The sequence below is a fragment of the Leptolyngbya sp. DQ-M1 genome (genome assembly GCF_039962505.1).
Lineage (GTDB): Bacteria > Cyanobacteriota > Cyanobacteriia > Leptolyngbyales > Leptolyngbyaceae > Leptolyngbya.
The window spans coordinates 1-357323 of record NZ_JAMPLJ010000005.1; the positions used below are offsets into that span (position 1 = coordinate 1).

Consider the following 357323-nt stretch of genomic DNA (forward strand, 5'->3'; position numbering starts at 1 on the left):
AACATCATCGAAATCCATCAAATCAGGACAACGACAATTTCTTGCTGGAATGAGTTCACTTGGGCTTTCAGCCCTGAAGGAACCTATGTACTTTCAGTGCATAGTGGTTTAGTTTTATGTTTATACCACCTGGATTTGGAACACGATCGCTGAATACTTCGCTTGGTCAGATCGTGTACTACACTGCCGAAGAAAAGCTTTGGAGCCAAAACTCTGCTTCAGAACCATTGGTATTTCTCCATGCACTAGGCGGAGGTTCCTCGGCTTATGAATGGTCAAAGGTCTATCCGGCGTTTGCTGCTGACTATCGAGTTTTAGCACCAGATTTGATTGGATGGGGGCGATCGGCGCATCCCGCTCGCAACTATCGCGTTGAGGACTATGTACAAACGATCGTCGAATTTATCAAGCAAACGTGCGATGCTCCAACTACAGTGATTGCGTCAGGACTGACCGCAGCCTTTACGGTTCGAGCCGCAGTGGAACATCCCAAATTATTTAAGTCGCTGATTCTCGTCACTGCGGCGGGGTTAAATGATTTTGGACAGAATTACAGTGAGAATCTGTTTGCTCAAATCATCAAAATTCCGATTCTCGATCGTTTCTTCTACAGCGCTGGAGTGGCAACTGAAGCAGGAATTCGGGGATTTTTAGAGCAACGGCAATTTGCGAACCGCGATCGCGTCTATCCCGAAATTGTTCAAGCTTACTTGCAATCTGCACAACAGCCGAACGCAGAATATGCAGCCCTTGCCTTTGTGCGCGGCGACTTAAGCTTTGATTTAGCGCAATACATTCCCAAGCTCACCACACCAACTGCTTTGCTTTGGGGACAGAAGACCGAATATACCAATCCAGAGTTGGGGGAGCGATTTGCTCAGCTCAATCCGACTGCAATCCGTAGTTCTGAGACGCTTGAAGAAGGTCGGCTCACGCCGCATCTTGAACTGCCTGCGGTTGCGATCGGACTAATTCGGAAGTATCTAACACTGCTCAATTCATCAGGAGAACAGCAAATGACTCATCACATCGAAACCACTGATTTAGATTCAACCCTTCATCTGCTCCAACAAGATCTCAGTGCGGCTGATCCTGCGATTGCCATTGCGTTGATTGAGCGCTGGGAAATGCAGCTTCAAGATACTCCCATATTTGGAAAGCTGAGTGAACTGAAGCAAGCCATTCTAGAATCACGCACAACCACGATCGCGGCACTGCTGGAAGAATTAGGTCAAGCGACTTGTGCAACCGTTGCTCAGGATCAAGGAGCTGCAAAGGTTGATCAATTGGGACAGATGCTCACCCAAGCAGGTCGATCGCTGCACAATGAGTTGCCAACACCCTAACCTACAAAGATTTTGAAGGAGAACTTTAATCATGCAATCGAGTGAACGAATCTATCGCGACCAAGCCCAACAGGATGATTTCTTTGATGCGGATCTTACGGATGCTCGCTTAAAAGTCAATCCTCAAGCTGCTCATGCTTCGTCCCACGCCAAAAGCAGCGAGAGTCTAGCAACTCGCTTTATGCAAAGCTTACAGCAGGCAGAAGCAACAAAAACAGTCGATTCATTAGTAGAATTGTTTGCCGAGAATGCAGACTTAAGCAATCTGGCAATGCACGAACCGATTCGGGGAAAAGAAGCAATTCGGCAGTTTTGGCAGAACTATCTATCCGTGTTCGAGCAAATCCGCTCTCACTTTACGCATACCAGCGAAGGCAGTGGGACGATCGCGCTAGAGTGGACTTCTGAAGGCACATTATCTTCTGGTGAACCGATTCGATATCGAGGTGTGAGCATCCTTGAAACTCAAGCCGGACAAGTGCAGCATTTTCGGACGTACTATGATTCTGCTGCTTTTCTGCCACAGGGTGCAAAAGCATAAGACTGAATTTGGATTGTTAGTGTTCAACGCATAGCGTCGTCTGATGCGATCGCTATGCGTTGATTGCTCCATTACATCTATTTGGCACTGGTTACACTAACATTACTATCGTAAGTATTTCCCTGTTTGTAGACGCGATCGAAAGCAACTGGATCATTCAGCAAGTGTGCGCGTAAAAACCAAGCACTCCATCGAGCGATCGTGGTATTCGCTTGGGCTTGAGTTAGGGTGGGTCGGCTTGGATCACGGGGATTATCTTGATTGGTAATGCCATAGTGATTCGTTCCCTTAACTACAATCAGGGCTTTCGGCGGGGTTTGAATTTGCCGGTAAGTTTTTTGGGTTTCGTCTAGGGTAGACACACCATCTAGACTGCCAGCAATTAAAGCTGTCGGGATGTTCTGGTTCGCGATCATTGGAAAGGTGCCTGTGATCGGGGGCGTTCGGAAATTGGTGCCGTAAAAGATTCCTGCTTTTAGCGCGGGTGGTCGAGCAAAGCTACCCGTGCAAACGCCTGGAAAGCACCGATTTTGGATTGCGCCTAGTCCAACATACCCCCCAAACGAATGTCCTAATAGCCCTAGCCTAGTGAGGTCTACTCGGTTAGCAAGGCGGGATTTAGGATTGGCATTTTCGGCAATCATTTGTTTCAGCACATCGTTAACTTGCTGTTGTTCAGATGCTAGTCCGCTTATCGTTTGTCCATTTGGAGCCGTCAGCGATCGCGTATGATTGGGAACCACAACAATGAATCCATAGCGGGCAACTTCAGTGGCGAAGGTTGAGTACGCTGATTTATCCACTAATGCGCCTTGTAGCAGTAACACGATTGGAAATTTCTTAGGGGTTGCAGGGGTACTAGGAACGTAAATATCTGCTGGATCTGGGGTTTGTTTAGAAGCTTGGGGAGCGATCGTGATAGTGCTGCGCTCTACTTGTTGAAACAGAGGAACCGGATCAGGCGCAACAGCTTTGGGAAAGGGTACAGCAGAGGCTTGCTTTGGATTAAACGGCATATTTGTGAGCAGACAGGCACAAGTCAAAGCAGCGCAAATAGACTCTCTCATAACTTTTGCTCCTAAGTAAGACCAGGTGTTTCTCTAGTTTGATAAAATTCCTCGATAAATTCCACTGATGCTCATCTAAGCAGCATCTGGCATAGATACAACCTCTCGGAAGTGTTAGCCTTAACCGATTGTGACTGAAGAAGGTCACTCCCACTGCTTACCCCTGGTTAACCTCTTCGAGCATCTGTTGTAGTTGTTGCTCAGTTAGCAGACCCATAACTACCAGCTTGGCAATTGGCATATCTTCGTAGAAGCGCCTGATTGAATCAGCGGCGGCTGCATCCTCCGACATCTTTGCCCGGACGAACAATCGATCGTGAATCGGTTGCAGCATCTGTCTTGTCGCCGGAGTGCTCATCCATTCCCCAAGGGAAGTGAGACGGTCATAGTGGAGAGGTCGCGATCGAGTGGATGTGAGAGCCACGGTTATCTGGAGGCGGATGTCACGCGAGGATGCGCCAATCAGGATGTCGAATTCTCCACTATCTGTCACCCACGCTTTAACGTCAGGATCGTAGTAAGCAAAGGCACGTGGACTTAACTGCAACTCAACTTTCTTTTCTTCTCCCGGTTGAAGTAACACCTTCTCAAATGCTTTGAGTTCCTTGTACGGACGACATAAGCGCGGCTGTTTCGGATGCACATAGAGTTGCAAAACCTCCTGACCCGCCCGCAAACCTGTGTTCTTTACCTTGAGAGATACGGTAAGCGTATCGGTATCTTTAAACGTCGGCTGGTTTACCTCCAGCTCCGAGTAGCTGAATGTGGTGTACGACAAACCATGACCAAAGGGAAACAATGGCTCGATATCACGAGCGTCGTACCATCGATAACCAATGAACAGTCCTTCCGTATAGATAGCCTGCCGTCCCTGACCCGGAAAACTGAGATACGAGGGAGTATCAGCAAGCTTGATCGGGAATGTTTCCGACAGCTTACCTGAAGGGTTAACCTGTCCTAACAAAACATCCGCCACGGCTGCGCCACCCGCCTGACCGCCCAACCACCCTTCGATAATTGCAGATACCCGCGACACCCACGGCATGGTGACTGCTGCACCGTTCGTCAGCACAACAACAACATTCGGTTGAACATCGCACACTGCCTCAATTAACTCATTGTGCGCTTGGGGTAAATCAAGGTGTTCGCGATCGTATCCTTCACTCTCGAAGGACGGTGGTAGTCCGACGAAGACAACAGCAACTTTCGCTGCTCTAGCAACAGCTTGTGCTTCCCTCAAGAGCACAGAGTCGGATTGCTGGTCTTCAGTGTAGCCATCAGCGTAAGCGATCGCCTCTCGGATTCCTATCAGACGAATTAACTCGTCGTGGGCGTTCTCTACTTTAGTGGGTACGACTTGCGAACTGCCCGATCCCTGATATCGGGGCGACTTCGCAAAGCGTCCGATTAGCGCAACTGAAGACAGTACCTCACCTGCAAGCGGCAATAAATTACGATCGTTCTTGAGCAGGACAATACTCTCTCCAGCAGCTCGGCGGGCAAGCGCATGGTGCGCCTCAGAATCAAAAGTCACGCCGGACTTACGAGCAGTATTCACCTTCAGGACAGCTTCTAGTAGCTCGCTCACAATCTCGTTGAGGCGTTCCTCAGGCAACTGACCTGACTTCACTGCCGCAACGATCGCACCCACGCTTGAACCTCCACCGGGCATCTGGAGATGAAGCCCCGCTTTGATACCCGCAACCCGATCGTTGACTGCACACCAATCCGATATCACGATTCCTTTATAGCCCCATTCCTTTCTGAGAATGTCCTGCAAGAGGTACGAGTTCTCAGAGGCGTAGGTACCGTTGACCTGATTGTAGGCTGCCATCAGCGACCAAGGATTCGCCTGAGTAGTTGCGATCTCAAAGGGGGTGAGATAAACCTCGCGTAACGTCCGTTCATCAATCAGACTGTTGGAGTACATCCGCCCCGTTTCTTGCTCGTTTGCTACAAAGTGCTTGAGCGAAGTGCCGATTCCTTGCTCTTGTACTCCATTGATTGTTGCTGCTGCCATCAAACCACTGAGAACGGGATCTTCGGAAAAATACTCGAAGTTGCGTCCGCCCAATGGAGAGCGCTTGAGGTTGGCACCCGGCCCCAGTAACACTTGGACATCGTGCGTTTGGGCTTCGATCGCAATCGCCTTGCCAACCTCATAAGCTAGGGCAGGATTCCATGAGGATGCGATCGCGGACTCAGTAGGAAAGGCTGTTGCTGGTAAGCTACTACCGATTCCCACTTCTGTTGAACTAGGCGATTTACGTAATCCGGTCGGGCCATCAGAAAGCCAGATCGGAGAAATATTGAGGCGCTCAATGGGTACCGTTGTCCACAAGTCCTGTCCAACAGTCAACGCCGCCTTTTCTTTCAAAGTCATGCTCTCTAACAAGGTTTCAAGTTGGGACATGGTACACATTCTTCTAAAAGTAAACAAAACAGAACATTGCCAAAGCTTCTTGAAGACATTTTCTGTTCATATTGAAGTTTTAAAGCGACTAACCCAAAAGCTCCATAGAACATTCATAACAGATGTTAGGGATGAGCGAAGAAGATTGTAAACCTGACGATATCCTTATTCCAGGGGCAAGGTTAGCAGGGAATCAGTTATTGTTTGAAATTAATGCGATCGCAACAGTTCCCAACACCCTGATACTTAGGAGTAAACCATGTCGCTTCCTCTAATTTTGCAACCTGGTGAAGGACGATCGGTACAAATTCGCACGAGCACTTGTACATTCAAAGCAACAGGCAAAGAGACACACGGGCATTTTGGCTTATTTGAGTTTGTGATGGAACCCGGAGCGAATGGTGCTAGCCCTCACATTCACAAAGAATTGACTGAGCTGTTTTATGTTGTAGAAGGTGAGGTAGAACTGGTTTTAGGTGAGCGCCGAGTGGTTGCTGAGCCGAAAACCTTCATTCTTGTCCCGGAAAACACTCCTCACGGATTTTCTAATGCTGGGCAGACCCAAGCAACATTGCTGATTATGTTTTGTCCTGCTGATTCACGTGAGCAGTATTTTGAGGGATTAGCTGATTTGACAAAAGACGGAAGGCAACCTAGCCAAGCGGAACTACTCGACTTAATGCAACGGTTTGATCAATACCCAGTTCCTGAGAATACATAAGCTTCAAATCGAGGGAAAATTTAAGTCTGAAAGGCTGTTCAAAATAAAGTAGAAGACCCGTCGAACTGACGTTACTTTCCGTTTAGCTGCAATACATTTAGCTGCAATACATTTAGCTAAATGTTCAGTCTATGTACAATTGAAACGCTTTTCAACAGTTGTTTGTGTTGAATTAAACAATGATGCGGCGTGTTTAACCAAAATATGCCTGCCCTAAAGCAGATGTTAGACTCGCTTTAGTTCCATAAGATCGCACAGTTCAACTGTTAAGGGTGGTGTCGTTTGACTCAACTCCGTGAAGACGAACCTTCATCAATGGCTCCACTCAGACGAGTGCTGCAAGGCTTAAAAGCGCATCGATTTGTGGCGATCGGTGCTGTTTTAAGTCTGCTGCTGTTAACTGCTGCAACTGCTATCACTCCCCAAATTTTTCGCTGGGGCATTGACCAAGGCATTGCGGCAAAGAACTTTACCGTGGTGTGGGAAAGTGCAGCCTTGATGGTGATTGCCGCGATCGCGCGGGGATTGTTCAACTTTGGGCAAACCTTCTGGTCGGAAGCGACCTCGCAAGGTGTGGCGTATGATCTCCGCAATCAATTGTTTACCAAGATTGAGACGCTGAGTTTTAGCTACCACGATCGCAGTCAAACTTCACAGTTAATCACTCGTGCAACTAGCGACATTGAGCAGATCCGAGTGTTGATTGGAACAAGCTTAATTCAAGTGATTGGAGCCGTGATTACGCTGGTTACGATCGCCACGATTCTGCTGGTGATGAACTGGCAGTTAGCACTGATTACACTAATCGTTGTGCCGATCGCAGCTTGGCTATTAACGCGATTCTTCAGTCGGAATGGCAGTGTGTTTCAGCGAGTACAACAGCAACTCGGTGATCTAAATGCTGTTTTGCAAGAGAATCTCCTCGGTGTGCGCGTGGTGAAAGCGTTTGTCCGAGAATCACAGGAGAAAGCGCGTTATACTGCACTAAACAATGAATTGATTGCTATCAGCATGAAGACGCTGTACGCAATTCGGAATACGTTTCCGTTGATTTTTCTGTTGAGCAATTTGATTACCGTTGCGGTTGTTGGATATGGTGGCGCACAGGTAATCAATCGACAATTTTCCATTGGCGAACTGGTTGCGTTTAATTCATATTTGCTGTTCATTCTTCAACCAATTTTGCTGATTGGATTTGCTGCACCTGCGATCGCTCAAGCAGCAGCTTCGGCACAACGAGTGTATGAAGTTCTCGATGCTGAAATTGAAATTCGCGATCGACCCAATGCGATTCCGTTTGTGAAATGTGGCGGCAGAATTACGTTTGAAAATGTCTCATTTCGCTATCCCGGCGCAACGACTGAAGCCCTGAGAGGCGTTTCCTTTGAAACGAAGCCGAATGAACTAATTGCAATTCTTGGCATGACCGGATCAGGCAAAAGTACGATCGTCAATCTACTGCCGCGATTTTATGACCCGACTAGAGGTGCCGTCAGAATCGATGGACATGATGTGCGAGAGTTCAGCTTGACGAGTTTACGATCGCGCATTGGCATTGTGTTTCAAGAAACAACCTTGTTCGCTGGTACGCTGCGAGAAAACATTGCTTATGCCAAATCGGATGCGTCTTTAGCAGAGATCGTCGAGGCTGCAAAAACCGCGCAGATTCATGATTTTATTGCAGGACTACCGGATGGATACGACACGATCGTTGGAGAGCGGGGTGTCGGACTATCCGGCGGCCAGCGCCAACGGATTGCGATCGCTCGAACATTGTTAACCGACTATCGCATTTTGATCCTCGATGATAGTACCTCAGCCGTTGATGCTAAAACCGCTGCAGAAATTCAAACGGCACTCGATCTATTGATGGAGCAAAAAACTTGTACTGCATTTGTGATTGCCCAACGGATTACCACGGTGCGAAATGCCGATCGAATTTTGCTGATGGATCAAGGTGTGTTAGTTGCACAGGGAACGCACGAAGAACTAATGCGGACTAGCCCGCTCTACAGCGCAATTTTGGAATCTCAGGTGAAACGGTCATGAACAGTCCTTTAGCAACCACCGAAAAGTCAACCCGCCAGGTGTCAACATTAAGGCGGTTTTTGAACTATGCTCAGCCGTATCGTAAACAAGTTCCGATCGCATTGCTGTGTGTGTTAATCGGAGCCGCATCACAGGCAGTTGGGCCGTTTTTTATTGGATGGTCGATCGATCACTTGATCACACAAGGGAATCTTCAGGGCTTATTACTCGCTCTACTGGTGCTGACACTGATTTACTTTATTGGTGTTCAAGCAATTCGTGAGCAGATTGTCCGAGTCGGTTGGATTGTGCAGCACGTCCTCGCGCAACTCCGAGAAGACATTTTCGTGAAGGTGCAAAGTCTACCATTGAGCTACTTCGATCGTAGCGAAGCTGGAGATTTGATGAGTCGATTGTTGAATGATGTTAGCACTGTGAATCAAGCTTTCGGTCAAACCGTAGCGCAAATGCTCGGTAACTTATTTAGCTTGGTTGGCATCATCATTGCAATGTTATTGATCAATCTGCAATTGGGGCTAGTCAGTAACTTTGTTGTGCCGTTGATGATTCTAACTACAGCAGTCTTTTCACGTTGGGCACGATCGCGCTTTCGAGTCACCCGAAAAACGATCGGAGAACTATCTACTAAACTCGAAGAAGACATTAGCAGTGTGCGCGAAGCTCAAGCGTTTAATCGTGTGCAACTAAACATTGATGAATTCGTCCATCTCAATGCTGCAAATCGCGATGCGAACATTCAAGCGGTCGCAATTACCGCAGCCTTTTTACCGTCGATCGACTTTCTCAATACCTTAGCAACCGCAGGTGTACTGGCATACGGTGGCTATTTAGCGGTGAGCGGACAAGCAACAGTGGGGGTTGTGACTGCGTTCTTGATTTATGTTCAACAATTCTTCAGACCGATTCAGATTCTGAGTCAGTTTTACACCCAGGCTCAATCCGCGATCGCTGGACTCGAACGAATTTTTAGCTTACTCGATGAGCCCTCACAGCTTAATGATGCTCCTGATGCGATCGAGCTGCCGCCCATTCAGGGTGAAGTGCGATTTGAGAATGTTTCTTTTGGCTATACCGCAAACCAGCGCGTTTTAAATCAAGTCAATTTGCTGGCTAAACCGGGACAAACGATCGCCCTTGTCGGTGCAACTGGAGCAGGAAAAAGCACGATTATTAACTTAATTCTTCGCTTTTACGATGTGACTGGTGGAGCAGTAATGATTGATGGCATTGATGTCAGAACTGTGACTCAAGCTAGTCTGCGTCGCCAAATTGGGATTGTTTTACAAGACACGATTTTGTTTAGCGGAACTGTTGCCGAAAATATTGCGTTTGGTCGTCCCACTGCAACTCAAGCCGAGATTGAAGCCGCCGCTCAGATTGCAAACGTGCACGAACTGATTACCACGCTGCCACAAGGATATTCAACCTATTTAGGGGAACGGGGAGCGATGCTGAGTCAAGGACAACGCCAGTTGATTAGTATTGCGCGGGCAGTGTTGATTCAGCCGGGAATTTTGATCCTGGATGAAGCAACGAGCAGCATTGATACGCGCACCGAAGCACTGGTGCAGGACGCGATCGCACGACTCCTTCAAAATCGCACAAGTTTTGTGATTGCTCATCGCCTTAGTACGGTGACTCAAGCGGATCAGGTGCTAGTCGTTCAGGGTGGACAGATTGTGGAACACGGAACGCACTCGGAACTGCTGGCACAACAAGGAATTTACGCTAATCTTTATGCCCTGCAACTTGGCTCAACCACACCCACCTCAACTGCTCCATAACAGTGAACAAATGTCCAACTTATGGTTAAAGTCACATACTAGTAGGTAGAGAGTTCAGAAATGCGGATGAAAGGACTTGAACCTTCACTTCTTGCGAAACCAGAACCTAAATCTGGCGCGTCTACCAATTCCGCCACATCCGCTTGCGATATTTATCATAACAGGAGAAAGGAGAATTGACTCATCCTTTCTCCCGATATTCGAGTTAAGGCATACTGCCGAGGCTGAGCGGAATAAGATTGCCCTCGATCGTCAGTCCCAGCAAAATCGGGTCTCCAGAATGTATCAGGTTGCCAGTTAGAGCGCAGCGATCGTCAGTTTGGGCTGTAGCGGAGAGGGTGGCGCGAATATCGGCGGGAGAGAGTTCTGGGGTGTAGCTGCCCGATCGCTGTTGGACGTAATTCCACAAAATTTCGCGAATGAGCGCTTGATAGCCTTGGTTGCCAGAAAGTGCTTTAAGCTGCTCCTTCAACTCACGTTCTAAACGGATGCTCGTCACTTCCATTTCCGTTGTGCTGGTGCGAGTTAAGGTGTGCATGATGGTCTCCTTTCATAAGTGTGAACAGGTTTATAATACAAGTGTAGTATGTGGTTTCGTCAACGGTAAAATCTTTCGGATCATTTGAGAATTGCTTCGATGCGATCGGGCTGGATTTTTCCCTGAGCCGTTCGCGGAATTTGAGCAACTTTGATCCAGCGCTTCGGCTGTTTGAAGGCGGTGAGGCGCGAGCGTAGAGCGGCTTTGAGTTGGTCGATCGTAATGGCTTCATCACTTGGAACGAAAATTGCCGTGACGCTTTGCCCCCAAATCGGGTCAGGTGTGCCTAAAACATAAATATCCTGGACGAGGTTTGTGGATCGAACTGCCGCTTCAACTTCAAGCGGGAAAATATTTTCGCCGCCACTGATGATTTTGTTGCTGTCTCGTCCGAGCAGGTGCAAAAAGCCGCGATCGTCAAAATACCCCAAGTCATCGGGAGCGAATTTCGACTCGGTGAGCAAATTCGGGTAGTAACCGAGCATTAAGGACTTGGCTTGAATGCTTAGCTTTTGATCGACGATCGTGATTTCAGCATGAGGCAGAACGCATCCACAGCCTTGAATTCCACTAAGAAAATCGGCAGGTTTGAGGGTGGCAATTTGCGAAGCCGTTTCGGTCATGCCGTAGGTGGGTGCGATCGGTAAGTTTTGCGATCGGGCTTGTTGCAGCAAATCTGACCACGCAGGCGCACCCCCTAGCAAAATCGTTTTGAATCTCGCTAACCAGTCGCAGTAAGGCATCAATTGCTGAAGCTGGGTCGGAACGAGTGAGATAAAAAAGTCTTGTGGGTCGAATTGAGTCTCTAGCGTTTTCCAGGATTGAGTAATGAATGTGCCGCCTGTGAGGAACGATCGCATAAATTGCATCAGTCCGCTCACATGATAAAGCGGCAGGACACAAAGGGAGTTAATCGATTCAATCTCAAAATATTGACGAAATCCTTGCACCGATGCGCTGAGCGTATCCCATGTGTGCATTGCAAATCGGATTTTCCCTGAAGTGCCACCTGTTGGAATCATGATGAGTGTTTTCATCGCCAATTTTTGCCGACTGAAATCAAAGTCCCCCACTTGTGGGGGATTTAGGGGGCTTTCCAGGGTCTCTGCAACCTCCGAAGTTCCCCAAAACAAGTTCGGCTTAACCAACTCTAAAACCTGCTGCCACTCCGTCTCACCCCAATCTGGATTACACAAAAACACTTGACACGGAACCGAGCAAGCCGCAACAAACCCCGCAAGAAACTGCGCCGGATCGCGATCACACAATAAAATCACTGGCTTCTCAATCTCCAGCAATTCCCGATACCGCAGTCGAGCCAATTCCACTAATCCCTCAACATCCGCAAAACGGAATGATTCTAATCGACTGAGAGGCTGTTCCATAGCTCCTCAAAATTCTCACTGTTCAATTCATCAAACCAATGTGCTGTACCGTATCCCACGGCTCGATTGCTCAGTTCTGCTGCAAGCTGCAATCCCATCTGTCGCCCGATCGCCGTCTCGAAAACAGTCGAAAACACGGTATCAATTTGATGCTGCTGACAGAATTTACGAAGCTGTGACGGAGATCCAGCGATCGCAGGTTTGACCACAAAGATTCCACGCCAGCCGCGATCGTAGCAATCTCGAAGCTGCCCAAGCGTTGCAACCGATTCATCTAATGCAATTGGAGTTTGGTATTGCTGGCTTAACTCCAACATGATTTCAAAATCATCTTCTAGCATTGGCTGCTCTATAAACTCGATATTGCTAAAACCATCACAAAACTCTAACCATTGGCGTAGTTGAAATTCATCCAATCCCATATTGGCATCGAGTCTTAAAGCTGCACCTTTTGGTAATTGGCTGAGTAGTGATGCGATCGTTGTAATTTCTGTTTCAATCGGTGCAATTGCAATTTTCAATTTAAACGTTCGATACCCCTGATTCCAGAGTGTTTCCCAGTCTTCCACCTGAGAAAGTAATCCACTGTGTTGAAGCACTTTTCCACCTTCAAAGTCCCCCACTCGTGGGGAATTTAGGGGACTTCCCAACGCCATCAACGCAGCCGATTCAAACCCAAATTGACAAGCAGGAAGGGGAATATCTCGAATCCAATCAGAATCAATCACTATCGGAGCCACTATCGGAGCATTCCGGCAAAGCGCGATCGCATCCTCGATCGACTCCGAGCCAAACCACTCCAACGGCGCAATCTCCCCAAACCCAACTCGCCCCGCCGCCTCTTCCAATCGAATCAGAATTCCCTCTCGTACCGTCCAAACTCCATGATGTGTTTTCAACGGTTGACGGAATCGCCGACGATACGGGCGAAACTCAAACTTCATCACGGAAGCAGAAATCCTAATCCAAACAGCAAGCCGTACCAAAAATGCAATTCAACCGCAATCAATCGACAACGCAACAGTTTATGCGGGTGATCATAGTGAGCTTTAATCACTTGACATAAGCGTTTTGCAACCGGAAAGCTCAGTAACGACAACAGCGTCCAGAACGGAAACACTTTCAAAATTACAAACAAAATCGTCAATGCGTAAAAACTGCCACAAATCCAAGGCAAAAGTTCCGCCGATCGCTTTGCACCCAAGCGCACAACCGGAGATTTTTTACCGATCGCAGCATCGTCTTTCACCTGATTAAAATGCGAACAAAACAGCACCAAACTCGTCGCGATTCCCACGCCGATTGATGCCGCAAAATTCACAGTTGACCAAGCTTTCGTTTGACTGTAATAAGCTGCCGCAAATGCCAAAGGGCCAAACGCGACAAAACACAACGGTTCACCCAAACCTTTGTAGCTCAATCGAAAGGGTGGGCCTTGATAGACATAGCCGATCGCACAACACAGCAGAATCAATCCAATCACTGTAAAATCTTGCTGCAACAGCGCGATCGACAAAATCCCCGAAAGCCCAGCCACCAAGCAAGCGTTGGCAATCCAAAAGACGAGCGGCTTATTTCCGGTCAAGTTAACGACCGAATTCGCTTTATTCACATCGACCCCAGTTTCCGAGTCGAACACATCATTACTCAGATTTTCCCAAGCCAGGATCAAGATCGCAGACACCAAAAATACGAAGAAAATTGCTGGATTGAGCGATCGAGTTTCAGCAAACGCTACCGCAGACCCAACCCAAATCGGCATAACTGCCACACTATACATGGGCGGCTTAATCGCGGCATACCATAATTTCTTTTTAGCAGGCTCCACCGATCGCAGGGTCATCCACTTGCTCCTAACTACAGCCAATGCTTGTAATAACGCACTTTTTTCAGTGTCTCACTCGGGTTTGATCAACGCGGCGATCGATTATAGAAACGTTACAGATTGTGCAAACAATTATCAAACGCTCAACCCGGAGGAGGCAGAGAAACCTTATCCCCTACCCCCGCATCTAAAAATTCCCAGTTGCAAACTGATATCCTTGGTAAAAGAGAAGAGTGAGTAACACCTTATCCTCATTCTTCATTGATTTAATATGACTTCGATTTCACCTTCTCTGCGCCAACAGCAACACCCTTTAATTCGCAATTTAGCCAACATGATCGAGCGCGTGTGGCAGCAACACTTAGATCTGTCACCCTACGACCTGCCCGAAGATTTAGGCTACGTAGAAGGACGAATGGAAGGTGAAAAACTGGTGATTGAAAATCGCTGCTATCAATCGCCGCAGTTCCGCAAACTTCATCTCGAACTGGCAAAGCTTGGAAACTCGCTGGATATCTTGCACTGTGTCATGTTTCCGCGTCCAGAGTATGCGTTACCGATGTTCGGAGCCGATCTAGTCGGCGGACGCGGCGGACAAATTAGCTTAGCGATCGCCGATCTCTCTCCAATTAGTGCCGATCGCCAACTTCCCGAAGACTATCAAACCGCACTCAACGCCGTTCCTGAAACTGAGTTTGTGCAGCGACGAGCGGTTCCAGAATGGGGTGATATCTTTTCTGATTTCTGTTTGCTGGTCCGTCCGAGCAGTCCAGAAGAAGAAGCAGCATTTTTAGAGCAAGTACGATCGTATTTAGAAATTCACTGTCAAACGGCGATCGCCACTGATCCGACTCCAGAGCAAAGTGCCGAAATTCTGGCGGGACAGCGATACTACTGCACTCAGCAGCAGCAAAACGACAAAACCCGCCGAGTGCTGGAAAAAGCCTTCGGCACAGTGTGGGCAGATCGCTACATCACCACCGTTTTGTTTGACATGCCTGAGTAATGCTTCGAGGGCGCGGGGAATCTTAAACAAAGATTTCTGCGGTGCTACCACGATGTTAAAAGCTAAATCGGCTCTTTCCTGGGAATGTTCGACTCAATCGGCTTTCGTGCCGCTCTCATATGAGGGTGAGATTGTTGGATTTTGCCATCCGAAAAATGCAGCAGCGATCGCCAAATCGCTCAATGAAGCAGAACTGTTTCGCAAAGCCTTGTATCTTGCGTGTTATGACCTAATCGCCCGCATGGGTGGATCATCCGATCGTGTTGGCGACCTTGTGCAGCAATATTTAGCAAAGGTTGGAAGACCCCTACAAGGAAGCGCGCTGATCGCAGTCATGCTGCGGGAACGGCAAGCCGATCTAGACCTGACCGAAGAAGAGTTTGCAAAATTCTGTGATTCTTACCGCTTATCCCGCGTAGAACTCCGGGGAATCTATCAAGGTGCAGAAGTAGAAAGTCATCAACTGATTCCACTATCTCGAATTCTCGGAAAGACCGTCGATGAAGTGATCGAAGCGTGGAAAGGAGAAGCGTAACTTATATCCGCTTAAACTATCCGCTCAAACTTGTCGTTAACAGTGTTACGCGAAAGTGGTAGTGTGAGTTTAGATATTTGTCGAGACTAACTTAACAAGGTGGGCTATGGCACAGCGGACTCGATTGGGAGACATCCTCAAACCTTTGAATTCAGAATACGGTAAAGTCGTTCCCGGATGGGGCACAACGCCTTTGATGGGCATTTTTATGGCGTTGTTTTTGGTCTTCCTGCTGATTATTCTGCAAATTTATAACCAAGAACTCATTCTCAACGGTTTTGATGTGGATTGGGGCGGTTAGAACGATCGCCGCATGGTTAGCATATGCGCTCCCGGATTCGTCCGGGATTTTTTTTACGAAGCGCATTAGAGACGATCATGAACTCGACAGAACAACCTTCTAGAATAGAAGCTACCCCTTACTCGGAGATTGCTATGAACTTTTTCGGCATTGGCTTACCGGAAATGGTCTTGATTTTGGTGGTTGCATTACTGGTGTTTGGTCCGAAAAAGCTCCCCGAAATCGGACGCAGCATGGGTAAAGCAATTCGCAGCTTCCAGGATGCCTCAAAAGAATTTGAAAACGAATTTAAGCGCGAGGCTGAGCAAATCACTACCGCTACGCCCCAATCGATGCAAGCGACCTTAGAAGAGAAACCAACGCTTGCCCCAGCGGAAACCGATCATGACAAAACCGACGAGCCAATTACCGCGACCGTCGAGAAAGATTAGAGTGTTATGCCCGAAGTGCCTCAGTTGGCTCAATTGCCTCAAATAATTGTCGGCTTGGGAAATCCCGGCAGCAAATACGAAAATACCCGCCACAATGTCGGATTTCTCGCGCTCGATCGCCTCGCCGATCGCTGGCAAATTCGCCTCTCTGAAACGAAGAAGTTTCAGGGCTTTTTTGGAGAAGGCATGAGTCCTGCGGGCAAAATTCGCTTGCTCAAACCGACCACCTACATGAACCTGTCTGGACAATCGATCCGGGCTGTAGTGGATTGGTACAAGCTCCCCCCCGAATCGGTGATGGTGATTTACGACGATATGGATTTACCCGTCGGTCGGTTAAGAATTCGTTTGTCGGGGTCAGCCGGGGGGCAAAATGGCATGAAATCGGCGATCTCACATCTGGGAACGCAGCAGTTTCCTCGGTTGCGAATTGGTATCGGCAGTGCCAAGTCGAGCGAGAAAGATGCGGTATCTCATGTATTAGGCACTTTTGCGCCAAACGAGAAAAGCGCGATCGATGAAGTTTTGGACTTGACCGTGAGCGCGATCGAACTCAGCCTCAAGCAAGGGGTTGAAAAAGCGATGAGCCTTTATAACAATCAGATCGTAGAGCCGAAATCGTAAATCATCCAATTGTGAGCAAACGTTTACCAGAAACCACTGCCCATGTCCGCATTCTCCGTCAGTCCTGGCAGCAGGGCAGCATCGAGGGTGAAGTGCGAGCAAATGAGTATGAGTGGCAGTTTCACTGGCATTTTCGGCGCGGCTTGTTGAGTATTCAACCTTCGTTGGGGCGTGCTTTGATTAAAGAGCCGCTGGGACGATTTCTCGAAGCTAAAGACTATCAGCTTGAACCTGGTGGAGATTATTCGTTCACGATTCGAGCAGAGTTGTAGATTTATCAAATTTAAGATTCTTACGCGGGTCACGCGGGGTACTTCGTCGATCGTGCGTGTTAGAACAAAGCTATCCCTTTAAGAAACACGATTATGGGAAGCTTTGTTACAGTCTTTTTTACAGCGCTGGTGATTCTGGCGCTGAACGGGCTGAAGGTCGATCGAGAATATCAGCGCGGCGTGATTTTCCGGTTGGGACGTGCTAGAGGCACAATGGGGCCTGGAATGTACTGGATTATTCCCTGGGTTGATCAGAAAGTTCAGGTAGATATTCGTACCAAAACCGTCAATATTGAACCGCAAGAAACGATTACCGCAGATAGCGTCACTGTTCGCGTCAATGCTGTTCTGTACTATCGAATTCTTGATCCGACTAAAGCGATCAACCGTGTCGAGAATTATGAAGTGGCAGTGTATCAGGTCGCTTTAACCAGCTTAAGAAACGTGGTCGGTCAGAATATGCTGGATGAAGTGCTACAGCATCGCGACAAGATCAATTCGCGGGTTCAAGAAATTGTGGATGAGATTACTGAGCCTTGGGGAATTGTGCTAGAGCGAGTTGAGATCAAAGATGTCGAGATTCCAGCCAGTATGCAACGGGCGATGGCAAAAGAAGCGGAAGCGACACGGGAAAAGCGATCGCGCTTGATCAAAGCTTCGGCAGAACAAGAGGCATCGCTGAAACTGGCAGAAGCTTCACAGAATATGAGCCAAAATCCGGCGGCACTGGAGCTTCGACGCTTGCAAATGTTGACGGAAATTGGGGCGGAGAATAATACGACGACGATCATAATGATGCCGTCTGATTTTATTAATGCCGCACGTCGCTTAGCAGAGCCTTCAACTTCCTCAACGAACGGGCAGGAGGCACAGCCTTTTCACCCCGAAGTTCTCTTCACACCGAAGAGAACGGAGCGAGAATAGAGAAAGTTTTGAATTTGTGCAGCACTGCGCTCGGAGTTTGAGTAATTGATTATTCGTTGAACCGGTAGAGAGATTTCTACCGGTTTTTTGTCAACGATTACGTCAGATATGCCTCTAAATCTTCAGATCCACCAACCAGTACGCCATCGACAAATACCTGCGGCACTGTAGTTGCACCCGTTACCGCTCGTAAGGTGCGAGGGCTGGCATCTCGACCCAAAATGATCTCTTCATAGTCGAGGTCATGCTCTTTCAGCATTCGTTTTGCTTTAGCGCAGAACGGACATCCAATTTTTGTGAACAGTGAGATCGCTTTTGGTTTCTCTGCGGTTTCATTAATGTACTTCAGCATCGTGTCAGCATCTGACACTTTGAATGGGTCTCCGGGTTCGTCGGGTTCGATGAACATTTTCTCGATCGTCCCATCTTTTACGAGCATCGAATAGCGCCATGATCGTTTTCCGAATCCAAGATCGCTTTTATCGACCAGCATCCCCATGCCGTCGGTAAATTCTCCATTCCCGTCAGGAATCATGCGGACGTTTTCGGCGTTTTGAGATTTGCACCATTCAGTCATCACAAACGCATCATTCACAGAGATGCAAATAATATCATCGACACCATTCGCTTTGAATACCTTTGACAGTTCGTTGTAGCCAGGAACGTGCGTTGATGAACAGGTTGGTGTGAATGCTCCTGGTAGTGAGAACACAATCACTGTCTTACCTGCAAATAATTCATGGGTTGTGATGGTGACCCATTCATTGTTTTCGCGGCTGCGGAAAGTGACATTCGGAACTTTTTGCCCGGAGCGATCGATGAACATAAGCGCTTCTCTCTTTTTAAGTTGCTTTATTTCTTTAGAAAGCGTACTCGGAATGAGTACGACTTGTCAAGCGTAGAACGATCGTTTTTGCCAGAACAAATGATTTCACAAAAAAAGAACGATCGCCATAAGATGCACGATCGTTCATGAATGACAATTTGCGGCAATATTACGCCCAAGCAGGACTTCTGAGAAATTCGAGCAGTTCTCGATTCACGGTTTGCGGGACTTCCTGCTGAATCCAATGCCCACAGTGCGGAATCAATTTGAACTTAAACGGAGCCGAAATCCACTGCTCGATCCCGTCCATCAACTTCGGACTGAGAATCGAATCTTCGTCGCCCCAAAGCACCAAGGTCGGAACCGAAATCGGATCGGGTGATCGCATCCAATCCCGCATCCAGTGCCCGGATAAAAATAGCTGACGATAGTAACTCATGGCAGCCGCGATCGCTCCCGGTTTTTGCAGCGCCGTTTGATACTTCTGAACCAGATCTTGAGTAAACACTCCCTTGCGGACGGCTTGCTCTTGCAGCATATTCTGTACAAACGCTCTCATGTTCGACTGAATCAGCCACTCCGGTAAGTTAGGAACCTGAAACGCCAGCACATACCAACTCCGACGCAGTTGATCCAAGTTGCTGAGTAAATCTTTGGCGAATCGCTGCGGGTGTGGAGCGCTGAGGAGCGCCAAGCGATCGAGCGAACTCGGAAATTTCTGCGCCAATCGCCACGCGATCGCACCGCCCCAGTCGTGCCCTACCACATGAGCGCGATCGTAGCCTAAGCGATCGATCAAGCTACGAATATCTGCGCTTAAGGTATCGAGGTCGTACCCGCTCGTGGGCTTTTCTGAATCGTTATAACCTCTGAGATCGGGAACAACTACCTTAAAATGCCGTGCTAGTGCTGGAATCTGATAGCGCCATGAATACCAAAACTCAGGAAATCCGTGCAGCAGAAGAACTAAGTCTCCCTCTCCTTGTGTCACATAATGCAATCGGATGTGGTTGGCTTCAATGAATTGATGCTGCCAATTAGAGTCAGGAACGGTCATAAGTTGTCTTCATACCAGCCCCAGGATGCGATGGCACTTTGGCGTGAGGCGCAATGGGCTGCGTTAACGAATGCACCTCGCTTTCTGCCAAATTATCTCATTGAAAGCGCACCCGCAGAAACGAGGGGATCACTGACCGTTAAACGATTTTGGCTTATCGTAAGCTTTCGACAGGTGCGATCGGGCGGTAGTCGGATGGCTGAATCTGATACTTCACCAAGTTTGCTAACTCTTGAAGCTGGCTGATCGCTTCCGCGCCCTCAAGCTTCATTAATTCTCGATCGTCACGCATTTCCGTCCAGGTGATGCCATAGTCGGATACCAAGAACCGAATCAGATGGTTATTGCCCAGACTCACCATAAACGAAGCGCTATTCATTTGACCGCCACAGGTGTAACAAGATGCCAAGTAACCCCGGTTCTCCAGCACGGTTGCTAGTGCTTGGAGATTCATTACCAGATCTTGAACAAATTGACGGTGTTGCTCTGCTAGTCGTAAGAACACAATTGTCCTCCAATCACCACGATTAATTCTAAACCTTATCTTAAGAATTCAACGTTTATTTCCCTGATAATATAGCGCGATCGCGCAAATACCGAAGAAAATAGGTGTTAAATAAAATACCTTAACGAGAGTCATATTACCCGACTGAACCACTAGCCAAAGTAGCGAACGCAACAAGCCCAAGAAAGCATAGGGTTCTTAATATTTCGTACTATTGTTTAGGTAACGTTTGAAACTTGTTACGCTTGCTAACTTCGGGAAGTAATCAAGCCCCCTGACTGAAGCTGTCCTCATTGTAGATAGGGGATCACGCAATTGGGGGGAATTGATCCGTAGAGTTCATCGAATCAATACGAAGTTCTTATTAAAGCAATAAAGGGGATCAATTGATCCCCTTTATCAACCAATAAATCGCCTTTTTCCTGTTAGAAATAAATCTAATTGGCTTGCCACCAACCCGCCGCAGGGCCAACAAATCGGACGACAATCCACGCAACTACAAGTAGGGCAATGCCAGTCCAAGCTCCGGTGGATGTCCACTTCATAAACTGCTGCGTTTGGGTTTTGGTTAGGGGCAACCAGGGCGCAATTCTGGATTCTTTACCGTAATTGTCACCCAATGATTCTTTCCGACGTTTTGCTTCTCCCATAAATTTTTATGCGTTGAGGTGTATTAATGCGATCATATCGCGTTTGATTCGTCGCCTACATCGCTGAAGAGCGTGTCATCCAGGTAGTTAATGCGGGCGAAGGGACTGAGTGCAGTTAAGACTTGGCTGCCGTAGCTGCGGTGAAGAACGCGAGTATCGAGCAATGCGACGACTCCCTGACTTTCGCGCACCGGGGAGACAGCGCGTTGAAGTTCGCTCAGGGCTTGCGGTAAGAGGTAGAGCCGAAACCAGTCTTGACGATGCTGTTTATAGTGAGCAACGCGACCTGCAACTAGAGGATGCTCTAGTGAGGGAATCGGTAACGTGGCGATCGCTAGCATTTGGGGCGCAGGTAAAACGCCTTGATGCTCCCGCCAAAATTCCCAGCCGGTGACTAAAATTCCGTTGTCTTCAAGACAGGTACGCTCGACTTGGACTCTAGAGCCAAATTCCGCTGCCAAAATTGACCCAACTTGAGATTTTAACGGTGTATCGCCGACAAGAATGACGGAAAAGGCTTGAGAAGCAATTGCGAGGAGCGATCGCAGTTCTCGCAGCAATGCTCCCTGAAATTGGGGTGTATTCGGTAAAGGAATACCTTCAGGCTGATAAAGCTGAACCAGGTCTTCTTGGCGATCGAGCGCAAATTTCAAGCAGGTTAAATCGGCTTCGAGACCGATCGAGGCTCGATACATCGTGGCATCCGAGTCTAGGTCTAATGCTCCACCGATGAGTACAGTCGGTTGCCGTGACCAAATTGGGGCAAGCGATGAAGCTACTTCGACCGGAGCACAATGCAGGGAAAACTGCCCGGATTGGCGCGCGATCATTACCCAGGTCAAGCGATCGGCTCTGTTGAACTGCTCAAAAAATCGTGCCCAGTTCGGCGGCAAAGATTCGGTTAATTGCTGATGGAGATCGGTGAGAATGTCGCGTTCGGATTGCTCGAACAAATAACATTCGTAAGGGTTTGCAGGGTGCTGAAAAACAGCGCGAATCAACTGAATGCGCGCATCTCGAATCAAATCGACCTGAGCAGGACAGGCAAGCATCAGCGCTTCCCAATCAGCAGATTCGATATTAAAGGTCAGTTGCTCTCGCGTCCAGGCTTCTAGATCGTCCACGCCGTCGATGATTGTGGGAATTCCGGGGGGAAATCTGCCCTCATTGTTGAGTCGATCGCTCAGCCACGCTTGTGGAGTGGTGATTAAAATCCCTTTGTAATCGGGAGAAGGAGCGCGATCGCCAACCTGAATCGGTTTTGGGTGAGTGATCCACTGATGCAGCCGGGGAACTTCAACTCTTAAAATCCGCTGCTGGATCATTTCAGGCACAACCAGAACCACAGGTTCGTGCCACATCAAAATCGGCACAAGATAGCTTAAACGGTAGCGTCCCTGAAGATCTGAGGGTGCGCCCGTTTGAATCAGGGCACTCCGACCGATACGAAGCGCCCGTGCGACCAATCGCGCCATTGTCAGATGGTGCGACCAGTACGATTCGCCTTGCTCTCTGAGAAAGGCTCGCAGTTGTTGATGGACTTCTACCTCAATCACACGCTTCGCTCACTGCGGAACTAAACCATCATTTTGACACACTGATAAAAAACCCTGTGGCAAGTTATCTCGCCCCAGGGTTTTTCAATTTCTAATCGTTACGATTAACGGCGGCGACCGCTACCAAACGAAGAACGCGATCGTGTTCCGCTACCAAATCCACCCGGACGGTTAATTCGGCTGGGTGTAGAGCGATTCGATCGGCGTAAGGTGCTGGTTCCATAGCCCGATCCGGTGGGTCGATCGTTGCTAATCCGGGGACGCGCAACACGCGGATTATTAAATCCAGGCGATCCAATGCGTCCGGTGGAGCGGAAGACCTGACGGTTGCGTTCGACCGCAGGCGGTGCTTGATAGCGCTGCTGATAGCGATTGACGGCTTGACCGTAGGAAGAGCCATATCCGCCAAATCCGGTCATCGGCACTCCGGGCTGATAGAACGGGGGCACGTAATATTGGGGACGGAAGAGGAGGCTACCGATCGCTTGACCCGCGACTGCGCCCGCAAACGGTGCCCAGAAATTCGGTTCTTGTCGCACAACGACTGTCTCCGTTCGTCCAGTTTGAGGATTGGTGACGTTTTCCGTGACGTTGTGAACGTACTCGATTTTGAAGTCTTCGGGAATATGCAGTGAAACTTGTCCGTTTTCGGATTTGAGATAGCCTTTTTGACCCGCACTTACTTCTTCTGGAGTGAGTTGAGCCAAAGGTAAATTCTCCGTTCTAAACGACGAATTGACTCCCGCAGGCGTGTCTCTCAGCAGTACGGTATATTCACCAGTTCCATCATCGAAGGTCGCTTGCTGAACGGCGAACTTTCCATCCGGTAGTTTTTGAGTAGCGCGGCTGGTTGCGGCTGGGCGATTCGATTCAGTCCGGATCGGATCGCCAATCGACGAGCTGCCACAACCGACCGTTGTCCAGCAGAGCGCAACTGACATGGAGAGAGCAAGAAATTTTCGCATCATCGATCGCGCGAGTTTAATAGAGAACATTCGGCTTTACCTCTTTACCGTTCTAGAGTCTTTTTCTACACTATTCAGCATCCTAACGAGAGAAGGCTGTGTATTTCTAGAGGGGGATCAGTTCGGGGAAAAATTCCAGCAAATGATCGGAGTTGAGTTCGTCGCCGAGACGCGAAGGAGAAAAGTGAACTTGAATCGCTCGTAATCGCTCTTGGTAGTGCAGGTTAATGATTGCCTTGAGTCCTGTCGCCATCGCTCTGAGATCAGCAAGGTCGGTTTCGAGTTCAGGAACTTCTCCTTCTGCTGCGATCGTAATCATTACGATCAAATTCTGCGTCACGGGTAACGTCAATGGATCGGTCGTAGTTCCCGTATCGGGTTCAAGTTCGGGGGCACTGAGATAACGCTGGGCTGAATCGGTGAACAGTTCATTCACATAATCTCCCGCTTCGCCTTCATCCGAAATCGCATCGCCTTCGTTTGCTGCCGATCGCCAATAGGTCTGATATTGCAGCAAACTCTGACAAATTTCGACCAAGCCTTCGCCTAAGACTTGCAGATCGCCTTCGGACTGGAGCGCTTTTCGACCTGCTTGATTGAGGATACCGAGCAGTGGCGCAACTTCATCTCCTGCTAGATGCAGGAAGATGCGGCAGACCACAAAGCGATTTCTACCTGTAAATCGATTAAACCGATCGCGCAAACTCATAAAAACAACCTGAATTCTATTTATAAACAAGGGACAACGTACTAAACTTTCGGAATGAGAACGTCTGTCATAGGTCAGGCGTTTCTTGCGCTTCACATTATCTTGTGCGGATGACTTTGAGGAGTCATACCAGATTGATTTATGGATGCGACAGATTCTCGCCCCCTAAATCCCCCAGAATGGGGGACTTTGAGTATGATCTGTCGCATTCTATGTTTAATTCAGTATCAGACCGTGTGATAGAGAGGCACTTAAGCGCAGCCGCTCATTTCTTTTTAGTTGTGACCGCCATTTTCACTCCATTAATTCTTCAATCACAGCCGTCGAGCTGAGAATCAGCACTCGCGTCCTAGTAAGGCTAGAACATTATCAAACTTAAGCCTCAACACTCTAGAAATCTGAGACTAAACCAATTCGATAGGTTAAACCCGGTTGATAGATGCGATTGACTTTTTCATAGCTGCGATCGGCAAGGTTTTCGAGAAACACGGTGAGACCCAATCCACGCGTCACCGGAATCCGCAAGCCCAGATCAAAACTAATCCAAGATGGTGAAAACTCGCGGGGATTATCATTTGCTAGCGTGAATAAAGCGCGTCGTGCGCCGCTAAAGTAGTTGGCATATAAATTCACTTCCCAACCGTTTGAAGCATAACCGATGCCAAATCGCGCGACCGAAAACGGAATCGTACTTAACTGCAATCCTCGTTCTGCACCACTACCAATCTTGGCATCGGTGTAAGTATAGTTCACAAAGGTAGACCACTGTGGGGAAACTTGCCAGCGCAATGCTGCCTCAATGCCATTCGTATTGACCAAGCCAACATTTGTCCATTGCCCCGACTGAACGGCAATGCGATCGTTTAACCGACTACCAAAGTATGTGAACTGCGCGGCGAAGCTTTTCGCGAGTTGCACATCCAATCCAGCCGTCCAAGACGATCCGATTTCAGGCTTGAGGTCAGGATTCGGCAACCAGTTGTGAACCGTATCAAACGCATACAGTTGATCTAAGCCCGGATTGCGATGGACAGAGACCCAACTTCCCCGGAGTGCAAGACCGGATGAGAGTGCCCAACGCGCTCCGACACTGGGATTGAGATAACTCCCAAATTCGCTAGTAAAGTTCTGGCGCAATCCAAATTCTGCCTGGAAATTGTTGGTAATCTGCCAAGTATTCAAGGCAAATAAGGCAGCTTGAATGCGATCGCGATCGAACTCTCCATTAAATCGAGCCAATCGCGGCAGTGTACTAAAAGCTTCTCCGTTGAGCAGCGAATTTTGCAGATCTACACCCCAACGCAGATTGTTCGTTTTGCTCGTTTGCCAATTGTGTTCGACTCTGGCATTCAAGCCGCGAGAGTTCAGAATGCCACGGCGAAAGAATGTGGTTTGTGTCGGTCCGTAAGTACTAAAGTAGTCTTGATTAAACGACAACGTGGTATTGAGCGTAGAGTCTTGCCCGTTTCCTAGCAGGGCTTTCCAGGTTAAGCCGACATTCACCGTGTCGTGATCTAAGCGATCGCGCTGTAATGGAAATCCAAAGTACAAGAGTCCGCGCCGACTTGTGACTGTTGAGACATCTAAGCTGACCGAGTTGCGATCGCCAAGGTCGAAACTCAGATTGCCATAGTAATTATCTTGAGTCGAATCGCCGTTAAACAGTCGCCCATCCAAGCCCCGATTCGCAGCTCCCACCGGAACACGATAATCATTGTCCGCCTTGAATCGCTGATAGCTCAATAGATAGTTCACGTCTCCGAATGATCCAGAGTAGCTGCCGCGATAGTTCGAGGAGCTAAACGATCCTAACTGGGCAAAGCCATTGAACTGTGGAAGACCAGTCCCTTTCTTTGTGACGACATTCACCACACCGCCGATCGCTTCAGAGCCGTAGAGAGTCGCAGCCGTTCCGCTCGATAGTTCGACTTGCTCGATCGCGCCTGTAGGAATTGAGTTGAGATCAGTGCCACCGTGATAGATATTGACATTTGATCCGATCTGTCTACCGTTGAGCAGAAACACGGATTGATTGATCGAAGCCCCTCGGTAAAAGGTTCCAGTGTGAATATCCGCACCAAAGCCGACATCATTGACAGCAAATCCAGGCAATCCCCGCAAAATCTCGGCTAAACTATCCGAACTCTCACGCCGAATTTCATCAGAGTCGATCGTATAAACCGGAGTTGAGGTTGGCTTTTGAAGCTTCTCGACTCCAATAATTTCTTCCCCTTCTTCTTCCGCAGCGGAATCTGGAGCTTGACTATCTGGAGCTTGACTCTCTTGTGCAATTTCCACGGTGTTATCACTTGTTGATGAAAAATCGAATTGCAGTAAACGAGCATCAGTCAGTGACTTTTGAAAGTCACGCAGATTAGCAAGTGTGGATGATGGTTGTGAAATCCTAACGTTCTTTAAAGAATGATCTGAAGCGGGGTTTGCTGATGCTTCTGAACTATAGCTCAATTCTATAATCGTGCAGAACCATGCCGCGCTAGATATAAACGCGATGCCAAGTGAATGAAATTTCATCAGGATTGTGAGTGACTAGATGCTTAAGCTGCTATTTAAGCTTTGGGCTTAGTAATGCTATGTAGTCACTTGTATAGAAGGTTGTCAGGCGTGCTGTCAAACGACACCGCGTCGTAGTTCAATCGTCAGGGAGGGCGATTCTTTTACTTCTTTCTTGTCGCGTTCGTCTATCGACGTTGCGTAGCAATCGCCATTTTCACCAGTATTGTCAACTTAATCCGAGTCGTGACAGCAGTGCGATATTACCTGTAATCGGTTGATGGAAGCATTTTGTCGGAGCGTCTCTAGCCGATCGGGACATTACGAAAAACACGGACGTTTGGAATATCCAAATCGATGCGATCGAGATCCTTTGGCACTCGCACTGTCACCGAAGCATTGACTGTCGCGCCCGGACTTAAGCTTGCCATTGTGACGAACTGACTATTCGGGGTTTGGGCACTCACTGCCATGTATTTCTCGTTGGTGCGAGTGTTCAGCGCGTAGGCGTTGGGTAAATCGATTTCAGTAAGTCCCTGTACGGGTTGATCGAGGCGACGAATCCGGAGTTGAATTGTCGCGAGATTAGGATTTCCAGATTGGGTGACTCGGTTTGCCGATAGAATTTCAACTTCGCCCGATCGATCTAGGGTCGGTTGGCGATAACGACCGGGTTCGATTTGTTGAAATCGATTTTGGGCGATCATCGGCGCGATCGGACGACTAATACCTTGATTGGGCAAACCTGACTGCGCTGGATTGGGTGCAGGTTCGCTTTGTCGCCGCAGACTACTTGCTTGAATTGCGGCAAAGCAACTCAGAAAGAAAGCAATCACCGACAGCAAGAGGGCTAGACCCGAAGCGATGTCAGTCATCGGTGTGCCTTGATGTGAATTCACCCTAGGCGGAACCGGTAGGGGATCGGCGCGACGTGGAGAATCGAGATCTGGTTCTAAAGCTTTTCGGGGGGGAGTGTTCCGTTCTTGCACCATCATGCTCACCATCAAGGGATTGTCGCTCAATTTTATGGGTGAAACCGCCTGACTCGTCCTCCCCCGTAGAAGGATCTTTTTTGCTGTGATCGGGTTTGGTGAGTTGATTGATGAGATGGCGATCGCTATTTCAGTGATCTGGAGAGCTATTTCAGTGATCTGGAGAGCTGTTTTAGTGCTCCGGAGAGCTGTTTCAGTGGTCGCGATCGCTATTTCAGTGATCTGGAGAGCTATTTCAGTGATCTGGAGAGCTGTTTTAGTGCTCCGTTGGGCTTGTACTGCTCACGAATGATCGGGCGATGGAAAGTCGATCACGAACGATCAATATCAATAAAGAGATAATACCGAATTAAACATAGAATGCGACAGATCATACTCAAAGTCCCCCATTCTGGGGGATTTAGGGGGCGAGAATCTGTCGCATCCACAAATCAATCTGGTATAAGAACGATCAGCACAAAAAATCCGCAGACCTGCTCATTGTGAGCGATCGTGCGGATTCCATGTTTCGATAATTCTACCTTGGGATCAGGAATCGTTCTTGGAATAAACAATCCCCAAACTGTTATTTCGAGGCGGCTTCTCGCGCTGCACTGGCTTCGTCGGGATGAATGCCCAAACGAGTAAGATTGACTCGACCCCGGTTATCGATTTCGCGGACTTTCACGACCACTTCATCGCCCACCATCACCTCATCTTCAACCTTACCGACGCGATGATCAGCAAGCTGCGAAATGTGAACCATGCCTTCTTTGCCGGGGAGAAACTCGACAAATGCACCGATCGGGATAATCCGCGTCACTTTACCCGCATAGATATCGCCTGCATTCAGCTTGCGCGTCATGCCTTGGATAATCGCTTTAGCACGTTTGGCTTTCTCGCCTTCGATCGCAGAAATTGTCACCGTACCGTCTTCCGCGATGTCAATCTTGGCTCCGGTTTCTTCGGTGATGCCTTTGATCGTCTTACCGCCCGGCCCGATGATCATGCCGATTTGATCGGAATCGATCTTGATCGTCAACAAGCGAGGTGCATAGGGCGAAAGCTCTGGGCGAGGTTTGTCGATCGCTTCGAGCATTTTGTCGAGGATATGCAGACGAGCGGGTTTTGCTTTGTGAATTGCATCAGCAATCACGTTCATCGGCAACCCAGTAATTTTCATGTCGAGTTGCAGCGCTGTAATTCCTGTGTCGGTTCCAGCGACTTTGAAGTCCATATCGCCTAAGAAATCTTCGATCCCCTGAATATCAGTGAGGATGCGGATTTCTTCACCTTCTTTGATTAGCCCCATCGCCGCGCCACTCACGGGCTTGATGATTGGGACTCCGGCATGCATCAGTGCCAGCGTTGATCCAGACACAGAACCCATTGAAGTGGAGCCGTTTGAAGACAAGACTTCAGACACGACTCGAATCACATAGGGAAACTGTTCTTTGGGGGGAAGAACGGGAATAAGGGCGCGTTCGGCTAATGCCCCGTGACCGACTTCACGCCGACCGGGCGATCGCATCGGTCGCGTTTCTCCTACCGAGAAGGGCGGGAAGTTGTAGTGGTGCAGATAGCGTTTTTCGGTGTCGGGGTGCAAATCGTCCATTTCTTGTTCATCGCCCGGACTGCCGAGAGTCGCGATCGATAACACTTGAGTCAGTCCGCGATTGAATACACCGCTACCGTGAACTCGCTGCGGCAGAACGCCGATTCGACAAGAAATCGGGCGAATTTCGTCGAGCTGGCGACCATCGACGCGGACGTTATCTTCGACGACTTGACGACGCATCAGCGTTTTGGTCACGTCTTTGAAGGTGTTGCTAAGGGCTTTGGCATCGGTGGATGCTGCCGCTTTGACTGGATCATCTTCGGGCAGGGCTTCGATTTCAGCCACCAGTGCGGCTTTGACTTCATCAAGTGCTGCATCGCGAACGGTTCTGTCTTTTTCTAACCGAGCAAGAATCTCTTTGACCGGAGCCGTGACGCGATCGCGGATAAAATGCTCCAGCGTTTGATCAATCACCGGCGCTGCTTCTTGCACTAACTCGATGCCGAGCGCTTCAATAAACTCACGCTGCGCTTGAATCAGATCGCGCACCGCTTCGTAGCCGAAATCGATCGCTTCGATCATGTCCGCTTCGGGCAGTTGATTTGCGCCCGCTTCGACCATAATCACGCCGTTCGGAGAGCCAGCGACGACTAAATCTAAATCACCCGACTCAATCTCTTTGTAAGTGGGGTTGATCACAAAATCATCGCCGACTAAACCCACTCGCACCGCTGCCATCGGGCCATTGAAGGGGATTTTAGCGAGCAGGACTGCGATCGATGCCCCCGTGACGGCAAGTACATCTGGCGGCACTCGTTCGTCCATTGACATCGTCGTGGCGACCACTTGAATGTCATCCCGTAACCAGGCGGGGAATAGCGGACGCAGGGGACGATCGATTAAACGGCTGGTGAGAATTGCTTTTTCTGGGGGACGACCTTCGCGCTTAAGAAATCCACCGGGGATGCGCCCGGCTGCGTACAAGCGCTCTTCGTAATCCACGAGCAAGGGCAGAAAATCGATGCCCTCTCTTGCTTTTGCACGAGTCGCAGTCACCAGAACTGCTGTATCTCCTGACTCGATTAAAACTGCTCCTCCAGCTTGGGGGGCTAACAAGCCGACTTTGAGCCGAATATCCCTACCATCAAAGGATATTGACTTCTCGAACTCTTGCATGAATTATATTTTCCTTTCTTCTCTTTTCCTACTACCGCAATCCTAACATCGATATACTTTTGCTGACCTTTTTGTTTGCAATAGAGTGGAGGGATTTTAGTTGAAGAAGTGGGGGATGGAGAGTGGGAAGTGGGTCGAGTTCATGGGGGTTTGGGGACGAAATCATCGCTGAAACGATCGCGGTAGAATGAAGCGAGGGATTTGAATTTGAAGGCAGGATTACAACTTGTTAGATTGCTTAAAGAATGGAAAGCTTTCTTGATTTTGGAGCGTAAAGATTGCGTTCGATGAGATTAAATTTTGCAGCAGATTCTTACTTAGGCGGGGCGATTTCTTAGAAGATTCAGAAGTGGCTTGCCGAAAGTTGAGCTAGTTCGCTTTTATTTTGAGTAGTTTGGCATGGCAGTTTTACATGGTGGATGGTTTGCTCAAGCGCCCGACTCTGAAGGGGGCTTGTTTCTGTGGGGGGAAACGTGGCGCAGGTTGGAGGCGATGCCAACTGATGCAGGCGTTCTGGCGCACCCCTATGCGATGAATCAAGCCGAACTGCTGGCGTTCTTAGAACCGTTGGGATTAAAGCTGCCGCAGATTGAACCTCCGAAACGCGGACGTAAAAGCGCAGCGAATCTGGAAAACTGGACGGTGCGATCGCTCTCGTTACCAAAGGACGGAGAAGCACCGCAGCTTTCTGCGTCTGCGATCGCGGAATGGGTGCTGTATCCCTGGAAGGTTGAGGGGCTGCGGTTGAATTCGGCTCAGGCGTTTGACTTTCTGAATTCTTTGCCGTTGGGTGCTTTGGGAGATGATTCGTTTTTGGGTGGGGATTTACGATTTTGGTCGCATACAGCGCGGTGGGCGTTGGATTTGCTGGCGCGATCGAAGTTTTTACCGGATTTGACTCACTGGGAAGCTTTGCTGGATAGCTCAACGGATCAAGCGAGGTTGCGTCACTTTGCGCGCCAGATGCCTTCAGTTTGTCGGTTGTACCAGAATTGCGAGGAGATCGCGATCGATTTGCCGATCGAACCTCAAGATTTACTCCGAGATTTTCTCAATCAATTGATTGATGCTCAAGTTCGCAAATCAGTTACGGCACCCCGGAATCCATCGATCCTACAAGCTTGGATTCAAGGACTGGGTACAAAATCATCAACGCTAGGCGAAACGGAATCGAAAACGCTATCGACGGCATTATCGAATTGGAAAGCGCCACTACAGAAAACGCAAGCACAATTTCGCGCTTGCTTGAAGTTGATTCCACCTACGGAAAGCTATCAACGCTGGAAGATTGAATATCTGCTGCAAGCGATCGACGATGCAGAGTTCACCGTTAGCGCTCCGATTATCTGGCGCAATCCGGTCGAGCAACTGAATCATGAGGGACGAATGATCGATCGACCCCAAGAAACTTTGCTGATGGGATTGGGATTAGCATCACGCTTATATCCACTGATCGAACCGAGCCTGCAAGAAGCTCGACCGCAAGCCTGTTTACTCGATCCAACTCAGGCTTATGATTTTTTGATGAATGTTGTGTGGCGCTTGCAGGATAGCGGAATTGGTGTGGTTCTGCCACCCAGTTTGGCAAATCGCGGTGGACTGGCGAATCGATTAGGATTGCGAATCAAAGCGTCAACGCCGGCGAAACAGAAGAAAGGCAAGCTGGGATTACAAAGTTTATTGAATTTTGAATGGGAATTATCGATCGGCGGTCAAAGGTTGACGAAACGCGAGTTCGATCGATTAGTGGCGCAGAATTCGCCTTTGGTTGAAATTAACGGTGAATGGGTAGAGTTAAGAGCGCAAGATATTAAATCTGCACAGTCGTTCTTCGCGGCACGAAAAGATCAGACAACGCTATCGCTGGAAGATGCACTCCGAATTAGTACCGGAGATACCCAAACGATCGAGAAACTTCCGGTTGTGAGTTTTGAAGCATCGGGCGCATTGCAAGAGTTAGTCACAACGCTAACGGGAACCGGAACGCTAGAGGAAATAGAAGCGCCCAAAGAATTTAGAGGTGAATTAAGACCGTATCAAGCTCGTGGTGTAGCCTGGCTACAGTTTCTTGAAAGATGGGGCTTGGGTGCTTGTTTAGCGGACGATATGGGATTGGGAAAAACGATCCAGTTAATCGCCTTTATTCTGTTGCTGAAGCAGAACAAACAACTGGAGAACCCTATCTTATTAGTCTGTCCAACTTCGGTTCTCGGTAACTGGGAGCGAGAAGTTAAAAAGTTTGCGCCGACGCTAAAAGCGATCGTGCATCACGGAGATAAACGATCGCAAGGACAAGCTTTCGCCAAAGCTGTGCAGTCCTGCAATTTAGTGATTACCAGTTACACACTTGTACAGCGCGATTTGAAAATACTTCAGCTTGTTTCGTGGCAAGGAGTTGTACTCGATGAAGCTCAGAACATTAAAAATGCAGAAGCAAAACAGTCTCAAGCTGTGCGAGAACTAGAAGCAGAATTCCGCATTGCATTGACAGGAACGCCGGTCGAAAACCGGTTAACTGAACTGTGGTCAATTCTCGATTTTCTCAATCCGGGTTACTTAGGACAGAAAAACTTCTTCCAGCGACGATTTGCGATTCCGATCGAGCGTTACGGCGATACCACTTCACTGCAAACGCTGCGATCGCTAACTCAGCCTTTCATTCTCAGGCGTTTGAAAACCGATCGCTCAATCATTCAAGACTTGCCGGAGAAACAGGAGATGCCTGTTTACTGTGGATTGTCTGCGGAACAAGCAGCGCTCTATCAAGCAATAGTCGATCGCTCCCTTGCTGAAATCGAAGCAGCAGAAGGTATTCAGCGCAAAGGCATCATTCTGGCACTACTCACGAAGCTAAAGCAAATCTGCAATCATCCTGCATTGTTCAATCGAGAAGAAAGCATTCCGTCGAACCGATCAGTGAAGTTGCAACGACTCGAAGAAATGCTCGAAGAAGCGGTTGCAGAAGGCGATCGTGCTTTAATCTTCACTCAATTTGCAGAATGGGGAAAACTGCTGAAACCACATTTAGAACAGCAACTAGGACGTGAAACGCTGTTTCTCTATGGCAGCACTTCAAAGAAACAGCGCGAAGAAATGATCGATCGCTTCCAAAACGATCCGCAAGCTCCTCGAATTTTCATTTTGTCGCTCAAAGCAGGCGGAGTCGGCTTGAATCTCACTCGTGCAAATCATGTGTTTCACTACGATCGCTGGTGGAATTCAGCAGTCGAAAATCAAGCCACCGATCGCGTCTTTCGCATCGGACAAAAGCGGAATGTGCAAGTGCATAAATTCGTTTGTACCGGAACGCTTGAAGAACGCATTCACGACATGATCGAAAGCAAAAAAGCCTTAGCCGAACAAGTCGTGGGTACAGGCGAGAACTGGCTGACTGAATTAAATACCGATCAGCTTCGAGATTTACTCTTGCTCGATCGTAGCGCTGTGATAGAGGATTAAACCGATGAGTGATTCTTACGTACAACCTAACCGTGAATGGTGGGTACAACAGTGGATTGATTTGTTAGAACGCATTGGATTTACACAGCGATTAGCACGAGCGAGAAACTACGCGCGTCAGGGAAACGTTCTCAGTCTCGAATTCAACGGTGCAAAAGTAATCGCAAAAGTGCAAGGAACGGCACCGGAACCGTATGAAGTGTCATTTTCGCTCGATCGCTTTACTGATGAAGAATGGGGCTATGTGATCGAATCGATGGCAGAACGGGCAATCTTTTCTGCCAAACTCCTAGCTGGAGAAATGCCGCAGAACATTCAAGATGTCTTTATCGCTAATGGATTGAGCCTATTTCCATACGACAAATCTGCGATTCATAGTCGCTGTTCCTGCCCTGATCCGGCAAATCCTTGCAAGCATATAGGAGCCGTTTACTATTTGCTGGGCGATCGCTTCGGAGAAGATCCGTTTGTGTTGTTCCAACTGCGCGGACGCAGCAAAGAAGAAATTATTAATGCACTGCGTCAGATTCGCAGCTCCGGAGAAGAAAGCGCGATCGCATCAGAGAACGCGATCATTCGAGCGATCGCCCCCCTGAATCCTGATCAATTTTGGAACTACAGCGATCAGCTTGAGCCTTCCTTAATCGTCATCACTCCGCCGCCCAGCAGCGAAACGGTTTTAGATGTGTTAGGAACAATTCCGCTCAAAATCGACCCGCCTGCGAATCAAGCCGCAATGGAAACCCTGAAACTGATTTATCAAACGGTCAGTATGGGAGCAGTGCAAATGGCAATGGCGCTGAATCTGTAAAGATTTCTGGGTTGTAAGGAGATTCAAATTCCTTAATTTAGACTTTCAATAATTTTAACAATTTCGATTAGAAGGAACTTAATTTCTGCAAGATCTAATATATTCATCAATCAACATTGTTGATCCGGAATATTATCTTTTCTCCTATCGCTGAAACTTTTCAGTAGAATAGCTTAGACACTCGAATCCTCTCCATACCGCAAGCTCAGCGCCTAACTTCTAAAGATTTTTTGAGACAATGCAAGTTTTTAAAGCAAAGATAAAGCACCTGCTTTTCCTAAACGAGCTGTTTGAAAATTCAATGTAGGTTGTACGGGTTTCGATAAGAAAAGCTCACCGAAAATGGTAGTTAGAAAGAGTACAAGATTTTTGGCTCTAGAGAATGGCAGGACAAAATATCCTTACTGAATCTTTCAGAAATGCAGATGTTAGCCAATTCAATTGGCTCCCTGGTATCAGTCAAGCTGGAGCACTTCCCCCAATTTTGACCGCTCGGAGCAGCAGTTCTGCTTCTCCAGGTGGAATTGCTGGCGGTGGCGCAGATGCTCCCGGCAGTGGCGCACTCCGCCTCACCAACAATACCCAGGGTCAAGGCTCCTTTGTGATCTACAACAAACCCCTGAATGCTGCATCAGGGCTGTCAGTCGAGTTTGATTTATACGCTTATGGGGGAAGCAGTGCTGATGGTATCAGCTTCTTTTTAATCGATGGCACTCAGAGTCCCACCGCAGGCGGTGCAGTGGGGCGCAGCTTGGGCTACTCCTCAGACTCGTCTACTGGTGCCGCCGGAATTGTGGGCGGATATTTGGGAGTCGGCTTTGATGAGTTCGGTAACTTTTCGACCAGCGAAGCCGGAGCAGCGGGGATCGGCAACAGACCTCAATCGATCGCCGTTCGCGGTCGAGAAGGACTGAACTATCCACTCCTACAAAGCGTTGCTCTACCTGATGGAAGCCGCATTGATGTTCCCACAGCCACAAGTCGAGCGGGCAATGCTCGGCGAGCCAAGATTGATCTGACGACCGCTGGGCTGCTTTCTGTAGCACTCGATGTCAATGGCAATGCTGTTTTTGACAGCGGTGAGACCTTTATTTCCAATCTCAACGTTACCCAGAATCTCAGCTCAGGCGATAGCCCCCTGCCCACGACCTTCAAGTTTGGCTTTGCGGCTTCAACAGGAGGATCCACCAACTTCCACGAAATCAATAACCTTTCGATTAGCACCTTTTCTGGAACCTACACGCCGCTGGTCGAATTCCCTACAACGACCGGCGTGATTTCGTCGCGTAGCTCTACGATCACAGCAAGTATTGATGTCGCGACCGACAAAGCAGTCACTATTCCGCTCCTTGTCGGTGGCACAGCCCAGAACAACATCGACTATCGGCTTTCGTCACAAACGATCACGATCGCGCCTGGACAAACCACAGGCAGCATCACGCTCACCAGACTGAACTCGCCAACCGCTGCGGATAAAACGATTCAAATCAATCTTGACACTCCGACCAATGCTGACAGAAGCCCACGGAACGCAGCAGTAAACCTCGTATTGGCACCTGGGGTGACATTCACGAATCCTACCGACTGCGAGATTCCCGATTTTGATGGCAACGGCGGCGTTGATTTGCCCTGGCGCAATGTGGCAACGACTGAGAGTGCAATTTGGTTGATCGATGGGACGCAAGTAAGCGCGGCTGGCTTTACAACGACAACTGGGCCTAACTGGGAAATCGCTTCCACCCGCGATTTCAACGCTGATGGTAGAACCGACCTGCTCTGGCGTAATGGTGTTACAGGTGAGAATGCAATCTGGTTAATGAATGGCACGGCGATCGGGCAAGCCGTCTTTATCACACCACAAGCTGATCTCAACTGGGAGATTGTGGGTTCACGCGACTTTAACAATGATGGAAAAGCGGACATCTTCTGGCGGAACGGAGTGACGGGTGAAAATGCGATCTGGCTGGTGAACGATACGACGATCGCCAGTGCTGCGTTTCTCACAACGACTGCGACAAGCTGGCAGGTTGCTGACTTTGGTGACTTTAACAACGATGGCAAAGCGGATCTGGTTTGGCGTAATGCTGTCACAGGTGAAAACGCCATTTGGTTAATCGACGGAACGACGGTCAGTGGCGCTCAATTTCTCGCAACGATCGAGGATTTGAATTGGCAAATCATTGCCGCAGGGGATACGAGCGGTGACGGGAAAGCAGATTTGATCTGGCGGAATCGATCGACGGGCGCGGATGCCGTCTGGTTAATCGATGGCACGACCGTAGCAAATGCACAATTTCTCTCGACGGTCAGCGATACCAACTGGCGGATTGCCGATGTCTGTGACACCAATGCGGATGGAAAAGCAGATTTAATCTGGCGCAACTCTGCAACGGGAGAAAATGCAGTTTGGCTGTTGGATGGAACCACGGTTGCCAACGCTGGCTTTATTGGGACAGTTGCTGATCTGAACTGGGAGATTATCGGCGCACGCGATACGAGCGGAAATAGCAAAGCCGATCTGATTTGGCGGAATCGATCGACAGGTCAGAATGCAATCTGGCTAATCGACGGTATTACGGTCGCTGCTGCTGGATTCCTGCCGACGGTAGAAGATCCAAACTGGCAGATTCAAATTCGTCCGGGTGCGCTAGCGCTCTAAAGGCAGCGGAATCGGGAGCGATCACTCCCGATTCCCCTCCAAAACTGTCCCCGCGAAGCCGTAGACTGGAAAATGCAATTTAATAAGCTGACAGACCGTGCGAAAAATTATCATTGCTGGCAATTGGAAAATGTTCAAAACCCAGGCAGAAACGCTGGAGTTTTTGCAGGGATTCATGCCTCAGTTGGAGAACACACCTGACGATCGAGAAATAGTGCTGTGTGTGCCGTTTACTGATTTAGCAGTGTTGTCGAAGAATTTGCACGGAAGTCGGATACAGGTCGGGGCGCAGAACGTGCATTGGGCAGAGACGGGAGCCTTCACGGGCGAGATTTCAGCGTCGATGCTGACAGAATTAGCAGTTCGCTATGTGGTGATCGGGCACAGCGAACGGAGACAGTATTTTGGCGAAACGGATGAGACGGTGAATCTGCGGCTGAAAGCGGCTCAAAGTGCTGGATTGAAGCCAATTCTTTGTGTGGGTGAAAGTAAGCAGCAACGGGATACAGGTGAGACTGAAGCGGTGATTTTCGCTCAGCTTGAGAAGGATTTGGCGGGCGTGAATCAAGACAATTTAGTGATTGCTTATGAGCCGATTTGGGCGATCGGAACTGGAGATACTTGTGAGTCGATCGAAGCTAATCGCGTGATCGGGCTGATTCGCAGTCGGTTGAGTAATCCGAATGTCACGATCCAATATGGTGGATCGGTCAAGCCTGAGAATATTGATGAAATTATGGCGCAACCGGAGATTGATGGTGCTTTGGTGGGGGGTGCAAGCCTTGATCCAAAAGGCTTTGCTCGACTTGTCAATTTTCAGTAAAAGCGATGAAGCTTCGGAATGAGGTGATGGTTCTAGCAAAAGAACTAAATCGGAGCTAGAACCATCACCCTCATCGAACATCGAACAACTTCAGCTTATCCCAGATCCTAGCCAGAGCAGGTAATCGCACCCTTCCCCAAGCACAATGGCTTCCCCAAGCACAATGGGGTTAGGCGGGGTTAGGCAGATTGCTCAATCCACTCATCGATCTCCGAGAAATCATTACAGCCTGTAACTTCCATCAGCGTTTGTAGCATTGCAAGATCCTGCTTTTCCCATTCCGCCAGAATTGAGTCGCGATCGTCTTGGGGTGGAAAGTATTTGTAGATTCGCAATCCGCCGCGCCGTCCATCCGGTGCAACAGCTCGACCTGTACAGGTGAGTTTGACTCCAATTTTGCCGAGTAGGGTTTGAACAATCGCGATCGGTGCCAGCTTCTCGGTCACGGTGAAACTAAACAAGGCTTTCATGTCGTCGCGGCACTCTAATGCCGTTGTTGCCACGAATTGAACCAAATCATCGGTTGCGAGAATCTTCTCTCCGGGTTTGAGAAATTCTAGGATTCTTAGCGATCGTAATGCTTCGACTTGAGCGGTGAGGAGTTTGACATCCTGAATGGAGATTTTGCCGTCTCCGCGCTCTAGATGGTCTTCGATCTCTTGCATATCGTGGAGTCGGACATATTCTGGATTGCGAGTCAGGTAGTAATACAATCGCAATTGTGTATACCAGCCATCATCATCTTTGAGTTTGATCTCTGGTGTGATCGTTTCAACGTTGTATTTACGCTTCAGTTCATGCTTGCGTTTACTGTAGCGTTTCTGAACGGTTTGTTCTGCTTGTTCTTTGAGTTCGTAATATTCTGCTGGAGTGATTTCTGGAGAATCGGAAACCGCGATCGCTTCTGCGGTTTGATTGCGAGTCCGAATCGCAGAAATCACCTGAGCAATGCGATCGCACACTTTCAAGTCATGCCGCGCTTCCAAGAACTCAAAGCCTGGAATGTTCAGAACGCCCGTCTTTAGTTGAGCCACCATTTGATCTGTAATCGGTAACTGTCCAAACATCTTCGTTAAATCGTCTGTGACTAATGTCACCGTATGACCTTCGAGCAGTAGCCCATTGCGAAACTCGCGCCGATAGCGCCACAGAGACGCATTCACTCGCGCCGCCATTTTCGCCCAAGTCCGCAGCGCGATCGGGTTACTCTGCTCATCCAAATCAAAATCGATATCTTTTAGCAATGCAATGTTGTACTGAACCGATTTCGTCACCGATTGCGCGACATCGCGGTAGTTACAGCTTCCATTACCAATTTTTCCAGGGCCGAAATGTGCTGCCCAAATGTAACGAGGAATCGGTTCACGCACTCTCGCTAAAGCTTGCCGGGACTCCGAATCTGGAGTTACCCCTTGGAAGATACCGAATACCCCTTGGAAGTGATTGCGGACATCGATCGAGACTCCCGTTCCGATCGTGGGTGTTGCCAAAACGATATCGTAATCACCCACAACATCATTAATGCGCTCAGCAATGTGATAAGCAGCATGATCCGGATCGGAAACAGTTTCGCTATCAATTCGGAGAATGCGCTTTTCGGGAAACTGCAATCTGAGGTAAGTTTCTAAATTCTTAGAACTCCAGCGACCTCGGACTTTCTGAGAATCGACGCAGACGAAAACGGCTCCAGTTTTTAGAACGGATTCCATGCGATCGATCAAAGGTGCAGGATTTTTCGTGTCGTATAGCGAAACATTCCAAGAAATTTCTGGCTTCCATTGATTCACCACCACCCAAGGTGTTACCGGAGTTTCTGCCAATCCGCGTAAGTAATCGATGCTGACATCTGACAAGTCTGCGTCTTGTGCAATCACCAATCCATCGGTCGCCAGTACAGTCTCGATTAATTCGCGCAGGGTTTCGAGAATTCTGACGCGCTGATTGTAGCAAGTTGCACTATTGAGCGCGTGCCATAACACCTGTTCGACTTCATCGAGAATGACGATCGCACCTTCCCACTCTGCCGCATTAAACCGGATGCGCGAGTTCGGATGCAGCGAATCAATACACAATCCATAGCTGCCCGGATTTTCCGAATTCAGCGCATCAGTAATCCAATCAATCCCAATACTTTGACAAATTGCTTTACCGAGTTGAATGCGATGGGTGATCACCAGAACTTTGCGGGCAGCTTTCGCTGTGCCAGGGGCAACGGTTGCCGTTTTGATTAATCCTTGTAGGGCTGTTGTTTTCCCGGTTCCTTTAGCACTTTTAATACAAGCTAAACCAGATTCGGGATAAGGCAGATCTCCTAAATACGGCTGATTTAATGTAAGTGAGGGTGTATAGGTTAGTGACCATAATTTTGATGCCTGCCAAAACTCAAGCTCAACCGCTGATTCATATAGTTTTGCAAATGCAGCATGACCATGAGCCACAATAAAATCGTCAACGCCTTTTTCAGCACCTGGCAGTGCAATAACTTTAACCTGACAGCCCGCATTGGTTAAGAGTTGCCCTAAACGAGAAGTCGCAAGAAAAATATTTTGTAAGGTTCGCGGTTTTGTTTCGTAATCGAAGCAGATGTGAACGGTTCTTTGAGTCGTGGCAAAATGACCGAGTTCTGCGATTAGTTGCCGAGTTTCGCGCCGATAGCCGCTAAAAATTCCGGGAAGCGCGATCGCGGCATAGCCCAAACTCAACAGACAACCCGCTTTCTTCTCGCCTTCGGTGAGCACGATCGGCAAATTATTGCGCCAAACCCATTCCCAAAAGTTCGTTGCTCCAGCAATTTCGATTTCAAACCGTTCTGCAACCTTCTGCCAAATCCGCATGGGTACATCGAGCAGAATCAATCGGCTAGAGCCTTTACCCAGACTGGGACTGAGATATTTTGCGGGTTTGCTTTTCGTGCGATCGACGATCGGCGTATCGGCATCGGGCTTAAACCGTCCCCACTCCATCCGCTGCCAGTGGTTAAGCGGATCAATTCCGCTCACCCACCAGCCCCGCACCGATTCCCGCGCTTGTTGACCAAATCGCGTCACTTTCCAATTCAGCCGCTCAGCGATCGGATAACTCGCCTCGCGAGTAAATGGATCGAAGTCGGTATCATGCAGCGATCGTACATTCCGGCGAATAATCTCCGGATCGACACCGCTCATTAACCATTCTTGTTCGTGATCGGGCGCAAGGTAGCCCTCGATCGATTTTGCCGCTTCAGAAGAAACAATTCTGAGGGAAGTTACCATCAGTCCTGCTCCTTCTGACATAAATTCGCACACGAACCTGGCGCAGACGTGCCGCACCTGATACAATATCTAGACATAGAAATCAAGCCCAATCTTTTTGGGCAAACAAGGTTATCAACCCCTTTGGCTGACTGTGGTAGGGAAGCTCGAGGGGTTTTGCTTATGCAATTGAAATTCTAGATTGGCGGACTTCTTGAAGCGGTGGTAGTCGCCTGAAATCGCGCAATCTAATTCGAGACAAACAAGGTTAGTCGGGTCATGCAGGTTAAACATTACCGACGTGGAAAGCAGATTAACACTGATCCAGCAGAGGCTCAAGAGGGGATGGATCAGCGATCCGGGGGAGTGATAGGTGAGTTAGAGGCACAAGTTAGGTGGGAAGTTGGACGGGGGAGGAATAGGCAGTGGGAAGTGGAGAGCGGGGGAATTAGGGAGTTTGTGAGGGATGCGATCGCGTAAAATAGCTTCACCCCTGGATCGAATCAACGACAGAGTTACAGGGAAAAGATCGACGCGGCAGTTACAGAGATCGCGATCGAAATCAGACGCAGGCGTTACAGAACTGAGTGAAATTACTACTAGCGATAGGGGCAGCCTGGATCATTCCGGCACTAAATCTCCAGATATAGCGTTTAACCTCTAGACAAAACTCCGAGGGTAGGGCACTATATGTGGGGTCTAGAATCTTCGAGAGCGATGAAACCACTAGAAGCAGCCTTTCCCGTCGATAGTCAACTTTTGATGGTGTTGCCCAGAGCCAGCGCATCCATCCGCAATCCAGATGTACGACTGCCGATTTTGCGATCGGATGCTAACGGCTATTACTTGGAGATGCGAGTGGAGGCGGATGCTCAGGACGAAAGCGAATTTGCTGTGATTCGTCGAGTGCCGCTAGAAAATTTGACCGAAGAAGAATTAATAGAGTTAAAAACCGAATATGCCAAGCTCGATTGGGCAGCTTGTGTCCGGAAAGGCGTAAGCAATGGATTAGAAAAAGTCCACGATCGCCGGATTCAAAGAATGTTTATGGCGTTGATGACGTTTCTGAATCCACGTCAGATTTCGATCGTGCTGTATCTCTATAAATTGGCGGCCCAACAGCAAAACGGCGGAACAGTGACGTTCCGATCGAATGATTTACTTGAAAGTTTGGGATACACCCGCACAAAGGATGGCGGATTTGCGTCGAAGCTGCGATCGCAACTGAATCGAGATTTAGTCACGCTGCATCGAACCGAATTAGTATTAGCGCAGTCGTTCAAAAAAATGCACCAAAATCGTGGCGCAAAAGTCATGATTAAAAGCATTCTGCGAATCAAAGATTATGAAGTGGACACTGCTCCGCGGGATTTTGATATTACAAAAGCCGCGGATTACACTTATGAATTGGCAGATTCTTACACGATCTCTCTAGAGTTTTTTGACAGTTCTCGAAACGGGGATTGTGTCCTTTTTCCGAATCAGTTCGACATTACTCAACGGCTGGGTACGAACGCGAAGTGCGATTATAAAACCAAGCTTCTCATCTATCTAGCAAGTCGAATGAAATGGGATAGCTTAACCGATGGACAATTCATCTCTGTTTCTAAACGATACTTGTTCAAAAACCTTGATTTACTCGGCAGTAATTCTTCTCGAAATAACCAAATTCTTTGGCGCACTGTGGACGAACTCAAAGCAGATGGCTACCTCTTGGGCGCACAAGAACTCTCAGGAAAAAGTCGCATTTCTACGATTCAATTCCAGATTGATTCAACCAAATTGAAGTGCAAATAGTCTACTCCCCACTCTCCACCCCAGATAACCCTACAAATCCCACCCAAGGTTCACGCTAAAATTAAGAAGTATGAACCTAAGAGAAAAAGCAATGGTGTTATTTGGATTTGGCAAAAAACTGGCGATTCCTACTCCTGATGAAGCGCTAAAAGGTCGATCGGAACCAATGCCCGTTCCCGCGAAGCATTTCGTCAAGGGTCATCCGCTCAAGCCTCCCTTCCCGCCTGGAATTGAAACCGCCGTCTTTGGTCTCGGTTGCTTCTGGGGTGCGGAGCGAAAATTCTGGCAGCAAGAAGGCGTTTACACGACTGCCGTTGGTTATGCCGCAGGGAGCACTCCAAATCCGACTTACCAAGAAGTTTGCTCTGGCATGACCGGACATAATGAAGTTGTATTAGTGGCTTACGATCCGAAAGTCATCAGTTACGAGCAACTCTTGAAAGTATTCTGGGAAAGCCACGATCCGACTCAAGGAATGCGCCAGGGAAATGATGTCGGCACTCAGTATCGATCGGGAGTCTATGTCTACAACGACGAACAGCGCAAGGCAGCAGAAGCTTCTCTGAAGACCTACCAGGAAGAACTCGCAAAAGCAGGATACAAAGCAATCACCACCGAGATTCTAGACGCGCCTGAATTCTATTATGCTGAAGCTTACCATCAGCAGTATCTCGCTAAAAATCCCAATGGCTACTGTGGTTTAGGTGGTACAAAGGTCTGCTATCCCGGAGCTTGATCCACATCTTCGCGAGTCGGCTCATTCGCTTCGCTCCATGTAGTGTTTGCGCTTTGAGCCGCCTCAAACGCTGGACAATATCCATCCGGTGTCACCTTGAAATTAAACAACGGTGATCTCGGATTCCAGCAGCGTTGCCCCCGAAAATGCCGACAGCGAAAACAACAAGCTTTCTCAGAGCTATCCATCCAAGACGGCGATCGTTCGGTATTTTGCGTCATTAACTCGCGCTGAGACAATCCCCGCAAGACTAAATCTTGACCCTGCCAACGCGCCTCAATCAGCCCGGTGTCAGAGATCGATCGCCATCGCGGATCGTTTGTGATTGCCTCCGGAAGCGTGATCGTCACCACCGTTCCAAGCTCGGCAAGCTCACCTTCGTAAGTCGTTTCTGGTGGTGCAGGCTGGAGGAAGGTTTCTCCGATTGGTAACTCAACCAAGTTACCTGAAGCGGGGGAATGTAGATGATAGCGGTTGTGCAATTCCTCTAATCCGGCTAAATCCGATAGATAGTTCGGATCACCGTGAACGAAAATAACGTGTTGGGGACGCAAATTGTGAATAAACTGCGTGGTACTTGCCCCATCACAATGTTGTGCTAGCAGATAGGTTTCGATCGCATACTTCGGTGGGATATCAATCAATCCTTCTTCTAGATGTTGCGGCAGTAGAATTAGCCAGCGCTCTGGCGTATCTTCGCAAAATTCCTGCCAATCTGTTGAAAAATCCGTCAGCACAATACAAGGCGACTCACCGACTAGCGGTCGCTGCTCCGGATGCAGTCGTCGCACCCGTGGACGAACGCGATCGTCCCAAAACAGCGATTGATGCTTGGCAAAGTTCTGCACCGAAGCAGGCAAGTGCGGTAAAAGCGCTAAGTAGGCATCACACCCAGACGCGACCCGACCATCCACCCAGATATCTAAATCACGTCCGGTAAACGAGTGATGGCTCCTCAGCAGCATCAACAATTCTTGTCCAAGTCCAACCATCGGCAGCGGCAAGAGAACCGACCGCCGCTCGCTCAACACCCGACTCATTCTTTCAGCGATCTGATTTTCTTGCTGCCGTCGATGTGGAAATCGTGCCGTTCCATACGAGCCTTCGATAATCACCACATCCGGGCGCAATCCCCGCAGTTCCTCTAGCCGCAAGCCTTCCACTAAGCGGGAATTCGATAAAAAGAAATCCCCCGTATATAAAATTGAGTGCGATCGACCCTGATGCGGCGTATACGTCAGCAAAATCGCCGCTGCTCCGGGAAGATGACCCGCCGGAAATAGTTCAGCCGTCAGCCCATCCTGAAACTCAACCGGCGATCGCCAAGGCAGGGCATGAACAAATTGCGGAATTAGACCCGGTTGATCCAGCCAGTTAAGCGGTAATAGCTCTGTCGTCACTTCACTGGCATAAATCGGCAACTGCGGAAAAGCGCGATGCAAACTGAGCAAACCTTGAGCGTGATCCGAGTGAGCATGACTGCACAACACTACATCTGCCGGAGCGCGGTCAGGAGGATTTGAGACTGCACTCCCATCCGTGAGCGCAGAAATATCTGACAGCCCGCAGTCGAGCAGAATCCGATAGGGACCCATACGAACGAGAAGACAGACTCCTTCTTCGCCATGTCCCGCACCGTAAGGAAAACAGTCCAATTGCGTCACGTATCCACCCTAGAAAAACTCAGAATTCATACATCCTGAATTTGGAATCCAGGGTAGATTTTTCACCCTGTTTTCCGCGTTCTGGCTCTGATGCTAATGCGCTGAGCCATTGCCATGATAGTTATCTGTATCATAAAAACCGTTGCGCGTCCCAAAGAAAAGACAGGCAACCGTGAACACACCGGAGAGTACCAGTAGGACGAGCTTTACATCCATATTGCTTACAACCCTTAACCTTTATTATCAAGTGTACAAGAACGAAAATACAAATCGATACCGAGCATCCTAGAGCGAGTTTGCCCATAGTTTAAGAAATCACAGATTGATCTTAGATTCTCCCAAAGACAGAAATAGCGAAATCCCGTAGAGACGTGATTAATCACGTCTCTACGGGATTTCGGGTCAACGCAGAATCTGTGGCAGCATTTTTTTGAATCGATATGAACTCTACCTCGGTTTGATTAATTGACCCCGATCGGTAAATCGCACCGACTTAACCTTTAAAGCGGGATTTTGTGTCAGCGTTCGCCGCACGCTACCAAACAGCGATAACTGCTCGCAATTTGCCAGCGAGAGCAGCGATCGACGCGCATTTGGAATCGGGCGGAAATCAACGGTCGCAACTCTAGATGCCACTTTGACCCGATATCCTGCCACTCCTAAGCTTTCACTATTTGCCTTTTCCAATGTTTTCGCGATCGCCTGAGTCACAGGTTGATTCGCCGCGATCGTCTCTTTTGAGGTGATGAATTTGTTGCACTGGCTATCTAGCTGAAAAATATTTACCGTAATCGTCCTACCACCAGGGTTAGGAGACGCTTTGGAAGTCGCGACAGCCGGAGAAGGGGAAACTGCAACTGACGGGGGTTCGGGCGATCGGCAACCGCTAACAATAAACCAGACTAGATTAAAAAGAACAAATCCTCGAATCATTTGTGTCGCAACTTATCCTGTTTTTGTGACCCGTAGCTGGAAAGAGAAATGATACCAACTAGGGTAGATCCTTGATCGCGCTATGGTGCTTCTAAAGACGGGATTTCGCTCTCCGTGTTCTCGGAAACATTGTGAAATTGCTGTTTCAGAGTTAGCATAAACGTAGCAATCCCCGCTAGGGGTATTGATGTTGAATTCTTCAAAGTTCATGGACGAAGTCCATTTATCTATATCAAAGTACACTTTCTAGCCTGGATGCCTTGGTCTTCCAGCGCGAGGAAGATCGAGGAGGAAAGTTAAATGCTGACTCAAGACAGTCGAGCAACGCTCAGAGGAATTTCGGATCTCAACCGTCTGAAGCTCGAACTCAACGAACTGCCTGCGGTTGATGTAGGCGACTACATCACCGGACTCGAACCTGAAAAGCAAGCGATTACGTTTCGGCTTCTGAACAAAACTCAGGCAACGGATGTGTTTGAATATCTGCCGCCCGAAGTTAGAGAGTCGCTGCTGGGTTCTCTGCATAATGCTCAGGTGTGCCAAATTGTTGAATCGATGCGTCCGGACGATCGGGCAGAGTTGTTCGATGAGTTGCCTGCTGGAATTGTTAAACGCTTGGTGCAACAACTCAGCCCGGAAGAACGGCAAGCCACAGCGACGATTTTGGGCTATGCCGAAGGAACCGCAGGTCGGGTAATGACGACCGAGTATGTTCGACTGCGACAAGGTTTAACCGTCGGAGAAGCATTGAGCAAAATTCGATTGGCTGACCGGGATAAAGAAACGATCTACTACGCCTATGTCACCGACAACAACCGCAAGCTTAAGCAAGTTGTATCGTTGCGGCAGTTAGTGTTCTCGATCCCCGATGCCAAAATTGAAGACATTGGCAGCGATCGCGTGATCAAAGCGCGGACGGAAATGCAGCAAGAGGAAGTGGCGCAACTGATGAAGCGCTATGACTTGTTAGCAGTTCCGGTGGTCGATCGTGAAGATCGGCTGGTTGGGATCATTACCGTCGATGATGTGGTGGACATTCTTGAACAAGAAGCCACCGAAGATATTCAAAAACTCGCGGGGGGTGGCGGTGATGAGTCATCGCTTTCAACCCCGATCGAAAAGCTGCGAAATCGTGTGCCCTGGCTGTTAGGGATTATGGCGCTGTATATCGGGGCTTCTAGCGCCATTTCGCCGTTTCAATCGACGATCGCAGCCGTTCCGGTGCTGGCGGTGATTATGCCATTGTTCTCGAATACTGGGGGAACGGTTGGCATTCAAGCGCTGACGGTAACCATTCGATCGCTTGGTATCGGTGAAGTCACTTCTCAAGACACAATGCGAATTCTGCGAAAAGAACTCCTTGCAGGACTCGGAACCGCTTTGGCATTGGGTCTAACGATGTTTGTCTTGTCGCTGATTTGGACAAAGCCGGAAGAACGCTGGGTCGGAGTTGTGGCGGCAGTCGTTATGGCATCCAATAGCATTGTTGCCGTGACCCTCGGAACACTTTTACCAATGGGACTGAAGCGGTTGAAGCTTGATCCGGCTTTGGTTAGCGGGCCGTTAGTGACAACTTTATTGGATACGATCGGCTTTATCACCTTCCTCACGCTGATTACATTCAGCTTAAACGTACTGAAACTTCCAACTTAGCTCTAGGATGAGGGTAGTTCGCAATTACTGCTCTCATGTTAGATCTGACAAAACTGGCTCAACAGATGCAAGGGATTAGTCAACAGCTAACCCTAGAAGCAACCGCAACGCGGCAACGGCTCGATCGTGCAAATTTGCTGATGGCACAAGCGTTCGATCGCCAAGCCGAGCTAACTGAGATGCAGCAATTGTGGCGCGATCGCCTGAGTTTTACCGCAGCCATCCCGATCGAACCCCTGAATACACGGATTGCAATCGATCCTGCTCCCTTTGCTCATACCGTAATCGCGACAGATGGCTCTCAGATCGCACCGAGTCATCACGAAATTGCTTATTGCTATTTGATTAATGTAGGTCGCATCATTCTGCATTACGGGCAAAGTAAACTCCCCTTGCTCGATAGTTTGCCAGAAGTGTTTTATCGTCCTGAAGATCTCTACGTTTCTCGACAATGGGGCATTCGGACTGAGGAATGGATGGGCTATCAGCGAACCGCGTTAGAAGTGCAGATGCTTGCAGAATTAGCGCAGGCAATAATCGATGAAATGAGTGCGTCGACGATTTCGCTGGTAGATGGCTCGCTGATTTATTGGTTTTTGGAGCAGTTACCAACTGAGGCTCGCGATCGTATTCTTGCGCCGATTCTTGCAGCTTGGGATCAGTTGAGAGCGATCGAGGTTCCTTTGGTGGGTTATATCAGCGCATCCCGAAGCGGAGAAGCTATGAACTTTTTGCGGCTTCAAAGTTGTGCATATCTTGCTCCTGATTGTGCGACGCATTGTAGTGAAGTGGTGGATAGAGCGCCTTGCCAAGTGTTAGATCCGCTCAAAGATGCGGCAATTTGGGGAATGTTGCTAGAGCCAGGTCAGCGCAGTCCTTTGTGGAAAAGTTCGGCGCGAATTCAAGAGTTTTATGGCGATCATGCCATTCATTTTTGCTATGTGAATGTAGGCAGTGAGATTGCGCGAGTTGAGGTTCCTGCTTGGGTGGCAGAGAACTCAGCACTGTTGAATTCTGCATTGAGTTTGGTTTTAGCTCAGGTGCAGAAAGGATATGGTTATCCGGTTGCTTTGGCAGAGGCGCACAATCAGGCAGTCGTGCGAGGGGGCGATCGTGCGCGATTTTTTGCCTTGCTGGAACAGCAGATGATCAAAGCCGGCTTGCGAAATGTGGGAACGTCTTACAAAGAAGCGCGAAAGCGCGGCAGCATTGCATAGAATTGAGAGAATTACAACGCGGTGAGGCTCACATGAATACAGAGCTGAAGGTTAGTCAGTCAGAACTGTATGAAGCTGATTATTATTTGTGGATTCAGGACACACTCGAAAAGTTAAAACATCAGAACTATAGCCAGGTTGATTGGAAGAATCTACTGGATGAGATCGAAGACATTGAAAAAAGTGAACGAAGAAGCCTATCGAGCAATTTAGTGATTGTTTTATTGCATTTAGTGAAGTGGCAATATCAAATCGATCGTCGCTCACAAAGTTGGGAATTGAGTATTGTTGAACATTGGATACGAATCGAGGAAGCGCTAGAAGCTTCTCCAAGTCTTAAAAGCTATCTTACCGAAATTCTTGAGAAGCAGTATCGCAAAGCAACCCGACTTGCAAGCGCAGAAACTGGATTATCGATCGAAGATTTTCCTGCTAAATGCCCTTACTCGATCGCTGAAGTTCTAGAGAGTAGTTTAGAGACTTTTGACTGCTAAAACTCAGCTTCATCGGTCAACGTTTCAATCAACAAATCCACCTGCTTTTGTCGCTCTGCTAAAAACGATTCACATTGGCGTAAGTATTCAACCGCAGCCGAAAACTCCTCAAACACATCGGCTAATTCCAATTCGCCTGATTCAATCCGCGTCAAAATTTTCTCGACCTTTGCCACCGTCGTTTCATAGTTCCAGGGCTCAGAAGAACGATTCGATTTTTGAGCGTTTGCATTAGGAGAGGAATTCATCGGTAAAAGTTCGATCGCTATTTTACTTATACAGTTTTATCTGCCGATACGTTGGTTACAGTCACATCAATTTGCCCTTGTCCTAGCTGAATTTTTAAGGTTTTGCCAACCGTTACATCGTTCGTCGATCGCACAATTCCCGATTCTGCCCGAACTACTGCATATCCTCGCTGTAGAACCGATGCCGGATCAAGCGTAGTCAATTTTTCCTGAAGCATTTGACAGTGTTGCTCTGCAATTTGAAACCGTCTTTGCGTGGATTGAATCAATCGTTGACGCAGCCAGGAAATGACTTGTGCTTCTTGTTTCAAAGCACGATCGAGCTTCAATCGAGAGATACGATCGCGCAATCCAGCTAAACGATCGTGCTCCTCGCTCATGTATTGCAGCATCGCTAGATTGAGCGACTGAACTCGATTGTTGTGAAGCTCATACAAATCCGCCAAACAAGGAACCGCCTGTTCTGCCGCAGCCGTCGGAGTATGCGCCGCCAGATCTGCCGCCAAATCCGAAAGCGATTCATCGCGCTGATGTCCAATCCCCGCAATCACCGGAATTGGGCAATCCGCGATCGCTCTCACAACATTTTCATCATTAAAACAGACCATATCTTCGATCGCACCGCCGCCACGTGATATAATTAGTACATCTGCTCTGTTATCTCGCTCAACCCGTTTGATGGCAGCTACGATCGACAAAGGTGCTTGATCACCCTGTACCAATGCAGGTGAAAACAGCACCCGTAAACCGGGATATCGTCGCTTTAGCGTTCTTTGAATGTCTCCCCAAGCGGCGGCTTGCGGTGAAGTCACAACCGCTACGGTTTGCGGATGAGTCGGGATCGGGCGCTTGCAATCGGCATCAAACAGCCCCTCGGCTTCGAGACGGTCCTTGAGTTGACGCGATCGCAGAGCGCGTAAGCCTTCCCCCGCCGGAAGCGCTTGCCAGACGATTAACTGATAGCTGCCCCGGTGCGGCTGCACATGCACACGACCGAGCAAAATCAACTGTTCACCTGGAGCGGGTAACGTCGCCAACTTATGCAACTGACTATTCCAAACCACACATTGGATCGCAGCCTTCGCATCCGGATCTTGCAGCGTGAAAAACAACCCACTGCGATATCGCGTCGCACTCGACACTTCTCCGGTGAGCCAGACTTGGCGCAGTTGATCATCTTGCTCGATCAGCAACTGAATGTAAGCCGTAAGACCCGCCACCGTCAGGGCGGTATCCGGTACCAACAAGTTCGGCAGTTTCGAGGTCATTCTCGTTACCCTAGAAGAAGAAATACGAATTGTGCTGAGAGCGGCATCCTCTCTATGCTACAAAGTTTGGCAATTAGGTGATAGTTCGATCGCAATTCGGCTACAATTGCCCATCCCGTTCTGTCCCCACTCTCTTTTTTCACACCACTTTCTGAGGCGCTAATGGCAACTAAAACTACAGAAACGACCGATAAGCAAAAAGCCCTAAATCTCGTTCTCACCCAGATCGAGCGCAACTTCGGGAAAGGCAGCATCATGCGCCTGGGCGATGCCACCCGAATGAAAGTAGAAACGATTCCGACGGGAGCCTTGACGCTGGATTTGGCGTTGGGTGGCGGTTTGCCCAAAGGTCGGGTGATCGAAATCTACGGGCCTGAAAGTTCAGGTAAAACGACGTTGGCGCTTCATGCGGTCGCAGAAGTGCAAAAGGCTGGCGGCATTGCGGCATACGTGGATGCTGAACACGCGCTTGATCCGAGCTACTCAGCGGCGTTGGGTGTAGACATTGCGAACCTGCTGATTTCTCAACCGGATACTGGAGAGTCTGCGCTGGAAATCGTGGATCAGTTAGTGCGATCGACGGCGGTTGATGTGGTGGTCGTAGACTCTGTAGCCGCTCTGGTTCCCCGCGCTGAAATCGAAGGGGAAATGGGTGACTCTCATATGGGTCTGCAAGCGCGATTAATGAGCCAAGCGCTGCGGAAGATCACAGGCAACATTGGTAAATCGGGCTGTACGGTGATCTTCATCAACCAGTTGCGTCAGAAGATCGGGGTCACTTACGGTAGCCCGGAAACGACCACAGGCGGTCAAGCGCTGAAGTATTACGCTTCGGTGCGGCTCGATATTCGCCGGATTCAAACCTTGAAGAAGGGAACCGAAGAATTTGGAACTCGTGCAAAGGTGAAGGTCGCGAAGAACAAAGTTGCGCCTCCGTTTAGAATTGCAGAGTTTGACATCATCTTCGGTAAGGGAATCTCGACTTTGGGCTGTCTGGTTGATCTGGCTGAAGAAACGAGCGTGATTGTGCGCAAGGGTGCTTGGTACAGCTACAAGGGCGAGAATATCAGCCAAGGTCGCGATAATGCGATCAAGTACATGGAAGAGCGTCCAGAACTTGCGAAGGAGCTTGAGCTTCAGGTGCGCGAGAAGTTAGAAATGGGCGCACAGGTGTCTGCAAATTCGGTCGGTCAGGTCGATGAGCATGACAGCGAAGAGGAAGTCTTGGACGAAGAATAGGAATGAGGGCGATCGTTCTTGGTGGAGCGCTCGTCAGCCTTCTTTAGTCTTTTGGGTGGGCACAAAGCCCGCCTTTTTTATTGGTTTACATATCTTCCGTGTGGCATATTATACAGGTCGCCAGCTATGTCTGAGTATGAGTGATATTTGGTTTGTTCGTGCGGGTCGAGAGAGTGTTTATGCGGACGAGTTTATCCAAAACAAAGTCGTTGCGGTCGGGTGGTCAGAATTAGGCGAAGTTGACAGATTGCTCACCAAAGCCAATCTTGTGCCACTGTACAAGCAAGCCTACCCTACGCAGTCAGAGGGTAAAATCCAAGCTGCTGTCAGCCAGATCATACGCTTCATGCAAGAGATCAAGGTGGGTGATACAGTGATGACTCACGATCGCAATAAGCAGACGTACTACATCGGCAGCATTACATCTGAGTATCAGTGGAAGCCCGAAATCATTGCAGAACTACCACGCATACGAGAGGTCGAATGGAAATATCAAGTTCCGCGCGCATTATTAAGTAGCGACACGAAGAATACATTAGGCGCAATACAAACGCTTTTTCTCATTAAAGGAAAGCCAACGACAGAAATACACTCAAAACAGCAAGCCATTCAGTGCCTTCTGTACCCACATCTTCACCAGTCCTCACTCAGGCTCAAGAGCAAAATGATCTTGAGCGAGAAATTCGTGCAGAACTGCTAGAGAAGTCCGAACAGGCTATTGAAGATAGAATTATGCGATTGCAGTGGGATCAAGTCCAAGAGCTTTGCGCTGGCATTCTTCGTGCAATGGGCTATCGTACAACGGTTTCACAACGCGGCTCAGATCGTGGCGTAGATGTGTTTGCCTCGCCTGATGGTCTCGGTCTGGAGGAGCCACGCATTTTTGTAGAGGTGAAGCATCGCCCAAATACTACTATGGGTTCTCAAGACATACGCTCTTTTATTGGAGGTCGTAGCGCGGGAGATCGCTGCCTGTACGTGAGTACAGGAGGCTACACGAAAAGGCACGATACGAGGCAGATCGATCCAGTATTCCAATCACGCTGCTTGGAATTGTGGAGTTACGGAAGCTATTTGTTGACTACTATGAAAAGCTTGATGAGGAAATCAAAAGCTTAATTCCACTCAAGCGGATTCACGTATTAGCTGATTGATATGATGATTGTCGGAATAGACTCGCGCTGCGATCGTTGCCCGTGCGGCTGAATTCAAATACCTGATCGAAGCACTCACCAACTTTCTGGACACCGAGGCATTTGGGGTTGTCGATCGTGGAACTGGTATCAAAGACTTTAGGTTACGCTGAAAATGTAATTGGTAATATCGCCTAATTATGAGCATCATCATCTCAGATGAAATCCTGCAAGCATCGCAGCTTTCACCCAGCGAGTTTCAACAAGAGATCGCTGTATATCTGTTTCAGACAGGTCGCTTAACCTTGGGCTATGCCAGCAAACTAGCGGATATATCCGTCAATGATTTTCGTCAACTTCTCCACCAGCGTAATGTTCCACTCTACTCCTACGCTGTTGAGAATTTTGAATTGGATTTGAAGAACTTACAACAACTAGGGCGCTTGTGATCATTATGTGATCATTACATTATTAGTGATACATCAGCCATTACCAATCTAGCAGCGATCGATCAACTGCAACTTTTGCCTCAACTCTATACTCAAGTAAACATTCCTAAAGCCGTCTAATTCACCCACCTCGGTTGCAGGGTTTTAAACAAAAAAGCTGGTAGCTCCAGCAAAGGAAACTACCAGCCTCAATCACAATCAAACTAGAGTTTACTTCGACTCGGTGAAGTCAGCATCAATCACATCATCACCGCCAGTCGAACCCGTCGAACCGCCTGCACTTGCACCCGGATCAACGTCTGGAGCAGCACCGCCACCCGCTTGCTGATAGAGGTTTTGGCTAATGCCATACAGTGCCTGTTGCAGATCCGTGGTCAGCGTCTTGATCCGATCGAAGTTCTCTTGGGCGATCGCCTCTCTGAGATCCTTGACCAAACCTTCAACCTTGGTCTTGTCATCGGCAGGAACCTTATCACCAAGCTCACTGATCTGCTTCTCAGCCTGGTACGCCAGCGAATCCGCTTGGTTCTTCATGTCAATGCGCTCACGCCGTTCTTTGTCTGCCGAAGCATTGACTTCAGCATCGCGAACCATGCGTTCAACATCATCCTTCGGCAAGGTCGATGCACCCGTGATGCTGATCGATTGTTCCTTACCCGTGCCCTTATCTTTCGCAGAAACAGTCAAGATACCATTGGCGTCGATGTCGAAAGTGACTTCGATTTGAGGAACACCACGCGGAGCCGGGGGAATTCCATCGAGACGGAAGGTTCCAAGGCTCTTGTTGTCGTTCGACATTTCGCGCTCACCTTGCAGCACATGGATTTCTACATTGCTTTGTCCATCCACTGCCGTCGAGAACACTTCCGATTTCTTGGTCGGAACTGTGGTGTTACGAGGAATAATCTTGGTCATCACACCGCCCAAGGTTTCGACACCGAGAGACAGCGGAGTCACGTCGAGCAGGAGAATATCTTTCACTTCACCTGCCAACACCCCTGCTTGAATTGCAGCACCCATTGCCACAACTTCATCGGGGTTAACGGTTTGATTCGGATCTTTGCCCAGAACGCGCTTCACGACTTCTTGAACCGCAGGAATCCGGGTCGAACCCCCGACTAACACAACTTCATCGATCTTGCTCTTGTCGAGTTTCGAGTCACGCAATGCCGCTTCAACTGGAATGCGACACCGATCGATTAAGTCGGCACAGAGTTCTTCAAACTTCTGACGAGTAAGAACATTCTCTAAGTGTTTCGGCCCGTCTTGGGTCGCTGTGATAAACGGCAGGTTAATGTCTACTTGGGTAACGCTGGAAAGCTCGATTTTCGCTTTCTCAGCCGCTTCGGTTAGGCGTTGGAGGGCTTGCTTGTCTTTACGAAGATCAATCCCTTCCGCCCGCGCAAAGTTGTCTGCGAGGTAATCTACGATCTTCTTGTCGAAGTCGTCACCGCCTAAGTGTGTGTCGCCTGAAGTGGCAAGCACTTCAAACACACCATCACCCACTTCTAGAATCGAGACATCAAACGTACCGCCGCCCAAGTCAAAGACCAGAATTGTTTCGTTGCTCTTCTTGTCGAGACCATAAGCCAGCGATGCCGCAGTCGGCTCGTTGATGATCCGCAGCACTTCTAGACCGGCAATCTTACCTGCGTCTTTGGTCGCTTGGCGCTGGGAATCGTTAAAGTAAGCGGGAACGGTGATCACCGCTTGGGTAACATCTTCGCCCAGATACTTACTGGCATCTTCTTTCAGCTTGCGAAGAACTTGAGCAGAGATTTCTTCCGGTGCAAACTGCTTACCTTGTGCGGGGCAGTCGAGTTTTACATTGCCACTGATATTCAGGACTTTGTAGGAAACTTCTGTGGTTTCGTGCGTCACTTCATCAACGCGACGACCGATGAACCGCTTCACGGAATAGAAGGTATTCTCTGGGTTCATCACGGCTTGACGCTTTGCGATTTGACCGACTAAGCGATCGCCATTTTTCGCAAATGCAACGACGGAAGGAGTTGTCCGACCGCCTTCTGCATTCGGAATCACAGTGGGCTTACCGCCTTCCATCACAGCGACACACGAGTTTGTCGTTCCTAAGTCAATTCCAACAACTTTTGCCATATTGGTGCTTCGGCTCCATCACTATCAAATGCTTTGTCAGGGTAGGGGACTGGCAATAGTGCCAGAATCAGTTCGGGGCGGCAGGACTCAAACGGGTTAATGCCACCAAAGCATCCTTCAATCCCCTACCTTATATACTGTTCGGCTAATGGCGTTCCATGAAGGGGTATTTACCGTACCTACCGAACCATTTCGGGGGACGGTTGGGGATGGGAAGTAGGGAGAACAGAAATTAGTATTCCTGCTCCCTACTCCCCACGCTCATCTCTAGCTATTCCAAACGTCTGCGGTTTCCGCTTCAGCTTGGGGTGCCTCCGGTGCTGCTTCAGCTTGGGGTGCGATCGCAGCTTCGGTTGTGCCAGTCAAGTTCAGCTTCACCACCGCAGGCTTCACCGCTTGGTAGCGTGGCAGCGTCAGCGTCAGAATACCGTCAACGAATTCAGCTTTGACTTGATCGTTCTGCACAGCAGCAGGTAGCGTGATCACGCGGTGGAACTTGCCGTAGCGGAACTCAGAGCGGAATCCTTTCGTGTCGGTTTGCTCAAACTTGCGCTCACCGGAAATCGCGATCGCATCGCGTCCGACTTGCACTTCAACATCTTCTGCCTTAATACCAGGGAGTTGAACGCGAACGGTGAAGGCATCATCGCTGCTATTGAACTCGATCGCAGGTGTCCAGGTTGCTTCGCGGGTTGGCATCAATTCGTTGAAGAGTTGATTGAATTGACGACGAGCTAGTTCCATTTCTTGCCAAGGTTGCAAACGAGTAGAAGTCATCATGGTCATTGTTTAAGAGAGAGGAGTTAAGTCTTGGGCTTTGTTCGTCCGCCCTTGATGTTTCTACTGTAAGAAGAATGGAGGGCGATCGCACTGAGGCAAACCGTAATCGTGCGGGTGTAGTTGCCGATGGGTGAAATGCGCTCTGTTTGGTGAGCCGATGACTCGTTTGGGTTTCCCGAAATTTAGCCTTAGCTTTGTAGGGTATGGTTGAGTTGCTGTTGGATCTGTTGAACTTCTGCTGAACTTCTGCGATCGGTAACCCAGCCAAAATTGCTGAAGCTCCATGAGGAATAAGCAGCCTAAACAAACACAACTAAGCAAAGTTGATAAATTCAGCAAATGAACAATCTTCGATTCACTCAGTCAACCCTTGATTGAAGCGATCGAACAATTTATTCTCCCGCTTGCATCACTTGATTCACAGTTAATTGCAATTCAGGAAGCTGAGCGGATTGAATTTGATCGTCGCCTCGCAGTACCGCCGCTTCATAAAATCCATCTGCCAAAGTCAGTAAAGTAATTTGCGCTTCATCTGGATCAATAATCCAGTATTCTGCAATGCCTCGCGCTGCATATTCCGCGCTGCTTCGCAGATACCGCAAGGGTGGCTTATATCGATAGTCACGATCGCGATTGGTTTTGCCCAGAGACACAATCTCGATCGCGATCGCAGGCGGCGGCATCTCCAGTAGAACTGTGCCTCGCGCAGCACCACTCAAAGCTTCAACTAATTCGTCTGTAAACACCATCAAATCTGGAAAGCGAACTCTTGCCCGTGCGCCGCTGACGACCAGTTCGTAATCTTTGTGGCTATTTTTCTGAAACGGCAGCAGCTTGAGAAGCTCTGACAGCAAAAACAGCGCAATTCGGCTATTCCGAGTGCTTTCCGGTGGCATCTCAACCAAGACTCCATCCACTAACTCATAGCGCTGCTCTGTCCCGGCATCATACGCTAAATATCGCTAAATATTCGGCAAGTGTCATTCGCTTTGAAGCGAGAGTCATAGAATCGATCGCATACCTACGATCCGTATTTTACCTGGTTCATTTTCTTTCAGATCTGCGCTATACTACTCATAGTCGTTATGAGTTTGTAATAGAATTTTATGGCAAACCCAACTGTCGAAAATTTAGTGATCATTGGGTCGGGTCCCGCTGGCTATACGGCAGCAATCTATGCAGGACGCGCCAACCTCAAGCCGCTTGTATTTGAAGGATTTCAGGCAGGAGGAATTCCCGGCGGACAACTCATGACCACGACCGAAGTTGAAAATTTTCCTGGTTTTCCACAAGGCATCACGGGGCCTCAGTTAATGATGCAGATGAAAGCGCAAGCTGAGCGTTGGGGTGCAGAGCTGGTGACAGAAGATGTGCTGTCGGTTGATTTTTCGCAGCGTCCATTTACGATTCGCTCTGAAACTCAAGAAGTTAAAGCACATAGCGTTGTCATTGCGACCGGAGCGACAGCAAAACGGTTGGGTTTACCGAATGAGCATGAATTCTGGAGCCGTGGCATTTCCGCCTGTGCGATTTGCGATGGTGCAACTCCGATTTTCCGGGGTGTGCCGCTGGTTGTAATTGGCGGTGGAGATACAGCCGCCGAAGAAGCAATCTATCTCACCAAGTACGGCGATCATGTGCATCTGCTGGTGCGGGGCGAAGCGATGAGAGCCTCGAAAGCGATGCAAGACCGCGTTTTGAGCAATCCTCGTATCACCGTTCACTGGAATTCTGAAGCGATCGATGTCGTCGGTGATGTCAAACATATGACCGGGGTGAGAATCCGCAACCGCAAGACCAACGAAGAAAGCACGATCGACGCGAAAGGTTTGTTTTATGCGATCGGGCATACACCAAACACTGCTCTATTCAAAGGTCAACTCGAACTGGATGAAATTGGTTACATCAAGACCCAGCATGGCGGCGTTGAAACCAGTTTAGAAGGTGTGTTTGCCGCAGGTGATGTGCAAGACCACGAATTTCGTCAGGCGATTACCGCAGCCGGAACCGGATGTATGGCGGCAATGCTGGCGGAACGCTGGTTGTCGGTGAATGGATTGGTGCAAGAGTTCCCTCGGATTCAAGCAGACGTGCCGAACGAAGAGAATACCGCTCACGCTCCCATAGAAACCGAAGTTATTGAGTTTAGCCTAGAATCGACGCGGCATCGGGGCGGTTTGGCGTTGCGGAAGCTGTATCACGAGAGCGATCGTCCAATTTTGGTCAAATATGTCTCTCCGACTTGCGGGCCTTGCCACACGCTGAAGCCAATTCTCAACAAAGTTGTGGATGAGTTCGACGGTAAGATCCACTTCGTTGAAATTAACATTGAAGAAGATCAAGACATTGCCGAAGCAGCAGGGGTCATTGGAACGCCGACTGTGCATATCTTCAAGAACAAAGACAAGATTGCAGAACTCAAAGGCGTGAAGCAAAAGAGCCAGTACCGAGAGGTGCTCTCGGCTCATCTCTAAGCGATTTAGGTTTCGCTCTGTTCTGACCACAGCGGATGAGGAGAACTTGTCCGCTGTTTTTTATTGTCATACGATCGTCTGTCAATGCCACAATGCCTAGACTCGATCGAGGTGAAATCCGATGATTGCTCAAAACCGAGTTGACGAAATCATTCACACGCTCAAGCAAGATCTACCCACTTTGTTTGAGAAGGATATTACCTACGACATCTATAGTTCAGATATCTTCTTCAAAGATCCGGTCAATACCTTTAAGTGGAAGTTTAACTATCGCATTATCTTTTGGACATTGCGCTTTCACGGCAAACTGTTTTTCACTGAGCTATTTTTCGATCTGCATCAGGTCTACCCCAAAGATGAATGGACTATCTTGGCGGATTGGACAGTTCGCGGAACGCTGAGAGTCCCTTGGAAGGCGCGACTTTTGTTTAACGGCACTTCCACTTACAGTCTTAACGCAGATGGACTGATTTATAGGCATATCGACACTTGGGATCGATCTCCCAATGAAATTCTGAAACAGTTCTTTCAGAAGGGATAAGCGCTTACTCACCTCGACGACTCCTAGAGCGAACATAACGGAGTTTCGCTCTAGTTCCTTTAATCACAATGAATAGAATCACCCCTGGAACCAGGAGATGCAGCGCTAAAACTAGAATCGCTGAAAAGAGAGTCTGGAAACTCAGCGGTGTAGTTCCAGTCAAGAGTGGCTCAAGCGATGCGTAGATGATATACCCACAGAGACCTAAAATGGGTAGCCCGATCGCGACCCAACTGATCACAATGATGCCCCAGGGCATCCGACCGTGGCTCAGACCCCGATACATCCGTCCCTCTACCGCCACTTCTCCCATCGGCGTAAATCCGGACGGAACCTGCTCTACATCAAAGTATTGGTTTGGCGGCGGAACTGAAATATTGCGTTTATCGCTCAACTCTGGATCGGCATCAAATTTTGAAAAATCGAACTCTGAACCGGAATCAGTGTTCTTGCTCATTGCAACACCCTTATGAAGAGAATGAGTGAGGCTTCAATCAGCTAGACGGCGTTTCCTGATCGAAGGTTTCTCTGTTTTAATCCGATCACGCATCAATTGCGATTTTAATCTTTAACCCAGAGTGCAAGTCCGCCTCCCCGTCCACGGGCTGCAATGAAGTGATCGCGAATCAGGAAAAACGCAAAAAAGGGAAGTTTCCCAATAGAAGTTTCTGAAAATGCTTGTTCCTTTTCGGCTCCACCCCGCACCGCTTGAGTATAAATGGGCTGATCTCCTAAGCAAACCTGGATCTGTGTAAACTCAAACGCCAGCAAATGCTTCTTCGGTTGAAATCGCGCAGGGCCGGAAAACTTCAAGGACAGCAGCCCGATTCGCGCTTGATTGCCAATCCGCTCGGCTCCAGACTCATCGGTACTAAATGAGATTTGAGCTTTCGCAAGTTTAGGCACATAGTATCCTTTTTTCAGTTTGATTCCACCTTGGCGGATTTTGCGGGTTCCAGTGGCAAAACAAAGCCGCCACTGCCCCTGGAGTTGCGAAAACTGGTCATCGATCGATCGCTGCTTTGCCAATTTTTCAGCCTGCAAAAGCGCATCTACAACGCTCTCGGCTGCCGGACGGTTCGCTGTTGAGTTCTGGAATGCCAAAGCAGCCTGCTCTAAAACGGCAAGAAAATCGGGCGCGGTAGGGGTTGAGGAAGTCATGAGCGCTGAGCGAGACAGTTAGAAGGATTATAGAAAATTTGACGATCACCCTGCTCGCAGATCCTAAAGAAGCAATTTTTACCACCGTTCAAAGTGGGCGAATTTGTAAAGAAATGCCAAAATAATTGGATAGGTTTTTGTGGAACCCAATGGCATTTAATCCTGACAGTGCTAATTTTCTTCATACCGATGCTGAGGCAAGCGACGCAAACGCGCTGCTGCGTTACCTTCAGCATCAACCGCCCGAAGTCCTAGAGCGGGTGGCACGATCGGCTAGTCCTCAAGTCAAGCAGATTGTCTCCCACAACGTGCAGGGGTTGGTCGGTGTTCTCCCCGGAGACGGCTTCAACGTCAAAATTACCACCGATCGCGAAAATCTTGCAGGACTACTCGCTTCCGCAATGCTGACCGGCTATTTTCTGCGTCAGATGGAGCAGCGGATGGAACTCGAAAACAATATTGGGGATCTCTAAGGAGATCTCTAAGCGCACCGATTTCTAATCAATGCGCCTCGGATTTAGCTTTTTTTCGGAAACGCGCCCGGACGTACCTGAACGGTCTGTGTGCTGTTTCCTCGCTTCACCTCGACTTGAAGTGGCGCTCCAATTTGACTTGCTTCGACCTGTCTCTGAACATCAGAGGTAGTCTGAACTGAAGTGCCGTTAATTTTTTGGATAATATCGCCGGGACGTAATCCCCCTTGAGCCGCCGGAGAATTCTCTGCAATCCGCGCAATAAATACGCCTTGATCTTCTGTGACTTGCGCTCGACCGCCCGATTCTTTGTTCAGTTCCTCACGAATCGCCGCCGTTAAATCAATCATCTGAATCCCCAAGTAAGGGTGATCGACACTGCCCTTAGTGAAAAGCTGTTCGGCAACTCGCTGAGCAGTTTCGATCGGAATCGCAAATCCCAATCCCTGAGCATCTGCCCGAATTGCCGTATTAATGCCAATCACTTCACCGCGATCGTTGAGCAACGGCCCACCCGAATTGCCGGGATTAATCGCGGCATCGGTTTGAATAAAGCTGACTCGTTTATCCGAAACGCCGACCTGACTGCTCGATCGACCCGTCGCGCTGATAATGCCAGCCGTGACTGTGTTATCGAGACCCAACGGATTTCCGATCGCGATCGCCCACTGCCCCGGAATCAAACTGGTCGATTTTCCGAGCGTTACGTTGGGTAGCCCTGCCGCATCGATTTTCACGGCTGCCACGTCGGTTACAGAATCCGCTCCAACGACTCGTCCCTCGAAAGTACGTCCATCTTTCAGCGTTACTTCTACGGTGTCAGTTCCTTCGACCACATGAGCATTCGTGAGCAACCGACCATCTGAAGTGAGCAGAAAGCCTGATCCAGTTCCGCGCTCGACTCGATCTTCAGGAGCTGGAAGCTGATCACCAAAAAACCGCTTGAAGACAGGATTCCGAAACGCTTCAGGGACATTACTTGATACGCGCCGAGTCGCATTGATTCGCACTACCGCAGGGCCTGCTCGATCGACCGCCGTAGAAATAAAATTTTCATTTTTTGCGATATCTGGAGACACCAGAATCGTGCTGGGCGGAGCGGATTGCACCTGAAACGGCTGCCCTTGAAGCCGGTTGCTCAAATAATGATTTGCCACCAAGCCCGCTCCACCACCGACGGCTAACAGCGAAGCTCCGATCGCGACTTGTCTGAAGGAGAGAACCATATAACGTAACGCGAAAAACAGCGGTGTATTCAGTGTATCTTTGTCTTTTGAATCCGGTGGGTATTTCTGTGACCGATTCGGAGGGACTCGTTTTGGGATAGACTGCTTTTACACAGACTGCGCCTGATTTTCGGCAGTTTGAAGGCGTGGTATATCAGTGAGTTGAAACATAGGGTTATGGCAAAGTATCGTTCTATTCTGGCACTTGTTTTTTGCACGATCATGGCGATCGTCATGGTGGGCTGTAGCAGTCCGACAGCAGTGAAGCCAACTTACACTCCGGAGAAAATTGCAGAGATTCAGAGCTATGCAAAAGATTTGAGCGAGTTGAGCGATCGCTTACCTGAATTACAAAATCTGATTCAGCAAGAGGATTTCATCTTTGCGCGGAACTTTATTCATGGGCCCTTGGGTGAGATCCGCGTGATTATGAGCCGAGTTGCGGGCAGCTTGTTGCCGAATGAGCAGAAGCCAGCGCGCGATCTGGCAAAACAGATTGCAAACGATTTGGTGGAGATCGATCAAGCCTCGGCATCGAATAACTATAAGGAAGCGATTCGCTACTATGGGGAAACGGTGAAGGATTTAGAAGCGCTCACCAAGTTGATTCCACAAGGTTAAGTGAAAGGGGGCGAAGGATGAATTCTCAAGTTGTTTATGCTTCGCCCTGCATATGAAGATTACGATCGCAGGCTGTGGCGTGGTGGGCGCGACGATCGCTTACGAACTCAGCAAGATTTCAGGTTTAGAGATTACGGTGACCGATGCTCAACCGACTCCGGTTCAAGCCGATTTAACTCAATGCCCAACCTCTACAGGGGCAGCACTCGGCGTATTAATGGGTGCAATCAGCAAAAAGGAAAAAGGTCGCAATTTGAGAATGCGACTGCATGGAATCCAGTATTACAACGAAACCATTCCAGAGTTAGAAGCGCTGACCGGACGATCGATTCCCTTCAATCGCCAAGGCATTTTGATGCTGCAATTTCCCGATGATGATTTGTCGGTTTGGCATCGCTTGATCGAGGTGCGACAGAAACAGGATTTAACTTTAGAACTCTGGGATCAAGCGCGATTAAAATCAGAGCTTCCGTTTCTCGATCGTGCTTCTGCTGCGGTTTATTCACCGAGTGATCGACAAGTTAATCCCGTCGTACTCACTCAAGCGTTAATTGGAGCGGCAAAATTGCGAGGTGTTCGGTTTGAGTTTGGAACCAAAGTGATCGGAATGCAGGATCAGCAGGTTCAGACTTCTGGGGGTGCGATCGCTTCAGATTATCTCGTGATTTCTGCGGGAGTGGGAACGAGTGCGATTGAGAAGTCGATCGATATTCGACCTGTTTTGGGGCAAGCCATTCACCTACGATTACCGAAACCCTTAAGTGATTCGGATCTACCTGTGATTACTGGGAATGATGTGCATATTGTTGCGATCGGGAAGTTAGATTATTGGGTGGGTGCAACGGTTGAATTTCCTACGGAAGCGGGGGAAGTGTTGCCGCCCGATCAATCAATGTTTGATGACGTGATGCGACAAGCGATCGAGTTTTGTCCGGCTCTCAAAGATGCAGAACCGATTCGGACTTGGTTTGGCTTGCGTCCGCGTCCACAGGGTCGTCCCGCTCCAGTGATTGAAGAACTTAAGCCGAATGTTTTACTTGCAACTGGACATTATCGAAACGGTGTTTTGTTAGCACCAGCGACCGCAGCAGAAGTGAGAGCAAAAATTCTAGACAGATGACTAAGCTGCTGATTGCAATTGGGGTTTGACAAAGGCATCTAATGTATCTTCCCGCCTAGCGAAAATCCTCCAAACCGTACTATCGACTAGCTCAAAGGCTAATTCACAAGCTGAATTGGTCATATCAAAGTCAACGGCGGGAATATCAGCAGCATTCAAGCAGGCGACGAGAGTAAGATTAATAACCTGATCGAATAAATTTGCAAGTTTCACAAGGTCTTGCCAGTTGAGAATGATTGGAGAGCTAGAGATTTGAGTTTCTAAATCTACGATTCCTGCTTCCCAAACCTCACTGATATCGCCGATCGCTTCTAGGTCTAAAATCGCCCAGACGAGCTTGTGATGCGCTTCTGGAACAACCTGCAACAAATCAATTAAATCGATCGCCAACACTCCAGTGCTATTCGTTTGCGATAGTTCGATTACGGCTGACATAAAAACCTCTTAGAGCGATACTGGTTCAGCACTCATCCGCTTCCCTGTAACTGGATCATACCGATAGTTGATGCGGATTGGTGTGATCAGTTCGATCGTGATCGGTGAAATCAATATCTCGAATCAGCCTGCCGTTTTCGCCAAATTCGCGAACTTGAGTATAGGTTTGATTTCTTCTACGACTTGTTTTTTCGCCCAATTGAGTATGTGGGTACGGAGAATCAGGCAAAGCACGCCCTGTTTTTGGATCTCTGGGTAGGGGACGGTGAAATGTATAGATTGAAATCATCGCATAGGCAATAAAGGCTGACTGTATGAAAGCTGATTCTGGTGTGTGGTAAGTATGCAACTTCTGGAGTTTGTGCAAAATTAGCAAAGAAGTTACAAATCCAATAAGAATTTATCGCTTCAGACCTTGCAGCGCTTAATCATCTGTAACGATTTCGAGCCGATCTCACCACAAATCGGGCATCACACTACGGTAAGGTGAAGAAAGTCACTTAATAAGCACGTATCAACTACCCGCTAATTATGTCCTCAACTGTCTCTAGCCCAACCCGTACCATCAAGATTGCTTCCCGCAAGAGCCAACTCGCATTAGTGCAGACTTATTGGGTGCAGGAGCAGTTACAAAAAGCTTTTCCCGATCGCACCTTTGAAGTCCATACAATGGAGACTCAAGGCGATAAAGTCCTGAACGTCGCATTGGCAAAAATCGGGGACAAAGGCTTATTTACTAAAGAACTTGAAGACGGAATGCTTAATCGCACGACAGATTTTGCGGTGCATTCGCTGAAAGATTTGCCGACGCGCTTGCCAGAAGGCTTGATGCTGGGTTGTGTCACCGAGCGCGAAGATCCCGCCGATGCCTTGGTCGTGCATGAAAAACACAAAGATAAAGAGCTTGCGACCTTGCCCGAAGGCGCTGTGATTGGAACCTCCTCGCTGCGGCGCTTGGCTCAGCTGCGTCATCACTATCCGCACCTCAGCTTCAAAGATGTGCGCGGTAATGTGAACACTCGCTTGGCAAAATTAGATTCGGGTGAATACGATGCCATCATCCTAGCGGCAGCAGGATTGAATCGATTGAACTTTAGCGATCGCATTCATCAACTCATCCCGTCTGACATCTCCCTTCATGCCGTCGGTCAAGGTGCGCTGGGAATCGAATGTCGCGAAGGTGATACCGAAATTCTCGAAATTCTGAAAGTTTTGGAACATCAGCCGACTGCCTATCGCTGTTATGCAGAGCGGGCATTTTTGCGTGAATTAGAAGGCGGTTGCCAAGTGCCGATCGGAGTCAACACCACAATCGAAGGCGACACTTTGACTTTAACCGGAATCGTGGCAAGTTTAGACGGTCAAAAACTCGTCAAAGATAGCGTTTCGGGACTGGCAACCGATGCGGAGAAGCTCGGAACCGAACTGGCGCATCGTGCCAGAGAACAAGGAGCGCAGGAAATCTTAGACGAAATTCTTGCCACCCTAAACCGCAGCTAAACGCAATGCGCTCATAACGTTCGATAATAGAAAACGCAATATAGGGAACGCTGCCGGAGAACACACTATGGCGCAAACGATCGCGCAGTCTGCGTTAGACATTCCAAGTTTAGACGCGGAACTTTCAACCCAAAGTCCTCAGAGAATTCTGGAACGGGCGCTAGATCAATTTGACAACATCGCGATTTCGTTTAGCGGTGCGGAAGATGTTGTGCTGATCGACATGGCGCATCGTCTCAACAAAAAAGTGCAGGTGTTTAGCCTTGATACTGGACGGCTTCATGCGGAGACTTATCAGTTTATCGAGCAAGTGAGAAAGCACTACGGCTGCACGATCGACATTCTCTTCCCGGACACCGAGAAAGTTCAGCAACTCGTCACTGAGAAAGGACTGTTCAGCTTCTACGAAGACGGACACAATGAATGCTGTGGCATTCGCAAAGTTGAACCCCTGCGTCGCAAGCTCGGAACCTTAGATGCTTGGATCACGGGACAACGTAAGGATCAAAATCCGTCCACTCGTGCAACGGTTCCCGTGGTTCAAGTCGATACGGCGTTTTCATCGGACGATCGTCAACTGATCAAATTCAACCCCTTGGCAAACTGGTCTTCTGCGGATGTCTGGCTGTACATTCGTGGCTTTGAAGTGCCTTACAATCCGTTGCACGAAAAAGGATTTATCAGCATCGGCTGTGAGCCTTGCACCAGAGCCGTTCTACCGAATCAGCACGAGCGAGAAGGACGCTGGTGGTGGGAAGATGCCACGAAAAAAGAATGTGGCTTACACGCGATCAATCCCACGAAATCAGCTTAAGCGGTCTTTGAATTCCTGATGTTCTGGACTGTTTAACCCGGTTTGTAAATTCGATAGAACTGTTGCAATGTCGCCTTGCTGGAGTGAGGCGACATTTAGCCATAGTCCTGGAAAAATCCGGCTTTTAATTACGCCTGCTTCCGGTTCTAGCAAAACATATTCGCTATCTTGCAACCGAAACCAGCGAATCTGATTTTCGTAAATTTGCCAAACTAAATACTCTTTCACGCCATTTCGGCGATAAGCGTTTAACTTGGCATTGAGATCGACCGATGCGCTACTCGCTGCAATTTCCACGACCAGTTCTGGCGCACCTTCGATGTAATCATCTTCAGTAATTCGAGAGCCGCCCCCCGCTTCGGGTTCGATTCGCAATAAAGCATCGGGTTGTGGCTCATTATCCAGATCGAGCCGAACGGTTGCATTGTCTTCGATATCAACCCCTGGAGTCGCAGCAACATAAGCTGTTAGCCATCCAATCACATAGGCGTGAGGCCTTCCATGTTGTTTTGCTCGGACGGGAGATGCCACGTATACGACTCCTTCGATTAATTCCGCCTTGAGATTAGGGTATGGAGCATATCGCCGCTCGAACTCAGAGCGGGAAAGACGATCGCCGCTTTCAAGTGGTGGAGTCGAAACTTGGCTGACCATAATACAAACCTCGGCATTTCTCTGATTTTGACACACACGCAAATCGCTATCCCAAAGTCGGTATGATGACAGTGCGAAAAGAGAGAGGGAAAGCCAGATGCGGATTTTGTTTGTGGCGGCGGAAGCAGCACCGATCGCGAAAGTTGGGGGCATGGGTGATGTCGTGGGGGCATTGCCGAAAGTGTTGAAAGCGATGGGGCATGATGTCCGAATTTTCCTGCCGTATTTTGGCTTTCTCAATGACAAGATAAAGATTCCAGCAGAACCGATCTGGAAAGGCTACGCAATGTTTAATGACTTTGCAGTGTATGAAACGGTTTTGCCGGGAACCGATGTGCCGCTGTATCTGTTTGGGCATCCTGCGTTTGACCCGCGCCGGATTTACGGCGGAGAGGATGAAGACTGGCGGTTTACGTTCTTTGCCAATGGTGCGGCTGAGTTTGCTTGGAACTATTGGAAGCCGCAGATTATTCACTGTCACGATTGGCATACCGGGATGATTCCGGTGTGGATGCACCAAGACCCAGATATTTCCACGATTTTTACGATTCACAATTTGGCGTATCAAGGCCCCTGGCGCTGGAAATTAGAGCAGATGACGTGGTGCCCCTGGTATATGCAGGGACATAACACGATGGCGGCAGCAGTTCAGTATGCGAATTGGGTGACAACGGTTTCGCCCACGTATGCAGAGCAAATCAAAACGCCCACGTATGGGGAAACGCTAGAGGGATTGCTGTCGTTTATTAGCGGCAGAGTCTCTGGCATTGTGAACGGGATTGATACGGAGTCTTACAATCCAGAGGTCGATAAAGCGATCGCACAACCCTTTTCCACCGAAACGATCGACGATCGCATTGCCAACAAAATCGCCCTGCAAGAAGAAGTCGGATTGGAAGTCAATTCCAAAGCGTTCTTGATTGGCATGGTTTCGCGCTTGGTGGAGCAAAAAGGATTGGATCTTGTAATTCAGATTCTCGATCGCTATCTCGCGTACACCGATGCTCAATTTGTGCTGTTGGGGACGGGCGATCGGTACTACGAAACGCAGATGTGGCAAATGTCCTCGCGCTATGGGGGGCGGATGTCGGTGTATTTGCTCTATAACGATGCTCTCGCGCGTCGGATTTATGCGGGAACGGATGCGTTCTTGATGCCTTCGCGATTCGAGCCTTGTGGCATTAGTCAAATGTTGGCAATGCGATATGGTTGTGTGCCGATTGTGCGGCGAACGGGTGGTTTAGTCGATACCGTGTCGCATCATGATCCCGAAAATCATGCGGGAACGGGGTATTGTTTCGATCGCTATGAGCCGTTGGATTTGTTTACTTCAATGGTGCGGGCGAATGAAGCTTACCGATTTAAAGGTTTGTGGAAAGAACTTCAGCAGCGCGGGATGGAGCAAAACTTTAGCTGGAAAAATTCGGCGGTGGAATACGATCGCCTGTATCGTCGCGTTTTAGGAGTGCCAGAAGAGGAAACACTCGAAAAAGAATTAATTCAAGGATAAGAATTGCAGCTTACGGTTGGAATTTCTAGTCTGAGGGAAGATCTGTTCTGCCCCCAATTTGCGGTATTCCAATTGTAGTTTGGTCTACATTGCGCTTATGAGTTTCCGGTTTTCCTGGTTTGACTGGTTTTGCTTTTGGTATCCGCCCGGATGGCTGATTCTGTTTAATCGCCATTGGCAGCATTACCACGCTGATCCAGACGGCTGGAACTGGCTGGAGTATGCGCTATTTCTGATTCCGGGCGGATTCTACGTTGCCCTGTTAATTCGGTGGGTTCGCTTGGGATTTCGATCGCCCAAGTCCGATTTCACTGAACCCGATCCCCTTTATCAAAAAGCGTTTCGAGAAGAAATCTTGCTGCCGATCGTCACGCGATTTTTTCGGGCTGAGTTGCATCACTTGGAAAACTTGCCAGACCATCCCCCCGCGATCGTCACGCTGAATCATGCGGGAATGTGCTTCCCATGGGATTTTGTCTGTTTAGGCGTGTTGCTCAGCGAAAAAACTGGATGGTTTGTGCAACCTGTGGCGCATCCGATCTTTTTTGATCATCCCTGGTTGGTGTGGTGGCTGCCGCGTGGATGGGCACAGGTTTTAGGCGGAGTTCGGGCGGAGCGGGAAAGTTTCGAGGCGGCAATGGCACAAAAAACTGTGCTGCTGTATGCGCCTGAGAGTTGGCGCGGACTCGCTAAAGGATGGCGACGACGCTATCAGCTAGAGAAGTTTGATCCGAGTTTTTTGCAACTGAGTGCGAGATATGAAGTGCCGATCGTTCCCACGATTTGTATCGGGAATGAATTTCTGCATCCCTGGACAGTAAATTCTAAACGATTGGCACGATGGTTAAAAATGCCGTTGCTACCTATATCGCCTTTACTGTTGTTATTTGTGTTGTTTCCGTCGTTGGGCGTATGGGCGGTGAGAACGCGATTAAAGTATTATTTTCAGCCTACACAGTCGCCGCTAGACGAGAACTTGACGCGATCGCAGCTTTACGATCAAGCAAGAGACTTACGATCGCGCTTACAACAAGAACTCAATCATCTAACGGCACGCTAAACCTGTGTAGGGATTCACCGGGATCGGAGATGGGATCGGGCTTCCATAAATCGCGGTGCCGCAAGAGGGAAGTGTATAGTTGCCAAAACCAAAGCCTGGATTGACGATGACCCTTCGCGCTCTCGGTGTCACAATTACAGTCGAACCGGGAAATGCTGGTGGATAGAATCCAGGCGAGTAATAGCCATTGTTGTAATAGCCGTTGTTGTAATAGCCAGGGGAGTAATAGCCATTGTTGTAATAGCCATTGCTTGGAGTACGAATAATAATCTGTCTGTTGTAGCCCGGAGAACCACGATAAAAAGTTCCACCAGAAAAGCCAGAGGGCACACCGAAGCTAGAAGGCGATCCGATCGTCACCCCAAAGCCAGAGGAGCGAGTGCGATAGCCCGCCTGAGCGGGTAATAGAGGTGCAAGCACGATCGCGCCTGCAACGATACAAGAAATGAGCTTAAACATAACATCCTCAAGATTGCAGCGAAGTTGAGTTGATGCACCGTCTAGACTTGCAATTTCGACGGCTTAGCGATCGCGTTTCCGGCAATCCAGCCTGTCGTCCAAGCACTTTGAAAGTTGAAACCACCTGTAATACCATCAATATCTAATATTTCACCCGCGAAATAAAGACCAGAACAACAACGGCTTTCCATTGTTTTGAAGTTAATTTCCTTCAAACTCACTCCGCCACAAGTCACAAATTCTTCTTTGAATGCGCCTTTACCAGAAATTTGATAGCTCCCTTGTGTGAGTTCCTGGATCAGTTGGTTTAGGCTTTTGTTAGATAGCTCTGCCCATCGACGATCGCGATCGATTCCGACTGCTTCCGTTAACCGTTCCCATAAGCGACGGGGCAACATGACTGGGCAATTGGCGGCGATCGTTTTTTGCGGAATTTGACCTCTCACGGCTGTTAATTCTTGCCGCAATTGTTCCGGGTTCTGTTTTGGCAACCAGTTAATTGTCAGTTTTGCTCGATAGTTGTAATCGTGAAGTTCCCTTGCTGCCCATGCAGAAAGCTTTAAGACCGCAGGCGCACTTAAGCCCCAATGGGTGATTAATAAAGCTCCGGTCTGTTCAAATTTGGATTCCCCGACTTGCAACTTCAGCCGAGCCGAATCAACGGAAACACCCGCGAGGTCAGTCAAGCGATCGTCGCGCACATTGAACGTAAACAGCGACGGAACCGGCTCGATGATTGAATGTCCCAATGCTCTGGCAAATTCATACCCGTGGGGATTGCTTCCGGTTGCAATCAGGACGCGATCGGCAGTCAGAACTTCACCAGAGCGGAGTTCGATCGCGAATTCATCGCCCAACTTTGTCACAGATTTTACCGGAGCCTGGGTGTAAATTTTCACGCCTAGATCGGCTGCTTGATTAAATAAGCAGTCTGCGATCGTTCTCGAATCATCAGTAATCGGAAAAATGCGTCCGTCAGCTTCCGTTTTGAGTTTGACATTACGATCGGTAAACCATTCGATCGTATGTTTTGCTTGGAACTGTGAAAATGCGCCTCGAAGTGCTTTTCCGCCTCTTGGATAATGCTGCACTAATAAAGACGGCTCAAAGCACGCATGAGTCACATTACAGCGACCTCCGCCCGAAATCAGCACTTTCGATAAACATTGCCGCCCTGCTTCGAGCAACGTTACTTCTATACCGGATTGCGCGGCACAAATCGCCCCAAAAAATCCTGCTGCTCCACCGCCAATAACAACTAATTTCACCGCTCTATTTCTCCCAGTGCGATCTTGATCTTAGGCGATTCGATCGCGCTTATAGACTCAGAATTACAACGCTGAGGTTAAGATTTGAGAAACCAGAATGAATCAATATGCAACCTCATCGGGATAAGACGATCGCACGATTACGATCGCTCACACATCTGCTTGATAATGCCTTTCCAATTCCAGGGACAAAATATCGCGTCGGAATTGATCCCATCATTGGGCTGTTGCCGGGGGGTGGGGATGTAGCGATGTCATTTGTTTCGTCTTATATCCTGATTGAAGCTGCACGGTTGGGCTTGCCTCGCCCAACTTTGCTCCGAATGTTGTGGAATTTGATTCTTGATGCGTTGCTTGGAATTGTTCCAATGGCGGGCGACTTTGTTGATCTAGCTTGGAAGGCAAACAGTAAAAATCTGGCACTGATCGAGGCACATTTAGCGAAACCAGGACAACAAGCGAAAGCGGATTATTTGTTCGTGGCGTTGCTGATTGTGATCTTTCTTGCAGTCGTGATTGCGTTAGGAATGTTGACGGTGTTAGTTATTAGCACCATTTGGAATGCGATCGCGGCATAGCGCAGCAAAAATGCAATAATGATGCGGCTGTTTTTTTCTTGTCGCAATGCCGCGCTCAACCACTCTCCTCACCCCCGAAGCCTTGGAGCCAACTGAATTCAAGTTTGATCTACCCGACCCGAACGATGATCGCATTGCAGAACTTGAATTTCAGCAGCAAATTGAGCAAGCATGGCAGGTGTGCGATCGCTTTGATTTGCAGACGGATATTTGGCGGGGACGGATTCTTCGAGCAGTCCGAGAGCGCGAAAAGCGATCGGGAGAAGGTCGCGGGGCTGGATTTCTCAATTGGTTGAAAGACCGCGAAATTAGCAAAACCCAAGCTTATAAACTGATCGAACTTGCAAACAGCGCAGATATGCTTTTAGCAGGCGGATATATTGAGCCTGAAGATGTAAATCGATTTAGTAAGCAAGCCTTTGTCGAAACGGCTCAGTCGGAACCAGAAGTGCAGCAGCTTGTCGGCGATGCTGCGAAACGGGGCGATCGCATTACTCGTCGTGAAGTGCGCCAGTTATCCGACGATTGGACAGCGATGAGTTCAGACTTGTTGCCCGAAGAGATTCGCGAGAAAGTCGTTGATCAAACGATTCCAACCCGCTATGTTGCGCCTTTGGTCAAACATTTGCAAAAACTACCCGAATCGCATCAATCTTCAATTCGACAAGCGATCGCAGAGCAGCCTGATCTCGATACCTTGAAGCAGGCAACCGGAGAAGCTCGATCGCTCTCTCGCTATCTAGAAGCGGCTCCCCAAGTGCAAGCGTTGAATGACGAATCGATCGACATTGAGAACGCCTTGGATGAAGCGATGCGCTTAGGGTGTCTCAACTCTGCCGCAGAATTAGTCAATCAAGCCGCGCAGCTAGAGCAAGCGATCGCTAAACTCTACACGACTTGGAAACGAGTCAATACCTTATCGGATAGGCTCTACGAAGATACGGGCGCGAGTACCCCGAATCTGCGATCGATGTTGAAATCGCTGGAACGGTTGTCTAGTGATTCGATCGAATTCTACTTTGGCGATCCGAGAGGCGAGAACTTTTCGCACACGATTCGACTCAAACTAGAAGACGATCAAATTTCAGACGGGGACTAGCGATCGCTCGATCGTCTTAGATACACCCAGTGGCGGTAGTTCGGGTGAACATGACCTTCGGGTTCTCGGTGCAAGTTCGTTTCTGGTTCAACGGGCTTGCGGTCTTGTTCTAACTTCTTGCGATTAAAGAATTTCACGAGAGTCCTCCTCAATGAAGTGATTGCAGGAGGCACTTTCAAACCTGTCACCATACTTGGCTAAGGCAGCCGTATGTCCGAATCTTTTCTGTGCCTTATACTACTATTCTACAAGATTCTGCTAATGCCATATCACTAAAGAGCGATTTGTTTCTTTAGGTTTAGCGGAAGAACTCAGCAACCGCGCAATCAAATTCCGGAAGCAATGCAGAGGTTAATCTATCTTGCGAAAATAAAGTAGAAACGAGTTGAAGCAGAGCATCCTGACGGCGATACACTTCTAACTGTTGGATTCGCCAATCGAGAATCCAATACTCCTGAACTCCGCGTTCTGCATATAGTTTTAGCTTGGTTTCGCGGTCTCGGCGCTCATTCTGCGTTCCGGGAGACAATACCTCGACGATGAGTTCTGGGGCGATCGTAAAATGCCCTTCTTCATCGACTCCCACAGCTAACCGCTCATTGCTAATCCAAATGACATCTGGAATCACGTTATCTGCATCGTCAAAAATGACTCCCGGAGTCGGAACTGCTTGTCCCACTTGGGATATGCCTGACCAAACATTCAGCACTTGATAGGCTTGTCCAATCACTTTCTGATGCTTCCAGTGCGGGGCGCGGGTCATGAGCAGATGTCCATCAACAATTTCATAGCGATTACTGCTCTCAGGCAGAAGCTTGAGATCTTCAGTCGTCCAGTAGACTCGATTTGCAGTTTGAGACATAAGGACAGCAGCTTAGAGGATGTTGTTATTGTAGGCGAACACCCTTCGCGTGAGCCAAACGCAACACTAAAATCATTGTTTCCCGTTCCAACGTAGCACTACAACTTCTTCGCGGATTTGTTCTTTCGTTGCAGTCGCTAATCGAGTTCTAAACAAATCAATGTTCACCACTTCATAGCCCAGTTCACTAGCAATGTCTGCTAACAGTTGACCTGTCCGAATCATCACACGCAAATATGACGCTTGATCTCCAACCACATAAGCTAGCTGAGCACCAGGGCGCAGTGCAGAACGTAACTCAGCTAAATGCTTTGCCATTCCGCCGAAATACAGCTTAGTGACTCGTGCATACATTCGCTCAAACCCGCTTGTTTTTCCAAGCTCAATCCGGCGATCTTCAATTTCTTGAGCAATGCGTTGAATCTCAGGAAAATGCGACACCCATCGATCGTCGTCATCGACCTTATAAACGCCGCGTGTGTTTGATCGCACTAATCCCCGCTTCATTGCTTGCAGTTCAGCTTTGGTGTTGATAAAGCCAAGCAGCACCGACTCTAGCCGTGTCGTGCGGGTGTAGTCTTTCTCATTGGGATAAGGTGGGGAAGTAATCACCGCATCAATCGAATCCGGTGCCAGAATCTGTCCGGCGTTGCGAGAATCTGCATGGTGAACGATCGCTTCGGTTTCAGCTTGAGAGGCTAAGGTGCGTAAATCGTTGGCAATGATTCGCACTGCCTGTAGCCACGATTCAATCACGGGCGCATCAGATTTCGCTACTCCGATGCTCACTTCCGGTCTAAATCGTAAGTTACTAATCGAGAATACTAAAGCTTTTGCGAGTGCAAGCCGAATGTGAGCATCATAGCGATCGTTTGAATGTCGCTGGATTTCCTCAAGTAGCACTAGGGTTTTATCCAGTGGAACAGGACTGATGGAATCAGCTAACAGTAGCTTTTGGACTTCTTCGGTTAGAGTTCGGGGTTGTCGCGGCTGATTTTGCACTGCTTCTGCGGTGGTTGCAATGTCTTCTGCGTGACGAATTAAAGCATCAGGATCAACTGTCCAATTGAGCTTCGTTTGACAAGCAAATGCTGCCATTGCATTGGCTTCAATTCCAACGCTCTTAATGCCTAATTTTTTGCATTCAACCGGAGTCGTTCCAGTTCCACAAAACGGATCAAGCACTCGTTGGGATGAATCAATTTTAAACTTCTGCAAATACTCTCGGACGAGGTGCGGCGGGTAAGAAAGCACAAAGCGATACCAATCGTGGGCTGATCGATCTTCGGGTCGAAGTTGATTAATCTCTAAGCCTTTGCGGTTTGAATTTGGGACTGGGATCGGTAACGATAGCTGGGTCGATCTTGGCGATTCAACTTCGGCATTTGGCATATCTTACGGGGTCGATCGCGAAACGATTTGGATGCAATCTGCACAAGATTACTACGAAACGCCAGAAACAGCGCTAATTTACAAGGGATTCGATCAAATTCGAGCAATCCAACGATTTGCGATCGGCATTCTCCATCCGGTGCCAAAGGCACGATCGGTCACTTTCAATCCGGGAGGTGCTTGCTTGCGCTTAAATTCTGCAATCCGAACTAATTTAACGATTCGTTCGACGATCGCCGCTTCATGTCCGGTAGCAACAATTTCGGCAGGGGCTTGATGTTGGTGAATGTAGCGATCGAGAATGTCGTCCAACACATCGTATTCTGGCAGTGAGTCTTGATCTTTCTGACCAGGCTTTAATTCTGCGCTGGGCGGTTTCACAAGCACATTCACCGGAATGATCTCTTGCGATCGATTAATCCATTCGCACAGCTTGTAGACTTTTGTTTTCGGCACATCTGCGATCGCGGCTAACCCACCATTCATGTCTCCGTATAAGGTGCAATATCCGACAGCAATCTCTGATTTGTTTCCGGTTGAAACTAAGAGATGTCCAAATTTGTTCGACACTGCCATCAGCAAAGTACCGCGAATTCGAGACTGTAAATTCTCTTCTGCCAGGCCGAAGGGTGTTCCTGCAAACAATGGATCAAGGGTGTGATCAAAACATTCCATGATTGTTCCGATCGGCAATGTTTGCGTCTGAATTCCTAAATTCTGAGCAAGATCTAGCGCGTCTTGAATGGAATGATCAGAACTATAGGGAGAAGGCATCAGAATGCCGAGAACATTGTCTTGACCAACTGCTTCGGCTGCGATCGCGGCAATTAATGATGAATCAATTCCACCACTCAAACCCAATACAATCTTAGAAAAACCACATTTACGGGCATAATCTCGCACACCTAAAACTAAAGCTGACCATAGTTCAGCTTCTTCGCAATCGGGAGCCTCTACGATCGTGCTGTTCTCAAAATCCCGTGTTGCAAGATTGTACTCAATCGTTAGCCAATCTTCTTCAAAACCAATCGATCGTGCAATCAGCTCTCCTTTTCGATTGATTGCAAAGCTTGCACCATCAAAGATCAGATCATCATTGCCACCAACCTGATTTGCATAAATCAAAGGTTGCTGAAATCGCAATGCTCCATGTTGCAGCATCGCTTCTCTCAGCTTTCGCTTTCCGACTGTGTAGGGCGAGGCGGAAAGATTGATCGTGAATTCTACGCCTGCCTGGGCGAGATCTGCGATCGGATTCAAGGTATAGGTTCGTCTGCCCCAAAATTCCTCATCGTTCCAAAGATCCTCGCAGATTGTGACTCCAATCCGAACTCCATCTAGCTCGAACTGATTTGGCTGATTTCCCGGCTCAAAGTAGCGATCCTCATCAAACACATCGTAAGTTGGCAGTAAGCGCTTGTGAAAGACTTTCAGAATGTTGCCTTTCTCAATCAATGCCACACTGTTGAACAAGGGTTTTCCGCCTGTTGAGAGCGATCGAGCATTTGGCTCAACGGTTCCCACTAACACCGCCACACCTTCAGGGATGTTTGCTGCAAGCTCCGCAAGTTGCTTTGCCATTGTTGCAATAAAGCTCGGATCAAGCAGCAGATCGCGTGGTGGATAACCACAGAGTGATAGTTCTGGAGTCAGCAGTAAACGAACATTCTCAGATGCTGCACGATCGGCAGCTTGGAGAATTTTGTTCGCGTTGCCTTGGATATCTCCGATCGTCGGATTGAGTTGTGCGATCGCAATTTTCATCATGATTGGTTCAGCGTTTGCAAGATAGCAGTAATGTTTGTTTTAAGCTCTGGCAGATTTTGCTCTACGACCCGCCAAACTTCTTCAGGATCAACTCGGACATAATCGTGAATTAAAACATCTCTTAATCCTGCAATCCGTTTCCAAGAAATATCAGGATAGCTTTCTCTAATCGAAAGTGGTAATTGTTTAGTCGCTTCTCCAATAATCTCAAGATTGCGAACTACAGCATCCCGCATCATACGATTTTGCAAAAATGCTTCGCGTCCTTCAGCAGTATAGGATTCGATCCATGTAATGCATTCTAAAATATCGCTGAGTAAGAGACGGATTTCTCTCATAAGGGAACTGCCTCTTTCAGAACACGATCGCGAATCAATTCATGCAAATTTTCTGGTAGCGCCACATCAACTTTTCGTCCTAACACATCTTCGAGATCTTGAATTAGCGCAATGCGATCGAGCAAACTATGATTTTTCATCTCCACTAAGAAATCAACATCACTTTCTGCATTGGCTTCTCCTCTTGAGACGGAGCCAAAAACCCGAATATTAAAGGCTTTATGCTTGCGTGCGATCGCTAAGATCTCCTCTCGCTTATCCGCTAATAGTTCCTCGATTCCAAGTCCCATAATTTTAATCTCAAATAAACACTAAAGGCTTATCTTTTAGGGGTGCAAATGCCTCGGCATCAAAGCGATATAAACTTGCAGGTCGTCCCGCTCCTCTGGAAACTTTTACGCCTGTATCTGATAAGAAGCCGAGCTTTAATAGGCGCGATCGGAAGTTAGAATAATCCGAAAAATTCTCGCCTAGAACTGTGGTGTAAAGCTGAAATAAATCACTTAATGTAAACAATTCTGGTAATACATCAAACGCAACTGGACTGTATTCTAATTTGTTTCTTAAACGGCGATGACCATACTCTAAAATCTTGTTGTGATCAAATGCGAGTTGGGGTAATTGATCCACAGGATACCAAGCAATTCCGCTCACTCCATCTGCAATCAGTTCAGCTTCTGCAAACCGAACTAACGCAAAATAACTCACGGATAGATATCGCACTCCATAACTCTCTTTCGCCTCACGCGGATCGCGATCGGGGCCTCCAAACGTATAAAGCTGCTCTAGATAAAGATTCCTCACCCGAATCTTTTCTGACAGAATCCGATAAGCTGCATCTTCGAGTGATTCTCCTTGTCGCACCAGGGTTCCCGGCAAGCTCCACTGCCCTAAAAACGGCTCCTCATGGCGCATCACCAGCAGAACCAACAAGCGATTTTGCGCGGTGTCTACCGAAAAAATGACGTTATCCACTCCCACCCTAAAATCTGCAAGCTTCTCCCCCATCAATGAACGGGTTGTTTTTTTATGTGTGCGTGGCATTGATACAGTTGCTCCCGATCGATATAAGCCTGAATCGAGGCTGTCACCCCAGATAAGTCACAGCCTTCGCGATATGCGGTGGATGACACATCTGGAACCGTCGCAGGCGCGATCGTGGTTTGCGCTCCCAGTGCTTCCAATCGCTGTAAATCTTCCGTTTTGAACTGATAGCGCGATCGCGGAATCACCAAGACTCGCACTCGCTGCAAGAGTTCCGTCACGCGATACCATTTCGATAACTGTTGTGCTACATCAAATCCCACAACTAGAGTAAGCTCTGCATTCGGATAGCGCTCTTGAATGCGATCGACCGTGACGATCGTTCTGGGATGACTCAGTTCGGGATGTACCTGCACATTCGGGCAGCCTAACTCATTGACTAAAACTTGCAGCATTGCTGTTCGATGCGCTAACTCGGTTTGATGCGACTTAAATGGGTTGTCGGCTGCCCAAACTGCAACGTGATCAAACTGTCCGGAGAGCCAGCGCAAAATTTCTAGATGTCCTGTGGTGGGCGGATCGGCACTGGTTCCAAATAGCGCGATTCTCATACAGATTTGCTCCGGTGACGAGTGCGATCGGTTAACTCAGAAAGCGCTTCGGAGAGTTCGACTGGAAGCGCAATTGGACTTTCAAGCTGTCGCGCTGATTCGGGTAAGCTTTGAACATTTTTCCAGGCGCGATCGCGAATTTGGGCGATTGTTTCCGGTTCGCTCATGCGCTCTCCCTGCTTGAACACCAATTGTAATAAAGGAATTTCTCCCTTGGGATCTTCAGTCGCAAGTCCTAAACGATCGCGCACTCCAGCTTGCCGAAAAATCTGCTTGCGTCCAGGATAGGTAACTTTCCCAGTCGCTTCTTTCATCACTGGAATTCCATCGATTTCAACTAGCTTATAAACCCCATTTACAGGAGCACCCGTAACCAGTTGAGTTCCTAAGCCATAGCCATCAATGCAAGCCCCGTTTGCCCTTAACTCGGCAATGCGATACTCATCGAGATCGCCACTGGCAAAGATTGAAACGCCAGGTAAGAGCGATCGCACTTTCTTCGACAAATCTAATAAATCGCCCGAATCAATCCGCACCCCTGCAAGCTCAATTTCTCCCGCTTTGAGTTGTTTCGAGAGCGTTTCCGCCGCCGCGATCGTGTCGTAGGTATCAATCAGCAACGGCGCACCCGGAAAATAGCGATGAAAGGTAGCAAAAGCCCCGGATTCAGTCCCCTCGATCGCGCTCAACGCCATCACCAATGAGTGCGCCATCGTGCCAACGGGCTTGCGATCGAGTTTCACTGCCGCTAATACATTTGAAGTCGCATCTAAACCGCCCGCTAGCGCCGATCGAGCCGCCCAGATCGAACCCTGTGGACTAAAGGCGCGACGAGTGCCAAACTCAAACAAAATCGCATCTTTACCCGCAACATCTCGCATTCGAGCCGCACGAGTTGCGACTAGCGTTTGATAATTAATCGTATTTAGCAAGTAGGTTTCAACCAGTTGAGCCTGCCACAAAGGAGCCTCAATCCGCAGCAAAGGTTCATTCGCAAATACTGCCGTCCCTTCTGGAACTGCCCAGACATCCCCCTCGAATCGTCCCTCTTTCAGCCGTGTCCAAAACCGCTCCGGTGCTTGCTCAAAAATTCCCGTTGATTGTAGGGCTAAAATTTGCGCCTCGCCAAACTGAAAATTCTCCAAATATTCCAGGACTTGCGCCAGTCCCATCGCAATTAAATAGCCAAATTCTTTTGGTAATCGCCGCACTGAAAGCTCAAAACTGGCGCGTCTTTGATCTAAACCTTCACCAACGTAACAAGCCGCCATTGTTAACTGATACAAATCAGTTAATAAGCTGTAATCTTCTGGACGAATAATGAGTTCAAGATCTTCCACCCAAATCCTCCTTGGGTTCAAAGGTGATGGCAGACTGAGATTTACTGTCCCTAAATTATAGTTGATTTAACCAAAAGTCAAGAAGTAGATCCAGAAAACCAGCAATCTAATCTAAAGGCAATCAAAAAGGATTATAGTAGCTCTAACAAAAACAAGCCGTTTTACAGATGTGAAGGAATGTTACGATCGTTCCGTATTCGCTCTAGTTTTTATAACTTTATTCAAATAGAAAATACGAAATTTCAAGAAAAACGAAATAACCTAATTTCTTTCTAAACAATTGATGCGATCCCTGGCAATCTTCTGCCGAATTTCTCATAATGAGTTATTCGTAAATCTGTGAATTAGCCATTCACCTAGACAAATTTTTCTGCTCCACCAAACGCACACTTTGAAAGGTGATTCTTATGAGTATTCCAAAAGTAGTAGATGGGCTGATGGACTATTTTTCGGGCGCTGTAAGTCGGATTTTCGGCTTAAGTGATGATGCTTATCCCAGTACAGGACTTCAGCCTTTTAGCGGCAATATTTACGACAAGAAGCACGATAAGAAACATTTTGAGCGTTAACGCTACAACGGTTCTAGGTTTACAAAAGGGATGTCGGTAGAAGCTCAATGGCTTCTGCCGATTTTTTAATTACTTTTTAATTAACATTGTCGCTCTGTCCGCCGTTTGACGAAAATTCTAAACACACCGCCACCCCGGAATGGTATAAGGACAGAATTAAAGCTGCATTTGTGCGATCAGGAATGACTGAACTCGATTTTGTTCTATTAACAGTCTATTTTCTATGCGTCACCTATGTTCTCTTCCAGATGGTGAGTTCATTTAACGATGAATTCACCATCTGGCTCGATCAGGACTATCTCAACGAGCAACTCACTGCCCTAAATCTACAAGACGCGATCGGTATCAGCTTCAAATTTGATAACCGCTACGAATTCGACAGGCTCAAAAAGCTGCAAATCCGCATCAACAATAAATCAACTGATCACGCACTCTATGTCGATTGGGACTCCTGCGCCCTCACCGATCAATACGATCCCCCACGATCGCGTCGTGTCACTCGCGCTGTCGCGGGTTCTCCAGTCGATGTCTTTCAACGCCAAGCGTTCAGCGCGATCGCCCCTGGCAAAACCCTAAGGGAAGACCTGTTTGCCGAAGATATGCTGTCCCGCAGAGATGCAGGTAGCCCCCTGCAAGCGAGCGAAACGGTTCTCGACTTCAGCAAACCTAACAGAAAAGCAGCCGCAGCCAAGAAAAAGCGCTATCAGAACTTCATGTCCGGTGAAGAGATGTTTAAGTTTGAGCTCTACCTTGCGCTGCGCTTTATGGGATTTAACTCATCGGCTCCCGCAGGCAATCAAATCGCGATCGTCTGTCGCTTTAACGTTCGCAAGCTTGACTGGACAGCCGGACTTCCCTGGAATCCCAAAAAGCCCTGACCCCATCAGTTAAACTGGACGTTAGAGAAGAGTCAGCGAGGCGGTTGCGGATTCAGCACGAATCTGAGGAAAGTCCGGACTCCCGAAAACCCAAACTTGCTGGGTAACGCCCAGTGCGCGTGAGCGTGAGGAAAGTGCCACAGAAAAATACCGCCGGAGAAAGGTGGGGATCGGGCATAAGATGTCAAAAGCGTCGTATGCCCCACTCGCCGCTCCGGTAAGGGTGCAAAGGTGCGGTAAGAGCGCACCAGCAGTATCGAGAGGTACTGGCTCGGTAAACCCCGGTGGGGAGCAAGGTCGGACGAAACAAGGGTTGGGTTTTTTCCTGTTTCGGTAGTTCACTTCACTTTCAATGAAGGTTGAGTGAGCGAGAACCGCTTGAGGTTGGAGATAACTTCAATCCCAGATAGATAACTGCCCTCACCCTGCATTTTGCAGGATGAGAACAGAATCCGGCTTATGTCTAACTCTTCTCGACTCTGCACAGAAAATGACACAGCCGTTTTCGCTTGAGCGTGAGATTGCTAGTTCAATTCTCACGTTCCTTTAAACAGAACAAAACTAATGTGTAGATTCCGCAAAGACTGTATCGATCGTTTCATCCAGTCTGCTCTGCTCGCATACTATAGGGAGGCAATGCACCCCGTTACATCAGGCAGTTTCTCACCTACAGCCGAGTCAGATCAGTCTGTGAAAAGTCAAGTTTCTACCCTCGAACTCCCGCCGCGCTGTGAGCCTTCTTCCTCACAGAGTTTGCTTTTTGCGATCGCAGAACACAAGAAAAGTGGGCTGATCTTATGTAAAGAATATCACGCAGAGTTCGCGGGTCCTGGCGCTGCGGTGAATTGTGCCGTTGAACCTGCTTATCGCGCTGTGATTGCGATCGGTGCTCCAGATCTGATCGCAACGACGACCTATGAGGAGCGTCGTCGGGCATATGGGCGTAGAATTCAATGGGGACGCTGGCTACAGAGAATTGTTGACCATCCTGATTCCATGACTCGCGCTGAAAAGTTGCTCACAGGGTTTGAGGAGTTTTTTGGACGGCAGGTTGTTCTTGGCTTGCCGAATGAGGTTCTAGCGCTGTTAGCGGGTGTGCTTCCGGGCACGATCGAGCAGGTGAGATCGCAGCACTGGCGCAGCAGCAGAATTGGCACAGTACCGTTTCTGCCAAGTTCTGACCAGCTTCAAATCACGACGATTTCCCTCAACAATCAAGAAACTCCAGCCGTGCCACTTCTAACTACGGCAACTGTTAACGAAATTGAGCGCACCTATGCAGTCTTGAAATCCGCCTAAATTGTCATCAGATGCAGTCCACCCTCTACGATGGAGTTAGTTTAATTTCTGATTGCACCGATGATTGCCTATCCGCGCCGCCAGCAGGAACTCCGATCCCTTGTTCAACGTTTGGGAGTCGCGCAGCTTGATGCGATCAACTGGAACTTAATGGATCTGGCGTTGATTCATGTGACGTTTTCAGCAGAGCGCAATTATGAGCAGCTAGAATTCGTCGGGGATGCGGTCGTGAAGTTAGCGGCGGCTGAATTTTTGCTCAAGGCTTACCCGCAGTTGAAAGTGGGAGAATTCACCGCCCTACGATCGGTCTTAGTCAGCGATCGCATTCTGGCTAAAATTGCGGATTCTTTTGGGTTCGATCGCTATCTCCTAGTCGCGGCGAGTGCAAAATCTGATCCAGCCGGACGCGATTCTCGCCTTGCCGATTCTTTTGAAGCGGTGCTTGCTGCCCTTTACCTCAGCACCCAAGATCTCAGTCTGATTCGTTCCTGGTTAGATGAGCAGTTCCAACCGCTTGCCGAAGAAATTCTCGCTGATCCTGCCCGCCAAAACTACAAAGCCGCGCTGCAAAATTGGACGCAAGGACACCAAAAAACGCTGCCTGAATATCGCACCCAAGAAACCGGGAATACTCACAATGACCCGCATCGCTTTGTAGCAGAAGTCTGGATTCAAGGACGCTGTTTAGGGCAGGGAATGGGTCGATCGCGGAAAGCTGCTGAGCAAGCAGCCGCACAAGAAGCGTTTTTGGTGCTGAGCCGTCAGGAGAGTTAAATCAGGCTGACTTGCCAGCGCTACCCTTGGGAGGAACTGGGATGTCAGAGGCAACGACGATCGCGCTGTTTGGTGTGGGACGCTGGGGAGTTCATTTATTACGGAATTTCTTGCAGCACCCAAGAGCGCGAGTGGTTGCAGTGGTTGATCCTTGCGGAGTGCAGTTAGAAACTATTGCACAGCGATTTGGGCTTGATGAGCAGATCTTCTTTACGACGCAATGGCAGGATGCTTTGGAGTTAAGCGGGTTAGATGCTGTTGCGATCACCACACCTGCAACAACTCACAATCAGTTAATTACAGCAGCGCTGAAGCAAAATCTTCACGTCTTGGCAGCGAAACCCCTAACTCTAGATGTTGCGGAGTCGATTCAACTTTGTCAGCTTGCCGAATTACAACAAAAGCAGTTAGTTGTCGATCACACTTATTTATTTCATCCTGCGATCGTTCGTGGGCAGGAATTAGTGCGATCGGGTAAGCTCGGCAAACTACGCTATGGCTATTCCACTCGAACCCATCTAAGTCCGGTGCGATCGGATGTTGATGCGTTATGGGATTTGGCTATTCACGATATCGCAATCTTGAATTTCTGGTTGGGAGAAAGTCCCTGTGTGGTTGAAGCGAGGGGTTCGGTTTGGCTGCAAAAAGGGTTAGCGGATACGGTTTGGGCGACTTTGATTTATCCCAGTGGGTTTGAGGCGAGACTTCACTTGGGTTGGCTGAATCCAGATAAACAACGTCGATCGTGCATTGTGGGCGAAAACGGCAGTCTCATTTTCGATGAACTCGCACCAGAGGCGTTAACCGTGCAGTGGGGTAAATTCGATTCGGAGTTTAAGCCGATCGACCAAAGCCGAGAAATCCTTCAGTTTTCCAAACAAGAGCCACTTCAACAAGTTTGCGATCATTTTTTGGACTGTGTGCAGAACGATCGAGCTTCTGAGATTTCTTCAGGTTGGCTCGGTGCTGAACTCGTTCAAATCTTGGCTGCGTTATCCGAATCGATGCGACAGGGGAAAGCGATCGAGCTTGTTAAATAAAGCTCAAAAATTGCTGAAATTCAAAAAGGCGCGATATTTTGAGTACGGTAAGTTTTTGAACTTGATTTGTGACTCCAACTTTCACGCGCCGAATTCATCCCAAATCTAATTTGCCGGATTATGTGTTGTCGCTAACGGCAGAGGAGAGGATGCGATCGCGCTTTCTCTTCCAAACTGACGATGGGCGAGAAGTGTACCTAAATTTACCCAGAGGCACAACGCTACGGGATGGTGACTGGTTAGCGTCTGATGAAGGTGTATTTCTCAAAATTCAAGCTAAACCCGAACCCGTTCTAACCGTTACAACTTCAGCATTATTAAATCTATTACAAGCAGCGTACCATTTAGGCAATCGTCATGTTCCACTGGAAATTACAGGTACATATCTCAGACTATCACCTGATCCAGTTCTACAAGATTTACTAGAACATCGCGGACTAGAGATCAAATCTGAAATCGTTCCATTCCAACCTGAATCTGGTGCTTATGGACACGCTCACTAATCCAGCATTACTGCGATTGTTGCAGTTAGCTAGTCCCGCTTTACCTGTGGGGGCATACAGCTATTCAGAAGGACTGGAAACTCTGGTTGATCGCGGCATCATTAAAACTGTAGACGATTTAGAGCATTGGATCGTTCAAGAATTGCAGTACGGCGCGGCTCGATTAGAAGCAGCAATGTTGGCACGATCGCACCGCGCCACGATCGCTCAAAACTTCGATCAAGTCCTCTACTGGAATCAATGGTTCACCGCCGCCCGTGAAACCGAGGAACTACGATCGCAAAGCCTACAAATGGGCGGTTCTCTGCTGCGCTTATTCCGATCGCTCCACTCCGAGCCGATTCCGAATTTCGAGGACGGCTGTAATTTTGCGATCGCGTTTGGTCTAGTTGCCGCCCTTTGGGAGATTGATGAATCCGCCGCACTGGTTGCCTATTTGCACAGTTGGGCAGCGAATTTAGTGAGTGCAGGTGTGAAATTAATTCCACTAGGGCAAACGGCGGGGCAAAAGCTACTCCTGAAATTAGGGGAAGAGATTGGGAGGAGTACGATCACGCATCTTGAAGATTCGGAGCTTGAGAGTTGTGGGTGGGGGATTGCGATCGCCAGCATGACGCATGAAACGCTCTACAGTCGCCTATTTCGGAGCTAAACTGAGCAATTATCAGGAGAACTGGAATGACGATCGCTGAACAAATTTACGCCATTGTCAAAACGCTTCCCCCAGAGCAAGCTAGCGAAATTCTTGCGTTTGCTGAATTCGTTCAGTCTAAGCACTCGATTCGTGTAGAAGATGCTCAAGAGATGTCTTGGGCAGACTTGGTTAAATCATTGGCTGGAGCTTGGGCAGACGACTTTCCGACTCTGGAAGAAATTCGTGCTGGAGAAGGGCAAGATGCTTTACGGGAGAGCCTTTGAATGTATGTTTTGGATACGAATACCCTAATCTACTACTTTAAGGATCAAGGGCGAGTCGCTCAAACGCTTGCAAGCATTCCTGCTCAAGACATCGTGATTTCTACGATCGTCTTTTACGAGTTGCAGGTTGGCATTTTGAAATCAACATCACCTGCAAAGCGAATTCAACAACTTCAACAGCTTTTGAGCCGAGTGAATTTAGTTTTGTTTGATCGAGATGCTGCTTTGGCTGCGGCAACGATTCGCGCTCAATTAGAGCAACAAGGAACACCGATTGGCGCGATCGACGTTCTGATCGCAGGGGTAGCGGTCTCGCTGCAGGCAACGCTTGTGACTCACAACATTAGTGAATTCTCTAGAGTTTCTGGGCTTGCGATCGTGGACTGGTATTAGATGTACGATCGCTCAGCTTGAAGATTCGGAGCTTGAGAGTTGTGGGTGGGGGATTGCGATCGCCAGCATGACGCATGAAACGCTCCACAGTCGATTATTCAGAAGTTAGCTGATTCAGATTCAAATCAAGTAAACGAGATGAACAAAAAACAGCCCAATTCCATTAATCAGATTCAGGGACAGGGTGAAGCAGCTATTTTTCTGAATCGCGTTCTTCAATGGATCTGTAGTTTGCAATCTAAAGAGATTGAGATCTTTGAAGAAGAACGAGTCGTCGAACTCAGTCAATTGATGGCGAAGAAGCTTGGTATCGTCGTCTTTTGCGACCTCGATCGCAATTATCGCACTGCTCATAATTTAAGAATTCTGATTGATGAAAAAGGTAAAGCACCAGCAATACCGAAAGAGCGGGATTACTACACTGCGCTAAAAGCGAGCCAGTTTGAAGTGCGAATCGATATCAGTCGCAAAGGTGGATTCTTTTGTCTTCGTTCTTATAGCCGCTCTGACAATGGTAGTTTTTACATTCTTGTGGGCGAAAAACCCAAGCATTTACTTAAAATCTGTGAGCGAGTTGTTCATTTCTTGATAAAGAATGACCTGATTCAGGTTCCTGATGAGCTTCTTAATCATCATATCGATGGTCGAAATGAATTAGGTGGTGAAGTGACAGTGATGACTCAGCTTTTTGGTGAACTCTAAGCTGAATTGTGCCCTCATATCGTCCAAGCTAGATAGACCAGAACTGCTTATCTCCAGCGAAAATTAGAACGTTGAGCGCAAGCTAAAAGCGGCTTGTACGTTACGATGGAGGAGCCAACGAGTTAACGATCGCCCTCTTCACTCATCAAATACGAGCACTCACGATCGCTGAACAGCTCCGTCAAACCTAATCAATGAAATCTTGAATCATGTCTAGCTTTTCAGGAGTCTCCGAAGTAATTGGGCGATTGCCATCAACCGGAAGTGTTTTCCGAACTTCAGCTTGACTCGCAGCGATCGGTCGATTGCCATCTTCATGCAGCACTTCCTTCACCTCCAAAGTGCTCGGAGTAATCGGACGATTGCCATCAATTCCCAGCGATTTGTTCGCTTCTAAGGTATCCGCAGCGATCGGACGACTGCCATCGACTTCGATTGTTCCGCGCACTTCCATCTCATCGGCAACAACCGGACGATTGCCATCGATCTGCAAAAAAGACCGTACCTCAAGATCGCTGTTGTCGATCGGGCGATTCCCATCAATTTGAAGCACTTTGCTCTCATCTTGCTCTGCGTTTGAAAGAGTCAGATCGCTATTTTCTGAAGACTCTTGCTGTTTCGGCATCGTTAAAACTCCTGCTCTTCACTGCAATTGTTTAGTTTTAATCGCCTGCTGAGTTGTCAAACAACTGTCTAAAGTTAGTCACGATCGACGGGTTGTTCGATCGCCGGTCATAGAAAACACACCATTCACCAATAGGAAAAATTGCTTAATCATCTGTAACCCTTCAGTGATAAGCTAACTTGTGGCAGATAGGCACAATTCGTGCATACACAATCGTTGAACCATAAGTTTTAGGGCACCGATAATGGTCACCACCGCAGAGAAAACAAACATCGGTTACATCACGCAAATCATCGGCCCAGTGCTGGACGTGCGATTCCCCAATGGCAAAATGCCCCGAATTTACAACGCCTTGAAGATTTCTGGTCAAACCGAATCCGGTCAAGACGTTGCCGTGACCTGCGAAGTGCAGCAACTCTTAGGCGATAACCAAGTCCGAGCAGTGGCGATGAGTTCCACCGATGGCTTGGTGCGCGGCATGGAAGTTGCCGATACAGGCGCACCAATCAGCGTTCCTGTGGGAACCGCAACCTTGGGACGTATCTTTAACGTTTTGGGTGAACCCGTAGATAACCAAGGTCCGGTCAACAACACCGAAACTTCCCCAATTCACCGTCCCGCTCCGAAACTGACCGAACTCGAAACCAAGCCTTCCGTGTTTGAAACCGGAATTAAGGTGATCGACCTGCTGACTCCCTACCGTCGCGGTGGAAAAATTGGTCTGTTCGGCGGTGCAGGTGTAGGCAAAACCGTGATCATGATGGAATTGATCAACAACATTGCAACCAATCACGGTGGCGTGTCGGTGTTCGCTGGTGTGGGTGAGCGCACTCGCGAAGGAAACGACCTTTACAACGAAATGATCGAATCAGGCGTAATCAAGAAGGACAACCTCAACGAGTCCAAGATTGCCCTGGTGTACGGTCAGATGAATGAACCGCCAGGAGCGCGGATGCGTGTCGGTCTGTCGGGTCTGACGATGGCAGAATACTTCCGCGACGTGAACAAGCAAGACGTATTGCTGTTCGTGGATAACATCTTCCGATTTGTGCAAGCGGGTTCTGAAGTATCGGCGCTGCTCGGTCGGATGCCCTCTGCGGTAGGATATCAGCCGACTTTGGGTACAGACGTAGGTGACTTGCAAGAGCGGATTACCTCGACGACCGAGGGTTCGATTACTTCGATTCAAGCGGTTTACGTGCCTGCCGATGACTTGACCGACCCTGCTCCGGCAACAACCTTCGCACACTTGGACGGAACCACCGTACTGTCTCGTGGTTTGGCGGCAAAAGGAATTTATCCGGCGGTTGATCCGTTGGATTCAACCTCGACTATGCTGCAACCCGCGATCGTTGGTGATGATCACTACGACACCGCTCGTGCTGTGCAAGCAACGCTGCAACGCTACAAAGAACTGCAAGACATCATCGCGATTCTCGGTCTCGATGAATTGTCGGAAGACGATCGCCTGACCGTAGCTCGTGCGCGGAAGATTGAGCGCTTCTTGTCGCAGCCGTTCTTCGTCGCTGAAGTCTTCACCGGATCGCCCGGAAAATATGTGTCATTGGAAAAAACGATCGCAGGCTTCAAAAGAATCCTTGCCGGCGAACTCGATGATCTGCCAGAGCAAGCGTTCTACTTGGTCGGTGACATCGATGAAGCGATCGCGAAAGCTGAAAAAATGAAGGCTGAAGCCAAGTAACTCTAAAGGGTGCGGAGGATTCTGCACCCGCTCATCGTTCATTATTCATCCTAATTACTATGGCTTTAACGGTTCGTGTGATTGCGCCAGATAAAACAGTCTGGGATTCTTCGGCTGAGGAAGTGATTCTTCCTAGCACCACAGGACAACTCGGTATTTTGACGGGCCACGCTCCTTTATTGACGGCACTAGAAACAGGCGTTCTGCGCGTTCGATCGGATAAAAACTGGGTGCCGATCGCGGTGATGGGCGGCTTTGCAGAAATTGAAAAGAACGAAGTCACGATTCTGGTGAATGCGGCAGAGCGCGGTGAATCGATCGATCTCGATGCGGCTCGTACTGCCTACACCGAAGCAGAAGCGAAGTTTGCTCAAGCGGATCAAAGCGGTTCTAGACAAGAACAATTGCAGGCAACTCAAGCGCTGAAACGCGCTCGTGCCCGTCTTCAGGCGGCTGGCGGTCAGGTTTAGATCGCAAACTAATTTGATCGAAAGCTCAGGGGGAATCCCTGGGCTTTTTTCATGCGATCGCAGACATCATAACTGGGCGCTCTTTTTGTCGAAGAGTTGAAGCAATTCGATTGATTCTGCAAATTGGAACCTGTGCAAATCGTGAAATTGAGCAAGGTACTACACTGGGTAAACAACTGAATGAGTTACTCCGGCGAAAAACAGCAATCAATGCTCAACGAAGAAGCCAGAAAGTTTAGGCATTTTAGAGGTGTTGTCTAACTTGATCGATCGACAAATTGAGCGCGATCTGTTCAACACTCAATCCCATTTCTGCTAAACGAGAAATCGCCACGTACCGCGCTCGTTCTGCTGCTTGTCGCGCTCGTTCCGTTTCAACATGAGTTAAAAGTTTCGTCTCAATAAATCGTGTTTGGGTCGTAATTGATTTGGTTGGAAAAAGAAGTCATGAGATTGCCTCTCACTCAATAAGTTTTCATACGATACCGCGAAGATTAAGTGAATTGCGAGCGCTCATTCAATGATCGTAGGGATCGAAATCTGTTTTTGAAATCGGAGTCGATCGATAAATTTCAAGCCATGTACAGCTTTCTTAATATCGATAATTTCCTTTGCTTGACTGTGGGGATCATCAATCACTGCATTTGAATGGATGAGGCAGTCGCTCTGATATATTTCCCTTATCACCTGTATCGATGCGACTGAATGAAATGCGATCGCATCGATTAACATTGCTGGAGATTAATTTGATGACTCGAACACATGGTTTTATTGGACGGCGATCGTTCCTTGCAGGAATGGGAGGACTCGGCATCGCCGCAGCAGCAGGAAGCAATTTAATCTGGCAGCCAGAAGAAGCGCTAGCACAAAATTCAACCAAACCTCAGATTAAACCTAAACCCATTAGCCCTGATGCAGCATTAAAGCTTCTACTCGAAGGCAATCAGCGATTTGTGGAGGGTAAGCGCCAAAACCCGCACCAATCTCGTTTACGCCTTCAAGAAACTGCTGTTGCCCAATATCCCTTCGCGTCGATTCTAGGCTGTGCAGATTCTAGAGTTCCTGCCGAAATCGTGTTTGATCAAGGCTTAGGTGACTTATTTGTGGTGCGAGTTGCAGGAAATGTGGCAAGTCAAACTGCGATTGGAAGTCTAGAATTTTCGACCGCTGCATTGGGATCGCAACTGATTGTGGTGGTTGGTCATAGCCGTTGTGGTGCAGTGACGGCAGCCGCAAAAGGAGATCCGTTGCCAGGTCGTATCGGCGTTTTTGTGGAAGAGATTAAGCCCGCTGTGGCTCGTGTGAGAGCGAAAACAGGGGATTTAGAGCAAAATGCAGTGATTGCGAATATTCAGTATCAAGCGCAGAAGCTGGCAGAGAGTTCGACGATTTTGAGTGGCTTGATCAAGGAAGGTAAGCTCAGAATTGTGGGTGGGCGCTATGACTTGGCAAGCGGAAAGTTCACGATCGTGACCTGAGCGGATGAAGAGTGCTACCAGAAACAAGCCATCAGATTGTTTTTGACCCAACTCTGTAAGGCGAGAAAGTGATCGCAAATTTCGCGATCACTCTTCTTAACGAAATGCAATCTTGAATTCTGCTGATCGCACCCAAGAAGCCAGTATCGTTGGGATAGGAGACTCTCCGACTGTTTGTTTTAGATACTTTAGAAATCAACTGATGTCACAACCGACGATCGAATCAATCCTGCATGAAGACCGCCTCTTTCCCCCTTCTGCGGAATTTTCGCAACGTGCGCGGATCAAGAATTTAGAAGAATATCAAGCGCTGTACGATCGCGCCAAAGCCGATCCGCTCCAGTTCTGGTCAGAATTGGCAGAACAAGAACTTCATTGGTTTCAAAAATGGGATACGGTTCTTGATTGGAGCAATCCTCCGTTTGCGAAATGGTTTGTCAACGGCAAAATCAATCTTTCTTATAACTGTCTCGATCGACATTTAGAAACCGATCGACGCAACAAACCCGCAATCGTTTGGGAAGGCGAACCCGGAGATTCAAAAACGCTCACGTATGCCGAACTGCATCAGGAAGTTTGTAAGTTCGCAAACGTTCTCAAAAGCTTGGGAGTCAAGAAAGGTGACGGTGTTGGCATTTATATGCCGATGATTCCTGAAGCGGCGATCGCAATGTTAGCCTGTGCTCGAATTGGCGCGCCTCACTCGGTTGTATTCGGTGGATTTAGTGCAGAGGCATTGCGCGATCGATTGATTGATGCAGAAGTAAAAGTTGTTGTCACCGCAGATGGCGGATGGCGAAAAGATGCGATCGTGCCTCTGAAACCGCAAGTTGATAAGGCTTTAGCAGAAGGAACTACTGCGGTAGAAAAAGTTGTAGTGGTGAAGCGAACGGGTCAGGACATCTCGATGGAGGGAGATCGCGATCTCTGGTGGCACGACCTCGAAAAAGACGCTTCCACCGATTGCCCTGCTGAACCAATGGACAGCGAAGATATGCTGTTCATTCTCTACACATCAGGCAGCACCGGAAAGCCTAAAGGAGTCGTCCACACCACAGGCGGCTACAATCTCTATGCTCACATGACTGCTCAGTGGATTTTTGACCTGCAAGAAAACGATGTCTACTGGTGTACGGCTGATGTCGGCTGGATCACAGGTCATAGTTATGTCGTTTACGGGCCGCTCTCAAATGGTGCAACGACCGTGATGTACGAAGGTGCGCCTCGTGGCTCAAATCCGGGTTGCTTCTGGGATGTGATTCAAAAGCATAAAGTGTCGGTGTTCTATACCGCTCCGACTGCGATTCGTGCCTTCATCAAAATGGGCGATGAGCATCCAAAATCGCGAGACCTATCTTCACTGCGATTGCTTGGAACCGTGGGCGAACCGATCAACCCTGAAGCTTGGATGTGGTATCACAGCGTCATTGGTAAGGAACGTTGCCCGATCGTCGATACCTGGTGGCAAACCGAAACAGGCGGCATCATGATTACGCCGCTTCCGGGTGCAATTTCGACAAAGCCCGGATCAGCAACGCTACCATTCCCCGGAATTTTGGCGGATGTGGTTGATCTCGACGGCAATTCTGTACCTGCCAACGAGGGCGGTTACTTAGCCGTGCGGCATCCCTGGCCCGGAATGATGCGAACCGTGTACAAAGATCCTGATCGCTTCCGCAAAACCTATTGGGAACACATTCCACCTAAAGACGGCAACTACATCTACTTTGCCGGAGACGGGGCACGACGGGATGAAGATGGTTACTTTTGGGTCATGGGTCGCGTCGATGACGTGATCAACGTTGCCGGACACCGTTTAGGCACGATGGAAGTTGAATCAGCGTTAGTCTCGCATCCCGCAGTTGCAGAAGCCGCAGTCGTTGGAAAGCCAGACGAAATCAAAGGTCAAGATATTGTCGCCTTTGTGACGCTCGAAGGAACGCACCAACCGAGCGAAGACCTTGCCAAAGAGCTGAAAAAGCACGTTGTAAGCGAAATCGGCGCGATCGCCCGCCCTGGTGAAATCCGCTTTGCCGATGCGCTACCGAAAACGCGATCGGGTAAAATCATGCGTCGTTTACTTCGTGATTTAGCCGCAGGAACCGAGATTTCCGGAGATACTTCAACCCTTGAAGATCGCGGTGTATTAGAAAAACTACGCGCTGAGGGTTCATAAAATATAGAGCGCGCTCACAAAGAGGGAGATCGCGCTCTATACTTTGACTTTCAAAAACTCATGCTGCTTAAGAATCTCATACAGATTCACATCTACCTCTAACAGACAGGTATGACCGCTCTCCGGTAACACAACCACTTCCGCATCCTGAAACGTCGCTTTGAGCCGATAACCCTCAACCAGCGAAGGCAGCAACCGATCCTTTCCGCTTGACAAAATCAGCGTGGGAATCGTCAGCGATCGCAACTGCTCGATCGGCACTTCAAACTGCCGTAGCAAATCCATGCGCCAAGTCGAGGTCGCTTGCGGAACCGAACGCACCGCTTCGATTAAAGCTTGTCGATCCAGCGGTGCAATTTTCTCAAACGCCGCCAGAAGTGGCAGAAACGAAACCGAAGACCAATGATACAAAAACTGCGGCAAATGACGACTAAGTTGAGCGCCCCACCCAATCCAAGGTCTGCGATTAAACGACGAAGCGGGATTGACGAGAATTAAGCGATCGAACAAACCCGGTGCCAAAGCTGCAACCTCCATCGCCAAGCAGCCGCCAAACGACTCACCGCACAGATAAATCTCCCGGTCTGGCTCCCCTCTCACCTCTGTTCTGACTAAATCCACGACCCGCTGCGCCAAGTCCTCCCAATTCGTCAGGTCATCAGGCGGGATCGCCAAGCAACGCACATCAAACGCCACCTCTAATCCTGCCGTTTGCGCTCTTAACAATTGCCCTGTCCCATCCATCCCTGGCAGAAAAACAAACAGCGGAAACTGGGGTCGAAGCGCTTTCGGCGTGAGAAAGCAAGGAGAACTTTGAATCATGGGAAAAAGCTTCAGATTTAAAAGTGACCTTGGTGTAACAGTGTTCTAATTTCAGTCTGGGCACGATCGACGAGTTCAATCACAGCTTTTCTGGCATATTTACCTTGATAATCTGTGCGCTGAACCGACGTGATCCAGATTGGGTGTCCGATAAGTATATTTACATTCTGATATAAAACTAGCGGATGCCACCCCTCTTGGTCAAACAGTGGCTCCGAGGGATCAAAGAAGCTTAAGACTTTGAGCGGGATCGCAGAATTAATCGTTTCTCGCTGCGGTGAAATAGCTACAGGCAAAACCGCTAACTCAGAAATGGGTGCTCTAAGCGCCAAATGAGCAAACCCACGCTGAAATTCGCCCATCTGATTCGGTTCGGGAGGCTGCACCATCGGCAGAGTGCCTTCTGGAAAAACCCCTACGGCTTGCTGCGACTTCAGCAGCGCGATCGCCTGGTGGAAAAAGCTGCTCTGACGATGCTTATCGCTATCTAAAGGAAAACATCCTAGCTGTGTCACCACTTCTCGCATAACGGGAACTTGCCCCATATAGTGATGGCAGGCAAATCGAATCGGACGATCGATGGCGCTCATCAACAACATCGCATCCATGACGCTGCGGTGATTGCTCACAACGATAACCGGGCTGTTTCTGGGAACACGATCGCAGTGATACGAATAGGTTCGTGTACCCATGCTCATCAGCATCATCTGGGAAATCTGAAGGGGACTCAAAGCTGGCATGAAACTTATGACACTCGCTCTATTGCAGACTGAATCTCTTTCTATTTATGAATAGATTGACCGGAACTAACCATTGTCTTTAGACGCAAATCACATAACTAGAGTGAAAAATTATCCTTATTGTAGGTCGTCTCTGACTTTAGACAGGAAAAAGCACCCCTAAATCAAGAGGTGCAACTAACGGGAATTTTGAATTAGATCCGTGTCGCCTTCCGCGAGAACGTTACTCTTCGAGTTGTGCTTGAGTCCGGCGCTTCAGCAATAAAGCACCGCCCGCAGCCATCAAGCCCAGCACTGCTGCCGGCTCAGGCACTTTCCGCACATCGCCATCATCGGCAATGTGGAAAGAGTGGTTATCCGACTCAAAGCCACCACCACCGGTTTGCGTAATCACAATGCGGTTAAAGAGGTCATTTTTGCCCTCTGAGTAGAAGTGGAGGTAGCCGTTGCCTTCACCGCCATGCTGTTCTGCTTTCACAGGAGCCACAGGGTTCACGTCTTCGGTCGAGAAAGACTTGATCAACTGATCGCCCATGAAGAACGAAAAGACGTTTCCAGGGCTAATTGCGCCCCAGTTCATCCCGAAGTAGTTCAAGGTTTTCTCTAACTTGATCGTCACGCTATCGCCCTGAAATACAGCTAGGTAGCTGCCCTGGTTGACTTCTCCATTTGGACCTGCGGGTGCCCAGACATCCTGACGAACGCTGCTCGTACCGCTGTTATTTTGGAAACTGTATTGTGCAAATCCTGTAGTGGGTACAGAACCGGAATTGAAGTCAATCGTGGTGGTGCCTTTTTTGTTCCAGAAGTCGGAGTAAGCACCGTGATTGGTGACACCGTTCGGACCAGCTACACCAGAAGTGATGTTGAACGTAATGGCTTGAGCGGAACCTGCATGGCTAAGCGCTGCGATCGCAGAAACCGCCATGGCTGAAAGAAAGCTCTTAATTAATGTCATACCGTTGTCTTGCAGACTAACTTTATATCTCACATTATTCGTTCTCCGCAGTGGAGAAGCTTTGCGAAAATGTACTGAAATTTTGAGCAGTATCCTACTAGTTTTCTTTATGAACTAGGCATTAAATTTGACAAAGAAAATCCGTAATTTCGACTAGATTAAGGATTGTTGTCGAGAAGAGCTCCCTAAATTTACGGAGTAGCTTGTTGTTAGTGCGTCTACTTCATCGCGGCTTGTCGTTTAGGGTCGTAGCCTCACTGAACTGAAGCACTAGCGCTGACCGTTCACATACAAAAATTCAAGCAATTTTCTAGAGGTCTAGATTTCGGGGAAGTTACTGAGGCCATCTCACAAATTGGTAGAATCGGGAGCTTGAGACCTCTTAATGGCAACAGACGGTAAGATTTAAGGTTTAATGACGCTTCTGACACAGCGTTGCTGGTTAGAATTAGAGACGTGCTTCACTTTAAGAGCGATCGTTCTCAAAATCCAGTTAAGCCCCTACCCGGATTGATTTAGTTAATTAGAAGGGGTTATTTTCACACTCTTTATGACTTTACCTCCAGAAAAGCCTACTTTTGCTCTCACAACACCGCTTTATTATGTCAATGATTTGCCCCACATTGGCAGCGCCTATCCGACGATCGCGGCAGATGCGATCGCCCGATTTCAACGATTGCAGGGGAAACCGGTTCGATTTGTCACCGGAAGCGATGAGCATGGACAAAAAATTCAGCGGACTGCCGAAAGTTTGGGGCGCAAGCCGCAAGAACACTGTGACTTGATCGTGGAAGGCTTTAAGCGGCTGTGGACAAAGCTTGATATCCACTACGATCGCTTTATTCGCACCACCGATGAGCGGCATCATGCGATCGTCAAGGAGTTCTTCCAACGAGTATGGGAAAACGGTGATATTTATCTCAGTCAGCAGCAAGGTTGGTATTGCGTTTCCTGCGAGGAATTTAAAGAGGAGCGTGAGTTATTAGAAGACCGTCGCTGCTCAATTCACACCAATAAGGAAGTAGAATGGCGCGACGAGGAAAACTACTTCTTCCGCCTGTCTCACTATCAAGAAAAACTGGAAAGACTCTACGCAGAACATCCAGAATTTATCCAGCCCGAAATTCGCCGGAATGAAGTGCTGAGTTTTGTCGGTCAAGGGTTAAGAGATTTTTCAGTTTCGCGAGTCAATTTCGACTGGGGATTTCCGGTTCCCGTCGATCCAAAACATACGATTTATGTTTGGTTTGATGCGCTCCTTGGATATATCACAGCATTGCTCGAACCGGATCAAGAACCGACGTTAGAGAATGCAAGTTCTAAGTGGTATCCGTTTGATCTTCACATTATTGGAAAAGATATTCTCAGGTTTCACGCCGTTTATTTTCCCGCAATGTTAATGTCAGCCGGATTGCCCTTGCCAAAGATGGTATTTGGACATGGGTTCCTTGTGCGTGATGGCGTGAAGATGGGTAAAAGTAGTGGCAACGCGATCGATCCAGTCGCCTTAGTTGAACGATATGGAGTCGATGCGTTTCGATACTATTTCCTCAAAGGCATCGAATTCGGGCGGGATGGCGTGTTTGAAGAAGGGCGCTTCGTCGATATGTGCAACGCCGATCTTGCCGATGGGTTTGGTAACTTGCTGAATCGTAGTTTGGGCTTGATTCACAAAAATAGTGGTGGAGTGGTTCCGGAGGTCGAAATTTCAGTCGATCATCCGCTGAGGGCGATCGCTGAAGGGCTAGGAGAACGGGTGGCAAAAGCTTATGACTCTCTAGCGTTTAATGTCGCTTGTGAAGAAGTTTTAACGCTGATTCGATTGGGTAACAAATATATCAACGAACAGGCTCCCTGGTCGCTTTACAAATCAGGGAAAAAGCAAGAGGCAGAAGAAGTTCTCTATGCAGTCTTGGAGTCGGTGCGCTTGGCGGCGTATCTTTTAGCACCGATTATTCCTCGCACTAGCACGTTGGTTTATCAACAATTAGGTTTTAATGTTGACTTTAATGACGCTAACTTAATTGATATGTCAATTGCTTTCCCCGATCAGTCAAAATGGGGAATACTTCGTGCTAAACAAGCACTTCAAAAACCTCAACCTGTTTTTCAAAAACTCGAACTTCCGGTCGAAAGTTCACCCTAAGTGCGTGATGAATGTTCGCTCTTTATTTTCGTTCAAAACTTTTCATAAAAAATCTGAGGATAGCAACTGTGTTGAACCATATTAATCACGAAGCAGAGACAGTATTTTCGCCAGAGCAAGTGCTCGAAAATCGCGGACGGGTTGCCATTTTTATTGATGGCTCAAACCTGTTTTATGCTGCGTTACAACTCGGCATCGAGATCGATTACACAAAGCTCCTGGTACGGCTCACTTCTGGTTCAAGATTGCTGCGATCGTTCTTCTATACCGGGGTCGATCGCACCAACGAAAAACAGCAGGGATTTCTTCTGTGGATGCGGCGCAACGGATATCGCGTGATTTCTAAAGACTTGGTGCAACTGCCTGATGGCTCGAAAAAAGCGAATCTCGATGTTGAAATTGCGGTCGATATGATGTCGCTGGTGGGGTCTTACGACACGGCGGTTTTGGTTAGCGGTGACGGAGATCTCGCGTATGCGGTGAATGCAGTCAGCTACCGTGGGGTACGGGTTGAGGTCGTGAGTTTACGATCGATGACCAGCGATAGCTTGATTAATGTTGCCGATCGCTATATCGATCTGGACAACATCAAAGAAGACATCCAGAAAACGCCCCGGAGTTATACGTATCGTCCGTTAACCAGTATCGGTTTAATGGATGAACACGATGATGAGCATTCGCCTTAAAGTAAAGAAGTCGGGAGCAATATCGGGATAAATTTCGTCGTTTGTCCCGGTAGCTCCCTGGTTCTTTTGGTTTGAGGAATTTATTTTGCGTCGTTCAATCTTCTTGAATCTAGCTCTCATTGCGCTGCTCATCGGCGCAAGTGGTTGTGGCGATCGCAATCGCACGGCTGAAAAGTTGGCAACAGACACACAAGGCGCACAGAAGTTTGATAGCAACCTGACGTTTAATAATGTGACGCTAGAACAAGCCAACGACAAAGGGCAGCTTTGGTGGCGCGTGAAGGCGAAGCAGGCGGTCTACGCCAAAGATCAGAAGAACGCAACGGTGCAAGAGCCAAAAGGGGAGCTATTCCAGGACGGTAAGCCCATCTTTAAGCTCGAAGCGCAACGCAGCGAGATTCAGCAAGACGGAAAATCAATTATTCTCAAAGGGCAAATTACTGCCGTTGATATTCGCGATGGATCGGTTCTCAAAGGTAATGAGGTGGAATGGCGACCGACCGAAGATGTATTAATTATTCGCAACGGATTCAACGCAGACCATAAGCAGATTCAACTGGCAGCTAAAGAAGGTCGGTTCCTGACTCGCGCTCGACGAGTAGACGTAACCGGGCAAATTGTGGCACAGGCGAAAGACCCAACGCTACAACTGCGAGGAGAGCGATTAACCTGGCTGATCCAAGCACAGAAATTAAGCAGCGATCGACCGATTCAAGTCGATCGCTATGAAAACAAGCAGGTGAGCGATCGTGGCGGTGCTGACCAAACTGAGGTCGATCTGAAGTCTAAAATTGTCAATCTTCGTCAGAATGCGCGGATTGCCCTACAAAGCTCAAATACGCAAGTCAGCAGCAATGCCCTGAGTTGGAATGTTGAGCAAAAAACGCTGTCTGCGAGCGAACCCGTGACGATCGTGAACTCTGCTCAACAGGTGACACTGACCGCAAATCAGGGCGAGATGCTGCTGGATCAGCAAATTGCAAACCTCAGTGGCAATGTGCGGGGCGTTGGGGAAAGGAATCAATCGCGATTGAGCGCCGATCGTGTAAAGTGGTTCTTGGCGACACAGCAGTTTGAAGCAAACGGCAATGTGAACTATCAGCAGAGCAATCCGCCCTTTAGTATTGCAGGCCCGCAAGCCTCTGGAAAGCTAGATACTCAACAGGTCGCGGTGAACGGCGGACAGCAGGGGGGACGAGTGGAAATCCAGATTACACCGCGAGGGTTAGGACGGTAAAACCGTATCAGTTTATTTTATTGACGCAATTTCATTAGTTCTTGGGGCGAAGCGTTCAGTTTAATCCGCGTGAACATCAATTGATCATTTGAGTCGAGCGTAAAGTACCAAGTGACATTTACGCCGAACATGGGCATCTGAACTCTTCCCGTAATTTGAAATTCGATCGCATTTTGGTCGGTGGTATGAGACGTTCCAGCTTGCGGCAGAGCAGTTAATCCAGGGGCTTCTTTTTGCAGGTAAGCCGTGATCGCTTCTCGCCCAATGATCGGCTGCTCAAACGGAGGTTGCATTGCACCTTCGATCGCAAACAACTGACTGGTTGCCTCAAATTCTCCAGCATTTAGCGTCTCAAAATATCGCAAAATTATTGGGTGTGAAATGCCTTCAATTTCGATCGATTGCGTTTGCATGGGTTGATCTCACTCGCTCCGACCAAGCTACTGGATTATTAGAATAGAAGTCCTGCTTCTGCGGATGGAATTTTGATGTCACGAACGGAAGAAATTAAGCAAAAAGCGATCGAGCTTGGGTTTCACAAAGTCGGCATTGCCTCAGTGGACAATTCGGCTCAAATCAGTGCAGTTCAAGCATTGCAGAAATGGCTTGATCGTGGCTTTCAAGCAGACATGGCATGGATGGAGAATCCGAAGCGTCAAAATATTCGGGAATTGGTGCCAGGAGCGCGATCGATCATTGCTGTGGCGCTGAACTATTACACTCCGCAGCAGCGACCGGAGGGAAAAGAATATGCAAAAATTTCCCGTTATGGTTGGGGACGTGATTACCATCGGATTTTGCATAAGAAATTGAAGGCATTTTCGACCTGGCTAGAGCGTGACGGTACACAGGCACGTTATTTTGCAGATACAGCTCCAGTACAAGATAAGTTTTGGGCGCAACAAGCAGGACTCGGTTGGATCGCGAAAAACGGCAATGTGATCACTCGCGAATATGGTTCTTGGGTGTTTCTCGGTGGCATTGTCATCGATTTAGAGTTAGCGATCGATCAACCTTACACGCAGCATTGTGGAACCTGTACCCGCTGCATTGATGCTTGTCCAACGGATGCAATCACAGAACCATTTGTAATCGATGCAAATCGGTGTATTGCGTACCATACGATCGAGAATCGTGCCGAAACGCTCCCAGAGATTAATCTCAAGGGTTGGGTGGCAGGATGTGATATTTGTCAGGATGTTTGCCCCTGGAATCAGCGATTTGCCCAAGAAACCGATGTCCAAGATTTTCAGCCGCGATCGTGGAACGTTGCACCCACCCTGCAAGAACTAGCTGAGATTTCGGAAGAGGAGTACGATCGACGCTTTACCGGGTCAGCTTTGCGGCGAATTAAAATTGAGATGTTACGACGAAATGCGAGAGCCAATTTTTGAGTGTCAGACGGTAGCACAAATTAGAGTTTGAAATCTACCGTCTGCGATCGTGTCTCTACTTAGTTCGATTCTGCTAACACTGCTTGCAACCGACTGCGAAACTCACCCTTGGGGTGTCCGCCTTTCACTTCACCCAGAATTTTGAACTCTTCCTCCGGTGAATCACAAATAATGTAGGTGGGCCACCCCATCTCAGCTTTATCGGGGTACTGAGCCAGCAAAATCTTGCGGTACTTCCGATAAGTTGCGGTATCTTGCATTTTCACATCTACAAACTGCAAGCCCAACTCCTCAACCACTTTTTGGTCGTAGAACGACATCTTGTGACAAATTCCGCAATCTTCCGACGAAAACTTAATTACTGCACGAGCCATACTCAAATCATTTTTGGAATACCGTTCCAGCGTAAAAGATCTTGAGGTCGATCGCGCCGATTTCGTAAAACTCCGTTAACTGGAATTCTGCGATAATAGTGTTAATAAATATTGCAGCGAGTCAGTCTTATGTTTCTTCGTCGAATTCCTCTCGGTGCGTTATGTCTGGGTGGAGGAACCATTATTACGATCGTCGGATTTGCCGCGTATGCGCTAAACTATGCCGCCCTCAACATGATCGGGTTCTTCTATGGAATTCCTCTACTCTTAGGTGGTGTTGCACTTAAAATCACTGAATTGCGCCCTGTGCCGCTCAGTGTGCCCACAACCCCCGAAGTAGAAGCCCTGAAAGCGACTCAAGCAACCGCTACCCAAAAACAAGTCTTCGACGATGTAACGCGCTTTCGCTACGGACAAGAAGCCCATCTTGATAGTGCGCTCAAGTTCTTGGGACTCAGCCCAAGCGATGACGATCGCCCCACCCTCATTGGTCTGCGCGAGGAAAATCGAGACGGCGCTTATGCCATGGTGTTAGAATTCGACTCCCCGTTTATCTCGCTTGAAACCTGGCAGAAAAAAGTCGAAAAAATGACCACATTTTTTGGTCCAGGAGTTCGAGTCGAAGTGGCTCAACCTGAAGAAGAACGAGTCGATCTTGCGATCGTTGCTACCCCCAGCGTCACTGCTGCCGTTTAGCGACTAAAAAAGCCGTCCAAAGTTGGACGGCTCTTAATCCTTCGAGTTCGACTTAAGCCGAAACTTCTGCAACTGAATAAACGCTGACCTTCTGACGATCTTTACCCATGCGCTCGAACTTCACTTCACCTTCGATCAGCGCAAACAGCGTGTCATCGCTGCCCCGTCCGACGTTATTTCCAGGATGAAACTTCGTGCCGCGTTGACGCACCAAGATATTTCCTGCCTTCACGACTTGACCGCCGAACCGCTTTACACCCAAACGCTGAGCATTAGAATCGCGTCCGTTGCGGGTACTACCTGTTCCCTTCTTATGAGCCATAATTCCCTCTGAAATGGTGTTCTCGAATCTCTAGATTAACCGTTCGCTTGTTCTTTGGTCGCGATCGCGCTGCCGCCCAAGCTGATTGAATCAATCATAATCCGGGTCAATTCTTGACGATGACCACGTTTTTTGCGGGTTTTCTTTTTCGGTTGCATCTTGTAGACGATTACCTTGCGTCCGCGCAGGTGACGCATCACCGTTGCCTGAACGATCGCGCCTTCTACAACGGGCGCGCCCACGCTGATGTCCCCTTCGTTGTTGACCAGCAAAACGCGATCGATGTCGATCTGCGAGTCTACGTCTCCCACAAGGCGATTCACATCATAAAAGCGACTCGGTTCGACCCGAATTTGCTGCCCTGCGATCTCGATAATTGCGTAAGCCATGAGTTTTTCCTGAGTAGTCGCCGTACAGGTCGCGATCTCTACGAATCGCCGTTGACAAATACCTGATCCGAGCATGAATTGTAAGCCAGTTATCTAGTATGCAAAATGTAAAGCGATCGTGTCAAGTCACATTTTCTGCGGGTGCAAGATACACTGAAAGTAAGGTGAACATTTGAGATACCTATGGCAGAAATCGTCCGGCAGAGTGAGCTACTGAATCAGACTGTCCTTGATCGCGCTTCGATGCAGGAAGTAGGACAGGTAGAGGTACTGTGGATGTACCCGAAAGTGAATCGGGTGTTGGGATTTATCTGCAAATCGGGCTGGCTTGGCAAGAAAAAAACGGCGTTTAACTTGGATCAGCTAGAAGCGATCGGGAGCGATGGCGTTTTGGTGAATTCGCCGCCTGTCGAAACAGATGTCGAGAAGGTGAAACAGCTTGAATCGCTTGTCAATTGCGAAGTGTGGACGGATGCAGGCGATCAAGTGGGTAAGGTTGTCGATTATCTGTTTAATTTAGAAACGGGTGAAATTGAGCATTACTTATATGTTTCCGATGGTTGGGGAGGCATTGTGGGAAGCGTTTACCTTCTGCCACCGAACTATATTTTGAGATACGGCAGTCGGCGGGTGATGGTTCCCAAGGAATCGGTTGAATCGTTTGCGGTGTATCGGGGTGGAGTGCAGGAAAAATTCTCGAAAGTTAAGGATTTGTTTAGTGAGGAGAAGGGTCAGGTGACGCAAGAAGTGCGATCGCTTGCCGAACTCGCTCGCGAAAAAGCTCGCCGATTAAAGGAAAAGGCGCGATCGTTCACCGAACAAGCCTACGAATTTGTCGAAGATATTGCGCTTGATGAAACAGAGCCTTATGCTGCTCCGGCTTCTGAGCCTGCACCTTGGGACGATTGGGAAGATGAACCCGCTAAGCCAAAATCGCAGGAACTCAAAACGCCTGTCGAGCCGAAACGATCGCCGAAATCCCCAACTGCTGATGCTTGGGATGACGACGACTGGATGTGAAGATTATGAATTCAAAATAGTATTTCTCCGGATGGCAGGTCTTTCTCTGTCGTAGTGAATTTGAAGTGCTGACATGAGCGACTCAATTTCAAACGATAGAGAAAAACTATGCAACGAAAATGGATTACGTTTTTGGGACTGTTGCTGAGTAGTGTATTGCTCATTATCCTGAGTCAGGCGCAGCCCGCCTTGTCGATCGCGCCTCCTGCGGCAACAGTGACCAAAATCGCGGCGGACATGGGCAAATTGATCGGACGTAAACCGACGCGCCCGATTCTGATTACAGATAAGAAGTCTGCCCCTTCTATCTTTGCCCAAAGTATTAAGGATGCGGCGGGACATGGAGCAGTGACGATCGCTGCAACCAAAGAAGGCGGCAAATGGCGGGAACAAGACGAAGGCGAGACGATGGATACCTGCTGGATCGTTTGGCTGTCCTCTTATGCTAACGATGCACAAGATAAATCCCTGCTGGCTCACGAAATCTATCACTGTTTTCAAAACGAGCTGCTTGGCGTGAACCAGTTACCGGAATGGTTCATCGAAGGATCGGCAATGTGGGCAGGTGAAGAATACGCAGGCGGAACCAAGATGAGCAGTCCGATGTGGAAGGACTACTTAAGCGGCGAAAAATCACTTTTTGATCGCGGCTACGATGCGATCGGCTTTTATGCCCATCTGAAAAATAGCGGGGTTGATGTTTGGAAGCGGCTCGACTCGATTATGAAAACCGCCTCAAAAGATTCGGATGGCTTGTTCAATCAGTTCGTCAAATCTGCTGGAGATTCTTTTCTGACAACCTGGGCATCTGGACTCGCTCGGAAATCTGAGGCGGGAGCGGATTGGAATACCATAGGGCCGGGAATTACTGCGGATAAACGATCAAGTAAGGCGACCACCGTTTCTCCCAGTTCGCCACTGTCCCGCGAAATCACACGCGGAACTCAAGCCCTGTACGAGATTAACGTTCCTAGCGGAAAGATCATTCAGTTCGATATCAAAGGATATGGAGCCTTGCGCTGGACGGGTGGCAGTAGCGACATTCTGAAATTTAGCCAGGTATTTAATAAGCGCTACTGTGTGGGAGAAACCTGTCGCTGTGAAAATGGAAATTCTCCCTCCGGTGTAGAATCGGCTCCGTCAAATCAAGTTCTGCTAGCGGTGACGGGTACTACACGATCGACCAAGGTTGATGTGACGGCTGAAGACAATTCTTGTAAAGAGAAGAAGCCCAATAGCGGCAGCGGAAATAGCGGCAGCGGAAATAGCGGCAGCGGAAATAGCGGCGGAAGCTCAGGCAACACGGGATCTAACTCGCCGAATAGCGGCAACACAAAAACCGGGGCAAGCTATGGTGATCCGCATTTGATCACCTTTGATGGGTTCCGCTACAGCTTCCAAACGATCGGCGAATTTCTGCTGAGCCAATCTCAGGATCAGAAGTTTGTCGTTCAAACGCGGCAAGCTCAAGTGCCGGGGCAAGAATTGACGCTGAACCGTGCGGTTGCCTTGAAGGTCGGCAACGATCGCATTGGATTCTACATCGCTAAAGACTCAGCCCCGATCGTGCGCGTCAATGGAGAAATGAACACCAGCGATCGCCGCTCTTTTGCCGATGGCTCAATGCAGAAACGCGGCGATCAAGAATATGTAGTGCAGTGGAATAGCGGAGAACAAGCCACAATTCGACTGATTGAAGTTGCAAAAATGACGTTTCTCAATGTCACGCTAAATGTTTCAAATCGATCGAATCGGTACACTGGATTACTAGGAAACTTAGACGGCAATGCAGCAAACGACTTGCGAACCCGTTCAGGCAAAGTCATTCCAACAAAATCGAGCTATGGACAATTCACCAGTGCGCTGAGTAATCTGTTACCCACGCCTATTCCTTTGTCGAGTATCGAAACGGCGTTTCTCGATCAGCTTCATCGTGAGTTTGGTGATAGTTGGCGGATTCAGCAAAGCGAGTCGCTGTTCGATTATGAAGCGGGACAATCGACGGAAACGTTTAGCGATCGGCGTTTTCCCCGCCGCTATCTGACATTAGGATCATTGATGCCTGCTCAACTGCGATCGGCAGAAACCGTTTGCCGCAATGCGGGAGTCGAAGCGAATTTGCTAGAAGGCTGCATTTTTGATGTGGGACTGACGAATCAGCCTGGATTTGCTCAAGCCGCAGCGAATGCGCTGGTACAAGGAGTGATTGATCGGGCGGTCGATCGCGTCATCGATCAAGTCGAACAAAAAATTCCGGTGAAGCTTCCAGTGCGGATTCGCTTCCCTTGGTAAAGAAAACCGTGCACTCGACAAAACCGATTGAGTGCACGGTTTTCTTTAAATTGCGTCAATATTAACGGTTTCGATCGCGGGTGTCGTCTTCGCAACGGTTGATCGCTGACGAGACACTAACTCTGTTCCAGTGCGCTGTTTATTAGCGCGATACTTTTCTGTGATTTTTTGACCCGTCAAGAAATTGCTGCTTTCGCGAGTTGCGTCTCCGGTCAGGCGATCGAACTGTCGCACATCTTGACCAATCAGCACCAGACGTTTCGACGCTTTATCAATCCAGAAGCGGTGCAAAGTCTGTGTTCCATCGCGAGAACCGCGTAGCTGATCGACTAAAAGCACACCGTTCTCAATTTTGATTTGAATCGATTCCAACATGCCGCCGCAGTTTGAACACAGCAATAGACGTGGAGCCATGCCGATACGCTGCCATTGACCGTTCGGCTGTCGCTGCAAAACGAGCAGCATCCGGGCACGATCGCCTCCCGAATTTGCCGTTTGAATCAATCTCAAAACCGTATCCGCTCTGCGATCGCCATTGAGGTCGCCCTCAACTTTGCCTTCAATTTGCCATCCTTTCGGCACTAGGGCTTGGATACTGGTTCCGTTTGAGGGAACGACCGGATTAATTTGCTTAGAAGATTGAGCAATTGCAGGCGCAACCGGAGCGATCGCAAACATCGCCAATACTAGAGTCGAAATTGCACGTTTCATACAGGAATGATTGAACTACCGGGCTTCAGTAGTATAAGCTTCAAGCCCGATAATTCTTACTGCGGAAATTACGAGTTTGAAAGCTCGAATCAACCGTCGCTCGATCGAGCGATTAACTTAACCGCCGTACTGCCAACCTGTGCTTTCGAGCAGGAGCGGTTCACCTTCGCGATGCACTCCAGCCGCGATCACTTCACCCACAAACACCGTATGATCCCCATGATCCACGGTTCCGACGACTCGGCATTCCACATAGCCAAGCGCCTCAGAGATTATTGGGCATCCAGTTTCGCCTAAGTAGAACTCTACATCCTCGAATTTGTTACCGACTCGACGCTGCGGCTTAAAAAATTTCTGCGCGAGGTCTTTCTGTCCAGCTTCTAGAAAGCTCAGTGCAAATACGCCACTGTTGCGAAGCATTTGGTTGGAGCCAGAATCGCTTTTAACGCAGTTCACGACGATCGGTGGCTTGAACGATCCCTGCATCACCCAACTTGCAGTAAAGCCGTTTAAATTTTCTCCATCTTTGACACCGCAGATATACAACCCATGCGGAATCTTCAGCAACATTGCTTTTTTTGCCTGTTCGTCGAGCATTGCAGTTTTCCTTAAATTTGTACCGATTAACTTCTCAAGATTAACAAGCGCGATCGCAAAACAAAACCGACTTCTCTACGGTGAGAAAAGTCGGCTCAAGCGTGAAGGCTTAATTTAGCAGTTACTTTGCCAAGAAGCCCTTCACTTGCTGTAATGCGTAAGGAAGAATTCGAGAAACAGCCCAACCTCCTGCCAGAATGATCGGAAATAACACGATTAGGACGCGAAAATCAAAATCCATACCCGCTCTCTCGCTTAATCAGACGTTTCAATAATTTAAATTTGTACCGTATTTCGTGTAGCTTTCAAAGCAGTTTTCTCAGGGGGTTCACATTTGTACACGAAAACCGAGATCCGTTCCTTTGTTCGCGTGAACGAGTGCTAATTTCTCGTAATGTTGAGCGTGTTCGATCAGGTGTTCGACTTCTGAATCTAAAAGTTCACGAATCGGCTTGCCCGGAACGCCAACGACTAACGATCGTGGCGGTACATCCTTAGTCACGACGGCTCCCGCTCCAATGATGCTGCCTGCTCCTACTCGTACCCCATCGAGGACGATCGCCCCGATACCAATCAAACAGCCCCGCTCGATATGAGCGCTATGAATCACGGCTCGATGCCCCACCGTGACAAATTCTTCGAGGATCGTCGGATGACCCGGATCACCGTGAAGAATTGCCCCATCTTGAATATTCGTGCTGGCTCCAAGGCAGATTCTTTCTACATCAGCGCGGACGACTGCGTTATACCAAATGCTGACTCCAGCAGCGACTTCGACATTGCCAATTACCGTAGCATTAGGCGCAACGAAGGCAGCGATCGTCAAATCGGGAGGATTCCAATAAGACGGAGAAAAAAGAATTGGGACTTCAGAAGGATTCACGGTGATAATGAGACTAGAAACGCGCAAAGAGAAGACCGTTATAATAATTTCACGATCGCGCTTCACTTTAATGAAATATTCGATTTCCCGCACTTCATGATTAATCCCAGTTTGCAGTACCCGATATTTGGACCCGAAATTCAGTGCCCACACTGTCGGCAAACGATCCCAGCGTTGACTCTGACAGATACCTATTTGTGTCCACGCCACGGCGCGTTTGAGGCGAATCCGAAGACAGGCGAACTCATTCATCTCCAATCAGCGCGACACTGGCGGCTGTGGAATGATGAATGGTATCGCCAACACACCCACCCGGATGGCATTCGATTTGAGATTCATGAGGCGCTCGATCGACTTTATACGCAGGGCTACCGAGCGACTCGCGTGATTATTGCTCAGCGCTATAAGGAACTCATCAGCACGTATTTAGAGCGGAGTACCCCTTGGAGGGGACAATCCGATTCTCCGAAACCGAGACTTTATGGGCTTCCGGTCGAGTTTAGTCCTGATCCAAAAGATGATCCCTGCTGGGATGTAATTAATTTTGATTTAGAGAAGGAACCAGGAGCGCCTGTTCGCTATCCGTATTTTCGATTGTTTGAATAGAGCCAATGCACCACGTTTCGATCCGAACGGCTGATATTTTCAGGGCGATCGCATTCTACGAGCAGCTTGGATTTCAAGTGTGTGAGCGATTCCAAACGGGTTATACCTTAGCGTGCTGGATGGAAGGCTTGGGCGGACGGATCGAACTGCTGCAAATTCCTGAACCGAAACCCGTACCCGATGCCTTTCACGATGAGCATTACACCGGATACTATCATCTGTCGTTTGATGTGACGGAATTGACCGATGCATTGCCGCAGTGGATCGAATCGCTGAAAACGAAATTGGGTGAGCAAGATCAAGCATTAACGGTGTTACTGGAGCCGGCACAGCAAATGATCGGCGATCGCGTGTATGAAGTGGCATTCATTGCCGATGCGGACGGATTACCGATCGAATTTCTCAATCGGCTGAAGTAATGAAACTCAGGAAGGCGAATTCAGACTATCTCTAAGAAATTCGATTTGTCTTTCATGCCGAAATTCGGGCAGTAGAGTACCATGCTCTCACCCGGATCGATTTGGTGTGGTATGCGCTCGGAACCCTTTCTCGACAACTGGACCTATCTCAAAGTTGAATTTAACTGGCTGGAGCGGTTGTTGTTGACTGCCGTGGCGAAACAGCGCAAGGACGTAAAGACGATCGAGCGAGTATCGCAAACTAAAGCCGATCTCGTTACCAGTCATTGGTGGAAAGGATTGATTAGTTTAGACGAGGCGATCGCGTCAGATTCTCCGGTTGAGCGGCGAAAATCTTCGCCTGCTCCAACCTATCAGCAGCAACTAGACGCACGGATTCAGGCAAGTGGGCAGCATGGAATTGGCTTGGCGCTGCCGATGCTGCGCGATCGCTTGAATCTGACAACGTTTGAGAAAAATGTAGTTCTAATTGCCCTCGCGCCGGAAGTTCACCGACGATATGCTCAACTGTATGGCTACTTACAAAGCGGTCATGATGTTGCTGAGCGACCGACGATCGATCTCGTACTCCGCTTGCTTTGTCGAACCGATGCAGAATGGCGGACGGTGCGATCGAGCTTGAGTGATTCCAGCCGATTGATGAGATCGGGGTTGATTGAGGTAGAGGAGAATGATCGATCGTCGTTTTTATCGCGATCGATCAAGCTTTCCGATGAAGGCGTTAATTTTTTGCTGAGTGAGCCAGCAGAATTAGCTGAACTAGAAGAGTTAATTGCCGCTCAGATGCCCGCGCCGATCGCAATGACGCGATCAAGGAAATCCGTCAATCTGGTATTGCCGGAAGCCGTTCAAGCGCAACTGGCGCAAGTTTGCGATCGCATTCGATTTGCACCCCAGCTACAAGCTTGGGGATTTACCGCATCGACAGGCGTGACTGCTTTATTGATCGGTGCTAGTGGAACAGGGAAGACGATCGCGGCTCAATCGATCGCCCAAAAATTAGCCCTGCCACTGACTGAAATTGATCTCGCGATCATGGATGATTCGATCGAACTGATCGAAGAGTTGATTGATCAGGCACCAGAATTCGTATTGATTAAATCGGCTGAACGGTGGTTAAAGCGATCGGCTCCGATTGCACAGGTGATTCAACTGATTGAGGCTCGTAGCGGTTTAACTTGCTTTAGTGTGCGACATCGACTTGCAATCCCAACCGCACTACGATCGCGCATTCACTTTACGATCGAATTTCCTAAACCCGATGCTGCGGCTCGTGTGCAGCTTTGGAAGCAGGCATTTCCCGAAGTAACGCCGATCTCTGAAATAGACTGGCAAACATTGGCTAAGAAGCATTCCCTTACTGGGGGAGAAATTCAGAAAATTGCAGAGATTTCGGCGATCGAAGCCCTTTCACAAGATGCCTCAGAAATCGAGTTACATCACGTTCTTAAAGCAATCTCCCGACTTTCCCAATGAGCGGCAGGACGATCGATTTTCGCTGCCACAACCGCACCATCAGAACCAAATTCAGCACAAAGTAACCCGAAGTGAGAAAGCTTGCCATCAACAATAGCGGCAACTGCGCGGAGTCAGACGTAAAGGCGCTCGCGCCCATCAATCCGTAGAGCAACAGCCAGCCCATCGCAAACTTCACCACGAATCGACTCAATGCGCGTTCTTGGCGGCTGCCCGATTGTCGATACAGCGTCCAAAGGGCTGGAAAAAATCCAAAAACGGGTAAAAGATAGAAAAATAGCCGCAAATGCCGGACTGCATCGGGTTCTAGGCGATCGAAATCATTCATAAGTCAAAGGGATCACGGCGGAAGGAGGATGAACCGAAACCAAAGCGCGATAATAATAACTAGAGACTGCCCAAAACGATCTCGTGAATTACTGTCGTTAGTTGTTGCATCATGCCTCATCGCAATAAAGTGTGGATTTGGTGGGATTCTTTATCTCCGGTATTAAAAGCGGTTGCGATCGCCTTTTTTGTGCCGCTTGTGGTGTTGAATGCGTGGGCGATCTCGTCTATTTTTGATTATTTTCATTCTTTATTAGTCATTGTCGCTGGCGCATCGTTGCTGACCTTTTTGCTAAATTATCCAGTTAGCTATATGCAGCAGCACGGAGCGACACGAGGACGGTCGGCAATTGTCGTGTTTCTGTTTACGATTTCGGTTTTACTTGCGATCGGGGTAACGCTGGTTCCGTTGGCACTCCAGCAAGCTCAACAGTTGGTGGTTCGATTACCAGATTGGATCGACTCAGGACAACGACAATTAATCCTGCTCAATGATCAAATCGAAAAAGCTGGATTCCCAGTGAGTCTTGATGTATTGGCAGATCAAATCACGGCTCCGTTGAAAAATCAATTGCAGCGATTAGCCGGGGATATTCTTGGGTTAGCGGTGATTACTGTCACCAGTTTGCTCGATGTTGTGTTGACGTTAGTATTGACATTTTATTTGCTGCAACACAGTGATCGTTTGTGGCAAAGTTTAGTTGAATGGTTGCCGCCTCGGATTCGAGATCCATTTAGCGAAACATTGCGCCTGAGCTTTCAGAACTTCTTTTTCAGTCAGTTGATCTCGTCTACCTCGATGGGGTTTGTGCTGACGGTAATCTTTCTGACGTTGCGCGTTCCGTTTGGATTGCTGTTTGGGTTAACGATCGGCACAATGGCGCTGATTCCATTCGGCGGATCGGTCGGAATTGCGTTGGTCTCGCTGCTGGTAGCGTTGCGCGATATTGGTCTAGGCGTTGAGGTGTTGATTGCCTCGTTGATTGTGCAGCAGATTATTGAAAATCTGATCATGCCGCGCGTGCTGGGTAGCTTTACGGGACTGAATCCGGTGTGGGTGTTTGTTTCGATTCTGATGGGGGCGCGGGTTGGCGGATTGCTAGGTGTGGTGGTGGCAGTGCCGATCGCGGTTGTGATTAAGAGCATTTTGGTGTCGTTGCGATCGCCTCATCCAACGATTTTAGTGACCACAGATCCGCATCCGGTGACGATCGGGCGATCGGACTCGGCGGAACTGACAAAAGCGACCGACAGTTAACGGTGTAATGTGCAATTGCTTGATAGTTCTTTTCGGTGTTCGCCCATACTGAATCTGTCCTGTTTAGGGTGAACTCAGATGCCTAGAACGCCGACCGAATTTTCTGTCCATATCATGATGGAAGGTGGACATCGCGAAGAAGTGCGATTTCCGACAATTCAAGACTTTCAGAAGTGGTACAGTGGCGAACTGATGCCGAAAGCCGCTTCAGAAGATTTTATTAGTGTTCCGATTAAAAACATCCAGGGCGAATACATGGTGGTGCGTCCAGCGCGAGTAGTAAGTTTGCGAGTTGAGCCAGTGTTTGCGGGGAGTGTTGACCGCTATTAAATTTCTAATTTTCAGATTGCGCAGAGTGACTTAGTCGCTCTGCGCGATTTCGTGATTGCATCCCGATTTTGCAAACCATTCGGTACGATCGAATGACGTAATCAACGATACGAAAATGCAGGACGACACGATTCAAGACAACACAATTAAATTAGATCAATTTCTCAAGTTTCAAGGACTGGCGCAGACGGGTGGACAGGCGAAACTGTTAATTCAGTCGGGAGAAGTGCGGGTAAATGGCAAGATTGAGACCCGACGCGGACGCAAATTAGTCAAAGGCGATCGCGTGACCACGCTGGGAGAAACCATTGAAGTCTAATCTCCCTTAGAATCAAATGGAGTAGCGTTCCGGTCAGCGACAATGTATCTTACTTGGCTTGATAGTAATTCCTGGCTGATCGAATTAGCCGATCGACGCATTCTGCTTGATCCGTGGTTGGTTGGCGAATTGACCTTTGGCAATGTCGGCTGGTTGTTCAAAGGAACACGATCCCACGATCGCCCCATTCCCGAAAATCTCGATCTGATTTTGCTGTCTCAAGGCATTGAAGATCACGCCCATCCTGAAACGTTGAAGCGGTTGGATCGATCGGTTCCGGTTGTTGCTTCTGCAAGTGCGGCAAAAGTTGCACAAGCGATCGGCTTTAAGTCGATTACGACGTTAAAACCTGGAGAATCGTTCACGCTCAGTTCATCGGTGCAAATTCAAGCCACTGTAGGCTCGGCATTAGGTCCGGGGACGCAGGAAAACGGCTATTTGCTGACAGAATTACCAACCGGGGTAACAGTGTACTATGAGCCGCACGGAAGTCATCCTTCAGCATTACCCACTCCAATCGATGTCGTGATTACACCGATAATCGATTTAGCCTTGCCTCTAGTGGGTTCGATTATCAAAGGGACTGAGAGCGCGATCGAGCTTGCGAAGCAAGTCAAACCACAAGTCATGCTTCCGACCGCAGCTGGTGGAGAGATTCAATTTGAAGGCGTTTTGATCTCGCTGCTCAAGGAAATCGGCAATGTTGAGGATTTTCGCACCAAACTGACTCAAGCGAATCTCAATACACAGGTGATTGAACCCAAACCGGGCGATCGCATTGAGATTGCTGTCGAGTCGGCGACGATCGCAAATTCGCTCTAAGTCTAACGAAATTAACTGGCTTTGTTGTCCAATCTGGGAAGCCCCCTAAATCCCCCACGGGTGGGGGACTTCAAACCGAAAAAGGTGCAAGATTCGCAAACTCTCTCATTTATGGGGGATTTAGGGGGCAAGAAGCCGCTCAAACCGAAGCGAAAACTCCAAACTTCATAAAGGTGTGACTATGCCCTCACTTTCCAGACAAGAACTCGAAACCGAACTCAAACAGCTTGAGGGTTGGACAATTCAAAACGGCAAACTGCATCGTGAATTCAAATTTCCCTCGTTTGTCGAAGCTTTCGGATTCATGTCAAGCTTGGCACTCGTTTCCGAAGCGCTTGGACATCATCCAGAATGGTTCAACGTTTACAATCGCGTCACGATCGACCTCACCACCCACGACGCTGGCGGAATTACCTCGAAAGATATGGAGTGGGCGCGTCGAGCCAACCAATTGGAATAGATTCAGCAAAATGTCCAGATTTTTTACGTTAGTCCGGAAGAGCGAAATAATCGTGCGTAAAGGGTTCCTACGTAACCTAGAGAACATCGTCTGAACCTTGTACAGAGACGATCGCAATTCTTGATTTTGGCGAGGACTGGAAATGTTAGCGCAAGATTTGAAAATCACCAGCATTGTAGGAACAGGTGAGGAGTCCTCCGAAGGATTCCGCGCTTTGCTTTCTCAAATTGAATCCGAACTTTGTCGCAGCGAAGTCTTTCGTCGCGCGGTAGCAAGTTTGGAAGAAAGCCTTCCTGAAGGCGCATCCGCACAATTTTGTCTCAAAGCTGTTGGACGAGAAGCGATTCGATTAGCGCTGCAGGAAATGATGCCCCAAGCCGCCTCAGCGCCAAAACCTGCTGAGCCTGTTCACTGCAGGAAGCCACTATCCGAGTCGGAGCAGCATCGCCAGACAGGTTTAGCTCGATTAGGCGCACAAATCCGCACTGCCCGCCAAGTCCGAGCAATGTCGATCGCGGAGTTGCACAGCAAAACGCTGGTTCCGGTACATCAACTGCAAGCGATCGAAGCGGGTCACGGAGCGCACTTGCCCGAAGATATCTACCTGCGGGGATTCATACACCGCATTGCCAAAGCGCTTGATCTCAATAGTGATCAGCTTCTCGAATTGCTGCCTGAGATCGATCCTGTCAAAGCTGTCCTGCCGACTTGGTATCATCCCCCGCAAAAGAGCGCGATCGAGATTGGTGGAATGGCGCTAAAACCTGTGCATCTCTATCTCGGCTATGCCGCAATGTTGAGCGGCGGGTTCGTTTGGCTCTCGCACCAATCGGCTCCTAACACATCAATGAAGAGCTTGAATTCGCCTCAAGTTGAACCTGCTTCCAAAGCTGAAGCTCAACCGACTGCAAAAATAAGCGCAAAGATGCAAGTTTCTGCACCCGAACGGCTCTAGAAAATTCTGAAGGCATTGATTAACTAGATTGATTAACCAGTGCCTTCACGCTTTAAATTCAAAATTGGCTGAATTGCGTAATAGTAAATCGTAAATAGCACTCCAGAAAAAACCTGTCCGCCGATCGATCCATGCCAAAACTCAAACGCAGCTTTCCCCCAGTAAACGGCTGCTAATACCATTACTGCAATTCGTACAATATTGAGTAATAACGCCAAGGTGATTCCGATCGCGATCAACCGCACCATCACGATCGCTCTCACTCGAAACGCTAATCCGATGATCACGGCGGCGATCATAATGACAAACGCCATTTCAAATCCATCACATCCGGGCGCAACTTCCACGCTTCCGGCTGGCAAAATCACGAACTCATTCTGCAAATCAACAGGTTGCCCGATCGCCCGCAATACCCAACTGCCTCCCCACGCCATAAACTCCGCCAAAGCTTTCGGTGGCGCAAAGATACTCCAGAGGTGACGGGCGATGCGCTGCCAATTTGGATGTAGGCTGATCGTGAGCAGCGCGATCGCCAACCATTGATGGCGCAAAAAGCTTGAGCCAAGATAGCTCAGGGTGCCGCCAATCAGCATAATCATGCAGCCAAACGCTTGCGGAGCCGTAGCTGGGTAATAAAAATAAAAAATAGCTAGACCGCCCAGCACAAGGCTACTTCCAAGCCATTGATCTTCGGTTAGGGGTTGGTCGAGTGAAGCGTGATGCTGATCGCGTCTTAACTGTCGAACGGCAAGCCCGATAAGCAGCACATTCAGAATCAAATGGGGCATCCCGCTTACTTGAGTCGTTGCAGCAAGCGATAACCAAGTCGGAAAATACACGCCCAGTCCGAGTGCTGCACCGAGCAAAAGAATCCAGTTATGGATTGATCTCAGGCTTGATTTGAAGTCGGAAAAATCTCTAGGCATCCATGTTTAAAGTCAATGTCTAAAATCAATGTCTAAATAAGTACAATCCGTAGCGCCCTAGAACCAAAAGCGAAATTCCAATCACAGCAAAATTACCAACGGACAGAAAACCAGTTTTGAAAATGCTGTTATTTGCCGTTTGCTTTGCGGTCTCTGTGCGGGTAGTGAGTTGCTGCATGGCTTGCTCTATCTGCTGCGGTGAGATTTTCCCTGCCGCATTGGGATCAGATTGAATCGCCTCGATGCGTGAGCTAAGCTGCGAGGACTGAGCACTGATGCGATCGAGTGCTTGACGCTGCAACGATAAGCTATCCTGTGCCACTACTGCACAAAACAATAGAAACGAAATGCCGATCGCAAAACAAAATAGCGAGATCGATCGCAGCAGTTTTCGCCGTTCGGCTCCGTAAATTAACAGAGATAGCCCAAACAAGATGACAATACTGCGGTTGCTAATTTGTTGCAGCGTTCCCAAACGCCAACCTGCTTCTGCAACATTGACGGGAAACACAATGACTAGAAAATCGAGCGCAAAAGCAACCAGACAAGTGCACCCTACGATGCGACAAAGCTTTTTTGCGCGTGACGACTCAATTAGCGGGGAACTCACGATCGGTTTAGAAGTAAAAGTCATACAAAAGCGACGCTAAAGTAATCTCTACAAAATTCGGTAGATTGCGTCGGAATTCCGCGAAAGGAATGCCTCAATTGTATCAACGCGATTTTAGTGAACTAGGGAAAATACTTAAACTTCATTAATCCTAGATAGTCGATTCATCCAGAGTTTACCGAGTCTGAGCAGGGGATTCCTCAACGGGTCGAATAATCGCAGGGGCAGGAGTCACTTCCGGGCGGAAGATAGCTTTTAGCGACTCTTCCAAAGTTGGAGTCATGACAATGCGATTTTCGTAAGCAACGACGACTCTGACTAAAGTGGGTAAACTGTTTTGCTCGGCTTCCAGATAGATGGGTTCGACGTAGAGCAGCGATTGTTCGATCGGAACGACGAGTAGATTTCCTTGAATTGCTCTCGACCCCTGACGATTCCAGAGTGAAATTTGTTGCGAAATCACGGGGTCTTGATTGATTCGCGCTTCGATTTGTTCAGGGCCATAGACTAAACGCTCTTTGGGAAAGGTATAGAGCAGCAATCGCCCGTAGTTTTCACCGTCCGATCGCGCTGCTAACCAAGCAACCAAGTTTGTGCGAGCCTGCGGAGTGTAAGGCAACAATAGAATAAATTCTTCAAACGGAACGGTCGGAAGGCTGGTAATTAGATAGTAAGGCTCGACCAGTCGTGATTGATTGCCGTAGACTTCATTTGCGATCGTCCATTGATCCTCCCGGTTGTAAAACACTTGGGGATCGGTCATGTGATAAGTTCTGAGACGATCGGATTGAATTTTGAAAAAGTCTACGGGATAGCGAATATGCTGACGCAGCGTTTCGGGCATGGCGCTGAGTGGCTTAAATAAACTTGGAAATATTTTTGTCCAAGTAGTAATGATGGGATCACTTGGATCAGCAACATAGAAATCGACTGAGCCATTGTAAGCATCAATCACAACTTTAACGGAATTGCGAATGTAATTAATTTGATTTTGTGTTGGCTCAGAGTAAGGATAACGATCGCTCGCTGCATACGCATCGATCATCCAATAAAGATAATTTTGATTGGGTTCTGAGGCATTTGGATTGCCATTTGCAGCAACGAGATAAGGATTGCTGTCATATCTGAGAAATGGCGCGATCGCTTGAATTCGCTGCTTTATGGTGCGCCGAAACAGCACTTTCGTTTCTGGCAAAAACTCCCGCGTGACTAGCAGCCGCCAATCTTTCAAATACATTGCAAACAAACTACGTCGCCACCAAGATCCGATCGAGAGACCACCTTTACCGTCGTAGCTGTTGTAAGCATTATCGCTGCCGCTCGGATAGTCTAACTCTTGCTGCCGAGTTCCTGTCATAACGTGCGTATTGGTAAGCTCACCGTAATAGATTCGGGGTCTACCGATCGGGATGCTATCGCGAATCGCTTGACTCGATGTTACAAGTGCGCCTCCGTTTGTGTTACCGATATCTTTGACAAAATATTCTGGTAATCCACCTGCCCCCACGACATTCACTGGACTGATCGTAAAACCATACCCGTGTGTATAAACTAAATGTCGATTTAACCAGGTTTGGGCTTGTTCTGGAACAGCGCGGTAATCTAATTCTCTTGCAGCAACTAGGACTTGTCGGCGTTCAGTCTGACTCGGTGCGGGTTGAGACGATGATGCTGGAGCGCTGGGTCTTTGGGTCGGGGCTTCGGTTCGTAGCGTGTAGCGATCGAAATCCGCATCGGGAAACCGATAATAGAGCCGAATCTGCTGCAGTTCGCGATTGGTATCTAGCAAAGGGCGCTGATCCCACAGTCGAATATTGCGAACGGTGAGATCGTTGTTTCTCAAATCTGCTTCGCTGAGTTGTCCTTGAGGATTAAAAGTTTGAGTGTCGATCGCATTCAAGCCAAACGCTTGACGAGTGAGGGCGATCGATCTTTCGATATAAGGTTGCTCTCGTACTAATTCATTTGGCTGCACGATGAGGTACTGCACCACTTCGGGCAGAACGACTGCAACGATGGCAACAACACCGTAGACAATTAATCCAAAGCCGACCCAGCGACGACGCTTCGATCTCGGTCGCCAGAAGATCCAGCGCCAGAAGAGATAGAGCGCGATCGCAAGTGCCGTGATTCCGAGCGCAACATAGGCGGGTAACTGGACATGGATATCGGTATAGCCCGCGCCATAAACGGCTCCTCGCGTTGAGTAAAGCAGTTCATAACGGCTGAGCCAATAGCTAAATGCCAGCGAGAACATGAACAGACTGCCTACTCCAAATAAGTGGCGCTGTTGTGTAGAGGAGAATCCAAGAAAACGCCCTTCGCTCAGGCTATTCCCAGATAACAGATAGCTCAAACTAACAGAGAGCAATCCAAACAGCGACAATCCTACTAACCATAGTGAAAGCAATTCGGCAATGGGAAGTGCAAAAATATAAAAGCTAATCTCGCGATTAAACAGAGGATCTGCTGCATTAAATGCAGTGGGATACAGATACTGCAATAGATCAATCCAATGCTGAGATAATATGAAGCTCAATAATAGAGTTAATACAATTGCGATCGCAGTTAATAAAAATTGAGGAAAAATCAGAATCGAAATTGCAGCAGCGAACGCGATCGCCGGATACCAGATTTCAGTGCTAAAGTGCTGAACAATTTGCCAAATTGCACTGAGATTAAACAATGAAACTGTTGTGACGAAATTTGATTGCCAATAACGCCAAGCTAACTGTCCATAGTGAGCGAGCATAAACCCGATCGTGAGGCTGAGTAAGATCGCCAGTGGTAACAGTGTTCTCAACCGTAGAGATAGGAGTGTATCAAATCGCGCTTCTTTTTCATCGATTAGTGGGTCATGTTTTAATCGATCGACCGTTCTGAGATTGAGCAGAAAATATGCGATCGTCACGCCTGCAACAATCAGTCCGAGCAGCCCCTGAGTAATAGTTTTTATCAGAAAAACGGGCAGATACCCGACCTCCTGAAACCAAAAAATCTCTGCTCCAAAATGAGCAAAGACACTAAGCAAAATCCATCCACCTAAACAGAAGGTGAAAAACTTTAGGAAAGTGTTTTGAAGCACAGCGTTGAAGCGAATCTTTTCATCAAACTCACGTTAGTTTAACGCGAATTAGAAGGCGCATTCTCTAACGTTTTGCAGCGCAAATTGCACAAACTGACCAGCGTTGAAGCTCTCCCGGCGGCGTTGGACTACCGCACTCCGGACAAAGCGGCAAATGTTGAGCGCGACTCTGTACGATCGATGACCAGCGATCGAATGCAGTTTTGGCATTGCTAAATAGCGCAAGCTGCGTTTCAATCTCTGAAGTTTGCCCTGGTAAACGACTCGGATGACTTTGCCAAGGATCAGACGCAACTGGAGTTTCAGTCTGAGGCGATCGCCATTGAGCGGTCGAAAATCGAATGTCGCTGAGATCGATCGATAACCGCTCTCGAATCTTTCTCAAAATCATGGAACGTTCAAACACAAGCGTCTGTGTCCAAACTGGACTCGCAGTCGTTACTTCCAGAACGTTGCGCTGAATAGCGATCGGTTGAGCATAATTCGCAATCTTCTCGCTGACCAGTTCTGCCCAGATCTCTAGAATGCGCTGTAGCTGTTGACGCTCTAGAGACTGATAATGCGGCTCGATCGCCCCCAAAATCGACTGTAATTCTTGAAACGACATAATTTATTGAAGAAATACGAGTGCGATCGCTAACCAAATCAAGAAGCACGATCGCGTTAAGTTCGTTGCTTGGTGAATGGTGTCGATCGTAATCGGTCGCAGCGGTTCACCGAGTAATGGTTTCTGTTTCTTAACGCCGCGATAATAATTCACTCCACCAACTTGAACGCCTAAAACTGCCGCATACACACACTCACTCCAACCCGAATTCGGACTCGAATCCTTTGGCGCATCTCGTTGGCAAAGGCTCCAAACCTCAAGCGGCTTGCCTGAAATCAGACCTAAAGTAAACACCGTCAACCGACAAGGGAGCCAAGTCAGAACATCATCGGTTTTAGCGCTAAACCACCCAAAATCCGTAAATGGCGCTTCTCGATAGCCAATCATTGAATCAAGCGTACTCGCTGCCTTATACGCAATCGCCAACGGAACACTCCCCACCGGCGTAAATGCTCCAATCAACGCATAAAACAATGGAGCCATCACACCATCAACAGCATTCTCGGTCACAGTTTCTAGAATAGCCCTGAGAATCTCTGGTTCCGGCAAATTCTCTGTGTCCCGACCGACATACAAGCGTAATCGCGATCGCGCCTCCTCCAAATTCGGCAGCAAGCCTAAAACATCTTCCGCAGCCATTCTCAAACTTCGTCCTGCAAAACAACTCGCAAGCAAAACGACCGCAATTGCAGTCCCAAACGCTGAATGAATCGATTTTGCAACTTCAATTGCGCCCCAAGCGATCGTAGCGCTTCCTAGAATGAGTGCGATCGTCAAGACAACTCCAGCGATCCTCAGCAGAATCGGATTTTTGGTGAATCGAAACGCGATCGTTTTGAATTGCTCGATCACCCATCCCATCACCTGCACCGGATGAATCCAATTCCACGGATCGCCGATGCAAAAATCCAGCAATGCTGCCCCGATTAAAACCCCGCTCATCTCAAACCACAAAGCTCGCCCCTTCTCCCTGAGATGCCCGCCAACTCCGCGCATCGTAGTATAAATCTTCCAGTGAAATGCTGTACAGCGCGTTTTGCAGCTTTTTGTACAGTCGATTCCACACGCTAAACGCCACCCAGTCTTCTGCCTGAGCATCATCCGGCGTATGGTGCGACAAGGGTTCCACACTTTCCCCAACTGCCGCAAGAATCTGCCCTAATGAAATTTCTGCGGGATGTCGCGCCAGTTGATACCCGCCCTGCGCCCCTCGAATCGAGTGAACCAATTTTGCTCGGCGCATTTCGATTAGCAACTTTTCCAGATAAGGAGCCGGAAGATCTTGCCGAAGAGCGATCGCCTTGACCGAAGCTGGTCCATATTCTGGCTGAAAGCACAAATCTAGCAACGCCTTCACGCTGTAATGCCCGCGTGTCGTTAGCTTCATCATCAGAGAAATTGTCTTATCCTACTCTGAATAGCCTAACAGGGAAGGCGGATTCTATTGAGGTCATGCACTCAACCCAGTTCTACCGCTCTTTTAGAGATTTCACCCAGTAGTCTTTAGAAGTGCTCGTTGGAATTCCTGTACTTGCAAGCTCTTGCTGAATCTTGAGTCTTTCCGAGACTGAGGGATTGGACAGAAACTTGGAACGGGTTACTAACTGTAAGCTTGAAGGCTGAACCGGACGAGACGCGATCGCAGGAGGAGTAGGCCGAAGCGCCAGTCCCACTAAACTTACGATCGATGCAGTCCAGCCCGTAAGCGCAGCAATGGTTAACCACTTTTCAACTGTCTGATTCATCCTCGACTCCACCATGCTCAGGAACTTGCTTGCAGACCGGCTCTAACCGGACTAACAGAGATATCTTGCTCTCAATGATTATAACTTGATTAACAAAAGCAGGAATAGATCTCGCTCTGTTGTCAACCGTAAAGATTGGCAAATTTTGCGATATATAGGCAAAACTCCGGAGGAATTTCCACTAGAATCCGATGTCCCTTGCTCAAAAGACAGTGTTTTGAATGGTTATGAATCTCAAGCGCCTGCTTCAAGTGGCGCTGCTTGTTTCAGTCGCAATCGTAATTTTGATGGTGAGTGTCGTACCGCAGGGATCAAGCGCTACGGCTGGAAAAACGCAATTGCAATGGTACGGACAGTCCGCATTTAAGCTCACCACTCCATCGGGTAAAGTCCTGTTAATCGATCCCTGGCTGACTAATCCTGTAAATCCAAACGGCAAAACCGATCTCGCCAATCTCAACCGAGCAGATTTGATTCTGATTACACATGGTCACTTTGATCATGTCGGCGATGCCGTGACGATCGCAAAAAAAACAAACGCCCCCTTAGTCAGCACCGCCGACTTAGGACAGGCATTAGTAGGCATCGGCTATCCCAAAAACCTAGCTACCACGCAAACTCTAGGGAATTTCGGGGGTGAACTGACGCTGTTAAACAATGAAGTGAAAGTTGCTTTCATTCCGGCTGTTCACAGTTCGGCAGTTGCATCAGATGGGAATCCAGCCCAGTATGCAGGCAATCCGGGAGGATTCCTAATCACAGTGCAGAATGGGCCTGTCATCTATCACACAGGCGATACTGACGTTTTCTTGGATATGCGGTTGATCCCAGAATTTCGTAAAGTTTCGGTGATGCTGGCTTGCATCGGCGATCGCTTCACGATGGGGCCTAAGCGGGCAGCCACTGCGGTGAGTTATGTTAAGCCAAATGTTGTGATCCCGATGCACTTTGGCACTTTCCCTTTATTAACCGGAACACCTCAAGCGTTTCAAGCCGAACTCGCTCGCCAAAGAGTCACAACAAAGCTTCAAGTCATGAAAGTGGGTCAAACGATTCAGCTTTAAGTTGCTTGTAATGCCTCTGGTTAAGAACCAGGGCAATTCTAGATCGGTTGTGAACGCTGAAAAGAGTAGGGTCACAATATCTCTCTGGTTGCTTTACTTAACTTAACCACAGCACGTATCGTACAATACGCAAAGTATTCATGTATGAGAGGTGGTGTGATGTCGGAGGCGGCAACGAAGCCCCTGACGATTCCGAGGGAGTTGCTGGGAGCGCCCGGTGATTTTAATCCAACGTTATTAATATTTCTGATCTCAAACGCGATCGCCATTATCACCACACTCGGCTACTGGTGTTGGGGATGGGTGGATTGGGTTTGTTTTTGTCTAAATACGATCGGGCTGCATCTGCTGGGAACGGTGATCCACGATGCTTGTCATGGTGTGGCGCACCGCAATAAGGTGATGAATGCACTCCTCGGACATGGAAGCGCCTTTTTCCTGTGCTTTTCTTATCCAGTCTTTACGCGGGTACACATTCAACATCACGGCAACGTCAATGATCCTGAAAACGACCCAGATCACGTCGTTTCGACGTTCGGGCCCCTCTGGATCATTAATGCGCGATTTATGTACCACGAGTTCTTTTTCTTTCAGAGAAAGCTGTGGCGCAAAAATGAGCTGTTTGAGTGGTTTTTAGCGCGGCTATCATTAGCGATGATCGTCTTTGTCGCAGTGAAGTACCACTTTTTGGGCTATGTGTTTAACTTCTGGTTTATTCCCTTGGCGATCGTGGGCTTGGTGTTAGGGCTGTTCTTTGACTACCTGCCGCATCGTCCGTTTAAAGAACGCGATCGCTGGAAAAATGCCAGAGTCTATCCAAGTCGAATTCTGAACGGCTTGATTTTGGGACAGAACTATCACTTGGTGCATCATCTTTGGCCCGCTGTACCCTGGTACAAATATCAAGCTGCATACTATGCAGCAAAGCCGATTTTGGATGAAAAAGGATCGCCGCAATCGATCGGACTGCTTAAAGAAGACTTTTTTGGCTTCCTCTACGACGTTTTCTTAGGGATTCGGATTCATCCCAAGCCGATTAAAGAAATTCCTGAAGCGCCGCTCGCTGAATAGCCGGAAAGCCCCAACTCTCACTTCAGGGTTGGGGCTTTTTAAGATCTGCCTGGATGGAGAGGATGCCTTTACGATCGCTGCGCCAGAATTAGTTATAGAAAAATTGTTATTAATGCGGAGAAAACAAACATGGGATATTTCCTAACCATCCTAGTAACAGCACTCAGCTTGCTTGTCGTGGATATTGTATTACCCGGTGTCAATATTGAAAGCTTTGCGGTCGCGCTGATTGCAGGTGTGGTGATCGGTTTGGTGAATACTTTTATCAAGCCAATTTTGTCGCTGTTGACGCTACCGATTAACCTGCTGACGTTGGGATTGTTCTCGATCGTCATTAACGGAATTTGTTTTACCTTAGCGGCTGCTTTGGTTCCAGGATTCCAAGCTCACGGTTTAGTGTCCTTCTTGGTGGCACCGTTTATTCTGTCGCTGGCAAGCACATTCTTGAACAAGTATTTTGCTGAGCGCAATGTTGATCTCAAGCCGAATGCGTAACTAAACATAAGTTTGAACATAAGTTTGACAAAGGTTTTCGCTGCGGTTTGAGCGGTTGGTTGCCCCCCTACATCTCTCACTTGTGGAGGACTTTGATAATTGTTTGATAACTGATCGATACTCATAGAATTCTGAAATAAAAAAGGGCGGTATTTCAACCGCCCTTTTTTTCGCTAATTTTGAGGACTTGCGATCGAACTCAATGCCCAATCCGGTCGTAGATTCTTCGCCTGTCGCAAATAAGGATGATGAATTTTCACATCTGGATCAGGTGTATTGAAATGAATCAGAAACCGAATACAGCGCTCTAAACTACCCTGGACGTGCATTTGCTGAACATCAATCAGGGGCACATTCGCCCAGTGGGAGCGCTCACGAGCGATTGCCGCTGGAAAAATCGCATCAAGATCCTTAGTGACTGTAAACGTAGCGCTGACGATTTCCTCCGGGTCGAGTTGGTTATAAGTTTCTAACTCATCCAATAACTCTATTACCGCTTCCCGAATTGCCTCGATCGTATTCTCTGAAGCGGTGGTCGCTCCCCGGATTGCTCGTACTCGCCAATGCACGTTCCCGTCCTCCTAAGTCTTGCTCGTTCGTACCTAGATTATCAACGAAAGGGCAAGGGTGAAATCCGGATAAATGCTTTGATCTAAGGACGATACAACCACAGCGGCAATCCGCAAGTCTCAAGTTCAAATTCTAACCAGTCCATACCTACCACAAGCGGCGGTAAAGCTCCGATTAAACCGTCTAGACGATCGTTCGAGGCAAAGCGACCGACTAAGGATTTCTTTTCTTCAAAGTGATAAGTCTTCGTCTTCTCTGGATCGAGATTCACCAGTTCACATGCCCAGCGTCGCGCATCTTCTTCGGTTCCTAAACGATCGACCACACCCAATTCAACCGCCTGCTGTCCGGTGAAAATTCGTCCGTCTGCAAACGATCGCACCGTTTCTTCTGAAAGATGGCGCGACTCTGCAACCGTTTGCACAAACTGAGAATAGCTGACATCAATCAGGTCTTGCAGAATTTTTTGTTCTGGGTCTGTAAGTTCGCGATCGAACGACAAAATGTCTTTGTAAGGCCCTGATTTAATCACCTTGAACGATACGCCAACTTTCTCCAGCAATCGCTCAATATTGTTACCGCGCAGGATTACACCAATGCTGCCTGTAATCGTTCCAGGATTCGCCATGATGTGCTGTGCGCCCATGCCGATATATACGCCGCCCGACGCGGAAATATTGCCGTAGCTCGCAACAATCTTAGTTTTTTGCCCCAACCGCTTCAGCGCTTCATAAATCTCCTGCGAATCGCCTACCGTTCCGCCAGGGCTGTCAATTCTCAGCAATAACGCCGGAAACTCTCGCTCCTCCACCGTTTTCAAATTTTCTAACACTCGTTTTCGAGTTGCGCCCGCGATCGCACCTTTAACTTCAATTCGAGCAATCTGCTTCCGCAACCCACGCTTAAACAACCGCACCATAATGCCTTAACCATCACAAGTTAAGACAATTTTAACGTTTCCGCTTGAGATCCATTCGATCGACATCGCTATCCAGACTACTTAACACTTCTACATAATTTACTAAGATGAGAAGAACACCATTCCCAAATCGCACTCATGCAGACTAAATCTCGCTCTTTGATCCTCCTGATTGCACCGTTTTTCCTGTGGGGAACCGCAATGGTAGCGATGAAAGGCGTAATTCCAAATACGACTCCGTTTTTCTTAGCGGGGGTGCGCTTACTACCTGCGGGACTTTTGGTGCTGCTAACGGCGGCATTTATGGGTCGATCGCAGCCCAAAGGGTGGGCAGCATGGCTCTGGATTAGTTTGTTTGCGATCGTAGATGGGGCGATGTTTCAGGGCTTTCTCGCTCAGGGATTAGTCAGAACCGGAGCGGGATTGGGATCGGTGATGATCGATTCGCAGCCGCTAGCGGTGGCACTCATGGCGCTGTGGTTGTTCGGTGAAAAGATTGGGGTTTGGGGCTGGGTGGGACTTGCGATCGGCGTTTGCGGCATTAGCTTACTGGGATTACCAGAAGAATGGATTCTTTCTGCTGGATCGCGGTTAGGCGATGCCCTATTAGATATTCATTCGTTTACCGATTTATTAGCAGGATTGTTTGATAACGGACAGTGGCTGATGCTGTTAGCGGCATTATCAATGGCGGTCGGAACAATTATTTCGCGCTATGTCTGCCGGTATACTGATCCAATTGTGGCGACGGGATGGCACATGATTTTAGGCGGATTGCCGCTGTTTGGATTATCAAACCAGCTAGAAAGTGGACAATGGACGAATTTAACGGCAGCGAACTGGGTGTCGCTCTCGTATTCGACGATTTTTGGTAGCGCGATCGCCTACGGCTTGTTTTTCTACTTTGCCGCCAGTGGAAGTCTTACGAGTTTAAGTTCGCTGACCTTTTTGACCCCTGTATTTGCGCTGTTGTTTGGAAATCTCTTCCTCGCAGAAGTCTTGAGTCCGGTTCAGTGGGTGGGCGTGGGCTTCACGCTAATTAGCATTTACTTAATTAATCAGCGGGATATGTTGGGCGAGAAACTCAGTGGTTCGATTTCTGAGTCGATCGAGGAAGTTCAGGGTAACATAGCCGAGAAAAGGCAATTGCTACCGCAAGCCGAATCAACTCTCAGTGAAATTACGACTCTGTCCGATTCCGACTCTTAGCTTTTAGCAATCCGAGTCGGATGGCGATATGACCTTCCGTTTTGGATTCCGCTATGACTCGTTCTCTCCTCCTGATTGTCACTTGCGCGGCTTGTCTCAGTTTGTCTACGCGCTCAGTTCAAGCTGTTCCCTCTCAATTAGCTACACCGCTTTTAGCCAAAACTGGAGAGCCAGCAAAAACGCCGTTTTGGGCATCACCTTTGTTTCTGGGTGGGCTTGGGGCAACGAGCATTGCTGGAGCGGTTACGGCTTGGGTACTCAAGCGCAAATCGATCGCTGAGAATTTAAGTGAGCAGAGCCGCGCGATCGAGAATCTGGAGCGATCGCAGTCAGTGGTATCTAGCAGCAATGGAACTCCTGATATAAGACCGGAGCTTCTGCCGCTCACCGGGAATTCTCAATCAGAAACCGCCACCCAGGCAGGATCTGGTGGAATGCTGCAGGTCGTTGAATTACCCAAAGCAGTTTCTTCACTTGCGATCGAAGAAACCACTCGTCTTGCAAAAATCAACATTGTTGATGAACTGATTCAAGACTTACGATCGCCTGACCCTGCAAAGCGCCGCAAAGTCATTTGGGAGCTAGGGCAGCGCGGAGATACTCGTGCTGTGCAACCGTTAGTTGATCTGCTCGTCGAGTCGGATTCTAAGCAGCGAAGTTTGGTTCTATCTGCACTTTCAGAAATTGGCACTCGAACCCTGAAACCCATGACAAGAGCGTTAGCCGTTTCGCTCCAAGATGAGAATGCAGAGGTGCGAAAAAATGCCATTCGGGATTTGACCCGCGTGTTTGACATGGTTTCGCAGATGAGTCATTTGCTGCATCAAGCAACCGAAGATTCAGATCAAGAGGTGCAAGACACAGCGAAATGGGCATTGGGACAATTGAATCGAATTCGATCGACTCCCTCAGAAGCGCCCACGCTGAAAAATCCAGAGAGTTTGCCGTAGAGTAGGAAAACACTCCACGTTAGAATCCTGTGTCTCGATCGAATCCGCTTAAATTACTGCTGCTGTCTACTCCGGTTGGCGCGATCGGCTCCGGTTTAGGCGGCGGCGTTGAACTGACGCTCACAAATATTGCCCGATCGCTGATCCTTCTCAATCATTCAGTGACAGTGATTGCGCCTGAAGGCTCTGTTCTGGATGGCATTCCGCTAGTGCCGATCGCGGGAAATCTCCAAATTACGGCGCAATCTCAGGGGCGCGATGCCCTGATTACGCTACCTGCGAATTCAGTGTTGGGGAATGCTTGGAACTATGCGCGGCAAGTTCAGCATGAGTATGATGTGCTGATTAATTTTGCCTATGATTGGCTGCCGTTCTATCTCACTCCATTTTTTGAACGCCCGATCGCTCATTTAGTCAGCATGGGATCGCTGACCGATGCAATGGATCAAATCATTGCTCAAGTTGCTGAACAGTTTCCCGCGACGATCGCAGTTCACAGTTTGGCGCAAGCAGAGACATTTTCGTTTCGCGATCGCTGTTTTAATCTCAAAAATGGCTTTGATTTATCGCAGTACCAATTCAATCCAACTTCAAAAAATCACCTCGCTTGGGTCGGTCGAATTGCCCCCGAAAAAGGGTTAGAAGATGCGGTTGCTGCCGTTGACCAAACTGGAATTCCGCTGAAAATCTGGGGCGTGATTCAAGACGAAGCGTACTGGAATCACATTCAAGCAAGCTATCCAAATGCGCCGCTCGACTATTGTGGCTTTCTCTCTACTCAGGATTTACAAAAAGCGCTGGGAGAATCGAGAGCGTTGTTGATGACTCCGCATTGGGTCGAAGCGTTTGGCAATGTAGCGATCGAAGCACTAGCCTGTGGCGTTCCGGTGATCGCGTATCGTCGCGGTGGGCCGGCTGAGATTGTGCAGGCGGGTAAAACGGGGTGGCTGGTTGAACCGGATAGCGTCGCTGGATTAGTTGAGGCGATTTCTAAACTAGAGCAAATCGATCGCGCCGAATGTCGTCAGCAGGCAGAGCGCGAGTATTCTTTAGAAGCGATCGGAGAGCGGTTAGAAATTTGGCTCGATCGCATTGTACAATCCCAAGATTTATAGATCGCGAAATTTGTAGATTTTATGAAACGCTGTCAGCCTCCTGCACCGCTTAAACCTGGCGATCGTCTCTGTGTGATTGCGCCAAGTGGCACCTTACGCGAACTAACTGCCTTCAAACAAGGCATTGAGGTGTGGAGGCAGCGCGGCTATCAGGTCGAGCTAATGGCTGGATTTGACGACCAGCATGGTTATCTGGCGGGAACCGATGAACAGCGTCGCGCTCAATTTGCAGCCGCGCTGAATGATCCGGCTTGTCGCGGAATTTTGTGTGCCCGTGGAGGATGGGGCGGTGCAAGGGTGCTGGAAAAATGGCGCTTTCCCGCCGTTGAACCGAAATGGCTGATCGGGTTTTCGGATATTACCAGTTTGTTATGGGCTTATGCAGAACAAGGTGTTTCTGGGGTTCACGCGCCGTTGCTGACGACGATCGCCGCTGAGCCAGAGTGGTCAAAAAAGCGTTTGTTTGATTGGATTGAAGGGCGTTCTCTGCCTGCGCTTCAAGGGTCAGGCTGGGTAAGAGGTCAAGCGTCTGGATTGTTATTGCCTGCAAATCTTACGGTCGCGACGCATCTTCTAGGGACACCGTGGCAACCGGATTTTTCGGGGGTGATTTTGGCGATCGAAGATGTCACTGAAGCTCCGTATCGCATCGATCGAATGCTGACGCAATGGCGCTTGTGTGGAGAGTTTCGCCATATTCGTGGGATTGCGATCGGGCGATTTAGTAAGTGTGATCCGCCTGCGGGAATGCCGAGTTTTAGTATTGAAGAAGTGCTACGCGATCGACTCTCTGATCTGGGAATTCCGATCGTATCTGGTTTACCGTTTGGTCACGATGGCGAAAATGCAGCGTTGCCTGTGGGAATTCCAGCCGAGATTGATGGCGATCGAGGCGTTCTCAGCTTTCAAGCGAATACTTGATCAACCGCAATCTCGAAGCCGTTGAGAACTTTTTGAGTCGCGATCGTCTGTCCGGGGCTAAAAATTTGCCAGGATTGGTCGATCGTTCTCACCATGATTAGTTTTGCTTCAGGAAAGACAAGCCAAACTTCCTCGCAACCGGATTCTAGGTATTCGATCGCTTTCGCAAACAGTTCCTCAGCGAAATCGATCGGAGAAGCAACTTCCGCAATTAGAGGATAACTTCGTGGAACCGTAGCACTTTGATTAAACTGAGCAAACAGAGGTGCGGGAAGATAAGCACAATCCGGTCGTCGTCCTTGCTTTTGAGCCCGACAAGGGGCTTCCGGTAACGCTTTGCCCCCTGGCTCATGTGCGGTCGCATCGTTGTTCCACGCGGTCACAATATTGCCTTGAGCGATTGAGTGCTTAACCGTCATTCCTGTTTTTTCAACTAATTCACCATTCACCCATTCCATGTCTTGTGGAGGATTGGCAACGAAATCCTCCAAGGTGAATGGTTTAGAAATTTCTTCTTGTACTGGTGCAAGAATTTCTTGCGAAACAGTTGCAATCATTATTTTTTCTCCATGTATTTTACTTCTAGCGGGAAAGTGAAGCGATCGAGACTCCTAACCATTGCTCAAAGTTCTGCTGCTGAAGCGCGGACGGATTTTCGATCGTCTCAATTCCGTAACTGGTTGCACGCGGTTTTGCAAGCGTCAGCGATCGCTGCTTCAATTCATCGCCATGGAATACCGTCAACGTAATCGTATCTCCGGGCTGATAATCCTTCAGTCGCTCCTCAAACTGCCCGGAATTGACGCGGAAGCCATCGATTGCCAGAAGTTCATCACCAGGGTCGATCGCCGCTTTCTGAGCAGGCGAACCCGCTTCGACAAATTTGATCATTTCCCGACCGCCTTCTGTCTTCACCGTCATTCCAGCAAACGGCGGTAAATTTGGTGTGTCGACGTTCGATCGCAGACGCAATCCAAATGCGGCTAAATATTCGTCAAATGGAAGTTCTTCCGTTCCGTGAAGATAGCGATCGCAGAAATTCGTTAAATCAAAGCCAGCAATGGATTCGATCGTTGTTTTCAATTGTTCGGGAGTGAAGCCGATTTCGTCTTTACCAAATTGCTGCCACATCACGCGCATGACATCATCAAACGATCGTTGATTCTGATGCTTGATCCGAATCGCTAAGTCTAACAGCAGCGTCACCATCTCACCTTTGAGATAATAGGAAATCTGAGAATTGGCACTATTCGCATCGGAACGATAGAGCTTAATCCAAGCATCAAAACTCGATTCGCTTAAGGGTTGCACTAAACGTCCGGGCGTTGTCAAATAGCGAGAGACTTCTTGACCCAAAGCATTAAGGTAAGCCTTCGCATCATAAATTCCCGCACGATACGGAAAGATCAAATCATAGAAGCTGGTTGTTCCTTCACTAAACCAAAGTGACGGCGTGTAATTTTCACCGTTGTAATCAAATACTTCAAGCGCTTTTGGTCGAATTCGTTTCACATTCCAAAGATGAAAGAATTCATGAGCAACGAGCTGCATAAAGCGATCGTACTTCTCTTTCGCCCGAAATCCTAAACGCGAATAAATCAAAGAACAGCAATCTTTATGCTCTAATCCACCGAAGGAATTTGCAGTTAAATGTAAGAGAAAGAAATAGCGATCGTAAGGCAATCCGCCAAACATTTCAGCCTCAACCTGAATGATTTTTTGTGTGTCTTGAACAATGCGATCAACATCTAGTTTTCCTTCTCCCCAAACCACAAATTGATGCGGTTTTCCTAATACTTCAAACGAATAAACTTGATGCTGTCCAATCTCAAATGGACTATCGACTAATGTATCGAAATCTTTGGCTTCAAAGGTGTTAGGTGCGATCGCAGGCAGCGCCGTTACAATTTGCCAATCTGAACGCGGGGGAACGATTGTGACGCGAAAGGGTTGCTTCTCATACCCCGGCACATGAAAGAACAGTGCTGCTCCGTTGAAATACCCGTGATTTTCATCGAGATGATTCGTCCGTACCGTCAATTCATTGGCAAAAATCTGGTAGTGAACCTCGATCGCCTCTTTACCCTGAGTTTGAATCTGATAGTGATTTTTAGCTAACTTTTGCCAGGGCGATGCAGATTTGAAACCTTGCAAATGGCGTGAATACTCGCGCACTAAGTACGATCCGGGTGTCCAAACGGGCATCTTGAGGTCGATCGTTGGCAATGTCCAACCCTGAATTCGCAGCGTCACCTCGAATAAATGCGACTCCGGCTCAGGCATCGCAACGACATACTCAAACGACAAAGCACTCTGTGGAGAAGAGTTTGAAATTTCCGCTTCTGGACGTAGCGATCGGATAGCTCCAAACTCTTCGTGATTCATAGCGCTCAACTCCGGCAACAAAGGATTTCTCTATCCATCATGCCGCAATTCCACAACCCAACTCACCCCTTTTTAGAGGCTAACGCAGTAAGATGCTGCAAATTTATCAGATGAATGACCTGCTGCTTCGGCTCAATCCGAATCCAGCCCTTGCTATCCAGCTTTTCGAGAATTTTGCTCGTTTCCTCAACGGTGATATCGGTTACATCAGCCAGATCTTTGGCAGGAATATTGAAAATATAAACCCCTGAGCCAGAAGACTGACCGTAGCTTTCAGCTAGCCCGACTAACGTGTTGACAAGCTTAATAGCTGCAGGTTGATGGCGCAGCTGAAATCTAAGATTCGTTTGGCGCAATCGTCGTACCATCAATTGCAGCATTCGATGGTGGAGTTGCGGGTCTTTAAACAGGGTTTGGATAAAGCGCTGTGCCGAAATGCTCATCAGCCGCACATTAGAGAGCGCAATCACATCGGTCGATCGAGGAGATTCATCCAAAATCGCCATTTCACCGAAAAAGTCGCCGCGACCGAGGAGCGCCAGCGTTGAAACCTCTTCGCCTGTACCAGAGTGTCGTCGGACTTTGACCCAGCCAGAAACCACAAAATACACAGCATTTCCCCAGGCATCTTCCATCAAAACGGCTCTGCCACTGGGGTACTCATGTTCAGTCGCAACGGAGAGCAACCAATCTAGCGTCTCTGGATTTGCCGCCGCGAGTAATGGAAATAGCTCACTGAAAACTTCAGTCTGCATCGGATGATCCACTGGGGAAAGAGGTCGTTTTTATCTTTCCCCAATTCTTCACGTGATATTCATCACACCGAAAGTTGGGGATCAAGAACGGCTCTTAACCGGGGTAAAAGCGCCTCTACCGCCTCTCTTTGCCCAATGACGATCGCTTGCTGATGCGCCAAACTTTCTAAATTTAAGACCTCTGGAGTGAACTCGATCGCGTTGCCGTCTAAGTCACAGCACGCCAAGCCCGCAGTTTGTGCAATCGCGATCGGGGCGACCGTGTCCCAAACTTTCACGCGGCGATTTAGGTATAGATAGACCTCAGCTTTTCCTAACACCACGTTCATTACTTTTAAGCCGAAGCTTCCAGGTGATCGCAAAAATTCAATCTCAGGGATTGATGCAGAGATCTGGCGGGCAGTATTGCGGAAATCTTTATCGCCAATAATGATGCGGTAGGAATCGACTCGTGCTTGCGGAATCTTACAAAGCTCCGGTTCATCGTCTCCGAGCGCCTGCCACACGCCTAATGATTTTCCACCGTAATAAAGGGCATCTTGTTCCGGTGCATAAATCCAACCCGCGATCGGCGATTGGTGTTCCAGAAGTCCGACTAACACTGCATAATCTGGATCGCCGTGAATAAAATCCTGGGTGCCATCGAGCGGATCAATACACCAGAGTCGATCGTACTCTTCCTGATACTGTTTGCGAGAGGCAGCGTTTTCTTCAGTAATGATGCCGTCGTTGGGAAAAAGCGTAGTGAAGAATTCAGAAAGCTGTCGATCAAGCGCTTGATCGACTGTGGTGACAAAATCACCGGGTTCCTTCTGAAAGACTTCGTAGTTTTGGGTGGAAAGGGTTTTGGCTTGTTGTCCACACGATCGAACAATGCGCCGGATCTCGGTCAACTGGGCGGGAGTGAAAATCATGGACAGAGGGTGAAGGATGACAGGAGCGATCGTAGAAGACAGATTCTGAAAGCACAACCGGATACACAAAGATTTTATCGTTGAGATTTTATCGTTTATGCGCTTTCCAGGTTCCACCGTAAATATAGAAGGGATTATTTTGGCTCACTTGCTCCCAACAGCTTCGACAAACAAAAATCCACTCACCAGACTCATCGCATTGAATACGGTAGAGAACAGGAGCGGATTTTTCACAAAGAGAACAAGTTTTTTCTCGATCTCGACTCATGGATTTACGCTAAAGCTGAAGCTTTTGGTTTAGCAAAGATCATGCGACCTGCGGAAGTCTGCAAAGAGCTGGTGACAATCACTTGAAGCTCTCCGCCAACATAACTGCGCCCATCTTCAACCACAACCATCGTGCCGTCATCAAGATAGCCAATTCCTTGAGCGGGTTCTTTCCCTTCTCGCAGAATTTTTAGATCAATGCTATCTCCTGGTAAGTAGGACGGGCGGATCGCTTGAGTCAAATCATTGACGTTCAGAACGGGAACTTTCTGAACGGTTGCGACTTTATTCAGGTTGTAATCCGTGGTCAGTAGGGTTCCGTTGATTTCTTGAACGAGACGCACCAGCTTCGCATCTACAGTTGGAATATCGTCGTAGTCTGCGGGATGAATGACCACACGATCGGGATAAGTTTCTCGAATCCGATTGAGAATGTCGAGTCCTCGCCGTCCCCGGACTCGCTTTTGGTCGTTCGAGGCATCTGCAACCTGCTGGAGTTCTTGCAGAATGAACTGCGGCACGAGTAACTGACCTTCGAGAAAGCCTGTATCCAACAGGTCGGCAATTCGACCATCGATAATGCAGCTTGTATCGAGGACTTTTGTGGTGGCAGCCCTGATCGTGCCTTCAGAGAGCAGGAGCGTTTCAGCGCTGCTGGGATTGATCAGGCGTAAAAGCGATCGACCATGCACATCCGCAAGCGACATGCCTGAAACTGCAAACATGATGCTACCAACCACAGCCGTGAGCGGTTTGAGAAACGAGAATTCCGATGGAATCGGCAGCAGGAAAATCGGTGCAAGCAGCAAATTCGCGACCAAAAGCCCAATCACGAGACCGACTGAGCGACTGAGTAGGGTATAAGCTGGAAGTTGCCGGACATCACGTTCGATTCGGCGAAAGGTTGTCTGAGCGACAAGACCGATCGCTAAACCAAAAATTGCACCAAACCCGCCACAAACCCAGCGGAGTGCTTCTGGATTTGAGACTTGTTGCAGTACACTTCCAGGCAGTGCTTCAATGCCGTGAAAGCCAGTTCCCGCCCCTGCTAGGATAAATGAGATGATGATAATTGCGTCGAGCATAATGGCACTGGAGACGCATTGGAGCGTCTGTACGGGAAAATTGCGAGTCAAGCAAAACGATGAAGCACTGCACCCAGTCACGCGAAGTTACCGGATCGATGGGAATTTGATGCAAATCAAATTCGCTAAATACTGTCAGGCTTACGAACCGCTTGACTTGGCATCATTATATCCTGCTTGTTCGTGGATTCCTGCCCCCAAATGCTTATCTGATGGGGGGTTTACCTCACTCTGCCGCATTTTGTGATACAAAGTTTAGCGATTTCTGAGAAGCGATCGCCTCTTTTGCTCTACATTTCCTGAAATTGAGTTTGAAAAATAAGTTACAAGTCATGGAATTTAACATTCCAAGTTCGGCGTATATTCATATTCCGTTTTGCCGCAGACGGTGTTTCTACTGCGACTTTCCGATTTCTGTAGTCGGGGATCAACGCAACGGCAGCAATTCTAGAACGATCGTCAATTATGTCGATAAATTGTGTCAAGAAATTGATCAGACTACAAATTTAGGTGAACCGTTAAGAACTGTGTTTTTTGGTGGGGGAACTCCTTCGCTTTTATCGGTTTCACAATTGCGGCAGATTTTAGAGCGGCTCGATCGTCAGTTTGGAATTCTTCCTGATGTGGAGATTTCGATGGAGATTGATCCGGGTACGTTCGACCTCGCGCAAGTTCAGGGATTCAAATCAGCCGGAGTCAATCGCTTCAGTTTAGGGGTGCAGGCGTTTCAATCTGATATTCTCAAAGCTTGTGGAAGAACTCACACGGTTGAAGATATTTATCATTCGATCGATCTACTTCATCAAGCAGAAATCAAAAATTACAGCTTAGATTTAATCTCAGGTCTTCCCCATCAAACGATCAAGATTTGGCAGGATTCTCTCGATCGCGCAATTGCACTTTCACCCGCACACTTATCGATTTACGATCTAACGATCGAACCGCAAACGCCCTTTGGCAAACAATTAAAGCCGGGTGAAAAACCTTTACCCTCAGATGAATTAACCGCAGATTTCTATCGATTTGCTCAACAGAAATTGACGAAAGCTGGTTTTGAGCATTATGAAATCTCAAACTATGCGAAACCCGGCTATCAATGTCAACACAATCGCGTGTATTGGGAGAACCGATCGTTCTACGGTTTTGGGATGGGCGCGACGAGTTTTCTGAACGGCGATCGTGTTTCTCGACCGCGTAAGCTGCTTGAGTATTACGCTTGGCTTGAAGCACCACAATTAGACGCTGAGACAACCCAAGTTGAGCACTTATTAGATAGTTTAATGGTGGGATTGCGATTGCAAGAAGGAGTTGATTTGAAGCAGCTAAGGGAGCGGTTTGGAGAGGGTGCGATCGCTCAAATTCTAGACTGCTTACAGCCCTACAAAAAAGTGTCCTGGGTCGAAATCACGCCAGGAAGAATTAAGCTCACTGATCCCGAAGGCTTTCTTTTCTCAAATGTGATTTTAACGAAGCTATTTGCACGATTCGACGAAGATTAATTAAGGTTCTGATTTTAATAGCTCTCTTCGATGCTGCCAAATTTCTAAACTTAGAGTGCAGGTCATTAACCACACAAATCCTGCTCCATAGCCCGCAATAATATCTGTCAGCCAATGCACACCAAAATACATCCGACTAAAACCAATGAGCGCAATCAGAAGTGACATTAACAACACAATTAAACTACGATATTTCCCATAACGTTTTGCTAACAAATATCCGAACAATCCATACATGACGATCGACAACATCGCGTGTCCGCTCGGAAAGCTATAGAAATTTACCTCAACGACTCTTGACCACAATTCCGGTCGTGCTCGTTCAAATAGTCGCTTCAGTAGCAAATTCAGCCCCAACGCCCCGACCCCGCCGATCGCGATCGTCATTGCCTGCGATCTCTGATGACGCAGCAAAACAAGACTCATAATTACAGCAACGATAACCAGCACCATTGGATCGCCAATCGCAGTCACAAACAGCATAATTGGAGTCAGCCACGGAGCCTGAAGCCGATGAATTGCAAACAGCACACTAATATCAAATGCCTGCGTCTGGTCGTGCATCACCGTCTCTGCGAGTTCTGCAAATCCCCAAAGCGCGATCGCGGCTGTGACAAGCCCAACCAAACGTACCACAGTCAATAGCGGCGTGATTCGATGCCCGACCCTTCGCCGCCAAAACGTTAAAATTCTTTCGCTTAATCGTCGAATGATTTCGACCAACATCTATTTAAGACAACGCAATCTTGATACTTTGACAAGACTAGAAGGTGAAATTCGTCTAGCCACAGTTTGAGATTTTTGAAGTGTTAAGAAGCGAGAAAATTAAGCCATGGTAATGAATTCTAGTCCTATACTGCACTTATAGGGTGAGGTAAATTGGGATGAGGTAAATCTCACTTCAAATAATCAATAAGCATTCGATTAAGTCTTCAATTAAACTATTGGGAGAATCGGTATGTTTCGGAAGATTTTAGTTGCGCTCGATCATGCTGAAACAGGTCAGGGCGTGTTTGAAAAGGCGATCGAGTTTGCAAAAGTCAATCAATCACAATTAATGCTGCTGCATGTGATTAGCCCGATTGACGAAGGGATACCGACTCCAATGTATCCCATGCCAGATAGCCTTTACCCCATGCAGCATGAAGCGTTGATTCGGTCTTCAGCACAGTTGCTTTCTCAGGCTGAAGCCGCAGGATTAGATATGCTGAGAGCACGAGATGCGGCAGCCACAGCAGCGGGAGTTCGATGCGAATTTACACAGCACGTCGGCGATGCGGGTGACACAATTTGCACGATCGCTCGAACCTGGAATGCAGATTTAGTCATGATGGGGCGCAGGGGGCGATCAGGCATCAGTGAATTTCTCCTCGGCAGCGTCAGCAATTACGTACTGCACCATGCACCCTGCTCTGTTTTAGTGGTTCAAGAAGCATTGGTTCCGACTAAAACTTGGGTTAGGACACGTTGATTTCAGTGAAAAATTAAAAAGCGCGATCGCAGTTGAATCGCGCTTCTTGGCAGGTCACAAAAATCACAGCGAACAATTAAGCTTCGCGAGGGGGGCGGACACTTAGAATCGATAGGAATCGATTATCTCGTCGGAGCGCCGCAAAATCCGAATTGGTTTGCGCCATCTCACGATACTCCTCTGGACTCAGCTCGATCGCTCGTTGCAAATGCTCAAACGCGAGATCCGCTTTGCCCTGGATCGCATAACAGCAGGCTTTGTTATACCAAACTGTTGCGGCATCCGGTCGAAGCGCCAGCGCTCGATCGTAGCTCTCGATCGCCGCATCAATATTGCCCATGTGATAGAGCGCATTGCCGCGATTTGTCCAGGATTCTTCAAAATCTGGCTTGAGTTCGAGCGCGCGATCGTAGCTGGCGACGACTCGTTCTAGCTGTCCGAGTTTTCGCAACGCTAAGCCGCGACTGTACCAAGCCCAGTAGTAATCTGGCTTGAATTCAATGGCGCGATCGTAGCTATTGACCGCATCGTCGTAACGTTCTAGGTTCCGTAGCGAAATGCCCCGGTTGTACCAAGCCCAGTAGTAGTCAGCGCGATATTTAATCGCTTGGTCGTAACTTTTAATCGCTTGGTCGTAGCGTCCTAGTTCATCGAGTGCGTTGCCGCGATTGTTCCAGGCTTCGGGGAAACCGGGTTGATACTCGATCGCTTGGTTGTAGCTGTCGATCGCTTGTTCGTAGCGTCCCAGATGGTAAAGCGAGTTACCTCGGTTGTACCAGGCATCGGGATAGTCGGGCTTGAGATTCAGCGCAGCTTCGTAGCTAGAAACGGCTGCTTCGTAAGCTTTCGTCTTATTCAGGTACAGCCCCTTCTGGAAAAAAAGCGTTATTTCAACATCTTGAGCGTGGCTCATCACCGGAGTCCGTCTTACACATCACTGTCCTTGTTAAGATTCCCAGATGTTGTGCGACAAATCACAGATGAAATGAAAATTTATAAGCGTGAGCAGAAAAAAGTCCGACTAAGTTAGACTAAAGGGTTGGCATTTGAGACGCGTGAATTTCGATTTCTGTCGTTAATTCTTTATTCTGAATTGAGAGCAATTTAACCTGAAACGCAATTCCGGCAAATTCAAGGTAAGGCTGACTAACTAAGGTTTGCATCCATTGCATTAAAGCAATCATGAGTGGAATCGATTGACCATCATTCGGGGTGCAATAAAATGATTCCATTTTGATAGGTTCGATTTCAGTCCGCGGACAAACAACAGCGCTAAAACCGATCGTTTGTATATTCCTCGCGCTCCGAATGATCGCATCTCCGGTGAAGCGCATTCTGTTATTACTTAGTAACCGAAGGCTGAACGGAGGCTTCAATTCTAAAAACACAGTTTTGCCTTCAACGTTTAATTCAATCGGTTGAAGAAAGCCTTTAACATAATCTGAATTCATGTTTCGATTCAGATTATCTTCAGAAAGAACGAGTCGAATATGACTATCGATCGGTTCGCTTAGCCGAATTTTTCCTAACAGAATGCTGAGCGGATCAACAGAAATCTGGTCAGCTTGAACTTCTACTTCCTGAACCTGAATTTCATCTTTAACAATGTTGCGCCCTGCAAAAGAAATATTTTCTACTTCGCCCTGAAATAATTTAACTAGATTAGTTCTTGCAGACACAGCAACTTTCCTAAACTCGTCAAGCTGAGTTCCTACAACAAGTTTGGCAAATTCAGAGAAGATGTTTTCTTCAGGACGAGGCGAATCAGACATAGGTTTCAAGCTGAGAATACTCGTAATTTAAGGCAATTCTCGTAAAACCATATCTACTAAATTGAAGTAAGTTTTTATTGATATTCTGCGTCCCAAGATAGAGGTAAAGCAGATCGGAGTTTTTTAGGGTACGATCGCACTCCTTCACTTAACAGTCATGAATCATCCACCCGCACCTTGGATACTTAAAGGTCATGGTTTTCTCACGCTGCATTTGATTGACTTTAACGTTGCCGCAAAAGTCATTCCTAAAAATCTCGAAATTGTTCAAGTCCTGCCCGGAAAAACGATCGGCGGCTTAGTGCTTGGCAAATATGAACCGAGTTCGACATTAACCTATGGAGAATTAATCGCTGTTGCAGGTTTAGTTCGCTACGGTGGCAAGATTGGAAGCTGGGTCTCCCATATTTATGTCGATGATCAAAGCTCGATCGCAGGGGGTCGAAATATTTGGGGCTTACCAAAGGAAGAAGCACAATTTCTTTGGCAACCTGGCGGGGGTGCGATCGTTAAACAAGGCGATCGGACGCTCTGCAATTTGACTCAAGCTTGGCAATTCAATCTACCGCGACTGAACGGACAGTTTGACACTTATACCCAGCTTGCAGAGGAATTAATGCGGTTTGAAAGTTCAGCCGTCGGAAATCTTTCGATCGTCAATTCTCGGCTTGAGGTTCCGTATTCTAGCCCGTTTGCCAACATGATTGATTCTCAGCCCTGGATGGCACTCAAAGCCGAATCGCTTGAAATTACGATCGCGGCCCCAGTTTCGGTGGGTGCTAAGGTTCCCATGCCTGTGTAAATTCGAGACGAAAAAGGGCTTGATGATCTCAAGCCCTTCTTGTAATACCTTATTCAGCTTCGGGTGGATCGGCGGGAAGATTCTTTTCTTCGGCATCTGCAAGAGCCGCTTCAACCTGCTCCGGAGTCGGTGGATGTGGTGGAACAGCTTGCGGATGATTCGCTTCAAATGCGATCTCTTCTTCGATAATTTCATCAGCCGTCGAAGCCGATTCTGATGCGCCGTCTTGATCAATTGACACAGATTTCGATTCTACCGCTTGCTCAGATTTCACGATGTCTTCTTCAAAGTTGAAGGCTTCATCATCGGTTTCGGTTGCGTCCTCACGGAAGTCTTTCCGCACATAAGTTGTCGTATTCTTTTCGGGCTTTTTGAACAGTCCCCCGAACACTCCGGGAAGCGAAGCTACCGCACTGCCCACGGCACCGATCGTTCCCATCACATCCGGCTTAGACGCTTCGGGGGTAGGATTGCCAAAATCTTCCCGCTTTAACGGCTGATACGGTTCGGCTGGGGTTTCGGGCGTTTTGTTCAGCACTGATTGAACGCGCTCCCGTACTGTTGTCACCGCTCGTTTGCCTTGCTCCAAGACTTTTGAAGTATTTTCCGAGTTGACGACCTCGTTTAATTTCGATTGTAATTCAGCCGTTGAGGGCGTGTAGCCCAGTCGAGCGGTGAGGGCTTGATAGCCGAACCAACCAATCAACGCCACACTGGCGATTTGCCCCAACAGAACCGCGCCTGTAATGCGATCGGCGCAAATCCAAAGCACTAACGCATAAAACAATCCCACACCCGCAAGTGTGAGATCACCTTTGCGATAAATATCTGGGTAAAAGAAGGCGGACATATACAGCCCGAAACTACCCAACGCGACGACTAGCGCTAAAAGATATGTCAGCATGTTGCTGCCCTCAACTCGGAAAAACTACTCTCAATGTACTGCGAAGCGTCGATCGGCGAAGGTAGGGTTTACAGAACAGTACCTAAGCCAAGATTTGCTCGTCAAGCGAAAAATCGATTTCGGATTTGTCGCGCCCTGTCTTGAGATAGTCGTTCTGATAGGAATCTTTTAGCCCGGAAACGAGGTCAAATTCGGGTTTCCAATCGAGTTCGGTTATCGCCTTGTGAATATCTGCAAAAAAGTGCTGTGTCCGCATCGGAAATGCTTTCTTTTTGCCGAAATCGAATTTTTTCGGGTCGTAATGCACGATTTTGATCGCGCTCGGATCTTTGCCTGCTGCTTCTGCACAAGCGCGTGCTAAACCGTCAAAGGTTACAGCTCGATCGCCAGACACATTGTAAATCTGCCCGATCGCGCTCTGATTGCCCAACACTTTCGCCATTGCTGCCGCTAGGTCTTTGACGTGCCCAAACTGAGTAAAGTGCTGTCCGTGACCGGGAATGGGAACCGGACGATCGCGAACGATGCGATCGAAAAACCACGCTTCTAGATCGTTGTAGTTCTGTGCCCCATAAATGTAAGTCGGACGAATCGAGGTAAACGGAATTCCCGCTTCAGCCAGATAAGATTCTGTGTCATGCTTGCCTTTGTGCCGGCTTTTCGGATCAACCGCATCGCCTTCGACGTGCGGCATTTGGTCTGACTTGAGATAAACCCCTGCCGAACTCATATAAACAAAATGCTGAATCCGACCTTTGAACAGTTCAGCTAGGGGTTGAGTATCGCTGAGTTCACGCCCGTTGTTGTCGAAAATCGCGTCAAAATCGAGATCGGCTAACTGTTTCAAGTCGGTGGCGTTGGTACGATCGCCCTTAATTTGTTTCACGCCTTCTGCCGGAGCAGGCTTATTGCCTCGGTTGAACAATGTAACTTCATGCCCTTGAGACACCAAAAGCTGAGTGAGATAGACTCCAATAAACCGAGTCCCGCCCATAATCAGAATTCGCATAACGATCGATTTACACGCAACAATTTTTTATCTTAAGGCGATTACGCTCACAGAATTTCTTAGTTTTTGTGGCTTTAGAGTTGTTCGGGATCGGTGCCGAGTTCTCGGAGTTTTGCAGCTAAGCGATCGGCTCTTTGTGCTTCTTGCTCGGCTCTAAGTTCTGCCGCCCGTCGAGCGGATTCCGTTTCTTCGAGACCCAGCAGTTGAATTCCAGAACCCGCTTCAAAGAACTTGAGATCCTGATTTTTTAGACATAAATCGATTCCTAAAACTTCGCTTCGGAGTGAGAAGTCATTGGGTTGATCGAGTGGAACTTGAGGAATTGGAAAGTAGTTTCCTTCAATCAGGCGGAAGCCTTTAAGTTGTGGTTTGAGATAATCGGCTGTGGGATCGTACTGAAAATATTCCTCGACACCCCAGAAAGCGTAGAGTCCTTTCTTCGAGCCTTGGTCTTCGTTAACGGTGGATTTTGAAGTAATTTCTAGAACGAAATTAGGATATTTCTCGCCTTCCTCCCACACTTTGTACGATCGACGTTTGCGCTTTTCCTGATTTTTAACTACGAAGACATCCGGAGAGAGGCAAGCTTTTGAATTGCCTTCTTCGTAGTAAATCAAAATATTGCCAGAGACATAGACATCAGGCTGATTCTGAAAGTAGAGATCCAATACGCTAACCGAGTAAATCAGGTACTCTCGCTGAAAATCGGTTTCTGCCATCGGTTTACCATCAGAATCTGGATATTCAATTTCTGCGAGCAGTTTTGCTAGTTCGTAGGCATCTTGAGTGGTTGCCATTGCTCTACCTCGCGTTCAGCTAAATTAGATTTATCACAATTAAAACATTTGTCCTACTTGCCGATACAAAATCGACTGAAGATGCGATCAAGTACCGACTCCGTGACATCTTCGCCCAGAATTTCACCTAAAGCTTGAATTGCACTTCGCAAATCGATCGTCCAAAAATCTAGCGGCAGTTGATTGGCGATCGTCATTTGCACTTGTTCTAACGCTGTTTTCGCTTTGGTTAATGCAGCCGCTTGACGTTGATTGATCGCTAAATCTAAATTTGCGGCTTGAATTTTTCCGGTTTGAACTGTGTTTAGAATTGCTGTTTCTAGGACATCAATTCCTTGATTTAGCGATGCCGCAGTTTTCACAATTTGTAGTGCCAAAGGAAGATCACCGTTCACTTCAGCAAGATCAATTTTGTTAATAATCAGAATTAAGGGACGATCGCTCACTTGTTCGTAAATTTCGCGATCGCTTTCCGTAAATCCCGTTTGAGCATCAATCGTAAATAATACTAAATCCGCAGATTGAGCGGCTAAACGCGATCGTTCAACTCCAATTTTTTCGACTTGATCTTCAGTTTCGCGAATGCCTGCGGTATCAAGCACTTGAATCGGAATGCCACCCACGACAAGCTGAGATTCAACCACATCGCGAGTGGTGCCAGGAAGATTCGTCACAATCGCACGATCGCTGCGGCTCCAAGCATTCAACAAACTGGATTTTCCAACGTTGGGACGACCAACGATCGCGACTTTTAATCCGGTTCTGAGCAATTCACCACGATCGGCAGTCGCTAAAATGCGCGTGACTTCAGCGAGAACATGACGAAATTGCACTTGAATCTCGGCTTCATCGAGCGGGGGTAAGTCGTCTTCAAAGTCGATGCGGGCTTCGACTTCTGCCAAAATATCGAGACAAGTTGCACGAAGCTGGCGGATTGGGTGTGCCAATTTGCCTTGCAATCCGGCGAGAGCAGTTTGGGCGGCTTGGGGCGATCGTGCTCCAACGAGATCCGAAATGCTCTCGGCTTGTGTCAAATCTAATCGCCCATTCAAAAATGCTCTTAAGGTAAATTCTCCGGGTTGCGCCAATCTTGCACCTTGTTCGATGCAAAGTTGTAGCACTTGTTGAACCGCAATAATGCCGCCATGACAGTGAAATTCGACTACATCTTCGCGGGTGTAGGATCGTGGAGCCAGCATCAAAAGCAATAAGGCTTCATCGACCGTTTGCTGAGTTTCAGGATGGCGAATGAAGCCGTATAAAATGCGATGACTTTCCCAAATTTGGCGACCGGGAGAATGAAAGAGTTTTTGAGCGATCGCAACCGATTCAGAGCCGGACAATCTAACAATTCCGACGCTTCCTTGTTCGGGGACAATTGCTGTTGCGATCGCCGCGATCGTGTCGCTCATGACGGTCTCCAATTTTCGTTAATTAGACTCGATCGAATGTGATCTTCCCACTTGCCATTAATCAGAAGGTAATCTCTAGCATAGCCTTCGATCACAAATCCTAGCTTCTTCAAAACATTCGCGCTGCGCCGATTGTGCGGCATATAATTTGCGCTAATTCGGTGCAAATTCAGATCAGTAAATACATATTGAATGGCAGCTTGTAGCGCTTCATTCATATAGCCATGTCCTTGTTCTTTTTCTGCAAGGCTATAGCCTAAATTGCAAGAATATAAAACTCCTTGACTCATATTGGTGAAATTTACTGCACCAATCACAGTTCGTGGATCATCTTTCTTAAATAGAAATAAGCGCAGCGATCGATCATAGCCAAATTCGATCAAGCTTTTCTCAATCTGCTGCGACCAAAACTCACGACTGTGAAAATTAGCCGGACGCAATGGCTCGAATGGTTCGAGAAATGCACGATTCTCGGTATAGTATTTCACGATCGCTGCTGTATCGTTTTGCTGAAGCAATCGAACAATTAACCGCGAAGTTAATAGAACAGGAGTTTGCAGCATTGTCTTACTTACGAATTCGAGTTAATAAATCATAGAAGGGTTGCCAATTGTCGTCCTCTGCGATCGGATTCCAAACGTCTTCGATTTCTGGGCGAACTAATCCGACTTCGGAGTTATATTCGTTCAGCTTTGCAGGAATTTGATCAATCTCAAAGCGACTTAACGTTTGCAAAGCTTGATAGTAACTTTGTCGCCAGTTCTCAAACAATTGCGCTAATTCCGTGTTTGATGTTTCATGTTGAGAAAAAATGCTACTCGCGTTCTGGCTCCAGCTTGGATCAAATTGTTTAGTAATCTGCCAAAAAAAGTCGTGATAATCGATTTGAGCGGATTGAAGAAATTGAACGGTTCGGTAGACTAAATCTGATGCGATCGATTCTTCTAACTGATCAAATCCCAATCGATAAAGCATTCTTTGTTGATACGCTTTTTCGTAGTGTGATGCAAATTGAGATAAGCCAGACTTAAGATCATCCTCAGAAATTACGCGCCTTAATGGAATTTGTAACATCTCCAAATTCCAGTAGCAAATTTCCGCTTGATTTGCATAAGCATACCGACCGTAGTAATCAAAATAAGCGGCAGTAAAGCTGGGTTGATAGGTGGGAATGAACGCATACGGGCCATAATCGAAACTTTCACCCGTAATCGACATATTATCGGTATTCAATACGGCATGGCAGAATCCTGCTGCCATCCACTGCGCGACTAATTGAGCAACTTTGGCGACTAATTCTGCATAAAACAACGCATACTGATCGCGCTCACTCGTCAAATGTGGATAGTAAGTTTCAATTACATGATCGAGCAAGATCGCAATCAAATCTTTGCGATTAATGGCATCTAATCGCTCAAATGTACCGAAGCGAATATGCGATCGATTAAATCGAATCATCACCGACGATCGTGTGGGAGACGGTTCATCGCCGCGCCACAGTCCTTCCCCAGTTTCAATCAAACTGAGACAGCGTGAAGTTCTCACCTTCAAGCGGTGCAACATCTCTGCCGCTAACACCTCTCGAACGCCACCTTTGAGCGTCAGCCGACCATCGCCACCCCGCGAATAAGGCGTTCTTCCTGAACCTTTTGTGCCGAAGTCATAGAGTTCTCCGTCCTTTGCGCGGACTTGCCCGTATAAAAAGCCACGCCCATCCCCTAATGCCGGATTATAAGTTCCGAATTGATATCCGTGATACCGCATTGCCAAGAACGGCTCTCGTCCCTGGAACTTGCCAAAGGCCTCGATAAAATGCTCATCGGTTACCTTTTCTAGACCTAACTGCGCCAGAATGTCATCGTTGCGAAATCGGAGAATATGTTGGGGAAATTGAGCGGCAGAAACACGATCGGAGAACTCGTCTCCTAAGCGCTCAAACGCAGGCTCGTAGTTCAGAGCAAGTAGCGGGTTCGGGGAAAATTCAGTCATTCATCTTAACGGCGGCTTCTTATCAATCCTAGCGATATTCAAGCACAGTGACAGAGAGCGATTAAAATCAAGCAGGAGTCTAGTTCCTCGATTCTTCATGACTGTCAAAGCATTCCGCAGCGCCATTCTAGATTTTATTGCTGATCCGTTCTTTGTGTCGGAATCTGAAAGTGTGCGATACCTTCCAGACGGTTTACTCGTAGTTGACAACGGAAGAATCAAAGAACTGGGCGCGTATGAGCAATTAAAAGAGAAATATGCGGGAGTGGTGATCGTCACCTATCCTAACCACCTGATTCTCCCTGGATTTATTGATCTGCACGTTCATTTCCCGCAGACGGAGATGATGGCAGCCTATGGTGAGCAGTTATTGGAATGGCTGGAGAAGTTTACCTTTCCGGTTGAGCGCAAGTTCCAAGACAAAGCCTATTGCGATCGAATTGCACCGATTTTTATTGATCAACTGCTGCGAAATGGAACAACTACAGCGCTGGTACTTGCGGCTGTGTTTCCAGAGTCGGTCGAAGCTTTGTTTGAAGAAAGTGAGCGCAGAAATATGCGCCTGATTGCAGGCAAAGTGATGATGGATCGCAATGCTCCAGAGTTTCTCAGAGATACTGCAGAATCGTCTTATCACGAAAGCAAGGCCTTGATTGAGAAATGGCACAAAAAAGGTCGATCGCTTTATGCGGTCACTCCCCGGTTTGCACCGACTTCCACACCGGAACAATTAATGTATGCTGGCAAGCTTCTAGAAGAGTTTCCAGACACTTATCTACACACCCATCTCTCTGAGAATGTGAATGAGGTGGCTTGGGTGCAAGAACTATTCCCAGACAGTAAAGGGTATGTAGATGCTTACGATCGATTTGGATTGGTGGGAGAGCGATCAATTTTTGCTCATTGTGTGCAGTTAACCGAAGCGGAATTTGATCGACTCGCGGAAGCAAAATCGACGATCGCGTTTTGTCCGACATCTAATACATTCCTTGGTAGCGGATTGTTCGATCTTGAACGCGCAACCTCTGCCCAAATCAAAGTTGGACTTGCAACCGATGTCGGGGGTGGAACCAGCTTTTCAATGTTCCAAACCGCAAGCGAAGCTTACAAAATTACACAACTGCGACAACAAAAGCTCTCTCCATTTCAGGCAATGTACTTAGCAACATTGGGAGGAGCAAAAGCGCTTCATCTGGAAGATAAGCTGGGAAACTTTGAGGTAGGCAAAGAAGCAGATTTTATTGTGGTTGATCCGCGATCGACCCCGATCATGGCATTGCGTAACCAAGCCGAAACACCGATTACTTTAGAAGCCCTGAGCGATCGATTATTCACCTTGATCATTATGGGTGACGATCGCTCGATTCAAGCCACCTATCTTTTGGGCGAACTTGCGTATGACAAGCAATAAAGCCTGACTTAAGGGTGAATTCAATCGATCGAGGTTTTGTCTATCGTAAGCCGTAGAGCGATTTCTAAGAGCGATGCGATATGAACACGTATGACTTCATCCTGATTGGTGCAGGACACAATAGCTTGACCTGTGCTGCTTATCTCCTCAAAGCAGGCTATAAAGTCTTAATCCTCGAAAAGAACCCCATTCCGGGTGGAGCCGCAACGACCGAGCCATTCATGCCAGAAGTAGTATCTGGATTCAAGTTCAGCCCTTGCGCGATCGACCATCTTTTCATCCATTTAGGCCCAGTAGTGCGGGATTTAGAACTCGAAAAATATGGCTTAGAGTATCTTTTCTGCGATCACGTGGCGTTCTGTCCGCATCCTGACGGCAAGTATTTCTTTGCTCATCGATCGGTGGAAAAAACCTGTCAAGAAATCGCCCGCTACAGTCCTCGCGATGCTGAGAAATATGCTGAATTTAATGATTTCTGGCAGCGAGTGATCGGATTTTTGACTCCGATGTTTAACGCACCGCCAAAGTCGATCGTAGACATGGCAGGTAACTATGATCTTGAAAAGATTAAAGATCTCTTTTCATTGATAGGCGGAGGGGATCAAACACTCGACTTCATTCGATCGATGTTCACTAGCCCCATGGACATCATTGATGAGTATTTCGATTCAGAATTCCTCAAAGCTCCCTTAGCACGACTGGCAGCCGAACTGAGTACGCCACCTTCACAGAAAAATATGGCAGTCGGTTCGATTATGATGTCGCTGCGCCACAATCCTGGAATGGCACGTCCAAGAGGTGGAACCGGAGCCGTTACCGATGCACTGGTTCGCTGCGTCAACGATTTAGGTGGGGACATTCTCGTCGATCGACCCGTCAAATCCGTTCTGATCGGAAACAATCGCGCAGAAGGTGTGCGGTTAACGAATGGGCAAGAATACCGCGCAAACATTGGCGTTATCTCCAGTCTAGATGCTCAGCGATTGTTCTTGAATTTAGTTGATCCAAGAGATGTGGATGCGGCTGATCCGAAGTTACGAGAGCGTGTAGCTCGAAGAATCACAAACCACAACGAGGCAATTCTAAAAATTGATTGTGCCTTGTCGGAAGCACCTAAATTTGTGAATCACAATCACCGTGATGAATATCTGATCGGATCAGTTCTGATTGCAGATTCAGTTGCTCAAGTTGAACTCGCACACACCGATCCGAACATTGGCAGAATTCCCCTTGAAGATCCTTCAATGTATGCCGTTGTTCCCAGTATGCGCGATCCATCTTTAGCGCCAGACGGTCAGCACGTTTTATGGATCGAATACTTTGTGCCCTATCAAATTGCGGGAGCCAACGGAACCGGACTTAAAGGCACAGGATGGACAGAAGAACTAAAAAATCAGGTTGCCGATCGCGTCCTCGACAAACTCGCAGACTACGCGCCAAACGTGAAATCCTCGATTCTGGCACGTCGAATCGAAAGCCCACCCGAACTCGAAGAACGCATCGGAGTGCTGAAAGGCAACTACTATCACTTAGATATGACCTTCGATCAAATGATGTTTTTCCGACCGTTGCCAGAATTAGCAAACTATAAAACACCGATCGACGGATTATTTCTCACCGGAGCTGGAACGCATCCCGGCGGCTCAATTTCAGGATTGCCAGGACGCAACTGTGCGCGAGTGATTCTGCAATCACAGCGATCGCTTTCTCAGACGCTCTCTGAAGTAGGCGACACCGTGAAATCAGCAGCACAATCTCTGTTTCGCGTAAATGAATGAGATCTGAATCTATTTAGCAATTTAGCAATATTGCTGTTCTGTGAGCGACGAGCGATGGCTGGTCGCTCTTCTTTGTGTTGAGGGTTGCGATCGTCAATCGCTTGCGGAACTATTCTGAACCGAGAACCGACATCGAAAAGGATTCGCAATTTAATCCGAGTTCGACAGGAACAGTTCGCTTCGATGAATCTGAATAACCCCCTAAATCACAGCGACACTCTCCTCAACTCAAGGGTTCATCCCCAGAAAACTATGTAAAGAACCTCCACAATGGTATTTAAAGATTTAGTGTCTTCTTAAAACTCAACGCTTTTCATCACAAAGTAACGAATGTTATAACTTCTGCAAATCGAGGCAAATTGATCCTGACCGCTTGGCATGACCGCTGTTCGTTATTAGTGAAACCCCTGTAGTGCAATGGTTAATCAAATGAATGCTCGATCGCTCCTCTCGCTGTTCACCTTTTTCCCGAAATCCTTCGGCTTGGCGCTGTTGATCTGGGCAGCCACGATGATGCCGGTTCGCGCTCAGAAATCCGTCGAGTTGCGCGTTGCGATCGAAAAGGACGTACCCCAAGTCAATGTCGGTAGCTCGGTCAACGCTCAAGTTCTCGATGGCGCTCAGCGCGTGGTCGGTGAAATTCAAGGTATGAACGGCTTTGCCGCCCAAGTCAAAAACGGGGGAGTCGCGCTGGATCGTTGGCAGTCCGGCGCATTGTGGATTGTTCCCAAAGACAAAAACGGGGTTGTGTGGATTGGCAATCGCTGGTATCGCGGTCGAGTCTATCTCGTTCCAACAGGGAAAGGACTCACCGCCGTGAACTACGTAGACCTAGAGCAATATTTATTTAGCGTTCTGGGTGCAGAAATGAACGGCAACTGGCCCCAAGAAGCGTTGAAAGCTCAAGCCGTTGCAGCTCGCAGCTATGCCCTGCACGAACGCCAAAACGCCAGAAACGGCATTTTCGACCTTGGTGATACTCAGGGTTGGCAGGTCTACAACGGACTGCAATCCGAATCTACCGGAACCCAGCAAGCCGTTCTAGCGACAACTGGACAAGTTTTAACCCATAACAATCGGGTCATCAACGCGGTGTTCCATTCGTCAGCAGGAGGCTGCACCGAGAATGTTGAAGATGTCTGGGTGCAAGCGCTACCCTACCTGCGAACGGTGCGAAATAATTTTGATCAAGGCTCACCCGTGAATGAATGGTCGAAAACCTTCACTACGGCTGAGATTGGCACTCGATTCGGCGTAGGGAATTTGCAGCGCATGGAGCCTGTGAAAACGACTCCAGTTTGCGGACGAGTTCAATCGATGCGGATCGTTGGTGATCGCGGCTCAAAAGTTGTGGACGGCGATGCGGTGCGATCGGCGTTGGGCTTGAGAAGTACGCTCTTCACCGTCGCACCGCAGTTTCAACCTGTTGCCAGTAAAGGCGGACAAAAACAAGCCGTCGCTGGGTTTCTCATCAACGGTCGCGGTTTTGGGCACGGATTGGGCATGAGTCAGTGGGGAGCCTATAACATGGCACGCCAGAATTACAATTATCAGCAGATCTTGCAGCAGTATTATCTCAATACGGCACTGGCTCAAATTCAGGTGCAGTAACGGCACAGCGCCGAGTGGCTTACTGCTTGCCTTCTAAGCGGTGCTGCCACTCGGCATCGATTTGTGCTGAACGATCGACATCTTGTTCGATTAGGTCGCGATCGGTTGAGTAAATCAAATCGGATTGTTGAATCACCGTCTCAGCCGCAAATTGTTGAGCATAAGCGAGTTTGTGCTGAACGATCGGATCACTCTGCGCCAATTGCTTCGCCCGCAGTTCTCGGTTTCGGTTGCGGTCTAGAATTCTCTGATTGCGTCCTTTAATCGAGAAGTAGCGAACCCCTGGAATCAGAAGATACGCCGTACTATAACCGAGTCCAATAAACGCAAGCACTCTCAAAGCAGCAATTCCAATTCCAGCCGTCATTCCCGTGAGCACGATCGCCAGAATCAACAGTGCAACTCCCAGACCTGCGGCTAAGGTAATTTGTCCAGAGCTTGCTTGACTAAATTGGTAAAGTGATTCGCGCAAGAAAGCAGGGAGCCACTGCCGTTCCTGCTGAGACACGGTAGTTTGCAGCGAGGGGAAATGATAAACGAATTGCCCATCGGGGCTTACTTCGGGTCGTCCGTCAAATTTGGTCAAGACGGGAAGCATGTACTGTTCAGATTCCTGCTCCGAAACTGTACCAACTGAGTCTAAAAACGGTGCAATCTGTTCTGCAATCACGGCTCCGCGATTGCTGCGGATCACGGCTGCGATCGATTGCCAGCGCCGCTCTTCTAGGTCTGCATTAGGATTGCCATCGCCAAATAAGAACGAGTAAATCGACTCCAGAAAGTTCAGGTCGCTATGTTGGAGATCGACCCGACGGCGATCGTAATCGGGCGTAAAAATCCAGAAAAAGTCGGGACTAAACCAAACCGTCGGCATCGAGAAATCGCCACCGCGATCGTCATCGCGATTGGAACTCAGGGCGATCGTCAGCGCCAGAATCGCTAGAAACGATGCCACGATTAGCAGCACCAGCACGACCCCAAACGACATCCGAATCAGGTAGAACAAAACGCGCCAAATTTTTTCCCAGGTTTCTTTCAGGCGGAGTCGAAAATCTTTATCGCGCAGAATGTCGCGAAAATTGCGCGGAAACTGATAAACAACTTCGCCAGATTCCGCCACCTGCAATTCTCCGTTTGCTTGGGAAGCGAGAGCAAGGAGTCCTTTTTCAGCAAAATTTACATTTAAGCCAGCTTGAGTAGCGACATCTCCGACCGTAGCGCGGTAGTTCAGAGATTCGATCGCTCTCAAAATGGCGGGATCAGGGGATGCGGTCATAAGAGGGTTCCTGAGCAGAATTTACTCTTTCTTTAGTTTAGCTTTCATGAAATTGTGTCGTCTTATGGATTGCCGAAGAAGCACGATCGATTGAGCGCTACACTAAAAAATGTCTTGCTGTATAACAAACACCTTTGCCTTATGTCTAGATCTCAACGCAACGACAACTTCATCGATAAAAGCTTCACCGTCATGGCGGATATCATTCTGAAAGTCTTTCCCGCCTCCCGTAAGGAAAAAGAAGCGTTTGCCTATTATCGTGATGGGATGTCGGCGCAAGCAGATGGTGAATACGCAGAAGCGCTCGAAAACTACGAAGAAGCGCTCAAACTCGAAGAAGACCCAAACGATCGCAGCTACGTTCTGTACAACATGGGTCTAATCTACGCCAGCAACGGCAATCACGAAAAAGCTTTGAGCTTGTATCATGAGGCGCTAGAAGAAAATCCCCGTCTGCCCCAAGCTTTGAATAACATCGCTGTGATCTATCACTATATGGGAGAAAGAGCGAAAGAAGACGGTAGGGAAGACGAAGGCGAAAAGCTATTTGATCAAGCAGCAGACTACTGGAAACAAGCGATTCTGCAAGCGCCGAACAACTACATTGAAGCGCAAAACTGGCTGAAAACGACGGGTCGATCGGACATCGATGTATACTTCTAAGCGGTTTTATTGGAGCGTCTCATGATCGATCGCGAACAAGTGCAAAAAGTGGCGCATCTTGCCCGACTGCAACTCACGCCTGAAGAAGAAGAAAAGTTCACCACGCAGTTGAACAATATTCTCGACTACTTTGAGCAGTTGAGCGAGTTAGATGTAAGGAATGTCCAACCCACAACACGGGCGATCGATGTCAGCAACGTCGTGCGCGTCGATCGACATCAACCTTATGAAAATCGAGAAGCGATTTTAGAAGGGGCACCCGATCGAGACGGCGAATTCTTCAAAGTGCCAAAGATCGTGACGGGCTAGAGTACAAATTTGTCGTACCCGCAATTCGCACATTTGATGTAGTGCCCCTGCCAGCGAACCAATTCGCCGCAGGTTGGGCAATGGAAGCTCAGATCGCCATTCATCAAGTTGGATTGTTGGGTACGTCGCTGTTTGAGCGATTCTTCTATGGGTTGGTACTGCAGTCGTTCCCGATAATTCTGTGCGGCGAGTTGTTGGGCTTGCTCTGCTGTCCAACGTCGATCGGGCTTCAGAGTCGGAACCTGGCGAAATGCAGACATGATTGAATTATCGTGACTTATTAGCGCGATCGTTGATGCAATAGCCTTACAGCAACTTGCAGGAGATTTAATCACTTGCGCTTCACTAAAGCGAATCACAATCCAACCGTGATCGGTGAAAAATTGATTGCGCGATCGATCTTTCGGGCAGTCGAGAAAATGGATCGGCTGGCGCGTGTCGTAGGTGTAAGGCTCGTCAACTTCGATATCAATGGCAAAAGCGCGATCGAGATAAGCGAAATCCGGCACATAAGGCTGCTGTAATTCCGGGCGTTTGACTAATAAACCCGTGTGAATCTTGCCGGGAAAGTAGCGCCATAAATCGCGCTCAAATTGGCTTTCTGATCGTCCGCGTGGTGGCTTATGATGAGTTCCGACTGGTGGCAACGGAGCGCGATCGACTTCCGGGAATAGAACCGTGGGCAACTTCTCCATGCTTCTATTGTGCCGCTGAAATTCAAGCGTGTGGAATTCACATGGGTAAGCTAACCACTCACGTTCTCGATACGGCTCACGGCTGTCCGGCTGCGAATTTAACGATTGAACTTTGGGCGATCGAGCCGCAAACAGAGCAGAAAACGCATCTCAAAACAGTGACAACAAACGCTGACGGACGCACCGATAGCCCGATGTTGAATGAGTCAGAGATTAAAGTCGGAACCTATGAGTTAGTGTTTGTGATCGGAAACTACTTCGCAGCAAAATCCGTTAAAACCCCAGAACCCGCCTTTCTCGATCGTATTCCTATTCGGTTTGGAATTGCAGATGCGGATGCTCACTATCATGTGCCACTGCTGGCATCTCCTTGGTCATATAGCACCTACCGAGGCAGTTAACGCGACTTACTGCCGAATCTTCCAACAAATTCAGCAAAACCTGACGAGGGAGAAGTGCCCCCTATCCCCCAATACCATGAATAATTTAGGACTGCGCCACACAACCTGACAATACAGCCTGACAATCTCCGGGGCAACCGGAAGCGATCGGGCACCTCAAAGAGAATATTACGTCAGCGATGATGTCGATTCAATTGCGTCGATATGTTAGTCCAATGTCCTTCGCTAGCAATAAAAAGTTTTGACGAGCCGATCGCGTCTACCCTGATGCGCTGCCGCAATGCTTGTAAACTATGGCTGGTGTATTGGGTTTGTCCGTTTTGATGTTGATAGAGTTTCTCATGGCTATTCAGTTTCGCACCTTGTTACAGCATTGGAGAAAAGCGGTTCTCATTCCGTTGTTTTTGGTGTCCTTGCTCACAGTGATTCTGACTGAAACGCCTGGAATCGCTCAAACACCAGCAGTCCCGCCGGTTGGAACACCAGCAGTCCCGATCGTTCGTCCTGAAATTCGGGGCGTTTGGCTGACGCTGAACGATCTTGATGTGATGAAAGACCGCACAAAAGTCCAAGAGGCGATGAATCAACTGGGGCGCTTGAACTTCAATACCATTTACCCCGTGATTTGGAATTCTGGTTATGTGACCTATCCGAGTGCAGTCGCGCAGCGTCAGGGCATTCAGCCGTTTGTGTATCGGGGATCAGATGGTCATGACATTCTGGCGGATGTGGTCGATCGTGCTCACCGTCAAGGGCTGCTGGTTGTTCCCTGGTTTGAGTTTGGCTTTATGACTCCCCTAACTTCGGAACTCGCAGTCAATCACCCCGATTGGCTCACCGAACAGCGCAACGGTGTTCAAACTTCGATCAGTGGTGCAGGTGAAGTTGCTTGGCTCAATCCCTTTCATCCTGAAGTGCAACAGTTCATTACCTCGCTCGTGGTGGAGGTCATGACGCAGTACAACGTTGATGGGATTCAGTTTGACGACAATATGAGCCTGCCGCGTGAGTTCGGCTACGATGCGTACACGCGATCGCTCTACAAGAAAGAAACCAAAAAAGACGTACCCGCAAATCCAGCCGATCAAGCTTGGATGCGCTGGAGAGCGAACAAAATTACAGCTTTCATGGCGCAATTGGAAAAAGCCGTCAAAGATCGCAAATCAAACGCGATCGTCTCGATTTCTCCGAACTACTATGACTTTGCCTATAAATTCCATCTGCAAGACTGGCTCGCTTGGGTACGACAAGGGATTGCAGACGAGTTGATTGTGCAAGTGTATCGTCCGAATTTGCAGAGCTTTATCGAAAAGATTTCGCGTCCAGAAATTCAATTTGCCCAACAAAGAATCCCGACTGGCATAGGCGTGTTTACAGGACAGCGAACGAATCCCGTTTCGATCTACCAAATTCAGGAGCAGACAAGAGCGGCACGCGATCGCGGCTTAGGAGTAGCGTACTTCTATTACGAAAGCCTTTGGGACGTTGCACCGGAGCCGGCAAATTACCGTCAGGCTGGGTTTGAAGCGTTGTTTCCGGCTCCAGCTTATCGATCGGGCGTTTCGATGAGGTAGTTGATTTTCTTCACCCCATCTCCTGAATCAATTCAGTCGATGTATGTCAAAATGTGAAGTGTGTGGATCACCTCTTCGCCGACTACTGCTTTAACTCCAACTGCCGTTGCTCTAGGAAATTTCGACGGCATTCATCTAGGGCATCGACAAGTAATTACGCCTGTCTTAAGTAACGATGGAATCTTGCATTCTACTGTTGTTACATTTAACCCTCATCCAAAAGAATTTTTTACCGGAGAGCATCGATCGCTCCTCACGCCGCACGAAGAAAAGGTACTGACGCTTGAGGAAATGGGCGTAGAGCAGCTTGTTTTACTGCCGTTTAATCGAGAATTAGCAAGTTTGTCTCCGCAGCGGTTTGTTGAAGAAATTGTGGTTCATCAGCTTCAGGCGCGTCGGGTTAGCGTTGGGGCTGATTTTTGCTTTGGATATAAGCGATCGGGAACCGCAGCAGATTTGCAAGCGATCGCGGCAACCTTTGGAGTTGAAGTAGCGATCGTGCCGCTCCTGCAAACTCATGGAGCGCGAATTAGCAGTTCTGCCATTCGAGAAGCATTGCTGTCTGGAGACTTGCACAATGCGAACCGAATGTTGGGACGATCGTATCGCTTGATCGGACAAGTCGTAACCGGACAGCAACTTGGGCGAACGATCGACTTTCCGACTGCGAATTTACAACTTCTACCGCACAAACTCATACCACGACAAGGCGTTTATGCCGTCAGAGTTTTGGGTGTGGGTGCAACGGCAATCCTGGGCGTAATGAATATCGGCAATCGACCGACTGTAAACGGTATGAGTCAAACGATCGAGGTACATCTACTCGATTGGGCGGGTGATTTGTATGGCAAAACGCTGATTGTGAAACTCGAAGAATTCATCCGTTCAGAGCAGAAGTTTGCTTCGCTCGACGATCTCAAAGCGCAAATCAAAGCCGACTGCGACACTGCAAGAACCGCGCTCACAGCAATTTCCTAGAATTGTCGCCAGTCCTGGTAACCGTGGGTATGATCAACAGGACTTACCCGGTAGGAGTGCCCCGATGAGAGCGCGAATTGAGCAGTTAACGCAGCATTTGAGTTTAGCGATCGTCGGCAAGCAAGAAGCAATTCAACTGGTTCTCGTCGCGCTACTCTCTGGGGGTCATGCGCTATTAGAAGATGTCCCAGGGGTGGGTAAAACACTGCTGGCAAAATCCTTAGCACGATCAATTAACGGCAAGTTTCAGCGGCTCCAATGCACACCGGACTTACTGCCAACGGATGTCACCGGGACAAATATTTGGAATCCCCGTACCGGCGAGTTTGAGTTCATGGCAGGGCCAATCTTTGCCAATGTGCTCTTAGCTGACGAGATTAACCGCGCTACTCCAAGAACTCAATCGGCACTGCTAGAAGTGATGGAAGAGCAGCAAGTGACGATCGACGGCGTTTCGCGCAAAGTTCCCACTCCGTTTTTCGTCATCGCCACTCAGAACCCGGCTGAATATCAAGGCACGTTTCCTCTCCCGGAAGCGCAGATGGATCGGTTTGCCTTGTCGTTATCGCTTGGATATCCCACCGAGTCCGAAGAACTCCAAATGTTAGAGCGCTTGCAGTCGGGTCAACGGGTGCAAGATCTGCCGCCTTGCATCAGTGTCGAAGAGATTCGCGAATTACAAGTCCTGTGTTCTCAGGTTCGGGTGGAATCCTCGCTTCAGCACTACATTTTGAATTTAGTCCGATCGACCCGCCAAGACGAGGAAATCCTTTTAGGCGTTAGCCCACGCGGAACTGTGGCACTTCAAAAAGCGGTACAAGCCTTCGCATTTCTCGAAGGTCGAGACTATGCGATCCCGGATGATGTTAAAGCGATCGCGCCTCACGTTCTCTCGCACCGAATCATTGCAGCCAGTGGCATTCGATCGCGAATCATTGTTGATCGATTGCTGCGGTCGATCGCGATTCCATAAAATAGCAGTATTGCTTTTGAACCGTTGATTACCGCTCAATTTCTGAAGTAAATGTTCGTTTTCTTCCAAGACTTGATAAGTTAAGTGGACGCATGACAGAAATTTAGAAGAAAACGTTCATTTTTTCACAACTGTCGCTATAACTGTATATCATTCAATGTTTCTCGTTGTAGAAACGCTGCTGTGCTGAGTTGATCACGTCTTGCAGGTTATCCCATGAGTGAAGCTGAAAACCAAAACCTCCCTTCTGTCCCTTCTGATCCCGTCGAGAACCCATCCGAAACCGAAAAGGGCTGGACGACCGTAAATTTTCCCAATGCGATCGATGTCGATACCATTCCAGAAGCCGAGCCAGAACCCTCACAGGTGGGTCTCCGCATCCGAGATTTAGAACAGCACAATCATCGATTGCGATCGCGGGTGTCGGAGTTAGAATTTGCCCTTGGAGAAGCCCACGCCACTTTGAGAGCTGAAACCAAACGGTTTGAGACGCAGATCAGCACTCAACAAGCTGAAGCAGAACAGCGATCGACCCGCTTCACTCACCTGACTCAACAGCAAGCGACCATGATCGCAAAACAGCGTCAGGCGTTAAATGCGTCGCGCCAGAGATTGCAAGACCAAGAAGCGCAGATCGCGGAGCAGCTTCAAACCACTAAAACCGCTCAAACCGAAGTCAATCAACTGGCTCAGAGCTTAGAACAAGCTCATCAAGCTCAACAAAAGCAGCAAATTCTGATCGAAACGCTAACCGCACAACTCGAAGCTAGCCAAACTCAGGTGGCCCAGTTAGAGCGCGATTGTGCCCTCACCCAGCAGCGCTACGACGATCAAATTCAGCAATTGCGCCAGTCTGAGAACGCTTGTCGGGACTTGCGATCGCGCCTCCATCGTCAGCAGCAATACACCTTGCAATTCAAAGCTGCACTAGAAAAATGCCTCGATGTTTCTGCGACTCAAAAAATTGAAGAGTCAGTTGATTACGCAATCTCACAGAGCGAGTCTCAGTGCGAATCAGTTAGCTTTATCAAGGCACAGCCTGTGCAGCCCTGGTCTACCACGCTCGATCAGCAAGCTTGGGAATCCGAAACGGTGAACACCTTTGTCCCACCTGAAAGCGCCTGGGCAGTGGCTCCCGATGATGACAGTCTCTTCGAGGAAGAACCCGAAACAACCGCGACTGAAGCCGTTGAGATTAACCACGAAACGATCGAACACGAAGTGATTGAGATGGCAGAGCCAGAACTGATCGTCGTGCATCCGCCGCTCAGCTACACGATCGCGCGATCGGCTTCCGAAGAAAAGCCCAGCGTTCATCACAATATTGATTTGTTCTTGCCCAACGCCAGTAAATCTCTAGTCGTTGAGCCTTCTCTAACGGTTGAGGCTTCTGAGGAGGATGAACCGACTGTTGTTCCAGAAATGCCTACGCTCGAATCGCTTCCGGTTGAGGAGCCGACGATCGAAGAGATCGCTGCAAATCCGTTTAGCTTAGGGCTGCCGCTGATGGATGAGCCGGCGATTTCCTCTGCTTCGCCGTTCATTACGCTCAGTGCCATCGACCGCAACCTTGAGCCGATCGATGTTTTGACTTCAGAAACTAGCCCATCGCCGATTGTGTATCCACAGCGATCGCAGAAGAAACGAGAGTCACTTGCAGCGGTTGAGCTACCGAGCTTTCCGAAGCCACATTCCTAAGTTGATGATGGAAAATCCCCTAGGGAGAAGTAGCCTATGTTTCTCTCTACGGGATTTTCGATCGAATTAACTCACTTTTGTCGCTTGCTGAACCAATTCCAACACTTCCGATCGCGTTAACTTCTCGGCTCCATGCTGCATTGCATCCAGACTCGCATGAGCTAGCATTAAAATAATGCGGCAGAAATCCAAAGCCGGACTCGTTTCTGGAAGAGAGGCGACATACGCATTTGCAAGCTCAAGCTGACGACGAGAATAAGCCTGCATTTCAATATTTGTCCAACCCTCTGGGTAAAACGTCACGCCGCGAGTGGAGTCTTCGCTATGATTGCGGAGAATATTCACCGACTGCAAGCCGCGCCCAAACCCGATCGCTTCAATTCGAGCGGTCTTCGTGCCGTCATACCATGCCCACAAATCCGACAGCAGCAATCCCACCGATCCCGCAACGCTAAAGGTGTACTGGTCGAGTTCCGTTTGCGTGTGCACCTCCCAGTTGCAGTCTGCCCAGTGCGCCATGCGATCGGACATGGTTGAAATCGCTTCCCAAATTCGCGGGGCAATGCCCGAGGGCGCATAGGACAGCCACTCATCGATACGCAGGGTAACTTCTTCAAGGTAGGCTAATTCTGAAGCAAAAATCGGGCGAAAGTCTTCCGCCGTAAATCCGCGATCGCCTGCCTGCAAAACCAAGCTAATCTGCCGCAGCATTCGTGCTTTCACCGCATTGTCCAGGGTCGGATGGTCTTCGATCTGGTCGATCGCTCTCATACAGAGATACGCCGAGGCAACTGCTTCTTGCAGTCCGGCAGGCAATCGACTGATTGGAATGTAAAAGGTGCGGCTCGTTTCTTTTAACACATCCAAAGCGCTTTTATCTAAGTTCATGCGATGTTCACTCCTCTCTCGAAACTTTTATATCAGGTTGCGTTCTCGAAAAACTGTTTCTCCAGATTCGATGTAGCAAACCAGGGAGATTTGACATTTAGCAACACTTTCAGATCGATGACCGAGGGTGCGGTAGACTGCCCGCAGAATTGGGACGATGTGATGCAGTATTGGTTAATGAAATCAGAGCCAGCCGTTTATTCAATTACCGACTTAGAGCGCGATCGCGTCACCGTTTGGGATGGCGTTCGTAACTACCAAGCCCGCAATTATCTGAGATCGATGACATCGGGAGATGTCGCTTTTTTCTATCATTCCAATGCAAATCCTCCTGGGGTTGCAGGCTTAATGAAGATTGTGGAATCTAATATCGCAGATCCGACCCAGTTTGATCCTGATAGCAAATATTACGACGCGAAATCGCCGATCGAGTCTCCCCGGTGGCAGACCGTGCAAGTTGAGTTTATAAAGAAATTGCCGTTGATTTCGCTCGATCGCTTGCGTCAGACCTTCACGCCAGATGAACTCGCAGTCGTGCGCCAGGGCAATCGATTATCCGTGCTGCCTGTGGCGGATGAAATTGCCGATCGAATTTTGGCATTAGTTTCTGATCAAATTCCCAACTTAACGCGAAGCCGTTAGGATAGAATTGTTAAGCCTTTTTACGAATTCTTGCACCCTAACGGTCGTTTTTATGACTCTTCCCATTCGGAACGTTGCCATCATTGCTCACGTTGACCACGGTAAAACTACGCTTGTCGATGCTCTTCTTAAGCAAGCGGGAACGTTCCGCGAGGGAGAGGAAGTCCCGGACTGCGTGATGGACTCGAACGATCTCGAACGTGAGCGGGGCATTACGATTTTGTCGAAAAATACAGCAGTTCGCTACAAAGAAACGCTGATTAATATTGTCGATACGCCTGGGCACGCGGACTTTGGCGGTGAAGTTGAGCGCGTTCTCGGCATGGTCGATGGCTGTCTCTTGATTGTCGATGCCAACGAAGGCCCGATGCCGCAGACGCGATTCGTGCTGAAGAAAGCGCTAGAAAAAGGACTGCGCCCGATCGTCTTTGTCAACAAAATCGATCGTCCCCGCGCCAACCCGATGATTGCAGTCGATAAGGTGCTGGATCTATTCATCGAACTCGGCGCAGATGATGACCAGTGCGAGTTCCCGTACTTATTTGGTTCTGGTTTGGCAGGATTTGCAAAAGATACGCTGGAAGAAGAGGCAAGCGATATGCAGGCACTCTTTAATGCGATTTTGCGCCACGTTCCACCGCCAGTCGGAGATGTAACCAAGCCCCTTCAGCTACAAGTCACCACGCTAGATTATTCCGATTACCTCGGTCGAATTGTGATCGGTAAGATTCACAATGGCTCGATCCGAATGGGTCAGCAAGCAGCGATCGTCACAGAAACCGGAGAAATCGTCAAGTCGAAGATCTCGAAGCTGATGGGCTTTGAGGGACTGAAGCGGATCGAAATTGAAGAAGCTACGGCTGGAAATCTTGTTGCCGTTGCCGGATTTGCTAATGCCAACATTGGGGAAACGATTACTGATCCCAACGATCCGCAGGCATTACCGTTGATTAAAGTTGATGAACCAACTTTGCAGATGACCTTTTCGGTAAACGACTCACCGTTTGCCGGTCAAGAAGGCAGTTTCGTTACGTCGCGGCAATTGCGCGATCGCTTGTATCGGGAACTCGAAACCAACGTAGCTCTCCGGATCGAAGATACCGATTCGCCGGATAAACTCTCGGTGTCAGGTCGAGGCGAGTTGCACTTAGGCATCCTAATCGAAACGATGCGCCGGGAAGGCTATGAGTTCCAAGTGTCTCAGCCGCAAGTGATTTTCCGTGAGATTAATGGTCAACCTTGTGAGCCGTTTGAAACCTTGATTCTAGATGTCCCAGAAGAATCAGTCGGTGGCTGTATTGAGCGCCTTGGACAGCGTAAGGGCGAAATGCAGGATATGCAAGTCGGAACCAACGGACGCACGAATCTAGAATTTGTGATTCCGGCGCGGGGTCTGATTGGTTTCCGGGGTGAGTGTATGCGACTGACACGCGGCGCGGGCATCGTTAACCACAGTTTCTTAGAGTATCGTCCGATCAGTGGCGCGATCGAAGCGCGTCGTAACGGTGTTCTGATCTCGTTTGAAGAAGGAGTCGCAACCTTCTACGCAATGCAGAACGCTGAAGATCGCGGCGTGTTCTTTATCCGACCGGGTACAAAGGTCTACAAGGGCATGATTTTGGGTGAACACAATCGACCCCAAGATCTCGAACTCAATGTCTGTAAAACGAAGCAATTGACCAACCACCGCGCATCGGGGGGTGAAGAATTGGTGCAGTTGAAAGAGCCGATCGACATGAGCCTAGAACGCGCTCTGGAGTACATCGGACCCGATGAACTGCTAGAAGTCACTCCCGAATCGATTCGATTGCGGAAAGTGGCGAAAGCGAAGAAGTTAGCGAAGAAATAAGCTAAAGCGGGGGATTGAAACTGTTTCAATCTCCCGCTTTTGTTTTGTCGGTTTGCATGAGTTGGGATAACTTGCTGAAATTGAAGAAGCCTTTGAGAGAGCAAAGTTTCTGCTTGGTACATTAGAGTAATAAGAGTAATATTTAGTCTTTCGATACAAATCGGTTCTGCAAAGCAAATGATGCTAGAGTTTCTAGAAATGTATGACCAGGCTGTTAATTTAGAAGGAAAACAATACGATAGCTGTTTCCCTCAAGGCATAGAGCGGTCAGACTTTTTATTGTTCAACAGCCAGGTTATCTGTGAAGTCAAGCAGATCCAAAACATTAAGATTCAGCATCAGGTAGAGAAGCTAGCCTGCAAGGGTAATATTTCACAACAGAATTTTAAGCGTGACTTCTATAACTCAATCAATAAGTCTTTGAGTAAGGCGAATGGACAGATTGAAAAGAGCAAGCAAGCTCTCAGTTATTCTGACGCTCTAGGTTTAGTTATTTTGGAAAACTTGATAAAAGATGATTTATCTGTCTTGTCTCTTATAGATGCAAGCAACAGAAAAATGTTAGGAGGTCTAGCTCACGTTGATGTTGTACTATGCCTGGATATGGTTAATACATTTTCAAACTCTGAAGGCGAGCGTGTTAGACCTGTCCAAATTGTGATGCGAGATACTGAAAGGGCTAGAAAGCTAAGTAAACTTCTACAGAATCTTCTGAGTGATTTCTGTAAGCAATCTGAGACACCATTTTACAACGGGTTTACTGTTGCAGCAGGAGAACAAAGCTGGAGTATAAATCCAGACGGCAAATACCAAGCGTATAAAGCTAAGTTTGATTTCCAATCATCTGATCCAGAAATGAAAGCAGATTGGAGACAACAGTTAGTTCAATTCTTGAATAGATGGTGGTGGGTTATCCCTTTACCAGCCATTCTGTATGATTTGTTTATAGGTTGAAGGGTAGCTGTCACTAAGGTTACGCGCTGCTAATTTAACCCTATTGTGCTAGCGCGACTAGAATCCTGAAGACATCCTTCAAATCACGGGGAACTTGATATAAATTGCGATCGTCAATCACAAGGCGAGTTTGTCGATCGAAGTAATTCATCTGTACCAGCTAGATAAAATATAATCACAGCAGTCCTCAAGGCATCGAGTTAGGTGTGGACTTATGACCATTACAATCGCTCAGCCAATACAGCAACAGCCACTCAGCTTTGACGAGTTTCTTGCCCGTTATGGTGGCGATAACCGCTATGAACTGATCGATGGTGAGGTGTTCGATTTGGAGCCAACAGGTCTACATGAGGAAGTTGCAGCATTCATTACGACAAAGATCTGTGTCCAGATCGATCAAACAAATTTACCTTGGTTTGTCCTTCAACGGGGACTATTGCGTCCAGCTAATGCGGGTATGACTGCATTTCGCCCTGATGTTGCAGTCGTCGATCGATCTGAACTCATTCAAGAACCACTCTGGTCTGAGCAATCCATCCTAACGCTAGGTAGTTCAATTAAGTTCGTGGCAGAAGTGGTCAGTAGCAACTGGCAAAATGACTATGCTCGTAAAGTTGAGGATTACGCAGTTCTAGGAATTCCTGAATATTGGATTGCCGATTACGCAAGCTTGGGGGGAACCCGACACATTGGGAAGCCCAAACAACCGACTCTCTCTGTCTGTAGGCTAGTGGATGGGGAATATGAGATTCAGCAATTTCGAGGTAATCAGATTATTGATTCGCCAACCTTCCCAGGTTTGAAGCTGACGGCTGAACAGGTTTTAACGGCTGGTAAGTAACCTGAGTTCGGGTTAAGCAAAATGCTGAAAGCTCGGTGGGGCAGGACTTAGCCGGACTACTGCTTTACATATTGTTCTCAATAGACTTTTCTAATTAAGAACAATCGCAATTGTGAGCTTTATTGACAATGGCTTCACGGTCATCAGAGCCAAAAGGTACGAGAAATCAAGGTTTTCGGCAATTCCTTATCCCGAACTCAGGTTAAGTAGACTGCGATCGCGATCGACAAAAATATCTTGCACATCCTGAAAATCAAACTGCACAAACAACGGTAACGATCGCAAATCGACGATCGCACCGTTGAAGTCAGGATGATTTATCGTTCGATCGCAATTGCTCCATCTACATTGATCCAGGCAATCTGAGAAATCCGTCGCTGTTGGGCATAACTCCGAATCGCTTCAGGCGTTCCACAACTGAGATCAACCTCAACTTGATCGCCCGATTCCCGCAACTTCTGAGCATGAGCAAACGCTAGCTGCGGCACCTCTGACACGACCAGCCAATCACACGCTGGCGTTTGTTTCGGTAACTGTCCGGTGGTCAGCAACAATTGATGCAGATTTTCAAGCTGAAGCGAAAAGCCGATCCCCGGAATCGATTCGCCTTGCGGGTGAAACTGTCCGAGCAAGCGATCGTATCTTCCGCCCTGTCCAAGCACCACTTGCCCAGATTGCGCTACCACTTCAAACACAATGCCGGTGTAGTAATCAAACGTGCGAATCAAGCTTAAATCCAGCACCAAATGAACTTCTACACTGACTTGTAGGAGTTCGATTAGAGATTTGAGATCACTGACGATCGAGCGTTCTGTCTCATTCAGGTTCAAACTGCTGACTTTTTGGAGAACATCCGTAGGTTTACCGCGCAGATCCAACAGCAGCAACGCTCGATCGCGTAGCTCATCTGATAACGGTAAGGCTTCCAATCCAAGTCGATCGAGATGGGCAATGGCATGACGTACCTTAGAGCGGATTGCTTCAGGAAAAGCAGAGAGCAGCGATCGCGTTAATCCCGCCTCACCTAAAATCAACTGTCCAGGAAGATCGAGACTCTTTAAACAGTCCATTAATAGCAAGAGAATCTCGGCATCCGATCGCAGACCGCCACCGCCCAGCAATTCGACTCCCGCTTGATAAAACTCTTGCTGACGGCTATGGCTGCCTTCTTCAGCGCGACGAAACACATTCGCGTTGTAATAAAGCCGTTGGGGAAACGTACTATTTGATAGCCGAGTGGCAACCGTGCGGGCGATCGAAGCGGTCAATTCCGGGCGCAAACCGAGGGGATCTTCTTCAAGCTGATGTAATTGAATCACCGTTGATCGCTCGATCGCGCCGCCTGCCATGAGCGTATCCAGGCGTTCCAACGTCGAGGTAATAATCCGGTGATAGCCCCAACCGTGAAATACTTGCTGGAGCCGATCTTCAATCCAACGTTTTTGCGCGACATCGAGAGGCAGGAGATCGCGTGCGCCTGCGGGGGGCTGGTAAACCATTGAGTCTTTATGAGATAAGCGTTACTTTTTCTTGCCGAAAAGACCGCCAAACAGACTACCGCTAGATTTTGTTGTGGGCTTGGCTGCGGGTTTACTCTCTGGCAGTTTTGCTGCTGGAGGTTCGAGCTTTTGTTTGCCCTCAAGCGCGATCGGGTCTTGCGGATTGATGGAGAGCGCTTTGTTGAAATGAATTCTCGCCATCGTCGGTTGATTTTGCCGCAAATACACCACACCCATTAAACTGTGACAGCGGCTACTGTTTGGCTCAATTTTTAGGGCATCTCGCAATTCTATCGTTGCTTGGACATAATTTCCCTTTGCCATGAATCCTTCTGCGCGACGGTAATACTGATCGTTGAGCGATTCGATCGGAGTAGGAGCGGCTTGAGTGGGCGCTTTTGTTGACGTAGAAGTCGTGGTGTAGATTTGACTTCTGGGTGTGCTGCCCTCGGAAGCGCCTTCTCTCATCACCAGATACGCCAAATTCAGTTCGCTAATTTGGGCGGTGAGTTCGATCGCTTGGTCTAGCTGCTCGTATTGTCGATCGGACAAGTCCTTCAGGGCAGTGCGGTAGAAATAGTCAGCGTTGCTAGAAGACAAAAGCTGCCGTGCAAGACTACTACCAAAGTCGAGTTCGTGACGTTTGCGGGCGGCTCCTTGGCCTTTCATCTTCAGCACCAGCAGATGGTCGGTGCGGTTTTTTTCTTGAGAAAGATTCTGCCAAGCTGGATTGACCAATTTGGATAACAGTTGTTCGGCAAGCTGTTTATCACACCCAAGCTCTGCAACACAGCTATCTGGATGCAGGCGGCGGGCAATCTTCAGGTATTGTTTGCGGATTTCTTTAACCTCTGCCTCGATCGAAACTCCTAAAATCGCGTGAAAATCGGAGAAGTCCAGCAGAAACAGTCCGCGATCAATCTGAAAGCTCATGGGTTAACCTGTGATGTCGAGGAACAAAAACAGCGAACAGTGCGTTCGCCGTCTTTATAGTTCCTTTAAATCGGCAAAGCGCGACATCGACAGGTCAACCTATTTGCGCCGCACATCCGTCACGCGCCAACTGAGCTTGAGGTTAATCCAGAAATTCCAGAAGGTGACAAGCACGATCGCGATCGGTTTAGCGATGAATTCATTGATGCCAAAGACATCGTGAAACAGGCTCACAATCAGCGCTTGCAGAATGATCCCCATCAAACAAATCATGTTGAATTTGAGGAAGCGCTTAAATCGCTGGCGTTTTCCAGGCTGCCCCCGCGAAATATCCCCAAATGTCCACAAGTCATTCCAGAGGAAGTTATTCACAACCGCCAGTTCAGCCGAGAGGATCGTACTGCGAGCGATCCCCAAGCCGAAATGCACTCTGAGCAGATAGAACGCTGCCATATCGACGAACACGCCAGTGAATCCCACCAAGCCAAACCGTAAGAAGCGCCCGAACTGGAACTTCTCGCGCAGTCGTCCGATTCTGCCTCGCGATCGCAGCTTTCCAAGGTGCATCAAGTATTCAACATACTGCCGCCAAGTGACCTTACTTTCACCTTCTTGTCGCTCTTGAAACACGTAGCCGACCTCGGTAACGCGATCAACTTGTCCCCGACCGAGAACTTCTAACAGAATTTTGTAGCCGAGCGGACTCATCAGACATTCCGCGATCGCGCTGCGTCTCACCATAAAATAGCCGCTCATTGGATCAGACACCCGCCCGACCACGTTCGGCAAGATCATCAAGCCGAGTAGCTGCGCTCCGCGCGACAACATTCGACGAATAAAGCCCCAGTCGCTCGTGCCCCCACCTTCGATGTGACGACTCGCAACCGCGAGATCGGCACCATTTTTCACTGCCTGAATCAGCTTCAGCAAAACTTCTGGCGGATGCTGCAAATCTCCATCGATCACCCCCAACAGTTGACCCTGTGCAGCCTGCCAACCTCGAATCACGGCGGTTGATAAACCGCGCTCGTCCTGTCGCCGCATCACCCGTAAATTCGGATACTCTGCGGTCATCTGCTGCGCGATTTCCCAGGTGCGATCGGGGCTATCGTCGTCCACGATGATTAATTCGTAATCATTCGGGAGCGCATGATCAAGCAATCCCGATAACACTCGTACCACCTGTTCGATATTCCGCCCTTCGTTGTAAGTCGGAACCACCAGCGAAAAGTAGATCGGCTTGGCGGGTCGTTCGGTTTCTGGAGCATACGGAATCTTTAACTCACCAGAGGGCGGCAACAAAAGTGAAGGAGGCACAATCATGACGTAGTTAGGATAAAACGACAGAGATTATCGGGCAGTTTGATATAGTTTGAGTTCAAACTGATCGAGACTCATGGTTCCCGTAAGGGATCGAGTCTGGGAGAGCGAAAATCGTTCCTCTAAAACCTGTTGAATCTGTTGACGTTCTTGAACGGTTGCAGGTGACGACCAGACTGGATCACCACTTTCAAGCCAAATCACCCGACGATAATCAGAATTTTTAAGTGCGGCTTTTAGGCTGGTACTGAGTCGACTGGCAGGCTGAGCTAGTAAATCCACAGGACTGGTGGGCGGAATGTAATACGCCAAGCGATTGACGTGCCCCCAAGCCTGGGAATCCATTGCAATCAGCATTGGAGCCGAGTCGAGTTGAACCATCTCTGCCACTTGATGAAACACCGATCGGGGTCTTAAAGTCAAATCCCCAGCATCGATCCCCAAGTACAACAGTAGTACCAGGAGCGCGGCGATCCCTTGCTGTGCTTTGAGTTGTCGAATTGCGATCGTCATCAGCAATAAGCATCCTGGCAGCACAAAGATCAGCGCTCGTCCCCATCCAAACCCCAGCGTATATTTTTGCGTCGTCATATCGACACAAAATGCTAGGAGCAGAGGGAATAAACTCATCCCCAACCCTATCGTCAAGCTTAATTTTTGCCTAGCCTTCCAAAGATAGATTGTCGCCAGTCCAAGTACCACAGCTGCAATCAGCCCAGAGATTAAGGTCGGCTGCACCGATAAGGTCGTTGCCCAATCGCCCACAATTAAGTGCGCCCCTATCGTTTGGCAGAGATCTTGAAGGTGCAATAAGGCAGGGTTGCCGTCTCGCACTCCGAAGCGATCGAGGTCGGCGTTTCGTAACTGCTTCAAAGTTCCCGAAATCACCCACGGCAGAGTGAGCAGTCCCGCGATCGTCATTCTGATGCCATGTTGCAGCCAGTGCTTGCGATCAAGAACCAGCGCCAACGCTGCCAAAACAACAACCCAGTAGGCGAATAAGTAAAAGGTGAGCAGACCGAGCGAGATCGACGCAATAAACCCAACTTGCCACTTCCAACGAGGGCGCGAAATCAATTCCAGCAGCGCCCAAACGCTGAGAATTGCCCACAGTACCAAGGGCGTGTACATTCGGACATTCAGCGAGTGGAACAGATAAAAGGGATTCGTCGCCAGCAGTGCCGCAAACAGTAAGCCGCTACGATGGTCGAGTAATTTCCGTCCCAATCCGTAAGCGGACGCGATCGAGCCCAAGCTCCACAAGACGGGCAAACTCCGCATCGCAATCTCACTATTGCCAAAGAGACGCAGCCAGAGGTGTTGGGCTAAGAAGAAAACAGGGGGATGAGGTTCTCCTTTGTAGAGTCCTCGAACTAAGCCTTGTAGGGTTTTGGCGATCGCACCCCAGGAATTCTCAGGTGGCAAATTTAACAAAGCGGTGAATCGGGCAAGCGAGATCGGCGTATCGTCGGGCAGTGAGTATTGCAGCCTTTGACCCGTCGAGAGCAGCAGCGACAAAACTTCGTCGTACCAGAATTCGCGGGTTCCAAGATTGAGAATGCGGAAACAGATACCAATGACGATCGCGCTGCCTAACAACATCTCTAGGGTTAGGGCTTTTCGCCCGTAGCGCAGGGCATTTCGAGTGAGCATGATTCAATTTGCTGGAGGGCTGCAATTAGTCTTCCCGTTCTTGCAATCTCGGCTATGATTCAGGTGCTTAATTTGACTTCAGCTTTCCGTGTTCTCCGGCTCTTATGGCAAAAAAGCAGAAAAGCAAGTCCTCGATCGACACAGACGCAACGCTGACCCTGAAGGAACGTTTAGCCGAAAAGCGCCAAGCGATTCAGGTTCGCAAAGCAGCAATGAACTTTATTTCCATGTCCACGATGATCTCGATCGTGGTCGGAATGGCGCTGTTTGCGATCGGGGGGATCAAAGGCGGAGCAGGAGGATTTGCGGGAGTTCTTACGCTGATGCTGTCGTTTAAGTTCCCTTGGCAAGCGCTTCACGCCTTTTTGATTTATATGCCATTTGGCGGCACGATCACCTATGCCACAGTGGGGAATAATCCTCTGATGCAATTGGCAAAAGATGGAATGTACATTCCTGCTTTGATTGCAATTTATCAAGGCTGTAAGCGGCAGAAGCTCTCGATGATGATTCCACCATCGTTGAAGACTCCCTTGCTGTTGCTGTTGGTTTACTGCATTTTGGTGCTGTTGTTTGTTAACGGGGCGCAGCAATTTACAGGTAAGCCCTCTGAGAAGCCCTTTTTGATGGGAATTTTGGGCTTGAAAGTGCTTCTAGGATACGCACCGCTGATTCCTTGTGCCTACTATTTGATGCAGAAAAAGCAGGATGTCTACAACCTGATGCGAGTTACGGTGGTGGTGGTCATTATTTGCTGTGGACTGGCATTTGTGCAGTATATGCTGCTCAAAACGGGGCGCTGTAAAGGAACCGTCGGAGAAGGTGCAGACTTGTTTAAGGCTTCTCTGGATGCGCGTTGCTTTGTTGGGGGAGCGCTGCTGTATACGCCAGAACAAGGGGTGATTCGATTACCTGGAACCTTTGTAGCTCCGTGGCAGTGGGGCTGGTATCTGATTTCAAGCGCATTTACGACGTTTGCTGTGACGTTCTTCGATCGCAATCTCCTCTGGAAAATCGTCGGCGGGATTGGGATGCTGGGGACGATTATTATGGCGGTGATTTGCGGACAGCGGATTGCACTGATGCTAGTGCCGACGATGATCGTGATTCAGCTTATTACCACGGGTCAGATTGCGAACTTGAAGCGATTTTTGCCGATCGGGATTGGGCTAGTAGGTGCGATCGTTGTGGCGATGGCATCGAATCCAGCAGTGGTACAAGAGCGAGTGGATAGTGCTGTAAGTCGCTGGAATGCGTCACCGCCAGATGCCTTTATCAAGGAACAGTTTAATACGGTGGTGCGGGGAGCCAGTTTACTAGGGAAAGGATTAGGACGGGCGACGAATTCGGCGCGGGCGATGGGAGAAACGGAATTGATTGAAACGTACTATCCCAAGGTGATGTATGAAATTGGGCCAATTGGAGTCATTCTGTTTCTAGTGCTGGTGACGGGGTTAACGGTCGCCTGTTTCAAAGCGTATCGCTCTGTAAAAGACAAAAATCTCCGGGGCTATGGCGCAGTATTTTGGACGTTCGTTTTAGTGATTAGCTACAACACTTATTACTATCCGCTGGATGTCGATCCGGTTGCAGTGTATTACTGGTTTTTCGCGGGTGTAGCCCTGAAATTGCCGGAACTCGATCGATTAGAGCCAATTCCAGTCGAAGATCCGAAGAAAAAGAAGAAGAGAAAGCGCTAAAATCGCGTCTGTTTTAACAAAATGCGCGATCGTTTTGATGAACATCGCGCTTGTCGCTACAACGGGCAGCGTTTTTGAATAAAACTCACGATTTTTGTAGGGAACATCATCATTTCCTTTAAAAAATCGCGATATTCTGGCAAAAATCATCACTCTTTCACTCAATTCATTGTTCTGAACAAGTGCCGAGAAGAATTAAATCACCTTCATCTCTTTCTACAAACTTAAAGATGGCCTGCGGGAAACCTAACGGGTAAGTTTGCAGAGTATTCACTGTCACTTTCCTCTGTTTAATGCTCGAACATCTTCCCAAGTCTCAACTTCTAAAGCGGTGGCAACCGGTACTGCTCAAGCAGCCCTCGCATACGATCGTGCTTGCCGTCCTGTTAACGATCGGATTATTTGCACCGCAAGTAGCGATGAATTGGCGGATTTATGGGGATCTTAGTCGAATTCGGCAGCAGGAACAGCGATTACAACACTTGAACGATCGAGCCACCTATCTCGATGAAGTGCTCACTATGTCTGCCTTAATGAATGCGGCAACGGGCGATCGATCTTGGGAAAACCGTTATCACGAATTCGTTCCTCAACTCGATGAGGTGATTAAAGAGTCCATCCATCTTGTACCTGATGTTTATTCCAGCGACGATGCAAAGCAAGTCGATGCTGCAAATCAAGCTCTAATTGCGTTGGAATTAAAGTCTTTCCAGCTAGTGCAGCACAATCAGCAGCAGGAAGCGCTACAGCTTCTAACCAGTGCAGAGTACAAAGCGCAGAAAAAGATTTACGCGGCGGGAGTGGCTCAACGAGATGCCAGAATCCAGCAGCAGCTTCAACTCTATTCTCACAATTACCAGACTGCGTTGATGTGGTCATTGGTGATTATGGCAACGAGTATCTTGCTTTTAGTGCCAACCTGGTTGGCTGTGCTGCAAATGCTGCGATCGTATTTGCACGATCGGCGAGTCGCAGAATCAGCACTTCACAAGAAGAATCAAGATTTAACAGAAGCCTTGAATCAACTCCATCAAGCGCAGCATCTTATTCAGCAGCAAACTCAGCACTTTATACAAACCGAAAAACTATCTAGTTTGGGGCAACTGGTTGCAGGCGTTGCTCATGAAATTAATAATCCAAACAACTTTATTAAAGGAAATCTATTTCATATTGAGCAATATTCTCAGGAGTTATTGAAGTTAATTGGGCTATTTCAACAAAACGTTTCTTATCTTCCGGCTGAGATTCAAGCTGAGGTTGAGGAACTTGATTTGACATTTATCGCCGATGATTTGCCAAAAATTCTGCGTTCGATCGAGCTTGGAACTCTACGAATTGAAGAAGTGGTCACAGGGCTAAAAACCTTTTCTCACCTGGATGAGTCAGAACGTAAAACGATCGAGCTACATTCCAATCTTGAGAGCACAATTTCGTTATTACGACATCGCTTACATAAGACACTGCGTTACACAGAGATCCAATTAATTAGAGAGTATGGTGATCTGCCGAAAGTTGAGTGCTGTCCGAGTCAATTGAATCAGGTATTTTACAGTATTTTATCAAATGCGATCGAGGCAATAGAGCAAGCAAAACCGCAGCGTCCAGTTATTCGGATCGAGACAAAACTCATTAATGAAAATAATGAAAAGTGGGTGAAAATTTCGATTTCAGATAATGGTGACGGAATTGAATCAGAGATTCAAGCAAAGATATTTGATCCCTTTTTCACCACAAAGCCGATCGGTCAAGGCAAAGGGTTAGGACTTTCGATTAGTCATCAAATTGTCACCAAGTACCATCACGGCAAGCTTTATTACACTTCAACCCAAGCAGGAACAAAGTTTTTTATTGAAATTCCACTTCCGTCTGAGGTCTAAAGTCTAACCCCCTGGGAACACTAACGGCGATGTTTCCTCTGGCATTATGACTCAGCCTCTTATCTCAGTCATCATCCCAACCTATGGGCGTGAAGAACCACTACGAGAAACCCTGATCGATGTTCTAAAGCAGGATTACCCTCATTACGAGGTGTTAGTGGTCGATCAAACGCCTGTGCATGAACCGGATACGCAGCAGTTTCTAGAAGAGTTGGCGCAGGTCGGCAAGATTCGCTGGTTTCGCCTGAATTGGGCGAGTTTGCCGGGAGCAAGAAACTATGCAGTCCGGCGATCGAGCGGGGAAATTCTCGTGTTTATCGATGATGATGTGCAGCTAGAACCGAGCTATTTGACGGCACACGCGAAGAATTATCAGCGATCAGAGGTTGGAGCCGTTGCGGGACGGGTGTTCGATCGAATGAAGCTAGCCGATTTTGCACCAGGGTTAGAGATTCAAGACCTGCCACCGGAGGCGCATGATCCAGGAATTGCTTGGTATCACTTGAATCTGGTGCATACGGTGAAGCCGCAGCGCGTGCTGAGTGCGCGAGGTTGCAATATGTCTTATCGGCGCGAGATTTTCCAGCAGCATGGAATTTGGTTTGATGAACGATTTCGGGGAAGTGCCGTTCGAGAAGAATCCGATTTTTGCCTCAGACTTCGTAAGACGGGATTGATGATTTGGTATGACCCTGAAGCATCACTGGTGCATTTAGGCGAGGAAACGGGGGGCTGTCACGATATCAGCACGAAATCGCTGAAATATCAGATGACTTTTTATCACAATCACTTTTTGATGGGTTTGAACAATCTAAGCATTTCACAAGCCACGAGATTCTTTTTACGGCTGTTTGATTGCCACGTTTTAGGTCGTCCACCCTGCCATAAAAGCGGTTCTCCAATCAAAATTTTGATGCGACTTGGCTTTTATTTAGCTGGATTTATGAGCGCGATCGTCACTGTCATTCGTTCCCTTTGGAACAAGGGACAAATCTATACGCAACAAGATGAGGTAAGACCATGAAGATTCTCGTTGCAAGCCATTCGTACATTGTTGATTTGAACTGCGAAAAATTCCGCACTCTAGCGAAGTTAGAACCGGGAATTGAAGTGACGATCGTTGTGCCGAAGCGATGGAAACCGGGCGGCGTGATGAAAGATACGATCGAGACGCGCTATCAAGAAGAAGGCTCATTTCGAGTCGTTCCTATTTCTAACTTCAGCCAAAACAATCAAGGATTACTAACCTTTGGAGCCGATCTAATCTCTTTACTTAAAGAGTTTCGTCCCGACATCATTCAAGTTGAGCAAGGCTCGAAATCACTGGCTTATGCTCAATTGATTACACTAAATCATCTACTTAGACTGAAGGCAAAAAATCTCTTTTTCACCTGGTGGAATTTGCCGTATGAGCTGAAGTTTCCGATTTCACTCCTCGAAGCATATAACTTGAAACACACGAACGGAATCATTGCTGGAAATCAGGCTGGAGCGGAAATTTTGCGCGATCGTGGTTATCAAGGCAAGCTTCAAATTATGCCGCAATTAGGTGTAGATGATTCTTTGTTTTGTCCGCAACCCCAACCGAAACTTGCGACACAACTAGGAATTAATTCAGGTGATTTTGTAATTGGATTTGCAGGACGATTCGTACCCGAAAAAGGAATTCTCACGCTGATCAAAGCATTGGATAATTTGCGCGATCGCACTTGGAAATTACTTCTACTAGGACGCGGCGAACTAAAAGCAGAAGTCCAGCAGCAGGCGAAAAGTTTGGGGTTTAGCAAGCGCTTAATTTGGATCGAAAGTGTGCCTCATGCTGAAGTTTACCGCTACATCAATTTGATGAATACTTTGGTCTTACCGTCCGAAACAACTTACCAATTTAAGACACTAACTTCGGTTGGATGGAAAGAACAATTTGGTCATGTGTTAATCGAAGCGATGGCGTGTCAGGTTCCGGTGATTGGATCAGATTCCGGTGAAATTCCGAACGTCATTGATCGAGCGGGATTGGTATTTCCAGAAGGAAACGTAGGAGAGTTAAGCGATCGACTCGCGCAATTGATGGATAACCGAAGTTTTGCGGAAGAATTAGGGCAGCGTGGGTATGAGCGTGTGATTGCGAAATATACAAATCGGGCGTTGGCGAAGGAATTACTGGAATTTTATCGATCGCTCTAAAATAATGAAAATCTTACAAATCATTCCATCCATCTCGCTAATCTATGGCGGCCCTAGTCAAATGATATTGGGGCTATCAAGCGCGTTAGCAGAAGCAGGAGTCGAAGTGACGATCGCTACCACCAACTCAAACGGCGATGTCGGACAAGCCCCGCTCGATGTTCCTCTCGGTATTCCAATTGCTCAAAACGGCTGTGAAATTCGCTACTTTCGCTGCTCCCCGTTTCGCCGCTACAAATTCTCGATCGACCTTCTTCATTGGCTTGCAAACAACGCTCAAAACTACGATTTAGCCCATATTCACGCGCTCTTTTCTCCGGTCAGTTCTTGTTCTGCGGCAATTGCTCGATCGCGCCAACTCCCTTACATTCTTCGCCCACTTGGAACACTCGATCCTGCTGACCTTCGAAAGAAACGATACCTCAAACGCCTCTACGCTGCGGCACTTGAACGTCCAAATCTCGCGGGAGCCGCTGCCGTTCATTTCACCAGCGACCAAGAAGCCAAAACCTCAGAGCGATTTAATACAGTGACTCGTGATTTAGTGATTCCGCTCGGTGTCAGCTTGCCGCCTTCTGAATCGAGTTCAATTCATGAGAAGTATAGAATTCCTGACGATCGACCGATTCTGCTTTTCATGTCACGCATCGATCCAAAAAAAGGCTTAGATCTGCTGATCCCCGCCCTTGAGCAACTGGATCAAAACTTTCATTTCGTTCTTGCGGGTGGAAATCCTCAAGATCCAAGCTACGAAGCAGCCATTCGCGATCGCATCCAAACTTCCCGACTTAAAGACAAAACCTCGATCGTCGGCTTCGTCACCGGAGCCGAAAAAACCGCTTTACTCAAAGCTGCTGATCTATTTGTCTTGCCTTCATACTACGAAAACTTTGGAATCGCAGTTGCAGAAGCGATGAGCGTCGGAACTCCGGTTGTCATCTCCGATCAAGTCCACATCTGGCAAGAAATCGAGCGATCTCAATCCGGCTGGATTTGTACTTGCGATGTCGAGAGCCTAACTCAAACGCTAAAAGCAGCCCTGCACGATCGCGCCGAACAACTGCGACGCGGCAAGAACGCTCAGAATCATGCTCAAACTTATTACAGTTGGAACGCGATCGCTCAACAGACGATCGCTGCCTACCGCGAAATTCTCAGAAAATCGGCAAACCCGTAAAGGCTGATCAACAGCAACAGCGTTGCCATAACCTGAGTTGGGCGCGGACGAATCGCTGGAATCAACGCTTCACGCACCAAAATCGACGCACAAGCTCCGACTGTCAGCACCAAGCCCAGCAGTAAGTACGCCGATGCCGACTGCGCCGACTCCGCCTGTATCATCCAGACACTAAACAGCGCCATCGACAGCGCTAACATGAGCGTCTCAATCAACTGGGGAGGATTCTCCTGGCTCATAAACTCGATCGTGTGCCAAAAACTCCGCCACTGCCGCATAACCCTTCCCCGCGCCAAGAAACTTGTCATCCTTCTACCTTTATCAGGTTTGCAAAGTTTTTTTCAAGTCCGCGATCGCGCTTTCGAGTTCCACTTGCGGGAACGATCGATAAAATCGACTCACGCTGAAGAAAGGCTCCGGAGTCGCCAGCACTAAGACGCGATCGCCATACTCATATAATCGTTTAATTAATTCGGCGGGGGCAACAGGTGCACAAATCCAAATTTCTTGCGGTTGCTGTTCGCGCAGGGCTTTCGCCGCTACTGAAATCGTCATACCTGTCGCAATTCCATCGTCAACGAGAATGGCAATTTTACCGGATGCTGTCACATCCGGACGATCTCGAAATTGCTCCAGTTGTTCTTTCGCTTTAGTTTGGGCACGTTCTAGCGCCTCTTGCCAACCTGAAAGCCTGACATTGAGCGATCGCAAAACCTGCCCGTCGGCAGTCACGGCTCCGATCGCCAGTTCTGGATCTTGAGGACGAGTAACTTTCTTAGCCACTAGAATATCAAGCGGACAGTGAAGCGCTTCGGCGATCGCAGCTCCAATTCCGACTCCTCCACGCGGCAGCGCATAAACGATGTAAGAGGCATCGAGAGATTGGGCTTCCTTCAGAACTAATTGAGCGAGTTGGCGACCTGCATCAGCGCGATCGTCAAATAAGATGGCATCCGGAGACAATTGTGGCGAAAACATCGTTCCTCCTGCCAAATCTAAAAACTACTTTCAGCTTAGATCAAGCTTCTTGTTCCGGACAGAGACATCTTAAAAGCTTACGCCTCGCCTTTTAGATCTTTCATCCGAACTCGCACAGAATTCGCGTGAGAATGCAACCCTTCTGCGGTCGCCAGGCTGTCTACCGCACTCGCAACTTTCTGAAGTGCGATCGGTGAATATTGGATCAAGCTGGAGTGCTTCAAAAAGGTTTCTACACCCAGCGGTGACGCATATCGAGCCGATCCAGAAGTCGGCAGGGTATGATTCGGCCCAGCTAAATAATCACCAACCGCTTCAGGCGTTGAATCGCCTAAGAAAATCGCGCCTGCGTGTCGAATGTTTTGCAGCAATTCCCAAGGTTCAGCCACTTCGAGTTCTAAATGCTCTGGAGCAAACTCGTTTGACAATTCTGCGGCGGCGGCTAGAGAATCCACGACGATGACGATGCCGTAATGAGCGATCGCCTTTTCCGTCAAAATCCGACGCGGATGATCGATCAACTGCTGTTCCACTTCATCCACAACCTTACGAGCCAAAATCGAATCGGTCGTAATCAGAATTGAGGCTGCCATCGCATCGTGTTCGGCTTGTGCCAGCATATCAGCGGCAACGTGAGTCGGGTTTGCCGTGTGATCGGCAATCACCAGCACTTCTGAAGGCCCTGCCAGCGAATCAATTCCGACCGTGCCGTAAACGAGCTTTTTCGCCAGCGTCACGTAAATGTTACCCGGCCCGGTAATCACATCAACCTTTGGAACAGTTTCTGTTCCATACGCTAATGCCCCGATCGCTTGCGCTCCCCCAACTCGATAAATTTCGGTCACACCCGCTTCCTGAGCCGCCACGAGAACGGCTGGACTAATTGCTTTATCTTTTCCGGGCGGTGTCACCATCACGACGCGCGGCACCTGAGCGACGATCGCCGGAACCGCATTCATCAGCACCGTACTCGGATAGCAAGCCTTGCCACCCGGAACGTACAAGCCCGCACGATCGACCGGAGTATACCGTTTCCCCAGCACAATCTCATCTTCGCCAAAATGCACCCAGCTTTTTGGGACGCGCTGACGATGAAAGGCTTCAATTTGCTGACGAGCTAACCGGATCGCGTCGAGCAGTTCTCCTGAAACTTGGTGGTACGCAGCTTCAAGCTCACGCGCACTCACTTTGAGTTCTTCAGGCTTTAAGTCTTGTTGATCAAACTCTAGGGTGTACGCGAGTAAGGCGCGATCGCCTTGGCGTTTTACAGCTTGCAGTACCTCCCGGACTGTCGCTTCTTTATGTACAACTTGCTCGTCATGAGTACGATCGCAAATGCGTCGCAGTTCAGATCTTGCCTCAGCCCACTGAGTAATAATTCGCAGCATGGAGTTATGTCAGTCGTGAAAGAACCCGTCCGAGAGAAATGCAGGGTTTGAATGATTCTAACGATCTCGCGCCCAAAATGGGGAGCTTCTATGTCTTTTTATCTAGCTTAACCTGGATTTTAGAGATTCAGACACGATCGTTGGTCAACGATGCTATAGTATTTTATCTGACTATTTTTCTGTCCATTCTAGAAGCTCTCCAAGACTCACCGTGGCAAATATCAAATCTGCTAAGAAGCGCGTTCAGACCGCAGAACGCAACCGTCTGCGAAATAAATCCTATAAGTCAGCGATCAAAACGCTGATGAAGAAGTACTTTACGGCTGTGGATCAGCTTGCGGCAAATCCGTCAGATGAAGCAAAGCAAGCAGTTGACGAAGCAATGTCTGCGGCTTACAGCAAGATCGACAAGGCTGTAAAGCGGGGCGTTTTGCACCGCAATACTGGCGCTCGTCGCAAAGCTCGTCTCGGTCGCGCCCTGCAAAAGCAAACCGTAGCAGCTTCATAGTTTGCACTTTTACAAAGAATGCAGCTGATCGATACTCATGTGCATATCAATTTCGACGCATTCAAGCCGGATTTGGATGCGATCGCGTCGCGCTGGCGTGAAGCGGGTGTCGTTCGACTCGTTCATTCCTGCGTGGAGCCGTCAGAATTCGATCAAATTCGAGCCTTAGCCGATCGCTTTCCAGAATTATTCTTTGCAGTGGGACTTCACCCGCTGGATGTCGAGGAAAAGTGGTCAACGGATTCGACTTCAGAGATTCTGACCTTAGCGCAGTCCGATCAGCGAGTTGTGGCAATTGGCGAAATGGGCTTGGATTTTTTCAAGGCAGAGAATCGAGACCAGCAGATCGAAGCGTTTCGGGCGCAGCTTGCGATCGCGCAACAGCTCGATTTGCCTGTGATCATTCACTGTCGAGATGCGGCTGAAACGATGGCGCAGGTTGTGCAGCAGTTTTGGCAAGAACAAGGACAAGTCAAGGGTGTGATGCACTGCTGGGGCGGAACTCCAGAGGAAACGCAATGGTTTCTCGATCTGGGGTTCTACATCAGCTTTAGTGGAACGGTGACGTTTAAGAACGCCAAGCAAATTCACGCATCCGCTCAAATGGTTCCAAGCGATCGCATCTTAATCGAAACTGATTGTCCGTTTCTTGCTCCAGTTCCCAAGCGCGGCGAGCGACGAAATGAGCCTTCCTACGTTCAATACGTTGCTCGTCAGGTTGCCGCTTTACGCGATACGTCGATCAAGCAGCTTGCCGCGCAAACGACTCAGAACGCTTGTCAACTCTTTGGCTTAACGGTTCCTGAACTGGCAGTGATCTGAATCGAAAATAGATCACACAAATTCGCGAGATCGTCAAGACACAAAATGAAAAACTTGCGTCATAATGAGAAGAGTGCGAAAATTGCTAGGCAAAATTTTGATCGACCTGTTGACTCCCCAACCTCTCAGTTCTGAGAAGTTGACGTTTCGAGCGTCCTGTGCTTTGCAAATTCCCAAAAGCTAAAGGCTTCGCGGCTCATCTTTTCGTTCCAATTTTCATTTGGAAACTTTGGAGGCTCAACTGGATACTACCCCGTTCCACCAATTAAATATCTCGTTGTTTTGGGATTCTTAAGAAACCCAAACTTTTTGCATTGTCATATTTTTGCAATTACCGTAAATCTCGGATTCGCGATCAATTCGCGACCCTTCAGAGGAGACGCATGACTGAGCAGCTTACCTACACCACCCCCGCTTTCGTATTGCCGGACTTGGTTGAGATTCAGCGGGCAAGCTTCCGCTGGTTCCTAGAAGAAGGCTTGATCGAAGAACTCGATAGTTTTTCGCCTATTACTGACTATACCGGGAAGTTAGAGCTTCATTTTATCGGGAAGAACTTCAAGCTGAAGCGTCCGAAGTATGATGTCGATGAAGCAAAACGTCGCGATAGCACTTACGCCGTTCAGATGTATGTCCCCACGCGCCTCATCAACAAAGAGACTGGGGAAATCAAAGAGCAGGAAGTGTTTATCGGTGACCTGCCGCTGATGACCGATCGAGGGACGTTCATTATCAACGGCGCAGAACGAGTGATTGTGAATCAGATCGTTCGTAGCCCTGGCGTGTACTACAAATCAGAAACTGATAAGAACGGTCGTCGGACTTACAACGCGAGTTTGATTCCGAACCGAGGTGCTTGGCTGAAATTTGAAACCGACAAGAATGACCTGGTTTGGGTACGGATTGATAAAACTCGGAAGCTGTCGGCTCAAGTGCTATTAAAAGCATTGGGTCTAAGCGATAACGAGATTTTTGATTCGTTGCGCCATCCGGAGTATTTCCAGAAAACGATCGAAAAAGAAGGTCAGTACGGCGAAGAAGAAGCGCTGATGGAGCTTTACCGGAAATTACGTCCGGGTGAACCTCCGACGGTTTCAGGTGGGGCACAGCTTTTAGAGTCTCGATTCTTTGATCCAAAACGCTACGACTTGGGCAAAGTCGGACGCTACAAGCTGAACAAGAAGCTTCGCCTCAACGTCCCGGAAACGACTCGCGTTCTGACTCCGCAGGATATTTTGAGCGCGATCGACTATCTGATTAACCTTGAGTTTGATATCGGCATGATCGACGATATTGATCACTTGGGTAATCGTCGCGTTCGTTCTGTGGGTGAACTGCTGCAAAACCAAGTCCGCGTTGGCTTGAACCGTTTAGAAAGAATCATTCGGGAACGGATGACGGTTTCTGATGCGGATTCACTGACTCCGGCATCGCTTGTTAACCCGAAACCGTTGGTGGCGGCGATCAAGGAATTCTTCGGTTCATCGCAGTTGTCGCAGTTCATGGATCAAACCAATCCATTGGCTGAGTTGACCCACAAGCGCCGGATCAGTGCCTTAGGCCCCGGTGGTTTAACTCGTGAACGGGCAGGGTTTGCGGTTCGTGACATTCATCCCTCGCACTACGGGCGGATTTGTCCGATCGAAACTCCTGAAGGCCCGAATGCTGGTTTGATTGGATCACTAGCGACTCACGCCCGCGTCAATCCATATGGATTTATCGCGACCCCTTACTATAAAGTCGAAAACGGTCGCGTTCGGAAAGACTTGCCTGCGATCTACATGACCGCAGACGAAGAAGACGATTTGCGGGTGGCAGCGGGTGACATCAACACCGATGACGACAACAACATCATCGGGGAATCGATCGCCGTTCGCTACCGTCAGGACTTTACGACCGCAACGCCTGAAGAAGTCGATTATGTCGCCGTTTCTCCGGTGCAGATTATTTCGGTTGCGACTTCGCTGATTCCGTTCCTCGAACACGATGACGCGAACCGAGCACTGATGGGATCAAACATGCAGCGTCAAGCTGTGCCGCTCTTGCGTCCAGAGCGTCCTTTAGTTGGAACTGGACTCGAAGCACAAGCAGCGCGTGACTCTGGGATGGTAATCGTCAGCCGGACCGATGGTGAAGTGAGCTACGTGGATGCGAACTCGATCAAAGTGCGAGACGCACAAACCAACAAAGAGATCGAATACCAGGTTCAGAAATATCAGCGATCGAACCAAGATACCTGTTTGAACCAGCGTCCGATCGTCTTTGTCGGCGATAAGGTGGTCGCAGGTGAAATCCTTGCGGATGGTTCTGCAACAGAGCGCGGCGAATTGGCACTCGGTCAGAATATTCTCGTGGCGTATATGCCATGGGAAGGCTACAACTACGAGGACGCGATTCTAATCAGCGAACGTCTGGTATACGACGACGTTTACACCTCGATCCACATTGAGAAATACGAGATCGAAGCGCGTCAGACCAAGCTAGGGCCTGAAGAAATCACTCGCGAAATCCCGAACGTTGGGGAAGATTCCCTGCGCCAGTTGGATGAAAACGGCATTATCCGCATCGGTGCATATGTCGAAGCGGGCGATATTCTCGTCGGTAAAGTCACGCCGAAAGGCGAATCAGATCAGCCACCCGAAGAAAAACTCTTGAGAGCGATTTTCGGTGAAAAGGCGCGGGATGTGCGCGATAACTCGCTGCGTGTTCCGAACGGTGAGAAAGGTCGGATCGTTGACGTGCGGGTATTCACTCGCGAACAAGGCGACGAACTTCCTCCGGGTGCAAATATGGTTGTCCGGGTGTATGTCGCTCAGAAACGGAAGATCCAAGTCGGCGACAAGATGGCGGGACGACACGGAAACAAAGGAATTATCTCGCGGATTCTACCGATCGAAGATATGCCCTATCTCCCCGATGGCACTCCGGTTGACATCGTCTTGAACCCGCTGGGTGTACCGAGCCGGATGAACGTCGGTCAGGTGTACGAATGTCTCTTAGGCTGGGCGGCGGAATGCTTGGATGCTCGATTCAAAATCGTGCCATTCGATGAAATGCACGGCGACGAGAAATCGCGTGAATCGGTGCATGGCAAGCTGCAAGAAGCCCAAGAAACGCGGATTAAAGCGAGTGCCGATGGCTACTGGCTCTACAATCCAGACGATCCGGGCAAGATTCAGGTCTACGACGGTCGCACCGGTGAAGCCTTCGATCGACCGATCACGATCGGTAAAGCCTACATGCTGAAGCTGGTTCACTTGGTAGACGACAAGATCCACGCACGATCGACCGGCCCTTACTCGCTCGTCACTCAGCAACCGCTGGGTGGAAAAGCACAGCAAGGCGGACAGCGATTCGGAGAAATGGAAGTGTGGGCGCTCGAAGCATTCGGAGCCGCTTACACCCTGCAAGAATTGCTGACTGTGAAATCCGACGATATGCAGGGACGAAATGAAGCGCTGAACGCGATCGTCAAAGGCAAAGCGATTCCGCGACCGGGAACACCCGAATCATTCAAGGTGTTGATGCGCGAGTTGCAGTCGCTTTGTCTGGATGTCGCCGTTCACAAAGTCGAAACCAAAGACGATGGCAGCAGCCGCGATATGGAAGTCGACTTGATGGCGGATGTAAACAGCCGTCGCGCTCCGTCTCGTCCGACCTACGAATCGATTTCGCGCGAATCGCTCGAAGACGACGAAGACTAAATTTAAGCCAGAGCGATGAACCGCTTTCAAGTTCATCGCTCATCCTTCTTTCTCTACACTCAAGGACAACACGATGCCAAAGCTAGAACAGCGATTTGACTATGTAAAAATCGGTCTGGCATCTCCGGAGCGCATTCGCCAATGGGGAGAGCGGACTTTACCGAATGGGCAAGTCGTTGGAGAAGTCACCAAGCCAGAAACGATTAACTACCGCACCCTCAAGCCGGAAATGGATGGCTTGTTTTGCGAGCGGATTTTTGGACCTGCAAAGGATTGGGAATGCCACTGCGGCAAGTACAAGCGGGTACGTCACCGGGGAATTGTGTGTGAACGCTGCGGCGTGGAAGTGACCGAATCGCGAGTGCGCCGTCACCGCATGGGATACATCAAACTCGCGGCTCCGGTAGCCCACGTTTGGTATCTCAAAGGGATTCCGAGCTACATGGCAATCTTACTCGATATGCCATTGCGGGATGTCGAGCAAATTGTTTACTTCAACGCTTATGTCGTTCTCAATCCTGGAAACGCTGAGAATCTGACCTACAAGCAATTGCTCACAGAAGATCAGTGGATTGAAATCGAAGACGAACTCTACAGCGAAGACTCGCAGCTGACAGGCGTAGAAGTGGGCATCGGTGCGGAAGCATTGAAGCAGCTTTTACAAGACATTAATCTAGATGAAGAAGCCGAGAGGCTGCGCGAAGAAATTGCGGTTTCTAAAGGACAAAAACGCGCCAAGCTGATCAAACGTCTGCGGGTGTTGGATAACTTCATCGCCACAGGTTCACTACCGGATTGGATGGTGTTGGATGTTATTCCTGTGATTCCGCCAGATTTGCGTCCGATGGTGCAGTTGGATGGTGGACGATTTGCGACTTCTGACTTGAATGATCTATATCGTCGCGTGATCAACCGCAATAACCGTCTCGCCCGCCTGCAAGAAATTCTCGCACCGGAAATCATTGTGCGAAATGAAAAGCGGATGCTGCAAGAAGCGGTCGATGCCTTGATTGATAACGGTCGTCGCGGTCGAACGGTCGTCGGTGCGAACAACCGTCCGTTGAAATCGCTTTCTGACATTATTGAAGGGAAGCAAGGTCGATTCCGTCAAAACCTCCTGGGTAAGCGGGTCGATTACTCTGGACGTTCTGTGATCGTTGTCGGCCCGAAGCTGAAGATCCATCAGTGCGGACTGCCGCGAGAAATGGCGATCGAGCTCTTCCAGCCGTTCGTGATTCACCGTTTGATTCGTCAAGGCTTAGTGAATAATATCAAAGCCGCGAAGAAACTAATTCAGCGCAATGATCCGACCATCTGGGACGTGCTCGAAGAGGTAATCGAAGGACACCCTGTATTCCTCAACCGCGCCCCGACGCTGCACCGCTTAGGGATTCAGGCCTTTGAACCGATTTTGGTAGATGGTCGTGCGATTCAACTGCACCCGCTCGTTTGTCCGGCGTTTAACGCAGACTTTGACGGAGACCAAATGGCAGTTCACGTTCCCCTGTCGCTCGAAGCTCAAGCCGAAGCGCGATTATTAATGCTGGCATCGAATAACATTCTTTCGCCTGCAACGGGTCGTCCGATCATCACTCCAAGCCAAGATATGGTCTTGGGCTGCTACTACCTAACCGCAGAAAATCCAGAAGCCACAAACGGCGAAGGACGCTACTTTGCGAATCTGAACGATGCAATCACAGCCTATGAACAAAACGAAGTTGAACTGCACTCTTACATCTGGGTGCGATTCGATGGAGAAGTCGAAGGCGGCAACGGTGAATTGATCGAGCAACAAGAGTCCGATGGCATTGTCACTAAAGTTTATGCTTCTTGTCGGCGACGGGAAGATGCAGACGGCAGCTTGATTTCTCAATACATCAGGACGACACCAGGGCGAATTATCTACAACAAGACGGTGATTGATGCGTTAGCGGGCTAATGGGACAGGAACAAGAGCAATCGATCGATTGCTCTTGAGCCGAACTCCTAACACACAACTCATGGCACAAATGGGGCACAGCATGGCAGAGCAGAACTCAGAAAAGCAAGTTTTTCGGAATCAAGTCATCAACAAAAAAGAACTGACCAACTTGATCGCATGGGCATTCACCCATTACGGAACTGCCCGCACCGCACAAATGGCAGACTTGCTGAAAGATCTTGGATTTCGATATGCAACACGCGCAGGAGTCTCGATTAGCGTCGATGACCTGCAAATTCCACCGACTAAAAGGGCGCTTCTCGATGCCGCGACCGAGACGATTCGCGATACCGAAGAAAAATACACACGCGGCGAAATTACTGAAGTAGAACGGTTCCAAAAGGTCATTGATACCTGGAACGGAACTAGCGAAGAACTCAAAGACGAAGTGGTGCGGCACTTTCGATCGAATAACCCGCTCAACTCGGTCTACATGATGGCGTTCTCCGGGGCACGGGGAAACATCTCACAAGTCCGTCAGCTAGTCGGGATGCGTGGTCTGATGGCAAACCCGCAAGGGGAAATTATCGACTTGCCGATTAAAACCAACTTCCGAGAAGGTTTAACCGTGACCGAGTACATCATTTCGTCCTACGGAGCGCGGAAAGGTCTAGTTGATACGGCGCTCAGAACGGCAGACTCTGGATACTTGACTCGGCGATTGGTTGATGTTTCGCAAGACGTGATTATTCGCGAACTCGATTGTGGAACAGAACGGGGGATTCCTGTGCGACCCATGACCGATGGTGATCGCGTCCTCATTCCACTCAAAAATCGGCTTCTCGGTCGTGTTGTCGCTCAGGATGTGATTGATCCTGCAACCGGAGAAGTGATCATTGCGCGGAATGGAGCCATCTCCAATGATATTGCCCAAGTAATTGGCAAAAAGAAAGTCGAAGAAGTCGTTGTACGATCGCCGCTGACCTGCGAATCGGCTCGATCGGTTTGTCAGCACTGCTACGGCTGGAGCTTGGCACACGCTCACATGGTTGATATCGGCGAAGCGGTCGGAATTATCGCGGCTCAATCGATCGGAGAACCAGGAACCCAGCTCACGATGCGGACTTTCCACACGGGAGGGGTCTTCACCGGAGAAATGGCGCGACAAGAAAAGGCGAACTTTGCTGGAACCGTTCGTCTACCGAAGCGCCTCAGAACTCGTCCTTACCGCACCCGCCACGGAGAAGATGCGCTAATCGTGGAATCGGCTGGCTCAGATATCAAGATTGAGATCGAAGGAGCCGATGGACAGAAGCAACCCTTTACTGTGTCTCAAGGAACAACCTTGCTGATCAAAGATGGGATGAAGGTGAAAGCCGGACAAATTCTGGCGGAAGTGCCTTTAACCGGACGCGGACGCAAGACGACCGAAAAAGCGTCGAAAGACGTGGCTTCTGACCTTGCGGGAGAAATCCGGTTTGCAGATGTTGTACCGGAAGAAAAGAAAGACCGTCAAGGAAACACCACTCGCACCGCACAAAGAGGCGGTCTGATGTGGGTGCTATCTGGGGAAGTCTACAACTTACCGCCAGGTGCAGAACCTGTGGTGAAAAACGGCGATCACGTCGAAACGGGTGGAACGATCGCAGAAACCAAGCTAGTCACTGAAAATGGCGGTGTCGTCCGGCTTCCAGAGTCCTCGGAAAACAGCAAAGGCGGACGCGAGATTCAAATCATCACGGCATCCGTGATGCTGGATCAAGCGCGAGTCCGGGCAGAAACGCACCAGGGACGCGACCAGTACATCCTTGAAACCACGAACAGCCAGACCTTCTTGCTGAAAGCGACCCCCGGAACTCAAGTAACGAACGGACAAGTCGTAGCGGAACTGAGAGACGATCGCTATCACACCCAAACCGGAGGCATCATCAAATACTCTGGGGTGGAAGTCGGCAAAAAAGGCAAAGCGAAGCTTGGTTACGAAGTGATCAAGGGCGGTACGCTGCTTTGGATTCCCGAAGAAGCGCACGAAGTCAACAAAGACATCTCGCTGCTGATGGTCGAAGATGGTCAGTATGTCGAAGCAGGTACAGAAGTGGTGAAAGACATCTTCTGTCAAAGCAACGGGGTAATCGAAGTCACTCAGAAAAATGACATTCTGCGCGAAGTCGTGATCAAACCCGGCGATCTGCACATGATCGATAGCTTGGACGATGTAATTACGCGGGAAGCCGTCTTGGTCAATCCGGGACAACAAGTGATGCCAGGATTAACCGTTGACGAACTGCGGTACGCCGAGTATGTTGAAACCCCTGAAGGCCCAGCAATTCTGCTGCGTCCGGTGACGGAATTTAATGTTCCCGATGAGCCCTCTGTGCCGAGTCAAGATTCGACCAAAGAAGATTCTGGACGGGCAATTCGACTCAGAGCCGTACAGCGTTTACCTTACAAAGATGGTGAGCGCGTCAAGTCGGTCGAGGGTCTGGAACTGCTGCGGACTCAGCTTGTTCTCGAAGTCGATCAAGACGCTCAGCTGGCGGCTGACATTGAACTGATTCCCGATGAAACCGATGCAGAGGTCATGCGCTTACAGCTTGTGATTCTCGAATCGCTGGTGATTCGGCGCGACATTGCCGCAGACGTAACCCAGGGTAGAACCCAAACTGAAGTCATGGTCAAAGATGGCGATCAGATTGGGGCGGGTGCAGTGGTCGCTCGCACGAAGATTCAGTGTAAAGAAGCCGGCGAAGTCCAAGGGATTCGACAAGGAGCGGAGTCGATTCGACGCATTCTTGTTGTGCGGGAAGTGGATACGCTGACGATCACTGCCAATAATCCCACCGTCAAAGCAGGCGATCTGCTGATTGCAGGAACCAGTATCGCCTCAGGCGTAACGCTGGAAGATTCCGGACAAGTCCTCAGTGTGGATGGTAATCAGGTGACGATGCGAGTCGCTCGTCCGTACCGTGTCTCTCCGGGAGCGGTGCTGCACGTCGACGATGGAGATTTGGTACAACGGGGTGACAATCTCGTGCTGCTGATTTTCGAGCGCACCAAGACCGGAGACATTATTCAGGGTCTACCGAGAATCGAAGAGCTGCTCGAAGCGCGTAAACCGAAAGAAGCGTGTATCCTGGCTCGTCGGGCGGGAACGGCTCAAGTCGTTTACGGAGAGGATGATTCAGTTGAAGTCAAAATTGTCGATCGAGAAGGGTTAATCACCGAATACCCGATCGGCCCTGGACAAAACGTAATCATTTCAGATGGTCAAGAAGTTGCCGCTGGAGAACGGCTAACTGATGGCCCTGCGAATCCCCACGAACTGCTTGAAGTCATGTTCAAAGCAAAGCTAGAAGAGGGTAGCCTGCACGATGCGTCACTCTTCAGCTTACGGGAAGTGCAAACCTTCCTGGTGAACGAAGTGCAATCAGTGTATCAATCTCAAGGGATTGATATTTCCGACAAGCATATCGAAGTCGTCGTGCGTCAGATGACCTCAAAAGCGCGGGTCGAAGACGGCGGAGATACAACAATGCTGCCAGGTGAGCTAGTCGAGATCTACCAGATCGAGCAGGTGAATGATGCCATGTCGATTACGGGCGGTGCGCCGGCTCAATATGAGCCTGTACTGCTGGGGATTACCAAGGCATCCTTGAACACCGATAGCTTCATTTCAGCCGCAAGTTTCCAAGAAACAACGCGGGTACTGACAGAAGCTGCGATCGAAGGAAAATCTGACTGGTTGCGCGGTCTGAAAGAAAACGTGATTATTGGTCGTCTGATTCCGGCGGGAACAGGCTTCAATGCTTACGAAGAAGTCGGTAGCCCTGACATTGATCCGGTGTACGATCCGACAATCTTTGATGAGGATACGGATTTCTCGGATGTCGTGCTTGACGATCGCACTGCGCGTTCTTATGGCTTAGAGACATTGGAGGAGCGTCCAAGCTTTAGCTTTGAGAGCTTTGGTAGTAGCGATGATGGTGATGCGGATGCGATTTACTCGCCGATTCTGGACGATGATGATGACTTAATTTCAGATGATGTCGAGGATGACGATGATCTGTAAGCTGAGTTAGCGATAATTGAGAACCTCTCAGAGCAATCTGGGAGGTTTTTATTTGCTAATTATCCAAAGGCAATGCGATATACTGTCGCTGTCCGAAAACTTCTACCTTTACTGCCTGACAGATGCAAGCCATTGAAGAAACTAGGTTGTCCAATGTCAAGTTATCGGTTGTGATTCCTTGCTACAACGAGCTGGGGACGATCGAAACGGTAATTCGGACGGTAAAAGCCGCTCCGGTTCCGAACTTAGAAATCATCGTGGTCGATGATTGCTCGACCGATGGCACGACCGAACTCTTACGATCAAGGCTCGAACCGCAAGTCGATCAGGTCCTTTATCATTCGACCAACCGCGGCAAGGGAGCCGCCTTACGAACTGGGTTCGCAGCAATTACCGGAGATATTGCGATCGTGCAAGATGCCGATTTAGAGTACGACCCACAAGAGTTTCCGTTGCTGATTAAGCCGATCGCAGAGGGTCGAGCTGATGTTGTGTTTGGGTCTCGCTTCGTCGGCAATCAGCCCCATCGCGTCGTGTACTACTGGCATATGATCGGCAACAAATTCCTGACCACCCTGTCCAATATGCTGACGAATATCAATCTAACGGACATGGAAACGTGCTACAAAGCGTTTCGGCGTGAGGTGATTCAATCGGTGCGAATTGAAGAAAATCGATTTGGATTTGAGCCAGAGATTACCGCCAAAGTTGTCAGAATGGGATGCCGCATTTACGAAGTGGGAATTTCCTATTACGGTCGGACATACAAAGAGGGTAAGAAAATTGGTTGGAGGGATGGTTTCAGGGCAATCTATTGCATTGTGAAATACAATCTTTTTGCGTCAAAAACTCGTTAATTTGCAACTTTAATCAAATTCTCATTCATCAAATTCTCACAAAGGATGTCATATGGGAAAGTCAAACCGTGAACCGCTTTTAGAACCGTTACTGCGCTGGTTACGCTTGAGACGGGTAGTTGCTGAAATTCCAGCAAACTCAATTGTTTTAGATGTGGGTTGCGGGCGAAAAGCGGCGTTTCTCAAGGCGATCGCACCTCGAATTCAGCAAGGATACGGGGTTGATTTCAAAGTCGCAGAATTTCAAACTCCAAATTTGAAGACCATTCAGGTGCATTTGGGCGAGAAATTGCCGTTCGCCGATGCCAGTTTTGATGTGGTCACGATGTTGGCAGTGTTGGAACATATTGAGTACGAGCAGGCGATCTTGAAGGAAATTCATCGCGTTCTTAAACCCGATGGGAAACTGGTGCTAACGGTGCCTTCGGTCTGGGCGCAGCCTGTTTTGGAGTTTCTATCTTATCGGCTCAAAATTGTCGATGAGGCTGAAATTCGCGACCATAAGCGGTACTATGATCGCCAAAAACTTAAGCAAGCTTTGATTCAAGCTGCAGGATTTGAACAATTTCGACATCGGTATTTTCAGATGTGGATGAATAATTTCTGTACGGTCAGGAAAGGCTAGTAATTGTGACGATTCATCTCAGCGTAGTCCGATCGCAACGATTTAAGTCACTCCTGTTGTACAGTGCCGTGGCAGTATTGGGCGTATTTCTTGGATTTCATCCGACTTTGCTCAGCGGGTTTTCAAAAGCACAGGCAGAATTGGGTGATACTCGATTGGTGCATTACCTTTTAGAGCATTCGTTTCAGGTTGTCGTTAATCAAAATTATCATGCTGAATTGTGGACGCCTGCGTTCTTCTTTCCGCTAAAAAATACTTTGGCGCTCTCTGAAAATTTATTCGGTGCTGCGCCGTTTTACTGGGTGTTGCGTGGCATTTTACCTGCTGATCTAGCGTATCAATGCTGGATGATTTTGGCGGCGCTCCTATGTTTTATATCCTTTGTGATTCTGTTAAGAAGCCTACAAATAAGTCACGCACTTACAGCATTTGGAGGTTTTATCTTTGCATTCGGATTTCCGCGAATGGGGCAGCTTTTCCATGGGCAATTGTTGTGTCAGTTTTATACACCGATTGCTGTTCTTTTTATTTGGAACTTTCTCCGTAAACCAACCGAAAATCGATTTTATTTAGCCCTATTATTCATCTTTTTACAGATTCTCGCAGCTTATTATCATGGCTGGTTTCTTCTATTTAGTTTGTTATTGTTTGTGCCGATCGTGCTTTGGCTTGAAGATCACTATCGGCAAAATCTTTTGCTGTTTTTAAGAAGAAAATGGCGATCAACGATCGTTGCTATTTTGGTTTGGATCAGCGCCTTAATTGCATTATTTCTGCCTTACCTGAAGATCACACAAACGATTGGAGTTTTTCCGTTTTCTCAAGTCGAAACGATGCTGCCTCGCCTCGCCTCCTGGTTACTTCCGCCACAAAATAGCTTATGGTCGCCGTTGCTTTCTAAACTGTTTGATTCACGACTTGATCCAAATCAGCATTTGCTATTTATGGGATTTACTGTTTTTGGATTGATTGCATTTGCGGTTTATGTTGTGCGATTTAGACCAGAAGTTTTGACCCCAGAACGAAGCATTCTTGTGAAAGCAAGTCTAATCACCGCATTCATTTTATTTGGGCTGTCGCTGGAGATATTCAGCTTTTCGCTGTGGAAAGTGATTTATGCGATCGTTCCCGGTGCAACGGCAATTCGCGCCACTGGGCGAATCGTTTACATGATTGAAGTGTATGTTTTAGCTGCTAGTTTGCTCTGTGTGGATGGAATGCTAAGACACAGGATTGCAAAGCCAAAATTCCGGTCGGCGATCGCGCTCACACTCCTACTGATTAGCCTGCCAGAACTCATTATCTTTCAGCCAATGGCGTATGAAAAAGCGCCGGCTTTAAAGCTTGAATCCGAGCTACAAGCTTCCATCTCCTCAAAATGTGATGTTGCTTACTTAGTTGCTGCTCCAGGCACAGGGTTCTATCTACAACAGATCCCGATGATGTGGGCAGGGCTAAAAGCGGGTGTTCCTGTGATCAATGGATATTCCGGTTCAGTGCCTGCGGGACTGCCAAGGACGATCGAAGAAAGCGCGAATTTTCCAACGGTCGTGCAGTGGCTCAGCGGCAGAATGCAGGGGCGACTCTGTTGGGTTCAGTCTACTAAGACATCTCAGCTTACCCCTAATATTCCGGTGAAATCGATCGACGGGGCAATTCAGACTCAATCCCAAAATTTCACAACTTCTGTGATTCCTGTACCGCCTAACGTTCCGCTGCGGGGATTTACCCAAGCCATTCAAGCAGAAGTTCCGCCTGTGATTCAAGCCAATCAAGCCGTCAAAGTTCCACTATTACTCCGCAACACCAGTCTCTATACTTGGCTTCAAACCAAAGAAGCACCGCTCAATCTCTCGTACCGATGGCTTAAACCGGATGGAACGATCGCACTGGATAATGGACAACGCACCCCCATTCCAGAAAGCATCGCACCCGAAGAAACAGTGGCGCTCAATGCTGTAGTAAGAGCACCAGAAACACCCGGAATCTATCGGCTCAGCTTAACGCTTGTGCAAGAGGGGATTGCTTGGTTTAGCGATCGTGGAGCCAAATCTTTCAATGCGACGGTCGAAATCGTGCCGTAGTTTCTTGTCGATCCGAGTGGTTGACGACAGGCAATCTGCTAGTCTAATCCTGTTGAATATGGGCCAAGGAGATTGGCTGGATAGATTTCATGCACTCTATTGCATCTTGAAATACACCCTCCTGTCATCCTGATGATTCTTGCTATGAAATATGACATCTCTTCTATCAATCTGTTTAATCGATTCAAATCTCTGCTGAATCAAAAGGGAGCGATCGAGAGTTGGGTGATCTTCTTTAGTTGTGCTGTGACTTATTTTGCCAGCGGTCAAAATATCACCTCAGGAGACTCCATTCCGAATTCGCTCTTGGCGTTTAATTGGCTATTTAACGGCAGGCTCGATTTTGATAACTTTAGAAACGGCATCTTTTATGCAGGGGATGCTGCGGCCGCAGTGCGTCCGTTACCTCACTTCTTCAATGAAAGTTCTAGCGGTCATCTCAATTCTGTGTATCCGATCGGGGCTGCGGTCGTTAGCTTCCCTATTTACTTTTGCTTTTATTTGTTGCTGCTGATATTTCATCCACAGGGGAGTGCAATAGACATTACCAGCGCCAGTTTTGGGGGGTTGCGAATCTTGTGTGAGCGAATTGCAGCCGCACTTCTCGCCTCGCTATCTGTCGTGCTGTTTTATCGGCTCAGTCGGCTGAAGGTTGAGAGATCGATCGCTCTAATTTCAACTTTTATTTATGCCTTTGCAACCGAAACCTGGGTGATTAGCTCGCAATCCCTCTGGCAGCATGGCGTTTCTAACCTATTACTGCTGGGGTGCATTCTTTGTTTATGGCAAGCCAATCGCGCTCACGATCGCAAGAAAAATCTTTTAATTCTCAATGCAGGACTGCTCTGCGGATTGTCTCTAACAGTTCGCCCAACAAATATTGTCTTTGTGCTGATGATTGCGATCTATTCGCTATTCGCATATCGGCGGCGCGTCATTTTTCTTGTTCTCGGACTGCCCACTGCATTGATTAGTCTGGCTTGGAACCTCTATTATTTTCGGGTTCCAGGCGGAGGTTATCAAATGATAGGATCGGGCCTCTACGACTACAGCCTGAAGCAATTTATCACTTCATTTGTTGGGTTGCTGTTTAGCCCCAGTCGTGGCTTGTTCGTCTACACGCCAATTGTGGTGATGTGCATTCCGGGATTTATTCAAATTGTGCGGCGCTGGAAACAGAAAGACGAAAAATTAATCATTTTGCTGTTTCTAAGCTGTTGCGTGACCTTTGTGCAGTACTGCTTTTTTAGGGTTTGGTGGGCTGGATGGAGCTATGGTCCGCGTTTTATGACGGACTTCATGCCCGTTCTGTGTCTGATGTTGAACTATACGATCGCGCAATATGTCAGGCAATCCGCTCAACTGGGTCGCAGTCTTGTTCACTGGAAGTCCGCTATTTTTACCGCACTGGTGGCATTTTCTGTGTTTGCCCAGGTTGTCGGGGTATTTGCTGAGCCGTATTGGGATGCAATTCCAATTTCGGTCGATGTGCAGTCAAATGCTCTCGGCTCAAGCTCGCGCTTGTGGCAGCTTCAAGACACTCAGCTCGAGCGAAGCTTCCAGAATATTATCTATCGTTTGACTCGCCCAACCCGGAGACCTGAGTATGCAGCGGGCTTTTCTGGCAAGGTGCTACAGGTTCGCGACCAAGACCAGCGGGTGCTTCCTGCACAATTGACAGTTCCAGCCGGAACAACGACGCAGCTAACCGCGACAGTGCAAAATACAGGCACGTCGCCGTGGTTTGGCTATGAAACGGGTGCCGTCAATACTGGAGCAGCACAGGTTTTGGTGACGATGTTTGATGATAACAACCAGCAAGTTCGCCAGCAGCAGTTATATGTATCGGGGCTGCCGCTCCCTGGTAAGACAACGACTGCGATCGGGGTGATCAATTTCCCTGAGCGAGCGGGGACTTACCGGATTACTTTCTCGCTGTTTGCCAAAAACGTCACTGCACCAGATTTTGCTTCTGTCCCTACCGTTGAAGCCAGGATTGTGCCACGTTCTTAGACGGCAGCGGATCAATTGCGGCGTTTTTGCCGGACTTGAGAACGAGAAGAACGATCGCTGCCTTTAATCGTCAAAGTCATTCCGTAGTTTTCCGTAGTTTTTCGCCGATCGCTAGTGGTTAAGGACAGCAATCCGCTAATCTAGAACAGGGAAAATCACATCTCCTCAATTTTAGGAGTGGTGCTCGATGCCAAATTCCGCTGATCGTCGTCCAATTCTGCTCGATTTTGAAAAACCTCTCGCTGAACTCGAAGCCCGCATTACTCAAGTTCGAGAACTCGCTGAGGAAAACGAAGTCGATTTATCTGATCAGATCGCGCTGCTTGAAGAACGTGCGATCGAGCTTCGTAAAGAAATTTTTAGCGGGTTGACTCCCGGACAGCGGCTGCAAGTTGCGCGTCACCCTCGCAGACCCAGTACGCTTGATTACATTCAAGCCATTAGCGATGAATGGATGGAGCTACATGGCGATCGAGGCGGACATGATGATCCGGCAGTGGTAGGCGGAGTCGGGCGGATTGAAGGTCGTCCGGTTGTCATGCTCGGTCAGCAAAAAGGACGAAATACTAAAGACAATATTCAGCGCAACTTTGGGCAGGCATCGCCGAGTGGATACCGTAAAGCGATTCGGCTGATGGAACACGCCGATCGCTTCGGAATGCCGATTCTCACGTTTATCGATACGCCTGCGGCGTGGGCAGGACTCGAAGCGGAACAGTTCGGGCAGGGAGAAGCGATCGCCTACAATCTGCGCGAAATGTTTGCGTTTGAAGTGCCGATCATTTGCAGCGTCATCGGTGAAGGTGGATCAGGAGGCGCTTTGGCAATCGGAGTTGGAGAACGGCTCTTAATGTTTGAACACGCCGTCTACAGCGTTGCCCCCCCGGAAACCTGTGCGACGATCTTATGGCGGGATGCATCGAAAGCTGCACAAGCCGCAGAAGCCTTGAAGATTACTGCCCCTGACTTAAAGGAAATGGGAATTGCGGATGAGGTCTTACTTGAGCCGATCGGCGGCGCACACAACAACCCATTAGAAGCCGCAGAAACATTAAAAGCAGCAATTCTACGAAATCTCAACGAGCTAGATCAATTCACGCCAACTCAGCGGCGAGAGCTACGTTATCAGAAGTTTCGTAATATTGGCGTATTTACCGAAGCGGGATTGCCGACTCATGTGTAGAAATCAGCGGTGCGGGTCACTCAAATTCGCGCCGCTGCACGATATAATGAGTGAGAACGTAACGAATTGTAAAATCTTGCTCATCTGATACCTTGCTGACTCAAGTTTCCCTCGGTTCTTCGCTCCAGCACATGATCGCCGTTTTGCACCGTTACGCTCAATCGTGACTGACCGAAGGTAGCCGTATTTTTCAATTTTTCAACCCTATTAAGTTTTTTGACTGAGGATTCATGACCTCCTCCCTCGATCGATGCACCCTGATTACCGGGGCAAGCAGTGGAATCGGACAAGCCACCGCCCTTGCTTTTGCAAAAGCAGGCATCAACCTTGTCCTGGTAAGCCGTTCTCAATCTAAATTAGATGCCGTCGCGCAAGAAGCTCGATCGCTCGGTGTCGATGCCAAAACTTATGCGTTGGATTTAGCGAATGTCAGTGAAGTGCGACCTGCAATGGAAGCCCTAGTTTCCCAGGTCGGCAATATCGACATTCTGGTTAACAGCGCAGGCATGGCATATACAGGCGGACTTGCCGAGATGCCGCTAGACGATTGGCAACGCGTGATTGACCTCAATCTCACCAGTGTTTTTCAGTGCATTCAAGCGGTCTTGCCTGGAATGCGAAGCCAAAAACGCGGCACGATCGTCAACATCGCTTCGATCGCCGCCCATCAAACCTTTCCCAATTGGGGCGCATACTGCGTCAGCAAGTTCGGGATACTAGCACTCTCGAAAACTCTGGCGGCTGAGGAGCGCTCACACGGAATTCGAGTAGTAACCCTGTCACCGGGGTCGGTCAATACCGGTATTTGGGATACCGAAACGGTGAACGCAGACTTCGATCGCTCGGCAATGTTAACTCCAGACATTGTGGCAGACGCGATTTTGCAGGCTGCAATCATGAACGATCGCGCAGTGGTAGAAGAGATGATTCTCATGCCAAATGCCGGAACGTTCTAAGACAAGTTTGCTGGTTGAACGCTTTTTTTATTGCACACTTATTTTGCAACAATCATGACTATTGCCCCTCCGAATGGATTTAGCGCCAAGAATTTAGAATCGAGACCCGATCGCAACACGCAGAACGGGCAAGAAGTGAAGGTGACACCGCCGAGCGATGAGAGAACCCATGAGGAGATGATGGAGGCGGTGCGGACGATGCTGATCGGGGTGGGCGAAGACCCCGAGCGCGAAGGCTTGCTGAAAACTCCGAAGCGGGTTGCCGATGCGATGCGGTTCTTAACCAGTGGCTATAACCAATCGCTTGAGGATCTGGTCAACGGTGCAATCTTTGATGAAGGGCACAATGAAATGGTGTTGGTGCGTGACATCAACTTCTTCAGCTTGTGCGAACATCATATGCTGCCATTTATGGGACGGGCGCACGTCGCCTATATTCCAAATGAGAAGGTTGTGGGCTTGAGTAAGCTGGCGCGGATTGTGGAAATGTATTCGCGACGGTTACAGGTGCAAGAGCGTCTCACTCGTCAGGTTGCAGAGGCACTCCAAGAAGTGCTTCAACCGCGTGGTGTGGCAGTCGTGATGGAAGCTTCGCATATGTGCATGGTGATGCGTGGGGTGCAGAAGCCTGGATCTTGGACGGTGACAAGTGCGATGGTAGGTGTGTTTCAGGATGATCAGAAGACTCGCGAGGAGTATCTGAACTTGATTCGTCATCAGCCTTCGTTCTGGTAAGTCTTCAGCTGATCAAATAGCAGTTGAACGCGCTCCAGGTTTTTATCGCCTGGGGCGTTTTCTAATCCGCTCGATAAGTCAATGCCATCAGGTGAGACTAAGCTGAGGGCTTCGGAGACATTGTGCGGATTCAGTCCGCCTGCTAACCACCAATCACAGGTGGGGCGAAATGCTTTCAGCATTGTCCAATCGATCGTTAATCCTGTTCCGCCTGCTTGGGTGGGGTGATACGCATCGAGTAGTAGCACATCGACATGGGATTGATAGTCGATCGATTGTTCTAAGTCTGCTTGCGATCGAATCCGTAATGCTTTGATTAGTTTGACATTGCGCGATCGGACTTTCTGACAAAATTCCGGAGTTTCTTTGCCGTGGAGTTGCACTACATTCAAGTTTGCAACTTTGATAGTTTCTTGAATGGTGTCGATCGCAGCATCTAAAAACACTCCCACTCGATCAACAGATAGATAGTTAGTAATGACTCGAATGTTAGTGGCTTCAATGTAGCGAGGAGTTCCTGGAACGCAGATAAAGCCGATCGCGGTTGCTCCGGATTGTTCGATTGCGATCGCTTGGTCTACTTTAGTAATGCCGCAAATTTTGACTTGTAAGCCCATCGTTAGAATTGTTGTGTTTCCTCAAACGATAGCGTATCAAGAAGTGGAAGCCGCTAGAGTAAGTCCATCTGAATTAGAAAGCTTTGTATGGTTGCCAATCCTCTTACAGTCAAGGGGATGAGATTGAGCTAACGAGTGTGGATTTGACTTTCTCGATCGCGTTGCTCTATGAGGATATCAATCTGAGTGCGGATGAGCGATCTCATACGTCCGATCTGGTTGCAGCTAATCGGTGACAACAAGATTCAAGGCAAGAGGGCGCATGGTATTTGCCTCATTGCTGTCATGTTGGTGCACGACGTTGATCATCTGCTTACACTGAATCCGCATGATTTTACGATCGTCCCTCACATCACTGTGATTGATCCTCGAACAGTGATATGAAAAAGCCAGTATTCAGAGAAACTCTATCGAAATTGGCAGGAATATCTCCGGCATATTCGATCTCAAGGGTATCGCAATAATTTCTCTCCCAGATTCGCGATCGCAGCGCTCATCCCCAACAGTTGCAATAAAAAAGCCAGAATTCATCAAGAACTCTGGCAGTGTAGATTCGGATTGGGTTTGCGTTAGCGATTCTCTTGCTGCTGCAAGAATTGGCGAGTTTCACGACCAGGAACATAGCCGTAGCCGAATGTTGATTGATCGCTGTCATCCATAATCTGAGGAGTAACAAGAACAATCACTTCGCGTCGTTGATTGGATCGTTCTGTTCGCCGGAACAATGCACCTAATAAAGGAATATCGCCCAAGATTGGAACTTTAGTAGCAGTGACCCGATCAGCATCTTGAATGATTCCAGAGAGTACCAGCGTTTGTCCATCTCTCAAGCGAATTTGTCCTGAATCTAACCTCCGCTCTGACAGCAAGATAATTGAATTTGTTGAGCCGTTGATATTGATGACTTGAGCACCATCTGGTTGAGAGATGCTTGGCGCAATAGAGAGGGAGATGAAGCCATTATCATCAATCCGATCAACCTTGACTGGCAGGATTAAGCCTGCGGGTTTCTTTTCAACCGTGATGGTAGATTGAGACGCGCCTGTGCCAAACGTAGTTTGCTGACTGAAATTCGTGACAACCTCTTGAATCAGGTTGACCGTTGCTGTTTGTCCCTCTTGAACTACGAGCGTTGGATCAGTCAAAATTTTGGCGTTGCCATTGGAAACTGCTCCTTGAAGTTGAGCTAAAAAGTTCCGGGCAAAGTTAACGACAGGAATACCATTCGTTATCGGTGCAATTCCAGTTCCGACGTTGCCTTGGCCTGGGGTAGAAAATAGTCCAAAAGCCTCTCCAGGGGTACGCGTACCAAAGTTGAATACCGCAATCCCGTTACTATTGACGAATTGATTATTTCCAAGGCCAAAAGAGAAGCTTGTTCCAATTTGGCTAAGTCCGGCTAGGTTCACATCAACCACCCTGACATTGACGGCAACCATGCGACGACGCACATCAGCCAAAACAAGTTGATTTACTGCTAAATCAACTTGTTTTGGCGTTCCAGTCAATGTGATGGTATTTGTTCGCTCATCTCCTAACGCCTGTAAACCACGAAGCAATGGTACCGAATCCTGAAACTCAATCCGCTGCGCTTTTAGCTCGGTATCGCTCACCGTTGAATTATTATTCTGCTGGGTGTTCTGCTGATTGCTGTTTTGGCTTCCAATTTGTGCCGCAGAACTTACGCTGGTAACTCGTTGCGTCGGGTTGTTTGCGCTTTCAGCACCTAAACCAACCAAGACATTCAGAGCAGTTGCAACAGGAGCTTGATTGAGCCTCACACTTCTCACAATAATTCCTCTTGCTGCATTGGGAAGCCTTGTACCCACAAAGATGGTTTTCCCTGACCGCGTTGCTTCCAAACTTGCACACTGAGCGCTACCACTGCTGCTACTACCAGTAGCAGTAGCAGAAATCGGAACACAAGTTACTCTTAGAACATAGTTGAATACATCTTGCACAGACTCATTTTCAATGTCTAGCGAAATGGTTGGGCCGTTCGGCTTTGCTTCTGGAGTTGATCCTTGTGACTGTTGACCGTCTGATGCTTCGCTGTAAGCTAGATTTAGTCTTGCTGCTCTTGCTAACAGCGATAGAACCTCTCTCACCGGGGCGTTTCTTAACACTAAGCGGGGAATTCGTTCATTCGTGCCGAGGTCGATCGTAGAAGGTGACGCATCGGACTGAGAAACTGAAATGTCACCAACGGGAGGCGCAACGGCTCGACGCTGCAAGGGAGGCACCGGAGCCACTGGAACCGTCGGCTGTCCCTGGTTCGGCACTTGAGCGCTCGGTACAAACGGAGCGATCGGAGTCGTCGAGTTCGGCATCGCTTGAGCTACCGGAGTCGTCGGCAGAGGAGCCGAAGGAGTCGCTTGGGCTGGAACCGCTTGAGCCATCTTGCTCCCAGCAGGCGGAACATTCACCGGAACGGCGGCATTTGGCATACCACCACCTGCACCCGCGACGTTGAAAATTACACCCTGAGCATTGCGGCTGGCAATCTGTCCGATCGGTGCTGCATTCGTGCCCACTACCGACACCTGCACTCCGTTTGCACCCGATGGCGTGACCGAGACTTGAGCAATGCCCGGTGCCGGATTGTTCTGACGGTATGGCTGTGCGATCTGAGCGTTGAACACATACGCATTCCAGGTATTGCCGCGATTGACATTAAACACCTGGGGAGGCTTCTCGCCCTGAGTTTGCAGCACCACATCAAAGCCAGAACCATTCGGGTTGACCGTGACATTCGTAACCTGAGTAGGATTTGCCGAAGCGGGCGGATGGCTGACTAGCGCTAGGGTCGCAGCAGTCGCTAAGCTGAGAAATCGAAGCTCTTTCACGGGATACACTCCTCCTTGGGGGAATCAGGAACTATGACTATGGTTTCGGGGGTTGCGCGGCAGCTTGTGCTGCCTTGCGTTCGACTTCAGTTAGTGGCATCAGCGCATCCATCTGAAACGTCGTGGTGATTTGATTGTCCGGTTGGCAGTTCGTCAGATAGCGAATCGTGCCGTCGGGCTGAATCTCGTACAAGCCTTCAGACACCTTGTTATCTGCCACTTTGACCGATAGGTTTCGCACCAGCAGCAAAGGTTGCAGACGCTCGATCGTTCTAAAAATCGACTGCGTTTGGTTGAAATTGCCGCGAATTTCAACATCGATCGTTTGGCGCTTCAGCTTGTTATCGATCGGCGCACCCAGTGAACTATCGCTGATCACCGCCGCTCCCTTCTCGTCAGGCTTAAAGCGCCGTAGCTTTGCTTCTGCCACCAGTTGCCCAAAGCGGTCTTGGAATTCTTGGGCACCCCCAGGCGTTGAAAATAACTGCTGCACATAAACCGGACAAGCATTGAGCTTGGTGTTTCTTGCCGCCAATAAGCCTGCATTATTGCGCTCAATCAGTTGGTTGAGGTCAAACAACAGCGTGTTGAGCGTCTTTTCGCTCGCAAACAGGCTATAGACCTGATCGCGCTTTTGTTTCGCTTGCTCTAGCTGGTTTTTAGCCTCTTGAATTTGCTTGCGAATCTCGCCTTGTTGCTGAAGCTGCTGGGTTTTTTCTTTTACCTTGGCATCCAAGGCTTGATTGGCTTCCCAAGCAGGCATCACGAGATAAGAGACGATCGCACCTGCGCCGAGCAGACCCATCACCCCCAGCACAACCCCGCTGATCATGGGCGTAAAGGTAATGCCAAACGCAGTGGGATAAGTCGGGGTACTCTCAAAGTCTGAATCAGGAATAAAGTCAGCCGTCATGGTTTTTTCGCTCCGTCCGTTTGAGTTGCTGCGGGAGTCGGTGAGGCAGGCTTCGCTGAAGTAGCCGAAATCACGCCGCGCTGCTTTAAGGCTTCGATCCGCGTCACCAGACCCACTGCACCTTTACGATCGAGTTCCCGGATCAGTTCTGAAGCCGGCACATCGTTGATGGCTGTGGCGATCGTGAAGGACACTTTGCGCGGTAGGCGAGGCGGCTTGAATCCACCCATTTCTCGCTTGACTCCCGGAAATTCAGGGATTTGCAGCGCTTTCTCTTCCCCTAGCTCTGCACTAACCACTTTGGTTTGATCGGCTCTTAAGAAGTTCGACTGCTGAAGCGTCAGCATAAAATCGTTGACATCATTGAATGAATTGGCAATGCCTTTGATTTCAATGCGGGACGAAACGGGTGGAGTTGCGCCTGCTGCGGGAGTCGGTGCAGCGCCTTGTGCGGGAGCGATCTGGGCAACCGAGGCAATCTGAACGCTCTTCGGTAAGCGATCGCGAATATCCTGCGTCATCGCTGACCACGGCTTAATTTGGTTAAACACCGTCGCCAGGGCTTGTGCTTCTTCGGTCGCTTGCTTTGTCTCTTCCCTAACCTTGGATAGATTCTTCTTCTCGGCTTCGAGGGTGCCAAGCTGCACATCGAGATCGGCTTGCTGCCGCTCTAAATCGCCATTTCGCAGAGTGAGAATCCCGAAAAGCGATCCTGCTAGCACCGGGAAAAAGACCATCGCTGCAACGCCTAAGAGTAAGGGACGACGATCGTCGGCTGAGACGGTCGCTTGGGGCCGATTGCCTCGCCCCTTATCGGGCTTACTCTCTGATCGATCGTTGAGAAAATTAATATCTAAGCTGTACATTTACCAGGCCTCCCGCAACCCTAAACCGAGTACAACACCCAAACCGGGTCGCAAATTTGCTGGAATGTCTTCTGCACCCAGCGACAAGGCAGACACCGGATCAACTAAGCTGCAAGGCAGGCTCAACCGTTGAGTAAAAAACTCGTCTAACTGCCCGATCGCGGCTCCGGGGCCTGCCAGCATCACTTGAGCCACTTCCAGGTTTTCACCTTGATTCAGGTAGAAGTCCACCGATCGCCGCAGTTCGTCGCTCAGTTCTCCCAGTACCCGCAACATTGCGGTTGCCCCTGGATTGCCACCGGGACGACTCGACTCCGTTACAGGAATCGTCATGCCTTGCAATAAGTCGATATTGCGCGACGGTGGCAGGTTCATCGCTCTAGAAAGAGCTGACTGAATCTGATAGGTTCCGATCGGAACCGTGCGCGAAAACTGAGGAACACCATCAACGGTGATCGAAATTTCGGTATTTTCAAATTGAATATCAACGAGCGCCACAGCTTCTTGCGGTGCGAACTGTCTGAGCTGCTCTCGAATCGTCCGAATCAGAGAAAAACTGCTGACTTCTAGAATGTCCACCTTCAATCCCGCCTGCTGAAAGGTATCGAGGTAGGTATTGGTGACTTCCTTGCGGGTAGCAACTAGAAGAACCTGCACTTTCTCAATGCCATCCTCATCCACAAACAGACCCAGCTTTTGATAATCAACATCGGCTTCCTCACGCGGAAACGGCAGATACAATCCGGCTTCTTGATTCAGTACCATTTCGCGCAGTTCGCGATCGTCGAGTTCTGCCGGAACCGGGATGATCCGGGTCACTGTGTCTCGTCCGCCAGGAACCGCCGTTGCGACTTGTTTAACTTTAATTTTGTGTTCGGCTAACGCAGATTGAATAATCTCTGCCATCGCGGGCGGATCGGTAATTTGCCCTTCGTGAAACACGCCTTCAGGAACGGGAACCGTGGCATAAGTGCTGAGCCGATAGCCTTGACCCTGTTTGCGGAGTACCGCAAGATTGAGGCGATCGGCGGCTAACTCAATGCCAACCCCCCTTGATTTTTTTGAGAATAAACTCTTGACGTTAACCACTGTTCGTTAGCCTGCTATGAATGAATGAGTGACAGGTTTTCTGCAATCGGAAATTGCAGTCTTGCTTGGGTTGAGAGAGCCTAGTAATCACACGTAAAGCAGCAGAGAAGACAGCTACTTTGATCAAAATTGAGAGAATCAATCTCTGGTGTAACGAACTTAGACTGCCCAGTTTTTTTGCAAGAATACACAACTTGATTCAAAAAAGTTAAGAAAATCCTGAAGTCCCTGTCATAGAGCAATTTCAGAAATTAAAAATTGAGCGAATCTAAATAGAAATCACTCTGGATTGCTTTATTTGATTTAATTATTTCGACTACAATTCCAATCTTTTAGAGGCAATTTGTTTCATTCGGTCGCGCTATAGCAGCGCGCTCGATGTAAGAAATAGCACATCTATTTCTGCATACTACACGCGATTTTAAAAATGGCACGACTAATTTTGTGGGGAGTAGAGAGTAGATTTTCTTGTTTGGCTTTTGCCGTCGATCGTGAGAAGAAGAGAGTTGTGGAATAGCAGAGAACATGATGATTGATGTGATTGTGATTGGTAGCGGGATTGGTGGTTTAAGCTGTGCGGCGATTTTGGCGCGGTATGGATTCAAAGTTTTGGTATGTGAAAGTCACGCGATCGCAGGCGGAGCGGCACAGAGTTTTGAGCGCAAGGGGTTTAAGTTCGATTCGGGGCCTTCGCTGTATTCGGGAATGTCTTACAGTCCGTCTCCGAATCCTTTGCGGCAAGTTCTCGACGCGATCGGCGAAGACGTTGAATGGCTCAACTACGAGACTTGGGGCTGTTGTTTGCCGGAAGGTACTTTTGATACGCAAGTCGGAGCTTCCCAATTCTGCGAAGTATTGCAGCGATTACGCGGAGAAAGCGCGGTTGCTGAATGGAGACGATTACAAGAGATTATGGCTCCTTTGTCGAAAGCAGCGATCGCGCTTCCGCCTGCTGCGGTGCGTTACGATTTGGGCGCAGTTTTGAGCGTCGGGCAGTTTTTACCCGCAGTGCTGCAACACGCGATCGGCTTCTCTAAACTCACTGGAGCATTCGCACCTGTGATGGATCAAGTGATTACTGATCCATTGATTCGCAATTGGTTGGATTTACTTTGCTTCCTGTTGTCAGGCTTGCCCGCCGCTAGCACCAATGCGGCTGAAGTGGCGTTTATGTTTGCTGATTGGTATCGCCCGGACGTGAAATTAGACTATCCAAAAGGTGGAAGCGGCGCGATCGTCGATGCACTCGTTCGCGGCTTAGAAAAACAGGGTGGGCAACTCAGACTAAATGCTCATGTCGAAAAAGTATTGGTTGAAAATCAAAAAGCCATCGGAGTGCGATTGCGAAACGGGGAAGAACTGCGATCGCGCTATGTCGTTTCTAACGCTTCGATCTGGGACACGCTCAAACTGGTTGATAACTTTCCGAAACGATTCCAAGCTGAACGGCAAGCGACTCCGACCTGTGAGAGTTTTATGCACCTGCATTTGGGAATTGATGCCCAAGGATTAGACGCGCTCGCCTGTCATCATATTGTGGTGAATGATTGGAACTTAGGCATTACTGCACCTCAGAATGTAGTGCTGATTTCGATCCCGTCACTGCTTGATCCGTCACTTGCACCGCCTGGAAAACACGCGATTCACGTTTATACTCCCGGCAATGAGCCTTACGCCATTTGGCAGCAGTGCGACGATTACGAGCAGCTGAAACAACAGCGTTCAGTGGTGATGTGGAACGCTTTAGAACGAGTAATACCGGATATTCGATCGCGAACCGAACTCACCCTAATCGGAACCCCGCTCACCCACGAGCGCTATCTGCGGCGACATCGCGGAACATATGGAGCCGCCATTCGCGCAACGGACGGATTATTTCCGGGTGCAATGACCCCAATTTCAAGATTGCTTTGCTGTGGAGATTCAACGTTTCCGGGCATTGGGTTGCCTGCGGTGGCGGCGAGTGGCATGATTGCGGCGAATACGATCGCGCCCCTTGGCAAGCACTTGGAGTTGCTAAAACAGATTCGCGGCATAAGGCATTATTCAGAGCAAACCGCAGAATAGGCGAAAGTTCTAGACACCATTCATACGCTAAATCGAGGAACTGTGTATAATCAGTCCCAACCGTTCGGATTCAGTTCGATCACGTTCATGAACCAAGGCTACAATCCCGGCAGTTTGAGATCGATACAAACTTCGATCGACTGCTGCGACTTGCGACAATCTTCGCTAACATTAGTTCTCACTCTCAGTTTTCTCTCCCACTCTCTGCTCTATCTCTCTTACTAAAATCGCCCGAATGACCGCTGTGCCCCTTCCTCGTCCCTCTTCTCAACCGCCTGAGCGCAACAACTCAGGCTCCCCTGACATGACACCAGTGTTTGCCCTGAAGGAACTGGTGGCACGTCTGAATCGGGAGCAGCATAAAATTCAGGATTTACTGAGTTCGCTCGGTTTCGCACTCCGTAGCTTCAGCAATCTCAATCAATTTCTGGAACTGATTCCGCTGATGGCAAGTCGGGTTACAGATGCCGACGGTGGAGCGCTCATTTTGTTCCGCCCCAATGGGCAGGTGAAATTAGAGCGGCTGCACTGTCAGGATGCCATGTGGGGTCAGGAATTACGCAAAGGATTAGAGATTGCAACGCGGCAGATGACGGCTTCGCTAACCGGATTACCCGCGAATGAGGCAGTTTCTCGATCGTCGCAAATGGTGGCAATGCTCGATCACCAGATCGCCCGCAACTTAGGTGGGAATATTCAAATTTTTGGAACCGGGATTCTGGTAAGAAACAATGAGCGCGGTCGGCTCTATGTGTTTAGTCGAGAGCAAGATTACGCTTGGACAGAAACGCGGCAAAAATTAGTCCGACTCGTGGCGGATCAAACCGCAGTGGCGATCGAGAATGATGAACTCACGGTCGAACTGAAGAAAAAAGAACGCCTCGATCGCGAACTCGAAATCGGAGCCGATATTCAGCTTCGCTTGCTGCCGCGTCAATGCCCGGCGATCGATGGCATTGAACTCGCAGCGCTGTGTAAAACTGCAAATCGCGTCGGGGGCGATTATTACGACTTTATCCCGGCGGATTATGGGCAGACGCGCCCAGCGAACCTGAGTAATTCGGGCGGAAAATGGAGTGTGACGATCGGCGATGTGATGGGGAAAGGGGTTCCCGCCGGGCTGATTATGACGATGACACGCGGGATGCTACGAGCTGAGGTGCTAAACGGTCACTCTCCCGCACGGATTTTGCAGCACCTAAATCAGGTGATGTATGCCGATTTGGAAAACTCAAATCGATTTGTGACGCTGTTTTACTCGGAGTACGATCCGAAGACTCGCTTATTGTCGTACAGCAATGCCGCGCATAATCCGCCGCTTCTGTGGCAAGCGGCAACGAGTACGATTAAGCGCCTCGATACACATGGAATGCTGATCGGCTTAGATGCTGAAACCCAGTACCAGGATGCACAAATGCAACTAGAGCTGGGAGATACGATTATTTATTACACCGATGGCTTTACCGATGCGGCAAATCAGTACGGGCAGCGATTCGAGGAAGACAATCTGGTGAGCGCGTTTCGTTGGGCGTGTCAGCATTATGACGATCCGCAGCAGATTTTGAAGTATTTGTTTGATTGTGTGCAGCAGTTTATCGGCATGGGCAATCCGAATTCGGATGATATGACGCTAGTGGTGATGCGGGTGAAGGCTGTGGAAGAGGGACGATCGTAACAGTCAAATCTAACGAAAAGCCCACGGCTAGAAACCGTGGGCTTTCAATTTATTGACCGGAATTTTATTGACCGGAATTGTTGGATTCTGAACTATTTGAATTGGGGCTGGCTTCAGGAGACGGAGAAGGTTCTGCGGATCGGGGTTGTTCGATCGCCGGAGACTCCTTCTGTGAACTGCTGCTCGGTGCCGCAGGCGCGGTTTGAGGAGCCGGGGCAACGGGCTTCGGAGCCTCAATTTTTATGTTTGGAGCGGGAATGACAGTCGGGGAACTTTGCTGCGGTTGCGGTACGGGCACAATCCGATCGCGCTCGATGACTCGTTCTTTCACTGCGGGAGAGGGGGACGGGGAAGGTGCCGCAGAGGGAACGACGATTGTGCGTTGAACAGGAGTCTGATTGCGCTGAGTTGCAAAATACGCCAGTGCAGCACCGCCTAAGACTAATCCTGTGAGCAAAATACCAATTAAGAAACCAGTTGCACTGTTATTTTCGTCTCTGGTTTGCTGAGTGGCTTCGTAACGTTGCCGTTCGACCGTTTGACCATGTATATAACCACTACCATAGCTTTGTGGATTTGGTTGAACGCCGGGAGTTTCGTTAGGATTTGAGCCAGTATAATTTGTGCGATCGTGTTGATCACCAGGATTTGTATTCGCCATTTTGAATTTTCCTTTAAGTAATTTTGTCGATCGCTCTAGCGATCAGGCTTGTGATAAAAATTTCGGGAGATGCCCTGATGTGACTAAATTAACCGAAGCACATCGTGATATCACTCTGCCCAGAGAAGGGAACGGCAGTATCAAAAGCGTCTATCCACTGATAGAGCTACTTCAAGGCTTCTTCGAGTTTGTTTTGTTCCCAGAGCGATCGATACAGTCCGGCTTGGTTAATCAGTTCAAGGTGAGTGCCGATCTGCACAATGCGCCCTTGATCCATCACAAAGATGCGATCTGCCATTGCTGCGGCGGAAAGTTGGTGTGAAATGAATACCACCGTTTTGCGAACGGTTCCTTCAGAGAGGTTTCTTAAAATCCGCGTCGCAGTCTGATTGTCCACGCTCGATAAGGCATCGTCCAAAATCAGAATCGGGCTATCGACTAAAAGCGCCCGTGCCAAAGCTGTTCGCTGGCGTTGTCCGCCGGACAAGGTAATGCCGCGCTCTCCAACGATCGTGTCATACTGCTGCGGAAAGTTCAGCACCTCGCCGTGAATTTGAGCAATTTTCGAGGCAAGTTCAACCTCAGACTGATCCGCCATTGGCTTACCGTATCGAATGTTATTGCGAATCGTGGTGCTGAATAGGAAGCTTTCTTGGGGCACGTAAGCGATCGCGCCACGTAAGTCTTCTAATCGCAGTTGAGTAATGTCGTATCCGTCTACAAATAGCTGATTTGGTGAGATGTCTAACAGTCGCGGTAATGCGTTCGCTAAAGTTGATTTACCGGAACCGATCGCACCAACGATCGCAACCGTTTCACCCGGAGAAATGACAAAATTAATCTGATCCAAATTAGGACGAGACACGCCGGGATAGCGAAAGGTTAAATCCTGAGCGCTTAGCTTTCCTTTTACTTGCGCTAACGGTAAGGGAATCGCATCTGAAGCATCTTTAATCGTGGGTTCAACCGAGAGAATAGCTTCGATACGATCGATACTCACTTCTCCGCGCTGATATGCCGTAATCGTAAATCCAAGGAGTGCAGTCGGAAACGCCAATCGCTCGACGAAAATCAACAGCGCAATAAAATCTCCAACCGTGATTTCGCCCCGCGAGATTAACCCACCCCCAAACCACAGCAAAATTAATGCACTGCCATACGAGATCGCTTGCAAAATTGGGAATAACGTAGTCCGGGTCAGTGCCAGTTTGAGATTGGCATTCAACAGCGATCGATTGTATTCCCGGAATGCGCGGCGCTCGTTTTCTTCCTGACCGTAAATCTTAATCAGAGCGATGCCGCTCATGTCTTCCTGCACCAGTTCGCTCAGCGTCGAGAGTTCTTCCTGCACGGTTAACTGTTGCGATCGCAGCCTGTTACTAAACAAACTGACCAAGAGCAACATAAACGGATACACCGAAAGCGCTAATAAACTCAACTTAGCGTTGATTGTAACCATCGCAGGCAGCGTTAACGCATACGCGAATAGTGTATTTGCCAAACTGAGAACCGCAAAACCTAAAAGACGACGAATATTATCGACATCACTGGTAGCACGGTTAATTAAATCACCAACGGTATTCGCTGCAAAGTATGCAGGTTCTAACTTCAGGAGATGATTAAAAATCTTTTGCTTCAGGTCAAACTCAACCTGACGACCGACACCGAATAGCAGAATTCGGGATGCCATTCGCACTGCCCACATCACCGATGCCAGCACCAGGATCAGCACAGCATAAAACAAGATCTGGTTCACGCTGAAGGCAACACCGAGTTTATCGACAGCATCGCGAATCTGGAGCGGAATATAAATCCCGATCGCATTCACCACCAACAGCGCCAAAACTCCTAAAGTTGCATCCCGCCAGTGTGGGCGAAGATATGACCCTAGTTTTTGCAGCGGGGAACGCGATCGCGCCATGATTCTACCTACCATCGAAACTTTCTCATGGTAGCGCGAATAAAAAAGCAAATTCCACGAGAAAAAAGGAGAAGCTTTCGCCTCTCCCCCTAGCTTTCAGCCTTTAGAGCGTTTAGAGCGTCGTCCGAACCGGACGAATCCAACCTCGTAAGAAATAGTAGATAGAAGTCAGATACTCGTTAATCACTTTAGAGCTGAGCGATAGCGCATCAATACTGGGTAACAGATCGGCAATCTGCAAATTGCGCTCGACCACATCCCGCCCTTGCGCCCGACCTCGGAATGCTTCTCGCGGCGGCAGCGTAAAGAAATTCGTCGGACGGGGAATCACCGTGAGCGGCACGTTATTGCTATTGAACTCGCGATTAAACGTCAAGGCTGCTCGATTCATCTCGATCGCAGAACTAATCAACACCAACTGATTGCCGAAATTGATACCTCTACGCCGCAGTTGCTCACGCACATTCACAGCGCTATTTTGAACCGTTGGGCTGTTGGGGTCGGCAATAATATCTTCTGCCGGAACCCCCAATCCTTGCAGAAATCGCCGCGCATCTGCGGCTTCTGAAACATCATCGTTGGTTTCTCCAGCTTTACGCACCCGCTCCGGTCGGCTCCCGGCGCTGACGATGACGATCGGATCAGTTCCGCGTCCTCGCTCTTCTCGATAGACCTGATTTGTATAAGTCAGAATATCGCCGCGCTCGGTCAGTTGCACGGGCTGATCGGCGAGGACTGGAAATGCGCCCGCAGGAATCTGGGCAGGCGGCGGAAACAAGCCCGGAGTAGGAAGAGCCGGAGCTGCTGGAACAGGTTGCGATCGCGGTCGAACTTGCAGTTGAGTCGTATCCTGCGCTAGGGCAACGATGACGCGCCGCGCTCCCGGTGGTAGGGCGGCAGTGGCAGCAGGGCGGGCAATGTCGATCGCTTCAGCTTCGGCGCGTTGTGCCAGAAAATACGACACGGCTGGAATACTCAGAATTAACAAGGCTGGAATCGCAATCCGCAGCAAGACTAATCCGGTTCTCGATAATTTTCCACCCCGCAGCAGTTCTGAAAATGCGACTAGGAGCAAAATTAGGATAATTCCGAGGGGACTAAACGGAATCGCAATAATCCGAAAAATATCGCCGACTAGCCCTTCTTGGGGCGACCCCCGATAAAACGTGAATGCTGCTACGCCCACCAGCAGCAGCAGCACCAGTCCACCGAGAAAGGGTCTGGGTAGCACCCGCAAGAGAACATACCAGGCAAATAGACCCACCACGACCCAGAGTAATACCTGAGTCAATAAAACAAATACATCAGTGACTAATAGAATCATCTATTCAATCCCTTATATCGCGCTACTCCTCCTCACCCCTAAATGCGATCGTTAAACGATTAAATTTAGGGACACACTTTATCGCTTCAAGATTACCCGTAAGTAGTAAATTTCATACGTAGAGTGGTTGATATGTTGAATGATTCGATCGTCACCCATCGAACTCTCTAATCTTAGACTTGGGCTGGAAAATGAACTGTTTCAAGACTAGGATTGTACCTAAAATTGCTAGATTGTAGGAGGTTTTCGGGCTGAGCGATAGATTTCTTCTCGAATTTGCTGACAAGGGAACCTCTGTGTTCTGAAAATGAATCTAAACGGCTCTGAAACGATCGCAGCATTGTTTCAATCGGGTTGCAAGCGCCGAAGGGTGTATGGGAGGAATCTTCAAATGGAGCTAATTTTGGCAGGAATTGTATTTACGGTGATTTTGTTTTTGGTGACTCGCGATATCTTCAGATAGGGCGATGGAGTGAAGAACCGGATGAAGTTTGCGTCTTTCTAGCTGAATCTGAAAGCGCAGTTTGAAATAAAAATAATTCTAAAACTGGGCGAGGGTTTATTATGTCATCTCAAAAGCCGATCGTATTAGTCACAGGTGGAGCCGGATATATCGGTTCTCATGCGGTTCTTGCTCTGCAAAATGCAGGGTATGAAGTGGTTGTTTTCGATAATTTGGTTTACGGGCATCGCGATATTGTGGAATCGGTTCTGAAGGTGGAACTGATCGAGGGGGATACGAACGATCGTGAGCTGCTGGATCAGGTGTTTGCCTCGCGTCCGTTTAGTGCGGTGATGCACTTTGCGGCGTATGCCTATGTGGGTGAGTCGGTGACGCAACCGGGTAAGTATTATCACAATAATGTGGTGGGGACGCTGACGCTACTCGAAGCAATGGTGGCGGCGGGAATTAAGCGTTTTGTCTTTTCTTCGACTTGTGCGACTTATGGAGTGCCACAGGTGGTGCCAATTCCCGAAGATCATCCCCAAGATCCGATTAATCCCTATGGCGCAACGAAGCTGATGGTGGAGCGGATGTTGGCGGATTTTGATCCGGCGTATGACTTTAAATCGGTGGCGTTTCGGTACTTCAATGCGGCGGGGGCTGATCCAGAAGGTCGCTTAGGCGAAGATCACCAACCGGAGACGCATTTGATCCCGCTGATTCTGATGACGGCTTTAGGACAGCGCGATTCGATTTCGATCTACGGAACAGATTATCCGACTCCGGACGGGACTTGCATTCGGGATTATATCCATGTGACGGATTTGGCTGAGGCGCACGTTTTGGGCTTGGATTATTTGCTCAAGGGCGGCGATTCTCAACTGTTTAATTTGGGCAATGGGAATGGGTTCTCGGTGCGGGAAGTGATCGAAGCAGCGCGGAAAGTGACGGGGAAACCGATTCCGGCGATCGAGTGCGATCGTCGTCCGGGTGATCCGCCTGCATTGGTCGGGAGTGCAGAAAAGGCGCGATCGATGTTGGGATGGAATCCTCAATATGCAGATATCGAAACGATCCTGACCCACGCTTGGGCATGGCATCAAAAACGACACGGGTAAGATTACCGAAACTTAGATTCCGCACGATCGCTCTCGATGAGCAGATCTGCGGATTTTTTGTGCGATCGCGATCAAAACTGTGCCACCTACAGATTCTCTCAGTACACTACTAGTGTTAATCAGCACAAGGCTCTACTCAACCTCATTGACACTGGGGATGACAGCTACGGCGAATGTACTGAACGACAACACTAAGGAAAGACAATGAGATATGCAATTCTAGGCGCAGTCGCGATCGTCCGCCCTGCAAGCCCAACGATGAACTGAAATTGCTCATCGGATCACTAAAACAGTTCATCGGATCACTAAAACTGCTCATTGATGAACTGAAATTGCTCATCGGATCACTAAAACTGCTCATTGATGAACTGAAATTGCTCATCGGATCACTAAAATTGCTCGTTGATGAACTGAAATTGCTCATCGGATCACTAAAATTGCTCGTTGATGAACTGAAATTGCTCATCGGATCACTAAAACAGTTCATCGGATCACTAAAACAGTTCATTGATGAACTGAAATCGCTCATTCAACGAAAAAAGATCCTCCGATCGCGTTTGCCGCAACGATCGACCCATTCGATCTGGGGAACGATAGATTTATCGTTTAGCGATGCAAAAACTTGCATCTACCCGAATGACCCTAGTAAAAACCGACAGCAGCACCAACAGCAAAGAACCGAGTACCCCTTCGATTTCCCTTCAGTTGATTGAATCTAGCGCTTCTGCCATCCCAGAAGGTTTAAGTCAAAACGATCGCGATGTCATTCTCAACGTGATTGCCGAGATCCGCAAGATGATGCCCTATTTGCGGGACATTAGCGCCGAAGAGCGTAAAGCGATGCTGGGGATGGCAGATGCTAATCGCGTCTTTGCCGGAAAAGTCTTAGAAGTCATTCAGCAAAATGCAGATTTTTTGCCACGATCGTTTGATGTCGCAAAATTCGATCGCGACTTAAGCACCTACGATCGCCTCAATACCGTCTTGATGGCATTGACGCAACTACGCGATCTCGTCGATGCCACGACCATTGCGATCGGCTCAGAAGCCTATGAAGATGCCCTCACCGCTTATCGTCATGCCAAAGCCAGCGGTCAAGGAGCCAGCCTAGAAGCGATGGTCGCAGACATGGGACAGCGCTTCCGCAGAACCAAAAAGAAAGCCGCCAAACCCAGCGAAACCGCCTAGAAATGACACCAGGGATCGAGCTTCGATCCCGATCGACTGTTCCCCTGCAAATCGCGAAAACACTCTCAGAATCTTACCCCCGTTTTCATCATCGATTCCTCACTTTCCCGGAGATGCACAAAACAGCGAAGTAGAAAGACCCCAGTACAATACAGATACGAAATTTGTGTGAGAAGAGGAACCAACGTGGAAACCGCAGCATTAACAACGATCGTCCAAGAACTTGCAGAAACCACGATCGCTGCCACGGAAACGATCGAGCAACTGTCAGGGCGCATTGACACGATCACCACGCAAGTCGATCAGCAAGGTGAACAAATCTTTGCATTAACCAACGCGCTGCAAACCTTAACCGACAACCAATCCACGCTAGTTTCCCACATTGCCCACCTCACCGAAACCCTAGAGCGAATCGCCGCGTCGTTAGAGTCAAGAAGCATGTCGTAAGTGAGTAGAAGCCCCTAAGAAACGTTTTATACTAAAAACCTCAGTCAATGGGTCAAGCTGAGCGAATTTAGATCACAGCCTTACCCGATCGGGTAAGTGATTTTAGGGTCAACTCTGCGGCACACTCTATATCAGGGTAATGAGGACGGCAACCATGACACGAGCAGAACAAATCGCATCCGACTTGCGATCGCGGCTACAAACCGAACTTCCACGCAGCAACGACACCAACCGCGAGAGCATTATCCGATGGTTGCTCGGTGAGGATCTCGATCGCTTCGATAGCTACACGCCAGAGCGCCTTGATATCGAAATTCAGGCAATGGATTACCGCTATCGCATTCTGGTGCAGCGCTACTATGAAGCGCCCCCCCAGCGTGCTTATAAGAACTTAATCCAGCGTCTAGGAAGCATCTTTGTCATCAGAAATAAAATTAGTACCTGGATTGCCTTATCCCGCGATCGTCAAACCACTGTGATCGATGTCCTGCAAGAAGTGATTCAGGACTTATTGCAGAACGATAAATATATGCAGGAGCAGGTCAGCTGGATTGCTCAATGCACCAACGATCCCCGGCTTCGCAACGCGATCGTTCTCACCGCCACCGAGGAATATTGTCTCCGGCCGATTCGCAATCAGCCGCTACTCGTCTATCGCTTTGTCAATTACCAAAAGCGCACCCAGCGCGGCGGCATGACCCAAGTTCCAGCCGCCGACTTTATCCGCCTAGTCTCCGAAGAGATTGCACCGGATGATTCCGAAGGGTCAGTCAGCTTGCTCGATGGGCAGGCGGTGGCTCAGTTTCAGGAAGAGCAGAGCCTCCAGCAGCAGCAAGAACTCCGAAGCGAGATCGTGCAGCAGTTTGAGAGCTATCTCACCGAAAAAATCGGAGCGGAGGCGGCGCAGTGGCTCCGACTGTATTTGCAGGGTAAAACGCAAGAAGCGATCGCGCAGCGTCTCGATATGCCAATTAAGCAAGTATATCGATTGCGCGAGAAGGTGAATTACCATGCGGTGCGAGTGTTCGCCCAGAAGAGTCAGCCGGAACTGGTCACAGAGTGGCTAGGGCGATAGAGGGGTTCGCTGCGATTGGGGCAGCTATCCGCCCCAGTCGCAGCGAACTAAATATCCACAGGTTGCTTCCCAGCCACCACAGGCGCGATCGCGCTCAGCTTCAACTCCGGATGATCCCCTTGAAGCTGCTGACAATTCCACTCATTGCGGAACAGCAAGACCGGACGCTCCCAGCTATCTTTTACAGCAAGCGTGTTAAAAATCCGCCCCACTTTTTGCAGGGCTTCCCAACCGCCATCCACCCAGCGCGCCACCGTATACGGCAGATACTCAACGGTCGTCTCCACTCCGTATTCGTTTTGCAGCCTGAATTGCACCACTTCCATCTGCAACTGTCCAACCGCTGCCAAAATCGGATCGCGCTTCGCTTCATCCGCCGAATACATAATCTGAACCGCCCCTTCTTCACGCAGTTCAGAAACACCCTTACGAAACTGCTTGAACTTCGACGGATTCGGATTTCGCAAGAACGCAAAGAGTTCCGGCGAGAAACAAGGAATGCCCTCGTACTCTAGTTTCTGTCCCATGTAAATCGTGTCCCCGATCGCGAACACCCCCGGATTATTCAACCCGATCACATCCCCCGGATACGCTTCTTCGATCACTTCCCGATCTTGAGCAAACAACTTCTGAGGACGCGATAACCGCACCGTTTTCCCGGTTCGCGCATGGCTCACCACCATATCTTTCTCAAACTTGCCAGAACAGACCCGCACAAAAGCGACACGATCGCGGTGTTTCGGATCCATATTCGCCTGAAGCTTAAACACAAAGCCAGAGAACTCCGGATACGTCGGTTCGATCTCACCTTTGGTACTGTGATGCGTTCCCGGCTTCAGCGCATAATCCAAGAACGAATTCAAGAACAACTCCACCCCGAAATTCGTCATCGCACTCCCGAAAAAGATCGGAGTCATTTGACCGTTGTGAATTGCATCGAGATCGAATTCTGAACCGATCCCTTCAATCAGTTCCAATTCGTCCTTGAACTGATAATAAAGATCCTTCTCCAAAAGCGCTTCGATATTCGGATCACCTAAATCGACCACCGTATTCGCCGCTTCTCGCTTTCCGTGCAGACTGCGCTCAAACAAGTGAATCTGCCGAGTGCGACGATCAAACACGCCCTTAAACTGATCGCCCATGCCGATCGGATAATTCACCGCATAAGTCTGCATCCCTAACTCTTGCTCAATCTCATCCATCAGTTCGATCGGAGAGCGTCCAGGACGATCGAGCTTATTCACAAAGGTAAAAATCGGCAGCGATCGCATCCGGCAGACTTCAAACAACTTGCGGGTCTGAGGCTCCAAGCCTTTCGCCGCATCGATCAGCATCACCGCATTATCTGCTGCCGCTAGAGTGCGATACGTATCTTCACTAAAATCTTGGTGTCCGGGCGTATCGAGCAAATTAATCTGACACGCCTGATACTCAAATTGCAGCACCGTTGAAGTGATCGAAATTCCCCGCTGTTGTTCCATCGCCATCCAGTCGGAGGTCGCGTGGCGTTGAGCACGACGCGCCTTGACTGCGCCCGCTTCGTGAATCGCTCCTCCGTACAGCAGCAGCTTTTCGGTCAGAGTCGTCTTTCCGGCATCTGGGTGAGAGATAATCGCGAAATTTCGTCGCCGCTCTACGGCTTTTTGCAATTCGGATTCAAGTTCGATCGCCATGCTGGTGTCTCTAAGTTAATGCGGGAAATGTTAGTGCGGGAAGTCCCAGTACATCACAATACTTTAAAGATAGCGACAAATTCAGCGCGATTGTCGCTAGATTCAGAAGCGATAAGTTGAATCTGAACTCATGCAAACCACCGATCGCCAAAAACTCCTCTCTGCACTCTGTCACGGCTCAATTTTCTTCAGCGCCACGATCGTATCCATTGGCATCCCGATCGTCATTCTGCTCATCACCGACGACTGGGTAATTAAAGACAACGCCCGCGAAGCACTAAACTTTCATATCAATTTGTTCGCTTATGGCATTCTGGCAAGTCTTTTCTTCGCCACTGTCATTGGCATCCCGATCGCGCTCATTCTCGGAGGCGGACTGCTGATCTGTAGCTGGCTACTGCCGATTCTCGCGATCGTCAAGGTGCTTGATAATCCAGGTCAACCGTACCGCTACCCATTTATCCTCCGATTACTGTAACTTCACCTACTATTTGTAATCGCTTCGTGAAATCTTCATCGAACAAACTAAAAACTAGACAGTTTTGCGAATAAAATATTTCCCAAGGGTACGTGAATCTACCAGCCTGCTTTGGTTAATTGTTAAACTTCGCAAAAAGTTAGGTCGTGGAGATTCCGAGCGATCGTGCTTCAGTGCGGTTTCTCTTGGTCAGTCATGAGTAAACGAGTGAATAACGGGATTGGGCAACGGTGTTGCCTTATTTTTAGTGAGAATATGTCCGAACGGAAAAACCTGAGCGGTAGGAGAAGCAACCATGTGTACTAATTCTTTGCCGAATCTGGTCGATTCGTCGGCATCCCTGCTGGGTTTAAGCTCTACTGCTGAAAACAAACCGTTGCAGACCTCGATCGCGCCACAAAATCAAGGACTTCGATCCGCGCTCCAACCCGGCAGTGCTTCTACAGTTACAACTCTACTTTCTCGCAACGCCGCAACGGGCGCAGCGCAAATCTGGTCGGTGAATGGCTCTACCCCCGTCACTCGTCAAGACTTGCCCACCGAAACCGATGACAACTGGCAAGTTTCAGGCATTGCTGATTTTAACCGCGACGGACAGCAAGACTTACTGTGGTTTAACTCCCAAACCGGAGCCGTCAGAATCTGGCAACAGAATAATGGGGCGGTTCAATCGATCGCGCTTGGCACCGCCGGAGGCGGAGGTTGGTACATCGGAGGCTTAGCCGATTTCAACAGCGACGGCTCTACGGATATCATTTGGCACAATCGACGCGACGGACAAGCAGCCCTTTGGTTTCTCAACAACACAAGGCTTGCATCTGGAGCGTTTATCGGCTCCAGTGGGGCAGGCGACTGGCGGGTTCAAGGCATCGCCGATCAGAATGCCGATCGCGCTCCCGATCTAGTTTGGTTCAATCCCAGCACAGGAGAAACCGCGACCTGGTTACTCAATCAGGGAAAACTGGCTCAGGGACTATTCTTGAATCCGGCTCCCAGCAAAGATTGGAAGCTGTCAGGCTTGGGAGACTTCAACGGAAACGGCAGTTCCGACTTGTTTTGGCGCAACGATCGCACCGGTGAAACACAGTTTTGGTTATACAACGGCATACAGCGCACGGGAATTAGAACCGGAAACTCAATCAGTTCCGATTGGCAGGCTTTAGCCGCAACCGATCTTAACCGCGACAGCACGATCGATTTACTCTGGCGCAATTCCTCGACCGGAGAACTACTTGCCTGGTTTGTGCAAAACGGCAGTGTCAGCAATTCTGCGACCGTCCTGACCGAATCCGAATTAAACTGGCAGCCGATCGCCGCGCTCGAACGCTCGACCTCCCCACTCATCACGCCCACGCAAACGGTTTCGCCCCCCAAAGCCCCCATCAGCAACAGCAGTCTAGCCACCGCTGAAAACCAAGCGCCAACCTTCTCTCGCCGCGATCGCGTCGATGCAAATAACCTCAATGATTTCTATCGCTTTACGATCGGGCAGTCTGGCATTTTCACGGCTGGGCTGACTGGACTTACAGGCGACGCAGACGTGCGTTTGATTCAAGACGCAAATGGCAATGGCGCGATCGACAACGGCGAAATTCTGGCATGGCAATGGGAACGCGGCTTAAAAGACGAATCAATTCGCAGATTCATCGCCCCCGGCGCTTACTTTGTACAGGTGCTGAGCTACAACAATCAAGCCGCTGATTTTACCGTTTCTACAAACTTCACCGCCGCTGCCAGTGATGATCAGCAGTTCCGCATTCAGCTAAATTTTGCCGACTCTCTAAACGGACTCACCTCCGCAGCGCGAGATGCGATTAATCAAGCCGCCAAGTTTTGGGAAAGCGCAATTCTCAGCAGCAGCGCCATCACTCAGTCGAACATCCTGCTGATCGCGCTCATCGGACAGAACCTAATGGCTCAAGACGGCACAGCAGATGCCGGAACGCTAGCGCTATCTGGGCCTTCGCTGACACTCGATGCCGCAAATAATCTTGTAATCACTCGCGGCAGTAGCACCTTAAACACACGCAGACTCGCCGAATTTAACGCCAATCCGCTTTATCTGCGTGACATCATGATTCATGAATTCGCGCACGTTCTCGGCTTCGGCACGATTTGGCAACCCTTACGCTTCTCGTTTACGGACGGCTCAACCGAAATCGCTGGAAAAGACTGGATCGATCGCGCCACTGCCACCTATCGCGCAGATAGCTACGCAGGCGCAGCATACGGCGACCTGATTGGCACCTTTACGCCGACTGCAATTCCGATCGAACCGCAAATCTTTTATCACTGGGATGAGACGCGATTTGATACCGAACTGATGACCCCATTCGCAGAAGTCAATGGCACACTGATGCCAATAAGCAGCTTGACGCTCGGATCGCTGCGGGATTTGGGCTGGAACGTGAATTTTGGCGCAGTCCAACCCTATTCACCACCCGTAAACGCCGCAATCACCGCTTCTACCCCTGGAACTCAATCTACTTCTCAAAAACCCTCTGCCCGACTTGCCGCTTATAAATGTAGTTGCGGTCGTTGTCTTGCCGCAGCCCGGACAGAATTGATTGCACCGAAATTAACCGACCAGATTGCAGCTTAAAACAAAACTGCCCTGCACTCGAATGAGCAGCAGGGCAAGGGACAGTTAAACGCTAGGTTTATTATGGCTAGGCAAAACCCGGATCAGGCAGGGAATTTGGGACGGTTATTAGAGTGTCCATTCTGCGCGGGGAATTGCTTCGGGAGAACGCACACTAGGAAGCGCCAGTGTGGGCTGGAGTCCTGAAGATTCATCATTTTATTGACATGACGATCGCGCTTTTAGCAGCGCTGATGTCTTTATTTAGACCATTCTTGATATCTGAGATCGCAGCTTTCGGGCTGCTTTTTTTTGGCAATCGGGCTGCTTTTTTTTGGCAAATTGTACTGACCTGGAACTTTACCAGTACACTAGACGCGAATCGAGTTTTCGGGCGCTATGCAATTTCTTTCCCCGCTGTACGCCGTTTTTCTGCTGTGTGTGATCGGAGTGTTTTGGTCGGCACGATCGACGTGGCTACGATCGTGGCTGCTGTTTCTCACCAGTTTGGTCTTTTATGCGTCGCTGCAAGCGCAGTATATTCCGCTGTTGCTGGTGGCGACAGGGGTTAACTACTGGTTAGGGCGGGCGATGTCTGTGCCGCTTGATTGGAGAATCGAAGATTGGCAGTTTGCTCAGGCAGATTGGAGTCGGCGGCGACTGCGGGTATTGGGTGGCGGCATCTTTCTCAATGTACTGTTGCTGCTTGGATTTAAGTATGTGCCGTTTATTTTTTCGACGATCGGCACGACGTTTAACCTTCCGAACCTCCAGCAGAACGCAAATTGGGCAGATGTGCATTTGATCGCGCCGCTGGGAATTAGCTTTTTTTGTTTTGAGTGTATTGCTTACCTAGTGGATGTTTATCGCGGTGCGCCTGCGGCAAAAGGATTTCTCGATTTTGCAGCGTACAAACTATTCTTTGCGAAATTAATCTCAGGCCCGATTACGCGCTACCACCCATTCGCAGCTCAGTTCAGCGCGATCGCAGCGCCAAAAATGCCCCAAATCACCGAAGGACTCTGGCTCATTGCCTGCGGCGCGATTAAAAAGGGGTTGGTTGCCGATCGCCTGAATGGGTTAGTCAACCTCAGTTTTGACAACATCCAAAGAGCCGGGAGTACAGATTTGTGGATCGCGATCGTCGCCTATGGCTTTCAGCTTTACCTCGATTTCAGCGGGTATGTCGATGTAGCGCGGGGGAGTGCGTTGCTGTTGGGGATTGAGCTACCGGAGAACTTCAATTTTCCTTACCTAACCACAAGTTTGGCTGACTTTTGGCGGCGTTGGCACATGACGCTGGGCGATTGGCTGCGAAACTATCTTTATTTCCCGCTGGGTGGATCGCGTCAGGGATTGATGCGGACTTGTCTGAATTTGATTCTGATCATGCTGATTGCGGGAATCTGGCACGGAGCAGCCTGGGGGTTCATCGCTTGGGGTGGAATTCACGGCTTAGGGCTCGCGATTCATCGGATTAATCACACGATCGCTAAACAGTTCACCTGGATCGAGGTGTTCTGGTCAAGTTTGCCTGGTGTACTGGTGGGATGGGCACTGACACAAGGATTGGTGTTTGTGTCCTGGGTGTTCTTCCGCCTGCCGAATGTCGATTCAGCTTGGCAAGTGTTGCAGCGCTTATGGGGCTACACTGCCGACGTGCAGTATGCCCAGAAGGTTTACGGGGAAGCAGTCGGACTGTATCCACTGCAAATTGCCATTCTGTTTGCGGCGATCGCGCTGGTAATGCTGCTGACTTATACCTTGCAGCGGGGATTAAAGCTAAATCTGACTTGGCATCTGAAATTGCTGCTAATTCCGATCTACTTCTACATCGTTTGGCAGCTTGCCCCAGAGGCAGGAAGCCGATACATTTACTTCGACTTTTAGGCGGATAATGCTGTTTTTTGCTGCATGATTTAGACAGTGGAGTACCTAGACATTTCTATTTTCTATGAAGAACCAACGCTCTGAAGACACAGTGAGCGATCGCGCTGCTGAGGACGTAACGGAAATTCGGCATTGGGGAACGGTGACGCTTTTAGAAGATGCGAAGCGCTATCGGATCAACCGAATTGAGATCAAGCCGGGAGCGCACATCAGCACTCAAATGCACTATCACCGCAGCGAACATTGGATCGTGGTTTCTGGAACGGCAAAAGTAATCTGCAACGGCGAAGAGAAAATGGTGATGCAGAAGCAATCCACCTACGTACCGATGGGAACGCCGCATCGAGTGGAAAATCCAGGTGTGATTCCGCTCGTGATGATCGAAGTGCAGAACGGTGAATATCTGGGTGAGGATGACATTGTTCGATTTGAAAAAGACTCGAACGTTTGATGCGCCTAAGCAATTGAGTTGCTCGGTTGATTCGTCGAATATGCTTGTAGAGCGTGTGGCACTGAAGCGGCACCTAGTTTTTTCGATCGCCAATCCGACAAAATAAAATAATGTCCTTAGGATGGCTAAATTAGAATAACTATCTTCATATCGTCGCTCCTTACACAACGGTCTACTACCTATGGTTTCTACTTTTTTGAGTTCACCTTCGGTTGATCTCTCTCAGATTCGACTTGAGATTCGATCACTCCAAGCCCAACTGGTCACTTGGCGCAGACAATTACACCAGCGTCCAGAACTCGGTTTTCGAGAAGAGTTAACCGCCGAGTTTATCACCGAAAAACTCAAGCAGTGGGGGATTCCCCACCAAACCGGAATTGCAAGAACGGGAATTGTCGCAACGATCGCGGGAAATCGCCCCGGTCGCGTGTTAGCGATTCGCGCCGACATGGATGCGCTACCGATTCAGGAGCAGAATGAGGTTTCGTATAAATCACAGCATGACGGCGTGATGCACGCTTGCGGACATGATGGGCATGTGACGATCGCGCTTGGAACTGCTTATTACTTGTCCCAGCATCGCGATTTTCCGGGTACCGTTAAGTTCATTTTTCAGCCTGCGGAAGAAGGGCCAGGTGGGGCAAAACCGATGATCGAGGCAGGCGTTCTCAAAAATCCAACGGTTGATTCGATTATTGGATTGCATTTGTGGAATAATTTACCGCTCGGAACGGTTGGCGTTCGGACAGGCGCATTAATGGCAGCCGTTGAGACGTTTGAGGTGATTATTCTGGGTAAAGGTGGACACGGCGCAATTCCGCAGCAAACGATCGATTCGATCGTCGTCGGGGCGCAAGTGGTAAATGCGCTGCAAACGATCGTGGCGCGAAATATTGATCCGATCGAGTCTGCGGTTGTCACGGTGGGTGCCTTTCACGCCGGAAATGCTTGTAATGTGATTGCCGCCTCAGCCCACCTTAAAGGAACTGTGCGCTATTTCAATCCGAACTATGCAGGCTACTTTAAGCAGCGGATTGAGCAGATTGTAGCGGGTATTTGTCAGGCGCATGGAGCGACTTACGAATTGAATTATCAGCCGCTGTATCCGCCCGTGATCAATGATGGTGCAGTTGCGGACAGGGTGCGATCGGTGGCTGAAACTGTAGTCGAGTCGCCGATCGGCGTTGTGCCAAACTGTCAGACGATGGGCGGCGAGGATATGTCATTCTTTTTGCAGGAAGTTCCAGGCTGTTATTTTTTCCTGGGTTCTGCCAATTCAAAAATTGGACTAGATTATCCACATCATCATCCGCGATTTGATTTTGATGAGACGGTCTTGGGAATGGGTGTTGAAATCTTTGTCAGGTATGTAGAGCAGGGTTGAAACTTGAAGATTTCGCGAGAGGGGCAGGAAGCCCCTTTTTTATTGTATTCCTTTTATTGAGAGTAAGACTCAATAATATTAATCTTCGTAATAAAAGAAAACCGAGGATTCAAGCGCTTTTTTGTACGGTTAACCCGCTCAAATTATACGGATTCTCTAATGCAACCTAAACTCAGAATGACTATGATTTGAATATTGAAGCTGAGACGACACACCAGCTAGACAAGTTTCCTCACAACTCATTCTGGAGAACTTTCACATGGCTTTTGAATTGCAACCGCTCCCTTATGCTTACGACGCTCTAGAGCCTTACATTGATGCCACTACGATGCAGATTCACCACGACAAGCACCATGCTGCTTATGTGAATAACTTGAACGCTGCGATCGAGAAGTACAGCGATCTGCAAAGCAAGTCGGTTGACGAACTCGTGACTGATCTAAATCAAGTTCCTGAAGATGTGCGGACTGCGGTTCGCAACAATGCCGGGGGGCACGTCAATCACACGATGTTCTGGGAAATTATGGGGTCGAATGGTCGAGGTGAGCCGACAGGTGCGATCGCCGAGGCAATTAATAATACGTTTGGTAGCTTTGATGCCTTCAAGCAGCAGTTTAATGATGCGGGCGTGAAGCGATTTGGTAGCGGTTGGGTTTGGTTAGTTCGATCGGCTCAAGGCGATCTCAAAATTATTTCCACACCGAACCAAGATAGCCCACTGACTGAGGGACATACCCCGATTCTGGGTAATGATGTCTGGGAACACGCTTACTATCTGAAATATCAGAACCGTCGTCCCGAATACCTCAACGCTTGGTGGAATGTATTGAACTGGGAAGAGATCAACCGCCGATTTGATGCAGCCTTTAGCGGTCGATAAGCTGCCTGTGATTAGGATTACTGCCTTGTATGATCCTAATCACTCAAGGTATGATTGACCGCAGACATACTGTAGAAGACTCAACTTTAGCCGAGTCATCAACAGGGAACACACGACTGACCGACAGGTTTCTCAGGAAGCTGTCGGTTTTTATTATTGTACAGTGACCCATTTTTGGTCAGGCGAGATCGCTGACCTGCGACACATCCATCGTCCACGCAACAATAGACTGCGATGACGAACTCCTCGATAGAATAACGTCTCACCTGCTTTTGTCGTTTGGTTTCGATCGAAAGCTTAAGAATGGGGCTTTCCTATGCTGATCTGAAAGTTGCACATCGCCTAAAGTTGCCTTCTATCGCATTGCGTTTGCGATCGCCTCCTTTAAGGTCGAAACCACATCACCGATCGCAACCTCTTGTACTGCTTTGGTCGATCGTGCCACCAGTTCAACTTTGCCATCTTTCAAAGATTTACCTGTCACAATCCGGTAAGGAATTCCAATTAACTCCGCATCTTTGAATTTGACTCCTGCTCTTTCATTGCGATCGTCGAGCAAGGTTTCAACGCCTGCTTGATTTAACTCGGTATACAGCTTTTCTGCTGCGCTGACTTGATCCGCGTCGTTCACATTCGGAATCATCACGATCGCATGATAAGGCGCGATCGCAACGGGTAAAATAATTCCATCCTTGTCGTAAGACTGCTCAATCGCAGCCTGAGCCAATCGCGAGACACCAATTCCATAGCAACCCATGACCAGGGGCATTTCTTCGCCCTGCTCATTTGTATAGGTTGCATTCATCGCTTTAGAATACTTGGTTCCAAGCTGAAAGATGTGCCCGATCTCGATTCCGCGTGCAGTTTTTAGCGTTTGGGTTGGATCGTGAGCGGCACGATCGCCGACTTTCGCTTTTCGCACATCCACGACCCGATCCGGTTTCTGAAATTCTTTGCCCCAGTTGGCACCGACTACGTGATAGTCAGAGTCATCTGACCCTGTAACAAAGTTCTCTAAATCGACGGCAGTTTGATCAATGAATCGAACAAACTTCGGTGCAATATCTTTGCTCGGTTGAATATAGCTATCAGAAATCCCAGGAGAAATATAGCCAAGCGGTAGCGATTTTGCTGCCCACTTTTGCTGAGTTTCCGCATCAGGAACCGTGAGCGAAATGATCGTTTTTCCACCGAAACGATCGGCGATCTTTGTCAGTTCATTCTGCAATTTCACATCATTCACATCTTGATCACCTCGGATGTGAACTAATACTAATGCCGTCATGCCACTATCGAATACAGCTTGATAGAGAACATTTTTAACCACATTAGTCGGAGAACACTTCAAGAATTGGCAAAGCTTCTCGATCGTTGCCGTTCCCGGTGTTTCTAATTTCTTGTAGTTTGTAAACGGTGAAGCTTCCGCATCGGGGGGAAGGGCGATCGCTTTCTCTACGTTTGCCGCGTATTTGCCATCATCGGTGTAGAGAACTTCGTCTTCTCCTGCTTCTGCTAACACCATAAATTCTTGCGAACCAGAGCCACCGATCGCGCCTGAGTCTGCATCGACCGCACGAAATTCTAAGCCTGTTCTGCGAAGAATATTGCAGTAGGCATCGTGCATTTTTTGATAGGTTTTCTTCAGCCCTTCTTCATCAGCATCAAACGAATACGCATCTTTCATGATGAATTCTCGCCCCCGCATTAAACCGAATCGAGGACGAATTTCATCGCGGAATTTCGTTTGAATCTGATAAAGATTTTGCGGCAGTTGACGATAAGAGCGAATCATATCGCGAGCGATCGTCGTAATCACTTCCTCGTGCGTGGGGCCTAACCCCAGTTCGCGCTCCTGGCGATCGACCAGCGCAAACATAATTCCTTCTGCTTTCGTATAAGTATCCCAGCGTCCCGATTCTTTCCACAATTCCGAAGGCTGCAACTGCGGCAATAGGGTTTCTTGTGCGCCTGCTGCATTCATTTCCTCGCGCACAATTTGAGAAATCTTTTGCAGCACCCGCCACATCAGCGGCATATACGCATAAATCCCGCTACCAATCCGCCGAATATAACCCGCCCGCACCAAAAGCTTATGGCTGGGAATTTCTGCCTCTGCTGGATCTTCCCGCAAAGTGACCAGTAGCATCTGAGATAGCCGCATCAATCGTGCCCTTCGTTTCAAAAAACCACACTCTATTCTAAAGGGCATTGGCGAATTAGACTGAAGCACGATCGAGCGCTCGATCGCGTTTTTTCACCGTCCGCCGTTGCTGAGTCGGATTCATGCGCCGTTCTAAATAGCTAAAGCCCTGAGACGAAAGTAGCGTTAATGCAAGATAGATCAGCGCAACGATCGCATACAGTTCAAACGGTCGATAGTTCTCAGCCACAATCAATTGCCCGCGTCGGAATAGTTCTTCAAATCCGATGACTGCGACCAAACTGGTATCTTTCAGCAAAGTAATGAACTCATTCCCCAACGGCGGCAGCATCCGACGAAACGCTTGCGGAAAGATAATATGTCGCAAAGTTTGGGTCGCATCTAAACCGAGCGATTCCGCTGCTTCGGTTTGTCCAACGTCGATCGACGCAATTCCCGCCCGCACAATCTCAGCAATGTAAGCCGCACTGTTCAAGCTCAAAGCGACCACCGCAGCAACAAAGCGATCGAACGTAAATTCCAGCCCGAGATCTTTGACCACCGCAGGAATACCAAAATAAATCATGAAAATCTGAACAATCAGCGGTGTTCCCCGGAAGAAATCAATGTAAGCCCTTGCTAACCATCGCAGCACACTAACTTTAGACAATCGAACAATTCCAATCAGCGATCCTGCCACTAAGCCGATCACCACTGAAATCGCAGCCAATTGAATCGTGACAATTGCTCCCGTGAGTAAGGCTGGCAGCGCATTTTGCATCACGGTGAGCCAGTTCGATCGCGCTTGTTGTTCCCCGGTCGCAATCGTCTCAGGCAACGCTGGCGGCTCAGCATTAAACCATTTTCGATAAATCTCAGCATAGGTTCCATTGTTCAGAATCGTTCCCAGCCCTTGATTGATCCGGGCTAAATCCGGCGAATCTTTTGGAGTTGGAATACCGTAATACTCAGAAGTTAAAAGCTGATTGCTAACTCGCAGATTCTTTAAGCTCCCAGTTTTAAGTGCATATTGCAAAATTGGGGCATCGTGAACCACTGCAACCACATTGCCATTGCTCAGTTCTTGCAGTGCTGACACAGCTTCATTAAATGTCCGAATCTGAGCATTCGGAACCTTCTGGGCGGCGAGAGCACCTGTCGTTCCGATTTGAACCGCGATCGATTTACCTTGCAGGTCTTCAAGCGTATTAATATTCGGCGTATTGGTGCGAGTGGCAATCCCTAAACCTGCCTTGAAATAAGGACGAGAAAAAGAAACAACCTGCGATCGTGCAGGTGTAATCGTAATCGCTCCGACTGCTGCATCGACAGTTCCCGCTTGCAAAGCTGGAATAATGCCATCAAACGAGATGCTTTGAAAATCCACCCCAAATCCGGCAGCTTTCCCCACCGCCCGAATGATATCAATATCAAATCCCTGTAGTTCTCCCGACTGGCTGCGAAATTCAAACGGCGCGTAAACAGGCTCAACGGCAACCGTTAACGTCGATTGACTCAGTGTGCGGACTGGATGCAAAACCACAAGCAATGTACAAATCAAAGCTAGCCAAATCGATCGCGCTTTCAGCATAAGAATTACTTTGAATAATTTTTTATTAATCAATCAGTTTGAATCGATCTAACTCTGTCTAAAGAGATATGTATCGACCTCAAAACGCAGATACTCTACGTCTTATGACACACGCGATTCAGTTCGACCAGGTTGAAAAGAGCTTCGGTGCGCTGCAAGTGCTAAAAGGTATTAGTGGCTATGTTGCTGCGGGCGAAGTGCTATCCATTATCGGGTCGTCGGGCTGCGGAAAAAGCACCTTACTACGCTGTTTAAATCGATTAGAAGTCATTGATCGGGGACGAATCGTGATCAATGAGCTAGAAATCTCGCGATCGAACCTCTCAAACCATGAATTAAAACAAGTTCGATCGCGCATCGGCATGGTATTTCAGCAATTCAACCTCTTTCCACACCTCAGCGTTTTAGAAAATCTCACTCTAGCGCCACAGCAAGTCCTGAAACTATCTCGACGCGATAGCATCGATCGGGCGCGATATTATCTCCAAGAAGTCGGACTCAGCGACAAAATCGATGTTTACCCCGAACAGCTTTCCGGTGGACAACGGCAGCGCGTTGCGATCGCCCGTAGCCTTTGTATGGAACCTCAAGCCATGCTGTTTGATGAACCCACCAGCGCCCTTGACCCCGAATTAGTCGGCGAAGTTCTATCCGTTATGCACCGACTTGCAGAACGCGGAATGACGATGGTCGTGGTCACGCATGAAATTCAGTTTGCGCGAGAGGCGGCAAGTCGAGTGATGTTCCTCGACCAAGGTCGCGTGATGGAAGAAGGATCAGCGCGAGAAGTCCTGACCAATCCGCAAAGCGATCGTTTAACCGCTTTCTTAAGCCGAATGCGCCAGGCTCAAATCGCATGAAGACGGATATCCCTACACGTATCCCTACACGAATTAGATGATCTTCTGAGAGTTTAGTTTTATGTTAGGGAGTGGTCGCGCAATTTTCTGAGGAAATCATTATGCTAGAGCTATATCAATTTGAAATGTCGCATTTTGCAGAAAAGGTGCGATTGATTCTTGACTATAAAGGCTTGCCTTATCGCAAAATAGAAGTGACACCGGGAATCGGACAAATTGAACTCTTTCAACTGTCAGGACAGCGCAAAGTTCCCGTACTCAAAGACGGCAGTGAGATTATCCCAGATTCCACAGCGATCGCGGAATATCTCGATCGAAAATATCCCGAAAAGCCAATTATCCCAACCGATCCGAAGCAAAAAGGACAAGTCTTACTGATAGAACAATGGGCAGACGAATCGCTCGCGATCAATGCGCGTAAAGGTTTGATCGGTTCACTTTCACAAAATCAAAGCTTCCGCACCGCTGTTCTACCCGCTTCAACACCAGATTTATTGAAGAACTTAGTCGGCGCAATTCCAGGTGAATTTCTCGGTGTACTCGGATCGGGTGTTGGCATGGGGCCTGATGCCGTGAAAGAAGCAACAGACGCACTAAAACGTAGCTTCACCGCCCTTTCCCTCATCTTAATGGAGCAACCTTATTTAGTCGGAGACAGTCCAACTTTGGCAGACTTTGCAGTTGCCGGATTATCAATGTACGCCAAATTCCCGATCGGGGGCTATCTAGATATTCCAGCATCGCTTAAGGGTAAAGGTGTTGCGGGCATTGCCGACGTTAGCATTTTCGATCCATTCTTCAACTGGCGCGACAAGCTCTACACTGATTTCCGCAAAGTTTCTGTCAGTAGCTATACATCCCCAGGTGGCTCAGCTCCAACCTCAATTAATATCGAGTAGAGCGATTGCTCGTCAGGCTTCTTAGGTTGCCTAGATCGATTTTGCCTGACTGTGCAGGGAGAAAACACGGGTTCATCATCGCAGTCTACTGTTAATTTAGACTAAAATTCGGTACTTTCTGTGAGGGGATTCCCTCTTCGGATGATCGACAATGGGCTTAAATCTGAGGAACGCGATCGGAGACGCTAAGCAACTAGGGGGCAACTAAGCTTGTTTAGTCTATCCGGCTAAAAGCGTCCTTACAGGTAGACTGCCTGACTCTGGGGGCTTTTAAGAGTCAGGCAATTTTTTCCATTTCGTTCGACAAGCCCTATCGCCAATCTACAATCCTTCACGAATTGTACAGGTGTTTCGTTTGACTTTGAACGCTCCAAAGCTTTGGTCAAACAACCATACTCCGTGTGAGCCAGAGGCAACAGTATTTGCGGGTGATTTGCGGGTGAACTCAGCAGATGAAAGGTTTCGAGCAGACTGGAAAAATCTTCGTCTGTCGTCGCTGCATTTAAACCACATCCGATCGCCGCTTTTGCAACCAGATTTTGAATTAGTCACTTCGATTAACTGAATGATCGCGATCGCTTCATCGCTGGCTTACAATTCGCTCTCTAGACTGATTCGCTCGATTTTGTGCCAAATTGTTAAGAGAACCTGCCTCTTTTTCCCCACTTAATGCAGATGTTGTCTATAAACAAATTGGAAATCCTGGATCATAGAGACTCATAACGTCATTTAAAGTCAACGACTTTGAATCCAGAATGACTCAGAGATGCCGAAATTGACTACTCTGGTAATGTAAAGAACTCTTAACTTTAGGCGCGAGTGATGGAACCGATATATCAGTACGCCTGGCTCATTCCCGTTCTGCCATTGGCAGGGGCGATGCTTGTGGGTTTAGGGCTGATCACCTTTAACAAGGATGTCAACAAGCTCAGAAAAGCGAACTCTATCTTCATCGTGTCCTTGATTGGCGCGGCGATGACCTATGCGTTTGCTCTATTCTGGAGCCAGTATCAAGGGCACGAACCTTATACACAATCGATCGAGTGGGCAGCAGCCGGAGACTTCCATCTGTCGATGGGATACGTCATCGATCCCCTGTCCTCGCTGATGCTCGTGATCGTGACCACTGTAGCTTTTCTGGTGATGATCTATACCGATGGCTACATGGCGCACGATCCAGGCTATGTACGTTTTTATGCTTATTTGAGCCTATTCAGTTCCTCGATGTTGGGCTTGGTTATCAGTCCGAATCTGGTACAGGTCTACATCTTCTGGGAATTGGTGGGGATGTGTTCATATCTGCTGATCGGCTTTTGGTTTTACCGCAAGGCGGCGGCAGATGCTTGTCAGAAAGCGTTTGTCACCAACCGAGTCGGCGACTTTGGCTTGCTGCTTGGGATTTTGGGTCTGTACTGGTCTACCCGCAGCTTCGAGTTTAATGAAGCTGGGGCACGACTCCAGGACATGGTCGCAACCGGATCGCTGAGCGGTTTCGTTGCCGCATTGTTTGCGATTTTGATCTTCCTAGGTCCTGTGGCGAAGTCGGCACAGTTTCCGCTGCACGTCTGGTTACCGGATGCGATGGAAGGCCCGACTCCGATTTCAGCCCTGATTCACGCAGCAACGATGGTGGCAGCAGGAGTATTCCTGATTGCGCGAATGTTCCCGGTGTTCGAGGGCATTCCGGCGGTGATGAATACGATCGCTTGGACGGGTTGTTTTACGGCATTTTTGGGCGCGTCGATCGCGATTACCCAGAACGACATCAAGAAGGGCTTGGCGTATTCTACGATGTCGCAGTTGGGCTACATGGTGATGGCAATGGGTGTTGGAGCCTATAGCGCGGGACTATTTCACCTGATGACCCATGCTTACTTTAAGGCGATGCTGTTTTTGGGATCGGGATCGGTGATTCATGGCATGGAAGCGGTTGTCGGACATGATCCGGTGTATGCCCAAGACATGAGAATGATGGGCGGTTTGCGGAAATATATGCCCGTCACCGCGACTACCTTCTTGATTGGAACATTGGCGATTTGTGGAATTCCGCCGTTTGCTGGCTTCTGGTCGAAAGATGAAATCCTTGGCTCGACGTTTGCCGTGAATCCGATCATGTGGGCGATCGCTTGGGGAACTGCCGGGATCACTGCTTTTTATATGTTCCGGATGTACTTCAGCACGTTTGAAGGCGAGTTCCGGGGCACAAATGCCGCTATGAAGCAAACGCTCAAAAACGAACAGCTTCAAATGGCAGGATTAGCATTTGGGCCAGGGGCAATGGATCCGCGTGAACTGACGATGGAAGCTCCAGGCGAAGAAGTTGATCCTGGCAACGACGAACATCACAGCCACGAACCGCACGAATCGCCGATCACGATGACGTTACCGTTGATGATTCTCGCGGTTCCGTCGGTGCTGATTGGCTTAGTCGGAACGCCGTTTGCCAACTACTTTGAACACTTTATCCACGCTCCGAGTGAAGCGGTTCAAGTGGCGGCGGAAGCAGGCGAAGAAAGCCTGACGGAGTTCCTGATTATGGGTGGAAACTCCGTCGGGATCGCGCTGATTGGAATTACGTTAGCCTCGCTGATCTACCTCCGAGGCAAGATCGATCCAAGTGCGATCGCCGAAAAGATCCCTGCTCTCTATCGCCTCTCGAAAAACAAATGGTACTTCGATGAAATTTACAACGAAGTCTTTGTTCAAGGGAGCCGTCGTCTGGCGCGTCAAGTCCTGGAAGTCGATTCCAAAGTCGTCGATGGTGTGGTGAACCTTGCAGGTTTAGTCACGTTGCTAACAGGCGAAGGACTGAAATACTTTGAAAACGGTCGCGCTCAATTCTACGCGCTGATCATTTTCGTGGCGGTTCTAGGATTGGTGGTCTTCTCCGGTATGACCTGATTCAATCATCCTTCTCAGGGTGGGGGCGACCTCACCCTTTCATCTGAAGACTCTGTTACGATTTCTTATTTTCAATAAGAACCGTCTAGGATCGTCCTATTACTCCCCGCGTGTTATCTTCACCGCAGTATAAACAAAACTTAACAGTAATGATTGAGAACTTTCCCTGGTTGACTACGATCATTTTGTTTCCGATCGTGGCTTCCCTTGCAATCCCCTTCCTGCCCGACAAAGACGGAAAAACCGTCCGCTGGTACTCCCTCGTTGTCGGTCTGATTGATTTTCTGCTAATCGTTTACACCTTCTACACCCAGTACGATTTCTCCAACCCAGAAATGCAGTTGGTGGAGCGTTATGCCTGGGTTCCTCAAATCGACCTGAATTGGTCAGTCGGAGCCGATGGTCTGTCGATGCCGTTGATTATTCTGACTGGGTTTATTACAACGCTGGCAATTCTGGCGGCTTGGCCCGTTACCTTCAAGCCTCGCCTGTTCTACTTCCTGATGCTGGTGATGTATGGCGGGCAGATCGCCGTCTTTGCCGTCCAGGATATGCTGTTATTCTTCCTATCATGGGAACTTGAACTCGTTCCAATCTACTTTCTGCTTTCGATTTGGGGCGGAAAAAAACGGCTGTATGCCGCGACGAAGTTCATTCTCTACACGGCAGGCGGTTCGCTGTTTATCTTAGTTGCTGCTTTGGCAATGGCATTCTATGGGGATAGCCCCACCTTTGATATGCAAACCTTGGCGCACAGGCAGTTCCCGCTGACGTTTCAGTTGTGGATTTATGCGGCGTTCTTGATCGCGTATGCCGTGAAGCTGCCGATTATTCCGTTACATACCTGGTTGCCCGATGCTCACGGTGAAGCAACAGCTCCGGTGCATATGTTGCTGGCTGGAATTCTCTTAAAGATGGGCGGATATGCGCTGATTCGCATGAACGCGGAAATGCTGCCTGCGGCTCATGCGATCGTTGCCCCGGCGCTGGTCATCCTCGGTGTCGTCAACATCATTTACGCAGCGTTGACCTCATTCGCTCAGCGCAACCTCAAACGCAAGATCGCTTACTCTTCGATTTCGCACATGGGCTTTGTGCTGATCGGGATCGCATCGTTTACCGATCTTGGTTTGAGTGGTGCGGTGCTGCAAATGGTGTCGCATGGTTTGATCGGAGCGAGTCTGTTCTTCCTGGTGGGTGCGACTTACGATCGGACTCACACCCTAATGCTCGATGAAATGGGCGGTGTCGGTAAGCAGATGCCGAAAATCTTCTCGATGTTTACTGCTTGCTCGTTGGCATCGTTGGCGCTCCCTGGAATGAGCGGATTTGTGGCAGAACTGATGGTCTTCGTCGGATTTGCGACCAGTGACGCTTATAGCTTGCCCTTCCGGGTGATTGTGGTCGGTTTGGCAGCAATTGGTGTAATTCTGACTCCGATCTATCTGCTCTCGATGCTGCGTGAGATCTTCTACGGGCCAGAGAACAAGGAACTGACCTCGCACGAAGTTCTGATTGATGCAGAACCCCGCGAAGTCTTCATTATTGCTTCGTTGCTGGTTCCGATCATTGGCATCGGGTTCTATCCAAAGATGCTGACGCAGATCTATGACTCGAAAACGCTGCAATTGACGGCGCGTTTACGTGATGAGGTGCCGACGTTGGCAAATCGTAAGGCAGATACGATCGCGGCTCAAGCCACGACTGCTCCTGCGCTTCGATAACTCATCTTGATTCACTCAAAAATCCGACTTCTTGAAAGAGGTCGGATTTTTTGTACTCACAATTTTGGTATTCGGCGCATATCTAGGGAAATTAATCAGGCTTAGGCGCGATCGTCCCTCGCAATCCCGCAGATTTTCAAATCTATCTGATTCCAGTGCTTTCGATCGCCGGCGTGAGCAGCTAGACGCTTCAACCAAAGACTCAAGATGCACCGGGTTTGGGCTTCACAGTAGACGCAACGTACAACTCTTTTAATTGTCTGTCATCAACGCTAGAAGGAGCACTGGTGAGTAAACAACGCGCTTGCTGTGTTTTCGGGAAGGCAATCACATCGCGAATCGACTCTTCACCGGATAACAGCATCACCCAGCGATCGATGCCATAAGCCAATCCCCCATGAGGCGGTGCGCCATATTCAAACGCTTCGAGCAAGAAGCCAAATTTATTTTGGGCTTCTTCGGCGGAAATGCCGATCGTTTCAAACACTTTCGCTTGTAGTTCAGGCTGATGAATCCGCACACTGCCGCCACCCACTTCAAACCCGTTAAAGGCTAAGTCGTATGCCTGAGCGCGAGCGTTTTTGAGGTCATCGACATCATCGGGGTGCGGTGCTGTAAACGGATGGTGCAGCGCTTCTAAGCGTTTCTCATCGGCATTCCACTCGAACATCGGGAAATCGACCACCCAAAGCAAGTTCATCTTGTCGGGATCAATCATGCCGAGTTCGTTGCCGAGATACTGACGTAAGCGATCGAGTGTTTTATTGACCGTTGCCGCATCGCCTGCTGCAAACAATAACAAATGTCCCGGTTTTGCTGCGGTGCGGGTGAGAATTTCCTGCTTCTGAGCGTCGCTGAGGTTGTCTTTGATAGCTCCGATCGTATCAATCTCGCCGTCTTCGCGAACCCGAATGTATGCAAGTCCCCGCGCTCCGGCTTCTGAGGCTTCTTTGAACACATCGCCACCGGGCTTAATTCTCACATTCGAGATTGCATCATTACCGTTGGGAATCGGTAGAATTTTCACCAATCCGCCTTTTTTCACTGCATCCGCAAAGACCTTGAAGCCGCAGTCTTGTACCACATCAGACACATTCACAAGCTCTAAACCGAATCGAGTATCCGGCTTGTCGCTACCGTAGCGATCCATTGCTTCTGCATAGGTCAAACGCGGGAATGGACGCGGGATTTCAACCCCTTTGATCGTCTTGATAATGTGACAAACCAGCCTTTCATTGAGATCCAGAATCTCATCCTGGGTCATAAAGCTCATTTCCATATCAAGCTGCGTAAATTCAGGCTGACGTTCTGCCCGCAAGTCCTCATCGCGGAAGCATCGAGCGATTTGATAATAGCGATCGAGTCCCGACACCATCAACAATTGCTTAAATAGCTGTGGCGACTGAGGCAAGGCAAACCATTCACCCGGATTTACCCGCGATGGAACCAGATAATCCCGCGCTCCTTCTGGGGTTGATCGCGTCAAAATTGGCGTTTCCACTTCGACAAAGCCTTCTGTATCTTCGAGGAATCGTCGCATCGATTTGATTAACTGATGCCGCAGTTGCAGATTGCGACTCATGCGATCGCGTCTCAAGTCCAGATAGCGATATCTTAGCCGTAACTCTTCGCGCACCGATTCGCTGTCTGCGGCAGACACTTGGAATGGTAGCTGCTTGCGAACGCTGTTGAGAATTTCAATTTCGTCAGCGTAGATTTCGATTTCGCCAGTTGGAATCTTGGGATTGAGTGATTCATCTGGACGCTTGGTGACTCGTCCGACGATTTTGATCACATATTCATTTCGCAGATCGCCTGCTGCTTTGTAAGAATTTGGAGTGCGTTCGGGATCGCTAACGATTTGCACAATGCCTTCACGATCGCGCAAATCAATAAAAATCACATACCCGTGGTCGCGTCGGCGATCAACCCATCCGAAAAGAGTGACCGTTTCACCAATGTTGCTCGCTCGAAGTTGACCACAGTACAGGGTACGCATATCGCTTGAAAAGAGGGTTAAAAATTAGAAAACCTCCTAATTATGCCGTATTCACGACACAATCGCGATCGATATTTCGAGCAATGTTTTTCGGCTCAATCATGACTTCGGCAAGGTCGGAAATTACAGAATGCAACAACCTCCCGAAATCTCTCCGATTTAGCAGTATAAGAGATAGTGCTTTTGCTCTATGTAAAAGTGGTGTTTGGTAGAAATAGCATGATTAAAACCCTGAAATATCTTCCTGTAGTTGCTTTATCGATCGTTCTAACGGGTGGCGCAACGAAGGGGCTGACTGCCCAAACTACTAGAAGTCAAGCTTTATTGATAGCTCAAAACCAGTCCCTTGATCGATCAGACATTAATCAAGTGATTGATTTTTACGAATGGGTGTTTAGAGCAAAATTTACGCCTGCACAGCGCAGTGAATTTCAATCCATTACATTAAACCGCTTTAACCAAGATCCAGCAGGAACTAAAAAAAGCATTGACGAACTCATTGCCAATTACACAGAAGTCATTGCTCAACCTGAAGCAGCACAAAGCCGAGTGCGACAGGGGTTCACGCAGGAATTTGTCGAGCAATTGCGAAAATTGCCGAACGATGCCGAAGCCAAGCTTTTGCTGTCTGTTTACGAGAGTGCAAACTCGCAAACGGCTTCAACTCAGCCAGAAGGCTCGGCGGAAGGTGTTGGCAATGTTTCGACTCTCACGGGTAAATGGGTTTGGGCACGTACCGGAAGCGGCACGTATACTCAGGGCGGTGCGTATTTGGGGGCGAACGGCTCACGATTCACCTATCAATTTCAGCCGAATGGAACCGTTGAGTTTACTGGAATTATGAATGTTATGAGCGGTGGCTGCAATCAGCAAATTTTCCAGTCTCGAAAAGGAAGAGTGCGGCTCAGTGGCAGTACATTGACGATTAATTGGTCTCCGGGAACCTTTACTCGTGACTTTTCCTGTGACAGCGCAAACAACTACACGAAAACTGTACCCGCCGAAAACGAAACTTATCAGGTAAGATTCAAAGCTGATGTAGGACAGAGACAGCTTTGCTTAACCAGGAAGGATGAAACCTGTTACAGTCCGACAAACTAGAGCAGCAAATAACATTTGTGAGGGCAGAGCAGCACGATCGAGCTTTAGGTAGTAAACTCGTTCTTGCTGCTTATCGTGAATTCTTTTGTGAATTCTTTGTTGTGAATCCTATGCCGCGATTTCTTCATCTTGCCGATGTTCACTTGGGTTACGATCGCTATAACAACAAAGAACGCACCAAGGATTTCTTCTTAGCGTTTGAGAATGCGTTGCTGAAGTATGCAATTGAACCCCAAGTTGATTTTGTCGTCATTGCGGGTGATTTGTTTGAACATCGCACCATTCAGCCGAACATTCTCAACCAAGCAAAAGTTTGTTTACAACTGCTAAAAGAGGCCCATATTCCAGTGATTGCGATCGAAGGCAATCACGATAATCGGCCCTATGGCATTTCGACCAACTGGCTGAAATATTTAGCAGACGATGAATTAGTGATTTTGCTGGAACCCGATCGGGCTGAAACCGGAGGTGTGATTTATGAGATGTGGAATGGTGAAGTGGGCGGATACATTGATCTCGATTGTGGCGTAAGAGTGTTGGGATCGCGCTGGTACGGAGCCTCTGCACCTAGAGCCGTAGAGCAATTAGCCCAAGCGATTCAACAACTTCCAGCGAGTCCGGGACATACAATAATGCTGTTTCATCAAGGGCTAGAAGGTCAGATCGCACGCTATCAGGGCGCGATGCGATACACAGACTTATTGCCGCTCAGAGAGGCAGGGGTTGATTATCTTGCGCTCGGACACATTCACAAAAGCTACGTAGAGCAAGGCTGGATTTTTAACCCTGGATCAACGGAAGCAAACAGCGTGGAAGAAGCCAACTACGATCGGGGTGTGTTTCTCGTTGAACTGAGTGATCAGGGCATTGATGCTCAGCTAAAGAAAGACTATTATCAGCGTCCGTGGGTGCGATTGAAGCTAAAAGCACGGGGACAAGAAAGCACCGAAGACATTGAACAAAGCGCGATCGCCCTGGTTGAAGCCGCAATCCGGTCTGGTGAACTTCAGCCAGAGGAGCAGCCAATGGTAGAACTCCGCATCGAAGGGCAAGTGGGATTCGATCGCCTAGAACTAGATACCCGCAAGCTTCAACAAGACCTACAACAGTTAAGTCAAGCCTTAGTGTTCTTGCTCAAATATGAGGCAGATTCTGTAGAGTATGCGTCTCCGTTGGCGGAAGATGCGAGTCGGACTCAAATCGAACAGGAAGTTTTTACAGATTTATTAGCCGCACACAATCACTATAAAAATCGCGCTCCAGAGTTAGCCAAAGGATTGATTGGGCTGAAAGAAATGCAGCTAGAAGAACGATCGGAAGCTGAGCTTTATGAGTTTGTCGAGGAGCTTTTAGGCGCTTAAGCGAGTTCAGATTAAAAGGCTGAGCCGCTTCCTAATACCAAGTCAATTCGTGAATGCTACAGATCTTGGAAGCCCCCTAAATCCCCCAGAGTGGGGGATTTAGGGGGCTTCCAAGATCTGTAGCAATTGAAGATTAATTTGGTATAACAAAACAGAAGCGGCTCGTCGATCGTTTCCCTATTTCTTGAACTTGAGATCATCGAGCAAGGTATACACCACAGGCACGACGAACAAACTTAGTAGCGTTGAAGTAATCAGTCCGCCCGCGATCGCGACTGCCATCGGAGATCGAAGCTCTGATCCCGCACCCAAACCAATCGCGATCGGAACCATGCCCAAAATCGTTGCGGCAGTCGTCATCATAATCGGGCGCAGTCGGATTGGAGCAGCTTTGAGAATGGCAGCGTTGCGATCGAGTCCTTCGCGTCTAAGTTGATTGATGTAATCGACAATCAAAATTGCGTTTTTGTTGGTTAATCCTAAAAGAAACACAAACCCGATTAGTGAAATCATGCCAAAGTCGCTTTGAGTGATCAGTAGCGCTAACATTGCACCGACCAAAGCAAGCGGTAGCGACAGAGCAACGACGAGCGGATCAATCAAGCTCTTAAACAACCAAACCAGCACAATCACAATGCACAGCGCAGAGAGTCCCAGCGTTTTGCCAAAGCTGCCAAAAATCTCGCGACTACTAGCAGAATCACCCCCCAAATCGAGCGTTACACCTGCGGGAAGAACAGATTTCGATTCCGCGACTAATCGCTCCGTCGCTTCTCCCAAAGACAAGTCTTCACCCAGATTTCCGCTGACATACACCACTCGTTGTCCAGCCTGTCGATCGATCTGTTGAATCCCGTTCCGATTGCTGCTACCGCTCACAGTCACATCAACAATTCCTGAAATCGGTTGCAGACGGTTCTTCAAATCGGTTGCTGCTTTCTCCAGCGTGGCTAAATCATCGCCTTTTAGCATTGCCTGAAGCGGTTTCTGGCTACCTGCTTCGACAAAGGGAATATCTTCTACACTCGTCGAAACGCCTGAAATTTGCGGGAGGCTCGATCGCAGTTGATCTTGTAGTGCGGCAGTGGGTGTGGTGTGGTTTTCTTTGAGCTTGACATAGAGTAAACCTTTATTCGGTTCTCCTTCACGCGATCCCACAGTCGTAAACACGGTTGCGACATCAGAAGATTTTCGCACCGTATCTTCTAGCTGTTTAGCAACATTTAGCGAGTCTTGTAGCGGATTGATTTGCGGCACCTGTCCACCTGCTGCCACAAGTGCTGCAATCTGCTCCTGAGAGGGAATCTGCGGTAAAGGTGCAGTGTATCGCACATTAAATTCACCCCGATCGAGCTTCGGAATAAATCCTTGAGGAATCAACGGAATAATCGCAATCCCCGCAGCAAAACTCGCTAGCGCAATGCCAACCACGATCGCTCGATGCCGCAATGACCACTGCAACAATCGTCGATAAGCCTCATTGAAACGAACCCAAATCATGCTGGTTTGAGTGCGAGGCTGTCCCGGACGCTTCCGCAATAAATAAATCGATAATACAGGCGATAATGTCCGCGCTACCAATAGCGACATAATCATCGCAGCAGAAACCGTAATTCCAAACGGTTTGAAGAACTGCCCAATCACACCTCCCATCAGCCCGATCGGCAAAAAGACCGCAACGGCTGTAAACGTTGCCGCCGTCACCGTTAAACCAATCTCGTTAGTAGCATGAAGCGCGGCTTGTCTTGGAGTCGCTCCGTCTTCGATATGGCGGCTGATATTCTCGACATCGACGATTGCATCATCGACCACGCTTCCAATCACCAGCGCTAATGCCAACAGCGTAATCGTTTCCAGATTGAACCCGAAAAACGCCATGACAATGAACGTTCCAAGCAACGAGATTGGAATTGCCAACGCTGAGATCAACGTCGCTTTCCAACTGCGGAGAAACGGGAAAATGACGACGATCGATAACACGATCGCTTCGATCAGTGCCTCAATTGTGGAATGCGTGGCTTTCTCGATATATTCCGCTTGCGTTGCTGCAAGTGTGAGCTTGACGTTTGTAAGATTGTTTCTAAGTTTTGAAATCTCTTGCTCGACTGCATCAACCACTTCAAGCGTGTTTGCATCTCCGCGTTTGATCACTTGAATCGCGATCGCATCGTTTCCATTGAATCGCGTCAGTGTTGCTCCCGGCTGAGTGCCACCGCTGCCCAACACATTCACTTTTAGAACACCTGGAATTTTTGTGAGTTGTGGAACGATTTGATCGCTCGTCAGCGTCGCTAAATCCTGGAGATTGCGCGAAGTGCTTTCAATCGCATAGCTCACAGCCGCCGATTCATTCAAATTCAGCGCTGTCACCGTGTACTTTGTATCTTTGGGCAACGCGATCGACTTCATCGCCGCTTCAACTGTTTGGCTCGATGTCTCCAGGCTCGTGCCCACGGCAAACGATAAACTCACTGCTGTTTGGTTTGGATAGGTCGAAGACCGAATCTCGGTTAAACCTGAGAGCGATCGCAGCGCTTGTTCGATCGGCTGTGTGACCTGCTTTTCTGTTTCAGTGGTCGCGCTCAGAGGCGCTTCCGCATTTACAACTACAACCGGAAAGGTGACATCCGGGAACAGTGCATACTTCAGCGAACTAAATGCAAACAGCCCAGCCACAGTGATAAATAGCCAAACGCAAATCGTCAATACAGGTTTGGCGATCGCGAGACGTGAGATATTGAAACGCTCCCGTGATTTGGGAACCGGAGTGGGCAGATCCATAAGAAGTCAAACCTGGAAAACAGTAGGTGAGGGCAAAAAAGCGTGAGATACGATCGGAAATTTGAGATGATTGAGCGTGTCTCCTTAGAGCGAGATTACTTTATAAAACTTCATTCTTTCAATGGTCTCCGTCATTCTCGTCCCTCAAGGTGCAGAATATCAAGCCGTTTATCAGGGCGTTCGGTCGAGGATAAATCCACCAGAAGTAATACCTATTTCAGCAGGTGAAGCCGCTGTGCGGCGGATTGATCGCACTTTTGATGCCGCTGAAATCCTACTGATGGGACTGTGCGGCAGTTTATCGCCTCACTTTGACGTGGGCACGATCGCGCTGTATCGTGCCTGTGTGAACGATTCAGGACAGGTAAAAGCGTGCGATCGCGCTTTTACTCAACGACTTCAAGCCCAGTTTCAGATTTCCCCGGTTTTGGGATTCACCAGCGATCGCGTGATTTGTTCGGCGAGCGAAAAGCGCGATTTAGGCAAAACTTATGGTGCAGAAGTCGTCGATATGGAAGGATTCCCGGTTTTGTCTCAGTGTCCGGTGGCGATGCTGCGGGTTGTGAGCGATGATCTCCGGGGAGATTTACCGGATCTCAGCGGTGTGATTGATGCTAACGGTAAGATTCAAGCGGTTCTGATGGCGAAAGCGATGATTCGAAGACCGATCGCCGCAGGTCGGTTAATTCGAGGATCGCTGACCGGATTGCGAAAATTGCGCCAACTTGCAGCGGAGCTACCTTGTTCATGAACGCTCAACTGATATTAGTTCTCTCTAGCGGTCTCGCGTTTTATCTCGCGTGGAATTTGGGCGCGAATGATGTCGCAAATTCGATGGGAACTTCCGTCGGCTCAAAAGCAGTCACACTAAAGCAAGCCTTGATTATTGCTGGAATCTTAGAGTTTACAGGTGCGGTTTTATTCGGCAGCAATGTTTCTCAAACCCTGATTACAGGCGTTCTTGACCCTAAGCAATTTACGCCGCAGATTTTACTCATCGGCATGATTGCGGTTCTTATTGCGGCGGGAGTTTGGATGAATGTGGCGACGCTGTTTGGCTTTCCGGTGTCGTCGTCTCATGCCACCGTTGGCGCGGTCGCGGGAGTGGGTTCTTTAGCATTCGGGCTAGATGCCGTCAATTGGAATACGATCGGAATCATTTCAATCACCTGGATCATTACTCCGGTGGTCAGCAGTCTGATTGCAGCAGCATTCTACAGTGTGATCAAGCGGTGGATTCTTGATCAGCCGAATGCGATCGCACAATTACAAGAATGGATTCCCTGGATCAGTGCCGTATTGATTGGAGTTTTTGGTGTGATTGTGTTTCCAGAGATCGCGCAACCGATTCAAAGTCTGATTAATTTACCTATTCAAAATATTGCTTTAGTTCTAAGTGCAATCTCAATTAGCGCTTTATCGCTCTCAGCATTACAAAATCTGCAAACGGTAGAATCTACGATTGGAAGATTTCAGGTTGTGAGCGCGTGTTTTGTGGCGTTTGCTCACGGCTCGAATGATGTCGGAAACGCGATCGCACCCTTTGCTGCGATCGTTTCTGTGCTGCAATCGGGCAGCGTTCCGACAGCCGACTTTCAAATTCCACTCTGGACGCTGGTTTTAGGCGGAGTAGGGATTGTGGCAGGCTTAGCGGTTTTGGGTAAGCGGGTAATTTCAACGATCGGGGAAGGCATCATTTCACTCCAGCCTAGCGGCGGACTCTGTGCCGAACTCGCGACCGCAACCACAATTTTGGTTGCGTCTCGGTTTGGTTTACCCGTTTCGACTTCTCATGCGCTGGTTGGCGGTGTAGTCGGCGTAGGACTGGTGCAAGGCTTGAAATCAATTCAATTCCAGACGATTCGGTCGATCGTTCTCACCTGGCTGATCACAATTCCAGTTTCGGCAATCTTGAGCGGGATTCTGTTTTTGATTTTGCGATCGATCTTTGTGGCTTGAATACATCCGTGATCGTAGCAACACGGTGAATCGCGTTGCTACCAAATCCTTAGAACGATCGTTTCTGCAACACCCCCGATTGTCTCAATTCCTTTAGATCTTTCGTGCCTGTACAAAACAATACGGTCGTAATCTCCGCTTTCAAAATATCCACTAATAAGTGCAGCGCTTCTTCCGACTCGTTCGCCGCCTGCAAAAACGGCAACGCTAAACCCGCCAGATCTGCGCCAAGCGCGATCGTTTTGGCGATATCCAATCCGTTTCGCAATCCACCAGAAGCAATCAACGGAATCGTCGGAGAAACCTGTCGAACCTGCGTAATACAATCAGCAGTTGGAATTCCCCAATCTGCAAACGTCATTCCCAATCGACGCTGCTTCGGATCTTGAGCGCGTCCACTTTCGACCTTTGCCCAAGAAGTCCCACCCGCACCCGCAACATCGATCGCAGCCACACCCGCTGCAATCAGTTTCTCTGCCATCGATTTCGAGATCCCATTGCCCACTTCTTTCGCAATCACCGGAACGGGGAGTCGATCGCACAACTGAGCAATCTGATCGAGCAGACCCCGAAAATTCGTATCGCCCCGCGTTTGTACCGCTTCTTGCAGTGGATTGAGGTGCAAAATCAGCGCATCGGCTTCGAGTAGCTCAACCGCCCGTAAACATTGCTCAATGCCATAGGTGTAGTTGAGCTGAACCGCACCTAAATTCGCAAACAGCAACGCATCTGGCGCGATCGCTCTCAATGTAAACGAATCAGAAACACTAGGATCTTCGATCGCCACCCTTTGCGATCCGACTCCCATTGCAAAGCGATACTCTTGAGCGATCGCGGCTAAACGATGATTAATCGTTTTCGCCAAGTCAGTTCCGCCTGTCATCGAAGAGATGAGAATCGGAGCGCTGAGCGATTTTCCTAAAAAAGTTGTAGCAATCTCAATCTCTGCGCGATCGAGTTCCGGTAAACAACAATGTTCAAAATGATAGTTCTCAAGTCCCGTCGTCGTTTGTTGAAATTGCACATCATCTTCTAGACACACTCTCAGATGATCCGCTTTGCGATTCTGAGTTTCCATCGCTCCATTCATAAAATTATTCAGCCCAGTATTTTCTTATCCTTTCACAAGCTCGACTCCATCCCGCCCGTCGATATCTTGCAGATACACCTTAATCATCTCCTCTTTTGCGGTTGGGAGCTGTTTACCAATGTAGTCTGGATGAATCGGCACTTCTCGATGTCCGCGATCGATTAACACTGCCAACCGAATCACTTCCGGTCGCCCATAATCATTCACTGCATCCAAAGCCGCCCGAATCGTTCGCCCTTTATAAATGACATCATCGATCAGCACCACTGTTTTCCCGGTCAAATCAAACGAAATCTCAGTTTTAGCAGGGGTGCGAACTCCGATCGTATCAAGATCGTCGCGGTAAAACGTAATATCGATCGCGCCCAATAAAACCTCAATGTTTTCTAGCGCATTGATTTGATCCGCGATTGTTTTTGCCAGGGGAACTCCCCGCGTATAGATTCCAAGCAAAACCAACTTTGATAAATCACCCGATCGTTCAACAATTTGCGATGCAAGGCGATTTACCGTTCGGCGTAACTCTTCAGCAGACAAAATTTCAATTCGTTCCAGCGGCATGGCGCGATCGTTTCTACAGGGTATAGCGTTAGCGTACAAGGAATTTGATCCACCCTGCGCCAATTCTTTATTTGCTCCCGCTTGTTCAGGGGGTTGATCATACCTCTACCTACCGAGTGAGGATATTTATCAATCCTGCGCTGTTTTTCTTTGACAGGGTTGAACGACTGTAAAAGAAAATTAAAAAAGGTTGCGAAAACTGGAAGAATCCAGCGCGATCCCTATGTTGGCGCTACGTTTAGAGAATCGCTTTAATCGTTTTGCATCGGAAACTATGAATAATATGCAGCGGTATCGCTTAAGTTGTACGCTTTCATTCGGCGATATTTACGGTCAGATTATTGTCTGGCTAATTGTGATTTTCATCTCTCTTGCCGCAGCAATGGCAATGATGGGTGCAAGTCGTCCAGTTTACGCTCTTGCCACCGTCGGACTCATTCTTGTTTTATCACTGCCTTTTTTACTTTTCGCCTTTGTCACCACCCTGTTAAATCACATCGAAATTACAGAAATCGATTCTGTCAAAGAAGCCCGATCGATGCCCAGCAATTCACCAACCGCTCCACCCCGAACCGCTCAAGCCTGATTCACAAAGCGGGGAGCCAGGGGAGAATAGCGCAGCCCTGCTGATTTCATCCCCACTCCCTACTCTCTACTTCTTTCCGCTCCCTTTTCACAACTTTGCGCTATCGTTGAATCTGCTAACTTCTGTCTTAGCCATTCAACGTTGCGAAAAATTGTGAGGTAATCTTGTGACCGAACTACGGAAAAATCGTTGGCTGCTGAATCTCGTTCTAATTGTGGCAACCGTCGGCTTATTGGGTGTCACAATGTTGCCTTTGATTACCTCTGCATTCAGCAACAATCCCCAAGCGAATAAACCGAGTCCAAATCCTTCTCAAACGGCGACTCCCCAGAAAGCGGATATCGAAGCACAAGCTAGAGGCTATGAAGAAGTCCTCAAGCGCGAACCCGATAATGCAACAGCTCTGCGCGGACTGGTCGAAGCTCGATTACAGCTAAACGATGTTAAAGGAGTTGTTTCTCCACTGGAGAAACTCGCAAAGCTTAATCCAAATATGACCGAATATTCCGTTCTACTAGCTCAGGCAAAACAGCAGTTGAACGACCCAGAAGGAGCAGCCCAGGCTTATCGATCAATTCTTCAATCTAAACCTGGCGATCTCAACGCCCTCGCAGGTCTCTCTGATCTCTTAATCAAGCAGCAGCGCCCTGAAGCTGCGATCGGACTCCTACAAGACACCATTAAGCAAGCGCCGACCGCAAATAAAACTCAGGCAAACAGCGTTGATAGTACAGCCGTACAGGTTCTGCTAGGAAAAGTATTTGCTTCTCAGAAACGATATGACGATGCTCTTGCTACCTTTGACGAAGCTGCCAAAACGAACGCCAATGATTTTCAGCCTGTTCTTTATAAAGCGCTAGTTCTGAAAGAGCAAGGCAAGAACGACGAAGCAAAACCTCTATTCGATAAAGCAGCTTCCCTTGCACCTGCTCAGTTTAAAGATCAGATTACCCGTCTAAGTACAACTCAACCTGCCCCGCCCAATGCAGTGAGTCCAACTACTCCTCCAACCGGAGTGACCCCAGCAAGTCCTGCTCCTAAAAATTAGTTTCATCACATCCCGCGAAAAAGCCAGGATTTAGAGAAATCCTGGCTTTTCGTATTTTTGAATAAATAAGCGCAACAACATTAAAGATCCTCATCCCCTAACCTCTTTTCTTCCCAATGAACAAGAGAAAACGGATTTTAGGCTCCCTTTCCACAGCAGAAAGTCGAGGTGAGGGTAGAGCAGCAGTCTTAAAATTAATTAGGCTGCTCAGCTTATTAAAAATCCTGAACACTAGAAATTCCGCATTGCCCTGATTGGTGCTCCAAGCGGCTCGTTTATGACCATAAATGAGCCAGATTCTTGCTGGGCATATGAGAATTAAGCAATAGTTTCTATCAACTTTGCTACAGAAGCATCAAACTTCATTGACAAAATAAGCCACTTCATCTGACTTTAGACAGATACTTGGTTTTAATTAAAATATTTAATACTTTCGCTTGCTTCACGGTGCATTAAAAAATTGTATAGAACGGAGATGCTCAAACTTTCCTTCAAAGTTATATTGCCGCCACAACTTACTTTCTCACAACTTACTTTCTACTGCCTGATCCATGCCAAAAGTTGTTCTCGTTCATCCTCAAATTCCTCCAAACACAGGGAATATCGCTCGCACTTGCGCTGCAACTCAAACCGATCTGCATCTTGTAGCACCCCTTGGCTTTGAAATCAGCGATCGCTATCTCAAACGCGCTGGCCTCGACTACTGGAAATACGTCTCGTTGACTGTTCACACCTCGATCGCAGACTTCCAAGCCTGCTCGCAGAGTCAGGGTGGGCGCTGGATTGGCTTTAGCGCCAAAGCGACTCAGAATTACACTCAAATCGAGTACCGCGATGATGACTGGCTACTGTTCGGCAGCGAAACCAACGGACTTCCTGACGAAGTGATGCAAGCTTGCCCGATATTGGCTTATATTCCCATCAGCCAACCTGGTGTTCGTGGCTTCAACCTCTCCGTCAGCGCCGCAATTGGGCTATTTGAAGCTCGCCGCCAACTTGGATATCTAACCTAAATATCTATATATTGATGTGTCGAAAAAAGCCGCGATCGCGGCTTTTTTTGCGATCATTTATCGATTACCTAATGACTTCAAACTAAGTGCAATACAAATTTATGCGGATAAATTAGTTATCTTGATCACCAAATACGCATTTTTAGATAAGAAATTTATATGATAAAAAACATATTTTGCCCACGTAATTTTGCCATTTTCCTATCACCTAGATTTAACAATCACAAGGCCACAAGTCGCTCAGAGACAGCAATAGTGCGAAATTTTAACGATTCTAATCATCAAGCTAAAAAAATCAAATCTAAGACATTTACATGAAATTACGGTTGAGCAATGGTATGGTTTACATTAATTTCTTGTCATCAGATATGAACAAGAGATACCTTGACTAAAATCTTGAATTTGTTCTAAAAGATTTCAGTCAGATCATTCCGCTCAAGATTACCCAGACAACTTCGTTAAGATGCTGATCAATCGACTAAGCTTCACTCCAAATCCCCTGATATTTCGGATTTCTCAAAATCCGCTTCAGGCATATGGAGACTGGAATTTAGCCCAACAGCCCGACCGTGGCGAGTTGACAGTTGCTCAAACAATCTGCTATCGATTTTTCTCGGATACACAAACAATCGCTGAGCAAAACAGATTTTCCAAAAATCGTGAATTAGGGTACTCTTGCTTGGGGATCATCAGTGAACGTTTGTTAAATTGTCCGAACATAACTCAATCGAGTAACTGGCAACAAGTTTCGGACTCGATGACAGTTAAATGCTGCACACTTTAGGAGGTCGTTTTTTTGAAACGAGCAGTTCCGCAAGACTTAAACTCGGTTCCTTTCAGCGTACTCGGCTCCGAGACGACTGAAGGACACCCCCGGCAGACCCCAGAGGTCAATCGAACCGTTCGTACCTCTGCTGCCATGCTTGGTCTCGCTTTCTCAGTCGGCGCTTATGGTTTAGCCGCTCCGCGTCAAGCAGAAGCTGCAACCCCCACTGAACCTGCGACATCCGACTTGACTCCCAGCACTGCTACCTCGGCGGATGCACCCAGGGTGTCTGAACCTGCTGGTGCTGCCACAGTGACTCATACCGTTCAAGAGGGACAAACGCTGTGGAAAATTGCAGAGCTTTATGGCATTGAAGTCGCGAAGCTGGCAAACCTGAATGGGCTGCAAACCACTGCTGTTCTGTCGGTCGGTCAAACTTTGCAGGTTCCTGCTGCAAATCAAACAGCGCTCCGGGCAACGCCAATTCAGTCCATGCCCGACCTTAAGGCTGTTCCAGTCATTCCACCGCAAGCAAACGCTTCTCAAGGCGTTTCCTCAACGGTTGTTAAGCGCAAGCAAACTGCACTTGCAGAATTGAAGCAGAACCGCGATCGATTGAAGCAGAGTCTGGCGGAGTTAAAGTCTGAGGAGCCTTCTAAGTCTGAATCTAGCTCGAAAGTCGTAGCGACCCTACCGCAATCGACGAATCCTAGTGTGGTCACGTACCGAGTGAATCCGGGTGAAACCCTTTCTTCGATCGCACAAGCACACGGCATTTCGGCTCGCGATCTGGCTAATCTGAACCAACTCACCAACCCCAATTTCGTCCAGGCAAACCAATTTATTAAAGTGCCTCAGAAAATGGCACAGGCACAGCCTGCTACTGTAGCTGAATCCCAAGCTCCCAGCGTGTCGCAGGTTCAAGTGCCGACAGTTCCGAGTCTTGCCTCGGCTCAAAATCCGATCAATCCCAGCGTTCCGTTGGCAGTGGGTGGTGCTGCTCGTCAAGTTGCCCTGACTCCATCGCGGAGCCACTCCCCAGAAATACAAGCCGTTGATGTTCGGCGAAATGATGACCAGTATGTCAATACTCTGATGTCTGAAATTTCGCGACTGCGGGAACGTTATCAATCTCGGGAAGCCAAACGTGAGGCTCCTAAAGCTTCTAATGCTGGTGCTTCGTCTCGTCGAGTCAATCCGCAATTCAAATCTGCTAGCCAGGGTGGTGCAGCGTCTTTGGGTCAGACTCGGCTGGAGCGCATGTTAGCAGATGCACCCAAGCCAAAGTCTCAAGTTGTGGCAACTGCACCGCTGGGATCAGAATCCTACACCCCTATTCTGCGCTCTCCTGTCGGAAAGACGGTTTCACCCAATCTTCCCCCATTAGGTCGATCGGATGCGTATATGCCGGGCGATCGCTTTAAGGGCTATATGTGGCCCGCTAAAGGTGTGCTGAGTTCTCCCTACGGTTGGCGTTGGGGACGGATGCACAAGGGAATTGATATTGCGGCTCCGGTTGGTACTCCGATCGTCGCAGCAGCCTCCGGTAAAGTGATTACTGCCGGTTGGAATGATGGCGGCTATGGCAACCTGGTTGAAGTCGAACATGCAGATGGTAGCGTTACGCTCTACGCTCATAACAACCGGATTCTTGTCCGCGTTGGTCAGCAAGTTCGCCAGGGTCAGCAAATTGCTGAGATGGGCAGTACAGGCTTTAGCACAGGCCCACACTCACATTTTGAGGTGCATTTACCGGGTCGAGGAGCCGTAAATCCGGTTGCATTACTGCCCCAGTCTCGCAGCTAAGACGCAACCGTGACAGTTGTGAATAGGGAAGGCTAATTAGCCTTCCCTATTTTATTTTCTGGTGCGATCGCTTTATTCACGTTTCTAGTTGTGGTAATATAACTTTGTAAGGCTCAGTAGCTCAGTGGTTAGAGCAGGGGACTCATAAGCCCAAGGTCGCAAGTTCAAATCTCGCCTGAGCCATAAATTTTAGAGGTTGGGGAAAGTCAAAGCCCCAGATTACCCCTAAAACTCCCATAAACCGAATAGCGTGGACGCGATATCTAGAGCGTATTCACAACTTTTAACAGGGTGAAATACCCATAGAAAGCTATGAATACCGAAACTTATACCGCCGTTTTTTCTGTGTGTGAGAACTGATTTATTTAACTAGGACGCTTATACTCCGGTTCTCACACACGCTAGAGTCGAAGCCCAAATTGGAGGTGACTTGGTATGGGAATATTCGATCGCATTAGCCGAATTGCGCGGGCTGAGGTGAATAGCCGTCGATCTCAGTCAAGCCATGATGTGAACTCGCAGGCTAGAGAATTAGAACAGCAGGCGGATTCACTTCGTCGTCAAATAGTGGATTTAGAGACTACGGCTAAAAAATCAATGAGTGGCGCATTGCGGCAAGAGTATGAAACTACGATTTCAAGCCTGAAGCGCTCTCTGGCAACATTAGAGCAAGCAATTCTTGATCTTGGTGGAACTGTTGATTCTAAATCTGCTGGTGTTGACGATTCAGAATTGGAAGCAACAAAGGTAAGTTTTGGCGCTTCGCAGAACTTGATTAAGACTCATTCCCCCTCAGTCGCTGCTATTGATGCAGAGTTAGAAGAACTAAAGCGATCGTTAGACGAACTCTAAAGCGATCGCACTCAATTTCGGAACGCTAAACCTGTTCCTTATCCCCAGTGGCGATGGAAGGAATTGATTTTTAATGAACTCTGAACCCGCGATCGTCATAGGCGCGATCGCGGCCTGGTTGCTCTTGGCACTGTACAGACGGCTTGTATTTCGCATTCGCTTATATTTCGCGCTTGGGCTTTATTTAAGCTTGATAAAGACGGAGAGATTAAATCCTGGCCGCTTGACCCGTGACGACAATTCCACCGACCGGAAAAGGATTACGAGCATGGAAGACATCATTTCTTTCCCGCTACTCACCTCTGGCAGCGATTGAACACCCACATCGTATCGCCTAACGGCGGGTTGCGCTCAGAAAGCGAAGCCCTTCGACTGTAGTAGTCGTAACTGCCTAATTCATTGATGCAATACAAAATGGACACATGATGCTATCTCTCTGCTGTGTCTATGTCGTTGAAATTCCCTACCCCTCGGAAAGCGTGGCTTAGCCGAAGGCAACGCTCCGATGGCGATCCAGGCGTAGCCCGTTCTGCCATGAATGCTTGCTGCTGCAGTAGGTCAACTTTGGACTATTAAGACCGGTCTTCATTTGTTGCAATTCATTCTTTTTCTTTATGCGTTGGTTGTCATAATGCATAAAGAAAGAAGTTATCTATGAGAATAATTTAGCTCTTGTTTGTTCCTTACTTTCTCCGCCCAGATCAATGACCCTTTCCCACAATCTCCACCTGTATTCGTTTCTGTCCCGTTTCAGCCTCGTTAATAAAAGCTACGTTGCCAAAATTATATTAATTGCCTTTCTCGGAACTCATATCCCCCTGTTATCCTTACTGCTTAGTTTTTTGCTCTCAAATGCCTATACTTGGGAAGTCATAGTGCGAGTTCTTTCCATCGCATTAGTGGCAACTCTAGCGGGAACGGGAGCTACACTTTATGCGCTACACCACCTCCTCACGCCAGTCATTTTGACTTCTGCTACCTTGCAGGACTATCTGAACACGCAAACGTTACCGAAACTGCCCATAGAATTTCGTGACGAGGTAGGCACATTAATGGCGAATACCTCAAAAACGCTGCATCAGTTGGATGAGTTGATTCACTACATCAGTCACTATGATGACCTGACTGGCTTGCCCAATCGCAATTTATTCTGTGATCGCTTTGCTCAAACCCAAGTTCAGAACAACCCGCAACTGATTGCGGTGCTCGTGGTGGGCATTGATGATTTTATGGAGATGAGCCATGCTTGGAACCCTGAAACCTCAAGAGTGCTATTGAGAGCGGTCGCTCAGCGTTTAATCTCCTGCATCACTCAGCCCCATATTCTGGCTCACTTGAATGACGATGAATTTGCCATTGCCTTATTAGACATCTCCTCATTTGAGAGCGTCATTCATCTCTCGCAATTGCTGCTGAGTACGCTGATGAAGCCCTTTCCCATCGAAAGTCATCTCATTCACCTCACCGCTAGTGTTGGAATCAGCATCAACAGTGACGCTGCTTATGATGCTGAGCAATTTTTACAACAAGCTCATATGGCGCTGCATACCGCTCAGCAGCAGGGACGAGGGCAATACCAATTCTACTCCCCAGAAATTTCGGCTCAGTTGCAGGAACGACTAGCGTTAGAAAACGAATTATATGGGGCAATTGAGCGTGGTGAAATGCAAGTTTACTACCAACCCTTAATCGATCTGCAGACTCAGCAAGTCATTGCGCTGGAAGCATTAGTCCGTTGGCAGCATCCCACACGAGGGTTAGTTTCTCCAGCAAAGTTTATTCCCATCGCTGAGTCCAATGATTTGATTCAGTCCCTGGGCGAATGGGTGCTGCGAACAGCGTGTGCTCAGAACCGGGCTTGGCAACTGGCTGGACTCCACCCGGTGCGGATATCGGTGAACTTATCAGCTCGACAGCTTGAGCAACCGAATCTAGTGGACATCGTCAAACAGATTTTGGAGGAAACCGAATTGGCAGCGCCTTATCTAGAATTGGAAGTGACTGAAAGCGCATTGATGGTCGATATTCAGCAGTCGGTTAAGCTCCTAGAACAATTGCGAGACTTGGGCATTGTGCTGGCTCTCGATGACTTTGGCACAGGCTATTCTTCCTTGAGTTACTTGAAGCGATTCCCGGTGAACATGCTGAAAATTGATCGCTCCTTCGTGCAGGATATTATGTCCAATCCTGATAGTGCAGCCGTAACTGATGCCATCATTGCTCTTTCCCAAAGCTTACGACTGACTGTTACAGCCGAAGGCATAGAAACACAAGAACAGCTAGATTATCTGCAAAGCCGGGGGTGCCATGAAGGACAAGGGTTCTACTTTAGTTGCCCTGCACCCGCACCGATGATCACCGAAATGCTCAAAAACAAGTCTCAGCAGCTCCAGACCGTCTAGCTTGACTGGGTTGTGCATAATTTCCAACTTGAATGAGGCAACGGGCGGTTAGAACCTTGAACGATCGCTTGATTGCTCGATCGCTTCTGAATTTGGTTTACGACTCCCGATCGAGTGGTGAAGATTCTTACCTGTTTTTGCTCGTAGTCGAAAGCGATCGTAGTTTCGTGTTCAGTAATCGACATTTTTCTGCTCGTCGTCTGTTTCGGTCATGTTCTAGACCTGTGGATGAACGATCACACAGCCCGACCAAATTCATAGCGGTTGATGAACAATCCAATCACCACATCGTGCAACCCCCCCAAATCTGAAACGACTTGGAAATCAAACTATCTGCAACCGTTTACCAGACTGCCACATGAGAAGCCATTGACGGCTGAACTGCTGCGACAGGTGATTCTCGAAACCGAGCCAGACACGCGCAATCGACAAAAGTACTGTATTGCTTATGAGGCGCTTGCTAAATTTGCTGGGGTGATAGACCTCAATGCAACCTCACTCAGAGGCGATTACAGCCCCAAGAGATTGACTCCGAGAGACTTGCCAACTGACAAAGAGATTAGCGAGTGGCGCGATCGCATCAATGCTAAAAACGAGTCTTGGGGTTGGGCGTTTGGAATCATGGCAACCTACGGACTAAGGAATCATGAGCTATTTCATATCGACTTAGAACGGCTGAAACAATCGCCAGTGTTGAGCCTAATTGATGACAACAACGGCGGCGGAAAAACAGGCTCTAGGCGCGTCTGGGCAGTTTTCCCGGAATGGTGGGATAAGTGGCGACTGTGGGATGTGAAGCTCCCAGCAGTGACGGGAAAAGACAATTCAGCCTTGGGGAATCGCGTTACGAAAGCTTTCGCTCGGTACGGATTCAGCAAACCGTACAATCTGCGGCATTGTTGGGCAGTTAGAACGATCGGATTTGGAATCCCCGTTGAATTAGCAGCGCAACAGATGGGGCACTCGTATCAAGTTCACTGCAACATCTACCACTATTGGATTTCTGATGATGTACATCAGAAAGCGTTCGACTTGGCAATGCAAAGACCCGATCGACCATTAGCGCCATAAACCCCCTAAAATCCCCCTAGATTTTGCCAATATTGCAGAACAATTCAGGGTAATTTAGTACATTTGCTCAACTAAAAAGGCCTGATTTTATAAGGAGTTTAGCCTGTACCACAGCAGTACAGGCTTTTTACTGCTGCTGTCCCACAAGCCCAAGGTCGCAAGTTCAAATCTCGCCTGAGCCATAAAGAAAACAAACTCTATAAACGTTTGGATGAGATACTCGAAAGAATCTCGCCCAAATGCTTCTGCCTAATTCAGCTTGTTTTTTACCAACGTCACCAGCTTCGCCTCGTCTGGAATTTCGTACTGTCGTTGAATGCTTCCAAGCGGAGCCAGAAACTCCTCTAAATATTACTTCGAGAGTTGGTCAAAAGAATTTTGAGCCATTGGTTTCACTAAGATTGACGATATCGATCAAGCAATTCCATCAAATAGTCAAAGCCATCGACTCCAATCTCAGTCATTAAGCGCGATCGTTGCTCCTGCAAAAGCTGGTCAAACCGCTCTCCGAGTTGTCCCCGCAGGATTGTTAACAAGCCGGCTGCACTTCTCCAATCATTCGTTCCCATCTGCTCAAGCTTGTACATCGCGATCGCCGAGGCAAAAACGACTCTTTCATAGTCCTGGCGCTGATAAAACGCTTCGCCAAAGTTCGACAAACAGAGCGCATGTAGATAGCGATCGCCCGCATCTACAGCGGCGTAGCTGGCTTGTTCTAGATACTTCAGAGCTTGATCAGTGTCATTCAAGGTGACATAAGCACTGCCTAAGCTGAGGGCGCAGAGTGCCTTGCTCTGAAAGTCCCCTAACTTTTCCGAGAGCGCTAATCCTTGCTCCAGGTAGCCGATCGCGAGTTCATAAGCATCCGGATCAGACTCTAATAGTTGAGCTTGAAACACTTCCGCATAGCCTAAGTTTGCCAGTGCGTTTGCTTCACCCATACGATCGCCCGATTGTCGGCTGAGAATTAAAGCTCTTTGACTGTTACTAATCGCTTCTGCATACTGTTTTTGATGCAGACTGACGCGACTTAGATGGTTGAACGTCGCAATCTCACATCTGCGATCGCCTGCTTCTTGGGCAATCTCTTGGGCTGCAAGGTAAATCTCTTTTGCTAAATCCAAGGCTCCAGAAATACGCTGCGATGACCCGATCAATGTAAGGATTCTTGCTTTCTCCTGAGTGCCTTCGACCCGCTTTAAAGGTTCGCTCAAATAGTTCATCGCTTCACGGAACGATGCACCCGTGAACGACGTGTAAACGGTTCCATACAAAGGAAAGTAGGGGCGCTGAGCAAAGATTCTCAAAATTTGGAGCGACACCCGAAATGAGGCTTCTGAAAAGCGCGCTCGATTGATCGAATTGAGCGACGACGATCGCGCAAAGCCATACGATAACTCCATCCAAATCAAGGCAAAGGTCAAAAAGATCGACACGCACAGCGAGGTGCCAATCTTAGAACTATAGCTTTGATTTTCTGACCAACTGACCAAACCACGCTGCAACGCTTGCACCACGATCGTAAACTCAATCCAATCCGCTAACGTGATTTCGGGTTGAGATTCGACCCATAGACTTGCTGCTTGATTTTGATTTAATGCCGTAAAAAATGATTTGGGAATATTGCCAATCGCTTGTTTTGACCACAACTCCCAAGGCTTTGCCCCTCGCGAGGACTCACCAAATCCTAATTGTTCGGGATTATAAATCCAACTGATGAGATGAGGTTGTAAGGTATTCCAAGACTGAAAACCGCGCAGAATTCCATCACTCAGTTGTGCAAGTTCTTGTTGAGTTTCAACATCAGAAATCGGCTGTTGCTTCAGCGTTACTGCTAATTGTTTGAGTTGATCAGCATTCAAACTATTTGGATGATTGGGATCACTCAAGGTCAGAAAAATGAGTAATCGCTCGGTTTTGTCTGCTTGATTCAGTTGTCGAACTGCGGTCGCGATCGCGCTCCTGTTTTGATTTTCAGACTGCCAGCGCTTCCATTCACCGTCAAGCGTCGAGAGTGCCCGCATCGCCCGCATTGCTTTGGCTTGCTTGAGCTCATCGCTGCGATCGTTCGCCTGAGTTTGAGTCTGCACAAATCGATCGCGAAACTTCGCCTCAAAAATCTCACCGCTATCTGGTTCAATTTCCTGCACCAGCATTTGATAAACCTGTTCTTTTGATCGAATGTTGCCTTTCAGCGTCATTTGAACGATTTGTTCAATCAAATTTGTATAGCGATCGCCCAGTGCAGAATCAGACATAGAACATCCCGTGATGAAGGCTTTCTTCATTCTAAAAGTTCTGGCAAAAGTCTTTCATCTCCGACTTAAAAATCAGCGTATTGCGATTGTGAAGTGGGTAAATTTGGATATGATGAACAAATAATTTCGGTGCTTCGCTGTTTCTGGTTAATGAGGAGTCGGTCGATGAGAAATTTGATGGGATTAATCAATCAAAAGCTGAGCTTAGTTGGAGTGGTAGGAGTTTGCGCGATCGCCGTTGCAAATCAGGCTCCGGCTTCAGCCCAAGCCGCTTACGGCAGCTATGTGGGTATTGGTCCTGGAATCGGGTTGACGAGCGGTGATGACGGTGGAAGCAGTGTATCGGCTGTAGTGGCTGGACGTTATAAGTTCCTCAGAGCGCCGATCTCGCTGCGAGCACAAGCGTTTATTGGCAATGGAGTCGCGATCGTTCCAACCGTTTCTTACGATATTCCGCTCAATTGGCAGACTGATGTTTACATCGGTGCGGGTGCTTCGATTCCGCTCGGTGGTGATACGGCGGTGGGAAATCGCACCAGCTTTGCGATTCAGCCGGGCATTGACTACGCACTTCCCAATAGTAATTTAGTCGTGTTTGGCAATGCGGTGATTGCGTTTGATGGCTACCGGGGCGGTGGAGCGGCTGCAACCCTGCAAGGTGGAGTCGGATTGCGCTTCTAAGTTGACGCAATGTTGACGCAATGACGTGACACCCGTAACGATAGAGTGAGTTGCGATCGGATTATTTATGACCGCTCCCCTAAGCTGGACAGAACTCGAAGCCCTCACCGACTTTCAACCCGACCCGATCGACGGTTTAACGAATGCTCAATCCCGATTACGCCTGTTTGGACAGGCTGAATCGGAGGTGCGCGTGACGCTTTATCGTGACTATCATGCCTGGTGTCCCTACTGCCAGAAAATTTGGCTATGGCTAGAAGAAAAGCAAATCCCGTACCGCATCGAAAAAGTGACGATGTTCTGCTACGGCGAGAAAGAAAGCTGGTACAAGCGGAAAGTGCCATCGGGAATGCTGCCTGCGATCGAGCTTGACGGGCGCATCATCACCGAAAGCGACGATATTCTAATGGCGCTGGAACAAAAGTTCGGTGTTCTGACCTTGGGGATGGAAGATCCGAGAGTGAAGCCGTTGCGCTGGTTAGAGCGACTTTTATTTCGAGCATGGTGCAATTGGCTATGCTATCCATCGATGTCAGCGCGCGAGGAACAGCGCAAGCGTGAAAAGTTTATCGAGGTGATGGCACAGGTCGAAGTAGCCCTCGCTCAAACGCCAGGAGCTTACTTTTTAGAAGAATTCAGCACGGTGGATGTGATTTTCACGCCGTATGTCGAACGCATGAATGCAAGCCTTTATTACTACAAGGGCTACTCGATGCGCGAGGAAAATCCGCGATTTAAAGCGTGGTTTGATGCGATGGAAACTCGATCGACCTATCGTGGCACTCAGAGCGATTTTCACACGCACGTCCATGATTTGCCGCCGCAGATGGGGGGATGCTGGGAAAATGGCGAACCGCAGATGCGGATCAATAAAGCGCGAGTGGATCAAGGATCTTGGTTTGAGTTACCGGATGTGGCTTATCCAGAACCGGAGAACTCTCGTCAAGAGGCGTTGTATCGCGTAATCAAGCATCGATCGAACATTATTCGCGTCAATCCTGCGCCGGATGAATTAATGGATGAAGCACTGCGTTCTGCCTTAACTCGAATGATGACGGGTCGCGTGTGTGTCCCGCCATCGGGTGCAGATGTGGCGCTGCGGTATTTGCGCGATCGCATTAGTGTGCCGCGGGATATGTCGATTTATGCTGCGAAGCGACTGAGAACGGCGTTAGAGGAAACCGCAGCCCTAGTTGGCAGCGGTCAAGGTCTACCGATTCCGGTGAAGCATCGACGTGACCAAGATCCGGCGAACTTTGCCAAACGATAAGCGCTTAGGCAAATGGGGCTTAGACAAATGGGAGAGTATGACCCGCTCCTCGGGGGAAGGTAACCGCGCTTTAGTCAGCAGATGACCCCGTAATGCTAACTACCACAATTTGCAGCAGGATATTCGCGACGAACGCCGCCGACCAGAGCGTCATAATGTTTTTAAGGTTATGACGATCGGCGTTCTGCCATCCCCAAATGAAGGTGTAGATACCGCAGAAAATTCCAAAAATTCCCCAACCGACTCCTTTATCGGGAAAGAGCTTCAGTAGAACGAGAATAAAGCAAACTAGGCTGACAATTGATGCTGCTAAATTAATTAATGTGAGCAGAACTTGCATTCACAAACCCTCAAAAAATCTGTAGCCATAAAAGCATATTACAGAACTAATTGATAAAACTCCTTTGTAAAAAAGAACAATCGAATCAGCCAATATATCAAGGCACTACTGAGAAGCACGATCGTAATTCCAGTGCGCCGCTCAATGCGATCGACAATGCTTACAAACTTGATGTAGTTTGATTTTGGCAGCACGATCGCGGCTAAAACTAATCCCCCTATACCGACCACGATCGGTGCAAAGGCATGAATTCTCAAGGCATGATCAAAGTGACCGTGTAAGAGTTCTAAGGTGGCGCGCGAGAGTCCACAGCCCGGACAGGGAATACCCAGCCCATACCGGATCGGGCATTGCCAGCTTGGTAAACCGAGTAGAATCAGTCCGAAATGAACGGTTGCCGTAGCTGCAAGAATCACACAGAGTTGGCGCGATCGTACCAGTGAAGACAGCATGGTTTAAGTCAACGGCGATGGAACCACAATATACCCGGATGCACGATCGCCCAACACCATATTTTTTTCGGTTCCCCAGTACCACCAGTAGGCAGCTACATACGCACAAATCAAACTATCGAACTGATCTTCAACTGCTTTGAGTTCAGTTCCTTTGTTTGGAATGCTGGGCAGTGTTTCTAACTTTAATCGCGGTTCAATCTGAGGTAATCGCTCTAGGATGAACTGGCGTAATTTTTCGAGTTCCGGTTTGCGCTGTGCGATCGTGCCTTTTTTGTATTTCAGGATTTGACTCAGTTGAAATAAATTCACCATTGCAGGATGCGGAAACACTTCGATTTGATAGCGCCCCGGATGCTGTGGCTCGATCGTCGGCGCGTGTTCAAATCCCCGCGCTTCTAAGCTCAGCCCGACGCCAACGGTACGATCGGCAAACGGCAGCCCTAAGTTTGCTGGATAACAGCCTGCGTGGTAGCGCCCGAAGTGTTTGTGAGCTAAACGATCGGGAAGTCGCATTCCAGTTTGATTCGGAATAAGGGTCGGTGCATCAACGGCAACGATCGCACAATCTGGAGCCTGCTGATCCACCCAGGCAAGAATGTTGTCGATCGAACTCTCTCGCCGCAGGTCTCGCAGCGTTAAGGTTCGATCGACCAGCTCTAAACAGCACAAGCCGCTAGGATTTGAACTCCAGCCTAAATCAATTCCGAGACATCTCACAGTCACAACGTGAAGCGAAGCTACCGATTCTCTTCGGTTCTGAGCCGCTCTACTTCTGCCCGGAGTGCGGCTAACTGTGCGGTGAGTTCTTGCAGTTCAAGCTGGACTTCCGGCGAAGCGGTGGGAACTGGGGTTGCAGTGGTTGTCACCGTGGTTCCAGAATTCATCTCACCCCGCCGTTGAGCCATCAAAGTATCCACATAGCTGCGGGCTTCTTGCTCGGTCATTTCGCCCTTGTTTGCCCATTCGCGGGTGAGTTGGTCGACTTCGGCTTTGATTTTAGTTAAATTAGCTTCGCGCTTTTGCGGGTCTTGGAGAATTTCGACGAGCGATGCAGTCGCTCCAAGTGTGACACGAAAGCTTTTTTGTAAGATGCGAACGACAGTATCAGAATTCATACATCCAGCCCAGCAACTCAATACTTCGATTTTACTGCACGAAGTTTTAGCGACTGCTTTTCTTCAACTTTCAGTCGCCAAGCTTAATTAGATTTGTAAGGCTCAGGTGATCCTACTTAATCGCCATCAGCTTTCTCCAGTCTGCGATCGCGCTTTCACTCCAATACCAGTTTTGGCTGAGGGCTTTGATTTGAAACTGCTCCGGAGCTTCGTCCGAGACTCGATCGCGCAATGCAACCGCCCGCTGTCTGGATTGATTACGTGCATTGCCCTTTTGAGTTTGAGCCTCTTTATTAAACGCAAGTGCGAGTCCTGCCTGTGCCGTCAGTTCCTCGCGTTTTGCCGCGCCTCCAATTTCTCTCGCAAGTTTCGCCGCATTCAGCCAACTCCGACCTGCACGATCGGCATTGCCTTGAGAGTAATAAACAAAGCCCAAAGCATTCAGAACTTGAGGCGTTCGATTGCCTTTCAGCGCCGTTTCAAAATAATTTTGAGCATCATCTAAGCTGTAGCTGCTCTTACGCTGCTGCACCGACTGCCACGCAATTCGACCGCGCAAAAATGCCACGGCTGGATTGTCTAATTTATCGGGGGGCACATTCTGAAATGCAGAATCGGCAGCCGCAAGCTGTCCTTGGCTCAGCAACTCCTCGATCGCATCTTGCCCAGAACGCAAATCACCTTGAGCAAAGCTCCGAGTCGCGGTTGAGACTAAGATATTCGCTCGACTCGGATTCGCTCCGACGGGCTGATCTAGCTCACGCACTGCATCAATCAACTGGCTGGGTGGCGGAGTCGAAGCCCGCCAAGCAGAGAAGCCGACTACGCCTAAAACCGCAGCTACCGCCCCCGAAATTCCTAGCACCAGCCAAGGGTGGCGGCGTGCAGGTCTGGATTTTCGAGTGCCAAAGATGCGATCGACGATCGGTTCTTCGGTGATCTTGATATCTTCAACGTGCAGGTCGGGAGTGGGAGCGGTGGGGGGAGTGACCTGCTGCGTCGGAGCGAGATGGTGTGCCGCTTCTAAGCGCTGAAGATGGCGACGGGCATCACTTAAACTTGGCTCATATTGCAGTGCCATTTTATAAGCCACGATCGCCTCAGTTGGGCTACCCAACTGCTCTAAAGCCGTTCCCATTTCGCTAAACGCCTCTGCACAGTGGGGATCAAGCTCGATCGCTCGTCCATAAGCGACCACGGCTCCACTGAAATCTCGGTTTTGCGCTCGCAGCCTGCCGAGCGTTAGACAGTCTTCTGCAGTGTGAAGCTGGGATTCATCAGTATTAACAGAGAGCGATTCAAAGAACGGTTGCGTCTCTTGCGTTGGCAAAAAGGGATTCTCTTCGGGGTCACGAATTTCCCTCAGCATTTCCAGAATGGCTTGTCGATCGCTGTCTTCCGGCTCGTCAAAGTCTAGATTCGAGAACGATTCATCTTCGAGATCGAGCGGATCACCGATCGCGCTGGCATTGATGCTAAAGGTTGAAGCAACCAGTTGCGAATTTTCCAGTGAGTCGGCTAACGGTGTTGGGGCAGCGGGCTGGAGGTAGCCGTCGAAATCGGGATGCAAATACAAGATCGGCAATGCCCAATACAACTGATCCGAGCCGTAAGACGACAGCAATCCCTGCCGCGCCCGACTCAGACTGAGATCAATCGGGGATCGCTGCCTCAAATTGCGGTAAAACAAGCGGCTGAGCGTCAATGCCACATCATCGGGGATGCGTTCCGCCATTGCCAGCACTGCCGGCATTCCTCGCTTCAATAGCGCTTCGGTCAGATTGCTCGACTCAGTTTCGTTTGCGGGATCAGCCGTTGCTGTATATACGCCGCGACAGGAATTAAATACCGCCATGCGTACTCCATTGTTAACGAGCAATCCGGCAAGATCATCACCGCTCAGCACCTCGGTTAATCCGGTACGATCGCTCACCAGATACAAATCTCCCCCAGACATGCCTAAATTGCTGTGTCCAGCATAATGCAGCACTTGGTAATGCCCTTGTTCCAAAGCTTGGGTCAACTGTTCGCGTCCGGGTTGATCCAGGATGGTTAGATCAATTTCGCCGTTCGTTTGTCGATCGCGTTGCAGTTCATCGCGCAGGTGATCTGCTTCTCGCCGCAGTTCCAGCACTTCTTGATCGGTCGGAGCCGCCAATACCATCAGAATTCTCAGCGGTTGGTTTGGGTCAAGCTCGATCGAGCGATGCGGCTGCAAAATCGTTCCCATGGGTGCAAAAGCAGCCTGATAGCGCGAAAATACGACATCGGTTCCCGTTGCCAAGGGTCGCGCTCCGGCATACAGCACTTCCCACGGTAAACGCGGCAAGCGATCGCCCTTCAGCCCTAACCGCAAGCGCAAGCCTTCGCGTCGATTCTGAGCGATTCCCTGCGCGGTCATCCAGCTATCGCGAATCGTGCCTTGAAATAGCGCATTGTAGAGCGTTTGTCCCAATTCCACTAGGTTGGAGGAAAAACCGTCGCCACCCATTGCCAATTGACCCGATCGCATTCGTCCGCGCAAAATCCCCAACAGCGGATCGTGCATCAAATGGCGAGCTTGTTCCAGCCACTCTTCGACTTGCCAAGTGACCAGTTCTTCTGCCAGCGGCACTCCCGGTGAAACGCGCTCGGTTCTCACCCAATATTCATCGCCTCGCACTGGCGTGACGGAAATGTAGAATTCCTGATTCACAAGCCACCCTCCAACAATTCGCTGCGCTCCTCAACTGGAGTATCGAGGTCATCGCTGCTTTTATTACCACCGACGATCGATCCCGTTCAGGGAAAATTCGCAATCAATTCGCACTCTATAGCATTACAAATTTTTGCCCCGATCGACTGCTTCTGCCTTTGACGCAGGACTGCGATCATAGACGCAATTGACTCCAGACCTAGACGCACCTTTTATCTAAAAGTTACTAAAAGTTCAAGAAAACTTTGCTTTAGCTTTAAGTATTCCCACTCAAAGCATCCGGAGAACCCGCATGATTCCGAGCAAAGAGGAATGGTAGATGCACCCTGATTATTTCCCTCATTCATGCCTAGTGAGTGAGGGTTTTTTATTTGTTCAAGTCTCATCTCCTTTTTGAGATAGAATTTTCACGGTTAAGTTATGTTTCTGCCAACGCTCAAATCGCAGAATCACGATCGAGAGGAATTGAACACATGGCATTCACACAAGCTCCCTTACCTTTTGCAAAAGATGCCCTTGAGCCATATGGCATGAAGGCAGAAACGTTTGACTATCACTATGGCAAGCACCATGCCGCTTATGTCACCAACTTAAACAAACTGGTGGAAGGCACACCGATGGAGAGCATGGCGCTAGAAGATGTGATCAAGCAGGCGTATGGCGATTCGTCGAAGACTGGCGTTTTTAACAACGCAGCCCAGGTTTGGAACCACACCTTTTTCTGGAACTGCCTCAAAGCAGGCGGTGGTGGCGCTCCTACAGGCGAACTGGCTGCAAAAATCGATGCGGCTTTCGGCAGCTATGACAAGTTCAAAGAAGAGTTCAGCAATGCTGCAACAACTCAGTTTGGCAGCGGCTGGGCTTGGCTGGTCGAGGAGAACGGAACGCTGAAGATCACAAAGACTCCGAACGCAGAAAACCCCCTGGTTCACGGTCAAAAGCCCTTACTGACCCTGGATGTGTGGGAACACGCTTACTATCTTGACTACCAAAACGCTCGTCCTGCGTTTATCAAGAACTTCTTGGATAACTTGGTGAACTGGGATTTCGTCGCTCAGAATCTCGCAGCGTAACGTTGGGGTCAATCGATTTTAAGTGAGGTAGGCAACTGCCTCGCTTTTTTGTTTGTCAGGGCGAATAGCCTTATGTTTTCTAGATGACACAGCCTTTACTCAATTACAAAAAACTTTGTACGATCGCACCCACAACGCCAAAAATAACGCAACAATGAAGCTAAACCGCAGATTTTGACCTCTTCATGAATAGCACCGAACTCGCCCGCTACCTTGAACAAACGGGCAATGTAACAAAGCCCTGGTTACTCGCTCAGTTAAGAGTCCTGAAACTGAATGAACAACGATCGCAGATGACTACTGCTGAGTATGAGCAGCGATTAGCAGATATTCACCAGGATTTAATGAACTTGGGTGAATGGTGGGTCGGTCGTGAAGATGAGGTGTTCTAATGCGACGACGCAAGCAGGCAACGGTAGAACCCGATTTGAGCGATCCACAGTTTTTTTTCAATCGAGAACTAAGCTGGATCGAATTTAACAATCGGGTGCTGCATGAAGCATTTGACCCCCGCACACCCTTGATCGAGCGGCTCAAGTTTCTAGCGATCTTTAGCTCAAACTTGGACGAATATTTTATGGTGCGAGTGGCAGCCTTCAAGGAACAAGTCGAGGCGCAAGTCAGTCGCCTCAGTTCAGACGGTCGCACACCCCAAGAACAATTAACGTTAATCAACGAGCGATTGCGTCCCCTTGTGGCAAAGCAACATCGTCATTTTGAGGAAGCGCTGCGTCCTCAGATGGTCGCTCAGGGCATTTATCTTCTGGATTACATCGATTTAAGCCAGGAACAACGCGCTTATTTACACCGGTATTTTGAATCTCAAGTCTTTCCGGTTCTGACTCCGCTTGCGATCGACCCTGGACACCCGTTTCCTTATATTTCTAATCTCAGTTTGAATTTAGCCGTTGTCATTAAAGACAGCGTGACCGATGAGGAACTGTTTGCGCGAGTGAAAGTTCCGAGGGTGCTGCCGCGCTTTATTCCATTGCCGATCGAAACTCAGGATCTCCCCACTTCCGTTGCAAAAAGTCGCGCCACAATTTGGGCAGGCGTTCCGCTTGAACAAGTGATCGCCCATAATCTGGAAGCTTTGTTTCCGGGGATGAACATTCAGGAATATCATCCGTTTCGGATTACGCGCAACGGGGATTTGGATGTTGAGGAAGACGAAACCGACGATTTGCTGATCGCGATCGAGGAAGAACTGCGAAAACGCCGCGTTGGGGGTTCGGTGGTGCGGATGGAAATTAATCCATCCATGCCGCAGCACATTCGATCGATGCTGCTCGAAGAAATGGAACTCACTTCTGATGATATTTACGAAATTGACGGGCTTCTGTGTCTGAAGGATTTGTTTACCCTCACAGGTTTACCGCTTCCAGAACTCAAAGATCCGCCTTGGAATCCCGTAACGCACCCGAAACTAAGACGAGTTGCAGAAGTTCCTGTGACAGAGGCGCTGACGCACGATGAAAACTTTTTTGCGGTGGTTCGTCGTCAAGATATCCTAGTGCATCACCCGTATTATTCGTTTTCTCGCAGCGTGCAGCGCTTTATCGAGGAAGCGGCTTACGATCCGGATGTGCTTGCAATCAAGATGACGCTTTATCGCACATCGGGAGATTCACCGATCGTTCAAGCCCTGATTGCTGCTGCCGAAAACGGAATTCAAGTGGCGGCTCTAGTCGAACTTAAAGCCCGCTTTGATGAAGCCAATAACATTAGCTGGGCAAAGAAACTAGAAAGCGCAGGCGTTCACGTTGTTTATGGGTTAGTCGGGCTAAAAACGCATACTAAATTGGTGTTAGTGGTGCGGCGCGAAGAGGGGCGTATCCGGCGATATGTGCATATTGGCACAGGTAATTACAATCCGAAAACTGCCCGGCTCTACACAGATTTAGGCATCTTTAGCTGTCGTGAAGAGCTAGGAGCCGATTTAACGGATTTGTTTAACTATCTCACCGGATATTCGCGCCAACAGTCTTATCGCAAGCTACTGGTTGCGCCAGTGAATTTGCGCGATCGCATGTTGAGCTTTATTGATCGTGAAATTGAACATCAGCGCAACGGTGGACAAGGGCGGATTGTTGCCAAAATGAATGCCTTAGTTGATCCACGGCTAATTACTGCACTCTATGAAGCATCTCAAGCTGGAGTTCAGATTGATTTGATCGTGCGCGGAATTTGCTGTCTGCGTCCAGGATTAAAAGACATCAGCGAGAATATTCGCGTGGTCAGCATTGTGGGACGCTTTCTCGAACACGCTCGAATTTTCTACTTCAGCAACAATGGCGACTCTGAAGTTTATATCGGCAGTGCGGATTGGATGCCGCGAAACCTCGATCGTCGAGTTGAAGCAGTCGTTCTAGTCGATGAGCCTGCCCTTTCTCAAGATCTGCAAGAGATCCTGGGGATTATGCTGGCAGATAATCGCCACGCTTGGGATTTGCAGCCGGATGGCAAATACATACAGCGACAGCCCCAAGCGGATCAGCCCGAACAAAGTTCGCAGCGCATTTTCATGGACATGGCGCAGCAACAAGCTAGAGAGTGACCCCACACCAAACAATCTAGATCTGGAGGCGAATGTTTCGGCATTCGCCTTTTTTGTGATCTTCGTTCAACAACTTCGTAGACGTGCACTGAATCGCCTCCCTACTTCCTTTGCTCAATGCAGGATTGGCTCAGATTTATTGGCTTTGATCAACTTTTGTATTCCAGGCTACTCTATGAAGAATATTCTTCTGAATTCAAGCTAAATTAATCAGGTTTCCTACTTGTTTCCGTAATATTTCGGAGAAACGAGCAGAACTTTAAACTGTTTAAAAAGACCACGGCAATTCCTCGGATCTAATTTCTAAAACGAGCTAATCTATCTGTGCATCTCCGTGGAATTCCTAGTAGCTTACTTAAGCAAAAACCGACTACTATACTGCCTTAGCACCCTATCCTTTCTTCCGTACTGCCACTGAAATTCAGCAAAAAAACGGACGTATTTCAATTCATAAACAAAGACGAGATAAAGCTCATAAAAAACAATAGAAAATGTCCAGATTTACTGCAAAAAACTCAATCATTTCGATTAAAGTAGGTTGCAGTTGAGCATAGCTACATTGAGACCAATTGAAGACCCCAGTGTGATCTAAAAATGGCAACCAAATTACCCACTGACTCTCTCCCGATCGACGCAGTTGTAACCGAAAGCGATATCGATTTCTCTGAACTCGCATCGCTCGAAAACGAAGATCTTTCACCCGAAGGTTTAGCAAAATCGCTGAGAGGAAAAGCCAGCGAATATCTAGGATTGTCCGATGATTCGGTTGGAATGTTTCTGAGGGAAATGGCAAGATATCCGCTGCTGACTCAAGCTGAAGAAATTGAATTGGCGCGAGAAATTACCAAAGGTGGAATTGTTGGAGAACGAGCAAAGCGAAAATTAGTTCGAGCGAATCTGCGCTTAGTCGTGTCAATTGCCAAAAAATATCTCAATCGGGGAGTTCCTTTCTTAGATTTGATTCAAGAAGGGGCAATGGGTTTAATGAGAGCCGCAGAAAAATTTGACTACGAACGCGGCTACAAGTTTTCAACTTATGCGTACTGGTGGATTCGCCAAGGAATTACCCGCGCCATTGCGTCTCAATCTAGAACGGTTCGCTTACCCGTTCACATGGTCGAAAAGCTGAATCAAGTTCGCAAAGTGCGTCAACTGCTATCTCAAGAACTCGGTCGTAAACCGACAAAGAAAGAGCTAGCTGGTGCGCTCGATATGGAAGAAGATAAGTTAGAGCAGGTTCTAGACGTGAGCCAGCGCACCTTATCGCTTCATGCCTGGGTGGGACGCGATGAAGATACGGAACTTATGCAACTAATCGAAGATGCGGATAATGTTGCGCCGAACGATAACTTAGACCACAAACTCTTGGTCGATCGCCTCAACTCGGTGCTGGATCACCTCAGCGATCGAGAGCGCGAAATCATCAAACTGCGGTTTGGTCTCACCGATGGTCAACACTATACCTTGAGTGAAATTGGTCAGCTTTATGATCTCTCGCGTGAGCGAGTGCGGCAGATTCAGGCAAAAGCGATGAGAAAGCTGCGTCATCCTCGTCGCCAAGCCCTGCTGAAAGATTGGATGTGATTAAAGCTTGTCGGTTGCTATCAGCGATTCGTCTTCTTAGATGAGTCGCTGATTTTTTACATTAACTTTATATTAACTAAGATGAAAGAGCCTATGAAGCTCCATTTCGTCCCGCATCAGAGCAAATAAGTATAAAATCTATTTTGACTCAGTAAGCGTTCAGAACCGGGGTTCTACTAAATTTATTCGGTTAGTCCTTGCGGTAGAGGACTGTGAGATGTACGAATCATTACACTTTTAGTCACATCAATTATTCCGTCCCATGCTGTCTAGTGAGTGCAAAGTGTTGCGTGTTTTAATTGTCGATGATCATGAACTGACCCGCTTTAGCCTGAAGTTGGCACTCCAACGTCAGGAAGGAATTGAGCTAGTGGGTCTTGCTAGCAACGGTCAAGAAGCCGTTGAAATGGCGAATCGTCATTGCCCAGACGTAATTGTTTTGGATTTGCAGATGCCTGTGATGGATGGGCTGAGTGCCTCAACTCAGATTAAGAGCGCTCATCCAAATGTCAAGATTTTGGCGTATTCTTCGCTCGAAGATCCGCAGACTGAGGTAATGCTGCAAACGGCGAAAGTCGATGCGTTTTGCAAAAAGGAAACCACAGTTCAAGATCTAATCGCGATCGTGAATGAACTCGGAGAACAAGCGAACCAGCCTCGCAGTTTTTAGCGAATCCAAAGGTGAGTGAGAAATAGTGACAGTACCCTCGTTCTAGATAGGCTTTGTACGTATCTTGGCGCGATCTCTGAAGTTAGAGATCGCGCTAAACAACAAACTTTAACTGAATGACGGTTTCTCCCCCTTCTTCAGACAGGTTTCCCCCAACGACAGCCCTAATACGATCTGACATTATAAAAACATAAGAGAAGGGCACAACTTATGAAATTCTACGACTGGTATCGCACTCTTGTTCGCAACTCTAAATACCGCTGGTTAGTGATTGCTGGCACTTTGCTCTATTTGTTTAGCCCGATCGACCTTTTGCCCGACTTTGTTCCGCTAATCGGACAGATTGACGACACGGTGATTTTAGGGCTTCTGGTTGCTGAAGTCTCTTCGATGCTGATGGATCGCCTGAAAGCCCAGAAAGAAACGACCAACGCCGCCGTCGATGGTAAGCCGACCGCAGAAGCTGTTGATGTCGAAGCGACGACCGTTCGATAATTTTCGCTCAATTGAATAATTCCTGGAGGCACGAGAAATCGCGCCTCTTTTGCCATAGTTTCTCGAATCCATCTAGAATGGGGGTCTGAGTTTATTTTGTCGCCCATGACTGCTTCTCGCCGCTATCACATCACCACGTTCGGCTGCCAAATGAACAAAGCAGACTCCGAGCGCATGGCTGGAATTCTAGAAACAATGGGCTTTGAGTGGTCAGAAGAACCGAACGAAGCCGACTTGATTCTCTACAATACCTGCACGATTCGCGATAACGCCGAGCAGAAGGTTTATTCGTATCTGGGACGACAAGCACAGCGCAAACAAGAAAACCCGAATTTAACGATCGTCGTTGCCGGATGTGTGGCACAGCAAGAAGGCGAAGCATTGTTACGCCGAGTGCCAGAACTGGATCTAGTAATGGGGCCTCAATATGCAAATCAGCTAGAAGATCTACTAGAACAGGTCTTCAGCGGCAATCAAGTGGTGGCAACTGACCCAATCCACATTGTCGAAGATATTACAAAACCTAGACGGGATAGCCAGGTTACAGCCTGGGTGAATGTAATCTACGGTTGTAACGAACGCTGTACCTATTGTGTGGTTCCAAGCGTGCGGGGAGTCGAACAGTCGCGCACCCCAGAAGCAATTCGAGCAGAGATTGAATCGTTGGCTGCACAGGGTTATAAAGAGATAACCCTGTTAGGACAAAATATTGATGCGTATGGGCGAGATCTGCCGGGTTCTACTCCTGAAGGGCGGCATCTACATACGTTGACTGATCTGCTGTACTTTGTGCATGATGTCCCAGGCATCGATCGCATTCGATTTGCGACCAGCCACCCGCGCTATTTCACCGAACGGTTGATTCGGGCTTGCGCTGAATTACCAAAAGTGTGTGAGCACTTCCACATTCCGTTTCAGTCGGGTGATAACGAAGTCTTGAAAGCGATGGCACGCGGCTATAGCCACGAGCGTTACCGCCGCATTATCGATATGATTCGTCAATATATGCCGGATGCCTCGATTAGTGCCGATGCGATCGTCGGGTTCCCTGGCGAAACCGAAGCACAATTTCAGAATACGCTGAAGCTGGTTGAGGAAGTTGGCTTTGATTTGATCAATACGGCGGCTTATTCTCCACGTCCGGGAACGCCTGCGGCAGTGTGGGAAGATCAGCTTTCTGAAGAAGTCAAAGCCGATCGACTCCAGCGCCTAAACCGCTTAGTGTCGCAAACGGCAGCAGAACGATCGCAGCGCTACGCCGGACGAATCGAAGAAGTCTTGGTCGAGGCGCAAAACCCGAAAGACCCGACTCAAGTGATGGGACGGACACGCGGCAATCGACTGACATTCTTTGCAGGGTCGATCGACGAGTTACGTGGTCAACTGGTCAAAGTCAGAATCACGGAAGTTCGCCCGTTTAGTTTGACGGGACAACCCTTGATTGAAGTTCGATTGTAGAAACGGAGAGGGTGGGATTCGAACCCACGGAACCTTTCGGTTCATTCGATTTCAAGTCGAACGCGATCGACCACTCTGCCACCTCTCCAGGCGCTTGCCTGATTTTAACTCAGTTTGGCGCAAATACGATCGCCAAATCTAAGGAAAAGCGGCTTCTGGATCAACACCGAAAACGTAATCATAATCAAACACGATCGCGTCCGGGTGACGAATCACAGAGAAGCCAAAGCTGCTGATGACTTCAGTTGTGAAGGTGGCGATCGCCAGTTCGATCAGCTTTTTGTCGGCGATCGTTGGAACCTGGACATAGTAATCTCGCCGTGCGAAGAAGAGCTTTTCGTCTCTTGGCACAATGATTTGATTTAAGCGATGGGTTTGCTGGATCGGCTTGAGATAAAGCGTGATGAATTCTTCCTGGTTGCGTTGGAGTCGGTAGAGTCGTTCATGTTGCAGCCAACTCATCCGGAATAGCAGCTTGATGATTTCAAAGCCGAGAATGTAGTTGAAAATATGATTTCTCTCTTCGGTGCTAACCACTACTCGCACCGCAGATTCCAGGATTAGATCGAGTTTTCTTCTCGAATCCTGGGCGGAGTGAATGTAGAACTGGCGGATATAGTTTCTTAAAACGGCTTCAGTCAGTTGGGTCGTGATGCGGAATCGATCTAAATTGAGCTTAACTTTTTGTCTGATTTCGTGATTTTCGATCAGTTTAGAAATGAGTCCATTCGCAGTGTACTCATCGAGAAATTGAGCCTGGGTCGCAGGCGATGCGGCACAGAGCAGATGACACAACGACAGCACGTAGCGCCGCTGATTCCAGGGTAAATTTTCCGCCCACAATCTTGCTTCTGGCGGTAATCTCTGCAAGATATTCTCGATCGACTCGGAGTGTAGGGGGTGAGACATGGCGCGATCGCTGGAAATAAAGCACACTGGCTTAGAGTGCCCAATTTAAGCCATGCAGCAGCAGTCCGATGTCATCATCCCGGTAGAGGCGTGAATCATTCTGTTGATGGAACAGTTTCAAGCGTAGGATTGCTAACCTTAAGTCATTGAATCCGAACAGGAAGTTATTAATATGAATCTTTTAGCATGGATTGTTTTAGGTCTAATCGCAGGTGCGATCGCAAAAGCAATTGATCCCGGTGCTCGTGGTGGTGGAATTTTAGGGACTTTGCTTTTAGGAATTGTGGGTGCACTGGTGGGAGGTAGTTTGTACACCCTGTTGACGACAGGGACGCTAGCAATTACCTCGGCTGGCTTGAGCTTGGGTGGCATTATTGTGGCTGTGCTCGGCGCGATCATTTTCTCGTTTATCTGGAATCGCATCGCTGGACGGGGTGCGATCTAGGGTTGCGTTTGATTAAATTTGCTTTCTAAGCTGAGATTGCCCGTAGCTTTGCACCCGCGAGATTACGGGCAATTTAGCGTCTGTGCCCTGTTTGTCTCCTTGGCACGGGTGGGGGTCGAGAATTTGTTTTAATGGGTCTATGAGGGTCGTGGGCTGTTACTTTGCACTTACTTTTCAGTCCATCCTCGTTAGCCTGTACGAAACCATCCTGCTTCTCCTGCGGGGTAAGGGACTAAAGGATGAGTGTCTGTGGGCAAATTCTAAAGAGGCAAATCATGGACGTTTTAGAGCGGGTGGAATGGCTGCGGCAGCGAACGGAATTCTCTAGTCTGTCATCGGAAGCGTTGCAGGCGATCGCGCAACAGGTTCAAGAACAACAGGTTCAAGAAAATCGCCGCCTTGGACTCGAAGACACGCAGCCTGAAGCACTCTACATTTTGTACGACGGGCATCTTGAGCGGTATCGCACCAGTAAAACGGGCTTGGCAAAGGTCACGAGCTTAATTCTAGGGTCGATCGTCTATCTCAAAGAACTGTTGCTCGATCGCAAGGCAGAAGAAACCACAATTACCCTGAATGACTGTGTGATCTGGACAATTCCACGGGAGGCATTCAAAGCGATCGCTCAACAGTTTCCCGAAATTGCTCAAGGCGTTTCGCAGCAGCTTGCCACGCAGTTAGAGGAAGTGTCTTCGCAACTTGCTTATGAGCGGGAACAACAGATCGCCTTGCGTCCTTATCTTGTTCCAAAAGTTAAACGCGGCATTGTGGGAACCAGCCGCTATGCAGTGCGACTGCGGCAAGACATTAAAAAAGCCGCCAGCGATCGTGGTTCTGTCTTAATCTTTGGAGAGCCGGGACTGGAAAAAGACAATACTGCGGCGTTAATTCACTTTGGATCGAGCGATCGTAAAGAGCCATTAATCAAAATCAACTGCAACACGCTACAACCGAGCGGCGCAGAAATCTTTGGGCGAACGGGTAAGCCTGGATTGCTCGATTGGATTGGGCGCGGCACCATTATGCTGAACAATCTCGAAGATATTGCGCCGGAGTTTGAAGAAAAGTTGGTGCAGCTTTTGAAGACGGGGAAGTTTACGCCGATCGCACGCGAAGGAGAACCGGAACCAGAAGCCCGATCAGTTGAAGCGAGGCTGCTCATGACTTCTGAGAAGATTCTACCGCGATTGGAAAAATGTAAGCTAATTACTCATGTGATCAAGGTGCCACCCCTGCGAGTCAGAAAAGCGGATATTGCCGTTCAAGCAGAGTATTACTTGAGTTTAATTGCTCGCTCGCGAGGCATCTCTAAGCCCAAGATTACACCCGAAGCGTTACGCCGACTCCAAGGTTATGACTTTCCTGGAAATCATGTCGAACTTGAAAGTCTATTGGGACGGGCAATTACTCAAGCAGAAAGCCCAGAACTCACCGAAGAGGTGTTCTGGGCAGCAGGCAATAAAAATCGTCGATTTCGGGTCAATCTGCTTAATGCTTATCCACGATTGCGGCAATTCCTCAGGAGTCCCTGGTGGCCAGATCGGATCAATTACGGCTTTACCTTGGGAGCTTTTGCAGTTATCGTCACCGTGTTAATGGTGGCACCGCAAAGCCGCGATCGTAACTTCGCCTTGAATCTATTCTGGGCATGGTGGTGGATGCTGATTCTGGTTGCATTCCCCTTTGTGGGACGGCTTTGGTGTGCGGTTTGTCCATTTATGATTTACGGCGAACTGGCGCAAAAGATTTCTCTCTGGCTCTATCCGCGTAAGCTACAACCCTGGCCCAGACAAGCGGCTGAGAAGTGGGGCGGTTGGTTTTTGTTTGGTATGTTCACGCTGATTCTACTGTGGGAAGAACTGTGGAACTTAGAAAACACGGCTTATCTATCGGGCTATTTATTGTTGCTGATTACGGCTGGAGCCGTTATCTTTTCTGTGTTGTTTGAGCGGCGATTTTGGTGTCGATATCTCTGTCCGATCGGGGGCATGAATGGCTTATTTGCTAAACTTGCCATGATTGAACTCCGAGCACAGCAAGGAATTTGTTCTGCAACTTGTACGACCTATCAGTGCTACAAAGGCGGGCCGCAAAAAGGCGAAGGCATGGAAACTGGAGGCTGTCCCATCTATTCACATCCAGCGCAGCTCCGGGACAATCGCGATTGTGTGTTGTGTATGACCTGCCTGAAAGCTTGTCCTCACCGATCGGTCGAACTCAACCTGCGTCCACCGGGAATTGAACTATGGACTACCCATCAACCGACTTATCCTGAAGTTTGCTTATTGTTTCTGCTGTTTGGAGCCGTGTTTTTGCATCGGCTTCCTGCAATCCAACAGCTACTGGATATCAATCTACATCTTGATCAATTTAGCTACCACGCGATCGTCTCGGTTCTTGCTTTGATGTTGCCCGGAGCCATTGCACTGTTGTTCGATCAAATAATGAGGCTGTTCAATCGACGATCGCGCCCTTTTCTTGAACTCGCATATGGTTATCTCCCGCTGGTTTTAGGGGCGAGTTTAGCGTACTACTTACACTTGGGACTAAACGAAGCAGGACGCATTCTTCCGGTGACGGCTGCAACCTTCGGCGGTAGCACAGAACTGATGGCAACCTTACCGATCGCAGTCGCTCATCCCGCTGTGATTGAATTCTTACAGGCTGTCACGATCGCGGGATCGTTCTGGTTGAGCGTCTTGCTCACGCAAAAAATTGCTCGACAGCCGATCCGATCGCTTCTCCTGCAACATAGCGCAATGGTGCTGCTTGGATCATTGGTATGGCGGTTAATCGTTGTTGCCTAGATGTTTGATGCTCAGAGTATCAATAATTCCACGAGTCTATCTTTGGATAGGTTGCAAAGATAGACTTATGCTGCAATATTGACCAATCAAAGAATTTCTCCTGTACAATCAGTACCCATCCATTCGATGTTGAATACATCACTGTTGAACACATCACTATAGATATGGGCAACCCAATTACTCCTGTGCAAAACGTCACCGCTCCTCGATCTGCAAAGCGTAGCCGAAAACCTACAAAGCCACCGTCAGCCGGGCGACTTCTACTGCACTTTGCACAACGGCATCCCTTCATCTGCTTGTTTGCGGTTTGGAGTTCCTTCCTGTTCTTTGGTTGGCTAGCGGTCTCAGGGTTAACCTACACCAATCCAGCCCCCTTAGAAGTCGTAGAATCGCCGCAACCGGTTGTAGAATCACCCGCTAATTCTGCTGACTCCAGCAGCGCCATTGGCTTACTCGCGATCGTCGTTGCTACTTGTGCAACCAGCTCTGTCTTGATTTCTCGACGCTTGCGTTCGGCGCAGCAGACATCTCGCCGCATCATTAAGCAACAAGCTGCACTCAGTCCTACCTCCGAGCGCAGAGCAAGCCGATCGCAGCCATCAGCGCGGGGTCGTCAATCAGGCGGTCAGTCGATCTCAGTGAAATCCGCAAGCCCTGCACATTATGCCGCGACTGCTGCCAAAACTTCGACTCGTTCCCCCGCCCTCACCCTTCTGCCAGACAAGACTCCACTAGAGTCAAACCCGCCACTTAGCCTGGCGGAAAGGCTTGATATTCGGCAACAAGACGGCACCTCTAAACGGATTCAATCAAACAGATAAACCATCCTTTCGGATTATTTCAAGCGAGGGAGGAAGTTCACGTTTGTAATTTATACGCTTGGGGAGCAATGTTTACGATAAGTAACAATGAAAACATCACTGAAGCGTTTAGTTACTGGATTATCTGTAGTTGGATTAGGCGTTAGCGTTGCCCTGCCCTCAATGGCACAAAGTAAATTCACGCCCAATGCTGAAACCACTCCGGCAAATACTCCCCAAACCCCCGCTCCGACAAATCGGGATGCTGGTATTCCTCCGGTTGGGGGTCAATCCGGTCAAAACACTCCTGGAAGCATCACCAATCCTGACAGTTCTGTAGATTCAGGCACGACTACCGCTCCTGGTTTGCCCAACAATCAAAGCGTTCCTGGCACCGTTGCCCCGGCAAACCGTCCTGAAGTTAACAATACTCCAACCAATAGCAGCCCGACCGGTGCAACCCCGACCGGCACCACGAACTACGCATCTACGGGTTCGTCTGATCAGTCTATCGATCAAATCGTTCGCACCAGCCCTTCGTTTGAATTGTTCAATGCGCTCCTGCGCGTGGCTGATGCAAACGGAGCATTCTCCTCTGACCTCGCAGGCAGCGGTAATGTCACCATCTTTGCTCCGACCGATGAAGCCCTTGCTGCAATTCCTCCGGCAACCTTCAAAGCATTAGTTCAACCGGAAAACCGCGCGTTGCTGACTCAAGTGCTGCAAAATCACATTGTCAAAGGCAAAGTCTCTTCTACCGATCTAGCGGCAAAACAAGTGCGATCGCTGAGTGGAAATCCGATCGCGGCTCAAGGTAGCAACGGAATGCTGATGATCGGAAACGCACAAGTCGTTGGTGCAGACATTGCTGCAAGCAATGGCACCATTCATGCAATCAATCAAGTAATTCTTCCCGCAAGCCTGCAAGGAAAGCTGACCAGCTTGGCTCCCACAGGAATGCCGATGACGCAGCCGTAGAGAATTTGCAGAGATGCACATTGCATCCCTCAGGCTCTGTTAGCGCATTAGAAACATTTGCAACAGTCCGCCGACTACGTTGATCAGGGTTTGCCCGAAGCCGCCGCCCGATCGCGCTTTCGGCGGATTTTTTAAGGTTTGGGCAAGCGTAGTTGCAGATTTGGCGCTGCTGGCATCCCCTTGCTGCTCGAATAACGCTGCTGCCTGTTCCGAGTCTTGAACTGCGCCTTTTTCGTCTCCAAGTTCGAGTCGCGCCATTGCCCGACCGATCAAGGCTGGAGCCGAATCGGGTTTACGAACTAGCACTTGATTGAAGTTCTCGATCGCTCGTTCATATTGTTTGCGTTTGCCTGCTTCCATTGCCATCTGGTAAAACATCTCCGGCGTTCCCGCTGTGGTCGGTAGCCCGATCGCGCCTTGAATCAGCGCCATTTCGATTTGCGTTCCGGTTAGGTCTGCGCCGACAAGATACGATCGAGTTAAATCGGTGCCTTGTAAGTTGGCGCTAGTCAATTTCGCGCCTGCGAGATTCGCGCCGCTTAGGGTTGCACCTGCGAGATTCGCGCCTGTGAGGTTGGCTCCGGCAAGGTTGGCTTGACTGAGATTTGCGCCTGCGAGATTTGCGCCTGCGAGATTTGCACCCGGCAATTGAGCCAGCACAAGCCCTGAACTGGTTAACTCGCAGTTCGGGCATTGTTTCGTTGCCAGCAGTTGGCGCACATGATCGAGATTTTCAGCTTGAGCCGGGAGAATGATGCCGATCGACATCAGCACAGCAATCGATAAATTTGTCCGCATCATATACAGGAACCTTAACCGGGAAGGGTGAGCAGGAAAATACTTCATACTACTGTCTCGTTGCGGTTGCGACGATCTTTTTGATGTCCAGACTGAGTATTCCTGAATTGAAGGCAAAAATCTAAAATGGAGGTATGGCTAAAAAACAAAAATTTCCTCATCTGGTTGGATCAAAGTGGACAGCACAGGAAGAAACCTGGGGCTGGCGGCACTTTCAGGTCGTTAATCGCAAAAATGAGGGCGAGTGGGTATTTGCGGAAGTGGTGGCAGCTTGCGATCCGTCGGTGCGGTTTTGGATGAATGCGAAATTGTTCAAAGACCGATCGCAGTGGCAAGCGGGCTGGAAATCCCTCAACGAGCAGGAAGAAGCGTGAAAGATGATTTTGCGAGAAGGAAAGCAGTGTCTATGATATTGACATCCTTCTGATTTAGCCCCTTCAGATTCATGGCAACGCTTCCCGGATTAAGCGATCGACAAGTGCGTGAGCGCGTCTTAGCAGGTGAGACAAATAATGTTAAGCTGCCGACGAGTCGATCGTATGCACGAATTTTTCAAGAGAATTTACTCACGTTTGTCAATGCCGTTTTCTTTGCAATTAGCGGTGTTTTCATTTTGCTGCGTCGTCCGAGTGATGCCATCTTCGTTGCTGTGGTGATTTTCAGCGGCGTGGTGATCGGGATTGTGCAGGAGATTTGGGCAAAGCAGAAACTGGATGAAATTGCGCTGTTGTCTCGTCCTCACGCGACGGTGATTCGCAACGGTGAAGAAATTAATATTGACCCCAGTGAGATCGTGCTGGGAGATACGCTGGTGCTGCGTCCGGGGGATCAGGTGTTGGTCGATGGGGAAATTGTTGGAGCAGGACGAGTTGAGGTCGATGAATCGCTGCTCACCGGAGAATCGGATCTGATTGTCAAGGTTGCGGGTAAGCCTGTGTATTCAGGCAGTTTCTGTGCGAGTGGTAGTGCTTGTTATGAAGCGCAAAAGGTCGGAACTGATACCGTCGCTTATCAGATAACGATGGGAGCGCGAGAGTTTCGCCAAGTCTATACGCCGTTGCAAGCGGAGATTAACTTAATTATTCGGATTTTATTGCTGCTGGCATCGTTTTTATGGTTGCTGATAGGAATCAGTTTTGTGAGTCGATCTCAGACCTTAAACGAAGTGGTACAGCGTGCCGCAGTGATCGCGGGTCTGATTCCTGCGGGATTAATTCTAGCAATCACGCTGTCATATGCGATGGGTTCGATTCGGATGTTGGGGCAGAATGTTTTGATTCAGCAAACGAATGCTGTCGAGTCGTTGAGCAATGTTGATGTGCTGTGTTTGGATAAAACTGGAACGCTGACGACGAATCAAATCGAACTGCATTCGCTACATCCGATCGCTCGTTCAGAACTGGAATTACGATCGCGCTTAGGTGACTTTGCCGCTAGCACCCAAGCCAGAAACCGCACCAGTGAAGCCGTTCTGATTGCCTGTGGTGGATATGCTAAACCGATTCGCGACGAAATTCCTTTCTCTTCAGCGCGAAAGTGGAGCGCGATCGAATTTGCCGATCACCCAGGGACTTACATTCTGGGCGCACCGGAAATTTTGATGAAAGCCACAACTTTAGATGATGAAAGTTTGGACTACATCGATCGCCAAGTGAATCACGGCTATCGCGTTGTGTTGTTTGCTTATACATCAGGGTCAATCACCTTGGAGTCGATCGCAGGCTCCACGCTGCCCGAATTGACTCCGCTTGGAATTCTTTGCTTTTCTGACCAACTCCGACCTTCTGCCCGTGAAACGCTGCAAGGATTCGTCAAAGCAGGCATTACGCTAAAGATTATTTCCGGTGATAATCCTCAAACGGTTGCAGCCTTAGCAAAACAAGCAGATTTTAGCGATGATATTCGATTGATTTCGGGTACAGAACTGGCGCAGATGGACGAAGCGCAATTGATGCAGGCGGCGCGAAATTACAATGTGTTCGGACGAATTACACCGCAGCAAAAAGCGCAACTGGTTCGGAGTTTACGCAAATCGGGTCACTATGTTGCGATGACCGGAGACGGCGTGAATGATGTGTTGTCGCTCAAGCAAGCGAATCTTGGAATTGCGATGGAGAGCGGCAGTAAGGCAACTCGCAGCATTGCCGATATTGTGTTACTGAAGGATTCATTTGAAGCATTGCCGCATACGTTCTTAGAAGGACAACGCATTCAAAATGGCATTCGCGATGTCATTAAATTATTTATGGTAAGACTGAGTTGCGTGGCGTTGCTAATTTTTGCGATCGCCATTGTTTCCGATAGTTTCCCACTGTTAAATAAACATAGCGCGATCGTCACTCTGATTGGTGTAGGAATTCCCACAACGTTTATTCCAATCTGGGCACAACCCGGAGAACTGCAAAAGCGCAGTTTAGTGCGATCGATGCTACATTTCGTCGTTCCTGCTACGATCACGATTACGTTAGTGTCGCTCACCGTGTATCTATTTTATTTAGTGAGTGCTGTCTTGGATCTACCTCCTAATGTTGGACTTGCTGAGATCGAATTTAATATTCCTCGGACTGCATTAGTCACCATTTTAGTGTTTTGCGAACTGTTGTTGATTCCGTTTCTCAAGCCACCCACAAACGCTTGGACAGGCGGAGAACCATTAAGCGGCGACTGGCGATATACGATCGTTGCCGTTGCCCTACTTGTTGTCTATTTGCTGATTCTTGCAATTCCGCCGCTGCGGGTGTTTTTTGAACTGTCTCCGCTGAGTTTACAGGATTGCCTGTTTTTGGGTTTGGTTGCGATAGAGTGGGCGCTAATTCTGAGATTGTCCTGGCGGACTCGGTTTCTCGATCGCTTTTTAGGCGTTGATTTGGAGTAAGAACAATGAGAGACCTCCCTTCTAGAATTCCGCAATACAAAGTTTCAATTTGGGAAACGCTTGCCGTGGTGCTGGGCGCGATCGCTACGCTGGGAGTCGGCTTAACCGGACTCGGATTAAAATTTCTCAGCAATGCTGCAACCCCCCAACGCGCAGAAGCGATCGCCAGCAATATCATGACTTATTCCCTACCTGGAGGCTCTCAGGGTCTGCTGGGTGTGAATATAGCAGGCGCAAAAGTTGCCCTTGTTGCCAGCGAAGGCAATGAACCCGATATTCAGCTTTTGATGGCGCGGGTTCCGGTAGATCAAGAATCAGGACGGCGGCGGATCGATCGCATCTTAGACAGCATTGCGCTGGGCGCGGACGAAGAAGAACTGAAAATCAAGACGGTGCGGGCTGAAAACCGGACGCTGTGTGGACAAACGACGGGAATTGCGGTTCGGGAGGGATTGCTAAAGTACCCCGATTCCCCCGAAAAAGCGACTGTGATTTACCGAGCAAACATCATTTTGGGTGACAGTCGATATGTGGTGAATCTGCTGGCAAATGACGCAAATTTAGATGTAGCGCGAAAGAAAGCAGACGATGTGTTTAAGTCGCTCCAGTGTCGTCAGTAAAGAAATTTTTGTGACCGCTAAGATCGATCAGTCCCTTTTCACTGATTTATGGTTCGTGCTCTCCGGCTCTCGCGCAAAGTTCCCGTTTTGCTGGCGATCGCATCGTTCATGGTCGCGATCGCGATCCACTCCATTTCAGAACCGATCGCATCGGCAAAACCTAACTGGATCACAAGAAGCAATGAAAATACAAACCTTCTAATCAAAGCTGAATCAGAATCAAACTGCACAGATCAACCCACACTCAGCCAATCGCTGCTGAAACTAGATACAAACTATGTGCAATGCTACGAGCGAAACTTAAATGACGCAGTTGCAACACTTCAGACAAAGCGAAAGCAGGAAACTGAGCCATCGGTCAAACTTGATCTAGAAATTCTGATTCAATCAGCAAACGAGGAATTGCGATCGATTCAACTCGATCGACGATACCGTTTGCCTTATGTGAATTTAGCTAGAGAAATTAACCGCAGCATTGATGATCTCAACAAGCGCGATTTAACCAAGCAATTAAAGCGAATTAGCGGAGAAAATACAACTGCGATCGCGACGATGGCGATTCAAAGAATGCGAGAGAGCATGACGCAAGAAAACGTTTTCTTTCCCGAAAAATCGCAGCTTGAAAAAGATTTAGCAAATACAGCCATTCAACTCGAACAAATCAAGCAACGCATCGAACAACAGAAAATCGATCAATCAAGTTACACCAAACTAAAAGCACAATTAACCGAATATACAAACTTTGTTCGGCAAGAAATTCTACCCAAAGCCAGAACCAGCTTCCGCTTACCGAGCGAACTTTATGCAGCAGAACTCGCAGAACGAGGAGTTGAAATCCCGATCGACGAACTCCTGCAAAATGCCCATTCTGCCTTTGCCGCCATTCAACAAGAAATGAACGTGCTTGCTCCACAAATCGCCAGACAAAAAGGCTTTCAGGCAAAAGACTATGGCGACGTAATCCGCGCTCTCAAGCAAGAGCAATTACCGAGCGATCAAATTCTGCCGCACTATCAGAAACGCCAAAAGGAAATCGAAGCCATCATTCAGCGTGAAAAATTAGTCACGCTCCCGAAACGCCCCTTAACCATTCGGCTCACCACTGATCGTGAAAACGCCATTTTTCCCGTTCCGCAATACCATGCTCCCAAAGCTTCAAGCAAAACGGCTGGAACCTTCATCATTCCCCTCCTAAAACCAGACCCCCAACCCCGTACCTACAACGACTTCACCTATGCCGCCGTTTCCTGGACGCTCACTGCTCACGAAGGCAGACCCGGACACGACCTCCAGTTCACCACGATTCAAGATCAAGGCATTTCTGAGGCTCGATCGAAGTTCGGCTACAACCCCGCCAACCACGAAGGCTGGGCACTCTACGCCGAAGCGATTACCCTACCGTTCATGCCGATCGAAGGGCAGTTTATCTCCCTACAATTTCAGCTATTGCGGGCGGCGCGTGCCTTCTTGGAACCCGAACTGCATTTAGGTAAAATCTCGACGACCGAAGCACTGCGCGTTCTCACCGAAGAGGCAGGCTACTCAAAGTTCTTCGCTCAGCAGGAAATCGATCGCTATACCGTCCGGCTTCCCGGACACGCTCCCTCTTACTTCTATGGCTATCAACGCCTGATGCAGCTTCGCAAAGATGTCGAACAACAACTCGGCGAGAAATTTGACTCCCAAAAGTTTCACGACTTCATTTTGACTCAGGGATTCATGCCACAGCGATTGTTGCGTCAGGCAGTGCTAGAACAATTCACTCAAGCCCGTCTAGGCGATGAATCGATCCCTTAGCTCACCAAGCGTTCTAAATACCGTTCGATCAGCAAAATCGCCACAATATCATCGATCGCTCTCGGCGGCGTTCGCATTCCTTGCGGGATCAACCGATTCAACCCTTCTGGCGGATAAAGCTGCCAATAGCGATCGCGAGCTTCTAAGGAACTATTGCGCTCATCCACCGTAATAATCCGCAGCGGCTCACTTAATTCATTCGCAATCTTGAGCTTCCAATCTTTTGAGGAAGTCTGATCCCCCATCACTAATAGCGAAATCGGATACCGCTCCCGCAAGCCTTGAATCGTCGCGATCGTGCTTTCGGCGCTGATCACTTCATGATAGTAGAGGCGGCGATCGACCCCCATGACCGCTAATCCACACTTTTGCCGCCCTGGATCAAACCCCAGAATTACTGGCTGTTCCGCCATGCTGCGTCTCTACTCCCCTATTCGCTGGATATGTTAGCTCGATGCTCTCAGCACCACTTGTCCGTTTTGAACTGCCACTAATTCTATTTTGAGCGGCCCAGCCGTGTATGTGGTATCCGATGCGATCGCTCGCAGTTCAACCGGAGTGGGATAGCGCCGCAGCTGGTCAATGAATGATCCTAATGTAAGCAGTTTTTCGATTTGAATGTTGTCGTTCAAAACGCCAGCGACACGAGCGCGAGTATTAGAAACAGCAAGCAGTTCTTGAATCGACCGTTGGAAGTCCTGCGGTGCAAGCTTGGAGGGATCGATCGTTTGGGCAGCGATCGTCTCTCCCGCAGAAAACACAACCCGATTGGGGACTGCACTCATGTAAACAAACACGGGTTTGTTTTCGCCTTTGACATAGTTTGCGAGGGCTTGTACCCGAACCAGATAATCTTGACCATTCCTGATTTGTTGAATCAAACTTTCAACTTCCGTCGTCCGAATCTGCACAATTTGCAGATCATCTCGTCCGAGCCGCAGTGCCTCAACCGCAGAACGATTTGCATATTGCAGGAGTTGATCGATCGCTGCTTTCGCACCTTCCGAATTTCCTACGCGCACCACGCCAGAAGACAACACTTGTGTCCGATAAATCGCCAGATCGCCGCTGCGAATTAGCTCGACATCCCGTTCAATTTGCTGCAGTGTCGCAGTTAGGCTGGCTCGTTGTGCCTCTAATCGCTTCAGATCCGTCTCACGCTGCCCAATCACCTGATCGCGCTCATTAATCTCACGATCGCGCTGTTCAATCAGTTTCGTGCGTTCGGCAATCTCTGCATCGCGCTCGGCGATCTGCTGCTTGACCTGATCGCGCTGCGTAATCAGGGTCTTTTGTTCCGACTGCAGTTGATTGATATCGCTGCGGAGTTTTAATGCTTGACCAGACACCGCGACCAGTTGACGACGCGTGAGATCACGCTGCGCTTCGGTGGTGCGGAGTTGAGCATTGGTTTCCCGTTGGCGATCGATTGAAGTTTTCAGATCGGCATTGATTCGCTTTAGCTGTTCCTCAACTTGGGCGCGTTCCGATCGAGCTTCTGTGAGTTGTTTCTCGACTTGCGCTTTCTGAGCATCGGTCGCCTTCAGATCGGTGGCAGCTTTTTCCAAATCGCGTCCGCGATCGCGCAGCTCGGTTTGGATTCGCCCAAAGTTCAGCAGCATTTCGCGAAAGGTTTTACTTGCCAGCAGCAGCACTCCTAAAGTTGAGGCAGAAATCAGCGTTCCGGTCAAAATGGTGACTACGACCGCGGTTTGCTTCGGACGAAGATTAAACAAGCTAAGCCGCGCTTTTCCCACACGAGTTCCCAAGCGATCACCCACTGTTGCGATCACTCCACCCAACACCAACACCACCAGAATTAAAATCAGCCCGACATCGGACATAAGACTCCCAAGAGATCCTTAGACCAGCACTTTTACACTGGCAAGGCAATTCTAGATCCGCCTATCATTATGCCTGTTCGATTTATACTTCGGGCGGGTCTTCAAGGAAAGAATTCTAGTCCAATTAGGTAAACTGCTGACTTAGCGTTACCGGGTTGTGAACGGTGATTTTTTTCTTGTGAATCGAAATCATTTTGTCCTGACGCAAATCTCCCAGTAAGCGCGTCACCGTCACGCGAGTCGAACCGATCGCTTCAGCGATCGCTTGATGCGAGAGTTTGAGGTCAATCATGATTCCCTCTTGCGATGGGACTCCAAAATCGCGGCAGAGAATCAGCAAAAAGCTCACCAATCGCGATCCCATATCCCGGTGCGCTAAGGTTTCGATCATCATCTCGGTTTGCAAAATCCGCGAGGACAAGCCTTTGAGCATCAGCATCGAAAGTTCGGGGTTTTCCTTCAGTGCTTTCTCGACTTGCTCGATCGGGATCGAAAGCAACTCAACCGGGGTAAAGGCAACGGCGTGATAAAAGCGATCGGCTCTTTGTCCGGTAATCAGTGACAGCACCCCGAATACGCTATTTTCTCTCAGCAGCGCCACCGTAATTTCTTCGCCTGCTTCGTATACCCGCGACAGTTTGACGGCACCCTTGACCAGAAAATACACTCGTTCTGCCGGATCTCCGGGAAAGAAGATTGTTTTGCCCCGTTCAAACGTTTCAATCACGGGAGGATATGCACTTCCTCCAATCTGACGGAACATTGCTGCAAGCGGTCTATCCTTGGTCACAACCATTTCTTTCCTTGTCGTGTCGAGTGCTGGATGAGTTTACAAGCCGGTCAGCGATCGAGCTTTGTAAACAATTGATGACTTTAGACCACTAAAACTGAGTCACCGAATGCTTTTTGTACACTGCGCTACATTTTAGCCGTGATCCTGAAAATCTCTGGGAATTTTCTACTTTCGAGCGTGTTTTTTTCGGCACGCTTAGATTCTCCCTCTCAGGGCTGAATAATTTTGGAAGATTGTACCGTAACTCGAATCGGATGGCGATAGTGTCACTTGCACCCATTCGAGCGGATTCCTTTGTGCTGCTGAGGTCGAGACGGTTGCTATGCGAAATGAATACTGCCAATGGTGTTGCCTTTGGCACAGGCTTACTCATTTACTTTCGCTGAGGTTTTAGTCTCTTCAACTGATGCCGCAGCGCTTCAATTTCAGGTTTTTCTCGTCCGTAGCGCCACTTCACATACGCTTGGGAAATGTCTTCGATCGCACCTGCTTGCTCTTGAGTCCGCATGGTTTTTGCTCGTCGGGCATATTCTAGCGGCGTATCTGCTGAAGATTTACGAGTGCCTTGCGCTTCGAGGCGAGACAGCATTTGCTGATAAAGCCGCTCCATCGGTGCAAGCTTCTGCAACCGCTGGTAAGTTCGCCATTTTTTCCAGCCTTGACCACACAGCCAAACCAGCAAGGCAGTGCTAATCATTAGTAAACACGCGGTCAAGAATCCACCTAATCCTTGAGTAAACAGCGCCAAAAACCAGCCGATCGCGCTCCCGATCGTCCGAATTACTTCGCTGATCCAAGCCGTTACAGGCAGAGGTAGCCATCCCGCGACCCAGTTCCAAAATCGCTGCAGCAGACTAAAGGGCTGATATTCCTCGATCGAAGGCGGAATCAGTTCACGTCCCGGAATCGGGTCGATCGTGAACCATCCCATGCGTGGCACGAAGACTTCTGTAATCGCGTAAGCATCGGTATTCTTCACAATGTACAGTCCGGTGAAGGGATTAAATTCTCCGGGCGCATATCCCGCTACTAATCGCGCCGGAATGCCAATCGATCGCAGCATCATCGTCAGTGTCGTAGAAAAATGATCGCGATCGCCGCCTTGATTTTGCAAAAATGCCTCGACGAGATCTTCACCCGGCTTCAGCAAATCCAGGTCTTGCCGAACCTGATAACGCTGCTTCAAATACTGCCCCAGATAAAGCGCCTTTTCATAATCGGACTCGATCGGCTGTTCAGAAGTTGCCAGGATTCGCTTCGTTTCTTTAGCGACATTCTGAGCAATTCCCGCTGGAATCTGTAAGTGTGGACTCTCTTTTGGATACTGCGCTCTGGACGAATACAGCCGCAGCAACGTGCGATCGCGATACGGCACATCCGACACCACGGTATAAGTAATGCCATCGCTTAACTCGATCGGCGCACGTAATCCTGCTTCGGGGTCGATCGCAATTTCATCGGTCGGGAAATAGATTTCTCTCGCCCTTGAAAGCGCCGGAATTAGATTCGGCATTGGGGCAATAATCGTGTAGGTCTGCACCACTTCGCGTGTTTTGCCGATCGTCACCGGAGTCGGCAGAAAGAACCGATATGACCAAGGTGAGCGTTTAACTGTCTGCGTCTTGTCGTTGCGCGACACTTCCCAACCCTGCCCTGTGTAGCGATCGAAAGCCATCACCCGCCAAAAGCCTTCGATCTGCGATCGCACCCGCATAATGACTCGCGGCTTTAATGGATGCCGCACGTTTTGGCTAATCTTGTCGCCAAATCCACCATAAGACAGGTCATCCGGATCTTGGCTTTGCCCTGCGCCTTTTCCGCTCCCCGATCGCATTCCCACACGCGGATCTCGACTCTGACCCATGCCCGGATTGGTAATCACTCGGTTATTAAATCGCTCCTGAACGCTCACCGGAGAACTGACCGGAAATATACGTAACTGATAGCCAGGAAGTCGCGGCATCAGCGCAAAAATCACCAATCCCAATGCCAGCACGATCGCAAAAATCGCAGGCAGCACTCGAAAATTGATTTTCTTAAAGCTGGTGCGCTCTAACTTGACCACATCTACGCCCAAGCGCGAACAATAATCGAGCATCAGTACCGGGAGCGCGATCGCCAAGAATACCAGCAGCATTGCGCCAAACAGCATCGTCTGACTCAGCGTACTTGCCACCGACAGCAGCACTAGCCCAATCATCATCGAATAGCCCAAATCCTTGCGGCGTGGCAAATCAAAGCTGTGCAGCACTTGGATCTGAATCAGAAACTCTGCCAGCAGCAGCCGATTATCACCGTTCTGAGCACCACCGAGCATCCTGCCAAAAAAACTAAACAGCACGATCGTCATTGCGATCGCCAACAGGAATTTAAACCCTGTATTTTTCTTGCGTCGTCGATGCCAACTCCAGTAGGCTCCGATCGCGCTTAAGGGAATTGCCCACACGCTCAACTGAGTTTCCGCAGCCAAATCTGTCGCCAAAATTCCCACGCTGACAAGCGACTGAGTGAGGACTCGCAGAAGAATCGATTCTTCTGGTTTTGCTTCTGGAATGACCTGAATTTTCGCTTGGATTTGCTGCCACCAGTTTTTCATGCGGAGAGAACGAAGGAATTTTACCTCCAGAGTACCCGTTTACCTGAAAAAGACGATGGCAGGGCGATCGCGTCATCGACTTAATCTAGCGGGCAAAACCGCACCCGCCAAATTTGCACCTCTGAGATTCGTGCCGGCTAAAGTTGCCCCAGTAAAATTTGCCTTGCCCAAATTTGCCCAGGACAAGTCAGCTCCCGACAAGTCAGCACCCGTGAAATCTGCCCCAAATAAGTAACTCCCGCTAAAGTGAGCGAACTTTAAATTGGCTTTGTGGAAGGTCGATCGATAAAAATGCGCTCCGCTTAATTCCGCCTCAACTAAATTTGCATCGCTCAAATTGGCTTCGGCTAAGTTTGCCTGAATCAAAATCGCATTGCTTAAATCCGATCGCCGCAAGTCTGCACCTGTAAGATCCGATCGCTTAAATTTCGCCCCCCGTAACTCTGTGCCAATCAAATTCGCCCGAATCAGATCTGCATCATTAAAATTCGCCCCTTTGAGATCTGCTCCGATGAAATTGGCATCGGTTAGATTAGCGTGGCGAAAATCTGCTCCAACTAAGTTCGCATCCACAAATTGGGCGTGCTGTAATGTCGCGTGCATAAATTCAGTTTTCTGAAGCACTGCTTTATTAAATTTTGCCGCGTTCAACTCTGCTTCATTCAGCACTGCCCAGCACAATCTAGAGCGACTAAAATTCGCTCCTCGTAAGTTTGCGCCGCGCAACTCAATCTCATCTAAATCCGCATCGCTTAAATCCGGCTCGATCGTCGGATAGCGCGATCGCCACTCCGACCAAATCACCGCGCCCTTATGCAGCGTCATCAAATGTGCCATCACCGCCACGATCGCTTTACTCCTTACGATCGCTGTAGTGTTCTCGTCCCGGCAGATTTTCCATCGTCTCGATCACTGCCTTCGATGCGGCGATGATGTCGCGCTCTTCACCGCCTAGATACAAGCGTCCAAAACTGCCCACGGCTGAGATTTGCAGAATATTAATGAACGCCGCTTTTTCGGCTTCGTTTGCAGCTAAAGCGGCATATGCCGCTGGTTCTACTTCAAACACATACAGCGTTTGTCCTGCCAAAATCATATTGCCGCGCCGCGTTCGGTTAATCAGTTGCGTATGGTGAGCATCAATATTGCGGATAATCTGGCTGGAGATCACACGCGGTCGCAGACAATCCTGTTTCTGCACATTCAGCGCCGCCAGAATTGCTCGCCCCGCCGCATTCACTTCGCCTTGATTGCTCGCGTGAATTTCGAGGACTCCATATAACCGCTCGACCATCTGCACTCCCGGACGCACCACTGCCGCTTTCAGTGCCACATCCATGATGCGATTGATTTCAATTCCAGGCGTGATTTCAATCCATAATGAAGCGTCACCGGGAAGTGGCAGAAATCCTAGCGCCTCGGTTCCCAGATAAGCTGCGTGCTGCGACTGCAAGCGATCGATATAAACGTAGCTGCGAAGATCGATGCCCAAGAGTAAACGATTGTAAATTGCTCTCTTAGTATACGATTCGACCCGTGCGATCGTATCTTTCAATTGATGCAGTTAAATTTTATTTTGTTTAGAAGAAAGCTGTCCTATCCTCGGGCAGATGACAGATGCCCACTATCACTTCAAATTTTAAGGAGTTGACGCGATTCGCCTGATGATGAATTCTACCTCTCCAGCGCTCTCAGTCTGTGTTGCCAGTCGTAATCGTCCTGATGATGTGATTCGCTGCCTGAATTCTCTTACCTTGCTGCAGCACGTTGAGTTTGAGATTCTGCTGATTGATGATGCCTCAGAAGCGCCGATCGTCGATCGGGTGCTTCCAGCGATCGATCCGATTTTGGTCGATCGATTACAAGTCTTTCGGCATGAAAACAATAAGGGTATCCCTGCCACCCGCAACGAACTTGCAGAACGAGCGAAAGCGCCTTATTTGCTGTATCTCGATGATGATGCTCAACTGTTGAGCGCGGAGAGTGTTGACAACGCCTTAACGGTGTTGAAGATTAGTCCTGAAGTGGGAGCAGTCGCGCTGTCTCAAAGCGACGAAACCGGAAAACTCTTGCCGGGTCAACCTTTGGCAATCGAGTATCGTTGTTATGCTCCGACTTTTGTAGGCTACGGTAGCCTGCTGCGACGAGACTTGTTTCTCGAATTAGGAGGCTATCGGGAAATGTTCGCCGCGTATTATGAAGAACCCGAATTTTGTAAGCGAATGCTCGATCGCGGCTTTTATGTGGTTTATCTACCGGATGCTTGTGTGATTCACTATAAGTCCCCGATCGGACGAAATAACTTAGTCGCGCTGAGAAACAACTGCCGGAACAAGTGTTTTGCTGCGATTTATAACGAACCTTCGGCGATGATGGTGTTCAGCGTTCCCCTGAGAATCTTGCTCTACGTTTACAAACATTGGGCTTATTGTCGTCAGCACAAGATCAAGAGTGAATTTGGGGCAAGTTGGATTGTTCGCGAAATTCAGCAAAATCTTCCGGCACTCTGGCGCGATCGTCGTGCCTTGAAGTGGAGTACCTATTACAAATGGCACAAAATCAAGCAAGCTCCCGCTTATCAGCCTGCCGATTAGTTCTTTAATGTCCTGCGGTGCAATCTATGAAGCTTTTGATCGTGAATCATTCTTGTACAGTCTCTGTGGTTCAACAGTTTTACGCTGAGATTGAGCAGCAAACCGGCTGGGAACTCACGATCGTCATGCCTGAAAATTGGAAAGATGAATACGGCATTCGGCGCAAGATCGAGCGCTGGAAAGATTTTCGCGGACAGATTATCAGCATTCCAGTTTGGCGCTCAGGCAGCATTCCTCTGCATAGTTATCGATCGTTCTTTGTAAATCTACTCCGCAAGCTCAATCCCGATTTTATCTACCTACATCAGGAGCCTTATGCGTTAGTGACGTTGCAGGTTTATCTCGCAAACTATTTCACGATTCGCAAACCGATTAGTTTTTTTACCTGGCAGAACATTCTTAAGCGCTATCCGATTCCGTTTCGGCAGATGGAGCGCTGGATTTTGAAGCATACTGATGTGATGTTTCCTGGGTCTTACAGCGCAGAAGCGGTGATGCGAGAAAAGGGATACACGGGGCAAAGTGTATTGATGCCGTCTGGAATTGATCCAGCAATTTACTATCCCCGATCGAATACGCTTAAAACTGAACTGGGTGCCCAAGCTGTATTAATCGGCTATGTTGGGCGCATTGTTGAACAAAAAGGACTGAAAACGCTACTCCTTGCTTTGAACGAGATCCGATCGCTCCCGTGGCGGCTGGTGATGATTGGGGCTGGAGAGTATGAGTCCGAGTTTGACGCGATCGCCCAACAGTTGAATTTAAACGATCGCATTCAGAAATTAGGTTTTGTTCCGTTTACCGAAACTCCGAACTATCTTTCGGCATTCGATCTGCTGGTGTTGCCTTCTGAGACGCGATCGAGTTGGAAAGAACAGTTCGGGCGAGTAATCATTGAAGCGATGGCGTGTGGAACTCCGGTAATCGGCTCGGATTCAGGCGAAATTCCTCATCTAATCACTGCCACAAAAGGCGGATTAGTTTTTCCTGAAGGAAACGCGATCGCGCTGTCACAGAAATTAAGCGAATTGATTCTAAATCCCGAACTGCGATCGCACTATGCAGCCACCGGACGACAAGCAGTTCTGAGCCATTACACCAATGCGTTACTCGCTCAGCGCTTTGCTGAAACAGTAAAGAATACAGTGGAGTTTGATCCGCGATCGCAGCGTTCAAGAGTACAATCGTTTCCGTCTCTTTAAGTTTGCGCTCTGGCTATGTCTGATCGATCGCGCCTCCCGGATCAACGTTGGTTTATTCATCCCGCTCAGCGCGATCGTGCGACACAGCTTGCTGTAGAAACTCAGCGATCGCCGCTTCTCGCGCAGGTTTTGATCAATCGCGGCTTCACTTCGCTCGAATCCGTCCAAGAATTTCTCGACCCAGAACGACAATCGCTGCCTTCTCCGCTAGAAGACTTTCCAGATTTAGCGATCAGCTTAGAACTCTTGATTAATGCAATCAACGATAAAACCCGGATTGCGATTTGCGGCGATTATGATGCAGACGGCATGACGAGCACTGCATTGTTACTCCGAGCATTGCGGTATTTGGGCGCAAGAGTTGACTATGCGATTCCGAGCCGCATGAGCGAAGGATACGGCATCAATCGCCGCATTATCGAAGAGTTTCACGAGGAAGGAGTCGGGCTGATTCTCACGGTCGATAATGGCATTGCGGCACATGATCCAATTGATCGCGCCAGAGAACTCGGTTTAACAGTAATTATCACCGATCACCATGATTTACCGCCAACCCTGCCAAACGCAAATGCAATTCTAAATCCGAAGTTAATCGCAGAAACCTCACCGTATCGCGGTATGGCGGGAGTGGGAGTTGCGTATGTTCTCGCCGTCTGTTTAGCTCAAAGTTTTGGACAGACCAGAGACTTACAGCACTCTCTGTTAGAGCTATTTACACTAGGCACGATCGCAGACTTGGCTCCACTGACCGGGGTTAATCGCCGCTGGGTAAAGCGCGGTTTGCAGTTATTACCAAAGTCCAAAATAGCGGGCATTCAAGCGTTAATTCAGATTGCAGGCTTGAGCAATGACAAAAACCTCAAGCCTGAAGCGATCGGGTTTCGATTAGGCCCTAGAATCAATGCGATCGGGCGGATCTCTGATCCAGAGATTGTGATTGAGCTATTGATTACTGATGATGATGGCGTTGCATTAGAGCGCGCAATGCAGTGTGAACAGGTGAATAAACACCGGCAACAATTGTGTGAACAGATCGAGAAAGAAGCGATCGAAGCCTATGAAAACAGTTCGCTAAATGCGAAAGACGATCGTGTTTTATTGTTAGTGCAACCCGATTGGCATCATGGCGTAATCGGAATTGTTGCCTCTCGATTAGTCGAACGCTACGGTGTTCCAGTCTTTATCGGAACGTATGAAGACGCAGCAAAAACTCATATTCGCGGGTCGGCTCGCAGCATCCCAGAATTCAATGTGTTTGAAGCGTTAGAGTGCTGCAAAGACTTGATGCTCAAACATGGAGGACACAAAGCAGCAGGCGGGTTTTCTTTTGAAGCCGATCGTTTAGACGACATTCGAGCAAGACTTAGAACCTTCGCCCACCGATCGCTTAAACCTGCGCACCTTAAACCGTTAGTCACGATCGATGCCCAAGCCGAACTCGCTCAACTTGATCTAGCGCTTCACGCCCAACTTGATGCCCTGCATCCTTGCGGTATGGACAACCCCGATCCGGTTTTCTGGACACCGAACGTTTGCATTGATGAGCAACGCCGGATTGGGAAAGGACACATCAAATTTGTACTGCGCTCAGGCAGCGAGAAAATTAACGCGATCGCATGGCGCTGGGGCGAATATTTCCCCCTACCAAGCACCTTAGATATCGCCTATCAGCTCAAGTCCAACGAATGGAACAACGAAGTTTCCGTCCAACTCGAAATCGTTGGGGCAAGACTACCGTCGCAGCAAACCGAATTTATCTTCAGCGATCGACCCTACACCTGCACACTCCTCGAACAAAGTGGGATCAAAGAGTTAAGAATTCAGAACACTAAAGGTGAAACCTTAATTATTCAAAAAGGGCAAAGAATTGGAACGCTTGGAAAACTAGATCAAGCAATGCAAGAAGTCGATGTGTCGCAAGCGCCCTTTTATGGCTTGGTAAAAGCTGCGGTAGATGCGTTAAAAGTCTAAAGATTTTATTCATATTCATTAGAAGCCCCACGCGCTAGGCTGAGACTACTTCCGTTTTTCTCTAAAATCTACCCCGCTACCTCCCATGAGATTGAGGAACACGCTTCACATCTCGTCCTAAAGTTGAGGCATATTGCTCGTGACCCATTCTGATTTCGCGCAACCTATGGCAACTGAACAACAAGTTAGACAGTATCTCGCCTACTGGTTTCAGCTAGGAAAGCGACTCATGACTCACAACGGACGGCAAGCCCTCAAGGTATCCTCTGTGATTGCGGGCGATCGCTACAGTGACGAGTTTGAAGCCTGCTGGAATTTGGTGCGCGCTCCAGAATCGGGCGATTGCTACATCGAAGGCACTACCCAAACGATCCGAGAACTGCTCTCGTCGGATTGGGAAATCAATCCCTGCGCCCGTTGTGCGATGCCTGTGCCCACGCGATCCCTGGGAATGCCTCCTTCTGACTGTCCTTGTGCGGATCTGCCGTTCTGGCCCGATAGCGAAACACCCCAGCCGCGATCGCCCGTCCGCACCTCCGATACGCTGCAAAAAATTCGCGATCGTCTGTCTCGCTCTAGCCACTAGCAGAGGCATCAAGCAAAATTCGTGTCACGGTGAGAAATCCTGGGTATTCTTCATACAAGAGCTATTCTCATCATCACTGTTCCATGAAAGCGCCCTCTGTTTCTGAAACTCCGAGCATTGCACCTCGGTGGCTGCAACCTTTGCTCATGCTGGCTCCGGGTAGTCTCTGGTTGCTGCTATTGCTGATCGTGCCTACGCTGATCATTTTCCAGCTGAGCTTAGTACCAAATATCAAGCCTGGCGATGTCGTAATTCCGTCGGGTCTTGATAACTACTGGCGCATTTTCCAGCCAGAAACCTTTTCGATTATTAGAAGATCGTTCCTGCTTGCTTCGGGTACGACGTTAGGATGCTTGGTTCTGGGATTTCCGGTGGCATATTGGATTGCGCTTTCTTCTCCGAAACGCTGGCGCAATCTACTGCTGCTCGGATTTACGCTGCCGCTCTGGACATCTTCGCTATTGCGATCGTATGCCTGGGCGAGCATTCTCCGCAGAACAGGCGTTTTGAATAGCATTCTCACCAGTATTGGTTTACCTGCGCTGGATTTGTTGTATCAACCGATCGCCGTCTTGATTGGAATGATCTACAGCTTATTACCTTATATGGTGTTAATTCTGTATGCGTCACTCGAAAAGCTCGATCGTCAACTGCTCGAAGCGGCAGCAGATTTAGGCGCAACACCGTTCCAAGCGTTTTGGAGGGTGACGGTTCCGCAATGTTTACCAGGAATTGCCGCCGGAAGTCTATTAGTGTTTATTACTGGATTGGGCGATTTCGTCAATCCTGAATTATTAGGCGGAACTGCCAGTCGAACCGCAGCGCGATCGATCTACGATCAGTTCCTTGGCGCGACGCAGAATTGGGGCTTTGGTTCAGCGCTGAGTATGATCTTAATTTTGGTGGTAAGTCTTGCGATCGCGCTTCTAATTAAATACGGGGATAGAAATGCAAAGTCAATCTAAGTTTCCAGTTTCAGCCCTATTCACGGTGCTGATGTTTGGCTTTATGTATTTGCCGATCGCAGTTTTAGCATTTTATAGCTTTAACGCAGCGCCGAATAGCGCTCAGTGGAAAGGGTTTACGTTCTCCTGGTATGTCAAATTTTTCCAAGATAATCGTATCTTATCGGCATTGGGAGACAGCTTATTAGTTGCAAGTTTGGCAACCGCAATTGCAGCCGTGATCGGAACCCTAATGGCGATCGGGCTTTCCCGCTACCAGTTTTATGGGAAAAAGCTATTTCAAGGCGCAGTATATTTGCCTTTAATCATTCCTGATATTGCGATCGCCGTTGCAACTTTAGTGTTTCTTGCTGTGATTGCAGTGCCGTTGAGTTTGTGGACGATCGTTGCGGCTCATGTGGTGTTTTGTTTAGCGTATGTTGCGCTAGTTGTTTCTACAAGGTTAACGAATCTCGATCCGAATTTAGAAGAAGCTGCTTTAGATTTAGGTGCATCTCTGCTTCAATCATTAGTTTTCGTATTACTGCCACAATTAGCGCCTGCAATCATTTCAGGCTGTCTTTTAGCGTTTGTATTGAGTATGGATGACTTTTTGATTGCGAGTTTTACGGCGGGAGGCGGTGTGAATACGATACCGATGGAAATCTTTAGTCGGGTGCGTACCAGTGTTAGACCCGATATGAATGCTTTGAGCGTTGTCTTAATGATTGCATCAGCCAGTGTCGCTCTGATTGCTGAAGTGATTCGCTATCAAAGTGAGAAAAAACGGTTTCAGTAATCAGGGCGATGATAGCTCTAGTGAATTCAAGTGCCCATCTTCCATATTGATAATACGATCGGCGATATCCAGAATCCGATTGTCATGTGTGACCAGCAAAATTGCCGCGCCTTGCTTTTTCGCCAAATTCTGCATAATCTCTACGACATCGCGACCAGACTTCTTATCAAGGGCGGCGGTCGGTTCATCTGCCAGCACGATTTTCGGATTGCACACCAAGGCACGAGCGATCGCAACGCGCTGTTTTTGCCCCCCGGATAATTCGTGCGGATATTGATTCACCCATTCACCGAGTCCCACTGCCGATAACATTGATTCCGCCATTTCACGCGCGCTCGATTGCGGAATGCCCGTGTGAAGCTCGATCGACATTTGGACATTTTGACGAGCCGTTAGCGAATTCAGCAGATTATGCGCCTGGAAAATATAGCCAATGTTGCGACGCAGTTCGACTAACTCCCGCTCTGGTGCATTTAATAACTCTTGCCCTAGCACTTTCATACTGCCTTCTTGCGTTGATCGCAATGCTCCGATTAACGTCAACAGCGTCGTTTTCCCAGACCCCGAAGGCCCCGTCATAATCACCACTTCACCCGGTTCGATCGCGGTTGTAACCTCAAACAAGATCTGCTTTCGCAATCGTCCTGTCCCGTAATAGTGATTGACTTTCTGAATATCGATGATGGAATCTTTAGCCATAGTTAAAAAATGTTAAAAAATATCAGCCGGATCAGCTTGTTGAACTTTGCGAACGGCGATCGTGCCAGAAATTACACACATGAGGATCGTCAAGCACAAAACCAGAATGCCCCGCGAAGTCGTCATCGCTAAAGGAAGCGCGGTTGCATTACGAGTAAGATTGTAAAGCCCAACACAAAGAATATAGCCAGGAATATATCCCATAACCGATAGAATTAACGCTTCCTGAAACACAACGGATAATAGGTAGCGATTCTTGTATCCCATTGCTTTCAACGTTGCATACTCTGCTAAATGATCCGCAACATCGGTATAAAGAATCTGGTAAACAATCACCGTTCCGACCACAAAGCCGATCGCTGCACCCAAGGTAAAAATAAACCCGATCGCCGTGCTGTCTTTCCAGTAGTTCTGCTCAAATGCAACAAATGCTGCTTTTGACATCACGCGCACATCCCCCACGACAAAATCTTCTTTTGTCTCCTCAATTTTCTTATTCGGATCAACCCGGCGCTCACCAGGGAGACTCTTGAACCGCTCTAACGCTGCTTCTAAGTTTGCTCCCGGCTCAAGCTTGATCACCCCCACATCAATCAGGGCTGGATCGCGGCTGGGAAAAATGCGTCGGAAATTCAGATCGCTCGTAATTAAGTTTCCATCTGCCCCGAACGAAGCCCCCAAACGGAACAATCCGCCAACTTCGACTCGACGCGATTCCACCTCAGTCCGAATCGCAGGATCAGAAGGACTCAGTGCCTTAAATTTCTCGGCAACGGCACCAAACTCAGGACGCGACGCGCTGTCGAACAGCACCACATCCGTTAACTGAATCTTCGATCGATTCTCTGCCACACCCGGAATCGCGAAGATATTGTCTCCTGGGTTTGTGCCAATCACCAAAATACTACGAGTTTGCGACGCAGGCGGCCCTTGCCAGAATGGATTCTTCCAAATCCCAAATCCAATGTAAATCGGGCTAACCGACTTCACTCCCGCAAATCCCAACGATTGATACAATCGCCGTTCTGGAAAGCTCTTCATCGAAATCAAGGAAGTCGATTGCGGACTGATGAGAAAGATATCCCCTTCAATATTCTGGTGCAGCGTGATTGCACTCTCAAACAGCGCATCCTGAAAGCCCAATTGCAGAAACATCAAAATGACTGCAAATCCAATACCCGCAAGCGCTACCAACAGCCGGACTTTTTCGCGCTTCAGTTGTAACCAGGCTAGGGGAATCGAAAACATACATTACTCATCAACATTACTCATCAACAGTTCAGAAATTTATCTGCTTTGCGCGGTGTATCAATCCCTAATCTCGCGTCAGACTCGGCAGTTCTAGGGCTGAATCGCAACTTTAACCTGCAAATTGGTTAAGCCCGCAACGGGTTTGCTATTGTCTAGGCGAATTCTGACTTCAACTACCCGCGTATCAGTTTTATCAACCGGATCAGTGTTGAGAACAGCATTCTTCCGAACTTGTAGCCCCACACGATCGACCGTTCCTGTGAGTTCACCCGGAAGCGCATATCCGGTAGTTTTGGCGCGTTGTCCCACTTTCACCCGGTTGATGTAATTCTCATCCACTTCCGCCACCACATACATCTGCTGGGTGCGCCCTAAATCCATTACGCCATCGTTGCCTGCGACTTCTCCTGGATCGGTGTGAATCTTCAGCACTTGCCCATCCGACGGGGAACGCACGATCGCTTTATCTAGCTCGGCTCTTGAGCGCTGAAAATTTGCCATTGCCACCTGCACATTCGCTTCTGCTTGCTGAAGATCCGTGGGTCGCACTTCTGCTACGCTGCTTAACGTCTGTCTTGCGCCTTCAAGCCCTAACTTTGCTTGCTCAACAACTTGCGCCGCTTGCTGACGTTGTTTTTCGGTCGTATTTAGGGCGAGCCTGCGGTTACTTACTTCTAATTCGTTCACTGCCCCTTGAGTGTAGAGAGCAGCAAAGCGATCGTAGTCGCGCTTCGCTTTTTGATATTCGGCATCCACTTTGAGAAATTCTGCTTCTGCCTTCGGTAATTCAGCTTGGGCGCGTAAAACTGTCGCTCGTTGCGCGTTGATATCACCTTGTTTTGCGCCGGCTCTGACTTGTGCTAAACGTGACTCCGCTTCTTTGACCTGTGCTTCTGCCTGCATCGCTGAAGCTAAAAGCGTCTGGTAGGTATCCAAAACTGCTAGAGGTTGATTGGCTTTGACGATCGCGCCTTCTTTCACAAGCACTCGTTCGACCCGCGATCCACCCAATCCGCCTGCCATTGAAGCAGACGGAGCAGAAATCTTGATCACGCCGCCTTCTGGCTCCAAGCGTCCCAGGGCGCTGATAGCGTCTACAGTGTCGGTCTGAGCCGTCGGAGTTTGAGCAGAAGACGGGGGATTGGGGCGAAAGATGGAATATGAGAAAATGCCAAACCCGGAGACAGCAAGTGCGATCACAGATCCAATGAACACTGCCCGCGCACCAGCGGGTTTCATCAGCGGTTTGAATTTCACAGAGAACTCCTATGCGGCAAGAGCGATCAGGGTAAGGTTAAACAGCAGCGAGAACAAAATTTAACAATTCTAAATCTATTATTACTGAATATGAAGACCTCGATCAGTGAAAGTTATGGAAGGTCTCAAGTTCTGCTGAAGGGTAGATAGCGTACCGCAATTTTCCCTGCCTAATGTCACTTTTGGTTCTAATACCGAATCAATTTGTTAATGCGACAGATCCTTCGCCCCCTAAATCCCCCATACTGGGGGACTTTGAGAATCCGAAACAGATTTGGCGTGAAGTCCCCCAGCATGGGGGATTTAGGGGGCTTCCAAGATCTGTCGCACTCAAAAATCAATTTGGTATAACATGGCTGAATCGCTGCAAATTCCTAAAAAGCCAACAAATGTTTGTGACAGATGATTCCTGAGTGGGAATACTGAGAGCATCGATCGCAATCGGGCAGCAATCAGATGTGGCGCGAACTCACGAACGTAGTCCTAACAGTCAGAACCTACCCGGATCTCAGTCCGGATCTCAGTGTTCGTCGCCACATTCAGCAGAACTGGCGATCGCGTCCCGCCCTTAGTTTAGAAGACTGGCATCAGGCATTCTGGCAACCCCTGAAAATCTCCCAAGATGTCTCTGCGTTTGTCTATCAGCAGATGGAATTTTATTCTGGGTTGCCGTTTAGTAAAGTCGTTCCTGACGATCGCCTCGTCGAAGATTTGCAGCTTCCTTTGGTGTGCTGGTTCGATTGGGAGTGCAACTTGCACGACGATTTTTGCGATCGATTTGAGATTGAGATTAGCGATCTCTGGGATATTGGTATGCTGTATACGGTTCGAGATTTTGTCATATTTCTCGATCGACAACTTTTATCGGTTAACCGCTGATGACTGCGACGACAAATTCGTATCCGAGAGACATGGTGGGCTATGGTCAACACCCACCGCACCCCCGCTGGAAAGACCAAGCCCGCATCGCGCTTCAGTTTGTGATCAACTACGAAGAGGGCGGCGAAAACTGTATCCTGCATGGCGACCCCGCTTCAGAAGCGTTTTTATCTGAAATTGTGGGAGCCGCGCCGTTTGTGGGATTGCGCCATATGAATATGGAGTCGTGTTACGAATACGGCAGTCGGGCGGGATTTTGGCGGTTGCATCGGATGTTTACGTCGCGTGGAATTCCCGTCACGGTTTACGGCGTTGCGATGGCACTAGAGCGAAATCCTGAAGCGGTAGCGGCGATGAAAGCAGCCGATTGGGAAATCGCCAGTCATGGATATCGCTGGATCGAGTACAAAGACTTTTCCGAAGAAGCCGAGCGGGAGCATTTGAAAAGAGCGATCGATCTGCACACTCGCGTCACCGGAAGCCGTCCGCTCGGTTGGTATACCGGACGCAATAGCCCACACACGCAAAAGCTAGTGATCGAGGAAGGCGGATTTCTCTACGATTCAGACAGCTATGCAGACGATTTGCCCTACTGGGTGCAAGGGAACGGCAAGCCCCATCTAGTCATTCCCTATACGCTGGACAACAACGATATGCGATTTGCCACGAATCAAGGATTTAATTCGGGCGATCAGTTTTTCGCGTATCTGCAAGATGCGTTTGATGTGCTGTACGAAGAAGGAGAAACCGCACCGAAAATGATGAGTGTCGGGTTGCACTGTCGATTGGTCGGCAGACCCGGAAGAGCAGCAGCACTGGCGCGATTTTTAGATTATGTGCAAGGGCACGATCGAGTGTGGCTCTGTCGGCGCATTGATATTGCGCGTCACTGGCACGAACATCACAAACCCACGGCCTGATCGGCTAGATTTAGAGCGATTTTACAGAGCAAAATCAGAGAAAAGCATTGGTATAAAACTCGCTTTTCTAAGGTTGCAAATCTTGCACTAATCTTGCTGATTGAAGTTCACGAAACCTTCTCCAAGATTAACGTCAATATCTTCAAAGCTTTGCTTAGATCAGTGCGTACAGTTTGTAACTCAAGCTCGATCGTATCTAATCGTTGAAACACAGATGTTTGATTAGGGATAGAAACCGTTGCTTGTCGATTCAACTTATCAGCCAGCGATGCCCATGTGTTTGCCTTGATTCCGAAATGTAATTTTGCCTGTTTCAAGGTTTTGAACTGCTGCTGAAGTTGTTCGATTGTCAGTGGTTCTGTTGTGGTGGATTGAGTATATCGCTCTAAATCTTCTTCCACCATTTCAACAACTTGATCAATTAAGCGATCGTGATTCTCCGAAATTTGGGCGGCTGCTCCTAAAATTCGTGAGGTTGCCTTAATTTGCAAACTGGTTTCTTGGCGCAGTTGATCGGCGATCGCGCGAATATGATCGCCAGCGTTTCCCGAATTTGCCATCTTTTTAATTGCACTAGAGCGATCGCTCATTGCCTGCCTCACTCTGCCAAAATTTCTTTTACTGCCTGCCAAATTCGCTGTAGTTTTTGAATCATGCCCACAGGGTTAGTCGTTGAATCTTCATCGACGGAATCGACTAATCGTTGAATGCGATCCATGCGCTCAGCGACCACATACAAACTATCAATTGCTTCATCTTTGCGCTCTAAGGAGTCGCGTAGCAACACAGTCATCTCTCCGATCTCCTGTTTCAAGCGTTCATTCTCCCGCTTACGTCGCGTCTCCCAACCTTTAATTCCTGCCTTTGAGCGGCGTTCAAACTTAAGCTCATTCTGGGACTCGTTGTAGAGTGTCAGATAGCGATCTCGTTCCGCTTGAATCTCCTCGAATTGAATCGATAGTTGATCGTTTTTCGTTTTCTCAGACTCGTAGAGCGCTAAATAGGATTCAAATTGAGTTTGAGCTTCTTGATACAACACAGAATAAGATTGAACCTGACTTTGAATCTCCTGATACTGCGTAAAATAAGATTTTGCCTGAACTTGAGATTCCTGGTACTGCATGAGATAGGAACGCGCTTGAGTTTCCACCTCTTGATATTGCGTAAACGTTGTTTCATACTTTTGTTGTACCTCCTGATACAGCATGTGCGACGCTTGATGCTTTTGCTGCTCTTCTAGATACAAGCGGTAGTTCTGTTCCGCTTCTTGCTTTCTCGCTGCTGCTAAGGCTTCTAACTCATTTTGTTTCGATTTTGCCAAGAGCCAATATTGCCTCAGTTCATGATAAGAAAGAGGTTCCTGTCTGCGAGACTGAGGATGATTGATTGCATGATCATCCGAGTTGCTTTTTCGATCCGCTCTTCGCATCGACATCTTTTCACTCCAGCAATTCGTCGTTTAACCTTAGTATCATTTTGTACTGCTATATTGATGACTCTAAGATTTCCGAAAAAGTTCATCTTGAAGCGAACTTCGTGAAGTACCCTTAAATCTAGCCCATTGATTTCTCTAGATCTATGCAAGTATTCGTCTTACTCTTCAACGCCGACACTGATAATCCAGGAATCCATACAATTAGTGTGGGCGATCAGAACCTCGTGTTGATGTTTGCCCAAGAAGACGATGCCACGCGCTACGCCTTGATGCTGGAAGCTCAGGATTTTGCGGTTCCAACCGTTGAAAAGATTGAGCAGGAAGAAATTGAGGAATTTTGCCAAGATGCGGGGTACGAGGCATTCCTGATTCCAGAAGATTTCATGCCGCAAAACGAGTTTGAGCGATTGCTGCTCGCGCCCCCGGAACGGAACATCGATGAAACCGATTGGAATCCGGAGGAGAAAGCCCAACAGGAAGAATCTGAGATGTCGAATCGGGATCTCGATCGCATTCGTCGCCAACTAGAAGGGTTGCTCTAAAGATATTTGTTCAGCAGCAATCCGAGCTTCTCTCTTGCCGCCGCAGGAATCTTATCTTTCGGAGTCAAAATGGCGTACTTTAACGCCGAATGCGCTTCGGAAACAGGCGGATTTTCGTTCAATCTTCGCACCGTCTCGCGGATCACTTTCTGGGCGTTCACGGCATTACGCTGGAGATTATCGATCACCATTTCGACTGTGACGCTATCGTGATCCGGATGCCAGCAGTCGTAATCCGTTACCAATGCCAAAGTCGCGTAGGCAATTTCCGCTTCACGCGCTAACTTTGCTTCGGGAAGATTGGTCATGCCGATCACCGACGCGCCCCAACTGCGATGTAGATTCGATTCGGCTTTAGTAGAGAACGCAGGGCCTTCCATACAGACGTAAGTTCCGCCGCGATGCAAATTAACATTCGCGAGATCTAAACTCTCAACCGCATCGCCCAACACTTTTGCTAATGCTAGACAAACCGGATCACCGAATGCCACATGAGCTACTACGCCATCGCCGAAAAAAGTTCCGACACGGTGATAGGTACGATCGATAAACTGATCTGGAATCACCATATCGAGCGGCTTTGCCTCAGCTTTCAGCGACCCCACTGCAGAAGCAGACACTAGGTACTCGACTCCTAAACTTTTCATCGCGTAAATATTGGCGCGAAACGGCAATTCTGACGGCATCAAATGATGGTTGCGTCCGTGACGCGCTAGAAAAGCGACACGAGTTTGATCCAAAGTGCCAATGATCAAAGCATCAGACGGTGAGCCGAATGGAGTGTTAATCGATCGTTCTTCTACCTCTTTGAGCGCTTCCATTTTGTAGAGACCGCTGCCGCCAATGATGCCGATTTTAACTTCAGACATAAGCACACTAGAACGTAAAATACGGGCTTATTCTAGTGTGTTTTGTCGGTGTGTCACAGATTCTTTTGTTTCTCTGTATGTTTTTGCTGCAAACCCGAACCACTGCACTTACAATCTGGAAGTGAATTTAAGCAGATTGACTCATGTTGAATGTCTTGCCTCTGAGGGCGATTTTATATCAGCTTTTCTTTATTGTGTTGGCGATCGCAGTCGAAGCGATCGTGCTGCAATTTTATTTAGGCATCGGCAAAAAATCCAGCATTCAATATGCCTCAACCGCAAATCTTTTCTCCACGGTCGTCGGCTGGCTTGTGTTTTTTTCGAGCGATCGCTGGCTGCCTCAACCCTGGCAACAACAGCTAATGAACTACATTTTTCTAGATGAAATTAGTAATTACTCCTTGTTAGTCGTGATTGCATTTGTGACATTTTTAGGAACGTTTGTGGTCAAACTTCAGAGCTTAAACTGGCTGGACTTGATTTTAGAGAACAAACCGACCAGCGTGACGGAAGTGCGCGATCGTACAAAATTTCAAGGTAAGTCCGCACAGCGCCAAGCCTTTCAAGAAGTACCGAGTCGGGCATTAGCTGTGCTGTTGGCGAACTCGGCAAGTTTTGCGCTGATTGCGTTGATTATTCTGATTCGGACAGTTTCTGAACAGCCCGTTGCGTTTTAGGGATAGAAGCCATGCTGTGGATGAATCAAGTCTTTAAGCAAATCCGCGATCGCGTCACGCTGCCGCAATGGGCATCCTGGCAAACGCTCTTATTCTTAAGCATTTTTAGCGTAATTGTTGCGGCACTCACCACATCGCCGCCGCCGCAAATTGCTCAACGGATTATTTCATCTTTTGGTTGGATATTCCTAATTCTCAGCGTGTGGTGGTTTGTCTACGAACCGCCTGTGAAAAAGAAATTGACTTTTTATAATTTCTTTATCGGTCCTTGGATTGTTGGGGCGATCGTATGTGTATATTTGTTCGGCACGATCGAAGGTGGAAGGATTCCAACTCAAACTTCATGGATCAGTTGGCCCCCGATTTCATCACTTATCTGGTCAGCTCCCAAATTCATCAAGTCTGACTCCAAAACCAAAAGCCCCGTTTACACCAATCCCAGCAAGGCACATCGTCAAGACATCATTTTGGTGATATTAGCCAATCTCATTATTAGCTGCTGGTTTCAGTTCTCCTTTCAAATTCAAAATTGGATTGCAAATAATCCCTCGCTGCAAGGCGAAGATTTCTCGCGCAGTGGGTTTGTTTGGCAACCGCAGCGCTTCGATCGAGATACGGCGCTCTCTCGTGGAGCCGATGTGCTTAACATTGCCGCCCAATCTGTCCGCACTGAACTCGAAGGCAAACCCTGGGGACAGGTCGAACGCTGGCTTACCAACCTCGATCAGCAAGTGCCGCGCTTGAGGCAGCAGGTCAAGGAGCAACTGCCGCGATCGTCACAGCCAGATTTATGGACGCTCAATGCTGAAGTCACTTCGGCAGCGTATGACTTAAAGCTTCAAGCTCTCTGGCGCAGACCCAACTCTCGTCAGGCAGGATCTGAACTAACGCGCACTTGTCGCATTACTCCGGTACGGCGAGAAAGACCCACACCAGAGTTTAGATTCGATGACTCGGCTCCGCCAGCTCCGGCTCCGGCTCGTGTGCAAGAAGTAGGAACTGTGCAATGTGGTTCGATCACGCCGCCTAAGCAAATTCAGCCGACCAGATCGTAATTCTTCGGGCAAAATGGGGAATTCGAAAGGTGAGTTTCTTGTGCAGGAGAATTGGCTATGAGTCAGGCGGTGCAGACCGTGAGCGGTACGGTCATTCGAATTCAGGCGATCGCGGCAAATGTGTTTCGAGAAGTGATTCGCGATCGTGTTCTCTATCTGATTGGGCTTTATGGAGCGGGCTTGTTGTTAGCGGGTCGCCTTTTACCCGAAGTGGCGGCGGCAACCGAAGCGAAAATTCTGCTTGATTTGGCGCTGGCAGCGATGCCCGTTTTCGGATTGATTGTGGCAATTTTTATTGGCACAGGATTAGTCAACAAAGAAATTGAAAAACGCACCGTTTTTGTCCTAATCGCAAAGCCTGTGAGCCGTGCTGAGTTCATCATTGGCAAGCATTTGGGGTTGTCGGCAGTTTTGGCAGTGTTGATTACAGCTATGACCGTGAGCGCGATCGCGATTCTATCTGCATTCAAGACTCCGTTTCCTTTGGCAAATCTTCTCTTGTCCTCTATTTTTCTATGGCTGCAATTGTCTCTAGTCAGCGCGATCGCGCTGCTGTTTAGTGTGTTTGCTAGCGCTCTGTTGGCGATGATGCTGACGTTTGGCATTTACCTGATCGGACAACTGAGCCAAGACCTGGTGCAATTCGGCAGATTGACCAAAAATCCTGCGATCGAAACTGCGACCCAAGGATTGTATCTTGTGCTTCCGGATCTAGCGCGGTTGGATTTGAAAAATCAAGCAGTCTACAACTTAATTCCCGCTGCCCCCACTTTATTCGCAAGCGTGTTGTATGCCCTGCTTTACATCACCTTGACTTTGGCGATCGCGTCGCTGATTTTTTCACGGCGGGAATTCTAAGCTTCATACTTGCCTGCAACTTCTTAAGGCTTTGATTAAGCTCACAGTCTTATCAAGCTGAGGGCTAGGTAGATCTCGGTAGGATGATCAGTAATTCCACAGAGACTCTACTTCAACCTCCGTAATGTCTAAATGATTCGAGAAAGCTGCATGACTTTGCAACTGCACCAGACCAGTCGGGAGGAATCGACCAGCGCCGCTTTGCGTCAATTCCTTACGCAGCCGGATTCCTGCATCGCGAATCCTCTTGCGGCTGCGTATTGGGTCGAACGCTTTCTCAATGATGTGAATGCTCGCCTGTTCGAGTGCCTTAACAATGCGCCCACCGAAGCAAAGCTCTGGCAAACCCTAGCCGACGAATTAGCCCAAATCCTAAACGGTGAACTCGTCGCGATCGCCCTTCCGACTGAAACTGGCGCGCTTAAAATTCAGCATCTCGCCGCCTCAATGATGTCGCCTGATCGCCCCGGTTGTATGACTCGTTTTGAGATCGAATTAGGTCAAGAATTAACGCTCTTAGATCTACAGTCCTTGTCTCCCCTCAAGGGACAAAGCACCTGGGAACTGTGCGATCGTACAATCACTTACGGATGGTTGATCACTGTTTCTCCTACGTCACCCCTGCCGATCGATACGGCTCTGATGCAGCTCCGGCATCAATGTATCAGTCGAGCGATCGCGCAAACCATTCAGCTCATTCACCACGCTAAAACTACGCAGGGACTGCTTCAGAAATGCCAAATGCTGGCAACCGACAATCGGGAACTCACGCAAATTAGCAAACTCAAGAGCGAATTTCTGGCGAATACGAGCCACGAGATCCGCACGCCTCTAAGCTCAATCCTTGGCTTTACGCACTTGCTGCGAGAGCAAGGTTACACCCCCTCTAATCTGCGGCATCAGGAATACCTCAAAATCATTCTCAGCAGTGGTCAGCACTTGCTGGCTCTGATCAACGACATCCTCGATTTGTCTAAAATCGAGGCAAATCAATTCACCTTGCAGCCAGAACCGATCGAGGTCAGTGAAGTCTGCAAACTAGCGCTGAAACTGGTGCAAGAAAAAGCCAGTGATAAAGGGTTACTCCTTAAGCTGGCGATTGCGCCCGGAGTCACTGCGATCGTCGCTGATCCACTACGCCTCAAGCAGATGTTGTTTAACCTGCTTTCAAACGCGCTGAAATTTACCGATCGCGGCTCTGTGGGGCTAGAAGTCAAAGCTGTCGCAGACTTGATCGAATTCACAGTCTGGGACACCGGAACCGGGATTTCTTCTGAGCAGCAGCAGATCCTCTTTCGTCCCTATATTCAACTGCGAAATGCACCGCCGGGTGAAGGTACAGGATTGGGGCTGGCGCTCACTCGTCGGCTGGCTGAACTGCACGGCGGCTGGATACGAGTCGAATCGGAACCTAATCGCGGCTCACGCTTTACGATCGCGCTTCCCCGTACTGTCCCTGATACCGTTGCCCCCCGTGCAAACGGCCCCTGTACGCCTCCCCCGGCTGCTTCCTGCTCCGGCTCTATTCTTCTCGTCGAAGACCACGCGATTAATGCTCGATTAATTCTTACCTACCTCGGTAAACTCGGATACACCGTCACTTGGGCAAAAAGCAGTGAAGAAATGTGGCAAGCGCTGCAACAATCAGTTCCCACTCTGATTTTGATGGATATTCACCTTCCTGATGTCGATGGTTTAACGCTCACCCAACAACTACGATCGATGACTCCCTATCAATCCATCCCCATCGTCGTGCAAACCGCAATGGCGATGAAAGGCGATCGCGAAAAATGCCTCGCAGCAGGTGCAACCGACTATGTGACAAAACCGATCGATCTCACCGCACTGGCACAAACCGTGGCAAAGTACAGTCAAAAACGTTGAAACTCCGGATTCCTTTATATACTGATGAAGCTAAACACCTGTTTTACTTTTTGAGCTATGCAAGATGTCCCCGCCTGGTTATCTTCAATCGTCTGGACAGATTACCGATTGGCAGTCTTGTTTACTGTCATCTTGCCGCTGGTGTTGCTGATTTGGGCAGTCGTCCAGCGTTCAGAAGCGATTCAAAAATTGATGTTGATCTACTGGCGCGTCTCCAGTTTACTGGCGATCACCGTGTATTTGTTAATCGGAGTTTTGCCGATCGGCTTTGTCTCCGGCTGGCTGGCGCGGATCTTAATTCCGCTGGGTCTGTGGTACTGGGTGGACTTGAACGAAGAAATCCGCGATTCGCCGCCGAGTGCCTTGAAGCTTTCGGTTGTGTCTTGGCGTTGGGCAGTATCGCTGTACTGCGTTTTGGGAGCGATCGGACAGATTCCCGTCTTGCGCTGTGCCACGCTTGCCAGTCAACAGATTCTAAATGATGGTGCTTGTCGAGTTTGGCTTGATCCACCTTTCCTGTTCCGCGAATATTTTCATGGGGGAGTCAGACCGTTTGTGCTCGGATTTTTTGGCATCCTCGGACTGGTGATTTACGTGCTGTATCTCGGCTATTTTGTTTTCTTCCGGTTAGGCAAGCGCAAGCGGACGGCGATCGAGAATTAAGTTTACCTGTTCTTTTTTGGGGTTCATGAAACATTCCATTGGGCATCGTTTAGAGCAATACACGATTAAGTGTCCGAATGAGGTCTTGTTGTTGTCGATCGACATTGAGGGTCAGCCGGATCAAGTTGCGATATTTAAGGGATTTTCTAGTTCGCTAATGAATCCGACTTCGTTTGATCCAGATGTCCCGGTTTTACCGGATTCTGCGGTGATTCAATCGATCGATCGGCTAGAAAGTCCCTATAACCCAAACGCGCCGCGCTATGTGGAACAGGGGCTAAGCTGGGACGCATTTCAGCGATTGCTGGATGCAGTGGGAATCTAACCAAGCGGCTAAAGAAGAACTAGCGCTGAAGTTAGAGTGACAGGGGTGCGATCGAATAACGTCAATTGTGTGAGGATGTGAACAACTTATGGTGTCATTGCCAACCAAGGCTGAGTTGCTTAGCCGTCTTTCGTCTCGTCCCCAGATTCATCATTGGGATGCGCTGCCGCTCCCAGAGTCTGCACTGTTTGGAACCGATGGTATTCGAGGAAAAGCAGGAGAGTTATTAACTGCGCCGCTCGCCATGCAGGTTGGCTACTGGGCAGGGCAAGTGTTGGGATCGGGCAATCATGCGCCTGTGATCATCGGTCAGGATTCGCGCAATTCGAGCAATATGCTAGCAATGGCGCTTTCTGCTGGATTGACTGCTGCTGGAATTGAGGTGTGGGACTTGGGTTTGTGTCCGACTCCGGTGGTGGCACATTTGACGCATCACAGTGAAGCGATCGGCGGTGTGATGATCTCTGCCAGCCACAATCCGCCCGAAGATAACGGCATTAAATTCTTCAATTCGGATGGCTCGAAGCTGGCGCTAGAACTTCAGCAGCAAATCGAAGCTGGATTGCGGGGTGAAGGCAAAATTGCGACGATTTCCCAGCAGTGGGGACAGCATTTTCATCGTCCAGAGTTGATTAATCATTACATTGACGCGATTCAAACGCCTTTAGTCACAGAATCTGAGCAACCGCTAGCAGGATTGCGCGTTGTCTTAGATTTAGCGTGGGGTGCAGCAACGCGATCGGCAACCGAAGTGTTTCGCGCTTTAGGGGCGGAAGTGATTGCCCTGCATGAAATTCCAGATGGCGATCGCATTAATGTAAACTGCGGTTCTACTCATTTGAATCTGCTGAAAGCGGCGGTGATCGAACAGTCTGCGGATGTCGGATTTGCCTTTGATGGCGATGCCGATCGAGTGTTAGCAGTCGATGCTCAAGGCCGCACGGTGGATGGAGATTACATTCTCTACTTATGGGGACAGCAGCTTTTATCAGCGGGTCAACTTCCAGGGGCGACGATCGTCGCAACCGTAATGTCAAATCTTGGGTTTGAACGTGCCTGGGAAAAGTTGGGCGGACAATTAATCCGGGCGGCTGTGGGCGATCAGTATGTTCATGCCGAAATGGTGAAATGCGGTGCGGCTCTGGGCGGCGAGCAATCTGGACATATTCTTTGTCCGCAGCATAGCGTCAGTGGCGATGGATTATTAACCGCACTGCATTTAGCGAATTTGATTGTACAATCAGGCGTTTCGCTCTCGCAATTGGTCGATCGCAGTTTCAAAACCTATCCGCAACTGCTGCGGAATGTACGAGTTGAAGATCGAGCCTTACGCATGAACTGGAATAAGAATCAGGCGGTACAGAACGCGATCGCGCAGGCTGAGGCGGCAATGGGCAACCAAGGGCGAGTTCTGGTACGCGCATCGGGGACTGAACCTGTGATTCGGGTGATGGTCGAAGCTGAAAATGCAGAACTCGCAACCTACTGGACAGAGCAACTGGTTTCGACCGTGCAGCGGCATTTAACCGTGGAGAAGCATCTGAGCTAGGTGATAGGCGCGATCGCAGCCGTAAGTTCGTAGCCGTAAGTGATGTCAATGCTCGATCGCTTACGGCTTGCGAGAGCGGGATTAAAACATTTGCCAATCCGGAGATTTGAGTTGCTTCAATTGCTCAACTCGTTTGCGAAAAAACTGTTCATCTAAACGGCTGTAATTGTGGCGAAGTGCATAAGTTAAGCAAATCGACCACATCCAAATATGGGCAGTTTGTGTAAATGCAGAAATCGCTTCAAGCTCAAACGCTTTGAGCGGGGACACCGATTGGTATCCTTGCAGAAAAGCCTCTCTGACTCGCCGACTGATGCCCGTACTCAACGCAACTTGACGAAACTTGCCAAGCTCAAACGCTCTCCAACCAAAGCCGCATTGATCAAAATCAAATAGAGTCGGCTGATCCGCCTCATTAAAGTGCGTGTTGCCACTATGCGGATCGCCCCAGCAAATTCCCCAGTAAGGTGCCGATCGCGGAAAGTTTTTCAGTGCAAACTTAATCTGCTCGATCGCCGCTTCGATATAAGCCTGATCCTCAAGCTGCAAAAAAGGCGAAATCTCACTCCAAGAATCGTTGAGCAAATAATCGAGCGTCAAGGGCTTACGATCAAATGTACAGTCAAACTCCAGCCCCGCTTGGTGTACTTTTGCCAGCGTCTCACCCAATCTTGTAGCTTGCCGAATACTCAGATCACCAATCGGGACACCTCCGGGCGCATACGTAAACAGAGCCGCATAGCGATCGCCCTCCGGCGCAGAAATAACGATCGACAGTTTGCCCGCTTCCGTCTTTAAAGGATATGCCACAGGCAAGCCGCGCTGATGTAGAAAATTTAGCAGTGCTAACTCAAAATCGATATCGGCTTGAGAACGCCAGTCCCAGTGTGAAATTCTTAGGACATAGGCAGCGCGATCGGTTTCGATCAGATAGACATCGCTCAATCCCCGACACCAAAACTGACAGTTTCTCACCGTTCCAAGGTCGTAGCACGATAAAATCCTTGCCACGATCGCCCTTGGATCGATCGTAGAATACAGGACAGGAAACAGATCGGCGGTGAGAGATCGCATTGATACAAGGAGCGGCAGCGCTTTTGTTATCCTCCATACTGCGCTAGAACTCCACCCACAATGGTCAAGTTTGATACGAAATGCAGTTAATTTCGGGCGATTAACGCTGCTGCAACCATGACGAGATGATCGGGTTCGACAGGTTTTGCCACATGTCGCGCAAATCCCGCTGCGATCGCCTGCTGTTGAGCCATTTCTCCGGCAAAGGCACTCAGCGAGATCGCTGGAACTCTTTGTTCTGGCTTGAGGCTTCTGAGCAATTGATAGCCATCCATCTCTGGCATTCCGACATCGCTGATCAAGAGATCGGTCTGATGATGAGCCAGAATCTTCAGCGCTCCGATCGCGCAGTCCGCCCGCTGAACGCTTGCTCCTGCCGATTCAAGCACATACGCGACAAAATCCCGCGAATCCAATTCATCATCCACGACTAAGATCCGAATTCCTTCGAGGCAAGGTCTAGGCTCTGGCGGGTCAAGGTTTGACTGCAACGCTGCGATCGCGTTACTTAACGGGAGCGTCACGGTAAAGACGGCACCTTGATTTTCACCCCCACTTTCGGCGCGGATGGTGCCACCATGGAGCTCGACAATCTGACGCACGATCGCTAAACCCAAGCCTAGCCCCCCGAACTTGCGCGTGGTCGCGCTGTCAGCCTGACGAAACCGATCGAAGACATACGGTAAAAACTCAGCATCAATTCCCTTGCCGGTGTCGATGACTTGAATTTGCGCCGATCGATCAAACTGCGTTAAGCGCACTTCAACCCGACCCCCTTCCGGTGTAAACTTCACCGAATTCGAGAGCAAATTACACACAACTTGCTGTAACCGTGCCGCATCTCCTAGCACGATCGCAGAAGCTTCGATGCGCGTTTGAATTTGAATCCTTTTCGCATTGGCAGCAAGCCGAATCGTTTCGATCGCCGTAGTCATTACTCTAGATAAGTTTACCGATCGCACATCCAGCATTAACTTACCTTGCAAAATTCGCGAAATGTCCAGCAAATCCTCGATCAATTGGGTCAGTTGTACCGCATTGCGCTCGATCGTTGCCAAGGCTTTATCCTGGCTTTCGAGGCTGACTTTGCTCGATCGTAGGAGTTTCGTCCAGCCCAAAATGGGACTGAGTGGCGTTCTCAGCTCATGCGATAAGACCGCGAGAAATTCATCTTTCATCCGGTTGGCGGCTTCGGCTTGCTCTCTCGCAGCCCGTTCAGCTTCTGACACTCGTATTCGATTGAGTTCTGTCGCAATTCGCAGCGCAAAAATGGTTAATAGCGACTCTGCAAGCTGTACATTTTCTAGCGGCTTGCTGTGCATAATCCCCAACAGTCCCAAAGGGTTTTCTCTTGAGTCAAAGAAAGGCACAGCGATATAGCCTTCGATGTTCAAGGGTGCAAGCAATGGCGCATTAGGAAACAGCGCTTGCACCCGACGCGGGTAAGAGCAAAGCCTGCGATTTGCGATCGCCTTCTTGCAAGGCGTGTCATCGATTAGATAGTCAAAGCTATCGACATTTTGACCATGAGCGCAAACTGCGATCGTTTGCACGGTCTGCTGCATGGGTTCAACTAAACGCCCGATGTAGACATAATCTACTGATAAAGCCTTAGCCAAGTGTAGAACCAATGCATCAAAAAACGCTTGTCCTGTAACGGCTGAAACGCCCTGCGTCACTTCCAATAATGCTGCATCGGTTTGAGCAATTTTTCGGGCGGCGAGTCTTAGCTCTAGTTCATCCATCACCATCGCGGCTAAATCGACGAGCGTTTCCCGCTGCTCAGCATCCAAGTCATCGTGCGGCTGGCTATCCAATAAACAGAGCGTTCCTAGGTTGTAGCCATCTTGTGTGATCAGGGGTGCGCCCGCATAAAAGCGTAAGCTCGGTTCTGCCATCGCAAACGGATTACAAGCGAAGCGATCGTCCTTGCGCGTATCGGGAATCACTAAAATTTCGTTATAAAGAATGGCAACGTTGCAGAGCGCGTCGTTGCGCGGAACTTCTGCAAGATTAAACCCCTGACACGACTTAAACCAAGCGCGATTTTCATCTACTAAAGAAACAATCACGATCGGGACATTGAACAATCGAGCTGCGAGTTTGGTGATGCGATCGAAAGCCTCCTCGGCAGGTGTATCCAGAATGTTGTATCGCAGCAGTGCTTCTATCCGCTCTGCGTCGTTTTCAGGTCGTAAGGATTCTGGAGAAGTCTCTTGAATCAAAGCGTCGGCCATAAGAATTGAACAAGAACCGTGAGTTCGGGAACAGTGGGTCAAACGATCGCTAGAATTTCTATCTTAGTATCAGAGATTTTTTGCTTGTATACAGATGTTTCTCAACCTACAACGTTCTTTTGTTCGTGGGACTCTAGCTAAGGGAGGGATCTCTACCAGTACACTGAGAGGAGAACATTCAAGGAATAGTTTCGTGATTCGAGTTGGACTGGTCGGAACCGGATATGCCGCGAAGCTGAGAGCAGAAGCGGTGAATCAAGACGATCGAGCAAAATTAGTTGGTGTAGCAGGACATCAACCTGATAAAACGGCGGAATTTGGGCATACGCACCAAACCCAAGCGTTTAATGCTTGGCAAGAATTGATTCAAGCGGTTGATTTAGTCATCATCTGCGGCGTGAACTCAGAGCATAGTGAGATCGCAGAATCTGCGCTCGAATCCGGTCGTCATGTCGTGGTCGAATATCCGTTGGCGATCGATCTTGAATCTGCAACGCGAGTAATTGAACTCGCTCATGCTCGAAATCGCTTACTGCATGTCGAACATATCGAGATTTTGGGCGGAGTGCATCAAGCCTTTTTGCGATCGCTTTCTCAAGTTGGTACGCCGTTTTATGCTCGGTATGCGACCGCAACGCCGCAACATCCTGCACCTCCGAAATGGACATACACGCGATCGCTGTTCGGTTTTCCATTGGTGGGTGCCTTATCGCGACTGCACCGATTGATTCATGCGTTTGGGCAAGTTGAATCGGTGAGCTGTCAGAATCGCTATTGGAATTTGAACGCCGATCGTTACACAGGTTGTCTCTGTAAGGCGCAACTGCAATTTAAGAGTGGGGTGATTGCAGATGTGGTGTACGGCAAGGGTGAAACACTTTGGACACCGGAGCGCAAGTTAGAAGTTCAGGGCGATCGTGGTGCATTAATCTTTGATGGTGATGAAGGTGCATTCGTGAATTCGGAAGGGGTGAGCGCGATCGAGGTCGGTGCGAGACGGGGATTGTTTACCAAGGATACGAGCGCTGTTTTAGATCATTTACTGAACGGAGCGCCGTTATATGTTCAACCCGAAGAGAGCTTATATACATTGAAAGTTGCGATCGCGGCTCAACGATCGGCAGAACAGGGACAAACGATCGCGATCGAATAGTTACTCAGGCTGGAATTTAATGATCGCAGCGATCGCGCTACAAATTTTTTGCGTTTGTTCTTCAAAGAGTTGTTCAATGCACCGGATAAATCGTTGAGCATCAACTTCTTCATAATTCTCATTCTTGCGTCTGGTGCTGAATCCCTTAGAATAAATATTTGGCTTGCGATTCTTCATCCTGTCGTGATTCTCAGACTCAACTCTCAGCATCTTGTGAGCATTCGTGTTCATGCCGAGCGCACCTATCCAGACGAGTGCTGCGGCTTGCTGTTGGGCAAGAGTGACCCCACTGGGAAAACCGTCATGGAAGTGAAAGCAACGGAGAATCGATGGAGTGACGACGAGAGCGGTCTGACCAGAAAGCGTCAATATGAAATTGCACCAGAAGAAATGCTGGCAGCGATGAAAGAAGCTCGATCGCAAGGTCTCGATATTATTGGGATCTATCACTCACATCCGGATCAGCCAGCAGTGCCTTCAGAATGCGATCGTGCAGCGGCATGGTCGGCTTATAGTTATGCGATCGTGTCAGTGTCTGAAGGCAAATCGGTTGACCTTCGCTGCTGGAGCCTCGACGATCAACAGGTTTTCCAACCGGAAGAACTCTTGATCACCTGAAGGAACTTCCCTAATTCGAGCGAACACGTACCTGTGTAGCAAAGCTATCGAATTGATTTTGTCAACTTGTTCAGCGACGCACCATGCTAAACCCAAATCTGGATGAAATCCAGTTAACCAATGATGATTACGCCCGATATTCCAGGCATATTATTTTGCCGGAAGTCGGGCTGGATGGACAGAAAAAACTCAAAGCGGCAAGCGTTCTCTGTGTGGGAACAGGCGGACTGGGATCACCGCTATTGTTGTATTTAGCAGCAGCCGGGATCGGACGGATTGGAATTGTCGATTTTGATGTGGTTGATAGTTCTAACCTGCATCGCCAAATTATTCACGGGACATCGTGGGTGGGTAAGCCCAAGATCGAATCGGCAAAACAGCGAATTCTTGAGATTAATCCAACCTGTCAAGTGGATTTGTATGAGACACGATTGAGTTCTGAGAATGCGCTGCAAATTGCGGAACCCTATGACTTGGTGATCGACGGAACCGATAATTTCCCAACGCGATATCTCGTGAATGATGTTTGCGTGCTGTTGAATAAGCCGAATGTGTACGGCTCGATTTTCCGGTTTGAAGGACAAGCGACGGTCTTTAACTACGAGGGCGGGCCAAATTACCGCGATCTTTATCCAGAACCCCCGCCACCCGGATTGGTGCCTTCTTGTGCCGAGGGCGGCGTTTTAGGCGTGTTGTGCGGCATTATCGGAACGATTCAGGCGACTGAAGCGGTGAAAATCATTCTTGGACAAGGCAACACGCTCAGTGGGCGATTGTTGTTGTACAACGCGCTAGAGATGAAGTTCCGGGAGCTTAAACTGCGTCCGAATCCGGTGCGCCCTGTGATTGAGAAGTTAGTGGATTACGAGGAATTTTGCGGAATTCCGCAAGCAAAAGCGGCTGAAGAACAGGCAAAAGCGAGTATGCAAGAAATTACGGTGCAGGAATTGAAGCAACTGATCGACAGTGGCGCGATCGGTCAAGAATACGTCTTGCTCGATGTCCGCAATCCCAATGAGTACGATATTGCTCAGATCCCCGGTTCTGTCTTGATTCCATTACCAGATATCGAGAACGGAAATGGCGTTGAGAAAGTGAAAGAACTGCTCAACGGACACAAGTTGATTGCTCACTGCAAAATGGGAGGTCGATCGGCCAAAGCGATCGGTATTCTCAAATCGGCTGGGATTGATGGGATCAACGTGAAAGGCGGAATTACTGCCTGGAGTCGCGAAGTCGATCCCTCTGTACCGGAATATTAAACAGCTTGAAAATGCAGTTGGGGCAATTTACAGCAATTGCCCCAATTTTTTGTGTTATCCAAACGCCAGCCTTGCTGCCCAAAATCCACCCAAAACAACCAACGCGAGCCAATCAAACCGCTTCAAAATTAACTGATGCCATTCCACTCGATGCTGATTCGGACTGGTAAATCCACGAACCTTCATCGCACTCGCAATCTGCTCTGCTCTCAGCAATAGATTTTGCAACAATCGCTCTGCAACCGATAAACACACCTGAATCGTGCGGCGAAATCCTAACTTCTTCCAATTGATAGCACGAGTGCGAATCGATCGAATCAAATTCTGAAATTCCTCCAACACCAGCGGAATGAATCGCAACGACAACGTTAATGTCAATGCAACTTCGGTCACCGGAATATTAAACCGACGCAACGGACGCATCAAATCTTCCAATCCTGCGGTGACTTCTTCTGGAGCAGTTGTAAGCAAAAATAAATTCGTACTGTAGATCAGCGTAAACAATAAAGTACCAACTCGGATCGCCAGATCCAATGATCGCCGAGTCACCCGAATCGGCCCACGCTGAAAGACCACATACTGATAGTCTGTCGGTTGCCTCAACTCTGGGCGCTTTAACTGATTGGCAAGTTGGGTTTGCTCTTTGGGCGCTGCTTGAAATGGATTGAACCAAGACTGCGGCGGTGCGGGTTTTGGAACCGTGTTCGGTTGCTGCACAAATGCCAGTTCATTTTCAGGCAGTCGAGGACGCGGCTCAACACTCAAACCATCAGGCGCGATCGCAACCAGCGAAAACACATAGACCGCCAGCAATAACAGCCAGCCCATCTGCTGCCGCCAGACTCGGAGCGGAATCCGAGACGCTAGAGTTAGTACAATCAACACACCCACGAGCAGCAACCGCCATTCTGCACTCGCCAGTAAGGGAGTTGCTAGAAAACTCATCAACCACGCCAGCTTTACCCGTGGATCGAGTCGGTGCATCCAGGTGATCGGCTGTTCGAGATACAACCCTAACGGCAGCGATCGCAGTAAATCCATACGCTAAACCTTCGTTGCTCGATTCGCTGTGTTCCGCTCGACTTCTCGTACTTTCTTACCGCGCCAAAGTAATCGGAGCGGCGTACCCTGGAAGCCTAAAGATTCACGGAATTTACGATCGATATAACGGCGGTAGTTGTCGTTAAACAGATGGGGATCGTTGACGAATAGCGCGATCGTCGGAGGTGCGCTGCTTACCTGAGTCCCGTAGTAGATCTTGCCCTGTCGTCCTTGTCTTGTGGTCGGTGGAGTATGCCAAGAAAGCGCATCTTCTAGCACTTCATTGATTACAGCCGTTGAAACTCGACGCTTGTGTTGTTCGGCGGCACGATCGACGAGTTCAAAAATCTTTTCGACGCGCTGACCTGTTTTGGCACTGATAAAAATGCTTTCTGCCCACTCGACAAAATGCAAGCGATCGCGGATTTGACGCTCATATTCATAAATGGTGTGCGCGTCTTTTTCAACTGCATCCCATTTGTTAATAATCACCACACAGCCGCGCCCTTCATCGTCAATTCGTCCGGCTAACTTTTGGTCTTGCTCGGTTACGCCGTCTAGGGCATCGATAACAAGGAGCACCACATCAGAACGATCGATCGCTTTAAACGCTCGATTGATTCCAAAAAATTCGGGGCCGTACTCTACGTTCTTTTTCTTACGAATCCCGGCAGTATCAATCAAGCGATACGTTTTATCGTTGCGCTCAACTACCATGTCGATCGCGTCTCTCGTCGTTCCTGAGATTGGACTGACGATCGAGCGATTTTCGCCGACAAACGCATTAAGTAAGCTCGACTTACCCACATTCGGGCGACCTGCGATCGCGACTTTAGTTTCAGGATTTTCTTCGATTTCAAGGGTGGTGGGTAAGTGTTCGACAACCTGATCGAGTAAGTCCCCTGTACCGCTTCCGTGAATGCTGGAAACCGGATACGGCTCACCCAGCCCTAATTCCCAGAATTCTGCGGCTTGGATAATGCCTTGATCTACCGATTCACACTTATTGACCGCCAGCACAACCGGAACAGGCTGCTGACGCAGCCATTGAGCAATTTCCTCGTCGGCTTGAGTTAATCCCGCCTGTCCATCCACAACAAAAATCGCCGAGGACGATTCTGACAGAGCCGCCATTGCTTGTTCTCGAATCAGGGGTAAAAACTCGGTGTCATCATCAAACACCAGTCCGCCCGTATCGACAACTTGGAATTCTCGATCGCGCCAAAACGCTCGTTTGTAGGTGCGATCGCGGGTCACACCGGGTTCATCGAACACGATGGCATCCTGCACCTGAGCAAGACGGTTCACAAGCGTAGACTTGCCCACATTCGGGCGACCAATAATGGCAACGATCGGCAATGACATATTTTTGAGAGACAGGGATTGACTTAAGCCAGCACATCATTGTAACGCAATCTCTCCTTAGTCAGCTTGCGTCAAGATTTCGTAGCCTGTGGAGGTTACGGCGATCGTATGTTCACATTGGGCGGAGAGTTTGCGATCTTTTGTTAAGGCTGTCCATTGGTCGGGCATGACTTCGACTTCCCAGGTGCCTTCGTTGATCATCGGTTCGATCGTAAATACCATTCCAGGACGCAACTTTTTCCCGGTACCGCGTTTGCCATAGTGGGGAATTTGGGGAGCCGTGTGGAAAATGTGGCTAATTCCATGTCCCACAAAGTCTTGCACGACTGAAAAGCCTTGAGATTCGGCATATTCTTGAATCGCTGCACCAATATCGCCGATTCTGGCACCGGGTTTTACCGCATCCATGCCTAGTTGTCGGCATTTGTCAGTCACTTCGACCAAACGCTTTGCTAACGGTGATGGTTCTCCGACGAAATACATTTTCGAGGTGTCGCCATGATAGCCATCGACGATCAGCGTCACATCAATATTGATAATGTCTCCATTTTTCAGCACTTGTTTAGCGTTGGGAATGCCGTGACACACAACCTCATTAACGCTAGTGCAAATGGACTTGGGGAAGCCGTTGTAGCCAAGGGGAGCACTTTTGGCTCCGTGGGCTTGTGTCCAGCGTTCGGCTTCGTCGTTGAGTTCTAATGTAGAGACACCGGGTTTGACGAAGGACTCTAAGTGATTCAATAGCTGCGCTGCAAGCTTTCCGGCTCGGCGCATTTTTTCGATTTCGCGACTCGAAAGGAGGGTGATAACTTCTTGTTCCATACCAACATTTTAGCGAGAACTGTTCTGAGCTTTGAGCTAGAGCGATTCGATTTTAAACGGTTTTCTATTGAACTGAACGATCGCCATTGATCCAGTGCAGCAAATCGGGTGTGAGGTCTTGCCGCGATCGCGTTTGAGAGTTTATACAAACATGGCGGGTGAGCGCTTTTGCTATCGTTTGCTCCTGAAACAAACGGTAAGAAATTTCAAATTCACTCGGTTTTAATAAGTTTGGAGTGAGCGCGATCGTAATTTCATCGCCACAAAACATCGGCTTAAAAAAATCGACTTCAGCGTGAACAATTGGAACCGCAATGGTTTGACCCGAAAAAAACGATCGCAGATTAATTCCACTTGCGGTCAAAGAGGCTTCATACGCTTCGTGGCAGAAGTTCAAAACGTTTGCAAAATACACCACTCCTGCTGCATCGGTGTCGGAAAAGCGAATCGATCGAGAATAAGTAAATTGCATCAGGAAATCATCAGTTCAGCTTTAAGAAAGTCGATAAATTGACGGGCAGTTCTGCCCGATCGTCCATTATGCCGAGTTGCCCACTGCAACGATCTGAATTCTAGATCTTCAGTGCTCAATTCAATCTGAGCTTGGCTTGCTAAATGATGAACAATTTTCAGATAAGTGGTTTGATCCGCAGGCTCAAACGTCAGGGTTAAACCGAAGCGATCGCTAAACGATAGCTTCTCCTGCACCGTATCCCAATGATGCACTTCGTCGGCATCTTTTGGACGGGGACGATCGTCAAAGAATTCTCGAATTAGGTGCCGTCGATTTGAAGTGGCGTAAACTACCACGTTTTGAGGTCGAGCGGTGAGATTCCCTTCTAATACCACTTTCAGTGCTTTATAAGCATCGTCATCTTCTTCAAAAGATAAATCATCCACGAAAATGACAAATTTCTGGGGGAGATCCCGCAAGCGTTCTACGATCGTCGGTAACGCTTTCAATTCGGATTTTGGCACTTCGATCAGGCGGAGATTCTCATAGTTACCGAGCAGCGATTTCACGAGCGACGATTTTCCTGAACCACGACTGCCATATAGCAAAATGTGCAGCGCAGGCAATCCAGCCAGCAGAAATTCGGTGTTTCGCAGCAAAGTATCGCGCTGAGTTTCATAACCGACTAAGGCATCGACTTGAATTGGATCGGGATTAGCGATCGCATTCAATTGCCCATCTTGCCAACGAAATGCACGGTACTCAGCAAAAACTCCTGCCCCAAAGCGGCGATAAAACTCGATTAATTCTGGAAGCGCGATCGACCAATCTTGCAGCGATTCAAGCTGTTTCTGAATTTGTCTAATTTGCGTTTGTTTTAAACTACTTGCTGCATTAGGAATGTAATCAACCCAAGGTGCAGTCTTGTGTTTCATTAATTGATAAAACTGCTGACTACCGCATTCATAAAACCGTTGCAGAATTCTTAAATCGTGCTTTGCTGCTTCCATCAGTTCTTTGAGAATTTCGCCGCGACGAAGCTGGTATGTCAGCGGATTTTCTGAAGCTAAAATCCGATTCAGCAAATAGTCGCGCCATCCTTGGTTGCGTTTTGCCAATTCTGAAAACCATTCACTGTAGCTCGCCGCTGCAATCTCTGGACGATCGAGCGCGCTCAAAGCGGTGCGAAATGCTAATAACACCGGATCATCTAACAAATCCCGGTAGATTAACAGCGACAGACATTTCTCAGGTAACGATCGTACTTTTACCATTCAACTACATCCCCAACACAGTCGTTAAAAATTTCGGCGCAGGTAACACCAATAGAATCAAAATCACCAACGCCATCAACCCCACCGCATTGCGAAAACCATCGACTTCAATCACATCATTCAGCGTCGGTTCATTCAACGCAGGCAGCAAAAACAATAACACTGTCCACAGCAACAAATGTGGATATACAATCGCAAACCCTAATAGCAAGAATCGAGAAATGCGTCCGATCCTGGCTCCGACCCGTCGCCCAAACACAGCATGAATCATCCGTCCGCCATCTAACTGACCGATCGGCATTAAATTAAACGCAGTAAACAATATCCCAACCCAACCCGCGATCGCCACCGGATGCAGCCGCAGTGCTGCATAGGGAGTTAAATCACGCCCGATCGCCAACTTGCTAAACACCGCAAGCACGATCGAAACTCTCGGATCAAGCGCTTGGAATTGAAAGAGTCCGCCCTGACTCGGTAGCGGCACAACCCCTGACTGCACCAATCCCCAAGCGAATAACGGAATACTCACGCTCAACCCCAAAAACGCACCCACTAGCCCAATGTCAAACAGCGCCTTACGATGCGGAATTGGAGACTTTAACTGCGTAAATGCCCCGATCGTTCCCAGGGGAAAAAACGGCAGTGGAATAATCGGAATAAAATACGGCAGCGTAATTGCAATGTGAAATTTACGAGCGGTGACAAATTGCCCAAGACTTCGTGCTGCAAAAAAGATCAAAACCGGAATCGAATAAGGCAATCCATTTTCTAAAAACGCCGCGATCGTCGGAACCCGTCCCACGATTTGCAGCCCTGCCCAAGTGGTTGTAAACACCGTCAAAAGCATCAGCGCGATCGCAAATCCGGGACGAATCAGCAGACTCGAATTCTTTGACTCAACGCTTGCCGCTGGATTAATCACCAGTTCAAAAAACGGCTCTCCCGGATAATACTCCTGAAAAATCACATGAAAGCGATCGCCGAACTGTGCCTCAACATTCTGCCGCACCGTTTGATAAGCGACTTCCGGTGAGGTACGTAACTGCCCCCGACAAACCACGCCCTGCGGATGATATTCCAAGTGCCGTAGATAAAACACCGACCAAGGAAAGCACGTTTGTAAACTGGTTTCTTCGGCGGGATTGAGCGGACGCAAGCTTGCTAGATTCGGCGGTTGTAGCTCAGAGGCAGGCTTGGGAGGCGCAGAGGGCGCAGTATCCAGCGCCGCCCAGCGCTGATCCTGCCCGGATCGGGCAATTCGCCCCCGCTGAATCAGATACAAATACAGCACCAAACAGCCCGCAAACAGCACGATCGTATATGGCATCGGCATTGCTTGCCCCCGAAACGCGATCGTCCACACCACCATGACAAACACAGGCAGCATCGCCACCAACCACAGTGCCCAAACCGGTGTGCGCGTCAGGCTGGCAACCCATTGGGTAATAAACAGGTAAGTGAGCAATCCGAGAAGCAAAAGCCAAATCATGACCAAAGGATGAGACAGGGGGCATAGATGGAAATCACGCGATCTGGCACAATCAACGATGGCAGACTTGCCATATTCTTTAGTTTGACCGATCGAGAAGCTTGTGCCACCAGAATCTCCGATTCCTTTAACGCCACAGTCCCGCACTCCGAAACAGCCGCGTCTAGTGTTTTCAGCGGAAACTTTTCCAGAATCTAGCGTCACGCCAGTTTTCGCGTTTCCGCCGAATCGGGATACGCTCGGTGGTACCGCGTACCTCATTGTAAGAAAAGATGGAAATTTATTGATCGATTGTCCGGCTTGGGATGAAAACACGCGATCGTTTCTCGATGCTCAGGGCGGAGTTAGCAAATTAGTCATCACGCATCGCGGCGGGATGGGAAAGGTGCGTGAGATCCAAGAAGTGTTTGGCTGTGAGGTGATTGTGCAGGAGCAAGAGGCGTATTTGCTGCCCAATATGGCGGTGAGTTCGTTTCGAGAGAGCTTGTCGCTCGCTTCGCTTGCTTACGGGGATATGTCGGAGATGCAAGTGATCTGGACTCCGGGACATTCTCCAGGATCAGCTTGTGTGTATTACGCTGCCCTGGGTGGGATTTTATTCTCCGGTCGCCATTTGCTCCCGAACGCGCAAGGCGATCCCGTCCCGCTCAGAACGGCGAAAACATTTCACTGGAACCGCCAGATTCGTCATGTTCGGAAGCTTTTAGAAATGTTCAATTCAGAGACATTGCACTTTATTTGTCCCGGTGCGAGTTCTGGGCTGCTGCGGGGGAAGTTTGCGATCGAGCAAGCTTACTCCAGATTGGCAAAACTCGATCTTGAAGCCTGTCTGATTCAGGCTGCAACCTTTTGAATCGTTTTTACAGAAGGCTTAAGCGCGATTTTCGATTTCGCGATCGTAGCAATTAATCGCGTTGCTACTCAATGAAGACCCTTCTCCCCTCGCCCCTTCTCCCCAAGGGAGAAGGGGAACTGGACTTCTGGCTTCCTCTCCCACAGGAGAGGGGTGGGGGCGGATCAGGGGTCTTATGTTTAGGCTTATCCACTGAAATAGTTGAAGCGGATGTCAACTCTGCAAAGTATGACCAAGCTTCTGCAAGACTATTCTGCAAGACTAGGTGGATGTAATGTTCTGGCGATCGCTCCTCGTTACTACCACGACACAAGGCTTGGGTACAGCGTTTGCTTTTTTATCGGGGAAGTTAGAACCGATCGGAACTTGGCGCGATTGGGTGAAGTCTTTGCCGTCTGTCGTTTTCATGGCAAATTTGCGGGTTTCGGACTTCATATTTTGACGAATGCCGTTGCTTTCTCCGGGGTGCTGAACAGCGAGAAAGAGGGATTGACGATCGCGGCTCAAAAACGGGCCAGTTAATTCAGCTTCCATCGGAGCCATTGCAAACAGATAAGCATTGCCAGCATTTGCGCCCGATGTGGGCACAAACCATAAGCTATTGTTGCCGAACAGTCCGCGTAAGTGGGATTGGCTGGTTGGGACTCCATTTTTATCAATCCGCCTTGGAACCGCTTTGTTTAACTTGTCTGAAGACATATCGGTAACAATCCAAATATGACCATCCGGATCAATCAGTAAGTTATCAGGATTTGAGAAGCCTGCACCACCCGCAGTCGGTTCGCCGCCCATTGCTAACATTGCCCACCGGAAAGACAGTGCAGCAGAGTCATTGTTGTCTTCAATTAAGTGCATGACAAACCCGTGTTCATAAGGGATTTCGCCTTTCGGGCCTTTAAACACACGCTTATCTGCACCACCATCTCGACTATCTGACGATCCAGAAGTAAAAGAAATGTACAGAGAGCCATCTGGAGCAATCTCGGTGTCTTCGGGTCGAGCCGTACAGGTGGCACCACACGCATTTGCAGCATAGTGAGCATCGATCAAAATAGCACCTTGTTTTTCTGTCGGACTGCCTTCATAGAGATCGCCCAGCGTTTTGAATCGCCGCTTGTACTGGTCGATCGCACCTCTACTGCGAATACTAATAAATCCACCTTCTGGGCGTTTAGGGAGATTGATCATACCCCCAACGATCGTGGCTGGATCTTCAGGATTAACCGCAGTATCAGGTTTAAGTGCAATCCAGCGTCCTGTACCATCTTCGTTGAACTTCGCAGCATAAAGCATTCCATCGGCTAATAAGCGGGAATTTGCTTTATCTTTCGGATCATTCACTGAATCACGACTGACAAACTTATAGATATGTCCACTGCGTCGATCGCACCCGGAATAAAACGCTAAGGGTTTTCCCGCCTCAACTCTCACCCCGACTGCCTCATGGCGATAGCGACCGAGCCAAGTATGCTTAGTTCCATAGTCGTTCGGGTTAGCTGGATCAACTTCAACAATCCAGCCGTATTTGTTACCAGACAATCCAAAAACATTACCTTGTCCAGAAACATCCTCATCGTTAATCCTGAACGTCACGCGATCGGGCGGAAACGATGTGCCATCAGCATAAACTGGCTCAGGAACTTGAATGTGAATGTTTTCTTCCGCACTCAAAACAGTTCCCCACGGCGTTGTACCGCCCGCACAGTTACCAAATGTCCCGATGATCCGATCGCCCAGTTTATCAATGTACCCTGTTCCCGTTTTCTTCTGAAACACAGCTTTTGCTGCGCCAGTACAGCTAAGGTAACGTTTATCTTCTAAGCCTGAGATTCCGGAGATGCGTCGATCGACGTTTGAGAAGGTTCGCTCCCACTTGCCGTCTGGAGTCTTACGAATCGAAATGACACCCATGCCCTGATCAATCAACGCTTCTTTGCAAATAGTTGCAATCTGAGCTTTGAGCGCACTTTTTTCGGGTAGAGCAAGGGCGTTGAGTGCTTTTTTCTTTTTGAGTTCTTGCTCAACTGCGGCGATCGGGAGCGCTTTGCCCAACACTTTTGAGTAAGATTGCAACCACGGAATCGCGCTAATGTACTCAAAGTTAATTGTCAAAAAGCCTTCATTCGGAGCTGTCTCGACAAAGGATAAGTAATCATTGTTGTAGCCAAACCGGGAATCACCAATTCGATCGCCCCAAGCCCCAATCACCTGATAAGAGAATCCTTCTGGAATAACCAAATCATCCACAATCTCAAACGCAGTCACAGCTTTAACATTAGTTAGCAGTGACATCGGACTTTGAATTGGCTTAAAGCTGAGATTCGTCAAAGTCCCGCTTGTTTCTGTCGATTGAAACGGCATCGAAAACTTTTGACTGTTTTTCACCAAGCTCCCGATCGCAGTTGTGCCAGCCGCAGCACCCAGAAGTAGAAGAAGATTCCGACGTTTCATCGGCATAGAGGGATGTCCCCAGTAGGTTTTCGCCTCAGTCTTAGCAGAAAACTTAGTCATTCAGGGTTAAGGCTGGGTAAAAGATAGCTCGTCTTACCCACTAGACTCTAACCCACTAGAAAAGGTAGCAGACTCTTCAGAAACTAAAATTAGTAGTAGACAAGAGACATCAAAGACAGCGAATCGCACTACAATCGAAGTAAATGCGCTTCAAATTAAGGAATCTACAGTGCCTCCTATTCTTAACGACTCCCTCAAAGCTGAACTAGAGCAAACCCGCGACCGTTTACTGAACGAGCAAGACGAAATTGTTCAAGCGGTTAGTAAGCAAGCTGAGGCAGAAATCGATCGCTTGCTCGGTTATATTAACTCACTTTTAGGAGACAGCCAGTCCAGCGCTTCACGGAGCAGTCAGACCGTACCGGCATCCCAGCCCGAAGCGTCGAACTCCAAACCTAAAGCAACATCTGCTAAATCTGATCAATCAGCCTTCGACGCAACAGCACTCAAGGCAAAGTTCAAAGGAGCCAAACCAATGGACGCGATCGTGCAGGTTCTTGCAGATGAGAAGCATCCGCTGTCGATCGACGATCTCATTAATCAGCTTTATGATGCGTTTGATCAAGCTGATATCTCAAAAGCAAGAAGAAGTGTTGCAATCACCACTAAACACGCAGAGCGGCGCGGTTTAGTTCGGAAGATCCAAGACAATCCGCCGCAATTTCAAGCGCCCTAAATGAGTATCGCGATCGCAGGACTACGCCAGCGGAAACCCTGCGGCTAACAGCCATGCGAAAAATAACGCACTAGGGATTGCAACACTCCAACTCTCTCGCACTTGCGCGGAGACGATCGACAACAAACTGATTAATACCGGGAACAACGGCAGCAGCAAAAACATAAATCCAAGCTGCGGTAGAAATTGCAGTACCAACACAAACCCGCCAATGAGGGCAATGCTTTGTGCAACTCCCCAAGCGATCCGTTGTGCTGGCGTTCGATTTTGCTGCGTCATTTCAGTTGCAAGAAACCAAGGCAGTGACGCGATCGCGATTGCTCCCCAAACAACCAACCGCTCCGGAGTCAACACCGACTGCAACCATACAACCTGTGCCATCGCTCCGACTGCAATCCATAACACTGTAAACACACCGATTCCCACGCCCACCGCTCGTAATCTCAGTGGCGGAATTTGGCGCAACACGCTCAGCCAAATTGCCCCTGCCATCAAGAACCAAAGCGCGACGGCTCCACCCACTTGAACACCACCCAGCGTTTGCAGATCAATCACACGATTCAGTAAAACAAGCCCAAGGGTCGGCACGATCGACGATAAAATCAAACCACCCCAGCGCTGTACTGCTGAAATCGCAGAAACTTCGCCCTTCATTCGTACACTTGGCATCACCGCAGTAAGCGCCATGATCCATCCCACGAGATGAACGCCTTGCCAAAGCATCCGACGATCGACGTACTGACTTTGCTGTTGCTGTCCAAAGGTGCGATCGAGCCAGTGGCGTGCCGCAGTGTGACTGACTGAATTAAATAAAATCGTGATGTGTTCCACATTGGGCACCAAGACAAACTCGCGCCCTCGTTCTGATGCGGTATCCGAATTGGTGCCGCCTGCTTGCTGAAGGATGCGTTCTGCATTGCGAATAAATCCACCTTCCCAAGTGCCCGCTTGTAGCTGTAGATTTCGGGGTCGATCCGCAGTTACAGTCGCGCCCGTGGGCGAGATCGCAACAGTTGCAGAAAAATCGCTCAGATGCTCGATCGCAGCATCCATCACGGCTCCACTTCCCATCGAATGCCCCAGCACCGCAAGTCGAGAACGGTCTACTTCTGGCTGCTGTGCGATCGCATTCCAAGCCGTTTGAAAGTTACGCTGGAGTGAACCAGAATGCAAACGATTTGGGTTTGCACCATGACCATCCCAATCCCAAAGCATGACTGCATAGCCTGATTGAGATAATACATATCCGTAAGTCAGCATCAACTGTTTTGAACCAGAGTAACCATGTGCAACTAACACTCCCGGAACAGACTTCGCTGACTTTGGTGCAAGATAGAGCAGTGGAACTCCTTCTTGATTCAAGGGACGCACAATTAATCCTGCGCGGGCTGTGAAGATGCCCCACCAGGACAGCGCAATCAGCAGCACCGCTAGAATAAGTAGGCCAATTCGCGATCGTTTCAAGTCAGGTGTTCCTTAATAAAAGCAGCGGAAGATATCAATTTCAGCTTAGTTGAATGGAGCTAGTCATTTGTTACCTGTGCCGTTAGCGGCGCAGTAAACACCAACAACCCTGGAATTTCTCGACCATTGACCTGCCGAGTGTATAACCTGGAGCCTTTGATCGCGTAACGCTGTGAAATCTCTTCTAATGCTGTTAATAGCGAGTCCGGTGCTAGATTGCCTAGTGATAGCCTTGGCTGTACATACAAGACACGATCGACCTGTAGGGGCTTAATCAAATAGTGAGATTGTTGTGGGCTACTTGCAGCACTCTGAGGAGCCACAAGGTTAATGGTAATAAAGAAGAGGCAGCCAATAAAAGCGGCAATCACAGGCGCGAATTTCTGAACTTTCATCACTCTTATCCTTTAGATTCTGCTCATTTTGTAAAGACTAAGCCCCTCCGTAAACCTGCCTTAGCCTTTAGCCTTTGAAGTGGAGGGTATCCACTCTGCCCTTGGTATGCCAAACAGGTATACCAAGGGCAGGGCTGCTGGGGCATTTTTGCAAGGATCTACCTAGAAGACTGTTAACTCTATTCACAAACCTTAACCATGATATTAAGAAAAGTAAAGTTCGCTGTAAGACTTTCTATCTAAAGACTGAAATATCAGAGCGATAGATTACAGTTTCGCTTTCAGAAGTCATTCAAAAAATAACCCAAAACCATCTCAAGCTCCCGATTTCCAGGAATTTTTACGCCTCAGTAGGATTCTATCCAGAAAGAAAAAGAGCAAGTTTTAGAGTCTTATTGCTTAAGAAGCCACACTGCACAGCCAGGGTCTCTTTATGTTTCTTAATGCTATAGTTAATGTAATTTAATACTTTTTCTCACAGCGCAACCCTAAACCTATGGCACCCTCTGCTTTTTTAACGACGCTTCTGAAACCGACTGTTACGCCTAACTTCTGGTCGCAAACGGTCTGGGCGATTTTGCGAACTGTCCTGGGCATTATGATGATCCACAATGGACTCGACAAGTTCGCCGATATTGAAGGCTTTGCTCATGCTTATGTCGAGGTCATCGGGCTACCCTTCCCGATCGTGTTTAGCTATCTCGCTGCCCTCACTGAAACGATCGGTGCACCCTTGCTGGTCATCGGCTTTTTGACTCGTCCAGCAGCCTTAGGATTATTCGGTACAATGTGTGTTGCGATGTATCATCACATCCTCGTAGCGGGCTTGAATCTGACTTATCTAGAGTTATCCGCAATTTACGCCGCTTGTTTTCTGGTGTTTGCCGTGAATGGAGCAGGGTTATTCTCGACCGATGCCTTGATTGCAAACTGGTTGGATACGAATGCTTTGTCAGCCCAAGCAAAACAGCTTATGCGCCTAGAGAAAGCTTATCAAGCTTCTAGTGCTGAGCAGAAGCAAACTGATGTCGCTAAGTCGTAAAGAGTCGCGATCGATCGAGCGTTGAATAGTCGGATGAGGCGCTGCTGGGTCTGTATGCTCCGCAGCGCCTCTATCTTTTTGGTAATACAAAAACAACAATACCTTTCAACCTATTGATAGAAGCCTTTTAGCTTCGCTTCATGCAAATCTCGCTATAGCTACTTTGCTCACTACATTTTTGCTCACTACATTGTTTAACTAAAAATTTTAGTCTGGAGACTTTTAGGCAGATCGATTGAGTAATTCCTTTGACGTATCCTGGATGCTTGTGATGTCGAGTAGAGTATGACCTCCCTATCGCTAACAGTACGCCCTGCTTTGTGATCGATCGATCGTCAAAAAGGTAGCCTTCATGGATCAACTGCCAGACCCCACAAATCATCAGTCCCTATGGAGCCGAATCAGCACGAATGCTTTGGTTCGATTTCTGCTGTTCTTTGCCTCTGGCTGGGTATTTGTTGCGCTACTTCAGTATTTTGAGTATGTGATTTTTGTATTTGCGTTATCAGCAATTCTGGCACTTCTGCTCAACTATCCAGTCCGCTATCTAGAGCGCTTTGTTAAAAGAAGTATTGCGTTGAGTCTTGTCATTGCGTTAAGCCTGATTTTTATTATTGTTGCCATTGTGACGATCGCGCTTACGTTAGCCGATCAGGTTCAGCAATTAGCAACCTTGTTGCTCCAGACGCTAAATAGCGCAAACAATCCGCTCGATCAGTTGCAAAATGCTCTGGTAGCCCGCAATATTCCCCTGAATCTGGATGCGATCGAAGCTCAAATTCGCAACGCATTTATATCAAGCTTAAATTGGACAATCCAGTCTCTACCAATTCTTTTCCAGAACTATGTGACCTTTATTATTGTGCTGGTAGTTGCCTTTTTCATGCTGATTGATGGTGCAAAACTGTGGCAACTCGTGCTGCAATTAGTTCCAACTCAACATCGAAGCCGCGTCGCTACCGCAGTACAAAGAAACTTTGTCGGCTTTCTTCGAGGTCAATTACTGGTTTCGTTTCTCCTGAGTGTTGCTACTTTTCTGGTTTTTGTTCTGTTTCAGATTCCATTTTCGTTTTTGCTTGCGGTTACTGTTGGAGTGTTTGACCTCATTCCTGGAATTGGAGCGACGTTAGGGGTGTCTCTTGTTTGCTTGGTTATCTTGGTGCAGAGTGGCTGGCTGACCGCGCTCAAAGTTCTAGCCGTTTGCGTGATTCTACAACAGTTGCAGGATAACTTCATTTCTCCGCGTATCATGCAAAGCACTGTTCATCTCAGTCCGGTCGTTGTGTTTTTTGCGCTCTTAGTTGGAACAAGGGTTTCAGGGCTACTAGGAATCTTTTTGTCGGTGCCGATCGCGGGTGTCATTGTCAGTCTGTTACATCTTGAAGAAGCGCAAGGAGATTAAAAGCTGACGATAAAGGTGAAGAACCAATCAGATAGAGCGATCTCTACTCCCCACTCTGATCGATTCCACCCCTAGAGCGATAGACAACAGCGTTAGTAATCCCTATTGTCAAAAAATATGCGGATTGAGAAGCGAGCCTGATGGCTGTAAATCATTCAGCGATCGTCCAGTCTGCCACATTATTGTTCACGCCTAGATTTTAAGCGAAAGTCCCCTATGCATGTTTCCGTATGGCCTGGTAACGTCTATCCCCTGGGTGCTTATTGGGATGGAAAAGGAACCAACTTTGCCCTGTTCTCTGAGAATGCAACTGCGGTTGAATTGTGCCTGTTCGATCGCGACGATCAAGAGACACGGGTAAAGCTGACCGAAGTGAATAACTTTGTGTGGTATGGGTATTTACCTGGTGTAGGGCCAGGGCAGCGATACGGCTATCGGGTGCATGGAGCTTATGAACCAGAACAAGGATTTCGCTTCAATCCTAACAAGCTTCTTATTGATCCTTATGGCAAAGCGATCGACGGAGATGTGCGGAACGGTCCTGAGATTTTCGGGTATGACTGGAATAGTCCGGATGCAGATCTATCGTTTTCAGAACTTGATAGCGCTCCATTGATGCCTAAATCGGTGGTGGTGGATCAATCCTTTGATTGGGAAGGCGATAAGCTATTGCGGACTCCCTGGCATGAAACAATTATCTACGAAGTTCATGTCAAAGGCTTCACGAAGCTACACCCAGATGTTCCTGAAGCGCTACGAGGAACCTATGCGGGCATGGGGCATCCAGCCGCGATCGAACACTTGCAGCGACTGGGAATTACGGCAGTTGAACTCATGCCGATTCACCACTTTCTCGCCTACCCAGGACATCTTGCCGACAAAGGACTGAAGAACTATTGGGGCTACGACTCGATCAACTACTTTGCCCCTCACGCCGCTTACAGTGCTGGTGGGACGCTAGGGCAACAAGTGGCTGAATTTAAGGAAATGGTGAAAGCCTTGCACCGAGCTGGGATTGAGGTCATTCTCGACGTAGTTTACAATCACACTGGGGAAGGCAATCATCTGGGGCCGACGCTCTCGCTGCGGGGAATTGATAACAGAAATTACTATCATCTGGTTGCAGACAATAAGCGCTATTACATGGACTTTACAGGTTGTGGTAATTCGCTCTCTGCTGGACACCCTCAAGTCTTGAAGCTGATCACCGATAGCTTGCGCTATTGGGTCACAGAAATGCACGTAGACGGCTTCCGCTTTGATCTGGCTTCTGCTCTGGCGCGGGAGTTGTATGAAGTGGACAGCTTGGCTGCGTTTTTCAACATCATCCATCAAGATCCAATATTAGCGGATGTGAAGCTGATTGCTGAGCCGTGGGACGTGGGCGAGGGCGGCTATCAAGTTGGAAACTTCCCGGTACTGTGGTCAGAGTGGAACGGTAAATATCGCGATACGGTGCGGGATTTTTGGCGGGGGGAAGACGAGACGTTAGGAGAGTTCGCTTATCGACTCACGGGCAGTCCCGACCTATACTTCCAGCAAAATGGCAGACGACCCAATGCCAGCATTAACTTCATCACAGCGCATGATGGGTTCACGCTGAATGATTTAGTCAGCTACAACGAAAAACATAACGAAGCCAACAGCGAAGACAATCGCGATGGAGAAAGCCACAATCGCTCTTGGAACTGTGGAGTCGAAGGAGCAACAGACGACCCGGAAGTCTTACAGCTCCGGGAGCGGCAACGGCGAAATCTGCTCGTCACTTTGATGCTGTCCCAAGGAATTCCGATGCTGTTGGGGGGCGATGAACTGGGTCGATCGCAAAGAGGCAACAACAACGGCTACTGTCAAGACAGCGAAATCTCCTGGTTTGATTGGAATTTGGTCAAGGGCAATCAGGATTTGGTCAATTTCTGCCGAGAACTGATTTATTTCCGCCGTCAGCATCCGGTGTTTCGTCGTCGCAAGTGGTTCCAGGGTCAGGCGATTCGAGGAGTTCCGGATATTGCTTGGTTTGACCCGGATGGAACAGAACATACCGAACAAGAGTGGCAAGAAGGCTATCCCAAATCGATCGGCGTGTTTCTCAACGGTGATAGAATTCCCAGCCCTGGGCCTCAAGGGCAAAAAATTAGAGATGATAGCTTTCTGCTGCTGTTTAATGCCTATTGGGAAACGATTGAGTTCATTTTGCCGCAAGCGCTAGCAGACAAAGAATGGCAAATGCTAATCGACACCAAAGAGCCTCGCTTTATTCAAGAGGAGCGGATTTTTGCCTCTAATCAAGCGGTTCCTTTGATGGCGCGATCGCTGATTGTGTTACGCCAACTCACTTGACCTCACTTGAGGTTAGGGAACCTCTTTCCTCTGAGTCCCCCACTCGTGGGGGATTTAGGGGCAACCCAAATGCAGCATCGAAGCGAGTTCTTTCTATCGAACTTTCGTTAATGGGGGGTTCGATTCAGCATCACTAGCTGGCTGACCGCTTCAAGCAGTTTATCCGGGTGAATGGGTTTAACAAGATGCTGCTGAAATCCAGCGAGAAGGGCTTGCTGCTGAGTCAGTTCAGACGCATAAGCTGTAAGCGCGATCGCAGGAATCCGCTGTGCCTCGTCGGAGCGCGATCGCACCGCTTGAATCAAGTCAAACCCATTTGCCTCTGGCATTCCTAAGTCACTCACAATTAAGTCAGGCGTGTAACGATTGAGCGCAGCGATCGCGGCTGCAACTGATTCTGTAGCAGTCACGATCGCGCCACTACTTTCCAGCACAAACTGAATCAGATCGCGGCTATCTTGCTCATCATCAATGATCAGAACGCGCACACCAACCAGGTTCACGTCTTTACCTGGCTCTAAAGAATGAGGAAACTTGATCACCTGATTTTCCACTTGAGGATTGGGCAGCGCGATCGCAAAGGTTGAACCCTGATCAACCCCGGCACTATCCACCTTGATTGTTCCGCCGTGCAGCTCAACTAAATTTCGCGTGATTGCTAACCCTAGCCCTAAGCCGCCGACTTTGCGCGTACTAGAAGCATCCGCTTGACGAAACGCCTCGAACACAAATGGCAGAAAATCTGGCGCAATGCCAGTTCCCGTATCTTGAACAGACAAAACCGTTTGCTTAGATTCACGGCGGAGCGTTACCTCGATCGTTCCGCCCTCTGGAGTAAATTTGATCGCATTGGTGAGCAAGTTCCACACCACTTGTTGAAGTCGCATGGTATCTCCCACAATCGGAGCAGCGCGATCGGTCTGTAGCGCGATCTCAATCCCCTTATTCTCTGCCATCAACCGGACAGTATCGAGCGCTGCTTGCACAATCAGAACGAGATCGACCGTATGCCGAGCGAGCGTTAATTTGCCGCGCAGAATTCGAGAAACATCGAGTAAATCATCGATTAATTGGGCTTGTAGGGCTGCGTTTCTGGCGATCGTCTCAAGGGCGCGTTGAACAGCCGCACCCGAAAGTCTGCCTTCAGCGAGTAATTTCGACCAGCCGAGGATGGGATTGAGGGGTGTCCGCAGTTCGTGGGACACCACCGCCAGAAATTCGTCTTTGACCCGATTTGCACTTTCGGCGCGTTCTTGAGCGTATTTGCGCTCTTTGGCTTCGGCAACTGCCCGATCGCGCATCTGACGATATTCCTGAACGCGAAAGGTTAAATCCGTCACGTCTTGAATCGAGATCAGCGCATAGAACCCTTCTTCCCCATCTGCGGGAATTGCCGTAATTGTGGTGTGCTGAATACGCTTGCTGCCATTTGGCAGCGTTACTGGAATCAAATAGTGATGCAGTTGTGAGGAGAAAATAGTCGGCGGGCCTCCTGCAAAAATGGGAGCCAAGCGATTGACATACAGGGCTTCAGCAAACCGGGGAAAAAATTCGCGAATCGCTTGTCCCTTAATGCGATCGCGCGGAATTTTTGTCCATTCTTCTAGACAGTGATTCCAAAACACCACTTGATAATCAGCGCGTAGAACGCAGACACCGAGCGGGATTTGATCTAATAGGCTGAAGCGATCGTGACCGTGGGACATGAGATTGAACTGCTCCTGCTCACAACGATGAGATTAGTCTCAGTTCTTCATTAATACAGATCAGGAGCGCATCGAAGGAAGCCATTTCAAAAATTAGAATAATTTCACCCATAATCTCAAGCTGTTCGATCTCAAATCTTGCTTGAGCCAGGAAAAAAACAGTATCGAGTTCAAATGGGTAATTTTCAGATAGAAGATGGTCAAGCTTGTCCTCGGAGTAGGTCGGCAGCGCATAATCCATTTGTCGCCGCAGTAAGTTACTGATTGATCCGAGCACTCCGTTGATCACGATGTTTCCCACTTCGGTCAAGGTACCAATTTTCACGGCATCCAGATCCGGAGAATCGCGCTCCTCACCGGTTAACAGCGAGACGAGCGCAGCAGCACTATCCGTGGGAAAGACTAATTCTGCGCTGCCAGTAAAGCTGCCTGAGAATTTTAATCCCACTGTGGATAAACAATGACCATTAAACTGCGCTGCTAGTTCTTGCTGCAAGGTTGTGCTATCAAACACTTGTAAAACTGGAACATTCAGCACGATCGGGGATGCTACCATTTCGTTCAGCATGGCTCCAGCTCGCCCAACACCAATGTTGATAAACTCCTGAAGCGCATCCAGTTGCTCGTCTGTAATCAGTGGCATCAAACATCGGCTCCTTCTGGCTGCAAGAGTTGGCGAATCGTCTGCCGCACTTGATCTTCTTTTGCGGGTTTGTTGATAAAGCTTGCGGCTCCCAGTGCAACTCCACGTTCGCGAGAGGCATCCTGGATATCCGCTGTGATAATTGCGATCGGAATTGTCTCACCTTGCTCTCGTAGCATTTGCAAGAGTTGAAAGCCATCTACATCTGGCATGAGCAAATCTGTCAGAATACAGCTTGGGTGATGTTGCTGCACCATCTCTAGCGCCTGTTGTCCGTTACAGGCTTCTAACACTTGATAGCCTTCCGCTTCTACATACTTGCGAAGCATCCGTCGTGAGAACGCTGCATCATCCACAATCAGCACTGAAGTCAAATTTGCATCGTCCACGGTTCCTACCCCTTTCACTATTGCGCATATTATTCTGTGGAGTCTAGTTCCTCTCCGCAAGATAGTTCCAAAACGTTCAAATCGACTCCTCGAAGCCAACTTAAAACGGTGGTGTGATGAATATCCGTCATTTTTTCGATGCGTCGGGTACTCATACCTCTGAGATACATCTGAATGCAAAGCTGCTTGATGTCTTCTGAGTAGCGAGTTTGTTTGTAGGACGCTAGAAACTGCCGTCCACAGCGTTTGCACTTGTGGCACTGAACGTGATTGCGGTGCCCATTCCGGTGGAGTTCAGTCGAACCGCAGGTTGGACAATCCATATCCCCCTATCAAGTGAATTTTCCAAGTGAATTTTCATTAGTGTTCAGCATTCCTTTTGGATCAACGTCTATCTTAGGGTAGATTGTGAGTCGTGTTCATCCTCCGTAGGATAGGAATAGTGGGCACCTGTTGAGTCCGGAGTACATGCAGCCTTTGAATGAAATCGATGCAGAAGATTTAAAGGTTTTTCTGGTTGAGAGTCACGAGATTCTTGCCCAGTTTGAGCAGGATGTTTTACACCTAGAAAATAGCTCTCTTGACCCCGCTCTGCTGCATCGGATGTATCGTGCCTTGCATACGATTAAGGGAAACTGTGGATTTATTCCGTTTCCGAAACTTGAAGCGATCGCTCATGCAGGAGAGGCACTGCTCGACAAGATTCGGACGGCTCAGCGCCGAATTTCTCCTGAGATTGCAACAGTGCTGCTGCAGCTCACAGACGTGATTCGACAGATTTTACGCACGATCGAAATTACCAAAACCGAGGGCAATCAGGATTATTCCAGCTTGATTGCAACGTTAACGGCGCTTTGCGCGGTGGATGCTGCGATCGATGGCATCAATCCTAGAGAAAGTTTGGAAGATGCCGAAGCAAAAGCTTTAACCCCGTTTAATTCTACGATTCGAGTTCAAATCGATTTACTCGACCATTTGATGAATCTAATGGGTGAACTGGTTCTCGCTCGCAATCGAATGCTGCAACTCACCGCAACAAGCAGCGATGCTGCTTTAGTTTCAACCTGTCAGCAAATTAATCTGATTACGAATGAACTGCAAGATCAGGTGATGCAGACGCGCATGCAGTCGCTTCATACGCTCTGGCGGACTCTGCCCCGATTTGTGCGAGATCTAGCAATCGCCTGTAGTAAAGAAGTGACGCTGGTTCTCGAAGGGGATGAAACCGAACTCGATCGTAGTCTTGTTGCAGCGATTAAAGATCCTCTGACGCATTTAATTCGCAATTGTATTGATCATGGGATTGAACTCTCAACGGCTAGACTGGCGGCGGGTAAATCGGCTGCCGGTATGCTCAAGTTAAGAGCCGCTCAAGAAAGCGGCAAAGTAATTCTAGAAATCAGCGATGATGGCGCGGGCATTGATCCCCAGCAGATTAAGGTTCGATCGCAGCAACTCGGCTTAATTAGCGCCACCGAAGCGGAATTAATCAGCGACCAAGAAGCGTTGGATCTGATTTTTCAGCCTGGATTTTCGACGGCGACAGAAGTGACCCGCTTATCTGGGCGCGGAGTTGGTTTAGATGTCGTGCGGCGAAACATTGAAGCGGTTAAAGGCACGGTCGAGGTTGAGAGCCAATTAGGTCAGGGAACTACATTTCGCCTGAAAATTCCCCTGACGTTAGCCATTATTCCGACGCTACTGGTGAAAAGTGGAGGTGAACGATTTGCAATTCCTCAAGCCAGCATCCAGGAACTGGTGCGAATCGAAGGGAAAGAACAAATTGATCAAAGCATTGAAACAGTGCTGAATGCTCCTGTATATCGACTGCGCGGACAGATTCTGCCTTTGGTTAATCTTGCTTCCGTTCTACAGCTATCAACCACAACAACTGATGTAGTTTATTTCGTTGTGATTACCGTCGATCGATATCACTATGGCTTGCTTGTGGATGAGATTGAAGATACTCAGGATATTGTGATTAAGCCGCTCAGTAAACAGTTAAGATCGCTGGAGATGTTTGCAGGCGCGACCGTTTTAGGAGATGGAACTGCGGCGCTGATCCTTGATGCTGCTGGACTTGCTCGATATGCAGGTGTTCAAAAGCAGATCCCCATTTCAACTGCGGTCTCTGAATCAGAACAACGCGATCGTCAATTGATTCTGATTGTGCTTGGGACTGAGAATACTCGGATGGGAATTGTTCTGACTCAGGCAACTCGACTAGAAACAATTTCCAGGACAAGGATTGAACAAGTTGGACAACAACTTCTGATGCAATATGGCGATCGCGTCGTTGCTTTGATTGATCTACAAGCCGTTTTCACCGGAAAGCCTCGTTCTCTCAATCAGTTTGAGGAGAGTATCCCGATCGTCGTGATCACACTTGATCAGAATCGCACTGTTGGATTAATGGTGAATCAAATTCTCGACATCGTAGAAGAATCGCTGACGGTGACAGGAGCGGCAATTCGTCCGGGTGCTCACTGTTATGCAACGGTTCAAGGTCAGATTACTGAAATTTTGGATTTAGCTATGATCGTCGAGCTAGCCAATCCTTATCGAGTTCCCGAACTCACAATCAGGAGGTGAAGCGATCGATGACGATTCAACAGGTATGCACTTTCTATCTCAAGGGTTCCTACTTTGGCATCGAGATTGAGCAGGTGCAAGAAATCATTCGCCAACCCCCGCTCACCCGAATTCCGCTCGCGCCTCCAGACATTTGCGGCTTAATGAATCTGCGCGGACAGGTGATTCCCGTCGTGGATTTGCCTTGTCGATTGGGACTGCGATCGGCATCCTGTGGCATTGGCGAGGAAACGACTTACAACGTGATTGTGAACACGATCGACGATGTGATCAGTTTCATTGTTGAGGACATTGGAGATATCTTGTCCTGTGACAGCGAAACATTTGAGCCGCCGCCTGCTAATTTGACTGCTCACATTCGAGGCTTTCTAAAAGGCGCATACAAACTTGAGCAAGGTGTTCTGCTGATCTTGGATACTATCAAAATCTCAGATTCAACCAAATTTTCAGATTCAACCCTAATCACGAGTTCGCTCAATTAACTAAGGATATCTCGATGGTTTCTAATTCAACCCCAAAAACAGCAAGCGCTGGATCGGCAACCGCGATGAAAGCACATATGCAGCAACTTTTACAGGCAATGCAAGCCGCAAACGCAGGCGATTTCTCGGTTCGTTTAGATGAGAACAACGGCTTCGGCGAGATAGCGCGAGAATTCAATCAGTTAATGATCCGCAATCAGAACTTGACTCAAGGAATGAGCGAAGCCGAGCAAGTGTTAAGCGCGATCGCGCAAGGCGACCTCAGCCAAAAAATGTCAACAAGTGAGGAATCTCTCCCAATCTCACCGATCGTCAACGATCTAATCGATCGGCTTAATCTTTACACCGCCGAATTTACGCGAGTTGTGAGAGAAATTGGCACCGAAGGCAATCTGGAAATAGTTGCAACGATCGCAGGCGCAACAGGAATCTGGCAGGAGCTGATCGAAACCGTCAATCAGATGGCTCACGATATCACTGAGCAAGTTCGCGGTATTGCTGAGATCTCTTGTGCTGTTGCTCAAGGAGATTTGGCAAACCAAATCGAAGCAGAAAACACCGGAGAATTTCGCACCCTCACCCGCAGCATCAACCAAATGATCGAAAATCTCCGGAGTTCGCTGCGGCAGATTACAGAAGTGGCAACAACGGTCGCGACCGCAGCCGAAGAACTTTCTGCTGTGAGTCATGAAATGACAGGCAATGCAGGACAAACGGCTGAACAAGCAACCTCGGCTTCAGCTTCGGCGGAACAAGTGAGCCAGAATGCAGCCACGGTTGCTACAGCGATCGAAGAAATGAACGCGAGCATCCGAGAAATTGCGAAAAGCGCAGCAGAAGCCGCAAAAGTCGCGAGCGATGCGGTCAGAACTTCCGATCAAACCAACGCGACGATCACAAAGCTGGGTCAAAGCAGCGTTGAAATTGGCAAAGTGATCAAAGTGATTACCTCGATCGCGCAGCAAACTAATTTGCTGGCATTAAACGCCACGATCGAAGCGGCACGAGCGGGAGATGCAGGTCGAGGCTTTGCGGTTGTTGCCAATGAAGTCAAAGAGCTGGCAAAACAAACCGCCGCCGCCACCGAAGATATTAGTCAACGAATTGAAGCGATTCAGACGGATACAAGCGGTGCGGTTGAAGCGATCACTCAAATTACAGCCGTGATCAACCAAATTAACGACATTCAAAATACGATCGCCAGCGCGGTTGAAGAACAAACGGCAACGACGAATGAAATCTCTCGTAATGTTGCAGAAGCTGCAAAGGGAAGTTCAGATATCGCCAAGAATATTGGAGTGGTGGCTCAAAATGCTCAGACGACCACGATCGGAGCAAGTAACACGGCTCAAGCAGCAATGCAACTGGCGCAGATGGCAGTCAACTTACAAACGATTATCAGTCAATTTCAGATATAAAGGGAATTTTGATACTCCCGAATCTGCGGTCAATCTGTTTGACCGTCGATTGAAGCTTTCTAGCGTTCAGGGGGAGCAAGATAATCGCTAGAACATGACCTAATGATTCAGCTGCCAGATTTTGGAACAGGATACTCTTCTCGTTTTCAGGTTTGACCTGGGGATGCTTGTATACGCATTGTGAAACAGAGGAAACTCAAAAAATTGTTCATTCATTAGTTCGGCAAGGACTTTGGCGGCACGGCGGCAAGCAGGAGCAAGCATAATATTTATAAAGGGACGGGACTGACGGCTTCCCCCACTCGAGCCGCGAAATGCCTAATATGAAGAAGAGAAAGGAAGGCGAATGAACAGACACAGAACAAGTCCCTTTCCCAAGTTTGGGGAAATGGGAACACGGATGCAGGCAATGGAGTGGGCACAAACGCCAGTGGGGGCTGTTGAATCCTGGTCGCAAAGCCTAAAATCAACCGTTCGTACGCTGTTAGGCTCGCGTTACCCCATGATCTTGCTGTGGGAGCAGGAGCTAATTCAGATTTACAACGATGCTTATATCAATCTGATTGGCACGAAACATCCCTACGCGCTGGGACGATCGATCCGGGAAACTCAGGCTGAGTCCTGGGATGTGATCGGTCCGATGATTACCGAAGTCATGACGACTGGGGTTCCCAACTGGGTGGAAGACCAGATGCTCGCAGTGAACCGCTCCGGCTACAACGAGGAAGCGCATTTTAGTTTGTCCTACAGTGCCGTTGAAGATGATGCAGGTGCGATTCGCGGCATGCTCTGTGTCTGTAGCGAAGTGACGCAGCAGGTGTTAGGAGAGCGACGGTTGCGTTTGCAGCGCGACCTGGCAGCCCGGGCAGGGGAAACGCGGAGTGTAGATGCAACCTGTCAGGATATTCTGGCGACGATCGCGGAATGTCCGCTGGATGTGCCTTTTGCCCTGATCTACTTGCGCGACTCCAACGACCAAACCCTAAAGCTCTGCGGCAGCGTGGGGATGAACGGCAATCCGGCGATCGTTCCAACCACTGTTCTGCTTTCAGAAGCACTGGTAGAAACAGCGGATCGATGGTCTCTAGCAAAAGCGATGGCAGGTCAAACCGCGATCGTCTCAGAGCTTGATCGGGACATCACCATTGCTGGCGGACCTTGGAACGAAAGCGTGAGCCAGGCGATCGCCTTACCGATTCCGTCGTCGAATGTGGCTGCACCGCTAGGAGTGCTGATTTGCGGCATCAGTCCGAACCGTGGGCTGGATGAAGGCTACCAGTCGTTTTATGAGCTGCTGGCTGGACAGGTTTCTGTGTCGATCCGCAATGCTCAGGCTTATGAAGAAGAACGCCGCCGCGCCGAAATGCTGGCAGAACTCGATCGGGCAAAAACGGTTTTCTTTTCCAATGTCAGCCACGAGTTTCGCACACCGCTGACCTTGATGCTGAATCCGCTCGAGGATTTGCTTCAGAGTGACCAGTTGCCTGCTGCTGAACGAGAACAAATTGCTGTGGCACATCGCAACAGCCAGCGTTTGTTAAAGCTGGTCAACACCTTACTCGACTTTTCTCGGATTGAGGCGGGGCGGATTCAAGCCGTTTATGAGCCAACGGATCTGGCAAGCCTGACGGCTGATCTTGCTAGCGTGTTTCGATCGGCGATCGAGAAAGCAGGAATGCAGCTGGTCGTGAATTGTCTTCCGCTGCCGGAACCTGTGTATGTCGATCGCGAAAGGTGGGAGAAGATTGTGCTTAACTTGCTCTCCAACGCGTTCAAGTTTACTTTTGAGGGACAGATCTCGGTGTCACTGCGTCCGGTCGACGCTGCGGTTGAACTGGTCGTTCAAGATACGGGAACTGGCATTCCGGCTCATGAGTTGCCCCGTCTGTTTGAACGGTTTCATCGGGTTGCCGGGGCGCGGGGTCGCTCCTATGAAGGTTCGGGCATTGGACTGTCGCTGGTGCAGGAATTGGTCAAGCTGCATGGGGGAACGGTGACTGCGAGCAGCGTGGAAAAGGAAGGAAGTACCTTTGTTGTGCGATTGCCGATCGGGTGTGCTCACCTGCCGTCGGAGCAGATTCAATCCGCCCGAACCCAGGCTTCAACGGCTACAGGCGCGGCAGCTTATGTCGAAGAAGCCCTAGAGTGGGTTGTGGAGCGCAGCGAAGACTCAGCAGCGTTACCTCCTCGCGCTTCTGCCCGAATTTTGTTGGCCGATGACAACGCGGATATGCGTCACTACCTGCAACGGCTCTTGAAGGAACACTATGAGGTCGAAGCGGTTGCCGATGGTCAAGCTGCCCTGGAAGCGGCTCGTGCCCAATTGCCGGATTTAGTGCTCACCGATGTGATGATGCCCAAGCTCGATGGCTTTGAACTGCTGCGGCAACTCCGGGCTGATTCCCAAACTCGCGAGATTCCAATTTTGCTGCTTTCAGCGCGAGCGGGTGAAGAAGCTGCCGTTGAGGGACTAGAAGCAGGAGCCGATGATTATTTGGTCAAGCCTTTTAGCGCGAGAGAACTGCTGGCACGGGTGGCCACGAATTTGGAGTTGGGTCGATCGCGTCAGGTCGCCAGCCAACAGCGTTTTCGCTTTCTCGCAGAATCGATTCCGCAAATGGTTTGGACAGCGGATGCAGGAGGTTGCGTTGATTATTGCAGCCATCGCTGGTTCGACTACACCGGGCTAACCCTGGCACAAACTCAGGGATGGGGCTGGCAGGAAGTTATTCATCCCGACGATCGCGCCGACAGCATCAAGAAGTGGACTCAAGCCGCTGAGCAAAAGACCAGCTATGACGTAGAACATCGCTTGAGACGAGCGGACGGCAGCTACGGCTGGCATCTCACCCGCGCTCTGCCGATGCTGGATGAGCAAGGTCAAGTCATTCGCTGGTTTGGCACTTGTACAGACATTACCGAGCGCAAACAAGCGGAAAAAGCATTAAAAGAGAGTACTGAGCAGTTAAGTTTGGCGTTGGCGGCTGCAAAACTGGGAGACTGGAGTTGGAACGCAGCAACCGACATTGTGACATTTACAGAGCAAGCGGCTGAGATATTTGGTATTCCACCAGGACCTTATATGACCTGGACCCAGATGCAAAAGCTCCTTCATCCCGACGATCGAGAGCGAGCAGGTTTACAGCTTGAACAAGCGATTGCTGAACGCAGCGACTACGACATTGAATATCGAGTGATTCATCCGAACAGAACAGAACGATGGATCGCTGCCAAAGGACGTGCTCAGTACGACTCGTTCGGGCAGGTTCTCGGAATGCTGGGAGTTGTGCAAGATATCACGCAGCGAAAGCAAGCTGAACAAGAGCGCGAAAAATTGCTAGAACGCGAACAGAACGCCCGAAGAGAAGCCGAACAAGCCAACCGGATTAAAGATGAATTTTTGGCAGTGCTGTCTCACGAACTGCGATCGCCCCTCAATCCCATTCTGGGATGGTCAAAGCTGCTGCAAGCGCGTCAGTTTGATGAAGCAGCAACAAGGCGTGCCCTGCAAACGATCGAGCGCAATGCCAAGCTGCAAACCCAACTCATTGATGATTTACTCGATGTCTCACGGATTCTGCGCGGCAAAATGATGTTGGATGCTTGTCCAGTTGATTTAGTCACGGTCGTTGATGCTGCTCTGGAAACCGTACACTTGTCTGCTGAAGCAAAAGGGATCGAAGTACAGAAGGTTATCGCCAGCGAGATTGAACTGGTCTTAGGGGATGTCGCTCGTCTTCAACAGGTGGTCTGGAATTTGCTCAGCAATGCAATCAAATTTACCCCGTCAGGCGGAACCATAGAGATTCGACTAGCACAAACCAATACTCACGTTCAAATTCAAGTTCAAGACACCGGTAAAGGAATTGCGCCGCAGTTTCTACCCCATGTGTTTGAATACTTCCGACAGGAGGACGGCGCAACAACTCGTAAGTTTGGGGGATTGGGGTTAGGGTTGGCGATCGTTCAGCACTTAACGGAACTACACGGCGGAACGGTTCAGGCAGAAAGTCCTGGAGAAGGATTAGGCGCAACATTTACTGTTCTATTGCCAGCGTCAAAAAATCGGCGTGGAGAAAATTCAGGTCAGCCTGAGCCTTTAAGCTCCTCAGTAAAAGCTTTTCCCCTGGCGGGTTTACAAGTTTTAGCGGTGGATGATCAAGCCGATATGCGAGAACTGGTTTCTGCCATTCTGGAACAAGCCGGAGCAGAAATAAAAGTGACAACTTCTGCGATCGAAGCTTTAGAAGCCTTAGATGTATTCAAGCCGGATGTTGTCATTAGCGATATTGGGATGCCAGAAATGGATGGCTATGAACTCTTACGTCAGATTAGAAGACGATCGCCAGAAGACAACGGGGATGTTCTCGCAATTGCGCTAACAGCTTACGCCGGGGAACTTAACCAACAACAGGCATTCGCAGCAGGATTCCAGGGGCACGTTGCTAAACCAGTGGAGCCGGAGAAGTTAGTGGATGTGATCATCTCCTTAATAAAAGAGAAGTAGAGAGTTGAAGTTCCACCTGGGCAGGAAATTAAGGGCAGTAGCTCGTTTACTCAGTAGACATTCATGACATTGTTATACCGAATTGATTTTTGAGTGCTACAGATCTTGGAAGCCCCCTAAATCCCCCACTCGTGGGGGACTTCAAGCCAAATCTGTTTCGGATTCTCAAAGTCCCCCAGTATGGGGGATTTAGGGGGCGAAGGATCTGTCGCATTAACAAATTGATTCGGTATTATCGGGTTATTCATGAACCGCTATGAATTCGGGCTTCCCGTTTAGAAACTTCCACAGGTCTGAACATTACCAGACTACGCTGTCTCGTCGTTTAACTCAGCTCAGTTTAGCGGTACATTCCAAAATCAAGCGCTGATTCTCGATCGCATACGGTTGAATCTCTAGCGCCTGCCGAAACGCAGAGATCGCCTCTCGATATTCCCCTCGTGCCGCATAGGATAGTCCCAATCCGTGCCACGCGCCGAAGTGAATTGGATTGAGCTCGATCGCTTTTTGGCAATCGGCGATCGCTTTGCGGTACTGTTGCTGCACAAAATACAATACCGCCCGTCGGTTCCAAGCCTCTGCAAAATCCGGTAATTGTTCAATCAACTCAGATAACACGGCTTCCGCCTGCATTGCTTCACCAGATTCGAGTAGCACCTGTGCTCGTTGTAGCGTTTGCAGTCCTGCGACTCCTTTTTGAGCAAACCAAATCTGCCACAACGCCTGAGTTGCATCCGATCGCACTTCTTCGTCTGGATCTTTTAGCGCTTCAAGTAGAATCTGAATTTCTTTCATAGCGGGTGGAACAGGTGACGAAACACAGGATAGCATTTTTGACTATTGCGATCGTGGGTCAAACCCGTCGCGCAATCCATCACCTAATAAGTTAAACGCTAGAACAATCATCGTAATCGCTAACCCCGGAAAAATTGTTGTCCAGGGGGAAGTCAGCGCGTAGCCGTTGCGAAACGCATCAGATAACAGGGTGCCGAGTTCTGGAGTTGGAGGTTGTGCCCCCAGCCCCAAAAAGCCTAGACCGGCTGCTTCGAGCGTCGCCGTTCCCAATGATAAAGAGGCTTGAACAATGATCGGAGTTAAGCTTCCGGGCAAAATGTGCCGCACAATGATTTGGGGTGCTGTCGCTCCGATGGCAGTTGCCGCCTGCACGAAATCTTGTTCTCGGAGCGATAGCACCAGACTGCGAGTGAGGCGAATATAAATCGGAATTTGTGCGATCGCGACCGCAATCACTACTTTTTGCAGACTCGTCAAGGTGTGATTGAAAATGACTAGATCGTTAATTCTGAAGGTGAATCTCTCGACCGTAGTGACAATGGCGATCGCTAGCAAAATCGACGGAAACGCCAGCAAAATATCTGTAAGCCAAACAATCAGCGCCTCGATCCAACCGCGAAAATAGCCCGCGAGTAAACCGAAAAAGACCCCGATCGCGGCTCCAACTCCCACCGAAACCAAGCTAATGAACAGCGATGTCTGAATTCCATGCCAAATCAATGTCAATAAATCGCGCCCCAGTCCATCAGTTCCCAGTAAATGACCGGGGCTTGGCGGCTGTAATCGGGCAATAAAATCGCGATCGCCTCCGGGAATGTAAGGTCTAAGAATCGGTGCAAGCAGCGCGAGTGCAAACAATACCAGAGTAAGAATCAGCCCAGTTCTGCCAGAAGTCGATCGCCAGAATCGCAGAAGAGAACGGTTTCTACTCATATCGAACTCTTGGATCAATAAGCGCATAAGACAGATCCACGACTAAATTAATCAACACGAAGACGATTGCCACAAACACCACTCCGCCTTGCACCACCGGATAATCTCGCGCCAAAATGCCTTCATAAATCCAAGAGCCGATCCCCGACCACGAAAAGATTGTCTCTGTCAAAATCGCACCCCCTAGCAAGGTTCCGAACTGAAGCCCGATCGTGGTATTAATCGGTAACAGTGCATTCTTCAACGCATGACGCAGAATCACTAAATAATTCGATAATCCTTTTGCTCTTGCTGTCCGGATATAATCCTGTGACAACACATCTAGCATGGCACTGCGGGTAATACGGGCGACGATCGCCAATGGAATTGTCCCTAACGTTAATGCTGGAAGAATCAGATGCGCGATCACATCGATCAATGCTGGAGCATTCAACCTTAACACTGTATCCAGCAGATAAAATCCGGTAATCGGTTGAAAGTTAAATCCAGTCTCAACGCTAATCCGACCGCTCGGAGGCAACCATCGCAACGTGATTGAAAATAGGTAAATTAGCAACAATCCCAGCCAATACACCGGAAGCGACACACCGAGCAATGACCCCGCGATCGTCACTTGGTCTTGCCAGCGATTTTTCTGCACGGCAGCAATGATTCCGGCTGGAATTCCGAGAATAATTGCAATCAAAATTGCCGCGATCGACAATTCAAAGGTTGCTGCCCAGCGTGATCGAATTTCATCGATCACGGGAATACCGCTCAAAATACTATTGCCTAATTTCAACTGCAATAGATTGCCCACAAACGCGAAATACTGAAGCCACAAGGGGCGATCGAGTCCTAGTTGAGTCCGCAAGGCGGCGATTTGCTCTGGCGTTGCCCGTTCTCCCGCAAGCACGATCGCCGGATCGCCCGGAATCAATCGCAGCAATAAAAATACCGCTAATGTAATTCCAAATAGAACAGGAACCAAGCCAAGAAGTCGTCTTAGAATATATTGCGACATAGATTTATGAATTTGCCTGTATCAAATTTATAGATAAATCTGACTGATAAATCATTCAATGCCGCATAAAAAACGGCATCTAAAGATTTAGAGCATCTTTAGATACCGTTCAGCCCAATCGCTCTAAAGTCCTAACTAAAGTCCTAACAAATCATCCAGCTCCTCGATCGCTTCACACGGAACTGACTGACTATCGCGATCAACCGCTATCATCGGTTGTGATCTTTGAATCACAGAGGTTCCTTGTGATCGTCCATACAGATAATCATCTGCATACTTGCGAAATACAGCTTCGATCGCAGCTCTTGCATTTTTCAATCCCCATTCTGCGGCAATCAATTCTGCCTTTTCGATCACATCCTTGCTGAGTCTTATTTTGTTGTCATACATAGCTGCCACCCTTCAGCGACCGGGTACAATCCTCGAACATTGGCAAACTGTGGATCAGGCATCACTGCAAATAACTTTCGCCCTGCGAGTCGTTCTGCAATTAGGTGTGAGCTTCCGCCTGTGACCAAAAACCGGGTGACGCGCGGCATATAAGGCGTGTACTGTGCTTTGATTGTTTGAAAAATTCCCTTAAACCAAGGATCAAGATACTCTTCCAGCCAGAGCGACCAGGATAATCCTGTATCCGCATAGGTATGCCCCGATTTGAATCCATCCATCACAATTGCCGGATCAACTGTGGTTCCCAACGCATCAATTAGCCGTCGATCGAAGCTAATCGCTGTTGCAAGCTCATACGATCCTCCTCGATCCATCACGTTTTCATCGATCACATCTCCTTCCGCATCAATCAGTCGTGTTAGCCACGTTCCACCACCGATATCAACGACGATCGTATAACCACTATCAGGAATGAGTCCTAACTGTTGAGCATAGCGATAAGCTCCAATTCCTTCGCGTTCTACTTCAACGTGCTCGACTGTGATTCTAAACGGAATACCATTCCGCTTAAATTCGTGCATTCCCAGCAGTTGAGATTTGATCGTGTCTGCATTGCGGCTCGGATCAGGCGTAGAGGCATAAACGTGCAGCGGAAACTGGCTCATCTCCTCATCCCGCTCAGACTCTAAACAGGCATATAGATGCAATCTTGCTAGATCAACTTTATTCTCTACAACCGTTTGTTGTTGACGGCGATATTTGTACGCTTGTGTGCCAAAATGATAGCGAGTTCCGTCCGGCAACTCAATCAGCGGCGACTGGTCAGAATAACGCACCGGATCGCGTCCTTGCGGTAATTGAAACCTCATCGATCGAATCGCTCTTGGATGTCCTGCTCCGTTCCAGAACTTGAGATCGTAGTTGCCAGCATCAAGCGCGATCGTACGATGGGACACAGTTCCAGTGGTTTCTTTCCGGGGTCTGCTGCGAGTGCCTAATCCGTTCATGGCGTTTTCCTCAACAAGATAAGGGCAATACAAGTGTATTTAGTACATCGGTACTATATTCGGTTTTGCTGGTAGTGTCAACCTGGGGACAAAGAATTTTGCGAAACTTGATTTTTAAGAATTGCGCTTGATCGATCGGAAGCAATCTGTGATATCTTTATAAAGATTCGGGCGATTGGCACAGGGGTAGCGCACATCCTTCACACGGATGGGGTCACTGGTTCAAATCCAGTATCGCCCATAGATTCCAGGTCTCCATAAAAAGTTGTGAATGCCCAGATTGATGCAGCCAACTTTGTTGTGTGAGAAGCCGACTTAATTAACTGGAACGCTTATAATACGGTTCTCACACACATTTGTTTGGGTTTGAAAAGTGTTTGGGTTTGAAAAGCGCAATGGCGTACAAACACAATCTGTATCTCAGGATGATTTAAACATGGACACGCTCGATCGCATCAGCCGTATTGTGCGTTCCGAAACAAGCAGTCGTAAATCTCAATCGAGTCATAGCTCGAATCCGTCCATGAGAGAACTACAAGAACAGGCTATTTCTCTCCGGCAGCAAATTGCGAACCTAGAAGCTACAAATAAAAGCTTAATGAGTAGCGCGTTGCGGCAAGAGTCATACGATCGTTATGTCATATAAGAGAAGCTGCTCGATATACCACATGGTATTAGTAGTAAAGGTAATTTAATGATTCGTACCCTATGCCTACGATCGATCGAACAGAGCTAGCAGATCTGGTGCGAGAAACACGACAACGCCTAGAACTCTCGCAAGCCAAGTTCGCTGTGAGGTTAGGAGTTTCATTCCAAAGCGTCAACCGTTGGGAAAATGGACGAACCAAGCCCTTGCCGATCGTGTTGAAACAGCTTGAACACTTGCTCGTTCAGATGGGCGATAGTGGCAAAGATTTGCTCGTCAA

325 protein-coding genes, 4 tRNA genes, 1 other RNA gene and 3 pseudogenes are annotated in these 357323 nt (G+C 48.8%); 186 read left to right on the top strand and 147 right to left on the bottom strand.

Translation table 11 applies throughout. The features are described from left to right. Nucleotides 1-116: 116 nt before the first annotated feature. Both NC981_RS16470 and NC981_RS16475 read left to right on the top strand, forming a co-directional pair. Nucleotides 117-995, top strand: a pseudogene (locus NC981_RS16470) (alpha/beta hydrolase); the annotation flags it as partial. 382 nt (nucleotides 996-1377) lie between these two features. Next, entirely contained in the window at nucleotides 1378-1887 is a 510-nt protein-coding gene (locus tag NC981_RS16475; protein ID WP_348243959.1) for a nuclear transport factor 2 family protein, read from the top strand. 77 nt (nucleotides 1888-1964) lie between these two features. On the opposite strand, the gene NC981_RS16480 is transcribed toward NC981_RS16475, so the two are convergent. Both NC981_RS16480 and NC981_RS16485 read right to left on the bottom strand, forming a co-directional pair. Then, on the bottom strand, nucleotides 1965-2954 hold the full coding sequence (locus NC981_RS16480; RefSeq protein ID WP_348243960.1) for a chlorophyllase: 990 nt from the start codon (nucleotides 2952-2954) through the stop codon (nucleotides 1965-1967). Nucleotides 2955-3111: 157 nt separating this feature from the next. Then, nucleotides 3112-5367 carry a glycoside hydrolase family 3 C-terminal domain-containing protein gene (locus NC981_RS16485; RefSeq protein ID WP_348243961.1) on the bottom strand — a complete coding sequence of 752 codons (2256 nt, stop codon included), beginning with the start codon at nucleotides 5365-5367 and terminating at the stop codon, nucleotides 3112-3114. A gap of 259 nt (nucleotides 5368-5626) precedes the next feature. Here NC981_RS16485 and NC981_RS16490 point away from each other — a divergent pair, with 259 nt between their 5' ends. The 3 genes from NC981_RS16490 to NC981_RS16500 all read left to right on the top strand — a co-directional run bounded on the left by NC981_RS16490 (nucleotide 5627) and on the right by NC981_RS16500 (nucleotide 9921). Beyond that, complete coding sequence (locus tag NC981_RS16490; RefSeq protein WP_348243962.1) at nucleotides 5627-6088, top strand: cupin domain-containing protein; 462 nt, start codon at nucleotides 5627-5629, stop codon at nucleotides 6086-6088. 315 nt (nucleotides 6089-6403) lie between these two features. Continuing rightward, entirely contained in the window at nucleotides 6404-8137 is a 1734-nt protein-coding gene (locus tag NC981_RS16495) for an ABC transporter ATP-binding protein (RefSeq protein WP_348244226.1), read from the top strand. Further along, the gene (locus tag NC981_RS16500) at nucleotides 8134-9921 is read left to right on the top strand and encodes an ABC transporter ATP-binding protein (RefSeq protein ID WP_348243963.1); all 1788 of its coding nucleotides are present in this window, start codon (nucleotides 8134-8136) and stop codon (nucleotides 9919-9921) included. Before NC981_RS16495 ends, NC981_RS16500 begins: the two co-directional genes overlap by 4 nt. Nucleotides 9922-9982: 61 nt before the next feature. Here the strand turns inward: NC981_RS16500 and NC981_RS16505 are convergent. The 5 genes from NC981_RS16505 to menA all read right to left on the bottom strand — a co-directional run bounded on the left by NC981_RS16505 (nucleotide 9983) and on the right by menA (nucleotide 13687). Next, nucleotides 9983-10064: transfer RNA gene (locus tag NC981_RS16505), tRNA-Leu, on the bottom strand. A 62-nt stretch (nucleotides 10065-10126) separates the two neighbouring features. Further along, complete coding sequence (locus NC981_RS16510; protein ID WP_348243964.1) at nucleotides 10127-10459, bottom strand: hypothetical protein; 333 nt, start codon at nucleotides 10457-10459, stop codon at nucleotides 10127-10129. 80 nt (nucleotides 10460-10539) lie between these two features. After that, complete coding sequence (locus NC981_RS16515; RefSeq protein ID WP_348243965.1) at nucleotides 10540-11844, bottom strand: 2-succinylbenzoate--CoA ligase; 1305 nt, start codon at nucleotides 11842-11844, stop codon at nucleotides 10540-10542. Further along, nucleotides 11820-12788, bottom strand: a complete 969-nt coding sequence (locus NC981_RS16520; RefSeq protein WP_348244227.1) for an o-succinylbenzoate synthase — start codon at nucleotides 12786-12788, stop codon at nucleotides 11820-11822. The genes NC981_RS16515 and NC981_RS16520 overlap by 25 nt, the downstream gene beginning before the upstream one ends. Further along, nucleotides 12788-13687: a 2-carboxy-1,4-naphthoquinone phytyltransferase gene (menA, locus tag NC981_RS16525; RefSeq protein WP_348243966.1), complete on the bottom strand. Its 900-nt coding sequence runs from the start codon at nucleotides 13685-13687 to the stop codon at nucleotides 12788-12790. The genes NC981_RS16520 and menA overlap by 1 nt, the downstream gene beginning before the upstream one ends. Before the next feature lie 253 nt (nucleotides 13688-13940). Here menA and NC981_RS16530 point away from each other — a divergent pair, with 253 nt between their 5' ends. The 7 genes from NC981_RS16530 to NC981_RS16560 all read left to right on the top strand — a co-directional run bounded on the left by NC981_RS16530 (nucleotide 13941) and on the right by NC981_RS16560 (nucleotide 17762). Beyond that, a complete protein-coding gene (locus tag NC981_RS16530) occupies nucleotides 13941-14675 on the top strand; it encodes a phycocyanobilin:ferredoxin oxidoreductase (protein WP_348243967.1) in 735 nt (244 codons plus the stop codon). Nucleotides 14676-14727: 52 nt separating this feature from the next. Continuing rightward, a complete protein-coding gene (locus NC981_RS16535) occupies nucleotides 14728-15210 on the top strand; it encodes a hypothetical protein (protein ID WP_348243968.1) in 483 nt (160 codons plus the stop codon). A gap of 106 nt (nucleotides 15211-15316) precedes the next feature. Beyond that, the gene (psbH, locus tag NC981_RS16540) at nucleotides 15317-15511 is read left to right on the top strand and encodes a photosystem II reaction center protein PsbH (RefSeq protein WP_059000601.1); all 195 of its coding nucleotides are present in this window, start codon (nucleotides 15317-15319) and stop codon (nucleotides 15509-15511) included. 134 nt (nucleotides 15512-15645) lie between these two features. Further along, entirely contained in the window at nucleotides 15646-15942 is a 297-nt protein-coding gene (locus NC981_RS16545) for a TatA/E family twin arginine-targeting protein translocase (protein WP_190376446.1), read from the top strand. A gap of 6 nt (nucleotides 15943-15948) precedes the next feature. After that, nucleotides 15949-16566: an aminoacyl-tRNA hydrolase gene (gene pth / locus NC981_RS16550; RefSeq protein ID WP_348243969.1), complete on the top strand. Its 618-nt coding sequence runs from the start codon at nucleotides 15949-15951 to the stop codon at nucleotides 16564-16566. Between the two features lie 8 nt (nucleotides 16567-16574). Beyond that, nucleotides 16575-16838, top strand: coding sequence for a DUF3146 family protein (locus NC981_RS16555; protein ID WP_190376502.1), 264 nt, complete (start codon nucleotides 16575-16577; stop codon nucleotides 16836-16838). 93 nt (nucleotides 16839-16931) lie between these two features. Continuing rightward, nucleotides 16932-17762 (top strand): slipin family protein, encoded by an 831-nt coding sequence (locus tag NC981_RS16560; RefSeq protein ID WP_348243970.1) that lies wholly within the window; start codon nucleotides 16932-16934, stop codon nucleotides 17760-17762. 97 nt (nucleotides 17763-17859) lie between these two features. Here the strand turns inward: NC981_RS16560 and NC981_RS16565 are convergent, their stop codons facing one another. The 10 genes from NC981_RS16565 to NC981_RS16610 form a co-directional block, all read right to left on the bottom strand. Beyond that, nucleotides 17860-18588, bottom strand: coding sequence for a glutathione peroxidase (locus NC981_RS16565; RefSeq protein WP_348243971.1), 729 nt, complete (start codon nucleotides 18586-18588; stop codon nucleotides 17860-17862). Between the two features lie 169 nt (nucleotides 18589-18757). Beyond that, nucleotides 18758-19645: an alpha/beta hydrolase gene (locus NC981_RS16570; protein ID WP_348243972.1), complete on the bottom strand. Its 888-nt coding sequence runs from the start codon at nucleotides 19643-19645 to the stop codon at nucleotides 18758-18760. Nucleotides 19646-19799: 154 nt separating this feature from the next. Next, nucleotides 19800-20150: a DUF1815 family protein gene (locus NC981_RS16575; protein WP_348243973.1), complete on the bottom strand. Its 351-nt coding sequence runs from the start codon at nucleotides 20148-20150 to the stop codon at nucleotides 19800-19802. Between the two features lie 437 nt (nucleotides 20151-20587). Continuing rightward, the gene (locus NC981_RS16580) at nucleotides 20588-20800 is read right to left on the bottom strand and encodes a DUF2839 domain-containing protein (protein WP_190376440.1); all 213 of its coding nucleotides are present in this window, start codon (nucleotides 20798-20800) and stop codon (nucleotides 20588-20590) included. A gap of 32 nt (nucleotides 20801-20832) precedes the next feature. Beyond that, nucleotides 20833-22356, bottom strand: coding sequence for an ATP-dependent DNA helicase (locus NC981_RS16585; protein ID WP_348243974.1), 1524 nt, complete (start codon nucleotides 22354-22356; stop codon nucleotides 20833-20835). Nucleotides 22357-22460: 104 nt separating this feature from the next. After that, nucleotides 22461-23351 carry a hypothetical protein gene (locus NC981_RS16590; protein WP_348243975.1) on the bottom strand — a complete coding sequence of 297 codons (891 nt, stop codon included), beginning with the start codon at nucleotides 23349-23351 and terminating at the stop codon, nucleotides 22461-22463. A 76-nt stretch (nucleotides 23352-23427) separates the two neighbouring features. Further along, complete coding sequence (locus tag NC981_RS16595) at nucleotides 23428-24030, bottom strand: DUF1517 domain-containing protein (RefSeq protein ID WP_190376438.1); 603 nt, start codon at nucleotides 24028-24030, stop codon at nucleotides 23428-23430. A 390-nt stretch (nucleotides 24031-24420) separates the two neighbouring features. Then, a complete protein-coding gene (locus NC981_RS16600) occupies nucleotides 24421-26562 on the bottom strand; it encodes a TonB-dependent receptor (RefSeq protein ID WP_348243976.1) in 2142 nt (713 codons plus the stop codon). Between the two features lie 284 nt (nucleotides 26563-26846). Further along, nucleotides 26847-27533, bottom strand: a complete 687-nt coding sequence (locus NC981_RS16605; protein ID WP_348243977.1) for a hypothetical protein — start codon at nucleotides 27531-27533, stop codon at nucleotides 26847-26849. A 565-nt stretch (nucleotides 27534-28098) separates the two neighbouring features. Then, nucleotides 28099-30246, bottom strand: a complete 2148-nt coding sequence (locus NC981_RS16610) for a polyribonucleotide nucleotidyltransferase (protein WP_348243978.1) — start codon at nucleotides 30244-30246, stop codon at nucleotides 28099-28101. Nucleotides 30247-30645: 399 nt separating this feature from the next. Between NC981_RS16610 and NC981_RS16615 the strand changes: the two genes are divergently transcribed. The 4 genes from NC981_RS16615 (at nucleotide 30646) to tpiA (ending at nucleotide 37998) form a co-directional block, all read left to right on the top strand. Then, nucleotides 30646-33705 carry a DEAD/DEAH box helicase gene (locus NC981_RS16615; RefSeq protein WP_348243979.1) on the top strand — a complete coding sequence of 1020 codons (3060 nt, stop codon included), beginning with the start codon at nucleotides 30646-30648 and terminating at the stop codon, nucleotides 33703-33705. Nucleotides 33706-33709: 4 nt separating this feature from the next. Further along, a complete protein-coding gene (locus NC981_RS16620) occupies nucleotides 33710-34516 on the top strand; it encodes an SWIM zinc finger family protein (protein WP_348243980.1) in 807 nt (268 codons plus the stop codon). Between the two features lie 382 nt (nucleotides 34517-34898). Further along, nucleotides 34899-37175 carry an FG-GAP-like repeat-containing protein gene (locus tag NC981_RS16625; RefSeq protein ID WP_348243981.1) on the top strand — a complete coding sequence of 759 codons (2277 nt, stop codon included), beginning with the start codon at nucleotides 34899-34901 and terminating at the stop codon, nucleotides 37173-37175. Between the two features lie 97 nt (nucleotides 37176-37272). Beyond that, the gene (gene tpiA / locus NC981_RS16630; protein ID WP_348243982.1) at nucleotides 37273-37998 is read left to right on the top strand and encodes a triose-phosphate isomerase; all 726 of its coding nucleotides are present in this window, start codon (nucleotides 37273-37275) and stop codon (nucleotides 37996-37998) included. Nucleotides 37999-38177: 179 nt separating this feature from the next. Here tpiA and NC981_RS16635 read toward each other — a convergent pair whose 3' ends face one another. Continuing rightward, complete coding sequence (locus NC981_RS16635; RefSeq protein WP_348243983.1) at nucleotides 38178-41249, bottom strand: plasmid replication protein, CyRepA1 family; 3072 nt, start codon at nucleotides 41247-41249, stop codon at nucleotides 38178-38180. 696 nt (nucleotides 41250-41945) lie between these two features. Between NC981_RS16635 and NC981_RS16640 the strand changes: the two genes are divergently transcribed. Next, entirely contained in the window at nucleotides 41946-43025 is a 1080-nt protein-coding gene (locus NC981_RS16640; RefSeq protein ID WP_348243984.1) for a hypothetical protein, read from the top strand. A 91-nt stretch (nucleotides 43026-43116) separates the two neighbouring features. Further along, the gene (msrA, locus tag NC981_RS16645) at nucleotides 43117-43761 is read left to right on the top strand and encodes a peptide-methionine (S)-S-oxide reductase MsrA (protein ID WP_348243985.1); all 645 of its coding nucleotides are present in this window, start codon (nucleotides 43117-43119) and stop codon (nucleotides 43759-43761) included. Here msrA and NC981_RS16650 read toward each other — a convergent pair. From NC981_RS16650 to NC981_RS16660, 3 genes are all read right to left on the bottom strand, one after another. Continuing rightward, on the bottom strand, nucleotides 43746-45425 hold the full coding sequence (locus tag NC981_RS16650; RefSeq protein ID WP_348243986.1) for an MBL fold metallo-hydrolase: 1680 nt from the start codon (nucleotides 45423-45425) through the stop codon (nucleotides 43746-43748). The genes msrA and NC981_RS16650 overlap by 16 nt on opposite strands. Before the next feature lie 93 nt (nucleotides 45426-45518). Further along, nucleotides 45519-45641: a hypothetical protein gene (locus tag NC981_RS16655; RefSeq protein WP_277881347.1), complete on the bottom strand. Its 123-nt coding sequence runs from the start codon at nucleotides 45639-45641 to the stop codon at nucleotides 45519-45521. A 231-nt stretch (nucleotides 45642-45872) separates the two neighbouring features. Next, nucleotides 45873-46358 carry a sporulation/spore germination protein gene (locus tag NC981_RS16660; protein WP_348243987.1) on the bottom strand — a complete coding sequence of 162 codons (486 nt, stop codon included), beginning with the start codon at nucleotides 46356-46358 and terminating at the stop codon, nucleotides 45873-45875. A 300-nt stretch (nucleotides 46359-46658) separates the two neighbouring features. On the opposite strand from NC981_RS16660, the gene mgtE reads away from it, so the two are divergent. Genes mgtE through NC981_RS16675 form a run of 3 tightly spaced genes read left to right on the top strand, consistent with a single transcriptional unit; the run spans nucleotide 46659 to nucleotide 49722 of the window. Continuing rightward, entirely contained in the window at nucleotides 46659-48011 is a 1353-nt protein-coding gene (mgtE, locus tag NC981_RS16665; protein WP_348243988.1) for a magnesium transporter, read from the top strand. A gap of 35 nt (nucleotides 48012-48046) precedes the next feature. After that, on the top strand, nucleotides 48047-49228 hold the full coding sequence (locus tag NC981_RS16670; RefSeq protein ID WP_348243989.1) for a DNA double-strand break repair nuclease NurA: 1182 nt from the start codon (nucleotides 48047-48049) through the stop codon (nucleotides 49226-49228). A 32-nt stretch (nucleotides 49229-49260) separates the two neighbouring features. Beyond that, nucleotides 49261-49722 (top strand): DUF29 domain-containing protein, encoded by a 462-nt coding sequence (locus tag NC981_RS16675; protein ID WP_348243990.1) that lies wholly within the window; start codon nucleotides 49261-49263, stop codon nucleotides 49720-49722. Here the strand turns inward: NC981_RS16675 and xseB are convergent. Together xseB and xseA are read right to left on the bottom strand one after the other, a co-directional pair. Further along, nucleotides 49719-49970 (bottom strand): exodeoxyribonuclease VII small subunit, encoded by a 252-nt coding sequence (gene xseB, locus NC981_RS16680; protein WP_348243991.1) that lies wholly within the window; start codon nucleotides 49968-49970, stop codon nucleotides 49719-49721. The genes NC981_RS16675 and xseB overlap by 4 nt on opposite strands. Before the next feature lie 26 nt (nucleotides 49971-49996). Then, nucleotides 49997-51238, bottom strand: coding sequence for an exodeoxyribonuclease VII large subunit (gene xseA, locus NC981_RS16685; protein ID WP_348243992.1), 1242 nt, complete (start codon nucleotides 51236-51238; stop codon nucleotides 49997-49999). A gap of 162 nt (nucleotides 51239-51400) precedes the next feature. Here xseA and recA point away from each other — a divergent pair, with 162 nt between their 5' ends. The 4 genes and pseudogenes from recA to NC981_RS16705 all read left to right on the top strand — a co-directional run. Continuing rightward, nucleotides 51401-52477, top strand: a complete 1077-nt coding sequence (recA, locus tag NC981_RS16690; RefSeq protein ID WP_348243993.1) for a recombinase RecA — start codon at nucleotides 51401-51403, stop codon at nucleotides 52475-52477. Beyond that, on the top strand, nucleotides 52443-53177 hold the full coding sequence (locus NC981_RS16695; RefSeq protein ID WP_348243994.1) for a hypothetical protein: 735 nt from the start codon (nucleotides 52443-52445) through the stop codon (nucleotides 53175-53177). The genes recA and NC981_RS16695 overlap by 35 nt, the downstream gene beginning before the upstream one ends. 633 nt (nucleotides 53178-53810) lie before the next feature. Beyond that, nucleotides 53811-54059, top strand: coding sequence for a UPF0175 family protein (locus NC981_RS16700; RefSeq protein WP_348243995.1), 249 nt, complete (start codon nucleotides 53811-53813; stop codon nucleotides 54057-54059). A gap of 18 nt (nucleotides 54060-54077) precedes the next feature. Further along, nucleotides 54078-54176 (top strand): annotated as a pseudogene (locus NC981_RS16705) (DUF3368 domain-containing protein); the annotation flags it as partial. A gap of 93 nt (nucleotides 54177-54269) precedes the next feature. Here NC981_RS16705 and dnaK read toward each other — a convergent pair. From dnaK to NC981_RS16720, 3 genes are all read right to left on the bottom strand, one after another. After that, a complete protein-coding gene (gene dnaK / locus NC981_RS16710; protein ID WP_348243996.1) occupies nucleotides 54270-56177 on the bottom strand; it encodes a molecular chaperone DnaK in 1908 nt (635 codons plus the stop codon). A gap of 267 nt (nucleotides 56178-56444) precedes the next feature. Continuing rightward, on the bottom strand, nucleotides 56445-56957 hold the full coding sequence (locus tag NC981_RS16715; protein ID WP_199298414.1) for an Hsp20/alpha crystallin family protein: 513 nt from the start codon (nucleotides 56955-56957) through the stop codon (nucleotides 56445-56447). 392 nt (nucleotides 56958-57349) lie between these two features. Then, nucleotides 57350-57874, bottom strand: a complete 525-nt coding sequence (locus NC981_RS16720) for a Uma2 family endonuclease (protein WP_348243997.1) — start codon at nucleotides 57872-57874, stop codon at nucleotides 57350-57352. 189 nt (nucleotides 57875-58063) lie between these two features. Between NC981_RS16720 and trxB the strand changes: the two genes are divergently transcribed. Then, nucleotides 58064-59431 (top strand): thioredoxin-disulfide reductase, encoded by a 1368-nt coding sequence (gene trxB, locus NC981_RS16725; protein WP_190375723.1) that lies wholly within the window; start codon nucleotides 58064-58066, stop codon nucleotides 59429-59431. 121 nt (nucleotides 59432-59552) lie between these two features. Next, nucleotides 59553-59972, top strand: a complete 420-nt coding sequence (locus tag NC981_RS16730) for a DUF2358 domain-containing protein (protein ID WP_348243998.1) — start codon at nucleotides 59553-59555, stop codon at nucleotides 59970-59972. A 4-nt stretch (nucleotides 59973-59976) separates the two neighbouring features. On the opposite strand, the gene NC981_RS16735 is transcribed toward NC981_RS16730, so the two are convergent. Beyond that, on the bottom strand, nucleotides 59977-60429 hold the full coding sequence (locus tag NC981_RS16735) for a hypothetical protein (RefSeq protein ID WP_348243999.1): 453 nt from the start codon (nucleotides 60427-60429) through the stop codon (nucleotides 59977-59979). A 104-nt stretch (nucleotides 60430-60533) separates the two neighbouring features. Then, the gene (locus tag NC981_RS16740; RefSeq protein ID WP_348244000.1) at nucleotides 60534-61133 is read right to left on the bottom strand and encodes a hypothetical protein; all 600 of its coding nucleotides are present in this window, start codon (nucleotides 61131-61133) and stop codon (nucleotides 60534-60536) included. Nucleotides 61134-61282: 149 nt separating this feature from the next. Between NC981_RS16740 and NC981_RS16745 the strand changes: the two genes are divergently transcribed. Beyond that, nucleotides 61283-61606, top strand: a complete 324-nt coding sequence (locus NC981_RS16745; RefSeq protein WP_348244001.1) for a DUF760 domain-containing protein — start codon at nucleotides 61283-61285, stop codon at nucleotides 61604-61606. Between the two features lie 44 nt (nucleotides 61607-61650). Here the strand turns inward: NC981_RS16745 and NC981_RS16750 are convergent, their stop codons facing one another. After that, entirely contained in the window at nucleotides 61651-62832 is a 1182-nt protein-coding gene (locus NC981_RS16750; protein ID WP_348244002.1) for an HhoA/HhoB/HtrA family serine endopeptidase, read from the bottom strand. 177 nt (nucleotides 62833-63009) lie between these two features. Here NC981_RS16750 and psbQ point away from each other — a divergent pair, with 177 nt between their 5' ends. Both psbQ and NC981_RS16760 read left to right on the top strand, forming a co-directional pair. Further along, the gene (gene psbQ, locus NC981_RS16755; protein WP_190375717.1) at nucleotides 63010-63453 is read left to right on the top strand and encodes a photosystem II protein PsbQ; all 444 of its coding nucleotides are present in this window, start codon (nucleotides 63010-63012) and stop codon (nucleotides 63451-63453) included. Between the two features lie 52 nt (nucleotides 63454-63505). After that, nucleotides 63506-64573, top strand: a complete 1068-nt coding sequence (locus NC981_RS16760) for an FAD-dependent oxidoreductase (protein WP_348244003.1) — start codon at nucleotides 63506-63508, stop codon at nucleotides 64571-64573. Here NC981_RS16760 and NC981_RS16765 read toward each other — a convergent pair whose 3' ends face one another. Further along, complete coding sequence (locus NC981_RS16765; protein ID WP_348244004.1) at nucleotides 64574-65008, bottom strand: hypothetical protein; 435 nt, start codon at nucleotides 65006-65008, stop codon at nucleotides 64574-64576. Nucleotides 65009-65063: 55 nt separating this feature from the next. After that, nucleotides 65064-65384, bottom strand: coding sequence for a hypothetical protein (locus NC981_RS16770; RefSeq protein WP_348244005.1), 321 nt, complete (start codon nucleotides 65382-65384; stop codon nucleotides 65064-65066). Nucleotides 65385-65539: 155 nt separating this feature from the next. Between NC981_RS16770 and hemC the strand changes: the two genes are divergently transcribed. Continuing rightward, nucleotides 65540-66508 (top strand): hydroxymethylbilane synthase, encoded by a 969-nt coding sequence (gene hemC, locus NC981_RS16775; RefSeq protein WP_348244006.1) that lies wholly within the window; start codon nucleotides 65540-65542, stop codon nucleotides 66506-66508. Nucleotides 66509-66575: 67 nt separating this feature from the next. Then, nucleotides 66576-67322, top strand: a complete 747-nt coding sequence (locus NC981_RS16780) for a phosphoadenylyl-sulfate reductase (RefSeq protein ID WP_348244007.1) — start codon at nucleotides 66576-66578, stop codon at nucleotides 67320-67322. Here NC981_RS16780 and NC981_RS16785 read toward each other — a convergent pair. Beyond that, on the bottom strand, nucleotides 67314-67976 hold the full coding sequence (locus tag NC981_RS16785; RefSeq protein ID WP_348244008.1) for a Uma2 family endonuclease: 663 nt from the start codon (nucleotides 67974-67976) through the stop codon (nucleotides 67314-67316). The genes NC981_RS16780 and NC981_RS16785 overlap by 9 nt on opposite strands. Before the next feature lie 97 nt (nucleotides 67977-68073). Between NC981_RS16785 and glgA the strand changes: the two genes are divergently transcribed. Together glgA and NC981_RS16795 are read left to right on the top strand one after the other, a co-directional pair. Then, nucleotides 68074-69486 carry a glycogen synthase GlgA gene (glgA, locus tag NC981_RS16790; RefSeq protein ID WP_348244009.1) on the top strand — a complete coding sequence of 471 codons (1413 nt, stop codon included), beginning with the start codon at nucleotides 68074-68076 and terminating at the stop codon, nucleotides 69484-69486. Between the two features lie 97 nt (nucleotides 69487-69583). After that, entirely contained in the window at nucleotides 69584-70546 is a 963-nt protein-coding gene (locus NC981_RS16795) for a 1-acyl-sn-glycerol-3-phosphate acyltransferase (RefSeq protein ID WP_190375710.1), read from the top strand. Here NC981_RS16795 and NC981_RS16800 read toward each other — a convergent pair. Together NC981_RS16800 and NC981_RS16805 are read right to left on the bottom strand one after the other, a co-directional pair. Continuing rightward, the gene (locus NC981_RS16800) at nucleotides 70532-71005 is read right to left on the bottom strand and encodes a hypothetical protein (protein ID WP_348244010.1); all 474 of its coding nucleotides are present in this window, start codon (nucleotides 71003-71005) and stop codon (nucleotides 70532-70534) included. The genes NC981_RS16795 and NC981_RS16800 overlap by 15 nt on opposite strands. Before the next feature lie 41 nt (nucleotides 71006-71046). Next, nucleotides 71047-72273 (bottom strand): NAD(P)/FAD-dependent oxidoreductase, encoded by a 1227-nt coding sequence (locus NC981_RS16805; RefSeq protein ID WP_348244011.1) that lies wholly within the window; start codon nucleotides 72271-72273, stop codon nucleotides 71047-71049. A gap of 107 nt (nucleotides 72274-72380) precedes the next feature. On the opposite strand from NC981_RS16805, the gene NC981_RS16810 reads away from it, so the two are divergent. Together NC981_RS16810 and NC981_RS16815 are read left to right on the top strand one after the other, a co-directional pair. Further along, on the top strand, nucleotides 72381-72851 hold the full coding sequence (locus NC981_RS16810) for a DUF4112 domain-containing protein (RefSeq protein WP_190375707.1): 471 nt from the start codon (nucleotides 72381-72383) through the stop codon (nucleotides 72849-72851). A 46-nt stretch (nucleotides 72852-72897) separates the two neighbouring features. After that, the gene (locus NC981_RS16815; protein WP_348244012.1) at nucleotides 72898-73950 is read left to right on the top strand and encodes a hypothetical protein; all 1053 of its coding nucleotides are present in this window, start codon (nucleotides 72898-72900) and stop codon (nucleotides 73948-73950) included. Here NC981_RS16815 and NC981_RS16820 read toward each other — a convergent pair. From NC981_RS16820 to NC981_RS16860, 9 genes are all read right to left on the bottom strand, one after another. After that, complete coding sequence (locus tag NC981_RS16820; protein WP_190375705.1) at nucleotides 73947-74087, bottom strand: hypothetical protein; 141 nt, start codon at nucleotides 74085-74087, stop codon at nucleotides 73947-73949. The two genes, NC981_RS16815 and NC981_RS16820, sit on opposite strands and share 4 nt — an antisense overlap. A 161-nt stretch (nucleotides 74088-74248) precedes the next feature. Continuing rightward, nucleotides 74249-74812: a Uma2 family endonuclease gene (locus NC981_RS16825; protein ID WP_348244013.1), complete on the bottom strand. Its 564-nt coding sequence runs from the start codon at nucleotides 74810-74812 to the stop codon at nucleotides 74249-74251. 72 nt (nucleotides 74813-74884) lie between these two features. Next, nucleotides 74885-76204: a DNA methyltransferase gene (locus NC981_RS16830; RefSeq protein WP_348244014.1), complete on the bottom strand. Its 1320-nt coding sequence runs from the start codon at nucleotides 76202-76204 to the stop codon at nucleotides 74885-74887. 93 nt (nucleotides 76205-76297) lie between these two features. Further along, entirely contained in the window at nucleotides 76298-77968 is a 1671-nt protein-coding gene (locus NC981_RS16835; protein WP_348244228.1) for an NAD+ synthase, read from the bottom strand. After that, on the bottom strand, nucleotides 77968-78309 hold the full coding sequence (locus NC981_RS16840) for a DUF86 domain-containing protein (RefSeq protein WP_348244015.1): 342 nt from the start codon (nucleotides 78307-78309) through the stop codon (nucleotides 77968-77970). The genes NC981_RS16835 and NC981_RS16840 overlap by 1 nt, the downstream gene beginning before the upstream one ends. After that, the gene (locus tag NC981_RS16845; protein ID WP_348244016.1) at nucleotides 78306-78599 is read right to left on the bottom strand and encodes a nucleotidyltransferase family protein; all 294 of its coding nucleotides are present in this window, start codon (nucleotides 78597-78599) and stop codon (nucleotides 78306-78308) included. Before NC981_RS16845 ends, NC981_RS16840 begins: the two co-directional genes overlap by 4 nt. Before the next feature lie 10 nt (nucleotides 78600-78609). Beyond that, nucleotides 78610-79353 (bottom strand): NUDIX domain-containing protein, encoded by a 744-nt coding sequence (locus NC981_RS16850; protein WP_190377595.1) that lies wholly within the window; start codon nucleotides 79351-79353, stop codon nucleotides 78610-78612. Continuing rightward, nucleotides 79317-79904 (bottom strand): nicotinate-nucleotide adenylyltransferase, encoded by a 588-nt coding sequence (locus tag NC981_RS16855; RefSeq protein ID WP_348244017.1) that lies wholly within the window; start codon nucleotides 79902-79904, stop codon nucleotides 79317-79319. The genes NC981_RS16850 and NC981_RS16855 overlap by 37 nt, the downstream gene beginning before the upstream one ends. After that, nucleotides 79901-81244 (bottom strand): nicotinate phosphoribosyltransferase, encoded by a 1344-nt coding sequence (locus tag NC981_RS16860; RefSeq protein ID WP_348244018.1) that lies wholly within the window; start codon nucleotides 81242-81244, stop codon nucleotides 79901-79903. Before NC981_RS16860 ends, NC981_RS16855 begins: the two co-directional genes overlap by 4 nt. 407 nt (nucleotides 81245-81651) lie before the next feature. Here NC981_RS16860 and NC981_RS16865 point away from each other — a divergent pair, with 407 nt between their 5' ends. From NC981_RS16865 to NC981_RS16920, 12 genes and pseudogenes are all read left to right on the top strand, one after another. Further along, nucleotides 81652-81813, top strand: coding sequence for a hypothetical protein (locus NC981_RS16865; protein ID WP_190377592.1), 162 nt, complete (start codon nucleotides 81652-81654; stop codon nucleotides 81811-81813). A gap of 86 nt (nucleotides 81814-81899) precedes the next feature. Continuing rightward, nucleotides 81900-82691, top strand: a complete 792-nt coding sequence (locus tag NC981_RS16870) for a hypothetical protein (protein ID WP_348244019.1) — start codon at nucleotides 81900-81902, stop codon at nucleotides 82689-82691. A 28-nt stretch (nucleotides 82692-82719) separates the two neighbouring features. Continuing rightward, an RNA gene (gene rnpB, locus NC981_RS16875) (RNase P RNA component class A) lies at nucleotides 82720-83166 on the top strand. Between the two features lie 215 nt (nucleotides 83167-83381). After that, complete coding sequence (locus tag NC981_RS16880; RefSeq protein ID WP_190377590.1) at nucleotides 83382-83990, top strand: hypothetical protein; 609 nt, start codon at nucleotides 83382-83384, stop codon at nucleotides 83988-83990. A 60-nt stretch (nucleotides 83991-84050) separates the two neighbouring features. Continuing rightward, nucleotides 84051-84764, top strand: coding sequence for a ribonuclease III (rnc, locus tag NC981_RS16885; protein WP_348244020.1), 714 nt, complete (start codon nucleotides 84051-84053; stop codon nucleotides 84762-84764). Nucleotides 84765-84805: 41 nt separating this feature from the next. Beyond that, complete coding sequence (locus tag NC981_RS16890) at nucleotides 84806-85804, top strand: Gfo/Idh/MocA family oxidoreductase (protein ID WP_348244021.1); 999 nt, start codon at nucleotides 84806-84808, stop codon at nucleotides 85802-85804. A 68-nt stretch (nucleotides 85805-85872) separates the two neighbouring features. Continuing rightward, entirely contained in the window at nucleotides 85873-86307 is a 435-nt protein-coding gene (ureE, locus tag NC981_RS16895) for an urease accessory protein UreE (protein WP_348244022.1), read from the top strand. Continuing rightward, nucleotides 86291-86959: an urease accessory protein UreF gene (locus tag NC981_RS16900; RefSeq protein WP_348244023.1), complete on the top strand. Its 669-nt coding sequence runs from the start codon at nucleotides 86291-86293 to the stop codon at nucleotides 86957-86959. Before ureE ends, NC981_RS16900 begins: the two co-directional genes overlap by 17 nt. Nucleotides 86960-86985: 26 nt before the next feature. Then, nucleotides 86986-87225, top strand: a complete 240-nt coding sequence (locus NC981_RS16905; RefSeq protein ID WP_348244024.1) for a DUF2281 domain-containing protein — start codon at nucleotides 86986-86988, stop codon at nucleotides 87223-87225. Then, nucleotides 87226-87618, top strand: coding sequence for a type II toxin-antitoxin system VapC family toxin (locus NC981_RS16910; protein ID WP_348244025.1), 393 nt, complete (start codon nucleotides 87226-87228; stop codon nucleotides 87616-87618). Between the two features lie 16 nt (nucleotides 87619-87634). Next, nucleotides 87635-87727 (top strand): annotated as a pseudogene (locus tag NC981_RS16915) (urease accessory protein UreF); the annotation flags it as partial. Nucleotides 87728-87756: 29 nt separating this feature from the next. Continuing rightward, nucleotides 87757-88320, top strand: a complete 564-nt coding sequence (locus NC981_RS16920) for a hypothetical protein (RefSeq protein ID WP_348244026.1) — start codon at nucleotides 87757-87759, stop codon at nucleotides 88318-88320. A 187-nt stretch (nucleotides 88321-88507) separates the two neighbouring features. Here NC981_RS16920 and NC981_RS16925 read toward each other — a convergent pair whose 3' ends face one another. Then, nucleotides 88508-88945: a hypothetical protein gene (locus tag NC981_RS16925; protein ID WP_348244027.1), complete on the bottom strand. Its 438-nt coding sequence runs from the start codon at nucleotides 88943-88945 to the stop codon at nucleotides 88508-88510. A 244-nt stretch (nucleotides 88946-89189) separates the two neighbouring features. On the opposite strand from NC981_RS16925, the gene atpD reads away from it, so the two are divergent. The 4 genes from atpD to acs all read left to right on the top strand — a co-directional run bounded on the left by atpD (nucleotide 89190) and on the right by acs (nucleotide 94771). Beyond that, entirely contained in the window at nucleotides 89190-90647 is a 1458-nt protein-coding gene (atpD, locus tag NC981_RS16930; RefSeq protein ID WP_348244028.1) for a F0F1 ATP synthase subunit beta, read from the top strand. A gap of 59 nt (nucleotides 90648-90706) precedes the next feature. After that, nucleotides 90707-91117: an ATP synthase F1 subunit epsilon gene (gene atpC, locus NC981_RS16935; RefSeq protein ID WP_348244029.1), complete on the top strand. Its 411-nt coding sequence runs from the start codon at nucleotides 90707-90709 to the stop codon at nucleotides 91115-91117. A 749-nt stretch (nucleotides 91118-91866) separates the two neighbouring features. Then, the gene (locus tag NC981_RS16940) at nucleotides 91867-92595 is read left to right on the top strand and encodes a carbonic anhydrase (RefSeq protein WP_348244229.1); all 729 of its coding nucleotides are present in this window, start codon (nucleotides 91867-91869) and stop codon (nucleotides 92593-92595) included. 202 nt (nucleotides 92596-92797) lie between these two features. Beyond that, the gene (gene acs, locus NC981_RS16945) at nucleotides 92798-94771 is read left to right on the top strand and encodes an acetate--CoA ligase (RefSeq protein WP_348244030.1); all 1974 of its coding nucleotides are present in this window, start codon (nucleotides 92798-92800) and stop codon (nucleotides 94769-94771) included. A 36-nt stretch (nucleotides 94772-94807) separates the two neighbouring features. Here the strand turns inward: acs and NC981_RS16950 are convergent, their stop codons facing one another. The 3 genes from NC981_RS16950 to NC981_RS16960 form a co-directional block, all read right to left on the bottom strand. Continuing rightward, nucleotides 94808-95593, bottom strand: a complete 786-nt coding sequence (locus NC981_RS16950; protein WP_348244031.1) for an alpha/beta hydrolase — start codon at nucleotides 95591-95593, stop codon at nucleotides 94808-94810. A gap of 17 nt (nucleotides 95594-95610) precedes the next feature. Next, on the bottom strand, nucleotides 95611-96333 hold the full coding sequence (locus NC981_RS16955; RefSeq protein ID WP_348244032.1) for a lysophospholipid acyltransferase family protein: 723 nt from the start codon (nucleotides 96331-96333) through the stop codon (nucleotides 95611-95613). Nucleotides 96334-96556: 223 nt separating this feature from the next. Beyond that, nucleotides 96557-97324 carry a PEP-CTERM sorting domain-containing protein gene (locus NC981_RS16960; RefSeq protein ID WP_348244033.1) on the bottom strand — a complete coding sequence of 256 codons (768 nt, stop codon included), beginning with the start codon at nucleotides 97322-97324 and terminating at the stop codon, nucleotides 96557-96559. 517 nt (nucleotides 97325-97841) lie between these two features. Here NC981_RS16960 and metG point away from each other — a divergent pair. From metG to lptC, 3 genes are all read left to right on the top strand, one after another. Next, nucleotides 97842-99437: a methionine--tRNA ligase gene (metG, locus tag NC981_RS16965; protein WP_348244034.1), complete on the top strand. Its 1596-nt coding sequence runs from the start codon at nucleotides 97842-97844 to the stop codon at nucleotides 99435-99437. Between the two features lie 68 nt (nucleotides 99438-99505). Then, a complete protein-coding gene (locus tag NC981_RS16970; protein WP_190377577.1) occupies nucleotides 99506-100123 on the top strand; it encodes an NYN domain-containing protein in 618 nt (205 codons plus the stop codon). 85 nt (nucleotides 100124-100208) lie between these two features. Continuing rightward, nucleotides 100209-101360: an LPS export ABC transporter periplasmic protein LptC gene (gene lptC, locus NC981_RS16975; RefSeq protein ID WP_348244035.1), complete on the top strand. Its 1152-nt coding sequence runs from the start codon at nucleotides 100209-100211 to the stop codon at nucleotides 101358-101360. 17 nt (nucleotides 101361-101377) lie between these two features. On the opposite strand, the gene NC981_RS16980 is transcribed toward lptC, so the two are convergent. Next, the gene (locus tag NC981_RS16980; RefSeq protein WP_348244036.1) at nucleotides 101378-101773 is read right to left on the bottom strand and encodes a ketosteroid isomerase family protein; all 396 of its coding nucleotides are present in this window, start codon (nucleotides 101771-101773) and stop codon (nucleotides 101378-101380) included. A 75-nt stretch (nucleotides 101774-101848) separates the two neighbouring features. Here NC981_RS16980 and queG point away from each other — a divergent pair, with 75 nt between their 5' ends. Continuing rightward, complete coding sequence (gene queG, locus NC981_RS16985) at nucleotides 101849-102754, top strand: tRNA epoxyqueuosine(34) reductase QueG (RefSeq protein WP_348244037.1); 906 nt, start codon at nucleotides 101849-101851, stop codon at nucleotides 102752-102754. Between the two features lie 59 nt (nucleotides 102755-102813). Here queG and NC981_RS16990 read toward each other — a convergent pair whose 3' ends face one another. After that, entirely contained in the window at nucleotides 102814-103128 is a 315-nt protein-coding gene (locus NC981_RS16990; RefSeq protein ID WP_348244038.1) for a thioredoxin family protein, read from the bottom strand. 129 nt (nucleotides 103129-103257) lie between these two features. Between NC981_RS16990 and NC981_RS16995 the strand changes: the two genes are divergently transcribed. Next, on the top strand, nucleotides 103258-103824 hold the full coding sequence (locus NC981_RS16995; RefSeq protein ID WP_348244039.1) for a DUF2854 domain-containing protein: 567 nt from the start codon (nucleotides 103258-103260) through the stop codon (nucleotides 103822-103824). Between the two features lie 52 nt (nucleotides 103825-103876). Here the strand turns inward: NC981_RS16995 and rpmA are convergent, their stop codons facing one another. Both rpmA and rplU read right to left on the bottom strand, forming a co-directional pair. Continuing rightward, complete coding sequence (rpmA, locus tag NC981_RS17000; RefSeq protein ID WP_348244040.1) at nucleotides 103877-104146, bottom strand: 50S ribosomal protein L27; 270 nt, start codon at nucleotides 104144-104146, stop codon at nucleotides 103877-103879. Nucleotides 104147-104181: 35 nt separating this feature from the next. Continuing rightward, nucleotides 104182-104535 carry a 50S ribosomal protein L21 gene (rplU, locus tag NC981_RS17005; protein ID WP_348244041.1) on the bottom strand — a complete coding sequence of 118 codons (354 nt, stop codon included), beginning with the start codon at nucleotides 104533-104535 and terminating at the stop codon, nucleotides 104182-104184. A 183-nt stretch (nucleotides 104536-104718) separates the two neighbouring features. Between rplU and NC981_RS17010 the strand changes: the two genes are divergently transcribed. Both NC981_RS17010 and NC981_RS17015 read left to right on the top strand, forming a co-directional pair. After that, nucleotides 104719-105555 (top strand): PRC-barrel domain-containing protein, encoded by an 837-nt coding sequence (locus tag NC981_RS17010; RefSeq protein ID WP_190377569.1) that lies wholly within the window; start codon nucleotides 104719-104721, stop codon nucleotides 105553-105555. Nucleotides 105556-105663: 108 nt separating this feature from the next. Then, nucleotides 105664-107847: a VWD domain-containing protein gene (locus tag NC981_RS17015; protein ID WP_348244042.1), complete on the top strand. Its 2184-nt coding sequence runs from the start codon at nucleotides 105664-105666 to the stop codon at nucleotides 107845-107847. A 45-nt stretch (nucleotides 107848-107892) separates the two neighbouring features. On the opposite strand, the gene NC981_RS17020 is transcribed toward NC981_RS17015, so the two are convergent. From NC981_RS17020 to NC981_RS17035, 4 genes are all read right to left on the bottom strand, one after another. After that, on the bottom strand, nucleotides 107893-108558 hold the full coding sequence (locus NC981_RS17020; protein WP_348244043.1) for a hypothetical protein: 666 nt from the start codon (nucleotides 108556-108558) through the stop codon (nucleotides 107893-107895). A 117-nt stretch (nucleotides 108559-108675) separates the two neighbouring features. Next, complete coding sequence (locus tag NC981_RS17025) at nucleotides 108676-109155, bottom strand: flavin reductase family protein (protein WP_348244044.1); 480 nt, start codon at nucleotides 109153-109155, stop codon at nucleotides 108676-108678. 121 nt (nucleotides 109156-109276) lie between these two features. Then, nucleotides 109277-109396, bottom strand: coding sequence for a photosystem II protein Y (locus NC981_RS17030; RefSeq protein WP_190379508.1), 120 nt, complete (start codon nucleotides 109394-109396; stop codon nucleotides 109277-109279). An 87-nt stretch (nucleotides 109397-109483) separates the two neighbouring features. Next, nucleotides 109484-110038 (bottom strand): gamma carbonic anhydrase family protein, encoded by a 555-nt coding sequence (locus tag NC981_RS17035; protein ID WP_348244230.1) that lies wholly within the window; start codon nucleotides 110036-110038, stop codon nucleotides 109484-109486. 96 nt (nucleotides 110039-110134) lie between these two features. Here NC981_RS17035 and NC981_RS17040 point away from each other — a divergent pair, with 96 nt between their 5' ends. The 3 genes from NC981_RS17040 to NC981_RS17050 all read left to right on the top strand — a co-directional run bounded on the left by NC981_RS17040 (nucleotide 110135) and on the right by NC981_RS17050 (nucleotide 112539). After that, nucleotides 110135-110644, top strand: coding sequence for a TIGR02652 family protein (locus NC981_RS17040; RefSeq protein WP_190379507.1), 510 nt, complete (start codon nucleotides 110135-110137; stop codon nucleotides 110642-110644). Nucleotides 110645-110649: 5 nt separating this feature from the next. Continuing rightward, nucleotides 110650-111063: a VOC family protein gene (locus tag NC981_RS17045; protein ID WP_348244045.1), complete on the top strand. Its 414-nt coding sequence runs from the start codon at nucleotides 110650-110652 to the stop codon at nucleotides 111061-111063. Between the two features lie 111 nt (nucleotides 111064-111174). Continuing rightward, entirely contained in the window at nucleotides 111175-112539 is a 1365-nt protein-coding gene (locus tag NC981_RS17050) for an ATP-binding protein (protein WP_348244046.1), read from the top strand. On the opposite strand, the gene NC981_RS17055 is transcribed toward NC981_RS17050, so the two are convergent. Next, nucleotides 112511-112867, bottom strand: a complete 357-nt coding sequence (locus NC981_RS17055) for a hypothetical protein (protein ID WP_348244047.1) — start codon at nucleotides 112865-112867, stop codon at nucleotides 112511-112513. The two genes, NC981_RS17050 and NC981_RS17055, sit on opposite strands and share 29 nt — an antisense overlap. A 111-nt stretch (nucleotides 112868-112978) precedes the next feature. Between NC981_RS17055 and NC981_RS17060 the strand changes: the two genes are divergently transcribed. The 6 genes from NC981_RS17060 to NC981_RS17085 all read left to right on the top strand — a co-directional run bounded on the left by NC981_RS17060 (nucleotide 112979) and on the right by NC981_RS17085 (nucleotide 117010). Next, entirely contained in the window at nucleotides 112979-114124 is a 1146-nt protein-coding gene (locus tag NC981_RS17060) for an AI-2E family transporter (RefSeq protein WP_348244048.1), read from the top strand. A 78-nt stretch (nucleotides 114125-114202) separates the two neighbouring features. Then, nucleotides 114203-114454: a hypothetical protein gene (locus NC981_RS17065; RefSeq protein ID WP_190379503.1), complete on the top strand. Its 252-nt coding sequence runs from the start codon at nucleotides 114203-114205 to the stop codon at nucleotides 114452-114454. Nucleotides 114455-114569: 115 nt separating this feature from the next. Then, nucleotides 114570-114773 (top strand): RNA-binding S4 domain-containing protein, encoded by a 204-nt coding sequence (locus tag NC981_RS17070; protein WP_348244049.1) that lies wholly within the window; start codon nucleotides 114570-114572, stop codon nucleotides 114771-114773. Between the two features lie 42 nt (nucleotides 114774-114815). Then, entirely contained in the window at nucleotides 114816-115595 is a 780-nt protein-coding gene (locus tag NC981_RS17075; protein WP_348244050.1) for an MBL fold metallo-hydrolase, read from the top strand. Nucleotides 115596-115776: 181 nt separating this feature from the next. Then, on the top strand, nucleotides 115777-116055 hold the full coding sequence (locus tag NC981_RS17080; RefSeq protein ID WP_348244051.1) for a 4a-hydroxytetrahydrobiopterin dehydratase: 279 nt from the start codon (nucleotides 115777-115779) through the stop codon (nucleotides 116053-116055). A gap of 142 nt (nucleotides 116056-116197) precedes the next feature. Then, nucleotides 116198-117010 carry a helix-turn-helix domain-containing protein gene (locus NC981_RS17085; protein WP_348244052.1) on the top strand — a complete coding sequence of 271 codons (813 nt, stop codon included), beginning with the start codon at nucleotides 116198-116200 and terminating at the stop codon, nucleotides 117008-117010. A 32-nt stretch (nucleotides 117011-117042) separates the two neighbouring features. Here the strand turns inward: NC981_RS17085 and crtC are convergent, their stop codons facing one another. The 7 genes from crtC to NC981_RS17120 form a co-directional block, all read right to left on the bottom strand. Further along, entirely contained in the window at nucleotides 117043-117936 is an 894-nt protein-coding gene (crtC, locus tag NC981_RS17090) for a cyanoexosortase C (protein ID WP_348244053.1), read from the bottom strand. 25 nt (nucleotides 117937-117961) lie between these two features. Further along, nucleotides 117962-118570, bottom strand: coding sequence for an HpsJ family protein (locus tag NC981_RS17095; protein ID WP_348244054.1), 609 nt, complete (start codon nucleotides 118568-118570; stop codon nucleotides 117962-117964). Nucleotides 118571-118721: 151 nt separating this feature from the next. Then, nucleotides 118722-121631, bottom strand: coding sequence for a UPF0182 family protein (locus NC981_RS17100; RefSeq protein WP_348244055.1), 2910 nt, complete (start codon nucleotides 121629-121631; stop codon nucleotides 118722-118724). Between the two features lie 64 nt (nucleotides 121632-121695). Continuing rightward, nucleotides 121696-122238: a DciA family protein gene (locus tag NC981_RS17105; RefSeq protein WP_348244056.1), complete on the bottom strand. Its 543-nt coding sequence runs from the start codon at nucleotides 122236-122238 to the stop codon at nucleotides 121696-121698. 3 nt (nucleotides 122239-122241) lie between these two features. Continuing rightward, nucleotides 122242-123180, bottom strand: a complete 939-nt coding sequence (cbiB, locus tag NC981_RS17110) for an adenosylcobinamide-phosphate synthase CbiB (protein ID WP_348244057.1) — start codon at nucleotides 123178-123180, stop codon at nucleotides 122242-122244. Nucleotide 123181: 1 nt separating this feature from the next. Further along, the gene (locus tag NC981_RS17115) at nucleotides 123182-123625 is read right to left on the bottom strand and encodes an RrF2 family transcriptional regulator (RefSeq protein WP_348244231.1); all 444 of its coding nucleotides are present in this window, start codon (nucleotides 123623-123625) and stop codon (nucleotides 123182-123184) included. An 82-nt stretch (nucleotides 123626-123707) separates the two neighbouring features. Then, nucleotides 123708-123983, bottom strand: coding sequence for a hypothetical protein (locus NC981_RS17120; protein ID WP_190379493.1), 276 nt, complete (start codon nucleotides 123981-123983; stop codon nucleotides 123708-123710). 227 nt (nucleotides 123984-124210) lie between these two features. On the opposite strand from NC981_RS17120, the gene NC981_RS17125 reads away from it, so the two are divergent. The 3 genes from NC981_RS17125 to NC981_RS17135 all read left to right on the top strand — a co-directional run bounded on the left by NC981_RS17125 (nucleotide 124211) and on the right by NC981_RS17135 (nucleotide 126613). Further along, the gene (locus NC981_RS17125; RefSeq protein ID WP_348244058.1) at nucleotides 124211-125047 is read left to right on the top strand and encodes a metal-dependent hydrolase; all 837 of its coding nucleotides are present in this window, start codon (nucleotides 124211-124213) and stop codon (nucleotides 125045-125047) included. A gap of 159 nt (nucleotides 125048-125206) precedes the next feature. Continuing rightward, complete coding sequence (gene crtR, locus NC981_RS17130) at nucleotides 125207-126118, top strand: beta-carotene hydroxylase (RefSeq protein ID WP_348244059.1); 912 nt, start codon at nucleotides 125207-125209, stop codon at nucleotides 126116-126118. A 129-nt stretch (nucleotides 126119-126247) separates the two neighbouring features. Next, entirely contained in the window at nucleotides 126248-126613 is a 366-nt protein-coding gene (locus NC981_RS17135) for a phage holin family protein (protein ID WP_348244060.1), read from the top strand. Nucleotides 126614-126786: 173 nt separating this feature from the next. Here the strand turns inward: NC981_RS17135 and aroH are convergent, their stop codons facing one another. Together aroH and sppA are read right to left on the bottom strand one after the other, a co-directional pair. Then, on the bottom strand, nucleotides 126787-127182 hold the full coding sequence (gene aroH, locus NC981_RS17140; RefSeq protein WP_190379489.1) for a chorismate mutase: 396 nt from the start codon (nucleotides 127180-127182) through the stop codon (nucleotides 126787-126789). An 83-nt stretch (nucleotides 127183-127265) separates the two neighbouring features. Continuing rightward, the gene (gene sppA, locus NC981_RS17145; RefSeq protein WP_348244061.1) at nucleotides 127266-128102 is read right to left on the bottom strand and encodes a signal peptide peptidase SppA; all 837 of its coding nucleotides are present in this window, start codon (nucleotides 128100-128102) and stop codon (nucleotides 127266-127268) included. A gap of 138 nt (nucleotides 128103-128240) precedes the next feature. Between sppA and NC981_RS17150 the strand changes: the two genes are divergently transcribed. From NC981_RS17150 to NC981_RS17165, 4 genes are read left to right on the top strand one after another with little or no spacing between them, the layout of a single operon-like run. Beyond that, entirely contained in the window at nucleotides 128241-129311 is a 1071-nt protein-coding gene (locus tag NC981_RS17150) for a DMT family transporter (protein WP_348244062.1), read from the top strand. A gap of 53 nt (nucleotides 129312-129364) precedes the next feature. After that, a complete protein-coding gene (locus tag NC981_RS17155; RefSeq protein ID WP_348244063.1) occupies nucleotides 129365-130261 on the top strand; it encodes a HEAT repeat domain-containing protein in 897 nt (298 codons plus the stop codon). Between the two features lie 29 nt (nucleotides 130262-130290). Continuing rightward, nucleotides 130291-131376 carry a glycosyltransferase family 4 protein gene (locus NC981_RS17160; RefSeq protein ID WP_348244064.1) on the top strand — a complete coding sequence of 362 codons (1086 nt, stop codon included), beginning with the start codon at nucleotides 130291-130293 and terminating at the stop codon, nucleotides 131374-131376. A gap of 21 nt (nucleotides 131377-131397) precedes the next feature. Further along, nucleotides 131398-132297, top strand: a complete 900-nt coding sequence (locus NC981_RS17165) for an LD-carboxypeptidase (protein ID WP_348244065.1) — start codon at nucleotides 131398-131400, stop codon at nucleotides 132295-132297. On the opposite strand, the gene NC981_RS17170 is transcribed toward NC981_RS17165, so the two are convergent. From NC981_RS17170 to NC981_RS17190, 5 genes are all read right to left on the bottom strand, one after another. Then, the gene (locus tag NC981_RS17170; RefSeq protein WP_348244066.1) at nucleotides 132282-132854 is read right to left on the bottom strand and encodes a Uma2 family endonuclease; all 573 of its coding nucleotides are present in this window, start codon (nucleotides 132852-132854) and stop codon (nucleotides 132282-132284) included. The two genes, NC981_RS17165 and NC981_RS17170, sit on opposite strands and share 16 nt — an antisense overlap. Before the next feature lie 25 nt (nucleotides 132855-132879). Next, nucleotides 132880-134682, bottom strand: coding sequence for a M61 family metallopeptidase (locus tag NC981_RS17175; protein ID WP_348244067.1), 1803 nt, complete (start codon nucleotides 134680-134682; stop codon nucleotides 132880-132882). 62 nt (nucleotides 134683-134744) lie between these two features. Next, nucleotides 134745-135437 carry a Crp/Fnr family transcriptional regulator gene (locus NC981_RS17180; RefSeq protein WP_348244068.1) on the bottom strand — a complete coding sequence of 231 codons (693 nt, stop codon included), beginning with the start codon at nucleotides 135435-135437 and terminating at the stop codon, nucleotides 134745-134747. 62 nt (nucleotides 135438-135499) lie between these two features. After that, nucleotides 135500-136351, bottom strand: a complete 852-nt coding sequence (locus tag NC981_RS17185) for an inositol monophosphatase family protein (RefSeq protein WP_348244069.1) — start codon at nucleotides 136349-136351, stop codon at nucleotides 135500-135502. Between the two features lie 272 nt (nucleotides 136352-136623). Further along, a complete protein-coding gene (locus NC981_RS17190) occupies nucleotides 136624-137703 on the bottom strand; it encodes a PIN/TRAM domain-containing protein (protein ID WP_348244070.1) in 1080 nt (359 codons plus the stop codon). 332 nt (nucleotides 137704-138035) lie between these two features. On the opposite strand from NC981_RS17190, the gene hemW reads away from it, so the two are divergent. After that, nucleotides 138036-139202: a radical SAM family heme chaperone HemW gene (gene hemW, locus NC981_RS17195; protein WP_348244232.1), complete on the top strand. Its 1167-nt coding sequence runs from the start codon at nucleotides 138036-138038 to the stop codon at nucleotides 139200-139202. Here hemW and NC981_RS17200 read toward each other — a convergent pair whose 3' ends face one another. After that, nucleotides 139203-139928, bottom strand: coding sequence for a phosphatase PAP2 family protein (locus NC981_RS17200; RefSeq protein WP_348244071.1), 726 nt, complete (start codon nucleotides 139926-139928; stop codon nucleotides 139203-139205). It abuts the gene before it with no gap. Between the two features lie 232 nt (nucleotides 139929-140160). Here NC981_RS17200 and NC981_RS17205 point away from each other — a divergent pair, with 232 nt between their 5' ends. Continuing rightward, on the top strand, nucleotides 140161-140673 hold the full coding sequence (locus NC981_RS17205) for a universal stress protein (protein ID WP_190379477.1): 513 nt from the start codon (nucleotides 140161-140163) through the stop codon (nucleotides 140671-140673). A 76-nt stretch (nucleotides 140674-140749) separates the two neighbouring features. Here NC981_RS17205 and NC981_RS17210 read toward each other — a convergent pair whose 3' ends face one another. Both NC981_RS17210 and NC981_RS17215 read right to left on the bottom strand, forming a co-directional pair. Beyond that, nucleotides 140750-141586 (bottom strand): tetratricopeptide repeat protein, encoded by an 837-nt coding sequence (locus tag NC981_RS17210; RefSeq protein ID WP_348244072.1) that lies wholly within the window; start codon nucleotides 141584-141586, stop codon nucleotides 140750-140752. A 118-nt stretch (nucleotides 141587-141704) separates the two neighbouring features. Continuing rightward, nucleotides 141705-142445: a DUF2993 domain-containing protein gene (locus NC981_RS17215; protein ID WP_348244073.1), complete on the bottom strand. Its 741-nt coding sequence runs from the start codon at nucleotides 142443-142445 to the stop codon at nucleotides 141705-141707. Nucleotides 142446-142602: 157 nt separating this feature from the next. Here NC981_RS17215 and NC981_RS17220 point away from each other — a divergent pair, with 157 nt between their 5' ends. Then, a complete protein-coding gene (locus NC981_RS17220) occupies nucleotides 142603-143247 on the top strand; it encodes an acetoacetate decarboxylase family protein (RefSeq protein ID WP_348244074.1) in 645 nt (214 codons plus the stop codon). A gap of 49 nt (nucleotides 143248-143296) precedes the next feature. Here NC981_RS17220 and NC981_RS17225 read toward each other — a convergent pair whose 3' ends face one another. From NC981_RS17225 to NC981_RS17250, 6 genes are all read right to left on the bottom strand, one after another. Further along, complete coding sequence (locus tag NC981_RS17225) at nucleotides 143297-144151, bottom strand: Ycf66 family protein (protein ID WP_348244075.1); 855 nt, start codon at nucleotides 144149-144151, stop codon at nucleotides 143297-143299. A gap of 82 nt (nucleotides 144152-144233) precedes the next feature. Continuing rightward, nucleotides 144234-145160, bottom strand: coding sequence for an NAD-dependent epimerase/dehydratase family protein (locus NC981_RS17230; RefSeq protein ID WP_348244076.1), 927 nt, complete (start codon nucleotides 145158-145160; stop codon nucleotides 144234-144236). 74 nt (nucleotides 145161-145234) lie between these two features. Next, nucleotides 145235-145957 carry a Uma2 family endonuclease gene (locus tag NC981_RS17235; RefSeq protein ID WP_348244077.1) on the bottom strand — a complete coding sequence of 241 codons (723 nt, stop codon included), beginning with the start codon at nucleotides 145955-145957 and terminating at the stop codon, nucleotides 145235-145237. Between the two features lie 53 nt (nucleotides 145958-146010). After that, on the bottom strand, nucleotides 146011-147369 hold the full coding sequence (gene mnmE / locus NC981_RS17240) for a tRNA uridine-5-carboxymethylaminomethyl(34) synthesis GTPase MnmE (protein ID WP_348244078.1): 1359 nt from the start codon (nucleotides 147367-147369) through the stop codon (nucleotides 146011-146013). Further along, nucleotides 147366-147932, bottom strand: a complete 567-nt coding sequence (locus tag NC981_RS17245; RefSeq protein ID WP_190379470.1) for a GNAT family N-acetyltransferase — start codon at nucleotides 147930-147932, stop codon at nucleotides 147366-147368. Before NC981_RS17245 ends, mnmE begins: the two co-directional genes overlap by 4 nt. A gap of 4 nt (nucleotides 147933-147936) precedes the next feature. Continuing rightward, the gene (locus NC981_RS17250) at nucleotides 147937-149358 is read right to left on the bottom strand and encodes a YdiU family protein (RefSeq protein ID WP_348244079.1); all 1422 of its coding nucleotides are present in this window, start codon (nucleotides 149356-149358) and stop codon (nucleotides 147937-147939) included. Between the two features lie 97 nt (nucleotides 149359-149455). On the opposite strand from NC981_RS17250, the gene guaD reads away from it, so the two are divergent. From guaD to NC981_RS17265, 3 genes are all read left to right on the top strand, one after another. Beyond that, nucleotides 149456-150769: a guanine deaminase gene (guaD, locus tag NC981_RS17255; protein ID WP_348244080.1), complete on the top strand. Its 1314-nt coding sequence runs from the start codon at nucleotides 149456-149458 to the stop codon at nucleotides 150767-150769. 80 nt (nucleotides 150770-150849) lie between these two features. Beyond that, entirely contained in the window at nucleotides 150850-152547 is a 1698-nt protein-coding gene (gene crtO / locus NC981_RS17260) for a beta-carotene ketolase CrtO (RefSeq protein WP_348244081.1), read from the top strand. A gap of 417 nt (nucleotides 152548-152964) precedes the next feature. Next, entirely contained in the window at nucleotides 152965-154158 is a 1194-nt protein-coding gene (locus NC981_RS17265) for a SpoIID/LytB domain-containing protein (RefSeq protein WP_348244082.1), read from the top strand. Between the two features lie 19 nt (nucleotides 154159-154177). On the opposite strand, the gene NC981_RS17270 is transcribed toward NC981_RS17265, so the two are convergent. Beyond that, a complete protein-coding gene (locus NC981_RS17270) occupies nucleotides 154178-155434 on the bottom strand; it encodes a hypothetical protein (RefSeq protein ID WP_348244083.1) in 1257 nt (418 codons plus the stop codon). 141 nt (nucleotides 155435-155575) lie between these two features. Between NC981_RS17270 and NC981_RS17275 the strand changes: the two genes are divergently transcribed. Together NC981_RS17275 and gatC are read left to right on the top strand one after the other, a co-directional pair. Continuing rightward, nucleotides 155576-156097 (top strand): photosystem I assembly protein Ycf3, encoded by a 522-nt coding sequence (locus NC981_RS17275; protein ID WP_190379464.1) that lies wholly within the window; start codon nucleotides 155576-155578, stop codon nucleotides 156095-156097. Nucleotides 156098-156118: 21 nt separating this feature from the next. Then, nucleotides 156119-156406: an Asp-tRNA(Asn)/Glu-tRNA(Gln) amidotransferase subunit GatC gene (gene gatC / locus NC981_RS17280; RefSeq protein ID WP_348244084.1), complete on the top strand. Its 288-nt coding sequence runs from the start codon at nucleotides 156119-156121 to the stop codon at nucleotides 156404-156406. On the opposite strand, the gene NC981_RS17285 is transcribed toward gatC, so the two are convergent. Next, the gene (locus tag NC981_RS17285) at nucleotides 156403-157101 is read right to left on the bottom strand and encodes a DUF559 domain-containing protein (RefSeq protein WP_348244085.1); all 699 of its coding nucleotides are present in this window, start codon (nucleotides 157099-157101) and stop codon (nucleotides 156403-156405) included. The two genes, gatC and NC981_RS17285, sit on opposite strands and share 4 nt — an antisense overlap. 41 nt (nucleotides 157102-157142) lie before the next feature. Here NC981_RS17285 and uraH point away from each other — a divergent pair, with 41 nt between their 5' ends. The 5 genes from uraH to NC981_RS17310 all read left to right on the top strand — a co-directional run bounded on the left by uraH (nucleotide 157143) and on the right by NC981_RS17310 (nucleotide 162725). After that, nucleotides 157143-157502, top strand: coding sequence for a hydroxyisourate hydrolase (gene uraH, locus NC981_RS17290; RefSeq protein ID WP_348244086.1), 360 nt, complete (start codon nucleotides 157143-157145; stop codon nucleotides 157500-157502). Between the two features lie 341 nt (nucleotides 157503-157843). Then, nucleotides 157844-159076: a glycoside hydrolase family 10 protein gene (locus tag NC981_RS17295; RefSeq protein WP_348244087.1), complete on the top strand. Its 1233-nt coding sequence runs from the start codon at nucleotides 157844-157846 to the stop codon at nucleotides 159074-159076. A 60-nt stretch (nucleotides 159077-159136) separates the two neighbouring features. Then, nucleotides 159137-160054, top strand: a complete 918-nt coding sequence (locus NC981_RS17300; RefSeq protein ID WP_348244088.1) for a bifunctional riboflavin kinase/FAD synthetase — start codon at nucleotides 159137-159139, stop codon at nucleotides 160052-160054. Between the two features lie 64 nt (nucleotides 160055-160118). Beyond that, nucleotides 160119-161027, top strand: a complete 909-nt coding sequence (locus tag NC981_RS17305; protein WP_348244089.1) for a MoxR family ATPase — start codon at nucleotides 160119-160121, stop codon at nucleotides 161025-161027. A 216-nt stretch (nucleotides 161028-161243) separates the two neighbouring features. Next, nucleotides 161244-162725 carry a hypothetical protein gene (locus NC981_RS17310; RefSeq protein ID WP_348244090.1) on the top strand — a complete coding sequence of 494 codons (1482 nt, stop codon included), beginning with the start codon at nucleotides 161244-161246 and terminating at the stop codon, nucleotides 162723-162725. A 66-nt stretch (nucleotides 162726-162791) separates the two neighbouring features. On the opposite strand, the gene NC981_RS17315 is transcribed toward NC981_RS17310, so the two are convergent. Continuing rightward, on the bottom strand, nucleotides 162792-163613 hold the full coding sequence (locus NC981_RS17315; protein WP_348244091.1) for a phytoene/squalene synthase family protein: 822 nt from the start codon (nucleotides 163611-163613) through the stop codon (nucleotides 162792-162794). A 162-nt stretch (nucleotides 163614-163775) separates the two neighbouring features. Here NC981_RS17315 and NC981_RS17320 point away from each other — a divergent pair, with 162 nt between their 5' ends. The 4 genes from NC981_RS17320 (at nucleotide 163776) to NC981_RS17335 (ending at nucleotide 167899) form a co-directional block, all read left to right on the top strand. Then, nucleotides 163776-164255 (top strand): EVE domain-containing protein, encoded by a 480-nt coding sequence (locus tag NC981_RS17320; protein WP_348244233.1) that lies wholly within the window; start codon nucleotides 163776-163778, stop codon nucleotides 164253-164255. 52 nt (nucleotides 164256-164307) lie between these two features. Then, on the top strand, nucleotides 164308-166104 hold the full coding sequence (typA, locus tag NC981_RS17325; protein WP_348244092.1) for a translational GTPase TypA: 1797 nt from the start codon (nucleotides 164308-164310) through the stop codon (nucleotides 166102-166104). 198 nt (nucleotides 166105-166302) lie between these two features. Continuing rightward, complete coding sequence (locus NC981_RS17330; protein WP_348244093.1) at nucleotides 166303-167058, top strand: hypothetical protein; 756 nt, start codon at nucleotides 166303-166305, stop codon at nucleotides 167056-167058. Between the two features lie 214 nt (nucleotides 167059-167272). Further along, entirely contained in the window at nucleotides 167273-167899 is a 627-nt protein-coding gene (locus NC981_RS17335) for a Uma2 family endonuclease (RefSeq protein WP_348244094.1), read from the top strand. Nucleotides 167900-168216: 317 nt separating this feature from the next. Here NC981_RS17335 and NC981_RS17340 read toward each other — a convergent pair whose 3' ends face one another. The 4 genes from NC981_RS17340 to NC981_RS17355 all read right to left on the bottom strand — a co-directional run bounded on the left by NC981_RS17340 (nucleotide 168217) and on the right by NC981_RS17355 (nucleotide 173304). After that, nucleotides 168217-169398 (bottom strand): ATP phosphoribosyltransferase regulatory subunit, encoded by a 1182-nt coding sequence (locus tag NC981_RS17340; protein ID WP_348244095.1) that lies wholly within the window; start codon nucleotides 169396-169398, stop codon nucleotides 168217-168219. Nucleotides 169399-169419: 21 nt separating this feature from the next. Beyond that, complete coding sequence (locus NC981_RS17345) at nucleotides 169420-170331, bottom strand: tetratricopeptide repeat protein (RefSeq protein ID WP_348244096.1); 912 nt, start codon at nucleotides 170329-170331, stop codon at nucleotides 169420-169422. Nucleotides 170332-170430: 99 nt separating this feature from the next. Then, complete coding sequence (locus NC981_RS17350; RefSeq protein WP_190379452.1) at nucleotides 170431-171654, bottom strand: glycosyltransferase family 2 protein; 1224 nt, start codon at nucleotides 171652-171654, stop codon at nucleotides 170431-170433. Nucleotides 171655-171681: 27 nt separating this feature from the next. After that, nucleotides 171682-173304: a glycosyltransferase family 39 protein gene (locus tag NC981_RS17355; protein WP_348244097.1), complete on the bottom strand. Its 1623-nt coding sequence runs from the start codon at nucleotides 173302-173304 to the stop codon at nucleotides 171682-171684. Nucleotides 173305-173408: 104 nt separating this feature from the next. Here NC981_RS17355 and hpsL point away from each other — a divergent pair, with 104 nt between their 5' ends. The 5 genes from hpsL (at nucleotide 173409) to hpsP (ending at nucleotide 180242) form a co-directional block, all read left to right on the top strand. Continuing rightward, on the top strand, nucleotides 173409-175004 hold the full coding sequence (gene hpsL, locus NC981_RS17360; protein WP_348244098.1) for a hormogonium polysaccharide biosynthesis protein HpsL: 1596 nt from the start codon (nucleotides 173409-173411) through the stop codon (nucleotides 175002-175004). Nucleotides 175005-175297: 293 nt separating this feature from the next. Beyond that, the gene (locus NC981_RS17365) at nucleotides 175298-176881 is read left to right on the top strand and encodes an ATP-binding protein (RefSeq protein WP_348244099.1); all 1584 of its coding nucleotides are present in this window, start codon (nucleotides 175298-175300) and stop codon (nucleotides 176879-176881) included. A gap of 46 nt (nucleotides 176882-176927) precedes the next feature. Further along, a complete protein-coding gene (hpsN, locus tag NC981_RS17370; protein ID WP_348244100.1) occupies nucleotides 176928-177905 on the top strand; it encodes a hormogonium polysaccharide biosynthesis glycosyltransferase HpsN in 978 nt (325 codons plus the stop codon). Then, a complete protein-coding gene (hpsO, locus tag NC981_RS17375) occupies nucleotides 177902-179065 on the top strand; it encodes a hormogonium polysaccharide biosynthesis glycosyltransferase HpsO (RefSeq protein ID WP_348244101.1) in 1164 nt (387 codons plus the stop codon). The genes hpsN and hpsO overlap by 4 nt, the downstream gene beginning before the upstream one ends. Nucleotides 179066-179069: 4 nt before the next feature. Further along, the gene (hpsP, locus tag NC981_RS17380; RefSeq protein ID WP_348244102.1) at nucleotides 179070-180242 is read left to right on the top strand and encodes a hormogonium polysaccharide biosynthesis glycosyltransferase HpsP; all 1173 of its coding nucleotides are present in this window, start codon (nucleotides 179070-179072) and stop codon (nucleotides 180240-180242) included. On the opposite strand, the gene NC981_RS17385 is transcribed toward hpsP, so the two are convergent. From NC981_RS17385 to hisD, 3 genes are all read right to left on the bottom strand, one after another. Further along, entirely contained in the window at nucleotides 180206-180550 is a 345-nt protein-coding gene (locus NC981_RS17385; protein WP_348244103.1) for a hypothetical protein, read from the bottom strand. The two genes, hpsP and NC981_RS17385, sit on opposite strands and share 37 nt — an antisense overlap. A gap of 13 nt (nucleotides 180551-180563) precedes the next feature. Then, nucleotides 180564-181220: a phosphoribosyltransferase family protein gene (locus tag NC981_RS17390; RefSeq protein ID WP_348244104.1), complete on the bottom strand. Its 657-nt coding sequence runs from the start codon at nucleotides 181218-181220 to the stop codon at nucleotides 180564-180566. A 77-nt stretch (nucleotides 181221-181297) separates the two neighbouring features. After that, nucleotides 181298-182608, bottom strand: a complete 1311-nt coding sequence (hisD, locus tag NC981_RS17395) for a histidinol dehydrogenase (RefSeq protein WP_190379444.1) — start codon at nucleotides 182606-182608, stop codon at nucleotides 181298-181300. Between the two features lie 211 nt (nucleotides 182609-182819). On the opposite strand from hisD, the gene rpsT reads away from it, so the two are divergent. The 12 genes from rpsT (at nucleotide 182820) to folE (ending at nucleotide 202085) form a co-directional block, all read left to right on the top strand. After that, nucleotides 182820-183116: a 30S ribosomal protein S20 gene (gene rpsT / locus NC981_RS17400; RefSeq protein ID WP_190379443.1), complete on the top strand. Its 297-nt coding sequence runs from the start codon at nucleotides 182820-182822 to the stop codon at nucleotides 183114-183116. Between the two features lie 18 nt (nucleotides 183117-183134). After that, complete coding sequence (locus NC981_RS17405; protein WP_348244105.1) at nucleotides 183135-183938, top strand: TatD family hydrolase; 804 nt, start codon at nucleotides 183135-183137, stop codon at nucleotides 183936-183938. 383 nt (nucleotides 183939-184321) lie between these two features. Further along, entirely contained in the window at nucleotides 184322-187642 is a 3321-nt protein-coding gene (gene rpoB / locus NC981_RS17410) for a DNA-directed RNA polymerase subunit beta (protein ID WP_348244106.1), read from the top strand. Between the two features lie 73 nt (nucleotides 187643-187715). Next, nucleotides 187716-189581, top strand: a complete 1866-nt coding sequence (locus NC981_RS17415) for a DNA-directed RNA polymerase subunit gamma (protein WP_348244107.1) — start codon at nucleotides 187716-187718, stop codon at nucleotides 189579-189581. 82 nt (nucleotides 189582-189663) lie between these two features. After that, on the top strand, nucleotides 189664-193632 hold the full coding sequence (locus NC981_RS17420) for a DNA-directed RNA polymerase subunit beta' (protein WP_348244234.1): 3969 nt from the start codon (nucleotides 189664-189666) through the stop codon (nucleotides 193630-193632). Between the two features lie 122 nt (nucleotides 193633-193754). Beyond that, complete coding sequence (locus NC981_RS17425; protein WP_348244108.1) at nucleotides 193755-194489, top strand: glycosyltransferase family 2 protein; 735 nt, start codon at nucleotides 193755-193757, stop codon at nucleotides 194487-194489. Between the two features lie 52 nt (nucleotides 194490-194541). Continuing rightward, entirely contained in the window at nucleotides 194542-195114 is a 573-nt protein-coding gene (locus NC981_RS17430; protein ID WP_348244109.1) for a class I SAM-dependent methyltransferase, read from the top strand. Between the two features lie 5 nt (nucleotides 195115-195119). Then, nucleotides 195120-197198, top strand: coding sequence for a hypothetical protein (locus NC981_RS17435; RefSeq protein ID WP_348244110.1), 2079 nt, complete (start codon nucleotides 195120-195122; stop codon nucleotides 197196-197198). Nucleotides 197199-197342: 144 nt separating this feature from the next. After that, nucleotides 197343-199211: a glycosyltransferase family 39 protein gene (locus NC981_RS17440; RefSeq protein WP_348244111.1), complete on the top strand. Its 1869-nt coding sequence runs from the start codon at nucleotides 197343-197345 to the stop codon at nucleotides 199209-199211. A gap of 187 nt (nucleotides 199212-199398) precedes the next feature. Continuing rightward, a complete protein-coding gene (locus NC981_RS17445) occupies nucleotides 199399-200394 on the top strand; it encodes an acetyl-CoA carboxylase carboxyltransferase subunit alpha (RefSeq protein ID WP_348244112.1) in 996 nt (331 codons plus the stop codon). Between the two features lie 230 nt (nucleotides 200395-200624). Further along, the gene (locus NC981_RS17450; protein WP_348244113.1) at nucleotides 200625-201350 is read left to right on the top strand and encodes an SDR family oxidoreductase; all 726 of its coding nucleotides are present in this window, start codon (nucleotides 200625-200627) and stop codon (nucleotides 201348-201350) included. Nucleotides 201351-201404: 54 nt separating this feature from the next. Then, a complete protein-coding gene (folE, locus tag NC981_RS17455; protein WP_190379435.1) occupies nucleotides 201405-202085 on the top strand; it encodes a GTP cyclohydrolase I FolE in 681 nt (226 codons plus the stop codon). Here folE and NC981_RS17460 read toward each other — a convergent pair. The 5 genes from NC981_RS17460 to pilM form a co-directional block, all read right to left on the bottom strand. Beyond that, a complete protein-coding gene (locus tag NC981_RS17460) occupies nucleotides 202067-202702 on the bottom strand; it encodes a phosphoribosylanthranilate isomerase (RefSeq protein WP_348244114.1) in 636 nt (211 codons plus the stop codon). The two genes, folE and NC981_RS17460, sit on opposite strands and share 19 nt — an antisense overlap. Nucleotides 202703-203271: 569 nt before the next feature. Beyond that, nucleotides 203272-205548, bottom strand: coding sequence for an AMIN domain-containing protein (locus NC981_RS17465; protein ID WP_348244115.1), 2277 nt, complete (start codon nucleotides 205546-205548; stop codon nucleotides 203272-203274). A gap of 37 nt (nucleotides 205549-205585) precedes the next feature. Then, nucleotides 205586-206461, bottom strand: a complete 876-nt coding sequence (locus tag NC981_RS17470; RefSeq protein ID WP_348244116.1) for a pilus assembly protein PilO — start codon at nucleotides 206459-206461, stop codon at nucleotides 205586-205588. Continuing rightward, nucleotides 206458-207327 (bottom strand): PilN domain-containing protein, encoded by an 870-nt coding sequence (locus NC981_RS17475; protein WP_348244117.1) that lies wholly within the window; start codon nucleotides 207325-207327, stop codon nucleotides 206458-206460. The genes NC981_RS17470 and NC981_RS17475 overlap by 4 nt, the downstream gene beginning before the upstream one ends. Continuing rightward, nucleotides 207328-208416 carry a type IV pilus assembly protein PilM gene (gene pilM, locus NC981_RS17480; RefSeq protein WP_348244118.1) on the bottom strand — a complete coding sequence of 363 codons (1089 nt, stop codon included), beginning with the start codon at nucleotides 208414-208416 and terminating at the stop codon, nucleotides 207328-207330. Nucleotides 208417-208941: 525 nt separating this feature from the next. Here pilM and NC981_RS17485 point away from each other — a divergent pair. After that, the gene (locus NC981_RS17485; protein ID WP_348244119.1) at nucleotides 208942-210483 is read left to right on the top strand and encodes an NAD(P)/FAD-dependent oxidoreductase; all 1542 of its coding nucleotides are present in this window, start codon (nucleotides 208942-208944) and stop codon (nucleotides 210481-210483) included. Nucleotides 210484-210718: 235 nt separating this feature from the next. Beyond that, entirely contained in the window at nucleotides 210719-212158 is a 1440-nt protein-coding gene (locus tag NC981_RS17490) for a PP2C family protein-serine/threonine phosphatase (protein ID WP_348244120.1), read from the top strand. 64 nt (nucleotides 212159-212222) lie between these two features. Here the strand turns inward: NC981_RS17490 and NC981_RS17495 are convergent, their stop codons facing one another. The 3 genes from NC981_RS17495 to NC981_RS17505 form a co-directional block, all read right to left on the bottom strand. Beyond that, nucleotides 212223-212819, bottom strand: a complete 597-nt coding sequence (locus NC981_RS17495) for a hypothetical protein (protein ID WP_348244121.1) — start codon at nucleotides 212817-212819, stop codon at nucleotides 212223-212225. A 166-nt stretch (nucleotides 212820-212985) separates the two neighbouring features. Continuing rightward, nucleotides 212986-214740, bottom strand: coding sequence for an ABC transporter ATP-binding protein (locus NC981_RS17500; protein ID WP_348244235.1), 1755 nt, complete (start codon nucleotides 214738-214740; stop codon nucleotides 212986-212988). Between the two features lie 112 nt (nucleotides 214741-214852). After that, nucleotides 214853-216064 (bottom strand): ElyC/SanA/YdcF family protein, encoded by a 1212-nt coding sequence (locus NC981_RS17505; protein ID WP_348244122.1) that lies wholly within the window; start codon nucleotides 216062-216064, stop codon nucleotides 214853-214855. 564 nt (nucleotides 216065-216628) lie between these two features. On the opposite strand from NC981_RS17505, the gene galE reads away from it, so the two are divergent. The 4 genes from galE (at nucleotide 216629) to NC981_RS17525 (ending at nucleotide 220337) form a co-directional block, all read left to right on the top strand. Then, nucleotides 216629-217627: a UDP-glucose 4-epimerase GalE gene (gene galE, locus NC981_RS17510; protein WP_348244123.1), complete on the top strand. Its 999-nt coding sequence runs from the start codon at nucleotides 216629-216631 to the stop codon at nucleotides 217625-217627. A gap of 636 nt (nucleotides 217628-218263) precedes the next feature. Further along, nucleotides 218264-218815: a hypothetical protein gene (locus tag NC981_RS17515; RefSeq protein ID WP_348244124.1), complete on the top strand. Its 552-nt coding sequence runs from the start codon at nucleotides 218264-218266 to the stop codon at nucleotides 218813-218815. A 186-nt stretch (nucleotides 218816-219001) separates the two neighbouring features. Further along, the gene (locus tag NC981_RS17520; RefSeq protein WP_348244125.1) at nucleotides 219002-219262 is read left to right on the top strand and encodes a hypothetical protein; all 261 of its coding nucleotides are present in this window, start codon (nucleotides 219002-219004) and stop codon (nucleotides 219260-219262) included. Between the two features lie 154 nt (nucleotides 219263-219416). Continuing rightward, entirely contained in the window at nucleotides 219417-220337 is a 921-nt protein-coding gene (locus tag NC981_RS17525) for a HetZ-related protein 2 (RefSeq protein WP_348244126.1), read from the top strand. A gap of 47 nt (nucleotides 220338-220384) precedes the next feature. Here the strand turns inward: NC981_RS17525 and prfC are convergent, their stop codons facing one another. Then, the gene (gene prfC, locus NC981_RS17530; RefSeq protein ID WP_348244127.1) at nucleotides 220385-222013 is read right to left on the bottom strand and encodes a peptide chain release factor 3; all 1629 of its coding nucleotides are present in this window, start codon (nucleotides 222011-222013) and stop codon (nucleotides 220385-220387) included. A gap of 130 nt (nucleotides 222014-222143) precedes the next feature. Here prfC and NC981_RS17535 point away from each other — a divergent pair, with 130 nt between their 5' ends. The 6 genes from NC981_RS17535 to NC981_RS17560 all read left to right on the top strand — a co-directional run bounded on the left by NC981_RS17535 (nucleotide 222144) and on the right by NC981_RS17560 (nucleotide 229677). After that, nucleotides 222144-222491: a DUF4870 domain-containing protein gene (locus NC981_RS17535; RefSeq protein ID WP_348244128.1), complete on the top strand. Its 348-nt coding sequence runs from the start codon at nucleotides 222144-222146 to the stop codon at nucleotides 222489-222491. A gap of 295 nt (nucleotides 222492-222786) precedes the next feature. Further along, nucleotides 222787-225093 (top strand): VCBS repeat-containing protein, encoded by a 2307-nt coding sequence (locus NC981_RS17540; protein WP_348244129.1) that lies wholly within the window; start codon nucleotides 222787-222789, stop codon nucleotides 225091-225093. 378 nt (nucleotides 225094-225471) lie between these two features. Further along, nucleotides 225472-226962, top strand: a complete 1491-nt coding sequence (locus NC981_RS17545) for an MBOAT family O-acyltransferase (protein WP_348244130.1) — start codon at nucleotides 225472-225474, stop codon at nucleotides 226960-226962. A gap of 64 nt (nucleotides 226963-227026) precedes the next feature. After that, entirely contained in the window at nucleotides 227027-227413 is a 387-nt protein-coding gene (locus tag NC981_RS17550) for a phosphomannose isomerase type II C-terminal cupin domain (protein ID WP_190379416.1), read from the top strand. A gap of 181 nt (nucleotides 227414-227594) precedes the next feature. Further along, nucleotides 227595-228797: a M20 family metallopeptidase gene (locus NC981_RS17555; protein WP_348244131.1), complete on the top strand. Its 1203-nt coding sequence runs from the start codon at nucleotides 227595-227597 to the stop codon at nucleotides 228795-228797. Between the two features lie 259 nt (nucleotides 228798-229056). Next, nucleotides 229057-229677, top strand: coding sequence for a superoxide dismutase (locus NC981_RS17560; protein ID WP_348244132.1), 621 nt, complete (start codon nucleotides 229057-229059; stop codon nucleotides 229675-229677). A 355-nt stretch (nucleotides 229678-230032) separates the two neighbouring features. Here the strand turns inward: NC981_RS17560 and NC981_RS17565 are convergent, their stop codons facing one another. Continuing rightward, nucleotides 230033-231838 (bottom strand): proline--tRNA ligase, encoded by a 1806-nt coding sequence (locus NC981_RS17565; protein WP_348244133.1) that lies wholly within the window; start codon nucleotides 231836-231838, stop codon nucleotides 230033-230035. A 55-nt stretch (nucleotides 231839-231893) separates the two neighbouring features. Further along, on the bottom strand, nucleotides 231894-233408 hold the full coding sequence (locus NC981_RS17570; RefSeq protein WP_348244134.1) for an ABC transporter permease subunit: 1515 nt from the start codon (nucleotides 233406-233408) through the stop codon (nucleotides 231894-231896). Between the two features lie 104 nt (nucleotides 233409-233512). On the opposite strand from NC981_RS17570, the gene NC981_RS17575 reads away from it, so the two are divergent. From NC981_RS17575 to ndhD1, 5 genes are all read left to right on the top strand, one after another. Beyond that, nucleotides 233513-234268 carry an amino acid ABC transporter ATP-binding protein gene (locus NC981_RS17575; RefSeq protein ID WP_348244135.1) on the top strand — a complete coding sequence of 252 codons (756 nt, stop codon included), beginning with the start codon at nucleotides 233513-233515 and terminating at the stop codon, nucleotides 234266-234268. Nucleotides 234269-234369: 101 nt separating this feature from the next. After that, nucleotides 234370-235167 (top strand): glutathione S-transferase family protein, encoded by a 798-nt coding sequence (locus tag NC981_RS17580; protein ID WP_348244136.1) that lies wholly within the window; start codon nucleotides 234370-234372, stop codon nucleotides 235165-235167. A 355-nt stretch (nucleotides 235168-235522) separates the two neighbouring features. Continuing rightward, a complete protein-coding gene (locus NC981_RS17585) occupies nucleotides 235523-235732 on the top strand; it encodes a hypothetical protein (RefSeq protein WP_348244137.1) in 210 nt (69 codons plus the stop codon). A 257-nt stretch (nucleotides 235733-235989) separates the two neighbouring features. Beyond that, complete coding sequence (locus NC981_RS17590; protein ID WP_348244138.1) at nucleotides 235990-238068, top strand: NAD(P)H-quinone oxidoreductase subunit 5; 2079 nt, start codon at nucleotides 235990-235992, stop codon at nucleotides 238066-238068. Nucleotides 238069-238220: 152 nt separating this feature from the next. Then, on the top strand, nucleotides 238221-239792 hold the full coding sequence (gene ndhD1 / locus NC981_RS17595; RefSeq protein WP_190379510.1) for a photosynthetic/respiratory NAD(P)H-quinone oxidoreductase subunit D1: 1572 nt from the start codon (nucleotides 238221-238223) through the stop codon (nucleotides 239790-239792). A 202-nt stretch (nucleotides 239793-239994) separates the two neighbouring features. On the opposite strand, the gene aspS is transcribed toward ndhD1, so the two are convergent. Next, nucleotides 239995-241791, bottom strand: a complete 1797-nt coding sequence (aspS, locus tag NC981_RS17600) for an aspartate--tRNA ligase (protein ID WP_348244139.1) — start codon at nucleotides 241789-241791, stop codon at nucleotides 239995-239997. Between the two features lie 219 nt (nucleotides 241792-242010). Here aspS and NC981_RS17605 point away from each other — a divergent pair, with 219 nt between their 5' ends. Continuing rightward, nucleotides 242011-242892 (top strand): hypothetical protein, encoded by an 882-nt coding sequence (locus tag NC981_RS17605; protein ID WP_348244140.1) that lies wholly within the window; start codon nucleotides 242011-242013, stop codon nucleotides 242890-242892. 110 nt (nucleotides 242893-243002) lie between these two features. Continuing rightward, nucleotides 243003-244253, top strand: coding sequence for a DNA repair exonuclease (locus NC981_RS17610; RefSeq protein WP_348244141.1), 1251 nt, complete (start codon nucleotides 243003-243005; stop codon nucleotides 244251-244253). 177 nt (nucleotides 244254-244430) lie between these two features. Here NC981_RS17610 and NC981_RS17615 read toward each other — a convergent pair whose 3' ends face one another. Beyond that, complete coding sequence (locus NC981_RS17615; protein WP_348244142.1) at nucleotides 244431-247034, bottom strand: efflux RND transporter permease subunit; 2604 nt, start codon at nucleotides 247032-247034, stop codon at nucleotides 244431-244433. Between the two features lie 121 nt (nucleotides 247035-247155). On the opposite strand from NC981_RS17615, the gene NC981_RS17620 reads away from it, so the two are divergent. Both NC981_RS17620 and NC981_RS17625 read left to right on the top strand, forming a co-directional pair. Then, on the top strand, nucleotides 247156-247785 hold the full coding sequence (locus NC981_RS17620; RefSeq protein WP_348244143.1) for a phosphorylase: 630 nt from the start codon (nucleotides 247156-247158) through the stop codon (nucleotides 247783-247785). Further along, nucleotides 247782-248993 carry an inorganic phosphate transporter gene (locus tag NC981_RS17625; protein ID WP_348244144.1) on the top strand — a complete coding sequence of 404 codons (1212 nt, stop codon included), beginning with the start codon at nucleotides 247782-247784 and terminating at the stop codon, nucleotides 248991-248993. The genes NC981_RS17620 and NC981_RS17625 overlap by 4 nt, the downstream gene beginning before the upstream one ends. Before the next feature lie 49 nt (nucleotides 248994-249042). On the opposite strand, the gene fni is transcribed toward NC981_RS17625, so the two are convergent. Then, a complete protein-coding gene (gene fni, locus NC981_RS17630; protein ID WP_348244145.1) occupies nucleotides 249043-250071 on the bottom strand; it encodes a type 2 isopentenyl-diphosphate Delta-isomerase in 1029 nt (342 codons plus the stop codon). Between the two features lie 36 nt (nucleotides 250072-250107). Continuing rightward, nucleotides 250108-250644, bottom strand: coding sequence for a bifunctional pyr operon transcriptional regulator/uracil phosphoribosyltransferase PyrR (pyrR, locus tag NC981_RS17635; RefSeq protein WP_190379509.1), 537 nt, complete (start codon nucleotides 250642-250644; stop codon nucleotides 250108-250110). 274 nt (nucleotides 250645-250918) lie between these two features. On the opposite strand from pyrR, the gene NC981_RS17640 reads away from it, so the two are divergent. From NC981_RS17640 to NC981_RS17670, 7 genes are all read left to right on the top strand, one after another. Then, entirely contained in the window at nucleotides 250919-251230 is a 312-nt protein-coding gene (locus NC981_RS17640) for a hypothetical protein (RefSeq protein ID WP_348244146.1), read from the top strand. Nucleotides 251231-251396: 166 nt separating this feature from the next. Further along, complete coding sequence (locus NC981_RS17645) at nucleotides 251397-252278, top strand: tetratricopeptide repeat protein (RefSeq protein ID WP_348244147.1); 882 nt, start codon at nucleotides 251397-251399, stop codon at nucleotides 252276-252278. A gap of 551 nt (nucleotides 252279-252829) precedes the next feature. Then, the gene (locus NC981_RS17650) at nucleotides 252830-253291 is read left to right on the top strand and encodes a tRNA (cytidine(34)-2'-O)-methyltransferase (RefSeq protein WP_190379394.1); all 462 of its coding nucleotides are present in this window, start codon (nucleotides 252830-252832) and stop codon (nucleotides 253289-253291) included. Between the two features lie 796 nt (nucleotides 253292-254087). After that, nucleotides 254088-255863, top strand: a complete 1776-nt coding sequence (locus NC981_RS17655) for a peptidoglycan DD-metalloendopeptidase family protein (protein ID WP_348244148.1) — start codon at nucleotides 254088-254090, stop codon at nucleotides 255861-255863. 110 nt (nucleotides 255864-255973) lie between these two features. Next, nucleotides 255974-256046, top strand: a tRNA-Met gene (locus tag NC981_RS17660). A gap of 252 nt (nucleotides 256047-256298) precedes the next feature. Beyond that, nucleotides 256299-256715 (top strand): hypothetical protein, encoded by a 417-nt coding sequence (locus NC981_RS17665; protein ID WP_348244149.1) that lies wholly within the window; start codon nucleotides 256299-256301, stop codon nucleotides 256713-256715. A 704-nt stretch (nucleotides 256716-257419) separates the two neighbouring features. Next, on the top strand, nucleotides 257420-259117 hold the full coding sequence (locus NC981_RS17670; protein WP_348244150.1) for a bifunctional diguanylate cyclase/phosphodiesterase: 1698 nt from the start codon (nucleotides 257420-257422) through the stop codon (nucleotides 259115-259117). Here the strand turns inward: NC981_RS17670 and NC981_RS17675 are convergent. After that, nucleotides 259114-259302 carry a hypothetical protein gene (locus NC981_RS17675; RefSeq protein WP_348244151.1) on the bottom strand — a complete coding sequence of 63 codons (189 nt, stop codon included), beginning with the start codon at nucleotides 259300-259302 and terminating at the stop codon, nucleotides 259114-259116. The genes NC981_RS17670 and NC981_RS17675 overlap by 4 nt on opposite strands. A gap of 82 nt (nucleotides 259303-259384) precedes the next feature. On the opposite strand from NC981_RS17675, the gene NC981_RS17680 reads away from it, so the two are divergent. Next, entirely contained in the window at nucleotides 259385-260188 is an 804-nt protein-coding gene (locus NC981_RS17680; protein ID WP_348244152.1) for a hypothetical protein, read from the top strand. Between the two features lie 395 nt (nucleotides 260189-260583). Here the strand turns inward: NC981_RS17680 and NC981_RS17685 are convergent, their stop codons facing one another. Beyond that, entirely contained in the window at nucleotides 260584-262446 is a 1863-nt protein-coding gene (locus tag NC981_RS17685) for a tetratricopeptide repeat protein (protein ID WP_348244153.1), read from the bottom strand. A gap of 165 nt (nucleotides 262447-262611) precedes the next feature. On the opposite strand from NC981_RS17685, the gene NC981_RS17690 reads away from it, so the two are divergent. Both NC981_RS17690 and NC981_RS17695 read left to right on the top strand, forming a co-directional pair. Further along, nucleotides 262612-263127, top strand: a complete 516-nt coding sequence (locus NC981_RS17690) for a hypothetical protein (RefSeq protein WP_348244154.1) — start codon at nucleotides 262612-262614, stop codon at nucleotides 263125-263127. Between the two features lie 67 nt (nucleotides 263128-263194). Beyond that, on the top strand, nucleotides 263195-264397 hold the full coding sequence (locus NC981_RS17695; RefSeq protein WP_348244155.1) for a glutathione S-transferase family protein: 1203 nt from the start codon (nucleotides 263195-263197) through the stop codon (nucleotides 264395-264397). 70 nt (nucleotides 264398-264467) lie between these two features. On the opposite strand, the gene NC981_RS17700 is transcribed toward NC981_RS17695, so the two are convergent. From NC981_RS17700 to NC981_RS17720, 5 genes are all read right to left on the bottom strand, one after another. Next, complete coding sequence (locus NC981_RS17700; RefSeq protein ID WP_348244156.1) at nucleotides 264468-264737, bottom strand: hypothetical protein; 270 nt, start codon at nucleotides 264735-264737, stop codon at nucleotides 264468-264470. 38 nt (nucleotides 264738-264775) lie between these two features. Further along, on the bottom strand, nucleotides 264776-265189 hold the full coding sequence (locus tag NC981_RS17705; RefSeq protein ID WP_348244157.1) for a DUF2752 domain-containing protein: 414 nt from the start codon (nucleotides 265187-265189) through the stop codon (nucleotides 264776-264778). A gap of 3 nt (nucleotides 265190-265192) precedes the next feature. Further along, a complete protein-coding gene (locus NC981_RS17710; protein ID WP_348244236.1) occupies nucleotides 265193-265909 on the bottom strand; it encodes a DUF429 domain-containing protein in 717 nt (238 codons plus the stop codon). Between the two features lie 20 nt (nucleotides 265910-265929). Then, entirely contained in the window at nucleotides 265930-266307 is a 378-nt protein-coding gene (locus NC981_RS17715; protein WP_348244158.1) for a hypothetical protein, read from the bottom strand. Nucleotides 266308-266419: 112 nt separating this feature from the next. After that, nucleotides 266420-269002: a CHAT domain-containing protein gene (locus NC981_RS17720; RefSeq protein WP_348244159.1), complete on the bottom strand. Its 2583-nt coding sequence runs from the start codon at nucleotides 269000-269002 to the stop codon at nucleotides 266420-266422. 473 nt (nucleotides 269003-269475) lie between these two features. Between NC981_RS17720 and NC981_RS17725 the strand changes: the two genes are divergently transcribed. The 7 genes from NC981_RS17725 to miaB all read left to right on the top strand — a co-directional run bounded on the left by NC981_RS17725 (nucleotide 269476) and on the right by miaB (nucleotide 276839). Continuing rightward, the gene (locus tag NC981_RS17725; RefSeq protein WP_190375885.1) at nucleotides 269476-270075 is read left to right on the top strand and encodes a superoxide dismutase; all 600 of its coding nucleotides are present in this window, start codon (nucleotides 269476-269478) and stop codon (nucleotides 270073-270075) included. 185 nt (nucleotides 270076-270260) lie between these two features. Next, complete coding sequence (locus tag NC981_RS17730; protein WP_190375884.1) at nucleotides 270261-270467, top strand: hypothetical protein; 207 nt, start codon at nucleotides 270261-270263, stop codon at nucleotides 270465-270467. Continuing rightward, the gene (gene ppk1 / locus NC981_RS17735; RefSeq protein ID WP_348244160.1) at nucleotides 270467-272632 is read left to right on the top strand and encodes a polyphosphate kinase 1; all 2166 of its coding nucleotides are present in this window, start codon (nucleotides 270467-270469) and stop codon (nucleotides 272630-272632) included. The genes NC981_RS17730 and ppk1 overlap by 1 nt, the downstream gene beginning before the upstream one ends. Nucleotides 272633-273226: 594 nt before the next feature. Next, a complete protein-coding gene (locus tag NC981_RS17740; RefSeq protein ID WP_348244161.1) occupies nucleotides 273227-274216 on the top strand; it encodes a sigma-70 family RNA polymerase sigma factor in 990 nt (329 codons plus the stop codon). Nucleotides 274217-274478: 262 nt separating this feature from the next. Continuing rightward, complete coding sequence (locus NC981_RS17745) at nucleotides 274479-274886, top strand: response regulator transcription factor (protein WP_190375881.1); 408 nt, start codon at nucleotides 274479-274481, stop codon at nucleotides 274884-274886. 210 nt (nucleotides 274887-275096) lie between these two features. Beyond that, nucleotides 275097-275381, top strand: coding sequence for a YkvA family protein (locus NC981_RS17750; protein WP_348244162.1), 285 nt, complete (start codon nucleotides 275097-275099; stop codon nucleotides 275379-275381). A 105-nt stretch (nucleotides 275382-275486) separates the two neighbouring features. Next, the gene (gene miaB, locus NC981_RS17755) at nucleotides 275487-276839 is read left to right on the top strand and encodes a tRNA (N6-isopentenyl adenosine(37)-C2)-methylthiotransferase MiaB (RefSeq protein ID WP_348244163.1); all 1353 of its coding nucleotides are present in this window, start codon (nucleotides 275487-275489) and stop codon (nucleotides 276837-276839) included. Between the two features lie 3 nt (nucleotides 276840-276842). On the opposite strand, the gene NC981_RS17760 is transcribed toward miaB, so the two are convergent. Continuing rightward, nucleotides 276843-276927, bottom strand: a tRNA-Ser gene (locus NC981_RS17760). Nucleotides 276928-276977: 50 nt separating this feature from the next. Next, on the bottom strand, nucleotides 276978-277748 hold the full coding sequence (locus tag NC981_RS17765; RefSeq protein ID WP_348244164.1) for a cobyrinic acid a,c-diamide synthase: 771 nt from the start codon (nucleotides 277746-277748) through the stop codon (nucleotides 276978-276980). A gap of 172 nt (nucleotides 277749-277920) precedes the next feature. Between NC981_RS17765 and NC981_RS17770 the strand changes: the two genes are divergently transcribed. From NC981_RS17770 to NC981_RS17785, 4 genes are all read left to right on the top strand, one after another. Then, complete coding sequence (locus NC981_RS17770; RefSeq protein WP_348244165.1) at nucleotides 277921-278193, top strand: GlsB/YeaQ/YmgE family stress response membrane protein; 273 nt, start codon at nucleotides 277921-277923, stop codon at nucleotides 278191-278193. A gap of 275 nt (nucleotides 278194-278468) precedes the next feature. Continuing rightward, on the top strand, nucleotides 278469-281000 hold the full coding sequence (locus tag NC981_RS17775) for a sigma 54-interacting transcriptional regulator (protein ID WP_348244166.1): 2532 nt from the start codon (nucleotides 278469-278471) through the stop codon (nucleotides 280998-281000). A 164-nt stretch (nucleotides 281001-281164) separates the two neighbouring features. Beyond that, a complete protein-coding gene (locus NC981_RS17780; protein WP_348244167.1) occupies nucleotides 281165-281821 on the top strand; it encodes a hypothetical protein in 657 nt (218 codons plus the stop codon). 87 nt (nucleotides 281822-281908) lie between these two features. Continuing rightward, nucleotides 281909-282778 (top strand): fasciclin domain-containing protein, encoded by an 870-nt coding sequence (locus tag NC981_RS17785; protein ID WP_348244168.1) that lies wholly within the window; start codon nucleotides 281909-281911, stop codon nucleotides 282776-282778. Nucleotides 282779-282817: 39 nt separating this feature from the next. Here NC981_RS17785 and NC981_RS17790 read toward each other — a convergent pair whose 3' ends face one another. Beyond that, nucleotides 282818-283579, bottom strand: a complete 762-nt coding sequence (locus tag NC981_RS17790; protein ID WP_348244169.1) for a pentapeptide repeat-containing protein — start codon at nucleotides 283577-283579, stop codon at nucleotides 282818-282820. Nucleotides 283580-283710: 131 nt separating this feature from the next. On the opposite strand from NC981_RS17790, the gene NC981_RS17795 reads away from it, so the two are divergent. The 4 genes from NC981_RS17795 to NC981_RS17810 all read left to right on the top strand — a co-directional run bounded on the left by NC981_RS17795 (nucleotide 283711) and on the right by NC981_RS17810 (nucleotide 288868). Next, nucleotides 283711-283950, top strand: coding sequence for a TIGR02450 family Trp-rich protein (locus tag NC981_RS17795; protein ID WP_190375872.1), 240 nt, complete (start codon nucleotides 283711-283713; stop codon nucleotides 283948-283950). 71 nt (nucleotides 283951-284021) lie between these two features. After that, the gene (locus NC981_RS17800; RefSeq protein ID WP_348244170.1) at nucleotides 284022-286451 is read left to right on the top strand and encodes an HAD-IC family P-type ATPase; all 2430 of its coding nucleotides are present in this window, start codon (nucleotides 284022-284024) and stop codon (nucleotides 286449-286451) included. 5 nt (nucleotides 286452-286456) lie between these two features. After that, nucleotides 286457-287071: a hypothetical protein gene (locus tag NC981_RS17805; RefSeq protein ID WP_348244171.1), complete on the top strand. Its 615-nt coding sequence runs from the start codon at nucleotides 286457-286459 to the stop codon at nucleotides 287069-287071. Between the two features lie 48 nt (nucleotides 287072-287119). Continuing rightward, nucleotides 287120-288868 carry a DUF885 domain-containing protein gene (locus tag NC981_RS17810; RefSeq protein WP_348244172.1) on the top strand — a complete coding sequence of 583 codons (1749 nt, stop codon included), beginning with the start codon at nucleotides 287120-287122 and terminating at the stop codon, nucleotides 288866-288868. On the opposite strand, the gene NC981_RS17815 is transcribed toward NC981_RS17810, so the two are convergent. From NC981_RS17815 to NC981_RS17840, 6 genes are all read right to left on the bottom strand, one after another. After that, complete coding sequence (locus NC981_RS17815) at nucleotides 288865-289281, bottom strand: pre-16S rRNA-processing nuclease YqgF (RefSeq protein ID WP_348244173.1); 417 nt, start codon at nucleotides 289279-289281, stop codon at nucleotides 288865-288867. The genes NC981_RS17810 and NC981_RS17815 overlap by 4 nt on opposite strands. Nucleotides 289282-289314: 33 nt before the next feature. After that, nucleotides 289315-290712 (bottom strand): DUF3084 domain-containing protein, encoded by a 1398-nt coding sequence (locus NC981_RS17820; protein WP_348244174.1) that lies wholly within the window; start codon nucleotides 290710-290712, stop codon nucleotides 289315-289317. Between the two features lie 124 nt (nucleotides 290713-290836). Beyond that, a complete protein-coding gene (ntcA, locus tag NC981_RS17825) occupies nucleotides 290837-291508 on the bottom strand; it encodes a global nitrogen regulator NtcA (protein ID WP_190375866.1) in 672 nt (223 codons plus the stop codon). Nucleotides 291509-291878: 370 nt separating this feature from the next. Then, nucleotides 291879-294101, bottom strand: a complete 2223-nt coding sequence (locus NC981_RS17830) for a DUF3488 and DUF4129 domain-containing transglutaminase family protein (protein WP_348244175.1) — start codon at nucleotides 294099-294101, stop codon at nucleotides 291879-291881. Nucleotides 294102-294173: 72 nt separating this feature from the next. Beyond that, nucleotides 294174-294938 carry a pentapeptide repeat-containing protein gene (locus tag NC981_RS17835; RefSeq protein WP_242026617.1) on the bottom strand — a complete coding sequence of 255 codons (765 nt, stop codon included), beginning with the start codon at nucleotides 294936-294938 and terminating at the stop codon, nucleotides 294174-294176. Nucleotides 294939-294954: 16 nt separating this feature from the next. Next, entirely contained in the window at nucleotides 294955-295593 is a 639-nt protein-coding gene (locus NC981_RS17840) for a hypothetical protein (protein WP_190375863.1), read from the bottom strand. Between the two features lie 175 nt (nucleotides 295594-295768). Here NC981_RS17840 and NC981_RS17845 point away from each other — a divergent pair, with 175 nt between their 5' ends. The 6 genes from NC981_RS17845 to NC981_RS17870 all read left to right on the top strand — a co-directional run bounded on the left by NC981_RS17845 (nucleotide 295769) and on the right by NC981_RS17870 (nucleotide 302197). Continuing rightward, nucleotides 295769-296695, top strand: coding sequence for a glycosyltransferase (locus NC981_RS17845; RefSeq protein ID WP_348244176.1), 927 nt, complete (start codon nucleotides 295769-295771; stop codon nucleotides 296693-296695). Between the two features lie 26 nt (nucleotides 296696-296721). Further along, nucleotides 296722-297897, top strand: coding sequence for a glycosyltransferase (locus tag NC981_RS17850; RefSeq protein ID WP_348244177.1), 1176 nt, complete (start codon nucleotides 296722-296724; stop codon nucleotides 297895-297897). A gap of 15 nt (nucleotides 297898-297912) precedes the next feature. Next, entirely contained in the window at nucleotides 297913-299868 is a 1956-nt protein-coding gene (gene recJ, locus NC981_RS17855; protein ID WP_348244178.1) for a single-stranded-DNA-specific exonuclease RecJ, read from the top strand. Between the two features lie 166 nt (nucleotides 299869-300034). Continuing rightward, on the top strand, nucleotides 300035-300454 hold the full coding sequence (locus tag NC981_RS17860) for a hypothetical protein (RefSeq protein WP_348244179.1): 420 nt from the start codon (nucleotides 300035-300037) through the stop codon (nucleotides 300452-300454). An 83-nt stretch (nucleotides 300455-300537) separates the two neighbouring features. Beyond that, the gene (locus tag NC981_RS17865; protein ID WP_348244180.1) at nucleotides 300538-301419 is read left to right on the top strand and encodes an ABC transporter permease; all 882 of its coding nucleotides are present in this window, start codon (nucleotides 300538-300540) and stop codon (nucleotides 301417-301419) included. Then, nucleotides 301403-302197, top strand: coding sequence for an ABC transporter permease (locus NC981_RS17870; protein WP_348244181.1), 795 nt, complete (start codon nucleotides 301403-301405; stop codon nucleotides 302195-302197). The genes NC981_RS17865 and NC981_RS17870 overlap by 17 nt, the downstream gene beginning before the upstream one ends. Here the strand turns inward: NC981_RS17870 and NC981_RS17875 are convergent, their stop codons facing one another. From NC981_RS17875 to NC981_RS17885, 3 genes are all read right to left on the bottom strand, one after another. Next, nucleotides 302198-302896 (bottom strand): DevA family ABC transporter ATP-binding protein, encoded by a 699-nt coding sequence (locus tag NC981_RS17875; protein ID WP_348244182.1) that lies wholly within the window; start codon nucleotides 302894-302896, stop codon nucleotides 302198-302200. A gap of 12 nt (nucleotides 302897-302908) precedes the next feature. Continuing rightward, entirely contained in the window at nucleotides 302909-304144 is a 1236-nt protein-coding gene (devC, locus tag NC981_RS17880) for an ABC transporter permease DevC (protein ID WP_348244183.1), read from the bottom strand. Nucleotides 304145-304237: 93 nt separating this feature from the next. Further along, complete coding sequence (locus tag NC981_RS17885; protein WP_348244184.1) at nucleotides 304238-305404, bottom strand: ABC exporter membrane fusion protein; 1167 nt, start codon at nucleotides 305402-305404, stop codon at nucleotides 304238-304240. A gap of 456 nt (nucleotides 305405-305860) precedes the next feature. Between NC981_RS17885 and NC981_RS17890 the strand changes: the two genes are divergently transcribed. Further along, a complete protein-coding gene (locus tag NC981_RS17890) occupies nucleotides 305861-306283 on the top strand; it encodes a hypothetical protein (protein ID WP_348244185.1) in 423 nt (140 codons plus the stop codon). Beyond that, entirely contained in the window at nucleotides 306283-307203 is a 921-nt protein-coding gene (puuE, locus tag NC981_RS17895) for an allantoinase PuuE (protein WP_348244186.1), read from the top strand. The genes NC981_RS17890 and puuE overlap by 1 nt, the downstream gene beginning before the upstream one ends. Nucleotides 307204-307310: 107 nt before the next feature. Here the strand turns inward: puuE and NC981_RS17900 are convergent, their stop codons facing one another. Then, a complete protein-coding gene (locus NC981_RS17900; RefSeq protein ID WP_348244187.1) occupies nucleotides 307311-307793 on the bottom strand; it encodes a hypothetical protein in 483 nt (160 codons plus the stop codon). Between the two features lie 8 nt (nucleotides 307794-307801). Then, nucleotides 307802-308638: a hypothetical protein gene (locus NC981_RS17905; protein WP_348244188.1), complete on the bottom strand. Its 837-nt coding sequence runs from the start codon at nucleotides 308636-308638 to the stop codon at nucleotides 307802-307804. Nucleotides 308639-308781: 143 nt separating this feature from the next. Between NC981_RS17905 and NC981_RS17910 the strand changes: the two genes are divergently transcribed. Next, nucleotides 308782-309180, top strand: coding sequence for a DUF3110 domain-containing protein (locus NC981_RS17910; protein ID WP_190375853.1), 399 nt, complete (start codon nucleotides 308782-308784; stop codon nucleotides 309178-309180). On the opposite strand, the gene NC981_RS17915 is transcribed toward NC981_RS17910, so the two are convergent. Next, nucleotides 309177-310049, bottom strand: coding sequence for an S-methyl-5'-thioadenosine phosphorylase (locus NC981_RS17915; protein WP_348244189.1), 873 nt, complete (start codon nucleotides 310047-310049; stop codon nucleotides 309177-309179). The genes NC981_RS17910 and NC981_RS17915 overlap by 4 nt on opposite strands. A gap of 143 nt (nucleotides 310050-310192) precedes the next feature. Between NC981_RS17915 and fraC the strand changes: the two genes are divergently transcribed. The 7 genes from fraC to glmM all read left to right on the top strand — a co-directional run bounded on the left by fraC (nucleotide 310193) and on the right by glmM (nucleotide 317060). Continuing rightward, nucleotides 310193-310726: a filament integrity protein FraC gene (gene fraC, locus NC981_RS17920; RefSeq protein ID WP_348244190.1), complete on the top strand. Its 534-nt coding sequence runs from the start codon at nucleotides 310193-310195 to the stop codon at nucleotides 310724-310726. A gap of 11 nt (nucleotides 310727-310737) precedes the next feature. Then, nucleotides 310738-311781 (top strand): DUF5357 family protein, encoded by a 1044-nt coding sequence (locus tag NC981_RS17925; protein WP_348244191.1) that lies wholly within the window; start codon nucleotides 310738-310740, stop codon nucleotides 311779-311781. A 57-nt stretch (nucleotides 311782-311838) separates the two neighbouring features. Continuing rightward, nucleotides 311839-312639, top strand: a complete 801-nt coding sequence (locus NC981_RS17930; RefSeq protein WP_348244192.1) for an ABC transporter permease subunit — start codon at nucleotides 311839-311841, stop codon at nucleotides 312637-312639. Between the two features lie 150 nt (nucleotides 312640-312789). Further along, the gene (locus NC981_RS17935) at nucleotides 312790-314523 is read left to right on the top strand and encodes an ATP-binding protein (protein ID WP_348244193.1); all 1734 of its coding nucleotides are present in this window, start codon (nucleotides 312790-312792) and stop codon (nucleotides 314521-314523) included. Nucleotides 314524-314580: 57 nt separating this feature from the next. Next, a complete protein-coding gene (locus NC981_RS17940; protein ID WP_190375847.1) occupies nucleotides 314581-315186 on the top strand; it encodes a DUF3177 family protein in 606 nt (201 codons plus the stop codon). 25 nt (nucleotides 315187-315211) lie between these two features. Next, entirely contained in the window at nucleotides 315212-315511 is a 300-nt protein-coding gene (locus NC981_RS17945) for a hypothetical protein (RefSeq protein ID WP_348244194.1), read from the top strand. Between the two features lie 88 nt (nucleotides 315512-315599). Continuing rightward, nucleotides 315600-317060: a phosphoglucosamine mutase gene (glmM, locus tag NC981_RS17950; RefSeq protein ID WP_348244195.1), complete on the top strand. Its 1461-nt coding sequence runs from the start codon at nucleotides 315600-315602 to the stop codon at nucleotides 317058-317060. A gap of 81 nt (nucleotides 317061-317141) precedes the next feature. On the opposite strand, the gene NC981_RS17955 is transcribed toward glmM, so the two are convergent. Then, nucleotides 317142-318134, bottom strand: coding sequence for a phosphotransferase (locus NC981_RS17955; protein WP_348244196.1), 993 nt, complete (start codon nucleotides 318132-318134; stop codon nucleotides 317142-317144). Between the two features lie 86 nt (nucleotides 318135-318220). After that, entirely contained in the window at nucleotides 318221-320371 is a 2151-nt protein-coding gene (locus tag NC981_RS17960) for an ATP-binding protein (protein ID WP_348244197.1), read from the bottom strand. 193 nt (nucleotides 320372-320564) lie between these two features. Here NC981_RS17960 and NC981_RS17965 point away from each other — a divergent pair, with 193 nt between their 5' ends. Then, nucleotides 320565-321524 (top strand): Gfo/Idh/MocA family oxidoreductase, encoded by a 960-nt coding sequence (locus tag NC981_RS17965; protein WP_348244198.1) that lies wholly within the window; start codon nucleotides 320565-320567, stop codon nucleotides 321522-321524. Here the strand turns inward: NC981_RS17965 and NC981_RS17970 are convergent, their stop codons facing one another. Beyond that, the gene (locus NC981_RS17970; protein WP_348244199.1) at nucleotides 321525-321701 is read right to left on the bottom strand and encodes a hypothetical protein; all 177 of its coding nucleotides are present in this window, start codon (nucleotides 321699-321701) and stop codon (nucleotides 321525-321527) included. A gap of 6 nt (nucleotides 321702-321707) precedes the next feature. Here NC981_RS17970 and NC981_RS17975 point away from each other — a divergent pair, with 6 nt between their 5' ends. Next, complete coding sequence (locus tag NC981_RS17975; RefSeq protein ID WP_348244200.1) at nucleotides 321708-322142, top strand: M67 family metallopeptidase; 435 nt, start codon at nucleotides 321708-321710, stop codon at nucleotides 322140-322142. Between the two features lie 83 nt (nucleotides 322143-322225). After that, entirely contained in the window at nucleotides 322226-323404 is a 1179-nt protein-coding gene (gene moeB / locus NC981_RS17980) for a molybdopterin-synthase adenylyltransferase MoeB (protein ID WP_190375839.1), read from the top strand. 54 nt (nucleotides 323405-323458) lie between these two features. Here the strand turns inward: moeB and NC981_RS17985 are convergent, their stop codons facing one another. From NC981_RS17985 to NC981_RS18010, 6 genes are all read right to left on the bottom strand, one after another. Then, complete coding sequence (locus NC981_RS17985) at nucleotides 323459-324445, bottom strand: energy-coupling factor transporter transmembrane component T (protein ID WP_348244201.1); 987 nt, start codon at nucleotides 324443-324445, stop codon at nucleotides 323459-323461. Between the two features lie 3 nt (nucleotides 324446-324448). Beyond that, nucleotides 324449-325810, bottom strand: coding sequence for a ribosome biogenesis GTPase Der (der, locus tag NC981_RS17990; RefSeq protein WP_190375837.1), 1362 nt, complete (start codon nucleotides 325808-325810; stop codon nucleotides 324449-324451). Between the two features lie 57 nt (nucleotides 325811-325867). Next, the gene (gene map / locus NC981_RS17995; protein ID WP_190375836.1) at nucleotides 325868-326632 is read right to left on the bottom strand and encodes a type I methionyl aminopeptidase; all 765 of its coding nucleotides are present in this window, start codon (nucleotides 326630-326632) and stop codon (nucleotides 325868-325870) included. A gap of 64 nt (nucleotides 326633-326696) precedes the next feature. After that, a complete protein-coding gene (locus tag NC981_RS18000) occupies nucleotides 326697-327104 on the bottom strand; it encodes an acyl-CoA thioesterase (protein ID WP_348244202.1) in 408 nt (135 codons plus the stop codon). Beyond that, on the bottom strand, nucleotides 327104-328360 hold the full coding sequence (locus NC981_RS18005; RefSeq protein WP_348244203.1) for an ATP-binding protein: 1257 nt from the start codon (nucleotides 328358-328360) through the stop codon (nucleotides 327104-327106). Before NC981_RS18005 ends, NC981_RS18000 begins: the two co-directional genes overlap by 1 nt. Nucleotides 328361-328364: 4 nt before the next feature. Beyond that, complete coding sequence (locus NC981_RS18010) at nucleotides 328365-329849, bottom strand: site-2 protease family protein (protein WP_348244204.1); 1485 nt, start codon at nucleotides 329847-329849, stop codon at nucleotides 328365-328367. A 103-nt stretch (nucleotides 329850-329952) separates the two neighbouring features. On the opposite strand from NC981_RS18010, the gene NC981_RS18015 reads away from it, so the two are divergent. Then, nucleotides 329953-330702, top strand: coding sequence for an MBL fold metallo-hydrolase (locus tag NC981_RS18015; protein WP_348244205.1), 750 nt, complete (start codon nucleotides 329953-329955; stop codon nucleotides 330700-330702). A 261-nt stretch (nucleotides 330703-330963) separates the two neighbouring features. Here NC981_RS18015 and NC981_RS18020 read toward each other — a convergent pair whose 3' ends face one another. After that, entirely contained in the window at nucleotides 330964-333159 is a 2196-nt protein-coding gene (locus tag NC981_RS18020) for an alkaline phosphatase PhoX (protein ID WP_348244237.1), read from the bottom strand. A gap of 223 nt (nucleotides 333160-333382) precedes the next feature. Between NC981_RS18020 and NC981_RS18025 the strand changes: the two genes are divergently transcribed. Beyond that, nucleotides 333383-333889, top strand: a complete 507-nt coding sequence (locus NC981_RS18025) for a hypothetical protein (RefSeq protein WP_348244206.1) — start codon at nucleotides 333383-333385, stop codon at nucleotides 333887-333889. A gap of 21 nt (nucleotides 333890-333910) precedes the next feature. On the opposite strand, the gene NC981_RS18030 is transcribed toward NC981_RS18025, so the two are convergent. After that, nucleotides 333911-335353, bottom strand: coding sequence for an alpha/beta fold hydrolase (locus NC981_RS18030; RefSeq protein ID WP_348244207.1), 1443 nt, complete (start codon nucleotides 335351-335353; stop codon nucleotides 333911-333913). A 59-nt stretch (nucleotides 335354-335412) separates the two neighbouring features. Further along, nucleotides 335413-335748: a hypothetical protein gene (locus tag NC981_RS18035; protein WP_348244208.1), complete on the bottom strand. Its 336-nt coding sequence runs from the start codon at nucleotides 335746-335748 to the stop codon at nucleotides 335413-335415. 496 nt (nucleotides 335749-336244) lie between these two features. Here NC981_RS18035 and NC981_RS18040 point away from each other — a divergent pair, with 496 nt between their 5' ends. The 3 genes from NC981_RS18040 (at nucleotide 336245) to glgX (ending at nucleotide 340532) form a co-directional block, all read left to right on the top strand. Then, nucleotides 336245-336790: a DoxX family protein gene (locus tag NC981_RS18040; protein ID WP_348244209.1), complete on the top strand. Its 546-nt coding sequence runs from the start codon at nucleotides 336245-336247 to the stop codon at nucleotides 336788-336790. Nucleotides 336791-337142: 352 nt separating this feature from the next. Continuing rightward, entirely contained in the window at nucleotides 337143-338192 is a 1050-nt protein-coding gene (locus NC981_RS18045; protein ID WP_348244210.1) for an AI-2E family transporter, read from the top strand. Nucleotides 338193-338408: 216 nt separating this feature from the next. Then, the gene (gene glgX / locus NC981_RS18050; RefSeq protein WP_348244211.1) at nucleotides 338409-340532 is read left to right on the top strand and encodes a glycogen debranching protein GlgX; all 2124 of its coding nucleotides are present in this window, start codon (nucleotides 338409-338411) and stop codon (nucleotides 340530-340532) included. A gap of 107 nt (nucleotides 340533-340639) precedes the next feature. Here glgX and NC981_RS18055 read toward each other — a convergent pair whose 3' ends face one another. Genes NC981_RS18055 through NC981_RS18070 form a run of 4 tightly spaced genes read right to left on the bottom strand, consistent with a single transcriptional unit; the run spans nucleotide 340640 to nucleotide 343593 of the window. Beyond that, nucleotides 340640-342238, bottom strand: a complete 1599-nt coding sequence (locus tag NC981_RS18055) for an ATP-binding protein (protein WP_348244212.1) — start codon at nucleotides 342236-342238, stop codon at nucleotides 340640-340642. 19 nt (nucleotides 342239-342257) lie between these two features. After that, entirely contained in the window at nucleotides 342258-342881 is a 624-nt protein-coding gene (locus NC981_RS18060; RefSeq protein ID WP_348244213.1) for a chemotaxis protein CheC, read from the bottom strand. Further along, nucleotides 342881-343270, bottom strand: coding sequence for a response regulator (locus tag NC981_RS18065; RefSeq protein ID WP_348244214.1), 390 nt, complete (start codon nucleotides 343268-343270; stop codon nucleotides 342881-342883). Before NC981_RS18065 ends, NC981_RS18060 begins: the two co-directional genes overlap by 1 nt. Nucleotides 343271-343299: 29 nt before the next feature. Continuing rightward, nucleotides 343300-343593, bottom strand: a complete 294-nt coding sequence (locus NC981_RS18070; protein ID WP_348244215.1) for a hypothetical protein — start codon at nucleotides 343591-343593, stop codon at nucleotides 343300-343302. 145 nt (nucleotides 343594-343738) lie between these two features. Between NC981_RS18070 and NC981_RS18075 the strand changes: the two genes are divergently transcribed. From NC981_RS18075 to NC981_RS18090, 4 genes are all read left to right on the top strand, one after another. Continuing rightward, entirely contained in the window at nucleotides 343739-345862 is a 2124-nt protein-coding gene (locus NC981_RS18075; RefSeq protein ID WP_348244216.1) for a chemotaxis protein CheA, read from the top strand. Between the two features lie 8 nt (nucleotides 345863-345870). Further along, nucleotides 345871-346344: a chemotaxis protein CheW gene (locus NC981_RS18080; protein WP_348244217.1), complete on the top strand. Its 474-nt coding sequence runs from the start codon at nucleotides 345871-345873 to the stop codon at nucleotides 346342-346344. A 14-nt stretch (nucleotides 346345-346358) separates the two neighbouring features. Then, nucleotides 346359-347762 carry a HAMP domain-containing methyl-accepting chemotaxis protein gene (locus NC981_RS18085; protein WP_348244218.1) on the top strand — a complete coding sequence of 468 codons (1404 nt, stop codon included), beginning with the start codon at nucleotides 346359-346361 and terminating at the stop codon, nucleotides 347760-347762. Between the two features lie 346 nt (nucleotides 347763-348108). Beyond that, entirely contained in the window at nucleotides 348109-352269 is a 4161-nt protein-coding gene (locus NC981_RS18090) for an ATP-binding protein (RefSeq protein WP_348244219.1), read from the top strand. 330 nt (nucleotides 352270-352599) lie between these two features. On the opposite strand, the gene NC981_RS18095 is transcribed toward NC981_RS18090, so the two are convergent. The 5 genes from NC981_RS18095 to NC981_RS18115 form a co-directional block, all read right to left on the bottom strand. Further along, a complete protein-coding gene (locus tag NC981_RS18095) occupies nucleotides 352600-353064 on the bottom strand; it encodes a tetratricopeptide repeat protein (RefSeq protein WP_348244220.1) in 465 nt (154 codons plus the stop codon). Nucleotides 353065-353106: 42 nt separating this feature from the next. Continuing rightward, nucleotides 353107-353997 carry an ABC transporter permease gene (locus NC981_RS18100; RefSeq protein ID WP_348244221.1) on the bottom strand — a complete coding sequence of 297 codons (891 nt, stop codon included), beginning with the start codon at nucleotides 353995-353997 and terminating at the stop codon, nucleotides 353107-353109. Continuing rightward, nucleotides 353990-355000, bottom strand: coding sequence for an ABC transporter permease (locus tag NC981_RS18105; protein WP_348244222.1), 1011 nt, complete (start codon nucleotides 354998-355000; stop codon nucleotides 353990-353992). The genes NC981_RS18100 and NC981_RS18105 overlap by 8 nt, the downstream gene beginning before the upstream one ends. Before the next feature lie 135 nt (nucleotides 355001-355135). Next, nucleotides 355136-355390, bottom strand: a complete 255-nt coding sequence (locus NC981_RS18110) for a hypothetical protein (RefSeq protein ID WP_190375746.1) — start codon at nucleotides 355388-355390, stop codon at nucleotides 355136-355138. Beyond that, entirely contained in the window at nucleotides 355372-356397 is a 1026-nt protein-coding gene (locus tag NC981_RS18115; RefSeq protein WP_348244223.1) for a ParM/StbA family protein, read from the bottom strand. The genes NC981_RS18110 and NC981_RS18115 overlap by 19 nt, the downstream gene beginning before the upstream one ends. 169 nt (nucleotides 356398-356566) lie before the next feature. Here NC981_RS18115 and NC981_RS18120 point away from each other — a divergent pair. The 3 genes from NC981_RS18120 to NC981_RS18130 form a co-directional block, all read left to right on the top strand. Then, nucleotides 356567-356638 (top strand) — tRNA-Val (locus NC981_RS18120). A gap of 132 nt (nucleotides 356639-356770) precedes the next feature. Beyond that, nucleotides 356771-357043, top strand: coding sequence for a hypothetical protein (locus NC981_RS18125; protein WP_348244224.1), 273 nt, complete (start codon nucleotides 356771-356773; stop codon nucleotides 357041-357043). Nucleotides 357044-357105: 62 nt separating this feature from the next. After that, a partial coding sequence (locus NC981_RS18130) for a helix-turn-helix transcriptional regulator (RefSeq protein WP_348244225.1) occupies nucleotides 357106-357323 on the top strand: 218 nt, incomplete at its 3' end.

Coding starts and splice junctions, on each gene's coding strand:
- NC981_RS16475 (WP_348243959.1), top strand. CDS start 1,378: ATGCAATCGAGTGAACGAATCTATCGCGACCAAGCCCAACAGGATGAT.
- NC981_RS16480 (WP_348243960.1), bottom strand. CDS start 2,954: ATGAGAGAGTCTATTTGCGCTGCTTTGACTTGTGCCTGTCTGCTCACA.
- NC981_RS16485 (WP_348243961.1), bottom strand. CDS start 5,367: ATGTCCCAACTTGAAACCTTGTTAGAGAGCATGACTTTGAAAGAAAAG.
- NC981_RS16490 (WP_348243962.1), top strand. CDS start 5,627: ATGTCGCTTCCTCTAATTTTGCAACCTGGTGAAGGACGATCGGTACAA.
- NC981_RS16495 (WP_348244226.1), top strand. CDS start 6,404: ATGGCTCCACTCAGACGAGTGCTGCAAGGCTTAAAAGCGCATCGATTT.
- NC981_RS16500 (WP_348243963.1), top strand. CDS start 8,134: ATGAACAGTCCTTTAGCAACCACCGAAAAGTCAACCCGCCAGGTGTCA.
- NC981_RS16510 (WP_348243964.1), bottom strand. CDS start 10,459: ATGCACACCTTAACTCGCACCAGCACAACGGAAATGGAAGTGACGAGC.
- NC981_RS16515 (WP_348243965.1), bottom strand. CDS start 11,844: ATGGAACAGCCTCTCAGTCGATTAGAATCATTCCGTTTTGCGGATGTT.
- NC981_RS16520 (WP_348244227.1), bottom strand. CDS start 12,788: ATGAAGTTTGAGTTTCGCCCGTATCGTCGGCGATTCCGTCAACCGTTG.
- menA (WP_348243966.1), bottom strand. CDS start 13,687: ATGACCCTGCGATCGGTGGAGCCTGCTAAAAAGAAATTATGGTATGCC.
- NC981_RS16530 (WP_348243967.1), top strand. CDS start 13,941: ATGACTTCGATTTCACCTTCTCTGCGCCAACAGCAACACCCTTTAATT.
- NC981_RS16535 (WP_348243968.1), top strand. CDS start 14,728: ATGTTAAAAGCTAAATCGGCTCTTTCCTGGGAATGTTCGACTCAATCG.
- psbH (WP_059000601.1), top strand. CDS start 15,317: ATGGCACAGCGGACTCGATTGGGAGACATCCTCAAACCTTTGAATTCA.
- NC981_RS16545 (WP_190376446.1), top strand. CDS start 15,646: ATGAACTTTTTCGGCATTGGCTTACCGGAAATGGTCTTGATTTTGGTG.
- pth (WP_348243969.1), top strand. CDS start 15,949: ATGCCCGAAGTGCCTCAGTTGGCTCAATTGCCTCAAATAATTGTCGGC.
- NC981_RS16560 (WP_348243970.1), top strand. CDS start 16,932: ATGGGAAGCTTTGTTACAGTCTTTTTTACAGCGCTGGTGATTCTGGCG.
- NC981_RS16565 (WP_348243971.1), bottom strand. CDS start 18,588: ATGTTCATCGATCGCTCCGGGCAAAAAGTTCCGAATGTCACTTTCCGC.
- NC981_RS16570 (WP_348243972.1), bottom strand. CDS start 19,645: ATGACCGTTCCTGACTCTAATTGGCAGCATCAATTCATTGAAGCCAAC.
- NC981_RS16580 (WP_190376440.1), bottom strand. CDS start 20,800: ATGGGAGAAGCAAAACGTCGGAAAGAATCATTGGGTGACAATTACGGT.
- NC981_RS16590 (WP_348243975.1), bottom strand. CDS start 23,351: ATGTTCTCTATTAAACTCGCGCGATCGATGATGCGAAAATTTCTTGCT.
- NC981_RS16595 (WP_190376438.1), bottom strand. CDS start 24,030: ATGAGTTTGCGCGATCGGTTTAATCGATTTACAGGTAGAAATCGCTTT.
- NC981_RS16600 (WP_348243976.1), bottom strand. CDS start 26,562: ATGAAATTTCATTCACTTGGCATCGCGTTTATATCTAGCGCGGCATGG.
- NC981_RS16605 (WP_348243977.1), bottom strand. CDS start 27,533: ATGGTGCAAGAACGGAACACTCCCCCCCGAAAAGCTTTAGAACCAGAT.
- NC981_RS16610 (WP_348243978.1), bottom strand. CDS start 30,246: ATGCAAGAGTTCGAGAAGTCAATATCCTTTGATGGTAGGGATATTCGG.
- NC981_RS16615 (WP_348243979.1), top strand. CDS start 30,646: ATGGCAGTTTTACATGGTGGATGGTTTGCTCAAGCGCCCGACTCTGAA.
- NC981_RS16620 (WP_348243980.1), top strand. CDS start 33,710: ATGAGTGATTCTTACGTACAACCTAACCGTGAATGGTGGGTACAACAG.
- NC981_RS16625 (WP_348243981.1), top strand. CDS start 34,899: ATGGCAGGACAAAATATCCTTACTGAATCTTTCAGAAATGCAGATGTT.
- NC981_RS16635 (WP_348243983.1), bottom strand. CDS start 41,249: ATGGTAACTTCCCTCAGAATTGTTTCTTCTGAAGCGGCAAAATCGATC.
- NC981_RS16640 (WP_348243984.1), top strand. CDS start 41,946: ATGAAACCACTAGAAGCAGCCTTTCCCGTCGATAGTCAACTTTTGATG.
- msrA (WP_348243985.1), top strand. CDS start 43,117: ATGGTGTTATTTGGATTTGGCAAAAAACTGGCGATTCCTACTCCTGAT.
- NC981_RS16655 (WP_277881347.1), bottom strand. CDS start 45,641: ATGGATGTAAAGCTCGTCCTACTGGTACTCTCCGGTGTGTTCACGGTT.
- NC981_RS16660 (WP_348243987.1), bottom strand. CDS start 46,358: ATGATTCGAGGATTTGTTCTTTTTAATCTAGTCTGGTTTATTGTTAGC.
- mgtE (WP_348243988.1), top strand. CDS start 46,659: ATGCTGACTCAAGACAGTCGAGCAACGCTCAGAGGAATTTCGGATCTC.
- NC981_RS16670 (WP_348243989.1), top strand. CDS start 48,047: ATGTTAGATCTGACAAAACTGGCTCAACAGATGCAAGGGATTAGTCAA.
- NC981_RS16675 (WP_348243990.1), top strand. CDS start 49,261: ATGAATACAGAGCTGAAGGTTAGTCAGTCAGAACTGTATGAAGCTGAT.
- xseB (WP_348243991.1), bottom strand. CDS start 49,970: ATGAATTCCTCTCCTAATGCAAACGCTCAAAAATCGAATCGTTCTTCT.
- xseA (WP_348243992.1), bottom strand. CDS start 51,238: ATGACCTCGAAACTGCCGAACTTGTTGGTACCGGATACCGCCCTGACG.
- recA (WP_348243993.1), top strand. CDS start 51,401: ATGGCAACTAAAACTACAGAAACGACCGATAAGCAAAAAGCCCTAAAT.
- NC981_RS16695 (WP_348243994.1), top strand. CDS start 52,443: ATGACAGCGAAGAGGAAGTCTTGGACGAAGAATAGGAATGAGGGCGAT.
- NC981_RS16700 (WP_348243995.1), top strand. CDS start 53,811: ATGAGCATCATCATCTCAGATGAAATCCTGCAAGCATCGCAGCTTTCA.
- dnaK (WP_348243996.1), bottom strand. CDS start 56,177: ATGGCAAAAGTTGTTGGAATTGACTTAGGAACGACAAACTCGTGTGTC.
- NC981_RS16715 (WP_199298414.1), bottom strand. CDS start 56,957: ATGATGACTTCTACTCGTTTGCAACCTTGGCAAGAAATGGAACTAGCT.
- trxB (WP_190375723.1), top strand. CDS start 58,064: ATGGCAAACCCAACTGTCGAAAATTTAGTGATCATTGGGTCGGGTCCC.
- NC981_RS16730 (WP_348243998.1), top strand. CDS start 59,553: ATGATTGCTCAAAACCGAGTTGACGAAATCATTCACACGCTCAAGCAA.
- NC981_RS16735 (WP_348243999.1), bottom strand. CDS start 60,429: ATGAGCAAGAACACTGATTCCGGTTCAGAGTTCGATTTTTCAAAATTT.
- NC981_RS16740 (WP_348244000.1), bottom strand. CDS start 61,133: ATGACTTCCTCAACCCCTACCGCGCCCGATTTTCTTGCCGTTTTAGAG.
- NC981_RS16745 (WP_348244001.1), top strand. CDS start 61,283: ATGGCATTTAATCCTGACAGTGCTAATTTTCTTCATACCGATGCTGAG.
- NC981_RS16750 (WP_348244002.1), bottom strand. CDS start 62,832: ATGGTTCTCTCCTTCAGACAAGTCGCGATCGGAGCTTCGCTGTTAGCC.
- psbQ (WP_190375717.1), top strand. CDS start 63,010: ATGGCAAAGTATCGTTCTATTCTGGCACTTGTTTTTTGCACGATCATG.
- NC981_RS16760 (WP_348244003.1), top strand. CDS start 63,506: ATGAAGATTACGATCGCAGGCTGTGGCGTGGTGGGCGCGACGATCGCT.
- NC981_RS16765 (WP_348244004.1), bottom strand. CDS start 65,008: ATGTCAGCCGTAATCGAACTATCGCAAACGAATAGCACTGGAGTGTTG.
- hemC (WP_348244006.1), top strand. CDS start 65,540: ATGTCCTCAACTGTCTCTAGCCCAACCCGTACCATCAAGATTGCTTCC.
- NC981_RS16780 (WP_348244007.1), top strand. CDS start 66,576: ATGGCGCAAACGATCGCGCAGTCTGCGTTAGACATTCCAAGTTTAGAC.
- NC981_RS16785 (WP_348244008.1), bottom strand. CDS start 67,976: ATGGTCAGCCAAGTTTCGACTCCACCACTTGAAAGCGGCGATCGTCTT.
- glgA (WP_348244009.1), top strand. CDS start 68,074: ATGCGGATTTTGTTTGTGGCGGCGGAAGCAGCACCGATCGCGAAAGTT.
- NC981_RS16795 (WP_190375710.1), top strand. CDS start 69,584: ATGAGTTTCCGGTTTTCCTGGTTTGACTGGTTTTGCTTTTGGTATCCG.
- NC981_RS16800 (WP_348244010.1), bottom strand. CDS start 71,005: ATGTTTAAGCTCATTTCTTGTATCGTTGCAGGCGCGATCGTGCTTGCA.
- NC981_RS16810 (WP_190375707.1), top strand. CDS start 72,381: ATGCAACCTCATCGGGATAAGACGATCGCACGATTACGATCGCTCACA.
- NC981_RS16815 (WP_348244012.1), top strand. CDS start 72,898: ATGCCGCGCTCAACCACTCTCCTCACCCCCGAAGCCTTGGAGCCAACT.
- NC981_RS16825 (WP_348244013.1), bottom strand. CDS start 74,812: ATGTCTCAAACTGCAAATCGAGTCTACTGGACGACTGAAGATCTCAAG.
- NC981_RS16830 (WP_348244014.1), bottom strand. CDS start 76,204: ATGCCAAATGCCGAAGTTGAATCGCCAAGATCGACCCAGCTATCGTTA.
- NC981_RS16835 (WP_348244228.1), bottom strand. CDS start 77,968: ATGAAAATTGCGATCGCACAACTCAATCCGACGATCGGAGATATCCAA.
- NC981_RS16840 (WP_348244015.1), bottom strand. CDS start 78,309: ATGAGAGAAATCCGTCTCTTACTCAGCGATATTTTAGAATGCATTACA.
- NC981_RS16845 (WP_348244016.1), bottom strand. CDS start 78,599: ATGGGACTTGGAATCGAGGAACTATTAGCGGATAAGCGAGAGGAGATC.
- NC981_RS16850 (WP_190377595.1), bottom strand. CDS start 79,353: ATGCCACGCACACATAAAAAAACAACCCGTTCATTGATGGGGGAGAAG.
- NC981_RS16855 (WP_348244017.1), bottom strand. CDS start 79,904: ATGAGAATCGCGCTATTTGGAACCAGTGCCGATCCGCCCACCACAGGA.
- NC981_RS16865 (WP_190377592.1), top strand. CDS start 81,652: ATGAGTATTCCAAAAGTAGTAGATGGGCTGATGGACTATTTTTCGGGC.
- rnc (WP_348244020.1), top strand. CDS start 84,051: ATGATTGCCTATCCGCGCCGCCAGCAGGAACTCCGATCCCTTGTTCAA.
- NC981_RS16890 (WP_348244021.1), top strand. CDS start 84,806: ATGTCAGAGGCAACGACGATCGCGCTGTTTGGTGTGGGACGCTGGGGA.
- NC981_RS16900 (WP_348244023.1), top strand. CDS start 86,291: ATGGACACGCTCACTAATCCAGCATTACTGCGATTGTTGCAGTTAGCT.
- NC981_RS16905 (WP_348244024.1), top strand. CDS start 86,986: ATGACGATCGCTGAACAAATTTACGCCATTGTCAAAACGCTTCCCCCA.
- NC981_RS16910 (WP_348244025.1), top strand. CDS start 87,226: ATGTATGTTTTGGATACGAATACCCTAATCTACTACTTTAAGGATCAA.
- NC981_RS16920 (WP_348244026.1), top strand. CDS start 87,757: ATGAACAAAAAACAGCCCAATTCCATTAATCAGATTCAGGGACAGGGT.
- NC981_RS16925 (WP_348244027.1), bottom strand. CDS start 88,945: ATGCCGAAACAGCAAGAGTCTTCAGAAAATAGCGATCTGACTCTTTCA.
- atpD (WP_348244028.1), top strand. CDS start 89,190: ATGGTCACCACCGCAGAGAAAACAAACATCGGTTACATCACGCAAATC.
- atpC (WP_348244029.1), top strand. CDS start 90,707: ATGGCTTTAACGGTTCGTGTGATTGCGCCAGATAAAACAGTCTGGGAT.
- NC981_RS16940 (WP_348244229.1), top strand. CDS start 91,867: ATGACTCGAACACATGGTTTTATTGGACGGCGATCGTTCCTTGCAGGA.
- acs (WP_348244030.1), top strand. CDS start 92,798: ATGTCACAACCGACGATCGAATCAATCCTGCATGAAGACCGCCTCTTT.
- NC981_RS16950 (WP_348244031.1), bottom strand. CDS start 95,593: ATGATTCAAAGTTCTCCTTGCTTTCTCACGCCGAAAGCGCTTCGACCC.
- NC981_RS16955 (WP_348244032.1), bottom strand. CDS start 96,333: ATGCCAGCTTTGAGTCCCCTTCAGATTTCCCAGATGATGCTGATGAGC.
- metG (WP_348244034.1), top strand. CDS start 97,842: ATGACTTTACCTCCAGAAAAGCCTACTTTTGCTCTCACAACACCGCTT.
- NC981_RS16980 (WP_348244036.1), bottom strand. CDS start 101,773: ATGCAAACGCAATCGATCGAAATTGAAGGCATTTCACACCCAATAATT.
- queG (WP_348244037.1), top strand. CDS start 101,849: ATGTCACGAACGGAAGAAATTAAGCAAAAAGCGATCGAGCTTGGGTTT.
- NC981_RS16990 (WP_348244038.1), bottom strand. CDS start 103,128: ATGGCTCGTGCAGTAATTAAGTTTTCGTCGGAAGATTGCGGAATTTGT.
- NC981_RS16995 (WP_348244039.1), top strand. CDS start 103,258: ATGTTTCTTCGTCGAATTCCTCTCGGTGCGTTATGTCTGGGTGGAGGA.
- rpmA (WP_348244040.1), bottom strand. CDS start 104,146: ATGGCTCATAAGAAGGGAACAGGTAGTACCCGCAACGGACGCGATTCT.
- rplU (WP_348244041.1), bottom strand. CDS start 104,535: ATGGCTTACGCAATTATCGAGATCGCAGGGCAGCAAATTCGGGTCGAA.
- NC981_RS17010 (WP_190377569.1), top strand. CDS start 104,719: ATGGCAGAAATCGTCCGGCAGAGTGAGCTACTGAATCAGACTGTCCTT.
- NC981_RS17015 (WP_348244042.1), top strand. CDS start 105,664: ATGCAACGAAAATGGATTACGTTTTTGGGACTGTTGCTGAGTAGTGTA.
- NC981_RS17020 (WP_348244043.1), bottom strand. CDS start 108,558: ATGAAACGTGCAATTTCGACTCTAGTATTGGCGATGTTTGCGATCGCT.
- NC981_RS17025 (WP_348244044.1), bottom strand. CDS start 109,155: ATGCTCGACGAACAGGCAAAAAAAGCAATGTTGCTGAAGATTCCGCAT.
- NC981_RS17030 (WP_190379508.1), bottom strand. CDS start 109,396: ATGGATTTTGATTTTCGCGTCCTAATCGTGTTATTTCCGATCATTCTG.
- NC981_RS17040 (WP_190379507.1), top strand. CDS start 110,135: ATGATTAATCCCAGTTTGCAGTACCCGATATTTGGACCCGAAATTCAG.
- NC981_RS17045 (WP_348244045.1), top strand. CDS start 110,650: ATGCACCACGTTTCGATCCGAACGGCTGATATTTTCAGGGCGATCGCA.
- NC981_RS17050 (WP_348244046.1), top strand. CDS start 111,175: ATGCGCTCGGAACCCTTTCTCGACAACTGGACCTATCTCAAAGTTGAA.
- NC981_RS17055 (WP_348244047.1), bottom strand. CDS start 112,867: ATGAATGATTTCGATCGCCTAGAACCCGATGCAGTCCGGCATTTGCGG.
- NC981_RS17060 (WP_348244048.1), top strand. CDS start 112,979: ATGCCTCATCGCAATAAAGTGTGGATTTGGTGGGATTCTTTATCTCCG.
- NC981_RS17065 (WP_190379503.1), top strand. CDS start 114,203: ATGCCTAGAACGCCGACCGAATTTTCTGTCCATATCATGATGGAAGGT.
- NC981_RS17070 (WP_348244049.1), top strand. CDS start 114,570: ATGCAGGACGACACGATTCAAGACAACACAATTAAATTAGATCAATTT.
- NC981_RS17075 (WP_348244050.1), top strand. CDS start 114,816: ATGTATCTTACTTGGCTTGATAGTAATTCCTGGCTGATCGAATTAGCC.
- NC981_RS17080 (WP_348244051.1), top strand. CDS start 115,777: ATGCCCTCACTTTCCAGACAAGAACTCGAAACCGAACTCAAACAGCTT.
- NC981_RS17085 (WP_348244052.1), top strand. CDS start 116,198: ATGTTAGCGCAAGATTTGAAAATCACCAGCATTGTAGGAACAGGTGAG.
- crtC (WP_348244053.1), bottom strand. CDS start 117,936: ATGCCTAGAGATTTTTCCGACTTCAAATCAAGCCTGAGATCAATCCAT.
- NC981_RS17095 (WP_348244054.1), bottom strand. CDS start 118,570: ATGACTTTTACTTCTAAACCGATCGTGAGTTCCCCGCTAATTGAGTCG.
- NC981_RS17105 (WP_348244056.1), bottom strand. CDS start 122,238: ATGTCGTTTCAAGAATTACAGTCGATTTTGGGGGCGATCGAGCCGCAT.
- cbiB (WP_348244057.1), bottom strand. CDS start 123,180: ATGAGCGGGGTTTTAATCGGGGCAGCATTGCTGGATTTTTGCATCGGC.
- NC981_RS17115 (WP_348244231.1), bottom strand. CDS start 123,625: ATGAAGCTAACGACACGCGGGCATTACAGCGTGAAGGCGTTGCTAGAT.
- NC981_RS17120 (WP_190379493.1), bottom strand. CDS start 123,983: ATGAATCAGACAGTTGAAAAGTGGTTAACCATTGCTGCGCTTACGGGC.
- NC981_RS17125 (WP_348244058.1), top strand. CDS start 124,211: ATGAATCTCAAGCGCCTGCTTCAAGTGGCGCTGCTTGTTTCAGTCGCA.
- crtR (WP_348244059.1), top strand. CDS start 125,207: ATGTCGGAGGCGGCAACGAAGCCCCTGACGATTCCGAGGGAGTTGCTG.
- NC981_RS17135 (WP_348244060.1), top strand. CDS start 126,248: ATGGGATATTTCCTAACCATCCTAGTAACAGCACTCAGCTTGCTTGTC.
- sppA (WP_348244061.1), bottom strand. CDS start 128,102: ATGGTGCGGTTGTTTAAGCGTGGGTTGCGGAAGCAGATTGCTCGAATT.
- NC981_RS17150 (WP_348244062.1), top strand. CDS start 128,241: ATGCAGACTAAATCTCGCTCTTTGATCCTCCTGATTGCACCGTTTTTC.
- NC981_RS17155 (WP_348244063.1), top strand. CDS start 129,365: ATGACTCGTTCTCTCCTCCTGATTGTCACTTGCGCGGCTTGTCTCAGT.
- NC981_RS17165 (WP_348244065.1), top strand. CDS start 131,398: ATGAAACGCTGTCAGCCTCCTGCACCGCTTAAACCTGGCGATCGTCTC.
- NC981_RS17170 (WP_348244066.1), bottom strand. CDS start 132,854: ATGATTGCAACTGTTTCGCAAGAAATTCTTGCACCAGTACAAGAAGAA.
- NC981_RS17175 (WP_348244067.1), bottom strand. CDS start 134,682: ATGAATCACGAAGAGTTTGGAGCTATCCGATCGCTACGTCCAGAAGCG.
- NC981_RS17180 (WP_348244068.1), bottom strand. CDS start 135,437: ATGCAGACTGAAGTTTTCAGTGAGCTATTTCCATTACTCGCGGCGGCA.
- NC981_RS17185 (WP_348244069.1), bottom strand. CDS start 136,351: ATGATTTTCACTCCCGCCCAGTTGACCGAGATCCGGCGCATTGTTCGA.
- NC981_RS17190 (WP_348244070.1), bottom strand. CDS start 137,703: ATGCTCGACGCAATTATCATCATCTCATTTATCCTAGCAGGGGCGGGA.
- hemW (WP_348244232.1), top strand. CDS start 138,036: ATGGAATTTAACATTCCAAGTTCGGCGTATATTCATATTCCGTTTTGC.
- NC981_RS17200 (WP_348244071.1), bottom strand. CDS start 139,928: ATGTTGGTCGAAATCATTCGACGATTAAGCGAAAGAATTTTAACGTTT.
- NC981_RS17205 (WP_190379477.1), top strand. CDS start 140,161: ATGTTTCGGAAGATTTTAGTTGCGCTCGATCATGCTGAAACAGGTCAG.
- NC981_RS17210 (WP_348244072.1), bottom strand. CDS start 141,586: ATGAGCCACGCTCAAGATGTTGAAATAACGCTTTTTTTCCAGAAGGGG.
- NC981_RS17215 (WP_348244073.1), bottom strand. CDS start 142,445: ATGTCTGATTCGCCTCGTCCTGAAGAAAACATCTTCTCTGAATTTGCC.
- NC981_RS17220 (WP_348244074.1), top strand. CDS start 142,603: ATGAATCATCCACCCGCACCTTGGATACTTAAAGGTCATGGTTTTCTC.
- NC981_RS17225 (WP_348244075.1), bottom strand. CDS start 144,151: ATGCTGACATATCTTTTAGCGCTAGTCGTCGCGTTGGGTAGTTTCGGG.
- NC981_RS17230 (WP_348244076.1), bottom strand. CDS start 145,160: ATGCGAATTCTGATTATGGGCGGGACTCGGTTTATTGGAGTCTATCTC.
- NC981_RS17235 (WP_348244077.1), bottom strand. CDS start 145,957: ATGGCAACCACTCAAGATGCCTACGAACTAGCAAAACTGCTCGCAGAA.
- mnmE (WP_348244078.1), bottom strand. CDS start 147,369: ATGAGCGACACGATCGCGGCGATCGCAACAGCAATTGTCCCCGAACAA.
- NC981_RS17245 (WP_190379470.1), bottom strand. CDS start 147,932: ATGCTGCAAACTCCTGTTCTATTAACTTCGCGGTTAATTGTTCGATTG.
- NC981_RS17250 (WP_348244079.1), bottom strand. CDS start 149,358: ATGACTGAATTTTCCCCGAACCCGCTACTTGCTCTGAACTACGAGCCT.
- guaD (WP_348244080.1), top strand. CDS start 149,456: ATGACTGTCAAAGCATTCCGCAGCGCCATTCTAGATTTTATTGCTGAT.
- crtO (WP_348244081.1), top strand. CDS start 150,850: ATGAACACGTATGACTTCATCCTGATTGGTGCAGGACACAATAGCTTG.
- NC981_RS17265 (WP_348244082.1), top strand. CDS start 152,965: ATGGTTAATCAAATGAATGCTCGATCGCTCCTCTCGCTGTTCACCTTT.
- NC981_RS17270 (WP_348244083.1), bottom strand. CDS start 155,434: ATGACCGCATCCCCTGATCCCGCCATTTTGAGAGCGATCGAATCTCTG.
- NC981_RS17275 (WP_190379464.1), top strand. CDS start 155,576: ATGTCTAGATCTCAACGCAACGACAACTTCATCGATAAAAGCTTCACC.
- gatC (WP_348244084.1), top strand. CDS start 156,119: ATGATCGATCGCGAACAAGTGCAAAAAGTGGCGCATCTTGCCCGACTG.
- NC981_RS17285 (WP_348244085.1), bottom strand. CDS start 157,101: ATGGAGAAGTTGCCCACGGTTCTATTCCCGGAAGTCGATCGCGCTCCG.
- uraH (WP_348244086.1), top strand. CDS start 157,143: ATGGGTAAGCTAACCACTCACGTTCTCGATACGGCTCACGGCTGTCCG.
- NC981_RS17295 (WP_348244087.1), top strand. CDS start 157,844: ATGGCTATTCAGTTTCGCACCTTGTTACAGCATTGGAGAAAAGCGGTT.
- NC981_RS17305 (WP_348244089.1), top strand. CDS start 160,119: ATGAGAGCGCGAATTGAGCAGTTAACGCAGCATTTGAGTTTAGCGATC.
- NC981_RS17310 (WP_348244090.1), top strand. CDS start 161,244: ATGAGTGAAGCTGAAAACCAAAACCTCCCTTCTGTCCCTTCTGATCCC.
- NC981_RS17315 (WP_348244091.1), bottom strand. CDS start 163,613: ATGAACTTAGATAAAAGCGCTTTGGATGTGTTAAAAGAAACGAGCCGC.
- NC981_RS17320 (WP_348244233.1), top strand. CDS start 163,776: ATGCAGTATTGGTTAATGAAATCAGAGCCAGCCGTTTATTCAATTACC.
- typA (WP_348244092.1), top strand. CDS start 164,308: ATGACTCTTCCCATTCGGAACGTTGCCATCATTGCTCACGTTGACCAC.
- NC981_RS17330 (WP_348244093.1), top strand. CDS start 166,303: ATGTATGACCAGGCTGTTAATTTAGAAGGAAAACAATACGATAGCTGT.
- NC981_RS17335 (WP_348244094.1), top strand. CDS start 167,273: ATGACCATTACAATCGCTCAGCCAATACAGCAACAGCCACTCAGCTTT.
- NC981_RS17340 (WP_348244095.1), bottom strand. CDS start 169,398: ATGGTTTACCAGCCCCCCGCAGGCGCACGCGATCTCCTGCCTCTCGAT.
- NC981_RS17345 (WP_348244096.1), bottom strand. CDS start 170,331: ATGAGCTTTCAGATTGATCGCGGACTGTTTCTGCTGGACTTCTCCGAT.
- NC981_RS17350 (WP_190379452.1), bottom strand. CDS start 171,654: ATGATTGTGCCTCCTTCACTTTTGTTGCCGCCCTCTGGTGAGTTAAAG.
- NC981_RS17355 (WP_348244097.1), bottom strand. CDS start 173,304: ATGCTCACTCGAAATGCCCTGCGCTACGGGCGAAAAGCCCTAACCCTA.
- hpsL (WP_348244098.1), top strand. CDS start 173,409: ATGGCAAAAAAGCAGAAAAGCAAGTCCTCGATCGACACAGACGCAACG.
- NC981_RS17365 (WP_348244099.1), top strand. CDS start 175,298: ATGCTCGAACATCTTCCCAAGTCTCAACTTCTAAAGCGGTGGCAACCG.
- hpsN (WP_348244100.1), top strand. CDS start 176,928: ATGACTCAGCCTCTTATCTCAGTCATCATCCCAACCTATGGGCGTGAA.
- hpsO (WP_348244101.1), top strand. CDS start 177,902: ATGAAGATTCTCGTTGCAAGCCATTCGTACATTGTTGATTTGAACTGC.
- hpsP (WP_348244102.1), top strand. CDS start 179,070: ATGAAAATCTTACAAATCATTCCATCCATCTCGCTAATCTATGGCGGC.
- NC981_RS17385 (WP_348244103.1), bottom strand. CDS start 180,550: ATGACAAGTTTCTTGGCGCGGGGAAGGGTTATGCGGCAGTGGCGGAGT.
- NC981_RS17390 (WP_348244104.1), bottom strand. CDS start 181,220: ATGTTTTCGCCACAATTGTCTCCGGATGCCATCTTATTTGACGATCGC.
- hisD (WP_190379444.1), bottom strand. CDS start 182,608: ATGCTGCGAATTATTACTCAGTGGGCTGAGGCAAGATCTGAACTGCGA.
- NC981_RS17405 (WP_348244105.1), top strand. CDS start 183,135: ATGCAGCTGATCGATACTCATGTGCATATCAATTTCGACGCATTCAAG.
- rpoB (WP_348244106.1), top strand. CDS start 184,322: ATGACTGAGCAGCTTACCTACACCACCCCCGCTTTCGTATTGCCGGAC.
- NC981_RS17415 (WP_348244107.1), top strand. CDS start 187,716: ATGCCAAAGCTAGAACAGCGATTTGACTATGTAAAAATCGGTCTGGCA.
- NC981_RS17420 (WP_348244234.1), top strand. CDS start 189,664: ATGGCAGAGCAGAACTCAGAAAAGCAAGTTTTTCGGAATCAAGTCATC.
- NC981_RS17425 (WP_348244108.1), top strand. CDS start 193,755: ATGCAAGCCATTGAAGAAACTAGGTTGTCCAATGTCAAGTTATCGGTT.
- NC981_RS17430 (WP_348244109.1), top strand. CDS start 194,542: ATGGGAAAGTCAAACCGTGAACCGCTTTTAGAACCGTTACTGCGCTGG.
- NC981_RS17440 (WP_348244111.1), top strand. CDS start 197,343: ATGAAATATGACATCTCTTCTATCAATCTGTTTAATCGATTCAAATCT.
- NC981_RS17445 (WP_348244112.1), top strand. CDS start 199,399: ATGCCAAATTCCGCTGATCGTCGTCCAATTCTGCTCGATTTTGAAAAA.
- NC981_RS17450 (WP_348244113.1), top strand. CDS start 200,625: ATGACCTCCTCCCTCGATCGATGCACCCTGATTACCGGGGCAAGCAGT.
- folE (WP_190379435.1), top strand. CDS start 201,405: ATGACTATTGCCCCTCCGAATGGATTTAGCGCCAAGAATTTAGAATCG.
- NC981_RS17460 (WP_348244114.1), bottom strand. CDS start 202,702: ATGGGCTTACAAGTCAAAATTTGCGGCATTACTAAAGTAGACCAAGCG.
- NC981_RS17470 (WP_348244116.1), bottom strand. CDS start 206,461: ATGACGGCTGACTTTATTCCTGATTCAGACTTTGAGAGTACCCCGACT.
- NC981_RS17475 (WP_348244117.1), bottom strand. CDS start 207,327: ATGTACAGCTTAGATATTAATTTTCTCAACGATCGATCAGAGAGTAAG.
- NC981_RS17485 (WP_348244119.1), top strand. CDS start 208,942: ATGATGATTGATGTGATTGTGATTGGTAGCGGGATTGGTGGTTTAAGC.
- NC981_RS17490 (WP_348244120.1), top strand. CDS start 210,719: ATGACCGCTGTGCCCCTTCCTCGTCCCTCTTCTCAACCGCCTGAGCGC.
- NC981_RS17495 (WP_348244121.1), bottom strand. CDS start 212,819: ATGGCGAATACAAATCCTGGTGATCAACACGATCGCACAAATTATACT.
- NC981_RS17500 (WP_348244235.1), bottom strand. CDS start 214,740: ATGGCGCGATCGCGTTCCCCGCTGCAAAAACTAGGGTCATATCTTCGC.
- NC981_RS17505 (WP_348244122.1), bottom strand. CDS start 216,064: ATGATTCTATTAGTCACTGATGTATTTGTTTTATTGACTCAGGTATTA.
- galE (WP_348244123.1), top strand. CDS start 216,629: ATGTCATCTCAAAAGCCGATCGTATTAGTCACAGGTGGAGCCGGATAT.
- NC981_RS17515 (WP_348244124.1), top strand. CDS start 218,264: ATGACCCTAGTAAAAACCGACAGCAGCACCAACAGCAAAGAACCGAGT.
- NC981_RS17525 (WP_348244126.1), top strand. CDS start 219,417: ATGACACGAGCAGAACAAATCGCATCCGACTTGCGATCGCGGCTACAA.
- prfC (WP_348244127.1), bottom strand. CDS start 222,013: ATGGCGATCGAACTTGAATCCGAATTGCAAAAAGCCGTAGAGCGGCGA.
- NC981_RS17535 (WP_348244128.1), top strand. CDS start 222,144: ATGCAAACCACCGATCGCCAAAAACTCCTCTCTGCACTCTGTCACGGC.
- NC981_RS17540 (WP_348244129.1), top strand. CDS start 222,787: ATGTGTACTAATTCTTTGCCGAATCTGGTCGATTCGTCGGCATCCCTG.
- NC981_RS17545 (WP_348244130.1), top strand. CDS start 225,472: ATGCAATTTCTTTCCCCGCTGTACGCCGTTTTTCTGCTGTGTGTGATC.
- NC981_RS17550 (WP_190379416.1), top strand. CDS start 227,027: ATGAAGAACCAACGCTCTGAAGACACAGTGAGCGATCGCGCTGCTGAG.
- NC981_RS17555 (WP_348244131.1), top strand. CDS start 227,595: ATGGTTTCTACTTTTTTGAGTTCACCTTCGGTTGATCTCTCTCAGATT.
- NC981_RS17560 (WP_348244132.1), top strand. CDS start 229,057: ATGGCTTTTGAATTGCAACCGCTCCCTTATGCTTACGACGCTCTAGAG.
- NC981_RS17565 (WP_348244133.1), bottom strand. CDS start 231,838: ATGCGGCTATCTCAGATGCTACTGGTCACTTTGCGGGAAGATCCAGCA.
- NC981_RS17570 (WP_348244134.1), bottom strand. CDS start 233,408: ATGCTGAAAGCGCGATCGATTTGGCTAGCTTTGATTTGTACATTGCTT.
- NC981_RS17575 (WP_348244135.1), top strand. CDS start 233,513: ATGACACACGCGATTCAGTTCGACCAGGTTGAAAAGAGCTTCGGTGCG.
- NC981_RS17580 (WP_348244136.1), top strand. CDS start 234,370: ATGCTAGAGCTATATCAATTTGAAATGTCGCATTTTGCAGAAAAGGTG.
- NC981_RS17590 (WP_348244138.1), top strand. CDS start 235,990: ATGGAACCGATATATCAGTACGCCTGGCTCATTCCCGTTCTGCCATTG.
- aspS (WP_348244139.1), bottom strand. CDS start 241,791: ATGCGTACCCTGTACTGTGGTCAACTTCGAGCGAGCAACATTGGTGAA.
- NC981_RS17605 (WP_348244140.1), top strand. CDS start 242,011: ATGATTAAAACCCTGAAATATCTTCCTGTAGTTGCTTTATCGATCGTT.
- NC981_RS17610 (WP_348244141.1), top strand. CDS start 243,003: ATGCCGCGATTTCTTCATCTTGCCGATGTTCACTTGGGTTACGATCGC.
- NC981_RS17615 (WP_348244142.1), bottom strand. CDS start 247,034: ATGGATCTGCCCACTCCGGTTCCCAAATCACGGGAGCGTTTCAATATC.
- NC981_RS17620 (WP_348244143.1), top strand. CDS start 247,156: ATGGTCTCCGTCATTCTCGTCCCTCAAGGTGCAGAATATCAAGCCGTT.
- NC981_RS17625 (WP_348244144.1), top strand. CDS start 247,782: ATGAACGCTCAACTGATATTAGTTCTCTCTAGCGGTCTCGCGTTTTAT.
- fni (WP_348244145.1), bottom strand. CDS start 250,071: ATGGAAACTCAGAATCGCAAAGCGGATCATCTGAGAGTGTGTCTAGAA.
- pyrR (WP_190379509.1), bottom strand. CDS start 250,644: ATGCCGCTGGAACGAATTGAAATTTTGTCTGCTGAAGAGTTACGCCGA.
- NC981_RS17640 (WP_348244146.1), top strand. CDS start 250,919: ATGAATAATATGCAGCGGTATCGCTTAAGTTGTACGCTTTCATTCGGC.
- NC981_RS17650 (WP_190379394.1), top strand. CDS start 252,830: ATGCCAAAAGTTGTTCTCGTTCATCCTCAAATTCCTCCAAACACAGGG.
- NC981_RS17665 (WP_348244149.1), top strand. CDS start 256,299: ATGGGAATATTCGATCGCATTAGCCGAATTGCGCGGGCTGAGGTGAAT.
- NC981_RS17670 (WP_348244150.1), top strand. CDS start 257,420: ATGACCCTTTCCCACAATCTCCACCTGTATTCGTTTCTGTCCCGTTTC.
- NC981_RS17675 (WP_348244151.1), bottom strand. CDS start 259,302: ATGTCGATTACTGAACACGAAACTACGATCGCTTTCGACTACGAGCAA.
- NC981_RS17680 (WP_348244152.1), top strand. CDS start 259,385: ATGAACAATCCAATCACCACATCGTGCAACCCCCCCAAATCTGAAACG.
- NC981_RS17685 (WP_348244153.1), bottom strand. CDS start 262,446: ATGTCTGATTCTGCACTGGGCGATCGCTATACAAATTTGATTGAACAA.
- NC981_RS17690 (WP_348244154.1), top strand. CDS start 262,612: ATGAGAAATTTGATGGGATTAATCAATCAAAAGCTGAGCTTAGTTGGA.
- NC981_RS17695 (WP_348244155.1), top strand. CDS start 263,195: ATGACCGCTCCCCTAAGCTGGACAGAACTCGAAGCCCTCACCGACTTT.
- NC981_RS17700 (WP_348244156.1), bottom strand. CDS start 264,737: ATGCAAGTTCTGCTCACATTAATTAATTTAGCAGCATCAATTGTCAGC.
- NC981_RS17705 (WP_348244157.1), bottom strand. CDS start 265,189: ATGCTGTCTTCACTGGTACGATCGCGCCAACTCTGTGTGATTCTTGCA.
- NC981_RS17715 (WP_348244158.1), bottom strand. CDS start 266,307: ATGAATTCTGATACTGTCGTTCGCATCTTACAAAAAAGCTTTCGTGTC.
- NC981_RS17725 (WP_190375885.1), top strand. CDS start 269,476: ATGGCATTCACACAAGCTCCCTTACCTTTTGCAAAAGATGCCCTTGAG.
- NC981_RS17730 (WP_190375884.1), top strand. CDS start 270,261: ATGAATAGCACCGAACTCGCCCGCTACCTTGAACAAACGGGCAATGTA.
- ppk1 (WP_348244160.1), top strand. CDS start 270,467: ATGCGACGACGCAAGCAGGCAACGGTAGAACCCGATTTGAGCGATCCA.
- NC981_RS17740 (WP_348244161.1), top strand. CDS start 273,227: ATGGCAACCAAATTACCCACTGACTCTCTCCCGATCGACGCAGTTGTA.
- NC981_RS17745 (WP_190375881.1), top strand. CDS start 274,479: ATGCTGTCTAGTGAGTGCAAAGTGTTGCGTGTTTTAATTGTCGATGAT.
- NC981_RS17750 (WP_348244162.1), top strand. CDS start 275,097: ATGAAATTCTACGACTGGTATCGCACTCTTGTTCGCAACTCTAAATAC.
- miaB (WP_348244163.1), top strand. CDS start 275,487: ATGACTGCTTCTCGCCGCTATCACATCACCACGTTCGGCTGCCAAATG.
- NC981_RS17765 (WP_348244164.1), bottom strand. CDS start 277,748: ATGTCTCACCCCCTACACTCCGAGTCGATCGAGAATATCTTGCAGAGA.
- NC981_RS17770 (WP_348244165.1), top strand. CDS start 277,921: ATGAATCTTTTAGCATGGATTGTTTTAGGTCTAATCGCAGGTGCGATC.
- NC981_RS17775 (WP_348244166.1), top strand. CDS start 278,469: ATGGACGTTTTAGAGCGGGTGGAATGGCTGCGGCAGCGAACGGAATTC.
- NC981_RS17780 (WP_348244167.1), top strand. CDS start 281,165: ATGGGCAACCCAATTACTCCTGTGCAAAACGTCACCGCTCCTCGATCT.
- NC981_RS17785 (WP_348244168.1), top strand. CDS start 281,909: ATGAAAACATCACTGAAGCGTTTAGTTACTGGATTATCTGTAGTTGGA.
- NC981_RS17790 (WP_348244169.1), bottom strand. CDS start 283,579: ATGATGCGGACAAATTTATCGATTGCTGTGCTGATGTCGATCGGCATC.
- NC981_RS17795 (WP_190375872.1), top strand. CDS start 283,711: ATGGCTAAAAAACAAAAATTTCCTCATCTGGTTGGATCAAAGTGGACA.
- NC981_RS17800 (WP_348244170.1), top strand. CDS start 284,022: ATGGCAACGCTTCCCGGATTAAGCGATCGACAAGTGCGTGAGCGCGTC.
- NC981_RS17805 (WP_348244171.1), top strand. CDS start 286,457: ATGAGAGACCTCCCTTCTAGAATTCCGCAATACAAAGTTTCAATTTGG.
- NC981_RS17810 (WP_348244172.1), top strand. CDS start 287,120: ATGGTTCGTGCTCTCCGGCTCTCGCGCAAAGTTCCCGTTTTGCTGGCG.
- NC981_RS17815 (WP_348244173.1), bottom strand. CDS start 289,281: ATGGCGGAACAGCCAGTAATTCTGGGGTTTGATCCAGGGCGGCAAAAG.
- NC981_RS17820 (WP_348244174.1), bottom strand. CDS start 290,712: ATGTCCGATGTCGGGCTGATTTTAATTCTGGTGGTGTTGGTGTTGGGT.
- ntcA (WP_190375866.1), bottom strand. CDS start 291,508: ATGGTTGTGACCAAGGATAGACCGCTTGCAGCAATGTTCCGTCAGATT.
- NC981_RS17830 (WP_348244175.1), bottom strand. CDS start 294,101: ATGAAAAACTGGTGGCAGCAAATCCAAGCGAAAATTCAGGTCATTCCA.
- NC981_RS17835 (WP_242026617.1), bottom strand. CDS start 294,938: ATGGCACATTTGATGACGCTGCATAAGGGCGCGGTGATTTGGTCGGAG.
- NC981_RS17845 (WP_348244176.1), top strand. CDS start 295,769: ATGAATTCTACCTCTCCAGCGCTCTCAGTCTGTGTTGCCAGTCGTAAT.
- NC981_RS17850 (WP_348244177.1), top strand. CDS start 296,722: ATGAAGCTTTTGATCGTGAATCATTCTTGTACAGTCTCTGTGGTTCAA.
- recJ (WP_348244178.1), top strand. CDS start 297,913: ATGTCTGATCGATCGCGCCTCCCGGATCAACGTTGGTTTATTCATCCC.
- NC981_RS17860 (WP_348244179.1), top strand. CDS start 300,035: ATGGCAACTGAACAACAAGTTAGACAGTATCTCGCCTACTGGTTTCAG.
- NC981_RS17865 (WP_348244180.1), top strand. CDS start 300,538: ATGAAAGCGCCCTCTGTTTCTGAAACTCCGAGCATTGCACCTCGGTGG.
- NC981_RS17870 (WP_348244181.1), top strand. CDS start 301,403: ATGCAAAGTCAATCTAAGTTTCCAGTTTCAGCCCTATTCACGGTGCTG.
- NC981_RS17875 (WP_348244182.1), bottom strand. CDS start 302,896: ATGGCTAAAGATTCCATCATCGATATTCAGAAAGTCAATCACTATTAC.
- devC (WP_348244183.1), bottom strand. CDS start 304,144: ATGTTTTCGATTCCCCTAGCCTGGTTACAACTGAAGCGCGAAAAAGTC.
- NC981_RS17890 (WP_348244185.1), top strand. CDS start 305,861: ATGTGGCGCGAACTCACGAACGTAGTCCTAACAGTCAGAACCTACCCG.
- puuE (WP_348244186.1), top strand. CDS start 306,283: ATGACTGCGACGACAAATTCGTATCCGAGAGACATGGTGGGCTATGGT.
- NC981_RS17900 (WP_348244187.1), bottom strand. CDS start 307,793: ATGAGCGATCGCTCTAGTGCAATTAAAAAGATGGCAAATTCGGGAAAC.
- NC981_RS17905 (WP_348244188.1), bottom strand. CDS start 308,638: ATGTCGATGCGAAGAGCGGATCGAAAAAGCAACTCGGATGATCATGCA.
- NC981_RS17910 (WP_190375853.1), top strand. CDS start 308,782: ATGCAAGTATTCGTCTTACTCTTCAACGCCGACACTGATAATCCAGGA.
- NC981_RS17915 (WP_348244189.1), bottom strand. CDS start 310,049: ATGTCTGAAGTTAAAATCGGCATCATTGGCGGCAGCGGTCTCTACAAA.
- fraC (WP_348244190.1), top strand. CDS start 310,193: ATGTTGAATGTCTTGCCTCTGAGGGCGATTTTATATCAGCTTTTCTTT.
- NC981_RS17925 (WP_348244191.1), top strand. CDS start 310,738: ATGCTGTGGATGAATCAAGTCTTTAAGCAAATCCGCGATCGCGTCACG.
- NC981_RS17930 (WP_348244192.1), top strand. CDS start 311,839: ATGAGTCAGGCGGTGCAGACCGTGAGCGGTACGGTCATTCGAATTCAG.
- NC981_RS17935 (WP_348244193.1), top strand. CDS start 312,790: ATGACTTTGCAACTGCACCAGACCAGTCGGGAGGAATCGACCAGCGCC.
- NC981_RS17940 (WP_190375847.1), top strand. CDS start 314,581: ATGCAAGATGTCCCCGCCTGGTTATCTTCAATCGTCTGGACAGATTAC.
- NC981_RS17945 (WP_348244194.1), top strand. CDS start 315,212: ATGAAACATTCCATTGGGCATCGTTTAGAGCAATACACGATTAAGTGT.
- glmM (WP_348244195.1), top strand. CDS start 315,600: ATGGTGTCATTGCCAACCAAGGCTGAGTTGCTTAGCCGTCTTTCGTCT.
- NC981_RS17955 (WP_348244196.1), bottom strand. CDS start 318,134: ATGCGATCTCTCACCGCCGATCTGTTTCCTGTCCTGTATTCTACGATC.
- NC981_RS17960 (WP_348244197.1), bottom strand. CDS start 320,371: ATGGCCGACGCTTTGATTCAAGAGACTTCTCCAGAATCCTTACGACCT.
- NC981_RS17970 (WP_348244199.1), bottom strand. CDS start 321,701: ATGAAGAATCGCAAGCCAAATATTTATTCTAAGGGATTCAGCACCAGA.
- moeB (WP_190375839.1), top strand. CDS start 322,226: ATGCTAAACCCAAATCTGGATGAAATCCAGTTAACCAATGATGATTAC.
- NC981_RS17985 (WP_348244201.1), bottom strand. CDS start 324,445: ATGGATTTACTGCGATCGCTGCCGTTAGGGTTGTATCTCGAACAGCCG.
- der (WP_190375837.1), bottom strand. CDS start 325,810: ATGTCATTGCCGATCGTTGCCATTATTGGTCGCCCGAATGTGGGCAAG.
- map (WP_190375836.1), bottom strand. CDS start 326,632: ATGGAACAAGAAGTTATCACCCTCCTTTCGAGTCGCGAAATCGAAAAA.
- NC981_RS18000 (WP_348244202.1), bottom strand. CDS start 327,104: ATGCAATTTACTTATTCTCGATCGATTCGCTTTTCCGACACCGATGCA.
- NC981_RS18005 (WP_348244203.1), bottom strand. CDS start 328,360: ATGGTAAAAGTACGATCGTTACCTGAGAAATGTCTGTCGCTGTTAATC.
- NC981_RS18010 (WP_348244204.1), bottom strand. CDS start 329,849: ATGATTTGGCTTTTGCTTCTCGGATTGCTCACTTACCTGTTTATTACC.
- NC981_RS18020 (WP_348244237.1), bottom strand. CDS start 333,159: ATGCCGATGAAACGTCGGAATCTTCTTCTACTTCTGGGTGCTGCGGCT.
- NC981_RS18035 (WP_348244208.1), bottom strand. CDS start 335,748: ATGAAAGTTCAGAAATTCGCGCCTGTGATTGCCGCTTTTATTGGCTGC.
- NC981_RS18040 (WP_348244209.1), top strand. CDS start 336,245: ATGGCACCCTCTGCTTTTTTAACGACGCTTCTGAAACCGACTGTTACG.
- NC981_RS18045 (WP_348244210.1), top strand. CDS start 337,143: ATGGATCAACTGCCAGACCCCACAAATCATCAGTCCCTATGGAGCCGA.
- glgX (WP_348244211.1), top strand. CDS start 338,409: ATGCATGTTTCCGTATGGCCTGGTAACGTCTATCCCCTGGGTGCTTAT.
- NC981_RS18055 (WP_348244212.1), bottom strand. CDS start 342,238: ATGTCCCACGGTCACGATCGCTTCAGCCTATTAGATCAAATCCCGCTC.
- NC981_RS18060 (WP_348244213.1), bottom strand. CDS start 342,881: ATGCCACTGATTACAGACGAGCAACTGGATGCGCTTCAGGAGTTTATC.
- NC981_RS18070 (WP_348244215.1), bottom strand. CDS start 343,593: ATGGATTGTCCAACCTGCGGTTCGACTGAACTCCACCGGAATGGGCAC.
- NC981_RS18075 (WP_348244216.1), top strand. CDS start 343,739: ATGCAGCCTTTGAATGAAATCGATGCAGAAGATTTAAAGGTTTTTCTG.
- NC981_RS18080 (WP_348244217.1), top strand. CDS start 345,871: ATGACGATTCAACAGGTATGCACTTTCTATCTCAAGGGTTCCTACTTT.
- NC981_RS18085 (WP_348244218.1), top strand. CDS start 346,359: ATGGTTTCTAATTCAACCCCAAAAACAGCAAGCGCTGGATCGGCAACC.
- NC981_RS18090 (WP_348244219.1), top strand. CDS start 348,109: ATGAACAGACACAGAACAAGTCCCTTTCCCAAGTTTGGGGAAATGGGA.
- NC981_RS18095 (WP_348244220.1), bottom strand. CDS start 353,064: ATGAAAGAAATTCAGATTCTACTTGAAGCGCTAAAAGATCCAGACGAA.
- NC981_RS18100 (WP_348244221.1), bottom strand. CDS start 353,997: ATGAGTAGAAACCGTTCTCTTCTGCGATTCTGGCGATCGACTTCTGGC.
- NC981_RS18105 (WP_348244222.1), bottom strand. CDS start 355,000: ATGTCGCAATATATTCTAAGACGACTTCTTGGCTTGGTTCCTGTTCTA.
- NC981_RS18110 (WP_190375746.1), bottom strand. CDS start 355,390: ATGTATGACAACAAAATAAGACTCAGCAAGGATGTGATCGAAAAGGCA.
- NC981_RS18115 (WP_348244223.1), bottom strand. CDS start 356,397: ATGAACGGATTAGGCACTCGCAGCAGACCCCGGAAAGAAACCACTGGA.